Source organism: Pseudomonas poae RE*1-1-14 (assembly GCF_000336465.1).
Classification (GTDB): Bacteria; Pseudomonadota; Gammaproteobacteria; order Pseudomonadales; family Pseudomonadaceae; genus Aquipseudomonas; species Aquipseudomonas poae.
On the sequence record NC_020209.1, the window covers coordinates 457164 to 914775 of the forward strand.

General features: G+C 61.5%; 426 protein-coding genes, 2 tRNA genes and 6 pseudogenes (2 of these 434 only partly in view). 247 read left to right on the top strand and 187 right to left on the bottom strand.

Annotation, left to right across the window (positions count from 1 at the left end; translation table 11 throughout):
• Positions 1–755, bottom strand: partial view of an AAA family ATPase gene (locus H045_RS02100; RefSeq protein WP_236277792.1) — the 5' portion only. Its footprint begins 343 nt before the window's first position; 755 of the gene's 1098 nt are visible here — the first part of the coding sequence; it begins with the start codon at positions 753–755; the stop codon falls past the left edge of the window.
• 508 nt (positions 756–1263) lie between these two features.
• Here H045_RS02100 and H045_RS24900 point away from each other — a divergent pair.
• Positions 1264–1518 (top strand): annotated as a pseudogene (locus tag H045_RS24900) (phosphate-starvation-inducible PsiE family protein); the annotation flags it as partial.
• On the opposite strand, the gene H045_RS02110 reads toward H045_RS24900, so the two are convergent.
• Together H045_RS02110 and H045_RS02115 are read right to left on the bottom strand one after the other, a co-directional pair.
• Positions 1515–1832 carry a DUF3509 domain-containing protein gene (locus H045_RS02110; protein WP_015371291.1) on the bottom strand — a complete coding sequence of 106 codons (318 nt, stop codon included), beginning with the start codon at positions 1830–1832 and terminating at the stop codon, positions 1515–1517. The pseudogene H045_RS24900 and the gene H045_RS02110 sit on opposite strands and share 4 nt — an antisense overlap.
• A gap of 337 nt (positions 1833–2169) precedes the next feature.
• Entirely contained in the window at positions 2170–3546 is a 1377-nt protein-coding gene (locus H045_RS02115; RefSeq protein ID WP_015371292.1) for an L-serine ammonia-lyase, read from the bottom strand.
• A gap of 137 nt (positions 3547–3683) precedes the next feature.
• Here H045_RS02115 and H045_RS02120 point away from each other — a divergent pair, with 137 nt between their 5' ends.
• Positions 3684–4631 carry a LysR substrate-binding domain-containing protein gene (locus H045_RS02120; RefSeq protein ID WP_003234157.1) on the top strand — a complete coding sequence of 316 codons (948 nt, stop codon included), beginning with the start codon at positions 3684–3686 and terminating at the stop codon, positions 4629–4631.
• A 213-nt stretch (positions 4632–4844) separates the two neighbouring features.
• Positions 4845–5255, top strand: coding sequence for an HPF/RaiA family ribosome-associated protein (locus H045_RS02125; protein ID WP_003234155.1), 411 nt, complete (start codon positions 4845–4847; stop codon positions 5253–5255).
• A 66-nt stretch (positions 5256–5321) separates the two neighbouring features.
• Here H045_RS02125 and fecA read toward each other — a convergent pair whose 3' ends face one another.
• The 3 genes from fecA to H045_RS02140 form a co-directional block, all read right to left on the bottom strand.
• Entirely contained in the window at positions 5322–7661 is a 2340-nt protein-coding gene (gene fecA / locus H045_RS02130; protein WP_015371293.1) for a TonB-dependent Fe(3+) dicitrate receptor FecA, read from the bottom strand.
• 91 nt (positions 7662–7752) lie between these two features.
• Complete coding sequence (locus tag H045_RS02135) at positions 7753–8694, bottom strand: FecR domain-containing protein (RefSeq protein WP_015371294.1); 942 nt, start codon at positions 8692–8694, stop codon at positions 7753–7755.
• The gene (locus H045_RS02140; RefSeq protein WP_015371295.1) at positions 8691–9179 is read right to left on the bottom strand and encodes a sigma-70 family RNA polymerase sigma factor; all 489 of its coding nucleotides are present in this window, start codon (positions 9177–9179) and stop codon (positions 8691–8693) included. The genes H045_RS02135 and H045_RS02140 overlap by 4 nt, the downstream gene beginning before the upstream one ends.
• A gap of 170 nt (positions 9180–9349) precedes the next feature.
• Between H045_RS02140 and H045_RS02145 the strand changes: the two genes are divergently transcribed.
• From H045_RS02145 to H045_RS02165, 5 genes are read left to right on the top strand one after another with little or no spacing between them, the layout of a single operon-like run.
• Complete coding sequence (locus tag H045_RS02145) at positions 9350–9652, top strand: DUF3649 domain-containing protein (RefSeq protein ID WP_015371296.1); 303 nt, start codon at positions 9350–9352, stop codon at positions 9650–9652.
• Positions 9649–11223 carry a PepSY-associated TM helix domain-containing protein gene (locus tag H045_RS02150; protein WP_015371297.1) on the top strand — a complete coding sequence of 525 codons (1575 nt, stop codon included), beginning with the start codon at positions 9649–9651 and terminating at the stop codon, positions 11221–11223. The genes H045_RS02145 and H045_RS02150 overlap by 4 nt, the downstream gene beginning before the upstream one ends.
• A gap of 1 nt (position 11224) precedes the next feature.
• Entirely contained in the window at positions 11225–11551 is a 327-nt protein-coding gene (locus tag H045_RS02155) for a DUF3325 domain-containing protein (RefSeq protein ID WP_003234142.1), read from the top strand.
• 6 nt (positions 11552–11557) lie between these two features.
• The gene (locus H045_RS02160) at positions 11558–12136 is read left to right on the top strand and encodes an RNA polymerase sigma factor (RefSeq protein ID WP_041931421.1); all 579 of its coding nucleotides are present in this window, start codon (positions 11558–11560) and stop codon (positions 12134–12136) included.
• Positions 12133–13110, top strand: a complete 978-nt coding sequence (locus tag H045_RS02165; RefSeq protein WP_015371299.1) for a FecR family protein — start codon at positions 12133–12135, stop codon at positions 13108–13110. Before H045_RS02160 ends, H045_RS02165 begins: the two co-directional genes overlap by 4 nt.
• Here the strand turns inward: H045_RS02165 and H045_RS02170 are convergent, their stop codons facing one another.
• On the bottom strand, positions 13111–13461 hold the full coding sequence (locus H045_RS02170) for a glutaredoxin family protein (protein WP_015371300.1): 351 nt from the start codon (positions 13459–13461) through the stop codon (positions 13111–13113).
• A complete protein-coding gene (gene yejK, locus H045_RS02175; RefSeq protein WP_003171997.1) occupies positions 13461–14465 on the bottom strand; it encodes a nucleoid-associated protein YejK in 1005 nt (334 codons plus the stop codon). Before yejK ends, H045_RS02170 begins: the two co-directional genes overlap by 1 nt.
• Positions 14466–14862: 397 nt before the next feature.
• On the opposite strand from yejK, the gene H045_RS02180 reads away from it, so the two are divergent.
• On the top strand, positions 14863–15144 hold the full coding sequence (locus H045_RS02180; protein ID WP_003188840.1) for an HU family DNA-binding protein: 282 nt from the start codon (positions 14863–14865) through the stop codon (positions 15142–15144).
• Positions 15145–15211: 67 nt separating this feature from the next.
• Here H045_RS02180 and rlmF read toward each other — a convergent pair whose 3' ends face one another.
• From rlmF to H045_RS02205, 5 genes are all read right to left on the bottom strand, one after another.
• A complete protein-coding gene (gene rlmF, locus H045_RS02185; RefSeq protein ID WP_041931586.1) occupies positions 15212–16228 on the bottom strand; it encodes a 23S rRNA (adenine(1618)-N(6))-methyltransferase RlmF in 1017 nt (338 codons plus the stop codon).
• Between the two features lie 128 nt (positions 16229–16356).
• Positions 16357–19203 (bottom strand): valine--tRNA ligase, encoded by a 2847-nt coding sequence (locus H045_RS02190; RefSeq protein ID WP_015371302.1) that lies wholly within the window; start codon positions 19201–19203, stop codon positions 16357–16359.
• A 113-nt stretch (positions 19204–19316) separates the two neighbouring features.
• Positions 19317–19664: a hypothetical protein gene (locus H045_RS02195; RefSeq protein ID WP_015371303.1), complete on the bottom strand. Its 348-nt coding sequence runs from the start codon at positions 19662–19664 to the stop codon at positions 19317–19319.
• A gap of 7 nt (positions 19665–19671) precedes the next feature.
• A complete protein-coding gene (locus tag H045_RS02200; RefSeq protein ID WP_003234125.1) occupies positions 19672–20100 on the bottom strand; it encodes a DNA polymerase III subunit chi in 429 nt (142 codons plus the stop codon).
• 54 nt (positions 20101–20154) lie between these two features.
• Complete coding sequence (locus tag H045_RS02205) at positions 20155–21645, bottom strand: leucyl aminopeptidase (protein WP_003234123.1); 1491 nt, start codon at positions 21643–21645, stop codon at positions 20155–20157.
• Between the two features lie 283 nt (positions 21646–21928).
• On the opposite strand from H045_RS02205, the gene lptF (H045_RS02210) reads away from it, so the two are divergent.
• The 10 genes from lptF (H045_RS02210) (at position 21929) to tadA (ending at position 32387) form a co-directional block, all read left to right on the top strand.
• Positions 21929–23047 carry an LPS export ABC transporter permease LptF gene (lptF, locus tag H045_RS02210; RefSeq protein ID WP_003234122.1) on the top strand — a complete coding sequence of 373 codons (1119 nt, stop codon included), beginning with the start codon at positions 21929–21931 and terminating at the stop codon, positions 23045–23047.
• Positions 23040–24119, top strand: coding sequence for an LPS export ABC transporter permease LptG (gene lptG / locus H045_RS02215; protein ID WP_015371304.1), 1080 nt, complete (start codon positions 23040–23042; stop codon positions 24117–24119). Before lptF (H045_RS02210) ends, lptG begins: the two co-directional genes overlap by 8 nt.
• Positions 24120–24267: 148 nt before the next feature.
• A complete protein-coding gene (gene lepA, locus H045_RS02220; RefSeq protein ID WP_032870541.1) occupies positions 24268–26067 on the top strand; it encodes a translation elongation factor 4 in 1800 nt (599 codons plus the stop codon).
• 5 nt (positions 26068–26072) lie between these two features.
• A complete protein-coding gene (gene lepB / locus H045_RS02225) occupies positions 26073–26927 on the top strand; it encodes a signal peptidase I (protein ID WP_003234116.1) in 855 nt (284 codons plus the stop codon).
• 147 nt (positions 26928–27074) lie between these two features.
• Positions 27075–27764, top strand: a complete 690-nt coding sequence (rnc, locus tag H045_RS02230) for a ribonuclease III (RefSeq protein ID WP_003188856.1) — start codon at positions 27075–27077, stop codon at positions 27762–27764.
• Positions 27757–28659, top strand: a complete 903-nt coding sequence (era, locus tag H045_RS02235; protein WP_003234112.1) for a GTPase Era — start codon at positions 27757–27759, stop codon at positions 28657–28659. The genes rnc and era overlap by 8 nt, the downstream gene beginning before the upstream one ends.
• A 196-nt stretch (positions 28660–28855) precedes the next feature.
• Positions 28856–29545 carry a DNA repair protein RecO gene (gene recO, locus H045_RS02240; protein WP_003234110.1) on the top strand — a complete coding sequence of 230 codons (690 nt, stop codon included), beginning with the start codon at positions 28856–28858 and terminating at the stop codon, positions 29543–29545.
• A gap of 51 nt (positions 29546–29596) precedes the next feature.
• A complete protein-coding gene (pdxJ, locus tag H045_RS02245; RefSeq protein WP_003234108.1) occupies positions 29597–30340 on the top strand; it encodes a pyridoxine 5'-phosphate synthase in 744 nt (247 codons plus the stop codon).
• 170 nt (positions 30341–30510) lie between these two features.
• Complete coding sequence (locus tag H045_RS02250; RefSeq protein ID WP_041931587.1) at positions 30511–31887, top strand: multicopper oxidase family protein; 1377 nt, start codon at positions 30511–30513, stop codon at positions 31885–31887.
• Positions 31887–32387, top strand: coding sequence for a tRNA adenosine(34) deaminase TadA (tadA, locus tag H045_RS02255; protein WP_015371306.1), 501 nt, complete (start codon positions 31887–31889; stop codon positions 32385–32387). The genes H045_RS02250 and tadA overlap by 1 nt, the downstream gene beginning before the upstream one ends.
• Positions 32388–32461: 74 nt before the next feature.
• Here tadA and cmoB read toward each other — a convergent pair whose 3' ends face one another.
• The 5 genes from cmoB to H045_RS02280 all read right to left on the bottom strand — a co-directional run bounded on the left by cmoB (position 32462) and on the right by H045_RS02280 (position 38332).
• Entirely contained in the window at positions 32462–33418 is a 957-nt protein-coding gene (cmoB, locus tag H045_RS02260) for a tRNA 5-methoxyuridine(34)/uridine 5-oxyacetic acid(34) synthase CmoB (RefSeq protein ID WP_003234097.1), read from the bottom strand.
• Positions 33415–34158, bottom strand: a complete 744-nt coding sequence (gene cmoA, locus H045_RS02265) for a carboxy-S-adenosyl-L-methionine synthase CmoA (RefSeq protein ID WP_015371307.1) — start codon at positions 34156–34158, stop codon at positions 33415–33417. Before cmoA ends, cmoB begins: the two co-directional genes overlap by 4 nt.
• Positions 34159–34239: 81 nt before the next feature.
• Entirely contained in the window at positions 34240–34629 is a 390-nt protein-coding gene (locus tag H045_RS02270) for a protease inhibitor I42 family protein (RefSeq protein ID WP_015371308.1), read from the bottom strand.
• 183 nt (positions 34630–34812) lie between these two features.
• The gene (gene lon, locus H045_RS02275) at positions 34813–37233 is read right to left on the bottom strand and encodes an endopeptidase La (RefSeq protein ID WP_003234090.1); all 2421 of its coding nucleotides are present in this window, start codon (positions 37231–37233) and stop codon (positions 34813–34815) included.
• A gap of 109 nt (positions 37234–37342) precedes the next feature.
• Positions 37343–38332, bottom strand: a complete 990-nt coding sequence (locus H045_RS02280) for a GntR family transcriptional regulator (RefSeq protein ID WP_015371309.1) — start codon at positions 38330–38332, stop codon at positions 37343–37345.
• A gap of 313 nt (positions 38333–38645) precedes the next feature.
• Between H045_RS02280 and H045_RS02285 the strand changes: the two genes are divergently transcribed.
• The 13 genes from H045_RS02285 to H045_RS02345 all read left to right on the top strand — a co-directional run bounded on the left by H045_RS02285 (position 38646) and on the right by H045_RS02345 (position 54018).
• Positions 38646–39968 carry an amidase gene (locus H045_RS02285; protein ID WP_015371310.1) on the top strand — a complete coding sequence of 441 codons (1323 nt, stop codon included), beginning with the start codon at positions 38646–38648 and terminating at the stop codon, positions 39966–39968.
• 11 nt (positions 39969–39979) lie between these two features.
• On the top strand, positions 39980–40858 hold the full coding sequence (locus H045_RS02290) for a polysaccharide deacetylase family protein (protein WP_003234086.1): 879 nt from the start codon (positions 39980–39982) through the stop codon (positions 40856–40858).
• A 27-nt stretch (positions 40859–40885) separates the two neighbouring features.
• A complete protein-coding gene (locus tag H045_RS02295; protein WP_003234085.1) occupies positions 40886–42226 on the top strand; it encodes an MFS transporter in 1341 nt (446 codons plus the stop codon).
• Positions 42227–42236: 10 nt separating this feature from the next.
• Entirely contained in the window at positions 42237–42998 is a 762-nt protein-coding gene (locus H045_RS02300) for an SDR family NAD(P)-dependent oxidoreductase (protein ID WP_003234084.1), read from the top strand.
• A gap of 76 nt (positions 42999–43074) precedes the next feature.
• On the top strand, positions 43075–43824 hold the full coding sequence (locus H045_RS02305) for an SDR family NAD(P)-dependent oxidoreductase (protein WP_015371311.1): 750 nt from the start codon (positions 43075–43077) through the stop codon (positions 43822–43824).
• A gap of 13 nt (positions 43825–43837) precedes the next feature.
• Positions 43838–44134: a hypothetical protein gene (locus H045_RS02310; RefSeq protein WP_015371312.1), complete on the top strand. Its 297-nt coding sequence runs from the start codon at positions 43838–43840 to the stop codon at positions 44132–44134.
• Positions 44131–45105 (top strand): CobW family GTP-binding protein, encoded by a 975-nt coding sequence (locus H045_RS02315; protein ID WP_015371313.1) that lies wholly within the window; start codon positions 44131–44133, stop codon positions 45103–45105. The genes H045_RS02310 and H045_RS02315 overlap by 4 nt, the downstream gene beginning before the upstream one ends.
• Positions 45102–46277, top strand: a complete 1176-nt coding sequence (locus H045_RS02320; protein WP_015371314.1) for an ABC transporter substrate-binding protein — start codon at positions 45102–45104, stop codon at positions 46275–46277. The genes H045_RS02315 and H045_RS02320 overlap by 4 nt, the downstream gene beginning before the upstream one ends.
• Positions 46278–47196: 919 nt before the next feature.
• Positions 47197–49533 carry a putative bifunctional diguanylate cyclase/phosphodiesterase gene (locus tag H045_RS02325; RefSeq protein WP_015371315.1) on the top strand — a complete coding sequence of 779 codons (2337 nt, stop codon included), beginning with the start codon at positions 47197–47199 and terminating at the stop codon, positions 49531–49533.
• Positions 49534–49727: 194 nt separating this feature from the next.
• Complete coding sequence (locus tag H045_RS02330) at positions 49728–50402, top strand: methylamine utilization protein (protein WP_015371316.1); 675 nt, start codon at positions 49728–49730, stop codon at positions 50400–50402.
• A complete protein-coding gene (locus tag H045_RS02335; protein WP_015371317.1) occupies positions 50386–52734 on the top strand; it encodes a putative bifunctional diguanylate cyclase/phosphodiesterase in 2349 nt (782 codons plus the stop codon). Before H045_RS02330 ends, H045_RS02335 begins: the two co-directional genes overlap by 17 nt.
• Before the next feature lie 10 nt (positions 52735–52744).
• Positions 52745–53599, top strand: coding sequence for a DUF3034 family protein (locus H045_RS02340; protein ID WP_015371318.1), 855 nt, complete (start codon positions 52745–52747; stop codon positions 53597–53599).
• A complete protein-coding gene (locus H045_RS02345; RefSeq protein ID WP_015371319.1) occupies positions 53599–54018 on the top strand; it encodes a group I truncated hemoglobin in 420 nt (139 codons plus the stop codon). Before H045_RS02340 ends, H045_RS02345 begins: the two co-directional genes overlap by 1 nt.
• A 280-nt stretch (positions 54019–54298) precedes the next feature.
• Here the strand turns inward: H045_RS02345 and H045_RS02350 are convergent, their stop codons facing one another.
• Entirely contained in the window at positions 54299–56716 is a 2418-nt protein-coding gene (locus H045_RS02350) for a glucose/quinate/shikimate family membrane-bound PQQ-dependent dehydrogenase (protein WP_003231510.1), read from the bottom strand.
• 567 nt (positions 56717–57283) lie between these two features.
• Positions 57284–59302: a TonB-dependent receptor gene (locus H045_RS02355; RefSeq protein ID WP_041931422.1), complete on the bottom strand. Its 2019-nt coding sequence runs from the start codon at positions 59300–59302 to the stop codon at positions 57284–57286.
• Positions 59303–59443: 141 nt separating this feature from the next.
• On the opposite strand from H045_RS02355, the gene H045_RS02360 reads away from it, so the two are divergent.
• Together H045_RS02360 and H045_RS02365 are read left to right on the top strand one after the other, a co-directional pair.
• Complete coding sequence (locus H045_RS02360) at positions 59444–59677, top strand: VF530 family protein (protein ID WP_015371321.1); 234 nt, start codon at positions 59444–59446, stop codon at positions 59675–59677.
• 4 nt (positions 59678–59681) lie between these two features.
• On the top strand, positions 59682–60308 hold the full coding sequence (locus H045_RS02365) for a Pr6Pr family membrane protein (RefSeq protein ID WP_003231507.1): 627 nt from the start codon (positions 59682–59684) through the stop codon (positions 60306–60308).
• A 180-nt stretch (positions 60309–60488) separates the two neighbouring features.
• Here the strand turns inward: H045_RS02365 and H045_RS02370 are convergent, their stop codons facing one another.
• The gene (locus H045_RS02370) at positions 60489–61256 is read right to left on the bottom strand and encodes a siderophore-interacting protein (protein ID WP_015371322.1); all 768 of its coding nucleotides are present in this window, start codon (positions 61254–61256) and stop codon (positions 60489–60491) included.
• Positions 61253–61795: a PadR family transcriptional regulator gene (locus tag H045_RS02375; RefSeq protein ID WP_015371323.1), complete on the bottom strand. Its 543-nt coding sequence runs from the start codon at positions 61793–61795 to the stop codon at positions 61253–61255. The genes H045_RS02370 and H045_RS02375 overlap by 4 nt, the downstream gene beginning before the upstream one ends.
• A gap of 482 nt (positions 61796–62277) precedes the next feature.
• Between H045_RS02375 and H045_RS02380 the strand changes: the two genes are divergently transcribed.
• The 15 genes from H045_RS02380 (at position 62278) to H045_RS02450 (ending at position 77214) form a co-directional block, all read left to right on the top strand.
• Positions 62278–62796: a fimbrial protein gene (locus H045_RS02380; protein ID WP_003231503.1), complete on the top strand. Its 519-nt coding sequence runs from the start codon at positions 62278–62280 to the stop codon at positions 62794–62796.
• A gap of 54 nt (positions 62797–62850) precedes the next feature.
• Positions 62851–63402 (top strand): fimbrial protein, encoded by a 552-nt coding sequence (locus H045_RS02385; protein WP_032869937.1) that lies wholly within the window; start codon positions 62851–62853, stop codon positions 63400–63402.
• A gap of 19 nt (positions 63403–63421) precedes the next feature.
• Entirely contained in the window at positions 63422–66037 is a 2616-nt protein-coding gene (locus H045_RS02390; protein WP_041931423.1) for an outer membrane usher protein, read from the top strand.
• Positions 66034–66789 carry a fimbria/pilus periplasmic chaperone gene (locus tag H045_RS02395; protein WP_015371326.1) on the top strand — a complete coding sequence of 252 codons (756 nt, stop codon included), beginning with the start codon at positions 66034–66036 and terminating at the stop codon, positions 66787–66789. Before H045_RS02390 ends, H045_RS02395 begins: the two co-directional genes overlap by 4 nt.
• Before the next feature lie 21 nt (positions 66790–66810).
• Positions 66811–67383: a fimbrial protein gene (locus H045_RS02400; protein WP_015371327.1), complete on the top strand. Its 573-nt coding sequence runs from the start codon at positions 66811–66813 to the stop codon at positions 67381–67383.
• Between the two features lie 10 nt (positions 67384–67393).
• On the top strand, positions 67394–67888 hold the full coding sequence (locus tag H045_RS02405) for a fimbrial protein (RefSeq protein WP_003231498.1): 495 nt from the start codon (positions 67394–67396) through the stop codon (positions 67886–67888).
• Between the two features lie 23 nt (positions 67889–67911).
• A complete protein-coding gene (locus H045_RS02410) occupies positions 67912–68391 on the top strand; it encodes a fimbrial protein (RefSeq protein WP_015371328.1) in 480 nt (159 codons plus the stop codon).
• A gap of 10 nt (positions 68392–68401) precedes the next feature.
• Positions 68402–68938, top strand: a complete 537-nt coding sequence (locus H045_RS02415) for a fimbrial protein (protein WP_003231496.1) — start codon at positions 68402–68404, stop codon at positions 68936–68938.
• 96 nt (positions 68939–69034) lie between these two features.
• Complete coding sequence (locus H045_RS02420) at positions 69035–70003, top strand: fimbrial protein (RefSeq protein ID WP_157225381.1); 969 nt, start codon at positions 69035–69037, stop codon at positions 70001–70003.
• 96 nt (positions 70004–70099) lie between these two features.
• The gene (locus tag H045_RS02425) at positions 70100–71062 is read left to right on the top strand and encodes a fimbrial protein (RefSeq protein WP_015371330.1); all 963 of its coding nucleotides are present in this window, start codon (positions 70100–70102) and stop codon (positions 71060–71062) included.
• A 484-nt stretch (positions 71063–71546) separates the two neighbouring features.
• Positions 71547–72044, top strand: a complete 498-nt coding sequence (locus H045_RS02430) for a CS1 type fimbrial major subunit (RefSeq protein ID WP_003231492.1) — start codon at positions 71547–71549, stop codon at positions 72042–72044.
• Positions 72045–72176: 132 nt separating this feature from the next.
• Entirely contained in the window at positions 72177–74699 is a 2523-nt protein-coding gene (locus H045_RS02435; RefSeq protein WP_015371331.1) for a CS1-pili formation C-terminal domain-containing protein, read from the top strand.
• Positions 74700–74727: 28 nt separating this feature from the next.
• On the top strand, positions 74728–75468 hold the full coding sequence (locus H045_RS02440) for a p pilus assembly chaperone (RefSeq protein WP_015371332.1): 741 nt from the start codon (positions 74728–74730) through the stop codon (positions 75466–75468).
• A gap of 22 nt (positions 75469–75490) precedes the next feature.
• Positions 75491–75982 (top strand): CS1 type fimbrial major subunit, encoded by a 492-nt coding sequence (locus H045_RS02445; RefSeq protein WP_015371333.1) that lies wholly within the window; start codon positions 75491–75493, stop codon positions 75980–75982.
• Positions 75983–76275: 293 nt separating this feature from the next.
• The gene (locus tag H045_RS02450) at positions 76276–77214 is read left to right on the top strand and encodes a hypothetical protein (RefSeq protein WP_425262180.1); all 939 of its coding nucleotides are present in this window, start codon (positions 76276–76278) and stop codon (positions 77212–77214) included.
• Between the two features lie 4 nt (positions 77215–77218).
• Here the strand turns inward: H045_RS02450 and H045_RS02455 are convergent, their stop codons facing one another.
• A complete protein-coding gene (locus H045_RS02455) occupies positions 77219–82240 on the bottom strand; it encodes an NEL-type E3 ubiquitin ligase domain-containing protein (protein ID WP_015371335.1) in 5022 nt (1673 codons plus the stop codon).
• 138 nt (positions 82241–82378) lie between these two features.
• Positions 82379–85450, bottom strand: coding sequence for a transglycosylase domain-containing protein (locus tag H045_RS02460; protein ID WP_015371336.1), 3072 nt, complete (start codon positions 85448–85450; stop codon positions 82379–82381).
• 540 nt (positions 85451–85990) lie between these two features.
• On the opposite strand from H045_RS02460, the gene H045_RS02465 reads away from it, so the two are divergent.
• Positions 85991–87403 (top strand): amino acid permease, encoded by a 1413-nt coding sequence (locus tag H045_RS02465; RefSeq protein ID WP_015371337.1) that lies wholly within the window; start codon positions 85991–85993, stop codon positions 87401–87403.
• Between the two features lie 43 nt (positions 87404–87446).
• Here H045_RS02465 and H045_RS02470 read toward each other — a convergent pair whose 3' ends face one another.
• Positions 87447–88571: an OpgC domain-containing protein gene (locus H045_RS02470; RefSeq protein WP_015371338.1), complete on the bottom strand. Its 1125-nt coding sequence runs from the start codon at positions 88569–88571 to the stop codon at positions 87447–87449.
• Positions 88572–88817: 246 nt separating this feature from the next.
• Between H045_RS02470 and nosR the strand changes: the two genes are divergently transcribed.
• From nosR to H045_RS02485, 3 genes are all read left to right on the top strand, one after another.
• Complete coding sequence (nosR, locus tag H045_RS02475; protein WP_003231482.1) at positions 88818–90149, top strand: response regulator c-di-GMP phosphodiesterase, NosR family; 1332 nt, start codon at positions 88818–88820, stop codon at positions 90147–90149.
• Positions 90150–90443: 294 nt separating this feature from the next.
• On the top strand, positions 90444–90851 hold the full coding sequence (locus H045_RS02480; protein WP_015371339.1) for an NUDIX hydrolase: 408 nt from the start codon (positions 90444–90446) through the stop codon (positions 90849–90851).
• Complete coding sequence (locus H045_RS02485; protein WP_015371340.1) at positions 90848–91354, top strand: GNAT family N-acetyltransferase; 507 nt, start codon at positions 90848–90850, stop codon at positions 91352–91354. The genes H045_RS02480 and H045_RS02485 overlap by 4 nt, the downstream gene beginning before the upstream one ends.
• Positions 91355–91375: 21 nt before the next feature.
• Here H045_RS02485 and metR read toward each other — a convergent pair whose 3' ends face one another.
• Positions 91376–92293 (bottom strand): transcriptional regulator MetR, encoded by a 918-nt coding sequence (gene metR, locus H045_RS02490; RefSeq protein ID WP_003231476.1) that lies wholly within the window; start codon positions 92291–92293, stop codon positions 91376–91378.
• Positions 92294–92376: 83 nt separating this feature from the next.
• On the bottom strand, positions 92377–97968 hold the full coding sequence (locus H045_RS02495) for a dermonecrotic toxin domain-containing protein (RefSeq protein ID WP_015371341.1): 5592 nt from the start codon (positions 97966–97968) through the stop codon (positions 92377–92379).
• A gap of 214 nt (positions 97969–98182) precedes the next feature.
• Between H045_RS02495 and H045_RS02500 the strand changes: the two genes are divergently transcribed.
• Together H045_RS02500 and H045_RS02505 are read left to right on the top strand one after the other, a co-directional pair.
• On the top strand, positions 98183–99202 hold the full coding sequence (locus H045_RS02500; RefSeq protein WP_003231469.1) for an alpha/beta fold hydrolase: 1020 nt from the start codon (positions 98183–98185) through the stop codon (positions 99200–99202).
• 53 nt (positions 99203–99255) lie between these two features.
• Positions 99256–99909: a DsbA family oxidoreductase gene (locus H045_RS02505; RefSeq protein WP_003231467.1), complete on the top strand. Its 654-nt coding sequence runs from the start codon at positions 99256–99258 to the stop codon at positions 99907–99909.
• A 13-nt stretch (positions 99910–99922) separates the two neighbouring features.
• Here H045_RS02505 and H045_RS02510 read toward each other — a convergent pair whose 3' ends face one another.
• Positions 99923–100684: a MipA/OmpV family protein gene (locus H045_RS02510; RefSeq protein WP_015371342.1), complete on the bottom strand. Its 762-nt coding sequence runs from the start codon at positions 100682–100684 to the stop codon at positions 99923–99925.
• A gap of 230 nt (positions 100685–100914) precedes the next feature.
• Between H045_RS02510 and H045_RS02515 the strand changes: the two genes are divergently transcribed.
• The 6 genes from H045_RS02515 (at position 100915) to H045_RS02540 (ending at position 108251) form a co-directional block, all read left to right on the top strand.
• Positions 100915–101616 (top strand): HAD-IB family phosphatase, encoded by a 702-nt coding sequence (locus H045_RS02515; RefSeq protein ID WP_003231464.1) that lies wholly within the window; start codon positions 100915–100917, stop codon positions 101614–101616.
• Positions 101609–103003: an aspartate aminotransferase family protein gene (locus H045_RS02520; protein ID WP_003231463.1), complete on the top strand. Its 1395-nt coding sequence runs from the start codon at positions 101609–101611 to the stop codon at positions 103001–103003. Before H045_RS02515 ends, H045_RS02520 begins: the two co-directional genes overlap by 8 nt.
• Positions 103000–103893 carry an alpha/beta hydrolase gene (locus tag H045_RS02525; RefSeq protein WP_003231461.1) on the top strand — a complete coding sequence of 298 codons (894 nt, stop codon included), beginning with the start codon at positions 103000–103002 and terminating at the stop codon, positions 103891–103893. The genes H045_RS02520 and H045_RS02525 overlap by 4 nt, the downstream gene beginning before the upstream one ends.
• 77 nt (positions 103894–103970) lie before the next feature.
• Complete coding sequence (locus H045_RS02530; protein WP_003231459.1) at positions 103971–105095, top strand: GNAT family N-acetyltransferase; 1125 nt, start codon at positions 103971–103973, stop codon at positions 105093–105095.
• Complete coding sequence (locus H045_RS02535; protein WP_003231457.1) at positions 105095–106873, top strand: sensor histidine kinase; 1779 nt, start codon at positions 105095–105097, stop codon at positions 106871–106873. The genes H045_RS02530 and H045_RS02535 overlap by 1 nt, the downstream gene beginning before the upstream one ends.
• The gene (locus H045_RS02540) at positions 106863–108251 is read left to right on the top strand and encodes a sigma-54-dependent transcriptional regulator (RefSeq protein ID WP_015371343.1); all 1389 of its coding nucleotides are present in this window, start codon (positions 106863–106865) and stop codon (positions 108249–108251) included. Before H045_RS02535 ends, H045_RS02540 begins: the two co-directional genes overlap by 11 nt.
• 32 nt (positions 108252–108283) lie before the next feature.
• Here the strand turns inward: H045_RS02540 and H045_RS02545 are convergent, their stop codons facing one another.
• The 11 genes from H045_RS02545 to H045_RS02595 all read right to left on the bottom strand — a co-directional run bounded on the left by H045_RS02545 (position 108284) and on the right by H045_RS02595 (position 120803).
• Positions 108284–108613 carry a GlpM family protein gene (locus H045_RS02545; RefSeq protein ID WP_169896392.1) on the bottom strand — a complete coding sequence of 110 codons (330 nt, stop codon included), beginning with the start codon at positions 108611–108613 and terminating at the stop codon, positions 108284–108286.
• Positions 108614–108621: 8 nt separating this feature from the next.
• Positions 108622–109902 carry a two-component response regulator AauR gene (gene aauR / locus H045_RS02550; RefSeq protein WP_236277521.1) on the bottom strand — a complete coding sequence of 427 codons (1281 nt, stop codon included), beginning with the start codon at positions 109900–109902 and terminating at the stop codon, positions 108622–108624.
• A 53-nt stretch (positions 109903–109955) separates the two neighbouring features.
• Positions 109956–111857 (bottom strand): two-component sensor histidine kinase AauS, encoded by a 1902-nt coding sequence (gene aauS / locus H045_RS02555; protein WP_015371345.1) that lies wholly within the window; start codon positions 111855–111857, stop codon positions 109956–109958.
• Positions 111858–112151: 294 nt separating this feature from the next.
• Positions 112152–112886: an amino acid ABC transporter ATP-binding protein gene (locus H045_RS02560; RefSeq protein WP_003231449.1), complete on the bottom strand. Its 735-nt coding sequence runs from the start codon at positions 112884–112886 to the stop codon at positions 112152–112154.
• Positions 112883–113554: an amino acid ABC transporter permease gene (locus tag H045_RS02565; RefSeq protein WP_015371346.1), complete on the bottom strand. Its 672-nt coding sequence runs from the start codon at positions 113552–113554 to the stop codon at positions 112883–112885. Before H045_RS02565 ends, H045_RS02560 begins: the two co-directional genes overlap by 4 nt.
• On the bottom strand, positions 113554–114300 hold the full coding sequence (locus tag H045_RS02570) for an amino acid ABC transporter permease (protein WP_003231445.1): 747 nt from the start codon (positions 114298–114300) through the stop codon (positions 113554–113556). Before H045_RS02570 ends, H045_RS02565 begins: the two co-directional genes overlap by 1 nt.
• Before the next feature lie 195 nt (positions 114301–114495).
• Positions 114496–115422: a glutamate/aspartate ABC transporter substrate-binding protein gene (locus H045_RS02575; protein WP_003231444.1), complete on the bottom strand. Its 927-nt coding sequence runs from the start codon at positions 115420–115422 to the stop codon at positions 114496–114498.
• Positions 115423–115706: 284 nt separating this feature from the next.
• Complete coding sequence (glpD, locus tag H045_RS02580) at positions 115707–117242, bottom strand: glycerol-3-phosphate dehydrogenase (RefSeq protein ID WP_015371347.1); 1536 nt, start codon at positions 117240–117242, stop codon at positions 115707–115709.
• Positions 117243–117515: 273 nt separating this feature from the next.
• Positions 117516–118271, bottom strand: coding sequence for a DeoR/GlpR family transcriptional regulator (locus tag H045_RS02585; RefSeq protein ID WP_003231440.1), 756 nt, complete (start codon positions 118269–118271; stop codon positions 117516–117518).
• A 95-nt stretch (positions 118272–118366) separates the two neighbouring features.
• A complete protein-coding gene (gene glpK, locus H045_RS02590) occupies positions 118367–119872 on the bottom strand; it encodes a glycerol kinase GlpK (protein WP_003231438.1) in 1506 nt (501 codons plus the stop codon).
• A gap of 76 nt (positions 119873–119948) precedes the next feature.
• On the bottom strand, positions 119949–120803 hold the full coding sequence (locus H045_RS02595; RefSeq protein ID WP_015371348.1) for an MIP/aquaporin family protein: 855 nt from the start codon (positions 120801–120803) through the stop codon (positions 119949–119951).
• A 328-nt stretch (positions 120804–121131) separates the two neighbouring features.
• Here H045_RS02595 and ybaK point away from each other — a divergent pair, with 328 nt between their 5' ends.
• On the top strand, positions 121132–121602 hold the full coding sequence (gene ybaK / locus H045_RS02600) for a Cys-tRNA(Pro) deacylase (protein ID WP_015371349.1): 471 nt from the start codon (positions 121132–121134) through the stop codon (positions 121600–121602).
• A gap of 47 nt (positions 121603–121649) precedes the next feature.
• Here the strand turns inward: ybaK and H045_RS02605 are convergent, their stop codons facing one another.
• Together H045_RS02605 and argF are read right to left on the bottom strand one after the other, a co-directional pair.
• Positions 121650–122699, bottom strand: a complete 1050-nt coding sequence (locus H045_RS02605; RefSeq protein WP_003231431.1) for an ABC transporter ATP-binding protein — start codon at positions 122697–122699, stop codon at positions 121650–121652.
• Entirely contained in the window at positions 122696–123616 is a 921-nt protein-coding gene (gene argF / locus H045_RS02610; protein WP_003231428.1) for an ornithine carbamoyltransferase, read from the bottom strand. The genes H045_RS02605 and argF overlap by 4 nt, the downstream gene beginning before the upstream one ends.
• Positions 123617–124261: 645 nt before the next feature.
• Here argF and H045_RS02615 point away from each other — a divergent pair.
• Both H045_RS02615 and grxD read left to right on the top strand, forming a co-directional pair.
• Positions 124262–126370, top strand: coding sequence for a molybdopterin oxidoreductase family protein (locus H045_RS02615; RefSeq protein WP_015371350.1), 2109 nt, complete (start codon positions 124262–124264; stop codon positions 126368–126370).
• 86 nt (positions 126371–126456) lie between these two features.
• Positions 126457–126795: a Grx4 family monothiol glutaredoxin gene (grxD, locus tag H045_RS02620; protein WP_003231422.1), complete on the top strand. Its 339-nt coding sequence runs from the start codon at positions 126457–126459 to the stop codon at positions 126793–126795.
• A 68-nt stretch (positions 126796–126863) separates the two neighbouring features.
• On the opposite strand, the gene bfr is transcribed toward grxD, so the two are convergent.
• Both bfr and H045_RS24280 read right to left on the bottom strand, forming a co-directional pair.
• A complete protein-coding gene (bfr, locus tag H045_RS02625; protein ID WP_003231421.1) occupies positions 126864–127334 on the bottom strand; it encodes a bacterioferritin in 471 nt (156 codons plus the stop codon).
• Positions 127335–127535: 201 nt separating this feature from the next.
• Positions 127536–127754: a bacterioferritin-associated ferredoxin gene (locus H045_RS24280; RefSeq protein ID WP_003231420.1), complete on the bottom strand. Its 219-nt coding sequence runs from the start codon at positions 127752–127754 to the stop codon at positions 127536–127538.
• Between the two features lie 243 nt (positions 127755–127997).
• On the opposite strand from H045_RS24280, the gene H045_RS02630 reads away from it, so the two are divergent.
• Entirely contained in the window at positions 127998–128600 is a 603-nt protein-coding gene (locus tag H045_RS02630; RefSeq protein ID WP_003231418.1) for a peroxiredoxin, read from the top strand.
• Positions 128601–128673: 73 nt separating this feature from the next.
• On the opposite strand, the gene rnt is transcribed toward H045_RS02630, so the two are convergent.
• Together rnt and pyrC are read right to left on the bottom strand one after the other, a co-directional pair.
• A complete protein-coding gene (gene rnt, locus H045_RS02635; protein WP_003231417.1) occupies positions 128674–129345 on the bottom strand; it encodes a ribonuclease T in 672 nt (223 codons plus the stop codon).
• Complete coding sequence (gene pyrC, locus H045_RS02640; RefSeq protein ID WP_003231414.1) at positions 129342–130388, bottom strand: dihydroorotase; 1047 nt, start codon at positions 130386–130388, stop codon at positions 129342–129344. The genes rnt and pyrC overlap by 4 nt, the downstream gene beginning before the upstream one ends.
• A gap of 156 nt (positions 130389–130544) precedes the next feature.
• Here pyrC and H045_RS02645 point away from each other — a divergent pair, with 156 nt between their 5' ends.
• From H045_RS02645 to H045_RS02655, 3 genes are all read left to right on the top strand, one after another.
• Positions 130545–131453, top strand: a complete 909-nt coding sequence (locus H045_RS02645; protein ID WP_003231412.1) for a flagellar protein MotY — start codon at positions 130545–130547, stop codon at positions 131451–131453.
• 129 nt (positions 131454–131582) lie between these two features.
• Positions 131583–132800 carry an argininosuccinate synthase gene (locus H045_RS02650; RefSeq protein WP_003231410.1) on the top strand — a complete coding sequence of 406 codons (1218 nt, stop codon included), beginning with the start codon at positions 131583–131585 and terminating at the stop codon, positions 132798–132800.
• A 606-nt stretch (positions 132801–133406) separates the two neighbouring features.
• On the top strand, positions 133407–134039 hold the full coding sequence (locus tag H045_RS02655) for a response regulator transcription factor (protein ID WP_003231407.1): 633 nt from the start codon (positions 133407–133409) through the stop codon (positions 134037–134039).
• A gap of 74 nt (positions 134040–134113) precedes the next feature.
• Here the strand turns inward: H045_RS02655 and H045_RS02660 are convergent, their stop codons facing one another.
• From H045_RS02660 to metG, 4 genes and pseudogenes are all read right to left on the bottom strand, one after another.
• Positions 134114–134296, bottom strand: coding sequence for a PA3496 family putative envelope integrity protein (locus H045_RS02660; RefSeq protein ID WP_003231405.1), 183 nt, complete (start codon positions 134294–134296; stop codon positions 134114–134116).
• A 107-nt stretch (positions 134297–134403) separates the two neighbouring features.
• Entirely contained in the window at positions 134404–135042 is a 639-nt protein-coding gene (gene nth / locus H045_RS02665; protein ID WP_003231403.1) for an endonuclease III, read from the bottom strand.
• Positions 135043–135092: 50 nt separating this feature from the next.
• Positions 135093–135848: pseudogene (gene rsxB, locus H045_RS02670) on the bottom strand (electron transport complex subunit RsxB); the annotation flags it as partial.
• A 41-nt stretch (positions 135849–135889) separates the two neighbouring features.
• Positions 135890–137941 carry a methionine--tRNA ligase gene (gene metG / locus H045_RS02675; protein WP_015371352.1) on the bottom strand — a complete coding sequence of 684 codons (2052 nt, stop codon included), beginning with the start codon at positions 137939–137941 and terminating at the stop codon, positions 135890–135892.
• 171 nt (positions 137942–138112) lie between these two features.
• Between metG and apbC the strand changes: the two genes are divergently transcribed.
• Entirely contained in the window at positions 138113–139207 is a 1095-nt protein-coding gene (apbC, locus tag H045_RS02680) for an iron-sulfur cluster carrier protein ApbC (protein WP_015371353.1), read from the top strand.
• A 470-nt stretch (positions 139208–139677) separates the two neighbouring features.
• Here the strand turns inward: apbC and fdxA are convergent, their stop codons facing one another.
• From fdxA to H045_RS02695, 3 genes are all read right to left on the bottom strand, one after another.
• Positions 139678–140001, bottom strand: coding sequence for a ferredoxin FdxA (gene fdxA / locus H045_RS02685; RefSeq protein WP_015371354.1), 324 nt, complete (start codon positions 139999–140001; stop codon positions 139678–139680).
• A 142-nt stretch (positions 140002–140143) separates the two neighbouring features.
• The gene (mutS, locus tag H045_RS02690) at positions 140144–142735 is read right to left on the bottom strand and encodes a DNA mismatch repair protein MutS (RefSeq protein WP_015371355.1); all 2592 of its coding nucleotides are present in this window, start codon (positions 142733–142735) and stop codon (positions 140144–140146) included.
• 178 nt (positions 142736–142913) lie between these two features.
• On the bottom strand, positions 142914–143498 hold the full coding sequence (locus tag H045_RS02695) for a CGNR zinc finger domain-containing protein (RefSeq protein WP_003231391.1): 585 nt from the start codon (positions 143496–143498) through the stop codon (positions 142914–142916).
• Positions 143499–143590: 92 nt separating this feature from the next.
• Between H045_RS02695 and H045_RS02700 the strand changes: the two genes are divergently transcribed.
• The 25 genes from H045_RS02700 (at position 143591) to recX (ending at position 160641) form a co-directional block, all read left to right on the top strand.
• Positions 143591–144532, top strand: a complete 942-nt coding sequence (locus H045_RS02700) for an alpha/beta fold hydrolase (protein ID WP_015371356.1) — start codon at positions 143591–143593, stop codon at positions 144530–144532.
• Between the two features lie 264 nt (positions 144533–144796).
• The gene (locus tag H045_RS02705) at positions 144797–145531 is read left to right on the top strand and encodes a LexA family transcriptional regulator (protein ID WP_003231387.1); all 735 of its coding nucleotides are present in this window, start codon (positions 144797–144799) and stop codon (positions 145529–145531) included.
• Positions 145532–146120: 589 nt separating this feature from the next.
• The gene (locus H045_RS02710) at positions 146121–146459 is read left to right on the top strand and encodes a phage holin family protein (protein WP_003231384.1); all 339 of its coding nucleotides are present in this window, start codon (positions 146121–146123) and stop codon (positions 146457–146459) included.
• Positions 146460–146481: 22 nt separating this feature from the next.
• Positions 146482–146997 carry a hypothetical protein gene (locus H045_RS02715; protein WP_015371358.1) on the top strand — a complete coding sequence of 172 codons (516 nt, stop codon included), beginning with the start codon at positions 146482–146484 and terminating at the stop codon, positions 146995–146997.
• A 3-nt stretch (positions 146998–147000) separates the two neighbouring features.
• Complete coding sequence (locus H045_RS02720) at positions 147001–147612, top strand: phage baseplate assembly protein V (RefSeq protein ID WP_015371359.1); 612 nt, start codon at positions 147001–147003, stop codon at positions 147610–147612.
• 9 nt (positions 147613–147621) lie between these two features.
• Positions 147622–147954 carry a hypothetical protein gene (locus H045_RS02725; RefSeq protein ID WP_015371360.1) on the top strand — a complete coding sequence of 111 codons (333 nt, stop codon included), beginning with the start codon at positions 147622–147624 and terminating at the stop codon, positions 147952–147954.
• A complete protein-coding gene (locus tag H045_RS02730) occupies positions 147951–148946 on the top strand; it encodes a baseplate J/gp47 family protein (RefSeq protein WP_015371361.1) in 996 nt (331 codons plus the stop codon). The genes H045_RS02725 and H045_RS02730 overlap by 4 nt, the downstream gene beginning before the upstream one ends.
• The gene (locus H045_RS02735) at positions 148943–149581 is read left to right on the top strand and encodes a phage tail protein I (protein WP_015371362.1); all 639 of its coding nucleotides are present in this window, start codon (positions 148943–148945) and stop codon (positions 149579–149581) included. The genes H045_RS02730 and H045_RS02735 overlap by 4 nt, the downstream gene beginning before the upstream one ends.
• Positions 149578–150108 carry a hypothetical protein gene (locus H045_RS02740; RefSeq protein WP_015371363.1) on the top strand — a complete coding sequence of 177 codons (531 nt, stop codon included), beginning with the start codon at positions 149578–149580 and terminating at the stop codon, positions 150106–150108. Before H045_RS02735 ends, H045_RS02740 begins: the two co-directional genes overlap by 4 nt.
• Positions 150109–150160: 52 nt before the next feature.
• A complete protein-coding gene (locus tag H045_RS24285) occupies positions 150161–150913 on the top strand; it encodes a hypothetical protein (RefSeq protein WP_081602870.1) in 753 nt (250 codons plus the stop codon).
• Between the two features lie 9 nt (positions 150914–150922).
• Positions 150923–151159 (top strand): phage tail assembly chaperone, encoded by a 237-nt coding sequence (locus H045_RS02745; protein ID WP_041931425.1) that lies wholly within the window; start codon positions 150923–150925, stop codon positions 151157–151159.
• A gap of 86 nt (positions 151160–151245) precedes the next feature.
• Positions 151246–151419 carry a hypothetical protein gene (locus H045_RS25165; protein ID WP_015371364.1) on the top strand — a complete coding sequence of 58 codons (174 nt, stop codon included), beginning with the start codon at positions 151246–151248 and terminating at the stop codon, positions 151417–151419.
• Positions 151420–151421: 2 nt separating this feature from the next.
• Positions 151422–152588 (top strand): phage tail sheath protein, encoded by a 1167-nt coding sequence (locus H045_RS02750; protein ID WP_003231370.1) that lies wholly within the window; start codon positions 151422–151424, stop codon positions 152586–152588.
• Positions 152588–153094 carry a phage major tail tube protein gene (locus tag H045_RS02755; protein ID WP_003231369.1) on the top strand — a complete coding sequence of 169 codons (507 nt, stop codon included), beginning with the start codon at positions 152588–152590 and terminating at the stop codon, positions 153092–153094. The genes H045_RS02750 and H045_RS02755 overlap by 1 nt, the downstream gene beginning before the upstream one ends.
• Positions 153095–153275: 181 nt before the next feature.
• Positions 153276–153848 (top strand): phage tail assembly protein, encoded by a 573-nt coding sequence (locus H045_RS02760; protein WP_015371365.1) that lies wholly within the window; start codon positions 153276–153278, stop codon positions 153846–153848.
• Positions 153845–153970: a hypothetical protein gene (locus tag H045_RS25605; protein WP_015371366.1), complete on the top strand. Its 126-nt coding sequence runs from the start codon at positions 153845–153847 to the stop codon at positions 153968–153970. The genes H045_RS02760 and H045_RS25605 overlap by 4 nt, the downstream gene beginning before the upstream one ends.
• Positions 153971–153975: 5 nt before the next feature.
• Positions 153976–155766, top strand: coding sequence for a hypothetical protein (locus H045_RS02765; RefSeq protein ID WP_015371367.1), 1791 nt, complete (start codon positions 153976–153978; stop codon positions 155764–155766).
• Positions 155766–156149 carry a phage tail protein gene (locus H045_RS02770; RefSeq protein WP_003231366.1) on the top strand — a complete coding sequence of 128 codons (384 nt, stop codon included), beginning with the start codon at positions 155766–155768 and terminating at the stop codon, positions 156147–156149. Before H045_RS02765 ends, H045_RS02770 begins: the two co-directional genes overlap by 1 nt.
• Positions 156142–156354, top strand: a complete 213-nt coding sequence (locus H045_RS02775; protein WP_003231365.1) for a tail protein X — start codon at positions 156142–156144, stop codon at positions 156352–156354. The genes H045_RS02770 and H045_RS02775 overlap by 8 nt, the downstream gene beginning before the upstream one ends.
• A gap of 9 nt (positions 156355–156363) precedes the next feature.
• Entirely contained in the window at positions 156364–157374 is a 1011-nt protein-coding gene (locus H045_RS02780; RefSeq protein WP_015371368.1) for a contractile injection system protein, VgrG/Pvc8 family, read from the top strand.
• 21 nt (positions 157375–157395) lie between these two features.
• Complete coding sequence (locus tag H045_RS02785) at positions 157396–157953, top strand: glycoside hydrolase family 19 protein (RefSeq protein WP_015371369.1); 558 nt, start codon at positions 157396–157398, stop codon at positions 157951–157953.
• Positions 157941–158441 (top strand): lysis system i-spanin subunit Rz, encoded by a 501-nt coding sequence (locus tag H045_RS02790; protein ID WP_041931426.1) that lies wholly within the window; start codon positions 157941–157943, stop codon positions 158439–158441. The genes H045_RS02785 and H045_RS02790 overlap by 13 nt, the downstream gene beginning before the upstream one ends.
• 81 nt (positions 158442–158522) lie before the next feature.
• A complete protein-coding gene (locus H045_RS02795) occupies positions 158523–159023 on the top strand; it encodes a CinA family protein (protein ID WP_015371371.1) in 501 nt (166 codons plus the stop codon).
• Between the two features lie 83 nt (positions 159024–159106).
• Entirely contained in the window at positions 159107–160165 is a 1059-nt protein-coding gene (gene recA / locus H045_RS02800; RefSeq protein ID WP_003231359.1) for a recombinase RecA, read from the top strand.
• 8 nt (positions 160166–160173) lie between these two features.
• Positions 160174–160641: a recombination regulator RecX gene (gene recX, locus H045_RS02805; RefSeq protein ID WP_015371372.1), complete on the top strand. Its 468-nt coding sequence runs from the start codon at positions 160174–160176 to the stop codon at positions 160639–160641.
• A 124-nt stretch (positions 160642–160765) separates the two neighbouring features.
• On the opposite strand, the gene H045_RS02810 is transcribed toward recX, so the two are convergent.
• Both H045_RS02810 and H045_RS02815 read right to left on the bottom strand, forming a co-directional pair.
• Complete coding sequence (locus H045_RS02810) at positions 160766–161878, bottom strand: LOG family protein (protein WP_003231355.1); 1113 nt, start codon at positions 161876–161878, stop codon at positions 160766–160768.
• Positions 161879–162085: 207 nt separating this feature from the next.
• Positions 162086–162526 (bottom strand): PA3611 family quorum-sensing-regulated virulence factor, encoded by a 441-nt coding sequence (locus H045_RS02815; RefSeq protein ID WP_015371373.1) that lies wholly within the window; start codon positions 162524–162526, stop codon positions 162086–162088.
• Positions 162527–162705: 179 nt separating this feature from the next.
• On the opposite strand from H045_RS02815, the gene H045_RS02820 reads away from it, so the two are divergent.
• The 3 genes from H045_RS02820 (at position 162706) to H045_RS02830 (ending at position 164638) form a co-directional block, all read left to right on the top strand.
• The gene (locus H045_RS02820; protein ID WP_041931427.1) at positions 162706–163431 is read left to right on the top strand and encodes a tRNA-uridine aminocarboxypropyltransferase; all 726 of its coding nucleotides are present in this window, start codon (positions 162706–162708) and stop codon (positions 163429–163431) included.
• A 118-nt stretch (positions 163432–163549) separates the two neighbouring features.
• A complete protein-coding gene (gene erdR / locus H045_RS02825) occupies positions 163550–164200 on the top strand; it encodes a response regulator transcription factor ErdR (RefSeq protein WP_003231349.1) in 651 nt (216 codons plus the stop codon).
• A gap of 69 nt (positions 164201–164269) precedes the next feature.
• Entirely contained in the window at positions 164270–164638 is a 369-nt protein-coding gene (locus tag H045_RS02830; RefSeq protein WP_169896393.1) for a diacylglycerol kinase, read from the top strand.
• A 3-nt stretch (positions 164639–164641) separates the two neighbouring features.
• Here the strand turns inward: H045_RS02830 and H045_RS02835 are convergent, their stop codons facing one another.
• On the bottom strand, positions 164642–165568 hold the full coding sequence (locus tag H045_RS02835; RefSeq protein ID WP_003231346.1) for a LysR family transcriptional regulator: 927 nt from the start codon (positions 165566–165568) through the stop codon (positions 164642–164644).
• 125 nt (positions 165569–165693) lie between these two features.
• Between H045_RS02835 and fpr the strand changes: the two genes are divergently transcribed.
• Positions 165694–166473, top strand: a complete 780-nt coding sequence (gene fpr, locus H045_RS02840) for a ferredoxin-NADP reductase (protein WP_003231344.1) — start codon at positions 165694–165696, stop codon at positions 166471–166473.
• Between the two features lie 135 nt (positions 166474–166608).
• On the opposite strand, the gene tsaA is transcribed toward fpr, so the two are convergent.
• The 5 genes from tsaA to rimO form a co-directional block, all read right to left on the bottom strand.
• Positions 166609–167304, bottom strand: a complete 696-nt coding sequence (tsaA, locus tag H045_RS02845) for a tRNA (N6-threonylcarbamoyladenosine(37)-N6)-methyltransferase TrmO (RefSeq protein ID WP_003231341.1) — start codon at positions 167302–167304, stop codon at positions 166609–166611.
• 3 nt (positions 167305–167307) lie between these two features.
• Positions 167308–167769 (bottom strand): YehS family protein, encoded by a 462-nt coding sequence (locus H045_RS02850; RefSeq protein WP_003231339.1) that lies wholly within the window; start codon positions 167767–167769, stop codon positions 167308–167310.
• Between the two features lie 70 nt (positions 167770–167839).
• Complete coding sequence (locus H045_RS02855; RefSeq protein ID WP_003231338.1) at positions 167840–168550, bottom strand: rRNA pseudouridine synthase; 711 nt, start codon at positions 168548–168550, stop codon at positions 167840–167842.
• 67 nt (positions 168551–168617) lie between these two features.
• Positions 168618–169106 (bottom strand): GNAT family N-acetyltransferase, encoded by a 489-nt coding sequence (locus tag H045_RS02860; protein WP_015371375.1) that lies wholly within the window; start codon positions 169104–169106, stop codon positions 168618–168620.
• A gap of 104 nt (positions 169107–169210) precedes the next feature.
• Positions 169211–170551, bottom strand: coding sequence for a 30S ribosomal protein S12 methylthiotransferase RimO (rimO, locus tag H045_RS02865; RefSeq protein ID WP_003231334.1), 1341 nt, complete (start codon positions 170549–170551; stop codon positions 169211–169213).
• Between the two features lie 289 nt (positions 170552–170840).
• On the opposite strand from rimO, the gene H045_RS02870 reads away from it, so the two are divergent.
• The 3 genes from H045_RS02870 (at position 170841) to H045_RS02880 (ending at position 174430) form a co-directional block, all read left to right on the top strand.
• Complete coding sequence (locus H045_RS02870) at positions 170841–172742, top strand: potassium transporter Kup (RefSeq protein ID WP_003231332.1); 1902 nt, start codon at positions 170841–170843, stop codon at positions 172740–172742.
• 124 nt (positions 172743–172866) lie between these two features.
• A complete protein-coding gene (locus H045_RS02875) occupies positions 172867–173973 on the top strand; it encodes an NADH:flavin oxidoreductase/NADH oxidase (protein ID WP_003231330.1) in 1107 nt (368 codons plus the stop codon).
• A 271-nt stretch (positions 173974–174244) separates the two neighbouring features.
• A complete protein-coding gene (locus H045_RS02880; RefSeq protein WP_015371376.1) occupies positions 174245–174430 on the top strand; it encodes a hypothetical protein in 186 nt (61 codons plus the stop codon).
• 136 nt (positions 174431–174566) lie between these two features.
• Here H045_RS02880 and H045_RS02885 read toward each other — a convergent pair whose 3' ends face one another.
• Positions 174567–176192: a glucan biosynthesis protein D gene (locus tag H045_RS02885; RefSeq protein WP_003231325.1), complete on the bottom strand. Its 1626-nt coding sequence runs from the start codon at positions 176190–176192 to the stop codon at positions 174567–174569.
• A gap of 336 nt (positions 176193–176528) precedes the next feature.
• Here H045_RS02885 and H045_RS02890 point away from each other — a divergent pair, with 336 nt between their 5' ends.
• From H045_RS02890 to H045_RS02970, 16 genes are all read left to right on the top strand, one after another.
• Positions 176529–177236: a tellurite resistance TerB family protein gene (locus H045_RS02890; RefSeq protein WP_015371377.1), complete on the top strand. Its 708-nt coding sequence runs from the start codon at positions 176529–176531 to the stop codon at positions 177234–177236.
• Positions 177237–177592: 356 nt separating this feature from the next.
• Positions 177593–179215 carry a methyl-accepting chemotaxis protein gene (locus H045_RS02895; protein WP_015371378.1) on the top strand — a complete coding sequence of 541 codons (1623 nt, stop codon included), beginning with the start codon at positions 177593–177595 and terminating at the stop codon, positions 179213–179215.
• Entirely contained in the window at positions 179215–179727 is a 513-nt protein-coding gene (locus H045_RS02900) for a chemotaxis protein CheW (protein ID WP_015371379.1), read from the top strand. Before H045_RS02895 ends, H045_RS02900 begins: the two co-directional genes overlap by 1 nt.
• On the top strand, positions 179724–180995 hold the full coding sequence (locus H045_RS02905; RefSeq protein WP_015371380.1) for a CheR family methyltransferase: 1272 nt from the start codon (positions 179724–179726) through the stop codon (positions 180993–180995). The genes H045_RS02900 and H045_RS02905 overlap by 4 nt, the downstream gene beginning before the upstream one ends.
• A complete protein-coding gene (locus tag H045_RS02910; protein WP_015371381.1) occupies positions 180992–181693 on the top strand; it encodes a chemotaxis protein CheW in 702 nt (233 codons plus the stop codon). The genes H045_RS02905 and H045_RS02910 overlap by 4 nt, the downstream gene beginning before the upstream one ends.
• On the top strand, positions 181690–183969 hold the full coding sequence (locus H045_RS02915; protein WP_015371382.1) for a hybrid sensor histidine kinase/response regulator: 2280 nt from the start codon (positions 181690–181692) through the stop codon (positions 183967–183969). The genes H045_RS02910 and H045_RS02915 overlap by 4 nt, the downstream gene beginning before the upstream one ends.
• A complete protein-coding gene (gene cheB, locus H045_RS02920; protein ID WP_003231317.1) occupies positions 183966–184976 on the top strand; it encodes a chemotaxis response regulator protein-glutamate methylesterase in 1011 nt (336 codons plus the stop codon). The genes H045_RS02915 and cheB overlap by 4 nt, the downstream gene beginning before the upstream one ends.
• 51 nt (positions 184977–185027) lie before the next feature.
• Complete coding sequence (locus H045_RS02925; protein ID WP_003231316.1) at positions 185028–186029, top strand: diguanylate cyclase; 1002 nt, start codon at positions 185028–185030, stop codon at positions 186027–186029.
• A gap of 294 nt (positions 186030–186323) precedes the next feature.
• Positions 186324–187419, top strand: a protein-coding gene (gene prfB, locus H045_RS24135) for a peptide chain release factor 2 (RefSeq protein WP_122457926.1) whose coding sequence is annotated in 2 segments (ribosomal slippage) — positions 186324–186395 and positions 186397–187419 — 1095 coding nt in all. Because the reading frame shifts where the segments join, the coding sequence is not laid out codon by codon here.
• Positions 187420–187517: 98 nt separating this feature from the next.
• Positions 187518–189020, top strand: coding sequence for a lysine--tRNA ligase (lysS, locus tag H045_RS02940; protein ID WP_015371384.1), 1503 nt, complete (start codon positions 187518–187520; stop codon positions 189018–189020).
• A 107-nt stretch (positions 189021–189127) separates the two neighbouring features.
• On the top strand, positions 189128–189844 hold the full coding sequence (locus tag H045_RS02945) for a TetR/AcrR family transcriptional regulator (RefSeq protein WP_080627506.1): 717 nt from the start codon (positions 189128–189130) through the stop codon (positions 189842–189844).
• 128 nt (positions 189845–189972) lie between these two features.
• Positions 189973–190521 (top strand): lipoprotein, encoded by a 549-nt coding sequence (locus tag H045_RS02950; RefSeq protein ID WP_015371385.1) that lies wholly within the window; start codon positions 189973–189975, stop codon positions 190519–190521.
• A 21-nt stretch (positions 190522–190542) separates the two neighbouring features.
• Positions 190543–191820, top strand: coding sequence for a flavohemoglobin expression-modulating QEGLA motif protein (locus tag H045_RS02955; protein WP_015371386.1), 1278 nt, complete (start codon positions 190543–190545; stop codon positions 191818–191820).
• A gap of 52 nt (positions 191821–191872) precedes the next feature.
• Positions 191873–192778 (top strand): alpha/beta hydrolase, encoded by a 906-nt coding sequence (locus H045_RS02960; RefSeq protein ID WP_015371387.1) that lies wholly within the window; start codon positions 191873–191875, stop codon positions 192776–192778.
• Positions 192775–193101 carry a PA3694 family proteiin gene (locus H045_RS02965; protein WP_015371388.1) on the top strand — a complete coding sequence of 109 codons (327 nt, stop codon included), beginning with the start codon at positions 192775–192777 and terminating at the stop codon, positions 193099–193101. Before H045_RS02960 ends, H045_RS02965 begins: the two co-directional genes overlap by 4 nt.
• Positions 193102–193225: 124 nt before the next feature.
• Entirely contained in the window at positions 193226–193516 is a 291-nt protein-coding gene (locus H045_RS02970) for a hypothetical protein (RefSeq protein WP_015371389.1), read from the top strand.
• Positions 193517–193565: 49 nt separating this feature from the next.
• On the opposite strand, the gene lptF (H045_RS02975) is transcribed toward H045_RS02970, so the two are convergent.
• The 3 genes from lptF (H045_RS02975) to H045_RS02985 form a co-directional block, all read right to left on the bottom strand.
• The gene (gene lptF, locus H045_RS02975; RefSeq protein ID WP_003231302.1) at positions 193566–194351 is read right to left on the bottom strand and encodes a lipotoxin F family OmpA-related lipoprotein LptF; all 786 of its coding nucleotides are present in this window, start codon (positions 194349–194351) and stop codon (positions 193566–193568) included.
• Between the two features lie 55 nt (positions 194352–194406).
• Positions 194407–194832 (bottom strand): DUF4398 domain-containing protein, encoded by a 426-nt coding sequence (locus tag H045_RS02980; RefSeq protein ID WP_003231300.1) that lies wholly within the window; start codon positions 194830–194832, stop codon positions 194407–194409.
• 270 nt (positions 194833–195102) lie between these two features.
• Positions 195103–195450: a hypothetical protein gene (locus tag H045_RS02985; protein ID WP_003231297.1), complete on the bottom strand. Its 348-nt coding sequence runs from the start codon at positions 195448–195450 to the stop codon at positions 195103–195105.
• A 188-nt stretch (positions 195451–195638) separates the two neighbouring features.
• On the opposite strand from H045_RS02985, the gene ppc reads away from it, so the two are divergent.
• The 7 genes from ppc to H045_RS03020 all read left to right on the top strand — a co-directional run bounded on the left by ppc (position 195639) and on the right by H045_RS03020 (position 203060).
• On the top strand, positions 195639–198266 hold the full coding sequence (ppc, locus tag H045_RS02990) for a phosphoenolpyruvate carboxylase (protein ID WP_015371390.1): 2628 nt from the start codon (positions 195639–195641) through the stop codon (positions 198264–198266).
• Positions 198267–198546: 280 nt separating this feature from the next.
• Positions 198547–199194 (top strand): adenylate kinase, encoded by a 648-nt coding sequence (adk, locus tag H045_RS02995; protein ID WP_003231293.1) that lies wholly within the window; start codon positions 198547–198549, stop codon positions 199192–199194.
• 87 nt (positions 199195–199281) lie between these two features.
• A complete protein-coding gene (tsaB, locus tag H045_RS03000; protein ID WP_015371391.1) occupies positions 199282–199965 on the top strand; it encodes a tRNA (adenosine(37)-N6)-threonylcarbamoyltransferase complex dimerization subunit type 1 TsaB in 684 nt (227 codons plus the stop codon).
• Between the two features lie 375 nt (positions 199966–200340).
• Positions 200341–200643 carry a hypothetical protein gene (locus tag H045_RS03005; protein ID WP_032869905.1) on the top strand — a complete coding sequence of 101 codons (303 nt, stop codon included), beginning with the start codon at positions 200341–200343 and terminating at the stop codon, positions 200641–200643.
• The gene (locus H045_RS03010; RefSeq protein WP_015371392.1) at positions 200643–201503 is read left to right on the top strand and encodes a DUF72 domain-containing protein; all 861 of its coding nucleotides are present in this window, start codon (positions 200643–200645) and stop codon (positions 201501–201503) included. Before H045_RS03005 ends, H045_RS03010 begins: the two co-directional genes overlap by 1 nt.
• A 27-nt stretch (positions 201504–201530) precedes the next feature.
• Positions 201531–202358 (top strand): isocitrate lyase/PEP mutase family protein, encoded by an 828-nt coding sequence (locus H045_RS03015; protein WP_003231285.1) that lies wholly within the window; start codon positions 201531–201533, stop codon positions 202356–202358.
• Between the two features lie 3 nt (positions 202359–202361).
• Positions 202362–203060, top strand: a complete 699-nt coding sequence (locus H045_RS03020) for an extensin-like domain-containing protein (protein WP_015371393.1) — start codon at positions 202362–202364, stop codon at positions 203058–203060.
• Here the strand turns inward: H045_RS03020 and H045_RS03025 are convergent.
• Entirely contained in the window at positions 203057–203677 is a 621-nt protein-coding gene (locus tag H045_RS03025; protein ID WP_041931428.1) for a hypothetical protein, read from the bottom strand. The two genes, H045_RS03020 and H045_RS03025, sit on opposite strands and share 4 nt — an antisense overlap.
• A gap of 96 nt (positions 203678–203773) precedes the next feature.
• Here H045_RS03025 and H045_RS03030 point away from each other — a divergent pair, with 96 nt between their 5' ends.
• Positions 203774–204556 carry a class I SAM-dependent methyltransferase gene (locus tag H045_RS03030; RefSeq protein WP_015371394.1) on the top strand — a complete coding sequence of 261 codons (783 nt, stop codon included), beginning with the start codon at positions 203774–203776 and terminating at the stop codon, positions 204554–204556.
• Here the strand turns inward: H045_RS03030 and H045_RS03035 are convergent.
• Positions 204546–205202, bottom strand: a complete 657-nt coding sequence (locus H045_RS03035; protein ID WP_015371395.1) for a TetR/AcrR family transcriptional regulator — start codon at positions 205200–205202, stop codon at positions 204546–204548. The genes H045_RS03030 and H045_RS03035 overlap by 11 nt on opposite strands.
• Positions 205203–205294: 92 nt before the next feature.
• On the opposite strand from H045_RS03035, the gene H045_RS03040 reads away from it, so the two are divergent.
• The 3 genes from H045_RS03040 (at position 205295) to H045_RS03050 (ending at position 209801) form a co-directional block, all read left to right on the top strand.
• The gene (locus H045_RS03040; protein ID WP_015371396.1) at positions 205295–206395 is read left to right on the top strand and encodes an efflux RND transporter periplasmic adaptor subunit; all 1101 of its coding nucleotides are present in this window, start codon (positions 205295–205297) and stop codon (positions 206393–206395) included.
• Positions 206396–206400: 5 nt separating this feature from the next.
• A complete protein-coding gene (locus tag H045_RS03045) occupies positions 206401–209463 on the top strand; it encodes an efflux RND transporter permease subunit (RefSeq protein ID WP_015371397.1) in 3063 nt (1020 codons plus the stop codon).
• A gap of 116 nt (positions 209464–209579) precedes the next feature.
• A complete protein-coding gene (locus H045_RS03050; RefSeq protein ID WP_122458180.1) occupies positions 209580–209801 on the top strand; it encodes a hypothetical protein in 222 nt (73 codons plus the stop codon).
• A gap of 98 nt (positions 209802–209899) precedes the next feature.
• On the opposite strand, the gene H045_RS03055 is transcribed toward H045_RS03050, so the two are convergent.
• The 6 genes from H045_RS03055 to H045_RS03080 all read right to left on the bottom strand — a co-directional run bounded on the left by H045_RS03055 (position 209900) and on the right by H045_RS03080 (position 218465).
• Positions 209900–210589 carry a DUF4197 domain-containing protein gene (locus tag H045_RS03055; protein ID WP_003231268.1) on the bottom strand — a complete coding sequence of 230 codons (690 nt, stop codon included), beginning with the start codon at positions 210587–210589 and terminating at the stop codon, positions 209900–209902.
• 36 nt (positions 210590–210625) lie between these two features.
• A complete protein-coding gene (gene plsB, locus H045_RS03060; RefSeq protein WP_015371399.1) occupies positions 210626–213130 on the bottom strand; it encodes a glycerol-3-phosphate 1-O-acyltransferase PlsB in 2505 nt (834 codons plus the stop codon).
• Positions 213131–213226: 96 nt separating this feature from the next.
• Positions 213227–213604 carry a hypothetical protein gene (locus H045_RS03065; RefSeq protein ID WP_003231265.1) on the bottom strand — a complete coding sequence of 126 codons (378 nt, stop codon included), beginning with the start codon at positions 213602–213604 and terminating at the stop codon, positions 213227–213229.
• Positions 213605–213659: 55 nt separating this feature from the next.
• Positions 213660–214469, bottom strand: coding sequence for a putative RNA methyltransferase (locus H045_RS03070; protein ID WP_003231263.1), 810 nt, complete (start codon positions 214467–214469; stop codon positions 213660–213662).
• Positions 214469–215620, bottom strand: coding sequence for a succinyl-diaminopimelate desuccinylase (gene dapE, locus H045_RS03075; protein WP_015371400.1), 1152 nt, complete (start codon positions 215618–215620; stop codon positions 214469–214471). Before dapE ends, H045_RS03070 begins: the two co-directional genes overlap by 1 nt.
• 253 nt (positions 215621–215873) lie before the next feature.
• Entirely contained in the window at positions 215874–218465 is a 2592-nt protein-coding gene (locus tag H045_RS03080; RefSeq protein WP_003231258.1) for a glycosyltransferase, read from the bottom strand.
• Between the two features lie 217 nt (positions 218466–218682).
• Between H045_RS03080 and tcdA the strand changes: the two genes are divergently transcribed.
• Positions 218683–219492: a tRNA cyclic N6-threonylcarbamoyladenosine(37) synthase TcdA gene (gene tcdA, locus H045_RS03085; RefSeq protein WP_015371401.1), complete on the top strand. Its 810-nt coding sequence runs from the start codon at positions 218683–218685 to the stop codon at positions 219490–219492.
• Positions 219493–219999: 507 nt separating this feature from the next.
• On the opposite strand, the gene H045_RS03090 is transcribed toward tcdA, so the two are convergent.
• From H045_RS03090 to H045_RS03105, 4 genes are all read right to left on the bottom strand, one after another.
• Entirely contained in the window at positions 220000–220416 is a 417-nt protein-coding gene (locus H045_RS03090) for a SufE family protein (RefSeq protein WP_015371402.1), read from the bottom strand.
• On the bottom strand, positions 220413–221618 hold the full coding sequence (locus H045_RS03095; protein WP_015371403.1) for an aminotransferase class V-fold PLP-dependent enzyme: 1206 nt from the start codon (positions 221616–221618) through the stop codon (positions 220413–220415). Before H045_RS03095 ends, H045_RS03090 begins: the two co-directional genes overlap by 4 nt.
• A gap of 69 nt (positions 221619–221687) precedes the next feature.
• Positions 221688–222722, bottom strand: a complete 1035-nt coding sequence (dapD, locus tag H045_RS03100) for a 2,3,4,5-tetrahydropyridine-2,6-dicarboxylate N-succinyltransferase (RefSeq protein WP_003231250.1) — start codon at positions 222720–222722, stop codon at positions 221688–221690.
• Between the two features lie 31 nt (positions 222723–222753).
• Positions 222754–223062, bottom strand: coding sequence for an arsenate reductase (locus H045_RS03105; protein ID WP_236277933.1), 309 nt, complete (start codon positions 223060–223062; stop codon positions 222754–222756).
• 239 nt (positions 223063–223301) lie between these two features.
• Here H045_RS03105 and H045_RS03110 point away from each other — a divergent pair, with 239 nt between their 5' ends.
• Positions 223302–224951 carry a Na+/H+ antiporter gene (locus H045_RS03110; protein WP_003231246.1) on the top strand — a complete coding sequence of 550 codons (1650 nt, stop codon included), beginning with the start codon at positions 223302–223304 and terminating at the stop codon, positions 224949–224951.
• A 9-nt stretch (positions 224952–224960) separates the two neighbouring features.
• Here H045_RS03110 and H045_RS03115 read toward each other — a convergent pair whose 3' ends face one another.
• The 4 genes from H045_RS03115 to map form a co-directional block, all read right to left on the bottom strand.
• A complete protein-coding gene (locus H045_RS03115; protein ID WP_015371405.1) occupies positions 224961–225704 on the bottom strand; it encodes a M12 family metallopeptidase in 744 nt (247 codons plus the stop codon).
• A gap of 107 nt (positions 225705–225811) precedes the next feature.
• Positions 225812–227011 (bottom strand): succinyldiaminopimelate transaminase, encoded by a 1200-nt coding sequence (gene dapC / locus H045_RS03120; RefSeq protein ID WP_015371406.1) that lies wholly within the window; start codon positions 227009–227011, stop codon positions 225812–225814.
• A gap of 81 nt (positions 227012–227092) precedes the next feature.
• Positions 227093–229786 (bottom strand): [protein-PII] uridylyltransferase, encoded by a 2694-nt coding sequence (locus tag H045_RS03125; RefSeq protein WP_015371407.1) that lies wholly within the window; start codon positions 229784–229786, stop codon positions 227093–227095.
• A 60-nt stretch (positions 229787–229846) separates the two neighbouring features.
• Positions 229847–230629, bottom strand: coding sequence for a type I methionyl aminopeptidase (gene map / locus H045_RS03130; protein WP_003231237.1), 783 nt, complete (start codon positions 230627–230629; stop codon positions 229847–229849).
• A 387-nt stretch (positions 230630–231016) separates the two neighbouring features.
• On the opposite strand from map, the gene rpsB reads away from it, so the two are divergent.
• From rpsB to ispD, 23 genes are all read left to right on the top strand, one after another.
• The gene (gene rpsB, locus H045_RS03135) at positions 231017–231754 is read left to right on the top strand and encodes a 30S ribosomal protein S2 (RefSeq protein ID WP_003189158.1); all 738 of its coding nucleotides are present in this window, start codon (positions 231017–231019) and stop codon (positions 231752–231754) included.
• A 191-nt stretch (positions 231755–231945) separates the two neighbouring features.
• On the top strand, positions 231946–232809 hold the full coding sequence (gene tsf / locus H045_RS03140) for a translation elongation factor Ts (protein ID WP_003231235.1): 864 nt from the start codon (positions 231946–231948) through the stop codon (positions 232807–232809).
• Between the two features lie 211 nt (positions 232810–233020).
• Complete coding sequence (gene pyrH, locus H045_RS03145) at positions 233021–233764, top strand: UMP kinase (RefSeq protein WP_003189161.1); 744 nt, start codon at positions 233021–233023, stop codon at positions 233762–233764.
• The gene (gene frr / locus H045_RS03150; RefSeq protein ID WP_003231233.1) at positions 233761–234318 is read left to right on the top strand and encodes a ribosome recycling factor; all 558 of its coding nucleotides are present in this window, start codon (positions 233761–233763) and stop codon (positions 234316–234318) included. Before pyrH ends, frr begins: the two co-directional genes overlap by 4 nt.
• A gap of 17 nt (positions 234319–234335) precedes the next feature.
• On the top strand, positions 234336–235091 hold the full coding sequence (gene uppS / locus H045_RS03155; protein ID WP_003231231.1) for a polyprenyl diphosphate synthase: 756 nt from the start codon (positions 234336–234338) through the stop codon (positions 235089–235091).
• A complete protein-coding gene (locus H045_RS03160; RefSeq protein WP_015371408.1) occupies positions 235092–235898 on the top strand; it encodes a phosphatidate cytidylyltransferase in 807 nt (268 codons plus the stop codon).
• Positions 235895–237085: a 1-deoxy-D-xylulose-5-phosphate reductoisomerase gene (gene ispC / locus H045_RS03165; RefSeq protein ID WP_003231227.1), complete on the top strand. Its 1191-nt coding sequence runs from the start codon at positions 235895–235897 to the stop codon at positions 237083–237085. The genes H045_RS03160 and ispC overlap by 4 nt, the downstream gene beginning before the upstream one ends.
• 52 nt (positions 237086–237137) lie before the next feature.
• The gene (gene rseP, locus H045_RS03170) at positions 237138–238490 is read left to right on the top strand and encodes a sigma E protease regulator RseP (protein ID WP_015371409.1); all 1353 of its coding nucleotides are present in this window, start codon (positions 237138–237140) and stop codon (positions 238488–238490) included.
• A 74-nt stretch (positions 238491–238564) separates the two neighbouring features.
• Positions 238565–240952: an outer membrane protein assembly factor BamA gene (gene bamA / locus H045_RS03175; RefSeq protein WP_003231223.1), complete on the top strand. Its 2388-nt coding sequence runs from the start codon at positions 238565–238567 to the stop codon at positions 240950–240952.
• Positions 240953–240997: 45 nt separating this feature from the next.
• The gene (locus H045_RS03180) at positions 240998–241501 is read left to right on the top strand and encodes an OmpH/Skp family outer membrane protein (protein ID WP_003189173.1); all 504 of its coding nucleotides are present in this window, start codon (positions 240998–241000) and stop codon (positions 241499–241501) included.
• A gap of 3 nt (positions 241502–241504) precedes the next feature.
• Entirely contained in the window at positions 241505–242560 is a 1056-nt protein-coding gene (gene lpxD, locus H045_RS03185; RefSeq protein ID WP_015371410.1) for a UDP-3-O-(3-hydroxymyristoyl)glucosamine N-acyltransferase, read from the top strand.
• A gap of 109 nt (positions 242561–242669) precedes the next feature.
• Entirely contained in the window at positions 242670–243110 is a 441-nt protein-coding gene (gene fabZ / locus H045_RS03190; protein ID WP_003231219.1) for a 3-hydroxyacyl-ACP dehydratase FabZ, read from the top strand.
• Entirely contained in the window at positions 243107–243883 is a 777-nt protein-coding gene (lpxA, locus tag H045_RS03195; protein ID WP_003231217.1) for an acyl-ACP--UDP-N-acetylglucosamine O-acyltransferase, read from the top strand. The genes fabZ and lpxA overlap by 4 nt, the downstream gene beginning before the upstream one ends.
• A gap of 2 nt (positions 243884–243885) precedes the next feature.
• Positions 243886–245025, top strand: coding sequence for a lipid-A-disaccharide synthase (lpxB, locus tag H045_RS03200; protein WP_015371411.1), 1140 nt, complete (start codon positions 243886–243888; stop codon positions 245023–245025).
• Positions 245022–245654 carry a ribonuclease HII gene (gene rnhB, locus H045_RS03205; protein WP_003231212.1) on the top strand — a complete coding sequence of 211 codons (633 nt, stop codon included), beginning with the start codon at positions 245022–245024 and terminating at the stop codon, positions 245652–245654. Before lpxB ends, rnhB begins: the two co-directional genes overlap by 4 nt.
• A 75-nt stretch (positions 245655–245729) precedes the next feature.
• Positions 245730–249251: a DNA polymerase III subunit alpha gene (gene dnaE / locus H045_RS03210; protein ID WP_003231210.1), complete on the top strand. Its 3522-nt coding sequence runs from the start codon at positions 245730–245732 to the stop codon at positions 249249–249251.
• Between the two features lie 152 nt (positions 249252–249403).
• Positions 249404–250351 carry an acetyl-CoA carboxylase carboxyltransferase subunit alpha gene (locus H045_RS03215; RefSeq protein ID WP_003172288.1) on the top strand — a complete coding sequence of 316 codons (948 nt, stop codon included), beginning with the start codon at positions 249404–249406 and terminating at the stop codon, positions 250349–250351.
• Positions 250352–250505: 154 nt separating this feature from the next.
• Positions 250506–251813, top strand: a complete 1308-nt coding sequence (tilS, locus tag H045_RS03220) for a tRNA lysidine(34) synthetase TilS (protein WP_015371412.1) — start codon at positions 250506–250508, stop codon at positions 251811–251813.
• Positions 251814–252086: 273 nt separating this feature from the next.
• Positions 252087–253718 carry a CTP synthase gene (locus H045_RS03225; protein ID WP_015371413.1) on the top strand — a complete coding sequence of 544 codons (1632 nt, stop codon included), beginning with the start codon at positions 252087–252089 and terminating at the stop codon, positions 253716–253718.
• A gap of 5 nt (positions 253719–253723) precedes the next feature.
• Positions 253724–254569: a 3-deoxy-8-phosphooctulonate synthase gene (kdsA, locus tag H045_RS03230; RefSeq protein ID WP_003231204.1), complete on the top strand. Its 846-nt coding sequence runs from the start codon at positions 253724–253726 to the stop codon at positions 254567–254569.
• A 157-nt stretch (positions 254570–254726) separates the two neighbouring features.
• Positions 254727–256016, top strand: a complete 1290-nt coding sequence (gene eno / locus H045_RS03235) for a phosphopyruvate hydratase (protein ID WP_015371414.1) — start codon at positions 254727–254729, stop codon at positions 256014–256016.
• A gap of 181 nt (positions 256017–256197) precedes the next feature.
• On the top strand, positions 256198–256476 hold the full coding sequence (gene ftsB / locus H045_RS03240) for a cell division protein FtsB (RefSeq protein ID WP_003231201.1): 279 nt from the start codon (positions 256198–256200) through the stop codon (positions 256474–256476).
• Complete coding sequence (gene ispD / locus H045_RS03245) at positions 256473–257180, top strand: 2-C-methyl-D-erythritol 4-phosphate cytidylyltransferase (RefSeq protein WP_003231199.1); 708 nt, start codon at positions 256473–256475, stop codon at positions 257178–257180. The genes ftsB and ispD overlap by 4 nt, the downstream gene beginning before the upstream one ends.
• 127 nt (positions 257181–257307) lie before the next feature.
• Here the strand turns inward: ispD and H045_RS03250 are convergent, their stop codons facing one another.
• Positions 257308–258204 (bottom strand): LysR substrate-binding domain-containing protein, encoded by an 897-nt coding sequence (locus tag H045_RS03250; RefSeq protein WP_015371415.1) that lies wholly within the window; start codon positions 258202–258204, stop codon positions 257308–257310.
• A gap of 108 nt (positions 258205–258312) precedes the next feature.
• Between H045_RS03250 and H045_RS03255 the strand changes: the two genes are divergently transcribed.
• The 8 genes from H045_RS03255 to rpoS all read left to right on the top strand — a co-directional run bounded on the left by H045_RS03255 (position 258313) and on the right by rpoS (position 265396).
• Positions 258313–259425 carry an S-(hydroxymethyl)glutathione dehydrogenase/class III alcohol dehydrogenase gene (locus H045_RS03255; RefSeq protein ID WP_015371416.1) on the top strand — a complete coding sequence of 371 codons (1113 nt, stop codon included), beginning with the start codon at positions 258313–258315 and terminating at the stop codon, positions 259423–259425.
• Positions 259426–259433: 8 nt separating this feature from the next.
• The gene (gene fghA, locus H045_RS03260) at positions 259434–260279 is read left to right on the top strand and encodes an S-formylglutathione hydrolase (RefSeq protein ID WP_015371417.1); all 846 of its coding nucleotides are present in this window, start codon (positions 259434–259436) and stop codon (positions 260277–260279) included.
• 54 nt (positions 260280–260333) lie between these two features.
• The gene (ispF, locus tag H045_RS03265; protein WP_003231192.1) at positions 260334–260807 is read left to right on the top strand and encodes a 2-C-methyl-D-erythritol 2,4-cyclodiphosphate synthase; all 474 of its coding nucleotides are present in this window, start codon (positions 260334–260336) and stop codon (positions 260805–260807) included.
• Positions 260804–261862, top strand: a complete 1059-nt coding sequence (gene truD / locus H045_RS03270; RefSeq protein WP_015371418.1) for a tRNA pseudouridine(13) synthase TruD — start codon at positions 260804–260806, stop codon at positions 261860–261862. The genes ispF and truD overlap by 4 nt, the downstream gene beginning before the upstream one ends.
• Positions 261850–262599, top strand: coding sequence for a 5'/3'-nucleotidase SurE (gene surE / locus H045_RS03275; RefSeq protein WP_003231188.1), 750 nt, complete (start codon positions 261850–261852; stop codon positions 262597–262599). The genes truD and surE overlap by 13 nt, the downstream gene beginning before the upstream one ends.
• Positions 262600–262640: 41 nt before the next feature.
• Complete coding sequence (locus H045_RS03280; protein WP_003231185.1) at positions 262641–263276, top strand: protein-L-isoaspartate(D-aspartate) O-methyltransferase; 636 nt, start codon at positions 262641–262643, stop codon at positions 263274–263276.
• Between the two features lie 173 nt (positions 263277–263449).
• Positions 263450–264286, top strand: a complete 837-nt coding sequence (locus H045_RS03285; RefSeq protein ID WP_032869946.1) for a peptidoglycan DD-metalloendopeptidase family protein — start codon at positions 263450–263452, stop codon at positions 264284–264286.
• Between the two features lie 105 nt (positions 264287–264391).
• Positions 264392–265396 (top strand): RNA polymerase sigma factor RpoS, encoded by a 1005-nt coding sequence (gene rpoS / locus H045_RS03290; protein ID WP_003231183.1) that lies wholly within the window; start codon positions 264392–264394, stop codon positions 265394–265396.
• Between the two features lie 203 nt (positions 265397–265599).
• Here the strand turns inward: rpoS and H045_RS03295 are convergent, their stop codons facing one another.
• Entirely contained in the window at positions 265600–265809 is a 210-nt protein-coding gene (locus tag H045_RS03295) for a cold-shock protein (RefSeq protein WP_002554837.1), read from the bottom strand.
• 389 nt (positions 265810–266198) lie between these two features.
• On the opposite strand from H045_RS03295, the gene dcd reads away from it, so the two are divergent.
• Both dcd and H045_RS24295 read left to right on the top strand, forming a co-directional pair.
• Positions 266199–266765: a dCTP deaminase gene (gene dcd / locus H045_RS03300; RefSeq protein WP_003231181.1), complete on the top strand. Its 567-nt coding sequence runs from the start codon at positions 266199–266201 to the stop codon at positions 266763–266765.
• A 107-nt stretch (positions 266766–266872) separates the two neighbouring features.
• Positions 266873–267070, top strand: a complete 198-nt coding sequence (locus H045_RS24295; protein WP_003231179.1) for a hypothetical protein — start codon at positions 266873–266875, stop codon at positions 267068–267070.
• A gap of 23 nt (positions 267071–267093) precedes the next feature.
• Here the strand turns inward: H045_RS24295 and pdeM are convergent, their stop codons facing one another.
• The 14 genes from pdeM to H045_RS03370 form a co-directional block, all read right to left on the bottom strand.
• Positions 267094–267744 (bottom strand): ligase-associated DNA damage response endonuclease PdeM, encoded by a 651-nt coding sequence (gene pdeM, locus H045_RS03305; RefSeq protein ID WP_015371419.1) that lies wholly within the window; start codon positions 267742–267744, stop codon positions 267094–267096.
• Complete coding sequence (locus H045_RS03310) at positions 267744–270224, bottom strand: ligase-associated DNA damage response DEXH box helicase (RefSeq protein WP_015371420.1); 2481 nt, start codon at positions 270222–270224, stop codon at positions 267744–267746. Before H045_RS03310 ends, pdeM begins: the two co-directional genes overlap by 1 nt.
• 57 nt (positions 270225–270281) lie before the next feature.
• Positions 270282–271046 (bottom strand): ABC transporter ATP-binding protein, encoded by a 765-nt coding sequence (locus H045_RS03315; RefSeq protein WP_003231173.1) that lies wholly within the window; start codon positions 271044–271046, stop codon positions 270282–270284.
• Between the two features lie 13 nt (positions 271047–271059).
• Complete coding sequence (locus H045_RS03320; RefSeq protein WP_015371421.1) at positions 271060–272178, bottom strand: succinylglutamate desuccinylase/aspartoacylase family protein; 1119 nt, start codon at positions 272176–272178, stop codon at positions 271060–271062.
• A 9-nt stretch (positions 272179–272187) separates the two neighbouring features.
• Positions 272188–272898, bottom strand: coding sequence for an ABC transporter permease (locus tag H045_RS03325; protein WP_003231170.1), 711 nt, complete (start codon positions 272896–272898; stop codon positions 272188–272190).
• The gene (locus tag H045_RS03330) at positions 272895–273623 is read right to left on the bottom strand and encodes an ABC transporter permease (protein ID WP_003231168.1); all 729 of its coding nucleotides are present in this window, start codon (positions 273621–273623) and stop codon (positions 272895–272897) included. The genes H045_RS03325 and H045_RS03330 overlap by 4 nt, the downstream gene beginning before the upstream one ends.
• 59 nt (positions 273624–273682) lie before the next feature.
• Positions 273683–274462 carry a transporter substrate-binding domain-containing protein gene (locus H045_RS03335; protein ID WP_003231167.1) on the bottom strand — a complete coding sequence of 260 codons (780 nt, stop codon included), beginning with the start codon at positions 274460–274462 and terminating at the stop codon, positions 273683–273685.
• 245 nt (positions 274463–274707) lie between these two features.
• A complete protein-coding gene (locus tag H045_RS03340) occupies positions 274708–276342 on the bottom strand; it encodes an ATP-dependent DNA ligase (RefSeq protein ID WP_015371422.1) in 1635 nt (544 codons plus the stop codon).
• Positions 276339–277343 (bottom strand): ligase-associated DNA damage response exonuclease, encoded by a 1005-nt coding sequence (locus H045_RS03345; RefSeq protein WP_015371423.1) that lies wholly within the window; start codon positions 277341–277343, stop codon positions 276339–276341. The genes H045_RS03340 and H045_RS03345 overlap by 4 nt, the downstream gene beginning before the upstream one ends.
• A gap of 201 nt (positions 277344–277544) precedes the next feature.
• Complete coding sequence (locus tag H045_RS03350) at positions 277545–279986, bottom strand: penicillin acylase family protein (protein ID WP_015371425.1); 2442 nt, start codon at positions 279984–279986, stop codon at positions 277545–277547.
• A 156-nt stretch (positions 279987–280142) separates the two neighbouring features.
• A complete protein-coding gene (locus tag H045_RS24300; protein WP_003231158.1) occupies positions 280143–280343 on the bottom strand; it encodes an SEC-C metal-binding domain-containing protein in 201 nt (66 codons plus the stop codon).
• Positions 280340–280822: an LEA/WHy family protein gene (locus H045_RS03360; protein WP_015371426.1), complete on the bottom strand. Its 483-nt coding sequence runs from the start codon at positions 280820–280822 to the stop codon at positions 280340–280342. Before H045_RS03360 ends, H045_RS24300 begins: the two co-directional genes overlap by 4 nt.
• Positions 280823–280846: 24 nt before the next feature.
• Positions 280847–281317, bottom strand: coding sequence for a YchJ family protein (locus H045_RS03365; protein ID WP_003231155.1), 471 nt, complete (start codon positions 281315–281317; stop codon positions 280847–280849).
• A gap of 3 nt (positions 281318–281320) precedes the next feature.
• Positions 281321–281818: a DUF6231 family protein gene (locus tag H045_RS03370; protein ID WP_003231153.1), complete on the bottom strand. Its 498-nt coding sequence runs from the start codon at positions 281816–281818 to the stop codon at positions 281321–281323.
• 183 nt (positions 281819–282001) lie between these two features.
• Here H045_RS03370 and H045_RS03375 point away from each other — a divergent pair, with 183 nt between their 5' ends.
• Complete coding sequence (locus tag H045_RS03375; protein ID WP_003231151.1) at positions 282002–282760, top strand: hypothetical protein; 759 nt, start codon at positions 282002–282004, stop codon at positions 282758–282760.
• 56 nt (positions 282761–282816) lie between these two features.
• Here H045_RS03375 and H045_RS03380 read toward each other — a convergent pair whose 3' ends face one another.
• The gene (locus tag H045_RS03380) at positions 282817–283281 is read right to left on the bottom strand and encodes a CopD family protein (protein WP_015371427.1); all 465 of its coding nucleotides are present in this window, start codon (positions 283279–283281) and stop codon (positions 282817–282819) included.
• A gap of 99 nt (positions 283282–283380) precedes the next feature.
• Here H045_RS03380 and dinG point away from each other — a divergent pair, with 99 nt between their 5' ends.
• The 6 genes from dinG to H045_RS03410 all read left to right on the top strand — a co-directional run bounded on the left by dinG (position 283381) and on the right by H045_RS03410 (position 291875).
• Positions 283381–285525, top strand: a complete 2145-nt coding sequence (dinG, locus tag H045_RS03385) for an ATP-dependent DNA helicase DinG (RefSeq protein ID WP_015371428.1) — start codon at positions 283381–283383, stop codon at positions 285523–285525.
• A gap of 91 nt (positions 285526–285616) precedes the next feature.
• Positions 285617–287914: a beta-galactosidase gene (locus H045_RS03390; protein WP_015371429.1), complete on the top strand. Its 2298-nt coding sequence runs from the start codon at positions 285617–285619 to the stop codon at positions 287912–287914.
• A gap of 82 nt (positions 287915–287996) precedes the next feature.
• Positions 287997–289142 (top strand): serine hydrolase domain-containing protein, encoded by a 1146-nt coding sequence (locus H045_RS03395; protein ID WP_015371430.1) that lies wholly within the window; start codon positions 287997–287999, stop codon positions 289140–289142.
• A 140-nt stretch (positions 289143–289282) separates the two neighbouring features.
• Complete coding sequence (locus H045_RS03400) at positions 289283–290470, top strand: OmpA family protein (protein ID WP_041931430.1); 1188 nt, start codon at positions 289283–289285, stop codon at positions 290468–290470.
• Positions 290471–290497: 27 nt separating this feature from the next.
• A complete protein-coding gene (gene pdxH / locus H045_RS03405; RefSeq protein ID WP_015371432.1) occupies positions 290498–291145 on the top strand; it encodes a pyridoxamine 5'-phosphate oxidase in 648 nt (215 codons plus the stop codon).
• 265 nt (positions 291146–291410) lie between these two features.
• Positions 291411–291875: an outer membrane lipoprotein gene (locus H045_RS03410; RefSeq protein ID WP_003231137.1), complete on the top strand. Its 465-nt coding sequence runs from the start codon at positions 291411–291413 to the stop codon at positions 291873–291875.
• Between the two features lie 89 nt (positions 291876–291964).
• Here H045_RS03410 and H045_RS03415 read toward each other — a convergent pair whose 3' ends face one another.
• The 3 genes and pseudogenes from H045_RS03415 to nhaA form a co-directional block, all read right to left on the bottom strand.
• Positions 291965–292300: a hypothetical protein gene (locus H045_RS03415; RefSeq protein WP_015371433.1), complete on the bottom strand. Its 336-nt coding sequence runs from the start codon at positions 292298–292300 to the stop codon at positions 291965–291967.
• Positions 292297–293149, bottom strand: a pseudogene (locus H045_RS24305) (S-type pyocin domain-containing protein). The gene H045_RS03415 and the pseudogene H045_RS24305 overlap by 4 nt, the downstream one beginning before the upstream one ends.
• Positions 293150–293304: 155 nt before the next feature.
• The gene (gene nhaA / locus H045_RS03425) at positions 293305–294480 is read right to left on the bottom strand and encodes a Na+/H+ antiporter NhaA (protein WP_015371435.1); all 1176 of its coding nucleotides are present in this window, start codon (positions 294478–294480) and stop codon (positions 293305–293307) included.
• Between the two features lie 217 nt (positions 294481–294697).
• Between nhaA and H045_RS03430 the strand changes: the two genes are divergently transcribed.
• Positions 294698–295792 carry a PLP-dependent cysteine synthase family protein gene (locus H045_RS03430; RefSeq protein WP_015371436.1) on the top strand — a complete coding sequence of 365 codons (1095 nt, stop codon included), beginning with the start codon at positions 294698–294700 and terminating at the stop codon, positions 295790–295792.
• Positions 295793–296021: 229 nt separating this feature from the next.
• Here H045_RS03430 and H045_RS03435 read toward each other — a convergent pair whose 3' ends face one another.
• Together H045_RS03435 and H045_RS03440 are read right to left on the bottom strand one after the other, a co-directional pair.
• A complete protein-coding gene (locus H045_RS03435) occupies positions 296022–297635 on the bottom strand; it encodes an NAD(P)/FAD-dependent oxidoreductase (RefSeq protein WP_015371437.1) in 1614 nt (537 codons plus the stop codon).
• Between the two features lie 106 nt (positions 297636–297741).
• Entirely contained in the window at positions 297742–298413 is a 672-nt protein-coding gene (locus tag H045_RS03440; protein ID WP_015371438.1) for a COG3650 family protein, read from the bottom strand.
• Between the two features lie 83 nt (positions 298414–298496).
• Here H045_RS03440 and H045_RS03445 point away from each other — a divergent pair, with 83 nt between their 5' ends.
• On the top strand, positions 298497–298958 hold the full coding sequence (locus tag H045_RS03445; protein WP_015371439.1) for a hypothetical protein: 462 nt from the start codon (positions 298497–298499) through the stop codon (positions 298956–298958).
• Here H045_RS03445 and H045_RS03450 read toward each other — a convergent pair.
• Positions 298943–299542 (bottom strand): short chain dehydrogenase, encoded by a 600-nt coding sequence (locus H045_RS03450; protein ID WP_015371440.1) that lies wholly within the window; start codon positions 299540–299542, stop codon positions 298943–298945. The two genes, H045_RS03445 and H045_RS03450, sit on opposite strands and share 16 nt — an antisense overlap.
• 111 nt (positions 299543–299653) lie before the next feature.
• Here H045_RS03450 and H045_RS03455 point away from each other — a divergent pair, with 111 nt between their 5' ends.
• Entirely contained in the window at positions 299654–300562 is a 909-nt protein-coding gene (locus H045_RS03455) for a LysR family transcriptional regulator (RefSeq protein ID WP_003231117.1), read from the top strand.
• Here the strand turns inward: H045_RS03455 and H045_RS03460 are convergent.
• The 9 genes from H045_RS03460 to H045_RS03500 all read right to left on the bottom strand — a co-directional run bounded on the left by H045_RS03460 (position 300559) and on the right by H045_RS03500 (position 308139).
• Positions 300559–301044: a DoxX family protein gene (locus H045_RS03460; protein ID WP_015371441.1), complete on the bottom strand. Its 486-nt coding sequence runs from the start codon at positions 301042–301044 to the stop codon at positions 300559–300561. The genes H045_RS03455 and H045_RS03460 overlap by 4 nt on opposite strands.
• Positions 301041–301796, bottom strand: a complete 756-nt coding sequence (locus H045_RS03465; protein WP_015371442.1) for an HvfC/BufC N-terminal domain-containing protein — start codon at positions 301794–301796, stop codon at positions 301041–301043. Before H045_RS03465 ends, H045_RS03460 begins: the two co-directional genes overlap by 4 nt.
• Positions 301793–302671 (bottom strand): MNIO family bufferin maturase, encoded by an 879-nt coding sequence (gene bufB / locus H045_RS03470; RefSeq protein WP_032869888.1) that lies wholly within the window; start codon positions 302669–302671, stop codon positions 301793–301795. Before bufB ends, H045_RS03465 begins: the two co-directional genes overlap by 4 nt.
• Positions 302672–302691: 20 nt before the next feature.
• The gene (gene bufA1, locus H045_RS03475) at positions 302692–302976 is read right to left on the bottom strand and encodes a BufA1 family periplasmic bufferin-type metallophore (protein WP_003231109.1); all 285 of its coding nucleotides are present in this window, start codon (positions 302974–302976) and stop codon (positions 302692–302694) included.
• Positions 302977–303142: 166 nt separating this feature from the next.
• On the bottom strand, positions 303143–303844 hold the full coding sequence (locus tag H045_RS03480; RefSeq protein WP_003231107.1) for an ABC transporter ATP-binding protein: 702 nt from the start codon (positions 303842–303844) through the stop codon (positions 303143–303145).
• A 1-nt stretch (position 303845) separates the two neighbouring features.
• Positions 303846–304613 (bottom strand): high-affinity branched-chain amino acid ABC transporter ATP-binding protein LivG, encoded by a 768-nt coding sequence (livG, locus tag H045_RS03485; protein ID WP_003231105.1) that lies wholly within the window; start codon positions 304611–304613, stop codon positions 303846–303848.
• On the bottom strand, positions 304610–305863 hold the full coding sequence (locus H045_RS03490) for a high-affinity branched-chain amino acid ABC transporter permease LivM (RefSeq protein ID WP_015371443.1): 1254 nt from the start codon (positions 305861–305863) through the stop codon (positions 304610–304612). Before H045_RS03490 ends, livG begins: the two co-directional genes overlap by 4 nt.
• Positions 305860–306783 (bottom strand): high-affinity branched-chain amino acid ABC transporter permease LivH, encoded by a 924-nt coding sequence (livH, locus tag H045_RS03495; RefSeq protein WP_003231100.1) that lies wholly within the window; start codon positions 306781–306783, stop codon positions 305860–305862. Before livH ends, H045_RS03490 begins: the two co-directional genes overlap by 4 nt.
• 228 nt (positions 306784–307011) lie before the next feature.
• Positions 307012–308139 carry a branched-chain amino acid ABC transporter substrate-binding protein gene (locus H045_RS03500; RefSeq protein ID WP_003231098.1) on the bottom strand — a complete coding sequence of 376 codons (1128 nt, stop codon included), beginning with the start codon at positions 308137–308139 and terminating at the stop codon, positions 307012–307014.
• Between the two features lie 340 nt (positions 308140–308479).
• Between H045_RS03500 and H045_RS03505 the strand changes: the two genes are divergently transcribed.
• Positions 308480–308785 carry a DUF2288 domain-containing protein gene (locus tag H045_RS03505; protein WP_003231097.1) on the top strand — a complete coding sequence of 102 codons (306 nt, stop codon included), beginning with the start codon at positions 308480–308482 and terminating at the stop codon, positions 308783–308785.
• A 201-nt stretch (positions 308786–308986) separates the two neighbouring features.
• Here H045_RS03505 and H045_RS03510 read toward each other — a convergent pair whose 3' ends face one another.
• Both H045_RS03510 and H045_RS03515 read right to left on the bottom strand, forming a co-directional pair.
• Entirely contained in the window at positions 308987–311230 is a 2244-nt protein-coding gene (locus H045_RS03510) for a putative bifunctional diguanylate cyclase/phosphodiesterase (RefSeq protein ID WP_003231095.1), read from the bottom strand.
• 141 nt (positions 311231–311371) lie between these two features.
• A complete protein-coding gene (locus H045_RS03515; RefSeq protein WP_041931431.1) occupies positions 311372–311740 on the bottom strand; it encodes a YkgJ family cysteine cluster protein in 369 nt (122 codons plus the stop codon).
• 255 nt (positions 311741–311995) lie between these two features.
• Here H045_RS03515 and H045_RS03520 point away from each other — a divergent pair, with 255 nt between their 5' ends.
• Positions 311996–313339 carry a spinster family MFS transporter gene (locus H045_RS03520; protein WP_015371445.1) on the top strand — a complete coding sequence of 448 codons (1344 nt, stop codon included), beginning with the start codon at positions 311996–311998 and terminating at the stop codon, positions 313337–313339.
• Between the two features lie 158 nt (positions 313340–313497).
• On the opposite strand, the gene rapA is transcribed toward H045_RS03520, so the two are convergent.
• Complete coding sequence (gene rapA, locus H045_RS03525; protein WP_015371446.1) at positions 313498–316344, bottom strand: RNA polymerase-associated protein RapA; 2847 nt, start codon at positions 316342–316344, stop codon at positions 313498–313500.
• Positions 316345–316563: 219 nt separating this feature from the next.
• Between rapA and H045_RS03530 the strand changes: the two genes are divergently transcribed.
• Positions 316564–316905, top strand: coding sequence for a hypothetical protein (locus H045_RS03530; protein ID WP_003231086.1), 342 nt, complete (start codon positions 316564–316566; stop codon positions 316903–316905).
• Positions 316906–316976: 71 nt separating this feature from the next.
• A complete protein-coding gene (locus tag H045_RS25170) occupies positions 316977–317138 on the top strand; it encodes a hypothetical protein (RefSeq protein WP_015371447.1) in 162 nt (53 codons plus the stop codon).
• A gap of 226 nt (positions 317139–317364) precedes the next feature.
• Here the strand turns inward: H045_RS25170 and H045_RS03535 are convergent, their stop codons facing one another.
• Positions 317365–318840: an inorganic phosphate transporter gene (locus tag H045_RS03535; RefSeq protein WP_003231080.1), complete on the bottom strand. Its 1476-nt coding sequence runs from the start codon at positions 318838–318840 to the stop codon at positions 317365–317367.
• A 334-nt stretch (positions 318841–319174) separates the two neighbouring features.
• Positions 319175–319375 carry a hypothetical protein gene (locus H045_RS03540; RefSeq protein WP_003231079.1) on the bottom strand — a complete coding sequence of 67 codons (201 nt, stop codon included), beginning with the start codon at positions 319373–319375 and terminating at the stop codon, positions 319175–319177.
• 517 nt (positions 319376–319892) lie between these two features.
• Here H045_RS03540 and pcaR point away from each other — a divergent pair.
• The 11 genes from pcaR to pcaC all read left to right on the top strand — a co-directional run bounded on the left by pcaR (position 319893) and on the right by pcaC (position 330956).
• Entirely contained in the window at positions 319893–320735 is an 843-nt protein-coding gene (gene pcaR, locus H045_RS03545) for a pca regulon transcriptional regulator PcaR (RefSeq protein ID WP_015371448.1), read from the top strand.
• A gap of 145 nt (positions 320736–320880) precedes the next feature.
• A complete protein-coding gene (pcaK, locus tag H045_RS03550) occupies positions 320881–322221 on the top strand; it encodes a 4-hydroxybenzoate transporter PcaK (protein WP_015371449.1) in 1341 nt (446 codons plus the stop codon).
• 257 nt (positions 322222–322478) lie between these two features.
• Positions 322479–323336, top strand: a complete 858-nt coding sequence (locus H045_RS03555; RefSeq protein ID WP_003231072.1) for a CoA transferase subunit A — start codon at positions 322479–322481, stop codon at positions 323334–323336.
• Positions 323336–324115: a CoA-transferase subunit beta gene (locus H045_RS03560; RefSeq protein ID WP_003231070.1), complete on the top strand. Its 780-nt coding sequence runs from the start codon at positions 323336–323338 to the stop codon at positions 324113–324115. The genes H045_RS03555 and H045_RS03560 overlap by 1 nt, the downstream gene beginning before the upstream one ends.
• Positions 324112–325314, top strand: a complete 1203-nt coding sequence (gene pcaF / locus H045_RS03565; RefSeq protein WP_208597737.1) for a 3-oxoadipyl-CoA thiolase — start codon at positions 324112–324114, stop codon at positions 325312–325314. The genes H045_RS03560 and pcaF overlap by 4 nt, the downstream gene beginning before the upstream one ends.
• A 17-nt stretch (positions 325315–325331) precedes the next feature.
• Positions 325332–326036, top strand: a complete 705-nt coding sequence (gene pcaH, locus H045_RS03570) for a protocatechuate 3,4-dioxygenase subunit beta (RefSeq protein WP_003231064.1) — start codon at positions 325332–325334, stop codon at positions 326034–326036.
• A 1-nt stretch (position 326037) separates the two neighbouring features.
• The gene (gene pcaG / locus H045_RS03575; RefSeq protein ID WP_015371451.1) at positions 326038–326604 is read left to right on the top strand and encodes a protocatechuate 3,4-dioxygenase subunit alpha; all 567 of its coding nucleotides are present in this window, start codon (positions 326038–326040) and stop codon (positions 326602–326604) included.
• A gap of 188 nt (positions 326605–326792) precedes the next feature.
• Entirely contained in the window at positions 326793–328088 is a 1296-nt protein-coding gene (locus H045_RS03580; protein WP_015371452.1) for an MFS family transporter, read from the top strand.
• 10 nt (positions 328089–328098) lie between these two features.
• The gene (locus tag H045_RS03585) at positions 328099–329463 is read left to right on the top strand and encodes a 3-carboxy-cis,cis-muconate cycloisomerase (protein ID WP_015371453.1); all 1365 of its coding nucleotides are present in this window, start codon (positions 328099–328101) and stop codon (positions 329461–329463) included.
• A 10-nt stretch (positions 329464–329473) separates the two neighbouring features.
• Positions 329474–330265 (top strand): 3-oxoadipate enol-lactonase, encoded by a 792-nt coding sequence (gene pcaD, locus H045_RS03590; protein ID WP_003231056.1) that lies wholly within the window; start codon positions 329474–329476, stop codon positions 330263–330265.
• Positions 330266–330557: 292 nt separating this feature from the next.
• On the top strand, positions 330558–330956 hold the full coding sequence (pcaC, locus tag H045_RS03595) for a 4-carboxymuconolactone decarboxylase (protein WP_015371454.1): 399 nt from the start codon (positions 330558–330560) through the stop codon (positions 330954–330956).
• A gap of 129 nt (positions 330957–331085) precedes the next feature.
• On the opposite strand, the gene H045_RS03600 is transcribed toward pcaC, so the two are convergent.
• From H045_RS03600 to H045_RS03635, 8 genes are all read right to left on the bottom strand, one after another.
• A complete protein-coding gene (locus H045_RS03600; protein ID WP_015371455.1) occupies positions 331086–331970 on the bottom strand; it encodes a polysaccharide deacetylase family protein in 885 nt (294 codons plus the stop codon).
• A gap of 128 nt (positions 331971–332098) precedes the next feature.
• Positions 332099–333562: a M91 family zinc metallopeptidase gene (locus H045_RS03605; RefSeq protein ID WP_236278020.1), complete on the bottom strand. Its 1464-nt coding sequence runs from the start codon at positions 333560–333562 to the stop codon at positions 332099–332101.
• A 157-nt stretch (positions 333563–333719) separates the two neighbouring features.
• The gene (locus H045_RS03610) at positions 333720–334970 is read right to left on the bottom strand and encodes an OprD family porin (RefSeq protein WP_015371457.1); all 1251 of its coding nucleotides are present in this window, start codon (positions 334968–334970) and stop codon (positions 333720–333722) included.
• Between the two features lie 139 nt (positions 334971–335109).
• Entirely contained in the window at positions 335110–336726 is a 1617-nt protein-coding gene (locus H045_RS03615; RefSeq protein ID WP_015371458.1) for a J domain-containing protein, read from the bottom strand.
• 12 nt (positions 336727–336738) lie between these two features.
• Complete coding sequence (locus tag H045_RS03620; protein WP_015371459.1) at positions 336739–338436, bottom strand: molecular chaperone HscC; 1698 nt, start codon at positions 338434–338436, stop codon at positions 336739–336741.
• A gap of 157 nt (positions 338437–338593) precedes the next feature.
• Complete coding sequence (gene adeC / locus H045_RS03625; protein WP_003233824.1) at positions 338594–340051, bottom strand: AdeC/AdeK/OprM family multidrug efflux complex outer membrane factor; 1458 nt, start codon at positions 340049–340051, stop codon at positions 338594–338596.
• A complete protein-coding gene (locus H045_RS03630) occupies positions 340048–343209 on the bottom strand; it encodes an efflux RND transporter permease subunit (protein WP_003233826.1) in 3162 nt (1053 codons plus the stop codon). Before H045_RS03630 ends, adeC begins: the two co-directional genes overlap by 4 nt.
• 3 nt (positions 343210–343212) lie before the next feature.
• On the bottom strand, positions 343213–344358 hold the full coding sequence (locus H045_RS03635; protein ID WP_003233828.1) for an efflux RND transporter periplasmic adaptor subunit: 1146 nt from the start codon (positions 344356–344358) through the stop codon (positions 343213–343215).
• 283 nt (positions 344359–344641) lie between these two features.
• On the opposite strand from H045_RS03635, the gene H045_RS03640 reads away from it, so the two are divergent.
• Positions 344642–345274 carry a TetR family transcriptional regulator gene (locus H045_RS03640; protein WP_003233830.1) on the top strand — a complete coding sequence of 211 codons (633 nt, stop codon included), beginning with the start codon at positions 344642–344644 and terminating at the stop codon, positions 345272–345274.
• A 289-nt stretch (positions 345275–345563) separates the two neighbouring features.
• Here H045_RS03640 and H045_RS03645 read toward each other — a convergent pair whose 3' ends face one another.
• Genes H045_RS03645 through H045_RS03655 form a run of 3 tightly spaced genes read right to left on the bottom strand, consistent with a single transcriptional unit; the run spans position 345564 to position 348161 of the window.
• Positions 345564–346619, bottom strand: coding sequence for an alkene reductase (locus tag H045_RS03645; protein ID WP_003233831.1), 1056 nt, complete (start codon positions 346617–346619; stop codon positions 345564–345566).
• 46 nt (positions 346620–346665) lie between these two features.
• Positions 346666–347832: an MFS transporter gene (locus H045_RS03650; RefSeq protein WP_015371460.1), complete on the bottom strand. Its 1167-nt coding sequence runs from the start codon at positions 347830–347832 to the stop codon at positions 346666–346668.
• A 14-nt stretch (positions 347833–347846) separates the two neighbouring features.
• Positions 347847–348161 carry an ArsR/SmtB family transcription factor gene (locus H045_RS03655; RefSeq protein WP_003233834.1) on the bottom strand — a complete coding sequence of 105 codons (315 nt, stop codon included), beginning with the start codon at positions 348159–348161 and terminating at the stop codon, positions 347847–347849.
• Positions 348162–348315: 154 nt separating this feature from the next.
• Between H045_RS03655 and H045_RS03660 the strand changes: the two genes are divergently transcribed.
• The gene (locus H045_RS03660) at positions 348316–348900 is read left to right on the top strand and encodes an acyl carrier protein phosphodiesterase (RefSeq protein ID WP_015371461.1); all 585 of its coding nucleotides are present in this window, start codon (positions 348316–348318) and stop codon (positions 348898–348900) included.
• Positions 348901–349158: 258 nt separating this feature from the next.
• Here the strand turns inward: H045_RS03660 and H045_RS03665 are convergent, their stop codons facing one another.
• Both H045_RS03665 and olsB read right to left on the bottom strand, forming a co-directional pair.
• A complete protein-coding gene (locus H045_RS03665) occupies positions 349159–349950 on the bottom strand; it encodes a lysophospholipid acyltransferase family protein (protein ID WP_015371462.1) in 792 nt (263 codons plus the stop codon).
• Positions 349950–350705, bottom strand: a complete 756-nt coding sequence (gene olsB / locus H045_RS03670) for an L-ornithine N(alpha)-acyltransferase (RefSeq protein WP_003233840.1) — start codon at positions 350703–350705, stop codon at positions 349950–349952. The genes H045_RS03665 and olsB overlap by 1 nt, the downstream gene beginning before the upstream one ends.
• Positions 350706–350890: 185 nt before the next feature.
• Between olsB and H045_RS03675 the strand changes: the two genes are divergently transcribed.
• The 4 genes from H045_RS03675 to H045_RS03690 all read left to right on the top strand — a co-directional run bounded on the left by H045_RS03675 (position 350891) and on the right by H045_RS03690 (position 354086).
• The gene (locus H045_RS03675) at positions 350891–351964 is read left to right on the top strand and encodes a serine hydrolase domain-containing protein (protein ID WP_015371463.1); all 1074 of its coding nucleotides are present in this window, start codon (positions 350891–350893) and stop codon (positions 351962–351964) included.
• Positions 351961–352275: a hypothetical protein gene (locus H045_RS03680; RefSeq protein ID WP_003233843.1), complete on the top strand. Its 315-nt coding sequence runs from the start codon at positions 351961–351963 to the stop codon at positions 352273–352275. Before H045_RS03675 ends, H045_RS03680 begins: the two co-directional genes overlap by 4 nt.
• A gap of 70 nt (positions 352276–352345) precedes the next feature.
• A complete protein-coding gene (locus tag H045_RS03685; protein WP_003233845.1) occupies positions 352346–352927 on the top strand; it encodes a YceI family protein in 582 nt (193 codons plus the stop codon).
• Position 352928: 1 nt separating this feature from the next.
• Entirely contained in the window at positions 352929–354086 is a 1158-nt protein-coding gene (locus H045_RS03690; RefSeq protein WP_015371464.1) for a phospholipase D-like domain-containing protein, read from the top strand.
• Between the two features lie 71 nt (positions 354087–354157).
• On the opposite strand, the gene bglX is transcribed toward H045_RS03690, so the two are convergent.
• On the bottom strand, positions 354158–356449 hold the full coding sequence (bglX, locus tag H045_RS03695; RefSeq protein ID WP_015371465.1) for a beta-glucosidase BglX: 2292 nt from the start codon (positions 356447–356449) through the stop codon (positions 354158–354160).
• A gap of 243 nt (positions 356450–356692) precedes the next feature.
• On the opposite strand from bglX, the gene H045_RS03700 reads away from it, so the two are divergent.
• The 4 genes from H045_RS03700 (at position 356693) to H045_RS03715 (ending at position 360061) form a co-directional block, all read left to right on the top strand.
• Positions 356693–357304, top strand: coding sequence for a LemA family protein (locus tag H045_RS03700; protein ID WP_003233851.1), 612 nt, complete (start codon positions 356693–356695; stop codon positions 357302–357304).
• An 18-nt stretch (positions 357305–357322) separates the two neighbouring features.
• Entirely contained in the window at positions 357323–358051 is a 729-nt protein-coding gene (locus tag H045_RS03705; protein ID WP_003233852.1) for a TPM domain-containing protein, read from the top strand.
• A gap of 31 nt (positions 358052–358082) precedes the next feature.
• Positions 358083–358700 (top strand): TPM domain-containing protein, encoded by a 618-nt coding sequence (locus H045_RS03710; RefSeq protein ID WP_003233854.1) that lies wholly within the window; start codon positions 358083–358085, stop codon positions 358698–358700.
• 143 nt (positions 358701–358843) lie between these two features.
• Entirely contained in the window at positions 358844–360061 is a 1218-nt protein-coding gene (locus H045_RS03715) for a class I SAM-dependent methyltransferase (protein ID WP_015371466.1), read from the top strand.
• Between the two features lie 52 nt (positions 360062–360113).
• On the opposite strand, the gene H045_RS03720 is transcribed toward H045_RS03715, so the two are convergent.
• Positions 360114–361082 carry a FecR family protein gene (locus H045_RS03720; protein WP_003233858.1) on the bottom strand — a complete coding sequence of 323 codons (969 nt, stop codon included), beginning with the start codon at positions 361080–361082 and terminating at the stop codon, positions 360114–360116.
• 402 nt (positions 361083–361484) lie between these two features.
• Positions 361485–362501, bottom strand: coding sequence for a DUF4917 family protein (locus tag H045_RS03725; RefSeq protein WP_003233860.1), 1017 nt, complete (start codon positions 362499–362501; stop codon positions 361485–361487).
• 123 nt (positions 362502–362624) lie between these two features.
• Here H045_RS03725 and yiaY point away from each other — a divergent pair, with 123 nt between their 5' ends.
• Positions 362625–363773, top strand: a complete 1149-nt coding sequence (yiaY, locus tag H045_RS03730; protein ID WP_015371467.1) for an L-threonine dehydrogenase — start codon at positions 362625–362627, stop codon at positions 363771–363773.
• Here yiaY and H045_RS03735 read toward each other — a convergent pair.
• A complete protein-coding gene (locus tag H045_RS03735) occupies positions 363770–364927 on the bottom strand; it encodes an MFS transporter (RefSeq protein WP_015371468.1) in 1158 nt (385 codons plus the stop codon). The genes yiaY and H045_RS03735 overlap by 4 nt on opposite strands.
• A gap of 134 nt (positions 364928–365061) precedes the next feature.
• Positions 365062–365550 (bottom strand): DMT family transporter, encoded by a 489-nt coding sequence (locus H045_RS03740; RefSeq protein WP_015371469.1) that lies wholly within the window; start codon positions 365548–365550, stop codon positions 365062–365064.
• A gap of 77 nt (positions 365551–365627) precedes the next feature.
• Here H045_RS03740 and H045_RS03745 point away from each other — a divergent pair, with 77 nt between their 5' ends.
• The 4 genes from H045_RS03745 (at position 365628) to H045_RS03760 (ending at position 368312) form a co-directional block, all read left to right on the top strand.
• Entirely contained in the window at positions 365628–366542 is a 915-nt protein-coding gene (locus H045_RS03745; RefSeq protein WP_015371470.1) for a LysR family transcriptional regulator, read from the top strand.
• An 18-nt stretch (positions 366543–366560) separates the two neighbouring features.
• Positions 366561–366971, top strand: coding sequence for a fosfomycin resistance glutathione transferase (gene fos, locus H045_RS03750; RefSeq protein ID WP_003233868.1), 411 nt, complete (start codon positions 366561–366563; stop codon positions 366969–366971).
• Positions 366972–367023: 52 nt separating this feature from the next.
• Positions 367024–367665: a LysE family translocator gene (locus H045_RS03755; protein WP_015371471.1), complete on the top strand. Its 642-nt coding sequence runs from the start codon at positions 367024–367026 to the stop codon at positions 367663–367665.
• Between the two features lie 119 nt (positions 367666–367784).
• Complete coding sequence (locus H045_RS03760; RefSeq protein ID WP_015371472.1) at positions 367785–368312, top strand: DUF4142 domain-containing protein; 528 nt, start codon at positions 367785–367787, stop codon at positions 368310–368312.
• 54 nt (positions 368313–368366) lie between these two features.
• On the opposite strand, the gene H045_RS03765 is transcribed toward H045_RS03760, so the two are convergent.
• Positions 368367–368792, bottom strand: a complete 426-nt coding sequence (locus H045_RS03765) for a low affinity iron permease family protein (RefSeq protein WP_015371473.1) — start codon at positions 368790–368792, stop codon at positions 368367–368369.
• 175 nt (positions 368793–368967) lie between these two features.
• Here H045_RS03765 and H045_RS03770 point away from each other — a divergent pair, with 175 nt between their 5' ends.
• Positions 368968–369750, top strand: a complete 783-nt coding sequence (locus H045_RS03770; RefSeq protein WP_015371474.1) for a GNAT family N-acetyltransferase — start codon at positions 368968–368970, stop codon at positions 369748–369750.
• On the opposite strand, the gene H045_RS03775 is transcribed toward H045_RS03770, so the two are convergent.
• The 10 genes from H045_RS03775 to H045_RS03815 form a co-directional block, all read right to left on the bottom strand.
• Complete coding sequence (locus H045_RS03775; RefSeq protein ID WP_015371475.1) at positions 369751–370251, bottom strand: methylated-DNA--[protein]-cysteine S-methyltransferase; 501 nt, start codon at positions 370249–370251, stop codon at positions 369751–369753. It abuts the gene before it with no gap.
• A 15-nt stretch (positions 370252–370266) separates the two neighbouring features.
• Complete coding sequence (locus tag H045_RS03780; protein WP_003233880.1) at positions 370267–370677, bottom strand: type II toxin-antitoxin system HicB family antitoxin; 411 nt, start codon at positions 370675–370677, stop codon at positions 370267–370269.
• 21 nt (positions 370678–370698) lie between these two features.
• Complete coding sequence (locus H045_RS24310) at positions 370699–370881, bottom strand: type II toxin-antitoxin system HicA family toxin (protein ID WP_003233882.1); 183 nt, start codon at positions 370879–370881, stop codon at positions 370699–370701.
• A 177-nt stretch (positions 370882–371058) separates the two neighbouring features.
• The gene (locus H045_RS03785) at positions 371059–371364 is read right to left on the bottom strand and encodes a DUF6482 family protein (protein WP_003233884.1); all 306 of its coding nucleotides are present in this window, start codon (positions 371362–371364) and stop codon (positions 371059–371061) included.
• 21 nt (positions 371365–371385) lie between these two features.
• Positions 371386–371910: a DUF3833 domain-containing protein gene (locus H045_RS03790; RefSeq protein ID WP_003233886.1), complete on the bottom strand. Its 525-nt coding sequence runs from the start codon at positions 371908–371910 to the stop codon at positions 371386–371388.
• A 197-nt stretch (positions 371911–372107) separates the two neighbouring features.
• Positions 372108–372181 (bottom strand) — tRNA-Gly (locus H045_RS03795).
• Positions 372182–372276: 95 nt separating this feature from the next.
• Positions 372277–373161 carry an alpha/beta fold hydrolase gene (locus tag H045_RS03800; protein ID WP_003233888.1) on the bottom strand — a complete coding sequence of 295 codons (885 nt, stop codon included), beginning with the start codon at positions 373159–373161 and terminating at the stop codon, positions 372277–372279.
• 82 nt (positions 373162–373243) lie between these two features.
• Complete coding sequence (locus H045_RS03805; protein WP_015371478.1) at positions 373244–373936, bottom strand: pseudouridine synthase; 693 nt, start codon at positions 373934–373936, stop codon at positions 373244–373246.
• Positions 373926–374138 carry a cysteine-rich CWC family protein gene (locus H045_RS03810; protein ID WP_032870483.1) on the bottom strand — a complete coding sequence of 71 codons (213 nt, stop codon included), beginning with the start codon at positions 374136–374138 and terminating at the stop codon, positions 373926–373928. Before H045_RS03810 ends, H045_RS03805 begins: the two co-directional genes overlap by 11 nt.
• 62 nt (positions 374139–374200) lie before the next feature.
• Positions 374201–375823: a methyl-accepting chemotaxis protein gene (locus tag H045_RS03815; RefSeq protein ID WP_015371480.1), complete on the bottom strand. Its 1623-nt coding sequence runs from the start codon at positions 375821–375823 to the stop codon at positions 374201–374203.
• 311 nt (positions 375824–376134) lie between these two features.
• Between H045_RS03815 and H045_RS03820 the strand changes: the two genes are divergently transcribed.
• Together H045_RS03820 and H045_RS03825 are read left to right on the top strand one after the other, a co-directional pair.
• Positions 376135–376494 (top strand): hypothetical protein, encoded by a 360-nt coding sequence (locus H045_RS03820; RefSeq protein WP_003233895.1) that lies wholly within the window; start codon positions 376135–376137, stop codon positions 376492–376494.
• Positions 376495–376654: 160 nt separating this feature from the next.
• Positions 376655–377101 carry a DUF3757 domain-containing protein gene (locus H045_RS03825; protein WP_003233897.1) on the top strand — a complete coding sequence of 149 codons (447 nt, stop codon included), beginning with the start codon at positions 376655–376657 and terminating at the stop codon, positions 377099–377101.
• Positions 377102–377104: 3 nt separating this feature from the next.
• Here the strand turns inward: H045_RS03825 and H045_RS03830 are convergent, their stop codons facing one another.
• The gene (locus H045_RS03830; protein ID WP_015371481.1) at positions 377105–378217 is read right to left on the bottom strand and encodes an enoyl-CoA hydratase/isomerase family protein; all 1113 of its coding nucleotides are present in this window, start codon (positions 378215–378217) and stop codon (positions 377105–377107) included.
• Between the two features lie 137 nt (positions 378218–378354).
• Between H045_RS03830 and ung the strand changes: the two genes are divergently transcribed.
• Positions 378355–379047 (top strand): uracil-DNA glycosylase, encoded by a 693-nt coding sequence (gene ung, locus H045_RS03835; RefSeq protein ID WP_003233900.1) that lies wholly within the window; start codon positions 378355–378357, stop codon positions 379045–379047.
• A 28-nt stretch (positions 379048–379075) separates the two neighbouring features.
• Here the strand turns inward: ung and H045_RS03840 are convergent, their stop codons facing one another.
• From H045_RS03840 to H045_RS03860, 5 genes are read right to left on the bottom strand one after another with little or no spacing between them, the layout of a single operon-like run.
• Entirely contained in the window at positions 379076–380113 is a 1038-nt protein-coding gene (locus H045_RS03840; protein ID WP_015371482.1) for an AbrB family transcriptional regulator, read from the bottom strand.
• The gene (locus H045_RS03845) at positions 380106–381620 is read right to left on the bottom strand and encodes a tripartite tricarboxylate transporter permease (protein ID WP_015371483.1); all 1515 of its coding nucleotides are present in this window, start codon (positions 381618–381620) and stop codon (positions 380106–380108) included. The genes H045_RS03840 and H045_RS03845 overlap by 8 nt, the downstream gene beginning before the upstream one ends.
• Before the next feature lies 1 nt (position 381621).
• Complete coding sequence (locus tag H045_RS03850) at positions 381622–382080, bottom strand: tripartite tricarboxylate transporter TctB family protein (protein WP_015371484.1); 459 nt, start codon at positions 382078–382080, stop codon at positions 381622–381624.
• A 59-nt stretch (positions 382081–382139) separates the two neighbouring features.
• Positions 382140–383123: a Bug family tripartite tricarboxylate transporter substrate binding protein gene (locus H045_RS03855; RefSeq protein WP_003233906.1), complete on the bottom strand. Its 984-nt coding sequence runs from the start codon at positions 383121–383123 to the stop codon at positions 382140–382142.
• 31 nt (positions 383124–383154) lie between these two features.
• Positions 383155–384447, bottom strand: coding sequence for an OprD family porin (locus H045_RS03860; RefSeq protein ID WP_015371485.1), 1293 nt, complete (start codon positions 384445–384447; stop codon positions 383155–383157).
• 235 nt (positions 384448–384682) lie between these two features.
• On the opposite strand from H045_RS03860, the gene H045_RS03865 reads away from it, so the two are divergent.
• Together H045_RS03865 and H045_RS03870 are read left to right on the top strand one after the other, a co-directional pair.
• Positions 384683–385354 carry a response regulator gene (locus tag H045_RS03865; protein WP_003233910.1) on the top strand — a complete coding sequence of 224 codons (672 nt, stop codon included), beginning with the start codon at positions 384683–384685 and terminating at the stop codon, positions 385352–385354.
• Positions 385347–386732 carry a sensor histidine kinase gene (locus H045_RS03870; protein WP_003233912.1) on the top strand — a complete coding sequence of 462 codons (1386 nt, stop codon included), beginning with the start codon at positions 385347–385349 and terminating at the stop codon, positions 386730–386732. The genes H045_RS03865 and H045_RS03870 overlap by 8 nt, the downstream gene beginning before the upstream one ends.
• On the opposite strand, the gene H045_RS03875 is transcribed toward H045_RS03870, so the two are convergent.
• Entirely contained in the window at positions 386733–387554 is an 822-nt protein-coding gene (locus H045_RS03875) for an HDOD domain-containing protein (RefSeq protein ID WP_003233913.1), read from the bottom strand.
• Between the two features lie 35 nt (positions 387555–387589).
• On the bottom strand, positions 387590–388531 hold the full coding sequence (gene ygfZ, locus H045_RS03880; protein WP_015371486.1) for a CAF17-like 4Fe-4S cluster assembly/insertion protein YgfZ: 942 nt from the start codon (positions 388529–388531) through the stop codon (positions 387590–387592).
• A 140-nt stretch (positions 388532–388671) separates the two neighbouring features.
• On the opposite strand from ygfZ, the gene H045_RS03885 reads away from it, so the two are divergent.
• On the top strand, positions 388672–388926 hold the full coding sequence (locus H045_RS03885; RefSeq protein ID WP_003233917.1) for an FAD assembly factor SdhE: 255 nt from the start codon (positions 388672–388674) through the stop codon (positions 388924–388926).
• Entirely contained in the window at positions 388910–389356 is a 447-nt protein-coding gene (locus H045_RS03890; RefSeq protein ID WP_015371487.1) for a protein YgfX, read from the top strand. The genes H045_RS03885 and H045_RS03890 overlap by 17 nt, the downstream gene beginning before the upstream one ends.
• Here the strand turns inward: H045_RS03890 and nadB are convergent.
• Positions 389325–390941, bottom strand: a complete 1617-nt coding sequence (gene nadB, locus H045_RS03895; RefSeq protein WP_003233920.1) for an L-aspartate oxidase — start codon at positions 390939–390941, stop codon at positions 389325–389327. The genes H045_RS03890 and nadB overlap by 32 nt on opposite strands.
• 467 nt (positions 390942–391408) lie before the next feature.
• Here nadB and rpoE point away from each other — a divergent pair, with 467 nt between their 5' ends.
• From rpoE to H045_RS03920, 4 genes are all read left to right on the top strand, one after another.
• Entirely contained in the window at positions 391409–391990 is a 582-nt protein-coding gene (gene rpoE, locus H045_RS03900) for an RNA polymerase sigma factor RpoE/AlgU (RefSeq protein WP_003172477.1), read from the top strand.
• A 32-nt stretch (positions 391991–392022) separates the two neighbouring features.
• Complete coding sequence (locus H045_RS03905; protein WP_003233921.1) at positions 392023–392610, top strand: sigma-E factor negative regulatory protein; 588 nt, start codon at positions 392023–392025, stop codon at positions 392608–392610.
• 16 nt (positions 392611–392626) lie between these two features.
• The gene (locus tag H045_RS03910) at positions 392627–393589 is read left to right on the top strand and encodes a MucB/RseB C-terminal domain-containing protein (RefSeq protein WP_015371488.1); all 963 of its coding nucleotides are present in this window, start codon (positions 392627–392629) and stop codon (positions 393587–393589) included.
• Positions 393590–393824: 235 nt separating this feature from the next.
• A complete protein-coding gene (locus H045_RS03920) occupies positions 393825–395264 on the top strand; it encodes a DegQ family serine endoprotease (protein ID WP_003233926.1) in 1440 nt (479 codons plus the stop codon).
• Between the two features lie 59 nt (positions 395265–395323).
• Here H045_RS03920 and H045_RS03925 read toward each other — a convergent pair whose 3' ends face one another.
• Entirely contained in the window at positions 395324–396757 is a 1434-nt protein-coding gene (locus H045_RS03925) for a M48 family metalloprotease (protein WP_015371489.1), read from the bottom strand.
• 95 nt (positions 396758–396852) lie between these two features.
• On the opposite strand from H045_RS03925, the gene H045_RS03930 reads away from it, so the two are divergent.
• On the top strand, positions 396853–397092 hold the full coding sequence (locus H045_RS03930; protein WP_003233930.1) for a sulfurtransferase TusA family protein: 240 nt from the start codon (positions 396853–396855) through the stop codon (positions 397090–397092).
• Positions 397093–397099: 7 nt separating this feature from the next.
• Here H045_RS03930 and H045_RS03935 read toward each other — a convergent pair whose 3' ends face one another.
• Positions 397100–397573: a peroxiredoxin gene (locus H045_RS03935; RefSeq protein ID WP_003233932.1), complete on the bottom strand. Its 474-nt coding sequence runs from the start codon at positions 397571–397573 to the stop codon at positions 397100–397102.
• 11 nt (positions 397574–397584) lie between these two features.
• Complete coding sequence (locus H045_RS03940) at positions 397585–398145, bottom strand: glycine cleavage system transcriptional repressor (RefSeq protein WP_003172487.1); 561 nt, start codon at positions 398143–398145, stop codon at positions 397585–397587.
• Positions 398146–398407: 262 nt separating this feature from the next.
• On the opposite strand from H045_RS03940, the gene dapA reads away from it, so the two are divergent.
• From dapA to H045_RS03965, 5 genes are all read left to right on the top strand, one after another.
• Complete coding sequence (dapA, locus tag H045_RS03945; protein ID WP_003233934.1) at positions 398408–399286, top strand: 4-hydroxy-tetrahydrodipicolinate synthase; 879 nt, start codon at positions 398408–398410, stop codon at positions 399284–399286.
• A 17-nt stretch (positions 399287–399303) separates the two neighbouring features.
• Positions 399304–400419: an outer membrane protein assembly factor BamC gene (gene bamC / locus H045_RS03950; protein ID WP_003233936.1), complete on the top strand. Its 1116-nt coding sequence runs from the start codon at positions 399304–399306 to the stop codon at positions 400417–400419.
• Between the two features lie 4 nt (positions 400420–400423).
• Positions 400424–401182 (top strand): MBL fold metallo-hydrolase, encoded by a 759-nt coding sequence (locus H045_RS03955; RefSeq protein ID WP_015371490.1) that lies wholly within the window; start codon positions 400424–400426, stop codon positions 401180–401182.
• Between the two features lie 27 nt (positions 401183–401209).
• Positions 401210–401923: a phosphoribosylaminoimidazolesuccinocarboxamide synthase gene (gene purC / locus H045_RS03960; RefSeq protein WP_003211975.1), complete on the top strand. Its 714-nt coding sequence runs from the start codon at positions 401210–401212 to the stop codon at positions 401921–401923.
• Positions 401924–402006: 83 nt separating this feature from the next.
• Positions 402007–402096 (top strand) — tRNA-Ser (locus H045_RS03965).
• Between the two features lie 89 nt (positions 402097–402185).
• Here the strand turns inward: H045_RS03965 and H045_RS03970 are convergent.
• Both H045_RS03970 and H045_RS03975 read right to left on the bottom strand, forming a co-directional pair.
• Positions 402186–402425 (bottom strand): annotated as a pseudogene (locus tag H045_RS03970) (LbetaH domain-containing protein); the annotation flags it as partial.
• A 438-nt stretch (positions 402426–402863) separates the two neighbouring features.
• Positions 402864–404090 carry an MFS transporter gene (locus H045_RS03975; protein WP_015371492.1) on the bottom strand — a complete coding sequence of 409 codons (1227 nt, stop codon included), beginning with the start codon at positions 404088–404090 and terminating at the stop codon, positions 402864–402866.
• A 261-nt stretch (positions 404091–404351) separates the two neighbouring features.
• On the opposite strand from H045_RS03975, the pseudogene H045_RS25695 reads away from it, so the two are divergent.
• Both H045_RS25695 and H045_RS25700 read left to right on the top strand, forming a co-directional pair.
• A pseudogene (locus H045_RS25695) lies at positions 404352–405074 on the top strand (MCP four helix bundle domain-containing protein); the annotation flags it as partial.
• A 306-nt stretch (positions 405075–405380) separates the two neighbouring features.
• A pseudogene (locus H045_RS25700) lies at positions 405381–405977 on the top strand (methyl-accepting chemotaxis protein); the annotation flags it as partial.
• Between the two features lie 18 nt (positions 405978–405995).
• Here the strand turns inward: H045_RS25700 and H045_RS03985 are convergent.
• From H045_RS03985 to H045_RS04010, 6 genes are read right to left on the bottom strand one after another with little or no spacing between them, the layout of a single operon-like run.
• Positions 405996–407921, bottom strand: a complete 1926-nt coding sequence (locus H045_RS03985) for a response regulator (protein WP_015371494.1) — start codon at positions 407919–407921, stop codon at positions 405996–405998.
• Positions 407911–408774, bottom strand: a complete 864-nt coding sequence (locus H045_RS03990; RefSeq protein WP_003233967.1) for a sensor histidine kinase — start codon at positions 408772–408774, stop codon at positions 407911–407913. Before H045_RS03990 ends, H045_RS03985 begins: the two co-directional genes overlap by 11 nt.
• Positions 408767–409774 carry an ATP-binding protein gene (locus H045_RS03995; protein WP_003233969.1) on the bottom strand — a complete coding sequence of 336 codons (1008 nt, stop codon included), beginning with the start codon at positions 409772–409774 and terminating at the stop codon, positions 408767–408769. Before H045_RS03995 ends, H045_RS03990 begins: the two co-directional genes overlap by 8 nt.
• The gene (locus H045_RS04000) at positions 409765–410169 is read right to left on the bottom strand and encodes an anti-sigma regulatory factor (protein WP_003233971.1); all 405 of its coding nucleotides are present in this window, start codon (positions 410167–410169) and stop codon (positions 409765–409767) included. Before H045_RS04000 ends, H045_RS03995 begins: the two co-directional genes overlap by 10 nt.
• Positions 410166–410528, bottom strand: a complete 363-nt coding sequence (locus H045_RS04005) for an STAS domain-containing protein (protein WP_003233973.1) — start codon at positions 410526–410528, stop codon at positions 410166–410168. The genes H045_RS04000 and H045_RS04005 overlap by 4 nt, the downstream gene beginning before the upstream one ends.
• A 2-nt stretch (positions 410529–410530) precedes the next feature.
• Entirely contained in the window at positions 410531–411382 is an 852-nt protein-coding gene (locus tag H045_RS04010) for an STAS domain-containing protein (RefSeq protein ID WP_015371495.1), read from the bottom strand.
• Between the two features lie 167 nt (positions 411383–411549).
• Here H045_RS04010 and H045_RS04015 point away from each other — a divergent pair, with 167 nt between their 5' ends.
• A complete protein-coding gene (locus tag H045_RS04015) occupies positions 411550–412452 on the top strand; it encodes a LysR family transcriptional regulator (protein WP_015371496.1) in 903 nt (300 codons plus the stop codon).
• On the opposite strand, the gene H045_RS04020 is transcribed toward H045_RS04015, so the two are convergent.
• Both H045_RS04020 and tcuC read right to left on the bottom strand, forming a co-directional pair.
• Positions 412444–413202, bottom strand: a complete 759-nt coding sequence (locus H045_RS04020; protein WP_015371497.1) for a substrate-binding domain-containing protein — start codon at positions 413200–413202, stop codon at positions 412444–412446. The genes H045_RS04015 and H045_RS04020 overlap by 9 nt on opposite strands.
• Positions 413202–414506 carry an MFS transporter gene (gene tcuC, locus H045_RS04025; protein ID WP_003233980.1) on the bottom strand — a complete coding sequence of 435 codons (1305 nt, stop codon included), beginning with the start codon at positions 414504–414506 and terminating at the stop codon, positions 413202–413204. The genes H045_RS04020 and tcuC overlap by 1 nt, the downstream gene beginning before the upstream one ends.
• 341 nt (positions 414507–414847) lie before the next feature.
• Here tcuC and H045_RS04030 point away from each other — a divergent pair, with 341 nt between their 5' ends.
• On the top strand, positions 414848–415771 hold the full coding sequence (locus H045_RS04030) for a LysR family transcriptional regulator (protein ID WP_015371498.1): 924 nt from the start codon (positions 414848–414850) through the stop codon (positions 415769–415771).
• Here the strand turns inward: H045_RS04030 and H045_RS04035 are convergent.
• From H045_RS04035 to H045_RS04050, 4 genes are all read right to left on the bottom strand, one after another.
• The gene (locus H045_RS04035; RefSeq protein ID WP_041931432.1) at positions 415768–416703 is read right to left on the bottom strand and encodes a LysR family transcriptional regulator; all 936 of its coding nucleotides are present in this window, start codon (positions 416701–416703) and stop codon (positions 415768–415770) included. The two genes, H045_RS04030 and H045_RS04035, sit on opposite strands and share 4 nt — an antisense overlap.
• A gap of 137 nt (positions 416704–416840) precedes the next feature.
• Positions 416841–418028 carry a cyanate transporter gene (locus tag H045_RS04040; protein WP_015371500.1) on the bottom strand — a complete coding sequence of 396 codons (1188 nt, stop codon included), beginning with the start codon at positions 418026–418028 and terminating at the stop codon, positions 416841–416843.
• A gap of 158 nt (positions 418029–418186) precedes the next feature.
• Positions 418187–418801, bottom strand: coding sequence for an NAD(P)-dependent oxidoreductase (locus H045_RS04045; protein ID WP_003233984.1), 615 nt, complete (start codon positions 418799–418801; stop codon positions 418187–418189).
• A gap of 34 nt (positions 418802–418835) precedes the next feature.
• Positions 418836–419702: an MBL fold metallo-hydrolase gene (locus H045_RS04050; protein WP_015371501.1), complete on the bottom strand. Its 867-nt coding sequence runs from the start codon at positions 419700–419702 to the stop codon at positions 418836–418838.
• A gap of 105 nt (positions 419703–419807) precedes the next feature.
• Between H045_RS04050 and H045_RS04055 the strand changes: the two genes are divergently transcribed.
• Both H045_RS04055 and H045_RS25180 read left to right on the top strand, forming a co-directional pair.
• Complete coding sequence (locus tag H045_RS04055) at positions 419808–420713, top strand: LysR family transcriptional regulator (protein ID WP_015371502.1); 906 nt, start codon at positions 419808–419810, stop codon at positions 420711–420713.
• Positions 420714–420801: 88 nt separating this feature from the next.
• The gene (locus H045_RS25180; protein WP_003233987.1) at positions 420802–420978 is read left to right on the top strand and encodes a hypothetical protein; all 177 of its coding nucleotides are present in this window, start codon (positions 420802–420804) and stop codon (positions 420976–420978) included.
• Positions 420979–421047: 69 nt separating this feature from the next.
• Here the strand turns inward: H045_RS25180 and H045_RS04060 are convergent, their stop codons facing one another.
• Positions 421048–421914 carry a helix-turn-helix domain-containing protein gene (locus H045_RS04060; RefSeq protein ID WP_003233988.1) on the bottom strand — a complete coding sequence of 289 codons (867 nt, stop codon included), beginning with the start codon at positions 421912–421914 and terminating at the stop codon, positions 421048–421050.
• A gap of 190 nt (positions 421915–422104) precedes the next feature.
• Between H045_RS04060 and pobA the strand changes: the two genes are divergently transcribed.
• Positions 422105–423289 (top strand): 4-hydroxybenzoate 3-monooxygenase, encoded by a 1185-nt coding sequence (pobA, locus tag H045_RS04065; protein WP_186750957.1) that lies wholly within the window; start codon positions 422105–422107, stop codon positions 423287–423289.
• A gap of 65 nt (positions 423290–423354) precedes the next feature.
• Positions 423355–424872, top strand: coding sequence for an MDR family MFS transporter (locus H045_RS04070; protein WP_173664748.1), 1518 nt, complete (start codon positions 423355–423357; stop codon positions 424870–424872).
• Between the two features lie 45 nt (positions 424873–424917).
• Here the strand turns inward: H045_RS04070 and H045_RS04075 are convergent, their stop codons facing one another.
• Positions 424918–425757, bottom strand: a complete 840-nt coding sequence (locus H045_RS04075; RefSeq protein ID WP_015371504.1) for a cache domain-containing protein — start codon at positions 425755–425757, stop codon at positions 424918–424920.
• A gap of 50 nt (positions 425758–425807) precedes the next feature.
• Positions 425808–426581, bottom strand: coding sequence for a transporter substrate-binding domain-containing protein (locus tag H045_RS04080; protein ID WP_003233992.1), 774 nt, complete (start codon positions 426579–426581; stop codon positions 425808–425810).
• A gap of 140 nt (positions 426582–426721) precedes the next feature.
• Between H045_RS04080 and H045_RS04085 the strand changes: the two genes are divergently transcribed.
• The 6 genes from H045_RS04085 (at position 426722) to H045_RS04110 (ending at position 431684) form a co-directional block, all read left to right on the top strand.
• Complete coding sequence (locus H045_RS04085) at positions 426722–427321, top strand: class I SAM-dependent methyltransferase (protein ID WP_015371505.1); 600 nt, start codon at positions 426722–426724, stop codon at positions 427319–427321.
• A 122-nt stretch (positions 427322–427443) separates the two neighbouring features.
• Positions 427444–428577: a ribonuclease D gene (rnd, locus tag H045_RS04090; RefSeq protein WP_003233994.1), complete on the top strand. Its 1134-nt coding sequence runs from the start codon at positions 427444–427446 to the stop codon at positions 428575–428577.
• Complete coding sequence (locus H045_RS04095; RefSeq protein ID WP_003233996.1) at positions 428574–428867, top strand: YcgL domain-containing protein; 294 nt, start codon at positions 428574–428576, stop codon at positions 428865–428867. Before rnd ends, H045_RS04095 begins: the two co-directional genes overlap by 4 nt.
• A gap of 108 nt (positions 428868–428975) precedes the next feature.
• Positions 428976–429908 (top strand): D-2-hydroxyacid dehydrogenase, encoded by a 933-nt coding sequence (locus H045_RS04100; protein WP_003233997.1) that lies wholly within the window; start codon positions 428976–428978, stop codon positions 429906–429908.
• 92 nt (positions 429909–430000) lie between these two features.
• Positions 430001–430450: a YcgN family cysteine cluster protein gene (locus H045_RS04105; protein WP_003233999.1), complete on the top strand. Its 450-nt coding sequence runs from the start codon at positions 430001–430003 to the stop codon at positions 430448–430450.
• A 13-nt stretch (positions 430451–430463) separates the two neighbouring features.
• A complete protein-coding gene (locus H045_RS04110) occupies positions 430464–431684 on the top strand; it encodes a hypothetical protein (protein WP_015371506.1) in 1221 nt (406 codons plus the stop codon).
• A gap of 76 nt (positions 431685–431760) precedes the next feature.
• On the opposite strand, the gene H045_RS04115 is transcribed toward H045_RS04110, so the two are convergent.
• From H045_RS04115 to H045_RS04125, 3 genes are all read right to left on the bottom strand, one after another.
• On the bottom strand, positions 431761–432111 hold the full coding sequence (locus tag H045_RS04115; RefSeq protein WP_003234003.1) for a YgaP family membrane protein: 351 nt from the start codon (positions 432109–432111) through the stop codon (positions 431761–431763).
• 67 nt (positions 432112–432178) lie between these two features.
• Complete coding sequence (locus tag H045_RS04120) at positions 432179–432646, bottom strand: RNA methyltransferase (RefSeq protein ID WP_003189607.1); 468 nt, start codon at positions 432644–432646, stop codon at positions 432179–432181.
• Positions 432647–432806: 160 nt separating this feature from the next.
• Positions 432807–433181, bottom strand: coding sequence for a YajD family HNH nuclease (locus H045_RS04125; RefSeq protein WP_003172528.1), 375 nt, complete (start codon positions 433179–433181; stop codon positions 432807–432809).
• Between the two features lie 97 nt (positions 433182–433278).
• Here H045_RS04125 and H045_RS04130 point away from each other — a divergent pair, with 97 nt between their 5' ends.
• The gene (locus H045_RS04130; RefSeq protein WP_015371507.1) at positions 433279–434193 is read left to right on the top strand and encodes a ParB/Srx family N-terminal domain-containing protein; all 915 of its coding nucleotides are present in this window, start codon (positions 433279–433281) and stop codon (positions 434191–434193) included.
• A 226-nt stretch (positions 434194–434419) separates the two neighbouring features.
• Here the strand turns inward: H045_RS04130 and H045_RS04135 are convergent, their stop codons facing one another.
• On the bottom strand, positions 434420–435106 hold the full coding sequence (locus H045_RS04135; RefSeq protein ID WP_003234007.1) for a spermidine synthase: 687 nt from the start codon (positions 435104–435106) through the stop codon (positions 434420–434422).
• Positions 435107–435184: 78 nt separating this feature from the next.
• Here H045_RS04135 and H045_RS04140 point away from each other — a divergent pair, with 78 nt between their 5' ends.
• Positions 435185–435469, top strand: coding sequence for a hypothetical protein (locus H045_RS04140; RefSeq protein WP_015371508.1), 285 nt, complete (start codon positions 435185–435187; stop codon positions 435467–435469).
• Here the strand turns inward: H045_RS04140 and H045_RS04145 are convergent.
• On the bottom strand, positions 435466–437511 hold the full coding sequence (locus H045_RS04145; protein ID WP_015371509.1) for a S9 family peptidase: 2046 nt from the start codon (positions 437509–437511) through the stop codon (positions 435466–435468). The two genes, H045_RS04140 and H045_RS04145, sit on opposite strands and share 4 nt — an antisense overlap.
• A gap of 24 nt (positions 437512–437535) precedes the next feature.
• Here H045_RS04145 and H045_RS04150 point away from each other — a divergent pair, with 24 nt between their 5' ends.
• Genes H045_RS04150 through H045_RS04160 form a run of 3 tightly spaced genes read left to right on the top strand, consistent with a single transcriptional unit; the run spans position 437536 to position 439418 of the window.
• Positions 437536–438066, top strand: coding sequence for a hypothetical protein (locus H045_RS04150; RefSeq protein WP_015371510.1), 531 nt, complete (start codon positions 437536–437538; stop codon positions 438064–438066).
• 21 nt (positions 438067–438087) lie between these two features.
• Entirely contained in the window at positions 438088–438864 is a 777-nt protein-coding gene (locus H045_RS04155) for a class II glutamine amidotransferase (protein ID WP_003234016.1), read from the top strand.
• A gap of 11 nt (positions 438865–438875) precedes the next feature.
• Complete coding sequence (locus H045_RS04160) at positions 438876–439418, top strand: DUF2937 family protein (protein WP_003234017.1); 543 nt, start codon at positions 438876–438878, stop codon at positions 439416–439418.
• 552 nt (positions 439419–439970) lie between these two features.
• Here the strand turns inward: H045_RS04160 and H045_RS04165 are convergent.
• From H045_RS04165 to H045_RS04175, 3 genes are all read right to left on the bottom strand, one after another.
• On the bottom strand, positions 439971–441149 hold the full coding sequence (locus H045_RS04165; protein WP_015371511.1) for a vWA domain-containing protein: 1179 nt from the start codon (positions 441147–441149) through the stop codon (positions 439971–439973).
• Positions 441149–441994 carry an AAA family ATPase gene (locus H045_RS04170; RefSeq protein ID WP_003234019.1) on the bottom strand — a complete coding sequence of 282 codons (846 nt, stop codon included), beginning with the start codon at positions 441992–441994 and terminating at the stop codon, positions 441149–441151. Before H045_RS04170 ends, H045_RS04165 begins: the two co-directional genes overlap by 1 nt.
• A gap of 111 nt (positions 441995–442105) precedes the next feature.
• Complete coding sequence (locus tag H045_RS04175; RefSeq protein WP_015371512.1) at positions 442106–443182, bottom strand: DUF748 domain-containing protein; 1077 nt, start codon at positions 443180–443182, stop codon at positions 442106–442108.
• A 124-nt stretch (positions 443183–443306) separates the two neighbouring features.
• Here H045_RS04175 and cysK point away from each other — a divergent pair, with 124 nt between their 5' ends.
• Together cysK and H045_RS04185 are read left to right on the top strand one after the other, a co-directional pair.
• The gene (gene cysK, locus H045_RS04180) at positions 443307–444281 is read left to right on the top strand and encodes a cysteine synthase A (protein ID WP_015371513.1); all 975 of its coding nucleotides are present in this window, start codon (positions 443307–443309) and stop codon (positions 444279–444281) included.
• A 140-nt stretch (positions 444282–444421) separates the two neighbouring features.
• Positions 444422–445360 (top strand): aspartyl/asparaginyl beta-hydroxylase domain-containing protein, encoded by a 939-nt coding sequence (locus tag H045_RS04185; RefSeq protein WP_015371514.1) that lies wholly within the window; start codon positions 444422–444424, stop codon positions 445358–445360.
• Between the two features lie 65 nt (positions 445361–445425).
• Here H045_RS04185 and acnA read toward each other — a convergent pair whose 3' ends face one another.
• Entirely contained in the window at positions 445426–448167 is a 2742-nt protein-coding gene (gene acnA / locus H045_RS04190) for an aconitate hydratase AcnA (RefSeq protein ID WP_015371515.1), read from the bottom strand.
• Positions 448168–448356: 189 nt separating this feature from the next.
• On the opposite strand from acnA, the gene rlmM reads away from it, so the two are divergent.
• Both rlmM and tusA read left to right on the top strand, forming a co-directional pair.
• On the top strand, positions 448357–449433 hold the full coding sequence (rlmM, locus tag H045_RS04195; protein ID WP_015371516.1) for a 23S rRNA (cytidine(2498)-2'-O)-methyltransferase RlmM: 1077 nt from the start codon (positions 448357–448359) through the stop codon (positions 449431–449433).
• Between the two features lie 125 nt (positions 449434–449558).
• Positions 449559–449801, top strand: a complete 243-nt coding sequence (gene tusA / locus H045_RS04200; protein ID WP_003234025.1) for a sulfurtransferase TusA — start codon at positions 449559–449561, stop codon at positions 449799–449801.
• Here tusA and H045_RS04205 read toward each other — a convergent pair.
• Positions 449798–451192 carry an MATE family efflux transporter gene (locus H045_RS04205; RefSeq protein ID WP_015371517.1) on the bottom strand — a complete coding sequence of 465 codons (1395 nt, stop codon included), beginning with the start codon at positions 451190–451192 and terminating at the stop codon, positions 449798–449800. The two genes, tusA and H045_RS04205, sit on opposite strands and share 4 nt — an antisense overlap.
• Positions 451193–451375: 183 nt before the next feature.
• Between H045_RS04205 and pdxB the strand changes: the two genes are divergently transcribed.
• Positions 451376–452518, top strand: coding sequence for a 4-phosphoerythronate dehydrogenase PdxB (gene pdxB / locus H045_RS04210; RefSeq protein ID WP_015371518.1), 1143 nt, complete (start codon positions 451376–451378; stop codon positions 452516–452518).
• A gap of 57 nt (positions 452519–452575) precedes the next feature.
• Here pdxB and H045_RS25185 read toward each other — a convergent pair whose 3' ends face one another.
• Positions 452576–452743, bottom strand: coding sequence for a PA1571 family protein (locus H045_RS25185; protein ID WP_003234031.1), 168 nt, complete (start codon positions 452741–452743; stop codon positions 452576–452578).
• Positions 452744–452986: 243 nt separating this feature from the next.
• On the opposite strand from H045_RS25185, the gene H045_RS04220 reads away from it, so the two are divergent.
• Complete coding sequence (locus H045_RS04220) at positions 452987–454744, top strand: ABC transporter transmembrane domain-containing protein (protein ID WP_003234033.1); 1758 nt, start codon at positions 452987–452989, stop codon at positions 454742–454744.
• Positions 454745–454830: 86 nt separating this feature from the next.
• Here H045_RS04220 and H045_RS04225 read toward each other — a convergent pair whose 3' ends face one another.
• Positions 454831–456759, bottom strand: coding sequence for a transglycosylase SLT domain-containing protein (locus H045_RS04225; RefSeq protein ID WP_015371519.1), 1929 nt, complete (start codon positions 456757–456759; stop codon positions 454831–454833).
• A 213-nt stretch (positions 456760–456972) separates the two neighbouring features.
• On the opposite strand from H045_RS04225, the gene H045_RS04230 reads away from it, so the two are divergent.
• Positions 456973–457612, top strand: partial view of an ATP-binding cassette domain-containing protein gene (locus tag H045_RS04230; protein ID WP_015371520.1) — the start only. Its footprint extends 1283 nt past the window's final position; the window shows 640 of its 1923 coding nt (coding positions 1–640); its start codon is at positions 456973–456975; its stop codon lies off the right edge, out of view.

The window sequence follows — 457612 nt, forward strand, 5'->3', positions numbered from 1 at the left end:
TGTGACTTCGGAAACGCAATAGTCAGGATTTTTGCTATTTTGGCTTGCCAGTCTGGGTGTAAGTGAAGTTCGATTTCATCAATAAGTATTACTCCGGAGAACTCATCGGCCTTTACCTCCAGTTCCTTAAATCTGAATTCTAACTCTTTTACGATGCCAAATAATATTGAAAGGCAAGATTTGAAGCCTGATGATAAGTATTCATATAGTATTTCACCGGCAGGAGTGCTGACCATTATCTCGTTAGAGCTTGCATCAACTCTGCTGAATTTATAGTTTGAGTTTAATATTCCAAAAAATTCTTTGGCTAAGCTGATGTTGTGCAACTGGGCGCCGGTGAGTGAGTCTGAATGTGCTGAATATAAGTGCCGATTGACGAACCAGTTTTTAACCTCTGAAATATTAAGGCCGCTTATGTTTTCAGTTGAGATCTTAGCGGTATCCTTACGGACGTCTTTAGCTACAGCATCCAGCGGCTGATAATTAAATGTTCTGGCTACCTTGAGGGATAGTAAGTTTTTGGCTCGGTGTTCAATAGGTTGGGTATAGGCGTTACCTCGAGCGGGCAAAAATTCAGTTACTTTAAATCCTGCAGATTCTGTTGAGGATATATCATCTATCCAGGCGAGAACTTCTCCCTCTGAAGAGTCGGCGCGACGTTTTAGAATTGGTACAAACTGGCCAGAGAAGCTTTGTGCAATACACTCTAATATTGTGGTTTTTCCTATGCCATTTGGCCCGCAAATTATGTTCATGTGTCTGTTGAATTCGATCTGTAGGCTGTCTATGTTTGCTACGTTGCGAATATCTATCTTTGTTAGATGCATAGTCCCTTACGTCCGATTTGTGTATGTATTTGTTGGATTGTATTGCGAGTTTCAGTTTTAGCTTTTTAAGCTTTTGTTGTATGTTATCTTGTTTGCGAGTTTTGCGCAATTTCTGTTGTGTTGAGGGTTTGAGTTGAAGTTTATAGAAGTGTAAAAGCGGTAAGTTTTCCGTATAATATTTTCTACTGCGTAAGTCTGGAGAACTCCATCAATAGCTGAATCTCTTAAATTTCGAGTTTAAGCTCTAATGAGTAAGTTAGCTCGTTTCGCACAGACGTGAGCAATTCGGAACATGCCTAATTGCCTTGGCTAGTCATGCCACTCATGTGCTCGCAGGTAGATTTTTCCGCCTATCTTACGAATATCAAGGCGTACTTCACTCTATATCCATGAGGTTTACGCGGTATTCCTTAGGGCTAAGATAGGAGTCACTGTCGTCAAGACCAACCACATGCCGGTGCGCTTTCTGATCTACATGGCGATCACCGCGCTCACGCGTCTGTTGATCTCGAACGTGTCCCATCACAACCCGCCGGACCTGGGCATCATCTACCTGTGTGGCGGCATTCTGTTGTTGGCGTTCGCGATTCTGGTGGTGCGCTATGCCTCGTCGGCTTTCCCGTCTGTGAAAATCGAAGGCCCGCGTCGCAAAGGCGAGGCGAGCCTGGAAACCGAGAAGGGCGAGCTCTAGAGCCCGGCGCTGAAGGGCTGGTTACGTGGGGGCGGTGGCTGCAGCATTTTGTGGCTGTCGCCATCGGTCATCACCGTCAGGATATCCATGGCGCTGTGGCCCTGCTCGATGGCGATGCCGAACTGGATGCTCTGCACCAGGCGTTTGAGCCTTTGCGGATCGTTGCGCTGTTCGGCGCTGATCATGCGCTTGGCCACCACGCCTTCTTCATTGGAGAGGGTGAGCATGATGCTGCCGTCCAGCCGTTGGATGCTCAGGTTGACGCGGTATTGGGGGCTGAAGGTGTCGGTGATGATCTGAAAAGGATTGTCCATGGTGCGTTACCGCCTGATAAGAACATGCAGTCATTGACGACCGGTGTCGGGATTGGTTCGCATTGCCTGACCACCGGTCACTCCGTCGCTGAGGGTTCACAAGGTCCGTTTTCCTCAATAGCTGTACAGCAAAGGGCGTGCCGTACAACGGTCTCTGTTACAAGCAGATGCAACTGTGGGAGGGGGCTTGCTCCCGATAGCGGTTTATCAGCCAATGGATACTTGGCTGACACGCCGCTATCGGGAGCAAGCCCCTTCCCACATGGATTCGGCGATGGGGTGGAGAGGGGTGACCTGTTTCAGGGCAGCGCCGATAAAACGGTCGCTTGCAGCGCACTCAGCACTCCACCCAGTTGACCGCCAGGCCGCCGCGTGAGGTTTCCTTGTATTTGTCGTGCATGTCGGCACCGGTGTCGCGCATGGTGCGGATCACCCGGTCCAGTGAGATGAAGTGCTTGCCATCACCACGCAAGGCCATTTGCGTGGCGTTGATGGCCTTGACCGCCGCGATGGCATTGCGCTCGATGCACGGCACTTGCACCAGGCCGCCGACCGGGTCGCAGGTGAGGCCGAGGTTGTGTTCCAGGCCGATTTCGGCGGCGTTTTCCAGCTGCTCGGGCGTGGCACCGAGGATGTCGGCCAGGCCTGCGGCGGCCATGGCGCAGGCCGAGCCGACTTCGCCCTGGCAGCCGACTTCGGCACCGGAAATCGAGGCGTTTTTCTTGCACAGGATGCCGACGGCGGCAGCAGCCAGGAAGAAATTCACCACATCATCGTCAGACGCATCGGGGTTGAACTTCATGTAGTAATGCAGCACCGCGGGGATGATACCCGCCGCGCCATTGGTCGGCGCGGTGACCATGCGCCCGCCGGCGGCGTTTTCTTCGTTGACGGCGAGGGCGAACAGGTTGACCCATTCCATGGCCGATAACGTCGAGGTAATGACGTTGGGCTTGCCGATCTCCAGCAGGCTGCGATGCAGTTTTGCCGCGCGACGCGGCACGTCCAGGCCGCCGGGCAGAATGCCCTCATCGCGCAGGCCCTGCTCCACGCACTCGCGCATCACCGACCAGATATGCAGCAGGCCGCTGCGGATCTGCTCGTCACTGCGCCAGGCGCGCTCGTTGGCCATCATCAATTCGGAAACCCGCAGGCCGTGTTTGTTGCACAAGGTGAGCAGTTCAACGGCGCTGGAAAAGTCGTAGGGCAATTCAACATTGCTGGTCGGTGCAATGCCCGAGTCTGCTTCAACCGCGTCGATGATGAAGCCGCCGCCGACTGAGTAGTAGGTTTGTTCGCTCAACAACCCGTTGTCACCGTAGGCGTGCAGGGACATGGCGTTGGGGTGATAGGGCAGGCTTTCGTCCAGCAGCAGGAGGTCGGTGTGCCAGTCGAAGGCGATTTCCTGCCGGCCTGCCAGCAACAGCCGGCCGGACTCGCGCAATTGCTGGATACGCGGGTTGATCGAGGTGGGATCGATCTGATCCGGCCATTCGCCCATCAGGCCCATGACACAGGCGCGGTCGGTGGCATGACCCACACCCGTCGCGGACAGCGAGCCGTATAAGCGCACTTCGACGCGGCGTGTTGCAGCCAGCACTTGCTGGTCGATCAGCGTCTGGGCAAAGGTCGCCGCCGCTCGCATCGGGCCGACGGTATGGGAGCTGGACGGGCCGATGCCCACCTTGAATAGATCAAAAACACTGATAGCCATGCTAAACCCTTACAAGCAATGGAACAGAAATCGCTGCCATCTTTTGTGGGACGAGCGCAATTGGCGTGATACTGAGCCTGTGGATTGGTGCTGACCAACGAATTATCCTAAGACACCCTTTAGCAGGACTAAACCCTATGCCGCGTCCCCTTCATGGCCAGACCTACATGTGGCTGCACGTGTTTTCCTGCGCAGCGAGGCACCTGTCGTTTACCCGCTGCGCTGAGGAATTGCACATCACGCCGGGAGCGGTCAGTCAGCAAATCCGCCAATTGGAGGAGCGCCTGGGCTTTCGTCTGTTTCATCGCCGGGCCCGTGGTGTTGAGCTCAGCGCCGAGGGGCAGCGGCTGGCGGTCACGGTGGGGGAGGCGTACGGCAGCATCGACGCCGAACTGCAGCGGCTGGATGCGGGGATGATCAGCGGCACCCTGCGGCTGCGCTCGATCCCGTCGTTTCTGGGCAAATGGCTAACGCCACGCCTGCCACGGCTGCAGCAGCGTTTTCCGGACATCCAGCTGCGCCTGGTCGCCGAAGACAGCAGCGTCGCCCTGCACGAAGGTGATTTCGACCTGGCCATCGACCTGAATGACGGCAGCTACCCTGGCCTGTTATCCACAGCCCTGCTGGATGAGCAGATTTTTCCGGTGTGCGCCCCCAGCCTGTTGCGTGGCCGCCCACCGCTGCACGGGCCGGCGGACCTGGCGCACTTTCCGTTGCTGCACGACATCACCGCCTGGCGTGGGAGTTATGAGTACGCGGAGTGGGAGTTCTACCTGAATGAAATCGGCTATCACCACGCCGATGTACGCCGGGGACACACCTTCAACCGCAACCACCTGACCATCGAGGCCGCCATCGCCGGCATGGGTGTGGCTATTGCGCGGCGCACCTTGCTCAACGATGAGCTGGAACGCGGCACCTTGATCGTGCCATTCGGCTTGGCCGTGCCCAACCATAAACGCTACGTGCTGCTGTACGCGCCGGGGGCGCTGAATCATCCGGGCGTGCGGGCGGTGCATGACTGGCTGGTGGAAGAGGCGGGGATTTTTCGCGCATTGCACCCGTCGGGCGAGGGGCAATCATGAGGAAATGTGGTCGTAAGAAGATGTAACTAACTCCCCACCCTAACAGCGTTTCTGCTTGTCGTCAGGGTAAATTTGTAATGTAGGATTTATCTTTGTTAAGGGGTTGAATTGTTTCGGCGGGTGCTCAATTGTGTAAGCAGGAGGTCATGGTTTCACCACCCCGGTGTTGCAGTTTGTGATCTCTGGCGAGCTAGCTGAAATAAGGGAAGAACTATGCAAATCCAAGTCAATAGCGATAACCATATTGAAAGCAGCATCCGACTGGAGGAGTGGGTACGTACTACCATCGAAAGCACGCTCGAACGTTATGAAGAAGACCTGACCCGCGTTGAGGTTTACCTGCGCGATGAGAACGGCGACAAGCCGGGTCCCCACGATTTAAGTTGCCGCCTGGAAGCACGGCCAAAGGGCCATCAGCCGCTGTCGGTCCTGCACAAGGCCGATACCCTGGAACAGGCAATCGACGGTGCAGCCACCAAGCTCGATCACGCGCTGGAGCACTTGTTCGGCAAACTGCAAGGCAAGCCCCGCGCTGCCACGAAAAACCAGCCGATCAATAAAGTGAATGAAGACGCGCTGGAACAGGAATTCCTGGAAAACGAAAACGCCGCGATCAATAGCTGACGGTTTTTTCACCCCCCCTGATAAAACGGGCCTGCACATGCAGGCCCGTTTTCGTTCACGTGTCGATCAGAACGCAATAGAGGTCTGCACGTACACGGTGCGTGGCTCGCCGACGTATTTGCCTTTGTTGTTATCGTCAAACGAGCGGGTGTAGTACTGCTTGTTGAAGAGGTTCTTCACGCCCACCGCGACGTTCAAATCCGACAGTTGCGGGCCGAAATCGTAGGCCACGCGGCTGCTGAACAGCATGTAGCCGGGGATGCGCCCGTTGGCACCGTCGGCGCTTTCGGCGCGGGTATTGGCGTTGTCGGCGAACTGGCTGCTCTGGTAGCTGCTGTCCAGATTAAGTTTCCAGTGGCCTTCGGTGTAGCCCACGCCCAGGGTGCCTTTGTGTTTGGACGAGAAGGGCACGCGGTTGCCCTTGTTCGGGCCGTCTTCACGAATGGTGGCGTCGACGTAGGCGTAGCTGGCGTACACATCAAACCCAGCCAGCGCCGGGCTCAGGCCATCGAGGGCGTAGTTGACGCTCGACTCGATGCCCTGATGACGCGTCTCGCCGCGCGCGATCACCGAGTCGTTGGTCTGGTTGCTTTCGTATTGATTGTCGAAGTTGATCAGGAATGCGCCGATTTCCGCGCGCAGGTTGCCGTTGTCATAGCGCGTACCCAGCTCCCAGGTGCGGGCCTTCTCCGGTTTCACTTCGCCGCTGCTCACGCGGTTGGGCATCTGGCTGTATTGCACGCTGCCGAACGAACCTTCGGTGTTGGCGTAGAGGTTCCACTCATCGGTGAGGTGATAGAGCACGTTCAGCGCCGGCAGCGCGGTGTTGTAGTCGCCCTTGTACTTGACGTTGCTGAGGTTGTTGGTCTGCTGCGACTCGATCATCTCGTAGCGAATGCCGGGGGTGATGGTCCATTTGCCGATATCGATGCGGTCATCGATAAAGAACGCATTGGCTTCGGTGCCGCCACGGGTGTCGCGGTCGTTGCGACTGTTGGTGGTGGGCATCTGCTGGTTATTGGCCGAGATCGGTGTGCGGTAGCGCAGTTCGTGGCCGGCTTCGTTGATGTAGCGGTAGCCCACGCCCACTTCATGACTGGTGGGGCCGAGGTCGAAGCCCTGGGCGAAGCGGGTCTCTATGCCGCGTACCCAGTATTCGCGTGGCGACAGTGAAAGGAAGCTGCCCTGGTCCAGGTAACCGCTGCGCAGGGTCTTGGTGAAGAAACTGTTGACCGTGAATTCGCGGCGGTCCTGCTCGTAGCGGTAGCCGACGTTGAACATCGTGCGGCGGCCCCAGAATTTGTCGTAGGCGCGGGTGGACTGGTACGGATCGGCCTTGTAGTCGGCCACGTTCAAACCGCCGGGCATGTCGGCCTGGCCTTCGTAGTACTGCGCCATGGCGTTGAAGCTGTTGGCGTCGTCCAGTTGGTATTTGCCCTTGAGGATCAAGTCGTCGATGCGCGTGTCGCTGTTTTCGCGCCAGTCGCCGCCACGGGTGCCGGAGTACAGCAGGGCGCCGCCCAGGCCGTTGTCGGCGGTGCCGCCGGCGAGCAGGTTGCCGGTGGTCTTGAAGCCGTCGTGGCTGGAAGATGGGCTGGTTTCGGTCTGCAGGCCGCCCTTGACGGTGGGCGCATCGGGAATTGCGCGGGTCACGAAGTTGACCACGCCGCCCACGTTCTGCGGCCCGTAACGCACCGCACCGCCGCCGCGCACCACGTCGACAGCGTCCATGTTGCCCATGCTGATGGGCGCGAACGACAACTGCGGCTGGCCATAGGGCGCGAACGGCACCGGAATGCCGTCCATCAGCACGGTGGAGCGCGACGCCAGGCGCGGATTGAGGCCGCGAATGCCGAAGTTCAGCGCCATGTCATGGCTGCCGGTGCCGTTGTTGTCCGGGGCGTTGACGCCGGGGATGCGGTTGAGCACGTCCTTGGCCTGGGTGGCGCCCTGGCGTTCGAATTCCTCGCGGCGGATCACATCGCGGGCGCCGGGGTGTTCGAAGACGTTGGTCTGCGCGGCATCGCCGAGCCAGTCGCCGACCACGCTGGACGTGGCCAGCTCCAGCGTGGCCGGCGCTTGTGCCGGTTGCAGACTGAAGGCGTTGTTGCCTTCAGCGCGGGCTTGCAGGCCGGTGCCTTCCAGCAGTTTGCGCAGGCCTTCGGCGGCGCTGTAATTGCCCGTCAAACCACGGCTCTGCATGCCGGCCGTCATCTCGGAACCGAAGGAAATCAGCACGCCGGCTTCACGGCCAAATTGGTTCAGCGCTGTTTCCAGCGAGCTTGGGGCGATGTGAAAGGGCTTGGCGTCGGCTGCCATCAGCGGTGGCAGCAGGGTGAAACTGAGACTGGCGCCCAGTAACAAGTGGCGCAGGGTGCGGGCGAGCAGGGTGGGTTGCTGGGGCATGGGACGCGGTCCTGAGAAGGCGGATCAAGGGGGCTTTCCTTCTCTGTCACGCGAGGTATGGAAAACGGCTCACTCGGTAAGAAAATAATGTTCAGGCGCGCGCCTGCACGGTGACCCAATAGCGGGTGAACCGCCGAATTTTCACTGGCAGGCTGACTTCCAGCAGATCGAGAATGCGCTCGCTGTCGTCCAGCGGGTAACTGCCGGAGATCAGCAAATTGGCCACCTGCGGATCGCAATTGAGCTGGCCGCGTCGATAGCGGCTCAACTCACCGAGGAAATCCTCCAGGCGCATGTGCGCGGCCATCAGCATGCCGTCGGCCCAGGCACCGCTGTTGGCGTCGGTGGGCCGTGGCGTGTCCCAACCCTTGCGGGTGAAATTGACCTGACGCGTAGCGTCCACTGTCAATGGCAGGCCGCTGTAGCGGTTGGGCATCACCTCGGCATGGCCGTCGAAGACCGCCAATTGCGTATGGTCATTGAACTGGCGCACATTCAGGCGGGCTGCCTGGCTGCTCAACAGGCCCTGGCCGGTCAGTACGCGCAGCGGTGTGTCGCCGGCGCGGGCGGTCAGCAGGATTTCCCCTTCGAGCAGGCGTATCAGGCGCTGCCGGCCATCGAAATGCACATCCACCGCACTGCCGGTGTTGAGTTTGAGCTGACTGCCGTCCGCCAGCTGCACCGTGCGGCGCTGACCCACGGGGCTTCGGTAGTCGGCGCTCAGCGGCGGCAACACATGTTGCTGGCGCAGACCCCAGGCCGCAGCCGAGCCGGCGCCGAGGATCAACAGTAACTTGAGTGCCTGGCGTCGGCTGCTTGAGGCGGGCGCATTCAACGCGGCATGGGCCAGGGGCGAAGGCATGCCGCGCAGACGCTGGTTGACGCGCTGGATGTGGTCCCAGGCGCGCTGGTGTTCGCTGTGGGCATTCAGCCACTGTTGCCAGGCGGCCTGCTGACGCGGGTTGAGCGCGCCTTGCTGCATTTCCATCAGCCAGTGCACGGCTTGTTCGGCCACCTGGGTCGAGAAATTCATAGGGCGAAGTAGCAGCGCATGGCCGCCTTGTTCAGGTGGCGCTTGACGGTGGCGAGGGAGATGCCCAGTTCGGCACCGATCTGCGCGTAGGTCAGGCCATCGAGTTGGGCCAGCAGGAACGCCCGTTTCACGGGGGTGGGCAGGCCGTCCAGCAACTGGTCAAGTTCCAGCAGGGTTTGCAGGATGATCGCGCGTTCTTCTTCCGATGGCGCGACCTGTTCCGGCATCTGCGCGAGGGCGTCGAGATAGGCGCGCTCCAGGTCCTGGCGGCGGTAGAAGTTGAACAGTACGCGCTTGGCGACGGTAGTGAGGAACGCGCGAGGCTCGATCAGTGCGGGTGTTGGCGGCGCGGTGAGCACGCGCATGAAGGTGTCCTGCGCCAGGTCCGCGGCACTTTCCGCGCAGCCGAGCTTGCGTCGCAACCAGCCGTTGAGCCAGTGGTGATGGTCCTGATACAAGACTTCGACGGTGGTGGACGGGCTCAACGCAAACACTCCGCAAGCATGAGCAAGCTTTAGAGAACAAGAATTGTTCGCATTGTAGGGTGCGCAAGCGGGTTCGGCAATGCGGCAGGGCAGGTGATTCATCCGTTCGGTTTTGCTTATGAGAATATTTATCATTAATATCGCCAGCTGAATAATCTGGCGCCGCCGCAATGAAAAGCAAAACCACACTGCCCATCTCCTACCGCCTCGCCGTCACCTCGCGCGCGCTGGCGGCTGTTTTCGGCGGTTATCTGATCGCGTCCCTGGCCGCGGTGTGCATGGCGCTGTGGCTGCCCACCTCTCGCGCCGATGCGGTGGTGACCGGCATGATGAGCTCATTCGTGTTCTACCTGCTCGCGGTGCTCTGGTGCTTCGCCTGCCGCACCGCCTGGCGGGCCTGGTTTGGCGTGATGCTGCCGACTGCCGCGTTTGCCACCCTGGCGGGCGTGGGTTTGTGGATGGCGCGCACATGAAAGAGGGCTTTCGTCAGGCCATGGCCTGGTTGCACACCTGGGTCGGACTGATCTTTGGCTGGCTGCTGTTTGCGATTTTTCTGACCGGCACCCTGGCCTATTTCAAGGACGAGATCACCCACTGGATGCAGCCCGAAGTGCAAGCGCATCCGCTGGACGACGCGCGCAGCCTCGCCGTTGCCCAAGCCTATCTGCAGCAGCACGCGCCCGACGCCGCGCGCTGGTTCATCACGTTGCCCAACAGCCGCGATCCCGGCCTGTCCGTGATGTGGCAAGACAAGCTCGACCCCGGCAAGCGCGGTAATTTTGTCCAGAAAGTCGTTGACCCGGTCAGCGGCGAAGCCGTGCTGGCCCGTGACAGCAAGGGCGGCGAGTTCTTCTATCGCTTCCATTTCCAGCTGCAAATGCCCCATCCGTGGGGCCGCTGGCTGTCGACGCTTGCGGCCATGGTGATGTTCGTGGCGCTGATCACCGGCATCATCACCCACAAGAAAATCTTCAAGGACTTCTTCACCTTCCGCCCGCGCAAGGGCCAGCGTTCCTGGCTCGACGGGCACAACGCAGTGGGGGTGCTGGTGCTGCCGTTCCACTTGATGATCACCTACAGCAGCCTGGTGATTTTCATGAGCATGGTCATGCCGGCGCCCATCATGGCGTCCTACGGCGCTGACACCCGCGCTTTCTTCAGCGAGATGTTCCCCGCCACCGACAACGCACCGGCCCTCGGTCAGCCGGCGCCGTTGCAGTCGCTGGTGCCGATGTACACGCAGGCACGTGCGCAATGGGCGGGCGGGCAGGTCGGACGGCTGGCGGTGAACAACCCGGGCGATGTGAACGCGTCGGTGAATATATTCCGCGCGGGCTCCGATCGCGTGGCGCAGGATTTTGGCAGCATGGTCTCGTTCAACGGTGCCACAGGGGAATTGCTGCGGGTGGGTGGCGGGCAATCGTTGCCGGCGCTGATCGGCGGCACGTTCTACGGCCTGCACATGGGCCATTTCGCCACGCCGGTGCTGCGCTGGCTTTACTTCATCTGTGGCCTGGCCGGCACGGCGATGATCGGCACCGGGCTGGTGATGTGGCTGGGCAAGCGCCAGCTCAAACATGCCAGAACCGGCGTCATGCCATATGAATTGCGCCTGGTGGAGACGCTGAACATCGCCAGCATGTCCGGGCTGTTGATCGCCATCGGCGCGTTTTTCTGGGCCAACCGCCTGCTGCCGGCGAGCTTCGCCGAGCGTTCCGACTGGGAGGTGCAGGCGTTCTTTATTGCCTGGGGCTTGAGCCTGTTGCATGCCGCGCTGCGCCGCGGACGCCGGGGCTGGATCGAGCAACTGAGCTGCGCGGCGCTGTTGCTTGGGGCCGTGCCTCTGTTGAATGCCATCACCACCGAACAACACTTGGGCGTGTCACTGGCCAGGGGCGACTGGGCCATGGCCGGTTTCGACCTGACCTGCCTGGGCAGCGGGGTCTTCCTGGCGTGGGCTGCGTGGAAGATGCGGTGCCGCATGGCGCCGCAGCCCACGGCCGAACGCGCCCTCGGGCTGAACCTTACGCGGGAGGCCCGCTGACATGCTGCTTGCGCTGCTGTTGTGCTATGCCGGATTCACCGCGCTGTGCCTGTCCACCGATCGGCACCACGGCGAGTTGCTACGCAGCAAGCCATCGCCACAGCGCCGCCTCGGCTGGCGTGCGAGCGGCTGGCTGCTGTTGCTCGGCTCGATCTGGCCAGCCGTCGCCGTGGCCGGCTGGAGCCAGGGCCTGGTCGAGTGGTGCGCGGTGCTGATGCTCAGCGCGCTGCTGCTGGTGCTGCTGTTGCCGTACCTGCCAAGGCTGGCCTTGAGCCTGGCGGGTGCCGGGCTGTTGGCCAGCCCCGTTGCGGCGTTTGTGACCCTCTGAGCCGCCATGATGATCAGCACGCCACCAGATTCCGAAGAGCGCCCGCCCACTGATGCGGCGTGCGGGCGCGCGCATTTTCTGCAGGTGTTTTTGTCCCAGCGTTCGCAGATGGAAGCCCTGGTGAGCCGGCGCGTCGGTTGCCGTGCGACAGCGGCCGACCTGGTGCAGGATTTGTTCCTGCGCTTCTGGCGCCGGCCGTTGGTGCAGGTCGAAGAACTCAGCACCTACCTGCTGCGTTGCGCCGGCAATATCGCCATCGACCACCTGCGCAGCGAAGGCGCCCGCGTGCGCAGCAGCGAGGGCTGGCTGCCCAAGCAACAGGACAATCAGGGCTCCGAGCCCCAGGCTGCGCTGGAAGCGGGCAATGACCTGCGCCATGTTGAAGCCGCCCTGCGCAGCCTGCCCGAGCGCACCCGGCAGATCTTCCTGCTCAACCGCATCCACGGGCGCAAGTACGCACAGATCGCCAAGGCCATGGGGCTGTCCCAAAGTGCCGTGGAAAAACATATGATGCGCGCCCTCGAAGCCTGCAAGGCCAGCCTTCGCGAGCCACCGCCTCCACGCACGCCAGGGAAATCACCGTGAACGCTCAACCCACCCCCGCTCAGCAACAGGCCGCGCTCGCCTGGCTGAGCCTGCTGCACGATCAGCCCGGCAGTAGCGACCAGTTCAGGTTCAGCCACTGGCTGCGAGCCGACCCTGCCCATGCCGAGGCCTACGCCCAGGCTCAGGTTTTGTGGGAATTGAGCGAAGGGCCTGCGCGAACCCTCGCAGATGAAGAGGCGTTTGCGTTGCAGGGCTATTTGAACGCGATGACCACCACGAAGCGCTCGCGAATGGCGCGCGGGTTCGGCGCCCTGGCGATCGCCGCGTGTCTGCTGGTGATGGTATCGATGGGCGCCGGCTGGCAGCCCTCGCGTTGGCTCGATGACCTGGACGCCGATTACGTGACCGCGCCAGGGGAGGTGAAGACCTTTACGCTCGCTGACCAATCCAGCGTCGTCCTGGATGCGGACAGCGCGATTGCCGTGGATTTCCGTCACGGTGAACGGCATATCCGGCTGCGTCGCGGTGCCGGCTTTTTCAACGTGAACCACACCGGCGAGCCCTTTGTGGTCGAGGCGGGCAGTGGAGAGGCGCGGGTGTTGGGCACGCAGTTTGAAGTGCGTCTGCAACCGGCGGGGGCCGAGGTGACGGTGTTGTCCGGGCGGGTCGGTGTCACCGCGTCGAAGCAGGGCCCGCAGCAGATCCTGACGGCCGGCCAGCAAGTGGCTTATGCCGATGGCCGGACCGAACCCTTGCACGCGGTCGACAGCGAATCACGCCTGGCCTGGCGCGAGGGTTGGCTTAACTACTACCAGGCGCCATTGGCCGATGTGATCAACGACCTGGGCCGCTATTACCCCGGGCGCATCCTGCTGCTCAATGAGAAGATGGGCGCCAGGCGCGTGAGCGGCAGCTTTCCAAGCAAGGACCCGGTGGCCGTGCTGGCTGCCTTGCAAGCTGTTCTGGGGTTTGAGCAACACAACCTGCTGGGCCGGGTGATCGTGGTGCGCTGATTATTTCAGTGCCGCGATGATCGCGTCCGGGTTGTAATCCCGGATCAATGTCCCGTTCACGTCCACAAACGGAATTCCGCCGCCGCCCAGCGCTTCGTACGCTGCGCGGGCCTTGGCGTCTTTCTCTATATCGAAGGCCTGGTATGGAATGCCTTTCTTGTCCAGGAAGCGGCGGATCTGCTTGCAGTAGCCACACCATTGGGTCGCATAAAGCACCACGCGTGCCGACATGCGCACCTGCTCAGGCACCACCTGGGACGGGTTGAACACCCGCTCGATCTTGCCCCAGTTCTGGATCACCACCACGACCAGCAACACCAGCAGGACTTTTTTAAAGACCCCGCCGAGCATCAGTTGCGGCGCTTGAGCTGGTCGGTCAGTTGGGTCGGCAGGCCTTTGATGATCAGCGTGCCTGCGGCTTCGTCGTACTCGATCTTGTCGCCCAGCAGGTGCGCTTCAAAGCTGATCGAGAGGCCTTCGGCGCGGCCGGTAAAGCGGCGGAACTGGTTGAGGGTGCGCTTATCGGCTGGAATCTCCGGCGACAGGCCGTAGTCCTTATTGCGGATGTGGTCGTAGAACGCCTTGGGCCGATCTTCGTCGATCAGGCCCGACAGTTCCTCCAGGCCCATGGGCTCGCCGAGCTTGGCCTGGCTGCTGGCGTAGTCCACCAGGGTTTTGGTCTTTTCGCGGGCGGACTCGTCCGGCAGGTCTTCGCTCTCCACGAAGTCGCTGAACGCCTTGAGCAGCGTGCGGGTTTCGCCGGGGCCGTCGACGCCTTCCTGGCAGCCGATAAAGTCGCGGAAATACTCCGAAACCTTCTTGCCGTTCTTGCCCTTGATAAACGAGATGTACTGCTTGGACTGCTTGTTGTTCTGCCACTCGGACACGTTGATCCGCGCCGCCAGGTGCAACTGGCCAAGGTCCAGATGGCGCGACGGGGTCACGTCCAGCTCGTCGGTCACCGCCACGCCTTCACTGTGGTGCAGCAGGGCGATCGCCAGGTAGTCGGTCATGCCTTGCTGGTAATGGGCAAACAGCACGTGGCCGCCGGTAGAGAGGTTGGACTCCTCCATCAGCTTTTGCAGGTGCTCGACCGCTGTACGGCTGAAGGTGGTGAAGTCCTGGCCACCGTCGAAATACTCTTTCAACCAGCCACTGAACGGGTGCGCGCCGGACTCGGCATGGAAAAACCCCCAGGCCTTGCCTTGTTTGGCGTTGTAGCTCTCGTTGAGGTCGGCCAGCATGTTCTCGATGGCGGCCGATTCGGACAGCTCCGAGTCGCGCGCATGAAGAACTGCAGGTGTGCCGTCGGGTTTTTTGTCGATCAGGTGGACGATGCAATGACGGATCGGCATAGGCTTCTCGGCTGGTTGAGGGGGAGCGGTGGGCCTCCCCAAAAAGTCGTCCAGTGTACCGCACCCATTGGCCAGGGCGCGCCTGGAAGCTGTTTTGCACGCCCGCTTACAGGCCATATGCCTTTTTTTCACGGTTTAGAGCGATAAAGCTGACCAAATGGGTAGGTAGAGGCGGATATTTCCCCGTCGCTGTGCTAGTTTTGCCCGGTCTTGCGCCAAGTCTCGGCGTTAAGCGTGCATTCAGCATCTGTCAGGTCGAACCAATCCCTGTTTAGAGCATCTATAACCCCGATCTCCGACGGTTATAAGCCAGGGGTGCCAGGCCTAGATGGCCGGGCTCGATGGCTGACACTGCACTCTGCAATCCATATGAATTTGATAGGGAAGGAACACCACAATGGCTATTACTAAAGACCAACTGATCGCTGACCTGGCTGAAGCAGTAGACGCACCGAAAACCACCGTGCGCGCTCTGCTGGACCAACTGAGCCAGGTTGTTGCCGATCAGCTGGAAAACGGCGGCGAAATCACTCTGCCAGGCGTTGGCAAACTGAAAGTGACCGAGCGTCCTGCCCGTACTGGCCGTAACCCTTCGACTGGCGCTGCCATCGAAATCGCTGCCAAAAAAGTTATCAAGCTGGTTGTGGCCAAAGGCCTGACCGACGCTGTTAACAAGTAAGACGCAGCAAAAAAAACCGTGCTCCGGAGCGATCCGGGCACGGTTTTTTGTTGCCTGCGATTTGGTTCTAGCGCACCCAGCGCTGGCGCCAGATCTGCTGCTCGTTTTTGGTCTGGAATGTCCAGGCCACGAACCGGCTCTGCTTTTGCCCCTGGGACATCTCCACCACCTGGCTTTCCAGCACACCGGCTTTTTTCAGGGCGGTTTCGATGGCCGGCAGGTTGGAGGCTTTTGACACCAGGGTGCTGAACCACAGCACCTTGTGCGCAAAATGCGCGCTCTCGGCGATCAACTGCGTCACGAAGCGCGCTTCGCCGCCCTCACACCACAGTTCGGCCGACTGGCCGCCGAAGTTCAGCACCGGCAGCTTGCGCTTCGGATCGGCCTTGCCCAAGGCCCGCCATTTGCGCTCACTGCCCTTGGTGGCTTCATCCATGGACGCATGGAAGGGCGGGTTGCACAGGGTCAGGTCAAAACGCTCGCCCGGCTCCAGCAGACCCAGCAGGATCTGCTTCGGGTTGGGTTGCAGGCGCAACTGGATGACCTTGCTCAGGTCGTTGGACTGCACGATGGCCTTGGCAGCGGCGACGGCGGTAGGGTCGACCTCGGAGCCGAGGAAATTCCAGCGGTATTCCATGTAGCCAATCAGCGGGTAGACGCAGTTGGCGCCCATGCCGATATCCAGCACCTTGACGATCGAGCCACGCGGGATCTTGCCGTCATTGCCGCTGGCCAGCAGGTCGGCGAGGAAGTGCACGTAGTCGGCGCGTCCCGGTACCGGTGGGCACAGGTAATCAGCCGGAATGTCCCAATGCTGGATGCCATAGAACGACTTGAGCAACGCCCGGTTGAAGACGCGCACCGCATCGGGGCTGGCGAAGTCGATGCTTTCCTTGCCATAGGGATTGATGATCAAGAATTGCGCCAATTCCGGCGTGGTCTTGATCAGCGCCGGGAAGTCGTAACGGCCCGTGTGGCGGTTGCGTGGGTGCAGGGTAGCCTCTTTGCGCGGTGCGACGGGTTTGGCCGTGGCGGCGGTTTTGGGCTTCTTGCGCGGAGGTTTGGGCGTAGTGGGGGCGGTCATGTTGATTCGGTGTTGGCTCAAAGTGGTGGGCATTGTCACACATTCCCTCTGCCTGCCTGGGTTAAATGTGGGCGTTTGCAGGGCAAAAAAAGAGACCCGAAGGTCTCTTTTCTCACACGGTTCAAGCCTTACAGGCTGGAAATCCGCGCATGCTGCTCCGCCAGTTTGCCCAGGGCTTGCTCAGCCTCGGCCAGTTTGGCGCGTTCCTTGTCGATCACTTCGGCCGGCGCCTTGTCGACGAATGCGGCGTTGGACAGCTTGCCGCCCACCCGTTGCACTTCGCCTTGCAAGCGCAGCATTTCCTTGTCGAGACGGGCCAATTCCGCGCCCTTGTCGATCAGCCCGGCCATCGGCACCAGCACTTCCATGTCGCCCACCAGTGCGGTGGCGGACAAAGGTGCCTCTGCGCCATCGGCCAGCACGGTGATCGATTCCAGCTTCGCCAGCTTCTTGAGCAGCGCATCGTTCTCATTGAGACGACGCTGATCCTCGGCACTGGCGTTCTTCACAAACACCGCCAATGGCTTGCCCGGCCCGATGTTCATTTCGGCGCGAATGTTGCGCGTGCCGAGCATCAGGGTCTTGAGCCATTCGATATCGCTTTCGGCGGCCTCATCGATGCGGGCTTCATTGGCCACCGGCCACGGCTGCAGCATGATGGTCTTGCCGTCGATACCGGCCAGCGGCGCGAGGCGCTGCCAGATTTCTTCGGTGATGAACGGCATGAACGGATGCGCCAGGCGCAGCGCCACTTCCAGCACGCGCACCAGGGTGCGTCGGGTGCCGCGCTGGCGTTCGACCGGCGCATTTTCGTCCCACAGCACTGGCTTGGACAGCTCCAGGTACCAGTCGCAATACTGGTTCCAGATGAACTCGTACAAGGCTTGTGCCGCCAGGTCGAAACGGAACTGGTCGAGCTGGCGGGTCACTTCGGCTTCGGTGCGTTGCAGTTGCGAGATGATCCAGCGATCGGCCAGGCTCAGCTCATAGGCTTCGCCGTTCTGACCGCAGTCCTCGCCCTTGTCCAGCACGTAGCGTGCGGCGTTCCAGATCTTGTTGCAGAAGTTGCGATAGCCTTCGACGCGGCCCATGTCGAACTTGATGTCGCGACCGGTGGAGGCCAGTGAGCAGAAGGTAAAGCGCAGGGCGTCGGTGCCATAGCTGGCAATGCCGTCGGCGAACTCGTCGCGGGTCTGCTTCTCGATTTTCTTCGCCAGTTTCGGCTGCATCATCCCCGAGGTGCGCTTTTCTACCAGCGCTTCGAGTTCGATGCCGTCGATGATGTCCAGCGGGTCCAGGACGTTGCCCTTGGACTTGGACATTTTCTGTCCCTGGCCGTCGCGCACCAGGCCGTGAACGTACACGGTCTTGAAGGGCACTTGCGGCGTGCCGTCCTCGTTTTTCACCAAGTGCATGGTGAGCATGATCATCCGGGCAACCCAGAAGAAAATGATGTCGAAGCCGGTGACCAGCACATCGGTGGAGTGGAATTTCTTGAGGAATTCGGTCTGCTGCGGCCAGCCGAGGGTCGAGAACGTCCACAGGCCCGAACTGAACCAGGTGTCCAGTACGTCGTTGTCCTGCTGCAACGCCACGTCCGCGCCCAGGTTGTGTTTGGCCCGCACTTCGGCTTCGTCGCGGCCTACGTAGACCTTGCCCGACTCGTCGTACCAGGCCGGAATGCGATGGCCCCACCACAGTTGACGGCTGATGCACCAATCCTGGATGTCACGCATCCACGAGAAGTACATGTTTTCGTACTGCTTGGGCACGAACTGGATGCGGCCGTCTTCGACAGCGGCAATCGCAGGCTCGGCCAGCGGCTTGGTGGACACATACCACTGGTCGGTCAACCACGGTTCGATCACGGTGCCGGAGCGGTCGCCCTTCGGCACTTTCAGACCGTGGTCGTCCACGCTCACCAGCAGGCCGGCGGCATCGAACGCGGCAACAATCTGCTTGCGCGCTTCAAAGCGGTCCAGGCCTGCGTATTCGGGCGGGACCTTGCCGTCGATGCTGTCGTTGAGCGTGCCGTCCAGGTTGAACACCTGGCAGGCCGGCAAGACGGCGGCGTTTTTATCGAAGATGTTCAGCAGCGGCAGGTTGTGGCGCTTGCCGACTTCATAGTCGTTGAAATCGTGGGCCGGGGTGATCTTCACGCAGCCGGTGCCGAATTCGGGATCGCAGTAGTCGTCCGCAATGATCGGGATACGGCGACCGACCAGCGGCAGCTCGACGAATTTGCCAATCAGCGCCTGATAGCGCTCGTCGTTCGGGTTAACCGCGACGGCGGCATCGCCGAGCATGGTTTCCGGGCGGGTGGTGGCGACGATCAGGTAGTCATTGCCTTCGGCGGTTTTGGCACCGTCGGCCAGTGGATACTTGAGGTTCCACAGAAAGCCTTTCTCGTCATGGTTTTCCACTTCGAGGTCGGAGATTGCCGTGTGCAGCTTGGTGTCCCAGTTGACCAGGCGCTTGCCGCGGTAGATCAGGCCGTCTTCATGCAGGCGCACGAAGGCTTCTTTCACGGCATCCGACAGGCCGTCGTCCATGGTGAAGCGCTCGCGGCTCCAGTCGACGGACGAACCCAGGCGGCGGATCTGACGGCTGATATTGCCGCCGGACTGGTCTTTCCACTCCCAGATTTTTTCCAGGAATTTCTCGCGGCCCAGGTCATGACGGCTTTGCCCGGTGGCTTCGAGTTGGCGCTCCACCAGCATCTGCGTGGCGATGCCCGCGTGGTCGGTACCGGGCTGCCACAGGGTGTCTCGGCCCTGCATGCGGCGGAAACGGATCAACGCGTCCATGATCGCATTGTTGAAGCCATGGCCCATGTGCAGGCTGCCGGTGACGTTCGGCGGCGGGATCATGATTGTGTAGGAGTCGCCTGCACCTTGTGGGGCGAAATAGTTCTCGGACTCCCAGGTGTTGTACCAGGAAGTTTCAATAGCGTGGGGCTGATAGGTCTTATCCATGCGCGGCGGGACCCTAGTTGGCATTTATTCGGGAAAGCCGGCAAGTATAACGGGGGATATGGCGCAGGGCGAGGTGAGCCTGCGCTGAATCAAATGTGGGAACGGTGCAGGGTTCAGTTCTGGTATTGGCTGAGCAGCCGCTCCATCCGCGCATCCAGCCGGCGCTTGATTTCGGTTTCGATGTGCGGGGCGAAGTCGTCGATCACGTCCTGCATGATCAATTGCGCGGCGGCGCGCAGTTCGTTGTCCAGGTGCAGCAACAGGGCGTCCTGCGGTTTTTCCACTGGCGCGGCAGCCGGTTGCGGGGCTGCCGTGTCGAAGGCCATGGCAATCTGTGCCTCGTCCATGACCGCCTCGGTCAGCAACGGTGGCTGCAGATCATCATCACCCAGCAGCTGACGGATCGACTCAAGGTCATCCAGCAAATGGTCGTCTTTTTTAATCGGGTTTGGTGTGTCCATCATCTACTCAAAGTCGTTGTAGCCGGTGATCCTGCAGAGGATAGCCCTGTTCACGATAGAAACGAAAACTCTCCCGCGCGGCCTGACGAATAGCCGGGTCTTCCACCACCACTTCCGCCACGCGGGCGAAAGCCTTGGCAAATGCCGGGACTTTCAGATCCAGGTTGATCAGCAGGTCCTGATGATCGCCGCAGCTCTCTGCCAGGCCCAATACCACCTGGCCCTCGGGTTCGGATTCGGCGGGGCCGTGGGGCACGAAGCTTTCGCCCTTGAACCGCCACAGGCGTGCGTCCAGCTCGTCGCGCTGGCCGGCATCGCTGCAATGCAGGTAGATGCGGTGGCCCATGCGCCAGGCTTTTTCGGTGAGTTTGCAGGCAAAGTCCAGGCGCGCGAGCGGGTCGGCGCTGGGCAATATATAGAAGTCGACTTGGGTCATTGCGGTTCCTGAGGCCGGGGCGGCGAAATGATCACCGCCCCGGCGTCTTCAGTTTCAGGCCTTGGCGCGATCCAGCAGGTACTGGGTCAGCAGGGGCACCGGACGACCGGTGGCGCCTTTGTCCTTGCCGCCGCTGGTCCAGGCGGTGCCAGCGATATCAAGGTGGGCCCAGTTGAAGTTCTTGGCAAAGCGCGACAGGAAGCAGGCCGCGGTGATGGTGCCGGCTTTCGGGCCACCGATGTTGGCGATGTCGGCGAACGGGCTGTCCAGCTGTTCCTGGTACTCATCGAACAGCGGCAATTGCCAGGCGCGGTCGTCGGCGGCTTTACCGGCGCTCAGCAGTTGCTCGATCAGTTCGTCGTTGTTGCCCAAAAGGCCCGACGTATGGGCGCCCAAGGCCACCACGCAGGCACCGGTCAGCGTGGCGATGTCGATCACGGCCTGTGGCTTGAAGCGCTCGGCATAGGTGAGGGCGTCGCACAGCACCAGGCGGCCTTCGGCGTCGGTGTTGAGGATCTCGACGGTCTGGCCGCTCAGGGTCGTGACGATGTCGCCCGGACGGGTCGCGCCGCCGCTCGGCATGTTCTCGGCGCAGGCCAGGATGCACACCAGATTGATCGGCAGCTTGAGTTCCAGCACCGCACGCAGGGTGCCGAACACACTGGCGGCGCCGCCCATGTCGTACTTCATCTCATCCATGCCGGCACCTGGCTTGAGGCTGATGCCGCCGGTGTCGAAGGTGATGCCTTTACCCACCAGGGCGTAAGGTTTCTCGGACTTCTTGCCGCCGTTGTAGTGCATCACGATCAGGCGCGGAGGCTGGTCGCTGCCCTGGCCCACGGCGTAGAACGAGCCCATGCCCAGTTCCTTGATCTTCTTCTCGTCCAGCACTTCAACCTTCAGCCCCTTGAACTCCTTGCCCAGCGCCTTGGCCTGTTCGCCAAGGTACGTCGGGTGGCAGATGTTCGGCGGCAGGTTGCCCAGGTCGCGGGTGAACGACATGCCGTTGGCGATCGCGGTGGCGTGGGTCACGGCGCGCTGCACCTCGGCCTGGGCGGCCTTGATGGTCAGCAGAGTGATTTTCTTGAGCGCGCGCGGTTCGGCCTTCTGGCTCTTGAACTGATCGAACACATAACCGCCGTCCACCAGGCTTTCGGCCAGCAGGCGGGTCTTGCCGTAGCTGTCACGGCCCTTGACGACGATTTCATCGAGTGCCAGCACGGCATCGGTGCCGCCCAGGCCCTTGAGGGTGGCGAGCAGGGTGCTGATGATCTTGCGGAACGGGCGGTCGCCCAGTTCGGCGTCCTTGCCCACGCCCACCAGCAATACGCGGTCGGCCTTGAGGTTGGGCAGGCTTTGCAGCAGCAGGCTTTGGCCCACTTTGCCGGCCAGGTCGCCGCGCTTGAGGATCGCGCTGATCGCGCCGCCGCTCAATTCGTCGAGTTGGCTGGCGGCGACGCCCAGCGTGCGGCCTTCGCCAATGGCGACCACGAGGGTGGCGGTCTTCAACGTTTCGGGGCTAACGCTTTTTACAACCAGTTCCATGTTCGGGTCCCTTATAAAGGTCGGTGAGCCTGGCGTCTGTGTGGCCAGGCTTAAAGCGAGGCAGTTGTGTAAACCGCCCGCGACAAGGGCCGCAGTTTGAACCTCGCAGGCGAAGCCTGACAACCCTCGGTGCACGCTTTGTGCTCGCGCATGAGGTTGCTCCGTGACAGGCGCTGTCAATCACAGGATAATGCGCCATCTTTTTAGCCGGCCCGTGCAAACGGGTCGCTCGGTATGCTTGCTTGTTTGGCCGCCTTAGCCTGACAACCCTGGAGTGTCTGGTTTGATCGTCTTCCGTTATCTATCCCGCGAAGTCCTGTTGACCCTGAGTGCCGTGAGTGCGGTATTGCTGGTCATCATCATGAGTGGTCGTTTCGTCAAATACCTGGCCCAGGCGGCTTCCGGCGCTCTCGACCCCGGCTCGCTGTTCCTGATCATGGGCTTTCGCCTGCCGGGTTTTTTGCAGTTGATCCTGCCGTTGGGCCTGTTCCTCGGGATCCTGCTGGCTTATGGCCGGCTGTACCTTGAGAGCGAAATGACCGTGCTGTCGGCGACCGGCATGAGCCAGCAGCGTCTGCTGGCCATGACCATGATCCCGGCGGCCGGCGTCGCGCTGATCGTGGCCTGGCTGAGCCTCAGCCTGGCGCCTCAGGGCGCCATGCAATTTCAGCTGGTGCTGAACAAGCAGGACGCCATGACCGAGTTCGACACCCTCGAGCCGGGCCGCTTCCAGGCGCTCAACGACGGCACCCGGGTGACCTACACCGAAACCCTGACCGATGACCGCGCCAACCTCGGCGGGGTGTTCATCTCCGAAAAACGCCTGGGCCAGGACAAAAAGGACCGTGGCATCTCCGTGCTGGTCGCCGATGCCGGGCGACAGGAAGTCCGTCCCGACGGCAGCCGCTACCTGATCCTGGAAAACGGCTATCGCTATGACGGCAGCCCCGGTCAGGCCGACTACCGCGCCATCAAGTACGACACCTACGGTGTGATGCTCGCGCGGCCGGACGTCAGCGACGAAGTCACCGATCGCGACGCAATCCCCACTCAGGAGCTGTTCGGCAGCACCGAGCTGCGCTCCATCGCCGAGCTGCAATGGCGTATTTCCCTGCCGCTGCTGGTATTTATCGTCACCCTGATGGCCGTGCCGCTGTCGCGCGTCAACCCGCGCCAGGGCCGCTTCCTCAAGCTGCTGCCGGCGATCCTGCTGTACATGGCCTACCTCACCATCCTGATTTCCGCGCGCGGCTCCCTGGAGAAGGGCAAGCTGTCGCCGACCCTTGGCCTGTGGTGGGTGCACGGGATCTTCCTGGTGATCGGCCTGGGGCTGCTGTACTGGGAACCTATTCGCTTGAAAATGAAGAGCCGTCGTGGCCAGAAGGAGATGGCGCGTGGTTAAGCTCGATCGCTACATTGGCAAAAGTGTACTGGTCGCCATCCTGGCGGTATTGGGCATCATCCTCGGCCTGGCTTCGTTGTTCGCCTTTATCGATGAGGTCAGCAACGTCAGCGACACCTACACGGTGACCGACGTGCTGAGCTATGTGGCCCTCACCGCGCCGCGCCGTCTCTACGACATGATGCCCATGGCCGCGCTGATCGGTTGCCTGATCGGCCTGGGTAGCCTGGCCAGCAACAGCGAACTGACCATCATGCGCGCCGCCGGGGTTTCTGTCGGTCGTATCGTGTGGGCGGTGATGAAACCCATGTTGCTGCTGATGGCCTGCAGCGTGCTGATCGGCGAGTACGTCGCGCCGCCGGCCGAAACCACCGCCCAGGCCAATCGCGCCCTGGCCCAGGGTTCGGGCGATGCGCAAAGCGCCAAGCACGGTCTGTGGCACCGCCAGGGTGAGGAGTTCATCCACATCAACGCCGTGCAGCCGGGCGGCCTGCTGATTGGGGTGACGCGCTACACCTTCGATAATGAGCGTCACATGTTGTCGTCCAGTTTCGCCAAACGCGCGCAGTACAGCGCCGATCAATGGCAATTGACCGATGTCACCACCACTTTCTTCCGCAACGCGGGGCAGGGCACCAAGGCCAGCACCGAAGTGATCAACGTGCCGACCGAGCAATGGGACATCGCCCTGAAGCCGGAACTGCTCAATACCGTGGTGATGATCCCGGAAAGCCTGCCCATCTCCGGGTTGTGGAGCTATATCCACTACCTCAAGGACCAGGGCCTGAATAACGGCCGCTACTGGTTGGCATTTTGGGTCAAGGTGTTGCAACCGGTGGTTACCGCCGCGCTGGTGTTGATGGCTATTTCGTTCATCTTCGGCCCGCTGCGCTCGGTTACCCTCGGCCAGCGCGTATTCACCGGTGTGCTGGTGGGCTTCACCTTCCGCATTGCTCAGGACCTGCTTGGGCCGTCGAGCCTGGTGTTCGGTTTCTCGCCGCTGTTTGCGGTGCTGGTGCCGACCGCCATCTGCGCCCTCGCCGGGTTCTGGCTGCTGCGCCGCGCCGGGTAGGGGATGCCCCTGCAGTTGAAAAGGCCCCGTATTGACGGGGCCTTTTGCGTTCTGGACAGCAAAGATGACGTCTGGCCCGAGCATCAGGTACAATTCCCGGCTATTTTTCAGCGGGCAATCTGCCTGCAGCCTTTTTGAGTGTTGATCCGTGAGTGATTTGAGTCATATCCGCAATTTCTCCATCATCGCCCACATTGACCATGGTAAGTCGACGCTGGCCGATCGATTCATCCAGATGTGCGGCGGCCTTGCCGAGCGTGAAATGGAAGCCCAGGTACTGGATTCCATGGACCTCGAACGCGAGCGCGGGATCACCATCAAGGCCCACAGCGTCACCCTGTACTACACCGCCAAAGACGGTATCCGGTACCAGCTCAACTTCATTGACACCCCTGGCCACGTTGACTTCACCTACGAAGTCAGCCGTTCGCTGGCGGCCTGCGAAGGCGCTTTGCTGGTAGTGGACGCGGGCCAGGGCGTCGAAGCTCAGTCCGTAGCCAACTGCTACACCGCCATCGAGCAAGGCCTGGAAGTAATGCCGGTGCTGAACAAGATCGACCTGCCCCAGGCCGATCCGGACCGGGTCAAGGAAGAAATCGAGAAGATCATCGGCATCGACGCCACCGACGCCGTCGAGTGCAGCGCCAAGACCGGCCTGGGCGTGGACGAAGTGCTCGAGCGCCTGGTCCACACCATCCCGGCGCCTACCGGCAACTACGAAGATCCGCTGCAAGCGCTGATCATCGACTCCTGGTTCGACAACTACCTGGGCGTTGTCTCCCTGGTGCGCGTGCGCCACGGCCGTGTGAAGAAGGGCGACAAGATCCTGGTCAAGTCCACCGGCAAGATCCATCTGGTGGACAGCGTCGGCGTGTTCAACCCCAAGCACACTGCGACCACCGACCTGAAAGCCGGTGAAGTAGGCTTCATCATTGCCGGTATCAAGGACATCCACGGTGCGCCGGTGGGTGACACCCTGACCCTCAGTTCCACGCCGGATGTCGACGTGCTGCCGGGCTTCAAGCGCATCCAGCCGCAGGTCTACGCCGGCCTGTTCCCGGTCAGCTCCGACGACTTCGAAGACTTCCGCGAGGCCCTGCAAAAGCTGACCCTCAACGATTCTTCGTTGCAGTACACCCCGGAAAGCTCCGATGCCCTGGGCTTCGGCTTCCGCTGCGGGTTCCTTGGCATGCTGCACATGGAAATCATCCAGGAGCGCCTGGAGCGTGAATACGACCTGGACCTGATCACCACCGCGCCGACCGTTATTTTTGAGCTGGCGCTGAAAACCGGTGAAACGATTTACGTCGACAACCCCTCCAAGCTTCCAGACCTGTCTTCCATCGAAGACATGCGCGAACCCATCGTGCGCGCCAATATCCTGGTGCCCCAGGAACACCTGGGCAACGTGATTACCCTGTGTATCGAAAAGCGTGGCGTGCAGCACGACATGCTGTTCCTCGGCACCCAGGTGCAAGTGACCTACGATTTGCCGATGAACGAAGTGGTTCTGGACTTCTTCGACCGTCTCAAATCCACCAGTCGCGGCTATGCTTCGCTGGATTACCATTTCGACCGCTACCAATCGGCCAATCTGGTGAAACTGGATGTACTGATCAACGGCGACAAAGTGGATGCCCTTGCGCTGATCGTGCACAAGGACAACGCGCACTACAAAGGTCGCCAGTTGACCGAAAAAATGAAAGAACTGATTCCGCGTCAGATGTTCGACGTCGCGATCCAGGCCGCCATCGGTGGGCAGATCATTGCGCGAACCTCCGTCAAGGCTCTCAGAAAGAACGTATTGGCCAAATGCTACGGCGGTGACGTAAGCCGTAAGCGCAAGCTGCTTGAGAAGCAAAAGGCCGGTAAAAAACGCATGAAGCAAGTGGGCAACGTGGAAATTCCACAAGAAGCCTTCCTTGCGGTGCTCAGGTTGGATAGTTAGGTCCTATGTCACTAAATTTCCCGCTGTTGCTGGTCATTGCCGTTGCCGTCTGCGGCCTCCTGGCGTTGCTCGATCTGGTGTTCTTCGCACCACGTCGGCGCGCGGCTATCGCGTCGTATCAGGGCAGCGTCAGCCAGCCCGATGCGGTCGTGATCGAGAAGCTGAACAAGGAGCCGTTGCTGGTTGAATACGGCAAGTCGTTCTTCCCGGTGCTGTTCATCGTGCTGGTGCTGCGTTCGTTTCTGGTGGAGCCGTTCCAGATCCCGTCGGGGTCGATGAAACCTACCCTGGACGTGGGCGACTTCATTCTGGTGAACAAGTTTTCCTACGGGATTCGCCTGCCGGTGGTCGACAAGAAGGTCATCGAAGTCGGTGACCCGCAGCGCGGCGACGTGATGGTGTTCCGCTACCCGAGCGATCCGAACGTCAACTACATCAAGCGTGTGGTCGGCCTGCCGGGTGACGTGATTCGCTACACCAGCGACAAGCGCCTGTTCATCAACGGTGAATCGGTGGCCGAGAAGCTGCTGGGCGCCGAGCCGAACACCCTGGGCAGCGCCGAGCTGTATCAGGAAAAACTCGGTGCGGTAGAGCACCAGATCCGCAAGGAAATGAGCCGTTACCGCGCCACGCCCGATGGCGAGTGGAAAGTGCCGGCCGGGCACTACTTCATGATGGGCGACAACCGCGACAACTCCAATGACAGCCGCTACTGGGATGATCCCAGCATTCCCAAAGAGCTGCTGGGCATGGTCCCCGACCAGAATATCGTCGGCAAGGCCTTCGCGGTCTGGATGAGCTGGCCGGAACCCAAGCTCAGCCACTTGCCGAACTTCTCGCGGGTCGGGCTGATCAAGTAATACAGGCGGCGCTGTGAACACAGCGCCGAATGCTTTTCTGGGGCCTGGACAATGTCCGGTCTCACGCGGCAACTATCAGGATTTGAATTTGAACACTGCGTCAATCGTCGATGGCCGCCGGTGCCACCAACTAGATATGGATAAACCGTGACCGTTTCTCTGAGTCGTCTCGAGCGCCAGCTCGGCTACACCTTCAAGGATCAGGAATTGATGGTCCTTGCCCTCACACACCGCAGCTTTGCAGGGCGCAATAACGAGCGCCTGGAATTCCTCGGTGATGCCATCCTCAATTTCGCCGCCGGTGAGGCGTTGTTCGAGCGCTTCCCCCAGGCGCGCGAAGGCCAGCTTTCACGCCTGCGTGCGCGGCTGGTGAAAGGCGAGACCCTGGCCGTGCTGGCCCGTGGTTTTGGCCTGGGCGAATACCTGCGCCTGGGGTCCGGCGAATTGAAGAGCGGCGGTTTTCGTCGCGAGTCGATCCTGGCCGATGCCCTGGAAGCCTTGATCGGCGCAATCTACCTGGATGCAGGCATGGAGACGGCCAAAGAGCGTGTGGTCGCCTGGCTGGCATCGGAGATCGAAAGCCTGACCCTGGTCGACACCAACAAGGATCCCAAGACCCGCCTGCAGGAATACCTGCAGTCGCGCGGGTGCGAACTGCCACGCTACGAAGTGGTGGATATTCAGGGTGAGCCCCATTGCCGCGTGTTCTTCGTGGAATGTGAAATCACTTTATTGAACGAAAAAAGCCGAGGTCAGGGTGTGAGCCGTCGTATTGCCGAACAGGTAGCGGCCGCTGCAGCACTGATTGCCCTGGGCGTGGAGAATGGCCATGACTGATTCAACCGCAACACGCTGTGGCTATGTTGCCATCGTCGGCCGCCCCAACGTGGGCAAGTCCACGCTGCTCAACCACATCCTCGGCCAGAAGCTTGCGATCACCTCGCGCAAGCCGCAGACCACCCGGCACAACATGCTTGGCATCAAGACCGAAGGCAGTGTGCAGGCGGTGTACGTCGACACTCCTGGCATGCACAAGGGGGGTGAAAAAGCCCTCAACCGCTACATGAACAAGACCGCCTCGGCGGCGTTGAAAGACGTCGACGTGGTGATCTTCGTGGTCGACCGCACCAAGTGGACCGACGAAGACCAGATGGTCCTGGAGCGTGTGCAGTACGTCACCGGCCCGCTGATAGTGGCACTGAACAAGACCGACCGCATCGAAGACAAAGCCGAGCTGATGCCGCACCTGACCTGGCTGCAGGAGCAACTGCCGAACGCGCAGATCATGCCGATCTCGGCGCAGCACGGCCACAACCTTGAAGCCCTCGAGCGCGTGATCGCCGGCTACCTGCCGGAAAACGAACACTTCTTCCCGGAAGATCAGATCACCGACCGCAGCAGCCGCTTTCTCGCCGCTGAACTGGTGCGCGAGAAAATCATGCGCCAGATGGGCGCCGAGCTGCCGTATCAGATCACCGTGGAAATCGAAGAATTCAAGCAGCAGGGCAAGACCTTGCACATCCATGCGCTGATCCTCGTCGAACGTGATGGCCAGAAGAAAATCATCATTGGCGACAAGGGCGAGCGCATCAAGCGCATTGGCACCGAGGCGCGCAAGGACATGGAGCTGCTGTTCGACTCCAAGATCATGCTCAACCTGTGGGTGAAGGTGAAGGGTGGCTGGTCCGATGACGAGCGCGCACTGCGCTCGCTGGGCTACGGCGACCTGTAACAGGCCCGCAGAACAGCGCGGGGCAAAAATGTGGGAGGGGGGCTTGTGTGGGAGCTGGCTTGCCTGCGATAGCATCACCTCGGTACAGCTCAACGACCGAGGTGCCTGCATCGCAGGCAAGCCAGCTCCCACACAAGCCCGCTTTCACATTGGATAATCGTTGTTTTCCAGACCGTGTTCGCGCAGCGAGAACCCAATGTCCCAATCCCCACCCCCCAGCCAACTCGCCTACGTGCTGCACAGCCGCGCCTATCGCGAGACCAGCGCGCTGGTGGACTTCCTCACGCCCCAGGGCCGGCTGCGCGCGGTATTGCGCAGCGCGCGCGGCAAGGCCGGTACGTTGGCGCGGCCATTCGTGGCGCTGGACGTCGAGTTTCGGGGCAAGGGCGAGTTGAAGAACGTCGGCCGCCTGGAAAGCGTCGGCACCTCCGCCTGGCTCAATGGCGATGCGCTGTTCAGCGGCCTCTACCTCAATGAACTGCTGATCCGCCTGCTGCCCGCCGAAGACCCGCACCCCGGCGTGTTCGATCACTACGCTGCCACCTTGCTCGCCCTCGCCGAAGGCCGCCCGCTGGAGCCGTTGTTGCGCGCGTTCGAATGGCGTCTGCTGGACGACCTGGGATACGGCTTCGAACTGAGCAACGACGTGCATGGCGAGCCCGTCGCCGCCGACGGCATGTACCGCCTGCAGGTCGACGCCGGCCTTGAGCGCGTCTACCTGCTGCAACCGGGGCTGTTCCAGGGCGCCGAGTTGCTGGCCATGAGCGAGGCGGACTGGACCGCGCCCGGCGCGCTGTCGGCCGCCAAACGCCTGATGCGCCAGGCTCTCGCGGTGCACTTGGGTGGCAAGCCGCTGGTCAGTCGCGAGTTGTTTCGAAAGCCCTGACATCCCCGTGTATGCTGTGCACCGATTCTTTCCCCTTTCAGGAGCGCTTCCGTGAGCACCAGCAATCGTATTCTTCTTGGCGTCAACATCGACCACGTTGCCACCCTGCGTCAGGCCCGGGGCACTCGCTACCCGGACCCGGTCAAGGCCGCGCTGGACGCCGAAGAAGCGGGCGCCGATGGCATCACCGTGCATCTGCGCGAAGACCGTCGCCATATTCAGGAACGTGACGTGCTGCTGCTCAAAGACGTGCTGCAAACCCGCATGAATTTCGAAATGGGCGTCACCGAAGCCATGATGGCCTTCGCCGAGCGCATCCGCCCGGCGCACATCTGCCTGGTGCCGGAAACCCGCCAGGAACTCACCACCGAAGGCGGTCTCGACGTGGCCGGCCAGGAAGCGCGGATCAAGGCCGCCGTGGAGCGCCTGTCGCAGATCGGCAGCGAAGTCTCGCTGTTCATCGACGCCGACGAGCGCCAGATCGAAGCTTCGCGCCGTGTCGGTGCGCCGGCCATTGAGCTGCACACCGGCCGTTACGCTGACGCCACCACCCCTGGCGAAGTCGCCGATGAGCTGCAACGGGTTATCGACGGCGTGACGTTCGGTCTCCAGCAAGGCTTGATCGTCAATGCCGGCCATGGTCTGCACTACCACAACGTGCAGGCCGTGGCCGCGATCAAGGGCATCAACGAGTTGAACATCGGCCACGCGCTGGTGGCCCACGCACTGTTCGTCGGCTTCAAAGGCGCGGTCGCCGAAATGAAAGCCCTGATCCTCGCCGCCGCCAAGGCCTGAAGAACGCAGAAAATCCAGTGTGAGAGGGGGGCTTGCTCCCACATTTTGATCCCCATCAGGCTCCAGCAATCAACCGTGCGGCAATGCGAAGCCTTACTGTTTAGCCGATGGCGGTGTATCGTATCCGCCCTTTGCAGGTCCCGTGCCTGCGGTTGATACGTGAGGTTGTTGTGTCCCGATCCTTTTCCCGTCGACAGATCCTGGGTGGTCTTGCAGGCCTGGCCGTTGTAGGCGTCGGCGCCGGGGGCGGCTATCGCTACTGGCTGGGGAAAGTCGCCGAGTCCGAGGCGGGGCACGATTACGAGTTGATCGCGGCGCCCCTGGACGTGGAACTGGTGCCCGGCCACATCACCCAGGCCTGGGCATTCGGCCCCTCGGCGCCCGGCACCGAGCTTCGCGTGCGCCAGGGCGAATGGCTGCGGGTACGTTTCATCAATCACTTGCCGGTGGCCACTACCATCCACTGGCACGGCATCCGCCTGCCGCTGGAGATGGACGGCGTGCCCTACGTCTCGCAACTGCCGGTATTGCCCGGCGAATACTTCGACTACAAATTCCGCGTGCCCGACGCTGGCAGCTACTGGTACCACCCCCATGTGAACAGCAGCGAAGAACTCGGCCGTGGCCTGGTCGGCCCGCTGATCATCGAAGAGCGCGAACCCACCGGCTTCAAGCACGAACGCACCCTCAGCCTCAAAAGCTGGCATGTGGACGAAGACGGCGCGTTCGTCGCGTTCAGCATCCCACGCGAAGCGGCGCGCGGCGGTACGGCGGGGCGCCTGTCCACCATCAATGGCGTGTCCCAGGCAGTGATTGACCTGCCGGCCGGGCAGATCACCCGCGTGCGCCTGCTCAACCTCGATAACACCCTGACCTATCGCATCAACATCCCGGACGTCGAAGCGCAGATCTACGCACTGGACGGCAACCCCATCGAGCCGCGCCCGCTGGGCAAGGAATACTGGCTGGGGCCCGGCATGCGCATTTGTCTGGCGATCAAGGCCCCGCCGGCGGGTGAGGAACTGTCGATCCGCAACGGGCCGGTGCGCCTGGGCACCTTCCGCTCGGTAGCCAACACCGATGCGCCCAGCCAATGGCCGCCCGCGTTGCCGGCCAACCCGATCAGCGAGCCGGACCTGGCCAATGCCGAGAAACTCAACTTCAACTTTGAATGGGTGGGCACGGTGTCGGTGGATGACGGCAAGCCGCCGAGCCTGTGGCAGATCAACGGCAAGGCCTGGGACATCACCGACAAGACCTGCGCCGACCGCCCGATTGCCAAACTGGAAAAGGGCAAGAGCTACATTTTCGAACTGAAGAACATGACCCAGTACCAGCACCCAATCCATTTGCACGGCATGAGCTTCAAGGTCATTGCCTCGAACCGCCACAAGGTGGTGCCGTACTTCACCGACACTTACCTGCTGGGCAAGAACGAACGCGCCCGCGTGGCCTTGGTGGCGGATAATCCCGGGGTGTGGATGTTCCATTGCCATGTGATCGACCACATGGAAACCGGCCTGATGGCCGCCATCGAGGTGGCGTGATGCGCCAGATTCGCCCCGCCGCAATCATCGATCGCAGCCGCGACCAGCACTTCATGCGCGAAGCCCTGGCCCTCGCTGCACAAGGTGCGACACTCGGCGAAGTGCCGGTGGGCGCGGTACTGGTGCAGAACGGCGAAATCATCGGCCGAGGCTTCAACTGCCCCATCAGCGGCAACGACCCCAGCGCCCATGCCGAGATGGTCGCGATTCGCGCTGCAGCCCAGGCCATCAGCAACTATCGACTGGTGGGCAGCACTCTATACGTGACCCTGGAGCCGTGCAGCATGTGCGCGGGGTTGATCGTGCATTCGCGGGTTGCGCGGGTGGTGTATGGCGCGCTGGAGCCCAAGGCCGGGATTGTGCAGAGCCAGGGGCAGTTTTTTACCCAGGACTTTCTCAACCACCGTGTGCTGTTTGAAGGCGGGGTGCTGGCCGAGGAATGCGGAGCCGTTCTGAGCGAATTCTTCAAAGCCCGCCGAGCCAAACCCTCTTCCAGCTGACACCGGGAAACCAATGTGGGAGCAGGCAAGCCAGCTCCCACAGGTGATCTTCATGTAGTCAGGGGCGTTGTGAGCTACTTCCTGGCAATGATCACCGCCCGCATCGGCGCCGGCAGCCCTTCGATAGTCTTGCTGTGATCTTGCGGATCAAGAAAGTCACTCAACGACTGATACTTCATCCACTCGGTTCCGCGTTGTTCCTCCACCGTGGTCACGCTCACATCCACGCAGCGCACTTCACTGAACCCGGCGCGGCGCAGCCATAGCATCAGGGCCGGCACCGAGGGCAGGAACCACACGTTGCGCATCTGCGCGTAGCGGTCTTCCGGCACCAGCACCTGTTGCTGATCGCCTTCCACCACCAGGGTTTCCAGCACCAGTTCGCCGCCCTTGACCAGGGTGTCTTTCAACGCCAGCAGGTGCTCGATGGGCGAGCGGCGGTGATAGAACACACCCATGGAAAATACCGTATCGAAGCCTTCCAGGTTTGCCGGCAAGTCTTCGAACGGGAACGGCAGGTGCCAGGCCCGTGGCTCGGACAGGTAGCGTTGCACCGCCTGGAACTGGCAGAAAAACAGCCAGTTGGGGTCCACGCCGATCACGCTGTCGGCACCCGCGCCGAGCATGCGCCACATGTAGTAGCCGTTGCCGCAGCCCACATCGAGGATGCGTTTACCCTTCAAGTTCAGGTGTGGCGCTACCCGTGACCACTTCCAGTCCGAGCGCCATTCGGTGTCCACGTGCACGCCGAACAGGTGGAACGGTCCTTTGCGCCACGGGCTCAGGCCCATCAGCGCGGTGTGCATCTGCGCGCGGGTCTGGTCGTCGCAGTCGGTGTCCAGCGTCAGGCCATTGAGCAGGTCGACGGTGCTTGGCAGGATGGCCGGCAGCGCATCCAGCGCGCTTTGCCAGCGCTCCAGGTCGCCGTGGCCTTTTTCCATCTTGCTATCGAGCTGCGCTTGCAGGCCCTGGGCCCACACAGCCAGGGGAGTGCCGACCAAGTGGCGGGCGAGGGGAGACAGATCAATCATGGCAAGGCAATCAACGAGGCAAAGTTAAGACACTGGAACCACGGCACCACGCTCGAGAACCCGGCCGCCAGCAGGCGTTCGCGGTGTTCTTCGAGGCTGTCGGGCTTCATGACGTTTTCGATGGCGCTGCGCTTCTGGGCGATTTCCAGTTCGCTGTAGCCGTTGGCGCGTTTGAACGCGATATGCAGGTTGGTGAGTAACGCATGTTCCTGCGCATCATTGAAGCGCAGCTTTTCCGAGAGGATCAGCGCACCGCCTGGCACCAGTGCCTGGCGGATACGCGAGAGCAAGGCCAGGCGCTCGTCCGGGGCGATAAATTGCAGGGTGAAGTTCAGGGCAACCACCGACGCCGGCTGGAACTGCAAGGCAAGGATATCGCCCTCGATCACCTCAACCGGCAGCAACTCCTGGAACATCGAGTCCTGGCCATTGAGGTATTCACGGCAACGCTCGACCATCGCCGCCGAATTATCCACCGCGATCACCCGGCAACCGTCCGTGCGCACATGACGACGCAGGGCCTGTGTGACGGCGCCGAGGGACGAGCCCAGGTCATACAGGACGCTATCAGGCTGGGCGAACTGCGCCGCGAGCACGCCGAGGTTTTCGACGATGGTCGGATAACCCGGCACCGAGCGCTTGATCATGTCCGGGAACACGCGCACCACGTCCTCGTTAAAGGCGAAGTCCGGCACCTGGGGCAAGGGCTGGGCGAATAGGCGATCGGGTTCTTTGCTCACGGTTGTTCCGGCGACGAAAGGGAAGGGCCGGCATTTTAGCCAACTTGGCCCTCGGGTGCGCGGGTTGTCTGATGGGGTGCTCTAGTTCACCGTAATGGCGCAGTCGAAGGTGTCGACGGGCTCGGCTTCCGGCTCCCACGGTTGCTGGGAGGTCAGGCGCAAACGGCCCTGCCCGGCAGTGAATGCCTGGAACCGCCAGGTGGACTGGCCGCCGCCGCCGATCACGCCGGACTCGGTGCTGCTGTAGACCTCCGGGCTCAGCGCGCGCAATACGCCGCCGGCCGAATCCTGGATGGCCCAGCGGTAGCCGGTGGTGGGGTTGCTCGGCAGGGTGAGGATCAGGTTCTGACCGGATTTGAGCTGCAGCGGGCAAGCGCTCTGGTCGTCCACGGTGATGTTTTGCTTCGGCGCGCTGGCGCACGCGGACAACAAGGCAAGGCTCAGGGGAAGAAACAGACGGGCAACGGTCATGGGGGCTCCGGTTGTACACGACGAAGGGCGAGCATAACCGAAGATGGAGTATCAGGGACTTTTGCGGTCACTGGGCCGGCGCTTTCGCGGGCAAGCCCGCTCCCACCTATTGATTTGTGAATACTTTCAAAAGGTGGGAGCGGGCTTGCCCGCGAAGAGGCCTGAATGGGTACTACATAAATCTCAGAACAACACTTTGGCCACATCCGCAAAGCGCTTGGCAAAGTGCACCGTCATGCCTTCCTTCAGGTACTCCGGCAATTCTTCAAAACTGCCACGGTTGGGCTCGGGCAGGATCAGTTCGTGGATCTTCTGGCGCCGCGCCGCGATCACTTTCTCGCGTACGCCACCAATCGGCAGCACGTGCCCGGTCAGCGTCAGCTCGCCAGTCATGGCCACGCCTTTTTTCGGCGCCTGGTTGCGCGCCAGCGACAGCAGCGCACTGGCCATGGTCACGCCCGCGCTTGGGCCGTCTTTCGGCGTGGCACCTTCCGGCACGTGCAAGTGCACGAAGGCTTCGTCGAAGAACTTCGGGTCACCGCCAAACGACTTCAGGTTGGAGCTGATGTAGCTGTAGGCAATTTCAGCAGACTCCTTCATCACCTCGCCCAACTGCCCGGTGAGCTTGAAGCCGCGATTGAGCGTGTGGATGCGCGTGGCCTCGATGGGCAGTGTGGCGCCGCCCATGCTGGTCCAGGCCAGGCCGGTAATCACGCCGGTACCGGACAGCACTTGCTCGTTGCGAAACACCGGCATGCCCAGTGAGCTTTCGAGGTCCTTGTTGCCGATCTTGATCACCGAGTCCGGCGCATCCAGCAACTTGACCACAGCCTTGCGCACCAGTTTGCCCAGTTGCTTTTCCAACTGGCGCACCCCGGCTTCGCGGGCGTAGCCGTCGATCAACGCGCGCAGGGCACCGTCGCTGATGGTCAGGCTGTTTTTCGCCACGCCGGCTTTTTCCAGCTGTTTGGGCCACAGGTGGCGCTTGGCGATGGCGACTTTTTCTTCGGTGATATAGCCCGACAGGCGAATCACTTCCATGCGGTCCAGCAACGGGCCGGGGATGGAGTCCAGAGTATTGGCGGTGCACACGAACAGCACCTTGGACAGGTCCAGGCGCAGGTCGAGGTAATGGTCGAGGAATTCGACGTTCTGCTCCGGGTCGAGGGTTTCCAGCAGTGCCGAGGCCGGGTCGCCCTGGAAGCTCTGGCCCATCTTGTCGATCTCGTCGAGCATGATCACCGGGTTCATCACTTCCACATCCTTGAGCGCCTGCACCAGCTTGCCCGGCAGGGCACCGATGTAGGTGCGGCGATGGCCCTTGATCTCGGCCTCGTCGCGCATGCCGCCGACGCTGAAGCGATAAAACGGCCGGCCCAGGGACTCGGCGATGGACTTGCCGACGCTGGTCTTGCCCACACCCGGCGGGCCCACCAGCAGCACGATGGAACCGGCGACCTCGCCTTTATAGGCGCCCACCGCCAGGAATTCGAGGATGCGGCTCTTGATGTCATCAAGCCCGGCGTGGTGTTTGTCCAGCACCTTGCGCGCGTGCTTGAGGTCGAGCTTGTCCTTGCCGTACACGCCCCACGGCACCGCAGTGGCCCAGTCGAGGTAGTTGCGTGTGACCGCGTATTCCGGCGAGCCGGTTTCCAGGATCGACAGTTTGTTCAGTTCTTCATCGATGCGTTTTTTGGCCTGGGTGGGCAACACCTTGCCTTCCAGGCGCTGCTCGAACTGCTCGACGTCCGCGCTGCGGTCGTCCTTGGTCAGGCCCAGCTCCTGCTGGATGACCTTGAGCTGTTCCTTGAGGAAGAATTCGCGCTGGTGCTCGCCGATCTTGCGGTTCACCTCGGCGGACAGCTCTTTCTGCAGGCGCGCCACTTCTACCTCTTTGCGCAGCATCGGCAGCACTTTTTCCATGCGCTTGAGCATGGGCACGCAGTCCAGCACTTCCTGCAACTCATTGCCGGTGGCCGAGGTGAGCGCGGCAGCAAAGTCGGTGAGCGGCGATGGGTCGTTGGGGCTGAAGCGGTTGAGGTAGTTCTTCAATTCTTCGCTGTACAGCGGGTTGAGCGGCAGCAGTTCCTTGATCGCATTGATCAGCGCCATGCCGTAGGCCTTGACCTCATCGGTCGGCTCGCTCGGCTGGTGCGGGTATTCGACCTCCACCAGATAGGGCGGACGATGGTGTTTGAGCCAGGTCTTGATGCGTACGCGGGTCAGGCCCTGGGCGACGAACTGCAGCTTGCCGTTCTCGCGGCTGGCGTGGTGCACCTTGACCAGCGTGCCGTACAGCGGCAACGCCGAGGTGTCGAAGTGGCGCGGATCTTCCGGCGGGGTTTCCATGAAGAACAGGGCCAGGGAGTGGTGATCGGATTTGCTCACCAGCTCCAGGGTTTCGGCCCATGGCTCTTCGTTGACGATCACCGGCAGTACTTGCGCCGGGAAGAACGGGCGGTTGTGGATCGGGATGATGTAGACCTTGTCCGGCAGGTTTTGCCCAGGCAGCGCCAGCCCGGTGTTGGACGAAGCGGATTCAGCGTTTTCGGGGTCGGCGTAATCGTTGATGTCGTAATCGGGGAAATCTTGCTGGTCGCTCATGGGGCACCTGCATAAGGAAGTATGGTGCTTAGATGGGGCGGGGCAGCGAGGGTTTCAATGGCGGGGGGGCGATAGCAACATATTGCATAAAATAACCGGCGTGACGCCGTCAGCTGATTTTGTGCAGATAGGCCGGAATCGGCTGTTCCGGCAGTACCGACAACACTTTCAAGCGCTGCAACATCCGCTGGCTGGCCCGTTGCAGGTGCTCGCGCAGGTTCAGCGCCGCCGCATCCACGGCGCCGTGCAGCAACAATTCCAGAATCAGACGATGCTCGGCCAGCATCGCCGGGTCGGCGCCGATGCCGAGCAGGCGATGGAAAATCCGGCTGATGATCATCGGGCTCTGGCCCTGGCGAATCAACGCGGCCATCTTGCGGTTCTGCAGACCGGCGAGGCAGCGCTGGTGCAAGTCCTCCTCGATCTGCTCGATGGCTTGCAGGCTGCACTGTGGGTTGTCCTGGGCCGTCAGCACCCGTTGCAACATCGCCTGCAGTTCCTCGCGGTCGAGGTTCGGCGCGCTCTGTCGCAGGGCTTCGGGTTCGAGGCACGCGCGCAGTTCGTAGTCTTCGGTGACTTCGCGCGCGGTCAGCGGGCCGGCCAGCCACTGGGAGTAGGGCTCCTTTTCCACCAGACCACGGTCGCGCAGGCGCATCAGTGCTTCGCGCACCACCGCGCGGCTGACCTTGAAGTGGTCGGCGGCGGCCTGTTCATCCAGGCGGTAGTGGCCGAAGGCGATGCAGGTGGACAGCGCCGCGCCGATGTCCTCGACGATGCGCTCACCCAGCGGACGTGTGTCCACCAGCTCAGTCTCGCCGTTGAGACCCAGATGCGCATGGCTCAGGGGCAGGCGTAGCGGCTCAATCGCGAGGTTATCGGGGTTGATCAGGTAACCCCGGCCGTTGAAGCGGCAGATCAACCCTTCGGCGTGCAGCAGGTCCAGCGCCTTGCGCACCGGCACGCGGCTGGTGCCGAACAGTTCGGCCAGCGGCGCTTCGAGCAATACCAGGCCATGACGCGCGGTGCCGTTGACGATCGAGTCACGCAATACCTGGTGAATCATCGCGTAACGGGAGGCCGGGGCGGACACTGCTTTCATCGGTTTCTCAGGACCTTGTAGGACGGGGGCGGCGGATTCTCTCACAGATGCAGCTGTCACTCTGCGCCACGTCGGCGGCGCTGTTTTGGGGCTGATGTTACCTTTCTGCACCAAAATGTATTTTTTACTAAAAGATACATTATTTCATTGAAGACCTTGATGGCGCTCACCGCCAGTATTTTTTTGACGATGCAACGCATCTAGCCCGTGGTTATGCGTGCAAAGCGCAAGACCCGGTGCAGAGACTGGCACGAAAGCTGCCTCTGTAAAATGTACATTTTATTAATATGTACGTTTTATGAGGTTGATCCCGATGTCAGACGCCACCTCAATGGCCGAGGATTTCGCCAGCGGCCGTAACGACCCGGTGCAAGCCCTCGAGCAGGCGCTCGAAAAAGCCGCCCACTCGCCCTCGGTGTTTATCAGTCTGAGCGCAGAGCGCGCCCGCCGCGAGGCCGAAGCCGCCGCCGCGCGCTGGCGTGCCGGGCAGCCCTTGAGCCGGCTCGATGGTGTGCCGCTGGCCTGGAAAGACCTGTTCGACGTCGCCGGCAGCGTCACCACGGCAGGCGCCGCCTACCGCCGTCATGCGCCGGCCGCTTTGCTCGATGCGCCGATGGTCGGCCTGTTATGCCGCGCCGGCATGGTCAGTCTGGGCAAGACCAACCTCAGCGAACTGGCGTATTCGGGCCTGGGCCTGAACCCGCATTTCGGCACCCCTCATAACCCCCATGGTCTTGATCAGGCGCGCATTCCCGGCGGTTCCTCGTCCGGTTCGGGAGTGGCCGTCGCCGCCGGTATCGTGCCCATCGCCATGGGCACCGACACCGCCGGCTCGATTCGCATTCCCGCCGCTCTCAACGGTGTGGTGGGTTACCGCAGCAGCAGCCGGCGCTACAGCCGCGACAGCGTGTTCCCGCTGGCACATACCCTCGACAGCCTCGGCCCGCTCACCCGCAGCGTGCGCGATGCGCTGACCCTCGACGACATACTGCATGGCCGCACTCAGCAGCATGACGCCCGCAGCCTCAAGGGCCAGCGCTTTGTGTTGGCGCAACAGGACGTTGAACCGGCCGTGGGCAACAACCTGCTGCGTGCGGTGGCGCAACTCAAGGCTCGCGGCGCGCTGATCGAAGAGCGCGAATGCCCGACCTTCCAGGCCGCGCTGAACCTGATCAAACACCACGGCTGGCTCGGCGCCTTCGAAGCCTTCGCCCTGCACCAGGCGCTGCTCGACAGCCCCGACGCCGAACAGCTCGACCCCCGCGTACGCCGTCGCCTGGAAGCTGCGCGTGCATTGCCCGCCAGCCAATTGATCCACCTGACCGACGCGCGCCGCCAACTGCAACAGCAACTGCTCGACGACCTCGACGGCGCCATCCTCATCACCCCCACCGTGGCCCACGTCGCGCCGCCGTTGGCAGCACTGGAAGCCGACGAGGCGTTGTTCGTCGACACCAACCTCGCCACCTTGCGCCTGACCATGCCCGGCAGCCTGCTCGACATGCCAGGCGTCAATTTGCCCAGCGGCCGCGATGCCCGGGGCCTGCCCACCGGGCTGCTGCTCAGCGCCCCCAGCGGCGAAGACGCGCGGCTGCTGCGCGCAGCGTTATCCGTTGAATCCGTACTGAACGTTTAAGGAGACACACCATGGCTAAAGACATCCTCTGTGCATTTGGCGTCGACGTGGATGCCGTCGCCGGCTGGCTCGGGTCCTACGGCGGTGAAGACTCGCCGGACGACATCTCCCGCGGCCTGTTCGCCGGCGAAATCGGCGCGCCGCGCCTGCTCAAGCTGTTCGAGCGCTACGGCCTGCGCACCACCTGGTTCATTCCCGGCCACTCGATGGAAACCTTTCCCGAGCAGATGAAAGCCGTGGCCGACGCCGGCCATGAAATCGGCGTGCACGGCTACAGCCACGAAAACCCCATCGCGATGACCGCCGAGCAGGAAGAAATCGTGCTGGATAAATCCATCGAGCTGATCACCCAGGTCACCGGCAAACGCCCGACCGGTTACGTGGCGCCGTGGTGGGAATTCAGCAAGGTGACCAACGAGCTGCTGCTGAAAAAAGGCATCAAGTACGACCACAGCCTGATGCACAACGACTTCCATCCCTACTACGTGCGCAAGGGCGACAGCTGGACCAAGATCGATTACAGCCAGCACCCCGACACCTGGATGAAGCCTTTGGTACGCGGCGAGGAAACCGACCTGGTGGAAATTCCCGCCAACTGGTACCTCGACGACCTGCCGCCAATGATGTTCATCAAGAAAGCCCCCAACAGCCACGGTTTCGTCAACCCGCGTCACCTCGAAGAAATGTGGCGTGACCAGTTCGACTGGGTCTACCGCGAACATGAACACGCCGTGTTCACCATGACCATCCACCCCGACGTGTCCGGTCGCCCGCAGGTGCTGTTGATGCTCGAGCGCCTGATCGAACACATCCAGAGCCATGCCGGCGTTCGCTTCGTCACCTTCGACGAAATCGCCGACGACTTTATCCGCCGCCAACCCCGAACCTGATTTCACCCCACCCTTGAGGCGTGACCCATGTCCATCTACAACAAGCTTGACCTGACTGGCTGGAAACCCCGGCAACTGTCGTCCCAGGAAGTACGTTTCGCCACCTGGATTGCGTTTTTCGCCTGGGTGTTTGCGGTGTATGACTTCATCCTGTTCGGCACCTTGTTGCCGGAGATCGGCCGGCACTTTGGCTGGAGTGAAGTGGAGCAAGCGCGAATCGCGACCTGGGTGGCGGTGGGCACGGCGGTGGTGGCCTTTGCTGTCGGCCCGGTGGTCGACAAGTTGGGGCGGCGCAAAGGCATCATCCTCACCGTCGCCGGCTCCGCCTTGTGCTCGGCGCTCACCGCCATCGGCGGGGCGTGGGGCAAGTCGCCGCTGATCCTGATCCGTTCGCTGGCGGGCCTGGGCTATGCCGAGGAAACCGTCAACGCCACCTACCTGAGCGAACTGTATGGCGCCTCACAGGATCCGAAGCTGACCAAACGCCGTGGCTTTATCTACAGCCTGGTACAAGGTGGCTGGCCGGTCGGGGCATTGATCGCGGCGGGTTTGACCGCACTGCTGCTGCCGATCATCGGCTGGCAGGGCTGCTTCATTTTTGCCGCGATCCCGGCGGTGGTGATCGCGATCATGGCGCGCAAGCTCAAGGAGAGCCCGCAGTTCCAGATTCACCAGCGCATCAGCCAGTTGCGCAAAAGCGGCCAAGTGACCGAGGCGCAAAACGTCGCCGTCACCTACGGCGTGGACTACGACGAACACAGCAAGGCCGGTCTCAAAGCTGCCTTCCGGGGGCCGGCCCGTCGCGCCACGCTGGTGATTGGCGCTGCGCTGCTGCTCAACTGGGCCGCGATCCAGGTGTTCAGCGTGCTGGGGACCTCGGTCATTGTCAGCGTGCACAAGGTGTCGTTCGAGAACTCGCTGATCATCCTCGTGCTGTCGAATCTGGTGGGTTACTGCGGCTACCTGACTCACGGTTGGATGGGCGACAAAATTGGCCGGCGCAACGTGATCGGCCTCGGCTGGATGCTCGGCGGGCTGTCGTTCGCCGGCATGCTGTACGGCCCGAGCAATATGCCGACCGTGGTGGGGCTGTACAGCCTGGGCCTGTTCTTCCTGATCGGGCCATATTCGGCGGCGCTGTTCTTTATCAGTGAAAGTTTTCCCACCAGCATCCGCGCCACCGGCGGCGCGATCATCCACGCGATGGGGCCCATTGGTGCAGTGGTCGCGGGGTTCGGCGCCACGCAGGTGCTGTCCGCCGGCAGCGACTGGCAGACCGCCGCGCTGTGGTTCGGCGCCGTGCCGTGCTTTTTGTCCGGTGTGCTGATGTTTGCCGCACGCCATGTGCGCCCGGAAACCGTTCAGTAAGGAGTGATCAATGAGTCGCAAAGTGGCTGTGATTACCGGTGCCGCCAGCGGCATCGGCCAAGCGCTCGCGGTGGCCTATGCGCGCCACGGCGTTGCGGTGGTCGGCGGGTATTACCCGGCCGATCCGCACGACCCGCGCATCACTGTGTCGCAGGTGGAAGAGGCGGGCGGCGAGTGCCTGATGCTGCCGCTGGACGTGGGCGACACCGCTTCGGTCGACGCCCTGGCCGAGCAGGCGGTGCAGCATTTCGGCCGCCTCGACTACGCGGTGGCCAATGCCGGTTTACTGCGTCGCGCACCCTTGTTGGAGATGACCGATGCGCTGTGGGACGAGATGCTCAATGTCGACCTGACCGGAGTAATGCGCACCTTTCGCGCGGCCACCCGCCACATGAAGGAAGGCGGCGCGCTGGTGGCGATTTCCTCGATTGCCGGCGGTGTGTATGGCTGGCAGGAACACAGCCATTACGCCGCAGCCAAGGCGGGTGTGCCGGGGTTGTGTCGGTCGCTGGCGGTGGAGTTGGCGCCGCTGGGCATTCGCTGCAATGCGGTGATTCCGGGGTTGATCGAAACACCGCAGTCGCTGGATGCGCAGAACTCGCTGGGGCCGGAAGGTCTGGCCAGGGCGGCGCGGGCAATTCCGCTGGGGCGGGTCGGTCGCGCGGATGAGGTGGCGTCGCTGGTGCAGTTTCTCACCAGTGAAGCGTCGAGCTATTTGACCGGGCAAAGCATCGTCATCGACGGCGGTTTAACCGTACGCTGGCCCGACTGACTGTAATAGGGTCTGAAAAATGTGGGAGCAGGCAAGCCAGCTCCCACAGGGGCCCGTGTTCAACAGGAGTGTTTGTATGACCCAACTCACCCACCGCCGCGCCGTCATCACCGGCGCCGGCAGCGGCATCGGTGCCGCCATCGCGCGCGCTTATGCCGCCGAGGGCGCACGTCTGCTGCTGGCTGATCGTAACGCCGCCAGCCTCGCTGAAACCGCGATCACCTGCCGCAACCTCGGCGCCGAAGTGGTCGAGTGCCTGGCCGATGTGGGCACCGTCGAAGGTGCCCAGGCCAGCGTTGATCGCTGCGTCGAGCACTTCGGCGGCATCGATGTGCTGGTCAACAACGCCGGCATGCTCACCCAGGCGCGCTGCGTCGACCTGTCCATCGAGCAGTGGAACGACATGCTGCGCGTCGACCTCACCAGCGTGTTCATCGCCAGCCAGCGCGCCTTGCCGCACATGCTCGCGCAGCGTTGGGGACGGATTATCAACATCGCCTCGCAGTTGGGCATCAAGGGCGGCGCCGAGTTGACCCATTACGCGGCGGCCAAGGCTGGGGTGATCGGCTTCACCAAGTCCCTGGCGCTGGAAGTGGCCAAGGACAACGTGCTGGTCAACGCCATCGCTCCAGGGCCGATTGAAACGCCGCTGGTGGGCGGCATCAGCGCCGACTGGAAGCGCGCCAAGGCTGCCGAACTGCCGTTGGGGCGCTTCGGCCTGGCCGACGAAGTGGCGCCCACCGCCGTGCTCCTGGCCAGCGAGCCGGGTGGCAATCTGTTCGTCGGCCAGACCCTCGGGCCGAACTCCGGCGACGTCATGCCATGAGCGGTGTATAGCCATGTGCGGACTCTGCGGACTGCTCGGCGAAGACCTGCACTGGAGCGACCCCTTGGGCGATGAACTGCCTCGGCGCCGCGAACGCCTGCGCCGGATCGCGGCGATCAACCAGGTGCTGGCGGTGTTCCGGCTCAAGGTCGAAGACTTCCAGGGCGCGTCGTACCTGCTGCTGGGGGCCACCGGCAAACAGGCGCTGGCGAGCGGGTTGGATCAATTGTGGCAAGCGGCCGAAACCATGCTCGGGCGGCCGCTGGACCCGCTTGATCCGCGTTTGCTCGACCATCTGGAGTCAGCATGAGCATCCCCCTTAACGTCATCACCGGCTTTCTCGGCAGCGGCAAGACCACCTTGCTCACGCGCCTGCTGCAAGGTGAAAGCCTGGGCGATACCGCGTTGCTGATCAACGAATTCGGCGATGTGGGCATCGACCACCTGTTGGTGGAAGAAGTCGCGCCGGACACCGTGCTGCTGCCCAGTGGCTGCGTGTGCTGCTCGATTCGTGGCGAGTTGAAAGACGCACTGCTCGGCCTGCTGCAACGTCGCGAGCGCGGGGACATTCCGCTGTTCAAACGGGTGATCCTGGAAACCACGGGCCTGGCCGACCCGGCGCCCATCCTCGCCACCCTGAACAACGACGTGCAACTGCGCGGGCGTTTTCATATTGGTCTGGTGATCACCCTGGTCGACGCCAGCCACGCCGCGCTGCAGGAACGCCTGCACCCGGAATGGCTGGCCCAGGTGGCGGCGGCCGATCGCCTGCTGCTGAGCAAGACCGACCTGATGGACGACTGCACAGCGCTGCGCGCGCACCTGCAGGCACTCAATGCCGGCACGCCGATCCTCGACACCCACGCGATCCACAGCGGCGACCAGTTGCTGCTCGGCGAAGGCCTGCGCAGCGCTGAACCGGCGGTGGAAGTGCGCCGCTGGCAACTGCATCAAGCCACTACTGTCACCCACGGCGACGCGCAAGTGTGCTGCCTCACATTTGAGCAGCCGCTCGACTGGGTCGGCTTCGGGGTGTGGTTATCGATGCTGCTAAGATGCCACGGCGAACGAATCCTTCGCGTCAAAGGACTGCTCAACGTGAACGCAAGCTCGGCCCCCATCGTCATTCATGGCGTGCAGCACTGCCTGCATGCCCCGGTGCACCTGCCCGCGTGGCCGGGCACCGACCGCCAGTCACGGCTGGTGTTCATCCTGCGCGGCCTGGACCCCGCGCAACTGCGGCGCTCCTTCGACGTGTTCTCGCGGCGTTTCGCGGCATGATCACGCTACGCGTGCTCGGCACGTCCGTGACCCTGCTCGAATGCCTGCGGGTGAGGGCAGAGCAAGAGCTGGGTATTCGCCTGGTGTACCAGGTGCACGACGTTGCCCAGGCCCAGCGCATCGCGGTGATGCAACCCTACAGCTACGACCTGTATGACCAGTGGTTTCACAACGTCGACTTTGTGTGGCCGGCGCGGGCGATCCAGCCCATCGACACGCGGCGCATTGCGCTGTGGCACGAGATCAATGACCTGCCCAAGCGCGGTCGCCTGTCGCCCAATGATCGTCTGGGCAGCGGCAGCGTACCCAGCGAGCGCCTGTTCGTGCAGCACGACGGCAGCCTGGGCAGCAGCGTGACCGAGCGCATCAGCATGCTGCCCCTGACCCACAATGCCGACAGTTTCGCTTACCGCCCCGAGCGCGTGCCCGAAGGGTTCAGTCACGGCAATGAAAGCTGGGGCTGGCTGCTCGACCCGGCCTGGGGCGCGCGTACCGCGCTGCAAAGCGATGCCGCCATCGGTGCGCTGGACGCGGCGCTGGCGGTGCAGGGCGCGGGCCTGGCGCGCTTCAAGGACATCGGCAATATGAGCATCGAAGAGATCGATGTGCTGGCTGACATCCTGGTGGGCAAGCAGAAGGCGGGGCACTTTGCGGCGTTCTGGTCGGACGACGAAGAAGCGGCGCAACTGATGCTCAGCCCTAACGTGGATATCCAGAGCCTGTGGTCGCCGACCCTGATGCGCCTGCACCGCGCCGGCGTGAAATACCGGCTGGCGGTGCCGCGCGAAGGCTATCGCGGATGGTTCGGCGGCTTGTCCCTGTCGCGCCACGCCCAGGGGCCGGTGCTGGATGCGGCGTATGCATACCTCAATTGGTGGTTGTCCGGCTGGCCGGGGGCAGTGATGGCGCGGCAGGGGTATTACATTGGCAATCCGGCGCGCAGTCGTGATCATTTGAGCGCGGCGGAGTGGGACTACTGGTACGCCGGCAAGCCTGCGCGGGAGGAGTTGTTGGGCAGCGACGGGTTACCCCTGATCGAGGTGGGGGAAGTGCGTGATGGGGGAGGGTACGAGCAGCGCATGGGGCATATTGCGGTGTGGAATTCGGTGATGGATGAGCATAATTATCTGGTGCGGCGGTGGGGGGACGTGATGCGAGCTCGGTTGGCTTGAAAGCAACCCAGAACGCAGACAAGCCAGCTCTTATCAAACACAAAATAACCTCTTGATTTTAAAGAAAAAATTTCAAGCAGGCACATCCTTGTGGCGAGCGGGCTTGCCCCGCGTTGGGGTGCGAAGCCGATCAAGGGAAACGCGGTGTACCTGATACGGCTCAGCGCCTGGTTTTGGGGCTGCTGCGCAGCCCAACGCGGGGCAAGCCCGCTCGCCACAGGGTTCCAGTCTGCCGTGCAGACAAGCCAGCTCTTATCAAAAACAAAATAACCTGTTGATTTTAAAGCACTAAATTTCAGGCAACCACATCCCTGTGGCGAGCGGGCTTGCCCCGCGTTGGGGTGCGAAGCGCCCCCCATCAAGGGAAACACGGTGTACCTGATACGGCTCAGCGCCTGGTTTTGGGGCTGCTGCGCACCCCAACGCAGGGCAAGCCTGCTCGCCACAGGATTCCAGTCTGCCGCGCAGACAAGCCAGCTCTTATCAAAAACAAAATAACATCTTGATTTTAAATAACTAAATTTCAGGAAGACACATCCCTGTGGCGAGCGGGCTTGCCCCGCGTTGGGGTGCGAAGCGCCCCCAATCCAGCAAAGCGCGGTGTACCTGATACGGCTCAGCGTCTGGCTTTGGGGCTGCTGCGCAGCCCAACGCAGGGCAAGCCCGCTCGCCACAGGGTTCCAGTTTGCCGCGCGACAGCGCTAAGTCGATCGGAGCCGATACCCCGCCATCACCCAGAAAATGAATATTCACCCAACCAAACGCCAAAAAACCGACTCATCCCTTAGCAATCTGCTAAAACCAATCACTCTACCCAAAATAGATATTTTCCTGACACCCCAACATCAGGCCGCAAGGAATGCACACACCCACAGCCACCAGCGGTCAAGAACGGCGGGCCTCACCCGAGAGCTCAGCCATGACCTGGCGCCACACCTTCCAGACCCGCATTGCCACGGTCCTTTCGCTGTTGTTGCTCATTGTCGTCGCCGCCACCTATTTCGCGGTCAAGGCCGCCACCACCCGCGCCGTGGAAAACCAGGCGCATGTGCAGATGAAAACTGGCGGCGAGGTGTTCGAGCGTCTGCTCGACCTGCGCAGTCGCCGTCTGCACTACGGCCTCGACTGGCTGACCGCCGATGCCGCGTTCAAACAGGCCGTGGCCGAGGGCAATAGCGAGGCGATCCTCGCGGCGCTGCGTCGGCACGGCACGGGTATTCGTTCCAGCCAAGTGTTCGTGCTGGGGCTCGACGGCAAGGTAGTGCTCAGCACCTTGCCGGTGTTCACGCGTGGGCAGCCGTTTCCCCCTGGCGACGCCCTGCGCCATGCGCGGCGCAAAGGGTTGCAGATGCTGATCGTCGCCATGGAAGGGCGGCCCTACCTGCTGGTGCAGAAAGACGTCTACGACCCGCTGCCCATCGCCCGTGTGGTCATGGGCTTTCCGATGGACACGCAGTTCGCCAGCGAACTGCGCTCCATGAGCAACCTGGACGTGTCGTTTCTCAGTGTGCAGGCTGATCAGGCCGGCCCGCTGTTCAGCAGCCAGCCCGAGGCCTGGCAGGCCGGCGTCGTCAATCTGCTGCGTGAGGCGCCGCTCAACCCCGAGCCGCAGATCACCCGGTTTTACGGCGAACGCGTGCTCAGCCAGGTGCTGGCGCTGGCCAACACGGGCGACGGCGGCGAGGTGCGCGTGCTGCTGCAAACCCCGCTGGACCAGGCGCTGGAATCCTTTGAACCGCTCGACCGACAGTTCATTGGTATCGCCCTGGCGGTGCTGCTGGTGTCGCTGGCCGGGGCGTTGTTCCTCGCGCGACGGGTTTCGCGCCCGCTCAGTGCCTTGGTGGATGCCGCCGCGCGTATCGGGGCCGGTGATTACGGCACGCCGGTGCGGGTGCGCAGCCAGGATGAGTTCGGCCTGCTGGCCCGCGCGTTCAACGCCATGCAAAGCGGCATTGCCATGCGTGAGCGGCAATTGGCCCACAACGCGCTGCATGATCCGCTCACCGGCTTGCCCAATCGCGCGCTGGCGATGGAGCGCCTGGGCAGTGCGATCAGCGCGCGACGGCCGGTGGTGTTGCTGTACCTGGGGATCGAAAACTACCGGGTGATCAATGAGGGCTTCGGGCCGGAGGGCGTCGAGGACATGCTGCGTGAAGCCAGCCGCTGCCTGTCCATGAGCCTGCTGACCAGCGACACGGCGGCGCGCATCGCCGGCAGCGAGTTTCTGTTGCTGCTGGAAAACACCCAGGTCGACCGCGCCGTGGCCCGCGCCGACCGCCTGCATGCGTTGCTCACCGAGCCCCGGCGCATCGGCGAAGATGAGGTGCGCCATGAAGTGAGCATCGGCATCGCGGCCTACCCCGCCGATGGTCAGCAGGTGGAAGAGTTGATCAGCCGCGCCGCCATCGCCCGGCATGATGCGGCGAGCCTGCCCGGCCACCTGCAGATCTACCAGCAGGACCGCGACCTGGCCCACCAGCGGCAGATCACGCTGATCCGCGACTTGCGCCGCGCCGCTGCCGAAGGCCAATTGCTGCTCTGCTACCAGCCCAAGCTGGACCTCAGGCTCGGCCATGTGTGCCAGGCCGAAGCCTTGTTGCGCTGGCAGCATCCGACCCTGGGTCTGGTGTCGCCGGCCGAATTCATTCCCCTGGCCGAGCGCACCGGCAGCATGGGCTTGCTCACTGCGTGGGTCATCGAAGAGGCCATCCGCCAGATCGCCGACTGGGCCCAGCGTGGCCTGCTGATCCAACTGTCGGTGAACATTTCCGTGGATGACCTGGCCGACGATGACCTGGCCCTGCGTGTCACCGGCCTGCTGGCGCACTACGGCGTGCCGGCCCGGCAACTGATCTTCGAAATCACCGAAAGCGCGATCATGCATAACCCGCAGCAGGCCCTCCGCGTGCTGGAGCAACTGCGCGATTGCGGCATCAGCCTGTCGGTGGATGACTTCGGCACCGGTTATTCGTCGCTCGCACAACTGCAGCGCTTGCCAGTACAGGAGTTGAAGATCGACCAGTCCTTCGTGCGCAACCTCGACAGCGCCACCGGCGACGGCGTGATCGTGCGCTCGACCATCGAAATGAGCCACAACCTGGGGCTGCGGGTAGTGGCCGAAGGGGTGGAGTTCGAACCCAGCCTCAGGTTGCTCAAACTGTGGCGCTGCGACACAGCCCAGGGCTACCTGATCAGCCGGCCGTTGGAGGCGAAGGCGTTCGAGCAATGGATGGGCCAGCAACGCGTTCCGGTATAACGCCTATAGTTTCTGCGCGGGCAGGCGATAACCTCAATGAGCTTGACCGATTGCATCGTTTTTTTACCGACCAGCGGTCAAGCGTGTGACGTTGTTCAGTGGTGGCACTTTGCCTTATTTACGGCATCATAGCTGCCATTGCTTTCAATTTCTGCCAAGGCTGGCCGCTTTTTCCCCTCATTCGCGGATCTCCCATGGGTCGAGTTGTTCAGCTGTTTTCTTGCGCGGTGCTGCTACTGGCGGCAGGCCCCCTCACGGCGGCCACGCTCGAGGTGCTCATGCATCAGGCTGATGGCAGCCCGGTGGCGGACGCGGTCGTCACCCTGCAAGGCCCGGCCCACGCGCCGACGGGACCGCTCAAGGCTGATATGGACCAGCGCGGCCAGCGTTTCGCGCCCCATGTGCTGGTCGTGCACACGGGCACCCAGGTGCGCTTTCCCAACAGCGACAACATCCGCCATCAGGTGTATTCCTTCTCTGCCGCCAAGCGCTTCGAGCTGCGCCTGTATGAAGGCACGCCGAGCGAACCGCTGCTGTTCGACAAGGCCGGCGTGGTAGTGCTGGGCTGCAATATCCATGACTGGATGCTCGGTTACATTTATGTCACCGACGATCCGGTGTTCGGCGCCAGCGACGCCCAGGGCCGCGTGCGTCTAGAGCAACTGCCGCCCGGCGACTACCACGCCACCCTGTGGCACCCGCAACTCAAAGCCATGCAGCCGCTGGACGGCGGCATCCTGCACGTTCCCGTCACGGGCCTGAGCCACAGCGTGGTGCTGGCCCTGGAGCCGGTGTCCGCCGATCTGCCGCCCACGCCATCGGCGTTCGGCGATGCCTTCAATCGAGCCGCCCATGAAACTGCGCAGTAGCTTTCAGGCGCGGGTCGCCTCGGTATTGATCCTGCTGTCGCTGGTGGTGATCGGTGCGCTGTATTTCAGTGTGAAAGTCGCCACTAGCTCAGCCGTGCGCGGCCAGGCCCTGACCCAGCTGGAGGTGGGCTCGCGGGTGTTCGAACGCCTGCTTGATGCACGCAGCCGACGCCTGGCCGACGCTGTGCAACTGCTGTCCACCGATTTCGGTTTTCGCGATGCGGTGGCCAGTGGCGATTCGGCAACGATGCGCTCGGTGCTGCTCAACCACGGCAAGCGCATCAATGCCAACGACATGATCTTGCTGGGCATGGACGGCAAAGTGCTGTCCAGCACCCTGAGCGAAGTGCCTGAAGGCTCGATCTTCCGCTACGACCAGGCGCTGCGCGAAGCCAGAAGCAAGCATCAGGCCACGCTGATCGTGCCGCTGCAGGGCAGGCCGCACCTGCTGGTGGAAGCGTCGGTGCTGGCACCGTTGCCGATTGCGCGGGTGGTGATGGGCTTCAGCATGGACGGCACGTTTGCCGACGAGTTGCACTCGTTGAGCAACCTGCAGGTGTCGTTCCTGGCGATCGATAAAGGCGTGCCCGGCGAGTTGGTGAGCACTCAGCCGCAGGCGCTGCGCGACAGCATTCTGGACCTGATGGAAGGCGATTCCAGCCGCCGGGGCGTGTCGACCACCGATCATCTGGAACACAGCTTTCTCAACCAGTCGCTGGTGCTGGCCAGCGACGACGACGGCAAAGTGCTGGCGCTGTTGCAAAGTCCGCTGGATGCAGCGATGCAGGCATTCGTGCCGCTCGATGAAAAGATCCTCGGCATTGCGCTGGTGGCGCTGTTGGCCTCGTTGATTGGCGCATTGCTGCTGGCGCGCACGGTGTCACGGCCCGTGCAGGCGCTGGCGTCGGCGGCCGAGCGCATCGGGCAGGGCCACTACCTCACGCCGGTGACCCTCACCCGCAGCGACGAATTGGGTTTGCTGGCCGGCGCGCTCAATGCCATGCAAAAAGGCATTGCCGAGCGCGAGCAGCAGTTGGCGCACAACGCGCTGCATGACCGCCTCACCGGCCTGCCTAACCGCGCGCTGGCGATGGAGCGTCTGGGCAGCGCGATTGCCCTGCAGCGGCCGATTGCGCTGATTCACCTGGGCATCGATAACCTGCGTGCCGCCAGCGAAGCTGCCGGGCCGGGCGCCGTGGACCAACTGCTGCCCACCGTCGGTCGTCGCCTGCAAGCGGTAATGCGCCCCGGCGACACGCTGGCGCACCTGATCGCCGACGAGTTCTTGCTGTTGCTCGAAGGCGCCGGCAGCGACGAGGCGGTGGGCATGGCCGACAAACTCCAACAATTGCTGCTGCGCCCCCACAGCATCAACGGCCATGATCTGGCGCTGGATTGCCGCCTGGGCATCGCGACCTACCCGGCCGATGGCGAAACCGCGCACACCTTGCTCGAACGCGCCGCGATTGCCATGACGGACGCGGCGAAAATCCCCGGGCGCCTGCAGGTTTACGAGCAGGGCAGTGACCTTGCCCATCGCCGCCAGATCACCCTCATTCGCGACCTGCGCCACGCGCCCGGCCAGGGTCAATTGCTGTTGCACTATCAGCCCAAACTGGACATTCGCCAGGGCCACGTGCGCCAGGCCGAAGCCTTGCTGCGCTGGCAACATCCGCAGTTCGGCATGATTTCGCCGGCGGAATTCATCCCGCTGGCCGAGCGCTCCGGCAGCATTCGCTTGCTGACCCAGTGGGTGATCGAGGAGGGCATCCGCCAGCTTTGCGAATGGAACCGGCGCGGCCTTTACCTGCAACTGTCGCTGAACATTTCGGCGGAAGACCTGCAGGGCGACGAGCTGGCCCATCGCGTATCGGCGCTGCTGCGACGCTATGCCTTGCCGGCCGAACAGTTGGTGTTCGAGATCACCGAAAGCGCGGTGATGCGCGAGCCGGAAAAAGCCCTGAAAGTTTTGCACCTGCTGCGCGACTGCGGCATCAGCCTGTCGGTGGATGACTTCGGCACCGGCTATTCATCGTTGGCCCACCTCAAGCGTCTGCCGGTGCAGGAGTTGAAGATCGATCAGTCGTTCGTGCGCAACCTCGATGAAACCAGCGAGGACGCGGTGATCGTGCGTTCCACCATCGAGATGAGCCACAACCTGGGCCTCAAGGTGGTCGCCGAGGGCGTCGAGTACGCCCACAGCCTGCGCCTGCTGGAGCGCTGGCAGTGCGACACGGCCCAGGGTTACCTGATCAGCCGGCCCTTGAGCGCCGATGCATTCGAAGCCTGGGTGGCGCTGCCGCTCAGTGCACAAACTTCCCTGGTTCATTGAGTAGCCTGACGTGCGTTTTTTCCTGATCGGCTGCCTGGCCGCCCTGACTGTGCAAACCGCGCTCGCCGATAACGGCCGTCTGATCGCCACCGGCGGTGCCAGCAGCCTCGAGGGCGCGGCCGGCGGTGGCATCACGCCGTGGGCGGTACTCGCCGGTTACGGCGAACAGCACGAATGGGGCGCCACGGCGTTCGCCACCACGGTCAACCTGCCGGATTATCGGCTGGACGTGGCAGGGTTGGCGTTGGCCTATGACAACCGCGTCGAGCTGTCTTTTGCCCGGCAACGCTTTGACCTCGGCACCCTGGTGCACCGGCTCAACCTGCCGGATGACCACCTTGGCCAGGATGTGCTGGGGATGAAGGTGCGTTTGTTCGGCGACGTGATTTACGACCGTCTGCCCCAGGTGTCCCTGGGCCTGGAATACAAACACCAGAGCAACTTCGATATCCCCCGCCTGGTCGGCGCCAGGCGCGACAGCGATGTGGAAGGCTACCTCGCCGCCAGCCGTTTGTTCATGGGCGCGGCGTTTGGTTACAACGTGCTGGTCAACGGCAACCTGCGCTACAGCCGCGCCAATGAAACCGGCCTGCTCGGTTTTGGCGGCGACCGCCGTGACCGTCGCAGCCTGCTCAAGGAGGGCTCGGTGGCCGTGTTGTTCAACCCGCGCTGGGCGGTCGGCGTGGAATACCGGGAAAAACCGGACAACCTGTCGTTTGCCGGCGAAAGCGATTGGGCGGATGTATTCGTGGGCTACTTTCCCAACAAGCACGTATCGGTGGTGCTGGCCTACGCGCGCCTCGGCGAAATCGCCACGCTGGCTGACCAGAACGGCACCTACCTGTCGGTGCAAGGGAGTTTCTGATGCGCTTTCTATTGGTTGTACTGGCCGTGCTGCTCAGCGCCTGTGCCCAGCAACCGCCCAGGGATGACAGCCTGTACCGCGACCTGGGCGCCATGCCCGGCATTACCCGCATTGTGGAAGGCATGCTGCTCAACGTGGCCCGTGATCCGCGCATCGTCGAACACTTTCGGCACGTGGATATCCAGCGCCTGCGCAACAAGCTGATCGAGAAATTCTGCGTGGAAGCGGGCGGACCGTGCACCTACACCGGGGACAGCATGGCCGAGACTCACAAGGGCCAGAACGTGACCCGCAGTGACTTCAACGCGCTGGTGGAGGATCTGATTGCTTCGATGGATAAGGAAGGCATCGCCGTACCGGTGCAGAACCGCCTGATTGCGCGGTTGGCGGCGTTGCGTGGTGAGGTGATCGAGCGCTAGCCTGCGCTGTCGCACCGCTAACTGGAGACACTGTGGCGAGCGGGCCTGTTGTGGCGAGCGGGCTTGCCCCGCGTTGGGGTGCGAAGCGCCCCCAATCCAGCAAAATGCGGTGTACCTGATACGGCTCAGCGCCTGGTTTTGGGGCTGCTGCGCAGCCCGACGCAGGACAAGCCTGCTCGCCACAGGGAATCTGCGCTTAACTGAACGGCATGTGTTTATGCCCATGAAAAAGGCGGCTACCTGTTGAGGGTAGCCGCCTTTTTGTTACCGCCCGTACCGCTTAATCAGGCAGTTTGAACGCCATTACGTAGTCACCCTGCTTGGTGCCCAGGGAGCCGTGACCGCCGGCCATGACGAGCACGTATTGCTTGCCGTCCTTGCCGGTGTAGGTCATCGGTGTGGTCTGCGCGCCGGCTGGCAGGCGGCCTTCCCACAGTTGCTTGCCGTTTTTCACGTCATAGGCACGCAGGTACTGGTCGAGGGTGCCGCTGAGGAACGCGACGCCGCCGGCGGTGGTGAAGGTCCCGCCCAGGCTCGGTACGCCCATGGTCAGCGGGATCGGAACCGGCGAGCTGTCACGCACGGTGCCGTTCTTGTGCATCCACAGGGTCTGGTGGTTGGTCAGGTCGACCGCTGCCACATAACCCCACGCCGGTGCCTGGCACGGCAGGCCCAGAGGCGATAGCAGCGCTTCGAGGATCACGCCGTACGGCGCGCCTTTGTTGGGCTGCACGCCTTCGGTTTCGCTGACGCGCGGGCCTTGCTTGGCGATCTCGGCGGCCGGGATCAGCTTGGATTTGAACGCCATGTAGCTCGGGTTCACAAACGCAATCTGACGCACCGGGTCGACCGAAATGCCGCCCCAGTCGAACACGCCGAAGTTACCCGGGTACACGATCGAGCCCTGCAGCGAAGGCGGGGTGAACGGACCGTCGTAGCGCATGGATTTGAAATCGATGCGGCACAGCATCTGGTCGAACGGGGTCACACCCCACATGTCGCGCTCTTTAAGCGGCGGCGGCATGAAGTTCAGCTCGGATTTAGGCTGGGTAGGGGAGGTGCGATCACCCGCCACTGCGCCTTGCGGTACGGCCACTTCGTGGATCGGCACTACCGGCTGGCCGGTTGCGCGGTCCAGCACGTAGATGCTGCCTTGCTTGGTCGACGCCATCACGGCCTGCTTGACGCCGGCTTCGGTCTTGATGTCGATCAGCGACGGCTGGCCGCCCACGTCCATGTCCCACAGGTCATGGTGAGTGAACTGGAAGCTCCACTTCACATGGCCACTGTCAATGTCCAGGGCGGTGAGGCCGGCAGCGTATTTCTCGGATTCGTCGGTACGGTCGCCGCCGTACTGGTCGGGCATCTGGTTGCCCATCGGCAGGTACAGCATGCCGAGTTTTTCATCCACGGCGAACATGGACCACATGTTCGGCGAGTTGCGCGTGTAGGTCTGGCCCTCGGCCAACGGGGTGGTGTCGTCCGGGTTGCCGCTGTCCCAGTTCCACACCAGCTTGCCGGTGTGCACGTCGAACGCGCGGATCACGCCGCTTGGCTCGTCGGTCGACACGTTGTCGGTGACGTGGCCGCCGATCACCACCAGGTTTTTGGTCACCGCTGGTGGCGACGTGGAGTAGTAACCGCCCGGAGCGAAGCTGCCGATATTGGCGCGCAGGTCGATCTGGCCTTTGTCGCCGAAGTCTTCACACATCTTGCCGGTGTCGGCATTCAGGGCGATCAGACGGGTGTCGGCGGTCGGTACGAAAATGCGCTTGGGGCAGGCAGTCGGCGCGGCGGCCGGGCTGGCGCTGCCGGTGGGGCTTTGCTCGGAAGCGTAGGCGGCGTCATCGTGATACGACACACCACGGCAGGTCATGTGCGCCCAACCCTTGAAGTTCTCGGCGCCCTGGCTGCTGATCTTCGGATCGAAACGCCAGATTTCCTTGCCGGTGTCCGGGTCCAGCGCAATCACCTGGCTGTGCGGGGTGCACACGTAGAGCATGCCGTTGACCTTGAGCGGGGTGTTTTCCGCGGTGGTCTCGCCCGGGTCGCCGGCGCCCGGGATGTCGCCGGTGCGGAAGGTCCACGCCGGAACCAGCTTGTGCGCGTTGGCCGGGGTGATCTGCGCCAATGGCGAGTAGCGATCACCGAACGCCGAACGGCCGTAGGAGTTCCAGTCACCATCGGCCTGGGCGGGCGCGGCGTTGGCCATGCCTGGCACCGCGTCGCGGTCGAGCTGACCCTTCTTGACCATTTCACCTGGGGTGGTGAACTGGCTGGCCAGTGCGGCGGCACCCGCCAGCACCACGGCCACGCTCAGTGCGCCGGTGCCCAGCGGCGCCGGTTGACCGCGCAGCAACGGACGGCGAAACCACGGCAGCAGCATGACCAGGCCCAGGGCGAACAGCAGCGCCAGGCGCGGCACCAACTGCCACCAGTCCAGGCCGACTTCCCACAGGGCCCACACGGTGCTGGCGAACAGCACCAGTGCGTAAAGGCCCAGCGCCGCGCGGCGGGTGGCCAGCAGCAGGACGCCGGTCAGGGTGAGGCCGATACCGGCCAGCAGGTAGTACAGCGATCCGCCGAGCATGCTCAGCTTGACGCCGCCGGCCAGCAAGGCCAGGCCCATGATCAGCAGCAAGACGCCAAGCAGCCTGGGCAGCAGGCGGCTTGGGCTCGAAGCCCCATCAGTGCTCATAGTGTGTTTCTCCGTCACGTTGGAATAGTTATGTAACCCCGCGCTTCACTGTAGATGACGATTCGACGCGGGCTTGGTTCAGGGTTTTTTTGCTATTTCTGGGGAACGCGAGGCTTATCCACAGGCGGGCGATAGGTTCCCCGGACGCAGGCTGGTTTAAGACAGCGCTGTCTTTATAGTGGGGAACTGTCGGCGAATGTGGACGAACGGGAGGTGAAGCGTTTCAGATTGTTGCGAAGGATAATGCGGTGGGCCGTTTTGAGAAAGCGTAAATCGCAAGATGCATCATTTCAGATTCGGTAACAGTGACTGAATGTCGCGGCGAAAGTTGAAGGGATAAACAGGCTCATGTGGGAGCACGCCGACGATCAATGTGGGAGTCCAAACTCCTGTGGCGAGCAGGCTTGCCCTGCGTTGGGCTGCGCAGCAGACCCAAGAGTAGTTTCAGGTGTACCGCGTTTTATTTGATTGGAGGCGCTTCGCACCCCAGCGCGGGGCAAGCGCGCTCGCCACAACAAGCCCGCTCGCTACAGAGCCCCCTTCCACAGGGGCATTGCGGTGCGGGGGTTAGAAGGTGGTGCGCACGCCAACCTGCACGCTACGCCCCGGCGCCGGGGCGATGTCGCGCAGGATCGAGCTGGCGTAGCGCACCGTCTGGTTGGTCAGGTTTTCACCGTTCACGAATGCCAGCCATTGGCTGCCCCCCATGTTGAAGTGATAACCGGCGCTGGCGCCCAGGGTGGTGTAGCCGTCGGTGCCGCTTTCGTTGTCCGGCACGCGGCCCTGGCCAGCGGCATGTTCCACGTCGATGCGTGCCTGCCAGCGGTCCAGCTCCCACAGCAGGCCGCTGCTCATGCGCAATGGCGCAATGCGCGGCAGGGCTTCGCCGGTGTCGAGGTTGGTGGCTCGGGTGTAATCGCCCGACAGTTCCAAAGCGAACTTGCCGTAGGCACTTTCGCCGAGTTTCCAGTGATCCTGGGCTTCGAAGCCGGCGAAACGGGCCCGCACGCCGGAATAGGTGTACTCGGGGATGCCACTCGGGTCGGCGTCGCCTTCGTCATTCAAGGTGCGACCGGTGCCCAGCAGACCGATGTAATTGGAGAAGTGGCTGTAGAACACACCGAAGCTGCCTTTGTGGGTGCCATTGTCGAAACGCAGCGCCAGGTCGCTGGACACCGCTTTTTCTTTCTTCAGGTTGGCGTCGCCCTGTTCATAGGTGCCGGTGGCGACGTGGGCGCCGTTGGCATACAGCTCGTAAAAGGTCGGCGCGCGCTCGGTGTAACCCAGGGTGGCAGCCACGGACCAGATCGGTGTCAGCGTGTACACCGCGCCCGACGACAGGCTGCCGGCGGTGAAATCGTTGCTGTTGTCGGCGGCGGCAAAGCGGGCGTTGCCCTTGGCATCCGGGTCGACGCGGGTGTGTTCCAGGCGCCCGCCGAGGCTGAGTTTCAGGCGCTCGGTGGCTTGCATTTCTTCAAGAATAAACAGCGCGGCGGCATTGGTGTCGGTCTGTGGCACGAAGGCTTCTTCACCCAGGGCGGAGAACTCGTTGCGCGTTACCTGGGCGCCGACCACACCGTCGAGCGGGCCGATGGGCTGGTGGCGCGCTTCAACGCGGGCTTCGTAGCCCTTGTTCTTGAAGATTGTGCCGGTCTCGCCGCCCTCGATTTCGCGGTGTTCATAGTCGGTGTAACCCGCGTCGAGTTTTACCGAGGTAAACGGGCCTTGCAGGTTGCGGATCTCGGAGGCGAAGGCGTAGTGGTCCTGCTTCATGCGGATACGCACCGCCTGTTCGGCCGGCGAGCCGTAGTTGGCGTCGTAGGTGCTGTAGGACAGCCCGGCATAACCGTCGTCCCAGGTGTAGGAACCGCCCACGGCACCGCCGTCCTGGCGTCCGTCGCTGTTGCCCAGTCGCCCGTCTTTGCCAGGGCCGTCCTCGCTGACCGGCGCATGGCGGCTGCGTGCGAAACCGGGGATTTTCAGGTCGTCGAATTCCCGCGCGTTGGCGTCCAGGTGCAGGGCGAAGGCGCCATTGCCGGCTTCCAGTTTGCCTGCGCTGCTGCGGGTGGTGTCGGCGCCGCCGTAGCGCAACTCGCCGGCTCCATGGATGCCTTCGATGGCTTCGGTGGGGATGCGATTGTCAAAGGTGTTGACCACGCCGCCGATGGCGCTGCCGCCATACAACAGCGCTGCCGGGCCGCGCACGATCTCGACGCGCTCAACGTTGACCGGGTCCAGCGGCACCGCGTGGTCGTAGGACAGCGATGAGGCATCCAGCGCTCCCACGCCGTTGCGCAGGATGCGAATGCGGTCGCCGTCCTGGCCGCGAATGATCGGTCGACTGGCGCCCGGGCCGAAGTACGAAGACGACACGCCCGGCTGCTTGTTCAGGGTTTCGCCAAGGCTGCCTTTTTGTTGCAGGGTCAGGTCGTCGCCTTCGAGCACGGTGGTGGGCGAGGCGAGCTGCTGGCTGCCCAACGGGTTGCCGGTGATGACCTGGGGTTGCAGCTCAAGGGCGTGGGCTTCGGAGCAGATCAACAGGGCGGCAGCGAGTGGAGTCAGGCGCCACAAAGAGCAAAGAGACATCGTACATTCCTTGGTAAAACGTTTGATATTTGTAGTTACAATATAACATCTCTTTTTTCGCCGAGAAGGGGAACTTTTTACCTGGATCGGCGCGGTGGTAAGGTGTGCCCCCTTCGTGATCATTTCCTTGATAGGCCCTGCATGACCGCAACACACAACGACCCTCTCCACGGCGTGACCCTGCAACACGTCCTCACCACTCTGGTGGAACACTACGAATGGTCGGGGCTTGCCGAACGCATCGATGTGCGCTGTTTCAAGAGCGACCCGAGCATCAAGTCGAGCCTGACGTTCCTGCGTAAAACGCCATGGGCGCGGGAGAAAGTCGAAGGGTTGTACGTCAAGTTGATGCGTACCAAACGTCCGCTGGACTGAGCCGATGAAGCGTTTCATTGCGGCGGCGGCGCTGGCCGGCTGGGTGGGATTGGCGATTCAGCAGTACCTGATTTTCCAGTCACGCTGGGAGACGGGCGCCAGCCTGCTGGGTGGGCTGGTGAATTTTTTCAGTTTCTTCACGGTGCTGACCAACACCCTGGCGGCGGTGGTGCTCAGCTATGCGCTGGTGCCACGGGAGGGTGCCGCCAAACGGTTTTTCCTGGCGCCCGGGGTCAGCAGTGCAATCGCCGTGAGCATCGTCTTCGTCAGCCTGACCTATAACCTGCTGCTGCGGCATTTATGGAGCCCGCAAGGCTTCCAGTTCATTGCCGATGAACTGCTGCACGATGTGATGCCGCTGCTGTTCTTCATTTACTGGTGGCGCTGCGTACCCAAGGGCGTTTTGGGTTTCAGGCACATTGCGGGGTGGGTGATCTACCCGCTGGTGTACTTCGGCTATGCGATGCTGCGCGGGGATTTGCTGGGGCAGTATCAGTACCCGTTCATCGACGTGGGCACGTTGGGTTATCCACAGGTGTTTGTGAATGCCGGGGGCATTCTGCTGGGGTTCGTGCTGATCGCGTTGGCGCTGGTGGGGTTGGACAAATATTCAAAGGCTCGTGCGAACTGATGCGGGCCTGTTGTGGCGAGCGGGCTTGCCCCGCGTTGGGGTGCGAAGCGGCCCCAGTCCAGCAAAACGCGGGGTACCTGATACGGCTCAGTGCCTGGTTTTGGGGCTGCTGCGCAGCCCAACGCAGGGCAAGCCTGCTCGCCACGGAGTTACAGCGTCGAGTCTTTCACAGGGTCTGGCTCAGGCTTCGTCGCTGCCTTGCGCGCGCCAGTAGCCGGCGGCCTTGAGGAATTCTTCGTTGACCAAGTGGGTGTCCAGCAGTACGCGTCGCACTTGTCGCGACAGCTTGGTTTCGGTGGCGACAAAGCTGTACAGCGAACCGCCGGGCAGGGTCAGGTTCTGCACAGTGTCGAGCAGGTCATCCTGGCCGCGCACTACCCAGATCACCTGCACATCGGCCGCACTTCGCAGGGCCTGTTTCTCCGCCGTGTTCTCGATTTCAATCACCGCCAGCGCCTGGCGCCCGGCCGGCAGTTCTTCAAGACGTCGGCCAATGGCCGGCAGCGCGGTTTCGTCACCGATCAGCAGGTAGCTGTCGAAGATATCCGGCACGATCATCGAACCCCGTGGCCCGCCGATGTGCAGGTGCTGGCCGACCTTGACCTGCTCGGCCCAAGTGGACGCGGGGCCGTCTCCGTGCAGCACGAAGTCGATATCCAATTCACCCGCATCCAGGTCAAAGCGCCGTGGCGTGTAGTCGCGCATGGCCGGTTGTGGGCCATCGCCTTTGATATTGAACGTGGGGCTTTCAAGGGCTGCTTGCTCGGCGGCGTTCTGCGGGAACAGCAACTTGATGTGGTCGTCGCTGCCCAGGCTCACGAAACCGGCCAGCTCCGGCCCGCCCAAAGTGACGCGGCGCATGCGCGGGGTGATGTCGACCACGCGCAGCACCTCGAGGCGACGACGTTTGATTTCATGGGTCACGCGATGAATGGCTTGGTTATTCATTGGTCCTTCCCGTCAGCAATGGCTTGCGCGGTGCGGTTGAGCAGCGCCGCGACACGTTCGATTTCTTCCGGGCTCCAGCGCCCGTGGTGCGAATGCAGGGCATGGCGCACGTTGTGCACCGCCTCATGGATCTGCGGCGGGCGGTCCTGGCCGCGCAGCGAGCGCTTGCTCACATCGATGCGCATGCGCACGCCGTCCAGGGCGACCGCTTGTTCGCCAAGGAAGAGACGACCGGCGTCGGTGATTGTGTAGCGTTTTTTGCCGCCGTCGGCGTCGCCGCTGATCAATTCGCTTTCTTCGAGAAAGGTCAGGGTCGGGTAGATCACGCCAGGGCTGGGGCTGTAGGCGCCGTCGAACAGGCCCTCGATGCGGCGGATCAGGTCGTAGCCATGGCATGGCTGCTCGGCGATCAGCGCCGGTAGCAGCAATTTCAGGTCACCCGGTGCAAACACCCGTGGGCCTCGGCCCCCGCGTTCGCGGCCTGGGCGTCTCTCAAAGCCGTCGGGGCTGTCGTGATGAGGATGATGATGCGCTTTCATGTCTCTGCTCTCCGTCATGGTTAGATACAACTTAAGATATATCTTAAGGCAATAGCAAGCGGTGCTGACGGACGGTCACGTTGCCCCGCAGGCCACGTTCATATCTGGATACGCGTTGTTTAGTTCATGTAAGTGCAACTTGTAATACCGTTCTTACAGTCGCAGTTGTGCGCTAATAGTGCTCGATAACTCCAAGTAGTCCATTTCTTACAGTCAAATTATAAGTTTTGGCAAAGTGCCAGTTTTTTCCCATAAGTTGTATTGACGTTCGACTAATCGAGTAAGCGAAACACCCTGCTTACTTCCCACGGCTAACTCAGGATACTTCTCCGGCGCTGATCGAGCGCCCTGTTGTCAATGCAACTTGTTGGAAAAACACGGAAGCGTTTCCGTGTCACTGGCCCTTAACACCCGCTGATGTTTCAGGGGCGATGAGGGCCGGGCTCTCTTACTGGCATTTTTATTAGATGGATATGGGCAATATGAAAACCAAAATGAAAACCGCGCTGTTGGCTATCGCTGTGTTGGCAGGTTCGGCGTCTGTTCAGGCGGCGGATGGAACAGTGACGTTCACCGGTTCAGTGCATTCGGGCGCTTGCTCCATCAAGCCTGAGTCCGTCGATCAAACCGTTCCACTGGGCGCCATTGCCAAGCATCAGTTGCAGTCCGGAGGCCAATCCAACCCTCGGCCGGTGCTGATCAAACTCGAAGGCTGCGATTTGTCCGGCCTCACCGACAACACCGTGACCACCACCTTCACCGCAGCGCCGTCGACTGTCGTGCCGGGTGCGATCGGCACCGTCGGCAGCGCCGGTGGCGTGGGCATCATGATGAGTCACGGCGGCAGCCTGGTTGAACTGGGCAAGCCGACCGCGCCGCAGATCATCAGCACCGGCGACAACACCCTGGAATTCGGTGCCTACGTGAAGGGCGCCGCCACCGACCCGATCATTCCAGGTGATTTCAGCGCGGTCACCAACTTCACCCTGGCTTACCAGTAAGTCCTTTCCCCCGTCGCACCGGGTGCGGCGGGGGGAATCTGGCGGGAGATAACGGTGAAAACATTCATAAGTCTCGCTGTCGCCTGTTCCCTGATGAGCTTCACCAGCCTTGGCCTCGCGTCATCCCAGGGCGAAGGGCTCGTCACGTTGGGAGGGCAGGTGATGGACTCGGCCTGCGGGCTGGAACTGGCCAGTCGTGACCAAACCATCGAAATGCCGCCCGAGCCTGTCGGCCGCCTGTTGCGCAATACGCAGGGGGAGGCTCACCCCTTCGAGCTGCGCCTGGTCAATTGCTCGTTGAGCCGTCCCGATCCATTCCGCCCTGGCGCGAGCCTGCCGGATTGGGAGCACCTGCGCGTGATGTTCGACGGTGCCAGCGACATGGGTGGGCGTGCCTTTGCGCTGTTTGGCGAATCCCAGGGCGTTGCGCTGGATATCACCGATGCGGACGGTCACGGCAGCGTTCCAGGTGAACCGCTGCCGCGCAAACCGTTGGTTGAGGGTGACATGACCCTGCACTTCACGCTTCGTCTGGTGGGTAACGGACGCCCGATGGTTGTCGGGCCTCATCGTGCCGCTGTGCGGTTCAAGTTGGAATACTTTTGAAGATTGATGGGTTGCTTGAATGTGGAATACGTCGAAGGTCAGAAATACGCTTCGCCCCAGTCTCTTTGGCGGGTTGATGACACTGGCAGGAACAGCGCTTGGGGCAGGAGACATCGAGTTCAATACCGATGTTCTTGATCTGAGTGATCGCACCAATATCGATTTGTCTCGGTTCGCGCGCAGCGGGTTTATCCTGCCGGGCACCTACTCGATGGTCGTGCAGTTGAATGGCCAGGCTATTCCTGAGCAATCGGTGGCGTTTTACGCCCCTGACGATGATCCGAAGGGGAGCCAGGCCTGTTTATCCGCAAGCCTTGTCGAGCAGTTGGGTATCAAAGCGGCCGCAGCGGCCAAGTTCACCTGGTGGAGAGACGGCGAGTGCCTGGACACGCAAAGCCTGCCCGGCATGGAAGTCACTGGCGACCTGGCCACCTCCACGCTGACGATCAGTTTGCCCCACGCCTACCTTGAGTACAGCGCCATCAACTGGGACCCGCCCGCGCGTTGGGACGAAGGCGTGCCAGGGCTGCTGGTCGACTACAACCTGACGGCGCAGTCCAACTACCGAAGAAACGACGGCACCCGCAACAACCTCAGTGGCAACGGCACGGTGGGCGCCAATGCCGGCGCCTGGCGCGTGCGCGCCGATTGGCAGGGGCGGGTCGAGCGCGCCAGCGAAGGCGCCTACGGCAATCAGAAGCTCGAATGGAGCCGCTACTACGCGTACCGCGCCATTCCTGCACTAAAGGCGCGCCTGGTAGTGGGCGAGGACTACCTGTATTCGGACCTGTTCGACAGCTTCCGCTTTACCGGTGCCTCGCTCAATTCCGATCAGAGTCAGTTGCCGCCCAACCTGCGCGGTTACGCCCCCGAAGTGGTGGGCGTGGCCAAGACCAATGCCAAGGTCATCATCAGCCAGAAGGGCCGCGTGCTCTATGAAACCCTGGTGGCCGCCGGCCCGTTTCGTATCCAGGATCTGCACGACGCGGTGACGGGCTCGCTGGATGTGCGGGTCGAAGAACAGGACGGTTCGGTGCACAGCTTCAAGGTGGATACCGCCGGCGTGCCTTACCTGACGCGACCTGGGCAGGTGCGTTACAAGCTGGCGGCCGGGCGACCGTCCAACCTGCAGTACGGCGGCGACGGCAACATGTTCGGCACCGGGGAATTCTCCTGGGGTGTCAGCAACGGTTGGTCGTTGTTTGGCGGCGGCATGACGGACAACAACTATCGCGCCCTGTCCGTCGGGGCCGGTCGCGATCTGCTGGCCTTCGGCGCCGTGTCGGTCGACGTCACCCAGTCCCACGCCCAACTCTGGGGCGATACCCTCACGGGCAAATCCTACCGCCTGCAATACTCCAAGAACTTTGAGGAGTACGACAGCCAGGTGACGTTCGCCGGTTACCGCTTCTCCGAGAAGAACTTCCTGAGCATGAGCGAGTACCTGGACGCCCGCCATTACGGGTTGAACGGCGAGCGGGCGGGCGGGCGCGGCATGCTCAACGAGCACGGCGAGTACGTCGAAAGCTGGAAGCCGATCGGCGGCAGCAAGGCGCTGTACACGGTCACGGTCAACAAACAGTTTCGTGACCTTGGCGCCACGGTCTATGCCAGCTACAACAAACAGACCTACTGGAACCGGCCGGACACCCAGCGCTGGAACCTGTCGCTGTCGCGCTACTTCAACGTGGGCAGCGTCAAGAACATGAGCCTGTCGCTGAACCTGTACCGCAGCCAGGAATACCAGCACCTGGACAACGGCATGGCACTCACGGTGAGCCTGCCGCTTGGGCGCACCGGCACCCTGGCGCTGGATGCCAATCGGGCCGGCGGCAACAACACCTTTTCATCGCGCTACAGCGACCGCATCGACGAGCGCAACAGCTACCAGTTGAGTGCCAGCAACCGTTCGGCCAGTGCGTACTTGAGTCACATGGGCGATCAGGCCGACATCGACCTCAGCGCCAGCACACAGGAAGGCGATTACCGCACCCTCAGCGTATCGGCTCGCGGCGGTGGCACGCTCACGGCCCAGGGCGGGGCGCTGCACCGTACCGGCAGCACCGGCGGCACGCGGTTGATGGTCGATACCGGTGGCGTGCCCGATGTACCGGTGCGCGGGTACGGCTCGCCGACACGCAGCAATGCGTTCGGCAAAGCGGTGATTTCCGACATCAGCAGCTACCAGCGCACGGCGGCGAGCGTCGACCTCGAACGCTTGCCGAGCAACGTCGAAGCCACGCAGTCGGTCACTCAATTGACGCTCACCGAAGGGGCTATCGGCTACCGATCCCTGGACGTGATCGCCGGCGCCAAGGCCATGGCCGTGCTGCGCCTGGCCGACGGCAGCGCACCGCCGTTCGGCGCCACGGTGAAAAACGTCAAGCAACAGGACACCGGCATCGTCAATGACGACGGCAACGTTTACCTCAGTGGCATCCAGGCCGGCGACGTGATGATCGTCAGTTGGGGCGGACGCGAGCGCTGCATCCTCACGCTGCCTGCCGTACTGCCCGCCGATGGTTTGACCGATGCCCTGCAACTCGGCTGCCGCCCGGTAGCCGCTGAACAATCCTCGCCCGAGCCAGCCGCGCTGCCCGGGAAGCCCCTCGACATGGAGAACACCGCCACATGATGCTCACTACGCGTTTCACCCTGCTGGTCCTGGCTTTACTGGCCCTGAGCGACAGCGCCTACGCCGCCGTTGGCCTGGACCGCACCCGCGTGATTTTCGACGGCGGCAAGGAAGCCACCAGCGTCAATATCACCAACAACAATACCCAGTTGCCGTACCTGGCCCAGGGCTGGATCGAAGATGAAAGCGGCAAAAAGATCACCTCGCCGCTGATCGTGCTGCCACCGGTGCAGCGCCTGGAGCCGGGCAAACAGAGCCAGGTGAAAGTGCAGGCGTTGCCGGCGGCCAAGTCGCTGCCGCAGGACCGCGAGACGGTTTACTACTTCAACCTGCGCGAGATTCCGCCACGCAGCGAAAAGGCCAACACCCTGCAGATCGCCTTGCAGACCCGGATCAAGCTGTTCTATCGCCCGCAGGCGATCACGCCCAGCCAGCAGGACTTTTCCAACCCCTGGCAGCAGAAGCTGACCCTGACCCGCGAAGGCGAGCACTACAAGGTCAACAATCCGACCCCGTACTACGTGACTCTGGTGGACGCGCGCAGCACCAAAGAGGGTAAAACCGTGGCCGGCTTCGAGCCGCTGATGGTGCCGCCCAAAGGTGCGCTGACCCTGGGGCCGACCATCCAGGCGCTGGGCAAGACGCCGTACCTGGCTTACGTGAATGACTACGGCGGCCGCCCCGTGCTGGCCTTCACCTGCACTGGCGACACGTGCACGGTCGACGTGCAAGCGTCAACGCCCACTCAGTAATGCCTGCTGCTGGAGAACGTCATGAAGTCGCAACGTATGAACGTGCTGGCAGGGCTGTTACTGGCCTTTGCGGGGGGCGCGCAGGCCGAGGATGTCGAAGGCATGAACGGGGTGTTGAACATTCTCGGGTCCATGCACGAGGCGCCATGCAGCCTTGAAATGAACTCGATCCACCAGACGGTCGACCTGGGTGCGGTGTCGACCAGCCAATTGCAGCGGCCCGGCGATCAAGCCAAAGCCAAGGCCTTTCAACTGCGCTTTCAGGATTGCCAGCGCACGGCGGGCAGCATTCGCAGTGAGCGCACCGGCAACCTGACCTGGAGTGCGTATCAACCGGTGGTGTCGGTGGCGTTTGTCGCGCCCGCCGATGCCGATGATCCGCGCCTGGTCAAGGTGCGGGGCATCAGTGGCATGGGGCTGCAGCTCACCGACGCCCTGGGCCGCGATGTGCACCTGGGGCAACGGGGCGAGCCGCTGCTGTTGCCCATGGGGTCAAGCACAATGACCTGGCACGTACGACCCACGCGCACCGCCGCGCCGTTGAGCAGCGGGGCCTTCAAGGCCGTGGTGGATTTCAGGCTCAATTATGAGTAAGGGCAGAACAATGGCTAAGTTAATCGGCGCTGGTGCCACGCTGGCGGGAGGCTGCCTGTTGTGGGCGCTCGGCCAGGGCGTGCAAGCCGACACCAACCTGATCATCCGCGCGACGATCATTGCGCCGCCGCCGTGCGTGATCAACGGCGGGGGCACGCTGGATGTGCCGTTTGGCAACGACCTGCAAACCTCCCGGGTGGACGGCGTCAATTACCGTCGCAACGTGCCGTACACCGTCACCTGCGACTCGCCGTTCAGCAACGCGCTGACGCTGGAACTCAAGGGCACCGGGGCGGCATTTGACAGCCGTGTGTTGTCGACGCGCAAGCCTGACCTGGGCGTCAAGCTGTTCGTCAATGGCGCGGACTGGCCGTTGAATACAAGGGTGAACTTCACCCATCCCAACTTCCCTGTGGTGCAGGCAGTGCCGGTCAAGCGCGCGGGCAGCCGCCTCACCGGCGGCGCATTCGACGCCGCCGGAACACTGGTGGTGGATTACCAATGAGAACGCAAAAAGAGAAACGATCAATGACAGGTTGGCCGCCGCGAGCCGTGCTCGCCCTGTGCACCCTCGGCCTGTGCAATGGCGCCTGGGCCAACCTGACGTTCAGCGGAACGCTCAACGAACCGCCGCCCTGCACCATCGACGCGGGCAACACCATCGAAGTCGATTTCGGCGATGTCGGCATCAAGCGCATCGACGGCGTGAAATATCGCCGAGGGCTCGGCTACACCATCAGTTGTGGCACCGACACGCTGCCCTGGGAGCTGCGCTTGAGCATCAAGGGCACCCCCACCGGGTTCGATGGTGCGGCGGTGCAGACCAGCGTGCCGGCCCTGGGCATTCGGGTGTTCCAGAACAACCAGCCGTTCGCGCTGAATGCGCCGATGGACATCAGCCTGTCGTCACCGCCGACCCTGGAAGTGGTGCCCGTGCAGCAGCCCGGCGCGATTCTGGCGCCCGCCAGGTTCACGGCGGTGGCCACGCTGCTGGCCGAATACGAGTAGGAGTGGGTCTATGCGACATCCAATTGTTGAAAAAGCCGCAGGGGCCGTGCTGCTCATCATCGGCTTGATGCCTGTGGGCCATGCGGCGGACAACCTCAGCTTCAAGGGCAACCTGGTGGAAGAGGCCTGCACGATCCGCCCCGGCGACGAGGCGATCACCCTGGAACTCTGGGACCTGACCAGCAAGTACCTCTACCTCAACACGCGTTCGGTGGGGAAGGGCTTCCAACTGCATCTGGAGGACTGCGACACCAGCGTCGGCAACACCGTCACCATCACCTTTGGCGGCCGCGAAAATCGCGAGCTGCCCGGCTTGCTCGCACTGGACAGCGGCAGCGGCGCGTCGGGTATCGGGGTGGGCCTGGAGACGCCGAGCAGCAAGCCATTGCCGCTCAACGCCACCAGCGACGAGCAGGTGCTGACCAACGGCGCCAATGTGATCGAACTCAAGGCCTACGTGCAGGGCGAACCCAAGGCCATCAGCGACCAGACCATCGGGCATGGCGCGTACACGGTGACCTCAACGTTCACCCTCGATTATCCCTAGTGCGGGTCCACCTCGAATACCTTCCAGGCGCGCCCCGCATGGCGTGCACTGACTGTTCGCCAGCGGCGTCTGGTTGAGGAGCAATGTGAGATGAAAATGAACCGACTGCCTGGAGCCTTGGTGCTTCTTGTGCTGATGAGCGGCGCGGCGACCGTTGAAGCCGCTCAATGCCGTGTGAACGGTGGGCCATGGCGACAGGTGGACACGGGCGGGACCCTGACCTTTCAGGTGCCCGTGACCGTCCGCGTGGGGGCGGACACCTCGCGTATTCTGCTTGAGGGCGCGCGACTGGATTGCCGATTCACGCCCTACGGTTTCCCAGCCTGGTATACGGACCATTGGTCTACGTCGGCTCTAGCAGGCGCGCCCTGGACGCCCGGCCCAAAATTCATCAATCAGGGCACGGGTCTTCGGATTAACGGGGGGTACTACAACACGCCGGTGCCCTTTGGCATCCGTATCGCAAACATGCCCAACAACGCCGTGGGTGTGCCCGTGGATGCAACCCCCTATATTTTGATACGCAACAACCCCACCAACCCGATTGACGTGCGAATAGGCGATGTCCTTGGCGTGCTGCGTCTCAGCCAGACAAACAACTACGACTCCTCGCGCACAGGCCTCAGTCTCACGTACACCGCCGCCAATAACTTCGCGAATTCCCCGTCGTCCTGCACGATCAACAATAACAACCCTATCGAGATCAACTTCGGCAACGTCCCGCAGCGCGCCATCGGCACCGATCCGCTGACCAGCTCTATCGTGAGCAACCGCAGGCTGACTTATTCCTGCCCGGACGCAGGGATCACCACGCCCATCACGATCACCTACAAAGGCACCTCTTCGTCATTCGATTCACGTCTGTTGATGATGACCAACCCCAACGTCGGCACGGCGATGGTCCGCGCGGGCGCTGCGGTCCCGGTGAACGGCTCGTTCCTGACGCGCATCACCAACAGCGTCGGCGGTGACGACGTAACGTTCTCGCTGGTGCGCCGCAACAACGCGATACCCACCGCCGGCGCCATCAGCGGCAGCGGTGTACTGGTGATGGGCGTGCCCTGAAACACGTTAACTCATGGATTCCCACCTCGTCCGGCAGGGGCAGCGCGCGCATGGACTGTTCGTGCTGGCCCTGCCGCATTAAGCAAGCAACGAGAGATGAAAATGAAACAACTTAAAGGAGCTTTCGGGCTTCTGCTGCTGGTCGGCGTCAGCACCACCGCGCAGGCCGTCGATTGTCGGATCAATGGCGGCGCCTGGTTTACGGGTAACCCGAACATGCAGGTGCCGGTGACGGTCACGCTGAGCGCCGACCGCACCCGCATCATGCTCGAAGGGGCACGACTGGAGTGCCGCTATTCACCAGGACAGGGCCCCGCCTGGGGCCAGGACTACTGGAGGACCGGCAACTTTTCGGGCGCACCCTGGACCCCAGGCCCCAAGTTCACCGGCCACGGCACGGGGCTGCGCATCAACGGCGGGTTCTATAACTCCCCGGTCCCGTCGGGCATCCTCATCGCGACCCTGCCCAATGACAAGCAGACTTACCCGATCAACGTCACCCCCTATATTCTGGTGCGGGCCTTTCCGGCCAACCCGATCAATGTGCGCGTCGGCGACAACCTCGGCATGTTGCGTCTCACCAGTTCGAACAACTGGGATGGCAGTCAGCCGCAACTGAGCGTCACTTACACCGCCGCCAACAACTTCGATATTTCGCCGTCCACCTGCACGATCAACAACAACGCGCCGATCGAGATCAACTTCGGCAATGTCCCGCAGCGTGCCATCGGCACCGATCCCCTGAGCACCACGATCGTCAGCAATCGCAGGCTCACCTATGCCTGCCCGGATGGCGGGGTGAACTCGCCCATCACCATCACTTACAAGGGCACGTCGTCTTCGTTCGATTCGCGTCTGTTGATGATGAGTAACCCGAACGTGGGCACCGCCATGGTCCGCGCAGGTGTTGCCGTCCCGGTGAACGGCTCGTTCCTGACCCGCATCACCAACAGCGTGGGTGGCGACGATGTGACCTTTGCGCTGGTGCGGCGAAACGGTTCGGTACCGACTGCCGGTGCCACCAGCGGCAGCGGTGTGCTGGTGATGGGCGTGCCCTGAGCCACCCTGCACCGCCAATTCCCGCAGGAGCGAGCTTGCTCGCGAAAATCGTCAACGCTGACGCGCTCATCCTGGATGTACGCGGCGTTCTCGGATTTTTCGCGAGCCGGCTCGCTTCTGCGTTTTTGAAGGGCGCGCGCGACGCGTGTTGATAATTGGTAATGGGTTGTTTAGTTATTGTTAGCGTCTTTTGTAATACGGTTCTTACAGCGGGCAGACTAATTAAGCGGTTCTCGGTTAGTTGCAGGTAGTCCTTGTCTTACAGGCGTTATTAAAGTTTTGGCAAAAGGCCATTTTTTTTCTGATGAGTTATGGGTTGTTCGGCTACTTGGTTAAAGGAAATCGCCTGCTTACTTGCCGTTGATAGGCTCGGATACTTGTTCGGCATTGAACGAGTGCTTGGCGGTCAATGCAACTTATTGGAATTGCCGCGTCGGCGGTTCCGTGACGCTAAAAGCTTCTGATCAAAGACAGGTACTCCGTCATGTTCAAAAAACTCGCCCTCGCAGCACCTTTAGTTGCAGTGTCCCTGGGCTCTTCCATGGCGTTTGCCGCCGACGATGCACGTTCCTCCATTCAGATCACTGCCGATATCCCCACCAAGCAATTTCACGTGCTGCCACGGGACCCCAACTTCGGTAAAGACGAACGAATGAACTACAACCCCGTCAGCGGTGAACTGAGTTCCCTGCGCGGCACGTATGACGTGAAGAACACCGAAGGTTCGGTTCACGCCTACATCGAAGGCGGCACCACCGCGGCAGCGCTGTACAACGGCTCGGACAGCATTGCGCTGACCAACACCTTCAACGGCGTCGTGCTCACCGCCACTCCGCAGGAAGTGGTGGATGATCCGCAATCCACGCCTGGCACCCAGGCCGACCTGGTCATCACCCCAGCCAAGCCGGCCGACACGCAAAACGGTCTCTACACCGCCAACTACACGGTGATCTTCGACGCCGTGCCGCGCGCGACGCCATAAGCGTTAACGCGTGACGTGTCACGCCCTGGGCTCGCGATGCGCCCGGGGTTTTTAGAAGGGTCGGCGTCTGCTCCTCTGCGCCGGCCCGGTTTTTTATGGTCCCGATAGTTCGTACTGACGAGAGCCCCGTTCATGTATTCGATGACGCCTGTTGCCGGTGCGTTGCTTCTATTGGCATGCGCCAGTGCCATCGCTGCGCCTGTGTCGCCCGGTGCTGCACCGGGCAGCCTGTTGCTGCAATCGCGAGAACTTCCCAAGGAGTTTGAGCAACACTTTTTTGATGTGCCATTGGCGGTGCGCGTCGAGCTGGATCAGCAATTTTTGGGCGAAGCGATGATCGTACTGGGACGTGATGATCGCATTACCCTGCTGGAATTCACCGACACCGCCGACAGCAAGATCAGCCCGACCGAGCGCGACAACTGGCAACAGATCCTGCAAAACGGCATGGCGCTGGGCGGTTGCGAGCGCAGTTGCCCATCCAGATTGCTGGCGCTGCACTACAGCCTGGACAGCTCGCTGGTGTCGATCCTTACCGAAAACGTTGAGCGCGGCACCGACCTGCAACGCTATTACGAGCACCCGGAAGCGGGCAGCCATGGCTTGATTGTCGATAACCAACTGAACCTCACCGGCGGCCAGGACGAAAACCTCGGCGGCCGCTACGGCTTGCAGGCCAGCGCCAGTCTGGGCAACTGGACCCAGGCGCTGAACCTGCAAGTGTCACGCTTGGGCGGCACCGACACTTCGCTGCGCCATGCTGTGCACGAGCTGTACAGCCAACGTGAAATGCAGGGTGATTTCCTGCGCCTGGGCTTTTTTACCCCCGGCTCCGATGGCCTGAACCGCCAGATCCGCTCGTTCGGTGCCAACCCGGATACCGCCGTGGGCGTGATGTTCGGCAGCTCGGACAGCCTGCTGGTCAACAACCCCAAGCCCAGCGTCTACCCGATCTATGTCACCGCCAGCCGCCAGGCGTCGGTGGAGATTTATCGCAATGGGCTGTTGATCAACAGCCAGCCGGTCGCGGCGGGCCTGCAAACCCTCGATACCCGGCCCTTGCCCGGCGGCATCTATGAAGTGCAAGTGCGTCTGATCGAAGACGGCCAGACCAGCGCCAGCAGCACCGAGCTGGTCTACAAACCCAACAACTGGCGCAACGCCGATGAGCGGTGGCGCTACAGCACCTTCATCGGGCGTGAAAGCAAATTGTTCAGCAACTGGGAGCAACAGGCGACCGGTAATCCCACCTACGGCGCGGGCCTCAATTACCTGGCCCACCCCCGCGTGATCCTGGGCCTGTCCAGCCGTAAAGTGCGTGACATGCTGCAGACCGGCACCTCCATCGACTGGAGCCTGGCCAATAGCACCAGCCTCTACGCCAATGTCTACCAGACTCAGCAGCATGGCACCGGCATGGACGTGCAAGGCTTGTACAGCTACGGCCAGGGCAGCGTGGTGCTCAGCCACAACCGCAGTTGGCTGGACAACCGCGACACCTACGAAATACTCGCCGACGGCACCCGCCTGCGCCAACGCACGCCCTTTGTCGGGCAGACCAGCAGCTCGTCGCTGTCGCTCAACCATCGCCTGAGCAACACACGTTCCGTCAGCGCCAGGCTGGCGCACAGCCAGGGCAATCTCAACGGCCTGGGGCTCGACCTCGGTTGGGCCCAGCGCGGCAAGTTGATGGGCAGCGACGCCAACTGGCGGCTATCGGTATTCGATCGTCCCGGCACCGCCAGCACCGGCGACAAACGCAACCGCGGCGTCGACTTGAGCCTCAGCCTGGCCCTCGGCGCGCCGGGCGAACAATGGTCCGCCAGCCTTGGCACGCGCACCGCCCGCGATGGCAGCCGCGACAACAACGGCTCGCTGAGCTACCACCGCGACTTGCAGGGCCACGTGCTGCAAAGCGTCGCCGCGACGGTATTGGCCGACACCTACGGCGTCGGCCTTTCCGGCCGGGGCAGCTTCCAGACCGACGCCGTATTTGGCGATGCTTTCGTGCAGCGCTCGTCCTTCAATAACAACCTCAGCGGCGGGCTCAACCTGGGCAGCACCCTGGCGGTGGGCGCGCAGAAGATGGTCCTGAGCAGCCAGCACCATGGGCGTGGCGCCGGGATGATCGTCGACGTGGAAACCGACCTGGAAGACATCCGCCTGCGCGCCGATGACCTCACCGGCGGCAGCGTCATCCTGCGGGCCGGGCGCAACTTTGTGCCGATCACGGCCTACAAGAACAGCACGTTGGGGTTCGATTTCGAGGGCAACCATCCGCCGGCGGCGAGTATCCAGCCGACCCGCACCCGCTATCACCTGAACAAGGGCGGGGTCGAGTACCGCAAGATCAGCGTGATGAAAACCGTCACCGTGCTCGGTCGCCTGCTGGACGCGCAAGGGCATCCGCTCAAGGGCCATCACCTGATCAATCACGCCAGCCGTGGGGTCAGCGAAGTCGACGGGTTCTTCTCCATGGAAATGAACACCAGCGTGCCGACCCTGGAAGTGCGCTACGCCAACCAGTTGCTCTGTCGCTTCCGTTTGGAACCCGATACGGCGCGCCAGGAAAGCGATGTGCTGATGATCGGCGACCTGCGCTGCACCCCCGAAACCCTGGCCGACGCCGTGCAGGCCACGCAACGCGCGGGTTGAAAGCTTTTTAACGTTATGAGGTTTTTAAATGAAATGTTTTCTGACGCTATGCGCCGCGCTGTTGTTGGCACAGGTGGCCCATGCCGGTCCGCAGATCAATGTGGGGGTGGTGTACGACTACCTGGAGGCCGGCAAAAGCACCTACATGAAACGGGTGTTCAATGGCGGCACGTCCACCGCCTTCGTCAAGGTCAACATCCTTGAAATGGTCTACGACGCCGATGGCAGCTACCGCGAAGTGCCGGTTAAAACCAGCGCCGACATCAGCGCGCGTGATGGCCTGATGGCCAGCCCGGCACGGCTGATCGTGCCGGCCAACGGCACCCAGGGCACCCGCTTGCTGTTCATGGGCAACCGCGACAGGGAGCGTTACTTCCGCGTGCGGTTCGTGCCGGTGGTGCCACAGACCGAGGATGAGTTCGCCATCAGCGAGGAGGAGCGCCAGGACTACAAGGACAGCCTGGCGGCGGGCGTGCGGGTGCTGGCGGGCTACGGCACGGTGTTTTTCGTGCGGCCCACTCACACCCGCTTCGACACCCAGGTGCAGGACGACACCACGCGCTATGCCTTGCACAACCAGGGCAACAGCGTGGTGGTGGTCGATGAGTTCAAGGATTGCGCCGTCGGCAACCCCCAGGACTGCCGGCCTACGATCAAGCACCACATCATGGCCGGACGCTCCTTCACATTCGATAAACAGCCGGGTCGCGTGTACCGCTTCAACCTGATCGAAGGCAGCGCGAAAAAAACCATTGAGATCGAAGGCTGAATCGCCGCACAGGAAAACCACCATGTTCAAAACACTGGCCTGTACCGCTTTATCCACGGTTTGCTTGCTGTTCGTGCCCCTGGCCTGGGCAGCGGTCGAACGCGAGACATTCGAGGTGTTCGTGACGATTCCCACTGCGGATTTTTATGTGTTGCCGGTGGACCCGCTGTTGGTCCAGCGCGAACAACACTTGGTTTACAACCCGGTCACTTCGCAAATGAGCTCCCTGAGGGCACCCTTCGAGGTGAAAAACATCGGCGGTGCCATTGCCGCGCGTCTCGACAGCGAGGCTTTTCTATCTAACGGTACTGATCGAATCGACTTGCAAGTGACGTTCAATCAGGTGCCCTTGAGTCTGGAGCAGGCGCAAGTTGTCTCGAGTATCGATGCCAAACCAGGCATACGGGTAGGCCTGGAAATCGCGGCAGTCAAGCCGCCAGAGGACTACCAGCCTGGGCGCTATTTCGGCACGGTGCATATGGTGTTCGATGCGCTGGTATCGGGGAGCTTCTGATGGGAGTTTTAGACGTGAAACACTTGCTTTGTTGTTCGGTACTTGTGGGTTTTTTCGGCGTAGCACAGGCGAACACTGTCGACGTCACCGCCGAGTTTCGGCCCGATCCGACGAACCCAATGGTCAATCGTTTCAAGAATACGACGCCGAGTACGGGGTACTGCGAATGGTTTCATGCATTCTGTAATCCTCGAGGCTTTTTCAGTCTGTCTTTGCCGTTTGGCTTGCCGCAAACCACAGGCGGTCCCGTTCCGGCCAAACACACTGATCCTCGGCAGGGGGCTTACTTGAAGGTGCCCTCGGAATGGCGCAACGTCACGGTGACCAATGAACAGGGCGACAGTGCGCAATTGGACGTGCGTATCTCGGGGATTGGCGGTCGGGCGGACCATGGCGGCGATGTGCAGGTCATCACCGGGGGCGGGGGCTACAACGAGTTGTGGAACACCGGCCGTTGGCATAATGCTCCAACGCCGTGCATTCCTACGGGCGGCCTCAATGGCACCAGTTACTACGTTGTGTGGTTCTGGTTGGTACCTGAGAACGCAGGTGCCTGCGCCACGCAGGCCCAGTTTGACCTGCCTGAGTTGCACTTTCGTTATCTATCATTCGGTTACGAATTGCGCCCGCCCAATCCGCTGTCGACGCCAGCCGGCATCTATCGGGGCAGCCAGACCTACACCATTGGTCCAGGACTGGACTTCGATTTCGGTGACCGAGTACTGCCCGTTGGCAACACCGTCACCTTGAATTTTGTCCTGGATGTTGACCATATTCTCAAGGTCGAAGTCCCCCCCGGCGGCAACCGCGTGCAACTCGAACCCCAGGGCGGTTGGCAGGGCTGGTTGCAGAACGGGCGCAAACCCACGCGCCTGTTCCGCGACCAGACCGTCAACCTGTGGGCCAGCTCGCAATTCAAGATGACCCTGGAATGCGGCGCGCCGATGGGCAACACCTGCAGCGTGCGCAATGCGGCCGGCCACCAAGTGCCGCTGGACGTGGCGGTGACCTTGCCCCCGGGCTTGAGCGATGCTGGCGGGCGCTTGGTCAATCGCTTGCCGTTGCGCCTGGACGGCAGTGGCACCGAGTTGTTCCAGCCCAGCCGCTACATCGACCGCAAGCCCAGCACGCTGCACTTCGAGGTCCAGGCCGACAGCGTGGCGCAAATGCTCGAACAACCCGGCAGCACCTACAACGGTGACGTAACGGTGGTCTGGGACTCTGCGATCTGATCGCTCATCGCGTGCGATTGGTCCGGTTGGCAGCTGCTGTCAACGCTGTGCGCGTGAGGCGGCGCATCCATTCCTGTTGGTTGTAGCCCAGGTCGTTGAGCAAGCGGTTGTACACGTCATCGCTCATGGGCGCGTCGGCGAACACCACGCTTTCGGGCACTTGGGCGGCATCGGCCAGGGTCTTGAGGCGCTCGCGCAGGCGATTGCGTTCGGCGGCTTCCAGGGTGTCGGCGCTGGCCCATTGCGCCTGCTCGGTCTGCAAGTCATCCAGGGCCAGAAAGCGCTCGCCAAATTCGTGCTCGTTGTCGCTGCATTGGCTTTCGTAGGCAGTGCGCAAGTGTTGTTCCCACCAAGGCTCAAGCAACATCTGGTTGACCAGGCCGTCGCCTTCGCCGAGCGCCGTTACGGCAGTAAAGGCTTTTTCGATGCGTTTGGAGGAGACATTGGCGGTTGCCCGATACAGCATGTGATCGCTCAACCAGGGCAGGTCGAGCCGCGCGGCCAGCGACGTCTGATAGGCGAGGTGCACATCCACTTCATCGATCTCGCCGGGCTCGCCGTTGAGCACGTCCGAGCTGAACCGCTGGCCCTGGCCGCCTTGCGCCTTGGGTTTCAGGCGCAAGGCGATGTCCTGGCCGACGACTTTGGCCAGTTGCTTGAGCCGCGCGCTGCCCCTGGCCAGGGTGACCAGGCGCGCTTCAAGTTCGGCGCCGTTGGGCGCGTCGCGGTAGGCTTCGCTGACCAGCACTTCGATGCCCATTTCATTGAAAATCTGCGCCCCGGCATCCGGGCACAGGCCGGGGAAACTGGCCATCTTGAACAGCCGCTCGCGTAATGCGCTGTCTTCATAGGCTGCCAGCAGCATGCGCCAGACCTGCTGGTTGAGCAGTGGGCGGTTGGCGGTGTAGCGGCCTTGGTCCGCTTCATTGGCGAACGGTCGCTTGATCTGCAACGCATCGATCACTTCGAAAAAAACCTGGGAACCCTGCTCGCGCTCCAGGGCTTTCCATAGGGCATCCGACTCGCTGCGTTTGGCGGCCTCCAGGCCTTCGAGCCAGAAGGCGTTGGCACCGCGCGGCTCATAGGTGCGGTTGGGGTCCAGGCCGGCGTCGGTACGGTAGGTTTCGTAGCGTTGGCGCGCCTCATCGGTGAGGGTGGCGCGGTCAAGGCGTGTGCGTGCCACGAGCCTGGCGTGGGCTGAACCCTGTGCGACGTCGGGCAGGTGGTTGATGCGCGTGCCACGCAGGTCGAGAAGAAACTCATCGGTGCGCGGCTGCGCAAACAGCCCGGCGGGCCAGCTGTCCACCTGTGTACCCGCGAGGCGCAGCGTGCGCAGCCCGGGCATCCAACTGACGTCCGGCGCCTGTTGCAAAGGGTTTTTGCTCAGGTCCAGGCTCTTGAGGTGCTTGAGGGTTTTCAGCTGCGCGAGCTCGTTGCCGCTGAGCGCCAGGCGATTGCCCGAGAGTTTCAGGTCGCGCATGAAACGCATGTTCTGCAACGCCTCGGGCAACTGTGTGAGACGGTTGTTGGCCAGGTTGAGCCCGCGCAAGGAGGGCAGGTGCTTGAGAAAGTCACTGTGGGCATCGCCGAACTCGCAACCGGTGGCCTCCAGCACCGTGACGTGCTCGAAGCTGGCACTCAGGGTGGGCTGCCTGGGCGGCAGGCTCAGCAGGTCGCGGGTCAACAGGTCGAAGCGCAGCACGGTGCCGTGCTGCACATGGCCCCAGCCGTCGGTGTACTCGGCGAATCGATCCGCCCAGCAGCGTTCCAGCAATTGGGCGATGAGCTTTTTGGCGTATCGGTTGTCCTGATAAGGGTTCTCGCTCTCGCCGCCAATGGTCACTGTGTTCTTCCAGCTTTGCAGCTCGACATGCAGCAGTTGCTTCTCCGCCTCCAGGGCCTGGAGCGTGTCGACCAGGTCAAACTCGGGGATCTCCTCCAGAAACAGGGTCAAGCGCTCTTCGGTCATGCTCGGAAACAGCAGCTGCAAGGTTTGCCGCGCATATTCAAGCCGGGTCAGCGCGGTGGCGCCCGGGCAGCGACTGAGCACCGGGCCGCCCAACAACTGGCTGGTTTCGCGCGTCTGGATCACCGGCACCGGTGGTTCGGCAAGTACCACGCGACGCTCGGCCAGGGACTCCACGCGTTGCTTGATCCACTGTTTGAGCGCACCGCCTTCGCCCAACTGAAAGCCCAGGGCGTTGCGCTGCGTGGCCGGCAGTGCTTGCAGGATCGCCTGGTAAAGCGTGGTACGGCTGGCGGCGTGCGGGTTGGCGGGATCGACGAACAGATAACCGCGGGCGTTGCGAATCAGCACGCGCGTGGTGTCGGCCGACAGTGGCCCGACCGCACACGACACCTCACCGCTGGCGGAGTGTTCGCGAATCTCCAGGCGCAGCTTGCCAAAGGTGTCGCTGTAGACCTTGAGGGCATTGAGGGCCAGTCGCTCGGACGCCGGCGGCAACGGCGAGGGCCGATCAAACCCTTGGTAGGCCAGCGCCGATTCGTTGGCAAAGGCCAATTCCCGCGCCTGATTGCGCAAGCGCAGTGGCAGTTGCCGCTGGGCAAGGGCCTCGCGCTCGGCCTGGGTGGCGCTGGCGAGCAGGGTGCGTGCAGCATTTGAATCCAGGTAGTCAAAAGGTTCGCGCAAGGTCGCAAGGCTGGGGTCGTCGGTGAGTTCCCGGGTCTGGTACACCTTGTCGCTGATCTCGGGAGCGTTGCGCATGACCTGGTCAGCCAACTGGTCACGCAGGGTCTGCACCTGGTGTTCCGGTGCCACATCATCCCCCAGCAAGGTGCGGGTCGCGCTGTCGTCGAGGAACGCGAGCGCGTGCTCCGGCAGCTTGCCGGACAGCGCCTCGCTCTGGCTGAGCGTCAGCGTATCGGCCTCGGCGGCGTTCGCATGGCCGAACGTGAGCGCCGCCCCGTCGGGGTCGCTGTCCAGGTACACGCTGAGCGCCTTGTCCCGGGGCCAACCCGGCAGCTCGGTGAGGAGCTGTGGGAACCAGTCCGTCGAGGGCCCGTTTGGCAGTGGTTCACCGGCACGCACCTTGCGGCTGACAGCGTCGGGAAACACCTGGGCTTGCAGGCGATCAAGACTCGCGGCCAGCAGGGGCGGCACGGGCTCGTTGTAGCGGTACAGGCTGCGCAGCGTGCCTTCGTCGGTGCCGCTGGCGATGCGCAGTGCTTGCAGCTGCGGGTCGCTCAAGCCCTGCACACGCGGGCCCAGGCGCCGCATCAGGGTCTGGCTGTCCCAGCGCTGCGGCTGTTCGCCTTCGTGCACGAAGGCGCCGTCGTCGGCGAGCACGACGCGTGGCTGGTAGGCGTCCGGGCGCGTGGGGTGCACCAGGCGATGCTCGTCGGTTGCGGGGTCGTGGCGGATTTTATAGTGACGGTCCTGCAACGGGCGCAGGTCCTCGGCTTGCCGGTCAGCCGGGTGGGCATAGGGTTGCAGGTCCGGGTTCCATAACTTGCGCGCGCCGTCTTGCGCCTCGATTGGGTGCATGCCCTCGACAAACGCGGAGAGCTTGGGGCGCAGCACTGCGCCGACCTTGCCGGCGCCAGCGAACACCGCGAACTGCGCCAGGTTTTCCGCCACCCCCAGCAAGTGCTCGGCGGCTTGCGTGCCACGGCCCTGGGCCCAATCGAGCAACCCCTCGAAGACCTCGTCACACAGTTGATACACGCTGTACACCATCATCATCTGGCCCAGCACCGGCACGAACGGCGTGACCACCAACAGCGCCGCGTTGAGCACATCCGAGAGGATCTTTTCCAGGTTGTCCCACCAGGCCCGACGCGCCAGGCGGTCGACATAGGCAGTCGACACCGCCAGTTCGCGGGCGTCATTGACGATCTTGTTCAGCTTGACCCGGTACAGGTAGTGCCAGGGAGTGTCCTTCTTCGGGTCGTCCGCGCGGTGGGCGGTGTCCTGGGTGATGTCCAGCAGGCTGAATTTCAGGTTGCTACCCGCTTTCACCTGCGCAAAGAAGGCACCGCGCTCGGCATGTGCCACGAATTGGCTGAAAAATAGGTAGTCAGGCCCATCGCGTAACTGGCGCGTCAGCGTTTCGACAAAGGCCTTGGGCGAGGCGTATTGCTTGAGCGGGTGTTCGGGGTCCTGGGGCACCCAGGCGATGACGCGCCCTTGGGCTTGGCGCTGCTCCGGGTCGGTGGTGAACAGCATGACCCCGGCCAGTGGGCTGCCGGCCACGCTCAGCGAGTAGCAGCCCAAACGCAGGCCATCGAGTGTGAGGTTGACCGGGTTGTCGATAAAGCCCAGAAGCGCTTGATGCGCATCGGCCGGCAAATGCTCGCTGTGCAGGCCCAGGTGCGCGCTGCTGCGCAGGTCCGCCTTGAGCTGGCTGACCACTTCAGCGCGCACCACACCGGCCACTGCCGGTTGATCGAAGCCCAGAACAGTCCTCAGTTCGGCCTGGTAACGCCCGCCGATATCCAGGGTGCGGCAGATCGCCTTGAAGTGATCGACCGTGAGTTTTTGCCCGGTGCTCTGATGCCGGATCGAGAGGATCTGACGCTGGCCCCGGGCATCTTCCGGCCCCATGAAGGCGTGGTCGACGAAGCGGTCGCCAGCGGCGAAGTTATGCAGGGCCATGTCCAGCAATGACAGGGTCTTGCTGTGTACGCCGCCCTTGAGGTTGATCGCCCACCAGGCGACCGGCGCGTTCATATAGACGCGCAGCGAGGTGTTGCGCATGTCCACGTCGCCGTAGTGGGGCAGCAATGCGCCCTTGAGCAGTGATTCGGCGAAGGCGCGCAGGTCGTTCAGCGGGCCGAGACGTTTATCCAGCGCCGTCTGGGCCTGCCAATGCTCGGCAACGGCGGTCTTGAGTGCTTGATGCTGCGCGGGCGTGGCCCTGGGGTAGGGCACCGGCGTTCCCAGGCCATCGCGCTGAAGGGCTTGAATGCGGGCCGGCGTGGTGCCCTTGATCCAATCGGGCAAAGCGTTTTGGATCAGCTCGACATGGCGGCCCTGGAAGGGCGTGGCGGGTAAATCAGTAGGCATGATGTGAACCTGAATAGACCAGTGGAATCCTTGAGTCTATGCAGTCGAGGCGCCTGAAATAAGCTTGAAAATTAGTCGGTTACGCGTGCCTAAAGGTCAATAATTCAGCGCTGAACACTACCCGGATGCCACCCTTTTTCAGCGCGCCGCACACAGCGTGTTCGCGCCGGGTTGCAAGTACGGCGTGAGGATCGGTGCCATGCCTTTTAGCACCTGCACCGGCAAGGCCGAGGTGAAGGTGAAGCGCTCGGCCGAGGCGCCCGGCACGAAGGCGGTGAGCGTGCCGAAGTGGTGTTCGCCGATGTAGAACACGAACGTCGCCGTACGGTTGATGGCTTTGGAGCTGATCAGGCGCCCGCCCGAGCCCGTGGCCTGGAGGCGGTTATCGCCGGTGCCGGTCTTGCCGCCCATCGACAGCGGCGTGCCGTCCGCCAATGTGAAACTGCCCGCCACGCGTTTGGCGGTGCCGGCGTCCACCACTTGCGACAGCGCGCCGCGCAAGGCGGTGGCGACTTCACTGGGCAGTACCCGCCGGGCGCGGTTCGGGTCGCTGACCAGGTGTGTTTCGTACGGGGTGTCGGCGGCAAAGGTCAGGCTGTCGATACGCACCACCGGCAGGCGCATGCCGTCGTTGAGGATGATACCCATCAGGTCGGCGAGGGCGGCGGGGCGGTCGCCGGAACTGCCGATGGCGGTGGCCAGCGACGGCACCAGATGATCGAACGGGTAGCCCACGGCTTGCCAGCGCTGGTGAATCTCCAGGAAGGCTTCGATCTCGAGCATGGTGCGGATACGGCTGTCGCGGGCGCTCTGGTGACGGCTTTTGAACAGCCAGCTGTAAACTTCCTGGCGCTCGAATTCGCTGGCCTTGACCGCGTCGTTGAAGGTTGCGTCCGGGTGGTTGAGCAGGTAACCGAGCAGCCACAGGTCCAATGGGTGCACCTTGGCGATGTAGCCCTGGTCGGGCAGGTCGTAAGCGCCGGGGCCGTAGCTCTGGTAAAGCTTGGCCAGGCGTTGGTCGCTGAGGGTGCCGCCGGTTTTGAGGTGCGCGCGCACAAAGCTGTTGAAGCTGCTCTGACTGGCCCGGGGCAGCAGGTAGCGGTGCACGGCGGCCAGGCGGATGGCGGTGGGGTGCAGGCTGTCCATGAAGGTGTCGAGGCGCGCCTGGGTATCCTTGTTGCGGTATTTTTTCCAGAACTTGAGCAGGAACGCGCTGCCTTCGCGGTCGGCAAAGCGGGCCAGGTATTCCTGGCGGCGCGGGTCGCTGTCGTCCTTGAGCAGGCGCGCACTGTTGTCGGCGCCGGCGTAGGTGGTGTAGCGCACCAGGTCGCGCATCAGGCGAATGAACGGCAGGTTGATCGACTCGCGCAGAGCGTCGCGCAGGGTCGGGTTGCGGCCGTTGTCTTCGCTGCGAAAATTGTGAAAGCGGTGCAGGCCGCCGCCAGTGAAGAACGCTTCGCCGGGGTTGGCCGAATAGGTGCGGTCGAGCGCGGCGTCGAGCATCTTCGACAGCGTGCGGTCGGGGTTGCGTATCAGATAATCCAGGGCCCAGCGCGACAACACATCCTGTTCGGCGGCCGCGACTTTTTTCAGCGTCGCGGCCGGTTGTGCGGCATAGCGCTCGTGCAATTGGCTGATGATCTGCAGGTAGGTGGTCAGCACCCGCAGCTTGGCGGTGGAGCCCAGCTCCAGCTTGCTGCTCTGGTTGATGTCGAAGGGCTGGTCGGTGTTGTCGGTCTGCACGCGCACGCGCGCGCCACCTGGGGTCAGTTCGAACAGGGTAAAGCTGTAGCGCACCTGGGGCGTGCTTTGGGCCGTGAGCAGGCGCGGGCCGAGCAGGCCGATTTGCCCGGCGAAGGCCGGGTCTGCCAGCCGCTTGAGGTAGTCGGTGGTCCGGGTTTGCAGGTCATATTGCAGGGTGCTGGTGGCGGCCAGGTCGAGGCGGTCCAGGTCATACAGCGGGCGGTCGAGCAGACTGGCCAGGCGGCTGCGCGCGACGGTGATGGCCTTGTTGGTTTCCACTGGCTGCAGCGTTGGTTGCTGTTGCCAGTCGCGGTAGGTGACAGCGCCTGCGAGTGCGGCGTCGGCCAGCGCCGGGTCGATCACCTGGCTCTGTGCCAACAGGCGCAGGTGGCTGTCGGTCAAGTGCGCCAGTTCGTCACGGCCCTTGTTCAGGTAGTACGACGGGCGCCGTTGGGCAATCATCAGCGACAGCACCTGGCGCAGGGCCACGCCTTTTGGCGCGAGGTCTTGAGGCGCATCGTCGGCCAGCAGCGCATTGACTTGGTTGAAATCGGCGCCGAACCACACGCGCAATCCTTCCGCCATGCCGTGCACCTCACCGTGCCCCGGCACGGCCGAGAGCGGCACGGTGTTGAGGTAGTCGCGCACGATGTTCTGGCGGCTGCCCAGGGTATCGGCCCCCGGTTGGTAGGCCCTGACGCTGGCGGACAGCATCTGGCGCAGTTTCTCGCTGCCCGATGCGGTGAGGCCGTCGGGCGAGTGGCGATACTTTTCCAGCTGGGTGGCGAGGGTGCTGCCGCCGGCCGTTTGCCCGGGCAGGTGCAGCAGCCTGGCGACCTGTGACCAGGCCGCCCTGGCAAAGCGCGGCCAGTCCACCGCCGGGTTGGCGGTGGGATGTGCGGGGTCGAGCAGGTCGCGGTCTTCGATAAACAGCAGGCTGTGCACCATCAACGGCGGGATCGCGCCAAAGCGTTCATACAACTGTTGTGGGTAGCTGAAGCTGTACAGCGGCGCCGCGCGGCAGTCGGTGAGGCTCAGGCCGGCCTGTGCTTTCTCGGCGTAGGGCACATAAAAGCCACGTTGGGCATACGTCATCAACGCCGTCGAGAAACGCGCCTGGGCCTCGATCAGGTAGTTGCGCTTGAGCAGGCGCGGCAGGAATTCGTCGAGGGCGCTGTAACCCAGGCGCTGATCAAACGGACCGGCGCCGGGGTACACCATCGCGTCGCTGGCACCGGGCTCCACGCGATAGCTCAGTGAGGCGGCGAACGGGCTCAAGTGTGCCGCTTGCAGACGCGAGCTGTGCATCTCCCTGACGGCGGCCCAAGACACTGCCAGCAGTGCGGCCAACAACACCAGCCACCACCATCGCTTGCGCGAACGATGGCCTTTCGGCAATGGCGGCTGATCCGTGCTGTCGTCGAGTACCGCAGCTTTTTTCGAATCGGTTTGCCATAACGCGCCCATGGTCGATTGATCCATTCCCTCAGATTGATCGGACTTGGATGAAGCGTAGTCGCTGGTGGCGCGGTGTGAAAAATTACTCTTTGGCAGGCCCTGCTTCTGTGGCGGGCGGGCTTGCCCCAATGCCGTTCAGTCAAGCGCAGATTCCCTGTGGCGAGCAGGCTTGTCCTGCGTTGGGCTGCGCAGCAGCCCTAAAACCAGGCGCAGAGCCGTATCAGGTACACCGCGTTTTGCTGGATTGAGGGCGCTTCGCACCCCAACGCGGGGCAAGCCCGCTCGCCACAATAAGCCCACACATTTTCCTTGACTGAACGGCATCAGGGCTTGCCATCGTGCCGGGTCGAAAAGGCATGAGCACAGGGTTCAGGCTTTGAAACAGGTAACTCTGTCTCGTAGAATGCTTTTTTATCCGGATTTATCGCTGAATTCTGTCGCTTATAGAGTGAAAATTCCTTCGTTCGGGTTTTTATACTGCATCCCCCATCGGTGTTGCGGTGTAACGCCCGTTGGCTCAATCCAATAACAAAATGAGGTTGTACCTTTATGCCTGTCGGCAACCCCCTGCCCCCTGGCGAGACCGTCCCGGACGGCCCGCTCAAACGTGAACTGGGCGAACGGCACATTCGCCTGATGGCCCTCGGTGCCTGCATCGGTGTCGGCCTGTTTCTCGGCTCGGCCAAGGCCATCGAAATGGCCGGCCCGGCGATCATGCTGGCCTACATCATCGGCGGCCTGGCGATCCTGGTGATCATGCGCGCACTTGGCGAAATGGCGGTGCACAACCCCGTCGCCGGTTCGTTCAGCCGGTATGCCCAGGACTACCTCGGCCCGCTGGCGGGTTTTCTCACCGGCTGGAACTACTGGTTTTTGTGGCTGGTGACCTGCGTGGCGGAGATCACGGCGGTGGCGGTGTACATGGGCGTGTGGTTTCCCGACGTGCCACGCTGGATCTGGACGCTGGCGGCGCTGGTGAGCATGGGCACCATCAACCTGATCGCGGTCAAGGCGTTCGGCGAGTTCGAGTTCTGGTTCGCGCTGATCAAGATCGTCACCATCATTGCCATGGTGATCGGCGGCGTCGGCATCATCGCCTTCGGCTTTGGCAATGACGGTGTGGCGCTGGGGATCTCCAACCTGTGGGCCCACGGCGGCTTCCTGCCCAACGGCGTGCAGGGCGTGTTGATGTCGTTGCAGATGGTGATGTTCGCCTACCTGGGCGTAGAGATGATCGGCCTTACCGCCGGTGAAGCGAAGAACCCGCAAAAGACCATCCCCAATGCCATCGGCTCGGTGTTCTGGCGCATTCTGCTGTTTTACGTCGGCGCGCTGTTCGTGATCCTGTCGATCTACCCGTGGAATGAAATCGGCACCCAGGGCAGCCCGTTCGTGATGACGTTCGAGCGTCTTGGCATCAAGACCGCCGCCGGGATCATCAACTTCGTGGTGATCACCGCCGCGCTGTCGTCGTGCAACGGCGGCATTTTCAGTACCGGGCGCATGCTCTACAGCCTGGCGCAGAACGGCCAGGCCCCGGCGGCTTTTGCCAGCACGTCCAGCAACGGCGTGCCGCGCAAGGCGCTGCTGTTGTCGATTGGCGCGCTGCTGCTGGGCGTGCTGCTCAACTACCTGGTACCGGAAAAAGTGTTTGTGTGGGTGACGTCCATCGCCACGTTCGGCGCGATCTGGACCTGGGTGATGATTCTGCTGGCGCAGCTCAGGTTTCGCCGGGGCCTGAGCCCTGCCGAGCGCGACGGCCTCCAGTACCGCATGTGGCTGTTTCCGCTCAGCTCGTACCTGGCGCTGGCGTTTCTGGTGCTGGTGGTGGGCCTGATGGCGTACTTCCCGGACACGCGCATCGCACTGTACGTGGGCCCGGCATTTCTCGTGGTGCTGACTGTGTTGTTCTATGTGTTCAAGCTGCAACCGACCAGCAGGGCGATGCGCTCGGCCATCTGACGACCCTTGCACAACAAAAAGCCCCGTGATCGGGGCTTTTTTGTTAGGCGGGAACCGACTGGGGCCTCTGGCTCAAACGCTTGTTGAATTCCAGCCAGGCGGCGAGCGCGCCCATCAAGGCGGCCCCCGCCAGGGCGCTGCCAATCTGCACGTGCACGGCATCGCCGGCCAGCGCATTGACCATATCGGCCAACGGCGCCAGCAGCACGCCGAGGCAGAACACCTCCAGCGAATACCGGCCCATGCGACAGGTCTGCTGTGCCAGCCAGTTATGCGTCCAGGCCTCCCCCGGCAACAGTTTGGCGGTGACATAGGCAAGTGCCAGGAAGTGCAGCAGGCGCGCCGGTGAAAGGTCGGTCTTGCTCAGCGGGTACAGCCGTTCGCTGAGGGCCGCCGGCATCAACGCATCATGGAGGTCAGGCCAGCGCCAGGCGAGCGTGATCACCGCCGCGACCAGTGTGTAAAACGCCGCCAACACGAACAACGGTTGTCTGGCCAGCGTCCGGGTTTGCACTGGACGCGGCCGGCTGGCATGAATCGCTGCGGCACCGCCCAATACAAACAGCAACTGCCAGGTGACCGGGTTGAAGTACCACACGCCGTCGGCGATCGCGCGCAGGTTCCAGCCCAGGTGGGGCGCCAACAGGTACACCGTCAATGACACCGCGACCACCGCTCCGGTGTAGCGCAGCAACAACGGCAGCACCAGCGACAGGCCTGCCAGCAGCACGATATACAGCGGCAACGGGTCCATCAGGTTGGGCTTGAAGCGCAGCAGCAATTCATCGGTGAGCGCCTGTTGCGGGTGGGTGACGAAATGCGTCAGGCCCATCTCCGCCACCAGATCGCGGGTTTCCACATGGCTGTTGGCAAAAAACACGATGCCCATCAGCATCGCCAGCAAAAAGATATGCACCACGTAGAGCACCCAGGTGCGCCGCAGGATTTTCAACGCAGCCATCCAGTAACCTTCGCGCTGCAGCACCTTGCCGTATGCCAGCACCGAGGCATAGCCGGCAAGGAACACGAACACTTCGGCGGCGTCGCTGAAGCCGAGGTTGCGCAAGGTGATTTGACCGAGGGGATTGTGGGGGACGTGATCCCAGAAAATGAAGATCAACGCCAGGCCCCGAAAAAAATCGATGCGCGGGTCGCGTCCGTTCAGCATGGCAGCGGGCTCTATGAACAAATGGTTTGTAGGGGCAGGCGCGCGGCAGGGTGGTGCACGCCGTGCGTCGGGCGGGCGCAGGTTGGCGGTATTTGTAAGCAATTGCAAAGTCTGGATATTACTGAATGTCTCAGGCGCTTCGCCTCGCTGGATTCGCTTCAGGAAAACCCAACTAAACTCTTGATATCCGCCAGGAGGCAGTTGCCCAGACCGTAAGGAGCGCACACCGACGATCCGAGGTATTCCATGGGAGAGTCCGTTACGTTCACCGATGCCGAGCGCCCGGTGGTGCTGTTGATCGATGCCCATCCCGACGTGCTGCAACGCCTCACGCAGTTGCTGCGCCTTGAGCCGTTTTTGCTGCACAGCGCGACCTGTGCCGTCGAGGCGCTGGCCATTCTCGCTCGCCATCCCGTCGACCTGGTCATGAGCGCCGCGCGCCTGCCGGACATGGACGGCGCCTCATTGCTGGCGCATATCCACCAGGCGTACCCGCACACCGTGCGTATCCTGTTGACCGGCGAAACCGACCTGACCCTGATCGTCAAAGCCATCAACGAAGGCGAGATCTACCGCTACCTGAGTAAACCCTGGAAGGATGAAGAGCTGCTGCTGGCCCTGCGCCAATCCCTGGCCCACCAGCATTCCGAGCGTGAACGCGCGCGCCTGGAGCAGTTGATCCAGCAGCAGAACGACGAACTCAAACAGCTCAACGCCTCCCTGGAAAAACGCGTGGCGGCGCGCACCAGTGAGTTGCAGCAAACCGCCGACATGCTCGACCTGGCCTACGAAGAACTCAAGCACAGCTACGCCACCGGCACCGAGGTGTTTTCGCTGCTGGCCAACCTGCGCCTGCCGCGCGCCAAGCAGACCAACCGGCAGATCATCGAACTGGTGCGCACCTGGTGCGTGTCCCACGGCGTTGACAGCGCCAGCAACCGCGACCTGACCATGGCCGCCGCGCTCTACAACATCGGCAAGCTGAGTTGGAGCGACAGCATGACCGCCGCGCCCTCGGACCTGCTGCACGGCAGCGACCGCGAACGCTATCGGGCCTATCCCGGCCAGAGCGAGTCGCTGCTGATGACCCTGGAGCCGATGAAAGATGCGGCGCGGTTGATCCGCCATCATCAGGAACGCTGGGACGGCAGCGGCTTTCCCGACCACCTCAAGGGCGATGCGATCCCTGCAGGTTCGCGCCTGCTCAAGCTGGCGGTGGACTTTATCGAACTGCAAAAGGGCCTGATCCTGGAACGCCAGATGAACAGTGACGAAGCGTTGCTGTACATCCGCAAATACGCCGGGCGGCTCTACGATCCGAACCTGGTGGAAGACTTCGTGCGGGTCTGCGCCACCTACCTCAATGACGTGACCCTGGGCGATCCCGGCGTCAGGGTGCTGGGCACCCGCGAGCTGGAAGAGGGCATGGTGCTGGCACGCAACCTCAATGCGGACAACGGCATGTTGCTGCTCAATGCGGGCAAGTCGCTCAATTTGCCGTTGGTGGACAAGTTGATTGCGTTCGAGACGATGGAGGGTGCGCGGTACAGCGTATTCATCAAGGCTGAGCCCGATTGAGGAAATGCGGCCGGTAAGGAAAATGTGTGGGCTTATTGTGGCGAGCGGGCTTGCCCCGCGTTGGGGTGCGAAGCGCCCCCAATCCAGCAAAACGCGGTGTACCTGATACGGCTCAGCGCCTGGTTTTGGGGCTGCTGCGCAGCCCAACGCAGGGCAAGCCTGCTCGCCACAGGGAATCTGCGCCTAACTGAACAGCATTGGGGCAAGCCCGCTCAGGCAGAAAGCCCCCCTGAATTTGCGATAAAGCCTTGGACCATGTGATCCTTGCGCCTTTGCATTCAAGGCAGCTTGTCCATGACCTCAACCATTCGCATTGCCGCCGCCCTGCTGATCGGCAGTGACGGCCAGACCCTGCTGGTGCGCAAGCGTGGCACCCAGGCCTTCATGCAACCGGGCGGCAAGATCGACGCGGGTGAACAACCCGCACAGGCCCTGGCGCGGGAGCTGCTTGAAGAATTGAACCTGCGCATCGATCCCGACGCCGCCGTCTACCTTGGTCACTTCTCGGCACCCGCCGCCAACGAGCCGGGCTTCACCGTTGAGGCCGAGCTGTTCCAAGTAAACATCGATGTGGCCGTAACGCCCGCTGCGGAAATCGAGGAAATCCGCTGGATCGATCCGGCTGGCGATGGTGGCCTGCAGTTGGCGCCATTGACCCGAGACCTGATTCTGCCGTTTTATCGCGCCGCGCGTCCCGCATGATCCTGCGCCCGCTGCAGGCCCATGACGCCGAGACCTATCGCACGTTGATGCTGCAGGCGTATGACGCTTATCCCCAGGCATTTACCTCCAGTGTTGCCGAGCGTGCGGCGATGCCCCTGAGCTGGTGGCAAAAACGCCTCGACAACCCGCTGGATCGGCTGCTCGGCGCGTTTGCCGGGGACACGCTCGCGGGCATCGTCGGCCTGGCGTTCGAGCCCCGGGAGAAGGCGCGGCACAAGGCGACCCTGTTTGGCATGTACGTCACCGAGGCGTATCAGCAGCAGGGCCTGGGCCGTCAGTTGGTGGAGGCGGCGCTGGCCGAAGCGCGCCGGCACCCGCGTCTCAAGGTGATCCAGCTGACCGTCACCGCCGGCAATGACGCAGCGTTTGCGTTATACCAGCGCTGCGGCTTTATCCAGTACGGCCTGGAGCCGCTGGCGGTGCGGGTGGGTGTGGAGTATTTCGACAAGGTCCACATGTGGCGCGAACTCGAGTCCGACTGAGGCAGTGGCCGATGTGATGGTTCAGCGCACGGCGCTCACGCCATCCAATGTTGAAAACGACGTGTCCTTGGCCGTCAGCAGAAAATCGCGCATATACGGCGCGTCCAGCATGTCGGTGCGCACCCCCGCATACAGCGTGGCAAACAGGCCTTTCTCGCCCAGGCGCTTGGCCTTCACGTAGCCGCGCGAGCTGTACTCATGCAGTGCCCAATGGGGCATGCCGCATACGCCACGGCCGCTGGCGACCAGTTGCATCATCATCACCGTCAGCTCCGAGGTGCGCACTTGCGCAGGCTCTACATCGGCGGGTTCCAGAAAGCGCGTGAAGATGTCCAGCCGGTCGCGCTCCACCGGGTAGGTGATCAGGGTTTCGCTGAGCAGGTCGTCGGGCACGATGTACGACTTGCCGGCCAACGCGTGCTGGTTGGCCACTGCCAGCATGGCTTCGTAGGTGAACAGCGGCACATAGGTGATGCCCGGCAGCTCCAGCGGGTCGGACGTCACCACCAGGTCCAGGTCACCGCGGGCCAGCGCCGGCAGCGGTGCGAAGGCAAAGCCCGAGGCCAGGTCCAGCTCGACTTCCGGCCATGCATCGCGGAATTGGTCAATGGTCGGCATCAGCCACTGAAAACAGCTGTGGCACTCGATGGCCATGTGCAAGCGCCCGGCGGTGCCACCGGCCAACCGTGCGATATCGCGTTCGGCGCCGCGCAACAGCGGCAGGGTGGCGTCGGCCAATTGCAGCAGGCGCAGGCCGGCGCTGGTGAAGCGCAGCGGCTTGGTCTTGCGCACAAAAAGCTGCATGCCCAGGCGCTCTTCCAACTCCTTGAACTGGTGCGACAGCGCCGATTGCGTCAGGTGCAGGCGTTCGGCGGCTTCCACCAGGCTGTCGGCTTCACGCAGGGCGTGCAGGGTCTTGAGATGACGGATTTCGAGCACGGGCTCTCCATGAAAACAATTTGAGACACGATCAGATCGCGTGAGTTTGTCTCATGTTCTCATGGGTGTCGACCGCGCCATGCTTACAGGTTTTTGAAATGTTCGAGAAACAGTGCGCGGCTGATGTCGCCGCGCCAGATCGGCGTGTGGCCGGGCTGTTGTTTTTGCCATTCCAGCCCCAGGCGTCGTTGTTCCGGCAGTTTCAAATGCGCTTTGACCACGCTGTCGAACGGCGCTTTGGCTGAGTCGTAATGTGCATGGACATACCACAGCACCGGTTCACCGGGCTGGGTCAGGTCGTGTACGGCGTACTCCTGGAAAAAATCGCTGCGACCGTCCTGGCGCTTCCCGTTGACGGCACGCTCTCCCAGTTTGCTCAGGCGGATCGCTGGTCGATCATCCTTGTGGGGCGAAAGCAGGTAATCGAGGAAACCACCGGTCGGCTGTTTGCTGCTCATCGACTGTTGGACGCGCAGTTGTCGGCCGGCCACGGTCAACTCATCGGCCTTGCTGCGCAGTTGGCCGATGACGGCTTCATCAGGGGCCACACGCTCGATGCGATTGGCGCGCACGTTCAACTCGGCGGCTTCGCTGACCAGCATGTGTTCCAGGTTCACGGGGCTCATATTCTGCTGCGCATAGCTCTGCACCTTGCTCTGGTAGTTGTCCACAGCACCGAGCCGGGTCTGGGCTTCACTGACCAGCGTCGAGCGCGCAAGGCTGACTTCGGGGGGCGGCGTCGGTTGCTCGGGGGCGGCAAGGCGGGCGCGATTGGAGTGTGCATCGAGTTGCCAGGTTTCAACCGGGCCTGCGGGTGCCTCGACGATATATTGGCGGGCACTGGTCTGCGGGTTGATCGTTTCGGTGCCCACCAGCAATCGGTTTTCTTCGGTGGTAAAGACTTTGAGTTTGGGGTCTCGGGCAGCGCTGGGCTTGATACCCATATCGTTGCGCGCCAGCTCGAGCATTTTTTCCACGTCATCGAGCAGTGTGGCCAGACGAGGCTGATCGAAATGCTGCGGGTAACCGAGGTTCCAGGTTGTCAGATCGCGACTGAAGCTCTGGTAGTCCTGAATGCAGGCCTCCAGTATGGCCAGGCGTTGAGCGCGAGTGGCGGGAGAACGGTTCAGCAGGAAGTGAAGGGTGAGCGCGCGGGAAATATTGACATGGCTCTTGAGGGTTTGCTGGAACAGATAGAACCACGACACCTCACTGATGCCGTCGTAGCGATTGAAACTCTCCAGACTGAAACTGAGTGTGAGGTGACGACGATAATCGGTGCCGAACTGGGTATTGAGCTCAGTGAGGTCGGTGTCCAGGGCCTTGTAGGCACTCAGGACGCCGGGATCGGTCTCGGTGAACGTGAAGTCCCGTTCGTGGAGGATTTTCTGATGCCAGGTGTTGGCCGTCTGTGCGCACTGTTCCACTTCATCGAGCGTTTCGCGAATCTTGAGGCTCAGGGCTTTACGTCGCACGGCGTGATTGATCAGGTCGCTTGCCTGGATTCGTTCAATGCTCAGCGCGGCGAACTGTTCGATCTGAGGCTGCATCTGCCGTCTTGCATAGTTGGCAAGCTCAATGTTGTTTCTGACGATGCTGGCAGCATTCGCGCGGCGCACGCCTTGACGAAAGGTGATGGCCTCACGGCTGACCGGGCGAGGCAGTTGCGCCAGTGTGCGGTCGTGCTGCAGGGCAAGCTCGATGGATTCTCGCAGGGCCTGGCGCAAGTCCGTCAGCGCAGTTGATTTGGCCGGAGCCTGGGCGTTCAGGTAGAGCAGTTCCAGGCGTTTTGTTCGCGTGAGCTGGTGACTGACGCGCTGACCGAGGGCCATGGCTTCATCGTGCAGGCGCAGTTGCTGGCGCCATGCGCGATCGGTCCACCAGCGGGGCAAGCGTTCACGGATCGCCAGAGGCCAGACGGGATCGAGGCGGTCTGCCAGATGCCCGAGCACGCCGCCGCCGCCGGCGAGCCCACCGTTGACCAGAGTGCCGTATACCGCGCCGTGGGTATTCCAGTCGCCGGCCTCGTCAAGCACGATGGGCTGTTTGTAGGTTTTGGTGCGCGTCCCTTTCAAGCGCAACGTGTGCAGGTTGTGGTCCAGCTCGACCTCGAACACACGGCCCTGACTGAGCATGAAGTCCCCTTGTGCGTGTCGGTAGACGTTGCGGTAGATCCCTTCGCTGTGAGGTTGCAGGCCATGCAGGGAAATCGGTTGTTCGTACTCGTACCCGGCGAAGCGTTCGACGATGGCTGACGACTTGCGCAACGACGGCGGCGATAGAGCAGCCGCGCTGCGGCCGAGCCGCTCCAGCTGCTGCAGGCGAACCCTGGGGCGGGTCGCGTTGGCAGAGATGCCAATCCCGGTGGCCAGGTCGACGCCGGCGTTGATCAGCGCGTGCAGACTGGACGCCAGGGCGTCGACTCCGCTCTGCACATCGCCGCGCAGGAACGCGGCAACGGCCATGTTCGCTTGCACCCACGCGTCATACAGGCCGACAGCCGTGCCGATAAACGGCACGAATCCCATCGCCAGTTTGATGAAGTACATGGCCTGCGCACCTTTGCTCGCCGATTCGCGCAGGCGCTGTGCGCTGTTGGAGCGTGACGTGTTGCGATGAGCGTCCAGCACCTGGCCCATATGGGCATTGAGCAAGTTTTTCGCGAGAGAGGTCGAGGCTGGCCAGGCGACGCCCACACCGATAATGGCGTCGTAGTGCTTGAGCAAGGCCTGCTTGATGCGGTAGGCGTGTCGCTCGGTTGTACCACCCAGTGCGCGGCCGGCCAGGTATTGGTGCATCTCTTCGCGAAAGCACCAATTGAACAGGGCTTTTCGAGCCGCTTCCAGGGTGTCGAAACGGTAGAAAAACTGACCGTCGAGGCGGTCGGGCAAGTACAGCAGAGTCACCCCGCTGTTCAATTCCTGAATAAAGGTTATGCCCAGCAGCGTTGAACTGAAGTCTTGCGTGTCGCTGCCCCCGGCCGTCAGGTGTGCCGGCTTGAGGACGATTCGGCGGTTGCCCTGGCGCCAGGCCTGTTCAGTGCTGGCATCGATGGCGATGTCGAGTATCTGCAGCGCGTCGTCCTTGAGGTGCCCGCGTACCTTGGCAATGCTGCGTTGCAGTTGCAGCAGCAAGCGCCAGTTTTCCAGCAGGGTTTCCTGCTGGTAGGCGTCGCTGAAGGTGGTCGCCGCAGGCTTGCCCAGGAACGTGAGGGTGATCAGGTCTTCATATTTTTGCGCGACGTCCAGTTCCCTGATGATCCTTTTGACGTAGGGCGCGGTAATGCCGGTGAGCAGTCGCTGGCGCTCGGTTTCGTCGTCGCCGATCACCTGGACTTTCATGAACTCCAGACGGTCCTTGAGGGTGTCCTCAACGGTGAACAGGGCCAGTTCGTGCAACGTGAGCGTGCTGCGTGCGGCGCTGGCTTTGTTCACGGTGCGCGGTGAAAACGAGCCGGCAGCGCCTGAACCCAGCAGCGTTTGCTTTTCGACCGTTACCGGGAGGTCAAGCGTGAGGGTGAAGCGCTTGCGCAGCGAGAAATCCTGGCGCAGACGCTGCTCGATCTGACCCTGGCTGAAGCGGCGGGCAGACGGAAGGTCGCGTTGCACCAGTACCTGCGATCGACGCAATGCGTCCACGCTGGCCGTGATCATCGGCTTGAGTTCGGCGGTCTGCGCGTCGGACAGTTCACTGACCCATTGCGGCTGCTGTTCGGCGCGCGTGACGCTGCGCTGTTGCTCAGCCAGTTGCGCGCAGGCGAGGTCCCGTGCGGCATGGCGGTGCACCTGCCATTCGAGCCGGCATTGTTCCGGCAGTGCGCGCAGCTCGGCCGCGCGTTCGTTCAGCACGACCGGGTCAGCGTGGCTTTCCATCAACAACGCGGCCTTTTGTGAGCACTGTTGTATCTGCGACTGCAGACCGTAATCGAGCGCTTCCTGCGGCACCTCGGCCAGTTGCAGGCTCAGCTCGGCATCATCCGCCTGGATGTTGAACAGCCCGGTGTGCAGTGCCTCTCGCGAGGCGAAGCGTTGCAGCCCGCCCGAGCGGCCTGGCCACCACAGCAGCACGCCGTCATCGCTTGGCGGGTCTTGCAGGTCCGCCGCATTGATGATCGCCAGCGGGCCTTGCAGCTCCTGGCTTTGCACCACGGTCTGGCCATGTTCACCGTTGGTGCTGCGCCTGCTCACGAGCAAGCGGCAAGCGGCCACTGGCAACGCGCGATTCTGGCGATTGGGATGGTTCAGAACGGCCTGCAACCGCAGGTATTCGTCGTTGCTGATCTGCTTGAGCAACCGTTGGATTTCGCCTTCTGCGCGCAAGCCTTTGACGCGGGCGGCGTAGAGGTCGCTTTTGGCGCGTGAGGCGGTTTTTTGCAGGGCCTGCAACTGCAAGCCTGTCTTGTTTTCCAGCAGTGTGGTCAGTGCGCTGTCGGCCGATTGTTGGGCTGCGGTCAAGTCATCGAGGTGGGGTTTGAGTGTGTGCAGTGGGTCGGCCTGTCCAGGCTCCATCAGCGCCTCCAGGGCCTCACGCTGCTGCTTGAGCGTGGCCAGGCGGGTCGCCAGCGGCAGGTCGGCGCTGAGTAAACCGAAGGGTGTGGGCGCGATGTCGGGGTCGTCGGTCGTGAGCGGCGCGTCAGGCGGCGCCGGAAATAGTCCATTGCCGCTCAGCTTTTGGTAAAGCGAATCGATAGCCTGCAACGCATTCATGCCCCGTGTGGCGAAGTCCGCGCCGCTGGTTTGTTTCAGCGCAGCCAGCAGGCGGGACTCGGCATCGGCGAGCCAGGCATCCATTGCATCGGTAAAGGGGTTGTCGATCAGTTCATAGTCGATTTCCGACGCCAGGCTTTGGCGGTTCGATGCAATCAGTTGGCCCTGTTCGCCCAGCAGCCAGCTTTCCAGCGCGTTACGTTCCTTGAATATCTGGAACACGGGTTGCCGGAAGGGCGTGTAAAGCAACTGAGCGGTGAGGGGGACGGTGTCGATGGTCAGCACCAGTGCGGCGTGCCAGGGGACGGTGTGCTCGTCTGTCCACTTGAAACTCATTCGTTCTGCATAGACGGCCCTGTCGGAATTCTCCGGCAAGGCCAGTTTCGCCAGCGCTGGTTTGAGTTGCTCGGTGCTCAGTTGGGCGAGGGCGAATGCCACTTGGGCGGCGGCTTCGAAGTGGCCTTTATACAACTGGTTGGCGCGCGTGCGGCGCGACACGGGCGTGTGCGGCGCGCGGTCATCCCAGTAGCGTTTCCAGGCCTGGCTGATAAAGCCCTGCAGGTCCAGCGAGTCCAGGCGCTCAAGCATTTCGCCCGCCGTCAGATCGAACAAGGGATGCTGGCTGCGCAGGCCCACCACAATGAAGTCCTGGTCAATCGAGTCCGGCACTTCGGGGCGCTGTTGCATCAGGGCAAGCGCTTTGTTCACGTTGATGAAGGGTTTATCCGTGCTGCGCAGGCCGACCGTGTTGCCGTCGAGGTCCAGTTTTTCGAGGATCAGTTGCGCCACAAGACTCTGGGGGGAGGGGATGTCGCGCATGAGATCGAGCATCGCCTGACGGCAGTCTGTCCATCGTTGCAGGGCTGAAAGCAGCAGGCTTTCGTCAACCCACAGGCGTCCCAGTCGGGTGGTGAAGTTGAAATCGTCCAGGCGTATTGCCGGGGTGGTTGGGGGATGTTCGTGGGGCATGATCAATGGCCTCGTCGGCAGGAGCGGGGTGCGCCTGCGCCAAGGTCGTCATTACAGGGGAGTGCGCGATGCGCCAGGCGGTATCCCTGTCTAGCATCCGGCGTAAATGACCGTTGGGCGCTCTTCATCAAACTGTCATGCAAGTGTGGCAGCGCGCTTGAACAAACTTCATCAGACTCGCGCTCTACTGGGGTTCTGCGTTTCGGTGTTTTCCATGCGTGTGTTGCTTTTACTGGCCGCTCTTTTAGTCGGCCTGCCGTGTTTTGCGGCGTCTCGATGCGATGTCAATGTCCCGACCCAAACCGTCGACCTGGCGCAGGTGAGCATCGCCTACCAGAGCATCGGCCGTGCGTCCGACCCTGCCTTGCTGTTGGTGATGGGCCTGGGCGGGCAATTGATCCACTGGCCTGACGAAGTGGTGGTCGCCCTGTGCGAGCAAGGCTTTCGGGTGATCCGCTATGACAACCGTGACGTCGGCTTGTCCACCTGGCGCCAGGCGCCGGCCAGCGCCAACCTGACGTTCGAGGTGCTGCGCTACAAGCTCGGGCTGCCGGTGTCGGCGCCCTATACGCTGACGGACATGGCCGATGACGCGCTGGGCTTGATGGACGCCTTGCACGTCCAGCAATTTCACGTACTTGGCGCGAGCATGGGCGGCATGATCGCCCAGCACCTGGCCGCCATGGCGCCGCAACGGGTGGAAAGCCTGACGCTGATCATGACCAGCTCCGGCGCCGAAGGCCTGCCGGCTCCGAACGCGGCGCTGGTGCAATTGCTGGCGCGGCGCAGCGCGCCCAACCGCGAAGTGGCGCTGGAGCAGCAGGCAGATCTGCTCGCGGCCCTGGGCAGCCCGAACGTGAAGGATGACCGCCAGATGTTGTTGCATCAGGCGGCGCTGTCCTACGACCGTGCCTTCAATCCCGAAGGCGTGAAGCGCCAGATCATGGCCATCCTCGCCGAACCGAGCCGCGTGCCGTTGCTCAACCAGCTGCGCGTGCCGACGCTGGTGGTGCACGGCACCGCCGACCCGCTGTTGCCGGTGATGCATGGCATCCACCTGGCCGCGCATATTCAGGGCAGCCAGTTGAAGCTGATTCCGGGCCTGGCCCATCGTTTCCAGGAAGCGTTCAAGGCGCCCCTGCTGGCGGCTGTGCTGCCGTACCTGCAAGCCCATCGCGAAGATACGGCGCACTGGGCGCAGATCGATGCGGTGGCGCCTTCGAAGGTGCTGTGACATTGGTGTATCGTGCAACCTTTGCGACACATTTGCCTGCGAGGTTGCCTGCCATGAGTACTCCCCTGAAAATCGATTTCGTCAGTGACGTGTCCTGCCCCTGGTGCATCATCGGCCTGCGCGGCCTGACCGAAGCACTGGACCAGCTCGGCGCCGAGGTGCAGGCCGAGATCCATTTCCAGCCGTTCGAACTCAACCCGAACATGCCCGCCATCGGGCAGAACATCGTCGAGCACATCACTGAAAAGTACGGCTCCAGCGCCGAAGAGTCCCAGGCCAATCGCGCGCGTATCCGCGACATGGGCGCCGCGCTGGGCTTTGCCTTCCGCACCGATGGGCAGAGCCGTATCTACAACACCTTCGACGCTCACCGCCTGCTGCATTGGGCCGGTCTTGAAGGTTTGCAGTACAACCTCAAGGAAGCACTGTTCAAGGCCTACTTCAGCGATGGCCAGGACCCGTCCGACCACGCCACCCTGGCGATCATCGCCGAAAGCGTCGGCCTGGACGTGCAGCGCGCCGCCGAGATTCTCGCCAGCGATGAATATGCCGCCCAAGTGCGTGAGCAGGAGCAGCTGTGGATCTCCCGTGGCGTGACCTCGGTGCCGACCATCGTGTTCAACGACCAGTACGCCGTCAGCGGCGGCCAGCCGGCCGAAGCCTTCGTCGGCGCGATTCGCCAGATCATCCAGGAAGCCAAAGGCTGAGCCTTTGGGCGGGTCAGTCGAATTTGTAGCTGATCGCCGTCTGCAACTGGCCCTGGTTCACATGCCCGGCTTGCTTGACGAGGCTGCTGTTGGCCGCCGAACCGACGAGGTGCACCCAACTGGCGCTGGTCAGCAGCGACCAGTGTGCGGCCAGGGGGAATTCGAAGCTTTGGGTCAGCGTGAGGTTCTGGAACCCCGCGCTGGCGTTATAGGCGCGGATCCCAGAAGCGGCCGACTCCCGGGTATCCACGCCAAAAAAGGTCTGGGTCTGGCGCGCGTCGGCAAAGTGCGCCATCAGGCCGGTGCTGCCGATGACGCCGCCCAGTGGGTAGCCCAGCTCGCCGCCAAGCTTGCCCAGCACGCCACCTTGCTCGCGCCCGCCGCCGACGGCCTGGCCCACCTGCGCATACACGCGCCAGAAATCGGCCGGGGCGTACTGGACGAACCCGCCGACCTCGGCCATGTCCGGCACATCACGCAGGCCGCGCAACGGGCCGTTGCTTTCCCGGCCCTGCAGGTAATTGACATAGGGGCCGGCGCTGATGCCCCGGCTGTCGAGTGCGCGCCAGGTCAGGCCGTCATCGGTGTCCAGGCTGAGCGTGCCCCAGTCCAGGTCGAAGTAGGGGATGGGACGCGCTTCGTAGTGGTTTCCGCTGGGGTCGTGGGGCTGATAGGCGAGACCCGCGCCGACTTCACCGCTGATGCCGGCGGCCAGCACCGCGCTGGAAAACACCCACGATAATCCTGCAAGTACCGCCGTCGAAAACTGGCGCATGGTGCGCACTCCTTGATCGGAACATGCGCGCATTCACGCGCGAAGGGCGGCCCCGGCGCAAGCACTCATCTTGTTTGTAGCAAGCTACAAAAATTGTAGCTTTCACGCTGCCAATCCCTCGGTAATGTGCGCCAAAAGCCCGGCCCTGCTGGGCTTTGTCCACTTGGCACACTCCCTGCTCTACCCCTGGTGCAAGCGCACAGAGCGCGCTCTCACAAGGTACGACGCAGATGATCCACTGGCATATCGTGTGTGACTTCGACGGGACTATCACTCCCACCGATGTCATCGACAACGTCCTCCAACGCTTCGCCGGGCCCGAGTGGGAAACCATCGAACAGCAATGGCTGGACGGGCACATCGGTTCACGCGAATGCCTGAGCCGCCAACTGGCGCTGATCAAGGCCACGCCTGCCGAACTGCTGGCGTACTTCGACAGCGTCGAGATCGACCCGGACTTCCCGGATTTCGTCGATCACGTCATGGGCCTGGGCGCGACCATCGAAGTGGTCAGCGACGGCATCGAGCAAGGCATCGCGCGCATCCTCTCGCGCAATTACGTGACCCTGCTGCCGATCCTTGCCAACCGCCTGCGCCAGGTCGACCAGAACAGCTGGCGCATCGACTTTCCCTACTCAAGTGATGCCTGCCGTGCCGCCGCCGGCAACTGCAAATGCAAGTCCACGCCGGGCAACAAGCGCGTGCTGGTGATCGGTGACGGCAAGTCGGACATGTGCGTGGCCGCCACCGCCGACTTCGTGTTTGCCAAGGGCAGCCTCGCCGACTACTGCGTCGCCCACCAGATTCCTCATGCGCGCTTCGACACCTTTGCCCAAGTGACTGCATTGCTCGCGCAATTGCCCCAGGGCATTGCGGCCAACGCCACCTCCTTTACTGCTGCCGACAACCAGGAACTCTTCCACCATGTCTGATATCCGTATCGCCACCGCCGAAGACCAGATCCTTCTGGATAAAGAAGCCAAGTACTGCTCCTACGGCGACACTGTTCATTACATCGAGCCACCGCGCATTTTCAGCCGTTGCGAAGGCTCCTACGTGTGGGACACCGAAGACCAGGCCTACCTCGACCTGCAGATGTGGTACTCGGCGGTGAACTTCGGCTACGCCAACCCGCGCCTGAACAACGCGCTCAAGCAACAGATCGACACCCTGCCGCAAATCGCCAGCCAGTACCTGCACAAGGGCAAGATCGAGCTGTCGGAAATGATCGCGGTCGATGCCAAGAAGAAGTTCGGCCTCGACGGTCGCGTGCACTTCAACGTCGGCGGTTCGCAGTCCATCGAAGACTCGTTGAAAGTGGTGCGTAACGCCTCCAACGGCAAGAGCCTGATGTTCGCCTTCGAAGGCGGTTACCACGGGCGTACCCTCGGCGCCTCGTCGATCACCTCCAGCTTCCGCTACCGTCGCCGCTACGGCCATTTTGGCGAGCGCGCCAACTTCATCCCGTTCCCGTACCACTTCCGTGGCCCCAAAGGCATGACCAAGGAAGAGTACGGCAGCCACTGCGTGCAGCAATTCGCCCGTTTGTTCGAGACCGAATACAACGGCGTCTGGGACCCGAAAACCAACCAGTGCGAATATGCGGCGTTCTACGTCGAGCCGATCCAGGGCACCGGCGGCTACGTGATCCCGCCGATGAACTTCTACCGCGAGCTCAAGCATGTGCTGGATCAACACGGCATCCTGATGGTGTCCGACGAAATCCAGATGGGCTTCTACCGCACCGGCAAACTGTGGTCCATCGAGCACTTTGACGTGCAGCCGGACGTGATCGTGTTCGGCAAGGCGCTGACCAACGGCCTCAACCCGCTGGGCGGCATCTGGGCCCGCGAAGAGTTGATCAACCCGAAAATCTTCCCGCCGGGCTCCACTCACTCCACCTTCGCTTCCAACCCGCTGGGCACGGCGGTGGGCCTGGAAATGTTCAAGATGACCAATGAAGTCGACTACGGCGCCATGGTCATGAACAAGGGCAAGTACTTCCTCGAAGGCCTGCAGGATTTGCAGAAGCGCTTCCCGATCATCGGCGACGTGGACGGCCTGGGCCTGGCGCTGCGCTGCGAAATCTGCGGCCCGGACGGCTTCACCCCGGACAAGGCAACCCTGGACTACATGGTCGAGGAAGGCATGAAGGGCGACATGGTGGTGGACGGGCGCAAACTCGGGTTGATTCTCGACGTGGGCGGCTACTACAAGAACGTGATCACCCTGGCACCGTCACTGGAAATCAGCTACCCGGAAATCGACCTGGGCCTCAAGCTGCTCGAGCAACTGCTGGTGCGGGCAACCCGGCGGTGAACGGCGCAGAGATCGACCTCGGCGAAGGTACTGCCGGCTTCGTTCTCGGTGAAGGTCCGGTCGGGATCCTGTTGATCCACGGCCTGACCGGCACCCCGACGGAATTGCGCCAGGTCGCCAAGGGGCTGGTCAAGGCAGGCAACTGCACGGTGTACGTGCCGACCCTGGCCGGGCACTGCGGTGACAACAGCGACCTGCAGGCCACCGGCTGGCGTGACTGGTACGAAGGCGTGCGCAAGGCCTTCGTACAAATCAAACAGCGCCATGCACAGGTATTTGTCGGCGGCCTGTCCATGGGCGCGGTGATGTCGATGTACGTCGCCGCTGAGCACCCTGGGCAGGTGGCCGGGTTGTTGATGTATTCCACGACCCTGAAGTACGACGGCTGGAGCATCAGCAAGCTGGCGTTTCTGTCGCCGTTGCTGATGAAGATTCCGTTCGGCGTGCATGTCTGCCGCTTCGAAGAAAAGCCGCCCTACGGCATCAAGAACGAGCGCCTGCGGGCTGTCGTCGAACGCCAGATGAAAGAAGGGGAGAGCAGCGAGGCCGGCCTGTTGACCATGGAGGGCATCACGGTGCGCGAGTTGCACCGCATGAACGCCGTGGTCAAAAAACGCATGCGCGAAGTCAAGGTGCCGGCGCTGGTGCTGCATTCCATCGAGGACGACATCACCAGCCGCTGGAACGCCGACTACGTGGAGCGTCACCTCGGCGGCCCGGTGACCAAGATCCTGCTGGACAACTGCTACCACATGATCACCGTCGACCTGCAATACCGGCGGGTGATCGAGTTGAGTGCCCGGTTCGTTGAGCAACACACGTCGACAAACACCACCTTGGTCAATGTGGGAGCTGGCTTGCCTGCGATTGCCTCACTGCGGTCCGCCTGACCCACCGAGGTGCCTGTAGCGCAGACAAGCCAGTTCCCACACGGGATCGGTGCTCGCCACACAAATAAGGGAAAACCGTGATCACCACGCAAGCCTTCTCGACCATCCGGGCCATCCAGCGCAGTGCCTGGAACGACTGTTTTCCGGGGGCGCTGGAGGATTGGGATTATTACGTCGTGGTGGAAAACGCCGCCATCGCCGATTTCACATGGCGCTACCTGGCGGTCTATGAGGACGGCACGCTGGTGGCGGTGGCGTCTGCATTCATCACCCGTTATCGCCTCGACACCACGGTATCGGGCGCTGGCAAGCGGTTTACCGAACGCCTGGAGCGCCTGTGGCCGGGTGTTTTGCAGTTGCCGCTGTACGCCATCGGTTCGCCGATGGCCGAGCGCTGTGACGCAGGCATTGCCAGCAGCGTGCCCCTGGCACGGCGCCCGCTGTTGCTCAAGCAGTTGATCAAGGCCGCGCGCCAGGATGCCAGTGAGTTCGGCATCAACCTGGTGGCGGTCAAGGACGTCGCCTCACAGGATTCGCAGTGGGCCGCCAGTTGCCGCGGCGCAGGTTTCAAAAGCATGCCAGGCTTGCCCGGCGGCGTGTTGAGGGTGCCCTACGGATCGGTGGACGCCTACCTCGGCTCGTTGTGCAAGTCGACCCGCAAGGACCTGCGCCGCAAACTGCGGGCGCCGGGGCCGCGCCTGGAGTGGCGGCGCAACATCGATGATGTGCTGCCCGAGGTCATGCGCCTGTACGAGGCCACGCTCAGCCGCGCCGACCTGCAATTCGAGCGCCTGCCGGCCAGCTACTTCACCGGGTTGCTCGAACGGATGCAGGGGCGGGCGGTGTGTGTTTTGTATTGGGTGGGCGAACAGCTGGTGGCGTTCAACCTGATCCTGGTGGACGAACATCGCCTGATCGACAAGTTTTTCGGGCATGACAGCGCGTTCGGGCGCGAGTACAACCTGTACTTTCGCAGTTGGCTGACCAATGTCGACTATTGTATTGCGCACCGGATCCCGCTCTATGAGTGCGGTCAGGAAGGCTATGCCAGTAAACTGCGCCTGGGTTGCGAGTTCCAGGGCAGATATTTGTTCTTTCGCCATCGCAACCGGGTGGTCAACGTGCTGCTCAACCTGGTGAAAGCGTTTCTGCGACCGGACCGTTCCGACCCTGCCATGGCTGCTGTGATAAGCGAAACCTGATGATCAACAAGACCCGCCAGAAAGCCCGTCCATTTGCCATTTCGCGCTGGAGTGTCCAGCGTAAGCTGGTGCTGGCGTTCTGGCTGGTCAGTGTTATTCCAACCATGATCGCCGCCGAACTGGCCGCGACCACGCTGTCGCAGATTTTCGACAGCAACGTGCGCATCTGGCTGCAGGAGTCGACCAAGATCGTCAAGGACGAGATTGGCGATATCCTTCATGACAATGCGCGCATGGCCAAACTGTTCCTGCGCTATACCAGCCCGCCGTCGAGCCCCCAGGCGGCGCGGCACGACCGGCTGACCGCCGACATCGCCGACGCCACCGATATCGATGTGGTCGCGCTGATCCGCAGCAGCGACCAGAAGGTGGTGTTCAGCACGGCGTCCGAAGACGTGGTCAGGCAGATCAACCTCACCAGCAAAGCGGTCCTGCAAACCGTCAAGGTCGCGGGGGTGATGACGGGCCTGGTGGTCTCGACCTTCGAAACCAACCGCGATGGCGTCGATTACCAACTGCTGGTGGCCACCTATCTGGACAGCAGTTTCCTGACCAGCGTGGCCGATGTGCATTCCCTTGATCTGCGCCTGTATCTAGCCAATCCGGAGGGCTTTTCGGAGATATTCTCGACCCAGCGCTTCGATGATCATCCGTTGCGCATCCCGGCCAATATCGAAACGGCCATGCGTGCCAGCCGCCAGCCGAGCGAGCAGTTCACCAGCAATTACAGCGGCCTGTACTGGCCGATCTTCAATGATGCCGGCGAACTGCAGGGCGTGATCTTCAGCGGCCTGCTGCGCCATACCAGCCTGGTGGGGCTGGTCAACCAGAGCAATTTGTTCTTGCTGATTTTCCTGCTCAGTTCGGCGCTGTCGCTGGCCGCCGGTGTGCTGGTGTCGCGGCGCCTGACCCGGCCGCTGCGCGACCTCTCCGAGGGAGTCGATGCGGTGATCGCAGGGGATTACCAGCACCGGGTGCGGACCAGCGGCGGCGATGAACTGGCGCAGTTGAGCAGCACCTTCAACCACATGACCGAGCGCCTGGGCGAGTTGCATCACCTCGAAGCCCAGTTGCGTCGGCGCGACCGGCTGCACGCCCTGGGCGAGGTTGCCATGGGCCTGGCCCACGAAATCCGCAACCCGCTGGGCATCATCAAGACCGCCACCCAACTGCTGCACCGTCGCGTCGATCTGCCGGACAGCGACAAGCGCCACCTGGAATACGTGATCAACGAAGTCAGCCGTATCAATGAGCTGATCACTGAATTTCTCGATTTCGCCAAGCCCAACCCGCCGCTGCGGGTGCAGCAGGCGGCACGCCCGCTGGTGGAGGAAATCCTCGGCTTTTGCAGCCCGGAACTGACCACCCACAACATCGATGCGCATATCGACGATCAGGCGCCCGGTGCGACCTTGTATGCCGATGCCAAGCAGCTCAAGCAGGCCTGCCTCAACCTGATCCTCAACGCCATCGACGCGATGCCCGAAGGCGGCCGCCTGACCCTGGGCATCCGCAGCCAGGGCGGCAATACGGTGATCAGCATCACTGACACTGGCCAGGGCATTGCGGCGGATATGATCGAGCGTATCTTCACCCCCTTTGTCACCACCAAGGCGTCGGGCACGGGCCTGGGCCTGGCCAAAGTCTATTCGATCATGGAAAGTCACGACGGCAGCATCGAGTGCACCAGCGAGAAAGATGCCGGCGCCACCTTCAGCCTGTACATTCCGGCTGACGGTGAAGACGACGGCGACGATGAGGAAGGTCATGACGCATAACGTATTGGTGGTCGACGACGAGCCCAAGCTCTGCGACCTGCTGTCGTCCGCCCTGAGCCAGAGCGGTATCCAGGTGTTTACCGCGGGCAACGGCCTGCACGCGCTCAAGGTATTGGAGCAGGAAGACATTGACCTGGTGATCAGTGACTGGCGCATGCCGGGCATGGACGGGCCGGCACTGCTGGCCGAGATCCGCGTGCGCTACCCGCAGGTGCCGGTGATCGTGATGACCGCCTACAGCACCGTCAAAAACGCCGTGCAGTCGATGCGCAACGGCGCCTACGACTACATCGCCAAGCCGTTCGATATCGACGAGCTGGACATCACCGTGGCCAAGGCGCTGCAGTTTCGTGACATCACTCGCGACAATGCGCGCTTGCGCGCCGAGCTGGACGAACACGCCCAATTCGACAGCCTGGTGGGCGACAGCCCGGCGTTTCGCCAGGTGCTGCACGCGGTGGATTCGGTGCGCGACAGCACCGCGACCATCCTGCTGACCGGCGAAAGCGGCACCGGCAAGGAAATGGTCGCCCGTGCCATCCACAAGCACGGCAGCCGCGCGGACAAACCGTTCGTGGCAGTCAACTGCGCGGCCATTCCCGAAGGCCTGCTGGAAAGCGAAATGTTCGGCCATCGCAAGGGCGCTTTCACCGGCGCCGTGGCGGACCGGGTCGGGCGCTTCATGCAGGCTGACAAAGGCACGCTGTTTCTCGACGAAGTGGGGGATATGCCTTTGGCCTTGCAGGCCAAGATCCTGCGTGCCTTGCAGGAGCGGGTGATCGAGCCGGTGGGTGATCCGCGCGAGCGCAAGGTGGACGTGCGGGTGATCGCCGCCACCAATAAAAACCTGCTGGAGGCAGTGGCCAGAAAGGAGTTTCGCGAAGACCTGTATTACCGCCTCAATGTGTTCCCGATTCCGCTGCCGGCGCTGCGTGAGCGCGCGGAAGATATCGTGCCCCTGGCCCGCCACTTCGCCCACACCATCAGCGCGACGGCCGGCAAACGCATCACCGGCTTCAGCCCCGAGGCGTTGCAGGCGATGGCGGCGTATCACTGGCCGGGCAATATTCGTGAGCTGCAGAACTGCGTCGAGCGGGCGACGATTGTAGCGGCATCGCCGGTGATCGAAGATATCGACCTGCCGGGTTACCTGTATGCCTCCAGGCCCACCGAGACGGTGCTGCGCAGCGACGGTCCGGACGTGCCCCAGGATTTGGATGCGGCGCTGGCGGATGTGGAGAAGGGCTACATTCTGGCGGCGCTGCAGGAGAGCAATGGCGTGCAGGCTGCAGCGGCGGCGAAGATCGGGATTTCCGAGAGAAGCTTCTGGTATCGGCTGAAGAAGCTGGGGATTCAGGTGGACAAGATAGTGCGCTGAGAGGGATTTCCCACATGGTTGACGGCAGTGTGTCAGGTGTGAACCCTGACCCATACGCTCACCAGCAGCGTCGCGGCGATCAGCCAGGCGACGGTGGCGACGGCCAGTGAGGCTTCCAGCCGCATCCGGTCGACCATCACATACAGTGTCGCCAGATACACAAAATACGGAATGATCGACCACATCCCGAACAGGATGGTGGTCTTCAAATCCTCCACCGAACGGCCCTTGCCGACGATGTAATGGGCGATCAGCGCAAAGGTCGGGAACAGCGGCACCAGGCCGGCGATGTAATAGTTTCGGGTCTTGGCCAGTGCGGCAAGTATCACCACCACCGCCGCGCCGAGGGCGGCCTTCAACAATAGATCCATCAATGGCCCAACCCGTATTTTTTGACCTTGTCGAACAGCGTGGTCTTGGCCATTCCCAGTTCCTGGCTGGCCTGGGTCAGGTTGCCGCCGCTGCGTTGCAGCGCGTCGTTGAGCAGGTTGCGTTCGAAGGCTTCCACCGCTTCGGTGAAGGCCAGGCCGTGGTTGCTGCCTCCCGCGCCGGGCTTTTTGAAGGCCGGCAGGCCCAGGGCGAAGCGTTCGGCGACGTTGCGCAGTTCGCGCACGTTGCCCGGCCAATCGTGGCTCATCAGGCTCGACAACGTCTGGTTGTCCAGGTCCGGCACGCTGCGATCGAAGCGCAGGGATGATTGCTGCAAAAAGTGTTCGAACAGTTGCAGAATGTCTTCGCGACGCTCGCGCAGCGGCGGCAGTTCCAGGGTGACCACGTTGAGCCGGTAGTACAGGTCGCTGCGGAACTGGCCGGCGCGGCTCAGTTCATCGAGGTCGGACTTGGTGGCGGCGATCACTCGGCAATCCACCGCCACGCTCTGGTTCGAGCCCAGGCGTTCCAGGGTGCGTTCCTGCAACACCCGCAGCAGCTTGATCTGCAGATTGATCGGCATGCTTTCCACTTCATCGAGAAACAGCGTGCCTTGATGGGCGTGTTCGATCTTGCCGATGCGGCGCTTGCCCGCGCCGGTGAAGGCATTGGCTTCGTGGCCGAAAATCTCGCTTTCGAACAGGTTCTCCGGCAGGCCACCGCAGTTGAGCGCGACGAACGGGTGGGAATGGCGGCGGCTGAAATCATGCAGGCAACGCGCGACCAACTCCTTGCCGGTGCCGGTCTCGCCTTCGATCAGCACGTTGGCCGAAGTGTCGGCGACGTTGGCGATCAGGTCGCGCAGGTTCTGCATCGCCTGCGAACGCCCGATGATGCGGCCTTCCAGCGAGTCGCGCTCGGCCAGTTGGCGACGCAGCGCCCAGACCTCGCGCGCCAGAGCGCGCTGCTCCAGGGCACGACGGGCGACGTCGACCAGGCGTTCGGGAGAAAAGGGTTTCTCCATGAAGTCATAGGCGCCGTTGCGCATGGCGCCGACCGCCATGGCGATGTCGCCATGGCCGGTGATCAGCACGACCGGCAGGCTTTTATCCAGAGCCTTGAGGCGGGTCAGCAGTTCCAGCCCATCAATACCCGGCAGGCGAATGTCGCTGATGACGATGCCGGCGAAGTGCTCGTCGACGCGCTTGAGCGCCTCTTCGGCGCTGCCCACGCCGACACTGGCAATGTCTTCCAGCGCCAGGGCCTGCTGGCAGCCGAGCAGCACATGGGGGTCGTCTTCGACGATCAGCACGGTGAGGTCTTGGGGCGTGATATTCATGTCGACTCAGTGGGTTGAGTGCCCGCCAGCGGCAGGCTCAGGACGAAGGCCGTACCACCACTGGCCGGGTGTTCCACGGCAAGGTTGCCGCCGGTGGCTGCCGCCAGGCTGGCCGACAGTGTCAGGCCAAGTCCCAGGCCTTGCTCGCCGGGCTTGGTGGTGAAGAACGGTTCGAACAAATGTTTGCGCGCCTCGGCGTCAACGCCGTGGCCGTTGTCGCGCACCCGCAGGCGATATTTGCCTTCGCTGCTGCTGCCTTCCAGCCACAGTTCCGGCGACGGTTGGTCTTGCATGGCATCCAGGGCGTTGCCGATCAGGTTGACCAGTATCTGCTCCAGGCGTGTCTGGTCAATCTGCAGCTGCACGGTGGCGAAATCGCTATGCACGCTCAGTGGCTGGCTGTCCACGCGTGCACCGAGCACCTGAAACGCGGCGTCCACCGCTTTGGTGAGGCTGGCCTGGCTCTGGTCATCGCCGCGCCGCGCAAACGAGCGCAGGCTGGCGGTGATGCGGCCCATGCGGTCGATCAGTTCGTTGATGGTCTTGAGGTTGGCGCTGGCGGTGTCCAGCGCGCCGCGTTCGAGGAAGCGCACGGTGTTGCCGGACAAGGTACGCAGCGCGGCCAGCGGCTGGTTCAGTTCGTGGGCGATGCTGGTGGACATCTGGCCGATGGCCGCCAGCTTGCCGGCCTGCACCAGTTCATCCTGAGCGCGGCGCAGGGTTTCTTCGGCCTGGCGGCGCTCGCGAATCTGGCCCTTGAGCCGTTCGTTGCTGGCGCGCAGGTCGCTGGTGCGCTCGGCGATCCGCCGTTCCAGCTGGCTGTTGGCTTCCTGCAAGGCTTCCCGTGCGGCGAGGCGGGTGGCGATCACTTTGCGCCGCTCGTTCCAGGCGATCAGCAAGAACGCCACCAGCCCAAAGGCGACGGCCACCAGGATGCCCTGGTTGATTGCAGCGCGGCGCAGATCGTTGAGCGGGGTGAGCAGTGTGAAATGCCACGGCGTATCGAGCAGCGGGCGGGTTTGTGCCAGGTAGCTCACCTCGTGGGCATCGTTGACCACTTCGCTGTTGGCCGGGAACGTCAGTGTTTCGCTGACCTCATTGAGGCGTTCGCGGGCCAGGGGTTCGAGTTCGTTCAGCGTCGCCCAGTAATATTGCAGGCTGTGGGCCAGGCGGTCGCGGGTGTCGTCGCTCAGTGGACGCACGGCCTTGAGGCGCCGGGCCGGGTCGCTGGAGAGGATGATGATGCCATTCTCGTCACTGACGAACGCTTCGAGGCGCGCGCGTTGCCAGCGTTCTTCCAGGGCTTCGAGGCGCACCTTGACCACGGCCACGCCGATGATCTTGCCGTGCTCTTCCAGGCCATGGGCCAGGTAGTAGCCGGGTTCGCCGTTGGTGCTGCCGATGCCGTAGAAGCGCCCCGGCTGACCGCGCACGGCATTCTGGAAGTAGGCACGAAAGGACAGGTCTTCGCCCTGGTAACTGTCGGCATCGCGCCAGTTACTGGTGGCCAGCACGCGGCCGGTGGTGTCCATCACGTAGATGGCCCGACTGCGACTGCGTCGGTTCAGGCCTTCGAGGTAATCGTTGACGGTTTTGCGGGTTTCCTGATTCGGCTCGGCCAGCAGTTTGGACACGCTGGATTCCAGCTCCAGCAGGCTGGGCAGGTAGGTGTATTTGCCCAGTTCGCTTTCGACCGTGCGCGCATGCAGTTCAAGCTGGCGTTCACCGGTGTCGCTGAGGGTGCGGATGCCGTAGTACTCACTGATCCAGAAGCCGATGAAACCCAGGCCGATCATCAGGGCGACGACCAGTGGCGGCAGGAACAGTTGGCGTATCAGGCGAGTTTTCACGGCAAGTGATGGCGGTGCGGCGCGAAATTGGTTGGGGTCGCATTTCATCACAGATGCCTTGGGTCAACCAGTTGTGCTTACGGTGCTTGCCCGTTGGCGAGCGGGCTTGTTGTGGCGAGCGGGCAAGCCCTAATGCCGTCCAGTTAAGCGCAGATTCCCTGTGGCGAGCAGGCTTGTCCTGCGTTGGGCTGCGCAGCAGCCCCTAAACCAGGCGCTGAGCCGTATCAGGTACACCGCGCTTTGCTGGATTGGGGGCGCTCCGCACCCCAACGCGGGGCAAGCCCGCTCGCCACAACAGGTGTGCTCACAACAAATAGCCACACCTACAAAGTGATGCAAGACTCAGTGCTGCAGGATTTTCTCGAGGAAGTGCTGTGCGCGTTCGGAGCGGGCGCTGATGTCGCCGAAGAATTCCTCTTTCGGGCAGTCTTCGATGATCTTGCCGGCGTCCATGAAGATCACGCGGTCGGCCACTTTGCGCGCAAAACCCATTTCGTGGGTCACGCACATCATGGTCATGCCTTCCTGCGCCAGTTGCACCATCACGTCGAGCACCTCGTTGACCATTTCCGGGTCGAGGGCCGAAGTCGGTTCGTCGAACAGCATGACGATCGGGTCCATGGCCAATGCACGGGCAATGGCAACACGTTGCTGCTGTCCGCCGGACAGTTGGCCGGGGTGCTTGTGAGCGTGGGCCGACAGGCCAACCCGCTCAAGCAGTTGCAGGCCCTTTTGGGTGGCCTCTTCCTTGCTGCGGCCCAGTACCTTGATCTGCGCGATGGTCAGGTTTTCGGTGATGGTGAGGTGCGGGAACAGCTCGAAGTGCTGGAACACCATGCCCACCCGCGAGCGTAGTTTGGGCAGGTTGGTCTTCGGGTCGGCGATGGAGGTGCCGTCGACGACTACGTCACCCTTCTGGAACGGTTCCAGCGCGTTCACGCATTTGATCAGGGTGGATTTGCCCGAGCCGGACGGCCCGCACACCACGATCACTTCGCCTTTTTTAACCTCGGTGCTGCAATCGGTCAGCACCTGGAAGTCGCCATACCACTTGTTGATGTTCTTGATAGAGATCATACGGCAAACCTTTTTTGCAGACGCTTGACCAGCAGCGAGGCGGAAAAGCTGATGATGAAGTAGACGACACCGGCGAAGATCAGGAACTCATTGGAACGACCGATGATGTCGCCGTTGGAGCGGGCGGAGTTGAGGAAGTCCACCAGGCCCACGGTGTAGACCAGCGAGGTGTCCTGGAACAGGATGATCGACTGTTGCAGCAGCAACGGGGTCATCTTGCGGAACGCCTGGGGCAGGATGATCAGGCGCATGGTCTGGCCGTAGGTCATGCCCATCGCTTGTGCGGCGGCCATCTGGCCCTTGGGGATCGACTGCACGCCTGCCCGCACGATTTCGCAGAAGTAGGCGGCTTCGAACATCATGAAGGCCACGACGCAGGAGGTGAACGCACCAATGGGTGTGTCTTCGCCGGTGATCCAGCGCAACACGAACGGCACCGCCAGGTAGAACCAGATGATCACCAGCAGCAGCGGGATCGAGCGGAAGTAGTTCACATAGGCGCCGGCCACACGCGAGAGCAGTTTGCTTGACGACAGGCGCATCAGCGCCAGTACCGTGCCCAGTGCGATGCCGCCGATGACGCCCATGACCATCAACTGCAAGGTCATGACCATGCCGTTCCACAGGCCCGGGATGGCGGGGATGATACCGCTGAAATCAAGTTCCATTATTTGCCCCCCACAGAGATCAGGCCGGGCACGGCGACTTTCTTCTCGACCACGCGCATCAGCAGCATCAGGCTCATGTTCAGGGTGAAGTAGATCAGTGTGGCCAAGGTGAAGGCTTCAAACAGGTTGGCCGAAAATTCGGCGGTCTGTTTGGTTTGCGCCAGCAGTTCCATCAGGCCGATCAGGGACGCCACGGAGGAGTTCTTGAAGACGTTGAGGAATTCGGAGGTGAGCGGCGGAATGATGATGCGGTAGGCCTGGGGCAACAGCACGTTCCAGTAGATCTGCGGCAGCTTGAAGCCCATGGCGCGTGCTGCGGATTCCTGGCCGCGTGGCAGCGCCTGGATACCGGTGCGCACTTGCTCGCAAACACGAGCGGCGGTGAACAGGCCCAGGCACACGACGACGCTGAGGTAGGCCGAGGTGGTCGGGTTGAGGTCCTGTTTGTACCAGTCCTGCAGGCCTTGGGGCAGCAGGTCGGGTATCAGGAAATACCAGATGAACAGCTGAACCAGCAGCGGCACGTTGCGAAACAGTTCGACGTAGCAGGTCGCAATGCCCGCCACGAGGCGATTTGGCACGGTGCGCATGACGCCCAGAATGGACCCCAGCAGCAAGGCGATAATCCATGCCACGACGGCGATGGCAATGGTCCAGCCCAGGCCGGCGATGTACCAGTCGAGATAGGTCTCGCTGCCAACGCCGGTGGACTTGAAGAACACGCCCCAGTCCCAGTTGTAATTCATTAGGGTCTCCCCTCGAAATCGATCGATGTACAAGCACCCGCTTGGGGAAAGTCCATTCCCGCCCGACATTGAATGCCAGGCACACGCGATCGGCTCGGAAACCGCCAGGTCGAGTGTTCCAAAAATACAGCCAGCAGGTAGTAACAGATGCCTGAGGGAGGGTGGGCTCCCTCAGGCGATAAGGTTAGTTCGGTGTCAGATTTTTACGTCGGGCGCCGGCTTGTCGCTTGGGTTGGCGATCAGCTCTTTAACCTTGTCACTCATCGGGAAGTTAAGGTTCAGGCCTTTGGGTGGAATCGGGCTTTCGAACCACTTGCTGTAGATCTTGTTGATCTCGCCGGATTTGAACAGGCCGACGATAGCGTCATCCACGGCTTTCTTGAAGGCCGGGTCGTCCTTGCGAACCATGCAGGCATACGCCTCGAAGGATTGTGGCGTACCGGTGATGACCCAGTCGTCCGGCTTCTTGGCCTTGGCTTCTTCACCGGCCAGCAGGGCGTCGTCCATCATGAATGCTACGGCGCGGCCGCTTTCGAGCATCTGGAAGGATTCGCCATGGTCTTTGGCGGAGATGACGTTCATGCCCATCTGCTTGTCGGCGTTCATCGCTTTGATGATGCGCTCGGACGTGGTGCCGGCGGTGGTCACGACGTTCTTGCCTTTGAGGTCGGCGAAATCACCGTAGGACGGCTTGCCATCCTTGTCTTTCTTGACCAGCAAGCGGGTGCCGATTTCGAAGATGTTGGTGGTGAAGTCGACCTGTTGGGCGCGTTCGGCATTGTTGGTGGTGGAGCCGCATTCCAGGTCCGCGGTGCCATTCTGGATCAGCGGGATGCGGGTTTGCGAGGTGACCAGGTTGTACTTGGTCTTCAGGTCGGGCTTGTTCAGGTCTTTTTTCAGGGCTTCAACGATAGCCAGCTGAATGTCGTGGGAGTAGCCCACAGGTTTGCCCGAACCATCCGCGATGTAGGAAAACGGAATGGAGCTGTCGCGGTGCGCGAGAGTGATGGTGCCGGAGTCGTTGATTTTCTTCAGCGTGCCGGTGAGTTCGGCGGCGAACACTGGAGTGCTGATCAGAGCAGCAGCGATAGCTGCGCCCAGGATATGGGGAACGATGCGCATCAATACTTCCTCGACATTTGTTTTTTTTATGAAGCCGGATAGGCGGCTCTCTTGTACGGCGAATGCCCATAACGGCTGCTGGGAGGCCCTGGGCAATCGTTGGGAAGTGTAGAGCATGAGTCGTGCCAGACCGGCGGTAGAAGATTAAGGCGCTGATTTATATAGGAATTAACTTTATGTGACAGCGGATTTGCTGCGGGCAAGTACGGCAAACCGAATGGGGAAGGGGCGGGCGTTCGGAAAACCGAATGGTGCGGGAGCGAGTGCGCTCGCTCCCGCACAGGTCAGGCGGCTTCGATCTTGCGGTTTTGCTCGACCTTGGACAGATAACGCTGCAGGTTTTCCTGTTCTTCCGGGGTGGTGGAGAGGCCAAGTTTGGTCCGGCGCCACAGCACATCCTGGGGCTGGGTCACCCATTCTTCGGCGCACAGGTAATCGACCTCGCGGGTATACAGGCCGCCACCCAGGTGCTCGCCCAGGTCTGCCAGCGATTGCACGCCTTCCAGCAAACGCCAGGTGCGGCTGCCGTAGGTCACGGACCAACGGCGCGCGAGTTCACCTGGCACCCAGTCGAATTTTTTGCCAATGGTGTCGGCCAGCGCTTGCGGCGTGGTCATGTCCTCACCGCCCGGCAGGCTGGCGGTGGCAGTCCAGCTTGGGCGCATCTGCGCGAAGTAGGGGGCCAGTTGAGCCATGGCCGACTCGGCCAGCTTGCGATAGGTGGTCAGCTTGCCGCCGAACACCGACAGGATAGGCGCCTCGCCCGTGCCGCCGGACAGCGACAGGGTGTAATCGCGGGTGATGGCCGATGGGTTGTCCGACTCGTCGTTGCACAGCGGGCGCACGCCCGAATAGGTGTGGACGATGTCGTCGCGGCTCAGCTGTTTTTTGAAGTGCGCGTTGACCACGTTGAGCATGTAGTCGGTTTCGCCTTCGGTGACTGCCACCTTGGCCGGGTCGCCGTCGTATTCACGGTCGGTGGTGCCGATGATGGTCAGATCGTTCAGGTACGGAATCGTGAAGACGATGCGCTGATCTTCGTTTTGCAGGATGTGTGCGTGAGCGCCTTCGTAGAGTTTCGGCACGATCAGGTGGCTGCCCTGGATCAGGCGGATGCCATAAGGCGAATCCAGCTTGAGGTCGTCGCGAATGAACTTGGCGACCCATGGGCCGGCGGCATTCACCAGCGCCTTGGCACGAATCGAAAACAGGCTGCCGTCGGCGCGCTCCATGTTCATTTCCCACACGCCCTGGCTGCGGTGCGCGCTGACGCAGCGGGTCTGGGTGTGAATGTGCGCACCTTTCTCACGTGCGGCCATGGCGTTGAGCACCACCAGGCGGGCATCGTCGACCCAGCAGTCGGAATATTCGAAGCCTTTGGTGATTTCGCTTTTCAGCGGGCTGTCGGCGCCGAAGGTGAGGCTCTTGGAGCCAGCGAGTTTCTCGCGCTTGCCCAGGTTGTCGTAAAGGAACAGACCGGCGCGAATCATCCACGCAGGGCGCAGGTGAGGACGGTGCGGCAGCACGAAGCGCATCTGCTTGACGATGTGCGGTGCCTTGGCCAGCAGCACTTCACGTTCGGCCAGCGCTTCGCGCACGAGGCGGAACTCGTAGTGTTCCAGGTAGCGCAGGCCACCGTGGATCAACTTGCTGCTGGCTGAAGAGGTGTGGCTGGCCAGGTCGTCCTTTTCGCAAAGGAATACCGACAAACCGCGCCCGGCTGCGTCTGCTGCGATCCCGACGCCATTGATCCCGCCACCGATTACGGCAATGTCATAGACTTCGGCAAGGGGTGGAGCAGGCAAGGTAGAAGGGTTCATCGGCTGGCCTCGCAATCATTTTGTATTGGAATTCGAACATTAATGTTCATTTGCGAAAATGGTAGCTGATAAACGCGGGCACAGCCAGTCGACTTCGATTGAAAAAATTCATCGAAGGGCAGGCGAGGGGAAATTTGTGAACGTGGGCTTGAGGAAGGTTTTTGCATAGACCGCCTTCGCGGGCAAGCCCGCTCCCACCTTAACCCGCGTTCTCATGAGGGAACTCGGTCAAATGTGGGAGCGGGCATGCCCGCGAAGGCGGCGGTACAGGCGCTACACCACTTCCAGCCTGACCTTGTGCTCATTTAACAACTGCACCAATGCCGGCACCGGTTGTTGATCGGTTACCAGGCAATCCACCAGACTGATCGGCCCCAGGCGAATCATGGCATTGCGCCCGAATTTGCTGGAGTCCGCCGCCAGAATCACCTGGCGGGCGTTCGCAATGATCGCCTGTGACACGCGCACTTCCTGGTAGTCGAAATCCAGCAGGCTGCCGTCCTCGTCAATCCCGCTGATACCCACCAGCGCGAAGTCGACCTTGAACTGGTTGATGAAATCCACGCTGGCCTGGCCCACCACGCCGCCGTCACGGCGCACGTTGCCGCCGGTCAACAGCACGTCGAAGTCGTCCTTGGCACTCAGCATGGTGGCGACGTTGAGGTTATTGGTGATGATTTTCAGGTGGTTGTGATTGAGCAGCGCACGGGCGATGGATTCGGTGGTGGTGCCGATGTTGATGAACAGCGAGGCGTGATCGGGGATTTGCGCGGCGATGGCTTCGCCGATGCGCTGTTTCTCGTCGCGCATCTGGTCGGCTCGCATGGCGTAGGCGGTGTTTTCGACGCTGGAATCATAGGCTGCGCCGCCGTGGTAGCGGCGCAACAGATTGGCATCCGCCAATTGATTGATATCGCGGCGGATGGTTTGTGGGGTGACAACGAACAACTGCGCCATTTCCTCGATACTGACATAGCCGCGTTCGCGGACCAGTTCGAGGATGTGTTGCTGGCGGGGAGGCAGATTCATGGGGCGTCCTTCGGGCTGCCGTACAAAAGTGGCCCATGATGCCGCAGGAATCTGCTCCCGACCAGTTGGAACCCCGGCAGGGTCCCGCCTATGGCTTATTCAGCGCCTTCGTGCGGTTCCCAGTCGCGGGTACGGCTCACCGCTTTTTGCCAGCCGGCGTAGAGCTTCTCCTTGGCCGCTTCGTCCAGTTGCGGTTCGAATTCGCGCTCTATCACCGCCTTGCCACGCAGTTCGTCCAGGCTGCTCCAGAAACCGCAGGCAAGGCCCGCCAGGTAAGCGGCGCCCAACGCTGTGGTTTCGCGCATTTGCGGGCGCTCTACCTGGGTGCCGAGGATGTCGGCCTGGAACTGCATCAGGAAGTTGTTGGCCACCGCGCCACCGTCCACGCGCAGGGCCTTCAGGCGTTCGCCCGAGTCCTGCTGCATGGCGTCGAGCACGTCGCGGGTCTGGTAGGCAATCGACTCGAGGGCTGCACGAATGATGTGGTCCACGCGTACGCCACGGGTCAGGCCGAACAGTGCGCCACGGGCATACGGGTCCCAGTACGGCGCGCCCAGACCGGTGAAGGCCGGCACCAGGTATACGCCATTGCTGTCCTTGACCTTGCCGGCGAAGTATTCGGTGTCGGTGGCGTCGGCGATGATTTTGAGTTCGTCGCGCAGCCATTGCACCGTCGAGCCGCCGTTGAACACGGCGCCTTCGAGGGCGTAAGCCACTTCGCCACGGGGACCGCACGCGATGGTGGTGAGCATGCCGTGCTTGGATTTGACCGCCTTGTCACCGGTGTTCATCAGCAGGAAGCAGCCGGTGCCGTAGGTGTTCTTGGCCTGGCCGGGCTCTACGCACATCTGGCCGAACAGCGCCGCTTGCTGGTCACCGGCGATGCCGCCGATGGCAATGCCGCTTTTGGTGCGGCCGTAGATTTCCGATGAGGATTTGACTTCGGGCAGCATTTCGCGCGGCACGTCGAGAATCTCCAGCATCTTCGCGTCCCACTCCAGGGTGTGGATGTTGAAGAGCATGGTGCGCGAGGCGTTGGTGTAGTCGGTGACGTGAGTCTTGCCGCCGGTAAATTTCCAGATCAACCAGCTGTCGATGGTGCCGAACAGCAGTTCGCCGTTGCGCGCACGCTCGCGGCTGCCTTCGACGTTATCGAGGATCCACTTGAGCTTGGTGCCGGAGAAGTATGGGTCGGTGACCAGGCCGGTGGCGTCGTTGATGTATTGCTCATGACCATCGCGCTTGAGCTGCTGGCAGATCTCGGTGCTGCGGCGGCACTGCCAGACGATCGCGTTGTAGATTGGGCGACCGGTGTTCTTGTCCCATACCACGGTGGTTTCACGCTGGTTGGTGATACCGATGGCGGCGACCTGGTCATGGTGCAGGCCGGCCTGTGCCAGCGCTTCGACCATCACTGCGCTCTGGGTGGCGAAGATTTCCATCGGGTCATGCTCGACCCAGCCGGCTTGCGGGTAATGCTGGGTGAACTCGCGTTGGGCGGTGCACACCACGTTGGCGTCACGATCGAAGATGATCGCTCGCGAACTGGTGGTGCCCTGGTCGAGGGCAATGATGTAGTTCTTATTCTGAATGTCGGTCATGTCAATTGCCTTGTACGAAAGAGGGAAGTCGGAAGTCAGCCTGGGCCGCAATGGGCAGGGGACCAGGCCGGCGCTTTCAGGAAATACGCGTGTTGCCGTTGACAGCCGTGTCAGGTGTTTCAGCTACAGCAGGGGCGGCGCTTGGCAAATGACGGGCGATCAGCCCACGGTAGGCCGCAGCACCCAGGCAAGCGCCGACAATCGGCGCGAAAATCGGCACCAGGAAATAGGGGATGTCGCGACCGCCAGTGAAGGCTATTTCACCCCAGCCAGCGAAAAAGGTCATCAGCTTGGGCCCGAAATCCCGCGCCGGGTTCATCGCAAAGCCGGTCAGCGGGCCCATGGCACTGCCGATGACCGCAATCAGCAGACCGATCAGCAGTGGCGCCAGCGGGCCGCGTGGCAGGCCGTTGTTGTCGTCGGTCAAGGCCATGATCACGCCCATCAGGATGGCGGTGATGACCATTTCCACCAGGAATGCCTGGGCCGTGCTCAACAGCGCATGGGGGTAGGTGGAGAATACCGAAGCCAATTCCAGGCTGGCTTGGGTGCCGCGTACCAGGTGGTGTGTTTGTTCGTAATCGAAAAACAGGTTGCTGTACAGCGTGTACACCAGCGCCGCAGCGCAGAAGGCGCCGGCGACTTGAGCGAGGATGTAGAAAGGCAGTTTGCGCTTTTCGAAATCGGCAAACAGGCACAGGGCGATACTGACCGCCGGGTTGAGGTGCGCCCCGGAAATACCGGCGCTCAGATAGATCGCCATGCTGACGCCGATCCCCCAGATGATGCTGATTTCCCATAAGCCGAAGGTGGCACCCGCGACCTTGAGCGCAGCAACGCAACCGGTACCGAAGAAGATGAGCAGCGCGGTGCCGAGGAATTCGGCCATGCATTGGCTCGAAAGTGAAGGCTGTTGAAGAGCAGTTGTCATGGAAAACCTCATTTGTTGTTCTTGTCTGGCGTACGGCCTCGTTGGGCCTTGCGCGATTTTCACCAATAACGAGGATCCCCATCCACGCCATGGCTTACTGCTGCGATACTGCGGAAACCATTCCTACAGTATTCGGAAACGAAAAAATATAGACAAGAATGACGGCTGTCAAAGGTCGAAAGTGAACTGTCAGTCATTTTCCAACTATTGGTCTGATGAATGATCACGCTTGCAGCAGAAATTATCCGCGCACGCGGGGGCCGCACTAGAGCGTTTTACAGGGGCTTGGCTTAAAATCGACTCTCTGTTTGCCCCGACCGGAGACATCATGACCCCCGCATTGGATCTGTTGAAAAAAGTTCGCGCCGAACATCGCATCCACAGTTACCAGCACGATCCCAAGTCGGCTTCATATGGTCTGGAGGCCGCAGAGAAATTGGGCCTCGATCCGGCGCGGGTGTTCAAAACCCTGCTGGCCAGCAGTGAAAAGGGCGAGTTGCTGGTGGCGGTGGTGCCGGTCGTCGGAAGTCTGGACCTCAAGGCCCTGGCGCAGGCGGCGGGAGTGAAAAAAGTCGAAATGGCCGACCCGGCGGCGGCGCAGCGCTCCACCGGTTATTTGCTGGGGGGAATCAGTCCTTTGGGGCAGAAAAAGCGTTTGCGCACGTTTATCGATGTGACGGCGCAGCCACTTGCGACGATTTTTGTGAGTGCGGGAAGGCGAGGGCTGGAAGTGGAATTGACAGCTTTGGCGCTGGCCGAAAACACCCAGGCCACCTTCGCGCCGATTGGCAGGATGTGATTTCGAGCCAATGAAAATCCACTAGGGGAGGGCGCAAGCCCCCCCATTCAGCGTGCTGCCTGAAACAGCACCAGATGTTCTGCCGCAACCCGGATGCCCACATCCACACCCACTTGATGGTCCGCATGGCTTGGGAAAATCGACTCCAGCTGCGCGCCGGTCGGCAACTGCAGGCGGTAGAGCGTCGAGGCGCCGAGGAAGGTCTTGCCGACGATTCGCGCTTTGAGGGCGCTGTCCGGCGCATGGACGATGTCGTCCGGGCGCAGCAGCACGTCCACCGCGCCTCCGGCAGGCCAGGTGTAAGCGCGGTTGCCGCGCAGCTCACCCAGTTCGGTGCGCACGGACTCCGGCGAGCTCAATTGGCCGCGGATAAAGTAGCCCTGGCCAATAAAACTGGCGACGTAGGGCGTTTGCGGTTCGTGATAAAGGTTGTAGGGCGTATCCCACTGTTCCAGGCGGCCTTCCTTGAACACGCCCACCTGATCGCTCACGGCAAAGGCTTCTTCCTGATCATGGGTGACCAGGATCGCACTGGTACCGCGCGCCTTGAGAATCTCGCGCACTTCATGGCTGAGCTTGCGCCGCAGTTCGCCATCGAGGTTGGAGAAGGGCTCATCCAGCAACAGCAGTTGCGGCTCCGGCGCCAGGGCGCGGGCAAGAGCGACGCGTTGTTGCTGACCACCGGACAATTCGTGGGGGAAGCGCTTGCCCAGGTTCTTGAGGTTGACCAGTTCCAGCAGTTCGGTAACCACGCGGTCTTTGTGCGGGTGCTTGCGAATGCCGAATGCGATGTTGTCGGCCACGCTGAGGTGGGGAAACAGGGCGTAGTCCTGAAACACCATGCCAATACGACGTTTCTCCGGTGCCAGGGTGAAACCGGCGCTGGAGATGACTTCGCCGGCCAGGCTGATTTCACCTTCGTGCACCGGTTCGAACCCGGCAATCGCCCGCAGCGTGGTGGTCTTGCCGCAGCCGGAAGAGCCGAGCAGGCAACCGATATCACCGGCATTGAGGTGCAGATTGAGGTTCTGTACCACCCGTTGATCGTGATAACCGCATGCCAGATTGCGCAGGTTCAGCAGTAAGGGCTGGCTCATGCGTGGTGGTACGACGGCGGAACAAGAAATTCGAGCAGGGCCTTTTGCGCGTGCAGGCGGTTTTCGGCCTGGTCCCATGCCACCGAGCGCTGGTCGTCGAGCAGGTCGAGACTGATTTCTTCACCCCGGTGCGCCGGCAGGCAATGCATGAACAGCACGTCGGGCGCGGCCAGGTCGAGCAGGGCGCGGGTCACCTGGTACGGCGCGAAACGGGCCAGGCGCTTGGCGGTTTCTTCTTCCTGGCCCATTGAGGTCCACACGTCGGTACTCACCAGGTGCGCGCCGGCGACGGCTTCACGCGGGTCGCGCACGAGGGTGACGCGGCTGCCGGCTTGTTCGAGGAAGCGCGCATCAGGCTCGTAACCTTCAGGGCAGGCAACACGCAGCTGGAAGTCGAACTGGATCGCCGCTTCTATATAGCTGTTGCACATGTTGTTGCCATCGCCGATCCAGGCCACGGTCTTGCCCTGGATAGAGCCGCGATGTTCAAGGAAGGTTTGCATGTCGGCCAGCAGCTGGCAGGGGTGCAGGTCATCGGACAGGCCGTTGATCACCGGCACCCGCGAGTTGGCGGAAAATTCGGTCACGGTGCTGTGGGCAAAGGTCCGGATCATCACGGCGTCAAGCATGCTCGACATGACGATGGCGCTGTCGGCGACGGTCTCGCCCCGGCCCAGTTGCGTATCGCGCGAAGACAGAAAGATGGCCTGGCCACCCAGTTGAATCATGCCGGCTTCGAACGACACGCGGGTGCGGGTCGATGACTTTTCGAAAATCATCCCGAGCACGCGGTTTTTCAAAGGCTCGAACAGTACGCCGCGGTTACGCAGGTCTTTAAGCTCAATGCCTCGACGGATCACGCCGACCAGCTCTTCGGGCGTGCAATCCATCAGGGAGAGAAAGTGCCTAGCGCTCATCATTAACTACCTTTTGCAACAGACCGCAGATACTCAAAGCCTTGTTTATTGTGACAACGGGCGAGACCTGCGGCGAAAGCCGCACGGGGCGACGAAATAGGGGAAGGCGCGATCTTATAATTAAATGTCGCGTCTTACCAATAGGGCTACGGTTTTTAAGGGTGTTCAGCGGGGCGGCAAAGCGCGTTTGAAAACAACTTCCTGACAGCAGCGGGCCATTTGTACACTGGCGCCGCAACCTTTTGCAATGCGCGGCGGCGGGGCCAGGCCTAATGCCGTTCAGTCAAGCGCAGATTCCCTGTGGCGAGCAGGCTTGTCCTGCGTTGGGCTGCGCAGCAGCCCCACAATTAGGCGCTGAGCCGTATCAGGTACACCGCGTTTTGCTGGATTAGGGGCGCTTCGCACCCCAACGCGGGGCAAGCCCGCTCGCCACAATAAGCCCACACATTTTCCTTAACTGGACGGCATTAGGGGCAGGCCAGGCTGTGTCGGTTTCCCGCGACGATGCGCGCACCTTTGAAACATTTGCTCACGCTCTTGGCCATGGCCTGGCCTGATGCCAGTCGATTCATGCCGCGAAGGTTGCTGGTGCACCGGGCCACGGCGGCCCATAGTTGGCCCAATGCCCCTATAAAGAGACTGGCCATGACCAAGACTCTCCACCACCGTGCTTGCCATCTGTGTGAAGCCATTTGCGGCCTGACCCTGGAAACCACCCAGGCCCACGACGGCAGCCTGGCGATCACGTCCATCAAGGGCGACGCCCTGGACAGCTTCAGCCGTGGGCACATCTGCCCCAAGGCCGTGGCGTTGCAGGATATCCAGAATGACCCGGACCGCCTGCATCAGCCCATGCTGCGCGTCGGCAGCCAATGGCAACCCATCCCTTGGGAAGATGCCTTCGCGCTGGTGGCTGAACGTCTGTCGGGCATTCAGGCGCGTCATGGGCAGAATGCGGTGGCGGTCTACCAGGGCAACCCCAGCGTGCACAATTATGGGCTGATGACCCACAGCAACTATTTTCTGGGGTTGTTGAAGACGCGCAATCGGTTTTCCGCAACCTCAGTGGATCAACTGCCCCATCACCTCACCAGCCACCTGATGTACGGCCATGGTCTGTTGCTGCCGATCCCGGACATCGACCACACCGATTTCATGCTGATACTCGGCGGCAATCCGCTGGCCTCCAATGGCAGCATTATGACCGTGCCGGATGTGGAAAAACGCTTGAAGGCCATTCAGACGCGGGGTGGCAAAGTGGTGGTGGTCGACCCTCGGCGCAGCGAGACGGCGGCGATAGCCGACCAGCATCTGTTCGTACGGCCTGGGGGGGACGCGGCGTTGCTGTTCGGTCTGCTCAACACCCTGTTTACGGAGAATCTGACCCGTACCAGCCATTTGCCGGTTGAAGGCCTTGAAGCGGTGCGCCACGCCATCGCCGGGTTCACCGCCGAGGCCATGAGCAGCCAATGTGCCGTGCCCTCTGAGCAGATCCGCCAGTTGGCGCGTGATTTTGCCGCTGCGGACAAAGCGGTGTGCTACGGGCGCATGGGGGTGTCGACCCAGGCGTTCGGCACGCTGTGTCATTGGCTGGTGCAGTTGATCAACCTGGTGACCGGCAATCTCGATCGGGTGGGTGGCGCGCTGTGCACCACGCCGGCCGTGGACCTGGTGGCGTCCACCGGTGGCGGGCATTTCAATCGCTGGCAGAGTCGGGTTTCCGGGCGTCCGGAATACGGGGGGGAATTGCCGGTGTCGGCCCTGGCTGAAGAAATGCTCACCGCCGGCGACGGGCAAATCCGCGCGCTGGTGACGGTGGCCGGCAATCCGGTGCTGTCCACGCCCAATGGTCGCCAGTTGGAACAGGCGCTGGAGGGGCTTGAGTTCATGGTCAGCGTCGACCTGTACATCAACGAGACCACGCGCTATGCCGACTTGATCCTGCCTTCCACTTCGGCGCTGGAGAATGATCATTACGACACCACGTTCAATATGTTCGCGGTGCGCAACGTTACCCGTTTCAATCGCGCGATCCTGCCAAAGCCTGCGGGTGCGTTGCACGACTGGGAGATTTTCGTCGGTTTGGCCAAGGCCTTTGCCGCGCAGACGGGCGTTGCGCTGAAGCCGACGATGGCGCCGGCGCAGATGATCGATGCCGGCCTGCGCGCCGGGACTTATGGTGATGCCTCCGCTCACAAGCTGTCGGTGGCAATGCTGGCGGAACATCCCCATGGCCTGGACCTGGGGCCGCTGTCGGCCAATCTTGCTGCGCGTTTGAAAACCGCAGATGGCAAGGTGCAGGCCGCACCGGCGGTGATTCTTGCGGACTTGGTGCGTTTTGCGGCGCAGCCGGCGCCTGTGGTTGACGAGCTGCTACTGATCGGCCGTCGCCATGTGCGCAGCAACAATTCGTGGATGCATAACTATCACCGGCTGGTGAAAGGCAAGCCACGGCACCAGTTGCATATGCACCCCGATGACCTGGCGAGCCGGCAGTTGGGCGATGGGCAGCGCGTGCGCGTCAGCTCGCGTATCGGCATGATCGAAGTTGAGGTAGTCGCCAGTCTGGAGATGATGCCCGGCGTGGTCAGCCTGCCCCACGGTTGGGGTCATGGCCGCCCTGGCGTGCGGATGACAATCGCCAGCAGCCAGCCCGGAGCGAGCGCCAACGACTTGACTGACGAGCGGCAGTTGGACGAATTGTCCGGCAACGCCGCGTTGAACGGGGTGCCGGTGCAGGTTTCGGCCGCATAAGGAGCCAGAGCATTGTGCCGGGATTTTGCGTTACAATGCGCCACCGTGCCGACCTGTGAGTCGCAAAGTTCCAGCCGAGGTGTTCCATGGATATCATCGAAACGATCAAAGAGCAGATTGCCAACAACACCATTCTGCTTTACATGAAGGGCGCACCGAACGCGCCTCAGTGCGGTTTCTCCGCAAAGGCATCCCAGGCCATCATGGCGTGCGGTGAAAAATTCGCCTACGTGGATATTCTGCAGAATCCTGAAATCCGCGCCAATTTGCCAAAGTACGCCAACTGGCCGACCTTCCCGCAATTGTGGGTAGCCGGCGAACTGGTCGGCGGCAGTGACATCATCACTGAAATGGCAGCGGATGGTTCGTTGCAGGCGCTGGTCAAAGATGCAGCAGCCAGTGCAGCGGCCAAGACCGACGCTTGATTGGCCTGCATTAAAAAGCCCCGCTTCTCGAAAGAGAGCGGGGCTTTTTTATACCGGCGTGCTGTGGGTTATTCGCCCATCTGCGACTGCAGGTAATTCTCCAGGCTGACTTTGACGATCAGGCCCAGTTGGGTTTCGAGCCAGTCGATGTGTTCTTCCTGATCTTCCAGAATATCTTCCAGAAGCTCGCGGCTACCGAAGTCACCGTGGGTTTCGCAGTGGGCAATGGCGGCCTTGAGGTCGCTGTGGCTCTTGCGTTCAAAGCCCAGGTCGCTGTTGAGCATTTCCTGAGTGTGTTCGCCGATGTTCAGCTTGCCCAGGTCCTGCACGTTCGGCAGGCCTTCCAGGAACAGGATGCGCTTGATCAGCGCATCGGCATCTTTCATGGCCTTGATCGACTCTTTGTATTCGCGCTTGCCGAGCTTTTCCAGGCCCCAATCGTCGTACATGCGTGCATGCAGAAAGTACTGATTGATCGCGACCAGTTCATTGGCAAGGATTTTGTTGAGCTGCTGGATGACTGAGATGTCGCCTTTCATGACTGGGGTCCTGCCCTGTAATAGCTGTGTATAGGGCGGAGTTTGAGCGGCGGAAACCTTAGTGTCAAACCTAAGTTGTTGAATAATAAATGAAAATTAATCGGAATAAGAATGTTTGTGTTCCGCGTCTCGGCGCTAACTGATTGAATTACAGACATAAAAAAACCGGACTCCAGGTCCGGTTCTTTAAAACACGCTTATTTAAGCGTGTGTAAATTCTGTTGAGTAGGGGAGCGCGCTCTGCGCTGTTTGCAGTTGCGTCATGGTTTCCCGTACCACTTGCTTGGCGAGGCAGGCACATTTACCACACTGGCTGGCAACGCCCGTGGTTTCGCGCACTTCCTTGTAGCTGCAGCAACCTTCATAGATTGCTTCGCGGATTTGTCCGTCGGTGACGCCAGTACAAAGGCACACATACATAGGGAGAACCATCGCGGTGTGAGGCTTGAATGCATTGGATCTTAATGTTAACGAGAATGATTGTCAAAGTACATTCGCTGGGTATTTCACCGGCACGGGCCTCGCGCTGACGAACGGTTTTTTCAGTGTATGATGGCCGGTCTTCACGAAGCGTGACTGCGTCACAGGCCTGTCGCTTAAATACGGCAGACTCAACACCGGTCCTGTTACTTCAATCTTCACCCTTACATCAGGAGATACCCAATGAGCGTACTCGTCGGCAAACAAGCCCCGGATTTCGACGTACCTGCAGTGCTCGGCAATGGCGAAATCGTAGACAGCTTCAAGCTGTCTGAAGCCATCAAAGGCAAATACGGCCTGGTGTTCTTCTACCCGCTGGACTTCACTTTCGTCTGCCCGTCCGAGCTGATCGCTCTGGACCACCGCATGGACGACTTCAAGGCCCGCAACGTTGAAGTGGTTGCCGTGTCCATCGACTCCCATTTCACCCACAACGCGTGGCGCAACACGGCCATCAACGATGGCGGCATCGGCAAAGTCAAATACACCATGGCTGCCGACATGAAGCACGAGATCGCCAAGGCCTACGACGTTGAGTCCGAAGGCGGTGTAGCGTTCCGTGGCGCGTTCCTGATCGACGACAAGGGCGTTGTGCGCTCGCAGATCATCAACGACCTGCCGCTGGGCCGTAACATGGAAGAGCTGATCCGTCTGGTCGACGCGCTGCAGTTCCACGAAGAGCACGGTGAAGTCTGCCCTGCCAACTGGAAAAAAGGCGACAAGGGCATGACCGCTTCCACCGAAGGTGTTGCGGCTTACCTGACCGAGAACGCTGGCAAGCTGTAAGCCTGATTCCAGGTACAAAAAAACCGGCCTGTGAGGGCCGGTTTTTTTTGTGGGAGGAACGCCCGGAAGAGTCTCAGTCGCCGAAATCTTCCCAGCCGCCCATCTGCTTCCACCGGTTGACGATGCCGCAGAACAGCTCTGCGGTTTTCTCGGTGTCGTAACGCGCCGAGTGGGCTTCGCGGCCGTCAAAGTCGATACCGGCGGCCTGGCAGGCCTTGGCCAATACCGTTTGACCGTAAGCCAGGCCGGCGAGGGTAGCGGTATCGAAGCTGGAGAAGGGATGAAACGGGTTGCGCTTCATGTCCAGGCGCGCCACGGCGGCGTTCAGGAAGCCCAGGTCGAAGCTGCTGTTGTGGCCAACCAGGATCGCGCGTTTGCAGCCATTGGCTTTCAATGCCTTGCGTACGCCACGGAAGATATCGGTCAGCGCCGCTTCTTCACTTACCGCCATGCGCAGGGGGTGATCGAGCTTGATGCCGGTGAATTCCAGGGCGGCGGCTTCGATATTCGCGCCTTCGAACGGCTCTACGCGGAAGAAATGCGTGTGTTCGGCAAACACGAATCCCTGCTCGTCCATACCGATGGTGGTGGCGGCGATTTCCAGCAAAGCGTCGGTGGCGCAGTTGAAACCACCGGTTTCTACGTCGATGACAACCGGCAGATAGCCACGAAACCGCTCGGCCATCGGATGACGGGAGCCGCCACCGCTGTGCTCGTGTTCGTCGTCGTAATGGTCTTCACTCACTTGCTTTCCTCCAGCAGGCGCCAGCGCAGTGTTTCACCGGCGCGCAGCGGGATGACGGTCAGCTCGCCGAACGGCAGGCTGGCGGGGGCGGTCCAGTCTTCGCGGACCAGGGTGATGCGGTCGGTATTAGCCGGCAGGCCGTAGAAGCGCGGCCCGTTGAGGCTGGCAAAAGCTTCAAGCTTATCCAGCGCATTGCGTTGTTCAAACGCTTCGGCGTACAGCTCGATGGCAGCAAACGCGGTGTAGCAACCTGCGCATCCGCAGGCGGCCTCCTTGGCGTGCTGGGCGTGGGGTGCCGAGTCGGTGCCGAGGAAGAACTTCGGGCTGCCGCTGGTGGCTGCGTCCAGCAAAGCCACCTGGTGGGTGTTGCGCTTGAGGATCGGCAGGCAGTAAAAATGCGGCCGAATCCCGCCCACCAGCATGTGGTTGCGGTTGTACAGCAGGTGATGAGCGGTGATGGTCGCGCCGACGTTTTCCGAGGCTTCGGTGACGAACTGCACGGCATCAGCAGTGGTGATGTGCTCGAACACCACCTTGAGCGTCGGGAACAGCTCGACCACGCGACGCATGTGCTCGTCGATGAAGATCTTCTCGCGGTCGAACACATCCACGTCGCCACGGGTGACCTCACCGTGGATCAACAACGGCATGCCGACATCCGCCATGGCTTCGATGGCCGGCAGGATCTTGTCGATGCTGGTCACGCCGGAGTCGGAGTTGGTGGTGGCGCCCGCCGGGTACAGCTTGGCGGCGTACACAAAGCCGCTGGCATGGGCTTCGCGAATTTCTTCAGGCAGGGTGCGGTCGGTGAGGTAGAGCACCATCAACGGTTCGAAGCGGCTGCCAGCCGGTCGCACGGCGAGGATGCGCTGGCGATAGGCATCGGCTTGCGCGGCATTGCGCACCGGAGGTACCAGGTTGGGCATGATGATGGCACGGCCAAACGTGCGCGCTACATCGGCCACGGTGTGGGGTAACGCAGCACCATCGCGAAGATGAATATGCCAGTCGTCGGGACGCAGCAGGGTCAGGCGGTCGGACATTGGGGATTCCAGGCGGGTCAATCTGGTGGGAATGCTACCGGAAAAGACTGTTGCAGGCACTCGCTATCAAGTTTTGCAGGATACGACCGATAGCAGGGGGTATGCCTTAACGACGTATGACGCCTTGATGTGTTGTAGAAACCAGTGGAGCCGCCCGTGCGCCAGCATTATCTAGCCCTGCTCAGTGTGTTCGCCAGCCTGCCTGCAATGGCCCTCACGTTCCAGACCCGTCTGGAGAACATTGAGTGGAAGGTGGAAGGCGATCAGTTCGAGTGCCGTCTGACCCAGCCGATCACCGATTTCGGCTCGGGTGAGTTCGTGCGCCGGGCCGGCGAGCAGGCGACGTTTCGCCTCAAGGCCTATAACGGTGCACTTGGCGCAGGCTCGGCGACGCTGCTGGCGGCCGCTGCACCGTGGCAGCCGGGGCGCGGCGATATCAATCTGGGCGCGGTGCGGGTTGGCAGCGGCGATGTGCTGTTCAACAGCTCCCAGGCACAGGCCGGGCGTCTGTTCACGGGTCTTCTGGAAGGGCGCAGCCCCACGGTGCGCCATTACGGGCGCGAGGGCGGTTACTCGGAAGTTCGCCTGTTGCCGGTGAAATTCAACAAGGCTTTCAACGACTATCAGCTGTGCACCGCCAAGCTGTTGCCGATGAATTACGATCAGGTCAAACAGACCGAAGTCGGCTTCCCCGGCGGTGGCGTTGAGCTGGATGCCGCCGCCAAGCAGAAGCTGTCAGTGATTCTGGCGTACCTGAAGGCCGATCCCACGGTTAACCATATGGAGTTGAACGGTCACTCCGACAACAGCGGCAACCGCCTGACCAATCGCGATGTTTCGCGCCGCCGCGCCCTGGCGGTGATGGACTACTTCAAGGCCAATGGCATTGCGGAGTCGCAGATCACCCTGCGATTCCATGGTGAAAGCTATCCCTTGGCGCCCAACACCAATGCGGCCAACCGCGCGCGCAACCGTCGCGTGAACATTCAGCTTGAGCGCGTGGCTGCCCCCGAGAAACCGGCACCGCAGGCCGCCGCTCCGGGCAATCCGGCACACACCTCGTAAGGTGCGACCCCCGGTCGCGCCGTCGACATAATCTGTCGCTTTATCTTCATTTGCTGTCGCGCCCCTGTAAATTCACGGTTTTGAACGGTAGAATCGTCGCCTTTCCGTACAACCCCGTGGAGTGATGGCATGGCCGACGTAAACAAGGTCGTTCTCGCGTATTCCGGCGGCCTGGACACTTCGGTGATCCTCAAGTGGCTGCAGGATACTTATAACTGTGAAGTGGTGACCTTCACCGCTGACCTGGGTCAGGGCGAAGAAGTCGAACCTGCACGCGCCAAGGCGCAAGCCATGGGCGTGAAAGAGATCTACATTGACGACCTGCGCGAAGAGTTCGTCCGCGATTTCGTCTTCCCGATGTTTCGCGCCAACACCGTCTACGAAGGCGAGTACCTGCTGGGTACCTCCATCGCACGTCCGCTGATCGCCAAGCGCTTGATCGAAATCGCCAACGAAACCGGCGCCGATGCCATTTCCCATGGCGCGACCGGCAAGGGCAACGACCAGGTGCGCTTTGAACTGGGCGCCTACGCCCTCAAGCCAGGCGTGAAAGTGATTGCACCGTGGCGTGAATGGGACCTGCTGTCCCGTGAAAAACTGATGGATTACGCTGAAAAGCACGCCATCCCGATCGAACGCCACGGCAAGAAGAAGTCTCCGTACTCGATGGACGCCAACCTGCTGCACATCTCCTATGAAGGCGGCGTGCTGGAAGACACCTGGACCGAGCACGAAGAAGATATGTGGAAATGGACCGTCTCCCCGGAGAACGCTCCAGACAAGCCGCAGTATTTGGAACTGACCTACCGCAACGGCGATATCGTCGCGCTGGACGGCGTCGAGATGACCCCGGCCACCGTGCTGGCGACCCTCAACCGTATTGGCGGCGAGCACGGTATCGGCCGTCTCGACATCGTCGAGAACCGTTACGTGGGCATGAAGTCCCGTGGCTGCTACGAGACCCCGGGCGGCACCATCATGCTGCGTGCGCATCGCGCCATCGAGTCCATCACCCTGGACCGCGAAGTGGCTCACCTCAAAGACGAGCTGATGCCCAAGTACGCCAGCCTGATCTACACCGGTTACTGGTGGAGCCCTGAGCGTGTGATGCTGCAACAAATGATCGACGCCTCCCAGGCCCATGTGAACGGCGTTGTGCGCCTGAAGCTGTACAAGGGCAACGTGATCGTCACCGGGCGCAAGTCCGATGAGTCGCTGTTCGACGCCAACATCGCCACCTTCGAAGAAGACGGCGGCGCCTATAACCAGGCAGACGCGGCGGGCTTCATCAAGTTGAACGCACTGCGCATGCGCATTGCGGCCAATAAAGGTCGCAAGCTGTTCTGAATGTTCCAGGTGATCTGAAAAAAAGGCCCCTTATTCAAGGGGTCTTTTTTTTGAACGCAATGAATATATAGCGAGCAATGTGTTTAAAACTTGTTTGTTACTCATCATAAGATTCTTGATGTGTTTTTTTGTGCTGAAGTGTCACGAACGCAATGAAATGTTTACACCCTGGCAGGAACTATCTCCTACAGAAAAATCACTCAAAGAAGCACGGCGTGGATGTAGTGCGCTGAAATTTCTGTAGGGATTTTACGGTGTAAACACTTATGTTAAATGGAACTGAATCAAAGGGAATGTTTTCACCTGCCCATTCTTTTAAACGGCGCAAACAAGGGGCATTTCCTGAAAGTCCTGTACGCCACGTTTACGGACCGCCCTTTGGCCGGTGCTTATTTCACTCAAGATATGTACCGGTGCGGAAAGGTCTGAAAGCCTGCATAAAATCGAATGCATCCTCATTGTTGTTTTTTTGTAGGCTGATTCCGATATCTTTGTGGCTTGGGTCTCTGCTTGCTGTTGCTCGGGGGGGAACACTATGCCAACTAGGAAACGACTAGGCTATTGTGTTTGCTCTGGATAATTCGAACAGCGAAATTGGACTTTCTTATGAATAAAGTGCTGATCGTGGATGATCATCCCGTGATTCGTCTTGCTGTGCGCATGCTGATGGAACGTCATGGTTATGAGGTCGTTGCAGAGACCGATAACGGTGTCGATGCGTTGCAACTTGCGCGCGAGCATATGCCCGACATTGTGATACTGGATATTGGAATTCCCCAGCTCGACGGGCTGGAAGTTATTTGCCGACTGTCCTCCAGCAAACAGCCATCGCCGTTCAAGGTGCTGGTGCTCACCTCGCAGGCGCCTGGCCATTTCTCCATGCGCTGCATGCAGGCTGGGGCGGCGGGCTACGTGTGCAAGCAGCAGGACCTTACCGAACTGCTGAGTGCCATCAAAGCGGTGCTTTCCGGCTACAGCTACTTCCCGAACCAGGCATTGAACTCGGTGCGCTCCACCATCGGCAACGCCAGTGAGGCGGACATGGTCGAACGCCTGTCCGGGCGCGAAATGATGGTGTTGCAACAATTGGCCCGGGGCAAGACCAACAAGGAAATCGCAGACGGCATGTTCCTCAGCAACAAGACCGTCAGTACCTACAAAACGCGGCTGCTGCTAAAGCTCAACGCGCGCTCACTGGTGGACCTGATCGAACTGGCCCAGCGCAACGGGCTGGTCTGAGGCACGCATTGCCCCCCGCTATACCGGCAGAAAAAAGCCTCCGTAAGGGAGGCTTCTGGCCGTTTCCGGTTGTATCAGAGGTCGAAGTCGTAGTCGGCCAACTGTTTTTGCAAGCGTCGCTCTTCCAGGAGGTTGTCGATGGTGCGGCGTTTGCTCAAATTGGTCTTGGCCACCTCAACCACAGGCGTCTCTGCCACGTCGTCATCCGACTCAACAAGGTCGTCGTCCACTTCCAGTTGTTCTTTGCCAGTGCTCATAAAGTTAACTCCGGGCTAAGACTGCCGTTGGCGCTCCTTATAACGATAATCCACGGGCGGGTAAAAAAGATTTTTTCAATCGTCGAATCGATAAAAGCAATGATTGCTCAATCGTCGGAGGTTTTTTCTTTGTACTCACACAGGTCTTCGATGCGACAGCTGCCGCAACGGGGCTTGCGTGCCTGGCAGACATAGCGACCGTGCAGGATCAGCCAGTGATGAGAATCGAGCAGATACTGCCTGGGCACAAACTTCATCAACTGCTTTTCCACTTCCACCACGTTTTTCCCGCGGGCAATGCCAGTGCGGTTGCTGACCCGAAAAATATGCGTATCCACCGCCATGGTCAGTTGCCGGAACGCGGTGTTCAGTACCACGTTGGCAGTCTTGCGTCCCACGCCGGGCAGGGCCTCCAGGGCCTCGCGGGTTTGTGGCACTTCACCGCCATGCAGCTCCATCAGCATCCGACAGGTCTCAATGACGTTTTTTGCCTTGCTGTTGTACAAGCCAATGGTCTTGATGTATTCGGACAAACCTTCAACACCCAGCGCATGAATCGCTGCCGGCGTGTTCGCGACGGGATACAGCCTGGCCGTGGCCTTGTTGACGCCGACGTCCGTGGACTGCGCCGAGAGAATCACCGCAATCAGCAACTCGAATGGCGATGAGTAGGCCAGTTCGGTCTTGGGTTCCGGGTTGTCTTCGTGAAGCCTGCGGAAAATTTCCAGGCGTTTGGCGGCGTTCATCGGGCGGGTGTTCCTTGCTCGGATCAGCGTGAGGTTGAGGTGGGTTCAAGCAGTGCGGCCAGTACGCGTTCCGCCGCCTCGAATTGCTGCTGCAGGATGATCAGTTGTGACTGCTGTTCAAACGTCGGCGGGTGACCGAACGCCTTAAGGGATTTATGCAGCTGCGCGCGACTCATGGCGACGCCCACTTTGGCTTTCTTGACGGCCGCTTCAGCGGCATCGATCGGTTTGGGGGCGGCCGGGAGTGGCCGCTGGACTCGCGCCAGGCGCTCGGCAATCCTGTGTGTGTCTTCGCGCTTCAGGCGTGCGTTGCGTTGTTCAAAGCGACGCCGCGCTCGGTCGCGCTTGATGCTACGCAGATGGCGTTGATGATCGTTGGCGGCGAGGTCGCCGACAATCGGCAGCGCGGTGGTCAAGGGACGCATTTCAATGCAATCGACCGGGCAGGGCGCAACGCACAGGTCGCAGCCTGTGCACTCATCGATGATCACGCTGTGCATCAGCTTTGCGGCGCCGACAATGGCATCCACCGGGCACGCCTGAATGCACTTGGTACACCCGATGCACTCGGCTTCGCGGATGTAGGCAACCTGTGCAGGTGCCTCGCCACGTGTCGTGTCCAGATCCAGCACTGGCACATTCAGCAGCTGCGCCAGCCCGACGACGGTCTCCTGCCCGCCGGGCGGGCATTTGTTGATCGCCTCGCCCAAGGCGATGCCCTCGGCGTAAGGCTTGCAGCCCGGGTGTCCGCACTTGCCGCATTGGGTCTGCGGTAACAGCGCGTCGATACGTTGAATCAGGCTCATGCGTTGAAACCCGGTTGGTTACGGCTGCTCTACAGTTGCCACTACTTGATGCGCTGACCCGGCTTGGCGCCGCTGTCAGGGCTCAGCAGGTAGATTTCCTCACCGCCAGGACCGGCAGCCATCACCATGCCTTCCGAGATGCCGAACTTCATTTTTCGCGGCTTGAGGTTGGCGATCATCATGGTCAGGCGTCCATCCAGCTTGGACGGGTCCGGGTACGCGCTCTTGATGCCGGAGAACACGTTGCGCTGTTCGCCACCCAGGTCCAGTGTCAGGCGCAGCAGTTTGTCGGCGCCTTCCACGGCTTCGGCCTTGATAATCAGCGCCACACGCAGGTCCACGGCGGCAAAGGTGTCGAAGTCGATTTCCGGCGACAGCGGGTCTTTGGTCAGCTCGCCGTTGCCGGCAGGCGCTGCGGCTCCGGTATCGGTCTGGCTGGCGATGAGGTCTTCCTTCGAGGCGTCGGTCATGGCCTGGACCTTCACCGGATCGATGCGAATCATCAGCGGCTTGAACGCGTTCAACTGATGATTAACAAGCAGTGTGGCGTGATCGTTCCAGGTCAACGGAGCGACGTTGAGGAACGCCTCGGCGTCGGCCGCCAGCAATGGCAGCACCGGCTTGAGGAAGATCACCAACTGGCGGAACAGGTTGACGCCGGTGGCGCAGATCGCCTGCACCTCGGCTTCCTTGCCTTCCTGCTTGTTCAGCGACCACGGCGCCTTGTCGGCGATCCACGCATTGGCGCGGTCGGCCAGGCCCATGATTTCGCGCATGGCGCGGGCGAAGTCGCGGGCTTCATAAGCGTCGGCGATGCCTGGCGCAGCGGCCAGGAAAGCCTCGGTCAGCTCCGGCGCGGCATTGTCTGCCACCATGACACCGGCGTTGCCCTTGTGGATGAACCCGGCGCAGCGGCTGGCGATGTTGACGACTTTGCCTACCAGGTCGGAGTTGACCTTCTGTACGAAGTCTTCCAGGTTCAAGTCGAGGTCGTCGACGCCACGGCCCAGTTTGGAGGCGTAGTAATAGCGCAGGTATTCCGGCGACAGGTGGTCCAGGTAGGTACGCGCCTTGATAAAGGTGCCACGGGATTTGGACATTTTCTGGCCATTTACCGTCAGGTAGCCGTGCACGGCAATGCCGGTCGGCTTGCGGTAGCCCGAGCCTTCGAGCATCGCCGGCCAGAAGAGGGCGTGGAAGTTGACGATGTCCTTGCCGATGAAGTGGTACAACTCGGCGGTGGAATCCTTGGCCCAGAAGGCATCGAAGTCCAGCCCGGGCGTACGGTCGCACAGGTTCTTGAAGCTGGCCATGTAGCCAATTGGCGCGTCCAGCCACACGTAGAAATACTTGCCCGGTTCGCCCGGAATCTCGAAACCGAAATACGGCGCATCGCGGGAAATGTCCCACTGCTGCAGGCCTGCATCCAGCCATTCGGCGATCTTGTTGGCGACGGCATCCTGCAGGGTGCCGCTGCGCGTCCAGGTCTGCAGCATCTGCTGGAAATCCGGGAGCTTGAAGAAGAAGTGTTGCGAGTCCTTGAGCACCGGCGTGGCGCCGGAGATGGCCGACTTCGGATTCTTCAGGTCAGTCGGTGCATAGGTGGCGCCGCACTTCTCGCAGTTGTCACCGTACTGGTCGTCGGTGCCGCATTTGGGGCAGGTGCCCTTGATGAAGCGGTCGGCCAGGAACATTTTCTTTTCCGGGTCGAAATACTGGGTGATCGAGCGCGTATCAATGTGCCCGGCATCACGCAGCCGCGTGTAGATCTGGCTCGACAGCTCACGGTTTTCTTCGGAGTGGGTCGAGTGGAAGTTGTCGAAATCGACCAGGAACTCGGCAAAGTCGGCGCTGTGTTCAGCCTGTACGTTGGCAATCAGTTGTTCCGGGGTGATCCCTTCCTTTTCGGCGCGCAACATGATGGCCGAACCATGGGCGTCGTCCGCGCAGACATAAATGCATTGATTGCCGCGATGCTTCTGGAAGCGCACCCACATATCGGTCTGGATGTACTCAAGCATATGGCCAAGATGGATGGAACCATTGGCATAGGGCAGGGCGCTGGTGACGAGGATCTTGCGTGGCTCGGACATGGGGCTCGGCTACTTGATGAAACGGAGGTCGGCCACTATAAAGCGCCGGGCAATTTATTTCACCCCGTGGCGCCGTTTCAGTGTTTTGTGCGCAGCCGAAAGCATGCCCTGAGCGGCCGGAACGGTTAGGATAGCCGCCTGTTTCAGTCAGTCTTTTTTCGGGAGTTGCCCATGAGCGCCGTCAATCGCGCAGCGGTGGAAGCCGTTCTTCGCCAGTACACCGACCCCTACTTGAACCAGGACCCGGTGAGTGCCGGATGCGTACGCGCCATCGAGGTCCAGGGTGCCCAGGTCACCGTCCAGTTGGAATTGGGCTATGCCGCAGGCCTGTTCAAGCGCGGCTGGGCGCAGATGCTGCAAATGGCCATCGAAGGTTTGGACGGCGTGCGCTCGGCAACGGTCGATATTCAGTGCGTGATTGCAGCGCACAAGGCCCAGGCGCAGATCCCCGGTCTGGCAAACGTCAAGAATGTGATCGCGGTGGCGTCCGGCAAGGGCGGTGTGGGCAAGTCCACCACGGCCGCCAACCTGGCGCTGGCACTGGCGCGCGAGGGGGCTCGAGTGGGCATTCTTGATGCCGATATCTATGGCCCCAGCCAGGGCGTGATGTTCGGCATCGCCGAAGGCACGCGGCCGAAGGTCAAGGACCAGAAATGGTTCGTGCCGATCGAGTCCCTGGGGGTGGAAGTCATGTCCATGGCGTTTCTCACCGACGACAACACGCCGATGGTGTGGCGCGGGCCGATGGTGTCCGGCGCGCTGTTGCAACTGGTCACCCAGACCGCCTGGGGCGACCTGGATTACCTCGTGATCGACATGCCGCCCGGCACCGGCGATATCCAGTTGACCCTGGCGCAGAAAGTCCCGGTGGCCGGCTCGGTCATCGTCACCACGCCCCAAGACCTGGCGCTGCTTGACGCCAGGAAGGGCGTGGAGATGTTCCGCAAGGTCAATATCCCGGTACTGGGTGTGGTGGAAAACATGGCCGTGCACATCTGTTCCAACTGCGGGCATGCCGAGCATCTGTTTGGCGAGGGCGGCGGTGAGAAACTGGCGAGCCAATACGGCGTCGAATTGCTGGCCTCGTTGCCGCTGTCGATGAGCATTCGCGAGCAGGCCGACGGCGGCAAACCCACCGTGGCGGCTGAACCCGATGGCCAGATTGCCATGGTTTATCAGGAGCTGGCGCGCCACGTCGGTGCGCGCATCGTATTGCAGGAAGCGGCAGCGCCGGCGATGCCGACCATTACGGTCAGCGACGACTGAGGGCATGCTTGCGCCTGCAACATTGCGCTTCAAGCCGACCGTTACGCTTTTACGCAATGGCTGATGTAAGCATTGGCTTACTTTTCCGTAAGTGTTTGGTTTTTTAGCTCGACGCGTACGGCTCGAATCGCTGCAGGATCTTTCTATCCTGTTGAAATATAACAATTATTTATGGCGGCGAACGTTCAGGGGGCTGCCAGTGTCTTCGTAGCATCCAGTTGAACATCCCTTGGAACTCTTTAACATCAGCCCTGTGTCCACGGAATGACACGGCCATCAAGGAACGGTGGTTTGAAGGAACGTCGCAGGATGCGATTCATCAGGACGATGAAAAAGGAATACAGGGACAGGGAAGAAATGTGGGCGGGTCATACCGCCCCTTTTTTTCGCCTGCAGAAAAGTGAAATACCTTTCCCTGGAATGCAAAAAAGGCCCGCGAAGGGCCTTTTCTATTGGGGCAGCGGCGCGTTTCAGCGCTCCAGGAATTCGATCTTGCCTGTCTTGCCATCCCACTCGGCCGCGTCCGGCAACGAGTCTTTCTTTTCGGTGATGTTTGGCCAGACTTCCGCCAGCTCGACGTTCAACTGAATGAAGTTTTCCATACCTGCCGGAATTTCATCCTCGGAGAAAATCGCCACGGCCGGGCATTCAGGCTCGCACAGGGCGCAGTCGATGCACTCGTCCGGGTGGATGACCAGGAAGTTCGGGCCTTCGTAGAAGCAGTCCACCGGACACACTTCTACGCAGTCGGTGTACTTGCACTTGATGCAGTTGTCGGTGACGACGAAGGTCATTTCTAATTCTCTCCTCAGGCGGCGGCAGCGAAACCCCTTGTGGCGGGGCTCGCGAGGTTCGGGAGCGATAGTCTGCAGGCCAGGCTAAGAGCCTGCAGCATCCCAAACCGCGCGAGAGTCTACCAGCTTGCAAGCGTCTGCGTTATATCCGAGTCTTCAGTGCATATAACATTTCGAGCGCTTTGCGCGGCGTCAGATCATCCAGGTCCATCTTGGCCAGTTCGTCCAGCACCGGGTGGGGCAGACTGGCGAACATGTCGCTCTGATGCGGCGCAGAGGGCTTTTTGCTGGCTTTGGCGGGGCTGACCACCACGTTTTCGTGGGGCAGCGCCGTGGTTTCCAGGCGACTGAGGTGCTCGCGGGCCCGGGTGATCACGTCGCCCGGCACGCCGGCCAGTTGCGCCACGGCCAGGCCATAACTCTGGCTGGCGGGGCCAGGCAGCACATGGTGCAGGAACACGATGCGCTCATTGTGCTCGGTGGCATTCAGATGCACGTTGGCCACCAACGGCTCGCTTTCCGGCAATACCGTCAGCTCGAAATAGTGGGTGGCAAACAGCGTATACGCCCGCAGGTGCGCCAGACGCTCGGCCGCCGCCCAGGCCAGGGACAGGCCGTCGAAGGTGCTCGTGCCGCGACCCACTTCGTCCATCAGCACCAGGCTGCGCTCGGTGGCGTTATGCAGAATGTTCGCCGTTTCGCTCATTTCCACCATAAAGGTCGAACGGCCACCGGCCAGGTCGTCGCTGGAACCGATTCGCGTGAAAATACGGTCCACCAGGGACAGCTCGCAACTGGCCGCCGGCACAAAGCTGCCGATATGCGCCAGCAATACAATCAACGCGGTCTGACGCATGTAGGTGGATTTACCACCCATGTTGGGACCGGTGATCACCAGCATACGGGTATCGTCGTCCAGCGCCAGATCGTTGGCCACGAATGGCGTGGTCAACACCTGCTCCACCACCGGATGGCGACCCTGCACGATGCGCATGCACGGCTCGCTGACAAAACGCGGGCAGTTCAAATCCAGGTTCAGCGCACGCTCGGCCAGGTTGCTCAGCACATCCAGCTCCGCCAGGGCGGCCGCAGTGTCTTGCAGGGGCGCCAGGCGGCTGATCAGGTCTTCGAGCAGGGCTTCATAAAGCATCTTTTCCCGTGCCAGGGCGCGGCTCTTGGCCGACAGTGCCTTGTCTTCGAATTCCTTGAGCTCAGGCGTGATAAAGCGCTCGGCCCCTTTAAGGGTCTGGCGACGCTGATAGTCGATGGGGGCCGACTCGGCCTGCTTGCTTGGCAACTCGATAAAGTAGCCGTGCACACGGTTGTAGCCGACTTTCAGGTTGGCCAGGCCCGTGCGCGCTTTTTCGCGGGCCTCCAGATCGATCAGGAACTGACCGGCGTTTTCGCTCAAGGATTGCAGCTCGTCCAGCTCGCTGTCGTAGCCGGTCTTGAGTACGCCACCGTCACGGATGATGGCGGGCGGGTTGTCGATGATGGCCTTTTCCAGCAACGCGGCCAGATCCGGGTACGTACCGGCCGTCACCGCCAACTGTTGCAGGTGCGGCGTGTCCAGTTCAGTCATCGCCTCTTGCAACTGCGGCAGCGCGCCCAAGGCGTCACGCAGTCGAGCCAGGTCACGGGGCCGCGCATTACGCAGGCCGATCCGCGCCAGAATGCGCTCGATATCTCCGATTTCCTTGAGTTGCGGCTGCAGCTTTTCGAAGCGATAACCGTCCAGCAGGCAGGTGATGGACGTCTGCCGCGCTTGCAGCACGCCCAAATCCCGCAGCGGACGGTTCAACCAGCGGGTCAGCAAGCGGCTGCCCATGGCGGTCTGGCAACGGTCGACCACCGATTGCAGGGTGTTGTCACGTCCGCCGCTGAGGTTGGTGTCCAGTTCAAGGTTGCGACGGCTGGCGCCATCGAGCACCACGGTATCGTCCAGCCGCTCATGACGCAGGCTGCGCAAGTGCGGCAGGGCAGTGCGCTGGGTTTCTTTGGCGTAGCTGAGCAGACAGCCGGCCGCACCAATGGCGAGGGTCAGGGTTTCACAGCCGAAGCCTTTAAGGTCCTGCACCGAGAATTGCTGGCACAGGCTTTTCAGCGCCGAGTCACGCTCAAAATCCCACGGCGCGCGACGCTTGGTCCCACGGCGCTTTTCCGCTGGCAAGTCTTTGGGCCAATCATCCGGGATCAGCAACTCCACCGGATTGATACGCTCAAGCTCCGCCAGAAGGTTCTCCCAGCCCTTGATCTCCAGCACGCTGAAATTGCCGCTGGTGATATCCAGTACCGAAAGCCCGAACAGACGCTCGTCACCCAGCACCGCAGCGATCAGGTTATCGCGCCGCTCATCCAGCAGCGCCTCATCACTCACCGTGCCCGGCGTAATAATGCGCACTACCTGGCGTTCCACCGGGCCTTTACTGGTGGCCGGATCGCCGATCTGCTCGCAAATCACCACCGACTCGCCCAGCTTGACCAACTTGACCAGATAACCTTCCAACGAATGGTAAGGAATCCCGCACATCGGAATCGACTGCCCCGCCGACTGCCCGCGGGCGGTCAGCGTGATGTCCAGCAGCTTGGCGGCCTTCTTCGCGTCTTCGTAGAAAATCTCGTAGAAGTCGCCCATGCGATAGAACATCAACTGATCAGGGTGCTGGTTTTTCAGGCGCCAGTACTGCTGCATCATTGGGGTGTGGGAAGACAGATCGGAGCTGTTTTTACTCATTGGATAGTAGGCAAATTCGTTGAAAGTGGTGGGGCAAAGGGGCGCTTGGCCCAGCATTTATTGCGATGGGCGCAAGGTTAACACGCGAGGTCGGGGGTTCGCAGGTTGCAAACGGCCAGGTAAAACACAAAAGGAAGACGGCGCACTTGTTCAACTGCGCCGCTCCCTTTTTTGCCGCTTAGTCCGGTTTCTGCCTGGACCGAAATGCCGCCACTTTCATGCGATTGCCGCAGGTCGCCATGCTGCACCAGCGGCGACGGTGGGATTTGCTCAAGTCGTGGAAGAGCAGAATGCAGTCATGCGCCTCGCATTGACGCACGAATTCGAACTTGTCGCCCGTCACCACATTTACCAACGCATCGGCTATCGGCCAGAGCAAGCTTGCCGGGGTGCTGTCCGTTCGGTGAACGGTCAGCCGATATCCCTGCGCCTGGCTCTCCCATTCCAGTCTGTTGACCGGGCGACCCGCCTCAAGCACCTGGTTGATCACGCCAAGATCCACCGCAACGCCATTCATTGCAGCGTTCACCAGCGCCCTTGCCGCGTCACGCAGTTGGCGTGCTTCGGCGAGCAAGCCCTCGAATGCTTGCAGTTCAGCGTTCTGCGGCAACAGCCCAGCCGTTTTGAGCCAATTCATCACGCTTTGATCATCGCTGAGACAGTCATGCAGTTGCTCACCCACGCCGTACTGGCTGTTGATGAAGTCGAGGGCGAGGTTGTCAGCGAGGAAGAGGGCGCCGGAAGCGGTATTGGTCGATGTCATGATGTTCTGTAACTCATAAAATATGTTTGACAGGTTACCAAAATTATACGTAACCTTCAAGCATCAAATATAACGGTTACAAGGAAATCGCTATGACTGCTTCCAAACCCATCGCCGCCGCCGGGCTTGCGGCTTCTTTGCTGGTAGGTGGCGCGCAAGCTGCAGATGCAGAGCGCCAGGTTCACTATCGCTACGAACAAGTGGGTGATGTGAAAGTGTTCTACCGGGAGGCTGGCAACCCCACGGCACCGACGGTGCTGCTGCTTCATGGTTTTGCCGGCTCATCGTTCATGTTCCGCGACCTGATTCCCGAACTCGCCGATCGCTATCACGTGATTGCTCCGGACCTGCCGGCGTTTGGCTTCACCGAAGCGCCTGCGCGGGGCGACTACCCCTACACGTTCAGCCAACTGGCGAAGACCGTCGGCCAGTTCACTGAACAGCTCAAGCTCCAGAAATACACGCTGATGGTTCACGACTACGGCGCGCCGGTGGGATGGCGTCTGGCGGTCGCCCATCCGGAGCGGGTCACGGCGATCATTTCGCAAAACGGCAACGCGTATGAGGAAGGCCTGGGCGACAGCTGGGCGCCTATCCAGAAATACTGGCGTGCACCGACGCAACAGAACCGCGAGGCGCTGTACGACTTCCCGACACCGGCTTCGATCAAGTGGCAATACCTTGAAGGGGTTGCCGACAAGAGCACGGTTTCGCCAGACGCCTACACGCTGGAAGGGCTGCAGATCGTGAAGCCGGGCAATGCGCAGATCCAGCTTGACCTGCTGCTGGATTACGCCTCGAACGTCGCCATGTACCCCGCGTTCCAGGCGTACTTTCGCCAGTACCAGCCGCCACTGCTGGCAGTGTGGGGAAAAAACGATCCGTTCTTCCTGCCGGCCGGGGCGCAGGCGTGGAAGCGCGATCTGCCCAAGGCGGATATTCGCTTTTACGACACCGGGCACTTCGCGCTGGAAACCCACAGCCGGGAAATCATTCCGGTGATTCGTGAGTTTCTGGACGTCAACGTTCGTTAATAGATGTTCATGCCTGGCCAAGGGCAGGAGTGGCGCTCGGTTTGGAAGCAGTATTCACTTCCAGACCAAGCGCAATGAGCGCGCTAAACCGGCGAGGCTGGGAATGGACCTTCTCGGTCTCTGGCCTCGGGTCAAATTAAAGTGGCGATAACCGCTTTCGCACCCGCAGCATTAGCGGACTACAGATCAGGATGCGGCCGTAACGCATAAAATATGCAAATTAGCATTTGCCAAGCCCCCGATCTCCCGGCACTATCTCCCGTTATGCAAAAACGCAACGTTTCAATCGTCCTCAAAGAGCTGCTGGACCGCGACCGGATCTCCCCCACGGAGCTTCATCGGCGCACCGGCGTGCCTCAATCCACCCTGTCCCGGATCCTCAACGGCAAGATCGTGGACCCGTCGGACAAGCACATCTCCCGCATTGCCGAGTACTTTCGCGTCAGCACCGATCAGTTGCGCGGGCGCGCGGCCATAGGTGCTCTGCGAGATGAAGAACGCGACCCGATGCATTCGGAACTCAAGGACATAAGCCTGTGGGACGACGACACCCCCGTGAATGACGACGAGGTGTCGATCCCCTTTCTGCGCGAGGTTGAATTGGCTGCTGGATCAGGAAGATTCGTCATCGAGGAAAGCGAGAAGGCCAGCCTGCGGTTCGGCAAGCGCAGCCTGCGGCATAACGGTGTGCAGTTCGACCAGGCCAAGTGTGTGACGGTGCGCGGCAACAGCATGTTGCCGGTGTTGCGTGATGGCGCAACGGTCGGGGTGAATGCGGGCAAGAGCGGCATTGGCGATATCGTTGATGGCGACCTGTATGCAATCAATCACAACGGGCAATTGCGGGTTAAACAGCTCTATCGCCTGCCTTCCGGGATTCGCCTGCGCAGCTTCAACCGCGATGAGCACCCGGACGAGGACTACAGCTTCCAGGATATTCAGGACGAGCAGATCAGCATCCTCGGCCATGTTTTCTGGTGGGGCATGTACGCTCGCTAACCTTGCTCTGTAAGAAAAAACCTGCCAGCGAGCAGGTTTTTTTTCGCCTGCAAAACGCCTCAATCCCCACGCCTGCCTGCGTGAAAATGCATTCGTGCATTTAACCGCGAAAAATAAATGCATTTACGCATTGACTGTATATGCATGCATGCATATTCTTCATCTCAAGCCAGCCAACAAGGTCTGGTGGAGGCAGCAAGGATGCTGCCAGGGAAGACAAGGAAGGCACGCAACATCGGCAAGGATGCCATCGACGCGATGGCAGGGATGCCAGGCAACACCGGCAAGGATGCCGACGCTCTTTAGTGGTACCGCTTCAAAAACAGGCAGCGATGAACCGGCCTTAACGGTTCAGAGGGTTGGCAACTGACCCGGGTGTGCAGCGTAAAGCACCAGAAGCAGTTATCCGGCAGACAGGGATCGTGGTCGGAAAAACATTGAGGAAAGGACCGTACCGCGCCAGTAGCGCCGAAAGTCCGCGGACAGCATTACTGAAAAGCCCGGGCGACCGGGCTTTTTGGAATGCCTACCTATCGAATTATTTGCAAATGAAAAACGGACTATTCAGTGCTCAGCCAGGAGGCGTGACATGACAAACGAACAACAGGCGTTAGCGGAAATGCCTATCTGGCTGGTCATCATATTGGCGGTGATCGGCGGCGTGTCCGGCGAAATGTGGCGTGCCGACAAGGAAGGCGCCCGCGGCTGGTCGCTGATTCGGCGCCTGGCGCTGCGCTCCGGGGCCTGCATGGTCTGCGGCGTTTCAGCCTTGATGCTGTGTTACGCCGCCGGCATGTCGATCTGGACGGCCGGCGCCATCGGATGCCTGACCGCCATGGCCGGCGCCGACGCAGCCATCGGGCTCTACGAGCGCTGGGCGGCCAAACGTATCGGGATCAACGAAGGCCCGCGCCAGGATCCGCGTTAATTGCTGCAAGGAAGCCACTGACATGATGCTCATCGAAAAACCCTCCCAATTGCCGCAAGCCATCGGCCAGGCGCTGCACGCTGCCTTCCCCGACCTGAAGATCGGCAGCCATCAGGACTTTCAGGGCGGCGGCGTAAACACCGGCGTGCTGGTCACGGTCGAGGGCAACGGCCCCGGCGTTCGCTCGCCAGAAGGGCGCAAGGCACACGCGCTGACCATTTCGCTCAAGGCCATGGTTGCACCGGGTGCCTTGCCGTTCGACGCCTGCGACCTGGCCAGTCAACTGATGGACCTGGTGCTGGACAACCGCTGGAACCTGCCCCAGGCACAGTGCGATTTGCCGACGAATATCGTTGCCGCTCCTGCTTCGCGGGCTGCGGCAGAAACGGACTACGACACCTGGGCTGTTTCCTTCACCCAAACCCTCTACATCGGGCCGGTGTTGCTCAACGACCCTACAGGCCAACCTCTGTTTGCCCGCACTTGGGAAGTCATGAACATCAATGACCCTGACCAATACAAGCCACTGGCGGAGTAATTTATGTTCGACGCGCTCTTACGCATGCAACTGGGGCCGATTGTCGAGCGCCTGGCAGAAATGGAAAGCCAGCTCGAAGACCTGTATCGACGCGCCGAGAGCTTTTGCCGAATCGGTGTTTGCCAGCAGGTCGACGCCGCCGCCAATACCTGCAAGGTCAGCCATGGCGATCTGCTCACGCCGGCGATCCGTTTTTTCAATCCCAGCGCTGGTGCGCAAACCGAAACGCGCATTCCATCGGTGGGTGAGCAGTGCCTGTTGCTCAACTATGGCGGTGGCGAAGGCGGCGCGCAGTCGGTGGCCTTGTTTGGGCTCAACAGCAGCCTGTTTCCGCCGGTCTCCAGCGTTGCGTCGTTAACCCGGCGCCGTCATCAGGACGGTACGCAGAGCGACTACGACGACGCCAGCCACACATTCAACTGGGTCAACGGCCCGACCACGTTTAGCGGCTCGCGCGAGCAGATCGAGGCCAGGGTCGGCGCCAGCGGCCTGATCCTCAACGCCCAGGGCATCACCCTGCAAATCGGCGGCACCGCGTTGTTGCTCGACGCCGGCGGCGCCCATTTCAGCGGCCCGGTGGTTGACCACCAAGGGCGTCTCATCAGCCCCCGATAAGGACATCCCATGATCGGTATCGACCGAAACAGCGGGGCAGCCGTCGATGACTGGCTGCAATTCGTGCAGCGCGCCACCCGAGCGCTCACCACTCCTCTGGGCACTCGCCAGAAGCGTCCGTTGTACGGCTCGCGGGTCCCGCAACTGCTGGGCCAGAACCTTGGCGATGATCTGCTGATTCTTGCGCAGAGCCACGCCGCCCAGGCGTTCTACAACGCGCAGAACGGCATCGGCGACTTTCAACCCCAGGTCATCGTCGCCACTCGCCAGGGGGCCGGCTTGTTGCTGCGGTTCTCCGGCACTTGGAAAAACCGCCAACAAACCTTCGAGGTCGTGACATGAGCATGTTGATCCCCGGCCAGAACCAGCTGGCGGAACCGGCCATCATTGCGGTGGACGAGTTCGAACCCTTGCTGGCCGAATTCAAGGCGTTCGTGGTGGACTACGTTGCCACCCGCGCGCCGCAAAGCGCGGCCAAACTCAAGGTCAGCCTCGACAACGAAAGCGAACTGCTGACCCTGGCCCTGGAAGCCTTTTGCGTGCGTCTGCAAACCCATGAGCGCCAATACAACGCCCGCATCAAGCAGATGCTGGCGTGGTGGGCCACCGGCAGCAATCTGGATGCGCGCCTGGCCGATATGGGCCTGGAGCGCCAGGTGCTGGACCCCGGCGACTCCGCCGCATTCCCGCCGGTGCCGCCGACCCTGGAAAGCGACGAGGATGCCCGGTTGCGCTACTACCTCGCTCCCCACGCCCCGGCTGCCGGCTCGCGCATGCAGTACCGCCGCGAAGTGTTCACCCTCGGCGAACGGCCGGCGGTGAATGTGCAGAGCGCGACGCCGGGCGTGGTCACGGTCACGTATACCTTCGACCCGGACGGTTATGCGGTGCGGGTCAAGGATGGCAATGGGCGACGAACCGCACCTGGCGAGGTCATGGTCACCGTCCTGGCGCGGGAGGGCGATGGCACGCCGTCTGCCGACTTGCTGGACGGCGTGCGACGACATTTCGCACGGCCGGATGTCCGTCCGGAAACCGACCTGGTCAGTGTGCAAGGCGCACACATCCTGCCGTACAAAATCCGCGTGGTCGCCAAGATCAATGCCGGACCGGATTCCGGACTCACCCAGGTCGCCGCGCAAAAACTGCTGCAGGCATACGCCGAGTCCTGCCATCGCCTGGAAGGGCGGGTGGACCCGAGCTGGATCGACTATGCCATTCACAGTGCTGGCGCGGCGCAATTGCAGATCCTTGAACCGCTGGAGCCGATTGTCAGCTCGGCGTTCGAGGCTCCGTACTGCACGGGTGTCGAGGTGGAGGTGCGCACGCTATGAGTGACCTCAACGCGAGTTTGTTGCCGGCCAACAGTTCACCGCTGGAAAAGGCGCTGGATTTGGGTTTTGGGGTATTGCTCGACCGGGTCATGCCCCCGTTTCCGGCGCTGATGAACCCGCTGCACACCCCGAGCGAATTTCTTCCTTATCTGGCTGCCGATCGCGGTGTCAGCGAATGGGATGCCGACGCCAGCGAGTCTGAAAAGCGACTCACCGTGGCTCTGTCCTGGCAGATCCAGCGTCAGGCCGGCACCCCCAAGGCGCTGAGCCATGCGGTGGAGTCACTGGGTTTTACCCCCGACATCAGGGCCTGGTATCAGCAGCGACCAAGCGGCACGCCGTATACCTTCGATGTGCAGGCGATCATTGGGCGCAGTTGGTCCAGTGGCGATCACAATCGGCTGATCCGCCGCATCAACGCCGCGAAAAGCGAGCGGGACCAGGCCACGATCACCCTTGTTCACGAGACCGAAGGTCAGCTTGCGCTCACGCAAGTTCTCGATGCTCCGTTAAGCGACGGAGAGTTGTATCTGGACGGCGCGTTGCCGGAGTGGGCGCTGACTGCCCGGCTTAACAGTACCGGGGTGACCCGGCACTACACCATTAACGACTATGACCTCAGGGCGCAGCCATGACAGATGACATCACGCGCCTGGTGCGCTTCACCTCCAAGGGATTGGATGAAGTGCTGCAGGCAAAGAACCAGGGCTTGAAAGGCGAAATCACCCACATCGGCGCCGGCACCGGCCGCTACTCCCCTGACGGCACTGAAGTTGCCTTGCGCGATGAGCGACAGCGGGTTGCCATTGTGGATTACGAAGACCTGGGCGAGCACCAACTCAGGATGGCCGCGCTGTTTGACGGCGATGGCGAGTATGAAATTGGCGAGTTCGGATTTTATCTCGCCAGTGGAACCTTGCTGGCGGTGTATTCCGTGGCTGGGAAATTGCTGACGTATAAAGCGGCGGCGGCGCGAGTGCTGCAGAAGTTTACGTTGGATGTTTCGCCGTTGCCGACGGACAGCGTGACGATTGTGGTGGGGAATGAGAATTTGAATGTGCTATTGACTGATGAGATTGCGGCCTTGTCGGCCGCGAGTATAGACAATATGGCACGCGGCGTAGGGGTTCTATTTCGAGTAATGGAAGTCGAAAAAAAATAAAGCGTTTTTATTGATTTTAAATGACGCTTTCTAAGCGTTTAGGAGCATTAATTTGAGTACTGAGCAGCAACTTTCTGCCGTCGTTAGCGCGGCAAATAACTTGACTAAAGTTGTTACCGGAAAAGTCGGGGAAATTGATAAGGCGATAGCGGATGCCCGCTTGGCGTATGACGCTCAATTGGCAGAGTTGAAAAATAGACTCCCAAGATTAGCGGTCAGTAAGAATTTTAATCTTTCACCCAATGCTGACGGAACACTAATTGAAAATTGGGGGATTCATGCTGAAGTGACGCCCACTAAACTGCGAGCAATAACCCCTGTGTCACAAGCGGCCGGACGCCCCCAAACTGATGTGGATTTCTTGCTTCAGGTGCAGGCAGATGTGCGTGAGAAATATCCAAATTTTGACATCAGGGCGAGCGACTATTGGCGTACGTTTGTATATCTGTGGCAAATGAAGTGGTCGGTGTCAGGAGTTAGTCCTTGGCTCGCGTTCCCTTACACGGTAGATATGGCGCTCGCGAATGGCTCTGGTGCAGTACCGCAGAACTCCTACCTGACCGTAGGCGCATTCGTGCGTCTTTTGGAAGGTAGCGTTTCTGGAGCATGGAGCAATGGCGTTGAAAAGGGCAAGTGGCGTTGGTGTTCCAGTGTTATTTCTCCTACAGAATTGTTTGGAACTTATTACCATCTGCACCCGATGCGCACCTCATCAACTGGCGTTGTTGAGGTAATGCTGGCAGGGGCTTGCACAGGTGTTGTAACCAACCCAGGTGATTGGGGAACGATGTTGGCTCTAGGCTGAGGAGAGAATATGAAACCACTATTTATACCTGCTGAACTTCATCCGATTATCAAGTGGGAAATGGTTCGTAACGCAAGGGATCAAGACTTGTCGGCGAGTGATTATGCAGCAATGCCAGACTATCCGATGCTAGACACCCATAAACTTATATTCGCTGAGTATCGTCAGAAACTGCGTGATATTCCAGATCAGGGAGAAGATCCAGACGCAGTTCTCTGGCCATCCAAACCCGATTTCCTGAAATAACTGATAACCGCGAAAGCGGTTTTTTTTCGCCTCCCCAAAGCCCCTCCCACAGGGGCTTTGGCGTTTATCACCTGGAGAGTTACACCATGCCCACCCGCCAAACCTACACCGTCCTCATCCCATTCCCCATCGGAGGGGGCCACTGGTCCACCGCCGGCGAGGAGCTGGAACTGCTCGACGTCGAAGCATCCGCCCTGCGCACCGCCGGCCGTCTGGAACTGACCAGCGCCCTCAACTCCACCCCCAAGAAGGCTGACTAATCATGGCTGAGGTTTTGAACTTCGAGCACAACGGCATCACCGTCAACGCCACCGAATCCCCCGAGGCCATGGGTGGCCTGGGCGATAACGTGATCGGCCTGGTCGGCACCGCGCCGAACGCCCATGCGTCGATTCCAAAAAACGCGCCGTTCCGTATCAACAGCTTCACCACCCAGGCGCTGCTGGACCCCACCGGTACTGAATCGGGCACGCTGTTTCAAGCGGTGTACCAGATCCTCAAAGTGGTGAAGGTGCCGGTTTACGTGGTAATCGTGGAGGAGGGCGCCACCCCGGCCGATACAATCAACAATGTGATCGGCGGCAACGACCCGGTCACCGGTCGCAAACTGGGCCTGGCGGCCCTGAGCAGCGTCCCTGAAGACCTGACCATCATCGGCGCTCCAGGTTTTACTGGCACCAAAGCCGTAGCCGGTGAGTTTGCCTCCTTCGGCAAGCGCATCAAGGCCCGTGTGGTACTGGATGGCAAGGACGCTTCGGTGGCCGACCAAGTGACCTACAGCGGCGAGTTGGGCGGTGCAGACTTGGGCTTCGACCGCTGCCTGCTGGTGCACAACATGCCGTCTGTGTACTCCAAGGCGGCGAAGAAAAACGTGTTCCTGTCGCCGTCCTCCCTGGCCATCGCCGCACTGGCCAAGGTCAAACAGTGGGAAAGTCCAGGCAATCAGGTGACCTTCGCCGAAGACGTTTCCCGCGTGGTCGAGTACAACATCCTCGACACCTCCACCGAGGGCGACCTGCTCAATCGCTATGGCGTGAGCTACTACGCCCGCACCATCCTCGGCGGCTTCTCGCTGCTGGGTAACCGTTCCCTCACCGGCAAGTTCATCAGCTACGTCGGCCTGGAAGATGCCATCAGCCGCAAGCTGGTCAAAGCCGGGCAGAAGGCCATGGCCAAGAACCTCACCAAGTCCTTCATGGACCAGGAGGTCAAGCGCATCAACGACTGGCTGCAAACCCTGGTCGCCGACGAAACCATCCCCGGCGGCAGCGTGTACCTGCACCCGGAATTGAACAGCGTCGAGAAGTACAAGAACGGCACCTGGTTCATCGTCATCGACTACGGCCGCTACGCGCCGAACGAACACATGGTTTATCAACTCAACGCCCGCGATGAAATCATCGAGCAGTTCCTGGAGGACGTTCTCTAATGTTTACCAACCGAGTCAGACAGGCCATTGCGGCCACCCTTCAAGGCCTGCCGTTGTCCGCGACCGTTGAGGAATTCACCCCGCCGAAGATCGAATTCGAGATGGAAGCCATGTCCGGTGGCCGCTTCATTGCCGAGGAAATGGCCAAGAGCGGCAAGGTGCTGGGCGCCACACTGGTGCTGCAAGGTGCCGGCCCCGAAATCATGCTGGCCCTGGGCGTACGCACGGGTGACGACATCCTGCTGAACGTGCGTGAAGCCGGCCAGGATCAGGACGGCAAGACCTATTTCACCTACCACACCGTCGGCGGCAAGCTCAAATCCCTGTCGGAAGCCAAATTGAAAATGGGCGACAAGGCCACGACTACGCTGGAGCTGTCCTGCCGCACCTACAACCGTCTGGATAACGGCATTTCGGTGATCGATATCGACGTGCGCACCCAGAAGTTCGTGCTCAATGGCGTCGATATTCTGGGCGATGCGCGCCGCGCGGTGCTGATGCCTTAAGCACGCCGGCAACCTGAAGCACGCACGGTCCATGTGGGAGCTGGCTTGCCTGCGATGGCATCACCTCGGTTCAACAGATACCCCGAGTCGCCTGCATCGCGGGCAAGCCCGGCTCCCACATTGACCGCGCCCGGCTTCACGGTTGCGGTGCTTTTATCCCACCTTCATCAAGGAATAACCCATGGCCTGGATGCCGCCGCTGCACCACCTGCTGTCTCCGATCACTGCCGACACCGGCGCTGTGATCGAGCAGGTGCAACTCAAACCGCTGTTCTACGCCGCGCAGAAAGATGCGCTGGCCCGGGCCGGTGATGACGAGGACGACCAGTTTTTCGAACTGGCGAAACTCGCCACTGGCCTGTCGGAAAAAGAGCTCGACCAACTCAAACGCCCGGACTACGTGAGCATCGCGCAATACGTGCATGAAATGTCGACTCGCCCGGCATCGTTCTTCCTGCAAGCGCAAGAAGAAAACCGCCATGACCAGCCCGTCCAGTTGCTGCTGCCCCTCAATGCCGCTGGCCGCACGCTGACCGAACTCCCACTGGAAATGCCCGCCCTGCGTGCCACCAAGGTGATGAAAAAACTCGCCACCAACAAAGAGCGCGCCGAGTTCATCACCGCTCACTGCACCGGCCTGATGATCCCTGACCTGGGCGACTTGACCGTGCCCGACTGGACGCAATTGCAAGAGCGCATCGACGATTTTTTAAATCAACCGGCGGACTTCTTTCGCAGCGCGACATCGAAGTGATCCTTGATGTGGTACCGCTGGTTTACTCGGTCAATGAAGCGGACATCCTCGATTGGGATGCTGCAAAAGCGTTGCGCCGCTACGACATAGCGATCACTCGCCTTGGCGTCAAACAGGAGTAAGCGGGATGCAGAATACCTATTCGCTCGCCTATGCCGTGGCCAGGGATGGCCAGGGCGTTTTCGGTCGCGCAGAGGGCGCCAATGATGCCGATATTGCCAGTCCGGGCGCCCTGTCAGCTGACCGTTCAGGCCAACTGGCGGGCTTGCCTGCGCTGTCCGAAACAGTGGCTGCGCTGACCAACGCGAATCTGAAGCTTGATGAACTGGCGCAGTCGCTGGGCACCTTGCGCGAGGGTGTGGACTCGCTCGACACCGTCTTGTCATCGTTGAGAACCCTTGATCGGCAGCCTGTGCGCAGGGATGAGCGGACAGAATCAACAACGCTGTCTGAGTCCACTTCGAGCACGTCTGTGGATCAGCGGCAAACTCGCGAGGCCCTGATGCTGGGCAGCGCGCAGATCATCGATCTGGCCAGTGCGCTGCAGCAGTCGGGTAGCCACCTGACGCTTGATAAAACAGCCCGCTCGGAACAGTCGATCAGCGTGCTGCGTGAATCGTCCACTGACAGTGAAAAGCGCTTTTCCACGACCCTGGATGCCGCACCGGTGTGGGGCGAAGCGCTGTGGTTGAAGGCCAGGACCGGGCTGACAGAGAGCGCCAATGGCGCCGTTGAAGGTTCGCCGGCTTTGGCCAGTGCGGTCAAAACGGCGCAGGCCGTGGTGTCGACCACGGTGACGCCGATGATTTCCGAAGTCCTTTCAGGCTTGGGAGAAACGATTAAAAGCCGGGTTGCAGGCAATGTGGTCGATGCCACCCTCGGCAAGCTCCCCGGCATTGGCAAGCTGTTCAAGGACGGCGGTTTTGATGGCGAAAAGGGCAAGGACGCGCACTGTTGCTGCGCCGGTCCATTGTCCCTTGGTGCTCCGGGTGCGTTGGGCGGATCTGCGGCGCAGATGCCCGAGAGTGTTGGCGATACGGTACGCAAGAAAGACAAAACCAGACCCGCCGCGAACAAGAAGCGGCGCGTCGGGCTTCCCAGGCCGGGCCAACCGGTTGCGCGCCAGCCCCTTGCAGCCGGCCCACGGCAATCGGTGCAACGCCAACCCCGGACATCCGGCTCCCAGCAATCCGCGCAGCTCCAACCATTGCGTCCAGCGCCGGTGATCAGGCCTGGCCCTGCACTCAGTGCAATGAGCCAACCGCCAGTGCCGTTCGACGCGGCCCGTGTGACCCCGCCGTCGCCCCAGGTTCCCGGCAACGCGTTTGCCGCCCCTGTTGTGCCGGCATCCCTCCGGCCGTTGGCTCGCAGCAGCGAAAAGGGCCTGACGGCAGGTCTGTCCGGCACGTTGGCCAAGCTGGAGTCCGGCGTTGCCCGGCGCCTGGGCCCATTGAAGTATGTCGACACGGCCATCGATGTGGTGCAGGGCGTACGCAATGGTGACGTCAATGCCGTCGGCGCCGGCTTGAGCACTGCCGGTGGCGCCTGGGCCGGTGCGTCGGCTGGCGCCGCGCTCGGCACGCTGGTCTTCCCGGGTGTCGGTACCGCCATCGGCGGGGCCATTGGCGGCTTGCTCGGCAGTGAAGCGGGCGCCTGGCTCGGGGACAAAGTGTTTGGCTCAAGCGACCGTCTGCCCGCGCCCGCTGCACTGAGCAAGGAACTCACCCGCGCCAGCTCGGATAACGTCCAGGTCACGATTTCACCGAGCATCCAGATCACCGGCGTGAACCCGGCGGATGCCCAGCAGGTGGTCAATCAGGTGATCCAGGCTTTGCAGTTCCAATGCCTGCCGATGGTGACCGACACCTTGGGCATCCGACGTAACGCGGCACTGGCCGATCCATCAGGAGGTGATTGATGCGACAACAAATGGTGCTCGGCGACTTTATTTTCGGCCTGTCCCGAGGGTTCGCCTATTCCACGCTGTCCCGCGCCAGCGACGGCGGCTGGCAGGACCTGGCGATTATCGCCAGCAAGCCGCAGTCGCGACAGAACGGCCAAAAGCTGGAAAAGCTGACCTTCGGCGGTACCGCAATGTACGCCGTGGGCATGCAGCGCCTCGACGAACTGCGCGCCTTGCAGAACGCCCGTGCGCCGCTGCCGCTGGTCGACGGTATCGGCCGTAATTGGGGCCTGTGGCGGATCAATTCGGTGACGGAAGCCCAAAGCAACGTGATCGATGACGGCACCGCCATGGTCATGACCTGGACCCTTGAACTGGAGGAATTCGTCAATGCGTAGAGTGCGAAGCATCGCCGGCGATTCGGTCAACCTGCTGCTCTACCGAGAGCTGGGCCGTTGCGACGATAGCGCGGAGGAAACGCTTTGGCGTCTGAACCCCGAGCTTGCCGAGTACGGCCCGGTGCTGCCGGCAGGCGTGTGGGTCATTGTGCCCGAGCTGACGTCGCGGCCTGCTGCCGTGCGTCCCGTTTTGGCCTGGGATTAAGGAGGCGGCATGGCACAGGGATTTACTCCCAGCGTGGAGTTTTACGGCGCGAATGCGGCGCTGCTCAATCAACGCTTGATGCATTGGAGTCATACTGATGCGGCGGGCATTGAAGCCGATCGGCTGGAACTGACCCTCAATATCGAGGGCTTGGAAGGCCTGCCCAGTCTGAGTGGCAAGATCGGCCTGCGGGTCGGTTATGAGGAGACCGGACTGGTGGAAAAAGGTGAGTTCGTGGTTACCCAAAGAACGCCAGTGCTGTTTCCCATGCGCTTGATGATCGTCGCCACTGCGGCACCCTTCAGCGTGCAGGACGCCAGTGGCTATCGCCAGCGCCGCTCCGCGAGTTACGGGCCGACTACCCTGGGCGCATTGTTTCGCCAACTGGTCAGTCGTCACGGGTACTCACCGCGTGTGGCGCCCGAGCTGGACGGGATCGCGATTGCGCACATTGACCAATCCAACGAAAGCGACATGGCATTCATCACCCGTTTGGCCAAGCGCTATCGTGCGGTGACCAAGCCGATCAACGAGCTGTATGTGCTGGCTGAAGCTGGGCGAGTCAAGTCGCTTTCCGGTCAGCTGTTGCCGGACGTCACGTTGTCGGTGACCCGCGACAATCGACCCGGTGAGCCGGCCTTCATCACCGCCACGCTCGACGAAAAATCGCGCTCGAAGTACATGGGCAGTCGTGTTGCCTGGTGGGATGCCGCAGCGGGCAAGCAACGTGTGGCTCAGGTTGGTGTGGCGCCATTCAAGACCCTGCGCCAGCGCTATCAGAACCAGGCCGAAGCGCAGTCCGTTGCTGAGGCGGAACTGCGCCGTGTCGGTCGTGAGGGCCTGACCTTGATGATCGATTGTCCGGGTAACCCGCTGCTGGCTGCCGAAGGGCTGTTGCTGTTGGATGAGTCCTGGCCGTCCTACATGCAGGGACGCTGGTCCATCAACAAGGTGACGCACGTGGGGGACCCGGCCACGGGGTATCGCAGTTCCATCATTGCAGGCGGTTTGTCGACATAGGCTTTTTCCAGAGTAACGACCATGGTGATATCACTCGCGCAGCTTATTAATGTCATGCCCTTGTCCCGCCCCAGAGCGGGCTTTTTTTTAACGGCTTTGAATGAAGCCAGCGCCCGTTATGAGATCAATACTGCAAAACGCTGGGCGGCGTTCCTCGCACAGATCGGTCATGAGTCCGGCCAACTGCGCTATGTGCGCGAACTGGGCAGCGATCACTACCTCAGCAAATACGACACCGGCACCCTGGCCGCGCGCCTGGGCAATACTCCGCAAGCCGATGGCGACGGCCAGAAGTATCGGGGCAGGGGACTGATCCAGGTCACCGGGCGGCGCAACTACCTGGCCTGCAGCCAGGCCTTGTTCGGTGATGACCGGCTGCTGCAACAACCTGAACTTTTGGAACAGCCGCAATGGGCATGTGCCTCTGCGGCATGGTTCTGGCTGAGCAATGGCCTGAACGAGCTGGCTGATAAAGGCCAGTTCACCACCATCACCCGGCGCATCAATGGCGGACTTAATGGCCTGGAGGATCGTTTGCAATTATGGGCGCGGGCGAAGGCGGTGTTATGCGCTTCCTAGGGGCGTATCGACTGATCGGTCTGGGCCTGTTGATTGCCGTGGTGTGGCAGGTCCAGGCCTGGCGTCTGGGTGCGCAGATCGAACGGCAGTCGGCGGCCCATGCGCAGGCGCTCAGTCAGCAAAGTCAGGCGGCCTTGCGGCGGCAACAGGCAGAACAGGATAAACGCCTGGCCCTTGAGCAACAGCTCAGCGCCAGCGACAAACAACATGCACAGGAGTTGAGCGATGCCCAACGTAACCAGACTGCTCTGCGTGACCGCCTGGCCACTGCTGATGTGCGGTTGTCAGTCCTTCTCGACGCCACCGACGCCAGCGGTTGCGCTGCAGTGCCTGCCTCCACCGCCACCGGCAGCGTGGTTTATGCAGCCCCGCGAGCCCGACTTGACCCGGCGCATGCTCAGCGAATTATCGGCATCACCGACGACGGTGATAACGCCCTGATCGCCTTGCGTGCTTGCCAGGCCTATGTGCGAGCGATTGTGCGTTAGCGTCTTGATGCACTCTGCAACTTGCATGGTTGAACGGCTCCTGTAGGGTAGGCAAACGCCCGCCCACTCCCGGAGACGACCGTGAACGAAATCACCCAGCTTGCCGCTGAACTTGGCCGCCGTCTGCAGGTGCTCAATGCCCATGTCACGACGGCTGAGTCGTGTACGGGCGGTGGCATTGCCGAGGCCATCACGCGCATCCCCGGCAGCTCGGCCTGGTTCGAGGCGGGTTATGTCACCTATTCCAATCGGCAGAAGACTCGGCAATTGAATGTGCCGGAGCAACTGTTCGACAGCGTCGGGGCCGTCAGCCAGTACGTGGTGGAAGCGATGGTGCGTGGCGCGCAGGAGAAAAGCCTGTCGCGCTTTGCCGTGGCGGTCAGTGGCGTGGCGGGGCCGGATGGCGGCTCACCGGACAAACCGGTGGGCACCGTCTGGCTGGCGTGGGGGGTAGGCGATGAGGTTTCGGCGCAGCTTGCGCACTTTCCCGGCAACCGTGATGAGGTCCGCCGACAAACGGTAAAGGCCGCGCTGGAGGGCTTGTTGCGACGAGCTGCAGCAGAAATGGAAAATCAGGGGTAGGCGATCTCTGATCTTTGTGGAACAATACTGTCTACTTATACAGGTGTTGGCCGTCAGGCCTTATTGATTACGTGAGGACTTTAATGGACGACAACAAGAAGAAAGCCTTGGCTGCGGCCCTGGGTCAGATCGAACGTCAATTCGGCAAGGGTGCCGTAATGCGTATGGGCGATCACGACCGTCAGGCGATCCCGGCTATTTCCACTGGCTCTCTGGGTCTGGACATCGCGCTCGGCATTGGCGGCCTGCCAAAAGGCCGTATCGTCGAAATCTACGGTCCTGAATCTTCCGGTAAAACCACCTTGACCCTGTCGGTGATTGCCCAGGCACAAAAGATGGGCGCCACCTGCGCGTTCGTCGATGCCGAGCACGCCCTCGACCCTGAGTACGCCGGCAAGCTGGGCGTCAACGTTGACGACCTGCTGGTTTCCCAGCCGGATACCGGCGAGCAGGCCCTGGAAATCACCGACATGCTGGTGCGCTCCAACGCCATCGATGTGATCGTGGTCGACTCCGTGGCAGCCCTGGTACCCAAGGCTGAAATCGAAGGCGAAATGGGTGACATGCACGTGGGCCTGCAAGCCCGTCTGATGTCCCAGGCGCTGCGTAAAATCACCGGTAACATCAAGAACGCCAACTGCTTGGTGATCTTCATCAACCAAATCCGCATGAAGATCGGCGTGATGTTCGGCAGCCCGGAAACCACCACCGGTGGTAACGCGCTGAAGTTCTACGCTTCGGTCCGTCTGGATATCCGCCGTACTGGCGCGGTGAAAGAAGGTGACGAAGTAGTAGGTAGCGAAACCCGCGTTAAAGTCGTGAAGAACAAGGTTGCTCCGCCGTTCCGTCAGGCCGAGTTCCAGATTCTCTACGGCAAGGGTATCTACCTGAACGGCGAGATGATCGACCTGGGCGTGCTGCACGGTTTCGTCGAGAAGTCCGGTGCCTGGTATGCCTACAACGGCAGCAAGATCGGCCAAGGCAAGGCCAACTCGGCCAAGTTCCTGGCGGAGAACCCGGATATCGCGGCCACACTTGAGAAGCAGATTCGCGACAAGCTGCTCACCGCCGCGCCGGATGTGAAGGCTGCAGCCAACCGTGAGCCGGTTGAAGAAGTTGAAGAAGCTGACACTGATATCTGAAGCAAACGATGACCGTTGTACTGGATACACTCGTCGCCGTTCGGCGCACTGCAATGGACCTGCTCGCTCGCCGCGAGCATGGTCGGGTCGAGCTGACGCGTAAATTGCGTCAGCGCGGCGCAGAGCCCGAAATGATCGAAACAGCCCTGGACCGTTTGACGGAAGAGGGGCTGCTGTCTGAATTCCGTTATCTCGAAAGTTTCGTGTCTTATCGAGCGCGCTCCGGTTACGGTCCTGCGCGAATTCGTGAAGAACTGAGCCAGCGTGGTCTGCAACGTGCCGATATCGACCTTGCCCTGCGCGAGTGCGGTATCAGTTGGCAGACGCAGCTGGAAGACACCTGGCGTCGCAAGTTCTCTGGTCATTTGCCGATTGATGCCAGAGAGCGTGCGAAGCAAGGGCGTTTTTTGAGTTATCGCGGTTTTTCGATGGACATGATCAGTCGCTTGTTAAGCGGTCGGGATATGGACGATTAGATAGCACACAAGCATATTGAGGGCGGTGAGTCCGTTTTCACTTTGAACACACTTGGCGCCATTTAAAGCGTCATTCAGAAAAGGCCCACTATGAAAATAGTGGGCCTTTTTTTTTGCTCAAAAATCACGCAGGCTCCGGCGCCGCTCTCTGCTGCGTCGTGCCCTGGGCCTCTGCCCAGTTCTCCGGCAAATTGATGTAATCCACCAGCTCACGCAAACGGCCTTGATCACGGCCGTTGAAGTTGAACACCAGTCGCGTCAGATGGCTGAACTTCGGCTCATCATGATCTTCCCCGGTGTAGGCATGTTGCTGGAATTCGCCGCTCAAGCGCAGACTGGCGAACTCATCCTGCAGGTGAGTCATTGCGCGTTCGCTGAGGGCGTGATGCATGCGCAACACAAATTCCCGCTTCAGCCAGCGTGTGGAATGGAAGTTGGCATAGAACTGATTGATTTCTTCCACGGCTTCTTCTGCGCTGTACACCAACCGCAACAGCTTGAGGTCTGTGGGCAGGATATAGCGGTTGGCTTCCAGCTGGCTGCGGATAAAGTCCAGGGCGCCTTGCCAGAAACCGCCCCCCGGCGCATCCAGCAGCACCACGGGTACCAGCGGGCTTTTGCCGGTCTGGATCAGGGTCAACACCTCCAGCGCTTCATCCAGCGTGCCGAACCCACCTGGGCACAGTACCAGCGCATCGGCCTCCTTGACGAAGAACAGTTTGCGGGTAAAAAAGAAATGGAAGGACAGCAGGTTATCGGTGCCATCGATGGTCGGATTGGCGTGCTGTTCAAACGGCAGGGTAATGTTGAACCCCAGGCTGTGCTCCAGGCCTGCGCCTTCATGTGCCGCGGCCATGATGCCGCCACCGCCGCCGGTGATGACCATCAGGTCCGAGCGCGCCAGCGCGGCGCCGACTTCCCGAGCAAGTGCGTACAACGGACTTTCCATCGGCGTACGGGCTGAGCCGAACACTGTCACCTTGCGCCGGCCTTTGAACTGTTCCAGCACGCGAAAGGCGTGATCCAGCTCCCTGATAGCGCGCAGGGTGATTTTGGCGTTCCAGCGGTCCCGGTCGTCTTGTGCCATGCGCAGCACAGTAAGAATCATGTCGCGATACAGCGCAATATTCTGGCTGTTGGGGGCGATCAGTTGGAGCTGCGCGTCGACCTGTTGCGTGAGATCGGTCCCGTTTTCTTCAAAGTGCCGTAATAGAAGCTCATTCGATTCATAAGGCATTCAACTTCTCCTTTTTTGCCCTGAAAATATGACAGAACAACAGTGAGACTGCTGCGAGCGAAAGGATGGGATGGCTTGATCATGGGCCGAAAAACCCTTGGCTGGCAACCGCTTATTGGCGGTCAGACAAGTGTCTGGCTGGGCGGGAGAAACTGACTCGGGGAGTCACGCGCCCAGGGACCTGGGCACGAGGAGAGCAAGCAGGGCTTACTTTTTCTTTTTAGCGGCAGTCGGTGCCGGGCAATCCGCTTCCACGAACTTGACCGACGCCACAGGGCGGTTGGTCTTGTTCTCGGTAATCTCGTAGCGCATGACGGCGCCCTTGGCCATCAGTTCGCGGTAACCCCGATTGAGGCACACGCTCTGGCCCAGCTGGAAATACACAGCCTTGGGGTTGGCGCGCATCTGTTCGGCGCGGTCAGGCAGTACGCTGAGGTGATCGATCAACTGCATGCCTTCAACGGTGTAGGCCACTTCCAGGGTTTTTTCGTCAATTTCCCGGGGCAGGTCCTTGTTGCTTTCGGCCGCGACGCTTTGCAGCTTCCTGTTCATTTGGGCCTCCAGCAGCGAGGCCGCCTGGGCGCCAACAGGCAGCACCAGCGCGAGGGCGATGGACGGGGCAGCAAGGCGCAGCATGGAACGCAGCATGAAACTCTCCTGATTCGGTTACTGGTGCATAGACCCGCCACAGGGCCGTGCGTTCAGTGGCGCGCGATTATAGGTGAGCCCTGGCCACTACAGCCAGGCGTATCGCTGGTAAACTGCGGCCACTTTTGCCTTCCACGAGTTTTTCCCGTGTCGATTGACCCGATTTTGTGGCGCACCCGATGAGCCACGCCGTTTTCCGCCTGCGCACCGAGCGCCTGGCGCGAGCCGTGCGACCCTTCCTCAACCGTGGTTCGCGCGCTGAACGTTGCCCCAACTGCCGTGTGATTCCCGAGTATTGTCTGTGTGCCTGGCGACCAGAGGTCCAGGCCCGGTCGGCCATGTGCCTGTTGATGCACGATGTTGAACCGATGAAACCCAGCAACACTGGCTGGCTGATTGCGGATGTCATTCGCGACACCACAGCATTCGCCTGGTCGCGCACCGAGGTTGATCCGGGTTTGCTCACCTTGTTGGCCGACCCGCAGTGGCAACCCTACATCGTGTTTCCCGGTGAGTTCGTGACGCCTGAGCGTGTGGTCAGCGAAGTTCGCGTGGAGGAGGGCAAGCGCCCGTTGTTCATCCTGCTGGACGGCACCTGGAGCGAGGCGCGCAAGATGTTTCGCAAGAGCCCCTATCTGGAGCATCTGCCGGTACTGAGCCTGGCGCCGGAACAACTGTCGCGCTACAAGCTGCGGCGTTCCAAGCGTGATGATCATTTCTGCACGGCCGAAGTCGCAGCCCTGTGCCTGGAGCTGGCCGACGACCTGGCCGCCAGCGAAGTGCTCGACGCCTACCTCGACGTGTTCAGCACCCATTACCTAGCCGCCAAATTCCACTTGCCACTGGACCCGACCGACGACGCCCACACGCGCCTTGCGCCCTTTGTACCGATGGCAAAGCCATGATGGCAAGGTAACGCTACAACCCGCTAAAATGCCGGCGGCGTAGTGCTTGACCCTCCAGGCAGCGCTGGGCAAGCCGGGCGCCGATCAGGGGCCCCATAAAAACAGGATCATTTAATCAATGGCCACATACGAAATCCTGATAGCCGATGACCATCCGCTGTTTCGCAGTGCGCTGCATCAGGCCGTCACTCTGGGCCTGGGTCCTGATGTTCGCCTGGTCGAAGTGGCCAGCATTGCCGAACTGGAGGCGCGCCTCACCGAAAAAGCCGACTGGGACCTGGTGCTGCTCGACCTGAACATGCCGGGCGCCTATGGCTTTTCGGGGCTGGTGCTGCTGCGTGGCCAGTATCCGCAGATCCCCGTGGTGATGGTCTCGGCTCAGGAGGACGCCGATGTGGTGGTGCGCTCCAAGGAGTTCGGTGCCAGCGGCTTCATACCCAAGTCCAGCGCGATGGAAGACATTCAGCAGGCTGTGCGCACGGTATTGGACGGTGATGTGTCGTGGCCGCCGCAAGCGTTTGAAGAAATCAACGTGTCCGACGAAGCCAAGGCTGCCCGCGATGGTCTGGCGAGCCTGACGCCCCAGCAGTTCCGCGTATTGACCATGGTCTGCGAAGGTCTGCTGAACAAGCAGATTGCCTACGAGCTGAGCGTGTCGGAAGCGACGATCAAGGCCCACGTCACGGCGATCTTTCGCAAACTTGGGGTGCGTACGCGAACCCAGGCGGCGTTGCTCTTGCAACAACTTGAGTCAATTTCTCAGCATTAAGCTGTTACCGCTTCACGCTTTTTTGACTTTGCGTGATCTAGCTTCCCCACTTCTTTGGTTCAGTTGCCTATATCTATGTCGCCTTTCAAGGGTCAAACCGGTATCAAACGTATCTTCAACGCTGGGGGTTATTCCCTGGATGGCCTGCGCGCAGCCTTCACCGGTGAGGCAGCCTTTCGTCAGTTGGTGCTACTCAACGTCGTTCTGGTGCCACTGAGCTTTTTCCTGAATGTCAGCCGGGTCGAGCGGGCGCTGATGATTGCCGTGTGCTTGCTGGCTTTGATCGTCGAGTTGCTCAATTCGGCGGTTGAAGCGGCCATCGACCGTATTTCCCTGGACCTCCATCCCCTGTCGAAAAACGCCAAGGACATGGGCAGCGCCGCGCAATTTGTGGCGCTGACGATGATCGCGCTGGTGTGGGCCGTGATCCTCGTCTGACCCTCAGGCGATGCTCGGCAGCACGATCTCGTCGCTGCGCTGGACGCCTGCGGTGAACGCGCGGCACAGCTCCAGAAACTCGCGCATCGCCGAGGTCTGGTATTTCTGTTTATGCCAGATGAAATAGAACTGCCGGGCCAGGTCCAGATCCGGTGTTTCCACCGGCACCAGGCTGCCGCGGCGAAACGCGTCGCGCAGCGCCAGGCGCGAGATACAGCCAATCCCCAAACCCGACTCCACCGCGCGTTTGATCGCTTCGGTGTGTTCCAGCTCCAGGCGAATATTCAACGTGCTGCGGTGATGGCGCATGGCTTGGTCGAAGGTCAGGCGCGTGCCAGAGCCTTGTTCGCGCAGAATCCACGCCTCGCGGGTCAGCTCATCCAGGCTTGCCGTGCCCCGTTTGGCCAGGTGATGTTGCGGCGCGCAAAACACCACCAGCTCATCCTCCACCCAGGTTTGCACTTCGATATCAGGGTGGCTGCAGTCGCCTTCGATCAGACCCAGGTCAATTTCGTAGTGCGCCACCTGATGCACGATGTTGGCCGTGTTCTGCACATGCAGCTTCACCTGACTCTCGGGGTGCTGCTGCATGAAGCTGCCGATCAGCAGGGTAGCCAGGTAGTTACCGATGGTCAGGGTCGCGCCGACCGCCAGGGAGCCGAAGCCGGACTTGCCGTTGAGCAGGTCCTCAATCTCCTTGGCCTGGTCCAGCAGCGCCACTGCCTGGGGCAACAGTTGATGGCCGAGCGCATTGAGGCTCAGGCGTTTGCCAGCGCGGTCGAACAATTGGCAGCTGGATTGACGCTCCAGCTCAGTGATCGAAGTGCTGGCGGCGGATTGCGATAAGGCCAGAAGGCCAGCAGCGCGCGAAACGCTTTCCTGCTGGGCGACGGCGACGAAAACTTGCAGTTGACGGAGAGTAAATCGCATATCGATATAACCGATAACCCTTATCTTAATAATCCAGTTAACAGATATTGTCGCCGCCATTAGAATGCTGTGCAATTGCGCATCCACACCTTTGGCGCAGACCCATCTCCAGGAGTCCCCCGTACATGAGCAACATGAACCACGAGCGTGTCCTCAGTGTTCATCACTGGAACGACACTCTGTTCAGCTTCAAGTGCACCCGCGATCCGGGCCTGCGCTTCGAGAACGGTCAGTTCGTGATGATCGGCCTGCAACAGCCCAACGGCCGCCCGCTCATGCGCGCTTACTCCATTGCCAGCCCGAACTGGGAAGAGCATCTGGAGTTCTTCAGCATCAAGGTGCCCGATGGCCCGCTGACTTCCCAATTGCAGCACTTGAAGGAAGGCGACGAGATCATCATCAGCAAGAAACCGACGGGCACCCTGGTGCTTGACGATCTGAAGCCTGGCAAACACCTGTACCTGCTCAGCACCGGTACTGGCCTGGCGCCCTTCATGAGCGTGATCCAGGACCCGGAAACCTACGAGCGTTTCGAAAAAGTGATCCTGTGCCACGGCGTGCGTTACGTCAACGAAGTCGCCTACCGCGAATTCATCACCGAGCATCTGCCGCAGAACGAATTCTTCGGCGAGGCCCTGCGTGACAAGTTGATCTACTACCCGACGGTGACCCGCGAGCCATTCGAAAACGAAGGCCGCCTGACTGACCTGATGCGCAGCGGCAAGCTGTTCACCGACATCGGCCTGCCGCCGATCAACCCCGAGGACGACCGCGCCATGCTGTGCGGCAGTCCGAGCATGTTGGACGAAACCAGCGAAGTGCTGAACAGCTTCGGTCTGAAGGTTTCGCCACGCATGCGTGAGCCGGGTGATTACCTGATCGAACGCGCGTTCGTCGAAAAGTAATTCCGCGCCACTGACAAACGCACAACCAAAAATGTGGGAGGGGGCTTGCTCCCGATTACGGTAGGTCAGTCAACCGAGACAGTGACTGACACGCCGCGATCGGGAGCAAGCCCCCTCCCACATCTGGTTTGCGTTCTATTGAGCCGGCAGCACTTCCAGCACGCAGATCATCCCGGGCTCCGGGTAGTGCCAACGCACATCCACATCCCAGAACTGCGCCCCATATTCGCGCTCTGACGTTGGCACCTGATACGCCGGCCTCGGGTCCTGCGCCAGACACTGCTCAACCAGTTCCACCAACGGTTCGTCCAGGCGCTGGGCATGGCCTTGCGCCTGTTGCAACGCAGTCTTGAGCCACTGCACGCCAATCAGCTGCGGCGCAGCGCTGGCGACGTTGTTGGTGGCGGTGTCGATGATGTCGGCATACGGCACATACGGCTTGATATCCAGCACTGGCGTGCCGTCGAGCAGATCGATCCCGGAAATCCACAGCCGGCCCGCTTCCACCTTGTCCAGCTTCACCACCGACTGGCCGATGCCATTGGGCCGATGGGTGGCGCGGGTGGCGAACACGCCCATGGACGCGTTGCCGCCCAGGCGCGGCGGCCGCACTTTGAGGCGCGGCTTGTCTTCCAGTGCTTGATGGAACACAAACAGCAACCACACATGGCTGACCTGCTCCAGGCCCTGCACCGCCTCACCCTTGTCGAACGGCGCCACCAGTTCCAGCACGCCCCGTGCCGCAGGCGCCAATTGCGGTTGGCGCGGAATGGCGAACTTCTCCTTGAAGCAGGAGCGCACGAAGCCGACAGGCGAGACGTTGTAAGTCATGGCTTACGCACGAACCCGCAGCGTCAGGCCCTTGAGGAAATTGCGCAGCAGCTGGTCGCCGCACGGGCGATAGTTGGTGTGCCCGAACTTGCGAAACAGTGCGCTCAGCTCCGGCTTGGACACCGGAAACTCGGCGGCCTTGAGGATGGCGTGCATGTCGTCTTCCTTGAGTTCGAAGGCCACGCGCAGCTTCTTGAGGATGATGTTATTGGTGACCGGCGTTTCGATCGGTTGCGGTGGACGGCTTTCGTCCTTGCCACGCTTGAAGATCACCAAACCATCGAGGAAGTGCGCCATGACGTCGTCCGGGCAGAATACAAAGCCTTCTTCCTCGTCTTTCTTGAGGTAGGTCAGCAGGTCTTCCTTGGTCACGTCCATGCCGCCGATCTTGATAATCTCGACCATCTTGTTGTCGCTGATGTCGAGCATGTAGCGCACGCTGCGCAGTACGTCGTTGTGAATCATGGTGGGCAATCCTGGTATTCAACTGAGGACACCGCCCATCAGGCGGTGTCGAGAAAAGGGGAACGGCGTTTTAGAACTTCTCTTTGCCGGACAGGTAGCGCCACTGGCCTACCGGCACCTTGCCGATGGACACGCCGCCGATGCGGATGCGGCGAATGGCGACAACCTTCAGGCCAACGGCTTCGCAGAACAGCGCGATCACGCCCGGTTGCGGATTTTTCATCGCAAAGCGCAGGCGGTTTTCGTTCTGCCAACTGGCCTTGACCGGCGGCAATTCCTTGCCCTTGTAGGTCAGGCCGTGGTTCAGACGGTTGAGGCCGTGGGCAACCATGTCGCCTTCGACCTCCACCACATACTCCTGCTCGATCTTGGCGGCATCGGCGGTCAGCTTGCGCAGGATCTTCCAGTCCTGGGTGAACACCAGCAGGCCACTGGCTTTGGCTTGCAGGTCAGCGCTGGCGGTCAGGCGCAGGAAGTGGCCCTTGAGCGGGCGCTTGCTGAAACGGTGTTCTTCGGACAGCGTCTCGGCGCTGATCGAGGCCATCGCCGTTTCGGCATCCACGCCGGCTGGCGCGTGCAGCAGAATGGTCACCGGCTCCGGCACGGTGGCCTTGGCGTCCGGGTCCAGTTCGACTTTTTGCGTAGTGACCTTGAACTGCGGCTCGTCGATCACTTCACCGTCCACCGAGACCCAACCGCCTTCGATAAACAGCTCAGCCTCCCGACGGGAGCAGCCGACCAGTTCGATAAGGCGTTTGGAGAGGCGTATGGGGTCGGTCATGACAAGGGCCGTAACAAAATGGGGCGCCTATTGTACCTGCCTGGCGCCGGTTAATCCCGGTCCCATTTCAGCGCGCTTGAAAATGTGGCGGCGGGCTTGCCATGGGTCGCTCACGCAAACGCAGATGCAGCAACGGGTAGGGCTGGCCCAGGCCGTCATGGGCCGTGCGGCCGACCACCTCAAAACCCTGCTTGAGGTAAAACCCGAGTGCCTCGGGGTTTTGCTCATTCACATCAAGCGCTTGGGCATTCAAATGCTCGATTGCGTAACGCAGCAATTGACGGCCCAGACCCTGGCCTCGGTGTTGCGGGTCGATAAACAGCATTTCGACCTTGCCCGCCGCCACGCCGGCAAACCCGGTGATGCGCTGGCGGGTGTCTCGGGTGCACACCAGCATCACCGCATCGAGGTAGCGGGTGAGCACCAGGTTTTTCAGCAGCACAATGTAACTGTCCGGCAGAAAATCGTGGGTGGCCCGCACGGAGTCTTCCCAGATGCGCGTCAACTCCACGTAGTCAGTGGTGTTGGGTGTATGGATGACCGAATGCTCACGCATGTCCGCTGCTCCTTGCCTCTCTCTGCCCTTTATGGGCAAAACAATAGACCCAAAAAAGCCCCGCCTCTTGTTCAGAGGCGGGGCTTTTGTATTTCTTTACAGAATTAGTCGCGCTTTTCGGCCCACAGGTCGTACTCGTCGGCATCGGTCACGGTGCACCAGACCTTGTCGCCCGGCTTAAGGCCGCTGGCGTCGTCGATAAACACGTTACCGTCGATTTCCGGCGCATCGAAGAAGCAGCGGCCAACTGCGCCTTGCTCGTCGACTTCGTCGATCAGCACTTCGATTTCCTTGCCGATGCGCAGTTGCAGGCGCGCCGAGCTGATCGCCTGCTGGTGCGCCATGAAACGCTCCCAACGGTCTTGCTTGACGTCGTCCGGCACCACGGCCAGGTCCAGCAGATTGGCCGGAGCACCTTCCACCGGCGAATACTGGAAGCAGCCGACGCGGTCCAGCTGCGCTTCAGTCAGCCAGTCCAGCAGGTACTGGAAGTCTTCCTCGGTTTCGCCGGGGAAGCCAACGATGAAGGTCGACCGGATGATCAGTTCCGGGCAGATCTCGCGCCAGTTCTTGATACGCGCCAGGGTCTTGTCTTCGAACGCCGGGCGTTTCATCGCCTTGAGCACCTTGGGGCTGGCGTGCTGGAACGGAATGTCCAGGTACGGCAGGATCTTGCCGGCGGCCATCAACGGAATCAGCTCGTCCACGTGCGGGTAAGGGTAGACGTAGTGCAGGCGAACCCACACACCCAGGCTGCTGAGGGCTTCGCACAGTTCGGTCATGCGGGTTTTCACCGGCGCGCCGTTCCAGAAACCGGTGCGGTATTTCACATCGACGCCGTAGGCGCTGGTGTCCTGGGAGATCACCAACAGCTCTTTGACGCCGGATTTGACCAGGCGCTGGGCCTCGTCGAGAACATCGCCCACCGGACGGCTGACCAGCTTGCCGCGCATCGACGGGATGATGCAGAAGCTGCAGCTGTGGTTGCAGCCTTCGGAAATCTTCAGGTACGCATAGTGACGCGGCGTCAGCTTGATGCCTTGAGGCGGCACCAGGTCGATCAGCGGGTTATGGTCCTGACGCGGCGGCACCACCTCGTGCACGGCGTTGACCACCTGCTCATACTGCTGCGGACCGGTCACCGCCAGCACGCTGGGGTGCACGTTGCGGATATTGCCTTCTTCCACGCCCATGCAGCCGGTCACGATGACCTTGCCGTTTTCCTTGATGGCCTCGCCAATCACTTCCAGCGACTCCGCCTTGGCCGAATCGATGAAACCGCAGGTGTTGACCACCACCACGTCAGCGTCCTGATAGGTGGACACCACGTCATAGCCTTCCATGCGCAGTTGCGTGAGGATGCGTTCGGAGTCGACCAGAGCCTTCGGGCAACCCAGGGAAACAAAGCCAACCTTGGGGTTGGCCTTTGCGATGGTGGTGGACATGTCTAACCTCGGTATTGAATGACGCCGCCGGTCGGGCACGACAAGGCGGTTGCCGGGCACTTGGTGTGCCTCTGATCAAAAAGTGCGCAATTCTAGCGATGGGCGGCGCAGTTGACCAGCTTTATGCGGGGAAATGCGACGAGTGCTGCGCTATGCTTCGCGCCTCTACTCACGGGCCGGTCCCGTGAGTCAATAAAACGTCTGTTACGAGAAGTTAAACGGCGCATGCTAGGGTCCGCTCAGGTGCGTTGTTTATAAATGGCCGCAGGTCTAAGGGCAGGAGTGGTTGATGGGTCAGGCAAGTAGTCAGGCGGCGGGTGCCGAGCATTCAAACACCAAGCCGATAGGCATGCTGGTGGCGGCGGTCGGGGTGGTTTATGGCGATATCGGGACTAGTCCACTTTATACCCTCAAGGAAGTATTCACTGGCGGTTATGGGGTGCAGGTCAACCATGACGGCGTATTGGGGATCCTGGCGCTGATTTTCTGGTCGCTGATCTGGGTCGTGTCGATCAAGTACATGCTGTTCGTGCTGCGCGCCGACAACCAGGGCGAGGGCGGCATCATGGCCCTGACCGCGCTGGCGCGACGCGCGGCGGGGGAGCGCAAGAAGTTGCGCAGTTTCCTCGTGGTCTGTGGCCTGTGCGGTGCGGCGCTGTTCTATGGCGACAGCATGATCACTCCGGCGATCTCGGTGCTGTCGGCCGTGGAAGGCCTGGAGCTGGCGTTCGACGGCGTGGATAAGTGGGTGGTGCCCATTGCGCTGGTGGTGCTGGTGGCGCTGTTCCTGATCCAGAAACACGGCACCGACCGCATCGGCAAGCTGTTCGGGCCGGTGATGGTGACCTGGTTTCTGGTGCTCGGCGGCCTTGGTGTGTATGGCATCACCCTGCACCCGGAAGTGCTCAGTGCGTTGAACCCGATGTGGGCCGTACGTTTCTTCGAGGCGCACCCCGGAATCGGCGTGGCGATTCTGGGCGCAGTGGTGCTGGCGTTGACCGGTGCCGAAGCGCTGTACGCCGACATGGGCCACTTTGGGCGCAAGCCCATCGCCCGCGCCTGGTTCATCTTGGTGCTGCCGGCGCTGGTGCTCAATTATTTCGGCCAGGGTGCCATGCTGCTCGGCGACCCTGAAGCCGCGCGCAACCCGTTCTACCTGCTGGCGCCGAGCTGGGCGCTGATCCCGCTGGTGGTGCTGTCCACCCTGGCCACGGTGATTGCCTCCCAGGCGGTAATTTCCGGCGCGTTCTCGTTGACGCGCCAGGCGATCCAGCTGGGTTACATCCCGCGCATGCACATCCAGCACACCTCCAGTGCCGAGCAGGGCCAGATTTATATCGGTGCGGTGAACTGGTCGCTGATGGTCGGTGTGATCCTGCTGGTGCTGGGCTTCGAATCCTCCAACGCGTTGGCCTCGGCCTACGGAGTGGCCGTGACCGGCACCATGCTGATGACCACCATCCTCGTGTCGGCGGTGATGCTGCTGCTGTGGAAATGGCCACCGATACTGGCCGTGCCGGTATTGCTCTGCTGCCTGTTGGTGGACGGGCTGTATTTTGCCGCCAACGTGCCGAAGATCATCCAGGGCGGCGCCTTCCCGGTGCTCGCGGGGATCGTGCTGTTCGTATTGATGACGACGTGGAAGCGCGGCAAGCAGTTGCTGGTGGAGCGCCTCGACGAGGGTGGCCTGCCGCTGCCGATCTTTATCAACAGCATTCGCGTGCAACCGCCTCACCGCGTGCAGGGCACGGCGGTGTTTCTTACCGCGCGGCCGGACGCAACGCCCCATGCGCTGCTGCACAACCTGCTGCACAACCAGGTGCTGCATGAGCAGGTGGTGTTGCTGACGGTGGTCTACGAGGACATTCCGCGCGTACCTGCCGCCCGGCGCTTCGAGGTGGATGCCTACGGTGAAGGTTTCTTCCGGGTGATCCTGCACTTTGGTTTTACCGACGAGCCGGATGTGCCCCAGGCGCTGAAGCTTTGTCATCTGGAAGAGCTGGATTTCAGCCCGATGCGCACCACGTATTTTCTCAGCCGCGAAACCGTGATCGCCTCGCGCATCAAGGGCATGGCGCGTTGGCGCGAAGCGCTGTTCGCCTTCATGTTGAAGAACGCCAACGGCAACCTGCGCTTCTTCAAACTCCCGGTCAATCGCGTGATCGAGCTGGGCACCCAGGTCGAAATGTAGACCGCCGCACCCCGGGAGCCGGCGATCGGCTCCCGGTTTTCCTTCTGAACCCTGTGTGACGGGCGGTTGTCGACTAGGCTCCAGGCACCGTTGATGTGCCCACAGATCCCGCAAGAGGTGCGCCATGAGTCAATTGCTCGAACCCTATACCCTGCGCCAACTGACCCTGCTCAATCGCATCGTGGTCTCGCCGATGTGCCAGTACTCCAGCGCCGATGGCCTGGCCAACGACTGGCATCTGGTTCACCTCGGCAGTCGCGCGGTGGGCGGCGCCGGGCTGATCTTTACCGAATCCACCGCCGTTACCGCCGATGGCCGTATCACCGCCCAGGATTTGGGACTGTGGAACGACGCACAGATCGAGCCGCTGCAGCGCATCACCCGGTTCATTGCGGCCCAGGGCGCGGTGGCCGGTATCCAGCTGGGCCATGCCGGACGCAAGGCCAGCACTCACCGCCCGTGGATCGGCAAGCATGGCAGCGTCAAGCCGGAAGACGGCGGCTGGGTGCCGGTGGGGCCCTCGCCGATCGCGTTCGACCCTCAGCACACCCAACCCACGCCGCTGGACGAAGGGCAGATCCAGCAAGTGATCGCCGATTTCGTGGCAGCCGCCAGGCGCGCGTTGACGGCGGGTTTCGAGGTGGTGGAAATCCACGCCGCCCACGGCTACCTGCTGCACCAGTTTCTCTCGCCCATCAGTAACCAGCGGCGCGACCAGTACGGCGGCTCCTTCGAAAACCGTATCCGCCTGGTGCTCGAAGTGACCCGCGCGGTACGCGAGGTCTGGCCTCAAGAACTACCGCTGTTTGTGCGCGTGTCGGCCACCGACTGGGTGGAGGACGGCTGGAACCCCGATGAAACCGTGGAGCTGGCGCGGCGCCTGAAGGACCTGGGCGTCGACCTGATTGACGTCTCCTCCGGCGGCACCGCCGCCAACGCTGAAATCCCTACGGGCCCCGGCTACCAGACGCGTTTTGCCGAGCGTGTGCGCAAGGAGTCCGGGATTGCCACCGGCACCGTTGGCATGATCACCGAGCCGGCCCAGGCCGAGCATATCCTGCGCACCTGCCAGGCCGACCTGATCTTCCTCGCCCGTGAACTGCTGCGCGACCCGTACTGGCCGCTGCATGCCGATGACGACCTGGGCGGACGCAAGGCGACCTGGCCGGCGCAGTATCAACGCGCGACCCATCGCGACCAGCCGATCCATGAATCTGATCTGCGCGATTGATTCCACGCAGACGGCACCGAAACCCACCCTGACCCGGTGGGTTTTTTTGTGCCTGGAATGTGGGATGTGGCTGTAGGTATTTGTTACCGAAGCATTTTTTTAAGTGAATACTCTAAAAAAATCCCACACATGACGAGATTGTTTCTACGCTTAGGGTAAGTCTGGTTTCTGGCCCGAGAAGTCAGTCGGTTTGCCCGCGAAGGGATTGCACTTCATGGCAGACAAAAAATGGGCACAAGGAGTATTTGATCGTTATCAGGAGAATCAGGTCATGGCCAAGTCCTATGGTGTAGCGGGTGCGGTGGCGTCTTATCTGACCCGCAGAATGTCCCAGCGTGGTCACAGGTTGAGTTCGGACGAGGCTGAATTGCTGGCGCAGTATCGCGCCCTGACCGAAAACGATCAGGTGGCGATGCGGTATCTGGTTGGGGCAATGAAGAGTGTGTCGCGCTTTTAAAACCAGCGAAAATCAAATGTGGGAGCGGCGGTGCGACGATTCGACTTGCCCGCGATGACGGTAGACCAGTTGCTACATGAACGACTGACTCATCGCTATCGCGGGCAAACCCGCTCCCCTGTTTATAATCGGCGCCTCACGTGTACTTGCGTTTGTCCGGCGCAGGCGGGAAGTACTGGTACAGCCATGTTTCACTCAAGGTGCGGTCCTGGGTGCGGATAAACAGGCGCAGCTCCACCGGCTCCACGCTGTCGCTGGTGGGGTACCAGTCGAACAGGATGCGGTAACCCTTGATGTTGTCGAGCACCAGCACGCTGAAATCCTTCACCTCACCATGGGAGCAGGTCACCACTGGCTCGATGCCGGTGCCGGCCGGCAGGCGGTCCAGGCCGCCGCCCTTGAAGTCCACTGCAAAGCGCCGCGCCCACACTTCGGGGTAATGCTCGCCGGGTGCCCAGCCTTCGGTAAAGCCGCCCATGCCGGAACGGGTGGCGTCGACCTGCGCCAACGGCGTGCTGACCGGGGGCAGGGCGCTCCAGTACAGTTTGTAGCCATAATTGAGGGAGTCACCGGCAGCGACGGGCTTTTTCGGGGTCCAGAAGGCCACGATATTGTCCAGGGTCTCTCCGGTGGTGGGGATTTCCAGCAGGTCGATCGAGCCTTCGCCCCAGGCGGTGGTCGGTTCCACCCACAGGCTTGGACGCTTGCTGTACCAGTCCACGGTGTCCTGATAGCTGGCGAACTCGTGGTCGGTCTGCACCAGGCCAAACCCTTTTGGGTCGGTGTCGGCGAATGCGTTGAATTGCAGCTTGGCCGGGTTGTTCAGCGGGCGGCACACCCACTCGCCGTTACCGCGCCACATCGCCAGGCGGTCCGAGTCGTGGATTTGCGGGTGAATGGTGTCGCACATGCGCCGTTCATGGGTACCACAGCTGAACATGCTGGTCATCGCCGCGATGCCCAGTTGTTCGATGGCGGTACGCGCGTTGATATGCGCGTCGATCGCCATCACCACCTGGTTGGCCTGACAGTCGATATCGAAGCGATAGGCACCGGTGGCGCTCGGCGAGTCGAGCAGGGCGTAGACCACGAAGCGCGTGGCGTTCTTCTCCGGGGTCTCGAACCAGAACTGGGTGAAGTCGGGGAATTCCTCGCGCTTTTTCGCGTAGGTATCAATTGCCAGGCCGCGTGCCGAAAGGCCGTACTGGCCGGTGGAGTCCACCGCGCGGAAATAGCTGGCGCCCAAAAACGACAACACGTCATGACGGTCCAGCTCCGGCGCCTTGAACAGCTTGAAGCCGGAAAACCCCAGGTCACCGGTCAGTTGTTTGGTGTCCACCGTGGTCTTTTCATAGTTGAACAGTGAGGGGCGGAAATGCACCTCACGAGCTTCGCGGGTCTTGGGGTCGACGCTGTGCATGCGCACCGGCGTCTTGAAGCCCATGCCAACGTGGAAGAACTGCACATCCAACTGGCCGTTCAGTTCTTTCCAGAGCGAATGATTGCCGTCGTAGCCAATCGCGTTGAAATTTTGCGGGGTCATGGTCGCCAGCGTGGGCGGCAGCACCTGCCGGGTGTCTTTGTAGGCAGAGCCCGCGAGCTGTTTAGCCTGGGCCTTGAGCGTTTCAAAATCGAATGCCACGGCCTTGCCATCGGCGGCACGGTTACCGGCCCAGGCCTGAGCGGCCAGCAGGCCACTGGCCGACAAACCGGTGTAAGCCGCAATGGCCATGGACGCTTTGAGCAAATTCCTGCGATGCATAGAGACAACCTGTCGTGAGCAAATCCCGCGCCGTTCCTGGCACGTAATGGATCAGAAATAACGGTTCGGACATGCCTTCGGCCAAACGCAACGGACATTAAACAGACGCCGGATAGCTTAAGCGGTTCGATGAACAAGGAAAATTGATGGATGGCACTGTGCCTGCTTCGCATGTGCGACAAGACATTTCCAAGTTAGCAGGCGGGCGACTGTAAAGCTTCAAAGTACAAGTGGGGTGTTACATCTGGAAGCACTCTAGCGGGCAATAAATTTGGCGCTTGGTTTTACGCTGGGGTCTGTTTGTCCTGTGTACCCCCTAGTGCCTGGAGGCTATTTATGAATACCCGTGGATTGCTCGATCAGTTGCTTAAGTCTGGTCAGGACATGTTGCAGAAAAAGGCGGGCGGTCAGCGCAAGTCGGATGAAAAGGGCGCCCTGGATGGCCTGCTCGGCAGTGGCGGCCTTGGCAGCTTGCTCGGCGGGGCCGGCGGTGGCGCGTTGGCGGCGGGCGCCATGGGCCTGCTGATGGGTAACAAGAAGGCGCGCAAATTTGGCGGCAAGGCGCTGACCTACGGCGGGCTGGCTGCCTTGGGCGTCATCGCCTACAAGGCGTATGGCAACTGGCAGGCGCAGCAGGCCAGCGCGCCGCAGAGCGAACCGCAGACCATCGACCGCCTGCCGCCGGCCCAGGTCGAGCAGCATAGCCAGGGCATCCTCAAGGCACTGGTCGCCGCCGCCAAGGCCGATGGGCATGTGGATGAGCGCGAGCGCGCGCTGATCGAAGGCGAGTTCACCAAGCTGGACAACGACTTCGAGCTGCAAAGCTGGCTGCACGCCGAACTCAACAAACCCCTGGACCCCGCCGATGTAGCCCGCGCCGCAGGTACTCCAGAAATGGCCGCCGAGATGTACATCGCCAGCGTGATGCTGGTGGACGAGGAAAACTTCATGGAAAAGTCATACCTCGACGAACTGGCCCGCCAGCTCCGGCTGGAGCCCGGCCTGAAGTCCGAACTGGAGAAACAGGTGCGTCTGGCCCAGTAAATACAGGCGGTACGCAAATCAAGATATAGGAGGCCCGGTTTCTTGTGGCGAGCGGGCTTGCCCCGCGTTGGGGTGCGAAGCGCCCCCAATCAAGAAACCCTAGGTATACCTGATACTACGCGGAGGCTGGTTTTGGGGCTGCTGCGCAGCCCAACGCAGGACAAGCCTGCTCGCCACAGGGAATCTGCGCGTGACTGAACGGTATTAGGTCAAGCCCGTTCGCCACAGCAATGAGGTTGCCTGAGCCAGTCAGTCAGTACCTTTGATACAAACACACCGGCATCGCAAGCAACCCCCCTCGCACATTCCGCTCAGCTATACTCCCCTCCATTTGAACGGCCCTTCGAGGAATTACTGTGAAGAACTGGACCTTGCGCCAACGGATTTTGGCGAGCTTTGCGGTCATTATCGCGATCATGTTGTTGATGGTCGTGGTGTCCTACTCACGGTTGCTGAAGATCGAAGCCAGCCAGGAAGCCGTCAGGGATGATGCGGTGCCCGGGGTCTACTTAAGCTCGATGATCCGCAGCGCTTGGGTCGACAGCTATTTGCTGACGATTGACATCATCGGCCTGCGCGAGGAAAAGACCCTCACCAATACCGACAAGAACGACTACAAGTCCTTCGAAGCGCGTATCGAGCAGCAGATGGCCAACTATGAAAAAACCGTGCATGAACAGGCTGACCGCATGGAGTTCGACAACTTCAAGGCCGCGCACATCAATTACAACAAAGTGCTGGACCAGGTGCTGGAACGCGTTGAAGCCAACGACCTGCCCGCTGCCAGCGTGTTGCTCGAAGAGCAATTGACGCCCATCTGGACCGAAGGGCGCATGAAGCTCAACGACATCATCACTGAAAACAAGAACGTGGCCGACCGCGCCACGGCCGCCATTGATGAGTCCGTGATGTCAGCCAAGATCAGCATGGTGGTGTCGCTGATCATCGCCGTCCTTGCGGCTGGGTTGTGTGGCCTGCTGCTGATGCGCGCAATCATGGCGCCGATGAAGCGCATCGTCGAGATCCTCGAAACCATGCGCACGGGTGACCTGAGCATGCGCTTGAACCTGGAACGCAAGGACGAATTCAACGCGGTGGAAACCGGCTTCAACGACATGATGACCGAGCTGACCGCCCTGGTGTCCCAGGCCCAGCGCTCCTCGGTGCAGGTGACCACCTCGGTGACCGAGATTGCCGCCACCTCCAAGCAGCAGCAGGCCACCGCCACCGAAACCGCTGCCACCACCACCGAAATTGGCGCCACGTCGCGGGAAATCGCCGCCACGTCCAAGGATCTGGTGCGCACCATGACCGAAGTCTCCACCGCCGCCGATCAGGCCTCGGTGGCTGCCGGCTCCGGCCAGCAGGGCCTGGCGCGCATGGAAGAAACCATGCACTCGGTGATGGGCGCCGCTGACCTGGTGAACGCCAAGCTGGCGATCCTCAATGAGAAGGCTGGCAACATCAACCAGGTGGTGGTGACCATCGTCAAGGTCGCCGACCAGACCAACCTGCTGTCGCTCAATGCAGCCATCGAGGCCGAGAAGGCGGGCGAATACGGGCGCGGCTTTGCCGTCGTAGCCACCGAAGTACGACGCCTGGCCGACCAGACCGCCGTGGCCACCTACGACATCGAGCAGATGGTGCGCGAGATCCAGTCGGCGGTGTCCGCTGGCGTGATGGGCATGGACAAGTTCTCCGAAGAAGTGCGCCGCGGCATGTTCGAAGTGCAGCAGGTAGGCGAGCAACTTTCCCAGATCATCCATCAGGTACAGGCGCTGGCGCCGCGGGTGTTGATGGTCAACGAGGGCATGCAGGCCCAGGCCACCGGCGCCGAGCAGATCAACCACGCGCTGGTGCAGCTCGGCGACGCCAGCAGCCAGACCGTGGAGTCCCTGCGTCAGGCCAGCTTTGCCATTGATGAATTGAGCCAGGTTGCGGTGGGTCTGCGCAGCGGCGTGTCGCGTTTCAAAGTCTGATGAGCGACCTCGCGGCTAAACGCGGCGCCGTTACGGCAGCGAAAAAGGCGTTGTTCCTGCTGTTCCACATCGGCAGTGAACGCTTTGCCCTCAAGGCCACCGAAGTGGCCGAGGTATTGCCGCGCCTGCCACTCAAGCCCATCGCCCACGCGCCCGTCTGGGTGCCCGGCATTTTCGCCCATCGCGGCGCGCTGGTGCCGGTCATCGACCTGAGTGCGCTGACCTTCGGCACCGCCGCCCAGGCCCGCACCAGCACGCGGCTGGTGCTGGTCAATTACCAGCCGCAACCCTGGGCCGAACCGCGCCGGCTGGGGTTGATTCTCGAACAGGCCACCGACACGCTGCGCTGCGACCCCGCCGAATTTCAGCCCTATGGCCTGGACAACCGCCAGGCGCCCTACCTGGGGCCGGTACGCGAAGATGCGGCGGGCTTGACGCAATGGATTGGCGTGAATGATCTGCTGACCGAAGACGTGCGTGCCTTGCTGTTCTCTGCCGAGTTGAGCCTATGAGCAACGACCCGCGCTTTTTTGCCTATTTGAAAGAACGCATCGGCCTGGACGTTGCCTCGGTGGGCGAAGCCATTATCGAGCGTGCCGTGCGCCAGCGCAGCCAGGCGGTGCAGGCGCAGACGGCGGATGATTACTGGCAGCACCTGCAACGCTCCCACGACGAACAGCAGGCGCTGATCGAAGCGGTGATCGTCCCCGAGACCTGGTTCTTTCGCTATCCCGAATCCTTTGCGACCCTTGCGCGGTTGGCCAAGGCGCGTCTGGACGAGCTCAATCAGTTGCGCGCCTTGCGCATTCTGAGCCTGCCATGCTCCACCGGCGAGGAGCCCTATTCGATCGCCATGGCTTTGCTCGATGCAGGCCTTGCGCCGCATCAGTTCAAGGTGCAGGGCATGGATGTCAGCCCGCTGTCGGTGGAACGCGCCCGGCGCGGCGTGTACGGCAAGAATTCGTTTCGCGGCGGTGACATCGATTTTCGCGACCGCCACTTCAGCGAACAGGCCGATGGTTACCACATAGCAGACCGCGTGCGCGAACAGGTGCGCCTGCAAGTCGGCAACCTGCTCGACCCGGCCCTGCTCGCCAATGAGTCAGCCTATGATTTCGTGTTCTGCCGCAACCTGCTGATCTACTTCGACCAGCCGACGCAGCAGCAAGTGTTCGATGTGCTCAAGGGCTTGACCCACCTGGACGGGGTGCTGTTCATCGGCCCGGCCGAGGGCAGCCTGCTGGGGCGCCACGGCATGCGTTCGATTGGCGTGCCGCAGTCGTTTGCCTTCAGCCGCCACTCGGAACCGGTCAAGCCTGCGCCAGCATTTACACCCACGCCGCCTCCCGTGCTTGCACGCAGCGCCGCTCCGATGCCGGTGCCGATGCCGATCAAGCCGCGACCGTTCAGCACGGCCAGCGCTCAGGTGGTGCCGATCAAGGCACCGCCCTCCGACACGGCCGACTTGCTCAGCCAGATCGCCACCCTGGCCAACGCTGGCAAGAGCGCCGAAGCCCGCGCCGCCTGCGAACGCTACTTAAGCAACCACCCGCCGGCCGCCCAGGTGTTCTATTGGCTGGGGCTGCTCAGCGATGTGGCCGGCAGCGCCCTGGAAGCCCAGGGTTATTACCGCAAAGCCTTGTACCTTGAACCCCAGCACCCGCAGGCCCTGATGCACCTGGCCGCGTTGCTCGAGTCCCAGGGCGACAGCGCGGGTGCGCGGCGCCTGCAGGCACGTGCCGCGCGCAGCGAGCGAGCTGACAGTGAGTCCAAACGATGAGTAGCACCAAGGCGCTCGACACCGCCGGCCTGGACCTGACCCTGGCCGATACCCAGGCCATCGACGATTGCTGGAACCGCATCGGCGTCCATGGCGACAAGTCCTGCCCGCTGCTGGCGGAGCACATTCACTGCCGCAATTGCTCGGTGTATTCGGCCGCCGCCACGCGGTTGCTGGACCGTTACGCCCTGCAACAGGAGGACCGCCGGCCGGTGGCTGCGGCCGAGGTCGATGAAGATGTCGTCACCCGTTCCCTGCTGATGTTCCGTCTCGGCGAGGAATGGCTGGGCATTGCCACCCGCTGTCTGGTGGAGGTGGCACCGCTGCAGCCGATCCATTCCCTGCCGCACCAGCGCTCCCGTGCGTTGCTCGGCGTGGCCAATGTGCGTGGCGCGCTGGTGGCGTGCCTGTCGTTGGTCGAACTGCTCGGCCTGGATGCCACCAGCGCCGGGGCGACAGGCGGGCGGATCATGCCGCGCATGCTGATCATCGCCGCGCAGGATGGCCCGGTGGTGGTGCCGGTGGATGAGGTCGACGGTATTCATGCGGTCGATGAGCGCACGTTGAAAGCGGCATCGGCTTCCGGCACCCAGGCCAGCGGACGCTTCACCCAGGGTGTTCTGCAGTGGAAGGGCCGCAGCCTGCGCTGGCTGGACGAGGCACAATTGTTGTCCGCCGTGACCCGGAGCCTCACATGACCCCCGACCAGATGCGCGACGCCTCGCTGCTGGAACTGTTCAGCCTGGAAGCCGATGCGCAGACCCAGGTGCTCAGCGCAGGCCTGCTGGCCCTGGAACGCAACCCCACCCAGGCCGACCAGCTCGAAGCCTGCATGCGCGCCGCGCACTCGCTCAAGGGCGCCGCGCGCATCGTCGGGGTGGACGCCGGGGTCAGCGTGGCCCACGTGATGGAAGACTGCCTGGTCAGTGCCCAGGAAGCGCGCCTGTACCTGCAACCCGAACACATTGACGCGCTGCTGCAGGGCACCGACCTGCTGATGCGCATCGCCACGCCGGGCAACGACGTTTCGCCTGCCGATATCGCAGCCTATGTGGCGTTGATGGAGCGGTTGCTGGATCCGTCGCAACCCTCGGCGAAAATCGCAGCGCCATCCGAGCCAGCTCCGCCTCCGATGCCCGTGGTGGAAACCTTGCCGCCCGAGCCTGAGCCTGCACCGCCCGCTGTCAGCGAGCCCGCGCGCCAGGGCAAGCGCATGACCGAAGGCGGCGAACGCGTGCTGCGTGTCACCGCCGAGCGCTTGAACAGCCTGCTGGACCTGTCCAGCAAATCCCTGGTGGAAACCCAGCGGCTCAAGCCGTACCTGGCCAGCCTGCAGCGTCTGAAGCGCATCCAAAGCCAGGGCGTGCGGGCGCTCGACTCCCTGGACGGTCAGCTCAAGACCCTGAGTCTGAACCTCGAAGCCCAGGAAGCCCTGGCCGATACCCGTCGCCTGCTGAGCGAAGCCCAGGCCCTGCTGGCGGAAAAAACCGCCGAGCTGGACGAGTTCGGCTGGCAGGCCGGGCAGCGCGCCCAGGTGCTTTATGACACCGCGCTGGCCTGCCGCATGCGCCCCTTTGCCGATGTGTTGACGGGGCAGGCGCGCATGGTCCGCGATCTTGGCCGAACCCTGGGCAAGCGGGTGCGTCTGGAGATCGAGGGCGAAAAGACCCAGGTCGACCGCGACGTGCTGGAAAAGCTCGAAGCGCCGCTCACTCATTTACTGCGCAATGCCGTCGACCATGGCATTGAAATGCCCGAGCAGCGCGTGCTCGCCGGCAAGCCCGCCGAGGGCCTGATCCGCCTGCGCGCGTCTCATCAGGCCGGTTTGCTGGTGCTGGAGCTGAGCGACGATGGCAATGGCGTCGACCTGGAGCGCCTGCGTGGCAGCATCGTCGATCGTCACCTGTCGCCGCTGGAAACCGCGTTGCGCCTGAGTGAGGAGGAGCTGCTGACGTTCCTGTTCCTGCCGGGCTTCAGCCTGCGCGACAAGGTCACCGAAGTGTCCGGGCGCGGGGTCGGCCTGGATGCGGTGCAGCATATGGTGCGGCAACTGCGCGGCGCGGTGGTGCTTGAGCAGACCGCGGGGCAGGGCAGTCGCTTCCACCTGGAAGTGCCGTTGACCCTGTCAGTGGTACGCAGCCTGGTGGTTGAAGTCGGCGAAGAGGCCTACGCGTTTCCGCTGGCCCACATCGAACGCATGTGCGACCTGGCCCCCGACGATATTGTGCAACTGGAAGGTCGCCAGCACTTCTGGCACGAGGGCCGGCATGTCGGCCTGGTCGCCGCCAGCCAGTTGCTGCAGCGCCCGCCGGGGCAGAATAACGACGAAACGCTTAAAGTCGTGGTGATCCGCGAGCGCGACGCGGTGTACGGGATTGCCGTGGAGCGCTTTATTGGTGAACGCACGCTGGTGGTACTGCCGCTGGATGATCGCCTCGGCAAGGTCCAGGATATTTCCGCTGGCGCCTTGCTCGACGATGGCTCGGTGGTGCTGATTGTCGATGTGGAAGACATGCTGCGCTCGGTGGACAAACTGCTCAACACCGGTCGCCTGGAACGCATCGCCCGGCGCAGCCAACAGGCCACCGAGGCGCCGCGCAAGCGCGTGCTGGTGGTCGATGACTCGCTTACCGTGCGTGAGCTGCAACGCAAACTGCTGCTGAATCGTGGCTATGAAGTGGCCGTGGCGGTCGACGGCATGGACGGGTGGAACGCCTTGCGTTCCGAAGACTTCGACCTGCTGATCACAGACATTGATATGCCTCGTATGGACGGTATCGAATTGGTCACACTCCTGCGCCGAGACACGCGCCTGCAATCGTTGCCGGTGATGGTGGTGTCCTACAAGGACCGCGAAGAAGACCGACGTCGAGGACTCGACGCCGGCGCCGACTATTACCTGGCCAAGGCCAGTTTCCATGATGACGCCCTGCTTGACGCCGTGGTCGAACTGATCGGGGGCGCCCGGGCATGAAGATTGCCATCGTCAACGACATGCCGCTCGCCGTCGAAGCCCTGCGCCGCGCCCTGAGTTTCGAGCCGGCGCACCAGGTGGTGTGGGTGGCCGGCAATGGGCTGCAGGCGGTGCAACGCTGCGCCGAACTGACCCCGGACCTGATCCTGATGGACCTGATCATGCCGGTGATGGACGGTGTGGAAGCCACCCGGCTGATCATGGCCGACAACCCCTGCGCGATTCTGCTGGTGACCGTCGACCGCCAGGCCAACATGAGCCGCGTGTTCGAAGCGATGGGCCATGGCGCCCTGGACGTGGTGGACACCCCTGCGCTGGGCGTGGGCAACCCCAGGGACGCAGCCGCGCCGTTGCTGCGCAAGATCCTCAATATCGGCTGGCTGATCGGTCAGCGGGGCAGCCGCGTGCGCGCCGAAACCGTGCCCCAGCGCACCATCGGCAAACCCCACAGCCTGGTGGCCATCGGCTCCTCGGCCGGCGGCCCGGCTGCCCTGGAAAGCCTGCTCAAGGGATTGCCGCAGGACTTTCCCGCCGCCATCGTGCTGGTGCAGCATGTGGATCAGGTATTCGCCGCCGGCATGGCCGAATGGCTAAGCAGCTCCTCCGGCCTGCCGGTGCGCCTGGCCCGGGAAGGCGAGCCGCCACAAAGCGGCGTGGTGCTGCTGGCTGGTACCAACCATCACATTCGTCTGTTGAAGAACGGCACACTGGCCTATACGGCAGAGCCGGTGAACGAGATTTACCGGCCATCCATCGATGTATTTTTTGAAAGCGTGGCCAGCCACTGGAGTGGCGATGCCGTCGGCGTATTGCTGACCGGCATGGGGCGCGACGGCGCACAGGGACTTAAATCAATGCGTGAACAAGGCTATTTGACCATCGCCCAAGACCAGCAGAGTTCGGCGGTGTACGGCATGCCCAAAGCGGCGGCGGCGATTGAAGCCGCTGTTGAAATTCGCCCACTGGACAGGATTGCGCCCCGGTTGCTGGAGGTCTTCGCAAAATGATCAATGCCCCAGTCAACACCGGCCTGCAGGTGGTAATTCAGGTAACTGCATATGAATGAATTACAGATCGACGACATCAAGACCGACGAAAACGCCGCCATGGTGTTGCTGGTCGACGACCAGGCCATGATTGGCGAAGCCGTGCGCCGCGGTCTGGCCCATGAAGAGAACATCGACTTCCATTTCTGCGCCGACCCGCACGAGGCGATTGCCCAGGCGATCCGCATCAAGCCGACGGTGATTTTGCAGGACCTGGTGATGCCGGGCCTGGACGGTTTGACCCTGGTGCGCGAATACCGCAACCACCCGGCCACGGCGAACATCCCGATCATCGTGCTTTCCACCAAGGAAGACCCGTTGATCAAGAGCGCCGCGTTTGCCGCAGGGGCCAACGATTACCTGGTCAAGCTGCCGGATAACATTGAGCTGGTCGCGCGTATTCGCTATCACTCACGTTCCTACATGACCCTGTTGCAGCGCGATGCTGCCTATCGCGCGTTGCGCGTCAGTCAGCAACAGCTGCTGGACACCAACCTGGTGCTGCAACGCCTGATGAACTCCGACGGCCTCACCGGGTTGTCCAATCGCCGGCATTTCGACGAATACCTGGAGCTGGAGTGGCGCCGCGCCATGCGCGATCAGACCCAACTGTCGTTACTGATGATCGACGTGGATTTCTTCAAGACCTACAACGACAGCTTCGGCCATGTCGAGGGTGACGAGGCCCTGCGCAAGGTCGCCGCCACCATCCGCGATGCCAGCAGCCGTCCTTCGGACCTGCCGGCGCGCTACGGCGGTGAAGAGTTCGCCCTGGTGCTGCCGAACACTTCGCCGGGCGGCGCACGGCTGGTGGCTGAAAAGCTGCGCATGGCTGTCGCCGCATTGAAAATTCCGCACATCGCGCCCACTGAAGGCTCGAGCCTGACCATCAGCATCGGCCTGTCCACCCTCACACCGGTGCAAGGCACCGATTGCCGGCAGTTGATCATGGCGGCGGACAAGGGGTTGTACATGGCCAAGCATAATGGGCGTAATCAGGTGGGGATCGAATGATCTGAGTGCGCCGCAAATCAAAGTGTGGGAGGGAACTTGCTCTAATGCCAGTCAGTTAAGCGCAGATCCCTTGTGGGAGCGGGCTTGCCCGCGAAGGCGGTGGGTCAGTCAGTATCAATGCTTGCTGAACTACCGTCTTCGCAGGCAAGCCAGCTCCCACATTTGATCTTCGTCGCTTTGAGCATTGCGTGCGCTTAATGGAACCCTGCCTTTTCGCCAAGCGGGCTGCCGTTCACCCCCGTTTGCCGTTATACTCGCCGGCTTTCAAAAGTTCGCCAACGAGTGCTGCCCGCCATGGAAATCAACCCGATCCTTAACACCATCAAGGACCTGTCCGAGCGCTCCGAAACTATTCGGGGGTATCTTTGACTACGATCAAAAGCATGAGCGTCTGACCGAGGTCAATCGCGAGCTTGAAGATCCGAGTGTCTGGAACAAACCTGAATACGCCCAGGAGCTGGGCCGCGAGCGCTCGGCGCTGGCGCAGATCGTCGACACCCTCGACGAACTGAACACCGGCCTGGGCGATTGCCGTGACCTGCTGGACATGGCCGTCGAGGAAGACGACGAAGGCGCAGTGGGCGATGTCGTCGCCGAGCTGGCCCGTCTCGAGGAAAACCTCGCCAAGCTTGAATTTCGCCGCATGTTCAGCCATGAAATGGACCCGAACAACGCCTACCTGGACATCCAGGCCGGCTCCGGTGGCACCGAGGCCCAGGACTGGGCCAACATCCTGCTGCGCATGTACCTGCGTTGGGCCGACAAGCGCGGTTTCGACGCGACCATCATGGAGCTGTCCGCCGGTGAAGTTGCCGGTATCAAGGGCGCCACCGTGCACATCAAGGGTGAATACGCCTTTGGCTGGTTGCGCACCGAGATCGGCGTGCACCGTCTGGTGCGCAAGAGCCCGTTCGACTCTGGCAACCGCCGTCATACCTCGTTCTCGGCGGTGTTCGTCTCGCCGGAGATCGATGACAAGGTGGAAATCGAGATCAACCCGGCCGACCTGCGCATCGATACCTACCGTTCCTCCGGTGCCGGTGGTCAGCACGTAAACACCACCGACTCGGCCGTACGGATCACCCACGTACCGACCAACACCGTGGTCAGCTGCCAGAACGAGCGTTCCCAGCACGCCAACAAGGACACCGCCATGAAAATGCTGCGGGCCAGGTTGTACGAGCAGGAAATGCAGAAGCGCAACGCCGCTTCCCAGGCGCTGGAAGACACCAAGTCGGATATCGGCTGGGGTCATCAGATCCGCTCCTATGTGCTCGACGCGTCGCGGATCAAGGATCTGCGCACCAATATCGAACGCAGCGACTGCGACAAGGTGCTCGACGGTGATATCGACGAATACCTGGAAGCCAGCCTGAAATCCGGCCTGTAACACCCTGTGTGGGAGCGGGGAGGACGCCTGGTCCTTGCCCCGCGATCCCCAGGCCGCAGGCCTCGGGGCAACGAACCTGTGATGGAAATTTTAAAGACATGAGCGACCAAGAACTCGACCCGCAAGCCCTGCAACAGGAAGAAAACTCCCTGATCGCCCTGCGCAAGGAAAAGCTTGCTGCCGAGCGCGCCAAGGGCAATGCCTTCCCCAACGACTTCCGCCGCGACGACTACTGCGATGCCCTGCAGAAGCAGTACGTGGACAAGACCAAGGAAGAGCTGGCAGAGGCTGCGATCCCGGTCAAGGTGGCAGGTCGCATCATGCTCAACCGTGGCTCGTTCATGGTGATCCAGGACATGACCGGGCGTATCCAGGTCTACGTCAACCGCAAGACCCTGCCTGAAGAAACCCTGGCTTCGGTAAAAACCTGGGACATGGGCGACATCATTGCCGCCGAAGGCACCCTGGCCCGTTCCGGCAAGGGCGACCTGTACGTCGAAATGACCAGCGTGCGTCTGCTGACCAAATCCCTGCGCCCGCTGCCGGACAAGCACCACGGCCTCACCGACACCGAGCAGCGTTATCGCCAGCGCTACGTTGACCTGATCGTCAACGAAGATGTGCGCCAGACCTTCCGCGTGCGCTCGCAGGTGATCGCCCACATCCGCAGTTTCCTTGCCAAGCGTGACTTCCTCGAAGTCGAAACCCCGATGCTGCAGACCATTCCCGGGGGCGCCGCAGCCAAGCCGTTCGAGACGCACCACAACGCGCTGGACCTGCCGATGTTCCTGCGCATCGCGCCTGAGCTGTACCTCAAGCGTCTGGTGGTCGGTGGCTTTGAGAAAGTGTTCGAGATCAACCGCAACTTCCGTAACGAAGGCGTCTCGACCCGTCACAACCCTGAATTCACCATGTTGGAGTTCTACCAGGCCTACGCCGACTACGAAGACAACATGGACCTCACCGAAGAACTGTTCCGCGAGCTGGCGCAGCTGGTACTGGGCAGCACCGACGTGCCGTACGGCGACAAGCTGTTCCACTTCGGCGAGCCGTTCGTGCGCCTGTCGGTGTTCGACTCGATCCTCAAGTACAACCCCGAGCTGACCGCCGCCGACCTCAACGACATCGACAAGGCTCGCGCCATCGCCAAAAAAGCCGGCGCCAAGGTGCTGGGGTTCGAAGGCCTGGGCAAGCTGCAGGTGATGATTTTCGAAGAGCTGGTGGAGCACAAGCTGGAGCAGCCGCACTTCATTACGCAGTACCCGTTCGAAGTGTCGCCGCTGGCCCGTCGCAATGATGACAACCCGAACGTGACCGACCGTTTCGAGCTGTTCATCGGCGGCCGCGAAATCGCCAACGCCTACTCCGAGCTTAACGACGCGGAAGACCAGGCCGAGCGCTTCATGGCCCAGGTGGCCGACAAGGACGCTGGTGACGACGAGGCCATGCACTACGACGCCGACTTCGTGCGTGCCCTGGAATACGGTATGCCGCCCACCGCCGGTGAAGGTATCGGCATCGACCGTCTGGTGATGCTGTTGACCAACTCGCCGTCGATCCGCGATGTGATCCTGTTCCCTCACATGCGGCCGCAAGCCTGACCGAAGTGAAATCCTGAGCCGCCTTTTATAAGGCGGCTTTTTTATGTGGCGTTTATAAGCGTCAAGCAAACAGCGCCAGGTTTTAATCAAATCCAAGGATGTGTGTGGTGAACCGTGTAATGGCTCAAGAAGGCGCCGCCGGCATTGCTGCTGCCGTGGCTGAAAGTGTCCAGTACCAGGGCCGCAAGGCCAGTCGTCGAGGCAGCGAACAGCGCCGGCAGGAGATTCTCGATGCGGCCATGCGCATCGTCGTGCGTGAAGGCGTGCGGGCCGTGCGCCATCGCGCCGTGGCAGCGGAGGCGGGCGTGCCGCTGTCAGCCACCACCTACTATTTCAAGGACATCGATGACCTGCTCACCGACACCTTCGCCCAATACGTCGAACGCAGCGCCGCGTTCATGGGCAAGCTGTGGGTGCGCAACGAAGGACTGCTGCGCGAGATGGTCGCCTATGGTGACGGCAGCCCGGCATCACGCTCGCAACTGGCCGATGACATTGCGCGGCTGACGGCGGACTATGTGCAGCGCCAACTGAGCAACCGGCGCGACTATTTGATGGCCGAGCAGGCGTTTCGCCAGGAAGCGCTGTTAAACCCGCGGCTGGCCGAGCTGGTGCGTTCCCACCAGCAGATCCTGTTGCAAGGCACCGGGCAGTTTTTCCAGGTATTAGGCTCCCGCGAGCCGCAGCAGGATGCCAAGGTGTTGACGGCGATTATCAGTCGGATGGAATATCAGGGCCTGTTGGGCGGCGCAGAGCCGCTGACCGGTGACGAGATGCTTGAGATACTAAAGCGTTACATGCATTTGGTGCTGGCCTCGGTGTAGCCATGCCCATGTGCGATCCGCTTTATGTGGGCGCTGGCTTGCCTGCGATGCAGAGTCCCGCGTCATTCAGGCAAACTGCGGTGATGCTGTCGCAGGCAAGCCAACTCCCACCCTTGATGGAGTACGCAATGAAAGCCTGGCGTGTCGCGGTAATTGCCTTGTCGTTCCTGCTGCTCAGCGGTTGCCTGGTGACCTTCAAAAGCCCGCTGCCCACGCGCGAGACGGCGCCCAACGAGCTGCTGGGCAAATGGGTGAGCAAGAATGCCTGGGGTGAGCCGCTGAACCTGCAGATTACCCGCGCCGGTGAACAGCGTTACAAAGCCGTGAGCTATCCTTCGGCCAAGCCGGGGCAGCGTGATGAATACCTGTTCAGCGTGTCGCGCCATGGCAATCGCTGGTACTTGTCGGCGCCGCTGCCGGCCAAGCTGGGCGGGCATTTCATCCTGGCCGGCTTCGAGTTCAACGAAAAGCACGAATTGGTGGTCTACAACCTCGACCTTGAGCAGATCCATCAGGCGATGGAACAAAAGACGCTGCAAGGCACTGCCGTGCAAACCGTCGAGGGTGACGGCGTGCTGATCGACAGCCCCATTGACCAGGTGTTTGCCTACCTGGATGACCCGGCCAACGCCGATGTATTCGTGCAAGCCGTGCGCTACCGGCGCGCGGGCAAATAACGTTTAAAGAGGAAGCACCGGGTGGACGATTACCAGCAGACGATACGCACGTTGTCCGATCGCATTGTGCTGGCGCAAACACCGATTCGCGTGCTCGATGCCGTGAAGTGGGACGAGAACATTCGCCAGGGATTTCTCAAGGCCCAGGGCAAGGAGATGCCCGCTGTTAACCGCGACTATTACCTGAACCGGCCATTGGCGTTCGATTCCAGCGCGGTCAAGCTGGAGTTCCAGAACATCGAACGCGACATCACTCGCCGCCTCGGCCAGTTCAGCCCGGTGGGGCAGATCATGCGTCGCATGTGCCGCGAATACCGCATGGTGGTGCGCATGCTGGAAGCGCGCGGCACCGAGGACTTCGGCTTGATCTCCCAGGAGCTCTACGGTGCCGCCTCCGATGCCTTCCACGCCGGCGACCCCACCCTGGCCGATCTGGGCCTGATGCTCTCCGACTACCTGAACAATATCGACGGGCGCGGCGACCTCAAGGACGAAGCCAAGACCCTCACCGCCAAGGACGCGGTGGCCCTGCTGCAAACCCGCTTGAACAAAGTGTTTGGCGAGGCCGAAGAGACCATTCGCGTGTTCGAGTCCGATGGCATCGTCGCCGACGCCGCAGCGGGCGCCGACTACATCAAGATCCGCGCCGACGCGATGTTCAACGAGCGTGATGTACGCGCCCTGGAAGTACACGAAGGCCTGGTGCACGTGGGCACGACCCTCAATGGCCAGAACCAGCCGATCTGCACCTTCCTGTCCAAGGGCCCGCCGTCGTCCACCGTGACCCAGGAAGGCCTGGCGATCCTGATGGAGATCATCACGTTCGCCTCCTACCCCAGTCGCTTGCGCAAACTGACCAACCGCACCCGTGCCATCCACATGGTGGAGGAGGGCGCGGACTTTTTGCAGGTGTTCGAGTTCTTCCGCGAGCAAGGCTTCGAGATCGCCGACAGCTATGGCAACGCCAGCCGGGTGTTCCGTGGCTCAGTGCCGAACGGCCTGCCGTTCACCAAGGACCTGTCCTACCTCAAGGGCTTCATCATGGTCTACAACTACATCCAGCTCGCCGTGCGCAAGGGCAAGCTGGAGCAGGTGCCGCTGCTGTTCTGCGGCAAGACCACCCTGGAAGACATGCGCACCCTGCGCCAACTGGTGGACGAAGGCCTGGTGGTGCCACCCAAGTACCTGCCCGAGCAATTTCGTGACATGAACGCCCTGGCGGCGTGGATGTGCTTTTCCAACTTTCTTAACCACCTGAGCCTGGACCGGATCGAAGCGGATTACTCCAATATCCTGTGACCGAACCCTGAAGAAATCGATAAATTTCAGCCAAATCAAGAGGTTTCAACGGATGAGAATCCTCGGCATCCTGTGCCTGCTGCTCACCTTGAGCGGCTGCAGTTCTCTGCTGTTCTACCCCGAACCCGGCCTGCCGTTCACGCCGGAAAAAGCCCATCTGCGGTACCGCGATGTCACCCTTACCACCGCCGACGGCGTGAAGCTGCACGCCTGGTGGCTGCCGGCCAAGGCGGGTGTGCCGCTCAAGGGCACGGTGCTGCATCTGCATGGCAACGGCGGCAACCTGGCCTGGCACCTGGGGGGCAGTTGGTGGCTGCCCGAGCAGGGTTATCAGGTGCTGCTGCTGGACTACCGTGGATACGGGCTGTCGCAGGGCAAGCCCTCGTTACCGGCGGTCTATCAGGATGTGGATGCCGCCTTCAACTGGCTCGACCAGGCTCCCGAGGTTCAGGGACGGCCACTGATCGTCCTCGGTCAGAGCCTCGGCGGTGCGCTGGCGGTGCACTACCTGGCCGCGCATCCGCAGCGCCAGTCTCAACTCAAGGCCCTTGTGTTGGACGGCGTGCCCGCCAGTTACCGTGACGTAGGGCAATTCGCCCTGAGCACGTCCTGGTTAACCTGGCCGCTTCAGGTGCCGTTGTCCTGGCTGGTGCCGGATGCTGACAGTGCGATCACGGCCATGCCTGGGCTTACCGGCGTGCCCAAACTGCTGTTTCACAGCCTGGACGACCCGATTGTGCCGGTAGCCAATGGTATCCGCCTGTATCAGGCGGCTCCGGCGCCCAGGGTGTTGCAATTGACCCGTGGGGGGCATGTGCAGACCTTTGCCGACAAGACCTGGCAAACCGTGATGCTGCGTTATCTGGACGACCCGCAGCACTTCAATGGCCTGCGCCGGCTGGGTGAAATTCCGAACTACCCTGTCCCTCAAGTCGATTCGTCAGAGACGCCGCAATGAGCGAGGAACGCAACCTGATCCCGCTGATTCTCACGGGCATCGGCACCATCATCGGTACGGTCGGCTGCCTGTGGTATTACGGCTACCTGCACTTCGCCAAGCCCGAGGACGCGTTACTGCTCAGTGACTTCACGCTGCTCAAGACCGTACCCGGCGAGGACTATAAGGTGTCACTGACGCCGGCTGCCCAGGTGGCGCAGTGCGTCGAGGGTGTGCTGGTGATGTTTGATACTGAGCACAAAGGCTTGAGTGGCGTATTGGTGAACAACAAAAAGCAGGCTGTTCGTTGCATGGGCCAGGAAACACCGACAATGCGCGAGTAAGTGCTCTTCACCTAAATTGCCCGATTCCAGAAATATCTGGAACGGTATTGCGTAAGACGCCACTGAGTGACGTGTCAGTGTTGCTGGCAGACAACTTACGTATATCGATTCTGGGAGCGTGAACATGATTGGTGGAATGGACGGAATTGGCGCGATCGCCAAGATGATGGAACTGGCCCAGGGCGCAGAAAAGCTGGGTCAGGGTGGTGCGCAAGGTGGCCAGGCGAAACAGGACCCAATGAAAATGCTCATGGAGATACTGTCCAAGGCAATGGGCGGTGCGCAGGGCGGTGGCTCTGGAGGCGCTGAAGGCGGCCAGATGGACCAGGAGATGCTCGATAAAATGATGGCCGGTCGCCAAGGCATGGAGGCGATGATGCCGGAGAGCGACAACGGTCGTAAGATCGAAGTCTGATCAATAAAAAAACCCACCGAAAGGTGGGTTTTTTTGCAGCGTCAGTCGATCAGTTAGCCATGGAAGAACGTGGCTTGACCGGCTGGTTGTCGTTGGAGATGGTCACTTCAACACGACGGTTCATGGCGCGGCCCGATGCGCTGCCGTTATCGGCAACCGGGTATTCCTTGCCGTAACCCTGGGTCACGATGCGCGAGATGTCCACGCCTTGCTGAGCCAGTGCACGCTGTACGGAAGCCGCGCGGCGCTCGGACAGGCTCTGGTTGTACGAGTCCGAACCGGTGCTGTCGGTGTAGCCTTCGACGATGACTTTACGGTCCGGGTTGTCGCGCAGGAACTGCGCCAGCTTGGTGATGTTGACCAGGCCGGTGGATTTCAGGTCGGACTTGTTGGTGGCGAACAGCACGTCACCGAAGGTCACCAGCGTGCCACGGTCGGTTTGCTTGGCATTCAGGCTGTCCTGCAACTGCTTGATCTGTGCATCACGCGCATCCAGCAGAGCACGGGCACGGTCGTCGCCAGCGTTTTTCAGCTTGGCTTCGGATTCACGCAGGGAAATGGTGTCTTTGGCCACTTCAACACGCTGGTTGGTCAGGTAGGCCAGCTGGTCGACTTTCTTCTCGTCTTCCTTGTCGCGGTACGCCTTGTCAGCCTTGTCCAGCCATTCGCTGGCGTCTTTGGTTTCAAGCGCGGCCAGCTTGGTCGCTTGCGGATTGGTTTGCAGGGCCGTGAAGTTGGTCCGTGCGTTTTCCAGGTTCGCGTTCGGCGGGGTGGAGCAGGCCGCCAGAGCAACGCTCATCGCCAGCAGGGCAGGGATCATCATTTGTTTACGCATAATCGTGTCGTCCTTTCAATTCGATAACAGGTGCAATGCAGTGAGTAGCAATGGCTTACTTCTGCTGGATAACAGCCGGGCGCATGCCTTCTCGGCGCAGATCGTCAACCGCCTTCTGGGAATCCTTCACAGCCTGTTCAGCTTTGGCAGCCTGAGCCTTACGCTCGGCGACGCGGGCATCCCATTCGGCTTGCTCAGCCAACTGACGCGCCTTGTCGTAGTTCTTGTCGTGCATGGCGATTTCAGCTTCTTTGAGCTTGTCTTGGGCCGCTTTCATTTCCACGGCCGCAAACTCGGTGCCGCCGGCGCTGACAGCGCTGTTCACCGCAGATTGGGTCACCGCGTACTGCTCGGTCGGAGGGTTGCCGGCGCAGCCCGCCAGAACGAAGCTGGTGCCGATTGCCAGCGCGGCCAACTTCAGCCCGCGCAGAGGGTTAAACGAGGATTTGGCAGTGCTGGTCTTCATGGTCTTCAACTCCATTGGATAACTCCTGAAAAATATCAAAATCCGGTTCACTGGTTCAGCGGTAGGGGCCTGCGGTGAAAAATCGACATGCCCTTTAAAACGACCGTTCCAAGTGATGGCTTACTGGTTGTGACCGGAGGCTTTTTTTAAAAGTTCAGCGGAGATGGCGATTTGCCTAAAAAAATATCTGACTGAATGGTCAACCCTGAAAACTTGGAACTTTGACGGCGCGCAGTGGTACTCAGGGCCTGCTTGAGGCCCGGAATACCAGGGTTTTCTTCCAATTCAGGAGGGCTTCGATTGATCGCCGTCGGCGGATAGATCATGCAGAAAACGACGCGACAGCTCGAGAAAGCGTGGCGTGGGGCCGACGTCTTCGTACAACGGGTCGCCTTCCTCGTCAGTGGCAACCACGTGCTGGCCCTTGACGTAGGGAAAGCTCGCTTCCAGTTCTTCGAGGGCTGCGCCGATCAATTCGCCGAGCAATTCCTCGGTTTGGCGCTTGGGGTACATTTCAGCGATGGCCGAGAGTCTTGCCGCAGCCTCCACGTCCAGGTGAATCGCATACTCGGTCTTGGTCAATCGGCCTGTGGCGGTTTCTTCCCAATGCTGGGCCAGATCTCGAATTTTCATGGCTACCTCAATAAAGCCTGTGTTTGCAGGCGGTGATGGGCGTCCAGCCGACGGCGTGAGTAAACCCGGCGACTCATGGCTTGAGACTCGCGGCGAGCGCCAAGGTTTAAAGTGTCTTGTCAGAAACCGGCGCGAGCGGCACTCTGCAAAACCTGCGCGTCCCGCAAATTCTGGCTGGAGAGTGGCTGATGAGTGATATCGATGCACGCTTGCGTGAGGATGTTCACCTGCTGGGTGAATTGTTGGGTAATACCATTCGAGAGCAGTACGGCGATGCCTTTCTCGACAAGATCGAGCAGATCCGCAAAGGCGCCAAGGCTGACCGGCGTGGCGCCGGCGATGAGCTGAGTAGCCGGCTGAATCAGTTGCAGGAAGACGAGCTGCTACCCGTGGCCCGGGCCTTCAACCAGTTCCTCAACCTGGCCAATATCGCCGAGCAGTACCAGCTGATTCACCGGCGCGACGAGTCGCAACCCGCGCCGTTCGAGTCTCGCGTGTTGCCTGAGCTGCTGGCGCGTCTGCAGGCCGAAGGCCATAGCGATGAATCCCTGGCCCGCCAACTCGGGCGCCTGGAGATTGAGCTGGTCCTCACCGCTCACCCCACCGAAGTGGCCCGGCGTACCCTGATCCAGAAATACGATGCGATTGCCGCGCAACTGGCGCTGCAGGATCACCGCGACCTCACCACTGCCGAGCGCGAGCAGATCCGCGAGCGCCTGCAACGCCTGATTGCCGAGGCCTGGCACACCGAAGAAATCCGCCGCACCCGGCCCACGCCGGTGGACGAGGCCAAATGGGGCTTTGCGGTGATTGAGCATTCGCTGTGGCACGCCATTCCCAATTACCTGCGCAAGGCCGACCAGGCCCTGCATGCCGCCACCGGCCTGCACCTGCCCCTGGAGGCGGCGCCGATTCGTTTTGCCTCGTGGATGGGTGGCGACCGTGATGGCAACCCCAACGTAACGGCACCGGTCACCCGCGAGGTCCTGCTGCTGGCGCGCTGGATGGCGGCTGATTTGTACCTGCGCGATGTCGATCAATTGGCGGCCGAGCTGTCGATGCAAAAGGCCAGCGCCGCATTGCAGGCCAAGGTCGGCGACAGCGTTGAGCCTTATCGTGCCGTGCTCAAGCAGTTGCGTGAGCGCCTGCGCGCCACGCGCCAGTGGGCGCATTCCGCGCTCAGCAGCAGCACCCCGGCGTCTGCCGAAGTGTTACAGGACAACCGTGACCTGCTGGAGCCGCTGCAGCTGTGCTACCAGTCGCTGCATGAGTGCGGCATGGGAGTGATCGCTGACGGTCCGCTGCTCGACTGCCTGCGCCGCGCGGTGACCTTCGGCCTCTTCCTGGTGCGGCTGGATGTGCGCCAGGACTCCACCCGCCACTGCGCGGCCATGAGCGAGATCACCGATTACCTCGGCCTGGGTCGCTATGAAGAATGGGACGAAGACGCGCGCATTCGCTTCCTGATGCAGGAGCTGGCCAATCGTCGACCGCTGCTGCCGGCCTATTTCAAGCCCTCGGCCGATACCGCCGAAGTGCTCAATACCTGTAAGGAAATTGCCGCCGCGCCTGAGGCTTCGCTCGGCTCGTATGTCATCTCCATGGCCGGCGCGGCGTCGGATGTGCTGGCGGTGCAATTGCTGCTTAAAGAGTCGGGCGTGCAGCGGCCGATGCGCGTTGTGCCGCTGTTCGAAACCCTGGCCGACCTGGATAACGCAGGTCCTGTGATCGAGCAACTGTTGCTCTTGCCGGGCTATCGCGCGCGCCTGTACGGCCCGCAGGAAGTGATGATCGGCTATTCGGATTCGGCCAAGGACGCCGGCACCACCGCCGCCGCCTGGGCGCAATACCGGGCGCAAGAACGCCTGGTGGATATCTGCCGCGAGCAACAGGTGGAACTGCTGTTGTTCCACGGTCGCGGTGGCACCGTGGGGCGTGGCGGCGGCCCGGCTCACGCGGCGATCCTGTCGCAGCCACCCGGTTCGGTGGCGGGGCGTTTCCGCACCACCGAGCAGGGCGAGATGATCCGCTTCAAGTTCGGCCTGCCGGATATCGCCGAGCAGAACCTCAACCTGTATCTGGCCGCCGTGCTGGAAGCGACGCTGTTGCCGCCGCCGCCGCCCGAACCGGCCTGGCGCCATTTGATGGATGAATTGGCGGCCGACGGCGTCAGCGCTTACCGCGCGGTGGTGCGGGAAAATCCGCAGTTCGTCGAGTACTTCCGCCAGTCCACCCCGGAGCAGGAACTCGGTCGCTTGCCCCTGGGCAGCCGCCCGGCCAAGCGCCGTGCCGGCGGCATCGAGAGTCTGCGCGCGATTCCGTGGATTTTCGGCTGGACCCAGACGCGCCTGATGCTGCCTGCCTGGCTGGGCTGGGAAGACGCGTTGAGCAAGGCGTTGGCGCGTGGTGAGGGTGATCTGCTGGGGCAGATGCGCGAGCAGTGGCCGTTCTTCCGCACCCGCATCGATATGCTGGAGATGGTGCTGGCCAAGGCCGATGCCGATATCGCCCGCTTGTACGACGAGCGCCTTGTGCAGTCGGAACTGTTGCCCCTGGGCGAGCATTTGCGCGACCTATTGTCGCAGGCCTGCGCGGTGGTGCTGGGCCTGACAGGGCAGTCGCAACTGCTGGCCCATAGCCCGGACACCCTGGAGTTCATTCGCCTGCGCAATACCTACCTGGACCCCTTGCATCTGTTGCAGGCCGAACTGCTCGCCCGTTCGCGGGCGCAGGAAGCGGCCCAGGACAGCCCTCTGGAACAGGCGCTGCTGGTGTCAGTGGCCGGTATTGCCGCCGGTTTGCGCAACACCGGCTAGGGTTTTTTGCGTGTTCTCAAAGGCTTGCAGTTAAACAGCGGCGACCGCCCAAAACAGGGCGGTCGTTGTTCAGGCGCTCGGGGCGTACTCAGGCACCCCCGGCCTGCAGCGCATGCGCAGCGCAATTGACTGCGACTTTCGGCGGCTTGTGTGGTTAGGGCCTGCTGTGTATCTTGATCAGCCTTTGGCCGTTTGGTCGGCCTCCAACCCTATTTTTACGAGATTGGCCCCACGTGGCGAATCCGAGCGTCATCTCTATAAAAAATTGAGGAGCACATCGATGCGCGTCATTCTGCTGGGAGCTCCCGGGGCCGGTAAAGGTACTCAGGCAAAGTTCATCACTGAAAAATTCGGCATTCCACAAATCTCCACCGGCGACATGCTGCGCGCTGCCGTCAAGGCTGGCACCGAACTGGGCCTGATCGCCAAGAGTGTGATGGACAGCGGCGGCCTGGTCTCCGATGACCTGATCATCAACCTGGTCAAGGAACGCATCAGCCAGGACGATTGCAAGAACGGTTTCCTGTTCGACGGTTTCCCTCGCACCATTCCCCAGGCTGAAGCCCTGGTGAAGGCCGGCGTCGAGCTGGATGCCGTGGTCGAAATCGCCGTTGAAGATGAAGAAATCGTCCAGCGCATTGCCGGTCGTCGCGTTCACGAAGGCTCGGGCCGCGTGTACCACATCGTCTACAACCCGCCAAAAGTGGCAGGCAAGGACGACATCACCGGTGAAGACCTGGTGCAGCGCAAGGACGACACGGAAGAAACCGTGCGTCATCGCCTGTCGGTCTACCATTCCCAGACCAAGCCGCTGGTGGACTTCTACCAGAAGCTGTCCGCCGCACACGGCAAGCCGAAATACAGCCACATCCCTGGCGTGGGCTCTGTGGAAGCGATCACAGCCAAGGTGCTGCAGGCACTGAGCTGATCGCGCCTCGATTGTTTACAACGGCCCGCTTGCGGGCCGTTGTTGTTTATACTGGCGCACTTTTTTCCAACCTGGACACCCACACCGATGAGCACCCTGCTGGCCCTGGACACCGCGACCGAAGCTTGCTCCGTTGCCTTGCTGCACGATGGCAAGGTAACCAGCCACTACGAGGTGATCCCGCGCCTGCATGCGCAAAAGCTGCTGCCGATGATCAAGCAACTGCTTGAAGACGCCGGCATCGCCTTGTCTGCCGTCGATGCCATCGCCTTCGGTCGCGGCCCCGGCGCCTTTACCGGCGTGCGTATCGCCATCGGCGTGGTGCAGGGCCTGGCGTTTGCGCTGGATCGCCCGGTGTTGCCGGTGTCCAACCTCGCCGTGCTGGCCCAGCGGGCGCTGCGAGAGCACGGTGCAACGCAGGTAGCGGCAGCGATTGATGCGCGCATGGATGAAGTGTATTGGGGCTGCTACCGCGAGGCGGCGGGTGAAATGCGCCTGGTGGGTGTGGAAGCCGTACAGCCGCCCGAGTCCTCGGGGTTGCCTGATGATGCCAGCGGTGACTGGTTCGGCGCTGGCACCGGTTGGGGATATGGCGAGCGCATTGATGTGCCGCTTGCTGGCCAGGACGCCACGATGTTGCCCCATGCCGAAGACCTGCTGACCCTGGCACGCTTCGCGTTCGAGCGTGGCGAGGCGATCCCCGCCGATCAGGCCGCCCCGGTTTACCTGCGCGATAAGGTCGCTCAGACCAAGGCCGAGCGCGGCCTCTGATTCATTCAAACGCAAACGATCAGGCTCCTGTGGCAAGCGCGCTTGCCCTAATGCCGTTCAGTTAAGCGCAGATTCCCTGTGGCGAGCAGGCTTGTCCTGCCTTGGGCTGCGCAGCAGCCCCACAACCAGGCGCTGAGTCGTATCAGGTACACCGCGGTTTGCTGGATTGGGGGCCTTCGCACCCCAACGCGGGGCAAGCCCGCTCGCCACAGGACTCTGTTGAAGATGGCCTGGACTCTAAATTCTGCGCCAATCGTCAGAATCTGACCCTGCTTTGAAACATTTTTCAAAATATGTGTTCTAGTTATCACCAGAGCATTTGCGCGCCACGGAAAGCGCCAGTAAAGTGCCATCATTGATAGCGAGCTCGCATCCATGCGTATAGACGGCTTTTCCTCACAGTCCTACCCCATCAAGCGCAAGCCGCGTAAGGCGAACGTTCGGGTGGACGATGCCGTCGAGGATTCGCCCGACTTCATTGAAGTCCACGCCGAATCCCACGCCAATGCGCAAAGCGGCGCAGGTGCGCGCATCAGCGGCCTGCCGGCCCGTCAGCAAGACATGGTCTTCCCTCGCTCCATGAGCAAAAGCGTCGCCACCGCCCTGGCCAGTTACCTGACCACCGCCGGTTTTGTCGAATGGGACATGGAAGTGCTGGGCCTCGACGTTCACATTTGATGCGGCTGCCTTACTACATCGGTTGTCCGTCCTGGAGTGAAAACGCCTGGCGCGAGTACCTGTATCCGGTCGATGCGCGTTCCAGCGATTACCTGGCGCTGTATTCACAGGTCTTCAATGCTGTTGAAGGCAACACTACCTTTTATGCTCGACCCTCGGCCGCCACGGTGCAGCGCTGGGCCGAGATCATGCCTGATGATTTTCGCTTCACTGCCAAGTTTCCCGGTGACATCAGCCACGGCGGCGACCTGCGCGAACAATTGCCTGCGGCGCAAAGTTTTGTCGGTTTGATGAGCCCGCTGGGCGAACGTGTGTCGCCGCTGTGGCTGCAATTGCCCGCAGCCTTTTCGCCGCAACGCCTGAGCGAGCTGGCCGGGTTTATCGATGGAGTGGAACGCCCGTTGGCGGTTGAGGTGCGTCATCAGGCGTTTTTCGCCAAGGGCGAGGCCGAGCGCAGTCTCAACCGCCTGTTGCGCGACCGTGGCGTGGAGCGCATCTGCCTCGATCCGCGCGCGCTGTTCAGTTGTACCTCCACAACGCCTGCGGTGCTGCACGCCCAATCGAAAAAGCCCAAGGTGCCGCCGCGCCCGGCAGCGCTGACGCAATGGCCCCAGGTGCGTTTTATTGGCCATCCGGAACTGGAGGCCAACGATCCTTTCCTGACACCCTGGGTGGAAAAAGTCGCCGGCTGGATTGAAGAGGGCCGTACCCCTTACGTGTTCCTGCACACCTCCGACAACCGTCTCGCGGCGCAACTGGCTTTGCGGTTTCACGCCAAACTGATGGCGCGTCTGCCCGGCCTGCTGGCGCTACCGACCTTGCACCGCGAGCCCGCCGCGGAGCAACTGGGGTTACTCTAGGGCTCCCTTTCCCGCCAGGAGTCAGTCATGGATGCCCAAACCCTTCGCGCCGAAACCTTCCAGGCCCTGCACACCCGTGATCGCGCATTCGTGATGCCCAATCCGTGGGACGCGGGTTCCGCCATCATGCTTGCCCATCTCGGCTTTGAAGCCCTGGCCACCACCAGCGCCGGTTATGCCTTCAGCCTGGGGCGTCCGGATGCCGAAGGGGCGTTGTCCCTGGAGGACACTCTGGTCAACGCCGGCATGATTGCAAAGGCCACGGCCTTGCCGGTGGCGGCCGACCTGGAAAACGGCTTCAGCGACACCCCTGAAGGCTGCGCCCGGACCATTCTGCGTGCCGCCGCAGTGGGCATGGTCGGGGGCTCCATCGAAGACGCCACGGGGATTGCTGCTGACCCGATCTACGCCTTCGACCTGTCGGTCGAGCGTGTGGAAGCCGCAGTGGCTGCAGCGCGCAGCCTGCCGTTCCCGTTCATGCTGACGGCTCGCGCGGAAAATCTCCTGCACGGTCGCCTGGATTTGCCTGACACCCTGCGGCGGTTGCAGGCCTACGCCGAGGTCGGTGCCGACGTGCTCTACGCGCCGGGCCTGCGCAATGCCGAAGAGGTCATGGCGGTGGTCAAGGCCGTCGCACCCAAACCTGTGAACGTGTTGATGTCCGGTGCCCTCAAACTCAGTGTGGCGCAGTTGAGCGACATGGGCGTCAAGCGCATCAGCGTGGGCTCGGCCATGGCGCTGGCGGCGTATGGCGAGTTTTATCGGGCGGCGCAGGAGGTGTACGGGTTGGGTACTTTTACCTTTACCGAACGTTCGATGCCCTACAGCCAGGCCAGCCAATTCTTCAAGGCATAAGCGGTGCGCGGCCTTAACGTCACCGGCTCGCTGCTATTGCTCGCGGGCGCCCTCGCACTGGGCGTCTGGCGCGGCTGGCTGCCCGTGCCGAATCAATGGAACCCCTGGGCGCCGCTGGATGTGCGTGCCACGCCTAACCTGTTGACGCGTTTCAAACTGGGACGCTTACAGGATGACCCGGCCCTGTGCGACCAGGTGCTGCAGACGTCGGGCTTGCGCGTCAGCCATCAGGCCGATTCGTCGGCCGATGCCGCTTGCCCGTTGCGCGATGTGCTGCGCGTGCAAGGCGCGCAAGTGACCTTGAGCAGCAGCTTTCTCGCCAGTTGCCCGCTGGCGGTGGCGTTTGCCCTGTTCGAGCGCCACAGCCTGCAACCGGCGGCCCAGGCGGTGTTTGGCCAGGCGGTGGCGCGTGTCGATCACCTGGGCAGCTTTGCCTGCCGTAATGTCTATAACCGCGCCGACGGGCGGCTCAGCCAGCATGCGTCGGCCAATGCATTGGATATCGCAGGCTTTCGCCTGGCGGACGGGCGCCGCATCAGTGTGCTCAAGGATTGGCCGGGGGAGGGCGACAGTGCGCGATTTCTGCGCCAGGTGCGCGACAGCGCCTGTGATGATTTCAACGTGGTGTTGAGCCCGGACTACAACGCGGCGCACCGCAATCATTTCCATCTGGACATGGGGCGTGGGTGGGTGTGCCGTTAAGCAGCCAGGCGCAGGTTGTGCGCCACCAGCGGGCGCGCCCAGTAAGCGTCGAAGTCCAGAGCCTTTTGCTGCGCCACCAGCGCTTCGCTTGGATACGGCTCGGCAGGCGCCGGCAGCAGGTCCAGTTCGAATTCGGCAATCGGCAGGTGCAGCGGGCGTGGTTGCGGCGCCGGGCCTGGCGCGGGCGGCTGCTGGCCGGCGGTCAGCACCAGAGGGCGCACCCAGCCGCTTTCGAAGTTCTGCTGGCGCTGTTGAGCGACCCGTTCTTCCTCGGGGAACGGTGTCGCAGCCGGTGGCAGCAGGTCGGTCTCGAATTCGGCAATCGGCAAGAACAGGGGTTCAGGCGGGGCGATCGGGGTGTCAGTGACGTTGCATTCGCGCTGGGTGAGGATCTGCGACAGCAGGTCGGCGCCGGCGCTGGGCTCGATCGCCGGGTCCGCCACGGCTGGAGCCTGAGCCGCTTGCGCATCCGCTGTCCCGCCCAACTGCTCGGCCAGCGCGCGGGCGAAGAAGTCCTGCCACACATGACTCACCCCGGCCAGCGCTTGAGTATTGCGCAGGCCGTAGTGGTTATGGGTCGGCAGTACACCGATGGTTAGGGGGAGAATGTCTGACATTTTTCTCGGTCGACGCTCAGCTCTGGCAAAATACCTGACTGTTGGTTTTATCGGCCGTTATTGGCCGATCCTTAATATTTTTGAGCGTAGCGATTGATGAGCGAACAACCAGCGGCCAGCCGCATTCGGGTCGAAGCCATGGCCGACGGATTCAAGGATCGCGCCGAGCATTGGGCGGCGCTGCTCGGCTTGCCGGTGCAACTCGAAGCGGCGGATTTTTCCCTGCAAGTGGGCGAGCATGGCCTGCAACTGCAACAGCTTGGGCCTGACGCGCCGGGGCCGGTGCGCGTTGACTTTGTTGAAGGCGGCGCCGCGCACCGACGGCTATACGGCGGCGGCAGTGGGCAGATGATCGCCAAGGCAGTGGGGGTTGCTCAAGGCGTACGGCCACGGGTACTCGATGCCACCGCAGGCCTGGGCAAGGACGCTTTCGTGCTGGCAAGCCTGGGTTGCGAGATGTGCCTGATCGAGCGCCAGCCGCTGATCGGCGCCTTGCTCGAAGACGGCCTTGCGCGTGGGGCTGATGATTTTGAGGTGGCGCCGATTGTCGCGCGCATGCACCTGCTCAAAGGCAACGCCATCGACCTGATGCTCAACTGGCAAGGCGAGCCGCCCCAGGTCATCTACCTCGACCCGATGTTCCCGCACCGTGAGAAAACAGCGCTGGTGAAGAAAGAAATGCGCCTGTTCCGGCCCCTGGTGGGCGATGACCCGGACGCCCCCGCCCTGCTCGCGGCCGCCCTGGCCCTGGCCAGCCACCGCGTGGTGGTCAAGCGCCCACGCAAGGCACCCTGCATTGACGGGCCCAAGCCCAGCCATGCGCTGGATGGCAAGTCCAGCCGGTATGACATTTATCCTAAAAAAGCGCTCAAGCCTTAGGAACACGGACCTCTGTGCGATAAGCCCGCATAAACAACCCCACCACATCCTGCACATGGGCCTCGGCGGCCTGCTCACTCAGCTGCCCGCCGCAGCCATACAGCAGGCGAAAGTTCGCCGTGCCCTTGAGCAGGCAGAAGAAGTGTTCGGCCGCCGTAAACGGTTTGTCGATGCTCAATGCGCCGCTCTGGTCGATCTTGCCCAGCAGGCGCTCCATGCCTTGCAGCATGCGCATGGGGCCCGCCTCGAAGAAGATTTGCGAGAGTTTCACGTCCTGATTGCCCGTGGTCATCATCAGGCGATGCAGGTTCACTGACTCTTCACTGTTGATCAACCGATGAAAGCGCCGCGCGATGTTCAGCAGCACTGTTTCCACGGGGACGCCTGTTGGCAGCTCGAAGTACATCACCGGCAACTGTTCCTCGCAGGTGGCGGCAACAGCGGCAGTGAACAGGGTCTCCTTGTCGGTGAAGTGACTGTACACGGTGAGTTTCGACACACCGGCCTCAAGGGCCACCGCATCCATGCTGGTGCTGGCGTAACCATTACTCAAAAACAGCACCTTCGCTGCTTCGAGGATTGCCTGGCGTTTTGCCATGTCCTTGGGACGCCCAGGGCTGCTGGTGTTTCCACGATTGTAGGACATTTTACCTTTAATACTGGACTGGTGAGTTTGGTATTAATAACATACCGGTCAGTATAATTATTCCTAGCTCCATTTGCGAAAGGTCCTTCAGCATGCGCAGCACTTTCCTGCCCCTTGCGTTGCCTGTCAGTCTGGTCTTCCTGTTGGCCGCCTGTGGCCACGAAGAAGCGGTCCAAACCAGCGTGCGCCCGGCCATGGTGGTGCAACCGCAGCCTTCGGCGCAGGCGACGGACAGCTACACCGGTGAGGTACGTGCCCGCTACGAGCCGGACCTGGCCTTTCGCATCGGCGGCAAAGTCAGCAAGCGCCTGGTGGAGGAGGGGGAGCGGGTCCGGGCCAATCAGCCACTGGCCGAGCTTGATCCGCAGGATGTGCGCCTGCAGCTGGACGCCTTGCGCGCCCAGGTGGCCGCCGCCGAGGCCAACCTGAACCTGGTGCGCGCCGAGCGGGATCGCTACAAGACGCTGATGGACCGGCAGATGGTCAGCCGCTCGCAGTACGACAATGCCGAAAACCTCTACCGGGCGGGTGAAGCACGGCTCAGACAGATCAAGGCGGAATTCACCGTGGCCGGCAACCAGGCCGGCTACGCCGTGCTGCGCGCGCCGCAGGACGGCGTGGTGGCCCGGCGTGCAGTGGAAGTCGGCCAGGTGGTGTCCGCCGGGCAGACCGTGTTCACCCTGGCCACCGATGGCGAGCGGGAAGTGGCGATCAGCCTGCCGGAGCAGGGCTTTGCCCGTTTCAAAATCGGTCAGCCGGTGTCGGTGGAGCTGTGGAACCAGCCGGATCAGCGCTTTACCGGGCATATTCGCGAGCTGTCGCCGGCGGCCGATCCCAAATCACGCACCTTTGCCGCGCGCGTTGCGTTCACGGGCGGCAAGGTCCCTGCGGTACTGGGGCAGAGCGCACGCGTATTCATACAGGCCGATGGGGTGATTCCGCTGTCTGTACCGCTGTCTGCCCTCAGTGCGGAGAATGGCGCGTCCTACGTGTGGCGCGTGCGACCGGACAGCACCCTGGAACGTGTCCCGGTGCGTATCGGTGCCTTCGGTGAGCACAGCGTGCCGGTGCTGGAAGGCCTTGACCCCACGGATTGGGTGATTGCCGCCGGCGTGCATGTGCTCCACGACGGCCAGCAGGTGCGCGCGGTGGATCGCGCCAATCGCGTGGTGAATCTGGCGGCCAAGGAGTAGTCCCCATGGGTTTCAATCTTTCCGAATGGGCGTTGCGTAATCGCCAGATCGTGTTGTTCCTGATGATCCTGCTGGCGGTAGTCGGTACGTTGTCCTACACCAAGCTGGGGCAAAGCGAAGACCCGCCGTTTACGTTCAAGGCCATGGTGATCAAAACCAACTGGCCAGGCGCCACGGCCGAGGAAGTCTCGCGCCAGGTCACCGAGCGCATCGAGAAAAAACTCATGGAGACCGGCGATTACGAGCGCATCGTGTCGTTCTCCCGGCCAGGTGAATCCCAGGTCACCTTCATTGCCCGCGACGCCATGCACTCGGCGCAGATCCCCGAGTTGTGGTACCAGGTGCGCAAGAAAATCAGCGACATTCGCCAAACCTTGCCGCCGGATATTCAGGGTCCGTTTTTCAATGATGAATTCGGCACCACCTTCGGCAATATCTACGCCTTGACCGGTGACGGCTTCGACTACGCCGTGCTCAAGGATTACGCCGACCGTATTCAGATCCAGCTGCAGCGGGTAGCGGATGTGGGCAAGGTCGAGTTGCTCGGCCTGCAGGACGAGAAAATCTGGATTCAACTGTCCAACCTCAAGCTTGCCACCCTCGGCCTGCCCCTCGCGGCGGTGCAGCAGGCGTTGCAGGAGCAGAATGCGGTCTCTACCGCCGGCTTCTTCGAGACCCCGACCGAGCGCGTGCAATTGCGCGTGTCGGGTAATTTCAAAAGCGTGGAGCAGATTCGCAACTTCCCGATTCGCGTGGGCGAGCGAACCCTGCGTATCAGCGATGTGGCCGAGATTCAGCGTGGCTTCAGCGATCCGCCGTCACCGCGCATGCGCTTCATGGGCGCCGATGCCATCGGGCTGGCCGTGGCGATGCGCGAGGGTGGCGACATTCTGGTGCTGGGCAAGGCCCTCGAAGGCGAATTCGCACGTCTGCAAAAGAATCTTCCGGCCGGCATGGAACTGCGCAAGGTATCGGATCAGCCGGCGGCGGTGAAAACCAGTGTCGGCGAATTCGTTCAGGTGCTCGCTGAAGCACTGGCCATTGTGTTGCTGGTGAGTTTCTTCTCCCTGGGGGTACGCACCGGCATGGTGGTGGCCCTGGCGATTCCGCTGGTGCTGGCCATGACCTTCGCCAGCATGTATTACCTCGGTATCGGCCTGCACAAGATCTCCCTCGGCGCCCTGGTGCTGGCCCTGGGCTTGCTGGTGGACGACGCCATCATCGCCGTGGAAATGATGGCGATCAAAATGGAGCAGGGCTACGACCGCCTCAAGGCCGCCAGTTTTGCCTGGACCAGCACCGCCTTTCCGATGCTCACCGGCACGCTGATCACCGCGGCAGGCTTCCTGCCGATTGCCACGGCGCAATCGAGCACCGGCGAATACACCCGCTCGATCTTTCAGGTGGTGACCATTGCGCTGCTGGCGTCATGGGTGGCGGCCGTGGTGTTTGTGCCATTCCTGGGGGAAAAACTCCTGCCGGATCTGGCGAAGATTCACGCGGCCAAACACGGCTCCAGTGGGCCTGATCCCTACGGCACTGCGTTCTATCAACGTGTCAGGCGTGTGGTTGAATGGTGCGTACGCCGACGCAAAACCGTGATTGTGCTGACCCTGTTGCTGTTTGTCGGGTCGGTGGTGTTGTTTCGCTTTGTGCCGCAACAGTTCTTCCCGGCCTCGGGTCGTCTGGAGTTGATGGTCGATCTGAAACTGGCCGAAGGCGCGTCCCTGAGCAACACCGCCGACCAGGTCAAGCGCCTTGAAGGCTTGCTCAAGGAGCATGTGGGGATCGATAACTATGTGGCCTACGTGGGCACCGGTTCGCCGCGTTTTTACCTGCCGCTGGACCAGCAACTGCCCGCCACCAGCTTTGCGCAGGTGGTGGTGCTGGCGAGCTCCATCGAGGCGCGCGAAAACCTGCGCACCTGGCTGATCGAAACCCTCAACGAACAATTCCCCGACTTGCGCTCCCGCGTCACGCGCCTGGAGAACGGCCCGCCCGTGGGCTACCCGGTGCAGTTTCGGGTGACCGGCGAGCACATCGACGAAGTGCGCGCCCTGGCGCGCAAAGTGGCGGCCAGGGTTCGCGAAAACGCCCATGTGGTCAACGTGCACCTGGACTGGGAAGAACCGAGCAAGATCGTCTACCTCAATATCGATCAGGACCGCGCCCGCGCCCTCGGCGTAAGCACCGCCAACCTGTCGCGATTCCTCCAGCGTTCGTTGACCGGCGCCAGCGTCAGCCAATACCGGGAGGACAACGAGTTGATCGAAATCCTGCTGCGCGGCACCGTTCAGGAACGTACGCAGTTGTCGCTGCTGCCAAGCCTGGCGGTGCCCACCGACAACGGCAAGAGCGTGGCGTTGTCGCAGATCGCTACCCTTGAATACGGCTTCGAGGAAGGCATCATCTGGCACCGCAATCGCCTGCCGACGGTGACGGTGCGCGCCGATATCTACGGCAAGGAGCAACCGGCGACGCTCGTGCAGCAGATCCTGCCGACCCTGGCGGATGTGCGCGCCGAGTTGCCGGATGGCTACCTGCTCGAGGTGGGCGGCACCGTCGAAGATGCCGCCCGTGGACAGAACTCGGTGAAGGCCGGCGTGCCGTTGTTTATCGTGGTGGTGCTGACGTTGCTGATGCTGCAACTGCGCAGCTTCTCGCGCACGGCCATGGTTTTTCTGACCGCACCGTTGGGCCTGATCGGCGTGACGCTGTTCCTGCTGGTATTCCGCCAGCCGTTCGGCTTTGTGGCCATGCTCGGCACCATCGCCCTGTCGGGAATGATCATGCGCAACTCGGTGATTCTGGTGGACCAGATCGAACAGGACATCAAGGCCGGCCTTGCGCCCTGGCAGGCAATCATCGAAGCCACGGTGCGACGCTTTCGTCCGATTGTGCTGACGGCGCTGGCGGCAGTGCTGGCGATGATTCCCCTGTCTCGCAGTGTGTTTTTCGGGCCGATGGCCGTCGCCATCATGGGCGGGCTGATTGTGGCGACGGCGTTGACGCTGTTGTTCCTGCCGGCGCTGTATGCGGCGTGGTTCCGGGTAAGGAAGAACACGTAGTCCCCGGAACCATTCTTTTGTGGATACCACATAGGGATTACCCGACCGGTAGGTGCCGTCGTACGAACAATGCGGCGGTTTGGGTTCCGATGTGAATTCAATGAGAAGGAATGTTTATGATCTTGCCAATACCAGTGCCAATGTTGATGCCGCTGTTGAATGCGATGTTAGGGGGGAACGGTCGAAACCAGGACCAGGAACATCGCCATGACAAGGATAAAGGTCAAGGCAACAACAAGCTGGATATCAATATCAACATCAATAACAGCAACGAAAATTCGACGATGTCGTTCTCGCAGAACACCAGCAGTTCGTCGGTAGGCCGCATCAGTTACTAAGTGGTCTGGCGAGGATGCCAGGCACTTGGTTGAGCATGAAAAAAGCCCTGACACTGTCAGGGCTTTTTTCATGCGTCATTACGGCTTCAGCGCACGGCTCAGAGTGCACCAAACACTTTTTTGGCCAGGCTCGTCGCTGCAGCTGCCGGATTCTTGCGAATAGTTTCTTCCTGCTGCGCAATCATCTTGAACAGACCGTCCAGCGCTTGTTCGGTCACGTAGCTTTCCACATTCGCGCTCTTGGCATCCACCGCGCCGAAAGCGGCCGCCTTGCCGGCCAGGGCGTTGTACTGCTGGGCCACGCCAACCTTGTCGGTCGCCGCCTTGACGATCGGCAGGAATTTGGCGCGGATCTGCTCGCGGCTGCTCTTGTTCAGGTACTGCGTGGCCGAGTCCTGACCACCGCTGAGGATGCCCTTGGCGTCGGTGACGCTCATGTTTTTCACGGCGTTGACCAGAATCGGCTGAGCTTGGGTCACCGCCGTTTCGGCCGCTTTGTTCATGCTGGTTTCCAGCTGGGTGACCTGTTCACCCATGCCGAACATTTTGAGCTTGTCGGCGACTTTACCGAGCTTGCCCGGCAGGCCGATTTTTACCTCGGGGTTGTTGCTGAAACCGCCGGGCGTACCGAGTTGTTTCACGGCAATCTGTGCGCCCTGGGTCAGCGCATCCTTGAGGCCGCCACTGGCGTCGCCCTGGGACAGGCTGCCAAGGTCCAGGGCCATGGCGTTGGCACCGAGCAGCAGGCCGGCACACAGGGCAGTCAGGCGAAGCGTGTTACGGAGCATGAGGGCTTCCTTATATTCAGAGGTTGATCATTCAATCTAGCGGCTTTGTGCAGGTTCCACCGGCGCTTCGGCCGCGCCATCGACACGGTGCAGCGCCACCTGGCGGATCGACAGGCGAATGTCGGCGGGCAATACGCGTTTGGCGGCGCCTTCGGCCAGCTCGCCGAGCAAATCGTGATAGCTCAATTTGCCGGCGTCGTCGCGGCGCAGCACATCTTGCTCCAGCAGCGTCTGGATGAAATGTCGGAAAAGACTCTTGTCGAAGAATTCCGGGGCATTGAGGCCATGCAGGATCGACAGGCGCTGGGCCATGATCGTGCACAGGTCTTCCAGCTCTTCGGCGCTGATGCTGCTCTGGCCGCTGTTGAGCAGCAGCGAGATCGCCATATAGAAGCGTTGCAGGGTCTGGGCGATGCTCTTGGACAACAAGGTCAGCAGCACGAAATGCCGCGAACTCGGTGCCGGGCGCAGGTACACCTCGTTTTCGAAGCGCAACAGGCCCTGCTCGACAAACGCTTGCAGCCACTGGTCGACCACGGCGTCGAGGTCGTCCAGGGACCAGCGGATAAACAGCTCTGATTGCAGGTACGGGTAAAGCGCGTGGGTGTAGCGCAGCATCTGCTCGCGGCTCATGCGCGAGCTGCTCTGGAAGAAGCTCGCCAGCAGGGCCGGCAGGGCGAAGATGTGCAGAACGTTATTGCGGTAGTAGGTCATCAGGACGGCGTTCTGCTCGTCCAGGTAAAGGATCTTGCCCAGGGCATCGCTTTGTTCCGACAGCAGGTCCATGTCCTTGACGTGCTTGATCAGTGCCAGGCCATCACCCTCGGGCACGGTGGTGTGCGGCGAGTAGGGCACACGGCGCAGCAGCGTCAGGTACAGGTCGAGCTGGCGGGCCATGGCCTGTTCGTCCAGGGCCAGGCGCGTGGTCGAGAGCAAGGCGAGGGCCACCAGGTTCAACGGGTTGACCGCCGCCGCTTCGTTCAAGTGGCGCGCCACCTGTTCGCCAAGGCGATGGGTGGTTTCATGCAGCCACTGCGGCTTGTAGTTCGGAGCCAGTTCCTGGGAGCGCCAGTCCGGTTGCTCGCTGTCGAGGAACTCGGCCAGTTTGATCGGCTCGCCGAAGTTGACCGCGACCTGACCAAAGCGCTGCTTGAGCGCGCCGACCACTTTGAAAATATCGAAGATCGACTCTTTCTTCTTGCTCGCGCCGCGCAGTTCGCCAAGGTAGGTGCGACCTTCGAGCACGCGTTCATAGCCGATGTACACCGGCACGAACACGATAGGCATGCGCGAAGAGCGCAGGAAACTGCGCAGTGTGATCGCCAGCATGCCGGTCTTGGGCTGCAGCATGCGCCCGGTGCGCGAACGCCCGCCTTCGACGAAGTACTCCACCGGGAACCCCTTGGTGAACAGGGTGTGCAGGTATTCGTTGAACACCGAGGTGTACAGCGGATTGCCCTTGAAGGTGCGGCGCATGAAAAACGCACCGCCACGGCGCAGCAGGCTGCCGATCACCGGCATGTTCAGGTTGATGCCAGCAGCGATGTGCGGCGGGGTCAGGCCGTTCTTGAACAGCAGGTAGGACAGCAGCAGGTAGTCGATATGGCTGCGGTGGCAAGGCACGTAGATCACCTCGTAGCCCTGGGCGACCTGTTGCACACCTTCGATATTGTTGACCTTGATGCCGTCGTAGATCTTGTTCCAGAACCAGCTCAGCACCACTTCGAGGAAACGGATCGCGGTGTAGGTGTAGTCCGAGGCAATTTCGTTGCCATAGCGCAGGGCCAGGGCCTTGGCTTTTTCCGGGGTGATCTTTTCCCGTTCGGCCTCCTCCAGGATGGCCTGGCGTACCAAGGGCATATTCACCAGGCCCTTGACCAGGTTGCGTCGGTGGGACAGGTCGGGGCCGATCACCGCCGTCTTCAGGTTACGAAAATGCACGCGCAGGATGCGTTGGGCCATGCGCACGGTGCGTTCGTGGCCTTTATTGTGCTCGATCAATTCGCGCAGGTTGATCGGCGCGGAGAATTGCACCCGGGTCTTGCGGCCCAGGATCAGGATGCTCAACAGGCGGCGCAGGCGTCCGGTGACGGCCCAGCTGTCGGCAAACAGCAGCTTCCACGGGCTGGACTCGCTCTCGGGGGACTGGCCCCAGAACACGCTGACCGGAATGATTTGTGCATTTTCTTCAGCGTGTTCGCTGAGGGTGTTGACCAGGCGCGTCAGGGCCGGCGGTGCACCGCGCTTGTCCTGGCGACCCAGCCAGTCCGGGTCTGGCGTGAGGTAGAAGAACGCGGCCGCCTCCATCAGCGGGCCCACCGCTACCGGCAGCACCGGGCGCGGCAGGCCGGCCTTGGTGCACTCGGCATCGACCACCGCCAGTTCGGTGAGGGAGGGCGATTGCAGGACGTAGAACACCGGCCGGCTGCGGTCGAGGTTGAGGGTCAGGGACGACTGGTTGATCGTCTCCGAGCGAACCCAGAGGTACAACAGTCGGCGCAAGGTGCCGAACACCAGACGGCGGAACGGGGAGCGGGTCATAGGCGAGCTGCTTGAAGGGGAGATGGGGCAGCTTCAAGCTTCTAGCTGCAAGCTGCAAGTTTTGGAGTGGGTGTTTGCGGCGTGTAGCTTGCCGCCCTAAGCCGTTCTCCATGTGATCTGTTCTTCACCGTCGGCGCTGATGCGAATCCAGGTGTCGGCGCTTTCCTCTCCTTCTTCCTCGACCCACGTACCCGGCGCGCAGCGCACTTCCACATTCAGTGCGGCAAAGGCGGCGCGGGCGCAGGCGATGTCGTCTTCCCAGGGGGTCTGGTCGCTTTCCAGGTACAGGCTGTTCCATTTGCCGACGGCCTTGGGCAGCCAGGTGACGGGAACGTTGCCGGCCGTGCACTTGTAGGTCTGGCCTTTCTGGACCCAGTCCGAGCAGGCGCCCAGGGCAGCGCCCAGCCAGGCGGCGATGGCCTTGTGGTCGACGTCGGCGTCTTTCAGGTAAATCTCGATATCGGGTTGGCGCATGGATATTCCTCGTTGCGGGATTTTAAAAATCCATTCGCGGTGCTGAAAAGGTTGGTTATTGAAGCACGAAATAATCGTAGCGCATCGACACGGTGACCTGCAGCGGCTCGGCCGCTTCGATCACCCGGGCACGGCGCTCGGCGCTGGCGCGCCAGCCGTGGGGCGTCATCGCCAGCAGGTTGGCGCGATCTCCGGGCTCGGCCAGGCTCAGGCTGAATTCAAGCATCTCGCTGTGCGCCAGGCTCATGCCGTCCGGCACCAGTGCCAGGTGCTTGTCATCGGTGTACTCGCGCACTTCGTCGTACAGGCGCTCGCGCAACTCCATCAGGTGGCCGCTGGTGGGGCCGACCTTCATCAAACCGCCGCCCGGGCTGAGCAGGCGCTTGGCCTCTTCCCAGTCCAGCGGGCTGAACACGCTGGCCAGGAACTGGCAGCTGGCGTCGGCCAATGGCACACGGGCCATGCTGGCGATCAACCAGGTCAGCGCCGGGTTGCGTTTGCAGGCACGCTTGACCGCCTCCCTGGAAATATCCAGCGCATAGCCATCGGCGTGGGGCAGGGCGGCGGCGATCTGCGCGGTGTAGTAACCCTCGCCGCAACCGATGTCGACCCAGCGCTGCGGCGCGCGCTCGGCGGCCAGTTCTGCCAGGCGCCTGGCCACCGGCGCATAGTGCCCGGCGTTGAGAAAGTCACGACGCGCCTCGACCATCGCCAGGTTGTCGCCCGGGTCGCGGCTGTTTTTGTGCTGCACCGGCAGCAGGTTCAGGTAACCCTGGCGTGCGCGGTCGAAACGGTGCCCGGCCGGGCACGCCACACCGTTGTCCACCGGGTTGAGCGGGGCGCTGCAAAGGGGGCAGGCGAGCATCAGGCGAGCAACTTGATCAGGGTCTGGTAGTAGATCTCGGTGAGCACGTCGAGGTCGCTGGCCAGGATGCGTTCATTGACCTGGTGGATCGTCGCATTCACCGGGCCCAGCTCGACCACCTGAGTGCCAAGGGTCGCTATGAAGCGCCCGTCCGACGTACCGCCGCTGGTCGAAGCCTGGGTTTCGCGCCCAGTGATCGCCTTGATGCTGGCCGATACCGCATCGAGCAGCGCGCCCGGCTCGGTCAAAAACGGCAGGCCGGACAGTGCCCAGTCCACGTGCCAGTCCAGACCGTGTTTGTCGAGAATCTGCGCAACGCGCTGTTGCAGGCCTTCCACGGTGGATTCGGTGGAGAAGCGGAAGTTGAACACCGCCGTCAGGTCTCCGGGGATCACGTTGGTGGCGCCGGTGCCGGAATTGAGGTTGGAGATCTGGAAGCTGGTCGGCGGGAAGAACGTGTTGCCATCGTCCCAGTGCTCGGCGGCCAGTTCCGCCAGGGCTGGCGCGGCCAGGTGAATCGGGTTCCTTGCCAGGTGCGGGTAGGCCACATGGCCCTGTACGCCGCGCACGGTGAGGGTGGCGCCGAGAGAACCGCGACGGCCGTTCTTGACCACGTCGCCCACCAGCGTGGTGCTCGACGGTTCGCCGACGATGCACCAGTCCAGGCGTTCCTTGCGCGCAGCCAGGCGTTCGATCACGGCCTTGGTGCCGTGGTGCGCCGGGCCTTCTTCATCGCTGGTGATCAGGAAGGCGACCGAGCCACGGTGGTCCGGGTAGTCCTGCACAAAGCGCTCCGCCGCCACCAGCATGGCCGCCAGGCTGCCTTTCATGTCGGCCGCGCCGCGCCCGCAGAGCATGCCGTGTTCGTCGATCAGCGCGTCGAACGGGTCGTTCTGCCAGGCCTGCAGCGGGCCGGTCGGCACCACGTCGGTGTGGCCGGCAAAGCACAGCACCGGGCCTTCATGCTGGCCGTGGGTGGCCCAGAAGTTGTCCACGTCCTCGATGCGCATCGGCTCCAGGGCAAAGCCGGCGTCGCCCAAGCGCTGCATCATCAGCTTCTGGCAATCGGCGTCAATCGGCGTCACCGAGGGGCGACGGATCAGGTCGATGGCAAGTTGAAGGGTCGGCGAAAGGTCGGCATGGGCCGTCATGGGAAAACTCCGGAATGCGTGTGGTGGGCGCAGGACGAATGTGGAATACAGAACTTGAAACGGCGCAGGACAAATGTGGGAGCTGGCTTGCCTGCGATCGCATCACCGCGGTGTAACTGTCAGACCGCGGCGTCTGCATCGCAGGCAAGCCAGCTCCCACAGAGAGCAGGGCCAGCCCAAGACTCACAAAACGGCCGTTATCTTATAGCAAAACGGCGACCAGAGGCCGCCGTTTAGTGCATTGCGCAAGTTTTTACGCCGCAGGCGCGGGCTCGGGCGCCGCTGCCGGTTTGGGCAGTGACGACAGGAACGCCATGATCAGCGCTGCCACATACGGCAGCGACTGCACCAGCAGCATCACCACCCAGAAGCGCATGTCATTGCTCGGCAGGCCCTGCACCAGGTAGATCCCCAGCGCGGCGCCCCACAACAGCAGCATGATGAACATCTCTTCGCGGGCTTCGGAAATCGCCACCCAGAAGCCGTGGTTATCGGCGTTTTTCGGCGTACGAAAGAACGGAATACTGGTGGTGAAAAAGCCATACAGCACCGCCTTGGCGATGGTGTGCGACAACGCCAGCCCGGCCAGGGCCGCGCAGAATGCGTCCTTGAGGTTCACGCCGACGGCGCGGCGGTACAGGAAGATGATCTTGCCCACCTTGAACACGAACAGCGCCAGTGGCGGGATCGCGAAAATCAGCAGCGGCGGGTCGACCCGCGCTGGCACGATGATCATCGCCGCCGACCACAACAGCGCGCCGACGGTAAAGAAGATGTTCATGCCGTCCGCCACCCACGGCAGCCAGCCCGCAAGGAAGTGGTAGCGCTGGCCACGGGTCAGCTCGGTGTCCTTGCCGCGCAACAGACTCGCGGTGTGGCGCTTGATGATCTGGATCGCGCCATAGGCCCAGCGGAAACGCTGCTTCTTGAAGTCGATGAAGGTGTCGGGCATCAGCCCTTTGCCGTAGCTGTCGTGGTAATACGCAGCCGACAGGCCTTTCTCGAATACCCGCAGGCCCAGTTCGGCGTCTTCGCAGATGCACCAGTCAGCCCAGCCGAGTTCTTCGAGCACCGAGCGACGCGTCATGGTCATGGTGCCGTGCTGGATGATCGCGTCGCGGTCGTTGCGGGTGACCATGCCGATGTGGAAGAAGCCCTTGTATTCGGCGTAGCAGAGCTTTTTGAAGGTGCTTTCGTTCTGGTCGCGATAATCCTGGGGCGATTGCACCACGGCGATTTTCGGGTCGGCGAAGTGCGGCACCATGTGCTTGAGCCAGTTGGGCGACACGCAGTAGTCCGAGTCGATCACCGCGATCACTTCGGCGTCCGCTGCGGTGTGCGGGATCAGGTAGTTCAGCGCGCCACCCTTGAAACCGGCCAGGGGCGAGACGTGGAAAAACTTGAAGCGTGGACCGAGGGTTTCGCAGTAGTCGCGCACCGGTTCCCACACCGCCGGGTCTTTGGTGTTGTTGTCGATGATCAGGACTTCATAGTCCGGGTAATCGAGGGCGGCCAGGGCATCGAGGGTCTGTTTGACCATCTCCGGCGGCTCGTTGTAACACGGCACATGGATCGACACTTTCGGACGGTAGTCCGAATCACCTTCCACCGGCAGGAATTCACGGCGGCGCTTGTGCGTCCACACCGCTTCGGCCAGCTCGTGGGCTTCGGTCAGCAACACGATGAACACGCCCATCGCACCCAGTGCCAGCAGGAATCCGACGGTCAGGCTGAACCAGGTGCTGTACTGCTGGCTGTAGTCGTAGCCGATCCACACCAGCACCGACCCGCACAGAAACGCGATAAAGGTCAGGAAGGTGCGACCGCGCTGACGCAGCGCCGAGCCATCGATCATCAGCAGGGTCAGCGAGAGCAGGGCCAGCACCACCGAACCGATCGCCAGCACCCGCCATTGCGGGATCGCGACCACCGGCCCTTCAAAGTTGAATTTCTGCTGGCGTGCCGCGTTGAACACGCCCCAATAGGCGCCCGCCGAGCCTTCGTCGCTGACCTTCCACGGCTGGTCGAACGCCTCGATCACGAAATAGTTGAAGCCCTGGCGATTGAGCTTGTTGACCAGCGTGCGCAGGTAGATCGCCTGGTCGGCCGGGGATGATTCATTGCCGCCGCGCATGCGCCCGTTGCTCGGCCAGCCGACTTCAGACAGCAACAGCGGTTTTTTCGGGAACAGTTTCTTCAGGTCCCGGGCACGGTCGAGTACGTACTGGCCGGCCTTGTCCATCGGGATAAATTCCCAGAACGGCAGGATGTGCGCGGCGATCAGGTCGACGTGTTTGGCCAGTTGCGGGTTCTTTTCCCATATGTGCCATTGCTCGGAGGTGGTCACCGGCACTTTCACGGCGGCGCGCACCCGGTCCAGCAGCACGATCAGCGCTTCGGGGGTGATTTCTTCACGGAACAGCGCTTCGTTGCCCACCACCACGCGCACCACGCTGCGCGAGCTGTTGGCGATTTCGATGGCGCGCTGGACTTCACGCTCGTTGCGTTCCAGGTCCGGGCTGATCCAGATACCCAGGGTCACGCGCAGGCCGAACTCTTCGGCCAGCTTGGGGATATCACCCAGGGTGCCGTCGACCGAGTAGGTACGGATGTTGTCCGTCAGCTTGCTCATGATTTCGAGGTCGCGACGCATCTGGTCGTCGCTCGGGTATTGGTTTTTCTGCGGGTACTGGCCCTGCTGGAATGGCGAGTAGGAGAACCCCGAGATCTGTTCCGGCCAGTTGGGAGTGGTGACCGGGCGGTTGATCAGCGCCCAGAAACCGGTGAACAGCGCGGCAATTGCCAGCACCACCACCAGGTTGAGTCCAAATTTACGCGATGACATGGCGATTTCGGGTTCCAAAGGGTGTGGAACGAAAAGAGGCGTCGGCCTACGCCGAACGGCGCGCATCCTACACCGGCCTTTCCCTGAGCGTACAGCAAGCCAGGAAAAACCTGACGTTGGGCAGCGAAACGCTCGCTAAGTTCTTCACCTGTCAGTTGTCGCTTAAAACTTGCCGCTGCGTAGCCCATAATGCACGCCGGTTTTTGGGGTAATGGTTATGAGCACAGAAGATCCACGGTTTGCAGGCGTCGCTCGCTTGTATGGCATTGAAGGCCTTGAGCGCTTGAAAGCGGCCCATGTGGCGATCGTCGGCGTCGGCGGCGTCGGCTCCTGGGCGGCGGAGGCCATGGCCCGTTGCGGGGTGGGCGAGATTTCGCTGTTTGACCTGGACGATGTCTGCGTCAGCAACAGCAATCGCCAGTTGCATGCGCTGGACAGCACCGTGGGCAAACCCAAGGTCGAGGTCATGGCTGAGCGTCTGCGCGGCATCAACCCAGCGTGCACGGTGCATGCGGTGGCGGATTTCGTGACCCGCGACACCATGGCTGAATACATCACGCCGAACATCGACTGCGTGATCGACTGCATTGACGCGGTCAACGCCAAGGCCGCGCTGATTGCCTGGTGCAAGCGCCGCAAGATCCAGATCATCACCACCGGCGGCGCGGGCGGGCAAATTGATCCGACGCTGATTCAGGTGTGCGACCTGAACCGCACGTTCAACGACCCACTGGCCTCGAAAGTACGCTCGACCCTGCGTCGCGACTATGGTTTTTCGCGTACGGTGACGCGCCATTACAGCGTGCCTTGTGTGTTTTCCAGTGAGCAACTGCGCTATCCGAAGCCGGATGGCAGCATCTGTTTGCAGAAGAGTTTTGTCGGGGATGGCGTGAAGCTTGACTGCGCGGGTGGGTTTGGTGCGGTGATGATGGTGACTGCGACGTTTGGGATGGTGGCGGCGACCAAGGCGGTGGATAAGATTGTGGCTGGGGTGCGCAGGCCTTCGGAGCGGGTTAAGGCGAATTAGGTGGGGGGTGGGGTACATATCCGTTGCTGCGGTAACGACTGATAGGGGTTCCGCCCTTACGGCGGGTCACTTTTTGAAGAGCGCAAAAAGTAACCAAAAACGCTTCGCCCCACCACTTGGCACCTCGCTTAGGCTCGGTGTGCCCGCACGCAGGCTTGAATCCGTGGGCCGCCGCAATGGGCCATCCCTGGCCCAGTGCGGCTAACCCGGCGTCCTGCCGGGTTACCCACGGATTCAAACCTGCGTTCGGCCAGCGTGGTTGACGGGGCGCCTAAGATCAAGATCAAAAGCCAAAACAAAGCAGATCAAAAGCAATGTGATATCCAGCAGGCAAATGGAGATCCTAATGTGGGAGGGGGCTTGTCCAGTGTCTGGCAGAGGATCCCGGTCGGCTCTCAGGCCGCCGCGCTTTTGCTTTTGATCTGAGGCGCCCCGAGTCTAGGCGAGGCACCAAGTGTTGGGGCAAGAGCAGCCGTTAGCGCAGCAACGGACAGGCACCCAGCCCCATCAATTTTGCATGCGCGCCAAGCCCCGCATGCGCTGCAAAACCGCATTCAACCCATTACTGCGCGAAGGCGACAACTGCCGGGACAACCCCAGTTGATTGAACCAATCAGACAAATCCACCGCCTGCAGCTCAGCCACCGACAGCCCATTAACCCGCGCCAACAACAGGGCCACCAACCCGCGAATCATCCGCGCCTCGCTGCTGGCCGCAAACTGCCAGTGCCCGTCCTGCAGGCGGCCCACCAACCACACCTGGCTTTCGCAGCCCTGCACCAGGTTGGCCTCGACCTTGTCTTCCTCCGCCAGTACCGGCAGCCGCTCGCCCCATTTCATCAGCATGCGCGCGCGCTGCTCCCAGCTGCCTACGGCCTGGAACGCCTGCAATGCGGCCACTGCATCCACTGGCAGTTGGCTCATCGCAACATATCCAGGGCCTGATCCAGCGCCGCGAAGAATCGCTCCAGGTCATCCGAGTCGTTGTACAGCGCCAGCGATACGCGGATTGCCCCGGGCAACTGCATGGCCTTGAGCAGCGGCATCGCGCAATGGTGACCGGCACGGATGGCAATGCCCTGTTCGGTCAGCAGGTGAGCCAGGTCGGCATTGTGCACGCCCTCGACCACGAAGCTGACCAGCGCGGCCTGTGGCTTGCCCAAAACGCGCACGCCGTTGCGCGCGTTCAGGCCGCGCAGCAGGTAGTCATGCAGGGCCGCTTCATGGGCCATGACGGTTTGCGGGTCCAGTGAACTCAGGTAATCCAGGCTGGCGCCCAGGCCGATCACGCCGGCAATCGGCGGTGTGCCGGCCTCGAAACCCAGTGGCGCGGGGCGAAAGCTCGCCGCGTGGTAGTCGGCCTGTTGCACCATCTCGCCGCCGAATTGCCAGTGACGCAGGTGATGCAGGGCTTCGTTGCGGCCAAACAGCACGCCGATACCGTCCGGACCGTAGAGTTTGTGGCTGGAAAATACATAGAAGTCGCAGTCCAGGGTTTGCAGGTCGTGGCGACCGTGCACGATGCCTTGGGCGCCGTCGACCACGCTCAGGGCTCCCCGCGCGCGGGCCAACGCCAGTAAGGGATGCAGGGGTTGCCAGGTGCCGAGCACATTGGACAATTGGCTCACCGCCAGCAGACGCGTACGCGGGCCGATCAGTTCGGCGGCGGCGTCGAGGTCGATCAGACCGGCCGCATCGAGCGGCAATACCACCAGTTTCAGCGCGCGGCGTTTGGCCAGTTGCTGCCAGGGCAGCAGGTTGGCGTGGTGCTCCAGGGCGCTGATGACCAGCTCATCGCCCGCATTGAACAAGTGCTCAAGGCCATAGGCCAGAAGGTTCAGCGCCGAGGTGGCGCCGTGAGTGAACACGATTTGCCCGCTGTCGCCTGCGTTGAGCCACTGCGCGACCTTTACACGGCTGTCTTCGAACGCCTGGGTGGCATGGGCCCCCGGCAGATGCTGGGCACGGTGCACATTGGCGGCGCCATTGGCGTAGTAATGGCTGATCGCATCCAGCAAGGCCTGGGGTTTTTGGGTGGTGGCGGCGTTGTCCAGGTAGGTCTGGTCCTGCCGTTGCAGGGTGGCAATGGCCGGGAAATCGGCGCGCCAGGGGGAGGGCACAAGCATGGTGGTCAAGACTCGTATAAGCGAACCGCACCCCGAGGGCGCGGCCCGCCAGTGGCATCGAGTGGCTGCTTAGTTGTGAGCGTGCAGCGCTTCGTTCAGTTCGATGGCCGATTTGTGGGTTTTGCACTCCACGGCACCGGTCTCGGAATTACGACGGAACAGCAGGTCGGGCTGGCCAGCCAGTTCGCGCGCCTTGACCACCTTGACCAGTTGGTTCTGCTCGTCCAGTAGCGCCACCTTGGTGCCGGCGGTCACGTACAGGCCCGATTCCACGGTATTGCGGTCGCCCAAGGGGATACCGATACCGGCGTTGGCGCCGACCAGGCAGCCTTCACCGACCTTGATCACGATATTGCCGCCGCCCGACAGGGTGCCCATGGTGGAGCAGCCGCCACCCAGGTCCGAGCCCTTGCCGACGAATACGCCTGCCGAGACACGGCCTTCGATCATGCCCGGGCCTTCGGTGCCGGCATTGAAGTTGACGAAACCTTCGTGCATCACCGTGGTGCCTTCGCCCACATACGCACCCAGGCGGATACGCGCGGCGTCAGCGATACGCACGCCGGCGGGGACCACGTAATCGGTCATTTTCGGGAACTTGTCCACCGAGAACACTTCCAGCAGATCACCACGCAGGCGCGCTTCCAGTTGGCGCTCGGCCAGTTCATTGATGTCGATCGCGCCCTGGCTGGTCCACGCCACGTTCGGCAACTGCGGGAACACACCGGCCAGGCTCAGGCCGTGGGGCTTGACCAGGCGGTGGGACAGCAGGTGCAGCTTGAGGTAGGCCTCAGGCGTGGACGTGAGTGCAGCGTCTTCGGCCAGCAGGGTGGCGACCAGCGGCGTGTGGCTCTCGGCCAGGCGGCTGAGCAGCGCGGCCTGGGCCGTGTCGACGCCTTTAAGCGCGTCGGCCAGTTGCAGGGCCTGGGACACGGTGAAGGTGATGGCCTGGTTGCCGTCGGTGTAACCGAGGATCGGCGCGATGGCCGCGACGATTTCAGCCGATGGGTTGAGCAGGGGTTGTGCGTAAAACACTTCCAGCCAGGCACCCTGGCGGTTCTGAGTGCCAACGCCGAAGCCAAGGCTGAACAGGGAATGGGACATGCTGTTACCTCTACAAAGATGGAAGGCTGGCCTACTTGAGGGCCGCCGAATAACTTTCTGGCTTGAAGCCAATCAGGGTTCTGTCGCCGAGATCGAGCACCGGGCGCTTGATCATCGAGGGTTGTGCGAGCATCAATTCAATGGCTTTCGACTGATCGAGATCGGCTTTGCGTTCGTCTTCGAGTTTGCGAAAGGTGGTGCCCGCACGGTTCAACACCACTTGCCAACCGTGCTCATCGCACCATTGGGTCAAATGTTCGCGGTCGATACCGGCCGTTTTGTAATCGTGGAACTGATAGGCGACGCCGTGCTCTTCGAGCCAGGTGCGCGCCTTTTTCATGGTGTCGCAGGCTTTGATGCCGAAAAGGTGCAACGTTTTGCTTGAATCGGTCAAGGAACTGCCCCCTTTTGGACTAATGAAACCGAAGGATCGCGGATTATGCCATGCCCAGCGGATTTGGGTGTTGTAGGACTTTTGTGTACAAGCCAGGGCAGCATAGGCGGCTAATATGGCACTTCAACGGCCAATTGTTGCCTGATGTGTGTCATTGCAAGTCGATTGTCCGGGAACCCCGCTTTATGCAAACCGCTTACACCGTGCTTATCCTGCTGATGTTGGTCAGCGTTTCGCGTCTGGTCGGACGTGTCGTCCCCCTGCCGTTGCCCCTGGTGCAGATTGCCGCCGGCGCCTTGCTGGCCTGGCCGACGCTGGGGCTGCATGTGGCGCTGGACCCGGAGCTGTTTCTGTTTCTGTTTCTGCCGCCGCTGTTGTTCTCCGATGGCTGGCGGATGCCCAAGCGCGAGTTGTGGCGCTTGCGCGGGCCTATCCTGACGTTGGCCGTAGGGCTGGTGCTGTTCACCGTGGTGGGTGCCGGTTATTTCATTCACTGGCTGCTGCCTGCGATCCCGCTGCCGGCGGCCTTCGCGCTGGCGGCGGTGTTATCACCGACGGACGCGGTAGCCGTGTCGGCCATTTCCCAGAATCGTTTGCCCAAGCCGCTTATGCACATGCTGCAGGGCGAGGCGTTGATGAATGACGCGTCAGGTCTGGTGACCTTCAAGTTCGCCCTGGCGGCGGCGCTGACGGGGGTGTTTTCCCTCGCGGACGCCAGCCTGACGTTTGTGTTGGTGGCGGTGGGCGGCCTGGCAGTGGGAGTGGCATTGAGCTGGCTGGTCGGCCGCCTGCGTGCCTGGATGATCGCGCGCGGCTGGGACGATCCGGCCACTCACGTGGTGTTCATGTTGCTGCTGCCGTTTGCCGCGTATGTAGTGGCCGAGCGCTTGGGCGCGTCAGGCATCCTCTCGGCGGTGGCGGCGGGCATGATGCAAAGCTGGCTCGATCTGCTGCCGCGTCAGACCAGCACGCGTCTGCTCAATCGCAGTGTCTGGTCGCTGCTGGAGTTCGCGTTCAACGGCCTGATTTTTCTACTGCTGGGCCTGCAACTGCCGGACATCATCAAGGCCGTGGTCAGCCATGAGCCGACGGTATGGCCCACCCTGTTTTATCGCTGCCTGGACGTGGTTGTGATTTTCCTGGTGCTGGTGGTGTTGCGCTTTATCTGGGTGCAGAGCATCTGGCGCCTGTCAGTCTTGCTCCGACGTCTACGTGGGAAAGGTGAGCTGACCCAGGTGCCGACCGCGCGTTCGTGCTGGCTGTTGACCTTTGGCGGAGTGCGTGGCGCCGTGACCCTGGCTGGCGTCATGTCGGTGCCTTTGCTGCTGGCGCCGGGGCAGAATTTTCCCGAGCGCGACCTGCTGATCTTCATCGCGGCCGGGGTGATTCTGTTGTCGCTGGTGGCGGCCTGTATCGCCTTGCCCCTGCTGTTGCGCGGCCTTGAAAAAAGCCCGGATGAAAAGCGCCAGAACGAAGTGCGCGAGGCCTGGAGGAAAACCGCGGAAGCCGCGATCCATGCCCTGGAAGCCGAGGAGCCCGCCGAAGCGGACCCTGCGGATGCGGCCAAGGCGGCCCTGGCGACCGAGCTGAGAGCGCGGTTGATGTCGGAGTATCGCCATCAGTTGGAGGTGTTCAATGACTCCGCCGAAGCCCAGGCTCTGGCGCAGCAGATGGACCAGCTTGAGCGCAAGCTGCGGCTCAAGGCCCTGCGTGCGCAACGCCTTGAACTCTACAGCCTGAGCCGTCATCACCAGATTGGCGATGACGTGTTGAGGGAGGTCTTGGCGGAGCTGGACATGAGTGAGGCGAATCTGGGGACGATGAGGCCCGGATAGCTGAACTGTTTACGGGTTGGCGCTTGAATCGGCGTCGCCGCCCTTAAACCGCCTGGGCGTATAAAGTGTGCGAATAATGGTCTGGTCCCCTTTGGATAAAGAGTAGTTTTGCGGCACTTCCTGTCCATCGATGGTTTCGTCGGCATACGTAGCGTAGTGCATGATAGAGCGGGTGTCGTAGGGGGTTTGAAGTACATTGGGGCCGGTATAAGTACTAAATATATTAAGATCAATCATGTCTCTATCCCAGCCTTGACTTTCATTCATGGACCTATAGACGTAGTCCTTGTCCCAGTTGATCGTGTTGGCCGGGTGCTGGTGTTCATGTTCCATTCCCAGGGCATGTCCGATTTCATGCAGGGCCGTCGTGCGGAACACTGCCGAGTCGTCATTCCTGTCCAGGTGCATCGTCGGCTCGTCCAACGGCATGTCTTTCGCATCGATTCCTACAGCCGACCAACTGCCCTGGAAGCCCTCGTCATCGGTGATTCTAATATCGCCGTCCTTGCCATCGACAACGTTGAAGCGCAGCGCGGGGGTGTGATGAGCCCATTCCCTGAGTGCGTCGATTACCAGCGCTTTACTTCTGTTATCTCTCAGGTCCAATGCGATATTAACAATGCCGTCCGGCCACCTTTTACTGGTGTCCGCAATCCCTCTTTTGGTTCGAGAGACAGGGTTGGAAGCCGAAGTTTCTCCCGGTATGTCAGATGGGCGAGGAATAAAGGTCGATACGTGAATGGGGGAACTCATGCTTTCTACTCTCGGAATAAGGTACCGAGTAGTGGAGAGCAGGATTTAATTGGTTCCCTGAGCAAATTGAAACCGCACTGCGTTGCACAGTGCGGGATTTGAACGAATTAGCGGGCGCGCTGAACGAAGTCGCGAATCCGCTCCGCCGCTTCCACGCACTCGGCCAGCGGCGCAACCAGCGCCAGGCGTACGCGGCCGGCGCCAGGGTTTACGCCGTCCACTTCCCGCGACAGGTATGAGCCCGGCACCACGGTCACATGCTCTTGCACAAACAAGTCGCGGCAGAACGCGGCATCGTCACCCTGCACATTCGGCCACAGGTAGAAGCCGCCATCCGGGTGTTGCACGTCCAGTACCGGCTCGAGGATGGCCAGCACGGCGTCGAATTTCTCGCGATACAGGTCACGGTTGGCCTGCACATGGGCTTCATCCTGCCAGGCCGCAATGCTGGCCAGTTGGGTCTGCACTGGCATCGCGCAGCCGTGGTAGGTGCGGTACAGCAGAAAGGCCTTGAGGATATCGGCGTCGCCCGCCACGAACCCGGAGCGCAGGCCCGGCAGGTTGGAGCGCTTGGACAGGCTGTGGAACACCACGCAACGCTTGAAATCCTGACGGCCCAACTCGACGCAGGCGCTGAGCAGACCCGGTGGCGGGGTGTGTTCGTCGAAGTAGAGTTCGCTGTAGCACTCGTCGGCGGCGATGACGAAGTCGTACTCGTCGGCCAGGGCGATGAGTTTTTTCAGGGTGTCGACCGGGATGAGTGCGCCGGTTGGGTTGCCGGGGGAGCACAGGAAGAGGATCTGGCAGCGTTTCCAGATGTCCGGTGACACCGCATCGAAATCCGGGTTGAAGCCGTTTTCATCCAGGCACGGCAGGTAATGCGGCTTGGCTCCGGCGAGGAACGCAGCGCCTTCGTAGATCTGGTAGAACGGGTTCGGGCTGACCACCAGGGCATCGTCGCTGCGATTGACCACGGTCTGGGTAAAGGCGAACAGCGCCTCGCGGGTGCCGTTGACCGGCAGAATATTGCGCGCCGGATCCAGCCAGCCCTTGGGCACAGTGAAGCGACGTTCGCACCAGGCACCGATGGCTTCGCGCAGCGCCGGGATGCCCAGGGTGGTTGGGTACACCGCCATCTGGTCGAGGTTATTGCTCAGTGCCTCGGCGACGAAGGCGGGCGAGGTGTGCTTGGGTTCGCCGATGGACAGGGCAATCGGACGCTTGTCCGGGTTTGGCGTGACGCTGCCGAGCAGCGCGCGCAGTTTCTCGAACGGGTAGGGCTGCAGCTGGTTCAGGGCGTTGTTCATTACAAGTCTCGTCAAATTCAGTTGTCGGCACGCGGTCTGGTTGCCGGGGAACATCCAATGTGGGAGGGGCCCCGGCATGGCTCAAATAGTCAGGCGGGTCACGGGCTCCTGGGTCACGCTCAATTGCTGCACGATCGCCGCCTGCAGGCGCCGGCACAGCTCGGGGTCGGACAGCGGCTGGTTGTCGGCGTCAGTAATAAAGAACACGTCTTCCACGCGCTCGCCGAGCGTTGCGATTTTGGCATTTTGCAATGACAGATCGAATTCCAGGAAAATCCCGCCGATGCGTGCCAGCAGGCCGGGGCGGTCGGGCGCGCTGAGTTCCAGTACGGTGACCGGGCGCTGGGCATCGTTGGAGATGGTGACCTGAGGCGCAAAGGCAAAATGCTTGAGCTGGCGCGGCACCCGGCGCTGGATGATGGTCGGATAATCGTCCGGGTTGCGCAGCGCGTCGGTCAGGCCGTCGCGGATTTTCTTCACCCGCGCCGGGTTGTCGCCGATGGATTCGCCTTCGGTGTCGAGCACGATATAGGTGTCGAGGGTGAACTGGCTGCTGGAGGTGATCACCCGGGCGTCATGAATGTTCAGGTTGAGCTGGTCCATGGCCGCCACGGTCACCGCGAAGAAGTCGTGCTGGTCGGGCGCATAGATGAAAATCTGTGTGCCGCCCTCGAATTCGCGCTGGGTGGTTTCCTTGATCAGCACCAGCGGGCCGCCATCGGCCGGCTGCTGCAGGATCGCATCGGTGTGCCAGGCCACATCGCCGGCAGTGTGGCGCAGGAAGTAATCGTCGCCCAGTTGCGACCACAGTTGCTCGACGTCATCCGGGTCGTTGCCGCCGCGCACCAGAATATCCAGGGCCGCGCTCTGCGTGCGACGGATCTGCTCTTCACGGTCCACCGGGTTTTCCAGGCCGCGGCGCAGGGCACGCTTGGTCTCGGTGTACAACTGGCGCAGCAGGCTGGCGCGCCAGGAGTTCCACAGCGTCGGGTTGGTGGCGTTGATGTCGGAAACGGTCAACACGTACAGGTAGTCGAGGTGGGTTTCATCGCCGACGATCTGCGCAAAGTCGTGGATCACCTGCGGGTCGGACAGGTCCTTGCGTTGGGCGGTGGTCGACATCACCAGGTGGTTCTGCACCAGCCACACGATGAGGCGGCTGTCCCACAGCGGCAGTTGGTGGCGCTGGCAGAATGCTTCGGCGTCGACCGCGCCGATCTCCGAGTGATCGCCATGGCGGCCCTTGCCGATGTCGTGGTACAGGCCGGCGAGGTAGATCAGTTCCGGCTTGGGCAGCTTGGCCATGAGTTTGCTGGCCAGCGGAAATTTTTCCGACACCTGGGTGTATTGCAACTTGCGCAGGTGCTTGATCAGGTTGAGGGTGTGGGCGTCGACGGTGTAGATGTGGAACAGGTCGTGCTGCATCTGCCCGACGATAAAGCCGAACTCCGGCAGGTAGCGCCCGAGGATGCCGTAACGGTTCATCCGCCGCAGGTTGCGGTGGATGCCGATCCTGCACTTGAACAGTTCGATGAACAGGCTGGTGTTGCGAATGTCGTTGCGAAACTCGTCATCGATCAGGTGACGGTTTTCCCGCAGCAGGCGAATCGTGTCGGCGCGCACGCCTTTGATTTCCGGCTGCTGGGCCATCAACACGAAGATTTCGAGCATGGCGAACGGGGTGCGGCTAAACACGTTGTCGTTGCGTGCCTCGATGTAGCCATCGTGCAACTGGAAGCGCGAGTTGATGGGCTGCGGCGGCGCTTCGTCCTCGGGCGCCAGAATCACTTCTTCGAAATGCTGGATGATCAGGTCGCTGAGCTGGGCGATGCTCATCACCACCCGATAGTACTGCTGCATGAAGCTTTCGATGCTGGTCTTCGCGTCTTCGCCCTCGAAGCCGAGCAGTGTGGCGATGGAGCGCTGATGGTCGAACAGCAGGCGGTCTTCCGAACGACCGGCGAGCATGTGCAGCGCGTAGCGCACCTTCCACAAAAATTCCTGGGACGACGCCAGCAAGGCGTTTTCGCTCTCTACCAGGAAGCCTTCGCCCGCCAGCGCGCGCAGGTTCAGGGTGCCGTACTGGCGCCGCGCTACCCACAAAATCGTCTGGATATCCCGCAACCCGCCCGGCGAGCCTTTGACGTTGGGCTCAAGGTTGTATTCGGTGTCGTTGTACTTGTGGTGCCGGGCTTTCTGCTCGGCGCGCTTTGCCAGGAAGAACTCCTTGCTCGGCCACATATGCGCGGTGCTGGTGACGTCCAGCATGCGTTGGCGCAGGCGCTCGGGGCCGGCGATGGTGCGGCTTTCCATCAGGTTGGTGATAACCGTCAGGTCGGCGCGGGCCTCTTCGGCGCATTCGGCGACCGAACGCACGCTCTGACCGACTTCCAGGCCAATGTCCCACAGCAATGTGAGAAAGCGCTCAATGGAATCGCGAAAGATCTCATGATCGTCGCTGTCCAGCAGAATCAGCAGGTCGATGTCGGAGTAGGGGTGCAGTTCGCCGCGCCCGTAGCCGCCAACTGCCACCAGCGCAATATCCGCCTCGCGGCTCCAGCTGAACTGCTCCCAGGCCTTTTGCAGGATGTTGTCGACGAACCAGGCGCGGTCCTCGATCAGCCGACGAATGTCCCGGCCGCTGCGAAAGCGCGCATCGAGCACTTCGCGGGCTTGGCGGATGGCCTTCTTGAACGCGGCGATGGGGCTCGCCTTCAGGGCCAGTTCGGCCTGGAACTGGCCACGGTCGAAGAGTTCGGGATCCACCTGGGGCATCGATCGGCTTTCCTTTCTATCTATTGAGTTGCACGCAACGTGGGAAAACCAGCGCAAGCCTTATGGCGAGACGCGTGCAATCGTGTCGTCGGCGCGCAGGGTGAAGATTTCGTAGCCGGTCTCCGTGACGAGCAGGGTGTGTTCCCACTGGGCTGAAAGCTTGCGGTCCTTGGTGATGGCGGTCCAGCCGTCGCCCAGCACCTTGGTGTCGGCTTTGCCCTGATTGATCATCGGCTCGATGGTGAAGGTCATGCCTGCCTTGAGCTCCATGCCGGTGCCGGCACGGCCGTAGTGCAGGATCTGCGGCTCTTCGTGGAACACCGTGCCGATGCCGTGGCCGCAGAATTCGCGGACCACCGAGAAACCGTTCTTTTCGGCGTGCTTCTGGATCACTTCGCCGATGTCGCCCAGGCGGCAGCCAGGCTTTACGATTTCAATGGCCTTGTACATGCATTCCTGGGTCACCTCGGACAGGCGCTCGGCCCAGACCGGCACGTTGCCGACATGGAACATGCGGCTGGTGTCGCCGAAGTAGCGGTCCTTGATCACCGTGACGTCGATGTTCAGGGTGTCGCCGTCCTTCAACGGTTTGTCGCCGGGGATGCCATGGCATACCACATGGTTGACCGAGGTGCAGATCGACTTGGGGAAGCCCTTGTAGTTGAGCGGCGCGGGGATGGCGCCCTGCACATTGACGATGTAGTCGTGGCAGATCTGGTTCAGAGTTTCGGTGGTGACGCCGGGCTTGACGTGCTCGGCGATCATTTCCAGCACGTCCGCTGCCAGCTTGCCGGCGATACGCATACCGGCGATGTCTTCGGCGGTTTTCAAACTAACGGTCATACAGGCTCTCTTTAGCGCAATGCGCTGAAATCAATACGGTTCGAGGGCGTGCGATAAAAGGTTACAGAATTCGCACAGGCCGCAAAAAACGCGATTCTATCAGACGCGGGCGGCAAATCATGAGCCCCTGATGATCGCTTCTGTCTATAAGGTGGGGCTAAATGGGCTCTATTCAAAGGGTTACATTCGGGTTGCGCAGGCCGGATGTGATTTCGAGTTCCGTTTTCGTCTTCGCCGTGGTATAAAATGCGCCGCTTTCCGGGGATACCCCGCAAAGCTTAAATCCACACACGTGTCGACACGATGACCTGGGTGCCGGAGGCCTTGATGCCGCTGGTTGGTCATTGGGATACGTGGAGGCCAAACCCGACTTATCAAGGAACTATCATGTCCCAAGTCAACATGCGCGATATGCTGAAGGCCGGTGTGCACTTCGGTCACCAGACCCGTTACTGGAACCCGAAAATGGGCAAGTACATTTTCGGCGCACGTAACAAGATTCACATCATCAACCTTGAAAAAACCCTGCCGATGTTCAACGAAGCACTGACCTTCGTAGAGCGCCTGGCCCAGGGCAAAAACAAGATTCTGTTCGTCGGCACCAAGCGTTCCGCTGGCAAGATCGTTGCTGAAGAAGCAGCACGTTGCGGTTCGCCGTACGTCGATCACCGCTGGTTGGGCGGCATGCTGACCAACTTCAAAACCATCCGTGCTTCCATCAAGCGTCTGCGTGACCTTGAAGTGCAAGCCGAAGACGGTACTTTCGCCAAGCTGACCAAGAAAGAAGCGCTGATGCGCTCCCGTGACCTGGAAAAGCTCGATCGTTCCCTGGGTGGTATCAAGGACATGGGCGGCCTGCCTGACGCACTGTTCGTGATCGACGTTGATCACGAGCGCATCGCGATCACCGAAGCCAACAAGCTGGGCATCCCGGTTATCGGCGTTGTCGATACCAACAGCAGCCCGGAAGGCGTTGACTACATCATCCCAGGCAACGATGACGCAATCCGCGCTATCCAGCTGTACATGGGTTCGATGGCTGACGCTGTCATCCGTGGTCGCAACCACGTTGCTGGTGGCACCGAGCAGTTCGTTGAAGAAGCTCCGGTAGCCGCAGCTGAGTAATTGACGCCCTGGCGTTGACTCAGTAAGCAAAAAGGGGGCTTGGCCCCCTTTTTGCCCCCTCGGAAACCGTTTGTCGGCAGCGCAGCTACTTTTTTGTAACGTGCAGCGGCCCGCAACGGTGATTCGGGAAGAATTGATCCCCCGTTCGATCGGGTGGAATGGTTGAAAACCTATCCAAGAGGAATTTGAAAATGGCAGCAATTACTGCAGCGTTGGTTAAAGAACTGCGTGAGCGTACTGGCGAAGGCATGATGGATTGCAAGAAAGCCCTGGAAAAGGCTGACGGCGACATCGAAAAAGCCATTGATGACATGCGTGCTTCCGGCGCGATCAAGGCTGCCAAGAAAGCAGGCAACGTCGCTGCTGAAGGCGCGATCGCTCTGAAGGAAGACGGCAAATCTGCCGTTTTGCTGGAAGTGAACTCGCAGACCGACTTCCTGGCCCTGCAGGACGACTTCAAAGCCTTTGTTGCTGCCAGCGTTGAAAAAGCGTTCGCCGACAAGCTGACTGACGTCGCTCCGCTGATCGAAGCTCAGGAAGCGGATCGCCTGGTACTGGTCGGCAAGGTTGGCGAAAACGTCAACATCCGTCGCCTGGTTCGCGTTGAAGGTGATGTTGTTGGTGGTTACCTGCACGGCAACAAGATCGGTGTTGCCGTTGTACTCAAAGGCGGCAACGTTGAACTGGCCAAGGACATCGCTATGCACGTAGCGGCCAGCAACCCTGAGTTCCTGCTGCCTTCGGAAGTTTCTGCCGAAGCCATCGAGCGTGAAAAAGCTGTGTTCCTGCAGCTGAACGAAGAAAAAATCAAAGGCAAGCCAGAAAACATTGTTGAGAACATGGTCAAAGGCCGTATCAGCAAGTTCCTGGCAGAAGCAAGCCTGGTTGAGCAGGCGTTCGTCAAGAACCCTGAAATCAAGGTTGGCGAGCTGGCCAAGAAAGCCGGTGCCGAAATCGTTTCCTTCACTTACTTCAAAGTAGGCGAAGGCATCGAGAAGCCGGTCGACAACTTCGCTGAAGAAGTTGCTGCCCAGCTGGCTGCCGCCAAGCAATAAGACAGTTTTCAACTGTCGCCCGAAAGAGGCTGCCCGCTCACGCGCGCAGCCTCTTTTCAAATGGGCAGGCCGATTTAATTTGGCTTCCCCTCGGAACTGGCTTACAAAGCCGTGTTCCGATGGCGCTGTGACAGCGTCCAGCTAGAGTGAACGCAAGCCGTAAACGGCTCGCCAAGAATTTTTAAAAAATACGCCGCAGGAGAGATTCGCAATGGCTCAGCAGGGCAGTGGTTATCAGGCTCGCTATAAACGCATTCTACTCAAGCTCAGCGGCGAGGCCCTGATGGGCTCGGAAGAGTTCGGGATCGATCCCAAAGTGCTCGACCGCATGGCGCTGGAAGTCGGCCAACTGGTTGGCATCGGTGTGCAGGTCGGCCTGGTGATCGGCGGCGGCAACCTGTTCCGCGGTGCGGCGCTGAGCGCGGCCGGCATGGATCGCGTGACCGGCGACCACATGGGCATGCTGGCCACTGTGATGAACGCCCTGGCCATGCGTGACGCGCTGGAGCGTGCCAATATCTCGGCCATCGTGATGTCGGCTATTTCCATGGTGGGCGTGACCGATCACTATGATCGCCGCAAAGCCATGCGCCATCTCAATTCCAAAGAGGTGGTGATTTTTGCCGCCGGCACCGGTAACCCGTTCTTCACCACGGATTCGGCGGCGTGCCTGCGTGCCATCGAGATCGATGCCGACGTGGTGCTCAAGGCCACCAAGGTGGATGGTGTGTACACCGCAGACCCATTCAAAGACCCGCATGCCGAGAAGTTCGATCATCTGACCTACGATGAAGTGCTGGATCGCAAGCTGGGCGTGATGGACCTGACGGCTATTTGTCTGTGCCGCGACCACAAAATGCCGCTGCGCGTATTTAACATGAACAAGCCCGGTGCCCTGCTGAACATCGTACACGGCGGCGCGGAAGGGACTCTGATCGAGGAAGGCCAACAATGATCAACGAAATCAAGAAAGACGCTCAAGAGCGTATGCAGAAATCCCTGGACTCCCTGAACCATGCATTTGGTCAGATTCGTACGGGCAAGGCTCACCCAAGCATTCTGGGCAGCGTGATGGTGCCGTACTACGGCGCAGACACCTCCATCACTCAGGTGGCCAACATCACCGTAAAGGACTCGCGCACCCTGCAGGTCGTGGCATTTGAGCGCAACATGCTCGGCGCCGTCGACAAGGCCATCCAGAGCGCCGGTCTGAACCTCAACCCGACCAACCTGGGCGAGTTGCTGCTGATCTCCATGCCGGCGCTGACCGAAGAGACCCGCAAGGGCTTCACCAAGCAGGCGCGTAGCGCGGCTGAAGATGCGCGTGTTGCCGTGCGTAACATCCGTCGCGATGCCTTGGGTGACCTGAAGAAGCTGGTCAAGGACAAGGAAATCAGCGAAGACGAAGAGCGTCGCGCCGTCGCCGACATCGACAAGCTGACCAAGGATGCCGAGGCGCAGATCACCAAGGCAACCGACGAGAAAGAAAAGGACCTGATGGCCGTATAAGGGGTCAGGACGCCTTCATGGAAAAGACCAAGCAGACTGTGCCCTCCGTGGTGCCGCGCCATGTCGCGATCATCATGGATGGGAATAATCGCTGGGCGAAGAAGCGCTTTATGCCGGGCGTGGCCGGGCATAAAGCGGGTGTCGACGCGGTACGGGCTGTGATTGAAGTGTGCGCCGAGGCCAAGGTCGAGGTGCTCACGCTGTTTGCCTTCTCCAGTGAGAACTGGCAGCGCCCGGCCGACGAAGTCAGTGCCTTGATGGACCTGTTCTTCAAGGCCCTGCGTCGTGAAGCCAAGCGCCTCAATGACAACAACATCTGCCTGCGCATCATTGGTGATCGCTCGCGCTTCCATCCGGAACTGCAGGCCGCCATGCGCGAGGCCGAGGCGATCACCGCCGGGGCCGACCGTTTTGTGCTGCAGATCGCCGCCAACTATGGCGGTCAGTGGGATATCGCCCAGGCAGCGCAGCGACTGGCCAGAGAAGTGCAGGCCGGTCACTTGCAGCCGGAAGACATCACGCCCGAGTTGTTGCAAACCTGCCTGGTGACCGGCGACCTGCCGTTGCCGGACTTGTGCATTCGCACCGGTGGCGAACACCGCATCAGCAATTTCCTGCTGTGGCAGCTGGCTTATACCGAGCTGTATTTCTCCGACCTGTTCTGGCCGGACTTCAAACACGATGCCATGCGCAAAGCGCTGGCTGATTTCGCTTCCCGTCAGCGTCGCTTCGGTAAAACGAGCGAGCAGATCGAAGCTGGAGCCCGGGTTTAAATGCTTAAACAACGAATCATCACGGCACTGATCCTGCTGCCCATCGCGCTTTGCGGGTTTTTCCTGCTCGACGGTTCCGGTTTTGCACTGTTTATCGGCCTGGTCGTGACGCTGGGTGCCTGGGAATGGGCGCGTCTGTCGGGTTTCACCAGCCAGCTGCCACGTGTGGTCTACGCCGCTGTGGTGGCAGTGCTGCTGTTCCTGATGTACATCCTGCCGGACGTCGCACCCTGGGTGCTGGGCGCGGCGGTGCTGTGGTGGGCGATGGCGACCTTTCTCGTGCTGACCTACCCGCGCACCAGCGGCCACTGGTCCAGCGTCGCCTGCAAATTGGTGATCGGCCTGCTTATTCTGCTGCCGGCCTGGCAAGGGCTGGTGGAGATCAAGCGCTTCCCGATTGGTAATCAATTGATCCTGGCAGTGATGGTGCTGGTTTGGGGTGCCGATATTGGCGCGTACTTTTCCGGCCGTGCCTTCGGCAAGCGCAAGCTCGCTCCGGCTGTCAGTCCGGGTAAAAGCTGGGAAGGCGTCTACGGCGGCCTTGCCTTGACGCTGGTGATCACGCTGATAGTCGGGATAGTGCGCGACTGGTCGCTGAAGGAAATTCTCCTGGGCCTGGTGGGCACGGCGATCGTCGTGTTTATTTCGGTGGTGGGTGACCTTACCGAAAGCATGTTCAAGCGCCAGGCCGGGATCAAGGACAGCAGTAATCTGCTGCCGGGTCATGGCGGCGTGCTGGACCGTATCGACAGTCTCACCGCCGCCATCCCGATCTTTGCCGTGCTGTTGTGGATGATCGCTTCGTGAGTCGTGCGCAACAGGTGACAGTGCTGGGTGCTACGGGCTCGATAGGGCTGAGCACCCTCGATGTAATTGCGCGGCATCCTGAGCGTTATCAGGTATTCGCCCTCACGGGCTTTTCGCGCGTGAAGGAATTGCTGGCGCTGTGCGTGCGCCATGTGCCGCGCTTTGCCGTGGTGCCTGAGGCGGCGGCTGCGCGAGGCTTGCAGGATGATCTGCGCGCTGCCGGGCTGGCCACTCGGGTGCTGGTGGGCGAGGAGGGGTTGTGTCAGGTGTCGGCGGACGCCGAGGTCGACACGGTGGTGGCTGCCATCGTCGGTGCTGCCGGTCTGCGTCCGACGTTGGCCGCAGTCGATGCCGGCAAGAAAATTCTGCTGGCCAATAAAGAGGCGCTGGTGATGTCCGGCGCGCTATTTATGCAGGCGGTGCGCAAGAGCGGCGCCGTGCTGCTGCCTCTGGACAGCGAACATAACGCTATTTTTCAGTGCATGCCCGGTGATTTCGCGCGTGGCCTGAGCCAGGTGGGTGTGCGCCGGATTCTTTTGACTGCCTCCGGTGGGCCCTTCCGGCAAACGCCGCTGGCGCAGCTGGAGCATGTATCGCCGGAGCAGGCCTGCGCTCATCCGAACTGGTCCATGGGCCGCAAGATTTCCGTCGACTCGGCCAGCATGATGAACAAGGGCCTGGAGCTGATAGAAGCCTGCTGGCTGTTCGATGCGCGGCCGGAGCAGGTCGAGGTGGTGATTCACCCGCAAAGTGTGATTCATTCCCTGGTCGACTATGTGGACGGTTCGGTGCTGGCGCAGTTGGGCAATCCCGACATGCGCACGCCCATCGCCAATGCCCTGGCCTGGCCGGAGCGCATTGATTCCGGGGTCGCGCCTCTGGACCTGTTTGCCATTGCCCGCCTGGACTTCGAAGCGCCGGATGAGCAGCGTTTTCCTTGTCTGCGTCTGGCGCGTCAGGCGGCCGAGGCGGGCAACAGCGCACCGGCGATGCTCAATGCGGCCAATGAAGTGGCCGTGGCGGCGTTTCTCGAACGGCGCATCCGCTTTCCGCAGATCGCGAGTATCATCGACGACGTCCTGAGTCTTGAGCCGGTAGTGGTCGTGAATGAGTTGGCGGCGGTGTTCGAGGCTGATACAAAGGCCCGGGTCCTGGCCGAACAATGGCTGAACCGCAACGCGCGTTAGTCGGCGGGCATGTGTGGCCTGCGGGCACTGGATTGGAATGCGGAGAAATTAGATGAGTGCGCTCTACATGATTGTCGGCACCCTGGTTGCTCTGGGGGTGCTGGTTACCTTTCACGAATTCGGCCACTTCTGGGTGGCACGCCGCTGTGGCGTGAAGGTGCTGCGCTTTTCCGTCGGCTTCGGTATGCCGCTGGTGCGTTGGCATGATCGCCAGGGCACCGAATTCGTGATCGCAGCCATCCCGCTGGGGGGCTACGTCAAGATGCTCGATGAGCGCGAAGGCGAAGTGCCGGTTGACCAGTTGGACCAGTCCTTCAATCGCAAGACCGTTGGTCAGCGTATCGCCATTGTCGCCGCCGGACCGATCGCCAACTTCCTGCTGGCCATGGTGTTCTTCTGGGTGTTGGCCATGCTGGGCAGCCAGCAGGTGCGTCCGGTCATCGGCGCGGTCGAGGCGGACAGTATTGCGGCCGAGGCCGGTCTGACTGCGGGGCAGGAAATAGTTTCCATTGATGGCGAGCCGACCACGGGTTGGGGCGCGGTCAATTTGCAGCTGGTGCGCCGTCTGGGTGAGAGCGGCACCGTCAATGTGGTGGTGCGCGAGCAGGATTCCAGCGCCGAAACTCCGCGTGCATTGGCACTGGACCATTGGCTCAAGGGTGCCGACGAGCCTGATCCGATCAAATCCCTGGGTATCCGGCCATGGCGCCCATCGTTGCCGCCAGTGCTCGCCGAGCTGGATCCGAAAGGTCCGGCGCAGGCCGCAGGTCTGAAAACCGGCGACCGTCTGCTGGCCCTCGATGGCCAGCCGCTGAATGACTGGCAACAGGTGGTCGACCTGGTGCGTGTACGGCCTGACAGCAAAATTGTGCTGAAAGTCGAGCGCGATGCCGCGCAAATCGACGTCCCCGTAACCTTGTCGGCTCGTGGCGAAGCCAAGGCGGCCGGGGGTTACCTGGGTGCCGGAGTGAAAAGCCCGGAGTGGCCGCCGTCGATGGTGCGTGAGGTCAGCTTCGGGCCGTTGGACGCGATCGGCGAGGGTGCTAAACGCACCTGGACCATGAGTGTGCTGACCCTGGAGTCCCTCAAGAAAATGTTGTTCGGCGAGCTCTCGGTAAAAAACTTGAGTGGACCGATAACCATTGCTAAAGTGGCGGGCGCTTCTGCCCAGTCGGGTGTCGCGGATTTCCTGAATTTCCTGGCTTATCTCAGTATCAGCCTTGGAGTTCTGAATTTGCTGCCCATTCCTGTATTGGATGGGGGGCATCTGTTGTTTTATCTGGTCGAGTGGGTGCGTGGTCGCCCCTTGTCGGATCGGGTGCAGGGTTGGGGGATACAGATCGGTATCAGTTTGGTGGTCGGGGTGATGTTGTTAGCCCTGGTTAACGATCTGGGTCGTCTGTAACGCTTCGCTGAATTGCGAATCTGCCGCATTTTGCGGCAGTTTGTTTATTGCCAGTTGGAATAAGAAAGGACTTCATGAAACGTCTGCTGCTAACTGCGGTTCTCACCGTATTGATGATCGCCGAAGTTCACGCCGAGTCCTTCACTATCTCCGATATTCGCGTCAACGGCCTCCAGCGGGTTTCCGCAGGTAGCGTCTTTGGTGCCTTGCCGTTGAACGTCGGGGAACAGGCGGATGATCGTCGCCTGGTGGAATCCACTCGTGCGCTGTTCAAAACCGGTTTCTTTCAAGACATCCAACTGGGTCGCGAAGGTAACGTCCTGGTCATCACCGTCGTCGAGCGACCTTCCGTCGCCAGTATCGAGATCGAAGGCAACAAGGCGATCTCTACTGAAGACCTGATGAAGGGCCTCAAGCAATCGGGCCTGGCCGAGGGCGAGATCTTCCAGCGTGCCACGCTTGAAGGTGTGCGTAACGAGCTGCAACGTCAGTACGTTGCCCAGGGTCGCTACTCGGCCAGCGTCGAGACCGAAGTGGTGCCGCAGCCGCGCAACCGTGTCGGCCTCAAGGTCAACATCAACGAAGGCACCGTGGCCGCCATTCAGCACATCAACGTGGTGGGCAACACCAAGTTCGATGATGACGAACTGGTCGGCCTGTTCGAACTCAAGACCACCAACTGGTTGTCGTTCTTCAAGAACGATGACAAGTACGCCCGTGAAAAACTCTCCGGTGACCTGGAGCGTCTGCGTTCGTTCTACCTGGACCGTGGCTATATCAACATGGATATCGCTTCGACCCAGGTGTCCATCACCCCTGACAAGAAGCATGTGTACATCACCGTCAACGTCAATGAGGGTGAGAAGTACAAGGTGCGTGACGTCAAGCTGAGCGGCGACCTGAAAGTCCCTGAAGACCAGGTCAAGTCCCTGTTGCTGGTGCAGAAAGACCAGGTGTTCTCGCGCAAGCTGATGACCACCACGTCCGAGCTGATCACCCGTCGCCTGGGTAACGAAGGCTATACCTTCGCCAACGTCAACGGCGTGCCGACCCCCCATGACGAAGATCACACCGTGGACATCACTTTCGTGGTCGATCCCGGCAAGCGTGCCTACGTCAACCGCATCAACTTCCGTGGCAACACCAAGTCTGCCGACGAAGTGCTGCGCCGTGAAATGCGCCAGATGGAAGGCGGCTGGGCGTCGACTTACCTCATCGACCAGTCCAAGACCCGTCTTGAGCGCCTGGGCTTCTTCAAGGAAGTCAACGTCGAAACCCCGGCCGTACCGGGTGTGGACGACCAGGTTGACGTGAACTACGCCGTCGAGGAACAAGCCTCGGGTTCGATCACCGCCAGCGTCGGTTTTGCACAGAGTGCCGGCCTCATCCTTGGTGGTTCGATCACCCAGAACAACTTCCTCGGTACCGGTAACCGTGTGTCTATCGGCCTGACCCGAAGCGAATACCAGAGCCGCTATAACTTCGGTTATACCGACCCCTACTGGACTGCTGACGGTGTGAGCCTGGGCTACAACGCCTTCTACCGCACCACCGACTACAAAGACCTCGACGTCGACGTGGCAAGCTACGCGATCGACAGCCTGGGTGCCGGCGTCAACATCGGTTATCCGATCAGTGAGACTTCGCGTCTGACTTTCGGCCTCACCGCGCAGCAGGACGAGATCAAGACCGGTGTGTTCACCGTGGACGAAATCTTTGACTTCACCCGTCGTGAAGGCGACAAGTTCCTGAACTTCAAGGCGTCTGCCGGCTGGTCCGAATCGACCCTGAACAAAGGTGTGCTGGCGACCCGTGGCCACTCCCAGAGCCTGACTGCGGAAGTCACCACGCCGGGCAGCGACCTGTCGTTCTTCAAGCTTGATTACCGCGGCCAGTTGTTCCAGCCGTTGACCGACAACTACACCCTGCGCCTGCACACTGAGCTGGGCTATGGCGACGGTTACGGTTCGACCAATGGCCTGCCGTTCTATGAGAACTACTACGCAGGTGGTTTCAACTCGGTACGTGGTTTCAAGGACAGCACGCTGGGTCCTCGTGGTACGCCAAGCCGTGGTCAGGCATTTACCGGTAACCAGGGCACGCAGGTGGACTCGGACAACGATCCACTGCCGTTCGGTGGCAACGTGTTGATCCAGGGTGGCGCGGAAGTCCTGTTCCCGCTGCCGTTCGTGAAAGACCAGCGGTCCCTGCGCACGTCGGTCTTCTGGGACGTGGGTAACGTGTTCGATTCCAAATGTGACCAGATCACCAACCCGAGTGGCGTGAAGTCCAATACCCAGTGCAACGACGTGAGCCTCAGCAATCTGGCGAGCTCCGTGGGTGTGGGTGTGACCTGGGTGACCGCGCTTGGTCCGTTGAGCTTCGCTCTGGCCATGCCGATCAAGAAGCCGGATAACGCTGAAACCCAGATTTTCCAATTCTCCCTCGGCCAGACGTTCTAAGCGTCTGACCCAAGATAACGACAACGGATTCTGTAGGAGTACATCGTGCGTAAGTTGACTCAATTGGTCCTGCTGGCCACCGTGCTGGTAACCACCCCGGCCTTCGCCGAAATGAAAATCGCCGTGCTGAACTATCAGATGGCTTTGCTTGAATCCGACGCGGCCAAGCGTTACGCCGTGGATGCCGAGAAAAAATTCGGTCCGCAACTGACCAAACTCAAGACTCTGGAAAGCAGCGCCAAGGGTATCCAGGACCGTCTGGTTGCTGGCGGCGACAAGATGCAGCAGGGCGAGCGCGAGCGCCTGGAGCTTGAATTCAAGCAAAAGGCCCGTGACTATCAGTTCCAGTCCAAGGAACTGAACGAAGCCAAGGCTGTTGCCGACCGTGAAATGCTCAAGCAGCTCAAGCCCAAACTCGACAGCGCTGTGGAAGAAGTCATCAAGAAAGGTGCCTTTGACCTGGTGTTCGAGCGCGGCGCCGTGATTGACGTCAAACCTCAATACGACATCACCCGTCAGGTGATCGAGCGCATGAACCAGCTGAAGTAAGCCATGACCGCGACTATCAGGCTCGGCGAGTTGGCCGAGTTCCTGGGCGCCACCTTGTGTGGCTCCCCGGAGAAGGAAATCACTGGGCTAGCCACCTTGCAGGAGGCTGGCCCAGCTCAGTTGAGCTTCCTCGCAAATCCCCAATACCGTAAATACCTGGTCGGCTGTCAGGCCGCAGCCGTGTTGTTGAAGGCCGCGGACGCCGAGGGTTACGTTGGGGATGCGCTGGTGGTGGTCGACCCGTACCTGTCGTACGCCAAAGCCTCGCACTTGTTCGATCCAAAGCCCAGGGCTGCCGGTGGCATTCATCCGTCGGCGGTGATCGCCGAGGATGCCCAGGTTGATCCTGCGGCCAGTATCGGCGCCTTTGCGGTGATCGAGAGCGGTGCGCGTATTGGCGCTGGCGTCACCGTCGGCGCGCATTGCTTTATCGGTGCACGCTGTGAAATCGGTGCCGATGGCTGGCTGGCTCCCCGGGTGACCCTGTATCACGATGTGCGTATCGGCCAGCGTGTGGTGATCCAGTCGGGCGCGGTGATCGGTGGTGAAGGCTTCGGTTTTGCCAATGCCAAAGGTATCTGGCACAAGATTGCCCAGGTCGGCGGCGTATTGATCGGCGACGACGTTGAAATCGGCGTCAACACCGCTGTCGATCGCGGCGCCTTGGCCGATACCGTGATCGGTAATGGCGTGAAGCTCGACAACCAGATTCAGATTGCCCACAACGTGCAGATTGGCGATCACACCGCCATGGCCGCCTGCGTGGGCATTTCCGGCAGTACCAAAATCGGCAAGCATTGCATGCTCGCCGGTGGTGTTGGGCTGGTGGGGCATATCGATATCTGTGACAACGTGTTCATTACCGGCATGACCATGGTGACCCACTCGATTACCGAGCCGGGTGCCTATTCTTCCGGCACCGCCATGCAGCCCGCAGCTGAATGGCGCAAGAGTGCAGCACGCTTGAGACAGCTCGACGACATGGCCCGACGTCTCAAGCAGCTGGAAAAGCGCGTCGGGGACGTGACCCCTGACGGTAATGCTTCATCACAAGGCTGATACCATTTCCATATCAAGTGTGCACAGCCGCAAGACTGCCTCCTTGATTTGCTAGCGGGGCGTGCTTTTAGTCCGCCCGCCCCCAATTTATTACAGGCTTCCCCCCGAAATGATGGACATCAACGAGATTCGCGAATACCTGCCTCACCGTTACCCGTTCCTGCTGGTAGACCGCGTAGTGGACCTGAACATTGAGGAAAAGCGCATTCGTGCCTACAAGAATGTCAGCATCAACGAGCCATTCTTCAACGGTCACTTTCCTGCGCATCCCATCATGCCAGGCGTGTTGATCATCGAAGCGATGGCCCAGGCTGCCGGTATCCTTGGTTTCAAAATGCTCGACCTCAAGCCTGCCGACGGCACGCTTTACTATTTCGTGGGTTCCGACAAGCTGCGTTTTCGCAACCCGGTCACTCCCGGTGACCAGTTGATCCTGGAAGCCAGGTTCATCAGCTGCAAGCGCCAGATCTGGAAGTTCGAATGCCAGGCTTCGGTCGATGGCAAGCCGGTGTGCTCCGCCGAGATCATCTGTGCGGAACGCAAACTATGAGTTTGATTGACCCTCGCGCAATCATCGATCCGTCGGCCGTACTGGCCGCAGGCGTAGAGGTCGGCCCCTGGTCGATCGTCGGCGCAGGTGTGGAAATCGGCGAGGGTACTGTCATCGGGCCGCACGTGATCCTCAAGGGGCCGACCCGTATTGGCAAACACAATCGCATCTACCAGTTTTCATCGGTAGGCGAAGACACCCCGGACATGAAGTACAAGGGTGAGGAAACACGCCTGGTAATCGGTGATCACAACATCATTCGTGAAGGCGTGACCATTCACCGTGGCACCGTTCAAGATCGTGCCGAGACCACACTGGGTGATCACAACCTGGTGATGGCCTACGCGCACATCGGGCACGACAGCGTCATCGGCAACCATTGCATCCTGGTCAATAACACCGCGTTGGCTGGCCATGTGCACGTTGACGATTGGGCGATTCTGTCCGGCTTTACGCTGGTTCATCAGTACTGCCATATAGGCGCTCACAGCTTTTCCGGCATGGGCACCGCCATCGGCAAGGATGTTCCGGCATTTGTCACGGTCTTCGGCAACCCGGCCGAAGCCCGCAGCATGAATTTTGAAGGCATGCGTCGCCGTGGTTTCAGCGAAGACGCCATCCATGCCTTGCGCCGCGCCTACAAGACGGTCTACCGCCAGGGCCTGACGGTAGAGCAGGCGCTGACTGAACTGACCGAGCCGGCAACGCTGTTCCCGGAAGTCGCGGTGTTCCGTGACTCGATCCAGGCGTCGACTCGCGGCATCACCCGCTGATCATGGCCACTGTGCGTATTGCGCTGGTGGCCGGAGAAGCGTCCGGCGATATTCTGGGCGCAGGCCTGATGCGGGCCCTCAAAGCCCGCCACCCAGCAGTCGAATTCATCGGCGTTGGCGGTCCTCTCATGCAGGCCGAAGGACTCACGCCCTACTTCCCCATGGAACGCCTGTCGGTCATGGGCCTGGTGGAAGTACTGGGCCGGCTGCGTGAATTGCTTGCACGGCGCAAGCTGCTGATTCAGACCCTGATCGAAGAAAAGCCCGACGTTTTTATCGGCATCGACGCGCCGGACTTCACCCTTAATATCGAACTCAAGCTGCGTCAGGCCGGGATCAAGACCGTGCATTACGTCAGCCCCTCCGTGTGGGCGTGGCGCCAGAAGCGCGTGTTGAAAATCCGCGAAGGCTGCGACCTGATGCTGACGCTGCTGCCCTTCGAGGCCCGGTTCTACGAGGAGCAGGGCGTGCCGGTACGGTTTGTCGGCCATACGCTGGCCGACGCAATTCCCTTGCAGGCTGACCGCGCTGCGGCGCGTGCCGAGCTGGGATTGCCTGATGGCCCGTTGGTTGCGCTGATGCCGGGCAGCCGCGGTGGCGAAGTCGGGCGCCTGGGCGCACTGTTTTTTGATGCCGCCGAGCGCCTGCTTGCCCTCAGGCCGGGTATTCGCTTCGTGCTGCCCTGTGCCAGTCCGCAACGCCGTGCGCAGATCGAGACGCTGCTAGAAGGGCGCAACCTGCCGCTGACCTTGCTCGACGGCCAGTCACACCTGGCCCTGGCTGCCTGCGACGCGGTGCTCATCGCCTCGGGCACCGCGACCCTGGAGGCTCTGCTGTACAAACGCCCGATGGTCGTGGCCTATCGCCTCGCGCCGCTGACGTTCTGGATTCTCAAGCGCATGGTCAAGAGCCCTTATATTTCACTGCCTAACCTGCTGGCCCAGCGCCTGCTGGTGCCGGAGTTGTTGCAGGACGACGCAACGCCCGCCGCCCTTGCGCAAACCCTACTACCCTTGATCGATGGCGGCGAAGAGCAGACCCGTGGTTTTGACGACATCCACCGCACCCTGCGTCGGGATGCCTCGAACCAGGCGGCCGATGCGGTGCTGAATCTGATCGGTCATACACAGGAGGCCTTATGAGCAAGCAAATGGGTCTGGATTTCAGCCTGGTTGCGCACGCCCACGAGCTGGTGGCCGGTGTTGATGAAGTAGGGCGCGGCCCGCTGTGTGGCGCAGTCGTGACGGCTGCCGTGATTCTCGACCCGAGTCGGCCGATCCTGGGCCTGAATGACTCGAAAAAACTTACCGAAGCACGCCGTGAAAAACTCTACGACGAGATCTGTGAAAAGGCGTTGAGCTGGCATATCGCCCGGGCCGAAGTCGAAGAAATCGACACGCTGAACATCCTGCATGCCACCATGCTCGCCATGCAGCGTGCGGTAGAAGGCCTGCACATCACGCCAAAAATGGCGATGATCGATGGCAACCGCTGCCCCCGATTGACGATGCCGGCCGAAGCAGTGGTCAAGGGCGACAGCAAGGTGCCGGCGATTGCGGCGGCCTCGATCCTGGCCAAGGTCAGCCGGGATCGCGAGATGGCAGCGTTCGAGTTGATCTATCCCGGTTACGGCATGGGTGGCCATAAAGGCTACCCGACGCCCGTTCATCTGGAAGCGCTGGCGCGGCTGGGCCCCACGCCCATTCATAGACGCTCGTTCGCCCCGGTGCGCCAGGCCTATGAGCTGCGCGAGAGCCTGATCGAGGTTTAGTCCCAAGGCTGATGTTTTTGCCAAGGCCCGGTACAATCCCGGGCCTTGTTGTTTCCATGTTTGGACAGGATCACTATGCCGGCTTCATTCGTTCACCTGCGCCTGCACACTGAATACTCTCTGGTCGACGGCCTGGTACGCATCAAGCCGCTGGTCAAGACGCTGGTGGGCATGAACATGCCCGCGGTAGCGGTTACCGATCAGAACAACATGTGTTCCCTGGTCAAGTTCTACAAGAACGCCATGGGTGCCGGGATCAAGCCGATCTGTGGCGTCGACCTGTGGCTGTCCAACAAGGACCCGGATAACCCGCTGAGCCGCATCAGCCTGTTGGCGATGAACGGCGTGGGTTATCGCAACCTCACCGAACTGATTTCCCGTGGTTTTATCGACGGCCAGCGTAACGGCTCGATCATCATCGAGCGCGAGTGGGTGGCCCAGGCTAGCGAGGGCGTGATCATGCTCTCGGCGGCCAAAGAGGGTGAGATCGGTATCGCGTTGCTGGGTGGCAATCCGCAGGAAGCCGAAGTGCTGGCGCGCGAATGGATGCAGGTTTTTCCTGATCGCTTCTATATTGAAGTGCAGCGTACCAATCGCCCCAATGACGAAGAGCATCTGCACGCTGCCGTGGCCCTGGCCGACAAGCTGGGCGCGCCGCTGGTGGCGACCAACGATGTTCGTTTTATCAAAAAGGAAGATTTCGAAGCCCACGAAACCCGCGTGTGCATCGGCGAAGGCCGCGCCCTTGACGACCCGCGCCGCTCGAAAAACTACAGTGAGGAGCAATACCTCAAAAGCGCCGACGAGATGGCCGAGCTGTTCAGCGATCTCCCCGAGGCCCTGGAAAACTCCGTCGAAATCGCGAAACGCTGCAATATCGAAGTGAAGCTGGGCAAGCACTTCCTGCCCAACTTCCCGATTCCCGATGGCATGACCATCGATGAGTATTTCCGCAAGGTGTCCTTCGATGGCCTGGAAGAACGCCTCAGCGTGCTGCTGCCCAGGGACACCACCGAGGACTACGAGGCCAAGCGTCAGGTCTACGTGGACCGGCTGAATTTCGAGCTGGATATCATCATCCAGATGGGCTTCCCCGGTTACTTCCTGATCGTAATGGACTTTATCCAGTGGGCTAAAAGCAACGGCGTGCCGGTAGGGCCGGGCCGGGGTTCGGGTGCCGGGTCGCTGGTGGCCTATGTGCAGAAGATCACCGACCTCGACCCGCTGGAATATGACCTGCTGTTCGAACGTTTCCTGAACCCGGAACGGGTCTCCATGCCCGACTTCGACGTCGACTTCTGCATGGACGGTCGCGACCGCGTGATCGAATACGTGGCCGAGAAGTACGGCCGCAACGCGGTCAGCCAGATCATCACCTTTGGTTCCATGGCGGCCAAAGCGGTGATCCGCGATGTGGCGCGAGTGCAGGGTAAGTCCTACGGCTTGGCCGATCGTCTGTCGAAGATGATCCCGTTCGAAGTCGGCATGACCCTGGAAAAAGCCTACGAGCAGGAAGAAATCCTGCGCGACTTCATCAAGGTCGATGAAGAAGCCGCCGAAATCTGGGACATGGCACGCAAGCTCGAAGGCGTGGTGCGTAACGTCGGTAAGCACGCCGGTGGTGTGGTGATCGCGCCTACAAAACTCACTGACTTTTCGCCTATTTATTGCGACGAAGAAGGCGATGGCCTGGTAACCCAGTTCGACAAGGATGACGTGGAAGCGGCCGGCCTGGTGAAGTTCGACTTCCTCGGCCTGCGCACCCTGACGATCATCGACTGGGCGCTCAAGACCATCAACCGCGAGCGCGCCAAGGTCGACGAAGCGCCGCTGGATATCGCGTTTATTCCGCTGGACGACAAGCCGACTTACCAGTTGCTGCAAAAGGCCGAAACCACCGCCGTGTTCCAGCTCGAGTCGCGCGGCATGAAAGAGCTGATCAAAAAGCTCAAGCCCGACTGCCTGGAAGACCTGATCGCACTGGTGGCCCTGTTCCGTCCGGGCCCGTTGCAATCGGGCATGGTTGACGACTTTATCAACCGCAAGCACGGCCGCGCCGAACTGGCCTACCCGCACTCCGACTACCAGTACGAAGGTCTCAAGCCGGTATTGGCACCGACCTACGGCATCATCCTGTATCAGGAACAGGTGATGCAGATTGCCCAGGTCATGGCCGGCTACACCCTTGGCGGCGCGGACATGCTGCGTCGCGCCATGGGTAAAAAGAAACCCGAGGAAATGGCCAAGCAGCGCGGCGGTTTCATTGAAGGTTGCGCGACCAACAATATCGATGCCGACCTGGCCGGTAACATCTTTGACCTGGTGGAAAAATTCGCCGGTTACGGTTTCAACAAGTCCCACTCCGCCGCCTACGGGCTGGTGTCGTACCAGACTGCCTGGCTCAAGGCCCACTACCCGGCGCCGTTCATGGCTGCGGTACTCTCGGCGGACATGCACAACACCGACAAGGTCGTGACCTTGATCGAGGAAGTGCGCACCATGAAGCTGCGCCTCGACGCGCCGGACGTGAACGCCTCGGAATTCAAGTTCACGGTGAACGACGAAGGCCGCATCATCTATGGCCTGGGCGCGATCAAGGGCGTGGGTGAAGGCCCGGTCGAGGCGATCACCGAAGCGCGCCAGGACGGGCCGTTCAAGGACCTGTTCGATTTCTGCGCGCGTGTCGACCTCAAACGCATCAACAAGCGCACCCTGGACGGCCTGATCCGCAGCGGCGCCCTCGACCGCCTGGGCCCGCACTTCCATGATGAGCCCAAGGCCTATCAGGCCAATATCGACCGCAACCGTGCCGTGTTGCTCACCGCCATGGAAGAAGCGATCAAGGCCGCCGAGCAGACCGCGCGCACCCATGACAGCGGCCACGCCGACCTGTTTGGCGGTCTGTTCGTCGAAGAAGACGCGGATGTCTACGCCAACCACCGCAAGGCCAAGGACCTGACCCTCAAGGAACGCCTCAAGGGTGAAAAAGACACCCTGGGCCTGTACCTCACCGGTCACCCTATCGACGAGTACGAAGGCGAGATTCGTCGTTTCGCCCGTCAGCGCATCATCGACCTGAAGCCGGCGCGCGATACCCAGACCGTGGCCGGCATGATCATCGCCCTGCGAGTGATGAAAAACAAAAAGGGCGACAAGATGGGCTTCATCACCCTCGACGACCGCTCGGGCCGGATCGAAGCATCGCTGTTTGCCGACGCGTTTCACTCCGCCCAGTCGCTTTTGCAGACCGACGCCATGGTGGTGGTGGAAGGGGAGGTCAGCAACGACGACTTTTCCGGCGGCCTGCGCCTGCGCATCAAGCGGGTGATGAGCATGGAGGACGCGCGCACCAACCTGGCCGAAAGCCTGCGTTTGAAGGTGAAAACCGAAGCCCTCAAGGGCGATCAGCTACGCTGGCTGGGTGACCTGCTCAAACGCCACCGTGGCGCCTGCCCGGTGACCATGGAGTACACCGGCAATGACGCCAAGGCCATGCTGCAGTTCGGCGAGACCTGGCGAATTGATCCGGCTGACGGCTTGATTCAAGCATTGCGTGACCAGTTCGGCCGTGACAACGTCTTCCTCCAATACCGTTGACGGCCAGGCAGTTTTCTTTTTCATCAAAAGAATCTCCTGAACTCGACGAAACATTTAATCTCGACCTGGACGCGCCTCTCCCTTAAGGTAGGGCGCGAACAGACAACCGGCTGGCCAGGCACGCCCTGGCCGTCGACCCAAGACGGACGCTTATGAACCCGAATTTTCTTGATTTCGAACAGCCGATCGCTGACCTGCAAGCCAAGATCGAAGAACTGCGCCTGGTCGGCAATGACAATTCGCTGAACATCGGCGATGAAATCGCTCGCCTGCAAGACAAGAGCAGCACGCTCACCGAAGATATCTTCGGCAAGCTGACCAGCTGGCAGATCGCGCGCCTGGCCCGCCACCCGCGCCGTCCGTACACCCTGGATTACATCCAGCACATCTTCACCGAGTTCGACGAACTGCATGGCGACCGTCACTTCTCCGATGACGCCGCTATCGTGGGCGGCATTGCGCGCCTGGACGACCAGCCGGTGATGGTGATCGGTCACCAGAAAGGGCGTGAAGTGCGCGAGAAAGTGCGCCGCAACTTCGGCATGCCGCGTCCCGAAGGCTACCGCAAGGCCTGCCGCCTGATGGAAATGGCCGAGCGTTTCAAGATGCCGATCCTGACCTTCATCGACACGCCGGGCGCTTACCCTGGCATCGACGCCGAAGAGCGCAACCAGAGCGAAGCGATTGCCTGGAACCTGCGCGTCATGTCCCGTTTGAAAACCCCGATTATCGCCACCGTGATTGGTGAAGGCGGTTCTGGCGGCGCATTGGCCATTGGCGTGTGCGACCAGTTGAACATGCTGCAGTATTCGACCTATGCGGTGATCTCGCCGGAAGGTTGCGCCTCGATTCTGTGGAAAACCGCCGAAAAGGCACCGGACGCCGCTGAAGCCATGGGCATCACTGCCGATCGCCTCAAGGGCTTGGGTATCGTCGACAAAGTGATCGCCGAGCCATTGGGCGGCGCGCACCGCGACCCGGCTGCAGCCGCTGCGACCATTCGCGCTGAATTGGGTTCGCAACTGGCGATGCTCAAGAAGCTGGATAATGAAGCGCTGCTGGCTCGTCGCTATGAGCGGCTGATGAGCTACGGTCTCTAAGTCGCAGCAATACCAAATGTGGGAGGGGGCTCGCTCCCGATAGCAGTGGTTCAGTCACCCTATGCGGTGACTGACACTCAGCCATCGGGAGCAAGTCCTCTCCCACATTTGCTTTGTGTATGCTGGGATCTCGCATTCCAGAGGGGAGCCCACCTTGATCGCCAAACTCCTGCAAACCCTCGCCCCCTGGCGCAACGCCCCGGCCTGGCACATCGCTTTCTCCGGCGGGCTTGATTCTAGCGTTCTGCTGCACCTGCTGGCCTCCCTCGCAAAACACCAAACCTTGCCCTCCCTGCACGCAATTCATGTTCACCATGGTCTGCAAGTTGTTGCTGATGCCTGGCCGAGTCATTGTCAGTCGGTCTGCGACAGCCTGGGCGTGCCCTTGCGAGTGATCCGCGTGCAGGTTCAACCCGGCGCAAGCCTTGAGCGCGCGGCGCGGGATGCACGCTATCAGGCGTTCGGCGGGGTACTCGGGGCCGGGGAGGTGTTGGTGACCGGCCAGCACCGTGACGATCAGGCCGAAACCCTGTTGTTCCGGTTGCTGCGCGGCGCCGGTGTGCGAGGGCTTGCTGCCATGCCCGCTTATCGTCCATTGGCACGAGGCTGTCTGGTGCGGCCGCTGCTGGATGTCTCACGCGCCGAGCTGGAAGCCTACGCAGCCGAGCATCAATTGAGGTGGATCGAAGACCCTTCCAATGCCGATCCACGCTTTTCGCGCAATTACCTGCGCCACCAAGTCTTCCCGGCGCTGACGCAGCGTTGGCCACAAGCGGTTTCAAGCCTGGCCCGCAGCGGCGAGCAATTGGGCGAAGCCCAGGGCTTGCTGGATGAATTGGCGCAGATCGACCTGCAAGCCGCCGGTGGCACTTCACCCTTTACCTGGCTGCCACTGCCATCGCTGGTGCTTGGCCCCTTGCAGGCGCTTTCCGATGCGCGCCAGCGCAACGCCCTGCGTCACTGGCTCGCTCCGCTCACTCGCTTGCCCGACAGCGACCATTGGGCGGGGTGGAATTCCCTGCGCGACGCCAAAGGCGACGCACAGCCGCTTTGGCGGCTGGCCGACGGTGAGTTGCACCGCTGTGGCGAGCGCATATGGTGGCTGCCTTCCACTTATTCGGAATTTTCCGACGCGCCGTTTAGCTGGCCACTCCCGCAGAACCCACTAGAGTTACCCGGTAATGGCCGTGTGTGGTGTGAGGGCACCCCGCCAGAGGGACCGCTGGAAATCCGCTATCGCCAGGGCGGTGAAGTCATGGAAGTGCCAGGTCGAGGCAGGCGTGACCTCAAGCGCTTGCTCAATGAAAGTGGGTTGCCGGGGTTCATGCGTGGCAGATTGCCGCTGCTGTATCAAGGAGGGCGATTGCTGGCTGTCCCCGCCCTGACCGGGCTATGGGCAAGTTCGCCGGATAACTGGCAACTGCATTGGGTGCCACAGAGCTGCGATCAAGGTTTGAGCTGATAGAGCCTTTCCGGTAGACTACGCTCCCTTCTTGATACAACTTCTGTGGATTCGCCTGAATCGCAGCGGTTGCCGATTACCAAGCAGTCTTTGCTGGGCGATTCCAAAAAATGTGTAGCGATCAACGTACCGGTGTTCCATTGCTGGTCTGTCACCACGCGGCGGTTTTTTTGAAAGGTGCACTGTGATTAATGCAGGTGATCGGGGGCTTCGGCCTCTCTTCGCTTTCCCCGGCGGCTCGGACCGCTTTAACGCAGACTTCTAGGGTTTTTCATGACGCGCTACATATTCGTCACGGGCGGTGTTGTTTCTTCATTGGGGAAAGGCATTGCCTCCGCTTCATTGGCGGCCATCCTGGAGGCGCGGGGGCTTAAAGTCACCATGCTCAAGCTGGACCCGTACATCAACGTCGACCCGGGCACCATGAGCCCGTTCCAGCACGGTGAAGTGTTCGTCACTCACGACGGCGCCGAAACCGATCTGGACCTGGGCCACTACGAGCGGTTCATCCGCACGACCATGACCCAGAACAACAACTTCACCACCGGCCGCGTCTACGAGCACGTGCTGCGCAAGGAGCGCCGTGGTGACTATCTGGGTGCAACCATCCAGGTCATCCCGCACATCACCGACGAAATCAAGCGCCGCATCATCAAGGGCGCAGGCGATGCCGACGTGGCGATGGTCGAGATCGGCGGCACCGTGGGTGACATCGAATCCCAACCGTTCCTCGAAGCCATCCGCCAGTTGCGTTTCGAAGTCGGCGCCAAGCGCGCGATGCTGATGCACCTCACATTGGTGCCGTACATCGCCACTGCCGGCGAAACCAAAACCAAGCCTACCCAGCACTCGGTCAAGGAACTGCGTTCCATCGGCCTGCAGCCGGACGTGCTGGTCTGCCGCTCCGATCACCCGATCGACATTTCCTCGCGTCGCAAGATCGCGCAATTCACCAACGTTGAAGAACGTGCGGTCATTGCCCTGGAAGACGCCGACACCATCTACAAGATCCCGGGCATCCTGCACTCGCAGGGCCTGGACGATTTTGTGGTCGAGCGTTTCGGCCTGCAGTGCAATGGCGCGGACCTCTCCGAGTGGGGCGCGGTGGTCGACGCCAAGCTCAACCCTGAGCACGAAGTCACCATCGCCATGGTCGGCAAGTACATGGAGCTGCTGGACGCGTACAAGTCGCTGATCGAAGCGATGAGCCACGCCGGTATCAGCAACCGTACCAAGGTCAACCTGCGCTACATCGACTCCGAAGACATCGAGAACCAGGGCACTGCGCTGCTCGAAGGGGTCGACGCGATCCTCGTCCCTGGGGGCTTCGGTCTGCGTGGCGTGGAAGGCAAGATCACCGCCGTGCAATACGCGCGCGAAAACAAGGTGCCATACCTGGGCATCTGCCTGGGCATGCAGGTGGCCGTTATCGAGTTCGCCCGTAACGTGCTGGGCTGGAAAGACGCCAACTCCACCGAGTTCGATCACACCAGCGGCCATCCGGTCGTGGGCCTGATCACCGAGTGGGAAGATGCCACCGGCGCTGTCGAAACCCGTACCGAAACTTCCGACCTGGGCGGCACCATGCGCCTCGGTGCGCAGGACTGCCTGTTGGAAGCCGGTTCGCTGGTTCACGATTGCTACGGCAAGGATGTGATCGTCGAGCGTCACCGTCACCGCTACGAAGTGAACAACAACCTGCTGCCGCAAATCAAAGAGGCCGGCCTGAAAATCTCCGGTCGCTCCGGTGACGGCAAGCTGGTTGAAGTGGTCGAGGCGCCGGATCATCCGTGGTTCGTGGCGTGCCAGTTCCACCCCGAGTTCACCTCGACACCCCGCGATGGTCACCCATTGTTCAGCGGTTTCGTCAAAGCCGCACTGACGCAACATCAGAAGAAGGCGTAACCCTGATGGCCCAGAAGATCATCCGCGTAGGCGATATCGAAATTGCCAACGACAAGCCCATGGTGCTGTTCGGCGGCATGAACGTGCTCGAAAGCCGTGACATGGCGATGCAGGTCTGTGAAGAGTACGTAAAGGTCACCCAGAAACTCGGCATCCCTTACGTGTTCAAGGCCAGCTTCGACAAGGCCAACCGTTCGTCGGTGACCTCCTATCGCGGCCCGGGCCTTGAAGAAGGTATGCGGATCTTCCAGGACATCAAGCAAGCCTTCGGCGTGCCGATCATCACCGACGTTCACGAGCCTGAACAAGCTGCCGTGGTCGCCGAGGTGTGCGACATCATCCAGTTGCCGGCTTTCCTGTCGCGCCAGACCGACCTGGTGGTCGCCATGGCCAAGACCGGCGCCGTGATCAATATCAAGAAAGCCCAATTCCTCGCTCCCCAGGAAATGAAACACATCCTGAACAAGTGCGTCGAAGCGGGTAACGACCAGTTGATCCTCTGCGAGCGCGGTTCGAGCTTCGGCTACAACAACCTCGTGGTGGACATGCTCGGTTTCGGCATCATGAAACAGTTCGAATACCCAGTGTTTTTCGACGTGACCCACGCGCTGCAAATGCCCGGTGGTCGCGCCGATTCCGCTGGCGGACGACGTGCCCAGGTGCTGGACCTGGCCAAGGCAGGCATCAGCCAGTCCCTGGCCGGCCTGTTCCTGGAAGCTCATCCGGATCCTGACAACGCCAAGTGCGATGGCCCCTGTGCCCTGCGCCTGGACAAGCTGGAGCCGTTCCTGGCTCAGCTCAAGCAACTGGACGAACTGGTCAAGGGATTTGCGACGGTAGAAACCGCGTAAGCGGCATTTCTCCGGTAGACTTTCCCACGCTTTATGCTCAGGCATGCGTGCCTGAGCCTTGTCGTCTGCAAGCCTGCCCTGTTGTTCCACCCTTGCGGTCGGTCAAAAGATTTCCTTCAGCTGCGTCGTTTTCGTCAACTTTGGAGTGTTCACAACAATGGCAAAAATCGTCGACATCAAAGGTCGTGAAGTTCTCGACTCCCGTGGCAACCCCACCGTCGAAGCCGACGTGCTTCTCGATAACGGCATCATCGGCAGCGCCTGCGCGCCGTCCGGTGCTTCTACCGGTTCGCGCGAAGCGCTGGAACTGCGCGATGGCGACAAGAGCCGTTACCTTGGCAAGGGTGTACTCAAGGCGGTAGCCAACATCAATGGCCCGATCCGTGATCTGCTGCTGAGCAAGGATCCGCTGGACCAGAAAGCCTTGGACCACGCGATGATCCAGCTCGACGGCACCGAAAACAAAGGCAGCCTGGGTGCCAACGCCATCCTCGCTGTATCCCTGGCCGCCGCCAAGGCCGCTGCCCAGGACCAGGACCTGCCGTTGTACGCCCACATCGCCAACCTGAACGGCACCCCGGGTGTGTACTCCATGCCGGTGCCGATGATGAACATCATCAACGGCGGCGAGCACGCGGACAACAACGTCGACATCCAGGAATTCATGGTGCAGCCGGTTGGCGCCAAGACCTTCTCCGAAGGCCTGCGCATGGGCACCGAAATTTTCCACCACCTCAAGGCTGTACTGAAGGCCCGTGGCCTGAGCACCGCAGTGGGTGACGAAGGTGGTTTCGCGCCGAACCTGGCGTCCAACGAAGATGCACTGAAAGTGATCTCCGAAGCCGTGGCCAACGCCGGTTACACCCTGGGCACCGACGTGACCCTGGCTCTGGACTGCGCCGCCAGCGAATTCTATGAAGACGGCAAGTACAACCTGTCGGGCGAAGGCCAGGTCTTCAACTCCGAAGGTTTTGCTGACTACCTCAAGGGCCTGACCCAGCGCTACCCGATCATCTCCATCGAAGACGGCCTGGACGAGTCCGACTGGGACGGCTGGAAGATCCTCACCGACAAGATCGGCGAGAAAGTCCAGTTGGTGGGCGACGATTTGTTCGTGACCAACACCAAGATCCTGAAAGAGGGCATCGACAAGAAGATTGCCAACTCGATCCTGATCAAGTTCAACCAGATCGGCACCCTGACCGAAACCCTGGAAGCCATCCAGATGGCCAAGGCTGCGGGCTACACCGCCGTGATCTCTCACCGCTCCGGCGAAACCGAAGATTCGACCATTGCCGATCTGGCCGTGGGCACCTCGGCTGGCCAGATCAAGACCGGCTCCCTGTGCCGTTCCGACCGTGTTTCCAAGTACAACCAATTGCTGCGTATCGAAGAGCAACTGGCAGGTAAAGCCAAGTACAACGGTCGCGGCGAGTTTCGCGGCTGACCGTTAACGGGTTAAAAATAGTAAAAAGTCGACGGATTGCGTCGGAAAACTCACGACAAAGTGAATTTCGACGTTAATCTGTTGGCCATCTAGCACAAGCCTGGTTTTTCCAGGCTTCGTGCTGTCAGTTGCTGCAAAAGTTTTGCATGGCGGTCTTTTTTCACTGGATACCCGATATTCGATGCGCAGTCCCAATTGGTTGTTCCTCGTCTTGCTCTTGTTGCTGGCTGGCCTGCAGTACCGCCTATGGGTGGGTAATGGCAGCTTTGCGCAGGTAAAAGACCTGACTGAGCAAATTGCTGCACAGCACGCCGAAAACGAAATCCTGCTGGAGCGCAATCGCGTCCTCGATGCCGAAGTGCTCGAGCTGAAAAAAGGCACGGAGACCGTTGAAGAACGGGCTCGTCATGAATTGGGTATGGTCAAGGAGGGCGAGACCCTCTACCAGCTGGCCCAATGACTCAGCGTTTGCCGGCCTTCTGGGCCGTGATCCCCGCTGCGGGCGTTGGTGCCCGTATGGCTGCGGACCGTCCCAAGCAATACTTGCAACTGGGCGGACGCACTATTCTCGAACACAGCCTCGGCTGTTTTCTCGATCACCCGATGCTCAAAGGCCTGGTGGTCAGTCTTGCTCCTGATGATCCTTATTGGCCTGGCCTTGCCTGCGCTGCCGACCCGCGTATCCAGCGTGCGGACGGTGGTTCGGAGCGCTCCGGTTCGGTGCTCAATGCGTTGCTGCAACTCAATGCCCTGGGGGCCGGCGATGAGGATTGGGTGCTGGTGCACGATGCGGCAAGGCCCAACCTCAGCCGCGACGACCTCGATACGTTACTGGCCGAGCTGGCGGATGACCCGGTGGGCGGCCTGCTGGCGGTGCCCGCGCGCGATACCCTCAAGCGCGCAGACAAGCAGGGGCGGGTGGTGGAGACCGTCGATCGCAGCCTGATCTGGCAGGCGTACACGCCGCAGATGTTCCGCCTGGGCGCTTTGCATCGTGCCCTGGCTGACAGTCTGGTGGCGGATGCGGTGATTACCGATGAAGCGTCGGCGATGGAATGGTCGGGTCAGGCACCGCGATTGATCGAGGGGCGCTCGGACAATATCAAGGTGACTCGGCCAGAGGATCTGGAGTGGCTCAGGTTGCGATGGGCCAATCGTAGATAGCAGTTAAACCGAGTCGCCTTTATCGCAGGCAAGCCAGCTCCCACATTTGACCGAGGTGCCTGCAATGACTGCGATCAAGCGTGGGAGCTGGCTTGCCTGCGATGAGGACGGTGCAGTCAACGCAGACTCACTGGCTGTATTCCGGCCTCCCCGCCAGCCCCTCCTTCAAGAAATCCACCAGCTTGCGCACCTTGGGCGACAAATGCCGCTGCTGCGGATACAGCCCCCACACCGCCGTATTGGGTGGCTGATGTGCCTCAAGCAGCGACACCAGCGCGCCGCTGTACAAGTGCTCGAGCACGTAATAATCCGGCAACTGACACAACCCCACCCCCTGCAACGCTGCGTCCAGCACCGCCTGCCCACTGTTGCAGCGCCAGTTTCCCTGAACCCGTTGGGAAAATTCGCGCCCGTCCTGGGCCAGTTGCCAGATGTCCGAACTGCCGATCAGGCAGTTATGCCGACTCAATTCCGACAAGCTGTGTGGCCGACCATACCGCGCGAGGTAGGACGGTGATGCGCATACATACATGCGTCGCGGTGCCAGGCGGCTGGCGACCATGCGCGAGTCCTGCAGGCGGCCGAGACGGATCGCCAGGTCCATGCCTTCATGCACCAGGTCCAGCTGTCGGTTGCTCAGTTCGATATCCACGCGCAACTGCGGATACAGGCCCATGAAGCGCGTCACCAGCGGCACGATAAACCGCTCGCCATAGGCCACCGCGCAGGTCATGCGCAGCATGCCCTTGGGTTCGCTGGCCAGATCGCCGACCGCGCGCAGAGCTTCCTCGCGACCGTCTTGCAGGCGCTGGCAATGCTGCAGGAAGGTCTGGCCAGCTTCGGTCAGGGTCACCTTGCGCGTACTGCGGTACAGCAACCGCGTTTGCAGGCGCTCTTCCAGGCGCGCCACTTGCCTGCTTATATGGGATGAGGACACGCCCAGCCGCTCGGCCGCCGCCGTGAACTGGCTGCACTCGGCCACCGCCACGAACTCGTCGATACCTTCCCAGCGGTTCTCCAGCATTTGATTATCCCTGTGCAGCAATAAAGTTTTGCTTTGGTCCGGATTATTAATCAAAGAACCATGATTTACACTCACTGCCTTAGTTTTAAATCCCTTGGAGAAACCCGGATGATCAAATCCCGCGCCGCCGTAGCCTTCGAAGCCAACAAACCCCTGGAGATCGTTGAAGTGGATGTCGCCATGCCCAAGGCTGGCGAAGTGCTGTTGCGGGTGGTCGCCTCCGGCGTGTGCCACACCGACGCTTACACCCTGTCGGGCGCGGACCCGGAAGGCATCTTCCCGTCGATCCTCGGCCATGAAGGCGGTGCGGTGGTTGAAGCCATTGGCGAAGGCGTGACCTCGGTGGCCGTGGGCGATCACGTGATCCCGCTGTACACCCCGGAATGCGGCCAGTGCAAATTCTGCAAGTCGGGCAAGACCAACCTGTGCCAGGCCATTCGTTCCACCCAGGGCAAGGGCCTGATGCCCGATGGCACCACGCGTTTTTCCTACAAGGGTCAGCAGATTTTCCACTACATGGGCACCTCGACGTTCTCCGAGTACACCGTGCTGCCGGAAATCTCTGTCGCGAAAATTCCTAAAGAAGCGCCGCTGGAAAAAGTCTGCCTGCTGGGCTGTGGCGTGACCACCGGTATTGGCGCCGTACTCAACACCGCCAAGGTCAAGCCGGGCGACACCGTGGCCATCTTTGGTCTGGGCGGCATTGGCTTGTCGGCGGTCATCGGCGCGGCCAAGGCCAAGGCCGGGCGCATCATCGCCATCGACATCAACCCGGCCAAGTTTGAAATCGCCAAGCAACTGGGCGCCACCGAGTGCATCAACCCGAAAGACTACGACCGCCCGATCCAGGACGTGATTGTCGACTTGACCGACGGCGGCGTCGACTTCTCCTTCGAGTGCATCGGCAATGTGCAACTGATGCGCGCCGCTCTCGAATGCTGCCACAAAGGCTGGGGTGAGTCGGTGATCATCGGTGTGGCCGGTGCGGGCCAGGAAATCGCCACGCGCCCGTTTCAACTGGTGACCGGTCGCGTCTGGCGTGGTTCGGCGTTCGGCGGCGTGCGTGGGCGCAGCGAGTTGCCAAGCTATGTGGAAATGGCCCAGACCGGCGAGATCCCGCTGGATACGTTCATCACCCACACCATGGGCCTGGAAGACATCAACAAAGCGTTTGATCTGATGCATGAAGGCAAGAGCATTCGTACCGTCATCCACTTCTGAGGTCGGCCATGAGTCTGGAAAACCTGTCCTGCCAGAAGAGCTTCGGCGGCTGGCATAAACGCTACAAGCATCATTCGGCTGTGCTCGATTGCGACATGACCTTTGCCGTCTACCTGCCACCGCAGGCGGAGCAGGGCGGCAAGCTGCCGGTGCTGTACTGGCTGTCCGGCCTGACCTGCACCGACGAGAACTTCATGCAAAAGGCCGGCGCCCAGCGCATGGCGGCCGAGCTGGGTTTGATCATCGTCGCGCCCGACACCAGCCCGCGTGGGCCGGGCGTGCCGGATGATCCGGAGAATGCCTGGGATTTCGGCCTGGGCGCCGGTTTCTACCTGAATGCCACCCAGCAGCCCTGGGCCCGGCATTATCGGATGCATGACTACGTGGTGCAGGAATTGCCGGCATTGGTCGAGGCGCATTTCCCGGCTTCGGACAAGCGCAGCATCAGCGGTCACTCCATGGGCGGACACGGTGCGCTGGTGTGCGCACTGCGCAACCCCGGTCGTTACCAATCGGTGTCGGCGTTTTCGCCGATCAACAACCCGATGGATTGCCCCTGGGGGCAAAAAGCCTTCTCCCGTTACCTGGGCGAAGAGCGCGCCAAGTGGCGCGAGTGGGATGCCTGCGTGCTGATCAGCGAAGCGTCGGAAAAGCTGCCGCTATTGGTAGACCAGGGCGACCGCGACGACTTCCTCGCCGATCAGCTCAAGCCCGAAGCCTTGCAGCAGGCGGCCAGAGCGGCCAACCATCCACTGGAACTGCGTCTGCAACCGGGTTACGACCACAGCTACTTCTTTATCGCCAGTTTCATCGAAGATCACTTGCGCCATCACGGACGCGCTTTGCTCGGTTAATCTGCGGCAAAAGTAGGTAGAATCACGCCCTGAATTAAATCGGGGCGTTTTTTTATGCGTATTGGCCACGGCTACGATGTGCACCGTTTCGCTGAAGGCGAGTTCATCACCCTGGGCGGCGTGCAAATTGCACATCACCACGGGTTGCTGGCCCATTCCGACGGCGATGTGCTGTTGCATGCCCTGAGCGATGCTTTGCTCGGCGCGGCGGCACTGGGCGATATCGGCAAGCACTTTCCGGACACCGACCCGACCTTCAAGGGCGCGGACAGTCGTGTGTTGCTGCGCCATGTGGTGGGACTTATCCACGCCAGAGGCTGGAAGGTCGGCAATGTCGACAACACCATCGTGGCCCAGGCACCGAAAATGGCACCCCACATCGAATCGATGCGCGCGCTGATCGCCGCCGACCTGCACATAGAACTGGATCAAGTGAACGTGAAAGCCACCACCACCGAAAAGCTCGGGTTTACCGGTCGTGAAGAGGGCATTGCGGTGCACTCTGTCGCCTTGTTGCTGCGCGCATGAATGAACTGCAATTGTTGGGCCCGCGTGCTTATGGTGAGGCGCTGGGCAGCGCGGTCCTGAAGGCCACTGCCGAAGACTTCCAGGTCGATGAGGTGCTGGATATTCCGCTGAGCGGCGACGGCGAACACCTGTGGTTGTGGGTGGAAAAACGCGGCCTGAATACCGAAGAGGCGGCGCGGCGCATCGCCAAGGCGGCGGGTGTGCCGCTGCGCACTGTCAGCTACGCCGGGCTCAAGGACCGCCAGGCGCTTACCCGCCAATGGTTCAGCGTGCAGCTGCCCGGCAAGGCCGACCCGGACATGAGCGGTGCGCAAAATGAAACCCTCAAGATCCTGGAAATGAAACGCCACAAGCGCAAATTGCAGCGCGGTGCCCATTCGGCCAACGGTTTTACCCTGCGCCTGACGCAACTGGCCGGTGACACCGCCGCCATCGACGCGCGGCTGCAACTGATTTCCCGGCACGGTATTCCCAATTATTTCGGCACCCAGCGCTTTGGCCACAACGGCGGCAACGTCGTGGATGCTCGTGAATGGGCTGCGCGCAAGGCCCTTCCTGAGCAACGCGCTGTGCGCTCGCGGTTGCTCTCCACTGCCCGCAGTTTTCTCTTCAACAAAGTGCTGGCCGCCCGCGTGGCGGACGGTTCCTGGCAGCGTGCGCAGGTTGGCGACTTGCTCGCGTTTACCGACAGTCGCAGTTTTTTTCCGGCGGGGGAGGCTGAATGCAGCGACCCGCGCCTGGCCATCCTGGACCTGCACCCCACCGGCCCGCAGTGGGGCGAGGGTGACTCTCCGGCGAAAGGTCTTACTTATGAGCTGGAACAATCTGTCGCCGCCGGCGAAGCTGACCTGCGTGATTGGCTGGTGAATGCCGGAATGAGCCAGGAACGTCGCATTCTGCGGCTGCCCATTGGCGGGTTGACGTGGCATTATCCCCGGCCTGACATTCTGCAATTGGAATTCGTCCTGCCGGCCGGATGCTTCGCCACTGTCTTGGTGCGCGAGCTTGTTGATCTGGTGCCGGTGGGGCAGACGGACAGCCCATGCGTATTCTGATATCAAACGATGACGGTGCCACCGCACCCGGCCTCGCCGCGCTTCATGCTGCGCTGGCGGATTACGCCGAGTGCGTGGTGGTTGCCCCCGACCAGGACAAAAGTGGTGCCAGCTGTTCGCTGACACTTGACCGTCCGCTGCACCCGCACGTCCTCGCCAATGGCTTTATCAGCGTGAACGGTACGCCCACCGATTGCGTGCACCTGGCGATCAACAGCCTGCTGCAGCAGCAGCCGGACCTGATCGTGTCGGGCATCAACCTGGGCGCCAACCTGGGTGACGATGTGCTGTATTCCGGCACCGTCGGCGCGGCGCTCGAGGGGCGTTTCCTCGGGCGAACCTCATTTGCGTTCTCCCTGGCGTCGCGCCAACTGGACAACCTGCCCACGGCCGCCCATTTCGCGCGCAAGCTGGTCGAGGCGCACGCTTGCCTCGACCTGCCGCCGCGCACGGTGCTCAATGTCAATATTCCCAACTTGCCCCTCGACCATATCCGCGGTATCCGACTCACGCGACTGGGCCATCGAGCCCGCGCCGCAGCGCCGCTGAAGGTGGTCGATCCGCGTGGCAAGGAAGGTTACTGGATTGCCGCAGCCGGCGATGCCGAAGACGGTGGCGAAGGCACGGACTTTCATGCGGTGATGCAAGGTTATGTTTCGATTACCCCGTTGCAATTTGATCGCACCTTCAGTGATGCCTTCAGTCGTCTCGATGGCTGGCTGGAGGGGTTGCGCTGATGGCTCGTGAACAGGACGACCTGCTGCGTCGCGGCATCGGGATGACCTCCCAGCGCACCCGCGAGCGTTTGATCCAGCGCCTGTATGAAGAAGGCCTGTCCAACGCCCAGGTGCTGGAAGTGATTCGACGCACACCTCGTCATTTGTTTGTCGATGAGGCCCTGGCACACCGCGCGTACGAAGACACCGCGTTGCCGATCGGCCATAACCAGACCATTTCCCAGCCTTACATGGTTGCGCGCATGAGCGAGCTGTTGCTGGCGGCGGGCCCGCTGGACAAGGTGCTGGAGATCGGCACTGGTTCGGGCTACCAGACTGCCGTGCTGTCGCAGCTGGTGGAGCGAGTGTTCTCGGTGGAGCGCATCAAGGTGTTGCAGGACCGTGCCAAGGAGCGTCTGGTTGAGTTGAATCTGCGCAACGTGGTGTTTCGCTGGGGCGACGGCTGGGAAGGCTGGCCTGCGTTGGCGCCTTACAACGGCATTATCGTTACGGCCGTAGCCACGGATATTCCGCAGGCATTGCTTGATCAACTGGCCCCCGGTGGCCGTCTGGTGATCCCGGTGGGGGCCGGTGAAGTACAGCAATTGATGCTGATTATCCGTGAGGACGACGGCTTTTCCCGGCACGTGCTTGGGGCGGTGCGCTTTGTGCCGCTGCTCAATGGCCCGCTGGCCTGATCATTTATTGACGGTCAGTGAATTCCATTGCATGGGATGTGTCTTACGGCGGGGTCCATCGAATCACGATGATCAGGCGTTGGCGGTAAAACACCAATGCCCAGTTATACTTGCGGCATCTTTCAAGCCTGATACAGGCATTCATGTTCAGCCACCATCAAAGGGAGCGGCGGGTGAGTCTCACAGGTCTTGCGCAGCGTATGAGTAAAACTAGCTTTCAGCGACTGGTGCTTGGCCTTGTCTTGAGTTCGTTACTGGCAGCCTGCTCCAGCACGCCAAGCGGCGGCGCACGTGTCGTTGATCGTACCAAGGCGGTGCCGCAGAAACCTACGGTTACCACCGGGCAATATGTGGTGCGAAAGGGCGATACGATGTTCTCCATCGCCTTCCGTTATGGCTGGGATTACAAGGCACTCGCAGCTCGTAACAATATTCCCGTGCCCTATACCATTCATCCGGGACAGACGATTCGCTTCGATGGCCGCAGCGGTTCCGCGCCCGTGTCCGTGGTGACAAGCAGTGGTTCTTCGGCGTCCTCCTCCAGCAGGACCACCGTTACCACCCGACCTGCCGGCACTGCGGCACCGACTGTCGCAAACAGGCCTGCACCCGCGCCACTGCCCCCGGCGGGCCCCGCTCCGAAGGGCTGGGGATGGCCCTCAAACGGGGTGTTAATTGGAAAATTCTCTTCAAACGGTAGTTTGAATAAAGGCATTGATATCGCCGGGGATTTGGGACAGCCTGTTTTAGCTGCGTCTGATGGGACAGTGGTTTACGCCGGGAGTGGTTTGCGGGGCTACGGCGAGCTGGTCATCATCAAGCACAGTGACACCTACGTCAGTGCTTACGGTCACAACCGCAGGCTGTTGGTTCGGGAGGGGCAGCAGGTCAAGGTGGGACAGACGATTGCTGAAATGGGGTCAACGGGGACAGACCGGGTGAAACTGCATTTTGAGATTCGCCGTCAAGGGAAGCCCGTCGATCCGCTGCAATTCCTACCCCGTCGTTGATGTGTTACCAGCCTGTTCCCTCGCGTAGAAGGAACAGGCTCCAGCGTTGCCAAGGATAAAGGCGCCGCTTGAGCTTGAGGTCGAACTCACCAAAGGACTATAACAATGGCTCTCAGTAAAGAAGCGCCGGAGTTTGACATCGACGATGAGGTTCTCCTGATGGAGACCGATATCGCTATGGAATCGATGTCGAATGAGGGACCTGCAACACCTTCAGTTCGTACCAAATCCAAGAACTCCTCCGCATTAAAGCAACACAAGTACATTGACTACACGCGGGCGCTCGATGCGACGCAGCTGTACCTCAATGAAATCGGCTTTTCCCCTCTGTTGACCCCCGAAGAAGAAGTTCACTTTGCGCGCTTGTCGCAAAAAGGTGATCCGGCCGGGCGCAAGCGCATGATTGAAAGCAACCTGCGACTGGTGGTGAAAATCGCCCGACGTTATGTCAATCGTGGGCTGTCGTTGTTGGATCTGATCGAGGAGGGCAACCTCGGCCTGATTCGCGCGGTGGAGAAGTTCGACCCCGAGCGGGGCTTTCGTTTTTCCACCTATGCCACCTGGTGGATTCGCCAGACCATCGAACGGGCGATCATGAATCAGACCCGTACAATCCGTTTGCCGATCCATGTGGTCAAGGAACTCAACGTCTACCTGCGGGCGGCGCGTGAGCTGACGCAAAAACTCGATCATGAACCTTCGCCTGAAGAAATCGCCAATCTGCTCGAGAAGCCGGTGGCGGAGGTCAAGCGCATGCTGGGCCTCAATGAGCGGGTGTCTTCGGTCGATGTCTCGCTGGGTCCGGATTCGGATAAAACCCTGCTGGATACCCTGACCGATGACCGTCCGACAGATCCCTGCGAGCTGTTGCAGGACGATGATCTTTCGCAAAGCATCGATCAGTGGCTGTCCGAGCTTACGGACAAGCAGCGTGAGGTGGTGATTCGCCGCTTTGGTCTGCGTGGCCATGAGAGCAGCACCCTGGAAGACGTGGGCCTGGAGATTGGCCTGACGCGCGAGCGGGTGCGGCAGATCCAGGTGGAGGGCCTCAAGCGCTTGCGTGAGATCCTGGAGAAGAACGGCTTGTCGAGTGAGTCGTTGTTCCAGTAGTAACGCAATACAAGATGTGGGAGGGGGCTTGCTCCCGATTGCAGTGAGTCAGTCACCGGATGTACCGACTGTGCCACCGCTATCGGGAGTGAGCTTCCTCCCACATTTTTTTGTGCGCGGTATTCATGAGGTAAAGGTCAAATTGCGGGCATAAAAAAACCCCGCTTTTAAGGGCGGGGTTTTTTCGACTGAGTCAGTACAAGTTAGATAACTTGAACTTCTTCAGCTTGCATGCCTTTCTGACCGCGGGTAGCGATGAAAGAAACCTGTTGGCCTTCTTTCAGGCTTTTGAAGCCGTCGGATTGGATAGCTTTGAAGTGAACGAACAGGTCGTCACCGGATTGTGGAGTGATGAAGCCGAAGCCTTTTTCATCGTTGAACCACTTAACGGTACCAGTTTGGCGATTAGACATGGTGTAACTCCTTGAACAAAGTTAACTGCGACTCAGGAAAAGCCCTGGCCGAGACTGAGTGCAAAGAGCAGGAAAAATTCTTGGAGATGGTTGGATCGAAATTCAACATATCGTGTAGAGATTCTCAGTGACACAAGCAACACAGTGACGCCACCTTAACCGTTTTTCCGGAACGTGCCAATGGTATTTCCACAGGTTTCTATAAATTCGTGACTGGCGGCGCTATTTTCAGCGCCCTCGCACGGTGGCCCGGCCCCAGCCCCACTGGCTGTGGCTTGCAGCGACGCGCACATCCGCGAAGAAATGCCCCGCGCCCTTTGAACCCCGTCGTCGGCCCCGGTAAGATGCCCCACAGCATTTTTTCTACCTCGCTATTCAGGACACCCGCCATGAGCATCAAATCGGACAAGTGGATTCGCCGCATGGCGCAAGAACACGGCATGATCGAACCCTTCGTCGAGCGCCAGATCCGTGGCGAAGGCAATGACCGCGTGATCTCGTACGGTGTTTCCAGCTACGGCTACGACGTGCGTTGCGCCGATGAATTCAAGGTGTTCACCAACATCAATTCAGCCACTGTCGATCCAAAGAACTTCGACGAAAAGAGCTTCGTCGATATCAAGAGCGACGTGTGCATCATTCCGCCCAACTCTTTCGCCCTGGCACGCACCGTGGAGTTCTTCCGTATCCCCCGCGACGTATTGACCATCTGCCTGGGCAAAAGCACCTACGCGCGTTGCGGCATTATCGTCAACGTGACGCCGCTGGAGCCGGAATGGGAAGGGCACGTGACCCTGGAGTTCTCCAACACCACCACGCTGCCGGCGAAAATCTACGCGAATGAGGGTGTCGCGCAGATGCTGTTCCTGCAGTCCGATGAGGCCTGTGAAGTGTCCTACAAGGACCGTGGCGGCAAGTATCAGGGCCAGCGTGGTGTCACTCTCCCACGCGCTTGATCGAAAGGTCTTACACGTTAAGGGAATTAGTCTGTAAGAAACGACTCTATTGGGTGTACTGCCTCGGTGCGTGTAAAGCGCGCCGAGCCACGCTTGAGGAGTACCTTATGAAGATTGACCCGCGAATCAGCGCTGAACTTGCCCGGCTCGAACCCAACCAGATTGGCGTTTTAGCCTGGTCCCTGATGGCCAACCCTGCTCACGCGGGTGGTATTCCCGGCCAACCTGAACCTGATTATCCTCAGCCGACCGAGCCAGGCGAGCCCGTCCTCCCGGATGAGCCACCGCCCGCACCTGTCGCCTGATAGATGCGCGGCCAGCCAGTGCTTTACTGAACGGGCCATACCTCATGATCGCCGATCACAAACAATCGGCGATCAACGTCATGATCGACTGCATAACCGCCAGTAAAAGCGCCGAACGCCGGTAGAAGGCTGACCTGTGTGCCCAGCAAAAAGCACGGCAGGCGCAGGCTCTGCCGGCCCTTGCCGCGCAATCGATACACCGGGTGCACATGCCCTGCCAGTACGTGGTGGCTGGGATGGACGTCCGGCTCGTGTTGCAGAGCGAAGGGGCCCATCAGCAGCGGTTCAGTGACCACCTCAATGCGTAGATCGACAGGTGGATCGCCCGCACGTTTATCGTGATTGCCGCGGATCAGCGTCATGGCCAGATCCGGTTTGCGATCACGCCAGGCCCTTAACGCGCCCAGTGTTCCACTGGCGTGGGAGCCTGGACCATGCAGGAAGTCACCCAGAAAGATCACCTGTTCGCAGGCAAACCCATCCAGCACGCGGTCCAGCCTCTGCAAATTGGCCGTGGTGGTCCCTTGGGGCACCGGCTGCCCCAGGCTGCGATAGGCTGACGCCTTGCCAAAATGCGCATCCGCAATCAGCAAGGTACGGCGGGCCGGCCAGTACACCGCCTTGTCCGCCAGCAACCATAATTCCTCACCCTCAAGCGTCACTGAGCAATACATCAACCTTTCCTGTTATCCGCGACTTTTTCCAGGTCCTTGACCATCCGCGCAATGCGCTCCGACAGTTTTTCCGAACTCATGCTCTCGCGCATCCGTTCCACCAGCAGCGGAAAGGCCAGCGGAGTAGGCCGCTCGATCACATGCAGGTCGCGTTTGAGTGACGACAAATGCAGCAACGTCTCTTCCAGCCGCCGAATGTCCAACTCATCACGCAGGACTTCTTCCCCGGCCTGGGTCAGCAGCAAGTTATGCGGATCGTATTGCTTGAATACCTCAAAAAACAAACCACTGGACGCCTGCACCTGACGGGTGCTTTTTGGCGCCCCCGGATACCCGGCAAACACCAGACCGGCGATACGCGCGATTTCGCGAAAGCGGCGTAGCGCCAGTTCTCCGGCGTTCAAGCTTGCAGCTACGTCCGCCAGCAGATTCTCCGGGCTGAGCAGCGCCTCGTTCAATAGGCGTGGCCAGTGCACTTGGGTGGCACTGAGCAGCTCCAGCCCGTAATCGTTCACGGCAATTGAAAACGTCACCGGCTGTTGCTGGCTGACCCGCCACGCCAACAGGCTCGCCAAACCCAGGTGCACCTGACGGCCGGCGAAGGGGTAAAGAAACAGATGCCAGCCCTCGCGCGACTTCAGGGCTTCGGCCAGCAGGTGATCGTGAGTGGGCAGGCCCGACCAACGCAATTGGGTCTGCAGCAACGGTTGCACCGCCTGCATCTCGGGGCCGTCAAAGCGCCCGTGTGCCGCGGCGTCAAAGCGTTCGACCACCGCCTTCGCCAGCTCGTTGGAAAGCGGCATGCGGCCGCCATTCCAGCGCGGCACGGCGGCCTTTTTTGCGCTGCTGCGGCGCACGTAGGCGGTCATGTTCTCCACGCGCACCAGTTCCAGCAAACGCCCGGCAAACAGAAACCCGTCGCCCGGCTTGAGTCGCGCTATAAAACCTTCCTCGACACTGCCCAGGTTCTTGCCGCCGCCGCCCTTGCTCCAGTATTTGAGATGGATACTCGCATCGCTGACGATAGTGCCCACGCTCATGCGATGACGCCGCGCCAGGCGCGCATCGGGCACGCGCCAGATGCCCTGTTCGTCCGGCTCCACGCGGCGGTAATCCGGGTAGGCGGTCAGTGACAGGCCGCCGTGGCGCACAAAGCCTAGCGCCCAGGCCCAGTCCTCCTGCGTGAGCTCGCGATACGCCCAGGCGCCACGGACTTCCGCGAGCAGGGCATCGGGCAGGAAGCCGCCGCCCAGGGCCATGCTCACCAAGTGTTGTACGAGCACATCCAGTGGCTTGTGGGGCGATTCCCGCGCTTCGATGCGCCGCGCGGCGATTGCATCTTGCGCCGCTGCGGCCTCGACCAGTTCCAGGCTATGGGTCGGCACCAGCGTCACCCGTGACGGCCGCCCCGGCGCATGGCCGGAGCGCCCGGCACGCTGCATGAGGCGCGCCACGCCTTTGGCCGAACCGATTTGCAGCACGCGCTCCACCGGTAAAAAATCCACGCCCAGGTCCAGGCTCGACGTACACACCACGGCCTTGAGCTGTCCGTCTTTCAAGGCGCGCTCCACCCAGTCACGCGTCTCTCGCGACAGCGAACCGTGGTGCAGGGCGATCAGGCCGGCCCAGTCCGGCCGGGCGTCCAGCAAGGCCTGGTACCAGATCTCCGATTGCGCGCGGGTATTGGTGAACACCAGACAACTGCTGCTCGAGTCCACTTCGGCCACCACTTGCGGCAGCATCTTCAAGCCAATATGCCCGGCCCATGGGAAGCGTTCGGTGACGGGTGGCAACAGGGTGTCGATGATCAACTGTTTGGCGGTCTGCCCCTGCACATTGATCCCATCGCCCTGTGGGACCAATACCTCCAGCGCGTGGGCCTGGTTGCCCAAAGTCGCGGAAATGCCCCATACGATCAAGTCAGGGTGCCAGCGCCGCAGGCGGGCCAGCGCCAGTTGCAACTGCACGCCGCGTTTGTTGCCGATCAGTTCATGCCACTCATCCACGATCACCATGCGCAGGTGCCCCAGACTTGTCTCGCTGTCGGCGCGGGCGAGCATCAGGGTCAGGCTTTCCGGAGTGGTGACCAGCGCGGTGGGCTGGCGGCGGGTCTGGCGGGCGCGTTCGCTGTTGCTGGTGTCGCCGGTGCGCAGGCCGACGCTCCAGGGAATCTGCAAGGCGGCCAGCGGTGCCTCGAGGGCGCGGGCCGTGTCAGCGGCGAGCGCACGCATGGGGGTGATCCACAGCACGCTCAGGGGTTGCGCCGGCGGCTTGCGTTTACCAGTGGCGGGCGGGCGGGTAATGGCCAGGCGGTTAAGCGCGGCAAACCACAACGCGTAGGTCTTGCCGGCACCGGTGCTGGCGTGCAACAGGCCGGACCGGCCCTGCTTGACCGCCGCCCATACGTCTTTCTGAAACGCGAAGGGCTTCCAACCCTTGGCGGCGAACCATTGCCTGGCGAAGTCGTGGGGTTTTGCCATGCGGCAGCTGACGTCCTGAAGGGTCTATTGCACAGACCCTTCGCGCGGCATAAAGGTTTACTTCAAGTTGCCACTCAAAAATTGCTGCAGGCGCTCGCTCTGTGGATTGCCCAGTACTGCGTCAGGCGCGCCTTCCTCTTCCACCCGGCCTTGATGCAGGAACAGCACCTGGCTCGACACCTTGCGCGCAAAACTCATCTCGTGGGTCACCATGATCATGGTGCGGCCTTCCTCGGCCAGGCCCTGGATCACCTTCAGCACTTCGCCCACCAGCTCGGGGTCGAGGGCCGAGGTGGGTTCGTCGAACAGCATCACTTCCGGCTCCATGGCCAGGGCGCGGGCGATGGCCACCCGCTGTTGCTGGCCGCCGGAGAGAAAGGCCGGGTATTGATCGGCCACCCGCGCCGGCAGGCCGACCTTGTCCAGGTAACGGCGGGCGCGCTCTTCGGCGTCCTTTTTGCTGCAACCCAGCACCCGGCGCGGGGCCATGGTGATGTTTTCCAGCACGCTCATGTGGCTCCACAGGTTGAAGTGCTGGAACACCATCGCCAGCCGCGTGCGCAGGCGCTGTAACTCGGCATCGTCGGCCACGCGCATGCCGTGACGGTCACTGACCATGCGGATCGCCTTGCCGTCCAGGGTCATGGCGCCGTCGTCGGGGGTTTCCAGAAAGTTGATGCAGCGCAAAAACGTGCTCTTGCCCGAGCCGCTGGCGCCGATCAGGCTGATCACGTCACCGGTATTGGCCTTGAGCGTGACGCCTTTGAGCACTTGATTGTCGCCATAGCTTTTATGCAGGCCTTCAACGGTCAGTTTGTACATGGGGCGTGCATCCTCAAGGCGAAAGTAGATAGCCGCTGCGGTAGGCCTCGGAGCCTGCGACATGGCCGATGACCATCCCGGCGGTGGCCATGCGGCGCAGCGAACGGGCGTAAAGCAGGCCAGCGTGCCGGCAGTGCACGGGCGTTACGCGGTCGGTAATGGGGTCGATGATCTCGGCGATCAGTTGCCCGGCGTGCAGGTATTCCCCCGGCAGGGTGCTGTACACCAGCAAGCCGCCCACGGGCGTGGCCACCGGTTCCACGCCCGCCAGCGGAGTCGCCGGGTAAGGTAGCTCGGGCAGCGGTGGCGCCTGGCCGGCAATCGCGCCGAAGTGCATCAGGTAGTCGATGATCGCCTGGCAGTCGAGGCTGGCCAGGCCATGGTTGACATCACCCTGGCCGCGCAGCTCGACGGTGACCGCAAAGCTGCCCATGGGCAGCGGGAAGCGCTCGCCGAAGCGTTGCTGCAATTGCCACCACACCAGGGTGAAACACTCGTCGAAGGACTGCCCGCCCGAGTCGGTGGCCAGCAGGTTGGCTTCGCTGCCTATATAGCGTGCCAGCGGCTCCACCTGCGGCCAGGCCTCGGGCGTGGTGTACAGGTGTGCCACGGCTTCGAAATCGCAATGCAGGTCCAGCACCATGTCGGCATCGCAGGCCAAACGTTGCAACACCAGGCGTTGGGACTGCAACTGAGTGTCAGCGGTTTGCTCGGCCAGGGCATTTAACAGCGCAGTGCGCACCCGCTCCACATTGCGCCGGGGATCGTCGTCCAGCAGCGCCTCGATCAGATCACCAACCTGCGCACTGAGGTCGACAAAATGGCGATTGAAGTTTTGTCCGCTTTCCAGTTCGTAGCGTCCCAGCGGGGTGTCCATCACCACCTGTTCCAGGCCGACCGGATTGGCGATGGGCACCAGCACGATTTCGCTGCGCAGGCGCCCGGCCGCCGCCAGCTCGGCCAGACGCCGTTTCAGATGCCAGGCCACCAGCATGCCCGGCAGCTCGTCGGCGTGCAGCGAGGACTGGATATAGATTTTGCCGCCGGCCTGTTCCGGGCCGAAGTGAAAACTGTGAATCTGCCGCGCCGTGCCGGGCATCGGCGCGATCAGATCGTGTACCTGATGACGCATGAACACTCCTTAGCGGCTCGGCCCGAGGAAGGCCAGCCAGCGACGCTCGGCCAATCGAAACAGACCGACCAGGGCGAAGGTCACCGTCAGATAGATCAGCGCAGCGATGCCGAACGATTGAAAGGTCATGTAGGTGGCCGAGTTGGCGTCCCGTGCGACTTTGAGAATGTCCGGCACTGTTGCGGTAAACGCCACGGTGGTCGAGTGCAGCATCAAAATCACTTCGTTGCTGTAGTAAGGCAGCGAACGGCGCAGGGCCGACGGCATGATCACATAGGCATACAACTTCCAGCCGCTGAGGCCGTAGGCCTTGGCGGCCTCGACTTCACCGTGGGCCATGCTGCGAATGGCCCCGGCGAAAATCTCGGTGGTGTATGCGCAGGTATTGAGCGCGAAGGCGAGGATGGTGCAGTTCATCGCATCGCGAAAGAATGCCCCCAGCAATGGCTGCTCGCGTACCGCCGCGATGCTGTAGATGCCGGTGTAGCAAATCAGTAACTGGATATACAGCGGCGTGCCACGAAACAGGTAGGTGTAGAACTGCACCGGCCAGCGCACGCGGCGTCTGGGTGATACCCGCGCGATGGACAACGGAATCGACACGATAAAACCGATGACCAGCGCTGCGCTCAGCAGCCACAGGGTCATGGCCAGTCCGGTGATGTGCTGGCCGTCGCTATAAAGGAAGGGGCGCCAGTATTCCTGCAGGAGCTCGATCATCGCACTGCCTCCCGTGAGCCTGCCGAGTAGCGCCGTTCAAGACGACGCAGGACGAAGTTGGACGCGCTGGTGATCAGCAGGTAGATCAACGCGGCGATGACCAGGAAATAGAACAGTTGATATGTGCTCTTGCCCGCATCCTGAGCGGCCTTGACCAGGTCGGCCAGGCCGATGATCGACACCAGCGCGGTGGCCTTGAGCATCACCATCCAGTTATTGCCGATGCCTGGCAGGGCAAAGCGCATCATCTGCGGGAAGGTCACGTAGCGAAAGCGTTGCCCGCGCTTGAGCCCGTAGGCGGTCGCGGCTTCCAGTTGGCCACGGGGCACGGCGAGGATTGCGCCGCGAAACGTCTCGGTGAAGTACGCACCGTAGATAAAGCCCAGGGTGATGACCCCGGCGCTGAATGGGTCGATCTCGATGTAGTCCCATTCCATGAAATCGGTAAGGCCGGTCAGCCAGATTTGCAGGCTGTAGAAAATCAGCAGCATTAGCACCAGGTCGGGCACGCCGCGAATCAGGGTGGTGTAGAGCTGGGCGGGAATGCGCAGCAGGCGCAGGCTGGACAATTTGGCGCTGGCACCGAGCAGGCCCAGCAGGACGCTGACGGCCAGGGACGCGACTGACAATTTGATGGTCATCCACGTACCTTGCAGCAACAGCGGGCCGAACCCTTTCAGGCTGAAGGCACTCAGCCCCAGGGTGTTCAGAAGATCTTCAAACATGAATTCAGGACCTATGGCGATAAAAAAGCGCCCACCGCAAAGCGATGGGCGCCAGCGTGTTATTTACCGCTGTACAGGTTCAGGTCGCCGAAGTGTTTCTTCTGGATGGTGGCGTAGGTGCCATCATCGTGTAACGCTTTGATACCTTTATCGAGCAGGGCCTTGAGGTCTTTGTTACCTTTTTTGATACCGATCGCGGTTTTCGACGGCAGCAACGGGTCGTCGATGGCTGCGCTGACTTCGTAACCGGCGCCGGCCGGCGACTTCAGAAAGCCCAGTTCGGCTTGCAGCATGTCCTGCACCGATGCGTCCAGACGACCGGAGGTCAGGTCGGCGTACACCTGGTCCTGGTTGGCGTAGGCCTTGGTGGTCACACCAGCCTTATCGAGTACGGCCTTCGCGTAGGCTTCCTGGATAGTGCCTTGCTCGTAGCCCACGGATTTGCCCTTGAGGGATTCCGGCGTAGAGAACCCTGCGCCCTTCTTGAACACCAGAGAAGTCGGGCCCGAGAACAGCTCATTGGAGAAGTCGATCGCCTTTTCGCGGGCTGCAGTCACGGTCATCGACGAAATCACGCCATCGAACTTGTTGGCGTTGAGGCCCGGGATCATGCCGTCGAAATCGCTTTCGACCCATTTGCACTTGACCTTCAGCTCCGCGCAGATCGCGTTGCCCAGGTCGATATCGAAGCCCACCAGGCTGCCGTCGGCCGCTTTGGATTCAAACGGCGCGTAGGAGGGATCCACACCAAAACGCAATTCCTTGTATTCCTTGGCCGTGGCTACACCGGCGGCCATGCACAGGGCCAGTGCAGAAAGGGTCAGCAATGCTTTTTTCATTAGGTAATCCCTGGAAACCAAGATAAGCGCTTGTGGCGCGTTTAGGACTGTTACTGAACGGTGTCAGACGGCTCTCAAGTAGCAATTTCTGCACCATAGTTCCGAATGAGCGTTTTAAAAGGCAGCGCGAGGACGTTGGACGTGTAGGCGATGCCCAAAAATGGGCATTGGAAATGGCGCGCACTGTTTCGGACCATTAGCGATGACCAAGTTGTGGGAGGGGCTTGCTCCCACAAGGATTTGTGTCAGGCCAGCAGGTCCTGCAGGGTAGCCAGGTTGTCGGCTTCATCCACCGCCTTGTCCTGGCGCCAGCGCAGCATGCGTGGAAATCTCACGGCAATCCCGCTCTTGTGCCGCTTGGATAGCGCGATCCCTTCAAACCCCAGCTCAAACACCATGCTCGGCGTCACGCTGCTGACAGGGCCGAATTTTTCCACGGTGGTCTTGCGCACGATGGCGTCGACCTTGCGCATTTCTTCGTCGGTCAATCCCGAATAAGCCTTGGCAAACGGCACCAGCGTGCGCTCGGTGCCGGGCGGGCCGTCCCACACGGCGAAGGTGTAGTCGCTGTACAGACTGGCACGGCGGCCATGGCCGCGTTGGGCGTAGATCAAAACCGCATCGACGCTGAACGGGTCGACCTTCCACTTCCACCACAGGCCCATATCCTTGGTGCGGCCAACGCCGTAAAGGCCGTTGCGATCCTTGAGCATCATGCCTTCCACGCCAAGGCTGCGCGAGGCTTCGCGCTGCTCGGCCAGCGCTTCCCAGGTGTCGGCCTGCAACAACGGCGAGGGCAGCAGCACGGGCTGGTCGCACGCGGTGATGACCTGTTCGAGCTGCGCGCGGCGTTCTGCCTGGACATGGTTGCGCCAGTCTTCGCCCTGATATTCCAGCAGGTCGTAGGCAAGTACCGCGACCGGCGCGTCCTCCAGGACTTTTTTGCTCAACGTTTTGCGGCCAATACGCTGTTGCAGCAGGGCAAAGGGTTGCACCGCGCCGTTCCACACCACAATCTCGCCGTCGATCACCGTGCCGTCCGGCAGGCCGCTCACCAGGCTGTGCAGCTCGGGGAAGCGCTCGGTCACCAGCTCTTCACCTCGCGACCAGATCCACAAACGGCCCTCGCGCTTGACCAGTTGTGCGCGGATACCGTCCCACTTCCATTCCACTTGCCAGTCAGTCGGCGCGCCGAGCAGGGTGTCGAACTGCTCGACCGGCTGCGACAGGCCATGGGCCAGAAAAAACGGATAGGGCTGCCCGCCACGTTGCGCGTGTTCGTCGGTTGATTCAGGTGCAATCAGCTTGAGGTAGCCTTCGGCCGTAGGGCGATTGGACAAATCTGTGTAGCCCACCAGCCGCTGTGCCACGCGCTTGCTGTCCAGATCGGCCATGGCGGCGAGGGCACGGGTGACCAGTAGCTTGGACACGCCGACGCGAAAGCTGCCGGTGATCAGCTTGATGCACACCATCAGGCTGGGTTGATCCAGCTGCGCCCACAGCGCGGGCAGGCGTTCGGCCAGATCCAGGGGCGACAGGCCGCGCAGGGGCAACAGTTTTTCTTCCAGCCAAACGGCCAGGCCATCCTCTGAGGTGTAGGTGGATTCGGGCAAGAGCAGGGAAATGGTCTCGGCGAGGTCACCGACCGACTGGTAGCTCTCTTCGAACAGCCAGGCTTCGATGCCTGACGCTTGCGTGGCCATGTCCCTTAAAAGGCGCGTCGGCACCAGTTGTCGTGGCCGGCCGCCGGACAGAAAGTACACCGCCCAGGCGGCATCCTCTGGCGGCGCCTGCAGGAAGTAGGCTTGCAATGCGGCCAGCTTGGCGTTGCTGGAAGTGGTGGCGTCGAGGTTGGCGTACAGCTCGGCGAAGGCCTTCATGCAGTGGCCTCTTCTTCGTCATCACCGTATTCGGTGGTGAAGCCCTGGGCATCCAGGCCTTTTTCCCGCAGGTGGCGCACCAATACACCGACAGACCCATGGGTGACCATCACCCGTTCGGCGCCGGTTTGCTCGATGGCCCACAGCAAGCCCGGCCAATCGGCGTGGTCGGACAGCACAAATCCTCGGTCCACTCCGCGCCGCCGCCGTGTGCCGCGCAGGCGCATCCAGCCGCTGGCGAAGGCGTCGCTGTAGTCGCCAAAGCGTTTGATCCAACTGCTGCCGCCAGCCGATGGCGGAGCGATGATCAATGCCTTGCGCAACAGCGGGTCGGTTTTTTTGAAGTCCCCCGCGTAGAGGGTTTCTGGAATGTAAATGCCGGCCTCGCGGTACACCCGGTTCAAGGGCTCGACGGCGCCATGGCTGAGGATCGGGCCGATGCTCGCGTCAATGCCGTGCAAGATGCGCTGGGCCTTGCCGAAGGAATAACAGAACAGCACGCTGGCCTTGCCGGCGGCGACGTTGGCCTGCCACCACTCATTGATGCCGGCAAAAATTTGCGCCTGGGGCTGCCAGCGGTAAATCGGCAGACCGAAGGTGGATTCGGTGATGAACGTGTGACAGCGCACCGGCTCGAACGGCGCGCAGGTGCCATCGGGCTCGACCTTGTAATCGCCGGATGCGACCCAGACTTCGCCCTGGTATTCGAGGCGCACCTGGGCCGAGCCGAGGACGTGCCCGGCCGGATGAAAACTCAAGGTGACGCCGTGGTGCACCAGCCGCTCGCCGTAGGCCAGGGTTTGCAGGTTTATGTCCTGGCCCAGGCGCGAACGCAGAATGCCTTCGCCGGGCGCCGCCGCCAGATAATGCTGGTTGCCGTTGCGGGCGTGGTCGCCATGGGCGTGGGTGATGACGGAGCGTTCCACTGGGCGCCAGGGATCGATGTAGAAATCTCCGGCGGGGCAATAGAGACCTTCGGGGCGGGCGATGACAAGGTCCATGGGGTGACCGGGGAGGTGGGCTTGTCTATTTTGAGGCGGGGGCGAGTGTGTAAGTTCTATCTGAATGCATGGGGCCCGAATGTGGGAGGGGGCTTGCTCCCGATGGCGGTGAATCAGTCATAAATGCAGTGACTGACACTTTGCTATCGGGAGCAAGCCCCCTCCCACATATTGATCCGGGTTCTTCAATAAGAACCCGATTTACTTGCCAGGCGTGAGGGTCAGCCGGTTTTTGCCATACGCCTTTTCGAAGTTCTGCGGCTGCATCGGGAAGCTCAGGTATTGCGCCTTGAGCGCCGGGTCGATGCCATTGGCATAGTCGGGACTGGCCGGGTTGCCGGACTGGCCGCTGCCGCCCTGGCCCATCATCGGTTCCACCTGACCGAAGTCGACAATCATTCGCAGTGCCGGCACCTGCGTGGTGTCGAAACTCTGCCCCCAACTGTACGGCGCCGGGTTCAGGGTGTTGTGGTCGCCACCGCTGGCAAGTGGGCCACGGATGACCTGCCCGCTGGCGCTCTTCCAGGTGGTGCTGTGCAGTTTGCCCCACTGCCAGGCCTTGTGATCGGCGCCCAACTGGCTGTCACCGGCGCTGATCGCGGCTGCGAGGCTGCGGGCAAGAATGGTGGGTTTGTCTTCTTTTTGCGCAGTACGCACATCGTCCCAGAACGGGCTGTCTTCGCGGCCCAGCAGGTGGTCGGCGTTGGCCGAGTAGGAGAGGTTGGCATTGCTGACAAAGGCTTTCCAACTGGCGCTGGTTTCCGGACCCAGTTCGTCGAGGAAGATCTGCCGCGTGCTTTCCTGCAGGAACAGCTCGTAGATCGCCGCGTCGGCGGAGGATGGCGCGAGGCGGCCATCGAACGCCATCAGGCGCCCCAGGGCTTCACGCGCCTTGGCCTGTTCGGCCGCAGGCAGCGCAGCAATCGCCTGTTTCAAGGGCTGGGCCATGCCTGGCGCCTGGAACATGGTTTTCAGCTTGGCGGCAAATGTGGTGGTCTGGTCGTACTGCATGGCGATCATGCTGCGGCTGTCATGCTTGCCGGCGCTGGCCAGTTGCGCCAGGCGCTCGCTGCGCTCCGGCGCGTCCCAGGCGTTGGACAGTTGCATGCCATAACCACGTGGCGCGGTGCGCTGGTTGGCGGTGCCGATCCAGCCTTGGGCCGGGTCCTGATCATAAGGGTGCAGCATCGCGTCGGCATAGCCGTCCCAGTCAAAGCGCGTGTCCCAGCCCGGCGAGGGCAGCAGGCCTTCGCCTTCGCGGCGGTTGGGGAAGCGGCCGGTGACCTGCCAGCCAATGCTGCCGGTGTCGGCGAACACCATGTTCAGCGCAATTGCACGGATTTCGCGGGTGGCGTCCGAGGCCTTGCCGGCGCTTTGCGCACGGGACAGGTCGAAGAACGCATCCAGGCTCTTGTCGTCCTTGAGGTCGGCGGTTTGCAGGGCCAGGCCAAAACCACTGGTGAGGGCCTGGCTGCTGTTGAGCAGGGCACCGTGGCGGGTTTCGTACACCACTTCGCGAATCGAGCCACGCCCCTTGACGAAGAACGTTTCGTTACGCACGCCGGCCGGTAGCCACTTGCCGTTATTCTCGTAGTACAACGCATTGCCCTGGCGTTTGACCTTTTCCAGGAACAGGTCCTGGGTGTCGCCCTTGACCGTGCTCATGCTCCACGCCACCTTGCCGTTGAAACCGGACAACAAGGTCGGCAGGCCGGCTATCGAGGCACCCGCGGCCTGGTATTTCGGCGCGCGGATCTGCACGTAGCTCCACGGCGACGGCGCTTGCGGCCGGGCGGCAAGGTCGTTGGCCAGCAGGCTCTTGCCGCTGCGGCTGCGTTGCGGGCCAATCGCCCAGTTGCTCGAGGTGGTCACCGCCAACGCATTGAGCGTGCTCAACTGCTGGCTGACCGTATCCAGCCCGGCGAGACCGGTGATCTGGCCAAGGTTCACGCCTTTGAGCTTCTCTGCCTCGGCCAGCGGGATGGGTTCGTCCGGCGCGCTGGGAGTGAGCCAGGCAAGTTTGTCGACGCCGACTTTTTGCGCCAGTACCAGCGAAGACAGCTCTTGCTGCAGGTTGGCCGACTCACTGAAGTTGAGCAGGCAGAACAACAGCGCCGAATCTTCCGGCTTCCAGTATTCGGGCTTGTAGCCGGTCTGGGCGAGGTCCGGCGGCAGTTTGTCGCGGTAGCGGAACAGGTAGGCATTGACCCCGCGCGCGTACACTTCGAAGAAGCGCTTGAGGCGCGGGCTCGATGCGTTATACAGCTCGCCGGCGCTTTTTTTCAGGTTGACGGCGCGCATCAAGCGGTCGACATCCAGCACGTCAGGGCCGGACATTTCCGCCAGACGGCCCTGGGCCAGCAGGCGCAGCGTGACCATCTGGGTGATGCGGTCGCTGGCGTGCACGTAGCCCAGGCTGAACAGGGCGTCGTGGAAGGTATTGCTCTCGATCAGCGGCATGCCCTGGGCATTGCGGCGTATCGACACATTCTGGGCCAGGCCTTTGAGGGGCTGCACGCCGGCAACGGGCGGCAGGGTGTCCTGAGTGTTCTGGAGCTGGCAACCGGCCAGGCTTAACGCACTGGCCACTGCCGCGGCAACGCCGAACCGGGGAAGAAAACGTGAGAGGGCTGGCGAGGCCATGGCAAAGCTCCTGCGGGGGTAGTTTTAGGTAAAACATCGCACATCAATGTGGGAGGGGGCTTGCTCCCGAGGGCTGAGTGCCAGTCGCTGCATCTGTTGACTGGTCCACCGCCCTCGGGAGCAAGCCCCCTCCCAGCTTTACATCGTCAGGGTGGCTTAGACCCCGTGGCACTTCTTGAATTTTTTCTCGCTGCCGCAAGGGCAGGGATCGTTGCGGCCAACGTCCTTCAATGCATTGCGTACCGGCTCCTGATGAGCGTGGCCGCAGTTGGGGCCGTGGACATGACCGTGGTCGTGATCATGGTGCTCGTGATCGTGGTTGCAGTCAGGACCATGGACATGGGGTTGCTGAGTCATCGATGTCGCTCCGGAATAAAATCGTCGGGGATTATCTCGCCATTGTGGGCCACCTGCACGTCATTACCGATGAACAAGCCGGTTTTCAGCTCGCCCTCCAGGCGATAGGGCACGGGCCGGTCGGGGTTTTTCAGCATATGCACCACCTCGCGGATCTGCGGCCAGAGATTGGTGCGCACCGACACCCGGAACACCGCATGGCCGCGCGGCGCCACGGTGAGCCATTCATTGGACTCGCCTTCGGTCAACACGAAGTCGCCCAGGCTGACCTTGTAGATCAGGCCGCGCACGGTCAGGTCGGCGTCGTCGCGATTGTCGACGCGGAAATACAGCCTGAATTTCTGTTCGAGCAACTTGGCGCGTACCACTTCGACCTTGACCAGCGACACATGGGGCGGCGGCGAATCATCCTCGAACCAGGAGGCGCAGCCGGTAAGACCCAGGGTCAACGCCAGCATCAAGCTGAATATCCGAAGCATGGCGTAATCCCTTTGCAGGTGGTGTCAGCGGAAGCCCGCGCAACATTTCTTGAATTTTTGCCCGCTGCCGCACAGGCACGGATCATTGCGCCCGACCTTCACCTCAACGGTAGGGTCGATGAAGTACCAGCGCCCCTCATTCTGTACGAAAGAGGACTGTTCGCGGTGACTATGTTCACCCGTGTTGTCATGCCAGCGAGCGGTGAAGGTCACAAAGGCATGTTCCGGCTGGCCACCGAACACTTCCGAACTCTCCACCTCAAGCCCGAGCCAGGTGCTCTGTGCGCTCCAGGCAGCGATGGCGGCGCGGTCGAGGCCGGGTTGCTGGGCCGGCAACGTGGTCGCCACCAGGTAATCCACCAGGCCCAGCACATAGGCGCTGTAACGCGAGCGCATCAGCGCGCTGGCGCAGGGAGCCGGGTGGCCGTTGTGATAATGGCCGCAGCAGGCATCCAGCAGGTTGCCACTGCCGCAGGGGCAAATGGGTGTGCTCATGGGTTACCACCAATACTTTCCGAAGTTTTCCGGATTGGCCCAGAAACGGGCGTTGAGCCAGTCCGGCACCTGTTTATAGTCAAGCAGATCGTAGGTGAACAGCGTCAGCACCTGCTCGTCGCGCTGGAAACGCTCGCCGGCCTGCAGGGCCAGGGAGAAGAAGTCGGTGTCTTTCCAGCCGCAGGCATCGAGGTCTGCCAGCACCGCGATGCGACTGGCGTTGAGGTTGCGAATACCGCCAAGCAGCGTCAGGCCCTGTGGCTTTGAAAGGTGTTCCAGGCAATCGACCGCCAGCGCCAGGTCAAACCGCTGCGCCGCCAGGTGCGCAGGCAACGGACCGGGTTCGGCGACGGCGATAAACGTGTCGGGGTGTGCCTGTTTGAATGCCTCCAGCGCCGGAAAGCGGCTGGCGCCCAACAGCAGCAGGCGTTTGGGCCGATGCAGGTCGAGCAGGGCAGCCAAGGCTTGCTGGGGGGTAGGGGCAGAAATACCGGCGGTCATCGCAAATCCTCACATCAGAGCCGTAGAGACTAGCGCGGCTGCGCCTGCGGGCCTAGAGCAAGCGCGACAGAAAAAGCCCTGAACCTGCGCTGCTGAAGTTTTTTGATACGTCACTGGCAAATCGCCTGCAGAAGTCGTTAATGTGACCCGGATAACAGTTTGAAAAGAGTCAGGAGCCCCATGATGCGTAAGGTTTTTCTGTTGGCCCTGTTGGTCAGCCCCATTGCCCTGGCCCAGAGCGTCAGTGTCGAAACCCACTCATTGATGCGCCTGCCCAGCAGCACCAGCGTGTTGCAACTCGAGCGCCTGGATGTGGCGGATTACGGTACCTTGCTGATTCCGGCAACCATCAGCCAAGTGACGGTGGATGAACTGCACCTGGGCCGCGAAGCACGTATCGCCATTGTGCCGGGCAACACCGCGCTGCAATTGCAGGTGCGCCAGGCTCAACTGGAACACGGCAGCCAGATCACCTCGCGCGGCGCCCCGGGCACCCATGAAAAACCGGCCAGGGCAGGGCGCGATCTCACGTTGCGGATCCATTCGCTGACGGCTGAAGCATTGTCGCTGGACGCCCGTGGCGGCGCCGGTGCCCAGGGGTATGCCGGGCTCGATGGCGCCAACGGTGAAGACCCGGGGTGTACCTGGGGTTCGGCCGGTCGCGGTTTCAACGGCGATAACGGCGGCGACGGTTTGCCGGGGGCTGCAGGAGCGACGGTGCGGGTTGAACTGCCACAGGACTTTCCCGCTGAAAACATCAAGGTCTGGGTCGATGGCGGGCCTGGAGGTTTGGCCGGTACTGCAGGCAAACCTGGCAAGGGCGGACAATCGAAGGGGTGCGTGGTGTACCGCGCCGATGGCGGCGATAAGGGCCGTCCAGGTCTGGAAGGGCAGCCAGGGGCGGCCGGGCCTGCGGGGTCTGTGACCATCCAGCGGCTTTGAGTTGCCTGGCTTGACGCTATAGGGGGCTTGCTCCCTATAGCGGATTAAAGGCCGCTTCAGAACATCGGCCGAGCCGAAGCAACTGCAACCACCCCCAACCCCACAATCAAATTGATCCCCACCAACCGGCGAATCTGCCCCAGCGCAGCAGCGCCCGCCGGCCAGTCTTCGGCCGCTACCGCCGTGCGCAATTGCGGGAACTTCAACGCCTGGATGCGGATAAACAACGCCGTCATCACCAGATACAAGCCCATCATGACCTGCACATAACGCGGCGCCGTTTCAAAGCCGCTGAAGCGCAGTTGCAGCAGCCCCACACCGCTGATCGGCAAAATCAGCACCGCCACCCATACCCACACGAAAAAACGTTGAAACACATTTGCCCACAACCTGAGCCGGGCAGGGCCCTCAAGTGCCGCCACAGCAGCGGGGCGCAGGATCATCCAGGCGAAAAACATGCCGCCGACCCATACCAGGACGGCCAGTATATGCAGGGTGTAAGCGAGGCTGAAGACGGTCATTGTGGTACTCCGTTCTGCGCGGGATTAATTAGCGGGGTATGATAGCGGCCGATCCGAACCACTGAAAATTTATCCAGCGTTTTTTGCGCCCGACTATCCATGATCAGCACTGAACTCAAAACCACGATCCAGGGCGCCTACTCGCGTTTTCTCGAAGCCAAGCGCTTGAAACCGCGCTATGGCCAGCGCCTGATGATCGCCGAAGTGGCGAAAGTCCTTGGGGATATCGACACCGACGACGAAGGGCGCCGCGAGGGCGACCCTGCGGTCGTGGCCGTTGAAGCCGGCACCGGTACCGGCAAGACCGTAGCCTACAGCCTGGCTGCGATTCCCACGGCCAAGGCCGCCGGCAAGCGCCTGGTGATCGCCACCGCCACCGTCGCCCTGCAGGAGCAGATCGTCTACAAGGATCTGCCGGACCTGATGCGCAACAGCGGCCTGAATTTCACCTTCGCCCTGGCCAAGGGGCGAGGCCGCTACATGTGCCTGTCCAAGCTCGACGTGCTGCTGCAGGAAGGCCATGCGCAAACCGCCACCGCCTCGTTGTTCGAAGAAGAAGGCTTCAAGATCGAAGTTGATGAAGTCAGTCAGAAACTGTTCACCAGCATGATCGAGAAACTGGCCGGCAATAAATGGGACGGCGACCGCGACAGCTGGCCCACTGCTCTGGAAGATGCCGACTGGGCACGCCTGACCACCGACCACAGCCAGTGCACCAACCGTCATTGTCCCAACTTCGGTCAGTGCGCCTTCTACAAGGCGCGTGAAGGCATGGGCAAGGTCGACGTGATCGTCACCAACCACGACATGGTGCTGGCCGACCTGGCCCTGGGGGGCGGCGCCGTGCTGCCGGACCCGCGCGACACCCTCTACGTATTCGACGAAGGCCACCACCTGCCGGACAAGGCCATCGGCCACTTCGCCCATTACACACGCCTGCGGTCCACCGCCGACTGGCTGGAAACCACCGCCAAGAACCTCACCAAGTTGCTCGCCCAGCACCCGCTGCCGGGCGACCTGGGCAAGCTGATCGAACAGGTGCCGGAGCTGGCGCGCGAGATCAAGACTCAGCAGCAGTTCATGTTCAGCGCCTGTGAGCAGGTGGCCGATTTCAAGCCTGGCGAAGACGTGGAAGGCCGTGAGCGTCCGCGCCACCGTTTTGTGGGTGGGCTGATTCCCGAGCACATGCGCGAAATGGGGATTGAACTGAAGAAAGGCTTTTCGCGCCTGACCGACCTGTTCACGCGCCTGACCGATCTGCTCAAGGAAGGCATGGACGGCGAGGTCAATATCGGCATCGCGAGTAATCAGGCCGAGGAATGGTATCCGCTGTTCGGCAGTCTGTTGTCCCGCTCCCAGGGCAATTGGGAGCTGTGGACCGCCTTTACCGTTGAAGACCCGGAAGACAACCCGCCGATGGCCCGTTGGCTGACCCTGTCGGAAAGCGGCGCGCTGTTTGATATCGAGGTCAATGCCAGTCCGATCCTCGCCGCCGAAATGCTGCGCCGCAACCTGTGGAACGTGGCGTACGGCTGCCTGGTTACCTCGGCCACGCTGACGGCCCTGGGCACTTTCGAGCGTTTTCGCATGCGTGCGGGCCTGCCGAAAAAGGCGGTCACCGCCGTGGTGCCAAGCCCCTTCCATCATGCCGACGCCGGTGTGCTGCGCGTGCCGGACCTCAAGGCCGATCCACGCGATGCGCCGGCCCATACCGCCGCGATCATCCGTGACCTGCCAGGCCTGGTTGAAGGGTCGCGCGGTACCCTGGTGTTGTTCTCCTCGCGCAAACAGATGCAGGACGTGTTCGACGGTCTGGACCGTGACTGGCGCAAGCAAGTGTTCATTCAGGGCAACCTGTCCAAGCAGGAAACCCTGAACAAGCACAAGGCGCGGGTCGATGGCGGTGATTCCAGCGTACTGTTCGGCCTGGCCAGTTTTGCCGAGGGTGTGGACTTGCCGGGTGCCTACTGCGAACACGTGGTGATCGCCAAGATCCCGTTTTCGGTGCCGGACGACCCGGTCGAGGCGGCGCTGGCCGAGTGGATCGAAGCGCGCGGCGGCAACCCGTTCATGGAAATCTCGGTGCCGGATGCTTCGCTCAAGCTCGTGCAGGCCTGTGGTCGCCTGCTGCGTACCGAGGAAGACCGGGGCACTATCACGCTGCTTGATCGGCGCCTGGTCACCCAGCGCTATGGCAAGGCAATCCTTAATGCCCTGCCGCCGTTCAGGCGTGAAATTTCCTAAGACACAGTGGGCGAATTCGCCCACTTCGTGGTCACTGTTATCGACGTATTTCATCAGGCCATTCACCGGCCGTCTGGAGAACCTTGCTCGTATGATTCGCACGCTGCCCGCTCTTTTTGCCCTGCTGTTTGCCGCGCCCTTGTTGGCCGCGCCGGCCGGGCAACAAACGCTGTTCAACTTCGTGCGCCCCGCCGATGTGGTCAACGTGGCGACCCATGACGCCAGCCTGCCGCAATACAACGCCGAGCAAACGGCCGAAGGCGAGGTGCTGCGCCGTATCACCTTCAGCCCTGCGGACGAGCCGAGCCTGGTGCTCAGCCCTCAGAGCGGCACCTGGGACTGGTCGCAGTCCGGTGCCATGAGCCTGCGCATCCAGAGCGCCATGGACTGGGCCTTGACCCTCTACGTCAAGGTGCAGAGCAGCGACGGCAAGACCCTGGTCAGCCGCATCGACCTGCCGGCCGGCCCGGCGCAGACCTTGCTGGTTCCGCTGCAGGCCAACTCGCCCTTGAGCCAGGGCATGAAGGCCGGCCCGCCGATGCCGATCAGTCTCGACGGTCAGCGCGTATTGCTCGCTGCCAGCAGCGGAGAAATCGACCGCAGCCAGGTGGTGTCGGTGACCTTGTCGATGCTCAAGCCCAATGCCGCCCAAAGTATTCTGCTGGAGCGCTTTGGCGTGCAGGATGTCGAACCGGCCATCAGGGCAGCGTACGGCGAACTGGTCGATGCCTATGGGCAGTCCACCCGTGCGCGCTGGCCGGAAAAGGTCAGCAGTGACGAGCAACTCAAGGCTGCCGCCGCCCGGGAGCAACAACAGCTCAAGGGCTGGCTGGCTGAGCGCGACAACTCCTCACTGGACACCTTCGGTGGCTGGAACAAGGGGCCGGCCTTCGAGGCCAGCGGTTTTTTCCGCACCGAGAAGCGCGACGGGCGCTGGTACCTGGTGACGCCGCAGGGTCATCCCTTCTACTCGCTGGGCGTCAACACCGTCGCCCCGGACAACAACCAGACCTACGTGGGCGGCCGCGAATGGATGTTCGCCGCGTTGCCCAAAGCCGGTGAACCCTTCGACAAATACTATGGCAGCAGTGACCATCGCACCGGCAACGGCTCAGGCGAAGGCCGCCACTTTGCCTCGGGCCGCTGGTACGATTTCTACGGTGCCAACCTGCAACGTACCTACGGCACCGAACATTTTGACCACCAGCGCTGGGTCAATCACACCCTCGACCGCCTGCAAGCCTGGGGTTTCAACACCGTCGGTAATTGGAGCGACGAGGGTCTGGCTGACGCCGAGCGCGTGCCTTACACCTTGCCGCTGTCGATCGTCGGCGATTACGCCAGCATCAGCACCGGCACCGACTGGTGGGGTGGCATGCCCGATCCGTTCGACCCGCGCTTCGCCATGGCCACCGAGCGCGCCGTGGCCATTGCGGCCCGCGACCATCGCGACGACCCCTGGCTGATCGGCTATTTTGCCGACAACGAACTGGCCTGGGCCGGTCCCGGTGATGACCCCAAATCCCGCTACGCCCTGGCCTACGGCACCTTGCGCATGACCACCGACGTCCCGGCCAAGCGCGCGTTCCTCAAGCAGCTGCGCGACAAGTACCGCAACGAAGAAGGCCTTTCCAAGGCGTGGGGTGTTCAACTGGCGGGTTGGGAATTGATGGAAGATCCGGGCTTTGAACCGCCGATGCCCAATCCTGAGCATCCGGAAATCGAGGCCGACTTCAAGTACTTCCAAAAGACCTTCGCCGATGCCTACTTCAAGACCATTTCCGATTCGCTGAAATGGCATGCGCCCAACCAGTTACTGCTGGGCGGGCGCTATGCGGTGAGCACGCCGGAGGCCGTGGCCTCGTGCGCGCAGTATTGCGATGTGCTGAGTTTCAACATGTATACGCTCAAGCCTCAGGACGGCTATGACTTCGCCGCGTTGCACGCGCTGGACAAGCCGGTGCTGATCACTGAATTCAACTTCGGCTCCGCCGACCGTGGCCCTTTCTGGGGCGGTGTGACGCAATTGGAACGGGAAGAGGACCGTAGTTCGGCGTATGCCACCTTCCTCAAGCAGGCCATGGCGGAACCGTCGATTGTTGGCGTGCACTGGTTTCAATACCTGGACCAGCCGGTGACCGGTCGCTTGCTGGATGGCGAAAACGGACACTTTGGGCTGGTGGGTATAACCGATGTGCCGTTCCAGGGCTTTGTCGACAACGTGCGCAAGAGCAACCTGGCGGCGGTCAAGCAACTGGGCAACGCGGCCGAACAAGCCAGTGCGGCCGGCGCGTTGCGTGAGCATGAAGGCGGCAAGGCCGGTCCGGCTGGCGAGGGTGCAGGGAAGGGCGCCGGGCACGCCGGTGGGCATTCCGGGAATGGCCATTGATTCCGCGCTGATGGGTTCACAAATCCTACAGGGGCTGGAACAATGTCCGCCACTTTTTACGGTGTTTTCCGAGGGGACTTCGGTGCAGGTTCAGGGTCATTACACGCTCCAGTTTGAAGCCGTGCGCGAAGCGTTTGCCGCGTTGTTCGATAACCCGCAGGAGCGTGGTGCCGGGCTCTGTATCCAGATCGGTGGCGAAACGGTGGTCGACCTGTGGGCCGGCACCGCCGACAAGGACGGGGCCGAGGCCTGGCACAGCGACACCCTCGTCAACCTGTTCTCCTGCACCAAGACCTTTACAGCGGTCACGGCCCTGCAACTGGTGGCCGAAGGCAAGCTGCAACTGGATGCGCCAGTGGCCAATTACTGGCCTGAATTTGCCGCCGCTGGAAAGCAAGCCGTCACCCTGCGCCAGTTGCTCTGCCATCAGGCCGGGTTGCCGGCAATCCGCGAGATGCTGCCTGCCGAGGCGCTCTATGACTGGCAACTGATGGTCGACACGCTGGCGGCCGAGGCTCCGTGGTGGATTCCGGGCCAGGGTCATGGCTATGAGGCGATTACCTATGGCTGGCTGGTCGGTGAGCTGCTGCGTCGCGCCGATGGGCGTGGGCCGGGGGAGTCCATCGTGGCGAGGGTTGCACGGCCATTGGGCCTGGACTTTCATGTGGGCCTGGCGGATGAAGAGTTTTATCGTGTTGCCCATATAGCGCGCAGTAAAGGCACTATGGGCGACGAGGCCGCACAACGTTTATTGCATGTAATGATGCGTGAACCGGCGGCCATGACAACGCGCGCATTTGCCAATCCGCCCTCCATTCTGACCAGCACTAATAAACCCGAGTGGCGACGCATGCAGCAGCCGGCGGCTAATGGTCACGGTAATGCGCGCAGTCTGGCGGGTTTTTATAGTGGCTTGCTCGACGGTAGTTTGCTGGAAGCCGACATGCTCGAAGAATTGACCCGTGAACACAGTATCGGGCCCGATAAAACATTATTGACTCAAACCCGCTTCGGCCTGGGCTGCATGCTGGATCAACCACAACTGCCCAACGCGACGTTCGGCCTTGGCCCGCGTGCGTTCGGGCATCCTGGCGCGGGTGGTTCGGTGGGATTTGCCGACCCGGAGCATGATGTTGCATTTGGTTTTGTGACTAATACATTGGGTCCCTACGTACTTATGGACCCACGTGCACAGAAGTTGGTCGGAATATTGGCCGATTGTCTGTAAACCGCTTGCCGTTTCACAATTTTTTGTTACAAATGCGACTATAAGAAGACGCTGACGGAATAATGTAATTTCAATGTTCTGTATGCGTCGGTTTAACGGGTCAGCCTGACCCTCGGTTTTTCTCATTGTGTGGATATCTCATGTTATCGAACAAGTCCTTGGCACTGGCGCTGTGCCTCACTATTACAGGTTGCGCGCAAACGCCACAAAATGATGCCGAAGGAGGGCACTGGTGGTCATTTGGATCTGACAAGGCTGCTACCATGGACGCAGTGACCCAAACCGACGCCAAGCCGGACGCCAAGCCAGCTGCGGGCGCCAAGCCAGCCGCTGCGGCTGCTGCCGCTGCTGCCGCACCGGCACCTGCCACCGCTGCCGCCCCTGCGCCAGCGGCTAAAGCCGACAGCGGCTTCAACTGGTGGCCATTCGGCTCAAAGCGCGCCGACGACAAGGCCGCTGCCGACAAGGCTGATCTGAAAGCCGACGTCAAAGCCGCCACCCCGGCTTCGGACGCTGCGCCTGCCGTCGCCAAGACCGACACCGAAACCCACTGGTGGTGGCCGTTCGAAAGCAAGCCAAAGCCATTGGCCAAGGTCGACGTCAGCAATGTGCAGATGCCTGACCCGAAAATTACCCAGGCCTGGCTGGACGACTATGAGCCACGCCTGCGTGAAGCGATCAAGGACAGCAACCTGCAGCTGGAACGTCGCGACAATGTACTGGTGGTGATTGCCCCGGTTGACGGCTCCTACAACCCCAAGCGTCCGGCCATGTTGCTGCCGGTGACTCTGGGCCCGTTCACTCGGGTGGCCAAGGCCGTTGAATCCGACCCAAAAACCGCCGTACTGGTGCTCGGTCACGTTGATGCCACCGGCACTGCCCCGGCGAGCCAGGCACTGACCAAGGAACGTGCACAGTCCATCGCGTCGATCTTCAGCCTCAGCGGCCTTAAGCAGGACCGCCTGATGCTGCGCGGCATGGGCGACCTGATGCCGCGTGCTGCCAACGACAGCAACCAGGGCCGTGCGCTGAACCGTCGCATGGAAATCATGTTCACGCAGCGTACAACCATGTTGGCACTGCTGAGCAAGTACAACTCGGGCAAGACCCCGCCTGTGGAAATGGTTGCCGTGCAGAATGTGCCTGCACCGGCACCGGTACCGGCTGCAAAAGCTGCGGCCAAGGCTCCGGCGAAAAAGGCTGCAACCAAAAAAGCCGCCGCCAAGCCAGCCGCCAAAAAGGCCCCGGCCAAACCGGCTGCGAAGAAAGCTGCTCCGGCCAAGGCCAAGACCGATGCGCCCGCTGCGGCTGATCAGGCGAAAAACTGAGTCGTTGAACCAGAAGGATAAAGCCGCATGACCCAGGCACTGGCCGATATGCGCCGTGATTACACACGGGACGGTTTGAATGAGGCTCAGGCCCCGAGCGAACCGTTTGCCTTGTTCCGCCAGTGGTTTGCCGATGCGGTGAGCACCGAGCAGGCACCGGTCGAGGCCAATGCCATGACGCTGGCCACGGTCGACCAGGACGGTCGCCCGCATTGCCGCATTCTGTTGCTCAAGGGCCTGGATGCACAGGGCTTTACCTTCTTCACCAACTATCAGAGTGCCAAGGGCGAGCAGCTTGCGGCGCGTCCGTTCGCCGCCATGACCTTTTTCTGGCCGACCCTGGAGCGCCAGGTGCGCATCGAGGGGCGGGTGGTCAAGGTCACTCCCGAAGAGTCGGATGCCTATTATGAGGTCCGCCCCCTTGGCAGCCGGCTGGGTGCCTGGGCGTCTCCGCAGAGCAAGGTCATTCGTGACCGTGAAGAACTGCAGGAACTGCTCAAGGCTACCGAACAGCGCTTCAGCGATACACAACCCCACTGCCCCGAGCACTGGGGAGGCTATCGCTTGCTGCCGGAGCGCATCGAGTTCTGGCAAGGCCGCTCCAGCCGCCTGCATGATCGGCTTAACTACCGCCTGCAGGGCACAGACTGGACACGCGAGCGCCTTGCGCCCTGAGTTTCACCTTTCGTCATGTCACTTGAATGATGCCTGCTGCGTTGGAGTCTTGACTCAACGGACTGCGGGCGTTTTCGGCTATGCGACTACACTGGTGGAGAGCGCTGTTGCAGTGTGATCCGTTGGGAGCGGAAAACCGTTCGTCGAGTTTTCGGGTGATGGCAGTCTGTACTCTGGCTGAATGAAAGCAATTTTCTGCCGTTCGTGCCGTGACAGGCGGCAAGTGGCAGCGTCTAATGAATACCTGTCCTTTGGAGTTGATGCTATGCGTAAGTCCGTTTTACTGGTTGCCTGCTTTACCACCCTGTCCTTATTGCTGGGTGGCTGCGCCTCGAGTCTGACCGGCGACTCGTACTCCCGTGACGAAGCACGTCGTGTGCAGACCGTTCGCATGGGCACCATCGAATCCCTGCGTCCGGTGAAAATCGAAGGCACCAAAACCCCAATCGGCGGCGCTGCAGGCGCAGTCATTGGCGGCGTGGGCGGCAGCGCCATCGGTGGTGGCCGTGGCAGCATTGTCACCGCCGTCATCGGCGCCGTCGCCGGCGGCCTGCTGGGTTCGGCCACCGAAGAAGGCCTGACCCGCACCCAGGGCGTGGAAATTACCGTTCGCGAAGACGACGGCAGCACCCGCGCTTATGTACAGGCCGTGCAGGAAAATGAAATCTTCCGCATCGGTGACCGCGTGCGCATCATGACGGTTGATGGCACCAGCCGCGTTACGCGCTAAACGCAGGTCGTGGAAACATAAACCCCAACCGGGTGACCGGTTGGGGTTTTTTCGTTTCTGATGCTTTTCGCGGCGTTTATTTTCGGGCGTCAGGTAAACATCTCTATGTCATCCATCGCATCATTCACGGATGCGGATAAGGCGGTGCCCCTTCTTCTTGCTTGTTCGAACGCCGGGATGATTTTCGTCATATCTATCTCTCCGAATCGACGTGCGATGTGACCTATAGCTACGATAGCTGCTGCTGCGATGTCATCGTCAGGGTGCCCGATAAACTGAAGGCATGTGTTTTGTGCCCACGCGCCGTCCATTTCATTCAGCCCAATTGAGATTAATGCCTCTGTTACCTTGCTTCTATCTGTCGTTGCTAAATAACGTACTGCTTCATCGTGATCCAATAATGGGTCGTGGTATCGCATAGTCATTTGGTATCTCCCAATATTTTTCCCTTGCGGTTGGTCTTTCCGGCTTTGATTAAGGCGTTTTTCATCTCTTGCCGTAAGCCACTCCAAGGCCTTACGTGCGCGTGATAGGAGCCTTCAGCTGTGCGATCTATCACCACAAACTCCTTGGTGTGGGGATCAATTGCTATACGTCTACGCGAGTTGGGTGGATTTACTTCTATCGACTCATTGAGTGAATCCAATCCGTTTTCAGGCCTTTTACTTTTAACTGAGTTTCCCTTCTTGCTGTGATAAGGCGCGTCCTCATACTTCCAGCTTACGACGATATACAGGGGCCTGACCCCGGAGTCGGCGGGGAAGACGAGAATGAAGTCCCTGTACTCAGGCGGGTAAATCGGGTCGACAATAATCGTCGCGGCTTTTTCGGTCGGCGGATATACCCATATGTGCGGTGCCGCCTAGTGCCAATGCCCCCAGCCCGGCAGGTATTGCCGCGCCGCTGACTTTTCGCAAGGGCAAACGGCCAGTGGCGTCAGCTTCCAGCGCTCCCAGCAGCACGTACCCGCCGTAATCCTTGAGTTGATCCAGAGGCACATAACCGGTCGGATCGTGGTAATCGATGAGTGCGTCCGGCAAGTTGCATGACTTGGCAAATACGCAACCCACCTTGGGGGCCTGAGGCGGTGGTGGCTTCACCCGAAAATACGCTTCTTCAGCAATCTGCCGGTCGATCATTTCTCCATGAGCGCGTTGCTGGATGGCCGTCCGGGCCGCTAACTGAGCTTCACTCATGGGCTCAAGTCGTCGATACCCGCCGGTCCCGGTGCCGTAGGATCGCCAGACTTGAACTACGTCCTTGTTGCTTGCCATTGTGCCCTCCTGGCGCGGTGCTTAACGAGATCCGGCGTAGAGGCCGGGTGCTGACGTTAGAGCAAGCCGAGGAGGGTGGATGCAAGGAAGGAACTGCGAAAGAAGAAGGCATTGGATGAAGCAGGAGCCGGCTCACCGGCTCCTGCTAATAAGGGTCAGGCCTTCTTGCGACTTGCCAGCGCCGTCACGCCATAACCAATACACGCGGCCAGTATTGACCCGGTGAGGATCCCCATTCGATCCTCCCCGGCAAACTCGCTCGCGCCCGGTACAAATGCCAGAGAGCCGACAAAGAGGCTCATGGTGAAGCCGATGCCGCACAGGATCGCCACGCCAAAGACCTGGCCCCAGTTGGCACCGGCGGGCAGGGCGGCGATGCCGGTCTTGATGGCCAGCCAGGTGAGGCCGAAGACGCCGACAGTCTTGCCGATCAGCAAGCCGGCCGCGATGCCCATGGGGACGTGGTGGGTGAAGCTTTCCAGGCTCACGCCGGTGAGGGATACGCCGGCGTTGGCGAACGCGAACAGCGGCAGTATGCCGTAGGCCACCCAGGGGTGCAGGGCGTGTTCGAGGGTGAGCAGCGGTGAGGGTTCGGCGTTCCGGGTGCGCATCGGGATGCAGAACGCCAGGGTCACGCCCGCCAGTGTGGCGTGCACGCCGCTCTTGAGCACACAGATCCACAGGATCAAACCGATGATCAGGTAAGGCGCAAGCTTGACTACGCCCAGCCGATTCATCGCGATCAGGGCCACGAGGCAGGCGGCCGCACCGGCCAGGGCAGCGCTGGACAGCTCGGCCGAATAGAACAATGCGATGACGATAATTGCCCCCAGGTCATCGATGATGGCCAGGGTCATCAGAAACAGTTTCAGCGACACCGGCACGCGCTTGCCCAGCAGCGCCAGCACGCCCAGTGCGAAGGCAATGTCGGTGGCCATGGGGATCGCCCAGCCGGAAAGCGCGGCGGGGTAGTCCTTGTTGATCGCCCAGTAGATCATCGCCGGCACCACCATGCCGCCAATGGCGGCTGCACCCGGCAGCACCACTTGGGACGGTTTGGATAGGTGGCCATCAAGCAGTTCGCGCTTGACCTCCAGCCCGATCAGCAAAAAGAACAGCGCCATCAGGCCGTCGTTGATCCACAACAGGGCCGGTTTGGCGATTTTCAGCGCACCGATCTGCGCCACCACCGGTACATCGAGAAACGCGGTGTACAGGTGCGACAACGGTGAGTTGTTGACAATCAACGCCAACGCGGCGGCCGCGATCAGCAACAGGCCGCTGGCGGCTTCCAACTGGAAGAAACGGGTAAACGAGCTACGCAGAGGCAAGGGGAGGCTCTCCAATCCAGAGTCAATAGGCGGCTACCCTAACCCGTACCGTTAGTTGTTAAAACAAAAGTTATATTCTTATTTGTTATAAGCGAGGGGCTAAGTCAGGCTCGCACTTGAGCCTAGCAATTGTGTGTCCAATTGAGTCGTCACTGTATCTGTGTGATACGTAGGAAACCCCCTAATATCAAGGCTGACATCCTGTGAGAGTCTCCTGATGAGCGACAACCGTACCTGGGCCCGCGAAGCTATTCGTATCATTGAAGCGGACTTCCAGCGCAGCGCCGACACGCACCTGATCCCTCTGCCATTACCTGGCCTGCCGGGTATCGAGTTGTACTTCAAGGATGAGTCCAGCCACCCCACGGGCAGCCTCAAACACCGGCTGGCGCGTTCACTGTTTCTGTATGCGCTGTGCAACGGCTGGCTCAAGCCTGGCGCCCCGGTGATCGAGGCGTCCAGCGGTTCGACCGCAGTGTCGGAGGCCTATTTTGCGCGCCTGCTCGGGCTGCCGTTTATTGCGGTGATGCCCAGCACAACATCGCGGGAAAAGATTGCCCAGATTGCCTTTTATGGTGGCCAGAGCCATCTGGTAGACGATCCGATGCAGATCTATACCGAGTCCGAACGGCTGGCGCAGGAAAGCGGCGGGCACTTCATGGACCAGTTCACTTTCGCCGAGCGGGCTACCGACTGGCGTGCCAACAACAACATCGCCGAATCGATTTTCCAGCAGATGCGCTTTGAGCAACACCCGGAGCCGAGCTGGTTGATTTCCAGCCCCGGCACCGGTGGCACCACCGCGACCCTGGGGCGTTACGTGCGTTATCGCCAGCATTGCACCCGGGTGTTGTGCGCCGATGCCGAGCGTTCAGTATTTTTCGACTATTACCTGAGCGGCGATGCGGGCTTGCGCCTGGACTGCGGTTCACGGATCGAAGGCATCGGCCGGCCAAGGGTCGAAGCGTCGTTTCTGCCCAACGTGATTGATGCGATGGTCAAGGTGCCAGACGCGCTGTCGCTGGCGGCCATGCACTACCTGGCGGGGCGGCTTGGGCGCCGCGTGGGCGGGTCCAGCGGGACTAACCTGGTTGGCGCACTGATGGCCGCGCAGCAGATGAAAGCGGCGGGAGAGTCGGGCTCGATCGTGGCTATTTTATGTGATGGTGGCGAGCGTTACGCCACAACCTATTACGACGAGACTTGGTTGGCGGCCCAGGGGTATGCGCTGGAAGGTCTGATCGCGATGGTGGCGGCCAGTGTGGAACAGGGCGAGCCGTTACCGGACAGCATTCGGCGCGCCAATGTCTGACACCATCCCACAATCTGCGCAGGCAACTACATCCCTGTGGCGAGCGCGCTTGTTGTGGCGAGCAGGCTTGCCCTGCGTTGGGGTGCGCAGCAGCCCCAAACCAGGCGCTGAGCCGTATCAGGTACACAGCGTTTTGCTGGATTGGGGGCGCTTCGCACCCCAACGCGGGGCAAGCCCGCTCGCCACAGCAAGCCCGCCTGCCACAACAAGCCCGCTCACCACAACACAGTCAGGCCTCGATACCCAAGATATCCCGCGCCAGCGCCTCGGCAATCCGAATCCCGTCAACGCCCGCCGACAGGATGCCGCCGGCATAACCGGCACCTTCGCCGGCAGGGAACAGGCCTTTCACATTCAGGCTTTGCAGCGAATCGTCACGGGTAATGCGCAGTGGCGAAGAGGTGCGCGTTTCGATCCCGGTCAGCACGGCATCGTGCAGCGAATAGCCCTTGATCTGCTTTTCAAACGCCGGCAACGCTTCGCGAATGGCCTCGATGGCAAACTCAGGCAGGGCCAGGGCCAGATCGCCCAGCGATACGCCGGGTTTGTAGGACGGTTCCACGCTGCCGATGGCGGTAGACGGTCTGCCCGCGATGAAGTCGCCCACCAATTGCGCCGGTGCTTCGTAGTTGCTGCCGCCGAGCACATAGGCATGGGATTCCAGGCGCTCCTGCAACTCGATGCCCGCCAGCGGGCCACCCGGGTAATCCACGTCCGGCGTGATGCCGACCACAATGCCGGAGTTGGCGTTGCGCTCGTTACGCGAGTATTGGCTCATGCCGTTGGTGACCACGCGATTGGGCTCGGAAGTGGCCGCAACCACCGTGCCACCTGGGCACATGCAGAAGCTGTAGACCGAACGGCCGTTTTTGGCGTGGTACACCAGCTTGTAGTCGGCGGCACCGAGTTTCGGGTGCCCGGCGTACTTGCCCAGGCGCGCGGCATCGATCAGCGATTGCGGGTGTTCGATCCGAAAGCCCACAGAGAACGGCTTGGCTTCCATGAACACGCCACGGCCATGCAGCATGCGGAACGTGTCGCGGGCGCTGTGGCCCAGGGCGAGGATCACATGCTTTGAGAGGATCTGCTCGCCGCCGTCAATGACCACGCCGTGCAACTGACCGTCGTCGATCAGCACGTCGGTCACGCGCTGCTCGAAACGCACTTCACCGCCCAGCGCAATGATCTGCTGGCGCATGTTTTCCACCACGCCGGTCAGGCGAAAGGTGCCGATATGCGGTTTGCTGACGTACAGGATTTCTTCCGGAGCGCCGGCCTTGACGAATTCGTGCAGAACCTTGCGGCCGAGGAATTTCGGGTCCTTGATCTGGCTGTAGAGCTTGCCGTCGGAAAAGGTGCCAGCGCCGCCTTCGCCAAACTGCACGTTGGACTCGGGGTTGAGCACGTTTTTGCGCCACAGGCCCCAGGTGTCCTTGGTGCGCTGGCGCACTTCCTTGCCGCGCTCGAGGATGATCGGCTTGAAGCCCATCTGCGCCAGCAACAGACCGGCAAAAATGCCGCACGGGCCAAAGCCGACCACAACCGGCCGCTCGGTCAAACCCTGCGGCGCCTGGCCCACCACCTTGTAGCTGATGTCCGGTGCCGGGTTGACGTTGCGGTCATCGGCAAACTTGAGCAGCAGGGCGGCTTCGCCCACCACGTTCAGGTCGATGGTGTAGATGAAGCACAGCTCCGAGGTTTTCTTGCGGGCATCGTAGCTGCGCTTGAACAGGGTGAAATCGAGCAGGTCATCACTGGCAATCCCCAGGCGCTGCACGATGGCGGGCCGCAGGTCTTCTTCGGGATGGTCGATGGGCAGCTTGAGTTCGGTGATTCGTAACATGACAGGATCCGGTAGGCGGCGGGCAAACAGGCCGGCTGTTTTGCAAACCGGCGATTATAAGCCCCAACCACGGTTTCCCGTCATGCTAAAACAGCGCAGGGGCCAATCAGTCGTCCCGCGAACCACCGAAAGCGGCGCAGCCACGCTGGACTTGACCGTTGATCCGCAATTCGGCGGTCATGTGTTGCAGGCTGCCGCTGACCGGGTCGACGCAGCGTTGCGGGGCCACCCACAATTCGATGTGCTGGTTATTGGCCTCGGTCATCAGGTTGAAACGGCCATCACCCAGTTGCTCTTCAACATAGGGCACCGGCAGCGGCGGCTGGCCTTCGCGTTCCAGCACCATGCCCTTGGCGGTGACGTTGAGTGCCCAGGCCGGCTTGTGGCCATTGGCGCGCAGGATCATGCGCTTGAAATCAGGGTCATCGCAGGCCGAGGTTGAACGCTCGACGCGGTACAGCTGTTGCAGCTCGACCTCGCCCTGAGTGCCGGTGGCCACCCCGGAAAATTTGCCACGCAAGTCGGCAAACAGGGCGCCTTGCTGGCCGGCGAGCGACGCGGCCTCCTGCAGGATGCTGGTGCCGCCGGTGTCCTTGACCATGTAGTTACGCTGGTCGCGACATGGCTGGAACAACAGCTTGCCGCCCACCGCCGTGAGTTCGCCTTGCATACGGGTCATCCCGACGGTGGACGGTTTGGCAGGCTCTCTCTCGAACATCTGGCAGGCAGCGAACAGGGGAAGCAAGGCACACAGAGCAAGGGTACGGGCGGCACGCATTTTCGGGTCTCCTGACAAGTGCCGCCACGTTACGCAGACTGGCGGTGCATCACAAGTGCGGCACACCCTATGGGAAATGGCGCATGGAGGATTCGGACGCGTCCTATCGTCTAGAGTTAGAAAATCGTGGGAGCGTCGGCATCTTTTTTGAAGCGGATACGGCAATGAACATCAAATTGAGCCTCGGTATTGTTCTGCTTTGGGCAAGTGTCGCCGGGGCGGATGAGCCCGCGCGGCTTGTCTTTTCTTCAGTGACGGATTTCACGGACGTTTCGCTCCAGCTTAAAAAGGCCGGAGGCCCTGATCCGGCCAATGTGGAAGTGACTGTCACGTTGAGTCCCGACGCCAGTGCACGGGCAAGGTCCACCACATTGCTGGCTTACCAGAAATACGTGAGGCTTCAGGTGGACGGTTATCAGATCAGCACGTCCAGGGTTCACAGCGTGTTGGGCGCAGAACTCAGGTTTTTGGCTCCCCGCGCACTGGCAATTGAGTGGATGACTCGATTTTCAGGTAACACCCCTGAGTCTCAGCCCACGATGTAGGTCTGACCCGTCTGCAAGCCTTCCACGCTCTTGGCGTAGGCCAACGCCACATCGGCAGCGCTGACCGGCTTGTAACCGCGAAAATACGGCGCGTAGCTGTCCATGGCTTCCAGCAATACCGTCGGGCTGACCGAGTTGATGCGCAGACCCCGTGGCAACTCGATTGCCGCCGCTTTCACAAACGCATCAAGCGCGCCATTGACCAGCGCAGCCGAGGCGCCGGTGCGGATCGGGTCGCGGTTGAGGATGCCGCTGGTGAAGGTGAACGAGGCGCCGTCGTTGGCGTATTCACGACCGATCAGCAGCAGATTGACCTGGCCCATCAATTTGTCGCGCAGGCCCAGGTCAAAATCGCTGTCGCGCATGTCGCCCAGCGCGACAAAATTCACGCTGCCGGCCGCGCAGATCAGTGCGTCGAACTTGCCGGTTTGTTCAAACAGCCGACGGATCGAGGCGCTGTCGCTGATATTAGCCTGGAAGTCGCCACTGTCGCGGCCGATGCTGATCACTTCGTGGCGTTGCGCTAACTCTGCCTTGACCGCCGAGCCGATTGTGCCGCTGGCGCCTATCAATAGGATTTTCATCGCGCTGTTCCTCTGAGTCGAAATAAACGTTGGGAAGCTCAGTCTAGGCTGGCTTTGGAGGCGGATAAACGCGCTAATAGGCAACCTTTGGTTTTCAATTGGAAACAATCCATGAGCGAGATGGATGATCTGGCGGCCTTTGCCGTGTTGATCGAAGCGGGCAGTTTTACCGTGGCGGCTGCGCGTCTGGGCTGTAGCAAGGGGCAGTTGTCAAAGCGCATCAGCCAGTTGGAAGCACAGTTTGATGTGGTGCTGCTGCACCGTACCACGCGCAAACTGAGCCTCACCGCCGCAGGTGTAGCCTTGTTGCCCCAGGCGCAGGCGTTGGTGGTGCAGATGGAATGCGCGCGTCAGGCATTGGCGCGGCTCAAGGACGATGTGGCCGGGCCGGTGCGCATGACGGTTCCGGTTTCATTGGGTGAAACCTTCTTCGACGGCCTGTTGCTGGACTTTTCCAGGCAATACCCGCAGGTGCAGGTCGAGTTGGAGCTTAACAACAGCTACCGCGATCTGGCGCGGGACGGGTTTGACCTGGGGGTGCGCGCGGGCGACATCGAACATGAGCGGCTCGTGGCCAGGCCCTTGCTGGCCTGGCACGAGATGACCTGCGCCAGCCCCGCCTACCTCGAACAGCACGGTGAACCGCAGACCCCGGCGGATCTGGCCGCCCACACCTGTTTGCTGAACAGCCACTACCGCGGCCGCGAGGAGTGGCTGTACCACCAGCAGCACGAATTATTGCGGGTGCGCGTGAGCGGCACGTTTGCCTCCAACCATTACAACCTGCTGAAGAAGGCCGCGCTGGTCGGCGCCGGTATCGCCCGTCTGCCGTCCTACGCCTTGCCAACGGAACTGGCTGACGGACGACTGCGCTGGCTCCTGCGTGATTATCAGACGCGGAGCATGCCGATGTACCTGGTTCACCCTTACCAGGGCGGCTTGCCACGACGCACCCAGGTATTGGCCGATTATCTCGTGGACTGGTTCAGGCGCAGTGGCGAGGTGTTGAATCGCCTTTAACGGCAGCGATGGGCGATCAAGTGATCGATGGAGAGCCAGCCCGGGCCCTTGGCAACCAGCAGCAACAACACTGCGATCCAGGTGCCGTGGGTGGGGTAGGCGTCGGGGTAGACGAACAATTGAATGGTCAGCGTCATCCCGATCAGCGCCAGGGCCGAAAAGCGCGTGGCTAGCCCCACCAGAATCAATGCGGGGAAGAAGTGCTCGGCAAAGGCCGCCATATAGGCGGCCACTTCCGGCGACAGCAGAGGCACCGCATATTCACTGCGAAACAGCGGTACGGTGGAAGCGGCCAGTTTGGGCATGCCCAGTTCGAAGGTGCCGCTGATCAGGTCGATGGCAAAGCCTTCGACCTTGGTTTGCCCGGACTTCCAGAACACTGCCGCGATCGAGAAACGCGCGAGGAACGCGAGCAGGCTGTAGGGGATTTTTTCGAACAGGGCAATGGCCCGGTTTACCTGGCAGGGTGCAGACGTGTTCATGGCGATACCTTCTGTTCCAGATGAGTGATGGCGTCGTGGCTGATCAGCAGCCCGAGGCATTGATGCAGGTCGAATTCGCTTGAGGCTTCGAGGGCATGTTCCACGGCCGTTTCAAGCGCCTCGCTTCGGCCAAGGCTGTTGATAAAGGCCACCGAACCGCTGTCGATACCGAAGACCTTGACCGCCAGCCCATGGCGCAGCACGAGTGCGCCTTGCGCTTGCCAGGGGTTTACGCTGGCGATGGCGCCCTCGGTCTGGTGGGCGGCCCATATCGTCACGGTCGCGTAGGGCGAGTGCAGCGTGGCGACGCACGGGTGCAGGTGCAGGCGCGACTGGCCGTTCAGTTGCTCGAGAACGCGTGGTTGATCCAGCGCCGGGATGTCAGCTGCGTGATAGGCGCGCACGCGCAGGCGCTCCAGTCTCGCGACATCCGCCAGATAGGGCACGCTCTGGGCCGGCTCGAATGCCTGGATAAAGTCGGCCAGCGTGCTGCCGTACTCGCTGAGCAACGGGCTTTCGGGCGGGTATGCCTGCACGTAGAGGCCGGCCATGGCATGGAAGAATTCATCGCCGACCAACTGCCGCGTCACCGGGTAACTGGTCGCCAGCGCATTGATCAACGCGCTGTGCACATTATTGCGATACACCGCAAAACGGCTGGCCGGGTCGGCGCCGTTGCTGCTGAACACACCCTCGGGGCAGCTCGGTTCGTGAGCGAGCAGGGCCGCGCAGAACGCGTGCTGGGTACTCATGCCATCACCTGCAACAAGTGCCGTTCGGCCTGTTGCGCCTCGGCCTGCAGCACGCTGAAGGCTGGTACCTGGTTATCGCGCTCGATCAACGTTGCGACCGGGCCCGTGCGCGCCAGGACCTGCTCGTACAACTGCCACACCGCGTTATCGATGGGCGCGCCGTGATCATCGATCAGCAGCCGGTCGCCGAGGCTGTCAGAGTCTTCGGCAAAACCGGCCAGATGAATCTCGCCCACTGCATGCAGGGGGAGCGCGTTGATATAAGCCAGCGGGTCGCGTTGGTGATTGATGCAAGACACGTAGACATTGTTGACGTCCAGCAGCAGGCCGCAACCGGTGCGGCGGATGATCTCGCTGATGAAGTCGGTCTCGTCCAGGGTGGAACGTTGGAACAACAGGTAGGTCGACGGGTTTTCCAGCAGCATTGGCCGCTTGAGCGTGCTTTGTACCTGATCGATGTGCGCGCACACCCGGTTCAGGGTAGTGGCGTCGTAAGCCAGGGGCAGCAAGTCATTGAGGAATACCGGGCCATGGCTGGACCAGGCCAGGTGTTCGGAAAAGGCCTGGGGTTGATAGCGTTCGATCAGCGTGGCCAGGCGAGCCAGGTGCGCGCCATTGAGCGGGCCTTCGCCGCCGATGGACAGGCCTACGCCATGCAGCGACAGGGGATACTGCTCGCGAATCAAACCCAGGTAGTGATGAAAAGGCCCGCCGGCCACCATGAAGTTTTCGGCGTGCACTTCAAAAAATCCGAGGTCAGGACGGGTTTCGAGTACTTCAATGAAGTGCTCGCTTTTCAGTCCCAGCCCGGCCCGCAAGGGGAGGCCGGGCACCTGAGCCGGTGAGACCCTGTGGTGGGGTAAATGCGTCATCATCGGCACTCGGTTGGCGGGGATCAGGATTTGGCGGTAAAGGCCTTTTCCTGGCCGAAGCCGGTTGGCGATGTGGTGCTGGGGAGTTGGCCGCAGGTGCCGGCTGGGACCAGTTTCCAGGCGTTGGCCTGGTCCTTGGTTTTGGAGGTGCCGGCGCAGGTTGTGCCGGCGCCTGCGCTGCAATCGTTCTTGCCGGCTTCAGCAACGCCGAAGCATTTCTGCATGTCGTCGGCGGCAAAGGCAGGGGCGGTGAGGGCGGACAGGCTCAGAGCCAGGATAAGAGAGGTGGCAGACAGTTTTGTGGTCATGGTGTGACTCCAGCAGTGGGTTGAAGTAGCAGGCTCGATTGCCTGCCTGCACCACTAGAGGCAGTAGGGGGATATTCGTTACAAGGGCATTCGAAAAAACTGCCTGTCACAAGGCATGTGGGAGGGAGCAAGTCGAACCGCCCCCTCCCACATTTCAGCGCCGGTTTTAGCCGCCCAGGTACGCTTCACGCACTTTTGGATCGGTGAGCAACTGCTCACCGGTGCCCTGCATCACCACCCGGCCGTTTTCCAACACGTAGGCGCGGTCGGCGATTTTCAGCGCCTGGTTGGCGTTCTGCTCCACCAGAAACACCGTCACCCCGTCCTTGCGCAGCTGTTCGATGATGTCGAAGATCTGCTGGATGATGATCGGCGCCAGTCCCAGGGAGGGTTCGTCCAGCAGCAACAGCTTGGGTTTGCTCATCAGCGCGCGGCCGATGGCGAGCATTTGCTGTTCGCCGCCGGACATGGTGCCGCCGCGCTGGCTGAAACGCTCCTTGAGCCGGGGGAACAGGTGCAGCACCTTGTCCATCTGTTCCTGGTAGTCGCCCTTGTCGGTGAAGAACCCGCCCATGGCGAGGTTCTCTTCGACGGTCAGGCGTGAGAACACGCGGCGGCCTTCGGGCACCACCGCGATGCTCTTGCGCATGATGTGCGACGACTCCTGACCCACCAGCTCTTCACCCAGGTAGCGGATGCTGCCGCTGTGGGCCTGGGGCGATCCGCACAGGGTCATCAGCAGGGTCGACTTGCCCGCGCCGTTGGCACCGATCAGCGTGACGATTTCACCCTGGCGCACTTCCACGTTGACGCTGTGCAGGGCCTGGATCTTGCCGTAGAAAGTGGAAACGTTTTCGAATTGCAGCATTTTACGCTTCCCCCAGATAGGCTTTGATCACTTCAGGATTGTCGCGGATCTGCTCCGGCGTGCCGTTGGCCAGCGGCGTGCCCTGGTTGATCACGACGATGTGGTCGGAAATGCTCATGACCAGTTTCATGTCGTGTTCGATCAGCAGCACCGTGGCGTTGTGTTCCTCACGCAGCACGCTGATCAGCGCCTTGAGGTCCTCGGTTTCCTTTGGGTTCAGGCCGGCGGCGGGTTCGTCGAGCATCAGGATCCGCGGGCGGGTCATCATGCAGCGGGCGATTTCCAGGCGACGTTGCTGACCATAGGCCAGGGTGCCGGCAGGACGGTTGGCAAACTCGGTGAGGTTGACCTTGTCCAGCCAGTACTCGGCGTATTCCATGGCCTCGCGCTCGCTCTTGCGAAACGCCGGGGTCTTGAACAGGCCGGCAAAGAAGTTGGTGTTCAGGTGACGGTGCTGGGCAATCAGCAGGTTCTCGACCGCCGTCATGTCCTTGAACAACCGCACGTTCTGAAAGGTGCGCACCACGCCCTTGCGGGCGATTTCGTGACCGGCCAGGCCCTGGATCGGCTGGCCGTCCAGCAGGATGCTGCCGCCACTTGGCTTGTAGAAACCGGTGAGGCAGTTGAACACCGTGGTCTTGCCGGCGCCGTTGGGGCCGATCAACGCAACCACCTGTTTCTCTTTCACGGTCAGGGCCACGCCGTTGACCGCCAGCAAACCGCCAAAGCGCATGCTCAGATTTTCGACTTTCAGGATCTCGCGGCTCATTTGCGCAGCTCCATGTGTGGACGTTGCATGGGCAGCAGGCCTTGCGGGCGCCAGATCATCATCAGCACCATCATGGCGCCGAACATCAACATGCGGTACTCGCTGAACTCACGCATCATTTCCGGCAGCAGGATCATCACGATCGCGGCCAGGATCACGCCCAACTGCGAGCCCATGCCACCCAGTACCACGATGGCGAGGATGATCGCCGACTCGATGAAGGTGAAGGATTCCGGCGTCACCAGGCCTTGGCGCGCAGCGAAGAAGCTGCCGGCGAAACCGGCGAACGCAGCACCCAGGGTAAAGGCGGAGAGTTTGATGATGGTCGGGTTCAGACCCAGCGCACGGCAGGCGATCTCATCCTCGCGCAGCGCTTCCCACGCACGGCCGATTGGCATGCGCAGCAGGCGGTTGATCACGAACAGGGCGGCCAGTGCCAGCAACAGCGCCACCAGGTAGAGGAAGACCACCTTGCTTACCGGGTTGTAGGCGATCCCGAAGTACTCGTGGAAGGTCTGCATGCCTTCGGCCGCGGTACGGTCGAACGACAGTCCGAAGAACGTTGGCTTGGGAATGCTGCTGATGCCGTTGGGACCGCCAGTGATGTCCGTGAGGTTACGCAGGAACAGGCGGATGATTTCCCCGAAACCCAGGGTCACGATCGCCAGGTAGTCACCGCGCAGGCGCAACACCGGGAAGCCCAGCAAGAAGCCGAACGTGGCTGCCGCCATGCCCGCCAGCGGCAGGCAGATCCAGAAGCTCCAACCCAAATAGTGCGAGAGCAGTGCGTAGGTGTAGGCACCCACGGCGTAGAAGCCCACATAACCCAGATCGAGCAGGCCGGCGAGGCCGACCACGATGTTCAGGCCCAGGCCCAGCAACACGTAGATCAGGATCAGGGTGGCGATGTCGACCGCGCCGCGCGAGCCGAAGAACGGCCAGATCAACGCCGCCACGATCAGGCCGATGATGATGTAGCGCTGGGTACGCGGCAGGGTCAGGAACTGGCTGACCTTGGGCGACACCAACGGGCCACGGTTGCCCTTGAACAAGGCGCCGACCTGCTGCGTGAACAGCACGCGCAGGAACATCAGCACCGAACACAGGGCGATGATGGTCAAGGTCACGGGACCGGTGCCATGCACTTCCAGGCTGATGCCGACGATGCTCAGCTTGAGACCCAGCACCGGAAAGGCCACGGCCCACACCAGCAAGGCGCTGAAAAACGCCGATTTAAGATATCTGCTCATACTTTCTCAACCTCCGGACGGCCCAGAATGCCGGTCGGACGGAACAACAGCACCAGAACCAACAGGCCGAACGCCACGACGTCCTTGTACTGATCGCCGAAGATGTCGGCGCCAAACGCTTCGGCCACACCCAGCACCAGCCCGCCGAGCATCGCGCCCGGAATGCTGCCGATGCCGCCCAATACCGCTGCGGTAAAGGCCTTGAGGCCTACCAGGAAACCGGCGTTGGGGTTGATCACGCCGTACTGCATGCTCAGCAGTACCGCCGCGACAGCCGCCAGTGCGGCGCCGATCACGAAGGTGAGGGCGATAATGTTATTGGTGTTGATGCCCAGCAGGTTGGCCATCTTGATGTCTTCGGCGCAGGCCCGGCAGGCGCGCCCCAGACGGGAGCGGGAGATAAACAGCGTGAGACCCAGCATGGCCACCAGGGTGACGACGAAAACCAGGATCTGCATGTAGGAAATCAGCACTTCCTGTGCGCCACCTGGGCCGAAGGAAAAGCTCCCCGGGATCAGGTTGGGGATGGACTTGTCCTTGGAGTCCTGAGACAGCAATACGGTGTTCTGCAGGAAAATCGACATGCCGATGGCGGAAATCAGCGGGATCAGACGGTTGCTGCCACGCAAGGGACGGTAGGCAACGCGCTCGATACTGTAGCCATAGGCACTGGTCACGACGATCGATGCGAGGAATGCAGCGGTCATCAACAGCGGCAGTGAGTGGATACCCATCATGGCCAGCCCGGCAAGGGCGATGAAGGCCACGTAGGAACCAATCATGTACACCTCGCCATGGGCGAAGTTGATCATTCCAATGATGCCGTAAACCATGGTGTAACCAATGGCTATCAAGGCATAGGTGCTGCCAATGGTCAGGCCATTAACCAGCTGTTGGAAAAAATGATAGATCTCAGGCATTACAGCGCTCCTAAAAACCCGATACGCATTTCACTGGTGGAGTCATGTTCCGGCCTTGCGCTGTGTTCTGTGAGCACATTTGCACAAAGCGTTTGCCAGCGAACCGCTGGTGACGGTTTTAAGATTTTCAGGTGAGCCAGCGCCCGGATCGCGGGTGACAGGCCCATAAACCTCGTAAAACAAAGCCCACTGCTCTCACAGTGGGCTTGTTGGGCAGTAACGCCTGGCTTACTGAGGGGAAGCTTCGGTTTTTGGTTTGCCGAAGTGCCATTCGTAGACCACGAACTTGAAGTCCTTCAGGTCGCCCTTGGCGTCAAAGCTCAGATCGCCGGTAGGGGTCTTGAAGGTGCCCGCGTGGATGGCTTCGGCCACTTTGGCGGTGTCTTCGCTTTTTGCAGCGGCGATGCCGCCGGCAATCACTTCAACCGCCGAGTAGGCCGGGAACACGAACGGACCGGTCGGGTCCTGCTTGTTCTTGGTGAACTCTTCAACGATGGCCTTGTTGGCAGGGTCGGTGTCGAAGGATTTCGGCAGGGTTACCAGCAGGCCTTCGGAGGCGCCCTGGGCGATCTGCGAGATGGAGTCGTTGCCGACGCCTTCCGGGCCCATGAATTTCGCGTTCAGGCCTTTTTCTTTGGACTGACGCAGGATCAGGCCCAGCTCCGGGTGGTAGCCGCCGTAGTAGACGAAGTCGACGTTGGCTTGCTTGAGCTTCTGGATGACCGAGGAGAAGTCCTTGTCGCCGGCGTTCAGGCCTTCGAAGACCGCCACTTTCACGCCTTTCTTCTCGAGGGTCTGTTTAACGGCGGTGGCGATGCCTTCACCGTACTGCTGCTTGTCGTGCAATACGGCGACGATTTTCGGTTTTACGTGGTCGGCAATGTAGTTGCCGGCGGCCGGGCCCTGGGCGCTGTCCAGGCCGATGGTGCGGAAGATCAGCTTGTAGCCACGGGCGGTGATTTCCGGGCTGGTGGCGGCCGGGGTAATCATGATGACGCCTTCGTCTTCATAGATGTCCGATGCCGGCTGAGTGGAGCTGGAGCACAGGTGACCGACCACGAACTTGACGCCGTCGTTGACCACTTTGTTGGCGACCGCCACGGCCTGTTTAGGGTCGCAGGCGTCATCGTATTCCTTGGCCTCAAGCATTTTGCCATCGACGCCGCCCTTGGCGTTGATGTCGGCGATTGCCTGCTTGGCACCCATGAATTGCATGTCACCGTACTGCGTCACAGGACCGGTCTTGGGACCGGCGATGCCGATCTTGATGGTGTCGGCTGCGAACGAATGGCCGGCAACCCCAGCCAGGACCATAGCGGCAAACAGTTTGGAAATCTGCTTAGTAGCCTTATTCATAGTGCTCCACTCATGCTGTTGTATTTTTTATAGTTCCAGCGGCCTTGTGGGCTGCAGAACCGGATCGGATATGCGGATATCCCCCCGGCGGTGCCCTGGCAACTGTACCGGTACAGTGTAGAGCGCCGGTTGATCGCTTGAAAAGCTGGGTGCTGGGGGCAAATCCAGGGGGTGTCGCTTAAATGAAAGTAAAAGACAGAATTGCGGCGGGGTCATGCCAGTGTTCCGGGCAATCCTTGGCTTTCCTGACACTTTCTTTCGGTTACACATTTGCAACTGGGTTTTTCTGACTGAAGCTCAACGTTATGATTGCGCCGATTTTTTCTTCAGGTGAATTCCCATGACGCAAGAACCTAGCACCCTCTATGCCAAGCTGCTCGGTGAAACCGCCGAAATATCCTGGAAGGAGCTTGAGCCGTTCTTCGCCAAGGGTGCCCTATTGTGGGTCGATGCTGATCTGGATTTGATCGAAGCTGCCGAGGGAATGGCCGAGGATGAACGCGATAAAGTCGCCGCCTGGCTGGCCGAAGGCCGCCTTGGCGAAGTGTCTGCGACGCGGGCGCTGGACTTGGTGGCGCGTGACCCTGGCCTGTGGGCGGTGGTGGTCTCGCCGTGGATTCTGATCCAGGAAAGGGCGGCTCAATAAATGAGCGCACTAAAAATGTGCGTTATTTTCCAGCGCTAATGTGTGTAGCGGAGTAACCGCTGCTGCCGTGATGGCACCTTGCCGTGGTGAAAGGTCACAGGCAGGGTGACGTTAACGTCACGGGAACAGTTTTAAGCGGCAGGCCAGTCGGCAGAGATTGTTTCTAAATGTGGCTGCGTGGTTCATTGAATATTCACAGCGTCACCGGATCGGTCTGACAACCGCTGCAGGTCCCGGCTGGCTCTGCGCCGGCTCCTTGACCGCTGAAGCCTCGGCCGCCAGCGGATTACGCAGGTGAATCCCCTGAATGACCCCAATCACCTCACTTGCAGGCACCGCAGGGCTCAGCAGGTAGCCCTGGATGAAGTCGCAACCGTGTTTATGCAGTAAGTCGAACTGTGCCTGGGTTTCCACGCCCTCGGTCACCACATTCAGATGCAGCGTGTGCGCCATCCCGATAATGGCCTGGACAATCTCGATGTCGGCGGCGGATTTGGGCAGGTCCTGGATAAACGAGCGGTCAATCTTCAACGTGTTGAGCGGCAGTCGCTTGAGGTAGGCCAGGGACGAATAACCGGTGCCGAAGTCATCGATGGCCAGCGATACCCCCAGTGCACGAATGTGCCGCAGCAACGCCAGCGTGCTGCTGATATTGCCCATCAGCGCATTTTCCGTGACTTCCAGTTCCAGGCGGGCAGCCGCGATCCCGCTGAAGCGCAGTGCCTCTTCGACTTCATCGGCCAACTCATCGCGTGCCAGGTTCAACGCCGAGCAGTTGACGGTCATGTTCAGGTCGCCGTAGCCCTTGTCGGACAAAACGCTCAAGTCGTGACACGCCTGGCGCAACACCCAGTTGTCCAGTTCGGCGATCAGCCCGTTGCTTTCGGCGATCCCGATGAAGCGGTCGGGCGCTAGCAGCCCGTGTTGCGGATGCTGCCAGCGCACCAGTGCCTCCAGGCGGGTGACCTTGCCCAGTTTCATGTCGAAGATCGGTTGATAGAACAGCACCAGCCCGGTGCGCTCGCGCAAGGCTGCGCGTAACTCTTCCTCCAGTTGCAGCTCGAGGAAGGCGCGGGTTTTCAGGTTGGCGCTGAAGAAATTCAAGCTGTTGCGCCCCGCATCCTTGGACTGGTAGAGCGCCAGGTCTGCGGTTTTCAGCAGTTCTTCGCAGGTTACGCCGTCATCGGGAAACAGGCTGATACCAATGCTGGTGGTCATCACCATGCGCCGCCCAGCCAGTTCGATGGGTTCTTTCATCTGCTGCATGATGCGTTGGGCCAGATGCCGCGCTTCGTCACGGTGGTGGATGCTGATCAGGATGCAGAATTCGTCGCCGCCAAAGCGCGCGACCACGTCGGCATGGCTGCGCACCGAGCTCTTGATGTGGCTGGCCAGCACGGTCAGCAACTGGTCGCCGGCGTCGTGTCCGAGGCTGTCGTTGATCCGCTTGAAGTGGTCAATATCGAGAAAGATCACCGCCATCATGCCCTTTGACGCGGTCTTTTCCGCGAGCTTCTCCACGAAGATCTGGTTGAAGCCGCGACGGTTGAGCAGGCTGGTCAGTGCGTCGTAGTGCGCCACCTGCTGCAGGGAGGCGCGCGCCTGGTCCAGTTCGCTGAGCAGCGCATTGACGCGGCGCAGGTCACGCTCCTTGTGCTGCAGCTTTTTGTCGGCCAGGGCGGCGCTGATGCTGCTGCCGATTACCAGCAGCGTGATCACGGCCACCGAGAGCCCCAGCTGGATCGGATTGGTGTTCGACGGTGAGGACAGGTCTGCGCCGGTAGGCACCACCATCTGCATGGCGGCCATGCCGGTGAAATGCATGCTGATGATGCCGGCGCCAAGCACCAGGCTGGCGGCATATTTGAGCAACTGGTGAAACACCCCCGCGCCGTTGCGCAGGTAACTGGACAGCAACAGGGCCGCGAGGCTGGCGCCGATGGCAATGGCCACCGAGGCCATGAACAGCCCTGCGCCAAAGTACACCTGGGCCTGGGAGCGCATGGCCGCCATCCCCACGTAGTGCATCAGCGCAATGCCCACGCCCATCCACAGCGACGCCAGCAGGTACTGATCGAAGCGCAGGGTCGCGTGACTGAGGGTTTTCATGGCAAACAGCGACGCAATCAGGGCGATCAGCAACGAGACGAACGTCATGATCAATTCATAGTGAATGGCGATTGGCACCTGGAACGCCAGCATGCTGATGAAGTGGGTGGACCAGATGCCGCCCGCCAGGCATCCGGCGCCCAGCCAGCGCCAGTGGCGGCGCGCGGTGGGGTCTTCGACGTGGCCGACGCGTTCGGCCATGTCCAGCGTGCCGAAACCGGCCGCACAGGCGACCAGGTAGGCCAATAGCACGAGAAACGGGTTATGACTGCAGTTGAGTAATAAGTGCCCGTTGTGCGGAAGGTCGGTGAAAAAGTGCAGACCCAGCCATTCCATAGCATGTCCCGTCATTGCGTAGTTACGTCACGGCCTACGGCGATGACCTATGGGGACGAGTATAGAAGGCTTACAGAATTCGCAAGGCGTAATGGCACATTGCTGTCTTTGATTTTGGCATGCCGGGCATAGCGTTTGATGCTAAGCGCTGATAGGCAGCGCCAGTTCGAAGGCGGGCGCTTCCAGCGGCAGCAGGCCGAACGCTGCGCGGGCGGCATCGCAATCGACGTTTTGCTCGCCCTGGCTCCATGACGCGTCAAACTCGCGACACGGGCTCGAGCGCAGTTCATAAATCGAACAGCTGGTGCCTTTGCCCACTTCGCCCTCCAGGCTGCAGCAACGCGCGGGTTTCTGGTCGGTGCCGATCATCGCCACGCGGGTCGGGTTGATCTGTACCACCAGGTCGTCGGGCACCGTGCCGCCGGATGAGGCGCACTCGCCCCAGAAGAAAGACACACGAAAGTATGAACAGCAGGCACCGCAATTCAGACACGGACTGGCTTCGGACATGGGCGTCATCGATAAGAAAGGTAAGGGGGAGGTACAACGGGAAGGCTCACCATTCTATCCGGGCCGTGGCCGTTGGGAAGAGGGGCGCGCACTTATATTTTTTGTAGGAAAAGTCCCGTAATGCCGGGTCAAATCATGCCCTATCAGCTTTACGAATCATTACAGACAAGCGCCGCTCGCCTGACTATGTTGCAGTGACCTGAGCAGGATGCACCGGGCATCGCAGCGCTCATAACAATAAAAAGAGACGGACCCATGCAGAACTCGACCCAAGCGGCGAATGCCTGGCGCATTCTGTTCCTGCTGTTCCTGGCCAACCTGTTCAACTTCTTCGATCGCACCATTCCGGCGATCATCATCGAGCCCATCCGCATGGAATGGCACCTCAGCGACTTCCAGCTTGGCATCATCGGCACCGCGTTCACGCTGGTGTATGCCATCGCCGGCCTGCCGCTCGGGCGCCTGGCCGACACCGGTTCGCGCAGCAAACTGATGGGCTGGGGCCTGTTTGCCTGGAGCGGGCTGACCGCCGTCAACGGCCTGGTCGGCAGTTTCTGGACCTTCCTGCTGGTGCGCATGGGCATCGGGATTGGCGAAGCCAGTTATGCTCCGGCCGCCAACTCGCTGATCGGTGACCTGTTTCCGGCGCACCGCCGTGCGCGGGCCATGGGCATTTTCATGCTCGGCTTGCCGCTGGGCCTGTTGCTGGCCTTTTTTACCATCGGCTGGATGGTCAAGGCGTTCGACAGCTGGCGCGCACCGTTCTTTATCGCGGCAGTACCGGGGATGATCCTCGCGGTGTTCATGTTCTACATCAAGGAACCCAAACGCGGCGCGGCGGAAACCGTGCAGGTCGCCCAGGAACGCGTCGATCGCCCGATTCGCCGCGTGCTGGCGGTGCCGACCTTTCTATGGCTGGTGCTGGCCGGGCTGTGCTTTAACTTTGCCACTTATGCGTGCAACTCGTTTCTGGTGCCGATGCTGCAGCGCTATTTTCTGCTGCCGCTGCAGGAGGCGGCGGTGGCCACCGGTGTGATCGTCGGCCTGACGGGGCTGGTGGGCCTGACGCTGGGGGGGTGGGTGGCCGACAAGATTCACCAGCGGGTCGCCAATGGGCGGCTGTTGTTCGCTGCTTTCAGCCTGGTCATTTCCACCGTCACCACTGCCTGGGCGTTGCACGCCGGGCGTATCGAGATTGGTGTGTTCGTGTCGTTGTTCAGTGTGGGCTGGCTGTTTGCGTATAACTTCTACACCTGTGTGTACACGGCGATCCAGGACGTGGTGGAGCCCCGTTTGCGCGCCACCGCGATGGCGTTGTTTTTTGCCGGCCTGTACCTGTTGGGCGGCGGTATGGGGCCGATTGTGGTGGGTGGCCTGTCCGATCACTTTGCGCATTCGGCGATGTATGCGGCGGGGGCGCAGCAGATGACCGAGGCTTACAAGGCGGTCGGGTTGCACGACGCCATGTACCTGATTCCGGTGGCGCTGTTTCTGACCCTGCTGTTTCTGTTCCAGGCCTCGCGCAGTTTTGTACGCGATGCCAGGCGGATGAAGGAGGGGTTGGTGGCGGTGGAGGTGCCAGGTGTTGCGGTGGCTTGAGACCGAGGTGAGGCTATCGCAGGCAAGCCAGCTCCCACACTTGAATGGGTTCACCAATCAAAGTGAACTGCACCCAACATGTGGGAGCGGGCTTGCCCGCGATGAGGCCCTCAAGGCCCATACAAAAGGCCCGTATTGTCAGCAGGGCAGGGTGGCAATCAACCCGCCACCAGCACCCGAATCGCTTCGAGTCGCAGCGCCGCCTTGTCCAGCATCGCCAGGCCTTGCTCGCGCTGATTACGCAGCGCCACCAGCTCGCTGTCACGCACCGTCGGGTTGACCGCCTGCAGCGCCGTCAGACGCCCCAGCTCTTCGTCGGTGTCTGCCGCCAGGCGACGTTTGGCTTCGGCCACACGCTCGGCATGACGCGGGGTGATCTTCTCTTCGCCGGCGTTGATGCGCGGGGTGAGTTGATCACGCTGAGCCTGGATGAACTTGTTGGCGCTGGCCCGTGGCACGCTTTCGAGCTGATCGTTGAGGGTTTCGAACGACACGCGCCCGGACAGGTCGTTGCCGTTGGCATCCAGCAGGCAGCGCAGCGCCGCCGGCGGCAGGTAGCGACCCAGTTGCAGCGCACGCGGCGCGACCACTTCACTCACATAGAGCAGCTCCAGCAGCACGGTGCCCGGCTTGAGTGCCTTGTTCTTGATCAGCGCCACTGCGGTGTTGCCCATCGAGCCCGACAACACCAGGTCCATGCCGCCCTGCACCATCGGGTGCTCCCAGGTGATGAACTGCATGTCTTCGCGCGACAGCGCCTGGTTACGGTCGTAGGTGATGGTCACACCTTCGTCGTCGCCCAGGGGGAAGCTGGCGTCGAGCATTTTTTCGCTGGGCTTGAGGATCAGCGCGTTTTCCGAATGGTCTTCGCTGTCGATGCCGAACGCGTCGAACAGGGTTTCCATGTAAATCGGCAGGGCGAACTGGTCGTCTTGCTCAAGGATGTCCTCAACCAGCGCATCGCCTTCACCCGCGCCGCCGGAGTTGAGTTCCAGCAGGCGGTCGCGACCGGTGTGCAGTTCCTGTTCCAGGCGCTCGCGCTCGGCACGGGCCTCGTCGATCAGGGCTTGCCACTCGCTGTCGTCGGCGCTCTCCAGCAGCGGCAGCAGGCGCGGGCCGAACTGATGCTGCAAGGCGTTGCCGGTCGGGCAGGTGTTGAGGAAGGCGTTCAACGCTTCGTGGTACCACTGGAACAGGCGCTCTTGCGGGCTGGTTTCCAGGTACGGCACGTGCAGTTCGATCACATGCTTCTGACCGATCCGGTCCAGACGGCCGATGCGCTGCTCCAGCAGGTCGGGATGGGACGGCAGGTCGAACAGCACCAGGTGGTGGGCGAACTGGAAGTTGCGGCCTTCACTGCCGATTTCCGAGCAGATCAGCACCTGGGCGCCGAATTCTTCATCGGCGAAGTAGGCGGCGGCGCGGTCGCGCTCAAGGATGTTCATGCCCTCGTGGAACACCGTGGCCGGAATGCCGGAGCGCACGCGCAGGGCGTCTTCCAGGTCCATGGCGGTTTCTGCGTGGGCGCAGATCACCAGGACCTTGGTGCGCTTGAGCATTTTGAGCTGGTCGATCAGCCATTCGACGCGCGGGTCGAAGCGCCACCAGCGGTGTTCCTCCTCGACATCCGGCTGCGACTGGAAGCTGACCTCCGGGTACAGCTCGGCGTGTTCGCCCAGCGGCAGCTCCATGTATTCGTCCGGGTTGGGCAGCGGGTAAGCGTGCAGCTTGCGTTCCGGGAAGCCCTGCACGGCGGCGCGAGTGTTGCGAAACAGCACGCGGCCGGTGCCGTGACGGTCGAGCAGTTCACGCACCAGGCGCGCGCTGGCTTCGCTGTCGCCATCGTTGACGGCGGTGAGCAGCGCTTCGCCTTCATTGCCGAGGAAACCCTGAATGGTCTGGTGCGCCTTGGGTGACAGGCGACCCTTGTCGAGCAACTCCTGCACGGCTTCGGCCACTGGGCGATAGTTCTCGCTCTCGGCGCGGAAGGCATGCAGGTCGTGGAAGCGGTTCGGGTCCAGCAGGCGCAGGCGCGCGAAGTGGCTGTCCTGGCCCAGTTGTTCCGGGGTAGCGGTGAGCAGCAGCACGCCCGGGATCACTTGCGCGAGTTGTTCGACCAGCGAATATTCCTGGCTGGCCTTTTCTTCGTGCCAGACCAGGTGGTGCGCTTCGTCGACCACCAGCAGGTCCCAGCCGGCGGCGAACAGCGCGTCCTGGGCCTTCTCGTCGTCCACCAGCCACTCCAGCGCCACCAGCGCGAGCTGGGTGTCTTCGAACGGGTTGGTGGCATCACTTTCGATAAAGCGTTCTTCGTCGAACAGCGCAACCTGCAGGTTGAAGCGGCGGCGCATTTCCACCAGCCACTGGTGCTGCAGGTTCTCCGGTACCAGGATCAGCACGCGGCTGGCGCGGCCCGACAACAACTGGCGATGGATGACGAGGCCCGCTTCGATGGTCTTGCCCAGGCCCACTTCGTCGGCCAGCAATACCCGTGGCGCGATGCGGTCGGCAACTTCACGGGCAATGTGCAATTGGTGCGCGATGGGTTGCGCGCGCACGCCGCCCAGGCCCCATAGCGAGGACTGCAATTGGCGGCTGGTGTGTTCCAGGGTGTGGTAGCGCAGCGAGAACCAGGCCAGCGGGTCGATCTGGCCGGCGAACAGGCGGTCGCTGGCGAGGCGGAACTGGATGAAGTTGGACAGTTGGGTTTCCGGCAGGGTGACCTGCTCGTTCTGTCCATTGAGACCGTGGTACACCAGCAGGCCGTCGACGTCGTCGACTTCCTGCACGGTCATTTTCCAGCCTTCGAAATGGGTGATGGAGTCACCCGGCGAAAACCTCACGCGGGTGAGGGGCGCATTCCGTAGCGCATACTGGCGTGTGTCGCCAGTGGCCGGATAGAGCACGGTCAACAAGCGCCCGTCCTGTGCCAGAACGGTGCCTAGCCCCAGCTCCGCTTCGCTGTCACTAATCCAGCGTTGCCCCGGTTGATACTGCTGCGCCATGCTGCCTGACTCCCGCCGTGAAAAAGCCGACTATCTTAACGGAACAAGGTCCGACCCCCAAGGACTCTGACGAAAACTACTCCGTTTGAGTGAGCGTGCGCGCTGTGAATCGACGGGTGGCGGGCACTTGTGAGTGTCGACTGAGTCACAGGTTGGCGATGCTGCGCTCAAGTCGGTGTGCAGCGCGCCGACAGCCTGAAGATCAGGAGAGTAACTATTATGCTGCCACCCATGCTGCCCGTCAGCGTCGTACCGGTCACGTCGCAACTCGACCCGGTAAGGCCCAAGCCGGATATACCGCCCGTGGTGCCAGTGCAAGCGGGTTCCAATGAAAGCACCATCGACCTGAAGAAGGGCGATGCCGAACAGTCGACTTTTTTGCTGCGCGAGGAACAACGCCGTCAGCAGGAACAACAGAAACGCCGTCGAGAAGCGGACCAGGACCCGGAACAGCACCTCGCGATTCCAGGCGATGTGCTCAATGCCGATAACACTGTGCCCGTCATCCCGCTGATCGAAGATGAGCCACGCCAGGGGCTGTGGGTGGACGTCGAGGTGTGAAGGTGTATTTGCGGTCACGCGGGGCAGGCCGCATTATTGCGCCATCCCCCCGCCACAACGTAAGCCAAGCCATGAGTGACGATGACAAGCTGATCGACCTGAATGCCGAACGTGCCAAGCGTGTGCATGACCTCAATGACAAGCGCTTGAATGAAGTGCGCCAGGCGTTTGAACAGGCAATGCCGCTGGCAAAGCCGAAGAAAAAAACCAAGAGCAAGCCGAAAAAGCGCTGAGCAATGTGCATCCATTGACCCTGGTCAATTCCCCGCTTCACCTTCTTCGTTAATGTAGCCCTGGTTTATCCGCACAGGTCTTTGCGGATTACAGGGCACGCAAGGCATTTTGGGCGACTTCGGTCGCCTTTTTTTTGTGCGCCGCTGGAGGGTGTGGGACCCAGTTCAGCCCATAAAAAAAGGTGCGACCCTCGCGGATCGCACCTTTTTTACTGCAGGCTTTTTATCAGCTGCCCAGCGCCTTGGACGCCAGCCAGAACAATCCGGCCGACAGTGCCACGGTAGCGGGAAGGGTCAGCACCCAGGCCATCAGGATGGTCTTGACCGTGCCACCTTGCAGGCCGCTTTTATTGGCGACCATGGTGCCCGCCACACCGGACGACAGCACGTGGGTGGTCGACACCGGCAAGGCGAAGATGTTGGCGAAACCGATCATGGTGGCGGTGGTGATCTGCGCCGACATGCCCTGGGCGTAGGTCATGCCCTGCTTGCCGATCTTCTCGCCGATGGTCAGCACCACCCGCTTCCAGCCCACCATGGTGCCCAGGCCCAGGGCCAGGGCGACCGCCAGAATCACCCAGAACGGCGCGTATTCGGTGGTGGCGGTCAGGTCTTTGCGCAGCTTGTCGAGGTCGGACTTCTCGCGCGCATCCAGGCCCGGCAGCTTGCCGACTTTCTTCGCGGTGTCGTCCAGGCAGAGCAGGTAGCGACGCACTTCGATGCGCTGGTCGGCACTCAGCGAATGGTAGTCGGACACGCCTTTCAAGGTGTCCACCAGCGCATTGATGGTCGGCTCGGTCTGTTGCGGGTTGCACTGGAACTTGCCCGGCAGGTCGTCCTTCACGCTTTTGCCCAAGGCCAGGAACTCGCCCAGGGTGGCGTTGTTGCGCTGGTAGAACTGGCTCAAATGCACGGTGGCGTCGCGGGTGCGTTCGATCTGATAGGTGGTGCTGCCCAGGTCGAGAACGAACTGCGCCGGCACGATGCCGATCAGCACCAGCATGATCAGGCCGATACCTTTTTGCCCATCGTTGGAGCCGTGCACGAAGCTCACGGCCATGGCCGAGATCACCAGCACGAGGCGGTTCCAGAACGGCGGGTGTTTCTTGTCGTCGAGTTTGCGGCGCTGGTCCGGAGTCTTGTGCATCTTCGACAGCGGACGCCACCACTTCAGGCCGATCAGCACCAGGGCGGCGACGATGAAGCCGGCCATTGGCGAGAACACCAGCGAGGCGCCGATATCGACCGCCTTCTGCCAGTTCACACCGTCCGCCAGCGGAATATCGTTGATCAGGGCGTTGGCCAGGCCGACGCCGAGGATCGAACCGATCAGCGTGTGCGAGCTGGAGGCCGGAATACCGAAGTACCAGGTGCCCAGGTTCCAGGTGATCGCCGCCGCAAGTAATGAGAAGACCATCGCCAGACCGTGGCCGGTGTTCACATTGATCAGCAACTCCACCGGCAGCAGATGCACGATGGCGTAGGCGACACCCACACCGCCGAGCAGCACGCCGAGGAAGTTGAACACCCCGGAGAAGAACACGGCCAGGTGCGGCGGCATGGCTTTGGTATAGATGACTGTGGCCACCGCGTTAGCGGTGTCATGAAAGCCATTGATGAACTCGAAGGCGAGGACAAAGGCCAGGGCGAGCAACAGGCTCACTAGAACCCACGCATCCAGTCCGCTGAATAAATCGATCATGAAGGTTTTCTGACCCGGTCGTAAGGGGGCGCGATTATGCCAGAAAACCTCGGTAATCGATGCACTAGCTGCTCATCGGTAGCAATCTTCCCGGAAAAAATCTGTGGGAAGCGCACGCATCCCAGCGTTTCCGGGGCTTTGACAAGTCGTTGATTTATAACGCGCGGGGCTGCAACGGCGCGGTTTTGTCACAAAATCGTCACTTCTGAAACATTTGTATGAAAATTCCCAGCGCGCCGTAGGTCGCTAGCTCAAATGTAGGAAAAGACAGGTGTTCTCAGCCGACACTCGACCGACAAAGACTGCAACACCCTGACCACTCACGCCGAAGGCCTTATGACTCTTCGGCCTTGAGTTCCTGTTCGATCTTTTCGATTTCCTGGGCAAATGCCTGATCAAGCAAGCTGGCGCGCTTGCGCCAAGGCTTGCGCTCTGGCTCGGGCTGCGCGGCGTAGGTGGTGACTTCCCCGCCGTAAACGTCCTTGTAACGTTGTTCCTGGCGCTCAAGTTCCGCGCGCAGTTCGTCTTTCGTCACATTTATTACCTGATTGAGTTGAGTTTAATTAGCGTGCAGCACTAAGGCAGAAACTCGCGCAACGATGCCAAATTGAACAGTTGAACCGTTCACCTTGAACATTAATGCGCGATAAGACTTCGTTTAAAACCTTGCTAGAACAGGCAATGCACGTCGTGGGCGCTGCCTGGCGAGCTCCAAAGCCGATACGGGTACCGGGTTGACCTCTGCACAGGCAGCATTATAGCGGTGCATTTGAATAACACTACCGGCATAAAGTTAAAAACCCGCAACTTCGTGTGAGACTTTTGTTACGCGCGAGTCGGTAGTGGCTAAAAAGCCGACTTCATAACTAATTGTTGTTGCCGCCGTGGAAGATGGCTTGAATTAAGATGCCATCGTCAGGCAAATTGCGATAATCGACTGCTCGTCCGATAATCGCCCAATGACGCCGGCCTCGCCTTGTCTGCCGTGGCGGTGCGGTTTGTAATAGCCAGCAGCCCTCCCTGCGCTTGCAGAATAAGAGAAAGGATCCGAAATGAATGACCAATTGCGTAACGCCTTCGCATCGGTGGCGCCGCCCATCGTGGCTTCACCGGCCAAGCGCATCCAGGCGTTCACTGGCGATCCGGACTTCATGACCTCCCTGGCCCGGGGGCTTGCGGTGGTGCAGGCATTCCAGGAGCGCAAACGCCATCTGACCATCGCCCAGATCAGCCACCGCACCGAAATCCCCCGCGCCGCCGTGCGCCGGTGTCTGCACACGCTGATCAAGCTCGGCTACGCCACCACCGATGGGCGCACCTATTCGCTGTTGCCCAAAGTGCTGACCCTGGGCCACGCCTATTTGTCGTCGACCCCGCTGGCCGTGTCCGCCCAGCCGTACCTGGACCGCATGAGCGAGCAACTGCACGAAGCCTGCAACATGGCCACGCTCGAAGGCGACGACATCCTCTACATCGCCCGCTCCGCCACCACGCAGCGCCTGATTTCGGTAGACCTGTCGGTGGGCGGGCGCTTGCCGGCCTACTGCACCTCCATGGGCCGCATCCTCCTGGCGGCGCTGGACGACGCCTCGCTGCAGGATTACCTCGACCATGCCGACCTGCCCACCAAGACCAGTCGCACCCTGACCACCCCCCAAGCGCTGTTCGAATGCCTGCAACAGGTACGCCAGCAAGGCTGGTGCATCGTCGATCAGGAACTCGAGCAAGGCCTGCGTTCCATCGCCGTGCCGGTGTACGACGCCTCCGGCCAGGTATTGGCCGCGCTCAATGTCAGCACCCATGCCGGGCGTGTCAGCCGCAGTGAGCTGGAGCAGCGTTTCCTGCCGAGCATGCTCACGGCCAGTCGCGAATTAAGTACGCAACTGTTTGCCTAAGCTGTTCGATGACCGCACAGATCCGCGCGGGATGAATTGACGGTGTTTGCCCGCGCTTATTAATGTGCGGCAGCGCTCTCGGGCGCATCCAACAATAATGACGACCTCAGGTCGTTGTCCCGCCATCGGTGTGGAAATAACAATAATGACGCAACCTTCTGTCGGCACCCCTCTGGACGTCCAGTCCTTCATCAATGCCCAGCCACTGTCACGCTATCAGTGGCGTGTGGTGATCCTGTGTTTCCTGATTGTCTTCCTCGATGGCCTCGACACGGCCGCCATGGGCTTTATCGCGCCGGCACTGTCCCAGGACTGGGGCATCGACCGCGCCAGCCTCGGCCCGGTGATGAGCGCCGCGTTGATCGGCATGGTGTTCGGCGCTCTGGGCTCCGGGCCGCTGGCGGATCGCTTCGGCCGCAAGGTGGTGCTGGTGAGTGCGGTGCTGGTGTTCGGCGCCTTCAGCCTGGCGTCGGCCTACAGCTCGAATGTCGACCAATTGCTGGTGCTGCGCTTTCTCACCGGGCTGGGCCTGGGCGCCGGCATGCCGAATGCCACCACGCTGTTGTCCGAATACACCCCTGAGCGCCACAAGTCACTGCTGGTGACCAGCATGTTCTGCGGCTTCAATCTGGGCATGGCCGGTGGCGGATTTATCTCGGCCAAGCTGATTCCGGCATTCGGCTGGCACGCCTTGTTGATGATCGGCGGCATCCTGCCGTTGATTCTGGTGGTGGTGCTGATGCTGTGGCTGCCCGAGTCGGCACGCTACCTGGTGGTGCGCAATCGCGGCACCCACAGGGTGCGCGAAGCGCTGTCCCCCATCGCGCCCGCCATAATCGCCCAGGCCAGCGCCTTCAGTGTGCCCGAGCAGAAAACCGTCAAGGCCCGCAACGTGTTCGCGGTGATCTTCTCCGGCACCTACCGCGCCGGCACCTTGCTGCTTTGGCTCACTTACTTCATGGGCCTGGTGATTGTGTACCTGCTCACCAGCTGGCTGCCGACCCTGATGCGCGACAGTGGCGCCAGCATGGAACAGGCCGCCTTTATCGGCGCGCTGTTCCAGTTTGGCGGCGTGTTGAGTGCGGTCGGTGTGGGCTGGGCGATGGACCGCTTCAATCCGCACAAAGTCATCGGCACGTTCTACCTGCTGGCGGGGGTGTTTGCCTACGCAGTGGGGCAGAGCCTGGGCAATATCACCTTGCTGGCGACGTTGGTGCTGATTGCGGGGATGTGCGTCAACGGCGCGCAATCGGCGATGCCGTCCCTGGCCGCGCGTTTCTACCCGACCCAGGGCCGCGCCACGGGTGTGTCGTGGATGCTTGGCATTGGTCGGTTCGGCGCGATCCTTGGCGCGTGGATGGGCGCCACGTTGCTGGGCTTGGGCTGGAACTTCGAGCAGGTGCTCACCGCGCTGGTGATCCCGGCGACACTGGCCACTGCGGCCGTGCTCATCAAAGGCATGGTCAGCCATGCGGATGCCACCTGAGGGCTGGTGGCGTTTAAACAGGTGGGAGAGGGCTTGCTCCCGATTGCGGCGGATCAATCAGCACATCCGGGGCTGACACACTGCTATCGGGAGCCGGTCCCCTTCCATATTGGACCGAGTCAACTTACCAACAAATGTTCGATTATCGAACGTTTAGTCGATTATCGGATTGTTTGGCGCCATGCCCTCGGCTTAATCTTCAGGCACTTCGGCGCCACCTCAGCGCCTTTTTCGATCCGCACCGGGAGCTCCACCCCATGGCTGACATTCTCACCCTGCGTGATGCGGTCAAGCGCTTCGTGAACGACGGTGACACCGTCGCTCTCGAAGGCTTCACCCACCTGATCCCTACGGCCGCAGGCCATGAAATCATTCGTCAGGGCAAGAAAGACCTGACGCTGGTGCGCATGACGCCCGACCTGATCTACGACCAGTTGATCGGTGCCGGCTGCGTGCGCAAGCTGATTTTCTCGTGGGGCGGCAATCCGGGGGTGGGCTCCCTGCATCGACTGCGTGATGCGGTGGAAAAACACTGGCCGCAGCCGCTGGAGATTGAAGAACACAGCCATGCCGACCTGGCCAATGCCTACGTCGCTGGCGCCTCCGGGCTGCCGTTCGCGGTGCTGCGCGCCTACGCCGGTTCCGACTTGCCCAAGGTCAACCCGCTGATCAAAACCGTGACCTGTCCGTTTACCGGCGAAGTGCTGGCGGCGGTGCCGTCGGTGCGTCCGGACATCACCGTGATCCACGCGCAGAAAGCCGACCGCAAGGGTAACGTGCTGCTCTGGGGCATTCTCGGCGTGCAGAAGGAAGCTGCCCTGGCGGCCAAGCGCTGCATCGTGACCGTCGAGGAAATCGTCGATGACCTGAACGCGCCGATGAACAGCTGCGTGCTGCCGACCTGGGCCCTGACCGCCGTGTGCCATGTACCAGGCGGCGCACATCCGTCCTACGCCCACGGCTACAACGAGCGCGACAACCGTTTCTATCAGGCGTGGGACCCGATTGCCCGCGACCGTGGGACCTTTACCGCATGGATCGACGAATACATCCACGGCACTGCCGATTTCAGTGAATTCCAGGCCAGGCTGGCCGCCGCGCAGGAGGCCAAGTAATGGCTTACTCGACCAACGAAATGATGACCGTCGCCGCCGCGCGCCGCCTCAAGAACGGCTCGGTGTGCTTCGTCGGCATCGGCCTGCCATCCAAGGCCGCCAACCTGGCACGCCTGACCTCGTCGCCCGACGTGGTGCTGATCTACGAGTCCGGCCCGATTGGCGCCAAGCCTTCCGTGTTGCCGCTGTCCATCGGCGATGGCGAACTGGCGGAAACCGCCGACACCGTGGTGCCCACCGGCGAGATTTTTCGCTACTGGCTGCAAGGCGGGCGCATCGACGTCGGCTTTCTCGGTGCGGCCCAGGTCGACCGTTTCGGCAATATCAACACCACCGTGGTCGGTGACTATCACCAGCCCAAAGTGCGCCTGCCGGGTGCCGGTGGCGCGCCGGAAATCGCCGGTTCCGCCAAGAGTGTGCTGATCATCCTCAAGCAGTCGGCACGCTCGTTTGTCGACAAGCTGGACTTCATCACCTCCGTCGGCCACGGCGAGGGCGGCGATTCACGCAAGCGCCTGGGCCTGCCGGGCGCCGGGCCCGTCGGCATTATTACCGACCTGTGCATCATGGAGCCGGAAGAGGGCAGCCATGAGTTCGTGGTCACCGCGCTGCACCCTGGGGTAACTCGCGAGCAAGTGGTGGCCGCCACCGGTTGGGCGATTCGCTTTGCCGAGCAGGTCGACACCACTGCCGAACCGACTGAGGTGGAGCTGACCGCCCTGCGTGACCTTGAAGCCCGCACGGCCGCCGCCCATGGCCAAGCGCCTGGAGAAGCCTGATGCGTGACGTCTTTATCTGTGATGCCATCCGCACCCCCATCGGCCGCTTTGGCGGTGGCCTGTCCACGGTGCGCGCCGATGACCTGGCGGCGCTGCCGATCAAAGCGCTGATGGAGCGCAACCCGTCGGTGGACTGGAGCGCGGTGGACGAGGTGTTCCTCGGCTGCGCCAACCAGGCCGGCGAAGACAACCGCAACGTCGCGCGCATGGCGCTGTTGCTGGCGGGCCTGCCGCAGAGCATTCCCGGCGTGACCCTCAACCGTTTGTGCGCCTCGGGCATGGACGCCATCGGCACCGCGTTTCGCGCTATCGCCAGCGGCGAAATGGAGCTGGCGATTGCCGGTGGCGTCGAGTCGATGTCCCGTGCGCCGTTCGTGATGGGCAAGGCCGACGCCGCGTTTTCGCGCAACATGAAGCTTGAAGACACCACCATCGGCTGGCGTTTTATCAACCCGTTGATGAAGGCCCAGTACGGCGTGGACGCAATGCCGCAGACCGCCGACAACGTCGCCGATGATTACGGTGTGTCCCGCGCCGACCAGGATGCCTTTGCCCTGCGCAGCCAACAACGCACAGCGGCTGCCCAGGCTGCCGGGTTCTTTGCCGAAGAAATCGTGCCGGTGCGGGTTGCCCATAAAAAAGGCGAAACCCTGGTGGAACACGACGAGCATCCACGGGACACCACCCTTGAGGCCCTGGCCAAACTCAAGCCGGTCAATGGCCCTGACAAGACGGTCACTGCCGGCAACGCGTCCGGTGTGAACGACGGTGCGGCGGCGCTGATTCTGGCATCCGCCGACGCGGTGAAGAAACACGGCCTCACGGCCCGCGCCCGCGTTTTGGGCATGGCCAGCGCCGGTGTCGCGCCGCGTGTGATGGGCATCGGCCCGGTGCCGGCGGTGCGCAAGCTGGTGGAGCGCCTTGGCCTGGCCGTCAGCGACTTCGATGTGATCGAACTCAATGAAGCTTTCGCCAGCCAGGGCCTGGCGGTGCTGCGTGAGCTGGGGATTGCCGACGACGCGCCTCAGGTCAATCCGAACGGCGGCGCCATCGCCCTTGGACACCCGTTGGGCATGAGCGGTGCGCGGTTGGTACTGACGGCCCTGCATCAGTTGGAAAAAACCGGTGGCCGTAAAGGCCTGGCCACCATGTGCGTGGGCGTCGGCCAAGGGTTGGCCCTGGCGATTGAACGCGTCTAACAAGAGAGGATGGCTCCATGAGTGACAAGCCCGGTTATCGGCGCCCGCACGCGGGCACTCAACCTGATTACCTGCACCCGGCCTATCAATCGACGAACCTGCGTTCGCCGTCCCAGCCGTTGGTGTTCCTGCCCCATTCCTTGTCGGAAATCACCGGCCCCACCCTCGGTGCCGAGCGGATCAACGAGAAGGACCACGACCTCACCGCCCAGCATGACGGCGAGCCGCAAGGCGAGCGCATCATCATTCACGGGCGTGTGCTGGATGAAAACGGTCTGCCGGTGCCGGGCATCCTGGTGGAAATCTGGCAGGCCAACGCCGCCGGGCGCTACCACCACGAGCGTGACCTGCACGACGCGCCGCTGGACCCCAACTTCACCGGCACCGGGCGCACCGTTACCGACGCCGATGGCTGGTATCAGTTCCAGACCATCAAGCCCGGCGCCTACCCGTGGGGCAACCACCACAACGCATGGCGCCCGGCGCATATCCACTTCTCGCTGTTCGGGCCGAGCGTGCTGACCCGGTTGGTGACGCAGATGTATTTCCCCGGCGACCCGCTGCTGGAATACGACCCGATCTACAACTGCGTGCCGGACACCTCGGCCAAGCAGCGTCTGATCGCCAGCTTCGACCTGGAAAAAACCATTCCTTCCTATGCCCTCGGCTACCGCTGGGACATCGTCCTGCGCGGCCGCGACGCCACGCCGATGGAGAAATGAGATGAGCCTGTATGCAACCACGTCCCACACGGTGGGGCCTTACTACCACATCGGCCTGACCTGGCTGAACCGCGAAGACTTGACCGTCGCCGCCACCCTGGGCGACCGCGTGGCGATCAGCGGGCAAGTGGTGGACGGCAACGGTGATGTCGTCAATGACGCCATGCTTGAGGTCTGGCAGGCCAACGCCGTCGGCAAGTATGACCACCCGGAGGATGATCAGGCCAAACCCGTCGACCCGAACTTCGAAGGCTTTGGCCGCGTGCCGGTGGATGCCGAGGGGCGGTTTCGCTTTACCACGATCAAGCCGGGCAGCGTGCCGGGGCTCAAGGGCTCCATCCAGGCACCGCACCTGGTGGTGCTGGTATTCGCGCGAGGCCTGGTGAAGCACTTGCTCACGCGGATTTATTTTGCCGGTGACGCGTTGAATGGGGATGACCCGTTGCTGGCCTGTGTGCCGGCCGAGCGGCGTGGGACATTGATTGCCGAGCAGGATGCTGAGGGGGTTTATCAGTGGAATGTGATTTTGCAGGGGACGGATAAGGAGACGGTGTTTTTTGATTATTGAGTAAGGCTTGAGGGCTCCATCGGGAGCAAGCCCTCTCCCACATTTGAAGGGTGACTACAGTCAAGTGCGGGAGGGGGGCTTGCGCCCGATGAGGCCTGTCCAGGCACACCTACCCAAAAGTCTGCTTGCGGAACATGGTTGTTGCAAAGTATGTCTAGGCTATAACCCTTTCCACTGAGTCAAAAACCATGACAACAAAAACGAGTCACTACACGGGAGAAGAACGCAGCAAACGGATCTTCGCGATTGTCGGTGCATCTACCGGCAACCTGGTCGAATGGTTCGATTTTTACGTTTACGCCTTCTGCTCCATTTACTTCGCCCCGGCATTTTTCCCGTCCGACAACCCCACGGTGCAACTGGCCAACACCGCCGGTGTGTTCGCTGCAGGGTTCCTGATGCGGCCCATCGGCGGCTGGCTGTTTGGCCGGGTGGCCGATAAACACGGGCGCAAGAGCTCGATGATGATTTCGGTGCTGATGATGTGCGCCGGCTCGCTGGTGATTGCCTTCCTGCCCACCTACAAGGACATCGGTGCCTGGGCGCCGGCGCTGCTGCTGATGGCGCGGCTGTTCCAGGGCTTGTCGGTGGGGGGGGAATACGGCGCCACCGCGACTTACATGAGTGAAGTCGCGCTCAAGGGCCAGCGCGGTTTCTTTGCTTCGTTCCAGTACGTGACCCTGATCGGCGGGCAACTGCTGGCGGTGCTGGTGCTGGTGGTCCTGCAACAGCTTCTCAGCGAAGAAGAGTTGCGCGCCTGGGGCTGGCGGATTCCCTTCGTGATCGGCGCCATTGCCGCAGTGATCTCCCTGCTGCTGCGCCGCACGCTCAAGGAAACCACCAGCAAGCAAACGCGCCAGGACAAGGACGCCGGCAGCATCGCCGCGTTGTTCCGTCACCATAAAGCGGCGTTCCTCACTGTGCTGGGCTACACCGCCGGCGGCTCGCTGATTTTCTACACCTTTACCACCTACATGCAGAAATACTTGGTGAACACCGCTGGCATGCACGCCAAAACCGCCAGCTACATCATGACTGGCGCACTGTTCGTGTACATGTGCATGCAGCCGCTGTTCGGCATGCTTTCGGACCGGATCGGCCGGCGCAATTCGATGCTCTGGTTTGGCGCCCTCGGCACCCTGTGCACGGTGCCGATCCTGCTGACCCTGAAAACCGTGACAAGCCCGTTTCTGGCGTTTGTGTTGATCGCCCTGGCGCTTGCTATCGTCAGCTTCTATACCTCGATCAGCGGGTTGGTCAAAGCCGAGATGTTCCCGCCCCATGTGCGCGCCCTTGGCGTGGGCCTGGCCTACGCCGTGGCCAACGCGATCTTCGGCGGTTCGGCGGAGTACGTGGCGCTGGGCCTCAAGTCCATGGGCATGGAAAACACCTTCTATTGGTATGTCACCGGCATGATGGCGGTGGCGTTCCTGTTCAGCCTGCGCCTGCCGAAACAGGCAGAGTACCTGCACCACGATTTGTAAGGGATCCGTTATGACGCTGCGCACGAGCAACCAATTGTTCGACGCCTACTTCACCGCCGACGGCATGGCCGAGGTGTTTTGCGACCAGGGCCGCGTGCAGGGCATGCTGGATTTCGAGGCGGCGCTGGCCCGTGCGCAGGCCCGGGTCGGGTTGATCCCGCAGGCCGCCGTCGCGCCGATTGCCCAGGCCTGCCTGGCCTCGCTGTACGACGTCGACGCCCTGGGGGTGGCGATTGCCACGGCGGGCAACTCGGCGATTCCGCTGGTCAAGGCGCTGGGCAAGTTGATTGCCAGTGAAGACGCCGGGGCCGAACGCTATGTGCATTTGGGCGCGACCAGCCAGGACGTGATGGACACTGGCCTGGTGCTGCAGGTGCGCCAGGCGCTGGCTTTGATCGACGCGGACCTGGCGCGCCTGGGTGACGTGCTTGCCGCCCAGGCCCAGCGCTACGCAACGGTGCCACTGGCCGGGCGCACCTGGCTGCAACACGCCACGCCGGTCACCCTGGGGATGAAAATCGCCGGTTGGCTGGGCGCAGTGACCCGCAATCGGCAGCGTCTGGCACAGTTGAAACCGCGCTTGCTGGTGCTGCAGTTCGGCGGCGCGTCCGGCACCCTGGCGGCACTGGGTGAACACGCCATGCCGGTGGCCGAGGCGCTGGCGGCAGAGTTGCAATTGGGCCTGCCCGAACAACCCTGGCATACCCAGCGTGACCGTCTGGTGGAGTTCGCTGCGGTGCTTGGCCTGATCGCCGGCAGCCTCGGCAAGCTGGGTCGCGATATTAGCCTGCTGATGCAGACCGAAGCCGCTGAAGTCTTCGAACCGTCGGCGCCGGGCAAGGGCGGTTCATCCACCATGCCGCACAAACGCAACCCGGTGGGCGCCGCCGTGCTGATCAGCGCCGCCACTCGGGTGCCGGGGCTGGTGGCGACCATGTTCAGCGCCATGCCCCAGGAGCACGAACGCAGCCTGGGTTTGTGGCACGCCGAATGGGAAACCCTGCCGGACATCTGCCGGCTGGTGTCGGGTGCGCTCAAGCAGGCGTTGCTGGTGAGTGAAGGCCTGGAGATCGATGCTGAACGCATGGCGCGTAACCTGGACCTCACTCAGGGCCTGGTGTTGGCTGAAGCGGTCAGTATCGTGCTCGCCCAACGGCTGGGCCGCGAAACCGCGCACCATCTGCTGGAGCAATGCTGCAAGCGCGCGGTCGCCGAGGGGCGGCATTTGCGCGCGGTGCTGGCCGATGAAGCGCAGATCACTGCCGAGCTGTCAGCCACCGAACTGGACCGTCTGCTCGACCCGGCGCACTACCTGGGTCAGGCCCACACCTGGGTCACCCGCGCCGTTACCGAACATTTTGCCTTGACCGCCTGAGGAGGCTGCCGTGCCCTTTGTCCAACTCGCCGACGGCGAACTGCATTACCAACTCGACGGGCCTGCCGATGCACCAGTGCTGGTGCTGTCCAACTCCCTGGGCACCGACCTGCATATGTGGGATATCCAGATACCGGCCTTCACCCGGCATTTTCGCGTGCTGCGCTGCGACACCCGTGGCCATGGCAAGTCCCTGGTCACGCCGGGGCCCTACAGCATCGAGCAACTGGGCCGCGACGTGCTGGCGCTGCTGGATGCGCTGGGTATTCACCGTGCGCATTTCTGCGGGTTGTCCATGGGCGGGCTGATCGGCCAATGGCTGGGCATCAACGCCAGCGCGCGCCTGCAGCGCCTGGTGGTGTGCAACACCGCCGCGAAGATCGGCACCCCCGAGGTGTGGGACCCACGCATCGAGACCGTGCTGCGTGACGGCGCGGCGGCGATGGTCGCGCTGCGCGATGCGTCGATTGCCCGCTGGTTCACCGCTGACTTTGCGGCGGCCAATCCGCACCAGGCGCAACAGATCACCGACATGCTCGCCAACACATCGCCCGAGGGCTACGCCGCCAACTGCGCCGCCGTGCGCGACGCGGATTTTCGCGCGCAACTGGCCTCGATCAAGGTGCCGACCCTGGTGATCGCCGGCACGGAAGACGCCGTGACACCGCCGGCCGGCGGCCACTTTATCCAGAACCATGTGAAGGGCGCCGAGTACGCCGAGTTCTATGCGGCGCACCTGTCCAACGTGCAAGCGGGCGCCGCGTTCAGCGACCGCGTTATCGAATTTCTGCTGGCCCACTGACCCAGTGATGGCTGGCCTTGCAGTGGCGAGCGGGCTTGCCCTAATGCCGTTCAGTTAAGAAATGTGTGGGTTTATTGTGGCGAGCGGGCTTGCCCCGCGTTGGGGTGCGAAGCGCCCCCACTCCAGCAAAACGCGGTGTACCTGATACGGCTCAGCGCCTGGTTTTGGGGCTGCTGCGCAGCCCAACGCAGGACAAGCCTGCTCGCCACAGGGAATCTGCGCTTAACTGAACGGCATTAGGGCTTGCCACAAAAAAAACGCTCGCTACATTTGCTGTTTAGAGGAGCTGTTTGTGGACGAGAAACAACGTTATGCCGAGGGCCTCAAGGTGCGCCGCGAAGTGCTGGGCGATGCCCATGTCGATCGCAGCCTCAACGCCCTGACCGAGTTCAACGGCGAGTTTCAGGAGATGATCACCCGTCACGCCTGGGGCGATATCTGGACCCGCCCGGGCCTGCCTCGGCATACCCGCAGCCTGATCACCATCGCCATGCTGATCGGCATGAACCGCAGCGAAGAGCTGAAGCTGCACCTGCGGGCCGCCGCGAGCAATGGCGTGACCCGTGCCGAGATCAAGGAAGTGCTGATGCAGAGCGCGATCTACTGCGGGATTCCGGCGGCGAATGCGACGTTCCACCTGGCCGAATCGGTGTGGGATGAGTTGGGGGTTGAGTCACGTCAGCAAGCCTGAGTCTGAAATACCGACAAAATCTGGGAGCTGGCTTGCCTGCGATGGCATCCACTCGGTGTGCCTGATGTAACAAGGTGTCTGCATCGCAGGCAAGCCAGCTCCCACAGGAGACCTCCTGTGTTTGCAAGGTCAGTGTGAGTCGGCATCCCACACCCAATTCCACACACCTGGCAGGTGCACCGGCGCATTCACATCCTTGATCGTGCGCCTCAGCGCCGCGCGTTGCAGGGCGGCGGTGTCGGTGTAGAACGGCTCGGCGGCGGTGTTCATGCCGTTGATGCGCGCGCTGTCGAGCAGGATCTGCAGATATTCCTGCATGTGCCGCGCCGTGTAGCGGTTGATGTCATGGAAGGTCACCACCACTGGAATCACCCCATCCACCGTCGGCAGCTCGCCCAGGGCAATGTGTTCGCGCACCACCGACAGTTGCCGATAGAGGTTGGCGCGACGCCGGGGGCTGGCGTTGAAGCCCCAGATCTTGCCGTCATTGGCGCTCAGGTCGGTGAGCAAGACGCCCATGCCATGGCGCTGGTAGGCGGCAAAGGTACGTTTGTCGTAGTTCCAGAACGGCGGGCGCACCAGCACGGGCGGTGCGCCGGTGATCCCGGCGATGTCTGCTGCACCCAGGGTGAGGGTGCGTTCCAGTTCGGCATCGCTCAGCCAGCGGTGGTTGGTGTGAAACGCGGTGGCGGTGTGGAAACCCAATAGATGCCCGGCGGCAAATTCACGCACCATGGTTTTGCGCCCGCGGGCACTGCCGCCGGAACGCGCCCCTTCGGTCTGCACGAAAAACACCGCCTTGATGCCCGGCAAAATCGGGTTATGCGCCAGATCAGCCAGCACTGAACGGCTCGGGTTGTTGTAGCCCGAGGCGCTGGGACCGTCATCGAAAGTGATTAAAAAGCGGATCGGCGCCTGGGCCTGCAAACGCTGCGCGGTCTGTGGCGTCAAGGCGATGGGCTGGCCGATACAGCCGCTGAGCACAACCGACAAAAGGACAATGAGGTATTTCATGGCGGCCTTCGAAGAGGTAGGCGTCCGTGTCGTTGAGGTCCATGTGCCGGGTGAGGGCGCGTGCACGATACAGCATGCACACGCCGCGATCACCGGTATAAATGGCCGTCTGGCGGGGCGAGTCAGATTCAGGCGTAACGGGTTCGCAGGGGCAGGCCCATTTCTGCATTCAGTGTGTTTTCGGTAAACGGCGCGGGGTTGGTTGAAGTGGGAGGGGTGTTGGGGTCGTTGTCGAAGTCGAAGGGCGGCGCGTTGCTCACCAGGCCGACCGCTTGCAGTTCACTGTTGGGTGGGCCTGGGCGCTCGGGTTGATCGCGGGTCGGCACGCTCGCACCTGGCAGGAAGGTGCCGTTGGCGCCATTCCAGGCGTGCGCCATTTCATGGAAAAGCTGGTTGAGCGGCAAGAACAGAGGATCCGTCCCGTAAACCGCGGCCGGGTTGTAGAAAATCGTGCCTTTGTCGGCCCGTGAACCCGGTACCCCATCCTTCAGGTAGCCCCACTTGGGGTCGGTGCGTTCAGCTGGAACCTGATTGTTCTGCTCAAGGTGTTGCAGCTCGGTGCTCCAGAAGCGATAGGAGTTGCCACGATTACTGGGCACGATGAGAACAGGGCCGCCATTTTTCACGGCCATCTCATCGAGCGCTTTCAGCATTTTTTGCCCTTGTGGCGATGTGCGAAGCAAGGTCAGATCGTCTTCGACTCGCGCAATGAAGTCGGGTGGCCCCTGGATGCTGAAGGCTTTTCGGCCCGCGTCGGTCAGCGTCATGGGGGTGAGCGTTGAGCCTTGTGTGCCGATCAGGCGATCTGTCGCCTGTGCATGGATGCGCGCCTTGATCGCATTCGCGCGCAGGGTGTTGCGCCCTTGCCCTGAGTAAAACGTGGTGCGGTCATGGCCCACCAGCAGGTCGTCACCCAGGCCGCCGTTGAGCACCGTGTGCCCGTTGCCTGCGTACAGCTGGTCGTTGCCGGCACCGCCATCGAGGTGGCTCTGTTTGTTGGCCGGCCCGCTGCCTGCGTACAAGCGATCATTGCCAGCATTGCCGTACATCACCGCGTGGCCCCGGCCCCCTTTGAGTATGTCGTTGCCGTCATTGCCTTCGGCGTAGCCGGTGTCGCTGCCGAGGGTAATGTCATCATCGCCACGGCCGCCATATACGCTGGTTTTGCCGCCGCCCGCCTGAATCACGTCATTGCCGTCTTCAGCGTCGATTTCGATACGCAGGTTGACGTTGGGGGCGACGGTAATACGGTCGTCGCCCGCTCCGGACTTCAGGTGAAGCAGAGTCGGGATATTTGAGCGGCCGTCTGGAGTGTCGAGGACGTAGTCACGACCATTTACCTGAGCGTACAGCTGGCCATCAGGGCGTTGGCTGATATGAATCCGGTCGGCGCGTTTACCTGTTTCGAGGAACAGAACATTCGCCAGTGTCTCTGGACGCCCAGGGTTTTTCAGGCCCTGGGTGAGTGCCTGACTGGCGCGCAGATTTCCATCATCCACCAGCACCTTGGTGCGGGTCTGAACAGGCGGGGGGCCGGACGGCGGTTGTCCGGGCGCCATGGCGTGGTTGTGAGCAGAAGTGACTGTAGTCATGGCCTGTACCTGTATGTCGGATAAGGTGATGTGCAGCGCCGCCTTACGACGCCTGCTCTTCAGTCGTGCCAGCGCAGGGAAACGTTCATGCCTTAAATGAGCCAAGTTGCTACAAAAACAGCCACGACCCATCGGCTCGTGGCTGTTGCCGGGGGCGTTACAACAGGCTGATGGGGTAGCTGACAATCAAGCGGTTTTCGTCGAACTCATTGTTGCTGTAGTCGCGCCGCATGCTGGAGTTGCGCCAGCGCATCGTCAGGTTTTTCAGGCTGCCGCTTTGCACGGTGTAGCCCAGTTCGCTTTCCCGGCCCCATTCCTTGCCATCCGTCACGCTGCCGGTGTGCACATTGCTGCCGCTGATATAGCGGTTCATCAAGGTCAGCCCTGGCACGCCGAGGGCGGCAAAGTTGTAGTCGTGGCGCACCTGCCAGGATTTTTCCTCGGCGTTGTCGTAGCTCGAGTTGTAGCTGTCGTTGGCCAGGGTGCCGCCGCTGGTGCCGTTGACGCGCATCCATTGGCTGTTGCCGCTGAGTTTTTGCAGGCCCACATAGAAAGTGTTGCCGCCGTAGCGTGCGGAAAACAGGCCGGACCAGGTCTTGTTGTCCAGCTTGCCGGCGCGGGCGCTGCCGTCGTCGGTGCCGTAGAAGAACCCGAGGTTGGCGCCCAGGGTCCAGTCGCCCAAGGGCTGGCTGTGGATCAGGTTGATGAACTGCTGGCTGTAGATGTCCTTGAGCTGGGCATTCCACAGGCCGACCTGGGTGCGTTTGTCGTTGAAGGCGTATTCGCCGCCCTGGAAGTTGAAGCGGTCGGAGGTGAACGCGGTTCTGCCGACCATCGACAGGTCAGTCATGCTGCTGTCGTCACGCGGGCTGTTGGCGCGGAACTGGCCGCCATACAGGGTCAGGCCGTCGATTTCCTTGGAGGTGATCTGCCCGCCGCGCAGGGTCTGCGGCAGGGAGCGGCCATCGTCGGCGCGCAGGATCGGCAGCACCGGCATCCATTCGCCGACCTTCAGTTCGGTTTTGGAAATGCGCGCCTTGAACGCCACGCCCAGGCGCCCGAAGTCGTCCGCCGGACGGCCATCACGGTCCAGCGGCAGCAACTGGGTGCCACCAGTACCGCGGCCGCCATCGAGCTTGAGCGAGTACAGGCCCAGCACATCCACGCCAAAGCCTACCGTGCCCTGGGTAAAGCCGGAGCGGGCGTCGAGGATGAAACTCTGCGTCCACTCCTGCGCGCCGCCCTGGGCCTTGGTCGGGTTGGTGAAATTGCGGTTGAAGAAAAAATTGCGCACGTTGAGGTTGGCGCTGGCGTCTTCGAAAAAGCCGTGCTCCTCGGCGCAGACGGGCAGGGCAAGACTTGCGACAGCGGTTGCCAGCAATAGCTGGCGCGGGCGAAATGTGCTCATGGGGTAGGACCTGTTGTTATTGGGGTTATGCAGGTGCGCGCATGGTGCGGGGCGGGGCGGGAGCGATGAAAGTGGGGCAGGGCGGGTTGTGGGCGATGATCGAACGCAAGTTGCCGGGCGCCAGGCCCGGCTTTTGCGATTAAGGCTTGGGCGGGTTGAAGTGGGTCCAGGGCACCGCCGGCAGGTAATGCTGGGCGGCAATGATCAGCGCTACCATCGCCACTAGAAACCCCACTTGCAACGGGTTCCAGAATGCCCAGTGCAGACCGTTCAGCCAGGGCCAGCCTTCGCTGAATCGTTGGCTCATTTGGCCGATGCGTTTTTTGTGCAGCAGGTTGATCAGTAGCGAGCCGGCATAGGTGACCGCTCCCAGCACGCCGAGCATCAGGCCGCAGGCTATGAGCATGATCACCTGCGGCACACCATGGCGTATCACCAGCCAGTAGTCGTTGGGGTTGAATCGCTTGGGAATCAGGTACTGGGTCAGCCATATATCCTGCACCCTGTATACCGAACTCATGCTCGCCCAGAATTGGGTGACGCGAAATCCAATAATGGCCGGTGCCAACGACATCAACAGGAGGATGAACACGGACATCAAGTCCAACGTGTTCGGTGTGTCGTGGGCAATGCTCAGGCCGATGCCCAGTGCGAAGACTGCCCATAGCCGGATAAACACCTGGGTGTAGATCGGCCGTGGCACGAATTTTCGCCAGAAATACAGGTCGTTTTGATGCAGGCGTTCGACCAGTTGCGGATAGCGCCAGGTCAGGGTGTCTGCCAGGTGCTGACAGGCGTTCCATTCGTTTTCGCCAAACCCGTCGATCATGCGTTTGTGTTGCGTCGCCGTCATCGGCGTGAGCAACAATCGGGCGGCCAGGGCATCGGCTGACATGCGCCGCTTATCCTGGGCCTTGTCTTGCAGATGCTCGTAAAAAGTCTCCTGTTCACAACGCGACACCAGGCTACGCCACATCCACGCCGGTTCCGGAAACACACCTTTCTGGTCATCCCAGCCGAAGGTCTGGCACACGCGCTCGAACATCGGCACGCTCCACTGGGTGTTGTAAAGCAACTGGAGGATCATGCGTTGCCAGTGCTGCTGCAGGTCGAACACCTGCAGCCATGCCTGGCTGTTGAACTGCCTCAGCTGGGTGACGAATTCACGCTCGGCCTTTTGCTCCAGCTGTTCCTCCAGGGCCATGCGGTAGGCTTGCAGCAACTCGTTGCTGAGCGCTTCGTGCTGCCATGACGTCATGGCTACCTGTTGCCAGGGTGTCAGCCATTCCAGGTGCTGCACGGCCCAACGCGCGATTGCGGTGCGTTCGCCCGGGGCTTCAAAGCAATGACGCAGCAGGGCGGCCTGGAATGCCTCGGTGCACAGATGCTGTTGAGCTTTGGCCCAGCGTTCATCGAGATTGTCGGCGTTCAGGCCCGCGACCAGTGCCAGCGCCGGGTTTGGCGCGGGCGGGTCGAAGGGTGCAGGTTCAAGCGGTCGCACCTGCATCCACTCAGCCGGGGCGTCGAGGCTGGCGCTGATGGCCTCGGTCACGGGCATAGCGGCGGCGGGGCTGTCGTCTTCGTGATCGGCCCGCCAGCGCGCTTCATTCAGGCAGTGTTCATAGGCTTCGCGCAGGCGCTGAAAGCCCTCGGGGTCATCGTCCGGACGGCACCCCTTGAGCAGCCGCGCGTAGGTGCGCTTGATCGTGCGTTCGTCGGCGTCGTCCGCCAGTTGCAATAGTGTCCAGCCGTCCATGTGCAATCGTCCTCAGCGCCAGAACCCGTTATCGAGCTGTTCAAGTTGACGGGTCAGTTCGCTGCGCGCCTCACGGATGCTGCGTTCGTCCTGACTGTCGAGCACCTGCTGGAACTGCGCCGCCCAGTGTCCCAGTTGCTCACGCAGCTCGCCGAGGCTTTCCTGATAGAGGCGTTCGAGGCGGGCCGTGAGCACGGTATTGACCTGCTGGTCGCGCGGGTGAATCTTCAACAGGGCCAGCGCCTGCAGGCGTTGCTGGATCTCCTGGGGGCTGAGCACACCGGGGTTGTTCTCGATCACCAGCGAGTGTTGTTCACCGGTGAGCGGGATGTTCACCTGGGCTTCGAGCAACCCGTTGTTGTCGTAGGTAAAACGCACGTCCAGCGAGACTTCGCCCGCTTTGCGCTTGGGCACCGGAATTTCCAGCTGGCCCAACTCGATGTTGTCTTTCACCAGGCGGCTTTCGCCCTGGTAGATTTTCAGCAGCACGCGAGTCTGGTCGTCGGAGAGCGTAAACACGCTTTTGACCCGACTCACCGGCACGCTGCTGTTGCGTTCGATCAACGGCAGGTAGTGGCCGTTCTCGATGTGGTTGCCATATTGGTTGGCTGTCTCGATCCCCAGGGTGTAAGGGCACACGTCAGTCAGCACCACTTCTTCCAGGGCCGCCGAACGCGCCTTGAGCGCTGCCTGGATCGCCGCACCATGGGCGACCACCTGGTCAGGATCGAGGCTGATGGAAGGGAAGCGGCCGAACAGCCCCGCGGCGAGTTTGCGCACCAGCGGCATGCGCGTGGTGCCGCCGACCAGCAGAATCTCATCCAGGTCACCCACCCGAATGCGTGCGTCGCGCAGGGCACGTTCAATCGGCGCGCGCAGGCGTTCGAGCAGCGGTGCATAGAGCCTGGCGAGTTCGGCCTGGGTGATGGTTGTTACCCATTGCCGGCCGTCGACGCGCAGGGTGAAGTCGGCGCTGTCGTCCTGGCCGAGGGCTTTGCGCACACGCTCGGCTTCGCGGCGCAGTGCGTGCAGCACGCTGCTGGTGGGCGGGAAATCCTCGGCATTGCGCTGGCTGTCGACGAAGTGATCCAGCAGCAGGGTGTCGAAGTCCTCGCCGCCCAAAAAATTGTCACCGGCGCTGGCGCGCACTTCCATCACGCCGTCAAACAGCTCGATGATCGACACGTCGAACGTGCCGCCGCCGAGGTCGAACACCAGGAACGAGGTTTCCTTGTCGCGCTGGTGCAGGCCATAAGCCAGAGCGGCAGCGGTGGGTTCATTGATCAGTTTTTCAACGTTGAGGCCCGCCAGTTCCCCGGCGATGCGCGTGGCTTTGCGCTGGCCGTCGCTGAAGTAGGCGGGCACGCTGATCACCGCGTCGGTGACGGCTTCACCGTAGCTGCGCTCGATGTCTTCCTTGAGGCTTTTGAGCACCAGCGCCGAGAGTTCTTCGGGTCGAAAGGTGCGGTCACCGAGGCGTACCTCGGTGGCACTGCCCATGTAGCGCTTGAACAGCGATGTGGTCAGGTGCGGGTGCGTGTGCAGGCGCTCCCTGGCGGCCTGGCCGACCAGCACGCGGCCCTGGTCATCGAGCCCGACCACACTGGGTGTCAGCAGTTGGCCCAGGGCGTTGGGTACCAGCTCGGTGGCATCGCCGCGCCAGACGGCGGCGAGGCTGTTGGTGGTGCCCAGGTCGATTCCTACGATCATTACGACAAGCTCCCTCTGTGGTCTGTAAGAATCTGTGACAGATTTTACCCCGAAAGGTTGAACGGAACGCAAGACGCCGGATTTGCCGCCAGCACATTGCGCGCATAAAAAAACCGCTTCCGGTGACGGAAGCGGTTTTTGATTTACACCCAGGCTGTCAGAACAACTTCAACTTCGGCGCGTCTTCTTTCACCGGCTCGTTCTGCGCAGTCTGCGCATTCCAGCCACCGCCGAGGGCCTTGTACAGGTTGACCTCGCTGGTGAGCTGCGCCAGGCGGTCGGTGATCAGCGATTGCTGGGCACTGAACAGTTGGCGCTGGGCGTCGAGGAAGGTCAGGTTGCTGTCTACGCCAATGCGGTAGCGACGTTCGGCCAGGCGGTAGTAATCCTGGTTGGCCGCGACGAAGCCGCGCTGGGCGTCCAGTTGCTGCTTGTAGGTTTCACGCGCGGCGAGGCCGTCGGAAACTTCCTGGAAGCCGGTCTGGATAGCCTTCTCGTAGTTGGCCACGTTGATTTCTTTCTGGATCTTCGAGTAGTCCAGGCTGGCGCGCAGGCTGCCGGCATTGAAGATCGGGATGTTGATCTGCGGGGCAAACGACCAACTGCCCGAGCCGCCCTTGAACAGGCCACCCAGGTCCGGGCTCAGGGTGCCGGCATTGGCCGTCAGACTGATGCTCGGGAAAAACGCCGCGCGGGCGGCGCCGATATTGGCGTTGGCCGCCTTGAGGTTGTACTCGGCCTGCACGATGTCGGGACGTCGTTGCAGCAGGTCGGAGGGCAACCCGGCCGGCACTTCGGCGAGCAGGTCATCAGACAGTGGCTTGCTGGCGATATTCGCCGGCAGGCCGGTGCCCAGCAGCAGGGTCAGGCTGTTTTCGTCCTGGGCCACCTGGCGTGTGTAGCGCGCCAGCTGCACCCGGGCATTTTCCACCGAGGTGCGTGCCTGGCTCAGGTCGAGGGCCGAGGCCACGCCGACTTCGCTGCTGCGCGAGGTGAGCTTGAAGCTCTGTTCGAACGCGCCCAGAGTGTCCTGAGTGAGCTTGAGCAGTTCCTTGTCGGCCTGCCAGGTCAGGTAGGCGTTGGCCACGCTGGCCACCAGGCTGATCTGCGTACTGCGCCGTGCTTCTTCGGTGGCGAAGTACTTTTGCAGGGCCTCTTCACTCAGGCTGCGCACACGGCCGAACAGGTCCAGCTCGTAGGAACTGATCCCGAGGGTGGCCGAGTACTGGCTGGTGATGCCCGATTGACCGGTCTGCGACATGCGTGCCGGGGTGCGCTGGCGGCTGCCGGCGCCGTTGGCCGACACGGCCGGGAACAGGTCGGCACGCTGGATGCGGTACTGCGCGGCGTACGCGTCGATGTTCAGCGCCGCGACGCGCAGGTCGCGGTTGTTCACCAGTGCGGTCTGGATCAGCTGCTGCAGGGCAGGGTCATGGAAAAACTGCTTCCAGCCCTGTTCGGCAGCGGCCTGGCCCGGCGCCTGGGCCGACGAATACGCCGGCCCCTGCGGGTACTGCGCGGCCACCGGCGCTTCGGGGCGCTGATAGTCAGGTATCAGCGAGCAGCCACTGAGCACGAAGGCGGTGACGGCTAGGGAAAGTAGCGACTTGCTCATTGGCCAGCCTCGTTAGAAGTTTGCGTGGTTTCAGTCTTTTTGCGCTTGCCGATGGCCGACACGGTTGCGAAGAACAGTGGCACCCAGAAGATCGCCAGCACGGTGGCGGTGATCATACCGCCGATCACGCCGGTACCGATGGCATGTTGGCTGCCTGAACCTGCGCCCGAGGAGATCGCCAGCGGCAGTACGCCGAGGATGAACGCCATGGAGGTCATGATGATCGGGCGCAGACGCATGCGGGACGCCTCGATGGCCGCCTCGACGATGCCCTTGCCCTGTTCGTGGAGTTCCTTGGCGAACTCCACGATCAGGATGGCGTTTTTCGCCGCCAGGCCCACCGTTACCAGCAAGCCCACCTGGAAGAACACGTCGTTGGACAAGCCGCGCATGCTGGTGGCGATCAACGCCCCCACCACGCCCAGCGGCACCACGAGCACCACCGCGATCGGAATCGACCAGCTTTCGTACAGCGCCGCCAGGCACAGGAACACCACCAGCAGCGACAGCGCGTACAGCGCAGGCGCCTGGGAGCCGGACAGGCGTTCCTCATACGACAGGCCCGTCCAGGCGTAGCCGATACCGGCCGGCAACTGCTTGGCGATGCGCTCGACTTCGGCCATCGCGTCGCCGGTGCTGTAGCCCGGTGCCGGGGTGCCGAGGATTTCCATCGCCGCCACACCGTTATAGCGCGACAGTTTTGGCGAGCCGTAGATCCACTTGCCCGAAGCGATGGCCGACAACGGCACCATCTTCCCGGAGTCGCTGCGCACGTACCATTTGTTCAGGTCTTCAGGCGACATGCGGCTGGCCGCTTCACCTTGCACGTACACCTTCTTCACACGGCCACGGTCGATGAAGTCGTTGACGTAGCTGCCACCCAAGGCAATCGCCAGGGTCTGGTTGATGTTCGACAGCGTGATCCCCTGGGCACTGGCCTTCTCGTCGTCGACGGTGAGCTCGTACTGCGGCTCATCGTTCACGCCGTTGGGGCGCACACCGGCAAGGATCTTGCTCTGGGCGGCCATGCCGAGGAACTGGTTGCGCGCGGCCATCAGCTTCTCATGGCCGACACCGCCCTGGTCCTGCAGGAACACGTCGAAACCGGTGGCGTTGCCCAGCTCCAGGACTGACGGCGGCACGATGGCAAACACCATGGCGTCCTGGAACGTCTGCATGAAGTAACCCTGGGCACGCTTGGCGATCGCGAACACCGAGGTGGAATCGTCACGCTCATCCCACGGCTTGAGCATCACGAAGGCCAGGCCCGAGCTTTGGCCGCGACCGGCGAAGTTGAAGCCGTTCACGGTAAATACCGATTTCACGCCCTTGCCTTCGCCCGGCTCGCCTTCCTTGGTGTTGAGCAGGTAGATACGCATGTCGTCGATGACTTTTTGCGTGCGCTCGGCGGTGGAGCCCACTGGCGTCTGCACCTGGGCAAAGATCACGCCCTGGTCTTCGTCGGGCAGGAAGGCTGCCGGGATGCGCATGAACAGCCAGATCATGCCGGCGAAGATCAGTGCGTACACCAAAAACGCCGGGATCTTGTGCTTGATCATGTTGCCCACGCCGCGCTCGTAGCTCAGTACGCCACGGTCGAAGGTGCGGTTGAACCAGCCGAAGAAACCGCGCTTGGGTTGGCCGTGCTTCTCAGGATCGATCGGTTTGAGCATGGTGGCGCACAGCGCCGGGGTGAAGATCAGCGCAACCAGTACCGACAGCGCCATGGCCGAAACGATGGTGATGGAGAACTGTTTGTAGATCACACCGGTGGAGCCGCCGAAGAATGCCATCGGCAGCAGTACCGCCGAGAGCACCAGGGCAATACCCACCAGGGCGCCCTGGATCTGGCCCATGGACTTGACCGTCGCCTCCTTGGGCGACAGGTGTTCCTCGGCCATCACCCGCTCGACGTTTTCCACCACCACGATGGCATCGTCCACCAGCAAGCCGATGGCCAGGATCATGCCGAACATGGTCAGGGTGTTGATGGTGAAACCGAACGCCGCGAGGATGCCGAAGGTGCCCAGCAATACCACCGGTACGGTCATGGTGGTGATGATGGTGGCGCGGAAGTTCTGCAGGAACAGGAACATCACCAGGAACACCAGCACGATCGCTTCGATCAGGGTGTGTACCACCCCGGAGATCGATTCGGTGACCACGGGCGTGGTGTCATACGGCACCACCGCCTTCATGCCTGGCGGGAAGAACGGTTCCAGCGACGCCACCGTGGCGCGGATGGCCTTGGCGGTGTCCAGGGCGTTGGCGCCCGAGGCGAGTTTGATCGCCATGCCGGAAGCCGGGTTGCCGTTGAACTGCGCACTGATGCTGTAGTTCTGGCCGCCCAGTTCGATGCGGGCCACGTCATGCAGGCGAACCTGGGAACCGTCGGGATTCACCTTCATCAGGATATTGCCGAACTGCTCGGCGTTTTGCAGACGGGTCTTGCCGATGATCGTCGCGTTCAGTTGGGTGCCGGGCAGGGCAGGCAGGCCGCCCAGTTGGCCGGTGGCCACCTGCACGTTCTGCGCGGCGATGGCGTTGCTGACGTCGACCGGGGTGAGCTGGAAGTTGTTCAGCTTGGCCGGGTCCAGCCAGATGCGCATCGCGTATTGCGAGCCGAATACCTGGAAGTCACCGACGCCCGAGGTACGCGAAATCGGGTCCTGGATGTTGGACACGATGTAGTTGGAGAGGTCGTCCTTGGTCATGCTGCCGTCTTCGGACACCAGACCGATCACCATCAGGAAGTTCTTCACCGACTTGGTCACGCGGATACCCTGCTGCTGCACTTCCTGCGGCAGCAGTGGAGTCGCCAGGTTCAGCTTGTTCTGCACCTGCACCTGGGCGATGTCCGGGTTGGTACCCTGGTTGAACGTCGCGGTGATGGTCATGCTGCCGTCGGAGTTACTGTCCGAGGCCACATAGCGCAGGTTGTCGATACCGTTGAGCTGTTGCTCGATGACCTGCACCACGGTGTCCTGCACGGTTTGCGCGGACGCGCCCGGGTAGGTCACCTGGATGTCGATGGCGGTTGGCGCGATGGCCGGGTATTGGTTGATGGGCAGCTTCAGGATCGACAATGTCCCGACCAGCATGATCACCAGGGCGATTACCCAGGCGAAAATGGGACGGTCGATAAAAAATTTCGACATGGATTACTCCCCTTTGCCGGCTGCGGCGGCAGGAGCAGCAGCGCCAGCAGGCTTGGCGTTGTCAGCCTCCTTGACCTTCACCTCGGCACCCGGCTTGACGTACTGCAGGCCTTCGGTGATCACACGGTCACCGGCGTCGAGGCCTTTTTCCACCAGCCAGTAGGCGCCGGCGGTGCGGTTGGCGACCAGGGTGCGTTGCTCGACCTTGTTGTCCTTGTTCACGATCAGCGCGGTCGGGATGCCCTTGAGGTCACGGGTCACGCCTTGTTGCGGCGCGAGGATGGCCTTGCTGTTCACACCGGCCTGCAACTGGGCGTGCACGAACATGCCGGGCAGCAGGGTGTGGTCAGGGTTGGGGAACACGGCGCGCAGGGTCACGGAACCGGTGGTCTGGTCGACCGATACTTCGGAGAATTCCAGCTTGCCATCATGGCCGTAGTCGCTGCCGTCTTCGAGGGTCAGCTTGACCTTGGCGGCGTTGGCACCGGCTTTTTCCAGCTGGCCGCTTTCCAGGTCGCGGCGCAGTTTCAGCATTTCGGCCGAAGACTGGGTGACGTCGACGTAGATCGGGTCCAGTTGCTGGATCACGGCCATGGCATCGGCCTGGCCATTGCTGACCAGTGCGCCTTCGGTGACCGAGGAACGGCCAATGCGCCCGGAGATCGGCGCGAGCACTTTGGTGTAGCGCACGTTGATCTGCGCGGTTTGCATATCGGCTTCAGCCGTCATGCGGTTGGCCAGGGCGGTGTCGTACTCCTGGCGGCTGACGGCTTGCTCATCGACCAGCTGCTTGTAGCGGTCGGTGATCGACCTGGTCTGGGTCAGCTTGGCCTGGGCGCTTTTGAGCGTGGCCTCATACACTGACGGGTCGATCTGATAAAGCTGCTGGCCTTCCTTCACGTCCGCGCCTTCCTTGAACAGGCGCTTGAGAATGATGCCGTTGACCTGTGGGCGAACTTCCGCAATGCGGTAGGCCGTGGTGCGGCCTGGCAGTTCGGTGGTCAAGGTGAAGGCTTGCGGTTGAAGGGTGACCACACCGACCTGAGGGGTTTGAGCGGGCGGCGCCGCCTCTTCCTTTTTACATCCGCTGAGCAGCGATGCCAGGGCGACGGCAGTGACCAGAGCGGTAACAGCTGGCTTAAGTTGCATGAAGATCCTCGGGTCAGGCGCGCAAAGTGCGCACAAGAAGTGTGGAAGGGTGGAAAACAAGTGAGTAGATAAGTAGCTTGCTACGCAATATACTTACGTTCATGGTTGTTTGTAAACTCTTGACAGACTTCGCGCAATGTTGACAAAGCAACGCCCGAAGCCTCGATTTTCTTACGTTCGGCGCCCATGACGGTGTCGTCCCAAAAATAGACGGATGATCGTTCGCGGCTATTAACGTTGCGTTAACAATCATCCCAAGTGTCCTGATTGAGGTTTTACTGCCATGGTTCGTCGCACCAAAGAGGAAGCTCAGGAAACCCGCAGCCAGATTCTCGATGCCGCCGAGCACGCCTTTTATGAGCGAGGCGTGGCGCGTACCACGCTGGCCGATATTGCGTCGTTGGCGGGCGTCACGCGGGGCGCCATTTACTGGCATTTCAGCAACAAGTCCGATCTGTTGCAGGCGCTGCTCGACACGCTGCACGAGCCCCTTGATGACTTGGCCCGCGCCAGTGAAAGCGAGGATGAGCTTGACCCGCTGGGCTGCATGCGCAAGTTGCTGATTCGTCTCTATCATCAAGTGGCTCTGGACCCGAAAACCCGGCGTATCAACGAAATCCTGTTTCATAAGTGCGAGTTCACCGATGAGATGTGCGACATGCGCCGCCAGCGCCAGACGCACACGCTCGAATGCAACCTGCGCATCGGGCTCACATTGCGTAATGCGGTGCATCGCGGGCAGCTCCCGGAAAACCTCGACACGGTGCGGGGCGCGGTGTGCATCCACGCCTACATTCACGGCTTGATCGGTCAATGGCTGTTGGTGCCCGACAGTTTTCAATTGCATCAGGACGCCGAGCGTTGGGTCGATGCAGGGCTGGACATGCTGCGCCTGAGCCCCAGCCTGCGCAATTGAGACAAAATGCGTAATTGCATCAGGTTGTGTCAACAGTAAAGCCCAGGGGCGGTCAATCGTCCCTCTGCCTGATTCGTGGGATGACTTTATATACGGGCTGGCGCGCAGTTGATAGGTAGCCGGCTAAGTATTTTGTAGCGTTATTGTTGCGGTTCTGTGAAGCATTGTTTCCAAAGGGATACATCAGGTAAAAAACGTGGGAGGGGGCTTGCTCCCGATGGCGGTGTGCCCGTCAGTAAATCAACTGACTGACACACGGCTATCGCAAGCAAGCCCCCTCCCATGTTGCTTACAGCGCCAGGGTTGGGTAATCGATATAGCCGACCGGGCCCTTGGCGTAGAAGGTTTCCGGGTGCGCTTCATTGAGCGGTGCGTCGGTTTTCAGGCGCGCCGGCAGGTCAGGGTTGGCGATGAATGGGACGCCGAATGCCACCGCGTCGGCCTTGCCCGCTGCCAGCCAGGCATTGGCGCTCTCTTTGGTGAAGCGTTCGTTGGCGATGTACATGCCGCCGAAGGCTTCCTTCAGGCGCGGACCGAGGCTGTCGCCGGCTTCTTTTTCACGCGAGCAGATGAACGCAATGCCACGCTTGCCCAATTCGCGAGCCACATAAGTGAAGGTCTCGGCAGGGTTGTCGTCGCCCATGTCGTGGGCGTCGGCGCGTGGCGCCAGGTGTACGCCCACGCGGCCGGCGCCCCAGACGTCGATGGCAGCGTCGGTCACTTCAAGCAGCAGGCGGGCGCGGTTTTCCAGGGAACCGCCGTACTGGTCGGTGCGCTGATTGGTGCTGCTCTGCAGGAACTGGTCGAGCAGGTAGCCGTTGGCGCCGTGGATTTCGACGCCGTCAAACCCTGCGGCCTTGGCGTTTTCGGCGCCGGTGCGGTAGGCCTCGACGATGTCGGCGATTTCAGCGGTTTCCAGGGCGCGCGGGGTCGGGTAGTCGGCCAGCGGGCGCACCAGGCTGACGTGGCCTGCTGCCTGCACCGCGCTCGGTGCTACCGGGGCTTCGCCGTTCAGGTAGGACGGGTGGGAGATGCGGCCGACGTGCCACAGTTGCAGGAAGATCTTGCCGCCTGCGCCGTGAACCGCCTTGGTCACATTGGCCCAGCCGCGCACCTGGTCGCTGGACCAGATACCCGGGGTGTCTGGATAACCCACGCCCATGGGCGTCACCGACGTCGCCTCGCTGAGGATCAGCCCGGCGGAGGCGCGCTGTACGTAGTACTCGGCCATCATCGCGTTGGGCACGCGGCCTTCATCGGCGCGGCAGCGTGTCAGCGGCGCCATGATGATGCGGTTCGACAGTTCCAGGTCGCCCAGTTTGATCGGATCGAAAATAGTCGTCATCGGGAAAATACCTTTCTGTTTAAGTGGATCAGTCTGTTCAAGTGGATCAGTGAGTCGCAGGGGCCAGATCGGCATCGCCGCGCTGACGGAAAGTGAGCAGGGTCACCAGCAGGGCGAAGATCGCCAGGGCCGCAGCCGCCAGCGGCACGCTGGTGAGGCCGAAGCCGTGGGCGATCACGCTGCCGCCGACCCAGGCGCCGAGGGCGTTGCCAATGTTGAAGGCGCCGATGTTGAGGGTGGACACCAGGTTGGGCGCAGCCTTGCCGAATGTCACCACGTTGATCTGCAATGCGGGCACTGCGGCAAATGAGGCGGTGGCCCACAGGAACAGGGTGATTTCGGTCGGGATCAGCGCGACGCTGGTCCAGGTCAGCACCGTGGAGATCACCGCCATGCTGATGAACACGCCGATCAGAGTGGCCGCCAGACGCTTGTCCGCCAGCTTGCCGCCGATGATGTTGCCCAGGGTCAGGCCCAGGCCGATCAGCAGCAGGGTCCAGGTCACGCCGTGGGGCGAGACGCCGGTGACATCACCGAGCAACGGGGCAACGTAGGTAAAGAGGGTAAACATGGAGGCGGCGAACAGTGCGGTCATGCTCAACGACAACCAGATGCCGGCACCCTTGAGGGCGGCCAGTTCGGCGCGCATGTCGAGTTTTTCTTCGTCACGCTTGGCCGGCAGGAAGCGGATCAGGCCGATCAACGCCACCACGCCGATCACCGTCACCGCCCAGAAGGTCGAGCGCCAGCCGGCCTGCTGACCCAGCGCGGTGCCCAGCGGCACGCCGAGCACGTTGGCCAGGGTCAGGCCGGTAAACATCAGGGCCACCGCCGAAGCGCGCTTGTTGGCCGGTACCAGGTTGGCTGCCACCACCGAGCCGATGCCGAAAAACGCACCGTGGCACAACGCCGTGACCACCCGGGCGAACATCAGCACGTTGTAGTCGCTGGCCAGGGCGCAGAGCAGGTTGCCCACGATGAAAATACCCATCAACGCCACCAGCGCCGCCTTGCGTGGCAGCCTGGCGGTGGCCAGCGCCATGAACGGTGCGCCGATGGCCACGCCGAGGGCGTAGCCGGTCACCAGCCAGCCGGCGCCGGGGATCGACACACCAAGGTCGGCCGCCACGTCGGGCAGAAGGCCCATGATGACGAATTCGGTGGTGCCGATGGCGAAGGCGCTCAGGGCCAGGATGAGTAGCGAGAGGGGCATTGGGGTGTCCTTGGTTAGTGCGCTGCGCTGAGTTCAGCGATGAGCGCTGTGAGGAAAGCCTGGATCACTTCCTCGTTGCGTTTGAAAAAGTGCCACTGACCTGCCTTCTGGCTGCTGATCAGACCCGCCCGTTGCAAGGTGGCCAGGTGGGCCGACACGGTCGACTGGGACAAGCCGCAGCGCTGGTCGATCTGCCCGGCACAGATGCCGTATTCGTGGTTGTGCAGTTGCTCGGGGAACTGCGCCTTCGGGTCTTTGAGCCAGGTGAGGATGTCTCGTCGTACTGGGTGCGCCAGGGCTTTTATTATTTCGTCGAGGTCGATGGACATGGCAGGTGCTCGGTTTCGTGTAGCGTTATATCGCGATGAGGCGAACCTTAAATCGTTATAACCCGATATACCAATATGATTTTGCTCTGAGGTCAGCTCAAATCGATATATCGGATTATAACGATACGTTGGCGGCAGTGCTAGACTGCGCGCCATGAATTATCTCGCACATCTGCACCTGGGCGGCCAACTCCCTGCGCAACTGCTGGGCAGTCTCTATGGCGACTTTGTCAAAGGCCGCCTGCAGGGCCAGTACAGCCCGCAAATCGAAGCGGCGATCCAGCTGCATCGTTCCATTGACCGATTCACCGATAGCCATCCCTTGATAGGAGAGGCGTTGTCGCGCTTCAGCCTCACCCGCCGGCGTTATGCCGGGATCGTCCTCGATGTGTTTTTCGATCACTGCCTGGCGCGGGATTGGGCGCGGTATGCCGACCAGCCGCTGGAACGCTTTACCTCGCAGGTGTATCGCGTATTGGCGGCTGAGCCGCAGTTGCCGGGGCGCCTGGCACAGATTGCACCGTATATGGCGGCCGATGATTGGCTGGGGTCTTACCGCGAGTTTGCGGTGATGGAGCAGGTGTTGCGCGGGATTTCGCGGCGGCTCACGCAACCCCAGGCATTAGGGTTTGCGATGCAGGAATTGCGTGAATTGTATGAGCCGTTGAGTGAAGACTTCCGGATCTTCTACCCCGAACTGCAAGCCTTCGCGCATAACCACCTGACAATACAAAGCTAAAGGTGAGAGGGGGCAAGCCCTCATGCCGTTCAGTTAAACGCAGATTCCCTGTGGCGAGCAGGCTTGTCCTGCGTTGGGCTGCGCAGCAGCCCCAAAGCCAGGCGCTGAGCCGTATCAGGTACACCGCGTTTTGCTGGATTGGGGGCGCTTCGCACCCCAACGCGGGGCAAGCCCGCTCGCCACAATAAGCCCACAAACTTTCCTTAACTGAACGGCATTAGGGCAAGCCCCCTCCCACATTTGCACTGTGTTCACATCTCAGGCTGCAAAAGCCGGCCGAACCGACACATGCTCCGACTCCGGCAACGGCCCGAACAATGCCTTCTGCACCGCCTGCTGCGCCTGGAAGGCGAGTGCCGCGCGTTCCTGCCCGGCGCAGGCAATCGGTTTGAGTACATGAATCTCGACGTCGCCCTGGTCATTGGCAAACAGGCGCATCAGGTGCGACAGCAAATCATCATCGCCAATAAACGGCGCCAGCGCGTCGACCTGACCGTCGCGCAGGTAACGAATGGCCACCGGTTGCAGCGACACGTCAGCATCAATCGCACTGGCCAGCAAACGCCCGTGGAACGTGCGCAGGCTGCGCCCGTCGGTGGTAGTGCCTTCGGGGAACATCAGCAGCGGGTGCTGTTGCTCAAGATGACGAGTCATCTGCTTGCGAATCAACTGACTGTCGCCCGAGCCCCGGCGAATGAACAGACTGCCGGCCTTGGCTGCCAGCCAGCCTGCCACCGGCCAGGTACGCACTTCGGCCTTGGACAAAAACGACAGGGGCGTGACCATGCCCAGCAGCGGAATATCGGTCCAGGACACGTGATTGCTCACCCACAGCATCGGCGTACGCGGCAGCTCGCCGTGCACCGTCACGCGAAAGGGCAGGGCGTTGCTCAGACGCGCCATGAAGAACCGCGACCAACGCTGGCGCCGCATCATCGAGTTGGCCACGCCCAGGCGCTCGAACAGGCCGAACACACTGGCCATGCTCAAACCCAGCGCCACCACCAGCAGCACCCGGGCAATGCGCCCGTACACCCGCAGGCGGCCCATTACACAGCCGCCTTGAAGTGGCGCGCGTAACGCGGGCAGAGATTGTCGCGCTTGAGCAGGATGAACACGTCGGCCACCTGGAAGTCTTCATCCCAGCACGGTTCGCCGCAGATCTTCGCGCCCAGGCGCATGTAGGCCTTGAGCAGCGGCGGCATCTCGGCGATGACGTTGGACGGCAGGTCCAGCGCTGGCAGCGGTTTTTTCGGTTCGGCGCGCAGGTGTTCGTTGCACAGGTAGCGTTCGCGCAGGCGCTGCATGATGGCGTGTGCCTGGATGCCGCCGTCGTGCATCGGAATGCTCGCGCAGCCCATCAGGTAGCTGTAGCCGCCCTGGTTGAGTACTTCGGCCAACTCGCCCCAGAGCACGGCGATGGTGCCTCCGTTGCGGTAGGCCGGGTCGACGCAGGTGCGACCGATTTCCAGGATCGGGCCCTGCAGGTGCAGCAGGCCATGCAGGCTGAACTCTTCTTCACTGTAGAACCGGCCCAGTGTGCTGGCGGCCTGGTGATCGAGCAGGCGGGTGGTGGCGACCAGTCGACCACTGTTCAAATCCCGCACGCCGATGTGGCTGCAGTGAACATCATAGTCATCCATGTCCAGGCCCAGTTCCGCGCCTTTCAGCTTGGCGTTGAATTCGCCGCTGAACACGTTGAACCGCAGGGCCTGTGCTTCCTGCAGAGCCTGTGCGCCAACCAGGCGTTCGGCTTGCAGACGGCGTTCATTGCCGGTGTCGCTGATGCGGGCGATCTGAGTCATGGCGAATCTCCGAGTGCCAGCCACGTTTCGGCCGGTCGACTTGTTTGTCCAAACTCAGGCTAGGTAGGCTCGGTGTCATCTCCATGAAGCTACGGTGACGGTTGGGTGACACGCCCTGTGTCGCCAAACTGTCATGGGCCTGGGCTAGGCTCGCGGGCTTGAATGCCCCCCTTGAGTCTGCGTCCATGGTCAGAGGCCTGTTGTGTGTTGCCCTGTTGTTAGTCACCGCCGCCGCCCACGCTGAAACCTGGCCCGGCAAGGAGTGGGCCGAGGGCGCGCCGTTGGCTGGCCCCGCCGTCGAGGCGCTGAATGCCTACGCGTTTCCCGCGCGCGACGACGCCACCCGCCAGGGCATTCGCACCGACGCGCTGCTGGTGATCCGCGACGGCCAGATCGTCTATGAACGCTACGCCGCGCCTACCAGCGCCAGCACGCCGCACCTGACCTGGTCCATCAGCAAAAGCCTGATGGCCACCGTGCTCGGCGTGGCCTACGGGCAAAATCGCTTCAAACTGAGCGACCCCGCCGCACGTTTTTACCCGCCGATGAAACAGCACCCCAAGGTGACCATGGCCGATTTGCTGCACTGGGCCTCGGGTCTGGATTGGCAGGAAGACTACGAATACGCCCCGCTGAAGTCCTCGGTGGTGGCGATGCTCTATACCCGTGGCCATGGCGACATGGCCGAGTTCGCCGCCGACACCGATGCCGCCGTGGCGCCCGGCAAGGCCTTTCGGTACTCCAGCGGCGACAGCAATATCCTGTCCGCCGCGCTCAGAGGCATGCTCGGCCACAAGGCGTACGTCAGTTACCCGTGGGATGCGTTGTTCGAGCCACTGGGCATCCGCTCGGCCATCTGGGAAACCGACGCCGATGAAACTTTCGTTGCCTCGTCCTATGCCTACCTCACCGCTCGGGATCTGGCGCGGGTTGGCCTGCTGATGGCGCGCGAGGGGCGTTGGGGCGATGAACAACTGCTGCCCAAGGACTGGGTGGCGTTCAACCGAAAACCGTTCGACGGCTATAAAGCCGGCCAGGATGAAGCCGTACCGGGCGGTCAGTGGTGGCTCAATCAGGGCGCGCCGCGCCCCTGGCCTGATGCCCCTGCCGATACCTTTGCCGCACTGGGCCATTGGGGCCAGGCCCTGTTCGTGCTGCCCGACGAACACTTGGTGATCGTGCGCTACGGCGACGACCGCGACGGCACGTACAGCCACAACGAACTGCTCAAGCGCGTGCTCGCGGCGGTGCAGCCATGATCCGTCGTCATCCGATTCTGAGCCTCTTTGCCGTGCTGCTGCTCGCCCTGCTTGGCTGGGTATGGCACGAACGCGTCAATCTGCAGGCCTTCCCCGACATCATCGCGGCGTACACGGCCAAGGAATATTGCTCGTGCCGCTATGTGGCGAATAACCCCGCAGAGTATTGCCGGGGCTACGTGAAACAATACGTGCCCACCAGCGCGTTCAGGGATAACCCGGAGCGCAGTGAGGTGACGGCGAGTGGGTTGGGGCGCACGCACAGCGCACGCTGGATGGGCGAACGCCAGGGCTGTCGCTTGACTCCCTGAGACAATGGATTTGCGCAGGTTGTGAGATTGCGCTTAAGGTTCGCGCAGGTTTCCTGCCCCATGAGTCCCTATGTTCTCTGTCAAACCCCTGGCCCTCGCCCTGCTGGCCTGTGCCGCTTTGCCCGCGCACGCCGCCTGGTATCTGGATAACGAATCCTCACGCCTGTCTTTCGTCACCACCAAAAACACCGAGATCGCCGAAGTGCAGCGCTTTCTGGTGCTGCACGGCAAGGTCGACGGCAAGGGCGCGGCGCAGTTGCAGGTGGAGCTGGAGTCGGTCAACAGTGCCGTCCCGCTGCGTGATGAGCGTATGCGCAACGAGCTGTTCCAGATCAACACATTCCCCGAGGCGCTGATCAGTGCGCAGATCAATCTGCAGCCGATCAACGACCTGGCGCCAGGCGCGCAAATCGAGCTGCGCCTGCCGATAAGCGTCACCCTGCATGGCAAGACCCAGACCTACAGCGCCGAGTTGCTGGCCACGCGTCTGGATGATCGGCGCTTCCAGGTGGTGACCCTGGAACCGGTGGTGTTGCATGCCGAGGATTTCGACCTGATGCCGGGCGTCGCGGCTTTGCGCAAGGCGGCCGGGCTTGCGTCGATCAGTTTGTCGGTGCCGGTGGGTGCCGTGCTGATTTTTACGGCGCGCTGACGTGAGTGGCGCGGTGTTCCCGTGGCGCAGCGCCAACCGTTTCGAGTTGTTGATCGACGGACCGCGTTTTTTTCCGCAGATGCTGGTGGGTATCGCCCGCGCCGAGCATCAGGTTGACCTGGAGCTGTATCTGGTGGAGGCGGGGGCGTGTGCCGAAGCGATGGTGCAGGCGCTGGTGCATGCCGCCGAACGTGGCGTGCGGGTGCGCTGCCTGTTCGATGATTACGGCAGCCTGGCGTTCACCCTCGCGCTGCGCAAGCGCCTGACCGACGCAGGTGTGCAGCTGCGGTTCTACAATCGCCTGAGCTGGCGCCGCTGGGTGCGCAACCTGTACCGCGACCACCGCAAGCTGCTGCTGATCGACCAGGCAACCGCTGTGGTCGGCGGCACGGGCGTCACCGATGAATTCTGGACGCCTGGGCAGGACACGGCGGACTGGCATGAAGTGATGGTGCAGATCAACGGCCCGTTGGTGCTGGATTGGCAGGCGCTGTTCGACCGCCAATGGCATGCCAATGCGGCGCGCCGCGCGTGGAAGCCGGCTACCCATTTCGGTTTGCCGCGCCTGCCCAAAGTGCCAGCGACCGGACCCGGGCTGGGCCGGGTCGCGTATGCCGACGCCCGTCAGCATCGCGACATTTTGCAGTCGCTGATTCGCGCTTTAAACAGCAGCCGGCAGCGCATCTGGCTGGCCACGCCTTACTTTCTGCCCACCTGGAGCGTGCGCCGCGCGTTGCGTCGGGCGGCGGGGCGAGGCGTGGATGTGCGTCTGTTGCTAACCGGCCCGCGCACCGATCACCCGTCGGTGCGATACGCCGGGCACCGTTATTACCCGCGTCTGTTGCGCGCGGGCGTGCAGATTTTTGAATACCAGCCGTGTTTCCTGCACCTGAAAATGGTGCTGGTGGACGATTGGGTAAGCATTGGTTCATGCAATTTCGATCACTGGAATTTGCGCTTCAATCTGGAGGCTAACCTCGAAGCGCTGGACCCGGACCTGGCACTGGCCGTGGCCGGCAGTTTCGAACGCGATTTTGCCCTGAGTCAGGCAGTGAGTCTGCAGGCGTGGAAAGCGCGGCCGCTATGGCGGCGTGTGAAGCAGCGGGTATGGGGGTGGGTTGATCGGCTGGTGGTCAATCTGCTGGACCGACGCAACTAGCCGGTTCACTGTAATCAAATGTGGGAGGGGGCAAGCCCCCTCCCATATTGTTTTGCATCGTACGCGCGGTATCAGAGCAGCTCGAAACTCTGCTGCTGCACATCCTGGGAATCCAGCCCGATTTGCACGTTGAACTCACCCGGTTCCGCCGCGAACTTGAGCTGGGTGTTGTAGAACTTCAAGTCTTCCTCGGTGATGGTGAAGTGCAAGGTGCGCTCTTCGCCGGCCTTGAGCATGATTTTCTGGAAATTTTTCAGCTCCTTGACCGGGCGGATCATCGAGCCGGCCACGTCCTGGATATACAGCTGCACCACTGTTTCGCCATCCACCTTGCCGGTGTTTTTCACCGTGACGCTGGCGTCGAGCTTGCCGGTCTTGTTCAGGGTGGTGGAGGACAGCGCCATGTCCGACAGGCTGAATCGTGTGTAGCTCAAGCCATAGCCGAATGGAAACAAGGGGCCGGTGGTGTCATCGAAATACTGCGAGGTGTAGTTGCCCGGCTTGCCCGGGGTGAACGGCCGGCCGACGCTCAGGTGGTTGTAGTAGGTGGGAATCTGCCCCACCGAACGCGGGAACGTGATCGGCAGCTTGCCCGACGGGTTGTAGTCACCGAACAGCACGTCGGCAATTGCATGACCGCCTTCGGTGCCGGCGAACCAGGTTTCCAGAATCGCGTCGGCTTGCTTGTTCTCGTCGACGATCGACAGCGGACGGCCGTTCATCAGCACCAGCACCAGCGGCTTGCCGGTGGCCTTGAGGGCCTTGATCAGGTCGCGCTGGCTTTGCGGGATGTTCAGGTCGGTGCGGCTGGACGACTCGTGGGACATGCCACGGGACTCGCCCACGGCGGCGACCACGACATCGGCGTCTTTGGCGGCCTTGACCGCTTCGTCGATCATTTCCTGGGCAGGGCGGGCGTCATCCACCACTTCCGGGGCATCGAAGTTGAGGAAGTTGAGGTAGTCGACCACGGCCTTGTCGTTGGTGATGTTGGCGCCACGGGCGTAGATGATCTTGCCTTTTTCGCCGATCACTGCATTCATGCCGTCGAGCAGGGTCACCGATTGCTCGGGTTTGCCGGCGGCGGCCCAACTGCCCATCATGTCGATCGGCGCTTTGGCCAGCGGGCCCACCAGGGCGATGGTGGCGGATTTTTTCAGCGGCAGGGTGTCGTTCTGGTTTTTCAGCAACACCAGGCTGCGGCGCGCGATATCGCGTGCGTCGCTGCGGTGCAGGCGGCTTTCGGCGTAGGTGTCGACCGGGTCGTCCTCGGCCTTGCCGATGCGCAGGTACGGATCCTTGAACAGGCCCATGTCGTATTTGGCAGCGAGCACTTCGCGCACGGCATTGTCGATGTCGCTCTGTTCGATCTCGCCGGACTTGAGCAGTCCCGGCAATTCCTTGGCGTAGAGCGAGTCGTTCATGCTCATGTCGATGCCGGCCTTGATCGCAAGTTTGGCGGCTTCACGCCCGTCCTTGGCCACGCCGTGCTTGATCAGTTCGAAGATCGCGCCGTGGTCGCTCACGGCCAGGCCCTTGAAGCCCCAGTCCTTGCGCAGCAGGTCGTTCATCAGCCAGGTATTGGCGGTGGCGGGCACGCCGTTGATCGAGTTGAGCGCCACCATCACGCTGCCGGCGCCGGCCTTGATCGCCGCGTGGTAAGGCGGCAGGTAGTCCTGGTACATCTTGACCGGGCTCATGTCGACCACGTTGTAGTCGCGCCCGCCTTCCACCGCACCGTACAGGGCGAAGTGCTTGACGCTGGCCATGAGGCTGTCGGCATTGGCCGGGCTTGTGCCCTGGAACGCCTTGACCATCACGCCGGCAATGCGCGAGGTCAGGTAGGTGTCTTCACCGAAGCCTTCGGAAGTGCGGCCCCAGCGCGGGTCGCGGGAGATATCGACCATCGGCGCAAAGGTGATGTCGAGGCTGTCGGCGGCGGCTTCCTGGGCGGCGATGCGTCCGGAGCGGCCGATGGCGTCCATGTCCCAGCTGGAGGCCAGTGCCAGGCTGATCGGGAAAATGGTGCGGTGGCCGTGGATCACGTCGTAGGCGAAGAACATCGGGATCTTCAGGCGGCTTTGCATGGCCGCGTCCTGCATCGGACGGTTTTCCGGGCGGGTGATGGAGTTGAACGTGCCGCCGATACGGCCGGCGGCGATTTCCTTGCGGATCAGCTCGCGGGGCATTTCCGGGCCGATGCTGATCAGGCGCAACTGGCCGATCTTTTCGTCCAGGGTCATCTGCCTGAGCAGGTCGCTGACGAAGGCGTCCTTGTCCTTGAGCGCAGCAGGCTTTGTTTCTGCCCATACGGGATGACTGGCCAGAGTGGCAACAAGGCCGAGCAAACACAGCTTCTTCATGAATATCCTTTTTCGGCTACTGCGCGGCATTGAAAGAGCATGCCGTCGGCCAAAATGTGGGGAATGTCTATTGTTGTTCGGGTGTTGTTCAGATAAATGCAGCACACTCTGAACTCTTTTTCGCGCTGGGCATCTTTGTAGCTGATTGGCTCGATGCATGCCAGTGGTGGCGGATTATGCCCCAAGCGTGTTGCTTGTGGGATGAGTCGTCACATTCCATCAAGGTTCGTCAGGAGAAACACCATGCAAGCAGCACATCCTTATCGCTGGGGCTTGAAGGCCGCAGCATTGCTATTGATCAGCACGCTGCTCAGCGGTTGCGGCATCAACACCATTCCCACGCTGGACGAGCAGGCCAAGGCCGCCTGGGGCCAGGTGCAGAACCAGTACCAGCGCCGCGCCGACCTGATCCCCAACCTGGTAGAAGTGGTCAAGGGCTACGCTGCCCATGAGCAGGACACCCTCACCGCCGTGATTGAAGCGCGGGCCAAGGCCACCTCGATCCAGGTGGATGCCAGCACCCTCGACAACCCGGAAAAACTCAAGCAGTTCCAGCAAGCCCAGGATGGCCTCAGCGGTGCACTCAGCCGTTTGATGGTGGTGTCCGAGCGCTACCCGGACTTGAAGGCCAACCAGAACTTTCTGGCCCTGCAATCGCAACTCGAAGGCACCGAAAACCGTATCGCCGTGGCGCGTCGCGATTTCATCCAGGCCGTGCAGGCCTACAACACCGAAATCCGTACCTTCCCCGGCCGTCTGTGGCACAGCGTGATGTACAGCGATCTGCCGGTACGCGCCTCGTTTGAAGCCACCAGTGCCGATGCCGATAAAGCGCCGCAAGTGAAGTTCAAGTAAGACTTTCCTGAGGTGGCGATGCGTTTATTACGGATAGGTCTGGCGCTGTGGCTGTTGGCCTGCGTGGGCGCAGCCCAGGCGGCGCTGAACTTCCCGGCACTGACCGGGCGGGTGGTGGATAACGCCCAGATGATCGACCCGGCGGTGCGCGAGCAGTTGACCCGGCAGTTGCAGGCGCTGGAGCAAACCTCGGGCGACCAGATCGTGGTGGTCACCGTGCCGGACCTGCAGGGCGTGCCCATTGAAGACTTCGGTTATCAATTGGGCCGCGCCTGGGGCATCGGGCAGAAGGGCAAGGACAACGGCGCGCTGTTGATCGTCGCCCGCGATGAGCGCAAATTGCGCATCGAAGTCGGCTATGGCCTGGAAGGTGTGCTGACCGATGCGCAGTCCTGGGTGATCATCAATCAGGTGATCGCGCCCAAGTTCAAGGCCGGCCATTTCAGCCAGGGCATCAGCGACGGCGTGGCGGCGATGATCCAGGTGGTGGGCGGTGAGCCGTTGGCCGTGCCGGCCCATGTGGCGGATGCGAATTTCGCTGTGGATAACCCCGGGTTTTCCATCGGCCTGTTTGTGCTGCTGATCGGCGTGCTGTGGCTGTGCAATCGCATGGGCCTGCCGGTGGGGGCAATCCTGCTGGCGATCCTCAGCAGCAGCGGTCGCGGCGGCGGGGGAGGCGGTGGCGGTGGTGGATTCCGGGGCGGCGGCGGTGGGTTTGGCGGCGGCGGTGCTTCAGGTGGCTGGTGATGACAACAACTAAAAATGGGCATGTACAACCATGGCATTACTGACTGAACACGAACAACGCCAGGTCGCCGAAGCGATTGCGCGGGTCGAGCAACAGACCGACGCGGAGCTGGTGACCGTGCTGGCGGCGCGTGCCGACGACTACGCCTACATCCCGCTGTTGTGGGCCAGCCTGATCGCGTTGGTGGTGCCGGGTATCGTGCATTACCTGTCGGGCTACATGACCATGTACACGTTGCTGCTGGCGCAATGGGCGACGTTCATCGTGCTGTGCCTGCTGTTTCGTCTGCCTTGGGTCACCACCCGCCTGATCCCGCGTTCGGTGCGTCATTGGCGCGCGTCCAATTTGGCGCGGCGCCAGTTCCTGGAGCAGAACCTGCACCACACGCTGGGCAGCACCGGGGTGCTGATTTTTGTCAGCGAGGCGGAGCGTTATGTGGAGATCCTTGTCGACGACGGCATTTCCACACGCCTGGATGACAGCAGTTGGGACGCCATCGTCAAGGCATTTACCCAGCAAGTGAAACAGGGGCAGACGCTCGCCGGGTTTATTGCGTGCATCGAGGCGTGCGGCGAGTTGCTCAAGGTGCATGTGCCGGTGACGCAGACGCGCAATGAGTTGCCTAACCGACTGGTCGTGCTCGAATAGTCCGGGCAACCGCATGCCAACTGTGGGAGGGGGCTTGCTCCCACAGTGGTATGTTGTGGTGACCGTTGATCAAATAACTCCGTGCCCCCAACCGCCATCCCCCCTAAAATGCCCGACATTCCCTGCCCGAGGCGTTTTTGTTCATGTCCGTCACCGCTAAACCCGCAAGCCCCGCGTCGGATCATCATGCCCAGTTCATTGAGCTGCTGAACGCAAGCCTTGCGCAGAACGCTTTTATCAAGCTGGTGCTGGCCAAGTACGTCGGTGAGGAAGCCGACCTGCAGCGCCTGATCATCAAGCCGGTCACCGTCAAGGACCAGCCGTGCCTGTCCTTCGTCTATCGCTACAAGACCCGCGATATCACCAGGAATTTCCCCTTGGCCGAGGGCGTGGCGGCGATTGCCGAGCTGTTGCCTGCGTCATTCAAGAACGCGCACTTGCTGTCGCTGACCGATGAAGTCCAGCTGGAGTACAGCAAGAAGAACAAAAGTTCGCTGTTCAAAAGCAAACCGCAACAACTGCGCGAAGCACCGTCTGCCGAGCATAACCGTGAGAAGAACCGCTACCTCGACCTGAGCCGACCGTTCCTCGCCGACCTGGGCGTGACCGACGCCAGGCAGGCGCTGATCCCGTCGATGTCGCGCAAGTGGAAGCAGATCAACAAGTTCATCGAAGTGTTCAGCCATGCACTGACCTCGTCGCCCCTCAAACTCGACCAACCAGTGCGTGTTGCCGATTTCGGCTCGGGCAAGGGTTACCTCACGTTTGCGATTCACGATTACCTGCGCAACACCCTCAAGGCCGAAGGCGAGGTCACTGGCGTAGAGCTGCGCGAAGACATGGTGAGCCTGTGCAACGCCGCCGCCGCTCGTCTGGAACACCCTGGGCTGGTGTTCAAATGCGGGGACGTGCGCAGCGTGGCGCCGAGCGAACTGGACGTGATGATCGCCCTGCATGCCTGCGATGTCGCCACCGACTACGCGATCCACACCGGCATCCGCTCCGGCGCATCGATCATCATGTGCTCGCCGTGCTGCCACAAACAGATTCGGCTGCAGATCCAGAGCCCGGCGTTGCTCAAGCCGATGCTGCAATACGGTCTGCACCTGGGCCAGCAGGCGGAAATGGTCACGGACAGTCTGCGTGCGCTGTTCCTTGAGGCCTGTGGCTATGAGACCAAGGTGTTCGAGTTCATTTCGTTGGAACACACCAACAAGAACAAGATGATCCTCGCGGTGAAGCGCTCGCAGCCGTTGGACAATGCGCAGTTGCTGGCGAAAATCCAGGCGCTGAAGGCGTTCTATCACATCACTGAGCACTGCCTGGAAACCCTGCTGCGCGCGGATGGTTTCTTGAGCTGAACGCGGTCCAATGGTCGCGGCTCAGCGCCGGAAAATATTTTCATGCGTGGAGCTATTGGCTTGGTTCGATCCGCAGGACACCGTCCGCCGAGGCTACGGTTTTCACCGGCAGCAGCGCGGGCAGGGCATTGAGCAGGGCGTCGGGATCATTCACATCCAGGTTGCCCGACACCTTGAGCGCTGCAACTGCCTTGTTGACCTGCAGCGGCGCCTGAGGGCGATACAGGCTCAGCTCGTCGATCAGGCTGGCCAGTTCCTGATTGCGAAACGACAAGTGGCCGCTGCGCCAGTCGGCCACCTCTTCGGCGGTGAGGGATTGCTGTTGCAACGCGCCTTGGGCGTAGCTGTAAATCGCGCGTTGCCGGGCGCCAAGCAGAGCGACGGGTGTGTTCGCGTCCGGCTCGAACGCCACCTGGCCATGGGCGACGCTGACCACCAGTTGCTGCTGGCTGCGGCGCACATCGAAACCCGTGCCCACCGCCCGCACAGTCGCGGTGCCGGCCTGCACGTACAGGGGGCGTTCCTTGTCGGCGGCGACGTCGATGTACAGTTGGCCCTGGTCCAGGTGAAGAATGCGTTGATGCGCGGTGAAGTCCACACGGATGTGGGTGTTGGCGTTTACATACAGGGTGCTGCCATCGGGCAGGTCGAGATTGCGCATGCCCTTGGCGTGGGCCGCCAACTGGCCCTGATAAGGCTCGCGGGGCGCGCCCAGGTGCGTGGCCAGCACGGCGCAGAGCACGCCGGCCGCCACGGCCAGGGCCGAGCGCCAGAAGGACGCTTTGCGTGCTATCAACACCACGGGTTTGTTCAGTTGTTGGAGTTGGGCGAGGTCGGCCCACAGCTGTTCGAATTCGGCGTAGGCCTGCGCATGCGCAGGCACCGACTGCCAGGCGGCAAAGGCTTTGCGCTCGGTGCGGCTCAGGTGGTTGCGGTTGCGTGCAAACCAGCTGGCGGCCTGGGCATCGATGGCGTCGCGTGCTTCGTTGTCGAGGGCGTCGGTGTCGCTCAGGCGGTTCATTCTGGCTGCTCCGTGCCGGGGGCGGATTGAAGATGCCTTTTGCAATGCAGCAGGGCGAGCTGCGTCCAGGCCTTCGAAGCGGTGCAGCATAAGGGCTTCTTGCCTGCGGGGCGAGGGTTCGGCGAGGACTTCTTTCAAGTGTTCCAGGCGTTGCAGGCGCGGCGCGGCGGCTATTGACCCTGGCGTACTGACTGCGGCAACCACATCCCTATGGTGAGCGGGCCTTTTGTGGCGAGCGGGCTTGCCCCGCGTTGGGGTGCGAAGCGCCCACAATTTAAGGAAAGCGCGGTGTACCTGATACGGCTTAGCGCCTGGTATTGGGGCTGCTGCGCAGCCCAACGCAGGACAAGCCTGCTCGCCACATGGCTACTGCAAGACCTGGCGCAGCCTCCCACCGTTTGATCAACGCTCAACCGGGACGGACAATGCCGGGTTGCCCAGTGGATGGGTACGTGCGGCAAAGAACCTCAGTGCCACGCCCGTGCCGTCAAACAACTGCGAATAGCGCCTTTTCTGCTGGCGGATAAACCCCTCACTGCGCCCCGACACCGCGATCGCCAGGTTGCTCACATCCGCTTGGCGAATGGCATCCACCAGGTGTTGATCCTGGGGCCCCAGGTCATGCCCGAAGATGCACAGCGCGCCCTCGTGGCTGAGCAACTGTTCATAGCAGAACGACAGGTAATCCGAGCTGCGGATGGTCTTGAGCTTCTCTTGTACCGTGCCTTCGCTGACGAACAGCGGCACGTCGTCGAGGGTCTTGATCGTATTGTTGATCGCAAAACTGCTGAGCAGGGTGCTGTCGGTGGACGCCAGTTTGCGCGCGGTGCCGTCGAGGTTACGCACCAGGTGCAGGCCGCCGTGCAGGTACAGAATGCGCGTGGCGTCGGTGCGGGTGTCGCGCAGGTCGAAGTGGGCGTCGGCGCTGCGGAACAGGTCGTCGATGCCTGGCGTGTGCAGGATCGCCCAGTAATTGAGCAAGTCGTAGTTGCTGGTGAACACCGTCGCGTAACGCTGCAATTCATGGTTGATCGTCGCCAGTGTCGACGGCTGCACCAGTCGCCACGGGATATGCACGGCGTGGATGGTGTTGATCAGCGCTTCCTTGATCGCGTAATAGCGGTTGCGCGGCGCCGCCGAGCTGACCGCCAGTGCCTTGTTGACCCGGCTGGTGGTTTTCAGTGCGCCCAGGGCCTGCTCGAAACTGCGGGTTTGCAGGGCGTCGAATACGCTGAGTTCGGATGCGCCCAAGGGCTTTTCTTCGACGGTGCGCGCGTTTTCAAACAGCGAGTCGTAGGCAAAGTCTTCCCAAATCGTGCGGCTGGCGCCATTGCCGATCAGAATCCCACTGAAGTCGAGGGCAGCACGCAGCGCGGTCCAGTCTTCAAGGTGGGCGTCAATATCCTGGAAATCCTTCATTGCGGTGGGTCTACTCAAAATCGGCTGGACGGTGACTTTATCACGAGCGGGCATTGATCCTGATCAACATGCGCCGTGCGGCAAGGGTTGATCCTGTCGGCCTAACGCCTCCGAGGATTGACCATGAGCAGCACCTTCTTCATTCCCGCCGTCAACATCATGGGCGCCGACTGCCTGGACGACGCCATGCTCGCCATTCGCAACTACGCTTTTCGCAAGGCGCTGATCGTGACCGACGCGGGCCTGGCCAAGGCGGGCGTGGCCGGCATGATTGCCGAGAAGCTGGCGCTGCAGGACATCGACTCGGTGATCTACGACGGTGCCAGGCCCAACCCCAACGTGGACAACGTCGAGAAAGGCCTGGCGCTGCTGCAGCAGAGCGCCTGTGATTTCGTGGTGTCCCTGGGCGGCGGCTCGCCCCATGACTGCGCCAAGGGCATCGCGTTGTGCGCCACCAATGGCGGGCGTATCGGCGACTACGAAGGCGTCGACCGGTCGAGCAAGCCGCAACTGCCGCTGGTGGCCATCAATACTACCGCCGGCACCGCCAGCGAGATGACCCGCTTCTGCATCATCACTGACGAAACCCGCCACGTGAAAATGGCCATCGTGGACCGCAACGTCACGCCGTTGTTGTCGGTCAACGATCCTGCGCTGATGGTCGGCATGCCCAAGGGCCTCACCGCCGCCACCGGCATGGACGCCCTGACCCATGCCATCGAAGCCTACGTGTCCACCGCCGCCACGCCGATTACCGATGCCTGCGCGATCAAGGCCATCGAGCTGATCAGCGCCAACCTGCGCCTGGCGGTGCACGACGGCAGCGACAAAGGCGCCCGGGAGAACATGGCGTATGCGCAGTTCCTCGCCGGGATGGCCTTCAACAATGCGTCACTGGGTTTCGTGCATGCCATGGCGCACCAGTTGGGCGGCTTTTATGACTTGCCCCACGGCGTATGCAACGCGGTCTTGCTGCCCCACGTGCAAAGCTTCAACGCCAGTGTCTGCGCCAGGCGCCTGAGTGACGTGGCGCGCGCATTGGGGGCCGATATCACCGGCATTACTGCCGAAGAGGGCGCCCAGGCCGCCATCGCCGCGATCCGCAAACTGTCCCACGACGTGGAAATCCCCGCTGGCCTGCGCGAACTCGGCGCCAAGTTGCAGGACATTCCACTGCTGGCCAGCAATGCGTTGAAGGACGCGTGCGGGCTGACCAACCCTCGTCGGGCGGATCAGCGGCAGATTGAGGAGGTTTTTCGCAATGCGTTTTAGATCGCCCGGCAGCGAGCCACACAGGCGCAGGCAGTACTCGCCAGCACCACGCACAGCAGCGTAAAGGGCCATGCCTGCTCACTCACCAGCAGGCTCGCCACGCCGCCGATCAGCGCCGCGATCAATTGATGAATGAACCCGCTCAAGGCCATGGCGTAAGCGCCACTGACCGGAGACTGATCATTGGCCATGGATAAGCTGATGGGATAGCTCATCGACTGCCCCACCAATGCCAGGCAATAGGGCATCCACAGCAGCACCGCCAGTGCGCCGGCAAATACACTGCCTAACAGCATGATCGCCGTGCCCAGCAACACCAGCGCACTGCCGACGCTCATCATGGTCAACCGCCCCACGCGCGCGACGACGCGATTGACCAGCAACGCCCCTGTCAGATATGCGCCGCTGATCGGCCAGCCCAGCCAGCCATATTGCGCCGCGCTCCACCCAAAGCGGCCTTGCAGAATCAGCGGTGCACATGTGTTGAACACGATGATCACGCCATAGCCCAGCCCGCCGGCGAGTGCCGCGTACAAGAAAGGTGGATGTCGTACGATCTGTGTGTAGACACGCCATGCGCAGAGCAAAGGGGCGGCCTTCATACGCGTCGTAACTATCATGCGTTGCACCACCACCATCAGCACGCTGGCCCCCAGCGCCAAGGTATAAAAGATCGCTTCCCAGCCGAATGCCATCTGCAACAGCGAGCCTGCGAACTGGCTCAGGCCCAAGGCAATCACGAAGGTCATCCCCAACCATGACAACCCCTTGGCCAGCAATGCACCGCTGAAATTGTCGCGGACCAGCACGCGCGCCATCACCGAAACGCCACCCGCGCCAAGGCCCTGAATCAGCCGCATTGCCAGGAAGAATTCGACATTGCCCGCCAACGCAATTGCCGCACTCGGCAGTGCGTACAACGCCAGCGCTGCAAGCAATACCGGCTTTCTGCCAAATCGCTCGCCCAGGCTGCCCCATAGCAACATCGGCAGTGCCATGCCCACCAGATACACCGCAATGGCCATTGCCACCAGCTCTTCTGCGGCTGTCAGGGAGTGGGCGATGGCCGGGACTGCCGGCAAGTAGCTGCTGATGCCGGCTTGAGCAAGGAAGGCGGCGCTGCAGGCGAGGATGAGTGTGGTGGTGTTTTTCAAGGGCTGGCTTATCCTTTTTTTTTGGAGGGTAAGCTACAAGCTGATAGTGCGTTTGTCTGCATTGTGCAGTACTGGTTTTGTAACCACGCAGTCGATCTTTTGAGCGTGCTGTTATTTGGCGCCACCGCCGCTGATCAACCCGCCGCCCCCAGCGCCCGTGCAGGTGTGCTGCTGAATTGGATCATTACCACGCCGCCCATCAACAACAGCGCGCCCACTACCCTGGGCGCGGTCAGTTGGCGTTCGGCCAGGCCGAACAGGCCGAAGTGGTCGAGCAGCAGCGATGCGAGAATCTGCCCTGCCATGGCCAGGGCGATAAACCCCGAGGCACCGAGTTTGGGCAGCAGCATCAGCGCCAGCGAAATAAAGCACACGCCGAACGCGCCACCGGCCCACATCCACAGTGGGGCCTGGGTGATAAATGCCAGGCTTGGCAACGGCAGGCGCAGGGCAAGGATTACCGGCAGCAGCACAATGATGCTCACCAGCAATGATGCCAGCGTGGCCCAGAGCGGGTGGCCGAGCCCGCGCCCGAGGCTGGCGTTGATCGCACTTTGAAACGGCACCACCGCCCCGGCGATTACGGCCAAGAGCAATAACCCGGCCCATTGCAACGTCGTCATGTCGAATCTCCCAGAGGTTTTGCTGGACTCTAGGGTATTCGTCGCGCAAATTTAAATTCCAATTACGTATGGCTGGCATGCAGCTGATGAATGATCTGCGAAGCATCGACCTCAACCTGTTGGTCATTCTCGACGCCTTGCTCAGTGAGCAACACGTCACCCGTGCCGCCGAGCGCCTGCACCTGAGCCAGCCGGCGGTGAGCCATGCACTGGCACGCCTGCGCGACCTGCTCGGCGACCCATTGCTGGTGCGGCAGGGCGGTGCGCTGGTTGCTACTGCCCGCGCGCTGGAGCTGACCACTCCCTTGGCCGAAGCCCTGGCCCAGGTGCAGGCATTGCTGGCGCCGAACCGGTTTGATCCGGCGACCGCCAAGCGTCGGTTCCGCGTGGCGATGTCGGACTACGGCGCGGCGATTTTTTTGCCGCAGCTGGTGCGCGCGTTGCGCCGGGAGGCGCCGGGTATCGACTTGCAGATCGTCCAGACCAGCCGGGAAGGCATGATCGACGGTGTGCTCAATGGTGATCTGGACCTGGCCGCCGGCGTCTTCCCGGACACGCAGGCCGAACTGCGCACTACGCCGCTGTTCGAAGAGCACTACACCTGCCTGGTGGACCGCAACAGCCTGCCGGACAGCGGCGTGCTCGACTTGCCGACTTACCTGTCGCGGCCTCATGTACTGCTGGAGATGCGCGGCAGCGGCACCCCGGAAATCGAACGCGCCTTGAAAGCGATTCGGGAGCGGCGGCATGTGGCGATCAGCCTGCCCCACTGGGGCGTCGCGCCGCGGTTGATTGAGGGCACGGATCTGATCCTCACAGTGTCATCGCGGGGAGTCCTGGCCATTGATCAAGAGCAACTGCTGGCCGTGCCGCCGCCGTTTCATATCCCCACGTTTGCTTTTGAATTGGCGTGGCATGCGCGGCGGGGTGGAGATGCAGGGTTGCAGTGGTTGAGTGGGCAGGTGCGGGGTGTATTGTGCGAAGGCCGTTGATAACAGGAAAACGACAGTATGCTTTCGGGACTCAATCACCTCACGCTGGCCGTCGCCGATGTGCAACGCAGCCTGCGCTTCTACCACGAGCTGTTGCGCTTGCAGCTCGATGCAACCTGGGACAACGGCGCTTACCTCTCGCTGCCTGGGTTGTGGCTCTGTTTGTCCCTCGACCCGCTGCGCGACCCGACGCTGGCGGTTGATTACACCCACTACGCATTCAGCACGCATCCGCGTGATTTTGATGCATTGGTAGAGCGCCTCAGGGCCGCGGGTGTGCAGGAATGGCGTGATAACCGCAGTGAGGGCGCTTCCTACTATTTTCTCGACCCTGATGGGCACAAGCTCGAGGTCCACGTTGGCGATCTGGCGTCGCGTCTGCAAGCCTGTCGTGACAAACCTTACACAGGCATGAAGTTTTACCCATGACGCCGGAACGTGCAGAATCCGTACACCTCAACCATCCTTCAGAGTCACGCCCATGACCCCATCCCTGCTGCTCGCCGTCCTTGCTTCAGGCTTCATCTACGGTATTACGCCAGGTCCGGGCGTGCTGGCGGTGTTCGGCATTGGTGCTTCCCGTGGCCGCCGTGCCGGCGCGGGATTTTTGTGCGGGCATTTGCTGGGGGACGTGCTGTGGTGCAGCACCGCGCTGATTGCGATTGTGGGCGCGCGCGAGGTCGGCAGCACGGCATTCGACGTGCTCGGCGTGCTCAGCGGGCTGTATCTGTTCTGGCTCGGCTGGCGCGCGATTCGCACCCAGCGTCGCAACAGTGATGCACCTCAGGGCGCGGCGCGGCATCCGTTCTGGCACGGCATCCTGTTTGGCCTGACCAATCCCAAGGCGTACCCGGTGGCGGTTGCGACATTCACGGCATTACTTTCCAGCCGCGCCGAATTGCTGGCCTGGGCGATGCTGCCGTCGCTGATTTTCCTGAGCTTTATAGGCGGCCTGCTGGCCTATACGATTCTGATCGGCGTGGTCGGCGCCCAGCGCGTGCGCATGGTGTATCAGCGCCACGAAATCCTGATCACCCGGCTGTGCGGCGTGATGTTCATCGGCTTCGCTATCAATGCCCTGGCCCACGCGTTGCCGGGCCTGTTCGGCAGCAAGCCTGCCTGAAGCAGCGGCGACCGTTCGTCGCACTGAAAAGTTTTTTCTAAACCTTTACCGCCCTGAAAATTCGAATTCAGGGCGAGGTGTATGTCCTCGCACCTATTTTTGCCCTGGAGGAACCCATCATGAGCCGCATGGCTATCCGGTTACGCACCGCCAGTTTCGCGATGCTGCTGGGCCTCGGCGCCAGCAATGCCTTCGCCCAGTCGCCTGCCGAATTCATTGAGCAGGCCTCGGCCAAAGGCATGGCCGATATCGAAACCAGTCGCATGGCCCATTCCAAGACCTCGTCCCAGGAAATCAAGGACTACACCATTGAGGTGATCAACGAGCGCACGCTGGCCAACCAGCACCTGGCGGCCATCGCCAAGAAGCTCGAGCTGCCCGTGGCGCCGCGCGAGAAAATTGTCGACAAGGCCGAAACCCTGATGCCCGAGCTCAAGGATGGCGACTCGTTCGACGCCGCCTATACGGCGCAGCAGGTCAAGGAAAACGAAGACGCCATCGCCCTGTTCAAGCGCGAGGGTGCGGCTTCCAGCGTGCCGGAAATAAAGGCCCTGGTGGATGAGACGCTGCCCAAGCTGGAGGAGCGTTTGCAAAAGGCCCGTGCGCTGGCATCGACCTATGGCAAAGGCCATCAAGGCGACGGTTGAGAGGCTGGCCTGAAATGAAAAACGGCGGTTGGATCAGATCCAACCGCCGTTTTTTCATGCCTGGTTCAGGTCGGTCCTGACTTGTTCGGCATCGTCGGCAGCGATGCCGCAACTGCTGTGCAAACTGACGGTGCCGGTTTTGCCGATGCTGCGGTATTCCTGGCGTAGTTTTTCGAGTTCTTTACGGTCGAGCCCATCCAGACTCAGCACCGCATTCTGCGCATCCTTGGAGACGCGCAGCAGTTCATCGATCTTGATGTGCAGGATGTCATTGTCGCGGTTTTGCGTGTTCTGGATCAGGAACACCATCAGAAACGTGATGATGGTGGTCGAGGTGTTGATGATCAATTGCCAAGTGTCGTTGTAGTGAAAGTACGGCCCGCTCAGGCTCCACAAGCAAATCAATGCGACGGCGGCATAGAACGTCCGGGCACTGCCTGCCCAGCGGGACAGGGATTGCGAGATGGCGGCGAATTTCATGACCTTTTTCCTTTGAAGTGGGTGATGACCATATCGACCGTGGCTGGCCTGTGAAATTTCTTTTTACAGTTAACTTCCCAAGCCAGGCGACGCTTTTTTGATCCTCTTTTAGGAGTCGGCCTACAGCACGTAGCTGCGTCACCTCCAAGACTGGGTTTTTGCCTGGATGTTGCCCATGCCCAATGACAGCGCCTGTGAGCTGAGCGCGCTCTATCAAAAAACCGACGAACATTTTTATTCCACGACCTGCTTGCCGTATCGCCGCTACGGTTCATGCGTCAGCGCTTATGTCATTGATGAAGACGGTGGTCCGCAGAACCTGCTCATCATTCGGCTGGGGTGCGTGCCGTCGGGCGATGAGCTGGCCGCTGCGCTGGATTTGATCCGCCGTACCCCGCTGCCTGTGCGCCTGGTCATTCACGAGCAAAAGGTTGAGGCGTTGCGTGAGCTGCTCACGGACCTCGATTTTCAGGCGGCCGAAATGACCACCGCAATGGCCCTTCGATGGGTGTCGTTGACGCCATCGCCCAGTGCGGCGGCTGCGCAGATCAGCCTGACCCGCGACCTCACACAGTGGGCCGTCCCGCTTGCCAGCGCGTTCTCGTCGGCTCCCGCAGAGGTCGCGCATTATCAGCTGCGGCATGAGCGGGCTCTTGAGGCGGGTGAGGCGTTGTACCACTTCGTTTTGTCTGTCGAGGGCCAGGTGGCTTCTTCGTTGACGTTGTCGATGTGTGACGGGGCGGCGCGCATCAACGATTTTGGTACCGTCGCGGGTCTTCGCGGTAAGGGCTATGGCACTCGATTGATCCAGACCGTCCTGCTTCATGCCTGGCGCCTGGGCGGGCTGCTCTGTTTTCTTGAGGCGACTACGGGGGCTACGTCGCTCTATCAAAGCCTGGGTTTCGAGCGCTTGTTCGATTATCAGACCTTTGTGCGGGGCCCGGTTGCACAGGTGTAATCAGAACATCAGGTTGGCTTGGTTGCGGTTTTCCAGCGTCAACAGGTACTGCTTGGCCTCAAGCCCCCCGGCAAACCCGGTCAAGGTGCCCGATGCGCCAATGACGCGATGACACGGCGCAATGATCGAGATGGGGTTGCGACCGTTGGCGGCGCCCACTGCGCGAACGGCGGTGGGGTTGCCGATCTGCGAGGCAATCTGGCTGTAGCTGCGGGTTTCGCCGAAGGGAATGGTCAACAGCGCTTGCCAGACCTGCGTCTGAAAGTCGGTGCCGACAAAATCCAGCTCCAGCTCGAAATGGTTGCGCGTTCCGGCGAAATATTCGGTCAACTGGCGTTCGGTTTCCAGCAGCACCGGGTTATCGCCGGTCTCGATCAAATCACCCAGGCGAACACGGTTGGCGCGCTCCGTTTCCCACAGGATGGCCGCGAGCTTGCCGGCGCGTGCCACCAGGGTGAGCTGGCCGACGGGGGAGGGCATGAGGGTGTATTCGTGGGGCATGAGCGCGTTCCTGGGTCAGTGGCCGTTCTGCAGTACCTTGAGTGCTGCCGATGCCAGAAAACCTGAACGGCTTTTTTCTTCCGGGTGGTGTAGCACATAGTCATCAATGCGATTAAGCAGATAGCCAGGCAAGGTGATGTTGAGTTTTTGCGCCTTGCCCAGATAGCGGGTGACATCGATGTCCACCACTGCCCAGGTACAGCCGGCGTATTGGGGGTTGGCGGCATGCACCGTGACTTTTTGCGCGCCGGGAATCGGCGAGCCGTCTTCGGCAAGGATTTCGAAGTGTCCTTCGATGGCTTCGCGGGCCATGGCCATGGCGTCGTCCAGGTCGTCGCCGGCCGAATGGCAGCCAGGAATATCCGGGACTTCCACGCCCCAGGCGTGGTCTTTGTCACCGGTTGAAATTGCGATGGGGTACAGCATGGGTTTGTCCTCCACAGACGTTCAACTCAGCAGAGCCTGTTTCAAAATGCTTTTGGCAGTCTTGTCCAACAGATCCTTTTTTGGATGAGGAATCGTCACCAGTCCGGGCTTGGTCGGGTGTTTGTAGTGGTGATGACTGCCTCTGATACGCACCAGGTACCAGCCATCCGCAACGATATGACCTATCAAATACCGACTATCCACAACACCTCCTTGTGGTGTGTGTTGGTGGCGACTATAACCACAGAAAATAAAATATCAACACTCTACCCACCGGTAATTGATGAGCGGTATTTCGGTGAGTGGTCACTGCAGTGTATGAGCGCCTGGGAACGACGCCGGAGAGAGGTATTGCGAGGTTTTGCGACGCAGGCGAAGCGCCTAGTGCGTCGCCGCGAGCGAAAACGGAATGCGCAAGGCACCGATAGGTCCTGCACGCGTGCCGCACATTTCGTCATGCACGCACTGCTGCACCAGCACACAGGGAAATGGCGGAACGCGTTGCAACAGGTCGCGCAGATGGGTAGTGGAACGCAGGCGCAGGGTCTTGCCATACTCGTCCAGCAAGGTCAGTTCGCCGTCGTCGAGTTTCACGCGAGCAATGTAAAAGCCACCCTCCAGCGACAGCAGTTCCAGCTCACGTATTGCGCCTTTCTCGGCCAGTTCGGTCAACATTTGCACATTCATGATTCACCCTCGCGTTCAGGTTTATTGGCGACGAAAGAACAACGTGACCTGGCCCCACTCAACGCCGAACTTGGACATGCTCGAACGGTTGATCAGCGTGTCTTCATCCATCAGGTACATCCAGTCGTCAAAACTGACTTCGTACACAGAACCATCCACCGGCAGGTTGAGCCGGTAGCGCCAGCGCAGCGCATTGCCGGCCACTTCGCCGATGGCCTCGCCCACGACATCACCGGCGCGCCCACGCCAGCGCCCGGGGCCATCGGGGGTGAGCGTCCACACCCGCTGCTGGCGCGTGCCATCGCTGTATAGAAATCGCTCATCGAGAATCAGCGCATTGCCCTCGCGCCGGCTGGTGATGTCCACCTCGAAACGCTTGGCCACTTCGCCCGAGCGTTTTTCGAATATCCCCCAGGCCTTGACGGGCTTGCTGAAGAAACGCTGCAGATCCAATTGCGGTTGCTGATTGGCATAGTGCTCGACGCCCACATGGGCGCAGCCACCCAAGCTGAGTATCAGCAACAGTGAAACCAGAAGGCGTGGCATGGCCTGGCTCCTTGATCGCGCGCAGCGTCTTGCCGGCGCTCAAGGGTAGATAGTTGTACAGAATTATTGGTTTGTACAGGTCTTGAGTGCATCGTCTGATGCCTGACTCAAATGGCAGCCATAAAAAAACCGGCCATTCGGACCGGTTTTTCATGCATCTTCCGTCAAAAAAACTGCGACGTCGGACCCAAAAAGAGTGGAGCGGGTAGAGGGAATCGAACCCTCAACTAAAGCTTGGGAAGCTTTCGTTTTGCCACTAAACTATACCCGCTCAAAGCGGCTGACTTTGTACCAGATGTTCGCCGCAATTTGAAGTTTTTCTTCAAAAATCGATGAGTCTGCTGTCGCTTCCGCAGCAATGGCATTTCAGAGTGCGAATGCCTGCTGCGTCCGTCCCTGCTGACATCTCAACCGGCTCAACGGCCGTTGCCCCTTCAAGAATCCCACCACCGCCTCCCGGCTGTCGCGGCAGGCTGCCTTGTGTTCCATGTCGAGGAAATGCCCGGTTGCCTGAATGGTGCTGAAGCTGCTGTGCGCCACATGCTGCCCGAACAACCGGGCATCCTGGGGGCAGGTGTATTCGTCCCATTCGCCGTTGATGAACAGCACCGGTACGTCGATGGCCTTGGCTGCCTTGAGGTAGTACTGTCGATCACCGTCCAGCATCTGGCTGATGTGAAAATGCATCTGCCCGTATTCGTGCTCGGCCAGGCCGCTGACGTGTTTGTAGTTGAAGCGTTTGAACAACGACGGCAGGTGCTTGCCGAGGGTGCTGTTGACCAGATGGCCGACGCGGTGGCGGTCGCGGTTGCCGAGGTAATCGGCGCCCCGTTCAAGATAGTCACGCATGGGCGCATTGATCACCGGGGAGAACGAGCTGATCACCGCCTTTTCCACGCGCCGGGGCCGCTGGGACAAGGCCACCAGCGCCGCCGTGCCGCCCCAGGAGAAGGACAGCACATGCTCGGCGGCGAAGTGGTCGATGAGGTCCAGCAGGAGCTGGCCTTCGACCTCCTTGGTGAGCATGTGCTCATGGCGGTTGTGGATTCTGGAACGGCCGGCGTAGGGCTGGTCGTACAGAACCACATTGAATTGCGGGTGCAGGCTTTTCACGGTCTGGGCGAAGGAAGCCGTGGTGGCCATCGAGCCGTTGACCAGGACGATGGTCTTTTCAGCCGCGTCCGCGCGGTATAACTCCGTGTAAACCCGGTACTGACCCTGCATATCCAACACAGCGATTTCTGGCGTCATGTCGTAAGACTCCTGGCAAGCGGGTAGAGCGCGCAAACCACTCTGCACTCGCTTTATGACAGGCAGGCAATGCCGATGGGCCTCAGACTTGCTGGATCTCTTGCGGGCGCAACGCGCGATACTCGCCGGGCGCCAGCCCGCTATCCAAATCAAGCGGCCCCATGCGCTCGCGGTGCAAGGCCAGCACCTTGTTGTCGAAATGCCCGAACATGCGTTTTACCTGGTGATAACGGCCTTCGATGATGCTCAGTCGCGCGGTTCTCGGGCCCAGCAATTGAAGCTCGGCCGGTTGGGTGGTGAGGTCTTCGAAGGCAAAGTACAGGCCCGCCTTGAATGTCGCCGCGTACTCGTTGCCGATATCCTGCTCGGTTTCAACCCGGTAGACCTTGGGCAGCTTGGTCGTTGGTTGCGTCAGGCGCCGTGACCACTGACCGTCGTTGGTGATCAGCAGCAGGCCGGTGGTGTTGAAGTCCAGGCGACCGGCGATATGCAACTCGTGCTTGTCCGGTTCATCCAGCAGGTCCAGGACTGTGGGGTGTTGCGGGTCCGCTGTGGCGCTCACGCAGCCCCGGGGTTTGTGCAGCATGAAATAGCGCGCCGGTTTACCGGCTTGCACCACCTCATCGTCCACGCATACCCGGCTGAATTCGCGCACGTCATGATGCGGATCGCTGACCGCCACCCCATCGACGCTCACTCGCCGTTCCACCAATAACACGCGTACCTGCTTGCGATTGAAGCGCGGCAGGTTGCTGAGCAAGCGATCAACGCGCATCTGGGTTGCGCAAGTGTTCGTCCACCTGGGCGCAACGGGGGCACAGGCAGGCCTTGTTGCGTAGCTCATCGGGAAGGGCCTGGAGCAGCGCCGGGTCGATGCTGACGCTGAAGCACCAGCAGGCCATGCCTGCAGTGCGCGGGTCGGCGAGGGTGCAATCATTGGGGGCGCCGCAGGCGGGGCAAAGGGTGGGCGTGGTCATGGGGCTGGCGGTATCGAGCAAGGTTGCCTTGCACGATACAGCGCGCACCCACGCCAGGCTACTTACAGCTTGAACTTGCTGACCAGCACATTGAACGAGGTCGCCAGGCGCGACAGGTCCTGACTGGAGGCGTTGGTCTGGTTGGCAGCGGCGGCTGTCTGGGTCGACAGGTCCTGGATGTTCAGCAGGTTGCGGTCGACTTCGCGGGCCACTTGAGCCTGTTCTTCGGACGCGGAGGCGATCACCAGGTTGCGTTCGTTGATCTTCGCCACGCTGCTGGTAATCCGCTGCAGGGCATGCCCGGCGTTCTGTGCCAGGGTCTGGGTGTTATTGGCCCAGGTGAGGCTCTTGTTCATCGCGGCCACGGCATCGTCTGCACCGGCCTGGACTTCGCCGATCATTTTTTCAATGTCCACGGTGGAGGTCTGGGTGCGATGGGCCAATGCGCGCACCTCGTCGGCGACCACCGCAAAACCGCGGCCTTGCTCGCCCGCGCGGGCCGCTTCGATGGCCGCATTGAGCGCCAGCAGGTTGGTCTGGTCGGCGATGCCGCGAATCACATCGATCACCTTGCCGATTTCGCGAACCTGATTGGCGAGGTCGGCGACCGATTGCGTCGAATCGTTGATTTCCACCACCATCGAGCTCATGCCGGAAACGGCCTGTTCCACTTGCTGCTGGCCTTCTTCGGCTTCCGTGGTGGCCTGGTTCGAGGCCTCGGAGGTTGACACGGCGTTGCCGGCCACTTCGTCGACGGCTGCGGTCATCTGGTTGACGGCGGTGGCGGCTTGCTGGATTTCGTCGTTCTGGCGGGTGAGGCTGCGTGTGCTCTCGTCGGTCACCGCACTCAGTTCTTCAGCAGCGGACGCCAGTTGGTCCGAAGCGTTGGCGATTTCCAGCAGTGTGGTTTTCAGACCGCCCTGCATATCCGAAATCGCCATCAGCAGTTGCCCGGCTTCATCGGTGCGATCGGTGAGAATCGCGTGAGTCAGGTCGCCCTGGGCAATCCGTTGGGCGCTTGCCACGGCCTGGGCGATGGGGCGCGTGATCAGGCGGGTGATCAGCAGGCCGACCGTGATAGCGATGATGAAGGCCAGCACGATGCCGCCAATCATCCAGTTCATGGCGCTGCTGCGCAGTTCATCGGCCTCGATCGAGCCTTCTTTGATCTGCCGGCTGTTGGAATCGATAATCGCGCGGATCAGTTCGCGGGCCTGCCTGAACATTTCGTTGTTGGTGGTGTTGAGCTGTACTCTTGCCTGTTCTGTCTGCCCTGCATCGAGCAGTGCAATGATGCCTTCGGAACTGCTGATGTAGCCGGGCATTAATTGATCAAACTTGTCCCCTGCAGCGCGTTCGTCATCTTCGAGGGGGGTGGTGCGATAGCTGGCGTAAGCGCTCAGGCCGGCCTTGAGTTGGGCGGCAATGTCCTGGCGCACGCGTTCACGGTCTTGCTGGGCCACATCGCCATGACTGGCATCCAGCAACCGGTACAAGCCGCGGTTGTGGGCAACCAGGCCATTGAGGGTCGCCGCGGTGTTGCTGACCGAGACCAGATTGTTGGAAAACGTTAAATCGAGGGCCGAAGCCAGACGGATCACGCCTTTGATGCCCAGTGCGCCGACGCCCAGGGTAATGAACGCGCACAGTACGAATGAGAGCAGCAGCTTGGTTGAAATCTTCATGGCGGAAATCCGGGGATATAAGAGTAGGGTGCTCGCGCTAGAGCCTCCGTGCCGTTGTGCGATGGCATAGTGACATGATCGATTTGTTTAAAGTTTCATCGTGTGCAGAAATGGTCCGTGAATTCACGGGTTGGCTCTACCGTCGGTAAAGCAATAGTCAGGCCAGACATGCATTCAGGGAGCTTGTATCAAGTTATTACCAAAACGCACCGTATTCAGTTTTTGATGTCAGATATTTCGTCATTTAGCGAAGGCTGAATGCCGCTCTCCAGCGTCGCTGGAGGTGCTCTTCCGCGGTCCAGGAGGCCGCCATGTATCGACGACTGCTGCTTGCTGCATTGCTCGGCCTGACTCTTTCCGGCTGCGTGCCCTATTACGAGGGCACCACCACTTACTATCGCTCCGAGGTCTACACCGAACCGGCGCCGGTGTATTACTACGGCGGCGGCCCGACGTATCAGTACCGGCGCGATTACTATCCGGCCCCTCGCTATTACACGCCGGCGCCGCGTTACTACCCGGCGCCGCGTTATTACCAACCGGCTCCGCGCTATTACGGGCCGCGCGCCGGGTACCGACCTTATCCGAACCAGGGATGGGGTGACCGTTGGCATAACGGCGGACGCGGGCGTGGTGGTGACCACGGGGGAGGCCGCGGCGGCCATCGTTAAATGTTGAACAATAAAAACGGCGCACAATGCGCCGTTTTTTTGTGGGTACCGTTCGTCGGTACTGTCAGAATTAACAGGTATCTTATCGGGTTCAAATGTATTTCACTGACGTCGGCCGTTGTGCCCTCGAAGTAATCAGGGAATAGATGGAACTCTGGAAATGATCAAAAAGTTGGTTTGTCTGTATTTCTTGATGGCTGGCAGCTTGGCCCAAGCCCATGAAGCGTTTGGCTGTCCCTATCCATCAACGATCAGATACGTTGACGGCTTCTTCCTGCCATCTGATATGCGGTTTCAATGGCGCAGTTCGAAGTTCAAGAGCATTGATCTCGTTGACCGGTTCGTTGACCGATTCATTGGCGCAATTTTCATACCGGAGAAGGATCAGGAGCGCGAAAACGGTCTTCTGGATAAATGCGTTTACAGTACCCTCAAGGGCCGAAGAATCGAATTGCGCCCAGTAAGAACGGGCGCTGTAGAAGAAATTTCGTTGACAGGTACCTTGCATTGGAAGATCGCCAAAGACCCGCTTGAACAAGAGGTGTATGTCTGCACGGACAATCAGCCCGACAATTGCTCGTTCACGATCGCCAAACCGCGACTATGACTGTCAGAAGTAGGAAAAATCCGCCAGCGGATGCCGTCCCTCCCACGCCTTATGGAAATGCGCCTGCACCACGGCTTCAGGCACTGTATTGATATCGGGCCAGTGCCAACGCGGTTTCTGATCCTTGTCGATCAATCGCGCGCGAACCCCCTCACTGAATTCCGGATGACGGCAGCAGTTGAGCGTCATGGTGTATTCCATCTGGAACAGCTCGGCCAGCGACAGATGGCGCGCGCGCTGGAACTGTTCCCACACCAGGTGCGCGGTCAGCGGGCAGCCTTCGCTGAGGGTCTGGCCGGCGCGGCTCAGCAGCGGGTCGGCGTGATCATCTAGCTGGCTCAAGGCGCGCCACGCACAGCGCACATCGCCCACGTCCAGCCACTCGTCGATTTGCGCACGGCGTGGCAGCCATTGCGCTTCGGGCTGCTGGTCGACGGCCTCTCGGGCCAGGGCCTTGAGCAGGCTGTTGAGTTGCATCGCGCTCTGTTCCTGCCAATTGAGTTGCAGCAGGCCTTCGAGCAGTTCGTCTTGCTGGTCGTCGCGCAGGAAACGGTCGGCCAGGCCCAGGTCCAGGGCGTCGCGGCCATTGATATGCGCGCCGGTCAGGCCCAGGAACAAGCCGAGTTTGCCGGGCAGGCGCGACAGGAAGCTGCTGGCGCCCACATCCGGGTACAGGCCGATGCTGATCTCCGGCATGGCCAGGCGGCTGCCGGGCGTGACGATGCGCACTGAGGCACTTTGCAGCAGGCCCATGCCGCCGCCCAACACGTAGCCGTGGCCCCAGCAAATCACCGGCTTGGGGTAAGTGTGCAGACGGTAGTCAAGGCGGTACTCGGCGGCGAAAAACTGTGCGGCCAGGGCCGGTACCTCGCCGGGTTGCTCAAGGCACGCTTGGGCCAGGCTGCGCACTTCGCCACCGGCGCAAAAGGCCTTGGGCCCGCTGCCGCGCAGCAGCACGCAAACGATATTCGGGTCTTTGGCCCAGGCTTCCAGGCGTTCGCCGAGGCCCAGGATCATGGGCAGGGAAAGGGCGTTGAGGGATTTTTCAGCGTCCAGGCTGGCGATGCCGATACGGGCGCCGCCGCTGCCGGTCAGCTCTTCGAAGTGCAGATTCATCGTGACCTCAAATCGAGAAGGTGAAGGATCAGTATGATCGCTCCTTGGGAAAGTGCCGGTGGTGTGTCAGATCAATTGACAAGCGGGGGCACGTTTCCTAGGGTTCGCCCATTCTTTTTCTGCACGATGAACCCACCATGACCGACGGCGACCGTATCAAACTCGAACCCAGCTGGAAGCACGCCCTGCGAGAGGAATTCGACAAGCCCTACATGGCGCAGTTGCGCGAGTTTCTGCGACAGGAGCATGCCGCTGGCAAGGAAATCTATCCACCGGGCCCGCTGATTTTCAACGCGCTCAACTCCACGCCGCTGGACAAGGTCAAGGTCGTGATTCTCGGCCAGGACCCTTATCACGGTCCCGGCCAGGCCCACGGCCTGTGCTTTTCGGTGCAGCCGGGCGTGCCGGCGCCGCCGTCGCTGGTCAACATCTACAAAGAACTCAAGCGCGACCTGAACATCGACATTCCCAATCACGGCTACCTGCAAAGCTGGGCTGACCAGGGCGTGCTGATGCTCAATACCACCATGACGGTGGAGCGTGCCAACGCCAATGCCCATGCGGGCAAGGGCTGGCAGTTCTTCACCGATCGGATTATCGAAGTGGTCAGTGAGCATCAGCCGCATCTGGTGTTTCTGCTGTGGGGCGCCCATGCGCAGGGCAAGCAGAAGCTGATCGATGCCACCAAGCACCTTGTGCTGACCTCGGTGCACCCGTCGCCCTTGTCGGCGTATCGCGGGTTTCTGGGCTGCGGGCACTTCAGCCGCACCAACAAGTTTCTTGAGCAGAATGGCGAGGCGCCGATTGACTGGCGGTTGCCGCCGATCTGAAGCCGGCGGCAGGAAAAGGTGGGTGGTTTCAGGTTTTGTCGGGCTGGCGGTCCCAGCGACGAAACAAGGGTTCGGCTAAAAACAGCACGAACAACAAGCGCATCACCTGCATCGCCGTTACCAGCGGCACCGACAGTTGCAAGGTCTCTGCCGTGAGGCTCATTTCCGCAATGCCGCCGGGCATCATGCCCAGGGTCAGTGAGCGCAGGTCCAGTTGGGTCAAGGCGCTCAGCGCTACCGCCGCCAGTGTCGCCAGCGCCATGGTCAAGGCCGTGCCGAGCAGGGTGCGAGCCATGAAGGAGGGCGCGCGGCGGAAAAACTGACGGTTGAAGTGGCAGCCCAAACCGCTGCCGATGAGCCACTGGCCCATCTGACTGCCGCCGTCGGGCAGGCCGATGTGCAGGTCCCAGGTCACGCTGGCGATAGCGCTTACCAGCAGCGGTCCGAACAGCCAGGGGTTCGGCTGACGCAAGCGCTGCCAGCCCCAGGCGACCAGCGCGCCCAGTGGAAACAACAGGGCCAGCCAGGTCCAGTCGACGGGCGCCGGATGAAACTGCGGCGCACCGCCGCCCAGCAAGTACTTGAAGATCGCCGGGATGCACAGCACCACCACCAGCACGCGCAGACTTTGCCCGGCGGCCACCCGGCTGAGCACGGCGCCATTGCGCGCGCCGAGGTTGACCATCTCACCGGAACCGCCCGGCATGCTGGAGAAAAACGCGGTGGCGCGGTCTTCACCGCTGCGCCGCATCAACCACACCCCGACCACGCTCGACAGGCTGGTGATCAAGGCACCGAAGAAGATCAGCCCGAAGTGGCTCATCACCTGCTCGATTACCAGCGGAGTGAAGTGCAGGCCGATGCCGATGCCCACCACCCATTGGCCGCATTTGCGCCCGCCGGGAATCTCCCCCAGCTGCCAGGGCGTGAGGCAGCGCACCAGGATGATCGCCAGCAGCGAGCCGACCATGTACGGCAAAGGCCAGCCGACGAGGCTGGCCAGGTAACCGCCGGCCAGGCCGACCAGCGGTGTTGCCCACCATTGCTTGAAGGTGACGTCAGACATCGGTCAAGGCGCGACGCTGCAGGGCACGTTTACGGTAGATGCGGATCAGCGGGAATATCAGCATGAACACGGTCAGTACCCATACACCCAAGGTGATCGGGCTCGACCAGAGGATCTCCAGCGCACCGTTGGAGATCGACAGCGCACGACGCAGGTTCTGCTCCATCAAACCGCCAAGGATGAAGCCCAGCAGCACGGGCGACAACGGGAAGTCCAGCTTGCGCAGGATGTAGCCGAAGATACCGATGCCCACCATCAGGAACAGGTCGAAGGTGGTGGCGTGAACCGCGTACACGCCGATCGCGGTGATGATGGCGATCACCGGCACCAGCGCCCAGTTCGGCACGGCGAGGATGCGTGTGAAGATACGGATCATCGGGATGTTGAGGATCACCAGCATGATGTTGGCGATGAACAGCGAAGCGATCAGGCCCCAGACGATATCCGGTTGCTGTTGGAACAGCAGCGGGCCAGGGGTGATGTTGTACAGCGACAGGGCGCCGATCATCACCGCCGTGGTGCCCGAACCGGGTACGCCAAGGGTCAGCATCGGCACCAGGGCGCCGCAGGCGGAGGCGCCGATGGCGGTTTCCGGTGCTGCCAGGCCGCGCATGTCACCCTGGCCGAATTTGCCGCTGGCACCCGCGATACGTTTCTCGGTCATGTAGGCAACCGCCGAGGCCAGGGTGGCGCCCGCACCCGGCAACACGCCCATGATGAAGCCCAGCAGGCCGCAACGGATGTTGACGACGAAGACCGCACCGGCTTCCTTCAGGTTGAACATCATGCGTCCGGTCGCCTTCACCGCTTCCTGGCCACGGTGGGTTTTTTCCAGCAGCAACAGGATCTCACTGATCGAGAACAGGCCCAGCACCAGCACGACAAACTGGATACCGTCGGTGAGGTGGATATTGTCGCCGGTAAACCGGTACACGCCACTGTTGGCGTCGATACCCACCGCCGACAGGAACAGACCGATCAACGCCGCCACGAAGGTCTTCAGCGGTTTGTCGCCGGCCATGCCGCCCAGGCAGACAATCGCGAACACCATCAGGACGAAATATTCCGCGGGGCCGAAGGCAATCGCCCATTTGGCCAGCAGCGGCGCAAACAGCACCATGCCGCAGGTGGCGATGAACGCGCCGATGAACGAACTCCATGCCGACAACGACAGGGCTACGCCGGCCAAGCCTTTACGGGCCATCGGGTAACCGTCGAGGGTGGTCATCACGGTGGAGGCTTCGCCCGGGATGTTCAGCAGGATCGAACTGATACGGCCGCCGTATTCGCAACCCAGGTACACCGCAGCCAGCAGGATCAACGCCGACTCCGGCGGCAGGCCCAGGGCGAAGGCGATGGGGATCAGCAGTGCCACGCCGTTGATCGGCCCCAGGCCCGGCAACAGGCCGACCACGGTGCCGATCAAGGTGCCGCACAGCGCGGTGACCAGGTTGTAGGGGCTCAGCGCGACGCCGAAACCCTGGCCCAAATAGCCAAAAGTATCCATATCAGTTCTCCAGAACGTCGAGCAGGCCGAGGGGCAGCGGCACATCCATGGCTTTATCGAACAACAGGTAAAGGCCGATGGCCATCAAGGTCACGATCACCACGCTGGGCAGCCAGCGACCGCCGTACAGGCGCGCCATCGGGATGCCGATCAGCATGCTGCTGAGGATGAAGCCCAAGGATTCGAAGGTGGTCGCGAACACGATCAACAGTGCGACGCAGATAGCGATCTTGATCAGGGTTTCGCGGTCCAGCGCCGGTTCTTCCTCTGTGTGCTTGGTGGGCTGCGGGCGAAACAGCATGTAGATCAGCGCCAGGCTCATCAGCCCGAGCATCAGCAGCGGGAAAGCGCGAGGCCCTACCGGTTCGTAGGAAAACGCGGCCTGGTAAGGCCAGGCCATCAGCGCCAAACCGGCGCAGGCCAGCAGCAGCACGGCGGCAAATATGCGTTGTAAGAGCATGTAGAACTCCTGGGCCACGCCCTTTTTTCAACAGGCGTGGCCGCGCGACAGGGGGGCGTTTACTGAATCAGGCCGAACTCTTTGGCCAGCACTTTGTAGTCAGCCACCTGTTTCTTCACGTAGGTGTCCAGTTCCGGGCCGGTCATGGCAAACGGGAACAGCTCGCGCTGGTCGCGCAGTTTGGCGAACTCCTCGGAGGCCAGCAGTTTGTCGAAGGCTTCTTTCCACCAGGCGTAGTCGGCGTCGCTGACTTTTGGCCCGAGATAGAAGCCGCGCACCACCGGCCAGACGATGTCGTAGCCTTGCTCTTTGGCCGTAGGAATATTCTTCATTTCCGGCTCATCCAAGCGTTGCTCGGAGAACACCGCCAGCAGGCGCATGTCGCCGCTGAGGATGTGCGGCATGGAGTCGGAGATGTCGGTGCTGCCCACCTGGATGTGACCGCCGAGCAGGGCGGTGGCGATTTCACCGCCGCCTTCGAGGGCCACGTAGCGCAACTCGCGCGGGTTGATCCCGGCGGCCTTGGCGATCAGTGCGGTTTGCATCCAGTCCTGGCTGCCCACGGTGCCGCCGGAACCGATCACCACGCTGCCCGGATCTTTCTTCAGGGCTTTTACGAGATCATCGAGGTTCTTGTAGGGCGAGTCTGCTTTTACCGCGATGGCCCCGTAGCTGGTGCCTACCGCCGCCAGCCAGCGCACGGCGCTTTCATCGAAGCGACCGAACTTGCCTTGGGCCAGGTTCAACAGCGAACCGCTGGACCAGGCAACCAGCGTGCCCGCATCCCCTGGGCGCTGGGCGACCACGGCGTTGTAGGCTACCGCGCCGACACCGCCGGGCATGTAGGTCACGCGCATCGGCTTACTCAGCAACTTCTGGTTGACCAGCGCGCTTTGCGCCAGCTTGCAGGTCAGGTCAAAACCACCACCGGGGGAGGCCGGGGCGATGCACTCCGGGCGCTTGGGCTCGTCGGCGGCCAGCAGTTGGCCGGCGAACAGCATGCAGCCGGCGGCGAGGGCCAGTTTACGCAGGGAAAGGGTCATGGGTTTCTCCGTCATTGTTGTTATGAGTGGCTTACCAGAGTGCGACGCTGTAGCTCACCAGCACGCGCATTTCATCCGCATCACGGGCTGAATAGTTGGAGCGATAGGTGGCGTTGCGCAGGCGCACCGCCACATCCTTGAACGTGCCGCTTTGCACCACGTACTTGATCTCGCTGTTGCGTTCCCATTCCTTGCCCGTCTCGCCGTTCCTGAGTCGGATATTGTCACCCGACAGGTAACGGCTCATGAAGCTCAGGCCGGGAATGCCAAGTTTGGCGAAGTCGTAATCGTAACGGGCCTGCCAGGAGCGTTCTTCGGCGCCGGCAAAGTCGTTGATCTGCACGAAGTTGACCAGGTACGGGTCGCTGCCATCCACATAGGGAAACGCGCTGTCGCCGGACATGTGCTGGTAACCGGCGCTGAGCTTGTGGCCGTTGAGGGCGTAGCTGAACAGGCCGCTGAGGGAGGTGTTGTCGATCTTGCCACCACGGGCGGCGCCGGTGTCGTCGCTGATTGCCAGCCGCAGGTCGGCGCCGAAAGTGCCGGGGCCCATGGGACGGGCGGCCACCAGGCCGAGAAAGTGCTGGCGGTACACATCGTCGAGCTGGGCGAAGTGGTAGCTGCCGGTGATCTTGTCGGCGAATTTATAGTCCACGCCACCGAAGTTGAAGTGCTTGCCGGTGGCGCCGCTGAGGAAGCGGCTGTTCTTGTTGTTGAGGGCGATGTCCTCATAGTTGCTGTCGTCGCGGTCCTTGGCCTTGTCCAGGCGGCCACCGGTGAAGGTCAGGTTCTTGAATTCTCTGGAAGTGATCAATCCGCCGTTGAAGGTCTGCGGCAGGATGCGCCCGTCGTTGGGCTTGAGGATCGGCAGTTCGGGGATCAGCGCACCGATTTTGAGCTCGGTGGCGGACACCTTGACCTTGCCGGTCAGGCCCAGTTTGGAATATTCGTTGGCAGCGCGGCCATCATCGTGGGTAGGCAAGAGGCCGGTGCCGGTGCGGTCGGGGCTTGAGTCGAGCTTGACCCCAAGCATGCCCAGCGCATCCACGCCAAAGCCGATGGTGCCGTCGGTGTAGCCCGACTGCAGGTTGAGCATGAAACCCTGGGCCCATTCGTCGCGCTTGGATTGCTGGGCGCTGGTGCCGTCGCGAAAGTCGCGGTTGAAGTACATGTTGCGGGTTTCCAGGGTCGCGCTGCTGTCTTCGAAGAAGGCAGCCTGGCCGAGCGGTGAAAAACCGGTAAGGGCAGCGGCACTGGCAAGGGCAGTGTGGGTCATGCGGGGAAAACGAACAGGCGGGCGAGCCTGGGGCTGTGTCGACAGCATCATTGTGCACTCCGTTATTGTTCTTATTTTTGGCGAAAACGCTTCGAGGCGTTTTTCGTGCGCGACGGTCAGGTCGCTCGGCGGGCTTGAACCACCGTGTTTGGATCCTAAAGGGCGAAGCTTTCACTAACCTTTCAGTCTCCTTTCAATGTTTTCGGGCTTCACAGGCCAGGCGGCGCCTGTAAACTGCCCGGCGAAGCGTGGCATCGACCACTCCTGAATGAGGTAGAAATCCATGCGTGTCCTCTTGGTTGAAGACCATTTGCAGCTCGCCGAAAGTGTCGCCCAGGCGCTCAAGAGCACGGGATTGACCGTCGACGTGCTGCACGATGGGGTGGCCGCCGACCTGGCCTTGAACAGCGAGGATTACGCGGTGGCGATCCTCGACGTGGGGCTGCCGCGCATGGATGGTTTTGAGGTATTGGCACGTTTGCGCGCCCGTGGAAAAAATCTGCCGGTGCTGATGCTGACCGCACGCAGTGATGTGAAAGACCGTGTGCATGGCCTGAACCTGGGCGCCGACGACTATCTCGCCAAACCATTCGAGCTGACGGAACTCGAGGCGCGGGTCAAGGCGCTACTGCGGCGCAGCGTGCTCGGCGGCGAGCGCCAGCAGGCCTGCGGTGCGCTGGTCTACGACCTCGACACGCGGCGCTTTACCGTCGGCGGTGAGCTGATGACCCTGACGTCCCGCGAGCAGGCCGTGCTCGAAGCACTGATCGCACGGCCTGGTCGGGTAATGAGCAAGGAACAGCTCGCCTCGCAGGTCTTCGGACTGGATGAGGAAGCCAGCCCCGATGCCATCGAAATCTATGTGCACCGCCTGCGCAAGAAGCTCGACGGTCAGCCGATTGCCATCGTGACCTTCCGTGGCCTGGGCTACCTGCTGGAAGCCCGCGATGCATAAGCCCAGCAGCCTGCGCTGGCGCCTGCTGTGGAACCTCGCGCTGTTGCTGGTGGTGTTGATGATCGCCAGCGGCCTGAGTGCTTACTGGAATGGTCGTGAGGCAGCCGACACGGCGTATGACCGCACCCTGCTGGCCTCGGCGCGCACCATCGCTGCCGGCCTGACTCAGGTCGATGGCACCCTCAGCGCCAATGTGCCGTACGTGGCACTGGACACCTTCGCCTACGACAGCGCCGGGCGCATTTATTACCAGGTCAACGATATTGATCAGAAACTTATCTCCGGCTACGAGCACCTTCCCGGCCCGCCGCCGGGCACGCCGCGAACCGACGACTATCCGGCCTTGGCGCGTTTCTACAACGCGGTGTATCAAGGGCAGGAAGTGCGGGTGGTCAGCCTGCTCAAGGCCGTCTCCGAGCCGAACATGAACGGCATGGCGGAAATTCGCGTGGCCGAGACCGATGAAGCGCGCGTCAGCATGGCCCGCAGCCTGGCGGCCGATACCTTGTTGCGCCTGGGCATGCTGGGCGTCGGTGCGCTGCTGCTGGTGTGGTTCGCTGTGAGCGCGGCGCTGCGCCCGCTGGAGCGCCTGCGCACGGCCGTGGAAGAGCGCCAGCCCGACGACCTGCGTCCGCTGCCGCTGGTGGAAGTGCAGCATGAGTTCGGCCCGCTGGTGCGGTCCCTCAACCATTTCACTGAGCGTCTGCGCGGCCAGTTCGAGCGGCAGGCGCAGTTCATTGCCGACGCCGCCCACGAATTGCGCACACCGCTGGCGGCGCTCAAGGCCCGGCTCGAACTGGGCCTGCGTAGCGAGGCGCCCGCCACGTGGCGCAGCACCCTCGAGACCGCCGCCCAAGGCACCGACCGCCTGACCCATCTGGCCAATCAGCTTTTGTCCCTGGCGCGCATCGAGAACGGCGCTCGCGCGATTGCCGAAGGCGGCGCGCAGTTGCTTGATCTGAGCCAGTTGGCCCGTGAGCTGGGCATGGCCATGGCGCCGCTGGCCCACGCGCGCGGCGTAGCCCTGGCGCTGGAGGCCGATGAGCCGGTGTGGCTGCGCGGCGAACCGACGCTGCTGAACGAGCTTTTGAGCAACCTGGTGGATAACGCCCTGGCGCATACACCGCCGGGCGGCAATGTGATCCTGCGGGTCATGGCGCCGGCGATGCTTGAAGTCGAGGACGATGGCCCCGGGATCCCGCTGGACGAGCGCGACCGGGTGTTCGAGCGCTTCTATCGGCGCAGTCAGCAGGGTCTGGGGGCTGGCCTGGGGCTGGCGATTGTCGGTGAAATCTGTCGCGCGCATCTGGCGCAGATCAGCCTGCACGATGGCGAGTTGGCGGGATTGAAGGTGCGGGTAAGTTTTATCGCCGGTTGATCAATAGAACATGGAGCGCGCTTCATCCAGCTGCGCGCGCAGGGCCTCGCTGTCGGGGTCAATGCGCAGCTTGATGATCGACGGCACATCGGCCACGGGCACGTTGGCCAGCGGATGATCGGTGCCGTGATGGCAATACAGCACCGCTGCCTGGACGATATCGATGTAGTCGAGCCTGGGGGAATCGCGCTCCAGGTTCAGGTATTGGCCGGGCAGCTTGGCGAGCATTTCCGGAAAGTCCCAGACGCTAAGCAGTTTGTCGCCCAGTATGGGATGGATGCTGTCGATTACGTGGTTGAGGCTGACCGGATCAGACAGCAACTGGTAGTGGTCTTCAGCGTAGGTGAGGATCGGCAGCACGCCGATCTGGTGCACCAGCCCGCCCAGCGCGGCCTGGTCCGGCTTGAGCTGTGAGTGGCTGCGGCACAGGGCATAACTGACGCCCGCCACTTCCAGGCTGCGGCGCCACACATCCCGCATCTTCTGTTCAACCACTTCAGAGCGGGCGTGGAAGATCTGCTCCATCACCAGGCCGATGGCCAGGTTGCTGCTGTAGTTGGTGCCCAGTCGGGTAATGGCGGTGTGCAGGTTGGTGACTTCCTGGGTAGCGCGCAGCAACGGGCTGTTCACCACTTTGATCAGGCGTGCGGACAGCGCGGTGTCGCGACCGATCACTTTGCTCAAGTGGCTGATGCTGATATCCGGGTTTTCGGCGGCCTGACGAATGTTCAGGGCCACCTCCGGCAATGTCGGCAGAACCAGGTCATCGTTGTCGATGGCCTTTACCAAAGCCTGTTGGACTTTATCCGCCAGTTTGTTCATTCATGCTCTCAAGGTGCTGCAAAAAAGTACGGTGATCAGCGTTGAATCTCTCGATCTCGATCAAGTTGATAGGGCAGGTCGAGCAGTTGCAAGGCGGGCCCTTCCAGCGAGCCTAGATGCACGTCGCCATTATCGGCAGCTTCGGCTTGCAACACGGCCAGAAGTTCAATCGACAGGTCAGCTTTTGCTGCAATCACCACCTCGCCAATCGAGCTGCCGTGGCTGGGGGAGAACAGCGCAGTGCCAGGCTCCGGCAGGTGGGCGGCATCAAGACTCAGGCGATACAGCCGACGCTTGAGTTTGCCCAGGTATTGCATGCGCGCGACGATCTCCTGGCCGGTGTAGCAGCCCTTTTTGAAGCTGACACCGCCCACGGCCTGCAGGTTGAGCATCTGCGGAATGAACAGTTCGCGGGTCTGTGGCATCACCTGGCCGATCCCGGCGCGGATCTGGCCCAGCATCCATTCGTTCAAGCCCGCTTCGTCAAGCTGCGCGGCCAACTGGCCGCGTACGACTTCGGCGTGTTCGGCAGGTGCCCAGAGCTCGGCGCGGTCAGGGGAGACGCGAATGGCGATCAGCGCATCGGTGCGCGCGACGCTGTCGGTGTCGGCCGGCAGTTCGAGGCCCAGGCTGCTCAGCGCCTTATCAGCATTGGAAAGACCGAAACGTACCCAGGCGGCGCTTTCGTCGGTGAGCCTGGATTTGGAAAACACTGCGTATTTCTTCAGGTCCGCCAGTTGCGGCTCCAGTAGCTCGGTGGCCATGGCCATGAGCACGCCGTCACCGTGCAACACAATGCGAAAGCTCGATTGCATGCGGCCTTTTTGCGTGCAGCGCGCGCCAAGGCTGGCCTGGGTGTCACTCAGGTAGTTAAGGTTGCAGGTAAGTTGGCCCTGCAGAAATTTGGCGGCATCGGTGCCACGGACGGCGAGAACGCCTTCGTGGGGCAGGGGGCAGAAGAAAGCAGAGTCGGCCATGGGTCATCGCAGGTCAAAAAGTCATGCGTGCATCATAGAGGGGCGCCCGGCAAATGGATAGTTTCCTCGGGACGCGACCAACGCTGGCTGTTCGGGTGCCGTCGGGCCTGTATACTTGCGCGCTATTTGAGGAGCGTTACATGGTCGAAGACGTAGAAATCAATCGCCTCTACTGGCACAGCCGCCGCGGCATGCTTGAGCTGGATGTGTTGCTCGTGCCGTTCACCAAAGAGGTGTATGCGACGCTCGATAAGGTAGACCGTGACCTGTACGTGCGGTTGCTGGAATGCGAGGACCAGGACATGTTCGGCTGGTTCATGGAGCGCGCCGAATCGGAGGACCCGGAGCTGCAGCGCATGGTTCGGATGATCCTGGACCGTGTCCAGCCCAAGTAATCGCTTTGAATGTCGCTGGCAGGCCTCGCGGCTGTTGCTGGCGGCCTATGCTCTTGCCCAGCTGTTCGCGCTGGGCGCCTTGCTGGTGCTCGACGTGCCTTTTGCCGCCTTTGGCATGCTTGCGTGCGTGGCCCATGCCGGCTGGGTGCTGCCGCGCCAGATTCTGCTGACTCACCGTTCGTCGATTGTTGGCTTGCGCCGTGATGAAGACGGCTGGCAATTATTCAGCGCCGAGCGCGGTTGGCACAGTGTGCAGCTGCGTCCCGATAGCCTGGCGTTGCCGTTGATCGTGGTGCTGCGCTATCGATTGCCGGGGCAATGGCGGGTGCGTTCGATCTGCGTGCCCAGGGATTCGCAGGTCGCCGATGTGCACCGGCGTCTGCGCACTCGCCTGAAATTCAGTCGCCGTAGGTGGTTGGCACCAGAATAGTGTTGCGGGCCTCGGGCAGCATCTGCGGATAGTCGAGGGTGTAATGCAGGCCGCGGCTTTCCTTGCGTTCCATGGCTGAACGGATCATCAGCTCGGCTACCTGGGCGAGGTTGCGCAATTCGATCAGGTCGCGGCTGACTTTGTAATTGCTGTAGAACTCGTCGATCTCGTCCAGCAGCAGGCGCACACGGTGTTGGGCCCGTTGCAGGCGCTTGTTGGTGCGCACGATCCCCACGTAGTCCCACATGAAGCGGCGCAGCTCGTCCCAGTTGTGGGCGATGATCACGTCTTCGTCCGAGTCCGTGACTTGGCTTGCGTCCCAGCGGGGCAGGGCGGCGGGTATCGCGATGTTTGGCAATTGCTCGAGAATGTCCGCCGCCGCTGAACGCGCATAGACGAAGCATTCGAGCAGCGAATTGCTGGCCATGCGGTTGGCGCCGTGCAGGCCGGTGAAGCTGGTTTCGCCAATCGCGTACAGGCCGGGTACATCGGTGCGACCATGCTGATCGACCATCACGCCGCCGCAGGTGTAGTGCGCGGCCGGCACGACGGGGATCGGGCCTTGGGTAATGTCGATATTGAAGGCCAGGCAGCGCTCGTAGACGGTGGGGAAATGGGTCTTGATGAAGTCTGCGGGTTTGTGGCTGATGTCCAGGTAAACGCAGTCGATGCCCAGGCGCTTCATTTCATGGTCGATGGCGCGGGCGACGATATCTCGCGGCGCCAGCTCGGCGCGCGGGTCGAAGCGTTGCATGAAGCGTTCGCCATTGGGCAGTTTCAGGTGCGCGCCTTCACCGCGCAGGGCTTCGGTGATCAGGAAGCTTTTGGCCTGCGGGTGATACAGGCAGGTGGGGTGGAACTGGTTGAATTCCAGGTTGGCCACCCGGCAGCCCGAGCGCCAGGCCATGGCGATGCCATCGCCGCAGGCGCCGTCCGGATTGCTGGTATAGAGGTAGACCTTGGCTGCGCCGCCCGAGGCGAGAATGGTGAAGCGCGCGCCGTAGGTGTCGACTTCGCCGCTGACGCGGTTGAGCACGTAGGCGCCCAGGCACCGTGCGCCGTCCAGACCCAGACGTTTTTCGGTGATCAGATCGACGGCGACGCGTTGCTCCAGCAACTCGATGTTGGGACGCTGGCGCGCCTGCTCGAGCAGGGTCTTGAAGATGGCGGCGCCGGTGGCATCGGCCGCGTGGATGATGCGCCGTTGGCTGTGGCCGCCTTCACGGGTGAGGTGGAACTCGAACCCTCCATCGTCGCTGCCCGTATGCTCGTCACGGGTGAAGGGTACGCCTTGATCGATGAGCCATTGAATGGCTTCGCGACTGTGCTCCACGGTGAAGCGTACCGCGTCTTCGTCGCACAGACCGCCGCCGGCGTTGAGGGTGTCTTCGACGTGGGATTGCACCGTGTCGTGTTCGTCCAGCACAGCCGCAACGCCGCCTTGAGCCCAGAATGTCGAGCCGTTGGCCAGGTCTCCCTTGCTCAGCACCGCGATGCGCAAGTGGCCGGGGAGGGTCAGTGCGAGGCTCAAGCCGGCCGCGCCGCTGCCGATCACCAGGACATCGTGTTGAAACTGTTGGCTCATTAATAGGATTCCGCAAAAAGCGATCCACAGGGCTGGCGCAAACAGGAACGCCTGGATCGGCGAATCAAAGGGGTACACGGGCCACTAGTATATAGAGGGGGCGCGCGGCACAATAGCCGGGCGTTTGTGGCAATGTGAGATTACGGAGCGCGGTTCCGACCTCACTTGGCCGGTTATTCAAGGCGGGAACTTTTTGCATGAGTCCCGACTCAATAGCCGGTTGCCCAAAACCTGGAAAAAGTTGAGTTTATTGGCCCGTCGGGAGCATTGGACGCGTCATCAAACCGGCGACAAGATTATTCGCGCAGTCGGCTTGGACCGTGCTGCGTTTTTCGTGTGTGCCAAATCAGTGCATGCCGGAAACTTGCTTGAAAGGGGGGAGAACTTTTGCGAAAAGACCGAGTCTATGTTTGCAAGCCTGATCGTTTAGTTATGCAAGCCTCCTTCAAGCACCACGAGGAGTGTTCATGCTAACCCAGGAAGAGGATCAGCAGCTTGTCGAGCGCGTTCAACGCGGCGATAAGCGAGCATTTGATCTGCTAGTGCTGAAATACCAGCACAAAATTCTCGGGTTGATCGTGCGGTTTGTGCACGACACCCATGAAGCGCAGGACGTTGCACAGGAAGCCTTTATCAAGGCATATCGTGCACTGGGCAATTTTCGCGGTGACAGTGCGTTTTATACGTGGTTGTACCGCATCGCCATTAACACGGCGAAGAACTATCTGGTGTCTCGCGGACGCCGCCCACCGGATAGTGATGTCAGTTCAGAAGACGCTGAATTTTACGATGGTGATCATGGTCTCAAGGATCTCGAGTCTCCGGAGCGTGCATTGCTGCGCGACGAGATTGAAGGCACCGTCCATCGCACTATTCAGCAACTGCCAGAAGATTTACGTACGGCGTTAACTTTACGTGAATTCGATGGTCTGAGTTACGAAGACATTGCGAGCGTCATGCAGTGTCCGGTGGGGACTGTAAGGTCACGGATTTTCCGGGCCCGGGAAGCCATCGACAAAGCCTTGCAACCTTTGTTGCAGGAAAACTAAAGACAGCGGCGACAGCCAAGAGAGGAACCGCCATGAGTCGTGATGCCCTGCAGGAATCGCTGTCCGCAGTGATGGATAACGAAGCGGATGAACTGGAACTTCGTCGAGTGCTTAATGCATTTGATGATGCCGAAACCCGTGATACCTGGTCTCGTTACCAAGTCGCTCGGGCGGTGATGCACAAGGATCTTCTAATCCCTCGTCTGGATATTGCTGCGGCCGTTTCTGCTGCGCTGGCTGACGAAGCCGTTCCGGCAAAAGCTGTACGTGGCCCATGGCGTAGCCTGGGGCGTCTGGCAGTAGCTGCCTCGGTGACTGTTGCCGTTCTGGCCGGTGTTCGCCTGTACAACCAGGACGAAATCGCCGGTGCCGAACTGGCCCAACAGACCCAGCAACCGGTCATGGCCGGTCCACAGGTCAAGGGCCCAGCAGTGCTGGCCGGCTACAAGGAAAGCTCTGATGCCACAGGCCCTATGGCCAACGGTGTGCTTCAAGGCCAATCCGGCTGGCAGGATCAGCGTCTACCAGGCTACCTGCGCCAACACGCACAGGAATCTGCCTTGAAAGGCACTGAAAGCGCTCTGCCATACGCTCGTGCTGCAAGCCTGGAAAACCGCTGAACCTTTAAGGAGCTCTATGCGCGCCATATCGCTCCTTACGCTTTTGCTCAGTGGTTGGTCTGCACCCCCCGCCCATGCCGATGAAGCTCAAAACTGGCTGACTCGACTTGGGCGTGCAGAGCAACAGCAAAGTTTTCAGGGTACGTTCGTATACGAGCGTAACGGTAGTTTCTCTACCCACGACATCTGGCATCGAGTCCAGAAAGGTCATGTCCGCGAGCGGCTATTGCAGCTTGATGGATCTGCCCAGGAAGTCGTGCGTGTAGATGGACGTACGCAATGCGTCAGCGGCGTCCTTGTCGCAGGCCTTGGTAATTCGCGTGAATCCCCATCACGTGCACTTGACCCAAAGAAACTTACTCAATTCTATGAGCTGGCAGTTATCGGTAAATCCCGTGTTGCCGGTCGTAACGCAGTGATCGTCTCAATTACGCCCCGTGATCAATATCGCTTCGGGTTTGAGCTACACCTGGATCGCGAAACCGCATTGCCGCTCAAGTCCCTGCTTTTAAATGATCAAGGGCAACTGCTGGAGCGCTTTCAATTCACGCAGCTGGACACGTCTTCCATCCCAAGTGATCGCGACTTGCAACCGTCAGGTGAGTGCAAACCTCTCGCTGGCGTTGAGGAGCAGGCGCCAGAGGTCGAGCCCTCTGAGGTATGGCATCTTGAATGGGTGCCACCTGGCTTTCAGTTGATCAATAGCAGTGCGCGCAAAGATATGCAGACCAAAGTAACGGTCGAAAGCCTGATGTATGAAGACGGGCTTGCGCGGTTCTCGGTGTTTCTCGAGCCCATCAGCGAGGTCAGCGCGCCGCAAACCCGCACGCAAATTGGTCCTACGGTTGCGGTTTCTCGGCGCTTGAATACCGTGGACGGCGAAAGGATGGTGACCGTTGTCGGCGAAATCCCCATTGGCACTGCCGAGCGCATCGCTCTGTCCGTACGCAGTGAAAAAACGGCTACTAACCAGCCGTGATCCGTTAATCCTATGTTCATCCTGACCTTTCAGTCTGAAGCCCATGCCAGGTTGGCTGCCGAGACCATGAAATGTCTGGATCAGCATTTTCACTTGCAAAAAATCTCCATGTTTTTTATAGGTCAGGGCTTGTCAGCGCTGACCTTGATTTGTTCGCGGAACAAAGACGTCGGTCGCAACTTCCGGCGTTTATTGAACCCTGTCGCTCAACCCTGCTCGTCGTAACGGGAGCTGTATGTCGATACCACGTTTGAAGTCTTACCTATCCATAGTCGCCACGGTATTGGTGCTGGGCCAGGCCTTGCCTGCGCAAGCCGCCGAGCTGCCTGATTTCACCCAGTTGGTCGAGCAGGCCTCGCCTGCCGTGGTGAACATCAGCACCACGCAAAAGCTGCCGGATCGCAAAGTTTCGAACCAGCAGATGCCTGATCTGGAAGGCCTGCCGCCTATGCTGCGCGAGTTTTTCGAACGCGGTATGCCCCAGCCGCGCGCTCCCCGTGGCGGCGGTGGTGGTCAGCGTGAGGCGCAGTCTCTGGGTTCTGGATTCATCATTTCGCCGGATGGCTACATTCTCACCAATAACCATGTCATTGCCGATGCCGACGAAATCCTCGTCCGCCTCGCCGACCGCAGCGAACTCAAAGCCAAGCTGGTGGGCACTGATCCACGCTCCGACGTTGCGTTGCTGAAGATCGAAGGCAAGGACCTGCCCGTGCTCAAGCTGGGCAAGTCCCAAGACCTCAAGGCCGGCCAGTGGGTGGTTGCTATCGGTTCGCCGTTTGGCTTTGATCATACGGTTACGCAAGGCATCGTGAGCGCCATTGGCCGTAGCCTGCCGAACGAAAACTATGTGCCGTTCATCCAGACCGACGTGCCGATCAACCCGGGCAACTCCGGTGGCCCGCTGTTCAACCTGGCCGGTGAAGTGGTGGGGATCAACTCGCAGATCTACACCCGTTCCGGTGGTTTCATGGGTGTGTCCTTTGCGATCCCGATCGATGTGGCCATGGATGTTTCCAATCAGTTGAAGAGCGGCGGCAAGGTCAGTCGCGGCTGGTTGGGCGTGGTCATCCAGGAAGTGAACAAGGACCTGGCTGAGTCCTTCGGCCTCGACAAGCCGGCCGGCGCGCTGGTGGCGCAGATCCAGGACGGCGGTCCGGCTGCCAAAGGCGGCCTGCAGGTTGGCGACGTGATTCTGAGCATGAACGGCCAGCCGATCGTCATGTCTGCAGACTTGCCACACCTGGTGGGTGCACTCAAGGCCGGCAGCAAGGCCAAGCTGGAAGTGATTCGTGAAGGCAAGCGCCAGAACGTGGAGCTGACCGTAGGTGCCATACCGGAAGAGGGCGCGGCCCTGGATGCGCTGGGCAACGCCAAACCCGGCGCCGAGCGCAGCAGCAATCGCCTGGGCATTGCCGTGGCCGAGCTGACCGAAGAGCAGAAGAAAACCTTCGACCTCAAGAGCGGCGTCGTGATCAAGGAAGTTCAGGATGGCCCTGCCTCCCTGATCGGCTTGCAGCCAGGCGACGTGATTACCCACCTGAACAATCAGGCGATCAACAACACCAAGGAATTCACCGACATTGCCAAGGCACTGCCGAAGAATCGCACGGTGTCGATGCGCGTCCTGCGTCAGGGCCGAGCCAGTTTCATCACCTTCAAGCTGGCCGAGTAATCCGCTAGCCCAATAAAAAGCCCCTCCGTCGGTTTACGATGGCGGGGCTTTTTGTGGGTTTAGCTCATCATCCCTTTCACCAAGCGTTCCTGTTCGATCAATTCACGCTGACGCGCGTCGATGCGCGACGAAAGCGGGAAGTTGCTGCCGGCCCGACGTTTGGCGAAGTCCAGTTGCTGGATCGCTTGCTGGAAGTCGCCCACCAGTGCGAAGTACTCGGCGCGCGCTTGATGCAGGCCGATGATATTGCCTGACAGTCCGCGTGTCTCTGCAACCTGATACCAGACATCCGGATCGTCCGGACGAGACTTGAGCAAGCCATCCAGGGCTTTCTCCGCGTCGGCGGTGCGGTTCTGTTTAAGCAGCAGATCCACCCGAACCTGGTTCAGCGGGTAATTGCTGGGGTACTGGCTCAGCATGCGGTCGGTGCGCTGTTGGGCGTCCGGCATGCGATTGTTGATAATGTCCAGCTCGATCTGCGCCAGGTTGTAAGTGATGTCATTTGGGGCTTTGGCCAGCAATGGCGCCAGGTTTTCCCGAGCTTCCTTGAGCTGGGAGCCCTTTATCTGAGCGATCGCCAGGCCATAACGGGCGACATCGTTTTTCGGGTTCTCGTCCAGTTGCGCCTGGAATCGCTTGGCAGCGAGGCCAGGCGTGTCCTCATACTTCAACTGCACCCGCGCGCGGATCAACTGATACCGCAGGCTGTCTTCCTTGCCGCCCTGTTTGGATTGTTCGGCGCGGTTGCGGGTGTCGGCAATCCGGGATTCGGTCACCGGGTGTGTCAACAGAAACTCGGGGGGCTTGGCATCAAAACGGTATTGGCGCATCAGCCGCTCGAACATGGTCGGCATCGAGCGTGGGTCATAGCCGGCCTTCTCCAGATTGAGGATGCCGATGCGGTCAGCCTCCTGCTCGTTCTGGCGGGAGAAGCGTCGCTGCTCCTGGATCGCTGCGGCCTGGGTGCCCGCGATGGCGGCGATACCTGCGTCGCCTGCGCCCGCTGCAGCCGCAATGATGCCGCCGAGCAACGCAGCCATCATGGGTAATTGCATACGCTGTTGCGCTTCAACGCCTCGTGCGAAATGGCGTTGAGACAGGTGAGCCAATTCGTGGGCCATCACCGACGCATACTCGCCTTCGGTCTGGGCGTTGAGAAACAGCCCGCCGTTCACGCCGACGATCCCGCCCGGTGCGGCAAAGGCATTGAGCTGCGGACTGTTGATCAGGATGAATTCCAGCCGCCGGTCGTTCACCTGGCTTGTCTCAACCAGCTTGTACACGCTGGTTTCCACATAATCCTTGAGTTGCGGATCATTCAGTTGCGAAACCTGCCCGCGCAGATACGCCAGCCATGCACGGCCCAGCTGGTATTCCTGTTGTGGAGAGACAATGGCAGAACTGGCGTCGCCAAGTGACGGCAGGTCGTCAGCGAAGCCTGGAGAGGCCAGCAGGCAGGCCAGCATCAGCAGGGTGGGGCGCAAAAAAGTCATGCACAAAGCCTTTTGGGCAAAGAGCTTACTGTAGCCGGACACTGAGCTTCGGACCAGATATTCTAAGCACCCCAACGCTTGCCCGGAGTAAAACCATGACCGACGCTGTAGCTTTTGATGCCGAACTCGATGCCAGCGGCCTCAACTGCCCGTTGCCCTTGCTCAAGGCCAAGCTGGAACTCAATCGAATGGCCAGCGGCGCGGTGCTCAAGGTGACCGCGACGGATGCGGGCTCCCAGCGTGATTTCCGCACCTTCGCCAAGTTGGCCGGCCACACGCTGGAGCGCGAAGAGGATGAAGCAGGTGTTTACCGTTATTGGTTGCGCAAGGCCTGAACCGCGCTCAAGCCTTGTTCAACGCCTGCGCCGCCGCCAACACCGCATCCACATGGCCCGGTACTTTCACGCCACGCCATTCCTGACGCAGAACACCGTCCTTGTCGATCAGGAAAGTGCTGCGATCCACTCCCAAGTATTCCTTGCCGTATAGCTTTTTGAGCTTGATCACGTCAAACAGTTGGCAAACCGCTTCGTCCTTGTCGCTGATCAGCTCGAAGGGGAATGCCTGCTTGGCCTTGAAGTTCTCATGGGATTTGAGGCTGTCGCGCGACACGCCAAACACCTCGGTGTTGGCTGCCTTGAACGCTTCATGCTGATCACGAAAACCCTGGCCCTGAGTGGTACAGCCCGGCGTGCTGTCCTTGGGGTAAAAGTAGATCACCACTTGCTTGCCCTTCAGGGCGGCAAGGCTGAAGGTCTGACCACTGGTGGCCGGGGCTTCGAAATCAGTGACCGCTGTATCGATGACTACCGCCATGAATAACTTCCTTACATTGGGTTCTGTGGGCGCCACGGCTCGATCAATGCGTCCAGGTTCAGCGCATCGGCAAAGTCCAGGAACTGATCACGCAGCCAACTGATCTGCACGCCGGCTGGCAGGGTCACGGTGAACGTGGCGTTAAGCATGGTGCCGCCGGTTTGCGGCGCCTGGTAGGTATCGCAGGTAAGATTTTCCAGCTCGACGTTATGGTCGATAAAGAACTGGCACAGCTCGTTGACGATGTCCGAGCGGTACGCCGAGCTGACATACGCCACATAAGGCAAGGCCTGCGGGCGGTTTTCCAGCGCGGCGCTGCGCACCACATTGACGGTGAAGTCATGCTTCTTGGCAAGGCCCGGCAGGCCGGTTTCCAGGCGCGCCAGGGCGTCCCAGGTGCCGGAGATCTGCAGCACCAGCGCGCTGCATTCGCCGTGACGGGTCAGGCGCGAGGTTACGACGGCGCAGCGGTTTTCATGGCTGGCGCGGCACAGGACGTTGGTCAGCTCCATGGGGTTGGCGCCGAGGGCACTGATAACAAGGAATTGTTCGCGAACTGTGGGGGTGGACATGCAGCCTTCCTAAAACGATGAGCGGTCGATACCGTGAGGGCTGTATCGATCAAAGGATCAAGGGTAGCGAAAAGCATCGCGAAGGGATAGGAGGTGGCGTTTTCATTGTGTGAATGGCCTGCTTGTAGCAGCGCTTTTGCCCAATGATGGCATTGCCCGTCGTTTAGTTGCGCTAGAACGCATCCTCACGCGGTACTTCGCTTGTACAAGCATCTTGGCGCCAGTACCATTACGGCTCTCTTTTTCCGGCAGGAGCGGTTGCATGATTGCGGGCAGTATGGTGGCACTGGTCACACCCATGGATGCACAAGGTCATCTCGACTGGGACAGCCTTGGCAAACTGGTGGACTTCCACCTGCAAGAAGGCACCAATGCCATCGTGGCGGTCGGCACCACTGGTGAGTCGGCCACCCTTGATGTGGAAGAGCACATCCAGGTCATCGAATTCGTGGTCAAGCGTGTGGCGGGCCGTATCGCGGTGATTGCCGGTACCGGTGCCAACTCCACGCGTGAAGCGATCGAACTGACCAAAAACGCCAAAAAATCCGGCGCCGATGCCTGCCTGCTGGTTACCCCGTACTACAACAAGCCGACCCAGGAAGGCCTGTACCAGCACTTCAAGGCGATCGCCGAAGCCGTCGACATCCCGCAGATCCTCTACAACGTTCCCGGCCGCACTGCCTGTGACATGAAAGCCGAGACGGTGATCCGTCTGTCCACCGTGCCGAACATCATCGGTATCAAGGAAGCCACCGGAGACCTGCAACGCGCCAGGGACATCCTGGCCGGCGTGAGCAGCGACTTTTTGCTGTATTCGGGTGACGACGCCACGGCGGTCGAACTGATGCTGCTGGGCGGCAAGGGCAACATCTCCGTGACCGCCAACGTTGCCCCGCGTGCCATGAGTGACCTCTGCGCCGCTGCCATTGCCGGCGATGCCGTAACAGCGCGTGCGATCCACGAAAAACTGATGCCGCTCAACAAGACACTGTTTGTCGAATCCAACCCTATCCCCGTGAAATGGGCGCTGGTCGAGATGGGCCTGATGCCGGACGGTATACGTCTGCCGCTCACCCCGCTCAGCCAAGCCTTTCACGAACCGCTGCGACAGGCCCTGCGCCAGTCCGGCGTCCTGGTTTAATTGAGGAAGCACTACGCATGAAGCGATTGGCCGGACTTTCCGCACTTGCCTTGATTATCTCCAGCACCAGTGGCTGCGGTTGGATCTGGGGCCCGGAAGGCTACTTCCGTGACCGCGGCAGCGATTACCTGGAAGCACAAGCAACCAAACCGATGCAACTGCCACCGGACGTCAATGTCGCCAAGCGCCTTGACCCGTTGCTGCCGATTCCGCGCAACGTTGCCGACGACACCACCAAAGGTGAGTACGTCGTGCCACGCCCGCAGCCGATTGCAGCCGTGGCGGACGCCAGCGACTACAGCCTGCAGAAGAGCGGCGACTCGCGTTGGGTTGTGGCTCAGCGTCCACCTGCCGAAGTCTGGCCGGTGGCGGTGCAGTTCTTCCAAGACAATGGGTTCCGCATTGACGAGCAGCGTCCGCAGACCGGTGAATTCACCACTGCGTGGCAGCACGGCAGCGAACTGTCCGCCAGCATGGCCAAACGTCTGCAGTCGAGTGGCGTAGCCGCCGACGGCGAGACCCGTGTGCGCGTGCGCATCGAGCCGGGTGTGCAACGCAATACCAGTGAAGTCTACGTGGTCAGCGCCGAGCGTCCCGCAGGCAGCACTGCCAATGTCGAGTTCACCAATCGCTCGGTCAATACCGGCGTCGACGCTGCCTTGGTCGACGAGATGCTGGCCAGCATGAGTCGTATCTCCGAGAAGGGCGGTTCCGTTTCCCTGCTCGCCGCACGGGATTACGACACCCCGAGCCGCGTCAGCCTCACCGAAGACGGCAGCGGCAACGTGGTGCTGAACCTGGGTGAAGACCTGGATCGTGCCTGGGCCAGTGTCGGTCGTGCGTTGGAGCAAGGCCCTTGGCGCGTTGAAGACATCAACCGCAGCCTTGGCCTGTACTACATCAATGTGGCTGAAAAGGCCGTGAAGAAAGACGACGAGCCAGGGTTCTTCGGCAAACTGTTCGGCAGCACGCCGACCAAGGAAGAAGTCGAAACCCGTGCCGAGCGCTATCAGGTCCGTCTGAGCAAGGTAGGCGAGAGCGTGCAGGTGACCGTCGAGAAGAACATCAACACCGTGGCGCCCGCTGAAACAGCGCGCAAAGTGTTGGGCGTGATTCAGGACAACCTGGGCTGATCCGATGCGTTTTGCCGTTCTCGGCAGCGGTAGCCAAGGGAACGGCACGCTGGTCGCTCATGACGACACGTACGTACTGGTCGATTGCGGTTTCTCGCTGAGGGAAACCGAGCGGCGGCTGCTGCGCCTTGGGGTGCATCCCGCGCAGCTGAGTGCGATTCTGGTGACCCACGAACATGCCGATCATGTGCATGGCGTGGGTTTGCTGTCTCGGCGCTACAATCTTCCGGTGTACCTCAGTCGCGGCACTCTGCGCGGGATGCGCAAACCCATTGAGCCTGCAGGTTTCCTGGCCGGCGGCGAGCAACTGCAGGTCGGCGCCTTGAGCATCGATGTGATCGCAGTCGCCCACGACGCTCAGGAACCGACGCAGTATGTTTTCAGTGACGGCCAGCGGCGCTTCGGCGTACTGACCGACCTGGGTTCCTACTGCGCCAGGGTGCTGGACGGTTACCGCGATCTCGATGCCTTGATGATCGAGTCCAACCACTGTCGGGACCTGCTGGCGCGCGGTCATTACCCCTACTTTCTCAAGCAGCGGGTGGGCGGCGAACTCGGGCATTTGAACAACCATCAGGCGGCGTACCTGGTGTATGAGTTGGGCTGGCAAGACCTGCAGCACCTGGTCCTGGCCCACCTGAGCAGCAAGAACAACCTGCCGCAGCTTGCCCGGCAATGTTTCGTCGACACCCTTGGGTGCGACCCGGACTGGCTGCAAATGGCCGATCAAGATTCAGGGCTCGACTGGCGCCACATCGCCTAGCCCACCTCACTCAAAGCGGAGCCCATCATGGAAAAACGTGAAGAACTCTACCGCGGCAAAGCCAAGTCGGTGTACAAAACCGACGACGCCAACCGCCTGATCCTGCTGTTTCGCAACGACACCTCGGCGTTCGACGGCAAGCGCATCGAGCAACTTGATCGCAAGGGTATGGTGAACAACAAGTTCAACGCCTTCATCATGCAGAAGCTCGAAGCGGCCGGTATTCCGACTCAATTCGACAAACTGCTGGGCGACAACGAGTGCCTGGTGAAGAAGCTCGACATGATCCCGGTGGAATGCGTCGTGCGTAACTACGCCGCTGGCAGCCTGGTCAAGCGTCTGGGCGTGGAGGAGGGCCTCAAGCTCAACCCTTACACCTTCGAACTGTTCCTCAAGGACGACGCAAAGGGCGACCCGTTCATCAACGAATCCCACGTGGTGGCATTCGGCTGGGGCACCGCTGAGCAACTGGCGCGCATGAAGGAACTGTCCCTCAAGGTCAACGACGTGCTGAGCAAGCTGTTCGACGATGCAGGCCTGCTGCTGGTGGACTTCAAGCTGGAGTTTGGCGTGTTCCACGATGGCTCCATCGTCCTGGGCGACGAGTTCAGCCCGGACGGCTGCCGCCTGTGGGACAAGGACACCCGCAAGAAGATGGACAAGGACCGCTTCCGCCAGGGCCTCGGTGACGTCATCGAAGCCTACGAAGAAGTCGCCAATCGCCTCGGCGTACCGCTGTAATCGACGCAAGCATCTGATAGCACGGAAAAAAATCGCCTCGGCGCTTTGCATCCACGAACCATGCTGTTATGATGCGCGCCGTTGGAGAGATGCCAGAGTGGCCGAATGGGACGGATTCGAAATCCGTTGTACCTTCACCGGTACCTAGGGTTCGAATCCCTATCTCTCCGCCATTATCGAACAAGACAAAGCCCCTGAAATGGTTGAACATTTCAGGGGCTTTTTCGTTCCTGCCGTTTGAATATGACCAGCGCCGAGGCGTTCAATCGTAAGCGAACTGGTCAATCAATCCCAAGCGAGGCACATGAGTATCGGGCCGCAACAGCGCGCCAGGGTCAATGACGGCGTTTGCACCAATCTTGCAACCGTCTCCCACCAGGGCACCGAATGTGTTCACTCCCGTCTCGATCACTTTATCCAGATAACGGATTTTGATTTGCGCCCCGTTCAGTTCGTTGCGGTAATTGGCAATGATCGCACCGGCCTCGATATTTACGGCCTCAGCGGGCATCAGGCCCAGGGTGGGCCATTGTTCGATGAATGCATTGATTTCAAACAGCGTCATGGCGTGTTATTCCGAAAAAGGTAACCGCAGATCTGCACGGCCCGAGCTAAAACAATAACGCTACTTTTTACCCTTCGATTTTGTCGACGGTTTTTTATCCGTTTCCCTCACCGTCTCCCTTGGCCTTTTCTTCGCCTCAGCTTCCGTCACGTATTCCCCTGTAACTGCATCACGATAGCGTGTTGGCATATAAAGCTCCCTGACAGTAGGTCGCCACAGCGGCGACAGGTTTGAGGCTAGCTCGCAGCCTTGCGCGCGCAAGTTTCAGGGCGGGCATTCTCTTTACCAGGTTTTTCCAGATCGAATACGTCTGCGGCTAAAACAAAAAAGGCCCGCCAAACTCATCGCCTGGCAGGCCTCTGCAAAAGCTAGCGGTCAGGCTGGCTGCGCGACCAGTCGGTTGCTGACATTCCTCCCCAGCACCAGCACCGTCACAAACCCGAAGCCCACCAGTACCGTGGCAAGACTCAACAACACCGAGCTGCCCATCTGATCAACGATCTGCCCGCCAAAGAACGAGCCCAGGGCAATGATCACCTGAAACAGCGCGACAAACAGCGGCATGCCGCGCTCCACATCCTTGGGCGCCACCACGAACATCCAGATGCTGGAGCACGCCGGGAACGCGCCGAACGCGAAGCCCCACAGCGCGATCAGTAGCGCGGCGCCGGTCATGCCGGTGGCGAAGTGGGGGAACAGCGCGGTGCTGGTGCCGATCATCAGCGCGACCAGCAGCAGGGTATTGCGCACGCTGCGATTGGCGGCGAAACCAGCGAACACATTGCCCGCCACCCCGGCCACACCAAACAGCAGCAGCAACGAGCTGATGGTCTGCCCATCAAAGCCGGCACTGTATTTGAAAAACGGCGCGACATAAGTGTAGGCAGCAAAGTGCGCCAGCCCGATCAGCAGTACCGCAATCAGGCCCACCCGCGCCTGCGGGTTGTAAAACAACGCCGGCAGGTCACTGACACGAATCGCTTTTTCCGGATTGAGCCGTGGCAGCAGAAGCACCTGCGCCAGCAGCACCGGTACGCCCATCAGTGCGGTCACCAGAAAGGTCATGCGCCAGCCCATCAGGCCGCTGAGCCAGGTGCCCACCGGCACGCCCAGCACGGTGGCCAGGGTCACGCCCATCATGATGATCGACGTAGCTTTCGCCACGTCGACGCCCTTGGGCGCCAGGCGGCCACTGAGGGCGATGGCCGTGGCCCAGAAGCCGCCGATGCTGATGCCCAGTAATACACGCCCAAACAACAGCACGTTGAAATCACTGGCAAACGCCACGATGCCGTTGGCGACAATCATGATCAGCGTCAGGCTGATCAGCAGATAGCGACGGTCCATCGCGCCGATGCTCACTGACAGAAACGGCGCTGCGAGGGCAGCCATGATGCCGGGCAGGGTCACCATCAGCCCTGCGTGGCCGGCCGTGATGCCCAGGTCGCTGGCGACGTCGTTGAGCACGCCCACCGGGAGAAACTCACTGGTCACCAGGGCGAATGCGCCCACGGCAACCGACAGAATCGCCAGCCACTGCTGTTTGACGCTCTGTTGATTATGTTCGGGAAGGCCGCTGGAGGCCTGGCTGGCACTTGGCATGGTGTCGGGTTCCAAGGATGAATGTCGCCTTTAGTCAGGCGGGGGGAGGGCTGCGGGAGGGGATTATAGAGATGACCGCCGACAAATCGGCAGGCGCTTGTTTCGATAGTCATCATCAGTGTGATCGATGTGATGCTTTGAGCACGAATTCTACCTTGGATATCAGGACTCTTTATTTCCGTTTTTTTCCCTCAAGTCCAAGCCTGTCAGGCCGAAACGCTGTCATACGATGTCGTATCCCTCCCCATGAGAGCCCTCAAAATGTCCCTTCGCAGCCTGTCCATCGCCCGCCGTGCCGGTCTGGGTTTTGCCTTGATTGCCTTGCTTGTGGCCCTGCTGGGCTTTTTCGCGCTGTCGAACATGGCGAGTATTCGCGCCCGGGCGGTGCAGGTGGAGCGTGGGCTGGTGCCGAAGATGCGGCTGGTGGCCGATATTCGCGAAATCATGCTGCGTATCCGCACGATTTCGTTGCGCATGGCGTTGGACACCAACCCGGCGAACCTTGCGATGTACCGCGGTCAGATGGACACCCGCAGCCAGGACCTGACCAAGAAGCTGGCCGAGCTCGACGCGTTGGTCGACACGCCTGAAGTGCGCGCGCTTTACGATCAGTTCCAGGTCTCGCTGCGCCAGTACCAGCAAGGGCTGTCGCAGTCGTTCGTGCTGGCCGACAAGCAACAGGGCGCTGAACTCAACAAGTTGCTGCTGGTGGACATGAAAACAGTGGTCGATGGCTCCGGGGCCCAGCTCAACGCACTCAGCGACTATTACAACAGCCAGATCAACCAGCTGGGCCAGGCGGCAGAGGCGCAATACAGCCGCTCGCTCACCATGGTGTTCGGTTTTGTGATCCTGGCGGGGGTGAGCACGGTGGCCCTGGCCTGGTTGTTGACGCGCAGTATTGTCGGCCCATTGGGACAGGCCATGCGTGCTGCGGAAAACGTTGCACGCGGCGATCTGACGCAGACCGTCGAAGTCAGCGGCGACGACGAGGTGACCCGCTTGCTCGTCGCGTTGCAATCGATGCAAGGCAACCTGCGCGATACCTTGCAGCTGATTCGCCAGTCTGCGGTACAAGTGTCCGCCTCGGCCACCGACCTCAATGGCATCACCGACCAGAGCAGCCGCAGCCTGCAACAGCAAACGGCAGAGATCGAGCAGGCAGCCACGGCGGTCAACGAGATGACCTCGGCCGCCGACGAGGTGGCGCGCAACGCGGTTTCTACTTCCGAATCCACCAGGCTCTCCAATGAAACCGCGCGCGAAGGCCAGCACCGCGTCGGCGAAACAGTCAGCGCGATTCAGGCCCTGAGTAGCAACATCGGCGAAACCTCGAACCTGGTGCAGAACCTGGCCGAGCAATCGCGGGACATCGGCAAGGTGCTCGACGTGATTCGCTCCATCGCCGAGCAGACCAACCTGCTGGCCCTTAACGCCGCTATCGAGGCGGCGCGTGCCGGCGAATCAGGGCGTGGCTTCGCGGTGGTGGCCGATGAAGTGCGGGCGCTGGCCCATCGCACCCAGCAATCGACCCTGGAGATCGACCAGATGGTGACCGCCATGCGCACGGGCTCCAATGATGCGCTGGCGTCGATGCAGTCAAGCACCCAGCGCGCCACCGAGACCTTGAGCCTGGCCGAGGGCGCTGGTGGTGCCTTGAGTCGGATCACTGATTCGATCGATGAGATTCACCAGCGCAACCTGGTGATCGCCAGTGCGGCCGAGGAGCAGGCCCAGGTGGCCAAAGAAGTCGACCGCAACATCGTGAATATCCGTGACCTGTCGGCGCAGTCGTCCTCGGGCGCCGGGCAGGTCAGCGGTTCGAGCCAGGAGCTGGCACGCTTGGCGGTAGCGCTCAACGACGCCGTGGCGCGGTTTCGCCTGTAGTGCCTGGGGAGCGTCGGCCTAGACCCGACGCTCCATCCCCTGGCGAATTTTCTCCAGCAGTTCATCGATGTGAAACGGCTTGGTGATCAAGTCCATGCGTTCGCCCAGAAAGCTCTGACGATTGGCCGCATTTTCCGCATAGCCGGTCATGAACAAAATCGGCAAGTCAGTGCGCAGCACGCGCGCATGGTCGGCCAGTTCACGGCCGGTCATATACGGCAGGCCGTAATCGGTCAGCAACAGGTCGATGCTCGGGTCGGCCTGCAGGATCACCATGGCCTCGTCGCCGTCGGCGGCCAGACTGCACTGGTAGCCGGCATCCACCAGCACTTCGGCGACGAAGCTGCGCACCGACGGCATGTCCTCCACGATCAGAATGTGCTCGCCCTTGCTCACCCCAGGTACCGCCACCAGCTTTGTGGCCAGCGTGGCCGGGCCTTCGGCGGCGGGCAGCATGATGGTGACTTCGGTGCCCTGGCGGGTGACGCTGCGGATCTGCGCATCGCCGCCGGACTGGCGTGCGAAACCGTAGATGGTCGACAGACCCAAGCCTGTGCCCTGGCCCACCGGCTTGGTGGTGAAGAAAGGGTCGAACACCTTGTCGATCACGCTGTGGTCGATACCCACGCCGTTATCGCGTACCGACAGCGCAATATAGGGACCGTTTTCCAGCTCGAGGTTGCCATTGGAATACGCTGGGTAAGTGGTGACCCAGATGATGCCGCCCTGGGGCAGGGCATCGCGGGCATTGATCACCAGGTTGAGCACCGCGCTCTCCAGCTGGATCGGGTCCACCAGCGCCACCGCCGGGTTGCTGGTCAGCTCCAGCTTCAGGGCGATGTGTTCGCCAATGGTGCGCACCAGCAGCTCTTCGAGTGAGCGGATGTGCGCATTGATATCGATAGGGCGCGTGTCCAACGGCTGCTGGCGGGCAAAGGCCAGCAGTCGATTGGTCAAGCCGGCCGCGCTGAGGGCCGAACTTAGCGCCGCATCGGCGTAGCCCAGGACCTTCTCGGTGCGCTGGCTCTCGATGCGTTTTTTGATCAGCTCCAGGCTGGTGATGATCCCGGTGAGCAGGTTGTTGAAGTCGTGGGCGATGCCCCCGGTGAGCTTGCCCAGGGCGTCCATCTTCTGCGCCTGCAACAGTTGCGCCTCGGTGCGCGCCAGTTGGCGCGCGGCATTGGCCAGTTCGGCCTGCTGATGGCGCTCGCGGTGGCGGTGCTCGGTCACGTCCTCCACGAACACCAGGCTCAGCTCGACACGGTTGTACGGTGAAATCTGCCACTCGGTCTCGCGCAATTCGCCATTCACGTTCAACTGCAGGGTGCCTTTCCAGCGCTCGCCGGCTGACAGGCGCTGGCACAGTTCGCCGATGACGGCACGCTGGCCGTCGGCAAAGCATTCGAGCAGGGCGTCGGGGTTGAGGTTGTCGTGAATCAACTGCGCGAAGGCGTGGTTGCATTCGTGGACTTTGAGCTGCGCATCCATTACTGCAATCGGCGCGCTGATATTGAAAAAAATCTCGCGAAAGCGCGCCTCGCTTTCGCGCAGCGCATATTCGGTGTCACGCACCCGCAGCAGGGTGCGCAGGGTCGCCAGCAGCACATCCGGGTCCACCGGGTGGATGAGGTAGGCATCGGCCCCCGCGTCCAGGCCGGTGATGATGTCGCCGGTCTCGATGGACGCCGCCGACACATGCACCACCGGCAGCAACGCGGTGGACGGGTCGGCGCGCAGGCGGCGCACGATATCGAAGCCACTCATGTCCGGCAGGTTGACGTCCAGAATCAGCGCGTCGATTTTTTCGCGCGCGATAAGGTCCAGCCCGTCCTGGCCAGTGCCGGCTTCCAGCACATGGCCATAGTGACGCTCCAGGCGGCGGCGCAGGGCATAGCGCGTGGCGGCGTTGTCGTCGACGATCAGTAATCGAATGTCACGCTTCATCGACAGTCTCGTTTTCGATGGACAGAGGAATGATCACGTAGAACAGCGAGCCCACGCCGGGCGTACTTTCCACGCCCACGCGTCCGCCCAGCAGTTCAGCGAAACGCTTGCACAGCGACAGGCCCAGGCCGGTGCCGCGCAGGCGTTTTTGCAGCGGCGAGTCGATCTGCGAAAAGTCTTCGAACAGGTTGTTGTGCAGCTCGGCGGGAATGCCCAGGCCCGTGTCCAGCACCGCAAAGCGCATCTCGCGGTCGTTCTCCATGCGGGCCGACACCCGCACCTCGCCTTGCAGGGTGAATTTGAGCGCGTTGGAGATGAAGTTGCGCAGGATCTGCGCCAGCTTCTTGTCATCGGTATACAGCTTGGGCAAGCCGGCGGGCTCTTCAAAGATCAGGTCCACCGACGAGGCATCGACGATGGGCCGGAACATTCCGCGCAGCGCCGAGAACAGATCGAACATGTCGAACCACGCCGGCGAGATGGAAATACGCCCGGCCTCGATCTTGGCCAGGTCCAGCAGGTCATCGACCATTTCCCGCAGCTCGCTGGCGGAGCTGCGAATGAACCCGACCTGAGTGTGTTGCTCAGGGCTCAGCGGGCCATCGAGTTCATCCACCAGCAGGCTGGTGATGCTCAGGATCGAACCCAGGGGTGTGCGAAATTCATGGCTCATATACGACAGGAAGCGGCTCTTGAGGTCCGATGCCTGGCGCAGTTGGTCGGCCTGCATGTCCAGCTCGGCATACAGCGCCAGCACGCCCTGGTTGGTCTCTTCCAGTTCGGCGCGCAGGGCGTCGCCTTCCAGGCGCAGGCGTTTGACTTCATCGGCGAGGGAGGCAGTGGTTTCAGCCATTGATGGCCTCCAGGGCAATCACGAACACGGTAACGTCATCCCGGCCGCGACAGAAATCACGGTGCAGAATGGCGGCGATCAGGGCCGGATGGCGGTGCACCAGGCCCGGGTAATCGGCAAGGTTCCAGCGTGACTGCAAGCCGTCGCTGTACAGAATCAGCAACTGTCCGGTCACTTGAGCGTAGTCGAAGGGCTGGGCCTTGCGAAATTGCACGCCGACGATCCCGGGGTGCGAGGCCAGCCCCCGAGGCTTGCCATGGCCGATCAGGCTGGCGCCGATGTTGCCGATGCCGGTGAAGCGCAGGGTGTCGGCCGAGGCATCGTATTGAGCAATCGCCATGGCGCCGCCGCGGGTGCCGCTCATGCCCACATGCAGGTCGTTCATCAGCACGGTCGGGTCGAGAAACGCATCCTGCGCGAACACCGCCTCACCGGCCTGCGCGGCGCGCTCGGCATCGATGCCATGGCCCAGGCCATCAGCCACCATCACGCTGAAGCGTCCCGGCTCGACCATCAGGTGCCAGGCATCGCCGCAATGCGGGTCGTCGTGCAACGAATGCTGGCTGACCCCGTAACGGATGTCGCGAGCCGTCGAGGCTCGTGGATACAGGCGCGCGAGCATCGCCGTGCCACGCGAATCGGCATGTACATCGAACACCTGGGCCAGGCGCGAAATCGCGCCCATGCCGATGCCCTGGGTGCCGCTGGTGGAAAAACCGTCCACCAGGCAGTTATCCAGGTCGAAGCCCTGACCGCGGTCCACGGCGATCATCTCCACGCCGCCGTTGCCGGTGGCGCGCAGGTGCAACTGGCCGTGATTGGCATGCTTGAGGATGTTGCTGGCAAGCTCGGTGGCCACCAGCGCCACGCGCCCGGCGTCGGTTTCGTCAAAGCCCAGTTGCTCGGCCAGCAGCTGCGCCGTGCGGCGCGCGTAGCCCACCTGACTGACGTCCTCGACCCCTAGCACCTGGGTCAGTGCACTGTGAATATTCAGGACCATCGGGTGATCGTCACGCGGGTGCCTTTACCCGGCGCGGTCTCCAGTTCGAATTCATCCACCAGGCGCTTGGCACCGGTCAGCCCCAGGCCCAGACCGCCACCGGAGGTCCAGCCATCGGTCATCGCCAGCTTGAGGTCGGGAATGCCCGGGCCTTCGTCACGAAAGGTCAGCCGCACGCCGGGGCGCAGGTCTTTTTCCAGCACCTCCCAATCCATATAGCCGCCACCGCCGTACACCACGGTGTTACGCGCCAGCTCGCTGACGGCCGTGACCAGCTTGGTCAGATCGATCAGGCGCATGCCGCATTCCTGGGCCAGCTTGCGTACCAATTGTCGCGCCAGCACAACGTCCTGTTCGATCAGCACGGGATGCGTGCCGCTGCTGGCTTCGGTCATGAGTGTTCAACCCGGTCGCGCAGCAATTTCATGCCGCGCTCCACATTCAATGCGGTGGCCACGCCCGGCAGGTTCATGCCCAGTTCCACCAGGGTGATGGCCACGGCCGGCTGCATGCCCACCAGCACCGTCTGGGCGTCCATGATGCGCGACAGGCCCGAGATGGTGCCGATCATGCGGCCGATGAACGAGTCGACCATGTCCAGCGCCGAAATATCGATCAACACACCGCGCGCCGAGGTGCGGCTGATGCGTTCCGACAGGTCGTCCTGCAGGGTCAGCGCGAGTTGGTCGTGCATGTCCACCTGGATGGTCACGAGCAGAAACTCGCCCATCTGCAAAATAGGGATGCGTTCCATGCTCAGACTGCCTTGCTGATGTTGACGCCCAGACGCTTGAGGGCCAGCGCCAGAGCGTCGGCCAGGTTGGCCTTGGTGACGACGCCTTGCAGGTCGAGCCCCAGGTGCACGATGGTCTGGGCAATTTGCGGACGCACGCCGCTGATGATGCAGTCGGCGCCCATCAGGCGGATCGCGGTAACGGTCTTGAGCAGGTGCTGGGCCACCAGGGTGTCCACGGTCGGCACGCCAGTGATGTCGATAATGGCGATTTCCGAACCGGTGTCGACGATGCGCTGCAGCAGCGATTCCATCACCACCTGGGTGCGTTGCGAATCCAGGGTGCCGATCATCGGCAGGGCCAGCACGCCGTCCCACAACTTGACCACCGGAGTGGACAGCTCGAGCAGTTCTTCCTGCTGGCGCTTGATCACCGCCTCACGGGATTTCTGGAAGGTGCGGATGGTGTGCATGCCCAGGCCGTCGAGCAGTTCGGACACTTCCCACAATTGCTCGGCCAGTTGCGCGCCGTCGTTGGCGTATTCGCGCTGCAGCAGGTCGAACACCGGGCCCTTGAGGGCGAAAATGAAGCTGGCGGTCTGCTGGGAATCCTGGCCGACCAGTGCGCGGCTGTGGGACAGTTTCTCCAGGAACAGCCGGGTCTGCGCCCAGTTTTCGTGATTGATGTTTTGCGAGCCGCCGTTATGCAGGGCGTCGACGAGCAGGTTGAGGAAGTCGCCCGTCTGTTGCTTGACGTCGTCCCCTTTGAGGTTGCGTGTGGCGCCCGTGGCCTCCAGGCTGTGCGTCCATTCGTTGAGCAGGTCAATGCGATTGTCTTGCAATGCCTGGACTGTTTTTGCCTGCAGAGTTGCCACGGGTAATCTCCTTTAAGCCATGAATAAAGTGATGGCAATTTATACTAAATTGCATCGCTCGGAACCTTTTTCAGCGAATCTGACAGCAACGCCCCGGCCGGGCTGACTGCGCGTGAACCGTGCCTGTAAGGTAGTATCGCGGTTCACTTTGAACCAGCAGCCGACCCGTGATCATCAACTTCGACCTCAACGACCTACAAGCCTTCCGCGCCGTGGTGGACAAGGGCAGCTTTCGCGGCGCCGCCGAGGCCATCCGTATCTCGCAACCGGCCCTCAGCCGGCGCATCGAAAAACTCGAGTCGGCGCTGGCGGTCAAGCTGTTCGAGCGCACCACGCGCCGCGTCAGCCTGACCATGGTCGGTCGCGCGTTCCTGCCGCAGGTCGAGCGCATGCTCGACGACCTCGACATCGCGCTCATGGGCATCAGTAATGTGGCCTCCACCCGCATGGGCAACGTGACCATCGCCTGCGTGCCGTCCACGGCGTACTACTTCATGCCTCACGTGATCTCCGAATTCCACAAGCTGTACCCCAAGATTCGCCTGCGTGTGCTCGATGCCAGTGCCGGCGAGGTGTGCAATGCGGTGGAAAGCGGCGAGGCGGATTTTGGCGTGAGTTTCAGCGGCAGCCTGGCCGATGAGGTCGAGTTCGAACTGTTGCTGCAGGAGCGCTATGTGCTGGCCTGCCGGCGTGATCACCCGTTGGCCGAGCGCGACAGCGTAAGCTGGGCCGAAGCCTACGAGCACGACTACATCACGGTGGACAAGACCTCGGGCAACCGCTTCCTGCTGGACCAGGCCCTGCGTGGAGTGCGGGTGAAAAAACCGAGCATCTGCGAGACCCACCACGTGACCACGATGATCGGGCTGGTGGAGGCGGGGTTGGGCGTGGCGATGGTGCCATCGATTGCGATGCCGGCATGCGAGCACCCGATTCTGGTGAGCGTGCCGCTGGTGGAGCCGCAGGTGATGCGCAACGTGGGCTTGATAAAACGCCGCGGGCGGACATTGCCGCCCGCGGCGCTGGAGTTGGAACGGTTGGTACGGGAGATGCCGTTTCGGTCAGCGTGACACCGAGTCCAGGCCGGTGGATTGCACCACCGGTTGCGCCTCGGGGGAGGCGAGGAATTTGAGCAGCGCCTTGGCCTCGTCCTTGTGTTCGGCGTTGACCGGAATGCCAGCGGCAAAGCGCGTGACCGACTGCACGTCTTCCGGCAGCTTGCCGACAAAGGTCACGCCCTTGACCGGCAACAATTCGGCCACCTGCTGCAAGCCCACTTCGTAATCACCCTTGGCCACCTGTTCAGCCACTGGCGCGCGTTCGATCATCGTGCCCTTGGCCGGCATGCCGAGTTTCTTGAACAGCTCTTTCTCGACATACACGCCGCTGGCGCTGTCCGAGTAGGCCACGGACTTGGCCTTGCTCAGCACGGCCTTCAGGTCCGCATCGGTGTTGATCACCGGCTTGGCCGCGCCTTCCTTGACCACCAGGCCGATGCGCGAGTCCGCCAGCTCCACGCGGGAGGCCGGGTCAACCTTGCCCTGTTTGATCAGCTCATCGAGCGCGTAGCCGACCATGATCACCACGTCGGCGTGTTCGCCACGGGCCAGGCGGTTGGGAATCGCTTCCGGCGCCTTGCCCATGGACGGGCCGAGGATGGTGTCGAGGGTGTCGCCGCTTTGCTTGGCGTATTGCGGGCCGAGCAATTTGTAGGCGGCGGTGAAGCCACCGGAGGTCATCACCTTGAGTTGTTCGGCCTGGGCCGTCAGCGCCAGTGCACTGAGGGCCAGGGCGGTCAGGGTTTTAGAGAGAAACGTCATTACACCGCTCCCTGCATCACTTGCCCGCGGGCATTGGCGCGACGATAGAGCGCCAGGGTCGAGCACAGCGCACACAGCGCGGCAAACATCATCCAGTAGGCCGGCGAGGCCTTGTCACCAGTGATATGGATGAACCAGGTGGAAATCGCCGGGGTGAACCCGCCGAAGATCGCGGTCGCCAGGCTATAGGCCAGGGAGAAGCCCGCCACGCGCACTTCCACCGGCATGATTTCGGTCAGCGCCGGAATCATCGCGCCGTTGTACATGCCGTAGAGGAAGGAGAACCACAGCAGGGTTTCCAGCATGTGCGCAAAGCTCGGTGCGTTGACCACGTAGGACAGCGCCGGGTAAGCGGTAAGCACGGTCAGCAACGTCATGGCCATCAGCACCGGCTTGCGGCCGAAGCGGTCGCTCAAGGTGCCGCCGATCGGCAGCCAGATAAAGTTGGAGATCGCCACCAGCAAGGTCACCAGCAGGGCGTCCGAGGTGCTCAGTTGCAACACGGTCTTGCCGAACGTTGGCGCGTACACCGTGATCAGGTAGAACGCGGTGGTGGTCATGGCCACCATCAGCATGCCGCCGATAACCACGGTCCAGTTCTTCACCAGGGTCGCCATCACTTCACGCATGGTCGGACGATGCGTACGGTTGGCGAACTCTTCGGTTTCCTGCAGGTTGCGACGCAGGATGAAGATGAATGGGATGATCACGCAGCCCACGGCGAACGGGATGCGCCAGCCCCAATCGGCCACCACTGCAGGTTCCATCCACACATTAAGGCCGTAACCCAATGCAGCGGCGACCACGATGGAGATCTGTTGGCTGCCCGACTGCCAGCTGGTGTAGAAACCCTTGCGGCCCGGCGTTGCCATTTCCGACAGGTAAACCGACACACCGCCCAGTTCCGCACCGGCCGAAAAGCCTTGCAGCAGACGACCCAACAGCACCAGCAGCGGCGCCCACAGACCGATGGTCTGGTAACCCGGTACCAGCACGATCAACAGCGTGCCGCTGGCCATGATCGAGAGGGTCAGGATCAAGCCTTTGCGACGACCCACATCATCGATATAAGCACCCAAAATAATCGCACCGAGCGGGCGCATCAGGAAGCCGGCGCCGAATACGGCGAAGGTCATCATTAATGAGGCGAACTCATTGGCGGAGGGGAAGAACGCGGCAGCGATGTAGGTGGCGTAGAAGCCGAACAGAAAGAAGTCGAACTGTTCGAGGAAGTTACCCGAAGTAACGCGAAAAACCGCGCCAACTTTCGAGGAGGCAGAGGCGGGCCGGGAAGGGCTTGTCATGGTTTTGTGTCTCCAGCGTTCTTTTTAAAGTGCTTGTTTCGCTTAAGACCCGAGATAGTGGCTGACACATTTAGAAATGATAAGTGACAAATTTGGATAGATTGATGTGTGCTTGCTATCAATCCGCAGCGCCATCCCATTACAACTATGAGAGCGAACGGGCCCGCTCCCCTATAAAGTTCGTTCCTGCCTTGATGGGAGCTTTCGGCGCGTTCTACTTTGCCAACACCTCACCCTGATCATCGGCGACACTTGATCCGGGCTGAATGCGCCGCTTACATAGACGCCGGCCCCCGCGCTTTCTACACTGCGGCTTGTCGTGGGGAAGGGGGCAGGCGCCGATGAATCGCAATGAATTACGCAAGGCCGATATCAACCTGATGGTGGTCTTCGAAGCGTTGATGCTCGAACGCAACGTGACACGGGTGGCCGAGAAACTGTTTCTCGGCCAGCCGACCATCAGTTCGGCGCTCAACCGCTTGCGCACCTTGTTCAACGACCCACTGTTCATTCGCGTGGGCCACCGCATGGAGCCCACTGCCCGTGCCGAAGAAATCATCCAACACCTGTCGCCAGCCCTGGACTCCTTGTCGTCGGCCTTGAGCCTGACCCACGATTTCGACCCGTCCATCAGCACCATGACCTTTCGCATCGGCCTGTCCGATGACGTCGAGTTCGGCCTGTTGCCGCCATTGCTGCGCAGCCTGCGCCAGGAGGCACCGCAGGTGGTGTTTGTGGTGCAGCACGTCGACTACTGGCGCATTCCCGACCTGCTCGCGTCCGGCGACATCACCGTCGGCATCACCCAGACCCGTGGCCTGCCGGCCAACGCCAAGCGCAAGCTGCTGCGCCATATCCACCCGCGCATCCTGCGTGCCGATGCCTCACAAACACCGCTGACCCTCGATGAATATTGCGCGCGTCCCCACGTGCTGGTGTCCCATACCGCCAACGTGGCCGGGTTTGCCGATGAGTGGCTGGCGGAAATCGGCCGCAAGCGCCAGGTGGTGTTGTCGGTACCGCAATACAGCGCACTGCCGGCGCTGCTGGCGGGCACCGACCTGATCGCCAGCCTGCCGGACTACACCGCCGAAGCCATGGCGGTGTCGGGCAAGTTGTTTTGCGAACCGTTTCCGTTCCAGACGCCAACCCTGGACCTGTCCATGGTCTGGCTCAGCCACGTGGACACCGATCCGGCCGAGCGTTGGGTGCGTTCGCGGTTGGAGGCGTTCATGAGCGATCGCGGGCTGACCGCGCCGCTCTAGAGCAAGCCCTGATCGGCGCAGGCCTTGACCACTTGCTCGCGAAACCAGCTGTTGGCGCTGTCCTGCGCGCCGGCTTCCTTCCATTGCATATCCAGGGTGAACCCCGGCAAACCGCTCGGCGCCTCGCAGTGGCCGAACACCGTGGCGGGAGCCAGCAGCTTCTGCACGCGGCGTGGCAGGGTGACGATGAAGTCGGTGCCGGTGATCATTTTCAACGCGGCGCTGTAACTGTTGGCGCGCGCGACCACCTGGCGCTTGTGGGCCTGGCGCGCGAGCCAGCCGTCGATCATGTTGGTGGCCGAGGTCCACGGCGTGGGGAACACGTGGCGCCGGGCCACGAAGGCGTGCAGGTTGAACACAGGCTCTGGCGGCGCCGCGCGTTTGTCGAAGACGCACACCAGGTCGTCTTCCAACAGCATCTGCGTTTTGAAGTCCTTGTGTGCGCGGTGAAAGTGCGGGCCGAAGCAGATCACCAGGTCCAGGCGCCCATCACGCAGGTCGTCGGCGGGGATGTCGGTTTCAAGCCGCTGTACGTTGACGATGACCGGCAGGTCGGCACGGTCGAAATTCTTGAGCAGGTGCGGCAGGATCAATTGCTCGAAGTATTCCGGGGCGCACACGTTGAACGTCACGGCCTTCTGCGCAGGGTCGAACGGCTGGTCGCCGGCGTGGCACAGGTTGATGCTTTCGAGGATCCTCTGCACATGGCCGTACATGGTCGTGGCCTTGGACGTAGGACGCATCCCCGCGCGGGTGTTGATAAACAGCTCATCTTCAAAACTGGTGCGCAGTTTCTTCAGGCTGTAGCTCACGGTGGACTGGCTGACGAACAGCGTTTCAGACACGTCGGTAACGCTGCTCTGGTCGTAGACGGCGATAAACACCATCAGGTCCTGCATATCGAGTTTTCTGAGCAAGTTACTGTTTAGCATCGGTTCCGTCCGCAAACCTTCGGTACCGAACTCAGTACACGACAGTGCAAAAGCTTAACGGAACGGTCGTGCCAATAGAAAGTTCTGTAGGGCATTTCTATGTTTGTCGTGGGACAAATAATGTCCACAACACGACCTCAGCGAATATGCCGGGCGTAGTGCCGTGGATTGAAACGCGTGACTATCAGCAACATCACCACCACCACTGCCGTCAGCGACCACCAGGCCCCTGTGAAGCTGCCTGAGCGTTCGCGGATCATCCCCGCGAGCAGCGGCGACAGGCCGGCGATCAGGTAGCCGATGCCCTGCACGAAGGCGGTGAGGCTGCCGGCACGGCGCGGGTGGTCGAGGTGGTCCATGGCGAGGATCAGGCTCATCGGGAACAGCCCGCCGATGCCCAGACCGAGCAGGCAAGGCCATAACAGACTCAGGTGCTGGGGCGTGAGGGTCAGGCCGCAGAAACCGAGGAGGATCAGCACCAGCAACACGGCGACCACGCCACGTTTATCATTGCGACGATTGGCGATGGCCGGGGTGATCAGACCGGACACCACTTCCATGGCAGTCAGCCAACCCAGGAGCAGCCCGGCGTGCTGTTCGCTCCAGCCCTGCTCGACGTAGTAAGGCGCGAGCCACGCCAGCACACAGGTGTAGGACGCGGTACCGAGGCCGAAAAACAGCGCCAGCAGCCAGGCGCGGGCGTTGCCGAAAAAGCCTCGCTGCGTGTCGGCATCTGCCTGGGGCAGTGCGGGTAATGTCGCGCGTTGTGTACACCAGGCCAACAGCGCCAGCAGCGCGAGAACCGCCCAGACTGCCAGGCCCGCGCGCCAGCTGCCGGTGTGCAGTTGCACGAAGGGCGAAAGCGACGCCGCCAGCGCCGCGCCGCCCATGATGGCGGTGACGTACAAGCCCATGAACAGCGAGACATTCGCGCTGAACCGCGACTTGATCAGCACCGGCATCAGCGCCTGGATCAGCGCAATCCCGACACCGGCGGCCATCGCACTCACAATCAGCTCCAGCGCCGAGTCGAGGACCAGCCGCGACAGCGTCGCCAGGCCAATCAGCAGCAACGACGCGATAACGCTGCGGTGCTCGCCAACGCGCCTGACCACGCCCATGCCCACGAACATCGCCAGGCCCATGGTCATCACCGGCAGCAGGGTCAGTAGCGCCGCGCTGCTGAAGCCCAATGGCACATCGGCGCGAATCGACGCCAGCAACGGGCCCACGGCGGCCATCGACGGGCGCAGGTTGAGGGCGACCAGGACCACACTGATCATCAGCCATACGGCGCTGGAGGGTTTTGTCTGAATGTTTTGCATGAGCCTGCCTTGAATGAACCAGAGCGAATCAGGCCACGTGCGGGGGAGGGCAGCAAATCAGAAAATCGCTGGAGCTATTGAAAAACTGCGGTCTGACACACAGCCAATCAAAGTGTGGGAGAGAGCAAGCCCCTCCCACATTTTTTGACGGTGGTGTATCAGTAGCCGACGGTGAAGCGTTGGCGCGAGTGCCTTGGGGTTTGCACTTCATCGAGCAAGGCGATGGCGTAGTCGGCGAAGCTGATCCAACTGCGCCCTTCGGCACTGACCAGCAACTCATCCTGACCCAGACGGAATGTACCTGTGCGCTCGGTCTCGACGAATTCCGCCGACGGCGACAAAAAGGTCCAGTCCAGTTCCTTCTCCTGACGCAGCGCTTCCAGAAACTCAGCCCCTGCACTGGCTTCGGCGCGGTATTCGTCAGGGAAACCGGCGCTATCGATCACCCGGCCACCGCCTGGCAGCAGCAGCGATCCGGCGCCGCCGACCACCAGCAGGCGTTGCACCCCAGCCTGTTTCACCGGCCCGATCACGGCGCTGGCGGGCAGGGTGGCGAAGTGCGCGGCGCTGATCACCACGTCGCTGCCGCTGACGGCTTGTTGCAAGGCGTGCGCGTCGAGTGCGTCCACTTGTTTGACGGTGACGTCTGCCCGGGGGACGAGTTTCTCGGTGTTGCGCGCAATGGCCACCACGCTGTGCCCGCGCCGCAACGCCTCTTCCAGCAATTGACTGCCCGCACGGCCCGTGGCCCCGATGATTGCGATCTTGCTCATGATGTTCTCCAGTTCGGTTAAGGGTAGAAACGCTTCACCACTTCATTTCGCCCTTGGCGACTTTGGCGCTCAGTTCCAGCGAGCTTTCGTCGGCAAGGTCGGGGTAACGTTTTTTCATGGCTGCGATCAGCGCGGCAGCGTCCTTGGCCTTGGCGGTTTCGAGGTCGAATGCCTTGATGTAGTCAGCGGTAAACGCCACGGAGGCCAGCGATGGCGTACCCAGGTAATGACCCGGGACCACGGTGTTCGGCTTCAGGGCCTGAATGCGCTGCAGGGTGGTCAGCCAATCCTTGTGGGACTGCGCGCCCTGGGTGTCGGCCATCCACAGGTGAATGTTTTCGGAGACGACCACACCGCCTACCACGGCCTTGATCGAAGGAATCCACACAAAGCTGCGGTCCGGCTGCGAGCCGTCGAGGCCGATCACCTGCAGCGGCTGGCCTTCAAGCGTCAGGCTATTGCCCTCAAGCACCTGCGGCACGAGGGTCTTGCCCGGCTTGTCGGCGCCCATTTTCGGACCCCAGAACGCCAGCTTGCCGTCCACGGTCGCCTTGATATGGTCGACCACCGGCTGCGGCGCCAGCACCTTGGCATCGGGGAACGCAGCGGTGAGGGTATCGAGGCCGAAGTAGTAATCCGGGTCACCGTGGCTGATGTAGATGGTGGTCAGGTGCTTGCCGCTGGCGCGGATCTTCTGCACCAACTGTTCGGCCTGGCGTTTGCCGAATTGGGCGTCTATCAGGATTGCGTCCTTGGCGCCGCTGACCAGCACCGAGCTCACCGGGAAAATCGCCGCTTCACCGGGGTTGTATACGTCGAGTTTCAGCTCGGCCGCTGCGGCATGGGCGGTGAAGGCCAGGGCGGTGGTCATCAGGGTCAAGCGCTTGAAGGTCGAGAACATTGGGCAGCTCCTGCATTCGATAGGGAATGCGCACAGCTTAGTTGCCTGAAACGTCACAAAAAATGCCATGCTGGGACATAGTTTGTTTCTAAAAGCGGGCAGATCATGGATCGTCTTCAAGCAATGCGGGTGTTTGTGAGCGTGGTGGAGCTGGGCAGCCAGTCGGCGGCCGCCGATCACCTGGACCTGTCGCGCCCGGTGGTGTCGCGCTACCTGGCAGAACTCGAAGACTTCGTCGGCGCGCGTCTGCTGCACCGCACCACGCGCAAGCTCAGCCTCACCGCCGCCGGCAGCGAAACCCTGCCGCGTTGCCGGCAATTGCTGGAGCTGTGCAGCGACATGCAGGCCGCCGTCGGCACGCCGGATGACGCCCCGCGCGGGCTGCTGCGCCTGAGCGTGAGTACCTCGTTCGGCCAGGCGCAATTGGCCGACGCCATCGCCGCCTACGTCAAGCGCTACCCCCTGGTGACCGTCGACCTGCAAATGCTCGACCGCACGGTGAACCTGGTGGACGAACGCATCGACCTGGCCATTCGCACCAGCAATGACCTGGACCCCAACCTGATCGCCCGGCGCCTCACCGTCTGCCGCTCGGTGGTGTGTGCCACGCCGGCCTACCTGCGTGAACACCCGGCACCGCAGAAAGTCGAAGACCTGGCCCGGCACAACTGCCTGACCCATTCCTACTTCGGCAAAAGCCTGTGGCATTTCGAGGAAGGCGGGGAGCACGTCTCGGTGCCCATCACCGGCACGATCACCTCCAACGAGGCCAGCACCCTGCTGCGCGTGACGCTGGCCGGCGCCGGCGTGGCGATGCTGCCCAGCTACCAGGCCGGCGACTGCATTCGTCGCGGTGAACTGGTGCGCCTGCTGCCCGACGCCGAGCCCCGCCAAATGAACATTTACGCGGTGTATGCCTCGCGCAAACACATGCCGTCGGCACTGCGCAGCCTGCTGGATTTTCTGGTGGAACGGTTTCCGGCGGAGCCGATCTGGGACATCGGTCTGTAAGTCGACATAAACGGTTTGAATATCGCCCAATAATGGCAACTCGCCCTGGCTGACCTATGCTTCAAACAGTCATCCAGAGGTCTGCGCCATGACCCTCAAAACCAGAAAGTACCTGACGATTTTCGCCCTTTGCGCCCTGGCCAGTGCGCTGTACGGCACGGCGGCCTACCGTGTCGAGCAAACGCGCATGCAGCCAAGCTTCGCGATCACCTGCCACCAGGATCAATGCGTGCCGCACACCGGCAGTTTCAGTGCCTTGCGCTGATAGCCAGACACCGAAGATGCAACCTGTGGGAGGAGGTTTGCCCCCTTCCACATGTGATGCAGTGGCAAGTCACTCCGACTTGAGTTGCTCGCGAAACGCCTTCGGTGAAAACCCCACCCGCCGACGAAACAGCCGCGAGAAGTTTGTCGGGTCGGAAAACCCCAGCACCTCCGACATTTCGTTGATCGTCATGCTGGTATAGGTCAGCAGGCGCTTGGCTTCCAGCAACTGACGGTCGTGCATGATCTGCAGCGCCGGCTGCCCGCCCAGTTCGCGGCAGGTGCCGTTCAGGTGTGACACCGAGATCCCCAGCTTGTGGGCCAGGTCCTCGATTCTGGGATGCTCGCGATAATGTTGCTCGACCAACTGGGTAAAACGCCGAAAATACTCGCGCCCACGGGGCGCACGCGGGTGGCGACGCTGGATGGCCTGGCGGCTGACCCACACCAGCAGCACGCTGACCACGGCGTGCATCATCATGTCGCGAGCCGGCTGCTCGCTTACGTATTCATCTTGCAGACGTACGAACAGGCTATTGAGGTAGTCGCTGTCCTTGCCGGCCGGATAGCTGCCCAGGGTCTGCAAGCCGTCGACCGTCGCGCCCAATTGTCCCTGCAAATGGCTGATCAGCGGCGCGGACAAGGTCACGACGTAACCTTCCACATCCTCGGCAAACCGAAACCCGTGCACACACAACGGCGGCAGCACCTGCAGGGTCGCTTCGCTGAGGGTGGTGCGCTGCCCTTCGATTTCCAGATGCGCCTGGCCTTTGTGCACGTAGAGCAACTGGCACAGGTCCGCGTGCCGGTGGGGCGAGATCTCCCACTGGTATTCCCGACTGCGCCGGGAAATGGTTTCGCAGTGCAGCAAATCGGGGGTCGGCCATTGCTGGCTTTCCCCGTACAGCTTGAAGACTGGAATCGCGGTTTGGCTCATGGTTTCAATCCGATACTCAGGATAGTGGTGCGGTAATCGCCCCGATTGGCAAAAAGCGCAGACTTTGGCGCAGTTTTCACCTTCTTGTTGCGGCCACTCAAGTGAAAAATGTCAGCAGCACGATCAATGACAACGCTTTCACCCGATCCGTTCGTGGTGGAACTTGCAGGCGATAAAAACAATGAAGACGCTGAAAACCCAAGTCGCCATCATTGGCGCCGGTCCTTCGGGGCTGCTGCTCGGCCAATTGCTGCACAACGCCGGTATCCAGACCCTGATTCTTGAGCGCCAGAGCGCCGATTACGTGCAGGGCCGCATCCGTGCCGGGGTGCTGGAACAGGGCATGGTCGACCTGCTGCGCCAGGCCGGCGTGAGCCAGCGCATGGACGCCGAAGGCCTGGTGCATGATGGCTTCGAACTCGCACTCAATGGCCGACTGACCCATATCGACCTCAAGGACCTCACCGGCGGCCAGTCGGTGATGGTCTACGGCCAGACCGAAGTCACCCGCGACCTCATGGCTGCCCGCGCCGCCGTCGGCGCCACCACGCTGTACGAGGCACGTGAGGTGCAGCCCCATGACCTGAAAACCGAGCGACCCTGGCTGAGCTTCGAGCATCAGGGCGAAACGTATCGTCTGGACTGCGACTACATCGCCGGCTGCGACGGTTTCCACGGGGTGGCACGACAGTCGATCCCGGCCGAATCGCTGCAAGTGTTCGAACGGGTGTATCCATTCGGCTGGCTGGGCATGCTCTGCGACACGCCGCCGGTGCATCCGGAGCTGGTGTACGCCCGGCACCCACGCGGTTTTGCGCTGTGCAGCATGCGTTCAGCAACGCGCAGCCGTTATTACCTGCAAGTACCCGCCGACGAGCCGGTCAGCGACTGGTCGGACGAACGCTTCTGGGCGGAATTGAAAAAACGCCTGCCCACTGAACTGGCCGAAACGTTGGTCACCGGTCCTTCCCTCGAAAAAAGCGTCGCGCCGCTGCGCAGCTTCGTGGTGGAACCGATGCAGTACGGCCGCCTGTTTCTGCTGGGTGACGCCGCGCATATCGTCCCGCCTACCGGGGCCAAGGGCCTGAACCTGGCGGCCAGCGATGTGAGCACGCTGTATCGCATTCTGCTTAAGGTGTATGGCGAAGGGCGCGTGGACTTGCTGGAGCAGTATTCGGCTATCTGTCTGCGCCGGGTCTGGAAGGCCGAGCGGTTTTCCTGGTGGATGACCTCGATGCTGCACCAGTTTCCCGAGGCTGACCGCTTCACTCAACGCATCGCCGAGAGTGAGCTGGAGTACTTCATTCACTCCCGCGCGGGCCGCCAGACCATCGCGGAAAATTACGTCGGACTTCCTTACGAGGCTATCGAATAGCCTGCTATCGTATCGAGCATTCCCGCAGGCCGTTCTTCCTGCGGGCCCTGCTCGAAGGTTCTGCCGTGACTCAGCTCAATCAGCCCGTTCCACCGGTACCCGCCGTGCGCAGCATCCTCATCGCGCTGATGCTGGCGATCTTTCTCGGCGCGCTCGACCAGACCATTGTCGCGGTATCCATGCCGGCCATTTCCGCGCGGTTCCACGACGTCGACCTGCTGGCCTGGGTGATCTCCGGCTACATGGTGGCGATGACGGTGGCGGTGCCGATCTACGGCAAGCTCGGCGACCTGTACGGGCGCCGGCCGATGATGCTGATCGGCATGGGCCTGTTCACCGTGGCGTCGCTGTTCTGTGGCATGGCGCAAAGCATGGAACAACTGGTGCTGGCGCGGATTCTCCAGGGCATCGGCGCCGGCGGCATGATCTCGGTGAGCCAGGCGATCATCGGCGACATCATTGCGCCGCGCGAGCGTGGGCGCTACCAGGGCTATTTCAGCAGCATGTATGCGGTGGCCAGCGTGGCCGGCCCGGTGCTGGGCGGTGTGATGACCGAGTACCTGTCGTGGCGCTGGGTGTTCCTGATCAACCTGCCATTGGGCGCCGGCGCCTGGTACGTGGCCCATCGCACCCTGCGCGGGCTGCCGGCGCCGCAGCGCAAGCCGATCATCGATTACCTGGGCACCGTGTTGATGATCATCGGTCTCACCGCGTTGCTGCTGGGCATCACCGAAATCGGCCAGGGCCATGCCTGGCGTGACCCCGAGGTGCTGGGCCTGCTGGCCTGTGCGCTGGTGGCGCTGTCGGTGTTCGTGTGGCACGAGCGCCGTGCCCGCGAGCCGTTGCTGCCGATGCACCTGTTTGCCAACCGCAGCGCGGTGCTGTGCTGGTGCACGATTTTCATCACCAGCTTCCAGGCGATTTCCCTGACCGTGCTGATGCCCCTGCGTTACCAGACCGTGACTGGCTCGGGTGCCGACAGCGCGGCCCTGCACCTGCTGCCGCTGGCGATGGGCCTGCCGATGGGCGCTTATTGTGCCGGGCGCTTGACCTCGGTGACCGGCCGCTACAAGCCGATGATCCTTGGCGGCGCGCTGTTGAGCCCCTTTGCGATCCTGGGCATGGCCTTGAGCGCGCCGCAGGCGGTCGGGCTGACGGCGCTGTTCATGGTGCTGTGCGGGATCGCCGCCGGCATGCAGTTTCCGACCTCGCTGGTGGGCACGCAGAATTCGGTGGCGCAACGCGACATTGGCGTGGCCACCAGCACCACCAACCTGTTCCGCTCCCTCGGCGGAGCGGTGGGGGTGGCGTGCATGTCGGCGCTGCTGCTGGCGCTGTTGCAGGATTCCAGCTTCGCCCATCTGGCCAGTGGCGCACTGGCGGCTGAAGGCCGTTCCGGCAGCGTGCTGCTCGACGGCCTCAACGCCGCCCCCGGCCCCGCGCAGGATGCCCTGCGCGCGGAGCTGGCGGTGACCTTCCGGCATTTGCTGATGGTGAGTGCGGCGGTGTCGTTGCTGGGCCTGGCGGCGGCCATTGCGATGCCTAACGCTGTGCTGCGCGGCCGTGAAGACAAAGCCGGCTGACTGACCCGCGAAGGTCCAAATGGGGGAGTGCCCTTCAAATTCGGATCAAGGGCTGTAATAACCCACCGCCACCATGAAATGCCCGCTCTTGCGCACGTAGGCATGCTTGTTCTCGACCTTGCCGGTCACCGGGTTCTGCCAGCGGTATTTGTATTCGCCCTGGTCCTGCTCGGTCATCATTTTGAGGATCGGCTCGCCCACGGGTCTGCCATCCGGGTCTTTGACCTTGCTGAAGTCGGTGTTGATCATCCGCAGCGTGGTGCCATGGGCCACGTAGCGCCGGGTGTCGAGGTCGACCACGAACACGTAGAGGTCGTCCTGCAGGAACCCGCCTTGCAACGAGTTGATTGACTTGAGCGTGCCCGCCTCATCCTTCACCAGTGCGTTCACCGCCTTGTTGCGCAACGCCCGCGCCTGCTCCGGGGTGGCCCGTGGCAGGTAATAGCCGACCGCCAGAATGCGCTCGCCGACCCGCTGATAAAACACATGCTTGTGCTCGACCTTGCCATCGTTCCAGTTCTGCCAACGGTAGTCGGCCTGCTGCATTCCCTGGTTTTCCGGCACTTTGAGCGCGTCCTTGAACGACTGGCGCAACTCCGGGCCCAGCACTTCGGATACATCACGGCCAATCAAGGCCGAGGACGGGCCGCCACTGGCCAGCAGCACACCCTGGGTGTCGACCACGAACACGTAGCGGTCATGGTCGACGAACTCCCCTTGGCGGCTGAATGCCGCGAGGGCCTTGTCACCATTGCTCTGATAGTAGGCCAGGGCTTTTTGCAGCAACGCCTTGGCCGCCTCGGCGTCTTCTTCCTGCGCCGTCGCGGCATGCACCTGGCTGGCACACACCAGCAGCAGCCAGGTGATTCGCAGCAATGCCTTCATGGTTCATCCCTCATTATTATTGATGTGACAGGAGCGTAGTCGGACTTGGCTCAGGGCGCCGCCAGCCATTGGTTGACGATGCCGTCGTAGACCCCGGTTGCCACGCTCAGGTGCAGCCATTGGTCGACGTAGCTTTTCCACGCCACGTCATCGCGCGGCAGCAGGAAGGCTTTCTGGCTGTATTGCATCTGCCGCTCGGGGTTGACCGCGCACAGCCCGGGCTTGAGCTTTTGCTGGTAGCGCGCCTCACTGGCGTCGGTGATCATCACGTCGGCCTTGCCTGCGAGCAGTTCGTCAAAAATCGTCACGTTGTCATGCAGGCGGATCTGCGCCTGGGCCAGGTGAGCACGGGCAAACACCTCGTTGGTGCCGCCTGCCGGTTCGATCACCCGCACTTGCGGCTGGTTGATCTGCTCCACGGTCTGGTAGCGCTGCACATCGGCGCACCGCACCAGCGGGATCTTGCCGTCAACGCCGAGGGATTCGCTGAAGAAGGCTTTTTTCTGGCGCTCCAGCGATACCGAAATACCGCCCACGGCGATGTCGCAGCGTTGCGCGAGAAAGTCCGGCATCAGGGTTTTCCAGGTGGTGGGTACCCAGGTGATCTTCGCGTTGAGGCTCTTTGCCAGGGACTCGGCCATGGCGATGTCGATGCCTTCATAGCTGCCATCGGCGCGCAATGAGCTGTAGGGCTTGTAGTCGCCGGTGGTGCACACGCTGAGCGTGCCGCGCTGGATCACCTCATCGAGGCGTGACGGGGCGGGGTCGGCGAGGGCGGCGGTGGCCGAGCACGCCAGTACACACAGGGCCAGGGAAGCTTTCATGGGGTCGGGTCCTTGGGGCAGTTTTTTTGTAGGCGCGAGCATTGACGCGCCGCCTGCGGCTTTCAACCTTTTTTTCACGTTGCGCGGGTTAAGCTGCCCATCAAGGTCGTTCACTCCCGTTCCACCCTGATGAGCCCATGATGTCGCCACAACCTCCATCCTCCATCGAGATTGACTTCGCCCAGCGCTATGACCGCGAACACGCGCGGGTCTGCGGCGACCCGCGTCCGCCCAGACTGCGGCGGCGCCTGGCGATGTGGCGCGACGAATGGCTGGTGCGCCAGGCGCTGAAAGTGGCCGGCGAGCCAGGCCTGATCCTCGATCTGGCCTGCGGGTCGGGGCGTTTCTGGCCGGTGCTGGGCGAACACATCAACCGCGTGATCCTCGCCTCGGACAACTCCCAGGACATGCTCGACCACGCGCTCACCCACCACCCGGCGGCGTTGCTCAAGCGGGTCAAGACCTTCCAGGGATCGGCGTTTTCCATCGGCTTGTCGGCGAATGCGGTGGACTGCATTTTCTGCCTGGAGTTGTTTCGCCATGTGCCCAGCGCAGAAGGCCGGCTGGCGCTGCTGCGCGAGTTTCACCGGGTCAGCCGCGACACCGTGATTGTCTCCGTGCCCTCACGTACCGCTGTCGAAGGCGAATTTCGCCAGGCGGGCTTCAAGGTCCTGAATCATCAGGAATTCATGCCGGGCTCCCGGCTCTGGCGGGTTTACGTGCTGCGTAAGAGGGGATAACTCCCGCCTGTCGGACTATTCTTCAGTGCCTGTCCGAGTTTTCATGATTGCCTGTGCACTGCGAATGCTCGCAAGGCCCTTTCGCGATATATACTGCGCGCCATTCTTCAAGGGAGAGCCGTGTGGCCATCGATATTCACTGGATCTGCGACAACGATAGCCTCGGCCAGCATTGCGCCGAATGGCAGCAGTTGCCATTCGTCGCCCTCGACACCGAATTCATGCGGGTCGACACCTTTTATCCCATCGCCGGGCTGATCCAGATCGGTGATGGCGTGCGCGCTTACCTGATCGACCCCCTGACCATCGACAACTGGCAACCCCTGGCCGCCCTGCTGGAAAATCCGGCGGTGATCAAGGTGGTGCACGCCTGCAGCGAAGACCTGGAAGTATTGCTGCGCCTGACTGGCAGCCTGCCGGTGCCGTTGTTCGACACCCAATTGGCGGCTGCCTACCTGAACCTCGGCTTCTCCATGGGCTATTCGCGCCTGGTGCAGGCCGTGCTCGATATCGAACTGCCCAAGGGCGAGACCCGCTCGGACTGGCTGCAGCGGCCGTTGTCCGACACCCAGGTGAGCTACGCTGCCGAAGATGCGGTGCACCTGGCCGAGGTCTACATCCGCCTGCGGCCGCAGCTGTCCGACGATAAATACGCCTGGGTGCTGGAAGACGGCGCTGAACTGGTGGCCAACCTGCGCCGCGAGATCGACCCCTACGAGTTGTACCGTGACGCCAAGCTGGCGTGGAAACTGTCCCGCGCGCAACTGGCGGTGCTGCGTGAACTGTGCGCCTGGCGCGAGCAGCAGGCCCGGGCGCGCGATTTGCCGCGCAACCGCATCATCCGCGAACACTCGCTGTGGCCGTTGGCCAAATCCCAGCCGGACAACCTGGTTGCCCTGGGCAAGATCGAAGACATGCACCCGCGCACCGTGCGCCAGGACGGCCCGTTCCTGCTCGACCTGATCAAGCGCGCCGCCAGTGTGCCCATGGACCAATGGCCACCGGCCGTGGCCGAGCCGCTGCCGGTAGACGCCGCCACGCTGATCAAGCAGTTGCGCGCCCTCGGCCAGGCCGAAGCCGAGCGCCTGGACATGGCGCCGGAGCTGATGCTGCGCAAGAAAACCCTCGAAGCCCTGGTCAAAAGTGGCTACCCCGATGGGCCCTATACATTGCCCGACTCGCTGCGTGGCTGGCGCCGCGCGTTGATGGGCCAGGCGCTGCTCGACAGCCTGGCCTCTGCCGGAGAACAGCCTTGAAACGTATTTGCTCCATCTACCGCAGCCTGAAAAAAGACGGCATGTACCTCTACGTGCTCAAAAGCGATGCCCTCGAGCGTGTGCCCGAGCCCCTGATGGCCGCCTTCGGCAAGCCGCACCACGCCTTCGACATGGTGCTGACCCCGGAGCGCAAGCTGTCGCGCGAAGACATTCTGGTGGTGCTGGAAAACCTCGATTCTCAGGGTTACCACCTGCAAATGCCGCCGGCCGAGGACGAGTACATCGAACACTTGCCCGAAGAGCTGCTGCGCCGCAACGACCCGATGTAATCGGTGGGTGCCCTGCCTGGGGCACTTTCTTCAACGCAATCGTAATGAGTGGGCGGTGGCCGCAAGGACGCGGGCGGCCGTCTGCACTGTTTTTGAAAGGTTTTAAGCATGCGTGTTCTGATTGCTGAACAGGATCACCCGCTCTACGCCCAACTGCTGCGCGACGCCGCGCCGGACCTTGAGGTGCTGACCAGCGGCGACTCGGCCGAACTCTCGCGCCTGGCCGCCGATTGCCCGGTGTGGCTGGGCCAGCCGGACCTGCTGGCGACCCTGCTGCGCCAGGGCCATCAACCGCAGTGGCTGCAATCGACCTGGGCCGGCATCACGCCGCTGCTGGCCGACGGCCTGCCGCGCGGCTATCGCCTGACCCGGGCGGTGGGCATTTTTGGCCAGGTCATGGCCGAGTTCGTGCTCACCTACATGCTGGGCCATGAGCGTGAAGTGCTGGCGCGTCTGGTCAGCCAGGTGGAGCGCAAGTGGGACAATCGCACCGGCCAGAGCCTGGCGGGGCGCACGGCGCTGATCGTCGGCACCGGTGATATCGGCCAGCGTGTTGCCGAGTTCCTGGTGCCGTTTGGCGTGAAGCTGTACGGCATCGCCAGCACCGCGCGGGAACAGACGCCGTTCGTTGAAGTGGCCGCGCTCGATCAACTGGAGCGGCTGGTGGGGGAGGCGGACTACGTGATCAACCTGCTGCCCAACACACCGGAAACCCACGACCTCTACAACGCGGCGCTGTTCAAGCAGTTCAAGGCCACGGGCGTGTTCATGAACGTCGGGCGCGGTGTGGCGGTGGTCGACGCCGATCTGGTCGAGGCGCTCAAAGAAGGGCACCTGGCCGGCGCGGTGATCGATGTGTGCCGTCAGGAACCGTTGCCGCAGCGCCATCCGTTCTGGACCGCCTGGGGCCTGCTGCTGACCGGTCACAGCTCGGCACCGACCTCGCCGTCGATGATGGTGGATTTGTTCGTGCAGAACCTGCGCGCGTATCAGGCTCGGGAAACCCTGCGCGGTGAAGTGGACTTCGAACGCGGTTATTAGTCTTGTAGCACCGCCAGTCGCCAGCGCTTGGTTCCGGGCGTCTTGGGCACTAGACTGGCGGCCTTTTCACCTACCGATACCGATGCAGAGCCATGGCCGCCAAAGTCGAACCCTTCTGGATACGCAAAACCCTCGAACACCTCGACCAGGAGGAATGGGAGTCGTTGTGCGACGGTTGCGGCCTGTGCTGCCTGCAAAAGCTTGAAGATGAAGACGACAACAGCGTCTATTACACGCGCATCGCCTGCAAACTGCTCGACCTGAACACCTGCCAGTGCACCGATTACCCCAACCGCCGGGCTTCGGTGCCCGATTGCATCCAGCTCACACCGGGCCAGGCTGACCAGTTCAAATGGCTGCCGCCCACCTGCGGCTACCGGCTGGTCAGCGAGCGCAAGGACCTGCCGCTGTGGCACCACCTGGTCTGTGGCGACCGCGATGCTGTGCACCACGAACGCATTTCCCAGTCCGGGCGCATGCTCAGCGAAGGCAGCGTGCCCGAGGACGACTGGGAGGATCACCTGATTTTCCGCGCGGGCTGAACCAGGAGTGGGTATGAGGGAAGTGATCAAGCTGACGGCCACCCTGGCGCTGCTGGCAATGAGCAGCTCGGCCTGGTGTGCGAAAAAAGTCGACCTGGACTATCACGTCAAGCTGCTGCCCCAGAGCGATCAAGCCGAAGTGCGCGTGAGCCTGTCCCATGGTGCGGCGGTGCGCAGCCTGAATTTCGACCTGGGCCATGCGGGTGACTACAGCGACTTCAAGGCCGACGGCCAGTGGAAGATCACTGGCAGCCGTGGCCTGTGGCAACCCGACGCCGACAAGGCGAGCCTCACCTACCGCGTGCGCCTGAGCCATGCGCGCAAGCCGGGCACCTATGAGGCGCGGATGACACCGAGCTGGGCGCTGTTTCGCGGTGAAGACCTGGTGCCGACCGCGCACCTGGACCAGCAGGACGGTGTCGAACTGGTCTCGCGCCTGGTGTTCGAGCTGCCGCCCGGCTGGAAAAGCGTCGAGACCGCGTGGCCGCGTATCGGCAAGCACAAGTTCCGCATCGACAACGTGTCGCGCCTGTTCGACCGGCCCACCGGCTGGATGCTCGCCGGCACCCTCGGCAGTCGCCGCGTGCGCCTGGGGGATACCGACGTCACCGTGGCCTCGCCCAAGGGCCAGGCCATGCGCCGGATGGATGTGCTGACCTTGCTGACCTTCGTCTGGCCCCAGGTGGAAGCCGCGTTCCCGCGTCACCCGGCCAAGCTGCTGGTGGTGGGCGCCAGCGACCCGATGCGCCGCGGCGCGTTTGCGGCGCGCGACTCGATCTACCTCAACAGCCGCACGCCGTTGGTGAGCGAGAGCGGCAGCAGCCCGTTGCTGCGTGAAGTGGTGCAGGCCATCGGGCGCTTCAATGACCACGACACCAGCGACTGGATCAGCGAAGGGTTCGGCGAATTTTATGCCATTGAACTGATGCGCCGCGCCGGCGGCATTACCGATGAGCGCTACGCAGCGATACAGGCGCGGCTGGGCAAGCAAGGCAAGGACGTGACCAGCCTGCGCGGCGAGCACGTCAGCGGCGCCACGGTGGCGCGGGCGGTGCTGGTGCTGCAGGAGCTGGACCGCGAGATCCGCGTGAAGACCCATAACAAGCGGTCCCTGGATGATCTGGCGCAGGCGGTGATGCGGGCTGACAGCGTCAATACCGCGCAATTTGTGCAACTGGCCGAGAGCATTATGGGTGAGCCATCAACGGTGCTCGATTCCAAGCTGCTGCACTGATCTGGAAGCACACACAAATGTGGGAGGGAGCAAGTCCCCTCCCACATTTGGATGTTCAACAGCCTTGCAAGCTTGATCAGCCGGTGGTTTTTACCGCTTTCTCGGCCGCCACTTCGGCTTTGGTCTTAAGGTTATTCAGCTCTTCGCCGGCGCGCTCGATCTTGGTCCGCAGGCTGTTCATCTCCTGGCGACCCTGCTCAAGTTTGTCCTTGAGCGAACTGTGGCCGGTAAAGCCGCGCTTGAGCGCCACGCCGCCGATTGCCACCTGGATCAGACCGAGAAAACCGCCACGGCGCAGGCCTTTGCCCAGCATGATGAAACCACCGGCCACCGAGCCGATGCGTTCCCAGCCGTGCACGTTTTGCTCGTGCTGCGGGGCCGGCTGCAGGTGCTCGATGATAGGTCGCAGGTGTGTGCTGTCGCTCATGATCCGTCTCCAACAAGGGCTAGTGTAACTAGCTGACTGCTGGCCGGCGCCGGATGTTCCCGAAAAATCAGTACTTGGGCCCCGAGCGGGTGTTGTTGCCCTTGGCCAGGCGGTCGTAGAGCACCACGTTGACGGTGGCGGCAAGGTTCATGCAGCCAGTGGTCGGGATGTACACCACGTCTTCGCACCAGTCGCGAATCTCTTTATCCAGCGAGCCGTCTTCCGGGCCGAAGATATACAGCGCGCGGTCGGGATGGGTGTATTCGGGCAGCGGGCGAGCGCCTTCCACCAGCTCCACGGCAACCGGGATGCAGCCCAGCGGCAGGATTTTCTTCAAGTCATCGATGCCGATCAGCGGGATGTCGTGGTGGACCTTCTTGGTGTCGGTGATGAAATCCCGCGCGCGCTCGTAACGCACGCCGGTGTAGAACACCGAGGCCACGCCGTAGCAACCGGCGGCGCGCATCACCGAGCCGACGTTTTCGGGGGATTTGGGGTTATACAGACCGATGCAGCTGTAGCGTTTATTGCCCACGGGGAAGGGTGCCTTGACGAAAAAGCGCGATTATACGGCCTTGAAGTGATGCGGTGCTTGCACGATCGCTATTGGGAGCAAGCCCCTCCCACCGTTGGAACGCATTGCAGTGTGGGAGGGGGCTTGCCCCCGATGGGGCCGGTACAGGCGATGACGATGTTCAGCTGTCTTTCTTCATCAGCCCCGCCAACGCCGCAAACGGGTTGTGCGTGGCCTTGGCAATCGTCGGGCTGCTGGTGGAGCCTTCGCCGAAATACTGCTGGTCGGTATAGCGCGAGTGCTCGTTGTCATGGCAATACAGGCACAGCAACTCCCAGTTGGAGCCATCCTGGGGATTGTCATCATGGTTGTGGTTGCGGTGGTGTACGGTCAGTTCGCTCAGGCGCTTGCCGGCAAACTCACGGGCGCAGCGGCCGCACACGTGGGGGTACATTTTCAGGGCTTTGTCGCGATAGCCCATTTCCCGGTCGCGCTGGGCATCGGCGAGAATGCGGTCCAGCTTGGCGGTGTGGGAGGGCGGGTTGGTCGAGCTCATCATGGCTCCTGGCTATTTGAGGGTTCACGGATACCGTGGATTCTAGCCGCTCGCGCGCTAAATAACCGCTTCACTTTAGCCATAAGGATTGAACTTCATGCGTCTGCATTCATGGATCGCTGCATTGCTGCTGTGTGGGGTGACTGCCCACGCCGTTTCTGCGCCCAGGCCGGGGCAAGTTATCGAAGTGGCCCTCGAACAACTGCATCCTACCCAGGCCGTGGTGGGGTTTGACCAGATCTATTACAGCCTCGGCTTGTTCTCCGACAAACCGGCCAGGGTGTTCGACGAGTACTGCGAAACCAACGGCCAGGGCGAAGCGAAAAAGGTACCGAAGCAGGCCGATCTGCAGCACCCCGAAAGCTTTACCTGCCAGGACCCGGTAGGCGCCCACCCGGAAGAGATGAAAACCGTGGTGATTGGCCCCGGCGGCCAGTTGTACCTGACCGACGGTCACCACAGCTTCACCACCCTGTGGGAAGTCCCCGGCGGCGGTGCCCGGCTGAAAATGTGGGTTCGGGTGACTGACGATTTCAGCAGCAGCCCGGACATGACCACCTTCTGGCAACGCATGGCGGCGGCGCGCAAGGTCTGGCTCAAGGACAGTCAAGGCCGCACCCTGGCGCCTGAGCAGTTGCCAGCGCAGTTGGGCTTCAAGCACTTGCAGAACGACACCTTTCGCAGCCTGGTGTATTTCACCCGCAAGGCCGCCTATGGCAAGCCGGACGCTGGCGAGATTGCGCCGGAATTTCTCGAGTTTTACTGGGGCGACTGGCTGCGCACCCAGGTTGATCTGGGCCAGTACGACCTGGACAGCAAGGGCGGCTACAAGGATGCAATCGAAGCCGTGGCCAAACGCATGGTCAGCCTGGCGCCGGGCTCGAAGGTGGGTGACAGCGGGTTTACCGCCCATCAGTTGGGCGGCAAGACGGCGCTGGACCGCAAGGCGCTGGAGAAGACCTTCGACAACAAGGTGCCGTATGTTTTTGACTACCGTAAATCCCTGCGCTGAAACAGATCAGACAGGGACTTTTGTGGCGAGCGGGCTTGCCCCGCGTTGGGGTGCGAAGCGCCCCCAATTAAGGCGCATGCGGTATACCTGATACGGCTCAGCGCCTGGTATGGGGCGGCTGCGCAGCCCAACGCAGGGCAAGCCTGCTCGCCACAGGGGTAGGGTTGCCTGAAATAGCTCATGCACAACCCATACTTTTGATAAGAGGCGCTTGAGGTGCCTGGCGTCAGGCTTTCAGTTTTTCGGCGATCCAGATGGTGTGCCGGGTGCCTTTGTTGCCATGGGCAAATACCTGCACCTCCTCGGCCTTGAAACCGGCCTTGCGCAGTTTGTCGCTGAACAGTCTGTCGGCGCTGGCCGACCACACGGCCAGCACGCCCTTGGGTCGCAGGGCCTTGGCACACGCGGCCAGGCCGCCGGCGGAGTAGAGCCAGCTGTTGGCTTTTTGCGTGAGGCCTTCGGGGCCGTTGTCGACGTCGAGCATGATCGCGTCAAAGCCCTGGGGTTCGGCCTGCAGCACCTTGGCCACGTCTTCCTGGCGGATCACGGTGCGCGGGTCCAGCAGCGGGCGGCCGGATTTTTCGCCCAGCGGCCCGCGGTTCCACTCCACCACGCCCGGCACCAGCTCGGCCACCACCACTTCGGCGGTCTTGCCCAGGTGCTTGAGCGCCGAGGCCAGGGTGAACCCCATGCCCAGCCCGCCGATCAATACCCGCGAACCGGGACGACCGGCCACCTTGCGGCAGGGAATCTCCGCCAGGGCGTCCTCGGAGCCGTGCATGCGGGTGTTCATCAGCTGGCCGCCGTCACCGCCCTGGATCTTGATGACAAAATCCTCGCCGTATTCGAACAGGCACAAGGCGCCGCCGTTGTCAGGGATCGGGGTGGTGTCGAGCAGAATGAAACGTTTCATGGAAATCTCATTGGGAAGGGCATTCTTGCGCGGTTGGGAGTAGCCTTGAGGCATTCCGGTCAGGCCATGGAGCCATCGATGAAGTGCAGCATTCTAACGGTCATTGTGCTCGGTGCGCTCACATTGGGTGCCGCGCAGGCGCAAGAGGCGCAAAGCGTACCGGCCGCCCCCGCGTCAACCCCAGGCGCGCCGGGCACTCCGACGCCGACGCTGTACCCGCAGGTGACGCCACCGGCGTTGCCCAAGGCCAACGCCGACGGCTCGCCGGCGCTGGTGCCGATCGTGTTGCCGACGCCGCCCAAGGACCAGACGGTGCCTGGCCTGCAGCAAAACGACAGCAAACCAAAGACCCCCGGTGGTTAAGCGTCGAGTGCCAGCGCCTTGAACACAAACGCGTATTCCAGCGCCACATCGCGTAGCCCCTGGTAGCGACCGCTCATCCCGCCGTGGCCGGCGCCCAGTTCGGTCTTGAGCAGCAGCAGGTTGTCATCAGTCTTGGTGTCGCGCAGTTTGGCCACCCATTTGGCCGCTTCCCAATACTGCACGCGACTGTCGTTGTAGCCGGCGATCACCAGCAGCGCCGGGTAGGCCTGGGCGCTGACGTTTTCGTAGGGCGCATACGCCTTGATGCGCGCATACACCTCGGGCTCTTCGGGGTTGCCCCATTCGTCGTACTCGGTGATGGTCAGCGGCAGCTCCGGGTCGAGCATGGTGTTGAGCACATCCACAAACGGCACTTCTGCAATCGCCGCCTGGAACAGCTCCGGGCGCTGGTTGAGCACCGCGCCAATCAACAGACCGCCGGCACTGCCGCCGCTGATCGCCAGTTGCCGTGAGGTGGTCAGGCCCTCGGCAATCAGGTGTTCGGCGCAGGCGATAAAGTCGCTGAAGGTGTTCTGCTTGTGTGCCTGCTTGCCGTTGCGGTACCAGGCCTCCCCCAGCTCGCCGCCGCCGCGCACGTGGGCAATGGCGAACGCCACGCCACGGTCCAGCAGGCTCAGGCGCGCGTGGGAGAACCACGGGTCGAGGCTCTGGCCGTAGGCGCCGTAACCGTAGAGGTACAGCGGGGTCGGCTTGCCCAGTTGGTCGTGCTTGACCACCAGGCTGATCGGCACCTGGGTGCCATCGGCCGAGGTGGCCCACAGGCGCTGGCTGACGTAGTCGTCGGCATTGAACACACCGAGTACCGGGGTTTCCTTGAGTACCTGCTGCGCGCCGCTGGCCAGTTCCAGCTGACGCACCTGGGCCGGGCGGTTGAGGGCTTCATAGCGCAGGCGGATCCTGTCGCTGGGGAATTCCAGGCTGTTCTGTACGTAGAGGCTGTAGGCGGCGTCGGGTAATTCCACGCGATAGGCGGGCAGGCCCTGCGGGTGCACTTCGATCACCGGCAGTCCGCCGATGCGCAGGCTCAGGGTCATGGCACTGGCATTCAAGCTCACGCCGTCGAGCATCACCTCATCGCTGTGGGGGATCAGGTTCTGCCACTCGCTTTCGGTCGGCACGTCGCCAATGTCGGTCGCCACGAACAGTGCGTAGTTGATGCCGTCACGGTTGCTGCGGATGAACCAGGTCCACGCGCCATTCAGTTGGCCGTGATCGACATCGTATTCATGGTCCTCGACCCGTGGCGCCAGGCAGGTGAAATCCAGGTGTGGCTGGTCGGCGTCCAGCGCCCAGATTTCGCTGGTGGTCTTGCTGCCCAAGGCCAGCAGCAACTGGCGTTCAGAGCTGGAACGGTAGCAATGCAGGAAGAATCGGCCGTCAGGCTCGTGGAACACTTCCTGCGCCGCCGTGCCATCCAGGCGATAGCGATAGAGTTTGTGCGGGCGGTGAGTGTCGTCCAGTTCGCCGAAGAACAGGGTCAGGCTGTCATTGGCCCAGGTCATGCTGCCGTCGCAGTCCTGGAATTCCAGTTCGCTGACCTTGCCTGAGGACAATTCCTTCACATACAGGGTAAAGACCTCTTCGCCACTGGTGTCGAGGCTGTAGGCCAGGCGCTGATGGTCGGGGCTGATGCTGAAGGCGCCCAACGAGAAAAAGCCGCCACCGGCCAGCGCGTTCGGGTCCAGCAGCAGTTCTTCGCTGCTTTCATCCACCTGATGGCTGTCGTCGACGGGACGGCGGCAGCGGTAGTGGCGGGCGTATTCGTCGCCGGCGGTGGTGCGCGTGTAATACAGATACGGGCCCCACGGGGAGGGCAGCGACAGGTCGGTCTCGAGGATGCGGCCCTTGATTTCCTCGAACAGCGTGTCGCGCAGCGCCTGCTGGTCGGCGAGCTGGGTTTCCTGCCAGGTGTTTTCGGCCTTGAGGTAGTCGAGGACGTCTGCGTTGTCGCGTTCCTGCAACCAGGCGTACGGGTCTGGACCTGGGGCCTTGCGGGCGATCGGAGCGTTGGATAGGGACATGGATCACTCTCTGTCTGGCGGACGGTGGCAGGCATTGCAGCCGCGACACGCAAAAGCCGTTATCATAGCCGCCTCTTTGCCAGCCTTGCCATGGACACCATGACCGAGAACGATTATCTGATTGCCTGGGGCCTTTACGCCTTCGCCGCATTGGGCTGCCTGTTGGTGTGGTGGCGCATGACCCGCTGGATCTGGCGCTGGCTGCGCGAGCCGCTGCAATTGCTGATGGCGGTGCTGCTGTTCAGCCCGACCATCGTCGACCCGGTCAAGACCCAGTTCGCGCCAGCCGTGGCCATCACCGCCCTGGACCTGGTGCTCAAGGTCGGCAACAACGCCTGGCGGGCGATTTCCGATCTGTTCATGTACACGATGATCGTCTTTGCCGTGTATATCGTCATCGTGTTGATCCGCTGGCCCATGGAGCGCGCCGCCAACGCGCGTCGCGAGCGCAAGGCCGCGTTCGATGCGGCGCTGGCGCAGGAGCCGGCCGAAGACGACGAGCCTTTCCACCGTCCGGCACCCGCCAGCGGCACGCGGGTCGAACCGCGCCTTTAACGTTGCAGCGAGAGCCCTGGCATGTGTGAATTATTGGGCATGAGTGCCAACGTCCCCACCGATATCGTGTTCAGCTTTACCGGGCTGATGCAGCGCGGCGGGCGCACCGGCCCGCACCGCGACGGTTGGGGCATCGCCTTTTACGAAGGCCGTGGTCTGCGCCTGTTCCAGGACCCGGCGGCGAGCAGCGAGTCGGAAGTCGCACTGCTGGTGCAGCGTTATCCCATCAAGAGCGAAGTGGTGATCGGGCATATCCGCCAGGCCAATGTCGGCAAGGTCAGCCTGGCCAATACCCACCCGTTCGTGCGCGAACTGTGGGGACGCAACTGGTGTTTCGCTCACAACGGTCAACTGGCGCAGTTCAACCCGCGCGCCACCTTTTACCGCCCGGTGGGCGACACCGACAGCGAAGCGGCCTTCTGTGATCTGCTCAACCGTGTGCGCGAAGCCTTCCCGGAGCCGGTGGACATCGAGCAGGTGTTGCCCGACCTGATTGCCGCCTGCACCGAATACCGCAGCAAGGGTGTGTTCAACTGCCTGCTCAGCGACGGCGACTGGCTGTTTTGCTATTGCACGACTAAATTGGCGCAGATCACCCGACGCGCACCCTTTGGCCCTGCACGTTTGAAGGATGTCGACGTGATTGTCGATTTTCAGGCCGAAACCACGCCCAATGATGTGGTGACGGTGATCGCCACCGAACCCTTGACCGACAATGAAAACTGGACCCGCTACGAACCGGGCCAATGGAGCCTGTGGCGACGCGGTGAATGCGTCAGTCAGGGCGTTACCGAGTAAGGATATCGACCATGTTGCTCAGCTATCTGCGGTTGGTGCTGTTTGCCATTGGCCTGTTGGTCGGTGTGCAGGTGCCCGGGTTCATCAACGACTATGCCAAGCGCGTTGAGGCCCACCTGATCGAAGCCCAGACCGGCCTGCGCGGGTTCGAGACTACAGCGCAGCAGTTTTTCAAGGGCGACTTGCAGGCGCTGGTGGCCCATTACCGGGCCAGTGATGACCCGGTGTTCCAGAGCGATGCCAACAGCCTGGGCGCCATGCTTGACCGCCAGCTTGCGTTGGACAAGCAGTTCCAGGCCATGCAAGGCCCCTGGTACATCCGTGCCTTGCAAGTGGCGGTAGCCGCCGACCCGGACATTCGCCAGGAGACCTGGAATGGCTACAGTTATCAGATCCTGCTGACGCCCGAAGCGATGGGCTGGGGGTTGGGTGGGGCGATGCTGTTGTCGTTCGGCATCGAATGCCTGTTTCGCCTGATCGACTGGGTGGTGCTGGGCGGCAAGCGTCTGCGCCAGAGCCGGCCGATTGAAGAGCGTGACCTCAAAGGCCTTTAAATAGCGGCTCGGCCCACTGTGGGAGCAAGCCCCCTCTTATCAAATACAAAATAACTTTTGGATTTAAAACCTGAAATTTCACGCATCCAGTTTCCTGTGGCGAGCAGGCTTGTCCTGCGTTGGGCTGCGCAGCAGCCCCAAAACCGTGCTCCGGGCAGTGTCAGGTACACCGCGTTTTCCTTGATCGGGGGCGCTGCGCCCCAGCGCGGCTAACCCGGCGTCCTGCCGGGTTACCCACGCTCCAAAGCCTGCGTTCGGCCAGCGTGTTTGACGGGGCGCCTAAGATCAAGATCAAGAGCGCGGCGGCCTGAGAGCCGACCGAAATGGTTTGCCGAACGCTGTACAAAATGTGGGAGCTGGCTTGCCTGCGAAGGCGGTAGTCCAGCAAATATTGAGGCTAACTGACCCAGCGCTTTCGCCGGCAAGTCGCAGCGCCGCTCCCACAGGGGTTTACGCTTAACTGAACGGCATTGGGGCAAGCCCGCTCGCCACAAAGGCCCCAGTTTGCTGCGCGACAGCGCTACGTCGAAGAGGTAGTGGGGACTCCCACCGTTATTTGGATAGAAAGCGCATGCCTTCTTCCAACCCGCGCAGCGTCAGCGGGTACATCTGGTCTTCCACCAACTCCCGCACAATCGCCGTCGACGCCGTATAGCCCCAGGTGTCCTTGGGGTACGGATTGATCCAGATCAGCTTCTTGTACTTGGCCATGAAGCGCTGCATCCACACATAGCCCGGCTCCTCGTTCCAGTGTTCGACGCTGCCGCCAGCCTGGGTGATTTCGTACGGCGCCATCGACGCATCGCCGATAAAGATCACTTTGTAGTCGGCGCCGTATTTGTGCAGCAGATCCTGGGTGGCGGTGCGCTCCGAAGTGCGGCGCTGGTTGTTCTTCCACACCGACTCATACACGAAGTTATGGAAGTAGAAGTACTCCAAGTGCTTGAACTCGGTCTTGCACGCGGAGAACAGCTCTTCGCAGATCTTCACATGGGCGTCCATCGAGCCGCCGATATCGAACAGCAGCAACAGCTTGATGGTGTTGCGCCGCTCCGGGCGCATCTGGATGTTCAGCAGGCCTGCGTCGCGGGCGGTGTGGTCGATGGTGCCGTCGATGTCCAGCTCTTCGGCCGCACCCTGGCGCGCGAACTTGCGCAGGCGGCGCAGGGCAACCTTGATGTTGCGCGTGCCCAACTCCACCTGATCGTCGAGGTTCTTGTACTCGCGCTGGTCCCACACTTTCACGGCCTTGCCCTTGCGCTCGCCGGCATCGCCCACGCGAATGCCTTCCGGGTTATAGCCGCCGGAGCCGAACGGGCTGGTGCCACCGGTGCCGATCCACTTGTTGCCGCCAGCGTGGCGTTCTTTCTGTTCTTCCAGGCGTTTCTTGAATTCCTCGATGAGTTTGTCGAGGCCACCGAGGGACTGGATCTGCGCGCGCTCCTCATCGCTCAACGACCGTTCGAACTCCTTGCGCAGCCACTCTTCAGGGATCAGCGCCTGCAAGTGGTCGTCAAGCTTTTCCAGACCGTTGAAATAGGCGCCGAAGGCACGGTCGAACTTGTCGAAATGCCGCTCGTCCTTGACCAGAATCGCCCGCGCCAGGTAGTAGAACTCGTCCATGTCGGCGAAGGTCACGCGCTGTTTGAGTGCGTTGATCAGGTCGAGCAGCTCGCGCACCGACACCGGCACCTTGGCGGCGCGCATTTCATTGAACAGGTTGAGCAGCATCAGCGATTACCGCGACGGCTCATGAAAGCCAGCCGTTCCAGCAACTGCACGTCCTGCTCGTTCTTGACCAGCGCGCCGGCCAGGGGCGGAATGGCCTTGGTCGGATCACGCTCGCGCAGCACCGCTTCGCCGATATTGTCGGCCATCAACAGCTTGAGCCAGTCGACCAGTTCGGAAGTGGAGGGCTTCTTCTTCAGCCCGGGCACTTTGCGCACGTCGAAGAACACGTCCAGCGCTTCGCTGACCAGGTCCTTCTTGATGTCGGGGTAGTGCACATCGACGATTTTCTGCAGGGTGGTACGGTCGGGGAAGGCGATGTAATGGAAGAAGCAGCGGCGCAGAAACGCGTCCGGCAGCTCTTTTTCATTGTTGGACGTAATGATGATGATCGGGCGTTTCTTCGCCTTGATGGTCTCGTCGATTTCGTAGACGTAGAACTCCATCTTGTCGAGTTCCTGCAACAGGTCGTTGGGGAATTCGATGTCGGCCTTGTCGATTTCATCGATCAGCAGGATCACCCGCTCTTCGGCCTCGAAGGCCTCCCACAGCTTGCCCTTCTTCAGGTAGTTGCGTACGTCATGCACCTTGTCCACGCCTAGCTGCGAGTCGCGCAGGCGGCTGACCGCGTCGTACTCGTACAGGCCCTGGTGGGCCTTGGTGGTGGACTTGATGTGCCAGGTGATCAGCTTGGCACCGAAGGATTCGGCCAGTTGTTCGGCGAGCATGGTTTTGCCGGTGCCCGGTTCGCCCTTGACCAGCAGCGGCCGCTCCAGGGTGATCGCGGCGTTGACGGCCAGTTTCAGGTCATCGGTAGCCACATAGGCCTGGGTGCCTTCGAACTTCATCGGTGTGTCCTCGGATTCATCAATGCCCGGACTATACCGCGCGGCCCCGGCGACTGTGAACGCAGACGGGTTATTCAGTCTCTGAATGGGCGGTCACACCTCCTGCCTTTTTCAATCTGCGCTGGGCTTGGGTTGTTCGTAACGTGCATTGAAGGCCTGGATGAAGCCGTTGCGCAGAATCGCGATGACTGCGCCAAACGCGCTGATATTCTGCTGATGCACGCTGCCGCTCAATTCCACACGGGTGGCGAACTGATTTTCACGCTGGTTCTTGAGCACCGTCTCGCTGGCGCCGACCACGGCTTCCCAGATCGAACGGAAGATATTCTTGTCCTTGTTTTCGACATCCTGCTGCCAGTCGAACACTTCCACATCGCGCAGCAGCGGCTTTATATAGCCGCGCAACTGGCCTTTTTCGGCCTGGGCTTCGATCACCACATCGCCGGTGCCGGCCTTGAAGTCGAACTTGCCATAGGCCGAGGCGAAGTCATTCATGCGCGTCAGTTGCAGGTCGCGGGCGCGGAAGCGGAACTCGAACTCCTCGAAGTCGCTGAGCGGGTCGAAGGTGGCGTTGGCTTCCAGTGGGGCCTGGCCTTGCAGCAGCGCCTTGCCTTCAAACCGTGCGTCGCGTTTGCCTTCCACGTCGACGACGTTGGTCAGGTTGTAGAAGCTGGCGTTGACCCCGGTGGCATTGATATTGACCTGTGGTTTGGACGTGAAGTTATGGAACGCGATCTTGCCGTCTTCGATGCGCATTTCGTTGAGGGTGATCGGCAGCAGCTTGCTCAGCTGTTCCTGCCAGTCGGTGCCCTTACCGGTCTGGGACGCGGCCTTGTTGGCGCCACCGTCGACGAAGTTGATTTGCGGACGCACAAAATGCCCCTCGGCGACCACCGCATGGTCGTACCACAGCGAATGCCAGCTCACCGCGAACTCGATCAGCGGCGCCTTGACGAAGGGCACCGGCACCTTGCCGTCCACCTTGACGATCTGCAGGCCGTTGATCCGGTAGGCGCCGCGCCACAGGGCCAGGTCCACGTCGGCAATCTCGCCACGGTAATCACCCATATTGGCGAGCTTTTCGTTCAGGTAGTTGCGCACCAGGTAGGGCAGGGCAATGTTCACGGCCACCAGGAAAACCACCAGGGCGGCGATGGTCCAAAGCGGCCAGCTGTAGCGACGTTTCATGAAAGGCTCCTCCGTGCAGATAGGGTGTGGACTGCCGCAGCAGGCGCAACGTTCCGCCGACTGGACGCCTCAAAGCCTGGGGCATACCCTTGTGGCCTTGTTCACATTGCCCAAAGGACCCGTCATGAGCCGCATTTTTGCAGACAACGCGCACTCCATCGGTAACACGCCTCTTGTTCAGATCAATCGCATTGCGCCGCGTGGCGTGACCATCCTGGCGAAGATCGAGGGGCGCAACCCAGGCTATTCGGTGAAGTGCCGCATTGGCGCGAACATGATCTGGGATGCTGAAGGCAGCGGCAAGCTCAAGGCAGGCATGACCATTGTCGAACCCACGTCCGGTAATACCGGTATCGGCCTGGCCTTTGTCGCCGCCGCCCGTGGCTACAAGCTGCTGCTGACCATGCCGGCGTCCATGAGCATCGAGCGGCGCAAGGTGCTCAAGGCCCTGGGCGCCGAACTGGTGCTGACCGAACCGGCCAAAGGCATGAAAGGCGCCATCGACAAGGCCGCTGACATCGTCGCCAGCGCCCCGGCCACTTACTTCATGCCGGCCCAGTTCGAAAACCCGGCCAACCCTGCCATCCACGAGAAAACCACCGGCCCGGAAATCTGGAACGACACCGACGGCGCGGTAGATGTGCTGGTGGCGGGCGTGGGCACCGGTGGCACCCTCACTGGGGTGTCGCGCTACATCAAACACACGGCGGGCAAGCCGATTCTGTCGGTGGCGGTCGAACCGATGGCGTCGCCAGTGATCACCCAGGCGCTGGCCGGTGAGGAGATCAAGCCGAGTCCGCACAAGATCCAGGGGATCGGCGCCGGTTTCGTGCCCAAAAACCTCGACCTGTCGATGGTCGACCGCGTTGAGCTGGTGACCGACGAGGAATCCAAGGCCATGGCCCGGCGCCTGATGCAGGAGGAGGGCATCCTGTGCGGTATCTCCTGCGGCGCGGCGATGGCCGTGGCCGTGCGTCTGGCCGAGAAACCGGAGATGCAGGGCAAGACCATCGTGGTGATCCTGCCGGACTCCGGTGAGCGTTACCTGTCGAGCATGTTGTTCAGTGATTTGTTTACCGACCAGGAAAACCAGGCTTGATGTTCACCTGTCCCAATTATCACCGGGTTTGATTTGTGTCAGCCGGTCAGCCGGGGCCTTCTGCATACTGGCCCAACTGTTTATCATGGCCGGCTGCTACGTCTGCTGTTGGCCAGGCGCTTATTTTCAGGAGTTGCTGCATGACCTTTTCTTTGGCCGCCAAGCTGTCGGTGTTGCTGCTGTTTATCGGCAGTACGCTGTATGTGCACCTGCGCGGCAAGGCCCGTTTGCCGATGTTGCGCCAGTTCGTCAACCATTCGGCGCTGTTCGCCCCCTATAACGCTTTGATGTACCTGTTCTCCGCGGTGCCGTCCAAACCTTACCTGGACCGCAGCAAGTTCCCGGAGCTGGACGTGCTCAAGGACAACTGGGAAGTCATCCGCGAAGAGGCCATGCACCTGTTCGACGAGGGGTATATCCGCGCCGCCGAAAAGAACAACGACGCCGGTTTCGGTTCGTTCTTCAAGAAGGGCTGGAAGCGTTTCTACCTCAAGTGGTACGACAAACCGCTGCCGTCGGCCGAGGCCCTGTGCCCGAAGACTGTGGCGCTGGTAAGCAGCATTCCCAACGTCAAGGGCGCGATGTTCGCGCTGTTGCCGGGCGGCAGCCACCTCAACCCGCACCGCGACCCGTTTGCCGGGTCCCTGCGTTATCACCTGGGACTGTCCACGCCCAACTCCGACGACTGCCGCATCTTCGTCGACGGCCAGGTCTACGCCTGGCGCGATGGGGAAGACGTGATGTTTGACGAAACCTACGTGCACTGGGTCAAGAACGAAACCGAGCAGACCCGGGTCATTCTGTTCTGCGACATTGAACGCCCACTGAGCAACCGCCTGATGACCCGTCTCAATCGCTGGGTCAGCAAGCAACTTGGGCGTGCCACTGCGCCGCAGAACCTGGATGACGAGCGGGTGGGCGGGATTAACCAGGCTTACGCGTGGAGCAAGACGTTCAGCGACAGGTTCAGCGGTCGGGTCAAACAGTTCAAGCGCAAGCATCCCCAGGCGTACCGCATTGCGCGGCCGGTGTTGGCGGTGGTGGTTCTGGTACTGCTCTGGAAGTGGTTGTTCGGCTGATTGGGATTACGGTCAAACCTGTGGGAGGGAGCAAGCCCCCTCCCACCTTCGATCTCCAGTGTTGCTTAAGAGGCGATCAACTGGCGCAGCACGTAGTGCAGAATCCCGCCCGCCTTGAAGTATTCCACTTCATTGAGCGTATCGATCCGGCACAGCACTTCCACTTTCTCGCTGCTGCCATCCTCCCGCGTAATCACCAGCGTCAGGGTCATGCGCGGCATGATCTCCACGTGGGTGAGGCCGAGGATATCGATTGTCTCCTTGCCGGTGAGCTTGAGCGACTTGCGGTTCTGATCTAGCTTGAACTGCAACGGCAACACACCCATGCCCACCAGGTTGGAGCGGTGAATCCGCTCGAAACTTTCGGCGATCACTGCCTTGACGCCCAACAGGTTGGTGCCCTTGGCCGCCCAGTCGCGGCTGGAGCCGGTGCCGTATTCCTGGCCCGCAATCACCACCAGCGGCGTGCCCGCAGCCTGGTATTTCATCGCCGCGTCATAGATCGCCATGCGTTCGCCGGTGGGGATGTACAGCGTATTGCCGCCTTCCTCGCCGCCGAGCATTTCATTGCGGATGCGGATATTGGCGAAGGTGCCGCGCATCATCACTTCATGGTTGCCCCGGCGTGAACCGTAGGAGTTGAAGTCGCGCGGTTCCACGCCTTGTTCTTGCAGGTAACGCCCGGCAGGGCTGTCGATCTTGATATTGCCGGCGGGGGAGATATGGTCGGTGGTCACCGAGTCGCCCAGCAGCGCCAGCACGTTGGCGCCTGTGACGTCCTTGATCACTGGCAACGGGCCGGCAATGTCGTCGAAGAATGGCGGGTGCTGAATATAGGTGGAGTTCTGCTGCCACACATAGGTGGCGGCCTGGGGCACTTCAATCGCCTGCCATTGCTCGTCACCCGCGAACACCTCGGCGTATTCCTTGTGGAACATGCCCGTGGTGACTTGCGCAACGGCGTCGGCAATTTCTTTGCTGCTTGGCCAGATGTCTTTCAGGTACACCGGCTCGCCGTCTTTATCGTTACCCAGCGGCTCGCTGCTGATATCGATACGCACGGTGCCGGCCAGCGCATACGCCACCACCAGGGGCGGCGAGGCCAGCCAGTTGGTTTTGACCAGCGGGTGCACGCGACCTTCGAAGTTGCGGTTGCCCGACAGCACCGAGGCTACGGCGAGGTCGGCGCTCTGGATGGCTTTTTCGATCGGCTCGGGCAGCGGCCCGGAGTTGCCGATGCAGGTGGTGCAGCCGTAGCCCACCAGGTCGAAACCGAGTGTGTCCAGGTACTGGGTGAGGCCTGCGGCGTGGTAATAGTCGGTGACCACCTTGGAGCCCGGCGCCAGGGAGGTCTTGACCCACGGCTTGCGGGTCAGGCCCTTCTCCACGGCCTTTTTCGCCACCAGTCCGGCGGCCATCATCACGCTTGGGTTGGACGTGTTGGTGCAGGACGTGATGGCGGCAATCACCACCGCGCCGTTTTTCAGGCGATAGGTATTGCCTTCGTATTCGTAGTCGGCTTCGCCCACCAGGTCTGCGTTGCCCACGGCCACACCACCGCCGCCTTCGCTTTCCAGGCGGCCTTCTTCCTTGTTGGTCGGCTTGAATTGCAGGTCGAGAAAATCACTGAACGCCTGGCCCACATTCGGCAGCGCCACGCGGTCCTGCGGGCGTTTCGGCCCGGCCAGGCTGGCTTCGACGCTGCCCATGTCCAGCGCCAGGCTGTCGGTGAACACAGGCGCTTGCCCCGCGTTGCGCCACAGGCCCTGCGCTTTGGTATAGGCCTCCACCAGTTTCACGGTTTCGGTGGGGCGACCGGACAGGCGCAGGTAGTCCAGCGTCACCTCGTCCACCGGGAAAAACCCGCAGGTGGCGCCGTATTCCGGGGCCATGTTGGCGATAGTGGCGCGGTCGGCCAGCGGCAAGTCGGCCAGGCCGTCGCCGTAAAACTCGACGAACTTGCCCACCACGCCTTTTTTTCGCAGCATCTGGGTGACGGTCAGCACCAGGTCGGTGGCGGTGATGCCTTCTTTCAATTTGCCGGTGAGCTTGAAGCCGATCACTTCCGGGATCAGCATCGACACCGGCTGGCCGAGCATCGCTGCTTCCGCTTCGATACCGCCCACGCCCCAGCCGAGTACGCCCAGGCCGTTGATCATGGTGGTGTGGGAGTCGGTGCCCACCAGGGTGTCGGGGAACGCATAGGTGCGGCCGTCTTCGTCCTTGGTCCACACGGTGCGGCCCAGGTATTCGAGGTTGACCTGGTGGCAGATGCCGGTGCCCGGCGGCACCACGCTGAAGTTGTCGAAGGCGCTCTGGCCCCAACGCAGGAAGGCATAGCGCTCGCCGTTGCGTTGCATCTCGATATCGACGTTCTGCTCGAAGGCGTCGGCGTTGCCGAATTTGTCGACCATTACCGAGTGGTCGATCACCAGGTCCACGGGGGACAGCGGGTTGATGCGCTGCGGGTCGCCACCGGCCTTGGCCACGGCGGCGCGCATGGCGGCGAGGTCGACCACAGCGGGCACGCCGGTAAAGTCCTGCATCAGCACGCGGGCGGGGCGGTACTGGATCTCGCGATCGGACTGCCGTTCTTTGAGCCAGGCGGCGATGGCTTTGAGGTCGGTGCCGGTGACGGTCTTGTCGTCTTCCCAGCGCAGCAGGTTTTCCAGCAGCACTTTGAGCGACATCGGCAGCTTGTCCAAGTCGCCCAGGCTCTTGGCGGCTTCGGGCAGGCTGAAATAGTGGTAGGTCTTGTTGTCGATTTCCAAGGTCTTGAGGGTTCTCAGGCTATCAAGGGATGACATGACACAACTCCTTTTGGTCCGCACGGCTACGGACCTGGCGGGACAAACAGAGCCTTAAACTTAGCGCTGTTTTGATTGGCAGGCTAATAACTGGACTGCCGGGGTAAGTCCAAGGTTCCGAACTCGGCTATCATGCGCGCGTTTTCATGACAGGCCTTGCACGACAGCAAGCCGGTGCCAGGAGATTCAATGAACACCCTTTTTATGCACTGCCGTCCGGGTTTCGAGGGCGAAGTCTGCTCCGAGATCGCCGAGCACGCCGCGCGCCTGAACGTTTCCGGTTACGCCAAGGCCAAGACCGGCAGCGCCTGCGCCGAATTCGTCTGCACCGAGGAAGACGGCGCCCAGCGCCTGATGCAGGGTCAGCGTTTCGCCCAATTGATCTTCCCCCGGCAGTGGGCGCGCGGGGTGTTCATCGACCTGCCGGAAACCGACCGCATCAGCGTGATCCTTGCGCACCTGCGTGAATTCCCGCTGTGCGGCAGCCTGTGGCTAGAGATGGTTGACACCAACGACGGCAAGGAGCTGTCGAACTTCTGCAAGAAATTCGAAGTGCACCTGCGCAAGGCCCTGCTCAATGCCGGCAAGCTGGTGGACGACCCGAGCAAGCCGCGTCTGCTGCTGACCTTCAAGAGTGGCCGCGAAGTGTTCATGGGCCTGGCCGAGTCGAACAACTCGGCAATGTGGCCGATGGGCATCCCCCGCCTGAAATTCCCGCGTGACGCGCCCAGCCGTTCGACTCTGAAACTGGAGGAGGCCTGGCACCACTTCATCCCTCGCGACCAGTGGGACGAGCGCCTGCACGGCGACATGACCGGCGTCGACCTCGGCGCCGCGCCCGGCGGCTGGACCTGGCAACTGGTCAACCGGGGCATGCTGGTGACCGCCATCGACAACGGCCCCATGGCCGAAAGCCTGATGGACACCGGCCTGGTGCAACACTTGATGGCCGACGGTTTCACCTTCGTGCCAAAACAGCCGGTGGACTGGATGGTGTGTGACATCGTCGAGAAACCGGCACGCAATGCCGCGCTGCTGGAAACCTGGATCGGCGAGGGGCATTGTCGCGAAGCCGTCGTGAACCTGAAATTGCCGATGAAGCAGCGCTACGCCGAAGTGAAGCGCCTGCTGGAACGGATCGAAGAAGGCTTCAAGGCGCGCGGTATTCGGGTGGAGATTGGCTGCAAACAGCTGTACCACGACCGTGAAGAGGTAACGTGCCACCTGCGTCGGCTGGAGTCTGCAAAGAAACCCAAGAGACACTGACCGCCCCTGTGGGAGCGGGCTTGCCTGCGATAGCGGTATAACTGTCGAAATTATGTTGAATGTGCCCCCGTCATCGCGGGCAAGCCCGGCCCCACACTGGAGCGGGTGTGTTTCAGGAGTGATGTATGAGTGAATTACCCATTGACGGCACCCTCGACGCCACCGGCCTTAACTGCCCGGAGCCGGTGATGATGCTGCATCAGCACATCCGGGACCTGGCGCCTGGCGGCCTGCTCAAGGTGATCGCGACCGACCCTTCCACCCGTCGCGATATTCCCAAGTTCTGTGTGTTTCTGGACCACGAACTGGTTGAACAGAAAGAAGAGGCCGGCACCTACCTGTACTGGATTCGCAAGAAAGCCGATTAAACCCGCGCCTTACCTGCGTGAATACGCCGGCGTGCACTGCGCGCCAGGCGCACCAGCAACATGCCTGCCGCGCAACTCAAGCCGACGATCAGCCCCTGCCACAAGCCGCTCGGGCCGCTGGCTGCGCCCAGCCAGTCGGTCAGCCCGAGGGCATAGCCCACCGGCAGGCCCACGCCCCAATAGGCGACCAAGGTCAGTACCATGGTCACCCGGGTGTCCTGATAACCGCGCAGCGCGCCGGCGGCGGTGACCTGGATCGAGTCCGAAAACTGGAACAGCGCGGAAAACACGATCAGCGTGGAGGCGAGGTGGATCACCACCGGGTCCGGCGTGTAGATCGCCGCTATCTGCTCGCGAAACAGCAGCATCAGGCTGCAGGACAGACAGGCATAGGCCAGCGCGGTGCCCATGCCGACCCCGGCGGCAAAGCGCGCCTCACGGGGTTCGCCACGACCCAGGGCCTGGCCGACGCGCACGGTCACGGCCATGCTCAGGGAATAGGGAATCATGAACACCAGCGAGCTGACATTCAGCGCGATCTGATGGCCTGACACCACCGTGGCGCCGAGACTGCCGAGCAACAGGGCGATCACCGCAAAAATGCTCGACTCGGCAAAAATCGCCACGCCAATCGGCAGGCCAACGCCCAGCACGCGCTTGATCACTGCCCATTGCGGCCAGTCGAAACGCTTGAACAGTTCACTGCTCTGGTAGGCCGGGCCCCAGCGGGTCCATACGGCCAGCCCGAGCATCATCACCCACATCGCAATCGCCGTGGCCCAGCCGCAGCCCACGCCGCCCATGGCCGGCACGCCGAAGTGGCCGTAAATGAAGATGTAGTTCAGCGGAATGTTCAGCGCCAGGCCGCACAGGCCCATGACCATGCTCGGCCGGGTGCGGCCCAGGCCATCGCTGAAACAGCGCAGCACGTAATACAGCGCCACCGCCGGCATGCCGGCGGCGATCCCCTGCAGATAGCCCATGGACGGCGCGATCAGGTCGGGCTCGACCTTCATCGCCCACAGCACCGGCTCGGCGCACAGCAGCAACAGCGCACCGCACAGACCGACCACCACCGCCAGCCACAATGCCTGACGCACCAGCGGCCCGATCTCGCTGAACTGGCCCGCGCCGTAGCGCTGGGCGACTTTGGGCGTGGTGGCCAGCAGGGTCCCGGTCATCAGCAGGTACACCGGGATCCAGATCGAGTTACCCAGGCCCACCGCCGCCAGGTCCTGAGGACTGACCCGCCCGGCCATCACCGCATCGACGAAGCTCATCGCGGTGGTGGCCAGTTGACCGATCATGATCGGCAGGGCAAGTGTCAGCAGGCTGCGCACTTCCCGGCGGATGCGGGCAGGGCGGGTGAGGGGAGCGGTGGCAGTGTTCACGTACAGATGTCCAATCAAAGCAAGGCACAAGGACCGCGAATTCTACGCGTTGACGCCATGGTCAGGAAAAAACCTGTGTTGGCGATTTGTAAACAGTTCCCAGACACCGTGTCCCACAGGGTTCTTCCGTGTTAGTCGGATCGCAAGGCTGTACACTGCCGGTCCGCCAAAGGAGCCCCCGCCATGCTGATTGTTGCCGACGAGAATATTCCGCTGCTCGATGAATTTTTCCAGGGCTTCGGTGAAATCCGCCGCGTGCCCGGTCGCGCCATCGACCGCGCCACCGTCGAACAGGCCGACGTGCTGCTGGTGCGCTCGGTGACTAACGTCAATCGGGCTTTGCTTGAGGGCAGCAGCGTCAAGTTCGTCGGCACTTGCACCATCGGCACCGATCACCTGGACCTCGACTACCTCCAGCAGGCCGGCATTCACTGGTCCAGCGCCCCCGGCTGCAACGCACGCGGGGTGGTGGACTATGTGCTCGGCAGCCTGCACACCCTGGCTGAAATCGAAGGCGCCGACCTCGCCCAGCGCACCTATGGCATCGTCGGTGCCGGTGAAGTGGGTGGCCGGTTGCTCAAGGTGCTCAAGGGCCTGGGTTGGAAGGTGCTGGTGTGCGACCCGCCACGGCAGATCGCCGAAGACGCAGACTATGTGAGCCTGGCGCAGATCATCGAGCAGTGCGACGTGATCAGCCTGCACACGCCGCTGATCAAGTCCGGCAATGGCGCCACCTGGCGCCTGTTCGATCGCGAGCGTCTGCAGCAGCTCAAGCCCGGCACCTGGCTGATCAATGCCAGCCGCGGCCCGGTGGTGCATAACGCCGCCCTGCGCGAAGTGCTGCTGGAGCGGGAAGACCTGCAGGCGGTGCTGGACGTGTGGGAGGGCGAGCCTGAAGTGGACGTCGACCTGGCCGACCTGTGTGTACTGGCCACGCCGCATATCGCCGGCTACAGCCTGGACGGCAAGCAGCGCGGCACGGCGCAGATCTATCAGGCGTTGTGCGCGCATCTGGGCCAGGCGCCCGGCATTGCCCTGAGTGACTTGCTGCCGCAGCCGTGGCTGGCCGAGATGCAGTTGAATGCATCCACCGACCCGGCCTGGGCACTGGCGACGCTGTGCCGCAGCGTGTACGACCCGCGCCGCGACGATGCGGATTTCCGCCGCAGCCTGGTGGGCACCGTGCAAGCGCAGCGCAAGGCGTTCGACCTGCTGCGCAAGCATTACCCCGAGCGTCGTGAAATCGATGGATTGAAGGTGCGGATCAATGGGGAGTCGCCGGCGTTGTCGGCCATCGTGTGCGCATTGGGCGCCGAGGTCGTTTAAACGCCCACAAAAAACCCGGCCATCCAGGCCGGGTTTACAAGAGCGCTGGCGCTCGCCTCACTGGGCGGGCTTGACCAATCGCTGCTCCAGTTCGCTGCAGGCTTGCTGGATCATCTCTTCGGTAATCTGTACTTCGCGGCCCTTGGCGTCGATATACGAGCAAGGCAACTGCTGCGGTTGGCGGATCACTTCAATCTTGGCATCGCTGCTGTTTTGCAAGGTCATGGCCTGTCTCCTCATCAGGTTGTGTCCCTATTCTAAGACCCCCGCGTGACCACGCTGTGACAACTCCCTGCAGGGCCACCGGTTCGAACGCCAAGTGCACCAGAAACCACCCAGGATTTCCAGTCGCGCGTTAGACCGATAGCCTCTAGGAGTCTGGGTCGGTGGGCATAATTAACCTGACTCATTGTTATTTGCCCAAGTTCCCCCAATGTTGAGTACAGGTTCCCCATCGGTAATGCCTGTATGTTCTCAGTCCGTCAACGTCGCGCAATTCGCCTGGCCAGCCGCTTTATCGCGCCCTATCGCTGGCAGGCGCTCGGTGCCTTGCTGGCGCTGATCGTCACGGCCGGCATCACCTTGTCCATGGGGCAGGGCATTCGGCTGCTGGTGGACCAGGGCTTCATGACTCAGTCCCCGCACTTGCTCAATCAGTCCATCGGCCTGTTCATGCTGCTGGTGCTGGGCCTGGCGGTGGGCACCTTTGCGCGGTTCTACCTGGTGTCGTGGATCGGCGAGCGGGTGGTGGCGGACATTCGCCGGCAGGTGTTCAACCACCTGATCTACCTGCACCCGGGCTTCTATGAGAACAACCGCAGCTCGGAAATCCAGTCGCGGCTGACCACCGATACCACCTTGCTACAGTCGGTGATCGGCTCGTCGCTCTCGCTGTTTTTGCGCAATGCGCTGATGGTCATCGGCGGCATCGTGCTGCTGTTTGTCACCAACCCCAAGCTCACCAGCATCGTGGTGGTGGCGCTGCCGCTGGTGCTGGCGCCGATCCTGATTTTCGGGCGACGGGTGCGCAGCCTCTCGCGCCAGAGCCAGGATCGCATTGCCGATGTGGGCAGCTACGTGTCCGAGACTCTTGGCCAGATCAAGACCGTGCAGGCCTACAACCACCAGTTGCAGGACGAGCAGCGCTTCGCCGTGACCGTGGAAGAGGCCTTCGCCACCGCACGCAAACGCATCGCCCAGCGTGCCTGGCTGATTACCTTGGTGATCATGCTGGTGCTCGGCGCCGTGGGCGTCATGCTGTGGGTGGGCGGCATGGACGTGATCAACGGGCGTATTTCCGGGGGCGAGCTGGCGGCGTTCGTGTTTTACAGCCTGATCGTCGGCAGCGCCGTCGGCACCCTGAGCGAAGTGCTCGGTGAGCTGCAGCGTGCCGCCGGCGCGGCCGAGCGCATCGGTGAGTTGCTACAGTCGAGCAACGAGATCCAGGCTCCGTTGGCGGGCACGGTGCGCTTGCCGCCGCGCGTCAGCGGGCGCATGGAGCTGCAGGACCTGCGCTTTGCCTACCCGTCGCGGCCGGACACTTACGCCATAGACGGCTTGAGCCTGACCATCAATCCCGGCGAAACCCTGGCGCTGGTCGGCCCGTCCGGCGCGGGCAAGTCGACGCTGTTCGACCTGCTGCTGCGTTTCTACGACCCGCAGCACGGTCGTATTTCGCTTGAAGGTCATGCGCTGACCGAACTCGACCCCCAGGACCTGCGCCGCCACTTCGCGCTTGTCTCACAGAACCCGGCGCTGTTTTTCGGCAGCGTCGAAGACAACATCCGCTACGGCAACCCGTCCGCCACCCGCGAACAGGTCGAAGCCGCAGCGCGTATCGCCCATGCCCACGACTTCATTCTGCAGATGCCCGGCGGCTATCAGACACCTCTGGGCGAAAGCGGCCTGGGCCTGTCCGGCGGCCAGCGCCAACGCCTGGCCATCGCCCGCGCGCTGCTGGTGGATGCACCGATCCTGCTGCTGGATGAAGCCACCAGCGCCCTCGACGCCCAGAGCGAGCACCTGATCCAGCAAGCCCTGCCACAACTGATGCACGGGCGCACCACCCTGGTGATCGCCCATCGGCTGGCGACAGTGAAGAATGCAGACCGGATTGCGGTGATGGACCAGGGCAAGCTGGTAGCTGTGGGCACGCATCAGCAGTTGATTGCGAGCAATGCGCTGTATGCACGGTTGGCGGCGTTGCAATTCAGTGCGGACAAGTAGCGCCACGCTTGTGGATACACTGAAAATCCAGTGTGAAAGCCCGGAGTTCCAGGCAGCCACAATAAGCCCGCACTCACATTTGGCTATTACTGATCGTCGAAATAGCGCTCATGCCAATCCACCAGCGGCTGTGGTGAATTGAGTTTCTGTCCGTAGATCACCGAATAAGACAGCACGTTCTGCACATACTGGCGGGTTTCGTCGAAGGGGATACTTTCCACCCACACGTCGAAGCTCAAGTGGTCGGCGCCGCGCAGCCACTGGCGTACGCGGCCGGGGCCGGCGTTGTAGGCGGCGGAGGCGAGTACGCGGTTGCCGTTGAACTGGCTGTGCACCTGGCTCAGGTAGGCGGCGCCGAGCTGGATGTTCTTGTCCGGGTCCAGCACCTGGGCCGGGGAGGCCAGGGGGATGCTGAATTTGCGCGCGGTCTCCTTGGCGGTGCCCGGCATCAGTTGCATCAGGCCGCTGGCGCCGACGCCTGAACGCGCATCGTCCATGAACGCGCTTTCCTGGCGGGTGATGGCGAACACCCAACTCGAATGCAACCCACGCACCTTGGCTTCGCGCACCAGGGTGTCGCGGTGAGCCATGGGGAAGCGGATGTCCAGGTCATCCCAGTACTGCGCCTGGCTGATGGTGCGGATCGCCGGGAAGTACCACTTCATGTCGTAGGCCAGCCTGGCCTGGGCGACCATTTCGTCGCGATTGAAGTGACGGCTGATGTGATACCACTCGCGGCGCCCGTCGACGATCTGGCCACGGGCATAGAACTCCATTGCACGGCGCACGCCCGGCGTGTTGCGCACCTTGTTCATCAGCGCCTGGCTCATGACCAGCGGTTTGTTGGTGAGCTGGTACGGCGACTTCGAGCGATCGGCGGCGAGAAAGCCGTAGAAATCCCGTTCCTTGGCGACGTTTTTGTACAGCACCATGGCTTGCGGATTTTTCGGTTCGGCCAGTTCCAGACTGCGAGCCTGCCAGTAGCGCCAGCGGTTGGTGGTGGCCAAATCCTGTGGCAGTTTGCGCGTGAGCTGGTAGGCATCTTCCCAGCGTGCCAGGCGCAGCAGCAGACGCAGGCGCCACTCCGACACCGTGTTGTCGCGCAGTTCGGGGTCGTACTGGGTCATCACGTCGAGCGCGCGCGGGTCGTAGCGGCGGGCCAGGGTCAGGCCGATTTCGCGGGCGATCGACACTTTTTCGTCACGGGAGAAGTGCATGCTGCTGGCGTAGCCGTCAAGCAGGGCCATGGCCTTGTCCGGGTCCTGGCGCGCCAGACGACGCAGGCCCAGGCCTACGGCATCGGACATGGCCTCGTTGGCCGGCAGGAAGCGTGACGGGTCGCTGAGCATGTCGGGCTTTTGCGCCACGTCCACCATCAGGCGGCCCTGGACACCAAGGGTGGGCAGGGTTTTCACCAGGCTGTTGGCCAGTGCGTAGTTGCGCGCTTCGGCGGCGAGCTTGGTGCGGTCCCAGATTTTCTGTTCGGTGAGCTGCCCGGCAGCCGCCCACTGGCCGAACGTGACATCACAGGCGGTGGGCTGGGATTTGCCGGTCATCCACAGCTTTTCGGCGGTCTTGTAACCTTCGGCCTTCAAGTTGTGGGTGAGCTGGTATTGGCCGTGCAGACAGTCCAGCTCAACGAAATTGAGCTTGGTGTCGTAGTACTTTTCAAACGTCTGCCAGTCGCCACGCTCGGCCAGCCAGCGCAACCAGCGCAGTTTCATCCAGTTGGCCTGGGGCAGGTCGCCGTTTTTGGCGAGGAACTGCTCGATTTCCTCGTTGCTCGCGCTCTTGAGGCGCGCGGTCAGTTCGTCATAGGCCAGGTAGGGCGTCAGCGGATAGTCGGCCAGCGCCTGGCTGTATTGCATGTACGGGCCGGTATCGCCCTTGGCCAGCGCACGTTTGGCTTCATCGTAGTATTGACGTTGGGTGGTGAGGTCCACGGCCTGGGCGGATTGGGCGGCGGTGGCGGAAAGAAGCAGACAGGATAAAAAGTTGAAAAGGCGACTGCGCATGAGACGTCCGTGCAGAGAAATCACGACTAGCACCGGCACCGCCGACACTGATTGCCCCTAGCTTAGCCTTTTGCCAGCGACCGGCGAAAGCTTTGCCGGGAGGTTCGTTCAAGTTCGACGGAAATGTCCTACAGAACGTGTCCGCATCGAAAAAGCCGGCCGCATCCCACCCTCAACTCAGGTAGAATGCGCGCCCGGTTTTTGGAGAAGTGTATGACCCTGCTCAAATTCAGCGATGTGTCCCTTGCTTTCGGCGCTATGCCGTTGTTGGACAAGGTGTCCTGGCAGATCGCCCGTGGTGAGCGGGTGTGCATCATCGGCCGCAATGGTACCGGCAAGTCCAGCATGATGAAGCTGGTAAAAGGCGATCAGAAGCCCGATGACGGCTCTGTCTGGCGCGCTCCGGGCCTCAAGATCGGCGAATTGCCGCAGGAATTGCCGGTGGCCGACGGACGGACAGTGTTCGACGTGGTCGCCGAAGGCCTCGATGGCGTGGGCGAGTTGCTCGCGCAATACCATCACCTGGCGCAGAACTGCGTCACCGAAGAAGACCTGGACAAGCTGATGCACGTGCAGCAGGCGCTGGAAGCCCGTGACGGCTGGCGCTTGCAGCAACTGGTCGACAGCACCCTCAGCCGCCTGCAACTGCCGGCCGACAAGACCCTCGCCGAATTGTCCGGCGGCTGGCGTCGTCGGGTGCTGCTGGCCCAGGCGCTGGTGTCCGAGCCGGACCTGCTGCTGCTCGACGAACCGACCAACCACCTGGACATCGGCGCTATCGCCTGGCTTGAAGAAGCCATCAAGGACTTCCAGGGCGCCGTGCTGTTCATCACGCACGACCGGGCGTTCCTGC

Coding starts and splice junctions, on each gene's coding strand:
- H045_RS02380 (WP_003231503.1), top strand. CDS start 62,278: ATGAAAACCAAAATGAAAACCGCGCTGTTGGCTATCGCTGTGTTGGCA.
- H045_RS03295 (WP_002554837.1), bottom strand. CDS start 265,809: ATGTCTAATCGCCAAACTGGTACCGTTAAGTGGTTCAACGATGAAAAA.
- H045_RS02885 (WP_003231325.1), bottom strand. CDS start 176,192: ATGCATCGCAGGAATTTGCTCAAAGCGTCCATGGCCATTGCGGCTTAC.
- H045_RS02285 (WP_015371310.1), top strand. CDS start 38,646: ATGTCAGACGCCACCTCAATGGCCGAGGATTTCGCCAGCGGCCGTAAC.
- H045_RS02870 (WP_003231332.1), top strand. CDS start 170,841: ATGGGTCAGGCAAGTAGTCAGGCGGCGGGTGCCGAGCATTCAAACACC.
- H045_RS03675 (WP_015371463.1), top strand. CDS start 350,891: ATGGTCAGAGGCCTGTTGTGTGTTGCCCTGTTGTTAGTCACCGCCGCC.
- H045_RS02405 (WP_003231498.1), top strand. CDS start 67,394: ATGGCTAAGTTAATCGGCGCTGGTGCCACGCTGGCGGGAGGCTGCCTG.
- H045_RS25185 (WP_003234031.1), bottom strand. CDS start 452,743: ATGACCTTGCAAAACAGCAGCGATGCCAAGATTGAAGTGATCCGCCAA.
- H045_RS02950 (WP_015371385.1), top strand. CDS start 189,973: ATGAAAGCCTGGCGTGTCGCGGTAATTGCCTTGTCGTTCCTGCTGCTC.
- H045_RS03370 (WP_003231153.1), bottom strand. CDS start 281,818: ATGACCGCCGGTATTTCTGCCCCTACCCCCCAGCAAGCCTTGGCTGCC.
- dapA (WP_003233934.1), top strand. CDS start 398,408: ATGATTGCGGGCAGTATGGTGGCACTGGTCACACCCATGGATGCACAA.
- H045_RS03330 (WP_003231168.1), bottom strand. CDS start 273,623: ATGTTTGAAGATCTTCTGAACACCCTGGGGCTGAGTGCCTTCAGCCTG.
- H045_RS03455 (WP_003231117.1), top strand. CDS start 299,654: ATGAGCGAGATGGATGATCTGGCGGCCTTTGCCGTGTTGATCGAAGCG.
- H045_RS02565 (WP_015371346.1), bottom strand. CDS start 113,554: ATGGAACTTGATTTCAGCGGTATCATCCCCGCCATCCCGGGCCTGTGG.
- H045_RS03095 (WP_015371403.1), bottom strand. CDS start 221,618: ATGCTTGTGCCCTCCCCCTGGCGCGCCGATTTCCCGGCCATTGCCACC.
- H045_RS02910 (WP_015371381.1), top strand. CDS start 180,992: ATGAGTAGCACCAAGGCGCTCGACACCGCCGGCCTGGACCTGACCCTG.
- H045_RS03505 (WP_003231097.1), top strand. CDS start 308,480: ATGACGCAAGAACCTAGCACCCTCTATGCCAAGCTGCTCGGTGAAACC.
- H045_RS03710 (WP_003233854.1), top strand. CDS start 358,083: ATGGCATTACTGACTGAACACGAACAACGCCAGGTCGCCGAAGCGATT.
- H045_RS03920 (WP_003233926.1), top strand. CDS start 393,825: ATGTCGATACCACGTTTGAAGTCTTACCTATCCATAGTCGCCACGGTA.
- fghA (WP_015371417.1), top strand. CDS start 259,434: ATGAGTCTGGAAAACCTGTCCTGCCAGAAGAGCTTCGGCGGCTGGCAT.
- H045_RS04060 (WP_003233988.1), bottom strand. CDS start 421,914: ATGAGCCAAACCGCGATTCCAGTCTTCAAGCTGTACGGGGAAAGCCAG.
- tusA (WP_003234025.1), top strand. CDS start 449,559: ATGAGTGAATTACCCATTGACGGCACCCTCGACGCCACCGGCCTTAAC.
- H045_RS02110 (WP_015371291.1), bottom strand. CDS start 1,832: ATGGACAATCCTTTTCAGATCATCACCGACACCTTCAGCCCCCAATAC.
- pyrH (WP_003189161.1), top strand. CDS start 233,021: ATGGCTCAGCAGGGCAGTGGTTATCAGGCTCGCTATAAACGCATTCTA.
- acnA (WP_015371515.1), bottom strand. CDS start 448,167: ATGTCATCCCTTGATAGCCTGAGAACCCTCAAGACCTTGGAAATCGAC.
- H045_RS25180 (WP_003233987.1), top strand. CDS start 420,802: ATGACCCTCAAAACCAGAAAGTACCTGACGATTTTCGCCCTTTGCGCC.
- H045_RS24295 (WP_003231179.1), top strand. CDS start 266,873: ATGAAGATTGACCCGCGAATCAGCGCTGAACTTGCCCGGCTCGAACCC.
- H045_RS03125 (WP_015371407.1), bottom strand. CDS start 229,786: ATGCCCCAGGTGGATCCCGAACTCTTCGACCGTGGCCAGTTCCAGGCC.
- olsB (WP_003233840.1), bottom strand. CDS start 350,705: ATGACTCAGATCGCCCGCATCAGCGACACCGGCAATGAACGCCGTCTG.
- H045_RS03115 (WP_015371405.1), bottom strand. CDS start 225,704: ATGAGTTCCCCCATTCACGTATCGACCTTTATTCCTCGCCCATCTGAC.
- H045_RS04075 (WP_015371504.1), bottom strand. CDS start 425,757: ATGAAGGCATTGCTGCGAATCACCTGGCTGCTGCTGGTGTGTGCCAGC.
- cmoB (WP_003234097.1), bottom strand. CDS start 33,418: ATGATTGATCTGTCTCCCCTCGCCCGCCACTTGGTCGGCACTCCCCTG.
- cheB (WP_003231317.1), top strand. CDS start 183,966: ATGAAGATTGCCATCGTCAACGACATGCCGCTCGCCGTCGAAGCCCTG.
- glpD (WP_015371347.1), bottom strand. CDS start 117,242: ATGAACCCTTCTACCTTGCCTGCTCCACCCCTTGCCGAAGTCTATGAC.
- H045_RS03090 (WP_015371402.1), bottom strand. CDS start 220,416: ATGAGCCAACTGCCAGTGGATGCAGTGGCCGCATTGCAGGCGTTCCAG.
- H045_RS03640 (WP_003233830.1), top strand. CDS start 344,642: ATGGTTCGTCGCACCAAAGAGGAAGCTCAGGAAACCCGCAGCCAGATT.
- H045_RS03045 (WP_015371397.1), top strand. CDS start 206,401: ATGGGTTTCAATCTTTCCGAATGGGCGTTGCGTAATCGCCAGATCGTG.
- H045_RS03280 (WP_003231185.1), top strand. CDS start 262,641: ATGACCTCCCAGCGCACCCGCGAGCGTTTGATCCAGCGCCTGTATGAA.
- H045_RS03610 (WP_015371457.1), bottom strand. CDS start 334,970: ATGAGCACATTTCGCCCGCGCCAGCTATTGCTGGCAACCGCTGTCGCA.
- H045_RS03860 (WP_015371485.1), bottom strand. CDS start 384,447: ATGCTGTCGACACAGCCCCAGGCTCGCCCGCCTGTTCGTTTTCCCCGC.
- H045_RS03215 (WP_003172288.1), top strand. CDS start 249,404: ATGAACCCGAATTTTCTTGATTTCGAACAGCCGATCGCTGACCTGCAA.
- H045_RS02575 (WP_003231444.1), bottom strand. CDS start 115,422: ATGCGCATCGTTCCCCATATCCTGGGCGCAGCTATCGCTGCTGCTCTG.
- H045_RS02115 (WP_015371292.1), bottom strand. CDS start 3,546: ATGGCTATCAGTGTTTTTGATCTATTCAAGGTGGGCATCGGCCCGTCC.
- lepB (WP_003234116.1), top strand. CDS start 26,073: ATGTCACTAAATTTCCCGCTGTTGCTGGTCATTGCCGTTGCCGTCTGC.
- lpxB (WP_015371411.1), top strand. CDS start 243,886: ATGGCCACTGTGCGTATTGCGCTGGTGGCCGGAGAAGCGTCCGGCGAT.
- H045_RS02300 (WP_003234084.1), top strand. CDS start 42,237: ATGAGTCGCAAAGTGGCTGTGATTACCGGTGCCGCCAGCGGCATCGGC.
- H045_RS04045 (WP_003233984.1), bottom strand. CDS start 418,801: ATGAGCAAGATCGCAATCATCGGGGCCACGGGCCGTGCGGGCAGTCAA.
- H045_RS03510 (WP_003231095.1), bottom strand. CDS start 311,230: ATGGAATGGCTGGGTCTGCACTTTTTCACCGACCTTCCGCACAACGGG.
- livH (WP_003231100.1), bottom strand. CDS start 306,783: ATGCCTGAGATCTATCATTTTTTCCAACAGCTGGTTAATGGCCTGACC.
- dapD (WP_003231250.1), bottom strand. CDS start 222,722: ATGTCCCATTCCCTGTTCAGCCTTGGCTTCGGCGTTGGCACTCAGAAC.
- H045_RS04125 (WP_003172528.1), bottom strand. CDS start 433,181: ATGAGCTCGACCAACCCGCCCTCCCACACCGCCAAGCTGGACCGCATT.
- H045_RS02455 (WP_015371335.1), bottom strand. CDS start 82,240: ATGCCTACTGATTTACCCGCCACGCCCTTCCAGGGCCGCCATGTCGAG.
- H045_RS03440 (WP_015371438.1), bottom strand. CDS start 298,413: ATGCGTGCCGCCCGTACCCTTGCTCTGTGTGCCTTGCTTCCCCTGTTC.
- rseP (WP_015371409.1), top strand. CDS start 237,138: ATGAGTGCGCTCTACATGATTGTCGGCACCCTGGTTGCTCTGGGGGTG.
- era (WP_003234112.1), top strand. CDS start 27,757: ATGACTGATTCAACCGCAACACGCTGTGGCTATGTTGCCATCGTCGGC.
- H045_RS02460 (WP_015371336.1), bottom strand. CDS start 85,450: ATGGGCGCGTTATGGCAAACCGATTCGAAAAAAGCTGCGGTACTCGAC.
- rimO (WP_003231334.1), bottom strand. CDS start 170,551: ATGTCCACCACCATCGCAAAGGCCAACCCCAAGGTTGGCTTTGTTTCC.
- H045_RS04005 (WP_003233973.1), bottom strand. CDS start 410,528: ATGGAACGCATCCCTATTTTGCAGATGGGCGAGTTTCTGCTCGTGACC.
- H045_RS04050 (WP_015371501.1), bottom strand. CDS start 419,702: ATGTTCTCGACCTTCAAGCGCTTGACCCTGATGACCACCGCCCTGGCC.
- H045_RS02280 (WP_015371309.1), bottom strand. CDS start 38,332: ATGAAAGCAGTGTCCGCCCCGGCCTCCCGTTACGCGATGATTCACCAG.
- H045_RS04020 (WP_015371497.1), bottom strand. CDS start 413,202: ATGACGTTTCTCTCTAAAACCCTGACCGCCCTGGCCCTCAGTGCACTG.
- H045_RS02630 (WP_003231418.1), top strand. CDS start 127,998: ATGAGCGTACTCGTCGGCAAACAAGCCCCGGATTTCGACGTACCTGCA.
- H045_RS02770 (WP_003231366.1), top strand. CDS start 155,766: ATGCGACAACAAATGGTGCTCGGCGACTTTATTTTCGGCCTGTCCCGA.
- apbC (WP_015371353.1), top strand. CDS start 138,113: ATGAGCGCCGTCAATCGCGCAGCGGTGGAAGCCGTTCTTCGCCAGTAC.
- H045_RS02480 (WP_015371339.1), top strand. CDS start 90,444: ATGACCTCAACCATTCGCATTGCCGCCGCCCTGCTGATCGGCAGTGAC.
- pcaR (WP_015371448.1), top strand. CDS start 319,893: ATGAATGACCAATTGCGTAACGCCTTCGCATCGGTGGCGCCGCCCATC.
- H045_RS03830 (WP_015371481.1), bottom strand. CDS start 378,217: ATGAATCTGCACTTCGAAGAGCTGACCGGCAGCGGCGGCGCCCGTATC.
- lysS (WP_015371384.1), top strand. CDS start 187,518: ATGAGCGACCAAGAACTCGACCCGCAAGCCCTGCAACAGGAAGAAAAC.
- plsB (WP_015371399.1), bottom strand. CDS start 213,130: ATGACCCGCTCCCCGTTCCGCCGTCTGGTGTTCGGCACCTTGCGCCGA.
- adeC (WP_003233824.1), bottom strand. CDS start 340,051: ATGAGCAAGTCGCTACTTTCCCTAGCCGTCACCGCCTTCGTGCTCAGT.
- H045_RS03080 (WP_003231258.1), bottom strand. CDS start 218,465: ATGTCATCGCGTAAATTTGGACTCAACCTGGTGGTGGTGCTGGCAATT.
- H045_RS03555 (WP_003231072.1), top strand. CDS start 322,479: ATGGCTGACATTCTCACCCTGCGTGATGCGGTCAAGCGCTTCGTGAAC.
- H045_RS24280 (WP_003231420.1), bottom strand. CDS start 127,754: ATGTATGTGTGCCTTTGTACTGGCGTCACCGACGGACAAATCCGCGAA.
- H045_RS03955 (WP_015371490.1), top strand. CDS start 400,424: ATGCGTTTTGCCGTTCTCGGCAGCGGTAGCCAAGGGAACGGCACGCTG.
- H045_RS03435 (WP_015371437.1), bottom strand. CDS start 297,635: ATGTTACGAATCACCGAACTCAAGCTGCCCATCGACCATCCCGAAGAA.
- H045_RS04165 (WP_015371511.1), bottom strand. CDS start 441,149: ATGCTGCTCAACCTGTTCAATGAAATGCGCGCCGCCAAGGTGCCGGTG.
- H045_RS04140 (WP_015371508.1), top strand. CDS start 435,185: ATGAAGTGCAGCATTCTAACGGTCATTGTGCTCGGTGCGCTCACATTG.
- H045_RS02720 (WP_015371359.1), top strand. CDS start 147,001: ATGTTCGACGCGCTCTTACGCATGCAACTGGGGCCGATTGTCGAGCGC.
- H045_RS02815 (WP_015371373.1), bottom strand. CDS start 162,526: ATGCTGCGTTCCATGCTGCGCCTTGCTGCCCCGTCCATCGCCCTCGCG.
- H045_RS02775 (WP_003231365.1), top strand. CDS start 156,142: ATGCGTAGAGTGCGAAGCATCGCCGGCGATTCGGTCAACCTGCTGCTC.
- H045_RS03785 (WP_003233884.1), bottom strand. CDS start 371,364: ATGAATGTGCAAATGTTGACCGAACTGGCCGAGAAAGGCGCAATACGT.
- H045_RS02855 (WP_003231338.1), bottom strand. CDS start 168,550: ATGACCGACCCCATACGCCTCTCCAAACGCCTTATCGAACTGGTCGGC.
- H045_RS02370 (WP_015371322.1), bottom strand. CDS start 61,256: ATGAATAACCAAGCCATTCATCGCGTGACCCATGAAATCAAACGTCGT.
- H045_RS02725 (WP_015371360.1), top strand. CDS start 147,622: ATGATCGGTATCGACCGAAACAGCGGGGCAGCCGTCGATGACTGGCTG.
- metG (WP_015371352.1), bottom strand. CDS start 137,941: ATGTCCGAGCCACGCAAGATCCTCGTCACCAGCGCCCTGCCCTATGCC.
- H045_RS02170 (WP_015371300.1), bottom strand. CDS start 13,461: ATGCTCGGCGGGGTCTTTAAAAAAGTCCTGCTGGTGTTGCTGGTCGTG.
- H045_RS02345 (WP_015371319.1), top strand. CDS start 53,599: ATGCGCTTTCTATTGGTTGTACTGGCCGTGCTGCTCAGCGCCTGTGCC.
- recA (WP_003231359.1), top strand. CDS start 159,107: ATGGACGACAACAAGAAGAAAGCCTTGGCTGCGGCCCTGGGTCAGATC.
- H045_RS03745 (WP_015371470.1), top strand. CDS start 365,628: ATGCAGCTGATGAATGATCTGCGAAGCATCGACCTCAACCTGTTGGTC.
- H045_RS03850 (WP_015371484.1), bottom strand. CDS start 382,080: ATGCTCTTACAACGCATATTTGCCGCCGTGCTGCTGCTGGCCTGCGCC.
- H045_RS02425 (WP_015371330.1), top strand. CDS start 70,100: ATGAAAATGAAACAACTTAAAGGAGCTTTCGGGCTTCTGCTGCTGGTC.
- fabZ (WP_003231219.1), top strand. CDS start 242,670: ATGATGGACATCAACGAGATTCGCGAATACCTGCCTCACCGTTACCCG.
- bufB (WP_032869888.1), bottom strand. CDS start 302,671: ATGATGACGCATTTACCCCACCACAGGGTCTCACCGGCTCAGGTGCCC.
- H045_RS02350 (WP_003231510.1), bottom strand. CDS start 56,716: ATGAGCACTGATGGGGCTTCGAGCCCAAGCCGCCTGCTGCCCAGGCTG.
- H045_RS03870 (WP_003233912.1), top strand. CDS start 385,347: ATGCATAAGCCCAGCAGCCTGCGCTGGCGCCTGCTGTGGAACCTCGCG.
- H045_RS04000 (WP_003233971.1), bottom strand. CDS start 410,169: ATGACCGAAGCCAGCAGCGGCACGCATCCCGTGCTGATCGAACAGGAC.
- H045_RS03465 (WP_015371442.1), bottom strand. CDS start 301,796: ATGAGTACCCAGCACGCGTTCTGCGCGGCCCTGCTCGCTCACGAACCG.
- H045_RS03930 (WP_003233930.1), top strand. CDS start 396,853: ATGACCGACGCTGTAGCTTTTGATGCCGAACTCGATGCCAGCGGCCTC.
- H045_RS04185 (WP_015371514.1), top strand. CDS start 444,422: ATGACCTTTTCTTTGGCCGCCAAGCTGTCGGTGTTGCTGCTGTTTATC.
- H045_RS02710 (WP_003231384.1), top strand. CDS start 146,121: ATGACAAACGAACAACAGGCGTTAGCGGAAATGCCTATCTGGCTGGTC.
- H045_RS03390 (WP_015371429.1), top strand. CDS start 285,617: ATGATTCGCACGCTGCCCGCTCTTTTTGCCCTGCTGTTTGCCGCGCCC.
- aauS (WP_015371345.1), bottom strand. CDS start 111,857: ATGAAATGCGACCCCAACCAATTTCGCGCCGCACCGCCATCACTTGCC.
- H045_RS03805 (WP_015371478.1), bottom strand. CDS start 373,936: ATGCGCGTTGATCGCTTGCTCAGCAACCTGCCGCGCTTCAATCGCAAG.
- H045_RS03255 (WP_015371416.1), top strand. CDS start 258,313: ATGATCAAATCCCGCGCCGCCGTAGCCTTCGAAGCCAACAAACCCCTG.
- H045_RS03460 (WP_015371441.1), bottom strand. CDS start 301,044: ATGAACACGTCTGCACCCTGCCAGGTAAACCGGGCCATTGCCCTGTTC.
- H045_RS03660 (WP_015371461.1), top strand. CDS start 348,316: ATGAATTATCTCGCACATCTGCACCTGGGCGGCCAACTCCCTGCGCAA.
- H045_RS02485 (WP_015371340.1), top strand. CDS start 90,848: ATGATCCTGCGCCCGCTGCAGGCCCATGACGCCGAGACCTATCGCACG.
- H045_RS02315 (WP_015371313.1), top strand. CDS start 44,131: ATGAGCATCCCCCTTAACGTCATCACCGGCTTTCTCGGCAGCGGCAAG.
- H045_RS03375 (WP_003231151.1), top strand. CDS start 282,002: ATGCGTAAGGTTTTTCTGTTGGCCCTGTTGGTCAGCCCCATTGCCCTG.
- H045_RS02760 (WP_015371365.1), top strand. CDS start 153,276: ATGGCCTGGATGCCGCCGCTGCACCACCTGCTGTCTCCGATCACTGCC.
- erdR (WP_003231349.1), top strand. CDS start 163,550: ATGGCCACATACGAAATCCTGATAGCCGATGACCATCCGCTGTTTCGC.
- H045_RS03865 (WP_003233910.1), top strand. CDS start 384,683: ATGCGTGTCCTCTTGGTTGAAGACCATTTGCAGCTCGCCGAAAGTGTC.
- H045_RS03810 (WP_032870483.1), bottom strand. CDS start 374,138: ATGACCACGCCCACCCTTTGCCCCGCCTGCGGCGCCCCCAATGATTGC.
- lpxD (WP_015371410.1), top strand. CDS start 241,505: ATGACCGCGACTATCAGGCTCGGCGAGTTGGCCGAGTTCCTGGGCGCC.
- dapC (WP_015371406.1), bottom strand. CDS start 227,011: ATGAACAACGCCCTGAACCAGCTGCAGCCCTACCCGTTCGAGAAACTG.
- H045_RS02925 (WP_003231316.1), top strand. CDS start 185,028: ATGAATGAATTACAGATCGACGACATCAAGACCGACGAAAACGCCGCC.
- H045_RS02190 (WP_015371302.1), bottom strand. CDS start 19,203: ATGGATAAGACCTATCAGCCCCACGCTATTGAAACTTCCTGGTACAAC.
- H045_RS03760 (WP_015371472.1), top strand. CDS start 367,785: ATGAGCCGCATGGCTATCCGGTTACGCACCGCCAGTTTCGCGATGCTG.
- H045_RS03820 (WP_003233895.1), top strand. CDS start 376,135: ATGTATCGACGACTGCTGCTTGCTGCATTGCTCGGCCTGACTCTTTCC.
- H045_RS03400 (WP_041931430.1), top strand. CDS start 289,283: ATGTTATCGAACAAGTCCTTGGCACTGGCGCTGTGCCTCACTATTACA.
- H045_RS02980 (WP_003231300.1), bottom strand. CDS start 194,832: ATGGAGTTGAAGACCATGAAGACCAGCACTGCCAAATCCTCGTTTAAC.
- H045_RS03005 (WP_032869905.1), top strand. CDS start 200,341: ATGCGTATAGACGGCTTTTCCTCACAGTCCTACCCCATCAAGCGCAAG.
- bamA (WP_003231223.1), top strand. CDS start 238,565: ATGAAACGTCTGCTGCTAACTGCGGTTCTCACCGTATTGATGATCGCC.
- fos (WP_003233868.1), top strand. CDS start 366,561: ATGCTTTCGGGACTCAATCACCTCACGCTGGCCGTCGCCGATGTGCAA.
- map (WP_003231237.1), bottom strand. CDS start 230,629: ATGACCGTTAGTTTGAAAACCGCCGAAGACATCGCCGGTATGCGTATC.
- fpr (WP_003231344.1), top strand. CDS start 165,694: ATGAGCAACATGAACCACGAGCGTGTCCTCAGTGTTCATCACTGGAAC.
- H045_RS02510 (WP_015371342.1), bottom strand. CDS start 100,684: ATGCGCCAGTTTTCGACGGCGGTACTTGCAGGATTATCGTGGGTGTTT.
- H045_RS02375 (WP_015371323.1), bottom strand. CDS start 61,795: ATGAAAGCGCATCATCATCCTCATCACGACAGCCCCGACGGCTTTGAG.
- H045_RS03040 (WP_015371396.1), top strand. CDS start 205,295: ATGCGCAGCACTTTCCTGCCCCTTGCGTTGCCTGTCAGTCTGGTCTTC.
- H045_RS02970 (WP_015371389.1), top strand. CDS start 193,226: ATGATTGGTGGAATGGACGGAATTGGCGCGATCGCCAAGATGATGGAA.
- H045_RS02120 (WP_003234157.1), top strand. CDS start 3,684: ATGCCGCGTCCCCTTCATGGCCAGACCTACATGTGGCTGCACGTGTTT.
- H045_RS03995 (WP_003233969.1), bottom strand. CDS start 409,774: ATGGTCCTGAATATTCACAGTGCACTGACCCAGGTGCTAGGGGTCGAG.
- dinG (WP_015371428.1), top strand. CDS start 283,381: ATGATCAGCACTGAACTCAAAACCACGATCCAGGGCGCCTACTCGCGT.
- H045_RS03070 (WP_003231263.1), bottom strand. CDS start 214,469: ATGCTCGCCTGCCCCCTTTGCAGCGCCCCGCTCAACCCGGTGGACAAC.
- pyrC (WP_003231414.1), bottom strand. CDS start 130,388: ATGTCCGACCGCCTGACCCTGCTGCGTCCCGACGACTGGCATATTCAT.
- tsaA (WP_003231341.1), bottom strand. CDS start 167,304: ATGACTTACAACGTCTCGCCTGTCGGCTTCGTGCGCTCCTGCTTCAAG.
- H045_RS02740 (WP_015371363.1), top strand. CDS start 149,578: ATGACAGATGACATCACGCGCCTGGTGCGCTTCACCTCCAAGGGATTG.
- pdeM (WP_015371419.1), bottom strand. CDS start 267,744: ATGTATTGCTCAGTGACGCTTGAGGGTGAGGAATTATGGTTGCTGGCG.
- bfr (WP_003231421.1), bottom strand. CDS start 127,334: ATGAAAGGCGACATCTCAGTCATCCAGCAGCTCAACAAAATCCTTGCC.
- H045_RS02500 (WP_003231469.1), top strand. CDS start 98,183: ATGCGTGTGTTGCTTTTACTGGCCGCTCTTTTAGTCGGCCTGCCGTGT.
- pcaK (WP_015371449.1), top strand. CDS start 320,881: ATGACGCAACCTTCTGTCGGCACCCCTCTGGACGTCCAGTCCTTCATC.
- H045_RS02655 (WP_003231407.1), top strand. CDS start 133,407: ATGAATAAAGTGCTGATCGTGGATGATCATCCCGTGATTCGTCTTGCT.
- mutS (WP_015371355.1), bottom strand. CDS start 142,735: ATGAGTAAAAACAGCTCCGATCTGTCTTCCCACACCCCAATGATGCAG.
- H045_RS02850 (WP_003231339.1), bottom strand. CDS start 167,769: ATGATTCACAACGACGTACTGCGCAGCGTGCGCTACATGCTCGACATC.
- bamC (WP_003233936.1), top strand. CDS start 399,304: ATGAAGCGATTGGCCGGACTTTCCGCACTTGCCTTGATTATCTCCAGC.
- H045_RS03320 (WP_015371421.1), bottom strand. CDS start 272,178: ATGCGTCATCAGGTACACGATCTGATCGCGCCGATGCCCGGCACGGCG.
- H045_RS02430 (WP_003231492.1), top strand. CDS start 71,547: ATGTTCAAAAAACTCGCCCTCGCAGCACCTTTAGTTGCAGTGTCCCTG.
- H045_RS02270 (WP_015371308.1), bottom strand. CDS start 34,629: ATGACCGTTGCCCGTCTGTTTCTTCCCCTGAGCCTTGCCTTGTTGTCC.
- H045_RS03650 (WP_015371460.1), bottom strand. CDS start 347,832: ATGCCCCTCTCGCTACTCATCCTGGCCCTGAGCGCCTTCGCCATCGGC.
- H045_RS03015 (WP_003231285.1), top strand. CDS start 201,531: ATGGATGCCCAAACCCTTCGCGCCGAAACCTTCCAGGCCCTGCACACC.
- H045_RS02160 (WP_041931421.1), top strand. CDS start 11,558: ATGATGATCAGCACGCCACCAGATTCCGAAGAGCGCCCGCCCACTGAT.
- H045_RS02310 (WP_015371312.1), top strand. CDS start 43,838: ATGTGCGGACTCTGCGGACTGCTCGGCGAAGACCTGCACTGGAGCGAC.
- H045_RS03535 (WP_003231080.1), bottom strand. CDS start 318,840: ATGATCGATTTATTCAGCGGACTGGATGCGTGGGTTCTAGTGAGCCTG.
- H045_RS03780 (WP_003233880.1), bottom strand. CDS start 370,677: ATGCTGTACCCCATCGCAATTTCAACCGGTGACAAAGACCACGCCTGG.
- H045_RS02705 (WP_003231387.1), top strand. CDS start 144,797: ATGCAAAAACGCAACGTTTCAATCGTCCTCAAAGAGCTGCTGGACCGC.
- H045_RS03975 (WP_015371492.1), bottom strand. CDS start 404,090: ATGCCAAGTGCCAGCCAGGCCTCCAGCGGCCTTCCCGAACATAATCAA.
- livG (WP_003231105.1), bottom strand. CDS start 304,613: ATGAGCCGCGAGATCCTGAAAGTCGAAAATCTGAGCATGCGCTTTGGC.
- H045_RS03775 (WP_015371475.1), bottom strand. CDS start 370,251: ATGCCCCACGAATACACCCTCATGCCCTCCCCCGTCGGCCAGCTCACC.
- H045_RS04030 (WP_015371498.1), top strand. CDS start 414,848: ATGAATCGCAATGAATTACGCAAGGCCGATATCAACCTGATGGTGGTC.
- H045_RS03050 (WP_122458180.1), top strand. CDS start 209,580: ATGATCTTGCCAATACCAGTGCCAATGTTGATGCCGCTGTTGAATGCG.
- H045_RS02415 (WP_003231496.1), top strand. CDS start 68,402: ATGCGACATCCAATTGTTGAAAAAGCCGCAGGGGCCGTGCTGCTCATC.
- H045_RS02750 (WP_003231370.1), top strand. CDS start 151,422: ATGGCTGAGGTTTTGAACTTCGAGCACAACGGCATCACCGTCAACGCC.
- H045_RS02410 (WP_015371328.1), top strand. CDS start 67,912: ATGACAGGTTGGCCGCCGCGAGCCGTGCTCGCCCTGTGCACCCTCGGC.
- H045_RS02335 (WP_015371317.1), top strand. CDS start 50,386: ATGAAACTGCGCAGTAGCTTTCAGGCGCGGGTCGCCTCGGTATTGATC.
- pdxB (WP_015371518.1), top strand. CDS start 451,376: ATGCTGATTGTTGCCGACGAGAATATTCCGCTGCTCGATGAATTTTTC.
- H045_RS03010 (WP_015371392.1), top strand. CDS start 200,643: ATGCGGCTGCCTTACTACATCGGTTGTCCGTCCTGGAGTGAAAACGCC.
- pcaH (WP_003231064.1), top strand. CDS start 325,332: ATGAGTGACAAGCCCGGTTATCGGCGCCCGCACGCGGGCACTCAACCT.
- H045_RS03925 (WP_015371489.1), bottom strand. CDS start 396,757: ATGACTTTTTTGCGCCCCACCCTGCTGATGCTGGCCTGCCTGCTGGCC.
- H045_RS02860 (WP_015371375.1), bottom strand. CDS start 169,106: ATGCGTGAGCATTCGGTCATCCATACACCCAACACCACTGACTACGTG.
- rlmF (WP_041931586.1), bottom strand. CDS start 16,228: ATGACCGCCCCCACTACGCCCAAACCTCCGCGCAAGAAGCCCAAAACC.
- nosR (WP_003231482.1), top strand. CDS start 88,818: ATGGGAGAGTCCGTTACGTTCACCGATGCCGAGCGCCCGGTGGTGCTG.
- rlmM (WP_015371516.1), top strand. CDS start 448,357: ATGAACACCCTTTTTATGCACTGCCGTCCGGGTTTCGAGGGCGAAGTC.
- H045_RS04105 (WP_003233999.1), top strand. CDS start 430,001: ATGGCCGCCAAAGTCGAACCCTTCTGGATACGCAAAACCCTCGAACAC.
- H045_RS03110 (WP_003231246.1), top strand. CDS start 223,302: ATGCAAACCGCTTACACCGTGCTTATCCTGCTGATGTTGGTCAGCGTT.
- rapA (WP_015371446.1), bottom strand. CDS start 316,344: ATGGCGCAGCAGTATCAACCGGGGCAACGCTGGATTAGTGACAGCGAA.
- pdxH (WP_015371432.1), top strand. CDS start 290,498: ATGACCCAGGCACTGGCCGATATGCGCCGTGATTACACACGGGACGGT.
- H045_RS02330 (WP_015371316.1), top strand. CDS start 49,728: ATGGGTCGAGTTGTTCAGCTGTTTTCTTGCGCGGTGCTGCTACTGGCG.
- H045_RS02650 (WP_003231410.1), top strand. CDS start 131,583: ATGGCCGACGTAAACAAGGTCGTTCTCGCGTATTCCGGCGGCCTGGAC.
- H045_RS03480 (WP_003231107.1), bottom strand. CDS start 303,844: ATGCTGCAATTCGAAAACGTTTCCACTTTCTACGGCAAGATCCAGGCC.
- H045_RS03855 (WP_003233906.1), bottom strand. CDS start 383,123: ATGACCCTTTCCCTGCGTAAACTGGCCCTCGCCGCCGGCTGCATGCTG.
- H045_RS04115 (WP_003234003.1), bottom strand. CDS start 432,111: ATGAGCGACAGCACACACCTGCGACCTATCATCGAGCACCTGCAGCCG.
- H045_RS02505 (WP_003231467.1), top strand. CDS start 99,256: ATGAGTACTCCCCTGAAAATCGATTTCGTCAGTGACGTGTCCTGCCCC.
- H045_RS02780 (WP_015371368.1), top strand. CDS start 156,364: ATGGCACAGGGATTTACTCCCAGCGTGGAGTTTTACGGCGCGAATGCG.
- H045_RS03910 (WP_015371488.1), top strand. CDS start 392,627: ATGCGCGCCATATCGCTCCTTACGCTTTTGCTCAGTGGTTGGTCTGCA.
- H045_RS03700 (WP_003233851.1), top strand. CDS start 356,693: ATGCAAGCAGCACATCCTTATCGCTGGGGCTTGAAGGCCGCAGCATTG.
- H045_RS02595 (WP_015371348.1), bottom strand. CDS start 120,803: ATGACAACTGCTCTTCAACAGCCTTCACTTTCGAGCCAATGCATGGCC.
- H045_RS02890 (WP_015371377.1), top strand. CDS start 176,529: ATGAATACCCGTGGATTGCTCGATCAGTTGCTTAAGTCTGGTCAGGAC.
- H045_RS02540 (WP_015371343.1), top strand. CDS start 106,863: ATGACGCATAACGTATTGGTGGTCGACGACGAGCCCAAGCTCTGCGAC.
- H045_RS03665 (WP_015371462.1), bottom strand. CDS start 349,950: ATGGGCCGCCTGCGGGTGTACGGGCGCATTGCCCGGGTGCTGCTGGTG.
- H045_RS02715 (WP_015371358.1), top strand. CDS start 146,482: ATGATGCTCATCGAAAAACCCTCCCAATTGCCGCAAGCCATCGGCCAG.
- H045_RS02615 (WP_015371350.1), top strand. CDS start 124,262: ATGACCAAGACTCTCCACCACCGTGCTTGCCATCTGTGTGAAGCCATT.
- H045_RS04145 (WP_015371509.1), bottom strand. CDS start 437,511: ATGTCCCTATCCAACGCTCCGATCGCCCGCAAGGCCCCAGGTCCAGAC.
- H045_RS02960 (WP_015371387.1), top strand. CDS start 191,873: ATGAGAATCCTCGGCATCCTGTGCCTGCTGCTCACCTTGAGCGGCTGC.
- tcuC (WP_003233980.1), bottom strand. CDS start 414,506: ATGACAAGCCCTTCCCGGCCCGCCTCTGCCTCCTCGAAAGTTGGCGCG.
- H045_RS04035 (WP_041931432.1), bottom strand. CDS start 416,703: ATGCTAAACAGTAACTTGCTCAGAAAACTCGATATGCAGGACCTGATG.
- H045_RS03225 (WP_015371413.1), top strand. CDS start 252,087: ATGACGCGCTACATATTCGTCACGGGCGGTGTTGTTTCTTCATTGGGG.
- yejK (WP_003171997.1), bottom strand. CDS start 14,465: ATGCCGATCCGTCATTGCATCGTCCACCTGATCGACAAAAAACCCGAC.
- H045_RS04170 (WP_003234019.1), bottom strand. CDS start 441,994: ATGAAGTTCGAAGGCACCCAGGCCTATGTGGCTACCGATGACCTGAAA.
- bufA1 (WP_003231109.1), bottom strand. CDS start 302,976: ATGACCACAAAACTGTCTGCCACCTCTCTTATCCTGGCTCTGAGCCTG.
- H045_RS04100 (WP_003233997.1), top strand. CDS start 428,976: ATGCGTGTTCTGATTGCTGAACAGGATCACCCGCTCTACGCCCAACTG.
- H045_RS02695 (WP_003231391.1), bottom strand. CDS start 143,498: ATGACATCGACCAATACCGCTTCCGGCGCCCTCTTCCTCGCTGACAAC.
- H045_RS03315 (WP_003231173.1), bottom strand. CDS start 271,046: ATGTACAAACTGACCGTTGAAGGCCTGCATAAAAGCTATGGCGACAAT.
- H045_RS02305 (WP_015371311.1), top strand. CDS start 43,075: ATGACCCAACTCACCCACCGCCGCGCCGTCATCACCGGCGCCGGCAGC.
- surE (WP_003231188.1), top strand. CDS start 261,850: ATGCGTATTCTGATATCAAACGATGACGGTGCCACCGCACCCGGCCTC.
- H045_RS02785 (WP_015371369.1), top strand. CDS start 157,396: ATGGTGATATCACTCGCGCAGCTTATTAATGTCATGCCCTTGTCCCGC.
- H045_RS02985 (WP_003231297.1), bottom strand. CDS start 195,450: ATGAAAATTCGAGATCTGGCCCAGCATTGGGAAGAAACCGCCACAGGC.
- H045_RS03490 (WP_015371443.1), bottom strand. CDS start 305,863: ATGAGCAGATATCTTAAATCGGCGTTTTTCAGCGCCTTGCTGGTGTGG.
- H045_RS02755 (WP_003231369.1), top strand. CDS start 152,588: ATGTTTACCAACCGAGTCAGACAGGCCATTGCGGCCACCCTTCAAGGC.
- H045_RS03985 (WP_015371494.1), bottom strand. CDS start 407,921: ATGAAGCGTGACATTCGATTACTGATCGTCGACGACAACGCCGCCACG.
- H045_RS03645 (WP_003233831.1), bottom strand. CDS start 346,619: ATGACGACTATTTTCGATCCGATCAAACTGGGCGACCTGGAACTGTCG.
- H045_RS02730 (WP_015371361.1), top strand. CDS start 147,951: ATGAGCATGTTGATCCCCGGCCAGAACCAGCTGGCGGAACCGGCCATC.
- H045_RS02200 (WP_003234125.1), bottom strand. CDS start 20,100: ATGACCCAAGTCGACTTCTATATATTGCCCAGCGCCGACCCGCTCGCG.
- H045_RS03845 (WP_015371483.1), bottom strand. CDS start 381,620: ATGGATACTTTTGGCTATTTGGGCCAGGGTTTCGGCGTCGCGCTGAGC.
- uppS (WP_003231231.1), top strand. CDS start 234,336: ATGGAAAAGACCAAGCAGACTGTGCCCTCCGTGGTGCCGCGCCATGTC.
- pcaG (WP_015371451.1), top strand. CDS start 326,038: ATGAGCCTGTATGCAACCACGTCCCACACGGTGGGGCCTTACTACCAC.
- H045_RS02195 (WP_015371303.1), bottom strand. CDS start 19,664: ATGGACACACCAAACCCGATTAAAAAAGACGACCATTTGCTGGATGAC.
- H045_RS03520 (WP_015371445.1), top strand. CDS start 311,996: ATGCAGAACTCGACCCAAGCGGCGAATGCCTGGCGCATTCTGTTCCTG.
- glpK (WP_003231438.1), bottom strand. CDS start 119,872: ATGACCGACATTCAGAATAAGAACTACATCATTGCCCTCGACCAGGGC.
- H045_RS02395 (WP_015371326.1), top strand. CDS start 66,034: ATGATGCTCACTACGCGTTTCACCCTGCTGGTCCTGGCTTTACTGGCC.
- H045_RS03410 (WP_003231137.1), top strand. CDS start 291,411: ATGCGTAAGTCCGTTTTACTGGTTGCCTGCTTTACCACCCTGTCCTTA.
- H045_RS02155 (WP_003234142.1), top strand. CDS start 11,225: ATGCTGCTTGCGCTGCTGTTGTGCTATGCCGGATTCACCGCGCTGTGC.
- H045_RS03790 (WP_003233886.1), bottom strand. CDS start 371,910: ATGCCACGCCTTCTGGTTTCACTGTTGCTGATACTCAGCTTGGGTGGC.
- H045_RS02390 (WP_041931423.1), top strand. CDS start 63,422: ATGTGGAATACGTCGAAGGTCAGAAATACGCTTCGCCCCAGTCTCTTT.
- lpxA (WP_003231217.1), top strand. CDS start 243,107: ATGAGTTTGATTGACCCTCGCGCAATCATCGATCCGTCGGCCGTACTG.
- truD (WP_015371418.1), top strand. CDS start 260,804: ATGAATGAACTGCAATTGTTGGGCCCGCGTGCTTATGGTGAGGCGCTG.
- H045_RS04055 (WP_015371502.1), top strand. CDS start 419,808: ATGGATCGTCTTCAAGCAATGCGGGTGTTTGTGAGCGTGGTGGAGCTG.
- H045_RS03030 (WP_015371394.1), top strand. CDS start 203,774: ATGAGCGAACAACCAGCGGCCAGCCGCATTCGGGTCGAAGCCATGGCC.
- H045_RS03515 (WP_041931431.1), bottom strand. CDS start 311,740: ATGTCCGAAGCCAGTCCGTGTCTGAATTGCGGTGCCTGCTGTTCATAC.
- H045_RS03620 (WP_015371459.1), bottom strand. CDS start 338,436: ATGATCGTAGGAATCGACCTGGGCACCACCAACAGCCTCGCCGCCGTC.
- recO (WP_003234110.1), top strand. CDS start 28,856: ATGTCCCAATCCCCACCCCCCAGCCAACTCGCCTACGTGCTGCACAGC.
- H045_RS03605 (WP_236278020.1), bottom strand. CDS start 333,562: ATGACTACAGTCACTTCTGCTCACAACCACGCCATGGCGCCCGGACAA.
- H045_RS02360 (WP_015371321.1), top strand. CDS start 59,444: ATGACCGCAACACACAACGACCCTCTCCACGGCGTGACCCTGCAACAC.
- H045_RS03765 (WP_015371473.1), bottom strand. CDS start 368,792: ATGAAATTCGCCGCCATCTCGCAATCCCTGTCCCGCTGGGCAGGCAGT.
- ppc (WP_015371390.1), top strand. CDS start 195,639: ATGAGTGATATCGATGCACGCTTGCGTGAGGATGTTCACCTGCTGGGT.
- H045_RS03340 (WP_015371422.1), bottom strand. CDS start 276,342: ATGAAGGCCTTCGCCGAGCTGTACGCCAACCTCGACGCCACCACTTCC.
- H045_RS03740 (WP_015371469.1), bottom strand. CDS start 365,550: ATGACGACGTTGCAATGGGCCGGGTTATTGCTCTTGGCCGTAATCGCC.
- H045_RS03450 (WP_015371440.1), bottom strand. CDS start 299,542: ATGAAAATCCTATTGATAGGCGCCAGCGGCACAATCGGCTCGGCGGTC.
- fdxA (WP_015371354.1), bottom strand. CDS start 140,001: ATGACCTTCGTCGTCACCGACAACTGCATCAAGTGCAAGTACACCGAC.
- H045_RS02445 (WP_015371333.1), top strand. CDS start 75,491: ATGTTCAAAACACTGGCCTGTACCGCTTTATCCACGGTTTGCTTGCTG.
- H045_RS04160 (WP_003234017.1), top strand. CDS start 438,876: ATGTTGCTCAGCTATCTGCGGTTGGTGCTGTTTGCCATTGGCCTGTTG.
- tadA (WP_015371306.1), top strand. CDS start 31,887: ATGCGCCAGATTCGCCCCGCCGCAATCATCGATCGCAGCCGCGACCAG.
- H045_RS03365 (WP_003231155.1), bottom strand. CDS start 281,317: ATGAGCACACCCATTTGCCCCTGCGGCAGTGGCAACCTGCTGGATGCC.
- H045_RS02355 (WP_041931422.1), bottom strand. CDS start 59,302: ATGTCTCTTTGCTCTTTGTGGCGCCTGACTCCACTCGCTGCCGCCCTG.
- H045_RS24300 (WP_003231158.1), bottom strand. CDS start 280,343: ATGACTCAGCAACCCCATGTCCATGGTCCTGACTGCAACCACGATCAC.
- H045_RS03560 (WP_003231070.1), top strand. CDS start 323,336: ATGGCTTACTCGACCAACGAAATGATGACCGTCGCCGCCGCGCGCCGC.
- H045_RS03035 (WP_015371395.1), bottom strand. CDS start 205,202: ATGTCCTACAATCGTGGAAACACCAGCAGCCCTGGGCGTCCCAAGGAC.
- H045_RS02290 (WP_003234086.1), top strand. CDS start 39,980: ATGGCTAAAGACATCCTCTGTGCATTTGGCGTCGACGTGGATGCCGTC.
- H045_RS03885 (WP_003233917.1), top strand. CDS start 388,672: ATGGTCGAAGACGTAGAAATCAATCGCCTCTACTGGCACAGCCGCCGC.
- H045_RS02735 (WP_015371362.1), top strand. CDS start 148,943: ATGAGTGACCTCAACGCGAGTTTGTTGCCGGCCAACAGTTCACCGCTG.
- tcdA (WP_015371401.1), top strand. CDS start 218,683: ATGAGCACAGAAGATCCACGGTTTGCAGGCGTCGCTCGCTTGTATGGC.
- adk (WP_003231293.1), top strand. CDS start 198,547: ATGCGCGTCATTCTGCTGGGAGCTCCCGGGGCCGGTAAAGGTACTCAG.
- H045_RS03105 (WP_236277933.1), bottom strand. CDS start 223,062: ATGAAAAAGGCGCGCACCTGGCTCGAAGAGCACGGCGTCGCCTATCAG.
- H045_RS02325 (WP_015371315.1), top strand. CDS start 47,197: ATGACCTGGCGCCACACCTTCCAGACCCGCATTGCCACGGTCCTTTCG.
- H045_RS03415 (WP_015371433.1), bottom strand. CDS start 292,300: ATGACTATGCGATACCACGACCCATTATTGGATCACGATGAAGCAGTA.
- H045_RS02400 (WP_015371327.1), top strand. CDS start 66,811: ATGAAGTCGCAACGTATGAACGTGCTGGCAGGGCTGTTACTGGCCTTT.
- H045_RS04175 (WP_015371512.1), bottom strand. CDS start 443,182: ATGAAACGTCGCTACAGCTGGCCGCTTTGGACCATCGCCGCCCTGGTG.
- rpoS (WP_003231183.1), top strand. CDS start 264,392: ATGGCTCTCAGTAAAGAAGCGCCGGAGTTTGACATCGACGATGAGGTT.
- H045_RS02905 (WP_015371380.1), top strand. CDS start 179,724: ATGAGCAACGACCCGCGCTTTTTTGCCTATTTGAAAGAACGCATCGGC.
- H045_RS02700 (WP_015371356.1), top strand. CDS start 143,591: ATGACTGCTTCCAAACCCATCGCCGCCGCCGGGCTTGCGGCTTCTTTG.
- tsf (WP_003231235.1), top strand. CDS start 231,946: ATGGCAGCAATTACTGCAGCGTTGGTTAAAGAACTGCGTGAGCGTACT.
- dcd (WP_003231181.1), top strand. CDS start 266,199: ATGAGCATCAAATCGGACAAGTGGATTCGCCGCATGGCGCAAGAACAC.
- H045_RS02875 (WP_003231330.1), top strand. CDS start 172,867: ATGAGTCAATTGCTCGAACCCTATACCCTGCGCCAACTGACCCTGCTC.
- H045_RS04135 (WP_003234007.1), bottom strand. CDS start 435,106: ATGAAACGTTTCATTCTGCTCGACACCACCCCGATCCCTGACAACGGC.
- argF (WP_003231428.1), bottom strand. CDS start 123,616: ATGAGCGCTAGGCACTTTCTCTCCCTGATGGATTGCACGCCCGAAGAG.
- H045_RS02605 (WP_003231431.1), bottom strand. CDS start 122,699: ATGAGCCAGCCCTTACTGCTGAACCTGCGCAATCTGGCATGCGGTTAT.
- H045_RS02365 (WP_003231507.1), top strand. CDS start 59,682: ATGAAGCGTTTCATTGCGGCGGCGGCGCTGGCCGGCTGGGTGGGATTG.
- H045_RS02965 (WP_015371388.1), top strand. CDS start 192,775: ATGAGCGAGGAACGCAACCTGATCCCGCTGATTCTCACGGGCATCGGC.
- H045_RS02440 (WP_015371332.1), top strand. CDS start 74,728: ATGAAATGTTTTCTGACGCTATGCGCCGCGCTGTTGTTGGCACAGGTG.
- recX (WP_015371372.1), top strand. CDS start 160,174: ATGACCGTTGTACTGGATACACTCGTCGCCGTTCGGCGCACTGCAATG.
- H045_RS02765 (WP_015371367.1), top strand. CDS start 153,976: ATGCAGAATACCTATTCGCTCGCCTATGCCGTGGCCAGGGATGGCCAG.
- ispD (WP_003231199.1), top strand. CDS start 256,473: ATGACTCAGCGTTTGCCGGCCTTCTGGGCCGTGATCCCCGCTGCGGGC.
- H045_RS02880 (WP_015371376.1), top strand. CDS start 174,245: ATGGCCAAGTCCTATGGTGTAGCGGGTGCGGTGGCGTCTTATCTGACC.
- cysK (WP_015371513.1), top strand. CDS start 443,307: ATGAGCCGCATTTTTGCAGACAACGCGCACTCCATCGGTAACACGCCT.
- H045_RS02295 (WP_003234085.1), top strand. CDS start 40,886: ATGTCCATCTACAACAAGCTTGACCTGACTGGCTGGAAACCCCGGCAA.
- H045_RS03335 (WP_003231167.1), bottom strand. CDS start 274,462: ATGAAAAAAGCATTGCTGACCCTTTCTGCACTGGCCCTGTGCATGGCC.
- H045_RS02790 (WP_041931426.1), top strand. CDS start 157,941: ATGCGCTTCCTAGGGGCGTATCGACTGATCGGTCTGGGCCTGTTGATT.
- H045_RS02420 (WP_157225381.1), top strand. CDS start 69,035: ATGAACCGACTGCCTGGAGCCTTGGTGCTTCTTGTGCTGATGAGCGGC.
- H045_RS02745 (WP_041931425.1), top strand. CDS start 150,923: ATGAAACCACTATTTATACCTGCTGAACTTCATCCGATTATCAAGTGG.
- H045_RS04225 (WP_015371519.1), bottom strand. CDS start 456,759: ATGCGCAGTCGCCTTTTCAACTTTTTATCCTGTCTGCTTCTTTCCGCC.
- H045_RS25170 (WP_015371447.1), top strand. CDS start 316,977: ATGAGTGACGATGACAAGCTGATCGACCTGAATGCCGAACGTGCCAAG.
- lon (WP_003234090.1), bottom strand. CDS start 37,233: ATGAGCGACCAGCAAGATTTCCCCGATTACGACATCAACGATTACGCC.
- H045_RS02205 (WP_003234123.1), bottom strand. CDS start 21,645: ATGGAACTGGTTGTAAAAAGCGTTAGCCCCGAAACGTTGAAGACCGCC.
- H045_RS02835 (WP_003231346.1), bottom strand. CDS start 165,568: ATGCGATTTACTCTCCGTCAACTGCAAGTTTTCGTCGCCGTCGCCCAG.
- H045_RS02495 (WP_015371341.1), bottom strand. CDS start 97,968: ATGCCCCACGAACATCCCCCAACCACCCCGGCAATACGCCTGGACGAT.
- H045_RS02560 (WP_003231449.1), bottom strand. CDS start 112,886: ATGATCTCTATCAAGAACATCAACAAGTGGTATGGCGACTTCCAGGTG.
- nth (WP_003231403.1), bottom strand. CDS start 135,042: ATGAACGCCGCCAAACGCCTGGAAATTTTCCGCAGGCTTCACGAAGAC.
- H045_RS02820 (WP_041931427.1), top strand. CDS start 162,706: ATGAGCCACGCCGTTTTCCGCCTGCGCACCGAGCGCCTGGCGCGAGCC.
- eno (WP_015371414.1), top strand. CDS start 254,727: ATGGCAAAAATCGTCGACATCAAAGGTCGTGAAGTTCTCGACTCCCGT.
- ftsB (WP_003231201.1), top strand. CDS start 256,198: ATGCGCAGTCCCAATTGGTTGTTCCTCGTCTTGCTCTTGTTGCTGGCT.
- H045_RS03585 (WP_015371453.1), top strand. CDS start 328,099: ATGACGCTGCGCACGAGCAACCAATTGTTCGACGCCTACTTCACCGCC.
- purC (WP_003211975.1), top strand. CDS start 401,210: ATGGAAAAACGTGAAGAACTCTACCGCGGCAAAGCCAAGTCGGTGTAC.
- H045_RS25165 (WP_015371364.1), top strand. CDS start 151,246: ATGCCCACCCGCCAAACCTACACCGTCCTCATCCCATTCCCCATCGGA.
- ung (WP_003233900.1), top strand. CDS start 378,355: ATGACCGACGGCGACCGTATCAAACTCGAACCCAGCTGGAAGCACGCC.
- H045_RS04155 (WP_003234016.1), top strand. CDS start 438,088: ATGTGTGAATTATTGGGCATGAGTGCCAACGTCCCCACCGATATCGTG.
- H045_RS03905 (WP_003233921.1), top strand. CDS start 392,023: ATGAGTCGTGATGCCCTGCAGGAATCGCTGTCCGCAGTGATGGATAAC.
- H045_RS02810 (WP_003231355.1), bottom strand. CDS start 161,878: ATGCCTTATGAATCGAATGAGCTTCTATTACGGCACTTTGAAGAAAAC.
- H045_RS03345 (WP_015371423.1), bottom strand. CDS start 277,343: ATGGACCTTGTCATCGCCCGCCCCGAAGGTCTCTATTGCCCCGCCGGA.
- H045_RS02125 (WP_003234155.1), top strand. CDS start 4,845: ATGCAAATCCAAGTCAATAGCGATAACCATATTGAAAGCAGCATCCGA.
- rpoE (WP_003172477.1), top strand. CDS start 391,409: ATGCTAACCCAGGAAGAGGATCAGCAGCTTGTCGAGCGCGTTCAACGC.
- H045_RS02515 (WP_003231464.1), top strand. CDS start 100,915: ATGATCCACTGGCATATCGTGTGTGACTTCGACGGGACTATCACTCCC.
- H045_RS03630 (WP_003233826.1), bottom strand. CDS start 343,209: ATGTCGAAATTTTTTATCGACCGTCCCATTTTCGCCTGGGTAATCGCC.
- H045_RS03705 (WP_003233852.1), top strand. CDS start 357,323: ATGCGTTTATTACGGATAGGTCTGGCGCTGTGGCTGTTGGCCTGCGTG.
- nadB (WP_003233920.1), bottom strand. CDS start 390,941: ATGAGCCAACAGTTTCAACACGATGTCCTGGTGATCGGCAGCGGCGCG.
- H045_RS03310 (WP_015371420.1), bottom strand. CDS start 270,224: ATGGCAAAACCCCACGACTTCGCCAGGCAATGGTTCGCCGCCAAGGGT.
- H045_RS03990 (WP_003233967.1), bottom strand. CDS start 408,774: ATGGCTGAAACCACTGCCTCCCTCGCCGATGAAGTCAAACGCCTGCGC.
- H045_RS03600 (WP_015371455.1), bottom strand. CDS start 331,970: ATGAAATACCTCATTGTCCTTTTGTCGGTTGTGCTCAGCGGCTGTATC.
- H045_RS04220 (WP_003234033.1), top strand. CDS start 452,987: ATGTTCTCAGTCCGTCAACGTCGCGCAATTCGCCTGGCCAGCCGCTTT.
- grxD (WP_003231422.1), top strand. CDS start 126,457: ATGGATATCATCGAAACGATCAAAGAGCAGATTGCCAACAACACCATT.
- H045_RS03615 (WP_015371458.1), bottom strand. CDS start 336,726: ATGGACGGCTGGACACTATTGCAACTGGCGGACGACGCCGACGAACGC.
- H045_RS02535 (WP_003231457.1), top strand. CDS start 105,095: ATGATCAACAAGACCCGCCAGAAAGCCCGTCCATTTGCCATTTCGCGC.
- H045_RS03935 (WP_003233932.1), bottom strand. CDS start 397,573: ATGGCGGTAGTCATCGATACAGCGGTCACTGATTTCGAAGCCCCGGCC.
- H045_RS02135 (WP_015371294.1), bottom strand. CDS start 8,694: ATGAATTTCTCGACCCAGGTGGCCGAACAAGCCGTGCACTGGCTGATG.
- H045_RS04130 (WP_015371507.1), top strand. CDS start 433,279: ATGCGTCTGCATTCATGGATCGCTGCATTGCTGCTGTGTGGGGTGACT.
- bglX (WP_015371465.1), bottom strand. CDS start 356,449: ATGAAGAAGCTGTGTTTGCTCGGCCTTGTTGCCACTCTGGCCAGTCAT.
- H045_RS03445 (WP_015371439.1), top strand. CDS start 298,497: ATGGAGGATTCGGACGCGTCCTATCGTCTAGAGTTAGAAAATCGTGGG.
- H045_RS03580 (WP_015371452.1), top strand. CDS start 326,793: ATGACAACAAAAACGAGTCACTACACGGGAGAAGAACGCAGCAAACGG.
- H045_RS03655 (WP_003233834.1), bottom strand. CDS start 348,161: ATGTCCATCGACCTCGACGAAATAATAAAAGCCCTGGCGCACCCAGTA.
- H045_RS03530 (WP_003231086.1), top strand. CDS start 316,564: ATGCTGCCACCCATGCTGCCCGTCAGCGTCGTACCGGTCACGTCGCAA.
- H045_RS03250 (WP_015371415.1), bottom strand. CDS start 258,204: ATGCTGGAGAACCGCTGGGAAGGTATCGACGAGTTCGTGGCGGTGGCC.
- H045_RS03160 (WP_015371408.1), top strand. CDS start 235,092: ATGCTTAAACAACGAATCATCACGGCACTGATCCTGCTGCCCATCGCG.
- frr (WP_003231233.1), top strand. CDS start 233,761: ATGATCAACGAAATCAAGAAAGACGCTCAAGAGCGTATGCAGAAATCC.
- H045_RS03680 (WP_003233843.1), top strand. CDS start 351,961: ATGATCCGTCGTCATCCGATTCTGAGCCTCTTTGCCGTGCTGCTGCTC.
- H045_RS03380 (WP_015371427.1), bottom strand. CDS start 283,281: ATGACCGTCTTCAGCCTCGCTTACACCCTGCATATACTGGCCGTCCTG.
- H045_RS03940 (WP_003172487.1), bottom strand. CDS start 398,145: ATGTCCACCCCCACAGTTCGCGAACAATTCCTTGTTATCAGTGCCCTC.
- H045_RS02435 (WP_015371331.1), top strand. CDS start 72,177: ATGTATTCGATGACGCCTGTTGCCGGTGCGTTGCTTCTATTGGCATGC.
- H045_RS02570 (WP_003231445.1), bottom strand. CDS start 114,300: ATGAATTACAACTGGGACTGGGGCGTGTTCTTCAAGTCCACCGGCGTT.
- H045_RS02900 (WP_015371379.1), top strand. CDS start 179,215: ATGAGCGACCTCGCGGCTAAACGCGGCGCCGTTACGGCAGCGAAAAAG.
- yiaY (WP_015371467.1), top strand. CDS start 362,625: ATGAGCAGCACCTTCTTCATTCCCGCCGTCAACATCATGGGCGCCGAC.
- H045_RS03840 (WP_015371482.1), bottom strand. CDS start 380,113: ATGTCTGACGTCACCTTCAAGCAATGGTGGGCAACACCGCTGGTCGGC.
- H045_RS04110 (WP_015371506.1), top strand. CDS start 430,464: ATGAGGGAAGTGATCAAGCTGACGGCCACCCTGGCGCTGCTGGCAATG.
- H045_RS02585 (WP_003231440.1), bottom strand. CDS start 118,271: ATGAATCTGCCTCCCCGCCAGCAACACATCCTCGAACTGGTCCGCGAA.
- ispF (WP_003231192.1), top strand. CDS start 260,334: ATGCGTATTGGCCACGGCTACGATGTGCACCGTTTCGCTGAAGGCGAG.
- kdsA (WP_003231204.1), top strand. CDS start 253,724: ATGGCCCAGAAGATCATCCGCGTAGGCGATATCGAAATTGCCAACGAC.
- H045_RS03825 (WP_003233897.1), top strand. CDS start 376,655: ATGATCAAAAAGTTGGTTTGTCTGTATTTCTTGATGGCTGGCAGCTTG.
- H045_RS02660 (WP_003231405.1), bottom strand. CDS start 134,296: ATGAGCACTGGCAAAGAACAACTGGAAGTGGACGACGACCTTGTTGAG.
- H045_RS03430 (WP_015371436.1), top strand. CDS start 294,698: ATGAGCGACAACCGTACCTGGGCCCGCGAAGCTATTCGTATCATTGAA.
- H045_RS03755 (WP_015371471.1), top strand. CDS start 367,024: ATGACCCCATCCCTGCTGCTCGCCGTCCTTGCTTCAGGCTTCATCTAC.
- H045_RS03685 (WP_003233845.1), top strand. CDS start 352,346: ATGTTCTCTGTCAAACCCCTGGCCCTCGCCCTGCTGGCCTGTGCCGCT.
- H045_RS03055 (WP_003231268.1), bottom strand. CDS start 210,589: ATGCTCCGTAACACGCTTCGCCTGACTGCCCTGTGTGCCGGCCTGCTG.
- H045_RS02470 (WP_015371338.1), bottom strand. CDS start 88,571: ATGCTGAACGGACGCGACCCGCGCATCGATTTTTTTCGGGGCCTGGCG.
- H045_RS03875 (WP_003233913.1), bottom strand. CDS start 387,554: ATGAACAAACTGGCGGATAAAGTCCAACAGGCTTTGGTAAAGGCCATC.
- H045_RS04040 (WP_015371500.1), bottom strand. CDS start 418,028: ATGCAAAACATTCAGACAAAACCCTCCAGCGCCGTATGGCTGATGATC.
- H045_RS03720 (WP_003233858.1), bottom strand. CDS start 361,082: ATGAACCGCCTGAGCGACACCGACGCCCTCGACAACGAAGCACGCGAC.
- rnhB (WP_003231212.1), top strand. CDS start 245,022: ATGAGCAAGCAAATGGGTCTGGATTTCAGCCTGGTTGCGCACGCCCAC.
- H045_RS02150 (WP_015371297.1), top strand. CDS start 9,649: ATGAAAGAGGGCTTTCGTCAGGCCATGGCCTGGTTGCACACCTGGGTC.
- dapE (WP_015371400.1), bottom strand. CDS start 215,620: ATGACGGCCCATGCCGACCTTTCGCCGACCCTTCAACTTGCCATCGAC.
- H045_RS02145 (WP_015371296.1), top strand. CDS start 9,350: ATGAAAAGCAAAACCACACTGCCCATCTCCTACCGCCTCGCCGTCACC.
- dnaE (WP_003231210.1), top strand. CDS start 245,730: ATGCCGGCTTCATTCGTTCACCTGCGCCTGCACACTGAATACTCTCTG.
- H045_RS03635 (WP_003233828.1), bottom strand. CDS start 344,358: ATGCAACTTAAGCCAGCTGTTACCGCTCTGGTCACTGCCGTCGCCCTG.
- H045_RS03065 (WP_003231265.1), bottom strand. CDS start 213,604: ATGCGCCAACCCGATATCGAGATTTACCTGAAAGACGCCGACGTCGAC.
- H045_RS03815 (WP_015371480.1), bottom strand. CDS start 375,823: ATGAAGATTTCAACCAAGCTGCTGCTCTCATTCGTACTGTGCGCGTTC.
- H045_RS03325 (WP_003231170.1), bottom strand. CDS start 272,898: ATGATCGAGCTCCTGCAGGAATACTGGCGCCCCTTCCTTTATAGCGAC.
- tsaB (WP_015371391.1), top strand. CDS start 199,282: ATGAGCACCCTGCTGGCCCTGGACACCGCGACCGAAGCTTGCTCCGTT.
- H045_RS02465 (WP_015371337.1), top strand. CDS start 85,991: ATGCCTGTCGGCAACCCCCTGCCCCCTGGCGAGACCGTCCCGGACGGC.
- ybaK (WP_015371349.1), top strand. CDS start 121,132: ATGACCCCCGCATTGGATCTGTTGAAAAAAGTTCGCGCCGAACATCGC.
- H045_RS02320 (WP_015371314.1), top strand. CDS start 45,102: ATGATCACGCTACGCGTGCTCGGCACGTCCGTGACCCTGCTCGAATGC.
- H045_RS02180 (WP_003188840.1), top strand. CDS start 14,863: ATGGCTATTACTAAAGACCAACTGATCGCTGACCTGGCTGAAGCAGTA.
- fecA (WP_015371293.1), bottom strand. CDS start 7,661: ATGCCCCAGCAACCCACCCTGCTCGCCCGCACCCTGCGCCACTTGTTA.
- H045_RS04085 (WP_015371505.1), top strand. CDS start 426,722: ATGTCGCCACAACCTCCATCCTCCATCGAGATTGACTTCGCCCAGCGC.
- ygfZ (WP_015371486.1), bottom strand. CDS start 388,531: ATGGCCGACTCTGCTTTCTTCTGCCCCCTGCCCCACGAAGGCGTTCTC.
- H045_RS03350 (WP_015371425.1), bottom strand. CDS start 279,986: ATGGCCTCGCCAGCCCTCTCACGTTTTCTTCCCCGGTTCGGCGTTGCC.
- H045_RS03725 (WP_003233860.1), bottom strand. CDS start 362,501: ATGAAGGATTTCCAGGATATTGACGCCCACCTTGAAGACTGGACCGCG.
- H045_RS03025 (WP_041931428.1), bottom strand. CDS start 203,677: ATGTCAGACATTCTCCCCCTAACCATCGGTGTACTGCCGACCCATAAC.
- H045_RS03500 (WP_003231098.1), bottom strand. CDS start 308,139: ATGAATAAGGCTACTAAGCAGATTTCCAAACTGTTTGCCGCTATGGTC.
- rpsB (WP_003189158.1), top strand. CDS start 231,017: ATGTCCCAAGTCAACATGCGCGATATGCTGAAGGCCGGTGTGCACTTC.
- H045_RS03715 (WP_015371466.1), top strand. CDS start 358,844: ATGTCCGTCACCGCTAAACCCGCAAGCCCCGCGTCGGATCATCATGCC.
- H045_RS03770 (WP_015371474.1), top strand. CDS start 368,968: ATGCCCAATGACAGCGCCTGTGAGCTGAGCGCGCTCTATCAAAAAACC.
- lptF (WP_003231302.1), bottom strand. CDS start 194,351: ATGCGTAAACAAATGATGATCCCTGCCCTGCTGGCGATGAGCGTTGCT.
- H045_RS03360 (WP_015371426.1), bottom strand. CDS start 280,822: ATGCTTCGGATATTCAGCTTGATGCTGGCGTTGACCCTGGGTCTTACC.
- H045_RS04080 (WP_003233992.1), bottom strand. CDS start 426,581: ATGAAAGCTTCCCTGGCCCTGTGTGTACTGGCGTGCTCGGCCACCGCC.
- H045_RS02915 (WP_015371382.1), top strand. CDS start 181,690: ATGACCCCCGACCAGATGCGCGACGCCTCGCTGCTGGAACTGTTCAGC.
- H045_RS03800 (WP_003233888.1), bottom strand. CDS start 373,161: ATGACGCCAGAAATCGCTGTGTTGGATATGCAGGGTCAGTACCGGGTT.
- H045_RS02520 (WP_003231463.1), top strand. CDS start 101,609: ATGTCTGATATCCGTATCGCCACCGCCGAAGACCAGATCCTTCTGGAT.